At 35.3% G+C, this 461,373-nt stretch carries 411 protein-coding genes, 7 tRNA genes and 1 riboswitch (2 of these 419 running past the window's edge); of the genes, 235 read left to right on the forward strand and 183 right to left on the reverse strand.

Annotation, left to right across the window (positions count from 1 at the left end):
• Window positions 1–1,048: the 5' portion of an efflux RND transporter periplasmic adaptor subunit gene (locus BLS98_RS00260; RefSeq protein ID WP_089732467.1), read on the reverse strand. Its footprint begins 221 nt before the window's first position; 1,048 of the gene's 1,269 nt are visible here — the first part of the coding sequence; its start codon is at window positions 1,046–1,048; the stop codon falls past the left edge of the window.
• Between the two features lie 3 nt (window positions 1,049–1,051).
• Window positions 1,052–2,362: a TolC family protein gene (locus BLS98_RS00265; RefSeq protein ID WP_089732469.1), complete on the reverse strand. Its 1,311-nt coding sequence runs from the start codon at window positions 2,360–2,362 to the stop codon at window positions 1,052–1,054.
• A gap of 227 nt (window positions 2,363–2,589) precedes the next feature.
• On the opposite strand from BLS98_RS00265, the gene BLS98_RS00270 reads away from it, so the two are divergent.
• From BLS98_RS00270 to BLS98_RS00305, 8 genes are all read left to right on the forward strand, one after another.
• Window positions 2,590–4,296, forward strand: coding sequence for a DEAD/DEAH box helicase (locus tag BLS98_RS00270; protein ID WP_089732471.1), 1,707 nt, complete (start codon window positions 2,590–2,592; stop codon window positions 4,294–4,296).
• Between the two features lie 152 nt (window positions 4,297–4,448).
• On the forward strand, window positions 4,449–5,087 hold the full coding sequence (locus tag BLS98_RS00275) for a DUF47 domain-containing protein (protein ID WP_045494045.1): 639 nt from the start codon (window positions 4,449–4,451) through the stop codon (window positions 5,085–5,087).
• Between the two features lie 23 nt (window positions 5,088–5,110).
• The gene (locus BLS98_RS00280; protein WP_089732473.1) at window positions 5,111–6,253 is read left to right on the forward strand and encodes an inorganic phosphate transporter; all 1,143 of its coding nucleotides are present in this window, start codon (window positions 5,111–5,113) and stop codon (window positions 6,251–6,253) included.
• A gap of 108 nt (window positions 6,254–6,361) precedes the next feature.
• The gene (locus BLS98_RS00285; protein WP_139166046.1) at window positions 6,362–6,697 is read left to right on the forward strand and encodes a hypothetical protein; all 336 of its coding nucleotides are present in this window, start codon (window positions 6,362–6,364) and stop codon (window positions 6,695–6,697) included.
• Between the two features lie 161 nt (window positions 6,698–6,858).
• Window positions 6,859–7,830, forward strand: coding sequence for a polyprenyl synthetase family protein (locus BLS98_RS00290; RefSeq protein ID WP_089732476.1), 972 nt, complete (start codon window positions 6,859–6,861; stop codon window positions 7,828–7,830).
• A gap of 74 nt (window positions 7,831–7,904) precedes the next feature.
• On the forward strand, window positions 7,905–8,855 hold the full coding sequence (locus BLS98_RS00295; RefSeq protein WP_089732479.1) for a GSCFA domain-containing protein: 951 nt from the start codon (window positions 7,905–7,907) through the stop codon (window positions 8,853–8,855).
• Window positions 8,856–9,377 carry a DUF4269 domain-containing protein gene (locus tag BLS98_RS00300; RefSeq protein WP_089732481.1) on the forward strand — a complete coding sequence of 174 codons (522 nt, stop codon included), beginning with the start codon at window positions 8,856–8,858 and terminating at the stop codon, window positions 9,375–9,377.
• Between the two features lie 5 nt (window positions 9,378–9,382).
• Window positions 9,383–10,150, forward strand: a complete 768-nt coding sequence (locus BLS98_RS00305) for a TatD family hydrolase (protein WP_089732482.1) — start codon at window positions 9,383–9,385, stop codon at window positions 10,148–10,150.
• 43 nt (window positions 10,151–10,193) lie between these two features.
• On the opposite strand, the gene BLS98_RS00310 is transcribed toward BLS98_RS00305, so the two are convergent.
• The 4 genes from BLS98_RS00310 to BLS98_RS00325 all read right to left on the reverse strand — a co-directional run bounded on the left by BLS98_RS00310 (window position 10,194) and on the right by BLS98_RS00325 (window position 14,132).
• Window positions 10,194–11,510 (reverse strand): DEAD/DEAH box helicase, encoded by a 1,317-nt coding sequence (locus tag BLS98_RS00310; protein WP_089734357.1) that lies wholly within the window; start codon window positions 11,508–11,510, stop codon window positions 10,194–10,196.
• A 316-nt stretch (window positions 11,511–11,826) separates the two neighbouring features.
• Window positions 11,827–12,810, reverse strand: a complete 984-nt coding sequence (obgE, locus tag BLS98_RS00315; protein ID WP_045494073.1) for a GTPase ObgE — start codon at window positions 12,808–12,810, stop codon at window positions 11,827–11,829.
• Between the two features lie 64 nt (window positions 12,811–12,874).
• Window positions 12,875–13,453 (reverse strand): adenylate kinase, encoded by a 579-nt coding sequence (locus BLS98_RS00320; protein WP_089732484.1) that lies wholly within the window; start codon window positions 13,451–13,453, stop codon window positions 12,875–12,877.
• A gap of 124 nt (window positions 13,454–13,577) precedes the next feature.
• Window positions 13,578–14,132 carry a phosphoribosyltransferase gene (locus tag BLS98_RS00325; protein WP_045494079.1) on the reverse strand — a complete coding sequence of 185 codons (555 nt, stop codon included), beginning with the start codon at window positions 14,130–14,132 and terminating at the stop codon, window positions 13,578–13,580.
• A gap of 196 nt (window positions 14,133–14,328) precedes the next feature.
• Here BLS98_RS00325 and BLS98_RS00330 point away from each other — a divergent pair, with 196 nt between their 5' ends.
• Window positions 14,329–15,918, forward strand: a complete 1,590-nt coding sequence (locus BLS98_RS00330) for an ABC-F family ATP-binding cassette domain-containing protein (RefSeq protein WP_089732486.1) — start codon at window positions 14,329–14,331, stop codon at window positions 15,916–15,918.
• A gap of 224 nt (window positions 15,919–16,142) precedes the next feature.
• On the opposite strand, the gene BLS98_RS00335 is transcribed toward BLS98_RS00330, so the two are convergent.
• From BLS98_RS00335 to BLS98_RS00350, 4 genes are all read right to left on the reverse strand, one after another.
• Complete coding sequence (locus BLS98_RS00335; protein ID WP_089732488.1) at window positions 16,143–16,661, reverse strand: HEAT repeat domain-containing protein; 519 nt, start codon at window positions 16,659–16,661, stop codon at window positions 16,143–16,145.
• Window positions 16,662–16,672: 11 nt separating this feature from the next.
• Window positions 16,673–16,936: a zinc ribbon domain-containing protein gene (locus BLS98_RS00340; protein ID WP_089732490.1), complete on the reverse strand. Its 264-nt coding sequence runs from the start codon at window positions 16,934–16,936 to the stop codon at window positions 16,673–16,675.
• 209 nt (window positions 16,937–17,145) lie between these two features.
• Window positions 17,146–17,826 carry a helix-turn-helix transcriptional regulator gene (locus tag BLS98_RS00345; RefSeq protein WP_089732492.1) on the reverse strand — a complete coding sequence of 227 codons (681 nt, stop codon included), beginning with the start codon at window positions 17,824–17,826 and terminating at the stop codon, window positions 17,146–17,148.
• A 287-nt stretch (window positions 17,827–18,113) separates the two neighbouring features.
• A complete protein-coding gene (locus BLS98_RS00350) occupies window positions 18,114–20,279 on the reverse strand; it encodes an outer membrane beta-barrel family protein (RefSeq protein ID WP_089732494.1) in 2,166 nt (721 codons plus the stop codon).
• Window positions 20,280–20,423: 144 nt separating this feature from the next.
• Between BLS98_RS00350 and BLS98_RS00355 the strand changes: the two genes are divergently transcribed.
• Window positions 20,424–21,446, forward strand: coding sequence for a sensor histidine kinase (locus tag BLS98_RS00355; protein ID WP_089732496.1), 1,023 nt, complete (start codon window positions 20,424–20,426; stop codon window positions 21,444–21,446).
• Window positions 21,443–22,147, forward strand: a complete 705-nt coding sequence (locus tag BLS98_RS00360; protein WP_089732499.1) for a LytR/AlgR family response regulator transcription factor — start codon at window positions 21,443–21,445, stop codon at window positions 22,145–22,147. Before BLS98_RS00355 ends, BLS98_RS00360 begins: the two co-directional genes overlap by 4 nt.
• Before the next feature lie 75 nt (window positions 22,148–22,222).
• On the opposite strand, the gene BLS98_RS00365 is transcribed toward BLS98_RS00360, so the two are convergent.
• Together BLS98_RS00365 and BLS98_RS00370 are read right to left on the reverse strand one after the other, a co-directional pair.
• A complete protein-coding gene (locus BLS98_RS00365; protein ID WP_089732500.1) occupies window positions 22,223–23,155 on the reverse strand; it encodes an alpha/beta fold hydrolase in 933 nt (310 codons plus the stop codon).
• A 16-nt stretch (window positions 23,156–23,171) separates the two neighbouring features.
• A complete protein-coding gene (locus BLS98_RS00370) occupies window positions 23,172–23,690 on the reverse strand; it encodes a hypothetical protein (protein ID WP_139166047.1) in 519 nt (172 codons plus the stop codon).
• A 347-nt stretch (window positions 23,691–24,037) separates the two neighbouring features.
• Between BLS98_RS00370 and BLS98_RS00375 the strand changes: the two genes are divergently transcribed.
• The 25 genes from BLS98_RS00375 to BLS98_RS00495 all read left to right on the forward strand — a co-directional run bounded on the left by BLS98_RS00375 (window position 24,038) and on the right by BLS98_RS00495 (window position 44,359).
• Window positions 24,038–25,324 (forward strand): adenylosuccinate synthase, encoded by a 1,287-nt coding sequence (locus tag BLS98_RS00375; RefSeq protein ID WP_068941636.1) that lies wholly within the window; start codon window positions 24,038–24,040, stop codon window positions 25,322–25,324.
• 162 nt (window positions 25,325–25,486) lie between these two features.
• Window positions 25,487–25,786, forward strand: coding sequence for a hypothetical protein (locus tag BLS98_RS00380; RefSeq protein ID WP_089732504.1), 300 nt, complete (start codon window positions 25,487–25,489; stop codon window positions 25,784–25,786).
• 196 nt (window positions 25,787–25,982) lie between these two features.
• A complete protein-coding gene (locus BLS98_RS00385) occupies window positions 25,983–26,828 on the forward strand; it encodes a hypothetical protein (RefSeq protein ID WP_089732506.1) in 846 nt (281 codons plus the stop codon).
• Between the two features lie 163 nt (window positions 26,829–26,991).
• Window positions 26,992–27,765 (forward strand): ParA family protein, encoded by a 774-nt coding sequence (locus tag BLS98_RS00390; protein ID WP_089732508.1) that lies wholly within the window; start codon window positions 26,992–26,994, stop codon window positions 27,763–27,765.
• Window positions 27,766–27,834: 69 nt separating this feature from the next.
• On the forward strand, window positions 27,835–28,725 hold the full coding sequence (locus tag BLS98_RS00395; RefSeq protein ID WP_089732509.1) for a ParB/RepB/Spo0J family partition protein: 891 nt from the start codon (window positions 27,835–27,837) through the stop codon (window positions 28,723–28,725).
• A complete protein-coding gene (locus BLS98_RS00400; RefSeq protein WP_089732511.1) occupies window positions 28,726–29,364 on the forward strand; it encodes a DUF5683 domain-containing protein in 639 nt (212 codons plus the stop codon).
• 60 nt (window positions 29,365–29,424) lie between these two features.
• Complete coding sequence (gene dapB, locus BLS98_RS00405; protein ID WP_089734360.1) at window positions 29,425–30,126, forward strand: 4-hydroxy-tetrahydrodipicolinate reductase; 702 nt, start codon at window positions 29,425–29,427, stop codon at window positions 30,124–30,126.
• Window positions 30,127–30,258: 132 nt separating this feature from the next.
• Window positions 30,259–31,908 (forward strand): signal peptidase I, encoded by a 1,650-nt coding sequence (lepB, locus tag BLS98_RS00410; protein WP_089732513.1) that lies wholly within the window; start codon window positions 30,259–30,261, stop codon window positions 31,906–31,908.
• A gap of 56 nt (window positions 31,909–31,964) precedes the next feature.
• Window positions 31,965–32,582: a WbqC family protein gene (locus tag BLS98_RS00415; protein ID WP_394331771.1), complete on the forward strand. Its 618-nt coding sequence runs from the start codon at window positions 31,965–31,967 to the stop codon at window positions 32,580–32,582.
• Between the two features lie 80 nt (window positions 32,583–32,662).
• Window positions 32,663–34,336 carry a S8 family serine peptidase gene (locus tag BLS98_RS00420; protein WP_089732516.1) on the forward strand — a complete coding sequence of 558 codons (1,674 nt, stop codon included), beginning with the start codon at window positions 32,663–32,665 and terminating at the stop codon, window positions 34,334–34,336.
• Window positions 34,337–34,563: 227 nt separating this feature from the next.
• On the forward strand, window positions 34,564–35,055 hold the full coding sequence (locus tag BLS98_RS00425; RefSeq protein WP_089732518.1) for a lipocalin family protein: 492 nt from the start codon (window positions 34,564–34,566) through the stop codon (window positions 35,053–35,055).
• A 26-nt stretch (window positions 35,056–35,081) separates the two neighbouring features.
• Window positions 35,082–35,771, forward strand: coding sequence for a YiaD family glycine zipper/OmpA-like lipoprotein (locus BLS98_RS00430; RefSeq protein ID WP_089732520.1), 690 nt, complete (start codon window positions 35,082–35,084; stop codon window positions 35,769–35,771).
• A gap of 108 nt (window positions 35,772–35,879) precedes the next feature.
• A complete protein-coding gene (locus BLS98_RS00435; protein WP_089732522.1) occupies window positions 35,880–36,767 on the forward strand; it encodes a decaprenyl-phosphate phosphoribosyltransferase in 888 nt (295 codons plus the stop codon).
• Window positions 36,764–38,086, forward strand: coding sequence for an FAD-binding oxidoreductase (locus tag BLS98_RS00440; RefSeq protein WP_089732524.1), 1,323 nt, complete (start codon window positions 36,764–36,766; stop codon window positions 38,084–38,086). The genes BLS98_RS00435 and BLS98_RS00440 overlap by 4 nt, the downstream gene beginning before the upstream one ends.
• Window positions 38,086–38,811, forward strand: coding sequence for an SDR family NAD(P)-dependent oxidoreductase (locus BLS98_RS00445; protein WP_089732525.1), 726 nt, complete (start codon window positions 38,086–38,088; stop codon window positions 38,809–38,811). Before BLS98_RS00440 ends, BLS98_RS00445 begins: the two co-directional genes overlap by 1 nt.
• 4 nt (window positions 38,812–38,815) lie before the next feature.
• Complete coding sequence (locus tag BLS98_RS00450; RefSeq protein WP_089732527.1) at window positions 38,816–39,403, forward strand: HAD family hydrolase; 588 nt, start codon at window positions 38,816–38,818, stop codon at window positions 39,401–39,403.
• Window positions 39,404–39,427: 24 nt separating this feature from the next.
• Window positions 39,428–39,901: a hypothetical protein gene (locus BLS98_RS00455; RefSeq protein WP_089732529.1), complete on the forward strand. Its 474-nt coding sequence runs from the start codon at window positions 39,428–39,430 to the stop codon at window positions 39,899–39,901.
• Window positions 39,902–39,903: 2 nt separating this feature from the next.
• A complete protein-coding gene (locus BLS98_RS00460; protein WP_089732531.1) occupies window positions 39,904–41,079 on the forward strand; it encodes a cysteine desulfurase family protein in 1,176 nt (391 codons plus the stop codon).
• Window positions 41,080–41,166: 87 nt separating this feature from the next.
• Entirely contained in the window at window positions 41,167–41,484 is a 318-nt protein-coding gene (gene trxA, locus BLS98_RS00465; RefSeq protein ID WP_027374941.1) for a thioredoxin, read from the forward strand.
• Window positions 41,485–41,615: 131 nt separating this feature from the next.
• Window positions 41,616–41,689 (forward strand) — tRNA-Asp (locus BLS98_RS00470).
• A 33-nt stretch (window positions 41,690–41,722) separates the two neighbouring features.
• Window positions 41,723–41,796 (forward strand) — tRNA-Asp (locus tag BLS98_RS00475).
• 33 nt (window positions 41,797–41,829) lie between these two features.
• A tRNA-Asp gene (locus BLS98_RS00480) sits at window positions 41,830–41,903 on the forward strand.
• Between the two features lie 32 nt (window positions 41,904–41,935).
• A tRNA-Asp gene (locus BLS98_RS00485) sits at window positions 41,936–42,009 on the forward strand.
• 33 nt (window positions 42,010–42,042) lie between these two features.
• A tRNA-Asp gene (locus BLS98_RS00490) sits at window positions 42,043–42,116 on the forward strand.
• A gap of 497 nt (window positions 42,117–42,613) precedes the next feature.
• Complete coding sequence (locus tag BLS98_RS00495; protein WP_089732533.1) at window positions 42,614–44,359, forward strand: amidohydrolase; 1,746 nt, start codon at window positions 42,614–42,616, stop codon at window positions 44,357–44,359.
• A 57-nt stretch (window positions 44,360–44,416) separates the two neighbouring features.
• On the opposite strand, the gene BLS98_RS00500 is transcribed toward BLS98_RS00495, so the two are convergent.
• From BLS98_RS00500 to BLS98_RS00510, 3 genes are all read right to left on the reverse strand, one after another.
• Window positions 44,417–45,598: a phosphatidylinositol-specific phospholipase C domain-containing protein gene (locus BLS98_RS00500; protein WP_089732535.1), complete on the reverse strand. Its 1,182-nt coding sequence runs from the start codon at window positions 45,596–45,598 to the stop codon at window positions 44,417–44,419.
• Window positions 45,599–45,617: 19 nt separating this feature from the next.
• Window positions 45,618–48,464, reverse strand: a complete 2,847-nt coding sequence (locus tag BLS98_RS00505; RefSeq protein WP_089732537.1) for a TonB-dependent receptor — start codon at window positions 48,462–48,464, stop codon at window positions 45,618–45,620.
• A 136-nt stretch (window positions 48,465–48,600) separates the two neighbouring features.
• The gene (locus BLS98_RS00510) at window positions 48,601–49,650 is read right to left on the reverse strand and encodes a helix-turn-helix transcriptional regulator (protein ID WP_089732539.1); all 1,050 of its coding nucleotides are present in this window, start codon (window positions 49,648–49,650) and stop codon (window positions 48,601–48,603) included.
• 143 nt (window positions 49,651–49,793) lie between these two features.
• On the opposite strand from BLS98_RS00510, the gene BLS98_RS00515 reads away from it, so the two are divergent.
• Both BLS98_RS00515 and BLS98_RS00520 read left to right on the forward strand, forming a co-directional pair.
• Complete coding sequence (locus BLS98_RS00515) at window positions 49,794–50,225, forward strand: hypothetical protein (RefSeq protein WP_139166048.1); 432 nt, start codon at window positions 49,794–49,796, stop codon at window positions 50,223–50,225.
• A gap of 528 nt (window positions 50,226–50,753) precedes the next feature.
• Complete coding sequence (locus BLS98_RS00520; protein ID WP_089732543.1) at window positions 50,754–51,512, forward strand: response regulator transcription factor; 759 nt, start codon at window positions 50,754–50,756, stop codon at window positions 51,510–51,512.
• A gap of 28 nt (window positions 51,513–51,540) precedes the next feature.
• Here BLS98_RS00520 and BLS98_RS00525 read toward each other — a convergent pair whose 3' ends face one another.
• Window positions 51,541–52,650 (reverse strand): LytTR family transcriptional regulator DNA-binding domain-containing protein, encoded by a 1,110-nt coding sequence (locus tag BLS98_RS00525; protein ID WP_089732545.1) that lies wholly within the window; start codon window positions 52,648–52,650, stop codon window positions 51,541–51,543.
• A 168-nt stretch (window positions 52,651–52,818) separates the two neighbouring features.
• Between BLS98_RS00525 and BLS98_RS00530 the strand changes: the two genes are divergently transcribed.
• The 3 genes from BLS98_RS00530 to BLS98_RS00540 all read left to right on the forward strand — a co-directional run bounded on the left by BLS98_RS00530 (window position 52,819) and on the right by BLS98_RS00540 (window position 55,414).
• Entirely contained in the window at window positions 52,819–53,790 is a 972-nt protein-coding gene (locus tag BLS98_RS00530) for a heme-binding domain-containing protein (protein WP_089732547.1), read from the forward strand.
• Window positions 53,787–54,263, forward strand: coding sequence for a hypothetical protein (locus BLS98_RS00535; RefSeq protein WP_089732549.1), 477 nt, complete (start codon window positions 53,787–53,789; stop codon window positions 54,261–54,263). The genes BLS98_RS00530 and BLS98_RS00535 overlap by 4 nt, the downstream gene beginning before the upstream one ends.
• A gap of 122 nt (window positions 54,264–54,385) precedes the next feature.
• Window positions 54,386–55,414 (forward strand): L,D-transpeptidase, encoded by a 1,029-nt coding sequence (locus tag BLS98_RS00540; protein ID WP_089734364.1) that lies wholly within the window; start codon window positions 54,386–54,388, stop codon window positions 55,412–55,414.
• On the opposite strand, the gene BLS98_RS00545 is transcribed toward BLS98_RS00540, so the two are convergent.
• The 3 genes from BLS98_RS00545 to BLS98_RS00555 form a co-directional block, all read right to left on the reverse strand.
• Window positions 55,407–55,934, reverse strand: coding sequence for a hypothetical protein (locus BLS98_RS00545; protein ID WP_089732551.1), 528 nt, complete (start codon window positions 55,932–55,934; stop codon window positions 55,407–55,409). The genes BLS98_RS00540 and BLS98_RS00545 overlap by 8 nt on opposite strands.
• A gap of 5 nt (window positions 55,935–55,939) precedes the next feature.
• The gene (locus tag BLS98_RS00550) at window positions 55,940–57,265 is read right to left on the reverse strand and encodes a retropepsin-like aspartic protease (protein ID WP_089732553.1); all 1,326 of its coding nucleotides are present in this window, start codon (window positions 57,263–57,265) and stop codon (window positions 55,940–55,942) included.
• A 121-nt stretch (window positions 57,266–57,386) separates the two neighbouring features.
• The gene (locus BLS98_RS00555) at window positions 57,387–58,025 is read right to left on the reverse strand and encodes an alpha/beta hydrolase (RefSeq protein WP_045494172.1); all 639 of its coding nucleotides are present in this window, start codon (window positions 58,023–58,025) and stop codon (window positions 57,387–57,389) included.
• A 353-nt stretch (window positions 58,026–58,378) separates the two neighbouring features.
• On the opposite strand from BLS98_RS00555, the gene BLS98_RS00560 reads away from it, so the two are divergent.
• Entirely contained in the window at window positions 58,379–58,813 is a 435-nt protein-coding gene (locus BLS98_RS00560; RefSeq protein ID WP_089732556.1) for a hypothetical protein, read from the forward strand.
• A 48-nt stretch (window positions 58,814–58,861) separates the two neighbouring features.
• Here BLS98_RS00560 and BLS98_RS00565 read toward each other — a convergent pair whose 3' ends face one another.
• On the reverse strand, window positions 58,862–59,500 hold the full coding sequence (locus tag BLS98_RS00565; RefSeq protein WP_089732558.1) for a response regulator transcription factor: 639 nt from the start codon (window positions 59,498–59,500) through the stop codon (window positions 58,862–58,864).
• On the reverse strand, window positions 59,490–61,463 hold the full coding sequence (locus tag BLS98_RS00570) for an ATP-binding protein (RefSeq protein WP_089732560.1): 1,974 nt from the start codon (window positions 61,461–61,463) through the stop codon (window positions 59,490–59,492). The genes BLS98_RS00565 and BLS98_RS00570 overlap by 11 nt, the downstream gene beginning before the upstream one ends.
• Window positions 61,464–61,666: 203 nt before the next feature.
• Here BLS98_RS00570 and BLS98_RS00575 point away from each other — a divergent pair, with 203 nt between their 5' ends.
• Entirely contained in the window at window positions 61,667–62,089 is a 423-nt protein-coding gene (locus tag BLS98_RS00575; RefSeq protein ID WP_089732562.1) for a hypothetical protein, read from the forward strand.
• A gap of 79 nt (window positions 62,090–62,168) precedes the next feature.
• Here BLS98_RS00575 and tyrS read toward each other — a convergent pair whose 3' ends face one another.
• Entirely contained in the window at window positions 62,169–63,464 is a 1,296-nt protein-coding gene (gene tyrS / locus BLS98_RS00580; RefSeq protein ID WP_089732563.1) for a tyrosine--tRNA ligase, read from the reverse strand.
• 209 nt (window positions 63,465–63,673) lie between these two features.
• Here tyrS and BLS98_RS00585 point away from each other — a divergent pair, with 209 nt between their 5' ends.
• Window positions 63,674–64,234 (forward strand): RNA polymerase sigma factor, encoded by a 561-nt coding sequence (locus BLS98_RS00585; RefSeq protein WP_089732565.1) that lies wholly within the window; start codon window positions 63,674–63,676, stop codon window positions 64,232–64,234.
• Between the two features lie 277 nt (window positions 64,235–64,511).
• Here the strand turns inward: BLS98_RS00585 and BLS98_RS00590 are convergent, their stop codons facing one another.
• Complete coding sequence (locus BLS98_RS00590; RefSeq protein WP_089732568.1) at window positions 64,512–65,141, reverse strand: hypothetical protein; 630 nt, start codon at window positions 65,139–65,141, stop codon at window positions 64,512–64,514.
• Between the two features lie 107 nt (window positions 65,142–65,248).
• Here BLS98_RS00590 and lipA point away from each other — a divergent pair, with 107 nt between their 5' ends.
• Window positions 65,249–66,115, forward strand: a complete 867-nt coding sequence (gene lipA / locus BLS98_RS00595; RefSeq protein WP_045494196.1) for a lipoyl synthase — start codon at window positions 65,249–65,251, stop codon at window positions 66,113–66,115.
• 236 nt (window positions 66,116–66,351) lie between these two features.
• Here lipA and BLS98_RS00600 read toward each other — a convergent pair whose 3' ends face one another.
• Window positions 66,352–67,257 carry an AraC family transcriptional regulator gene (locus tag BLS98_RS00600; RefSeq protein ID WP_089732570.1) on the reverse strand — a complete coding sequence of 302 codons (906 nt, stop codon included), beginning with the start codon at window positions 67,255–67,257 and terminating at the stop codon, window positions 66,352–66,354.
• 177 nt (window positions 67,258–67,434) lie between these two features.
• Between BLS98_RS00600 and BLS98_RS00605 the strand changes: the two genes are divergently transcribed.
• Entirely contained in the window at window positions 67,435–68,637 is a 1,203-nt protein-coding gene (locus BLS98_RS00605) for an MFS transporter (protein WP_181575120.1), read from the forward strand.
• Between the two features lie 144 nt (window positions 68,638–68,781).
• Here the strand turns inward: BLS98_RS00605 and BLS98_RS00610 are convergent, their stop codons facing one another.
• Window positions 68,782–69,126, reverse strand: coding sequence for a mannan-binding lectin (locus tag BLS98_RS00610; protein ID WP_089732572.1), 345 nt, complete (start codon window positions 69,124–69,126; stop codon window positions 68,782–68,784).
• 176 nt (window positions 69,127–69,302) lie between these two features.
• Window positions 69,303–69,683 carry a SpoIIAA family protein gene (locus BLS98_RS00615; RefSeq protein WP_089732574.1) on the reverse strand — a complete coding sequence of 127 codons (381 nt, stop codon included), beginning with the start codon at window positions 69,681–69,683 and terminating at the stop codon, window positions 69,303–69,305.
• A gap of 115 nt (window positions 69,684–69,798) precedes the next feature.
• Here BLS98_RS00615 and BLS98_RS00620 point away from each other — a divergent pair, with 115 nt between their 5' ends.
• Window positions 69,799–71,004 carry an NAD(P)/FAD-dependent oxidoreductase gene (locus BLS98_RS00620; RefSeq protein ID WP_089732576.1) on the forward strand — a complete coding sequence of 402 codons (1,206 nt, stop codon included), beginning with the start codon at window positions 69,799–69,801 and terminating at the stop codon, window positions 71,002–71,004.
• A 231-nt stretch (window positions 71,005–71,235) separates the two neighbouring features.
• Here BLS98_RS00620 and BLS98_RS00625 read toward each other — a convergent pair whose 3' ends face one another.
• From BLS98_RS00625 to BLS98_RS00635, 3 genes are all read right to left on the reverse strand, one after another.
• The gene (locus BLS98_RS00625; protein ID WP_089732578.1) at window positions 71,236–72,423 is read right to left on the reverse strand and encodes a VWA domain-containing protein; all 1,188 of its coding nucleotides are present in this window, start codon (window positions 72,421–72,423) and stop codon (window positions 71,236–71,238) included.
• Window positions 72,424–72,441: 18 nt separating this feature from the next.
• Window positions 72,442–74,040, reverse strand: coding sequence for a DUF4139 domain-containing protein (locus BLS98_RS00630; protein ID WP_089732580.1), 1,599 nt, complete (start codon window positions 74,038–74,040; stop codon window positions 72,442–72,444).
• A gap of 313 nt (window positions 74,041–74,353) precedes the next feature.
• A complete protein-coding gene (locus BLS98_RS00635) occupies window positions 74,354–75,028 on the reverse strand; it encodes an SIMPL domain-containing protein (RefSeq protein WP_089732582.1) in 675 nt (224 codons plus the stop codon).
• Between the two features lie 355 nt (window positions 75,029–75,383).
• Between BLS98_RS00635 and BLS98_RS00640 the strand changes: the two genes are divergently transcribed.
• The 4 genes from BLS98_RS00640 to BLS98_RS00655 all read left to right on the forward strand — a co-directional run bounded on the left by BLS98_RS00640 (window position 75,384) and on the right by BLS98_RS00655 (window position 79,279).
• A complete protein-coding gene (locus BLS98_RS00640; RefSeq protein WP_228425408.1) occupies window positions 75,384–77,165 on the forward strand; it encodes a histidine kinase in 1,782 nt (593 codons plus the stop codon).
• Window positions 77,166–77,175: 10 nt separating this feature from the next.
• Window positions 77,176–77,901 carry a PA3715 family protein gene (locus tag BLS98_RS00645; protein ID WP_139166049.1) on the forward strand — a complete coding sequence of 242 codons (726 nt, stop codon included), beginning with the start codon at window positions 77,176–77,178 and terminating at the stop codon, window positions 77,899–77,901.
• Window positions 77,902–77,930: 29 nt separating this feature from the next.
• Entirely contained in the window at window positions 77,931–78,665 is a 735-nt protein-coding gene (locus BLS98_RS00650; RefSeq protein WP_089732588.1) for a LytR/AlgR family response regulator transcription factor, read from the forward strand.
• 74 nt (window positions 78,666–78,739) lie between these two features.
• Window positions 78,740–79,279 (forward strand): lipocalin family protein, encoded by a 540-nt coding sequence (locus BLS98_RS00655; protein WP_089732590.1) that lies wholly within the window; start codon window positions 78,740–78,742, stop codon window positions 79,277–79,279.
• A gap of 59 nt (window positions 79,280–79,338) precedes the next feature.
• On the opposite strand, the gene BLS98_RS00660 is transcribed toward BLS98_RS00655, so the two are convergent.
• Window positions 79,339–79,812 (reverse strand): DUF7832 domain-containing protein, encoded by a 474-nt coding sequence (locus tag BLS98_RS00660; protein ID WP_089732592.1) that lies wholly within the window; start codon window positions 79,810–79,812, stop codon window positions 79,339–79,341.
• 104 nt (window positions 79,813–79,916) lie between these two features.
• Here BLS98_RS00660 and BLS98_RS00665 point away from each other — a divergent pair, with 104 nt between their 5' ends.
• The 4 genes from BLS98_RS00665 to BLS98_RS00680 all read left to right on the forward strand — a co-directional run bounded on the left by BLS98_RS00665 (window position 79,917) and on the right by BLS98_RS00680 (window position 89,352).
• Window positions 79,917–81,167: a CinA family nicotinamide mononucleotide deamidase-related protein gene (locus BLS98_RS00665; RefSeq protein ID WP_089734368.1), complete on the forward strand. Its 1,251-nt coding sequence runs from the start codon at window positions 79,917–79,919 to the stop codon at window positions 81,165–81,167.
• A gap of 89 nt (window positions 81,168–81,256) precedes the next feature.
• Window positions 81,257–84,655: a polysaccharide deacetylase family protein gene (locus BLS98_RS00670; protein ID WP_089732594.1), complete on the forward strand. Its 3,399-nt coding sequence runs from the start codon at window positions 81,257–81,259 to the stop codon at window positions 84,653–84,655.
• Window positions 84,656–84,841: 186 nt separating this feature from the next.
• Window positions 84,842–86,899: a M13 family metallopeptidase gene (locus BLS98_RS00675; RefSeq protein ID WP_089732596.1), complete on the forward strand. Its 2,058-nt coding sequence runs from the start codon at window positions 84,842–84,844 to the stop codon at window positions 86,897–86,899.
• Between the two features lie 356 nt (window positions 86,900–87,255).
• Complete coding sequence (locus BLS98_RS00680; protein ID WP_089732598.1) at window positions 87,256–89,352, forward strand: M13 family metallopeptidase; 2,097 nt, start codon at window positions 87,256–87,258, stop codon at window positions 89,350–89,352.
• Between the two features lie 59 nt (window positions 89,353–89,411).
• On the opposite strand, the gene BLS98_RS00685 is transcribed toward BLS98_RS00680, so the two are convergent.
• Window positions 89,412–90,458 (reverse strand): hypothetical protein, encoded by a 1,047-nt coding sequence (locus BLS98_RS00685; protein WP_089732600.1) that lies wholly within the window; start codon window positions 90,456–90,458, stop codon window positions 89,412–89,414.
• A 352-nt stretch (window positions 90,459–90,810) separates the two neighbouring features.
• On the opposite strand from BLS98_RS00685, the gene BLS98_RS00690 reads away from it, so the two are divergent.
• The 10 genes from BLS98_RS00690 (at window position 90,811) to BLS98_RS00735 (ending at window position 99,769) form a co-directional block, all read left to right on the forward strand.
• On the forward strand, window positions 90,811–91,257 hold the full coding sequence (locus BLS98_RS00690; protein ID WP_167356143.1) for a type VI secretion system contractile sheath small subunit: 447 nt from the start codon (window positions 90,811–90,813) through the stop codon (window positions 91,255–91,257).
• A 20-nt stretch (window positions 91,258–91,277) separates the two neighbouring features.
• Window positions 91,278–92,642 (forward strand): DUF5458 family protein, encoded by a 1,365-nt coding sequence (locus tag BLS98_RS00695; RefSeq protein ID WP_089732602.1) that lies wholly within the window; start codon window positions 91,278–91,280, stop codon window positions 92,640–92,642.
• Window positions 92,643–92,720: 78 nt separating this feature from the next.
• Complete coding sequence (locus BLS98_RS00700) at window positions 92,721–93,176, forward strand: hypothetical protein (protein WP_228425412.1); 456 nt, start codon at window positions 92,721–92,723, stop codon at window positions 93,174–93,176.
• Between the two features lie 82 nt (window positions 93,177–93,258).
• Window positions 93,259–94,293, forward strand: coding sequence for an A/G-specific adenine glycosylase (locus tag BLS98_RS00705; protein WP_089732606.1), 1,035 nt, complete (start codon window positions 93,259–93,261; stop codon window positions 94,291–94,293).
• 44 nt (window positions 94,294–94,337) lie between these two features.
• Window positions 94,338–94,895 (forward strand): gliding motility lipoprotein GldD, encoded by a 558-nt coding sequence (gene gldD / locus BLS98_RS00710; protein ID WP_089732608.1) that lies wholly within the window; start codon window positions 94,338–94,340, stop codon window positions 94,893–94,895.
• 27 nt (window positions 94,896–94,922) lie between these two features.
• Window positions 94,923–95,846 (forward strand): PfkB family carbohydrate kinase, encoded by a 924-nt coding sequence (locus BLS98_RS00715; RefSeq protein ID WP_089732610.1) that lies wholly within the window; start codon window positions 94,923–94,925, stop codon window positions 95,844–95,846.
• Window positions 95,847–95,932: 86 nt separating this feature from the next.
• Window positions 95,933–97,300, forward strand: a complete 1,368-nt coding sequence (locus tag BLS98_RS00720; protein ID WP_089732612.1) for a peptidylprolyl isomerase — start codon at window positions 95,933–95,935, stop codon at window positions 97,298–97,300.
• 110 nt (window positions 97,301–97,410) lie between these two features.
• Window positions 97,411–97,911 carry a hypothetical protein gene (locus tag BLS98_RS00725; protein WP_089732614.1) on the forward strand — a complete coding sequence of 167 codons (501 nt, stop codon included), beginning with the start codon at window positions 97,411–97,413 and terminating at the stop codon, window positions 97,909–97,911.
• Between the two features lie 61 nt (window positions 97,912–97,972).
• Window positions 97,973–98,962, forward strand: coding sequence for an NAD(P)H-dependent flavin oxidoreductase (locus BLS98_RS00730; protein WP_228425414.1), 990 nt, complete (start codon window positions 97,973–97,975; stop codon window positions 98,960–98,962).
• A 36-nt stretch (window positions 98,963–98,998) separates the two neighbouring features.
• On the forward strand, window positions 98,999–99,769 hold the full coding sequence (locus tag BLS98_RS00735; RefSeq protein ID WP_089732616.1) for an alpha/beta fold hydrolase: 771 nt from the start codon (window positions 98,999–99,001) through the stop codon (window positions 99,767–99,769).
• Window positions 99,770–100,241: 472 nt separating this feature from the next.
• On the opposite strand, the gene BLS98_RS00740 is transcribed toward BLS98_RS00735, so the two are convergent.
• Both BLS98_RS00740 and BLS98_RS00745 read right to left on the reverse strand, forming a co-directional pair.
• Entirely contained in the window at window positions 100,242–100,859 is a 618-nt protein-coding gene (locus BLS98_RS00740) for an HD domain-containing protein (protein WP_089732618.1), read from the reverse strand.
• Between the two features lie 26 nt (window positions 100,860–100,885).
• Window positions 100,886–101,185 carry a rhodanese-like domain-containing protein gene (locus tag BLS98_RS00745; RefSeq protein WP_089732620.1) on the reverse strand — a complete coding sequence of 100 codons (300 nt, stop codon included), beginning with the start codon at window positions 101,183–101,185 and terminating at the stop codon, window positions 100,886–100,888.
• A 173-nt stretch (window positions 101,186–101,358) separates the two neighbouring features.
• On the opposite strand from BLS98_RS00745, the gene queG reads away from it, so the two are divergent.
• The 8 genes from queG to BLS98_RS23770 all read left to right on the forward strand — a co-directional run bounded on the left by queG (window position 101,359) and on the right by BLS98_RS23770 (window position 110,629).
• The gene (gene queG / locus BLS98_RS00750) at window positions 101,359–102,303 is read left to right on the forward strand and encodes a tRNA epoxyqueuosine(34) reductase QueG (protein WP_089732622.1); all 945 of its coding nucleotides are present in this window, start codon (window positions 101,359–101,361) and stop codon (window positions 102,301–102,303) included.
• 354 nt (window positions 102,304–102,657) lie between these two features.
• The gene (locus tag BLS98_RS00755; protein ID WP_089732624.1) at window positions 102,658–103,341 is read left to right on the forward strand and encodes a TIGR02117 family protein; all 684 of its coding nucleotides are present in this window, start codon (window positions 102,658–102,660) and stop codon (window positions 103,339–103,341) included.
• A gap of 103 nt (window positions 103,342–103,444) precedes the next feature.
• Window positions 103,445–103,897: an SRPBCC family protein gene (locus tag BLS98_RS00760; protein WP_089732626.1), complete on the forward strand. Its 453-nt coding sequence runs from the start codon at window positions 103,445–103,447 to the stop codon at window positions 103,895–103,897.
• 328 nt (window positions 103,898–104,225) lie between these two features.
• On the forward strand, window positions 104,226–104,558 hold the full coding sequence (locus tag BLS98_RS00765) for a hypothetical protein (RefSeq protein WP_111994855.1): 333 nt from the start codon (window positions 104,226–104,228) through the stop codon (window positions 104,556–104,558).
• 59 nt (window positions 104,559–104,617) lie between these two features.
• Window positions 104,618–105,706 carry an efflux RND transporter periplasmic adaptor subunit gene (locus BLS98_RS00770; protein WP_089732630.1) on the forward strand — a complete coding sequence of 363 codons (1,089 nt, stop codon included), beginning with the start codon at window positions 104,618–104,620 and terminating at the stop codon, window positions 105,704–105,706.
• A 28-nt stretch (window positions 105,707–105,734) separates the two neighbouring features.
• Window positions 105,735–108,857 (forward strand): efflux RND transporter permease subunit, encoded by a 3,123-nt coding sequence (locus BLS98_RS00775; protein ID WP_089732632.1) that lies wholly within the window; start codon window positions 105,735–105,737, stop codon window positions 108,855–108,857.
• Window positions 108,838–110,280, forward strand: a complete 1,443-nt coding sequence (locus tag BLS98_RS00780; RefSeq protein WP_089732634.1) for an efflux transporter outer membrane subunit — start codon at window positions 108,838–108,840, stop codon at window positions 110,278–110,280. Before BLS98_RS00775 ends, BLS98_RS00780 begins: the two co-directional genes overlap by 20 nt.
• Before the next feature lie 181 nt (window positions 110,281–110,461).
• Window positions 110,462–110,629 (forward strand): bacteriocin-like protein, encoded by a 168-nt coding sequence (locus BLS98_RS23770; protein ID WP_181575122.1) that lies wholly within the window; start codon window positions 110,462–110,464, stop codon window positions 110,627–110,629.
• A 122-nt stretch (window positions 110,630–110,751) separates the two neighbouring features.
• Here BLS98_RS23770 and BLS98_RS00785 read toward each other — a convergent pair whose 3' ends face one another.
• On the reverse strand, window positions 110,752–111,174 hold the full coding sequence (locus BLS98_RS00785) for a cold shock domain-containing protein (protein WP_089732636.1): 423 nt from the start codon (window positions 111,172–111,174) through the stop codon (window positions 110,752–110,754).
• A 715-nt stretch (window positions 111,175–111,889) separates the two neighbouring features.
• On the opposite strand from BLS98_RS00785, the gene BLS98_RS00790 reads away from it, so the two are divergent.
• Window positions 111,890–112,645, forward strand: coding sequence for an SDR family oxidoreductase (locus tag BLS98_RS00790; protein ID WP_089732638.1), 756 nt, complete (start codon window positions 111,890–111,892; stop codon window positions 112,643–112,645).
• 72 nt (window positions 112,646–112,717) lie between these two features.
• Here the strand turns inward: BLS98_RS00790 and lgt are convergent, their stop codons facing one another.
• Both lgt and BLS98_RS00800 read right to left on the reverse strand, forming a co-directional pair.
• Window positions 112,718–113,554, reverse strand: a complete 837-nt coding sequence (gene lgt / locus BLS98_RS00795) for a prolipoprotein diacylglyceryl transferase (RefSeq protein ID WP_089732640.1) — start codon at window positions 113,552–113,554, stop codon at window positions 112,718–112,720.
• Between the two features lie 235 nt (window positions 113,555–113,789).
• A complete protein-coding gene (locus BLS98_RS00800) occupies window positions 113,790–114,794 on the reverse strand; it encodes a LacI family DNA-binding transcriptional regulator (protein ID WP_089732642.1) in 1,005 nt (334 codons plus the stop codon).
• Window positions 114,795–114,957: 163 nt separating this feature from the next.
• Here BLS98_RS00800 and BLS98_RS00805 point away from each other — a divergent pair, with 163 nt between their 5' ends.
• The 23 genes from BLS98_RS00805 (at window position 114,958) to BLS98_RS00905 (ending at window position 136,456) form a co-directional block, all read left to right on the forward strand.
• Window positions 114,958–116,394, forward strand: coding sequence for a mannitol dehydrogenase family protein (locus tag BLS98_RS00805; RefSeq protein ID WP_089732644.1), 1,437 nt, complete (start codon window positions 114,958–114,960; stop codon window positions 116,392–116,394).
• Window positions 116,395–116,400: 6 nt separating this feature from the next.
• Window positions 116,401–116,961 carry an MFS transporter gene (locus tag BLS98_RS23510; RefSeq protein WP_228425416.1) on the forward strand — a complete coding sequence of 187 codons (561 nt, stop codon included), beginning with the start codon at window positions 116,401–116,403 and terminating at the stop codon, window positions 116,959–116,961.
• A complete protein-coding gene (locus BLS98_RS23515; protein ID WP_228425418.1) occupies window positions 116,891–117,574 on the forward strand; it encodes an MFS transporter in 684 nt (227 codons plus the stop codon). The genes BLS98_RS23510 and BLS98_RS23515 overlap by 71 nt, the downstream gene beginning before the upstream one ends.
• An 85-nt stretch (window positions 117,575–117,659) precedes the next feature.
• The gene (locus BLS98_RS00815) at window positions 117,660–118,385 is read left to right on the forward strand and encodes a hypothetical protein (protein WP_089732646.1); all 726 of its coding nucleotides are present in this window, start codon (window positions 117,660–117,662) and stop codon (window positions 118,383–118,385) included.
• A gap of 62 nt (window positions 118,386–118,447) precedes the next feature.
• The gene (locus BLS98_RS00820) at window positions 118,448–119,368 is read left to right on the forward strand and encodes a carbohydrate kinase family protein (RefSeq protein ID WP_089732649.1); all 921 of its coding nucleotides are present in this window, start codon (window positions 118,448–118,450) and stop codon (window positions 119,366–119,368) included.
• A 79-nt stretch (window positions 119,369–119,447) separates the two neighbouring features.
• Window positions 119,448–120,143 carry a VIT1/CCC1 transporter family protein gene (locus BLS98_RS00825; RefSeq protein ID WP_089732651.1) on the forward strand — a complete coding sequence of 232 codons (696 nt, stop codon included), beginning with the start codon at window positions 119,448–119,450 and terminating at the stop codon, window positions 120,141–120,143.
• Window positions 120,144–120,353: 210 nt separating this feature from the next.
• The gene (gene tssD / locus BLS98_RS00830) at window positions 120,354–120,761 is read left to right on the forward strand and encodes a type VI secretion system tube protein TssD (RefSeq protein WP_089732652.1); all 408 of its coding nucleotides are present in this window, start codon (window positions 120,354–120,356) and stop codon (window positions 120,759–120,761) included.
• A gap of 248 nt (window positions 120,762–121,009) precedes the next feature.
• Entirely contained in the window at window positions 121,010–122,869 is a 1,860-nt protein-coding gene (locus BLS98_RS00835) for a type VI secretion system Vgr family protein (RefSeq protein ID WP_111994857.1), read from the forward strand.
• 55 nt (window positions 122,870–122,924) lie between these two features.
• Window positions 122,925–124,007, forward strand: a complete 1,083-nt coding sequence (locus BLS98_RS00840; protein WP_167356144.1) for a DUF2931 family protein — start codon at window positions 122,925–122,927, stop codon at window positions 124,005–124,007.
• 11 nt (window positions 124,008–124,018) lie between these two features.
• Complete coding sequence (locus BLS98_RS00845) at window positions 124,019–125,830, forward strand: phospholipase effector Tle1 domain-containing protein (RefSeq protein ID WP_089732657.1); 1,812 nt, start codon at window positions 124,019–124,021, stop codon at window positions 125,828–125,830.
• Window positions 125,831–125,832: 2 nt separating this feature from the next.
• The gene (locus BLS98_RS00850; RefSeq protein WP_089732659.1) at window positions 125,833–126,534 is read left to right on the forward strand and encodes a hypothetical protein; all 702 of its coding nucleotides are present in this window, start codon (window positions 125,833–125,835) and stop codon (window positions 126,532–126,534) included.
• Entirely contained in the window at window positions 126,522–127,874 is a 1,353-nt protein-coding gene (locus tag BLS98_RS00855; protein WP_089732661.1) for a PAAR-like protein, read from the forward strand. The genes BLS98_RS00850 and BLS98_RS00855 overlap by 13 nt, the downstream gene beginning before the upstream one ends.
• A complete protein-coding gene (locus BLS98_RS00860) occupies window positions 127,864–128,346 on the forward strand; it encodes a hypothetical protein (RefSeq protein ID WP_139166050.1) in 483 nt (160 codons plus the stop codon). The genes BLS98_RS00855 and BLS98_RS00860 overlap by 11 nt, the downstream gene beginning before the upstream one ends.
• A 58-nt stretch (window positions 128,347–128,404) precedes the next feature.
• A complete protein-coding gene (locus tag BLS98_RS00865; protein WP_139166051.1) occupies window positions 128,405–128,782 on the forward strand; it encodes a hypothetical protein in 378 nt (125 codons plus the stop codon).
• A 26-nt stretch (window positions 128,783–128,808) separates the two neighbouring features.
• Window positions 128,809–129,246, forward strand: coding sequence for a hypothetical protein (locus tag BLS98_RS00870; RefSeq protein ID WP_139166052.1), 438 nt, complete (start codon window positions 128,809–128,811; stop codon window positions 129,244–129,246).
• A gap of 161 nt (window positions 129,247–129,407) precedes the next feature.
• The gene (locus BLS98_RS00875; protein ID WP_089732670.1) at window positions 129,408–129,818 is read left to right on the forward strand and encodes a hypothetical protein; all 411 of its coding nucleotides are present in this window, start codon (window positions 129,408–129,410) and stop codon (window positions 129,816–129,818) included.
• A gap of 36 nt (window positions 129,819–129,854) precedes the next feature.
• The gene (locus BLS98_RS23125; protein ID WP_167356145.1) at window positions 129,855–130,031 is read left to right on the forward strand and encodes a hypothetical protein; all 177 of its coding nucleotides are present in this window, start codon (window positions 129,855–129,857) and stop codon (window positions 130,029–130,031) included.
• Between the two features lie 454 nt (window positions 130,032–130,485).
• Window positions 130,486–132,288, forward strand: a complete 1,803-nt coding sequence (locus tag BLS98_RS00880; RefSeq protein WP_167356146.1) for a tetratricopeptide repeat-containing sensor histidine kinase — start codon at window positions 130,486–130,488, stop codon at window positions 132,286–132,288.
• A gap of 6 nt (window positions 132,289–132,294) precedes the next feature.
• Window positions 132,295–133,059 carry a LytR/AlgR family response regulator transcription factor gene (locus BLS98_RS00885; protein WP_089732675.1) on the forward strand — a complete coding sequence of 255 codons (765 nt, stop codon included), beginning with the start codon at window positions 132,295–132,297 and terminating at the stop codon, window positions 133,057–133,059.
• Window positions 133,060–133,426: 367 nt separating this feature from the next.
• Window positions 133,427–133,945, forward strand: a complete 519-nt coding sequence (locus BLS98_RS00890) for a hypothetical protein (RefSeq protein WP_139166053.1) — start codon at window positions 133,427–133,429, stop codon at window positions 133,943–133,945.
• 16 nt (window positions 133,946–133,961) lie between these two features.
• Window positions 133,962–134,972, forward strand: coding sequence for a hypothetical protein (locus tag BLS98_RS00895; RefSeq protein ID WP_089732678.1), 1,011 nt, complete (start codon window positions 133,962–133,964; stop codon window positions 134,970–134,972).
• A gap of 249 nt (window positions 134,973–135,221) precedes the next feature.
• Window positions 135,222–135,410: a bacteriocin-like protein gene (locus BLS98_RS00900; RefSeq protein ID WP_089732679.1), complete on the forward strand. Its 189-nt coding sequence runs from the start codon at window positions 135,222–135,224 to the stop codon at window positions 135,408–135,410.
• Window positions 135,411–135,622: 212 nt separating this feature from the next.
• Entirely contained in the window at window positions 135,623–136,456 is an 834-nt protein-coding gene (locus BLS98_RS00905; protein ID WP_089732680.1) for a T9SS type A sorting domain-containing protein, read from the forward strand.
• A 329-nt stretch (window positions 136,457–136,785) separates the two neighbouring features.
• On the opposite strand, the gene BLS98_RS00910 is transcribed toward BLS98_RS00905, so the two are convergent.
• The 13 genes from BLS98_RS00910 to BLS98_RS00970 all read right to left on the reverse strand — a co-directional run bounded on the left by BLS98_RS00910 (window position 136,786) and on the right by BLS98_RS00970 (window position 152,977).
• Entirely contained in the window at window positions 136,786–137,619 is an 834-nt protein-coding gene (locus BLS98_RS00910) for a DUF6602 domain-containing protein (RefSeq protein WP_089732682.1), read from the reverse strand.
• Window positions 137,612–138,076 carry a M67 family metallopeptidase gene (locus BLS98_RS00915; RefSeq protein ID WP_167356147.1) on the reverse strand — a complete coding sequence of 155 codons (465 nt, stop codon included), beginning with the start codon at window positions 138,074–138,076 and terminating at the stop codon, window positions 137,612–137,614. Before BLS98_RS00915 ends, BLS98_RS00910 begins: the two co-directional genes overlap by 8 nt.
• Entirely contained in the window at window positions 138,073–139,749 is a 1,677-nt protein-coding gene (locus BLS98_RS00920; RefSeq protein WP_089732686.1) for a ThiF family adenylyltransferase, read from the reverse strand. Before BLS98_RS00920 ends, BLS98_RS00915 begins: the two co-directional genes overlap by 4 nt.
• Window positions 139,730–140,680: a nucleotidyltransferase family protein gene (locus BLS98_RS00925; RefSeq protein WP_089732688.1), complete on the reverse strand. Its 951-nt coding sequence runs from the start codon at window positions 140,678–140,680 to the stop codon at window positions 139,730–139,732. Before BLS98_RS00925 ends, BLS98_RS00920 begins: the two co-directional genes overlap by 20 nt.
• A 216-nt stretch (window positions 140,681–140,896) precedes the next feature.
• Window positions 140,897–142,522, reverse strand: a complete 1,626-nt coding sequence (locus BLS98_RS00930; protein ID WP_089732690.1) for a DUF4209 domain-containing protein — start codon at window positions 142,520–142,522, stop codon at window positions 140,897–140,899.
• A gap of 110 nt (window positions 142,523–142,632) precedes the next feature.
• The gene (locus tag BLS98_RS00935; protein WP_089732691.1) at window positions 142,633–144,357 is read right to left on the reverse strand and encodes a hypothetical protein; all 1,725 of its coding nucleotides are present in this window, start codon (window positions 144,355–144,357) and stop codon (window positions 142,633–142,635) included.
• Window positions 144,358–144,593: 236 nt separating this feature from the next.
• Window positions 144,594–145,532, reverse strand: coding sequence for a hypothetical protein (locus BLS98_RS00940; protein ID WP_089732693.1), 939 nt, complete (start codon window positions 145,530–145,532; stop codon window positions 144,594–144,596).
• Between the two features lie 24 nt (window positions 145,533–145,556).
• The gene (locus tag BLS98_RS00945) at window positions 145,557–146,447 is read right to left on the reverse strand and encodes a bacteriophage abortive infection AbiH family protein (protein WP_089732695.1); all 891 of its coding nucleotides are present in this window, start codon (window positions 146,445–146,447) and stop codon (window positions 145,557–145,559) included.
• A 39-nt stretch (window positions 146,448–146,486) separates the two neighbouring features.
• Complete coding sequence (locus BLS98_RS00950) at window positions 146,487–147,503, reverse strand: hypothetical protein (protein WP_139166054.1); 1,017 nt, start codon at window positions 147,501–147,503, stop codon at window positions 146,487–146,489.
• A gap of 52 nt (window positions 147,504–147,555) precedes the next feature.
• Window positions 147,556–150,873: a protein NO VEIN domain-containing protein gene (locus tag BLS98_RS00955; RefSeq protein ID WP_089732699.1), complete on the reverse strand. Its 3,318-nt coding sequence runs from the start codon at window positions 150,871–150,873 to the stop codon at window positions 147,556–147,558.
• A 212-nt stretch (window positions 150,874–151,085) separates the two neighbouring features.
• Window positions 151,086–151,412 (reverse strand): ATP-binding protein, encoded by a 327-nt coding sequence (locus tag BLS98_RS00960; RefSeq protein ID WP_089732702.1) that lies wholly within the window; start codon window positions 151,410–151,412, stop codon window positions 151,086–151,088.
• Between the two features lie 623 nt (window positions 151,413–152,035).
• Window positions 152,036–152,115: transfer RNA gene (locus BLS98_RS00965), tRNA-Leu, on the reverse strand.
• Between the two features lie 94 nt (window positions 152,116–152,209).
• On the reverse strand, window positions 152,210–152,977 hold the full coding sequence (locus BLS98_RS00970) for an MBL fold metallo-hydrolase (RefSeq protein WP_089732704.1): 768 nt from the start codon (window positions 152,975–152,977) through the stop codon (window positions 152,210–152,212).
• Window positions 152,978–153,031: 54 nt separating this feature from the next.
• Here BLS98_RS00970 and BLS98_RS00975 point away from each other — a divergent pair, with 54 nt between their 5' ends.
• Both BLS98_RS00975 and BLS98_RS00980 read left to right on the forward strand, forming a co-directional pair.
• Window positions 153,032–154,459 (forward strand): nicotinate-nucleotide adenylyltransferase, encoded by a 1,428-nt coding sequence (locus BLS98_RS00975; protein WP_045494428.1) that lies wholly within the window; start codon window positions 153,032–153,034, stop codon window positions 154,457–154,459.
• 11 nt (window positions 154,460–154,470) lie between these two features.
• Window positions 154,471–154,920 (forward strand): GAF domain-containing protein, encoded by a 450-nt coding sequence (locus tag BLS98_RS00980; protein ID WP_089732706.1) that lies wholly within the window; start codon window positions 154,471–154,473, stop codon window positions 154,918–154,920.
• A gap of 60 nt (window positions 154,921–154,980) precedes the next feature.
• Here BLS98_RS00980 and BLS98_RS00985 read toward each other — a convergent pair whose 3' ends face one another.
• Together BLS98_RS00985 and BLS98_RS00990 are read right to left on the reverse strand one after the other, a co-directional pair.
• A complete protein-coding gene (locus BLS98_RS00985; protein ID WP_089732708.1) occupies window positions 154,981–155,448 on the reverse strand; it encodes a cupin domain-containing protein in 468 nt (155 codons plus the stop codon).
• Between the two features lie 88 nt (window positions 155,449–155,536).
• Window positions 155,537–156,274: an ABC transporter substrate-binding protein gene (locus tag BLS98_RS00990; RefSeq protein ID WP_089732710.1), complete on the reverse strand. Its 738-nt coding sequence runs from the start codon at window positions 156,272–156,274 to the stop codon at window positions 155,537–155,539.
• A gap of 196 nt (window positions 156,275–156,470) precedes the next feature.
• Between BLS98_RS00990 and BLS98_RS23130 the strand changes: the two genes are divergently transcribed.
• Window positions 156,471–156,623, forward strand: coding sequence for a hypothetical protein (locus BLS98_RS23130; RefSeq protein ID WP_167356148.1), 153 nt, complete (start codon window positions 156,471–156,473; stop codon window positions 156,621–156,623).
• A gap of 73 nt (window positions 156,624–156,696) precedes the next feature.
• Here the strand turns inward: BLS98_RS23130 and mgtE are convergent, their stop codons facing one another.
• The 6 genes from mgtE to BLS98_RS01000 form a co-directional block, all read right to left on the reverse strand.
• Window positions 156,697–158,019 (reverse strand): magnesium transporter, encoded by a 1,323-nt coding sequence (gene mgtE, locus BLS98_RS00995; RefSeq protein WP_089732713.1) that lies wholly within the window; start codon window positions 158,017–158,019, stop codon window positions 156,697–156,699.
• A gap of 158 nt (window positions 158,020–158,177) precedes the next feature.
• Window positions 158,178–158,351, reverse strand: a complete 174-nt coding sequence (locus BLS98_RS23135) for a hypothetical protein (RefSeq protein ID WP_167356149.1) — start codon at window positions 158,349–158,351, stop codon at window positions 158,178–158,180.
• Between the two features lie 29 nt (window positions 158,352–158,380).
• Window positions 158,381–158,524 carry a bacteriocin-like protein gene (locus BLS98_RS23140; protein ID WP_164466615.1) on the reverse strand — a complete coding sequence of 48 codons (144 nt, stop codon included), beginning with the start codon at window positions 158,522–158,524 and terminating at the stop codon, window positions 158,381–158,383.
• Between the two features lie 162 nt (window positions 158,525–158,686).
• Window positions 158,687–158,833 (reverse strand): bacteriocin-like protein, encoded by a 147-nt coding sequence (locus BLS98_RS23775; RefSeq protein WP_428140532.1) that lies wholly within the window; start codon window positions 158,831–158,833, stop codon window positions 158,687–158,689.
• A gap of 165 nt (window positions 158,834–158,998) precedes the next feature.
• Complete coding sequence (locus BLS98_RS23145) at window positions 158,999–159,154, reverse strand: hypothetical protein (protein ID WP_167356150.1); 156 nt, start codon at window positions 159,152–159,154, stop codon at window positions 158,999–159,001.
• Window positions 159,155–159,396: 242 nt separating this feature from the next.
• Complete coding sequence (locus tag BLS98_RS01000) at window positions 159,397–159,945, reverse strand: pyruvate decarboxylase (protein ID WP_089732715.1); 549 nt, start codon at window positions 159,943–159,945, stop codon at window positions 159,397–159,399.
• A gap of 173 nt (window positions 159,946–160,118) precedes the next feature.
• On the opposite strand from BLS98_RS01000, the gene rpsO reads away from it, so the two are divergent.
• On the forward strand, window positions 160,119–160,388 hold the full coding sequence (gene rpsO / locus BLS98_RS01005; RefSeq protein WP_045494446.1) for a 30S ribosomal protein S15: 270 nt from the start codon (window positions 160,119–160,121) through the stop codon (window positions 160,386–160,388).
• Window positions 160,389–160,684: 296 nt separating this feature from the next.
• Here rpsO and BLS98_RS01010 read toward each other — a convergent pair whose 3' ends face one another.
• Together BLS98_RS01010 and BLS98_RS01015 are read right to left on the reverse strand one after the other, a co-directional pair.
• Complete coding sequence (locus tag BLS98_RS01010; RefSeq protein WP_089732717.1) at window positions 160,685–161,044, reverse strand: DUF4260 domain-containing protein; 360 nt, start codon at window positions 161,042–161,044, stop codon at window positions 160,685–160,687.
• 366 nt (window positions 161,045–161,410) lie between these two features.
• Window positions 161,411–162,823, reverse strand: coding sequence for a sugar MFS transporter (locus BLS98_RS01015; RefSeq protein ID WP_228425420.1), 1,413 nt, complete (start codon window positions 162,821–162,823; stop codon window positions 161,411–161,413).
• 440 nt (window positions 162,824–163,263) lie between these two features.
• On the opposite strand from BLS98_RS01015, the gene BLS98_RS01020 reads away from it, so the two are divergent.
• Window positions 163,264–165,540 (forward strand): polyribonucleotide nucleotidyltransferase, encoded by a 2,277-nt coding sequence (locus BLS98_RS01020; RefSeq protein ID WP_089732721.1) that lies wholly within the window; start codon window positions 163,264–163,266, stop codon window positions 165,538–165,540.
• Window positions 165,541–166,023: 483 nt separating this feature from the next.
• On the opposite strand, the gene BLS98_RS01025 is transcribed toward BLS98_RS01020, so the two are convergent.
• The 6 genes from BLS98_RS01025 to BLS98_RS01050 all read right to left on the reverse strand — a co-directional run bounded on the left by BLS98_RS01025 (window position 166,024) and on the right by BLS98_RS01050 (window position 174,022).
• Window positions 166,024–168,438 (reverse strand): TonB-dependent receptor domain-containing protein, encoded by a 2,415-nt coding sequence (locus BLS98_RS01025; RefSeq protein ID WP_089732723.1) that lies wholly within the window; start codon window positions 168,436–168,438, stop codon window positions 166,024–166,026.
• Window positions 168,439–168,445: 7 nt separating this feature from the next.
• A complete protein-coding gene (locus BLS98_RS01030; RefSeq protein ID WP_089732725.1) occupies window positions 168,446–168,886 on the reverse strand; it encodes a MarR family winged helix-turn-helix transcriptional regulator in 441 nt (146 codons plus the stop codon).
• Window positions 168,887–169,056: 170 nt separating this feature from the next.
• On the reverse strand, window positions 169,057–172,227 hold the full coding sequence (locus BLS98_RS01035) for an ABC transporter permease/M1 family aminopeptidase (protein WP_089732727.1): 3,171 nt from the start codon (window positions 172,225–172,227) through the stop codon (window positions 169,057–169,059).
• Between the two features lie 2 nt (window positions 172,228–172,229).
• Window positions 172,230–173,102 carry an ABC transporter ATP-binding protein gene (locus BLS98_RS01040; RefSeq protein WP_089732729.1) on the reverse strand — a complete coding sequence of 291 codons (873 nt, stop codon included), beginning with the start codon at window positions 173,100–173,102 and terminating at the stop codon, window positions 172,230–172,232.
• A gap of 199 nt (window positions 173,103–173,301) precedes the next feature.
• On the reverse strand, window positions 173,302–173,505 hold the full coding sequence (locus tag BLS98_RS01045; protein ID WP_045494476.1) for a helix-turn-helix domain-containing protein: 204 nt from the start codon (window positions 173,503–173,505) through the stop codon (window positions 173,302–173,304).
• A gap of 1 nt (window position 173,506) precedes the next feature.
• A complete protein-coding gene (locus BLS98_RS01050; protein ID WP_089732731.1) occupies window positions 173,507–174,022 on the reverse strand; it encodes a DUF2975 domain-containing protein in 516 nt (171 codons plus the stop codon).
• 144 nt (window positions 174,023–174,166) lie between these two features.
• On the opposite strand from BLS98_RS01050, the gene BLS98_RS01055 reads away from it, so the two are divergent.
• On the forward strand, window positions 174,167–174,511 hold the full coding sequence (locus BLS98_RS01055) for a TfoX/Sxy family protein (RefSeq protein WP_089732734.1): 345 nt from the start codon (window positions 174,167–174,169) through the stop codon (window positions 174,509–174,511).
• Between the two features lie 98 nt (window positions 174,512–174,609).
• Here BLS98_RS01055 and BLS98_RS01060 read toward each other — a convergent pair whose 3' ends face one another.
• Together BLS98_RS01060 and BLS98_RS01065 are read right to left on the reverse strand one after the other, a co-directional pair.
• Window positions 174,610–175,674, reverse strand: a complete 1,065-nt coding sequence (locus BLS98_RS01060) for a nucleotidyltransferase domain-containing protein (protein ID WP_089732736.1) — start codon at window positions 175,672–175,674, stop codon at window positions 174,610–174,612.
• A 12-nt stretch (window positions 175,675–175,686) separates the two neighbouring features.
• On the reverse strand, window positions 175,687–176,433 hold the full coding sequence (locus tag BLS98_RS01065) for a nucleotidyltransferase domain-containing protein (RefSeq protein ID WP_089732738.1): 747 nt from the start codon (window positions 176,431–176,433) through the stop codon (window positions 175,687–175,689).
• Between the two features lie 127 nt (window positions 176,434–176,560).
• Here BLS98_RS01065 and cobT point away from each other — a divergent pair, with 127 nt between their 5' ends.
• The 3 genes from cobT to cobC are packed head-to-tail and all read left to right on the forward strand — an operon-like array spanning window position 176,561 to window position 179,076.
• Window positions 176,561–177,754 (forward strand): nicotinate-nucleotide--dimethylbenzimidazole phosphoribosyltransferase, encoded by a 1,194-nt coding sequence (cobT, locus tag BLS98_RS01070; protein ID WP_228425422.1) that lies wholly within the window; start codon window positions 176,561–176,563, stop codon window positions 177,752–177,754.
• Entirely contained in the window at window positions 177,755–178,537 is a 783-nt protein-coding gene (locus tag BLS98_RS01075; RefSeq protein ID WP_089732740.1) for an adenosylcobinamide-GDP ribazoletransferase, read from the forward strand.
• The gene (gene cobC / locus BLS98_RS01080) at window positions 178,522–179,076 is read left to right on the forward strand and encodes an alpha-ribazole phosphatase family protein (RefSeq protein WP_089732743.1); all 555 of its coding nucleotides are present in this window, start codon (window positions 178,522–178,524) and stop codon (window positions 179,074–179,076) included. The genes BLS98_RS01075 and cobC overlap by 16 nt, the downstream gene beginning before the upstream one ends.
• Before the next feature lie 106 nt (window positions 179,077–179,182).
• On the opposite strand, the gene BLS98_RS01085 is transcribed toward cobC, so the two are convergent.
• The 3 genes from BLS98_RS01085 to BLS98_RS23730 all read right to left on the reverse strand — a co-directional run bounded on the left by BLS98_RS01085 (window position 179,183) and on the right by BLS98_RS23730 (window position 182,190).
• Entirely contained in the window at window positions 179,183–180,937 is a 1,755-nt protein-coding gene (locus tag BLS98_RS01085) for a hypothetical protein (protein ID WP_139166055.1), read from the reverse strand.
• Window positions 180,938–181,134: 197 nt separating this feature from the next.
• Window positions 181,135–181,247: transfer RNA gene (locus tag BLS98_RS23150), tRNA-OTHER, on the reverse strand.
• A 142-nt stretch (window positions 181,248–181,389) separates the two neighbouring features.
• Complete coding sequence (locus BLS98_RS23730; protein WP_394331775.1) at window positions 181,390–182,190, reverse strand: RtcB family protein; 801 nt, start codon at window positions 182,188–182,190, stop codon at window positions 181,390–181,392.
• Window positions 182,191–182,933: 743 nt separating this feature from the next.
• On the opposite strand from BLS98_RS23730, the gene BLS98_RS01095 reads away from it, so the two are divergent.
• From BLS98_RS01095 to BLS98_RS23155, 3 genes are all read left to right on the forward strand, one after another.
• Entirely contained in the window at window positions 182,934–183,269 is a 336-nt protein-coding gene (locus tag BLS98_RS01095; RefSeq protein WP_167356151.1) for a HopJ type III effector protein, read from the forward strand.
• A 22-nt stretch (window positions 183,270–183,291) separates the two neighbouring features.
• Entirely contained in the window at window positions 183,292–184,320 is a 1,029-nt protein-coding gene (locus BLS98_RS01100) for a helix-turn-helix transcriptional regulator (protein WP_089732749.1), read from the forward strand.
• Window positions 184,321–184,438: 118 nt separating this feature from the next.
• Window positions 184,439–184,576, forward strand: coding sequence for a hypothetical protein (locus BLS98_RS23155; protein WP_002980888.1), 138 nt, complete (start codon window positions 184,439–184,441; stop codon window positions 184,574–184,576).
• A 360-nt stretch (window positions 184,577–184,936) separates the two neighbouring features.
• On the opposite strand, the gene BLS98_RS01105 is transcribed toward BLS98_RS23155, so the two are convergent.
• Window positions 184,937–186,121 (reverse strand): DUF1501 domain-containing protein, encoded by a 1,185-nt coding sequence (locus tag BLS98_RS01105; protein WP_089732752.1) that lies wholly within the window; start codon window positions 186,119–186,121, stop codon window positions 184,937–184,939.
• A 99-nt stretch (window positions 186,122–186,220) separates the two neighbouring features.
• The gene (locus BLS98_RS01110; protein ID WP_089732754.1) at window positions 186,221–187,600 is read right to left on the reverse strand and encodes a DUF1800 domain-containing protein; all 1,380 of its coding nucleotides are present in this window, start codon (window positions 187,598–187,600) and stop codon (window positions 186,221–186,223) included.
• Window positions 187,601–188,336: 736 nt separating this feature from the next.
• Between BLS98_RS01110 and BLS98_RS01115 the strand changes: the two genes are divergently transcribed.
• From BLS98_RS01115 to BLS98_RS01140, 6 genes are all read left to right on the forward strand, one after another.
• The gene (locus BLS98_RS01115; protein ID WP_089732756.1) at window positions 188,337–188,900 is read left to right on the forward strand and encodes a hypothetical protein; all 564 of its coding nucleotides are present in this window, start codon (window positions 188,337–188,339) and stop codon (window positions 188,898–188,900) included.
• A gap of 116 nt (window positions 188,901–189,016) precedes the next feature.
• Window positions 189,017–190,066 (forward strand): glucokinase, encoded by a 1,050-nt coding sequence (locus tag BLS98_RS01120; protein ID WP_089732759.1) that lies wholly within the window; start codon window positions 189,017–189,019, stop codon window positions 190,064–190,066.
• A gap of 144 nt (window positions 190,067–190,210) precedes the next feature.
• Window positions 190,211–190,777 (forward strand): YceI family protein, encoded by a 567-nt coding sequence (locus tag BLS98_RS01125; RefSeq protein WP_089732761.1) that lies wholly within the window; start codon window positions 190,211–190,213, stop codon window positions 190,775–190,777.
• A 78-nt stretch (window positions 190,778–190,855) separates the two neighbouring features.
• Window positions 190,856–191,482 (forward strand): YceI family protein, encoded by a 627-nt coding sequence (locus tag BLS98_RS01130; protein ID WP_089732763.1) that lies wholly within the window; start codon window positions 190,856–190,858, stop codon window positions 191,480–191,482.
• Window positions 191,483–191,643: 161 nt separating this feature from the next.
• Window positions 191,644–192,312: an alpha/beta hydrolase gene (locus BLS98_RS01135; protein ID WP_089732765.1), complete on the forward strand. Its 669-nt coding sequence runs from the start codon at window positions 191,644–191,646 to the stop codon at window positions 192,310–192,312.
• Between the two features lie 81 nt (window positions 192,313–192,393).
• A complete protein-coding gene (locus BLS98_RS01140; RefSeq protein WP_089732767.1) occupies window positions 192,394–193,737 on the forward strand; it encodes an ammonium transporter in 1,344 nt (447 codons plus the stop codon).
• A gap of 50 nt (window positions 193,738–193,787) precedes the next feature.
• On the opposite strand, the gene BLS98_RS01145 is transcribed toward BLS98_RS01140, so the two are convergent.
• Both BLS98_RS01145 and BLS98_RS01150 read right to left on the reverse strand, forming a co-directional pair.
• Complete coding sequence (locus BLS98_RS01145; protein ID WP_089732768.1) at window positions 193,788–194,411, reverse strand: FMN-dependent NADH-azoreductase; 624 nt, start codon at window positions 194,409–194,411, stop codon at window positions 193,788–193,790.
• A gap of 60 nt (window positions 194,412–194,471) precedes the next feature.
• Window positions 194,472–195,050: a Crp/Fnr family transcriptional regulator gene (locus BLS98_RS01150; protein ID WP_089732770.1), complete on the reverse strand. Its 579-nt coding sequence runs from the start codon at window positions 195,048–195,050 to the stop codon at window positions 194,472–194,474.
• 185 nt (window positions 195,051–195,235) lie between these two features.
• Between BLS98_RS01150 and BLS98_RS01155 the strand changes: the two genes are divergently transcribed.
• Window positions 195,236–196,654, forward strand: a complete 1,419-nt coding sequence (locus BLS98_RS01155; protein ID WP_089734377.1) for an L-serine ammonia-lyase — start codon at window positions 195,236–195,238, stop codon at window positions 196,652–196,654.
• Window positions 196,655–196,808: 154 nt separating this feature from the next.
• Here the strand turns inward: BLS98_RS01155 and BLS98_RS01160 are convergent, their stop codons facing one another.
• The 16 genes from BLS98_RS01160 to BLS98_RS01235 all read right to left on the reverse strand — a co-directional run bounded on the left by BLS98_RS01160 (window position 196,809) and on the right by BLS98_RS01235 (window position 211,615).
• On the reverse strand, window positions 196,809–198,461 hold the full coding sequence (locus tag BLS98_RS01160; RefSeq protein WP_089732772.1) for a serine hydrolase domain-containing protein: 1,653 nt from the start codon (window positions 198,459–198,461) through the stop codon (window positions 196,809–196,811).
• A gap of 6 nt (window positions 198,462–198,467) precedes the next feature.
• On the reverse strand, window positions 198,468–199,049 hold the full coding sequence (locus BLS98_RS01165) for a YIP1 family protein (protein ID WP_089732775.1): 582 nt from the start codon (window positions 199,047–199,049) through the stop codon (window positions 198,468–198,470).
• Window positions 199,050–199,060: 11 nt separating this feature from the next.
• Complete coding sequence (locus BLS98_RS01170) at window positions 199,061–199,333, reverse strand: DUF2089 family protein (RefSeq protein WP_089732777.1); 273 nt, start codon at window positions 199,331–199,333, stop codon at window positions 199,061–199,063.
• 166 nt (window positions 199,334–199,499) lie between these two features.
• Window positions 199,500–200,342 carry a prephenate dehydrogenase gene (locus BLS98_RS01175; RefSeq protein WP_089732778.1) on the reverse strand — a complete coding sequence of 281 codons (843 nt, stop codon included), beginning with the start codon at window positions 200,340–200,342 and terminating at the stop codon, window positions 199,500–199,502.
• Between the two features lie 167 nt (window positions 200,343–200,509).
• Entirely contained in the window at window positions 200,510–200,953 is a 444-nt protein-coding gene (locus tag BLS98_RS01180) for a DUF5991 domain-containing protein (protein ID WP_089732780.1), read from the reverse strand.
• Window positions 200,954–200,968: 15 nt separating this feature from the next.
• Window positions 200,969–201,463, reverse strand: coding sequence for a hypothetical protein (locus tag BLS98_RS01185; RefSeq protein WP_089732782.1), 495 nt, complete (start codon window positions 201,461–201,463; stop codon window positions 200,969–200,971).
• A 17-nt stretch (window positions 201,464–201,480) separates the two neighbouring features.
• A complete protein-coding gene (locus tag BLS98_RS01190; RefSeq protein WP_139166056.1) occupies window positions 201,481–202,026 on the reverse strand; it encodes a hypothetical protein in 546 nt (181 codons plus the stop codon).
• A 30-nt stretch (window positions 202,027–202,056) separates the two neighbouring features.
• Window positions 202,057–202,722, reverse strand: a complete 666-nt coding sequence (locus BLS98_RS01195; protein WP_089732785.1) for a hypothetical protein — start codon at window positions 202,720–202,722, stop codon at window positions 202,057–202,059.
• Window positions 202,723–202,794: 72 nt separating this feature from the next.
• Window positions 202,795–203,442, reverse strand: a complete 648-nt coding sequence (locus BLS98_RS01200) for a hypothetical protein (protein WP_089732787.1) — start codon at window positions 203,440–203,442, stop codon at window positions 202,795–202,797.
• 35 nt (window positions 203,443–203,477) lie between these two features.
• Window positions 203,478–204,569, reverse strand: coding sequence for an SH3 domain-containing protein (locus BLS98_RS01205; protein WP_089732789.1), 1,092 nt, complete (start codon window positions 204,567–204,569; stop codon window positions 203,478–203,480).
• 142 nt (window positions 204,570–204,711) lie between these two features.
• Window positions 204,712–205,329, reverse strand: a complete 618-nt coding sequence (locus BLS98_RS01210; RefSeq protein WP_139166057.1) for a hypothetical protein — start codon at window positions 205,327–205,329, stop codon at window positions 204,712–204,714.
• 104 nt (window positions 205,330–205,433) lie between these two features.
• Window positions 205,434–205,916 carry a hypothetical protein gene (locus BLS98_RS01215; protein ID WP_089732793.1) on the reverse strand — a complete coding sequence of 161 codons (483 nt, stop codon included), beginning with the start codon at window positions 205,914–205,916 and terminating at the stop codon, window positions 205,434–205,436.
• A 72-nt stretch (window positions 205,917–205,988) separates the two neighbouring features.
• Window positions 205,989–207,215, reverse strand: coding sequence for a hypothetical protein (locus BLS98_RS01220; protein ID WP_089732795.1), 1,227 nt, complete (start codon window positions 207,213–207,215; stop codon window positions 205,989–205,991).
• The gene (locus tag BLS98_RS01225; RefSeq protein WP_089732797.1) at window positions 207,190–209,862 is read right to left on the reverse strand and encodes a CHAP domain-containing protein; all 2,673 of its coding nucleotides are present in this window, start codon (window positions 209,860–209,862) and stop codon (window positions 207,190–207,192) included. The genes BLS98_RS01220 and BLS98_RS01225 overlap by 26 nt, the downstream gene beginning before the upstream one ends.
• Window positions 209,863–209,880: 18 nt before the next feature.
• A complete protein-coding gene (locus BLS98_RS01230) occupies window positions 209,881–210,711 on the reverse strand; it encodes a DUF4280 and LysM peptidoglycan-binding domain-containing protein (RefSeq protein ID WP_089732799.1) in 831 nt (276 codons plus the stop codon).
• A 1-nt stretch (window position 210,712) separates the two neighbouring features.
• Window positions 210,713–211,615, reverse strand: coding sequence for a hypothetical protein (locus BLS98_RS01235; protein ID WP_228425424.1), 903 nt, complete (start codon window positions 211,613–211,615; stop codon window positions 210,713–210,715).
• Window positions 211,616–211,934: 319 nt separating this feature from the next.
• Here BLS98_RS01235 and BLS98_RS01240 point away from each other — a divergent pair, with 319 nt between their 5' ends.
• Window positions 211,935–212,585 carry a hypothetical protein gene (locus BLS98_RS01240; RefSeq protein WP_089734379.1) on the forward strand — a complete coding sequence of 217 codons (651 nt, stop codon included), beginning with the start codon at window positions 211,935–211,937 and terminating at the stop codon, window positions 212,583–212,585.
• Window positions 212,586–212,802: 217 nt separating this feature from the next.
• Here the strand turns inward: BLS98_RS01240 and BLS98_RS01245 are convergent, their stop codons facing one another.
• From BLS98_RS01245 to tsaE, 8 genes are all read right to left on the reverse strand, one after another.
• Window positions 212,803–213,339, reverse strand: coding sequence for a hypothetical protein (locus BLS98_RS01245; RefSeq protein WP_089732803.1), 537 nt, complete (start codon window positions 213,337–213,339; stop codon window positions 212,803–212,805).
• 29 nt (window positions 213,340–213,368) lie between these two features.
• A complete protein-coding gene (locus BLS98_RS01250; RefSeq protein ID WP_089732805.1) occupies window positions 213,369–213,845 on the reverse strand; it encodes a hypothetical protein in 477 nt (158 codons plus the stop codon).
• A 95-nt stretch (window positions 213,846–213,940) separates the two neighbouring features.
• The gene (locus BLS98_RS01255) at window positions 213,941–216,223 is read right to left on the reverse strand and encodes a cation:proton antiporter (protein WP_228425428.1); all 2,283 of its coding nucleotides are present in this window, start codon (window positions 216,221–216,223) and stop codon (window positions 213,941–213,943) included.
• Between the two features lie 347 nt (window positions 216,224–216,570).
• Window positions 216,571–217,281, reverse strand: coding sequence for a LytR/AlgR family response regulator transcription factor (locus tag BLS98_RS01260; RefSeq protein WP_089732807.1), 711 nt, complete (start codon window positions 217,279–217,281; stop codon window positions 216,571–216,573).
• Window positions 217,256–218,029: a sensor histidine kinase gene (locus BLS98_RS01265; RefSeq protein WP_089732809.1), complete on the reverse strand. Its 774-nt coding sequence runs from the start codon at window positions 218,027–218,029 to the stop codon at window positions 217,256–217,258. Before BLS98_RS01265 ends, BLS98_RS01260 begins: the two co-directional genes overlap by 26 nt.
• 17 nt (window positions 218,030–218,046) lie before the next feature.
• Window positions 218,047–218,418, reverse strand: coding sequence for a hypothetical protein (locus tag BLS98_RS01270; RefSeq protein ID WP_089732811.1), 372 nt, complete (start codon window positions 218,416–218,418; stop codon window positions 218,047–218,049).
• Window positions 218,419–219,609, reverse strand: coding sequence for an alanine dehydrogenase (locus BLS98_RS01275; RefSeq protein WP_089732813.1), 1,191 nt, complete (start codon window positions 219,607–219,609; stop codon window positions 218,419–218,421). It abuts the gene before it with no gap.
• Between the two features lie 67 nt (window positions 219,610–219,676).
• Window positions 219,677–220,078, reverse strand: a complete 402-nt coding sequence (gene tsaE / locus BLS98_RS01280) for a tRNA (adenosine(37)-N6)-threonylcarbamoyltransferase complex ATPase subunit type 1 TsaE (RefSeq protein ID WP_089732815.1) — start codon at window positions 220,076–220,078, stop codon at window positions 219,677–219,679.
• 158 nt (window positions 220,079–220,236) lie between these two features.
• On the opposite strand from tsaE, the gene BLS98_RS01285 reads away from it, so the two are divergent.
• The 3 genes from BLS98_RS01285 (at window position 220,237) to clpP (ending at window position 223,959) form a co-directional block, all read left to right on the forward strand.
• Window positions 220,237–220,977: a T9SS type A sorting domain-containing protein gene (locus BLS98_RS01285; RefSeq protein ID WP_089732818.1), complete on the forward strand. Its 741-nt coding sequence runs from the start codon at window positions 220,237–220,239 to the stop codon at window positions 220,975–220,977.
• A 198-nt stretch (window positions 220,978–221,175) separates the two neighbouring features.
• Entirely contained in the window at window positions 221,176–223,164 is a 1,989-nt protein-coding gene (gene dnaG / locus BLS98_RS01290; protein WP_089732820.1) for a DNA primase, read from the forward strand.
• Between the two features lie 111 nt (window positions 223,165–223,275).
• The gene (gene clpP, locus BLS98_RS01295) at window positions 223,276–223,959 is read left to right on the forward strand and encodes an ATP-dependent Clp endopeptidase proteolytic subunit ClpP (RefSeq protein WP_089732822.1); all 684 of its coding nucleotides are present in this window, start codon (window positions 223,276–223,278) and stop codon (window positions 223,957–223,959) included.
• Window positions 223,960–224,149: 190 nt separating this feature from the next.
• Here clpP and BLS98_RS01300 read toward each other — a convergent pair whose 3' ends face one another.
• Window positions 224,150–225,265, reverse strand: a complete 1,116-nt coding sequence (locus BLS98_RS01300; RefSeq protein ID WP_089732826.1) for a T9SS type A sorting domain-containing protein — start codon at window positions 225,263–225,265, stop codon at window positions 224,150–224,152.
• A 66-nt stretch (window positions 225,266–225,331) separates the two neighbouring features.
• Window positions 225,332–225,521, reverse strand: a riboswitch (cobalamin riboswitch).
• 258 nt (window positions 225,522–225,779) lie between these two features.
• On the opposite strand from BLS98_RS01300, the gene BLS98_RS01305 reads away from it, so the two are divergent.
• Complete coding sequence (locus BLS98_RS01305; RefSeq protein WP_089732829.1) at window positions 225,780–227,048, forward strand: esterase-like activity of phytase family protein; 1,269 nt, start codon at window positions 225,780–225,782, stop codon at window positions 227,046–227,048.
• Window positions 227,049–227,158: 110 nt separating this feature from the next.
• On the opposite strand, the gene BLS98_RS01310 is transcribed toward BLS98_RS01305, so the two are convergent.
• The 8 genes from BLS98_RS01310 to BLS98_RS01345 all read right to left on the reverse strand — a co-directional run bounded on the left by BLS98_RS01310 (window position 227,159) and on the right by BLS98_RS01345 (window position 235,069).
• The gene (locus BLS98_RS01310) at window positions 227,159–227,974 is read right to left on the reverse strand and encodes an aspartyl protease family protein (RefSeq protein ID WP_089732831.1); all 816 of its coding nucleotides are present in this window, start codon (window positions 227,972–227,974) and stop codon (window positions 227,159–227,161) included.
• A 117-nt stretch (window positions 227,975–228,091) separates the two neighbouring features.
• Window positions 228,092–229,246: a helix-turn-helix domain-containing protein gene (locus tag BLS98_RS01315; protein WP_089732833.1), complete on the reverse strand. Its 1,155-nt coding sequence runs from the start codon at window positions 229,244–229,246 to the stop codon at window positions 228,092–228,094.
• A 124-nt stretch (window positions 229,247–229,370) separates the two neighbouring features.
• Window positions 229,371–230,129: a triose-phosphate isomerase gene (tpiA, locus tag BLS98_RS01320; RefSeq protein ID WP_089732836.1), complete on the reverse strand. Its 759-nt coding sequence runs from the start codon at window positions 230,127–230,129 to the stop codon at window positions 229,371–229,373.
• A gap of 77 nt (window positions 230,130–230,206) precedes the next feature.
• A complete protein-coding gene (locus tag BLS98_RS01325; RefSeq protein ID WP_089732838.1) occupies window positions 230,207–232,333 on the reverse strand; it encodes a S9 family peptidase in 2,127 nt (708 codons plus the stop codon).
• Between the two features lie 22 nt (window positions 232,334–232,355).
• Window positions 232,356–232,703 carry a hypothetical protein gene (locus BLS98_RS01330; RefSeq protein ID WP_089732841.1) on the reverse strand — a complete coding sequence of 116 codons (348 nt, stop codon included), beginning with the start codon at window positions 232,701–232,703 and terminating at the stop codon, window positions 232,356–232,358.
• A gap of 2 nt (window positions 232,704–232,705) precedes the next feature.
• Window positions 232,706–233,386 (reverse strand): DUF6058 family natural product biosynthesis protein, encoded by a 681-nt coding sequence (locus BLS98_RS01335; RefSeq protein ID WP_089732843.1) that lies wholly within the window; start codon window positions 233,384–233,386, stop codon window positions 232,706–232,708.
• 5 nt (window positions 233,387–233,391) lie between these two features.
• On the reverse strand, window positions 233,392–234,501 hold the full coding sequence (locus BLS98_RS01340; RefSeq protein ID WP_089732845.1) for a BT_3928 family protein: 1,110 nt from the start codon (window positions 234,499–234,501) through the stop codon (window positions 233,392–233,394).
• A 1-nt stretch (window position 234,502) separates the two neighbouring features.
• Window positions 234,503–235,069, reverse strand: a complete 567-nt coding sequence (locus tag BLS98_RS01345) for a DUF1599 domain-containing protein (RefSeq protein ID WP_045494642.1) — start codon at window positions 235,067–235,069, stop codon at window positions 234,503–234,505.
• 261 nt (window positions 235,070–235,330) lie between these two features.
• Here BLS98_RS01345 and folP point away from each other — a divergent pair, with 261 nt between their 5' ends.
• The 7 genes from folP (at window position 235,331) to ilvA (ending at window position 243,894) form a co-directional block, all read left to right on the forward strand.
• Entirely contained in the window at window positions 235,331–236,197 is an 867-nt protein-coding gene (gene folP, locus BLS98_RS01350) for a dihydropteroate synthase (RefSeq protein WP_089732847.1), read from the forward strand.
• Between the two features lie 364 nt (window positions 236,198–236,561).
• Window positions 236,562–237,434, forward strand: a complete 873-nt coding sequence (gene ilvE / locus BLS98_RS01355; RefSeq protein WP_089732849.1) for a branched-chain-amino-acid transaminase — start codon at window positions 236,562–236,564, stop codon at window positions 237,432–237,434.
• Between the two features lie 178 nt (window positions 237,435–237,612).
• Window positions 237,613–239,289 carry a dihydroxy-acid dehydratase gene (ilvD, locus tag BLS98_RS01360; protein WP_181575124.1) on the forward strand — a complete coding sequence of 559 codons (1,677 nt, stop codon included), beginning with the start codon at window positions 237,613–237,615 and terminating at the stop codon, window positions 239,287–239,289.
• Window positions 239,290–239,300: 11 nt separating this feature from the next.
• Window positions 239,301–241,025, forward strand: a complete 1,725-nt coding sequence (ilvB, locus tag BLS98_RS01365) for a biosynthetic-type acetolactate synthase large subunit (protein WP_089732853.1) — start codon at window positions 239,301–239,303, stop codon at window positions 241,023–241,025.
• A 12-nt stretch (window positions 241,026–241,037) separates the two neighbouring features.
• A complete protein-coding gene (locus tag BLS98_RS01370; protein WP_089732854.1) occupies window positions 241,038–241,319 on the forward strand; it encodes an ACT domain-containing protein in 282 nt (93 codons plus the stop codon).
• 253 nt (window positions 241,320–241,572) lie between these two features.
• Window positions 241,573–242,619, forward strand: a complete 1,047-nt coding sequence (gene ilvC / locus BLS98_RS01375; protein WP_089732856.1) for a ketol-acid reductoisomerase — start codon at window positions 241,573–241,575, stop codon at window positions 242,617–242,619.
• Between the two features lie 12 nt (window positions 242,620–242,631).
• Complete coding sequence (gene ilvA, locus BLS98_RS01380) at window positions 242,632–243,894, forward strand: threonine ammonia-lyase IlvA (RefSeq protein WP_089732858.1); 1,263 nt, start codon at window positions 242,632–242,634, stop codon at window positions 243,892–243,894.
• Window positions 243,895–244,265: 371 nt separating this feature from the next.
• On the opposite strand, the gene BLS98_RS01385 is transcribed toward ilvA, so the two are convergent.
• The 6 genes from BLS98_RS01385 to alaS form a co-directional block, all read right to left on the reverse strand.
• Entirely contained in the window at window positions 244,266–245,735 is a 1,470-nt protein-coding gene (locus BLS98_RS01385; protein ID WP_089732860.1) for a M20/M25/M40 family metallo-hydrolase, read from the reverse strand.
• 6 nt (window positions 245,736–245,741) lie between these two features.
• Window positions 245,742–245,978: a hypothetical protein gene (locus BLS98_RS01390; RefSeq protein WP_089732862.1), complete on the reverse strand. Its 237-nt coding sequence runs from the start codon at window positions 245,976–245,978 to the stop codon at window positions 245,742–245,744.
• Window positions 245,979–246,020: 42 nt separating this feature from the next.
• Window positions 246,021–248,375 (reverse strand): hypothetical protein, encoded by a 2,355-nt coding sequence (locus tag BLS98_RS01395; RefSeq protein ID WP_228425430.1) that lies wholly within the window; start codon window positions 248,373–248,375, stop codon window positions 246,021–246,023.
• A gap of 264 nt (window positions 248,376–248,639) precedes the next feature.
• Window positions 248,640–250,454, reverse strand: a complete 1,815-nt coding sequence (locus tag BLS98_RS01400) for a cytochrome-c peroxidase (RefSeq protein ID WP_089732867.1) — start codon at window positions 250,452–250,454, stop codon at window positions 248,640–248,642.
• Between the two features lie 64 nt (window positions 250,455–250,518).
• Window positions 250,519–251,997: an alkaline phosphatase PhoX gene (locus tag BLS98_RS01405; RefSeq protein WP_089732869.1), complete on the reverse strand. Its 1,479-nt coding sequence runs from the start codon at window positions 251,995–251,997 to the stop codon at window positions 250,519–250,521.
• 189 nt (window positions 251,998–252,186) lie between these two features.
• On the reverse strand, window positions 252,187–254,790 hold the full coding sequence (alaS, locus tag BLS98_RS01410) for an alanine--tRNA ligase (protein ID WP_089732871.1): 2,604 nt from the start codon (window positions 254,788–254,790) through the stop codon (window positions 252,187–252,189).
• A 169-nt stretch (window positions 254,791–254,959) separates the two neighbouring features.
• On the opposite strand from alaS, the gene BLS98_RS01415 reads away from it, so the two are divergent.
• The 5 genes from BLS98_RS01415 to msrB all read left to right on the forward strand — a co-directional run bounded on the left by BLS98_RS01415 (window position 254,960) and on the right by msrB (window position 258,394).
• Window positions 254,960–255,874: a gliding motility protein GldB-related protein gene (locus BLS98_RS01415; RefSeq protein ID WP_089732873.1), complete on the forward strand. Its 915-nt coding sequence runs from the start codon at window positions 254,960–254,962 to the stop codon at window positions 255,872–255,874.
• A gap of 50 nt (window positions 255,875–255,924) precedes the next feature.
• A complete protein-coding gene (locus tag BLS98_RS01420) occupies window positions 255,925–256,473 on the forward strand; it encodes an RNA polymerase sigma factor (RefSeq protein WP_089732875.1) in 549 nt (182 codons plus the stop codon).
• Window positions 256,474–256,475: 2 nt separating this feature from the next.
• The gene (locus BLS98_RS01425; protein ID WP_089732876.1) at window positions 256,476–256,745 is read left to right on the forward strand and encodes a hypothetical protein; all 270 of its coding nucleotides are present in this window, start codon (window positions 256,476–256,478) and stop codon (window positions 256,743–256,745) included.
• Between the two features lie 81 nt (window positions 256,746–256,826).
• Window positions 256,827–257,276, forward strand: coding sequence for a DUF417 family protein (locus tag BLS98_RS01430; RefSeq protein ID WP_089734384.1), 450 nt, complete (start codon window positions 256,827–256,829; stop codon window positions 257,274–257,276).
• 17 nt (window positions 257,277–257,293) lie between these two features.
• On the forward strand, window positions 257,294–258,394 hold the full coding sequence (gene msrB / locus BLS98_RS01435; protein WP_089734386.1) for a peptide-methionine (R)-S-oxide reductase MsrB: 1,101 nt from the start codon (window positions 257,294–257,296) through the stop codon (window positions 258,392–258,394).
• A gap of 36 nt (window positions 258,395–258,430) precedes the next feature.
• Here the strand turns inward: msrB and BLS98_RS01440 are convergent, their stop codons facing one another.
• A complete protein-coding gene (locus BLS98_RS01440; RefSeq protein WP_089732878.1) occupies window positions 258,431–259,087 on the reverse strand; it encodes a hypothetical protein in 657 nt (218 codons plus the stop codon).
• Between the two features lie 194 nt (window positions 259,088–259,281).
• On the opposite strand from BLS98_RS01440, the gene BLS98_RS01445 reads away from it, so the two are divergent.
• The 5 genes from BLS98_RS01445 to BLS98_RS01465 all read left to right on the forward strand — a co-directional run bounded on the left by BLS98_RS01445 (window position 259,282) and on the right by BLS98_RS01465 (window position 264,472).
• On the forward strand, window positions 259,282–260,631 hold the full coding sequence (locus BLS98_RS01445) for an AAA family ATPase (RefSeq protein ID WP_089732880.1): 1,350 nt from the start codon (window positions 259,282–259,284) through the stop codon (window positions 260,629–260,631).
• 160 nt (window positions 260,632–260,791) lie between these two features.
• Window positions 260,792–261,898: an NAD(P)/FAD-dependent oxidoreductase gene (locus tag BLS98_RS01450; protein WP_089732882.1), complete on the forward strand. Its 1,107-nt coding sequence runs from the start codon at window positions 260,792–260,794 to the stop codon at window positions 261,896–261,898.
• 5 nt (window positions 261,899–261,903) lie between these two features.
• Complete coding sequence (locus tag BLS98_RS01455; protein ID WP_089732884.1) at window positions 261,904–262,383, forward strand: hypothetical protein; 480 nt, start codon at window positions 261,904–261,906, stop codon at window positions 262,381–262,383.
• A 195-nt stretch (window positions 262,384–262,578) separates the two neighbouring features.
• On the forward strand, window positions 262,579–263,691 hold the full coding sequence (prfB, locus tag BLS98_RS01460; protein ID WP_089732886.1) for a peptide chain release factor 2: 1,113 nt from the start codon (window positions 262,579–262,581) through the stop codon (window positions 263,689–263,691).
• A gap of 85 nt (window positions 263,692–263,776) precedes the next feature.
• A complete protein-coding gene (locus tag BLS98_RS01465; protein ID WP_089732888.1) occupies window positions 263,777–264,472 on the forward strand; it encodes a DedA family protein in 696 nt (231 codons plus the stop codon).
• Between the two features lie 126 nt (window positions 264,473–264,598).
• On the opposite strand, the gene BLS98_RS01470 is transcribed toward BLS98_RS01465, so the two are convergent.
• From BLS98_RS01470 to BLS98_RS01485, 4 genes are read right to left on the reverse strand one after another with little or no spacing between them, the layout of a single operon-like run.
• Window positions 264,599–265,468, reverse strand: a complete 870-nt coding sequence (locus BLS98_RS01470; protein ID WP_089732890.1) for an alpha/beta hydrolase — start codon at window positions 265,466–265,468, stop codon at window positions 264,599–264,601.
• Between the two features lie 55 nt (window positions 265,469–265,523).
• On the reverse strand, window positions 265,524–265,952 hold the full coding sequence (locus tag BLS98_RS01475) for an SRPBCC domain-containing protein (protein ID WP_089732892.1): 429 nt from the start codon (window positions 265,950–265,952) through the stop codon (window positions 265,524–265,526).
• 60 nt (window positions 265,953–266,012) lie between these two features.
• Window positions 266,013–266,606 (reverse strand): Crp/Fnr family transcriptional regulator, encoded by a 594-nt coding sequence (locus tag BLS98_RS01480; RefSeq protein ID WP_089732895.1) that lies wholly within the window; start codon window positions 266,604–266,606, stop codon window positions 266,013–266,015.
• 11 nt (window positions 266,607–266,617) lie between these two features.
• Entirely contained in the window at window positions 266,618–267,094 is a 477-nt protein-coding gene (locus BLS98_RS01485; protein WP_089732898.1) for a tetratricopeptide repeat protein, read from the reverse strand.
• Window positions 267,095–267,249: 155 nt separating this feature from the next.
• On the opposite strand from BLS98_RS01485, the gene BLS98_RS01490 reads away from it, so the two are divergent.
• Window positions 267,250–268,131, forward strand: coding sequence for a DUF808 family protein (locus BLS98_RS01490; protein ID WP_089732901.1), 882 nt, complete (start codon window positions 267,250–267,252; stop codon window positions 268,129–268,131).
• Window positions 268,132–268,530: 399 nt separating this feature from the next.
• Here BLS98_RS01490 and dnaJ read toward each other — a convergent pair whose 3' ends face one another.
• From dnaJ to proS, 5 genes are all read right to left on the reverse strand, one after another.
• Window positions 268,531–269,649 carry a molecular chaperone DnaJ gene (dnaJ, locus tag BLS98_RS01495; protein ID WP_089732902.1) on the reverse strand — a complete coding sequence of 373 codons (1,119 nt, stop codon included), beginning with the start codon at window positions 269,647–269,649 and terminating at the stop codon, window positions 268,531–268,533.
• A gap of 101 nt (window positions 269,650–269,750) precedes the next feature.
• Window positions 269,751–270,287, reverse strand: a complete 537-nt coding sequence (locus BLS98_RS01500; RefSeq protein ID WP_089732904.1) for a nucleotide exchange factor GrpE — start codon at window positions 270,285–270,287, stop codon at window positions 269,751–269,753.
• 222 nt (window positions 270,288–270,509) lie between these two features.
• A complete protein-coding gene (locus tag BLS98_RS01505) occupies window positions 270,510–271,847 on the reverse strand; it encodes an Nramp family divalent metal transporter (protein WP_089732906.1) in 1,338 nt (445 codons plus the stop codon).
• Between the two features lie 113 nt (window positions 271,848–271,960).
• Window positions 271,961–273,289 (reverse strand): OmpA family protein, encoded by a 1,329-nt coding sequence (locus tag BLS98_RS01510; protein WP_089732907.1) that lies wholly within the window; start codon window positions 273,287–273,289, stop codon window positions 271,961–271,963.
• 116 nt (window positions 273,290–273,405) lie between these two features.
• Window positions 273,406–274,881, reverse strand: coding sequence for a proline--tRNA ligase (gene proS, locus BLS98_RS01515; RefSeq protein WP_089732909.1), 1,476 nt, complete (start codon window positions 274,879–274,881; stop codon window positions 273,406–273,408).
• Between the two features lie 142 nt (window positions 274,882–275,023).
• Here proS and BLS98_RS23705 point away from each other — a divergent pair, with 142 nt between their 5' ends.
• Together BLS98_RS23705 and BLS98_RS01525 are read left to right on the forward strand one after the other, a co-directional pair.
• Window positions 275,024–276,124 carry a prolyl-tRNA synthetase gene (locus tag BLS98_RS23705; RefSeq protein WP_167356153.1) on the forward strand — a complete coding sequence of 367 codons (1,101 nt, stop codon included), beginning with the start codon at window positions 275,024–275,026 and terminating at the stop codon, window positions 276,122–276,124.
• A gap of 33 nt (window positions 276,125–276,157) precedes the next feature.
• Window positions 276,158–277,561: an OmpP1/FadL family transporter gene (locus BLS98_RS01525; RefSeq protein ID WP_089732911.1), complete on the forward strand. Its 1,404-nt coding sequence runs from the start codon at window positions 276,158–276,160 to the stop codon at window positions 277,559–277,561.
• An 80-nt stretch (window positions 277,562–277,641) separates the two neighbouring features.
• Here BLS98_RS01525 and BLS98_RS01530 read toward each other — a convergent pair whose 3' ends face one another.
• Together BLS98_RS01530 and BLS98_RS01535 are read right to left on the reverse strand one after the other, a co-directional pair.
• Complete coding sequence (locus BLS98_RS01530; protein WP_089734390.1) at window positions 277,642–278,349, reverse strand: ZIP family metal transporter; 708 nt, start codon at window positions 278,347–278,349, stop codon at window positions 277,642–277,644.
• A gap of 2 nt (window positions 278,350–278,351) precedes the next feature.
• Complete coding sequence (locus BLS98_RS01535) at window positions 278,352–279,077, reverse strand: class I SAM-dependent DNA methyltransferase (protein ID WP_089732913.1); 726 nt, start codon at window positions 279,075–279,077, stop codon at window positions 278,352–278,354.
• 137 nt (window positions 279,078–279,214) lie between these two features.
• On the opposite strand from BLS98_RS01535, the gene BLS98_RS01540 reads away from it, so the two are divergent.
• The 3 genes from BLS98_RS01540 to BLS98_RS01550 all read left to right on the forward strand — a co-directional run bounded on the left by BLS98_RS01540 (window position 279,215) and on the right by BLS98_RS01550 (window position 281,878).
• Window positions 279,215–280,381, forward strand: coding sequence for a THUMP domain-containing class I SAM-dependent RNA methyltransferase (locus tag BLS98_RS01540; RefSeq protein ID WP_089732915.1), 1,167 nt, complete (start codon window positions 279,215–279,217; stop codon window positions 280,379–280,381).
• A 7-nt stretch (window positions 280,382–280,388) separates the two neighbouring features.
• Window positions 280,389–280,790: a hypothetical protein gene (locus tag BLS98_RS01545; protein ID WP_089732917.1), complete on the forward strand. Its 402-nt coding sequence runs from the start codon at window positions 280,389–280,391 to the stop codon at window positions 280,788–280,790.
• Between the two features lie 83 nt (window positions 280,791–280,873).
• Window positions 280,874–281,878: a glycosyltransferase family 2 protein gene (locus tag BLS98_RS01550; RefSeq protein WP_089732919.1), complete on the forward strand. Its 1,005-nt coding sequence runs from the start codon at window positions 280,874–280,876 to the stop codon at window positions 281,876–281,878.
• Window positions 281,879–282,045: 167 nt separating this feature from the next.
• Here BLS98_RS01550 and BLS98_RS01555 read toward each other — a convergent pair whose 3' ends face one another.
• Window positions 282,046–283,272 carry an aminotransferase class I/II-fold pyridoxal phosphate-dependent enzyme gene (locus BLS98_RS01555; protein ID WP_089734392.1) on the reverse strand — a complete coding sequence of 409 codons (1,227 nt, stop codon included), beginning with the start codon at window positions 283,270–283,272 and terminating at the stop codon, window positions 282,046–282,048.
• A 157-nt stretch (window positions 283,273–283,429) separates the two neighbouring features.
• Between BLS98_RS01555 and BLS98_RS01560 the strand changes: the two genes are divergently transcribed.
• Complete coding sequence (locus tag BLS98_RS01560; protein ID WP_089732921.1) at window positions 283,430–283,888, forward strand: Lrp/AsnC family transcriptional regulator; 459 nt, start codon at window positions 283,430–283,432, stop codon at window positions 283,886–283,888.
• An 81-nt stretch (window positions 283,889–283,969) separates the two neighbouring features.
• Here BLS98_RS01560 and BLS98_RS01565 read toward each other — a convergent pair whose 3' ends face one another.
• The 4 genes from BLS98_RS01565 to BLS98_RS01580 all read right to left on the reverse strand — a co-directional run bounded on the left by BLS98_RS01565 (window position 283,970) and on the right by BLS98_RS01580 (window position 290,468).
• Window positions 283,970–285,001: a bestrophin family protein gene (locus BLS98_RS01565; protein WP_089732923.1), complete on the reverse strand. Its 1,032-nt coding sequence runs from the start codon at window positions 284,999–285,001 to the stop codon at window positions 283,970–283,972.
• Window positions 285,002–285,205: 204 nt separating this feature from the next.
• Entirely contained in the window at window positions 285,206–287,278 is a 2,073-nt protein-coding gene (locus BLS98_RS01570) for an alpha-ketoacid dehydrogenase subunit alpha/beta (protein ID WP_089732926.1), read from the reverse strand.
• Between the two features lie 76 nt (window positions 287,279–287,354).
• On the reverse strand, window positions 287,355–287,873 hold the full coding sequence (locus BLS98_RS01575) for a T9SS type A sorting domain-containing protein (RefSeq protein WP_228425432.1): 519 nt from the start codon (window positions 287,871–287,873) through the stop codon (window positions 287,355–287,357).
• A 441-nt stretch (window positions 287,874–288,314) separates the two neighbouring features.
• Window positions 288,315–290,468: a S8 family peptidase gene (locus tag BLS98_RS01580; RefSeq protein ID WP_089732929.1), complete on the reverse strand. Its 2,154-nt coding sequence runs from the start codon at window positions 290,466–290,468 to the stop codon at window positions 288,315–288,317.
• 270 nt (window positions 290,469–290,738) lie between these two features.
• On the opposite strand from BLS98_RS01580, the gene dnaE reads away from it, so the two are divergent.
• The 3 genes from dnaE to BLS98_RS01595 all read left to right on the forward strand — a co-directional run bounded on the left by dnaE (window position 290,739) and on the right by BLS98_RS01595 (window position 301,247).
• A complete protein-coding gene (dnaE, locus tag BLS98_RS01585) occupies window positions 290,739–295,406 on the forward strand; it encodes a DNA polymerase III subunit alpha (RefSeq protein ID WP_089732931.1) in 4,668 nt (1,555 codons plus the stop codon).
• Between the two features lie 346 nt (window positions 295,407–295,752).
• The gene (locus BLS98_RS01590; RefSeq protein ID WP_089732933.1) at window positions 295,753–298,935 is read left to right on the forward strand and encodes a fibronectin type III domain-containing protein; all 3,183 of its coding nucleotides are present in this window, start codon (window positions 295,753–295,755) and stop codon (window positions 298,933–298,935) included.
• Window positions 298,936–299,276: 341 nt separating this feature from the next.
• Complete coding sequence (locus tag BLS98_RS01595; RefSeq protein WP_089732935.1) at window positions 299,277–301,247, forward strand: T9SS type A sorting domain-containing protein; 1,971 nt, start codon at window positions 299,277–299,279, stop codon at window positions 301,245–301,247.
• Window positions 301,248–301,573: 326 nt separating this feature from the next.
• On the opposite strand, the gene BLS98_RS23160 is transcribed toward BLS98_RS01595, so the two are convergent.
• Entirely contained in the window at window positions 301,574–301,732 is a 159-nt protein-coding gene (locus tag BLS98_RS23160; RefSeq protein WP_167356154.1) for a hypothetical protein, read from the reverse strand.
• A 43-nt stretch (window positions 301,733–301,775) separates the two neighbouring features.
• A complete protein-coding gene (locus BLS98_RS01600; protein WP_089732937.1) occupies window positions 301,776–302,603 on the reverse strand; it encodes an ion transporter in 828 nt (275 codons plus the stop codon).
• 61 nt (window positions 302,604–302,664) lie between these two features.
• Here BLS98_RS01600 and BLS98_RS01605 point away from each other — a divergent pair, with 61 nt between their 5' ends.
• Window positions 302,665–303,762, forward strand: a complete 1,098-nt coding sequence (locus tag BLS98_RS01605) for a Nif3-like dinuclear metal center hexameric protein (RefSeq protein WP_089732940.1) — start codon at window positions 302,665–302,667, stop codon at window positions 303,760–303,762.
• Between the two features lie 2 nt (window positions 303,763–303,764).
• On the forward strand, window positions 303,765–304,541 hold the full coding sequence (locus BLS98_RS01610; protein WP_089732941.1) for a zinc ribbon domain-containing protein: 777 nt from the start codon (window positions 303,765–303,767) through the stop codon (window positions 304,539–304,541).
• A gap of 348 nt (window positions 304,542–304,889) precedes the next feature.
• Here the strand turns inward: BLS98_RS01610 and BLS98_RS01615 are convergent, their stop codons facing one another.
• Window positions 304,890–306,668, reverse strand: a complete 1,779-nt coding sequence (locus BLS98_RS01615; RefSeq protein ID WP_089732943.1) for an AMP-dependent synthetase/ligase — start codon at window positions 306,666–306,668, stop codon at window positions 304,890–304,892.
• A 368-nt stretch (window positions 306,669–307,036) separates the two neighbouring features.
• On the opposite strand from BLS98_RS01615, the gene BLS98_RS01620 reads away from it, so the two are divergent.
• Both BLS98_RS01620 and BLS98_RS01625 read left to right on the forward strand, forming a co-directional pair.
• Complete coding sequence (locus BLS98_RS01620; RefSeq protein WP_089732945.1) at window positions 307,037–308,176, forward strand: acyl-CoA dehydrogenase; 1,140 nt, start codon at window positions 307,037–307,039, stop codon at window positions 308,174–308,176.
• A 23-nt stretch (window positions 308,177–308,199) separates the two neighbouring features.
• Window positions 308,200–308,565, forward strand: a complete 366-nt coding sequence (locus tag BLS98_RS01625) for a hypothetical protein (RefSeq protein ID WP_089732947.1) — start codon at window positions 308,200–308,202, stop codon at window positions 308,563–308,565.
• Window positions 308,566–309,130: 565 nt separating this feature from the next.
• On the opposite strand, the gene BLS98_RS01630 is transcribed toward BLS98_RS01625, so the two are convergent.
• The 4 genes from BLS98_RS01630 to BLS98_RS01645 all read right to left on the reverse strand — a co-directional run bounded on the left by BLS98_RS01630 (window position 309,131) and on the right by BLS98_RS01645 (window position 313,615).
• Window positions 309,131–310,078 (reverse strand): DUF4349 domain-containing protein, encoded by a 948-nt coding sequence (locus tag BLS98_RS01630; RefSeq protein ID WP_089732949.1) that lies wholly within the window; start codon window positions 310,076–310,078, stop codon window positions 309,131–309,133.
• A 319-nt stretch (window positions 310,079–310,397) separates the two neighbouring features.
• Window positions 310,398–311,993: a peptide chain release factor 3 gene (locus tag BLS98_RS01635; protein ID WP_089732951.1), complete on the reverse strand. Its 1,596-nt coding sequence runs from the start codon at window positions 311,991–311,993 to the stop codon at window positions 310,398–310,400.
• A 188-nt stretch (window positions 311,994–312,181) separates the two neighbouring features.
• Complete coding sequence (locus tag BLS98_RS01640) at window positions 312,182–312,892, reverse strand: hypothetical protein (RefSeq protein WP_139166058.1); 711 nt, start codon at window positions 312,890–312,892, stop codon at window positions 312,182–312,184.
• Between the two features lie 9 nt (window positions 312,893–312,901).
• Complete coding sequence (locus BLS98_RS01645) at window positions 312,902–313,615, reverse strand: hypothetical protein (RefSeq protein WP_089732955.1); 714 nt, start codon at window positions 313,613–313,615, stop codon at window positions 312,902–312,904.
• A 95-nt stretch (window positions 313,616–313,710) separates the two neighbouring features.
• Here BLS98_RS01645 and BLS98_RS01650 point away from each other — a divergent pair, with 95 nt between their 5' ends.
• The 8 genes from BLS98_RS01650 (at window position 313,711) to BLS98_RS01685 (ending at window position 326,517) form a co-directional block, all read left to right on the forward strand.
• Entirely contained in the window at window positions 313,711–314,541 is an 831-nt protein-coding gene (locus tag BLS98_RS01650; protein ID WP_089732957.1) for a CPBP family intramembrane glutamic endopeptidase, read from the forward strand.
• Between the two features lie 29 nt (window positions 314,542–314,570).
• Complete coding sequence (rdgB, locus tag BLS98_RS01655) at window positions 314,571–315,155, forward strand: RdgB/HAM1 family non-canonical purine NTP pyrophosphatase (RefSeq protein ID WP_394331772.1); 585 nt, start codon at window positions 314,571–314,573, stop codon at window positions 315,153–315,155.
• A gap of 136 nt (window positions 315,156–315,291) precedes the next feature.
• Window positions 315,292–316,206: a ribonuclease Z gene (locus BLS98_RS01660; RefSeq protein WP_089732959.1), complete on the forward strand. Its 915-nt coding sequence runs from the start codon at window positions 315,292–315,294 to the stop codon at window positions 316,204–316,206.
• Between the two features lie 6 nt (window positions 316,207–316,212).
• The gene (locus tag BLS98_RS01665; RefSeq protein ID WP_394331773.1) at window positions 316,213–316,983 is read left to right on the forward strand and encodes a TIGR02757 family protein; all 771 of its coding nucleotides are present in this window, start codon (window positions 316,213–316,215) and stop codon (window positions 316,981–316,983) included.
• Window positions 316,984–316,995: 12 nt separating this feature from the next.
• Entirely contained in the window at window positions 316,996–317,550 is a 555-nt protein-coding gene (locus BLS98_RS01670; RefSeq protein WP_089732961.1) for a DUF1003 domain-containing protein, read from the forward strand.
• A gap of 203 nt (window positions 317,551–317,753) precedes the next feature.
• Window positions 317,754–320,123 (forward strand): choice-of-anchor L domain-containing protein, encoded by a 2,370-nt coding sequence (locus tag BLS98_RS01675; RefSeq protein ID WP_089732963.1) that lies wholly within the window; start codon window positions 317,754–317,756, stop codon window positions 320,121–320,123.
• Window positions 320,124–320,292: 169 nt separating this feature from the next.
• Window positions 320,293–323,880: a choice-of-anchor L domain-containing protein gene (locus tag BLS98_RS01680; RefSeq protein WP_089732965.1), complete on the forward strand. Its 3,588-nt coding sequence runs from the start codon at window positions 320,293–320,295 to the stop codon at window positions 323,878–323,880.
• A 279-nt stretch (window positions 323,881–324,159) separates the two neighbouring features.
• On the forward strand, window positions 324,160–326,517 hold the full coding sequence (locus tag BLS98_RS01685; RefSeq protein ID WP_089732967.1) for a choice-of-anchor L domain-containing protein: 2,358 nt from the start codon (window positions 324,160–324,162) through the stop codon (window positions 326,515–326,517).
• Window positions 326,518–326,612: 95 nt separating this feature from the next.
• On the opposite strand, the gene rsmA is transcribed toward BLS98_RS01685, so the two are convergent.
• Window positions 326,613–327,383, reverse strand: a complete 771-nt coding sequence (gene rsmA / locus BLS98_RS01690; protein WP_089732969.1) for a 16S rRNA (adenine(1518)-N(6)/adenine(1519)-N(6))-dimethyltransferase RsmA — start codon at window positions 327,381–327,383, stop codon at window positions 326,613–326,615.
• Between the two features lie 92 nt (window positions 327,384–327,475).
• Between rsmA and BLS98_RS01695 the strand changes: the two genes are divergently transcribed.
• From BLS98_RS01695 to BLS98_RS01720, 6 genes are all read left to right on the forward strand, one after another.
• Window positions 327,476–328,375, forward strand: a complete 900-nt coding sequence (locus BLS98_RS01695) for a cell division protein FtsX (RefSeq protein WP_089732971.1) — start codon at window positions 327,476–327,478, stop codon at window positions 328,373–328,375.
• A 2-nt stretch (window positions 328,376–328,377) separates the two neighbouring features.
• The gene (locus BLS98_RS01700) at window positions 328,378–328,674 is read left to right on the forward strand and encodes a DUF3098 domain-containing protein (RefSeq protein ID WP_089732972.1); all 297 of its coding nucleotides are present in this window, start codon (window positions 328,378–328,380) and stop codon (window positions 328,672–328,674) included.
• A gap of 97 nt (window positions 328,675–328,771) precedes the next feature.
• Window positions 328,772–329,590: an undecaprenyl-diphosphate phosphatase gene (locus BLS98_RS01705; protein WP_089732974.1), complete on the forward strand. Its 819-nt coding sequence runs from the start codon at window positions 328,772–328,774 to the stop codon at window positions 329,588–329,590.
• Between the two features lie 20 nt (window positions 329,591–329,610).
• Window positions 329,611–330,309, forward strand: coding sequence for a tRNA pseudouridine(55) synthase TruB (truB, locus tag BLS98_RS01710; RefSeq protein ID WP_089732976.1), 699 nt, complete (start codon window positions 329,611–329,613; stop codon window positions 330,307–330,309).
• Window positions 330,310–330,337: 28 nt separating this feature from the next.
• On the forward strand, window positions 330,338–331,060 hold the full coding sequence (gene rluF / locus BLS98_RS01715) for a 23S rRNA pseudouridine(2604) synthase RluF (RefSeq protein WP_089732978.1): 723 nt from the start codon (window positions 330,338–330,340) through the stop codon (window positions 331,058–331,060).
• A gap of 337 nt (window positions 331,061–331,397) precedes the next feature.
• Complete coding sequence (locus BLS98_RS01720; RefSeq protein WP_089732980.1) at window positions 331,398–332,621, forward strand: YncE family protein; 1,224 nt, start codon at window positions 331,398–331,400, stop codon at window positions 332,619–332,621.
• 79 nt (window positions 332,622–332,700) lie between these two features.
• Here BLS98_RS01720 and BLS98_RS01725 read toward each other — a convergent pair whose 3' ends face one another.
• Window positions 332,701–333,984 carry a helix-hairpin-helix domain-containing protein gene (locus BLS98_RS01725; RefSeq protein ID WP_089732982.1) on the reverse strand — a complete coding sequence of 428 codons (1,284 nt, stop codon included), beginning with the start codon at window positions 333,982–333,984 and terminating at the stop codon, window positions 332,701–332,703.
• A 150-nt stretch (window positions 333,985–334,134) separates the two neighbouring features.
• Entirely contained in the window at window positions 334,135–334,479 is a 345-nt protein-coding gene (locus tag BLS98_RS01730) for a MerR family transcriptional regulator (RefSeq protein WP_066693449.1), read from the reverse strand.
• 180 nt (window positions 334,480–334,659) lie between these two features.
• Between BLS98_RS01730 and BLS98_RS01735 the strand changes: the two genes are divergently transcribed.
• Entirely contained in the window at window positions 334,660–337,332 is a 2,673-nt protein-coding gene (locus BLS98_RS01735; RefSeq protein WP_089732984.1) for a zinc-dependent metalloprotease, read from the forward strand.
• A gap of 108 nt (window positions 337,333–337,440) precedes the next feature.
• On the forward strand, window positions 337,441–338,319 hold the full coding sequence (locus tag BLS98_RS01740) for an AraC family transcriptional regulator (RefSeq protein ID WP_089732986.1): 879 nt from the start codon (window positions 337,441–337,443) through the stop codon (window positions 338,317–338,319).
• A 128-nt stretch (window positions 338,320–338,447) separates the two neighbouring features.
• Here BLS98_RS01740 and ccoG read toward each other — a convergent pair whose 3' ends face one another.
• Window positions 338,448–339,890 carry a cytochrome c oxidase accessory protein CcoG gene (gene ccoG / locus BLS98_RS01745; RefSeq protein WP_089732988.1) on the reverse strand — a complete coding sequence of 481 codons (1,443 nt, stop codon included), beginning with the start codon at window positions 339,888–339,890 and terminating at the stop codon, window positions 338,448–338,450.
• A 258-nt stretch (window positions 339,891–340,148) separates the two neighbouring features.
• On the opposite strand from ccoG, the gene BLS98_RS01750 reads away from it, so the two are divergent.
• Complete coding sequence (locus tag BLS98_RS01750; protein ID WP_089732990.1) at window positions 340,149–341,042, forward strand: SMP-30/gluconolactonase/LRE family protein; 894 nt, start codon at window positions 340,149–340,151, stop codon at window positions 341,040–341,042.
• A 105-nt stretch (window positions 341,043–341,147) separates the two neighbouring features.
• Here BLS98_RS01750 and BLS98_RS01755 read toward each other — a convergent pair whose 3' ends face one another.
• Window positions 341,148–342,455 (reverse strand): DEAD/DEAH box helicase, encoded by a 1,308-nt coding sequence (locus tag BLS98_RS01755; protein ID WP_089732992.1) that lies wholly within the window; start codon window positions 342,453–342,455, stop codon window positions 341,148–341,150.
• Between the two features lie 630 nt (window positions 342,456–343,085).
• Here BLS98_RS01755 and rpsA point away from each other — a divergent pair.
• The 4 genes from rpsA to BLS98_RS01775 all read left to right on the forward strand — a co-directional run bounded on the left by rpsA (window position 343,086) and on the right by BLS98_RS01775 (window position 349,710).
• On the forward strand, window positions 343,086–344,876 hold the full coding sequence (gene rpsA, locus BLS98_RS01760) for a 30S ribosomal protein S1 (RefSeq protein WP_089732994.1): 1,791 nt from the start codon (window positions 343,086–343,088) through the stop codon (window positions 344,874–344,876).
• Window positions 344,877–345,223: 347 nt separating this feature from the next.
• Window positions 345,224–346,642 carry a T9SS type A sorting domain-containing protein gene (locus tag BLS98_RS01765; RefSeq protein WP_089732996.1) on the forward strand — a complete coding sequence of 473 codons (1,419 nt, stop codon included), beginning with the start codon at window positions 345,224–345,226 and terminating at the stop codon, window positions 346,640–346,642.
• Window positions 346,643–346,709: 67 nt separating this feature from the next.
• Entirely contained in the window at window positions 346,710–348,128 is a 1,419-nt protein-coding gene (locus BLS98_RS01770) for a T9SS type A sorting domain-containing protein (protein WP_089732998.1), read from the forward strand.
• A gap of 163 nt (window positions 348,129–348,291) precedes the next feature.
• Entirely contained in the window at window positions 348,292–349,710 is a 1,419-nt protein-coding gene (locus BLS98_RS01775) for a T9SS type A sorting domain-containing protein (RefSeq protein WP_089733000.1), read from the forward strand.
• Between the two features lie 264 nt (window positions 349,711–349,974).
• On the opposite strand, the gene BLS98_RS01780 is transcribed toward BLS98_RS01775, so the two are convergent.
• Entirely contained in the window at window positions 349,975–350,664 is a 690-nt protein-coding gene (locus BLS98_RS01780; RefSeq protein ID WP_228425434.1) for a hypothetical protein, read from the reverse strand.
• A gap of 677 nt (window positions 350,665–351,341) precedes the next feature.
• Here BLS98_RS01780 and BLS98_RS01785 point away from each other — a divergent pair.
• From BLS98_RS01785 to BLS98_RS01870, 17 genes are all read left to right on the forward strand, one after another.
• A complete protein-coding gene (locus BLS98_RS01785; protein WP_228425436.1) occupies window positions 351,342–353,960 on the forward strand; it encodes a T9SS-dependent M36 family metallopeptidase in 2,619 nt (872 codons plus the stop codon).
• 127 nt (window positions 353,961–354,087) lie between these two features.
• Complete coding sequence (locus BLS98_RS01790) at window positions 354,088–355,074, forward strand: EamA family transporter (protein WP_089733005.1); 987 nt, start codon at window positions 354,088–354,090, stop codon at window positions 355,072–355,074.
• 87 nt (window positions 355,075–355,161) lie between these two features.
• Window positions 355,162–356,157 (forward strand): alpha/beta fold hydrolase, encoded by a 996-nt coding sequence (locus tag BLS98_RS01795; protein ID WP_089733006.1) that lies wholly within the window; start codon window positions 355,162–355,164, stop codon window positions 356,155–356,157.
• 149 nt (window positions 356,158–356,306) lie between these two features.
• Entirely contained in the window at window positions 356,307–357,296 is a 990-nt protein-coding gene (locus BLS98_RS01800) for a hypothetical protein (RefSeq protein ID WP_089733008.1), read from the forward strand.
• Window positions 357,297–357,343: 47 nt separating this feature from the next.
• Window positions 357,344–357,814, forward strand: a complete 471-nt coding sequence (locus tag BLS98_RS01805; RefSeq protein WP_089733010.1) for a DUF4280 domain-containing protein — start codon at window positions 357,344–357,346, stop codon at window positions 357,812–357,814.
• 8 nt (window positions 357,815–357,822) lie between these two features.
• Window positions 357,823–360,474, forward strand: a complete 2,652-nt coding sequence (locus BLS98_RS01810) for a hypothetical protein (RefSeq protein ID WP_089733011.1) — start codon at window positions 357,823–357,825, stop codon at window positions 360,472–360,474.
• Window positions 360,467–361,447 carry a hypothetical protein gene (locus BLS98_RS01815; RefSeq protein WP_139166059.1) on the forward strand — a complete coding sequence of 327 codons (981 nt, stop codon included), beginning with the start codon at window positions 360,467–360,469 and terminating at the stop codon, window positions 361,445–361,447. Before BLS98_RS01810 ends, BLS98_RS01815 begins: the two co-directional genes overlap by 8 nt.
• Before the next feature lie 19 nt (window positions 361,448–361,466).
• The gene (locus BLS98_RS01820; protein WP_089733015.1) at window positions 361,467–361,964 is read left to right on the forward strand and encodes a DUF3592 domain-containing protein; all 498 of its coding nucleotides are present in this window, start codon (window positions 361,467–361,469) and stop codon (window positions 361,962–361,964) included.
• A gap of 221 nt (window positions 361,965–362,185) precedes the next feature.
• Window positions 362,186–362,920, forward strand: coding sequence for a hypothetical protein (locus tag BLS98_RS01825; protein WP_139166060.1), 735 nt, complete (start codon window positions 362,186–362,188; stop codon window positions 362,918–362,920).
• 82 nt (window positions 362,921–363,002) lie between these two features.
• Window positions 363,003–363,629 carry a hypothetical protein gene (locus BLS98_RS01830; RefSeq protein WP_089733019.1) on the forward strand — a complete coding sequence of 209 codons (627 nt, stop codon included), beginning with the start codon at window positions 363,003–363,005 and terminating at the stop codon, window positions 363,627–363,629.
• 116 nt (window positions 363,630–363,745) lie between these two features.
• On the forward strand, window positions 363,746–364,204 hold the full coding sequence (locus BLS98_RS01835; RefSeq protein WP_089733021.1) for a DUF3592 domain-containing protein: 459 nt from the start codon (window positions 363,746–363,748) through the stop codon (window positions 364,202–364,204).
• A 64-nt stretch (window positions 364,205–364,268) separates the two neighbouring features.
• Window positions 364,269–364,847, forward strand: a complete 579-nt coding sequence (locus tag BLS98_RS01840) for a hypothetical protein (protein WP_139166061.1) — start codon at window positions 364,269–364,271, stop codon at window positions 364,845–364,847.
• Window positions 364,848–364,919: 72 nt separating this feature from the next.
• Window positions 364,920–365,603, forward strand: coding sequence for a hypothetical protein (locus BLS98_RS01845; protein WP_089733026.1), 684 nt, complete (start codon window positions 364,920–364,922; stop codon window positions 365,601–365,603).
• A gap of 617 nt (window positions 365,604–366,220) precedes the next feature.
• The gene (locus tag BLS98_RS01855; protein ID WP_139166062.1) at window positions 366,221–366,664 is read left to right on the forward strand and encodes a hypothetical protein; all 444 of its coding nucleotides are present in this window, start codon (window positions 366,221–366,223) and stop codon (window positions 366,662–366,664) included.
• Between the two features lie 51 nt (window positions 366,665–366,715).
• Window positions 366,716–367,588 (forward strand): hypothetical protein, encoded by an 873-nt coding sequence (locus tag BLS98_RS01860; protein WP_089733031.1) that lies wholly within the window; start codon window positions 366,716–366,718, stop codon window positions 367,586–367,588.
• A 42-nt stretch (window positions 367,589–367,630) separates the two neighbouring features.
• Window positions 367,631–368,302: a hypothetical protein gene (locus BLS98_RS01865; RefSeq protein WP_089733033.1), complete on the forward strand. Its 672-nt coding sequence runs from the start codon at window positions 367,631–367,633 to the stop codon at window positions 368,300–368,302.
• Window positions 368,289–368,807, forward strand: a complete 519-nt coding sequence (locus tag BLS98_RS01870) for a DUF3592 domain-containing protein (RefSeq protein WP_089733035.1) — start codon at window positions 368,289–368,291, stop codon at window positions 368,805–368,807. Before BLS98_RS01865 ends, BLS98_RS01870 begins: the two co-directional genes overlap by 14 nt.
• On the opposite strand, the gene BLS98_RS01875 is transcribed toward BLS98_RS01870, so the two are convergent.
• A complete protein-coding gene (locus tag BLS98_RS01875) occupies window positions 368,804–369,952 on the reverse strand; it encodes an MFS transporter (RefSeq protein ID WP_089733036.1) in 1,149 nt (382 codons plus the stop codon). The two genes, BLS98_RS01870 and BLS98_RS01875, sit on opposite strands and share 4 nt — an antisense overlap.
• 75 nt (window positions 369,953–370,027) lie before the next feature.
• Here BLS98_RS01875 and BLS98_RS01880 point away from each other — a divergent pair, with 75 nt between their 5' ends.
• Entirely contained in the window at window positions 370,028–370,810 is a 783-nt protein-coding gene (locus BLS98_RS01880) for an AraC family transcriptional regulator (RefSeq protein WP_089733039.1), read from the forward strand.
• A 289-nt stretch (window positions 370,811–371,099) separates the two neighbouring features.
• Window positions 371,100–371,543: an SRPBCC family protein gene (locus BLS98_RS01885; RefSeq protein WP_089733042.1), complete on the forward strand. Its 444-nt coding sequence runs from the start codon at window positions 371,100–371,102 to the stop codon at window positions 371,541–371,543.
• Between the two features lie 2,508 nt (window positions 371,544–374,051).
• Here the strand turns inward: BLS98_RS01885 and rplS are convergent.
• Window positions 374,052–374,408: a 50S ribosomal protein L19 gene (rplS, locus tag BLS98_RS01890; RefSeq protein WP_002980648.1), complete on the reverse strand. Its 357-nt coding sequence runs from the start codon at window positions 374,406–374,408 to the stop codon at window positions 374,052–374,054.
• 294 nt (window positions 374,409–374,702) lie between these two features.
• Here rplS and BLS98_RS01895 point away from each other — a divergent pair, with 294 nt between their 5' ends.
• Complete coding sequence (locus tag BLS98_RS01895; RefSeq protein WP_089733044.1) at window positions 374,703–377,450, forward strand: fibronectin type III domain-containing protein; 2,748 nt, start codon at window positions 374,703–374,705, stop codon at window positions 377,448–377,450.
• A gap of 521 nt (window positions 377,451–377,971) precedes the next feature.
• Here the strand turns inward: BLS98_RS01895 and BLS98_RS01900 are convergent.
• Entirely contained in the window at window positions 377,972–379,510 is a 1,539-nt protein-coding gene (locus BLS98_RS01900; protein ID WP_089733046.1) for a toxin-antitoxin system YwqK family antitoxin, read from the reverse strand.
• A 376-nt stretch (window positions 379,511–379,886) separates the two neighbouring features.
• On the opposite strand from BLS98_RS01900, the gene BLS98_RS01910 reads away from it, so the two are divergent.
• Window positions 379,887–380,588, forward strand: coding sequence for a CoA transferase subunit A (locus BLS98_RS01910; RefSeq protein WP_089733049.1), 702 nt, complete (start codon window positions 379,887–379,889; stop codon window positions 380,586–380,588).
• Window positions 380,589–380,974: 386 nt separating this feature from the next.
• Here BLS98_RS01910 and BLS98_RS01915 read toward each other — a convergent pair whose 3' ends face one another.
• Window positions 380,975–382,777 (reverse strand): ABC transporter ATP-binding protein, encoded by a 1,803-nt coding sequence (locus tag BLS98_RS01915; protein WP_089733051.1) that lies wholly within the window; start codon window positions 382,775–382,777, stop codon window positions 380,975–380,977.
• A 256-nt stretch (window positions 382,778–383,033) separates the two neighbouring features.
• Between BLS98_RS01915 and BLS98_RS01920 the strand changes: the two genes are divergently transcribed.
• A complete protein-coding gene (locus BLS98_RS01920; RefSeq protein ID WP_068942400.1) occupies window positions 383,034–383,687 on the forward strand; it encodes a CoA transferase subunit B in 654 nt (217 codons plus the stop codon).
• 548 nt (window positions 383,688–384,235) lie between these two features.
• Here BLS98_RS01920 and BLS98_RS01925 read toward each other — a convergent pair.
• Entirely contained in the window at window positions 384,236–385,072 is an 837-nt protein-coding gene (locus BLS98_RS01925; RefSeq protein ID WP_181575126.1) for a DUF4197 domain-containing protein, read from the reverse strand.
• 336 nt (window positions 385,073–385,408) lie between these two features.
• Between BLS98_RS01925 and BLS98_RS01930 the strand changes: the two genes are divergently transcribed.
• The 6 genes from BLS98_RS01930 (at window position 385,409) to BLS98_RS01955 (ending at window position 392,043) form a co-directional block, all read left to right on the forward strand.
• The gene (locus BLS98_RS01930) at window positions 385,409–387,616 is read left to right on the forward strand and encodes a glycoside hydrolase family 20 protein (protein WP_317040599.1); all 2,208 of its coding nucleotides are present in this window, start codon (window positions 385,409–385,411) and stop codon (window positions 387,614–387,616) included.
• Window positions 387,617–387,635: 19 nt separating this feature from the next.
• Window positions 387,636–388,271, forward strand: coding sequence for a Crp/Fnr family transcriptional regulator (locus BLS98_RS01935; RefSeq protein ID WP_089733055.1), 636 nt, complete (start codon window positions 387,636–387,638; stop codon window positions 388,269–388,271).
• A 171-nt stretch (window positions 388,272–388,442) separates the two neighbouring features.
• Complete coding sequence (locus BLS98_RS01940) at window positions 388,443–389,237, forward strand: sulfite exporter TauE/SafE family protein (RefSeq protein WP_089733057.1); 795 nt, start codon at window positions 388,443–388,445, stop codon at window positions 389,235–389,237.
• A gap of 302 nt (window positions 389,238–389,539) precedes the next feature.
• Window positions 389,540–390,952 (forward strand): MBL fold metallo-hydrolase, encoded by a 1,413-nt coding sequence (locus BLS98_RS01945; RefSeq protein ID WP_089733059.1) that lies wholly within the window; start codon window positions 389,540–389,542, stop codon window positions 390,950–390,952.
• 13 nt (window positions 390,953–390,965) lie between these two features.
• Complete coding sequence (locus BLS98_RS01950; RefSeq protein ID WP_089733061.1) at window positions 390,966–391,529, forward strand: YeeE/YedE family protein; 564 nt, start codon at window positions 390,966–390,968, stop codon at window positions 391,527–391,529.
• A gap of 25 nt (window positions 391,530–391,554) precedes the next feature.
• On the forward strand, window positions 391,555–392,043 hold the full coding sequence (locus BLS98_RS01955; protein WP_089733063.1) for a DUF6691 family protein: 489 nt from the start codon (window positions 391,555–391,557) through the stop codon (window positions 392,041–392,043).
• Between the two features lie 127 nt (window positions 392,044–392,170).
• Here BLS98_RS01955 and BLS98_RS01960 read toward each other — a convergent pair whose 3' ends face one another.
• The 4 genes from BLS98_RS01960 to BLS98_RS01975 form a co-directional block, all read right to left on the reverse strand.
• Complete coding sequence (locus tag BLS98_RS01960; RefSeq protein WP_089733065.1) at window positions 392,171–393,571, reverse strand: efflux transporter outer membrane subunit; 1,401 nt, start codon at window positions 393,569–393,571, stop codon at window positions 392,171–392,173.
• A gap of 1 nt (window position 393,572) precedes the next feature.
• Window positions 393,573–394,730, reverse strand: a complete 1,158-nt coding sequence (locus tag BLS98_RS01965; RefSeq protein WP_089733067.1) for an HlyD family secretion protein — start codon at window positions 394,728–394,730, stop codon at window positions 393,573–393,575.
• A 5-nt stretch (window positions 394,731–394,735) separates the two neighbouring features.
• On the reverse strand, window positions 394,736–395,101 hold the full coding sequence (locus tag BLS98_RS01970; RefSeq protein WP_228425438.1) for a DUF3302 domain-containing protein: 366 nt from the start codon (window positions 395,099–395,101) through the stop codon (window positions 394,736–394,738).
• Window positions 395,102–395,320: 219 nt separating this feature from the next.
• Window positions 395,321–395,926, reverse strand: coding sequence for a Crp/Fnr family transcriptional regulator (locus tag BLS98_RS01975; protein WP_089733069.1), 606 nt, complete (start codon window positions 395,924–395,926; stop codon window positions 395,321–395,323).
• Between the two features lie 108 nt (window positions 395,927–396,034).
• Between BLS98_RS01975 and BLS98_RS01980 the strand changes: the two genes are divergently transcribed.
• The 6 genes from BLS98_RS01980 (at window position 396,035) to BLS98_RS02005 (ending at window position 403,007) form a co-directional block, all read left to right on the forward strand.
• The gene (locus BLS98_RS01980) at window positions 396,035–397,030 is read left to right on the forward strand and encodes an isoaspartyl peptidase/L-asparaginase family protein (protein ID WP_089733071.1); all 996 of its coding nucleotides are present in this window, start codon (window positions 396,035–396,037) and stop codon (window positions 397,028–397,030) included.
• Window positions 397,031–397,172: 142 nt separating this feature from the next.
• Window positions 397,173–397,739 (forward strand): hypothetical protein, encoded by a 567-nt coding sequence (locus BLS98_RS01985; RefSeq protein WP_089733073.1) that lies wholly within the window; start codon window positions 397,173–397,175, stop codon window positions 397,737–397,739.
• 15 nt (window positions 397,740–397,754) lie between these two features.
• A complete protein-coding gene (locus BLS98_RS01990) occupies window positions 397,755–398,417 on the forward strand; it encodes a copper homeostasis protein CutC (protein ID WP_089733075.1) in 663 nt (220 codons plus the stop codon).
• 629 nt (window positions 398,418–399,046) lie between these two features.
• On the forward strand, window positions 399,047–399,433 hold the full coding sequence (locus BLS98_RS01995; protein ID WP_089733077.1) for a GxxExxY protein: 387 nt from the start codon (window positions 399,047–399,049) through the stop codon (window positions 399,431–399,433).
• Entirely contained in the window at window positions 399,426–401,906 is a 2,481-nt protein-coding gene (locus tag BLS98_RS02000) for a beta-mannosidase (RefSeq protein ID WP_089733079.1), read from the forward strand. The genes BLS98_RS01995 and BLS98_RS02000 overlap by 8 nt, the downstream gene beginning before the upstream one ends.
• Before the next feature lie 192 nt (window positions 401,907–402,098).
• Window positions 402,099–403,007 (forward strand): AEC family transporter, encoded by a 909-nt coding sequence (locus BLS98_RS02005; RefSeq protein ID WP_089733081.1) that lies wholly within the window; start codon window positions 402,099–402,101, stop codon window positions 403,005–403,007.
• A 42-nt stretch (window positions 403,008–403,049) separates the two neighbouring features.
• Here the strand turns inward: BLS98_RS02005 and BLS98_RS02010 are convergent, their stop codons facing one another.
• A complete protein-coding gene (locus BLS98_RS02010) occupies window positions 403,050–403,616 on the reverse strand; it encodes a hypothetical protein (RefSeq protein WP_139166063.1) in 567 nt (188 codons plus the stop codon).
• Window positions 403,617–403,743: 127 nt separating this feature from the next.
• Between BLS98_RS02010 and priA the strand changes: the two genes are divergently transcribed.
• From priA to BLS98_RS02025, 3 genes are all read left to right on the forward strand, one after another.
• Window positions 403,744–406,191 carry a replication restart helicase PriA gene (priA, locus tag BLS98_RS02015; protein ID WP_089733085.1) on the forward strand — a complete coding sequence of 816 codons (2,448 nt, stop codon included), beginning with the start codon at window positions 403,744–403,746 and terminating at the stop codon, window positions 406,189–406,191.
• A gap of 160 nt (window positions 406,192–406,351) precedes the next feature.
• On the forward strand, window positions 406,352–407,818 hold the full coding sequence (gene dacB / locus BLS98_RS02020) for a D-alanyl-D-alanine carboxypeptidase/D-alanyl-D-alanine endopeptidase (RefSeq protein WP_089733087.1): 1,467 nt from the start codon (window positions 406,352–406,354) through the stop codon (window positions 407,816–407,818).
• A gap of 87 nt (window positions 407,819–407,905) precedes the next feature.
• Window positions 407,906–409,837, forward strand: a complete 1,932-nt coding sequence (locus tag BLS98_RS02025; protein WP_089733089.1) for a M1 family metallopeptidase — start codon at window positions 407,906–407,908, stop codon at window positions 409,835–409,837.
• A gap of 24 nt (window positions 409,838–409,861) precedes the next feature.
• On the opposite strand, the gene BLS98_RS02030 is transcribed toward BLS98_RS02025, so the two are convergent.
• Complete coding sequence (locus BLS98_RS02030; protein WP_089733091.1) at window positions 409,862–410,740, reverse strand: cupin-like domain-containing protein; 879 nt, start codon at window positions 410,738–410,740, stop codon at window positions 409,862–409,864.
• A 158-nt stretch (window positions 410,741–410,898) separates the two neighbouring features.
• On the opposite strand from BLS98_RS02030, the gene kbl reads away from it, so the two are divergent.
• The 4 genes from kbl to gldG all read left to right on the forward strand — a co-directional run bounded on the left by kbl (window position 410,899) and on the right by gldG (window position 415,306).
• Window positions 410,899–412,095, forward strand: a complete 1,197-nt coding sequence (kbl, locus tag BLS98_RS02035; protein WP_089733093.1) for a glycine C-acetyltransferase — start codon at window positions 410,899–410,901, stop codon at window positions 412,093–412,095.
• Between the two features lie 192 nt (window positions 412,096–412,287).
• Window positions 412,288–412,839: a CopD family protein gene (locus BLS98_RS02040; protein WP_089733095.1), complete on the forward strand. Its 552-nt coding sequence runs from the start codon at window positions 412,288–412,290 to the stop codon at window positions 412,837–412,839.
• Between the two features lie 64 nt (window positions 412,840–412,903).
• Entirely contained in the window at window positions 412,904–413,632 is a 729-nt protein-coding gene (locus BLS98_RS02045; RefSeq protein WP_089733097.1) for an ABC transporter permease subunit, read from the forward strand.
• Between the two features lie 3 nt (window positions 413,633–413,635).
• On the forward strand, window positions 413,636–415,306 hold the full coding sequence (gene gldG / locus BLS98_RS02050; RefSeq protein ID WP_089733099.1) for a gliding motility-associated ABC transporter substrate-binding protein GldG: 1,671 nt from the start codon (window positions 413,636–413,638) through the stop codon (window positions 415,304–415,306).
• A 41-nt stretch (window positions 415,307–415,347) separates the two neighbouring features.
• Here the strand turns inward: gldG and BLS98_RS02055 are convergent, their stop codons facing one another.
• The 6 genes from BLS98_RS02055 to BLS98_RS02080 form a co-directional block, all read right to left on the reverse strand.
• Window positions 415,348–415,644 (reverse strand): hypothetical protein, encoded by a 297-nt coding sequence (locus BLS98_RS02055; protein ID WP_089733101.1) that lies wholly within the window; start codon window positions 415,642–415,644, stop codon window positions 415,348–415,350.
• 1 nt (window position 415,645) lies between these two features.
• Window positions 415,646–416,890 (reverse strand): serine hydrolase domain-containing protein, encoded by a 1,245-nt coding sequence (locus BLS98_RS02060; protein WP_089733103.1) that lies wholly within the window; start codon window positions 416,888–416,890, stop codon window positions 415,646–415,648.
• A 266-nt stretch (window positions 416,891–417,156) separates the two neighbouring features.
• Window positions 417,157–417,915 (reverse strand): T9SS type A sorting domain-containing protein, encoded by a 759-nt coding sequence (locus BLS98_RS02065; RefSeq protein ID WP_089733105.1) that lies wholly within the window; start codon window positions 417,913–417,915, stop codon window positions 417,157–417,159.
• 252 nt (window positions 417,916–418,167) lie between these two features.
• Window positions 418,168–418,989 carry a DUF2314 domain-containing protein gene (locus tag BLS98_RS02070; RefSeq protein WP_089733107.1) on the reverse strand — a complete coding sequence of 274 codons (822 nt, stop codon included), beginning with the start codon at window positions 418,987–418,989 and terminating at the stop codon, window positions 418,168–418,170.
• 47 nt (window positions 418,990–419,036) lie between these two features.
• Entirely contained in the window at window positions 419,037–419,675 is a 639-nt protein-coding gene (locus tag BLS98_RS02075; protein ID WP_089733108.1) for a hypothetical protein, read from the reverse strand.
• A 108-nt stretch (window positions 419,676–419,783) separates the two neighbouring features.
• Window positions 419,784–420,212 carry a DUF4268 domain-containing protein gene (locus BLS98_RS02080; protein WP_089733110.1) on the reverse strand — a complete coding sequence of 143 codons (429 nt, stop codon included), beginning with the start codon at window positions 420,210–420,212 and terminating at the stop codon, window positions 419,784–419,786.
• Between the two features lie 140 nt (window positions 420,213–420,352).
• Here BLS98_RS02080 and BLS98_RS02085 point away from each other — a divergent pair, with 140 nt between their 5' ends.
• The 3 genes from BLS98_RS02085 to BLS98_RS02095 all read left to right on the forward strand — a co-directional run bounded on the left by BLS98_RS02085 (window position 420,353) and on the right by BLS98_RS02095 (window position 422,219).
• Window positions 420,353–420,760 (forward strand): RrF2 family transcriptional regulator, encoded by a 408-nt coding sequence (locus BLS98_RS02085; protein WP_045502189.1) that lies wholly within the window; start codon window positions 420,353–420,355, stop codon window positions 420,758–420,760.
• A gap of 192 nt (window positions 420,761–420,952) precedes the next feature.
• Complete coding sequence (locus BLS98_RS02090; RefSeq protein ID WP_089733113.1) at window positions 420,953–421,840, forward strand: sulfite exporter TauE/SafE family protein; 888 nt, start codon at window positions 420,953–420,955, stop codon at window positions 421,838–421,840.
• An 88-nt stretch (window positions 421,841–421,928) separates the two neighbouring features.
• Window positions 421,929–422,219 carry a putative quinol monooxygenase gene (locus BLS98_RS02095; protein WP_089733115.1) on the forward strand — a complete coding sequence of 97 codons (291 nt, stop codon included), beginning with the start codon at window positions 421,929–421,931 and terminating at the stop codon, window positions 422,217–422,219.
• A 76-nt stretch (window positions 422,220–422,295) separates the two neighbouring features.
• Here BLS98_RS02095 and BLS98_RS02100 read toward each other — a convergent pair whose 3' ends face one another.
• Both BLS98_RS02100 and BLS98_RS02105 read right to left on the reverse strand, forming a co-directional pair.
• Window positions 422,296–423,588 carry a T9SS type A sorting domain-containing protein gene (locus BLS98_RS02100; RefSeq protein ID WP_089733117.1) on the reverse strand — a complete coding sequence of 431 codons (1,293 nt, stop codon included), beginning with the start codon at window positions 423,586–423,588 and terminating at the stop codon, window positions 422,296–422,298.
• 172 nt (window positions 423,589–423,760) lie between these two features.
• A complete protein-coding gene (locus tag BLS98_RS02105; protein WP_089733119.1) occupies window positions 423,761–424,570 on the reverse strand; it encodes a T9SS-dependent choice-of-anchor J family protein in 810 nt (269 codons plus the stop codon).
• A 95-nt stretch (window positions 424,571–424,665) separates the two neighbouring features.
• On the opposite strand from BLS98_RS02105, the gene BLS98_RS02110 reads away from it, so the two are divergent.
• From BLS98_RS02110 to BLS98_RS02150, 9 genes are all read left to right on the forward strand, one after another.
• Entirely contained in the window at window positions 424,666–426,771 is a 2,106-nt protein-coding gene (locus BLS98_RS02110; RefSeq protein WP_089733121.1) for a TonB-dependent receptor plug domain-containing protein, read from the forward strand.
• Window positions 426,772–426,782: 11 nt separating this feature from the next.
• Complete coding sequence (locus BLS98_RS02115; RefSeq protein ID WP_167356155.1) at window positions 426,783–427,901, forward strand: HmuY family protein; 1,119 nt, start codon at window positions 426,783–426,785, stop codon at window positions 427,899–427,901.
• Between the two features lie 44 nt (window positions 427,902–427,945).
• Entirely contained in the window at window positions 427,946–428,824 is an 879-nt protein-coding gene (locus tag BLS98_RS02120; RefSeq protein WP_089733125.1) for a heme/hemin ABC transporter substrate-binding protein, read from the forward strand.
• On the forward strand, window positions 428,808–429,848 hold the full coding sequence (locus BLS98_RS02125; protein WP_089733126.1) for a FecCD family ABC transporter permease: 1,041 nt from the start codon (window positions 428,808–428,810) through the stop codon (window positions 429,846–429,848). Before BLS98_RS02120 ends, BLS98_RS02125 begins: the two co-directional genes overlap by 17 nt.
• Window positions 429,848–430,621 (forward strand): heme ABC transporter ATP-binding protein, encoded by a 774-nt coding sequence (locus BLS98_RS02130; RefSeq protein ID WP_089733129.1) that lies wholly within the window; start codon window positions 429,848–429,850, stop codon window positions 430,619–430,621. Before BLS98_RS02125 ends, BLS98_RS02130 begins: the two co-directional genes overlap by 1 nt.
• Before the next feature lie 2 nt (window positions 430,622–430,623).
• Entirely contained in the window at window positions 430,624–431,274 is a 651-nt protein-coding gene (locus BLS98_RS02135) for a class I SAM-dependent methyltransferase (protein ID WP_089733131.1), read from the forward strand.
• 4 nt (window positions 431,275–431,278) lie between these two features.
• Window positions 431,279–432,307, forward strand: coding sequence for a hemin-degrading factor (locus BLS98_RS02140; protein WP_089733133.1), 1,029 nt, complete (start codon window positions 431,279–431,281; stop codon window positions 432,305–432,307).
• A 138-nt stretch (window positions 432,308–432,445) separates the two neighbouring features.
• Window positions 432,446–433,318 (forward strand): ChaN family lipoprotein, encoded by an 873-nt coding sequence (locus BLS98_RS02145; RefSeq protein WP_089733136.1) that lies wholly within the window; start codon window positions 432,446–432,448, stop codon window positions 433,316–433,318.
• Between the two features lie 286 nt (window positions 433,319–433,604).
• On the forward strand, window positions 433,605–434,234 hold the full coding sequence (locus BLS98_RS02150; RefSeq protein WP_089733137.1) for a peptide deformylase: 630 nt from the start codon (window positions 433,605–433,607) through the stop codon (window positions 434,232–434,234).
• A gap of 231 nt (window positions 434,235–434,465) precedes the next feature.
• Here the strand turns inward: BLS98_RS02150 and BLS98_RS02155 are convergent, their stop codons facing one another.
• From BLS98_RS02155 to BLS98_RS02170, 4 genes are all read right to left on the reverse strand, one after another.
• Window positions 434,466–434,912 (reverse strand): hypothetical protein, encoded by a 447-nt coding sequence (locus tag BLS98_RS02155; protein ID WP_089733140.1) that lies wholly within the window; start codon window positions 434,910–434,912, stop codon window positions 434,466–434,468.
• Window positions 434,913–435,073: 161 nt separating this feature from the next.
• Entirely contained in the window at window positions 435,074–435,499 is a 426-nt protein-coding gene (locus BLS98_RS02160) for an organic hydroperoxide resistance protein (protein WP_089733142.1), read from the reverse strand.
• A complete protein-coding gene (locus BLS98_RS02165) occupies window positions 435,499–435,933 on the reverse strand; it encodes a MarR family winged helix-turn-helix transcriptional regulator (RefSeq protein WP_089733145.1) in 435 nt (144 codons plus the stop codon). The genes BLS98_RS02160 and BLS98_RS02165 overlap by 1 nt, the downstream gene beginning before the upstream one ends.
• Before the next feature lie 30 nt (window positions 435,934–435,963).
• Window positions 435,964–436,596, reverse strand: coding sequence for an NAD(P)H-dependent oxidoreductase (locus tag BLS98_RS02170; protein WP_089733147.1), 633 nt, complete (start codon window positions 436,594–436,596; stop codon window positions 435,964–435,966).
• A gap of 242 nt (window positions 436,597–436,838) precedes the next feature.
• On the opposite strand from BLS98_RS02170, the gene BLS98_RS02175 reads away from it, so the two are divergent.
• Window positions 436,839–437,594, forward strand: coding sequence for an SDR family oxidoreductase (locus BLS98_RS02175; protein ID WP_089733149.1), 756 nt, complete (start codon window positions 436,839–436,841; stop codon window positions 437,592–437,594).
• 18 nt (window positions 437,595–437,612) lie between these two features.
• On the opposite strand, the gene BLS98_RS02180 is transcribed toward BLS98_RS02175, so the two are convergent.
• The 14 genes from BLS98_RS02180 to BLS98_RS02245 all read right to left on the reverse strand — a co-directional run bounded on the left by BLS98_RS02180 (window position 437,613) and on the right by BLS98_RS02245 (window position 449,323).
• Window positions 437,613–437,924, reverse strand: coding sequence for a hypothetical protein (locus BLS98_RS02180; protein WP_089733150.1), 312 nt, complete (start codon window positions 437,922–437,924; stop codon window positions 437,613–437,615).
• A gap of 68 nt (window positions 437,925–437,992) precedes the next feature.
• A complete protein-coding gene (locus BLS98_RS02185) occupies window positions 437,993–438,952 on the reverse strand; it encodes a protein-glutamine glutaminase (protein WP_139166064.1) in 960 nt (319 codons plus the stop codon).
• A gap of 193 nt (window positions 438,953–439,145) precedes the next feature.
• Window positions 439,146–439,874, reverse strand: a complete 729-nt coding sequence (gene lipB / locus BLS98_RS02190; RefSeq protein ID WP_089733154.1) for a lipoyl(octanoyl) transferase LipB — start codon at window positions 439,872–439,874, stop codon at window positions 439,146–439,148.
• 31 nt (window positions 439,875–439,905) lie between these two features.
• Complete coding sequence (gene trpA / locus BLS98_RS02195) at window positions 439,906–440,640, reverse strand: tryptophan synthase subunit alpha (protein WP_089733156.1); 735 nt, start codon at window positions 440,638–440,640, stop codon at window positions 439,906–439,908.
• Between the two features lie 61 nt (window positions 440,641–440,701).
• Window positions 440,702–441,880 carry a tryptophan synthase subunit beta gene (gene trpB / locus BLS98_RS02200; protein WP_089733158.1) on the reverse strand — a complete coding sequence of 393 codons (1,179 nt, stop codon included), beginning with the start codon at window positions 441,878–441,880 and terminating at the stop codon, window positions 440,702–440,704.
• Between the two features lie 4 nt (window positions 441,881–441,884).
• Window positions 441,885–442,430: a GNAT family N-acetyltransferase gene (locus BLS98_RS02205; protein ID WP_089733160.1), complete on the reverse strand. Its 546-nt coding sequence runs from the start codon at window positions 442,428–442,430 to the stop codon at window positions 441,885–441,887.
• A gap of 93 nt (window positions 442,431–442,523) precedes the next feature.
• On the reverse strand, window positions 442,524–442,976 hold the full coding sequence (tnpA, locus tag BLS98_RS02210; protein ID WP_089733163.1) for an IS200/IS605 family transposase: 453 nt from the start codon (window positions 442,974–442,976) through the stop codon (window positions 442,524–442,526).
• 51 nt (window positions 442,977–443,027) lie between these two features.
• Window positions 443,028–443,735: a phosphoribosylanthranilate isomerase gene (locus tag BLS98_RS02215; protein WP_089733165.1), complete on the reverse strand. Its 708-nt coding sequence runs from the start codon at window positions 443,733–443,735 to the stop codon at window positions 443,028–443,030.
• Between the two features lie 82 nt (window positions 443,736–443,817).
• On the reverse strand, window positions 443,818–444,591 hold the full coding sequence (gene trpC / locus BLS98_RS02220) for an indole-3-glycerol phosphate synthase TrpC (RefSeq protein WP_089733166.1): 774 nt from the start codon (window positions 444,589–444,591) through the stop codon (window positions 443,818–443,820).
• Between the two features lie 45 nt (window positions 444,592–444,636).
• Entirely contained in the window at window positions 444,637–445,623 is a 987-nt protein-coding gene (trpD, locus tag BLS98_RS02225; protein WP_089734401.1) for an anthranilate phosphoribosyltransferase, read from the reverse strand.
• A 91-nt stretch (window positions 445,624–445,714) separates the two neighbouring features.
• On the reverse strand, window positions 445,715–446,317 hold the full coding sequence (locus BLS98_RS02230) for an anthranilate synthase component II (RefSeq protein WP_089733168.1): 603 nt from the start codon (window positions 446,315–446,317) through the stop codon (window positions 445,715–445,717).
• Between the two features lie 44 nt (window positions 446,318–446,361).
• Window positions 446,362–447,786 (reverse strand): anthranilate synthase component I family protein, encoded by a 1,425-nt coding sequence (locus BLS98_RS02235; RefSeq protein WP_089733170.1) that lies wholly within the window; start codon window positions 447,784–447,786, stop codon window positions 446,362–446,364.
• Between the two features lie 251 nt (window positions 447,787–448,037).
• Window positions 448,038–448,682 carry a hypothetical protein gene (locus tag BLS98_RS02240; protein ID WP_089733172.1) on the reverse strand — a complete coding sequence of 215 codons (645 nt, stop codon included), beginning with the start codon at window positions 448,680–448,682 and terminating at the stop codon, window positions 448,038–448,040.
• 185 nt (window positions 448,683–448,867) lie between these two features.
• Window positions 448,868–449,323, reverse strand: coding sequence for a cupin domain-containing protein (locus BLS98_RS02245; RefSeq protein ID WP_089733174.1), 456 nt, complete (start codon window positions 449,321–449,323; stop codon window positions 448,868–448,870).
• Window positions 449,324–449,522: 199 nt separating this feature from the next.
• On the opposite strand from BLS98_RS02245, the gene BLS98_RS02250 reads away from it, so the two are divergent.
• From BLS98_RS02250 to lysS, 4 genes are all read left to right on the forward strand, one after another.
• Window positions 449,523–449,732 carry a hypothetical protein gene (locus BLS98_RS02250; protein WP_089733176.1) on the forward strand — a complete coding sequence of 70 codons (210 nt, stop codon included), beginning with the start codon at window positions 449,523–449,525 and terminating at the stop codon, window positions 449,730–449,732.
• A complete protein-coding gene (locus BLS98_RS02255) occupies window positions 449,732–450,103 on the forward strand; it encodes a c-type cytochrome (protein ID WP_089733177.1) in 372 nt (123 codons plus the stop codon). The genes BLS98_RS02250 and BLS98_RS02255 overlap by 1 nt, the downstream gene beginning before the upstream one ends.
• A 3-nt stretch (window positions 450,104–450,106) precedes the next feature.
• Window positions 450,107–451,042, forward strand: a complete 936-nt coding sequence (gene rlmF / locus BLS98_RS02260) for a 23S rRNA (adenine(1618)-N(6))-methyltransferase RlmF (RefSeq protein ID WP_089733178.1) — start codon at window positions 450,107–450,109, stop codon at window positions 451,040–451,042.
• Between the two features lie 361 nt (window positions 451,043–451,403).
• The gene (lysS, locus tag BLS98_RS02265) at window positions 451,404–453,101 is read left to right on the forward strand and encodes a lysine--tRNA ligase (protein ID WP_089733180.1); all 1,698 of its coding nucleotides are present in this window, start codon (window positions 451,404–451,406) and stop codon (window positions 453,099–453,101) included.
• A gap of 36 nt (window positions 453,102–453,137) precedes the next feature.
• Here lysS and BLS98_RS02270 read toward each other — a convergent pair whose 3' ends face one another.
• From BLS98_RS02270 to BLS98_RS02280, 3 genes are read right to left on the reverse strand one after another with little or no spacing between them, the layout of a single operon-like run.
• Window positions 453,138–453,653 (reverse strand): ClbS/DfsB family four-helix bundle protein, encoded by a 516-nt coding sequence (locus BLS98_RS02270; RefSeq protein WP_089733182.1) that lies wholly within the window; start codon window positions 453,651–453,653, stop codon window positions 453,138–453,140.
• 6 nt (window positions 453,654–453,659) lie between these two features.
• Window positions 453,660–454,664 carry a cytochrome d ubiquinol oxidase subunit II gene (locus BLS98_RS02275; RefSeq protein ID WP_089733183.1) on the reverse strand — a complete coding sequence of 335 codons (1,005 nt, stop codon included), beginning with the start codon at window positions 454,662–454,664 and terminating at the stop codon, window positions 453,660–453,662.
• Entirely contained in the window at window positions 454,661–456,004 is a 1,344-nt protein-coding gene (locus BLS98_RS02280) for a cytochrome ubiquinol oxidase subunit I (RefSeq protein ID WP_089733186.1), read from the reverse strand. The genes BLS98_RS02275 and BLS98_RS02280 overlap by 4 nt, the downstream gene beginning before the upstream one ends.
• Window positions 456,005–456,226: 222 nt before the next feature.
• Here BLS98_RS02280 and gyrB point away from each other — a divergent pair, with 222 nt between their 5' ends.
• The 4 genes from gyrB to BLS98_RS02300 all read left to right on the forward strand — a co-directional run.
• Window positions 456,227–458,161 carry a DNA topoisomerase (ATP-hydrolyzing) subunit B gene (gene gyrB, locus BLS98_RS02285; RefSeq protein ID WP_089733188.1) on the forward strand — a complete coding sequence of 645 codons (1,935 nt, stop codon included), beginning with the start codon at window positions 456,227–456,229 and terminating at the stop codon, window positions 458,159–458,161.
• Window positions 458,162–458,243: 82 nt separating this feature from the next.
• On the forward strand, window positions 458,244–458,666 hold the full coding sequence (locus BLS98_RS02290; protein WP_089733189.1) for a DUF5684 domain-containing protein: 423 nt from the start codon (window positions 458,244–458,246) through the stop codon (window positions 458,664–458,666).
• 482 nt (window positions 458,667–459,148) lie between these two features.
• Entirely contained in the window at window positions 459,149–461,041 is a 1,893-nt protein-coding gene (locus BLS98_RS02295; protein ID WP_089733191.1) for a DUF3857 domain-containing transglutaminase family protein, read from the forward strand.
• Between the two features lie 3 nt (window positions 461,042–461,044).
• A protein-coding gene (locus BLS98_RS02300; RefSeq protein WP_089733193.1) for a DUF3857 domain-containing protein crosses the window boundary here: on the forward strand, window positions 461,045–461,373 show its 5' portion. It continues 1,603 nt past the right edge of the window; 329 of the gene's 1,932 nt are visible here — the first part of the coding sequence; its start codon is at window positions 461,045–461,047; its stop codon lies beyond the right edge, outside the window.

Genomic DNA, 461,373 nt, shown 5'->3' on the forward strand with positions numbered 1-461,373 from the left:
CTATGACCCAGACTCCGGCTTCATTTTTTTTATCTGAGGTTTTTCCACCCTGTTTTTTCCATTGTCCTTTCTCATGCTTTTTACCATTGATAAAAGGAGAATTCACCTTATATTTCTGAATAATGAGGCTGTCAGGTCTGAAAGTGGTTGCCGCCGCTGGTATTTTCATCACATGATCCAAAACCTGAGTGTAGATTGTAATATTTGCTGTCATTCCTGGCTTCAGTTTTAAACCTGAATTGTCAGCATCAATGATGGTGGTATAGTTAACAACATTGGATGAAACGGTAGGGTGGAGCCGGACTTCAGCAACTTCGCCATTAAAGGTTTCATCTGGAAAAGCATCTACAGTAAAGGTAGCTTTTTGCCCCACTTTTACATTTCCGATATCAGCTTCATCTACCGAAGCACGAACCCTCATCTTTGTCAGATCCTTGGCGATACTGAATAACGTAGGTGTGCTAAAACTTGAAGCTACAGTTTGTCCTTCGCTTACATTCCTGTTAAGAACCGTACCATCTATTGGCGAATAAATATTAGTTAGTGAAAGGTTTTTGTTGGCGGTAGAAAGCTGAGCTGTTACAGTACCTACCTGCGCTTTTGCCATATTGTATTGATTGTTTGCAATGTCAAAATCTGCTTTGCTGATGGCGCCTACTTTATAAAGCTGTGACTGCCGGTTAATGTTGATTTCATTATAAGCAAGATTGCTTTTAGCATTTTGAAGATTAGCTTTATATTGTTCAGACTGAAACTGAAGAAGATCCGGATCTAAAGTAGCCAAAAGCTGTCCTTTTTTCACCGTAGAATTAAAATCTACATAAATATTTTTAATGATTCCCGATACCTGGGTACCCACTGCAACCGTATCTACAGGCTGAATGGTCCCCGTAGCGGTAATGGAATTTGAAATTTCGCCCATTTCAGGTTTTACTGTTTCCAGTTGGATTTTTATTTCTTTTTCTCTTATGAAGAAAAACCAGACTGCACCTATTGCAATGATGCCGCCCACAACCCAATACAACCATTTTTTAGTCTTTGTTTTCATAATTTACTTTAGATTTATAGGGTTACCTGCATAAAATTCATAAATCTGTTTATTGAGAACTGCAGTGTACTTAGCCTGCAGATAATTTTGAATAACCTGAATGTAAACCAACCGTTGTTGTTGTAGCTGTACATAATCAATGCTGCCTATTTTCATTTGGGCATTCACGATGTCATAGCTCTGTTTGCTGATGTCCATCTGTTTAGATGCGGAATCGTACTGGGCTAAAGCATTCTGTAGATTGATATAAGACTGTTCGATCTGTTGATTGAGAACGGTTCTTGTATTTTGAAGATCAAGATTGGCTTGTTCTATAGCAATTTTTGATTTTTCAATCTGGGTTTTGTAAATCCTGTTGTTGTAGATCGGGATTCCTAGGCTTAATCCGATAGGCATATAAAAATTGTTTCCTAGCTGATTAAAATAATTTCCATTTCCGTTAGAATAATTGGTTGAAATATTTCCTGTTACGCTTAAAGTTGGCTGAATAGATGCCTGGGCCATTTTAAGATTGGTGTTGGAGTTTTCTACACTCAATTCTCCATATTTGACCTCCGGACGTTGGTTTTGTGCCAGATTTTGAACCTCCTGAAGGGATTTTAGTTGGTTGTCTACAATAATGCTGTCCGGTTTTACAATCTGAAAATCATAATTGCTGGGAAGTTGCAGGATTTGTTTTAAATTAACAATATTGGTCCGTAGGTTATTCTGCGTTGAGGTTAAATTATATTGATCCTGGGCAACCTGTGACTGAATCTGAAGATAATTGAGTTTGGAAAGACTTCCGGCTTTATAGAGTTGATCGCCTTGCTTTAACTGGGTTTGGGTTGTTTTTAAAACATTTTCCAGGGAAACAATATTTTCCTGATTCATCAGGATGCTTAGATAAGCTTGTGTAATGCTTAGGGTGATGTTGTTTTCAGATTCCTGTACAGATAAGTCAGCCATTTGAACAAGTAAGTTTTTTGAAGCCTCATTGTTGTTAATATAATTGGCATGGTAAAGCGTCATGGAAGAGTTGGCACCAATATTTTGGGATTGTACACCGGTTGCATGAAGTCCGTTATTGCCGTTTAAGGCAAAAAGACCTTGTGAAACAGTTCCGCTGAGGTTGGGGTATTTTGCCTCTTTAGCTTGAAGCAGATCCTGTTGAGCTGAATTTTTTGAAAGCCTTAATGAGTTGATAGAAATATTATTTTCCTTTGCATATTCAATACAATTATCAAGGGTCCATTGGGTGGGATAATTGGGTGTTTGAGCAAATATTTCAAGCGTTATCAATGAGAATATCAAAAAGAAAAATCTGCGTTTCATAGTTTTGTTTTTGAAAATTCATAAATAATAAAGAAAAAATCAATCCAATTTAATAAAAAAAAGCATTGGTTAACAATTTTTTAACTTAAAGCTTGTTTTTTTGGATTTATTTTTTCAAATATTAAAAAAGTATTAAAAGATTCTGAATTTAAGATTGCATATTTAAAACTTTATTCAAAAACAAGTCAAATATTTATTGTATCTTTGCAAAAATTTTAAAATAGTTAATGAATTTATTTACGGAAACCAATTTAAGTCCTGATATCCTTAAGGCAATTGGCGAACTGGGCTACGAAAGCCCAACAGAAATCCAAAAACAGACTATCCCTTTTATTCTTTCAGATATTCGCGACTTGATCGCACTTGCGCAGACAGGGACAGGCAAAACAGCAGCGTTTTCGCTTCCGATTTTGGATATGATTGACGATACGAGTCGCAAAATCCAATTATTGGTGCTTTGTCCGACACGGGAATTATGTCTTCAGATTTCGAAGGACATAAAGAATTACTCTAAATACATGAGCATCAAAACTACTGCGGTTTATGGTGGAAGTAGTATTGTAGAGCAAATGAGATCATTGAAGGATAAACCACAAATTATTGTGGGAACTCCAGGTAGAGTAATTGATCTTATCAACAGAAAAGCATTAGATTTTTCTGCTATTCATTGGTTAGTATTAGACGAAGCTGATGAAATGCTTTCAATGGGATTCAAAGACGAATTGGAAACCATTCTAAGAGAAACTCCGGAAACTAAACAAACTTTCTTATTCTCGGCTACGATGAATAAAGAAGTGGAAAGAATTTCCAAAAACTATCTTACAAAGCCACACCGTATTTCAGTAGGTTCTATCAACGAAGTGAAGAAGAACATTACTCACGAATATTATGTGGTAGGATACCGTCAGAAAAAAGAAGCATTAAAAAGATTAATTGATGCTAACCCTAACCAGTATTCCATTATTTTCTGTAGAACAAGAATGGAAACTCAGGAGGTTGCAGATTTCTTAATGCAGAACGGTTATGCGGCTGATGCTCTTCACGGAGATCTTTCTCAGGCGCAGAGAGATACGGTAATGAAGAAATTCAGATTGAAAAACATCGATATCCTTGTAGCAACAGACGTTGCGGCAAGAGGACTAGATGTAAACTCTCTGACTCACGTTATTCACTTCTCTTTACCTGATGATCCTGAAGTATTCGTTCACAGAAGTGGAAGAACAGGTAGAGCTGGTAAAGATGGTATTTCTATGGCTTTAATTAAGCCTGAAGAAAGCAGAAAGCTGAAGCAAATTAAATCTGCTACTAAAATTGAAATTAACGAAAAATTCATTCCTACAGGAGACCAGATTATCAAGGCTCAGGTTGGAGGTGTTTTCGAAAAACTATTGACGGAGCACGAAGATCTTTTCGAATTTGATGATAGCTTAATCCCAGATCTTAGCAACTTCACAAAAGAAGAATTGGTACACCAGTTGTTACAGTTCCAATTGAAGGATCTTGCTTTATATTACAAAGACAAACACGATCTTGTTGAGCAGAAGTTGAGCAACAGAGACGATGATTACTCAAGAAGAGACCGTGGACGTGATAGAGACAGAGATAGAGGAAGAGACAGAGACAACAGCAGAGACAGAGATCGCGGTAGAGACAGAGATCGTGGTGGAAAGCCAAGAAGAAAAGATGAAAACATGGTTAGATTCTTTTTCAACCTTGGTAAAAAAGACCACTTGAAGAAGCTTGATGTTTTAGATATTATCAATAAGGCTACTGCTGATGGTAAGAGCAAGAAAAGAGCTGAAATCGGTGATATCGAAATTTTAGAGAAATTCTCTTTCTTCGAAGTTGAAAAATCGTATAGAGACAATGTCTTGAGCAATATTCAATCGATGAAATTTAAAGGAAAAGATATGAGAGCTGAAGTAGCTAACTAATCTCTTTTTTATACCCTATAAAACCGGCAGTAATGTCGGTTTTTTTATTTGGTAATCAGGAGGTAAGCGAATGTTAACAAAACTTAATGTTATATAGTTTCATGGGCGGTCCTTTTTTAAGAAATTTGCACTCGAATTATAAATACTAAAAAATGGGAATTGGTAATATTTTCCACGCTTTTCAACCAAAAGATAAAATCTTCTTTGTACTTTTCGAGAAGGTAACAGAAAACCTAGTTGCAATGTCTGAAGAATTCAACGCTGGAATCAAGGATTTCGATCTTAATGACGATTCAATGTTGAAAAAAATGAGTGATTACGAACATAAGAATGACGAGCTTACTCACGAAATCTTCGTAGAACTAGGAAAAAACTTCATTACTCCTTTTGACCGTGAAGATATTCACACATTGGCAACAGGATTAGATGATATCGCAGATTATATCTACGCATCTACAAAATATATCTTCTTATACAAATCTCCTGAGATGAAAGCTTATTCAGACTTCTCTCTATTGATTCACAAAGCATGTCTTGAAATTCAGAATGCAATGAAGAACCTTAAAGGGTTCAAGAACATGGAGCAGGTGAAAGAAGCTTGTATTAAAGTAAACTCTATTGAAAATATTGCAGATGATTTGCTTTCTAACTCAATGGTAGATTTATTCGAAACTAATGATGCTATCAACATTATTAAAGTTTCATCTGTATTGAACTATCTTGAAATCGTAACGGATAAAGCAGAAGATGTTGCCAATACAATTGAGAACATCATGATTAAATACGCCTAAAAGATAACAATACATAGCAAAAAATGGAATTTCCTATTTTACTTGTAGTTATTATTGCGTTGGCGCTAATCTTTGATTATATCAATGGTTTCCATGATGCGGCCAACTCGATTGCAACTATCGTATCTACAAAAGTTTTAACTCCATTCCAGGCTGTACTTTGGGCAGCACTTTGGAATTTTGCAGCTTTCTTTATTGCTGCTTATATTATTGGAGAATTCAAAATTGGTAATACAATTGCCAAAACAGTTAATGAGAATTTTATCACTCTTGAGGTTATATTTTCAGGTCTTATAGCAGCCATTGCCTGGAACCTTTTGACGTGGTGGTTTGGGATTCCTTCCTCATCATCACACACGCTGATTGGAGGTTTCTTAGGAGCTGCTCTTATGCATGCTTTCATGATGGATTATCATGCTGTAGCTGCAGCACAGCCGGAGCTTGGGGTGTGGGAGACCACTAAAGCAGCTTTCGGCCAGGTAACTCATCAAGGTGTGGTGAAGTTTGATAAAGTAATTCCTATCTTCCTGTTCATTTTCATGGCACCGATCATAGGGATGATTATCTCCATCATTATTACATTAATTATTGTTCATCTTTATAAGAAATCAAATCCACACAAAGCAGATAAGTCTTTCAAAAGATTACAGTTGGCTTCGTCAGCACTGTTTAGTTTAGGACACGGTTTGAATGATGCTCAGAAAGTAATGGGTATTATTGGAGCTGCCGTAATTTATTATCACGTTAATATGCTTCAGGATGTACAGTATTTGAATATTCCTTCCGCAGAACGTTTTGATTACTTTGCACAGCATTATATTTGGGTTCCTTTAGTTTCATTTATTGCCATTGCCTTAGGAACAATGAGTGGTGGTTGGAAGATCATCAAAACAATGGGAACTAAGATCACTAAAGTAACTTCATTAGAAGGAGTAAGTGCAGAAACTGCAGGAGCTATTACTTTATTCATCACAGACCACTTTGGTATTCCTGTATCTACAACACACACCATTACAGGTTCTATCATCGGGGTAGGATTAACGAAAAGGATTTCTGCTGTAAGATGGGGAATTACCGTAAGCTTACTTTGGGCTTGGGTATTAACCATTCCAATTTCAGCATTGGTAGCAGCAAGCACTTATCTTATTGTAACTTTTCTTTTTTAAGATAAAAATCACAATTATCATATAAACTTTGTCCATTTGGGCAAAGTTTTTTGTTTCTGAAAGTTGGTTAAAAAGAAATTTTGGCATAACCCTCAATTAGATTAAATTATGAAAATATTTGTTTTTTTATGCTTTTTAATGTTGGTATCTGCATGTGGGGAGTCTGATTGCAATAATGTGAAACAAGCTTTCTATCCTGATGAATATAATTTGATTGTTGGAGAATCAAATATAGATAACTCATGGATCAAAATTACAGGTTATGATCCCATAACAAATAAAAAATCTAATATTATGGTGCATAATAATTGGATCGTCGATTATAACGAAGTTGAAACGGGAGATACGATAATGAAGAGAGAGGGAAATTTGGAACTTGTTATTCATAAAAAAGATACTATTATCAGGCATGATTGGTATTGTAGAGGAAAGGCCTATAAGTAACTTGAATACTTACTTAAGCTATATTATGAATTCAAGTAAAAGAAATACTCTCAGTTAAGTATGCTAGTTTCTTTTATGACCAAAACTTTGTCTATTTGTACAAAGTTTTTTGTTTTATAAAGCCCTGAAAAATCGTATTTTTGTTCAAATTATAAAATTTTATGGAATTTTTAGACAGATACCAGCAGATTGTTGGGGACGCCATCAATAAGTACACTTTTAAAGATAAGCCTACGGAGTTATATGATCCGATGAATTACATTATTTCCCATGGTGGAAAGCGTCTTCGTCCCATTATGGTTCTGATGGCTTGTGATCTGTTTGGTGGAGACCTGAAGCAGGCTATAAAACCAGCTTTGGCTATCGAGTTTTTCCATAACTTTACCCTGATCCATGATGATATTATGGATGAAGCTCCATTAAGAAGAAATAAACCTACGATCCACACTTTACACGGAATCAATGTGGGAATTCTTTCAGGAGACGGATTAATGCTTAAAGCATATAAATTCTTTGAAGATCTTGAACCTGAAATTTTCAAGGCTTGTATCAGAATCTTTACCCATACTGGACTTCTTTTATGTGAAGGACAGCAGTATGATATTAATTTCGAAACTCAGGAGAATGTAACTTTTGATGATTATATCAGAATGATTACTTACAAAACAGGAGTATTAAGTGCTTCTTCTTTTGAGATCGGAGCCCTAATTGCAAGAGCTGATTTTAAAGATGCCAAAGCGATTTTCAACTTCGGAAAACACATCGGAATTGCATTCCAGATTATGGATGATTATCTTGATGTATTTGGAGACCAGGCGCAATTTGGTAAAAAACATGCCGGAGATATCTACGAAAATAAGAAAACAGTTCTTTACCTGTTAGCAAGAGAACATGCTACAGATGAAGAAAGAAAAGAATTAGATTACTGGTACTCTAAAAAGACCGATAATATTGATAAAATCTACGGAGTTGAAAAGATCTTCAGAAGAACAAAAGTAGACGAGAAAGCATTGCGTTTGATCGAAAAGCACAACGAAATCGGTCAGAGCTATCTTCAGAAAATTGATATTCCTGACGAAAAGAAAAAGCCGTTCATTGAGCTTGCCAATTATTTATTGAGAAGAGAAAGCTAAATATGGTTGCAGATGATAGGTAGTAGGTATCAGAATTGCCTGCCACCTATTACCTGCCACCTAACATCTATACAATGAAGTTCAGAACAGAAGTTGATATTCCAAAATCAGAGAAAAAGATAGAAATTGAAGATCGAATATTTTCAATAGGTTCGTGCTTTGCTTCTGAAATGACTGAATTATTGAAAGATGGCCAGCTTCTGACCCTTAATAATCCTTTTGGAACAATTTTTAACCCTTTTTCCATCAATAATGCCATAAAAAGACTTCATGATTCGGAGTTTTACTTGGAAGAAGAGCTGATTACCTATAATGAGGAATACCTTTCATTAGATCATCATACGAGCTTTGATACAAGATATATTCATCAGACGCTGGACAAGATTAATGGCTCTATAGAAGCAGGAAATGCCTTTCTTCAGGAAGCAGACTGGATCATCATTACATACGGATCCTCTTTCATCTACGAATTCCTTCCGAAGCAAAAATTGGTGGCTAACTGCCATAAGATTCCACAGAAGTTCTTTGAGAAGAGGCTGTTATCCCATCAGGAACTTACAGGTTCCATTTACAATACTATTCTGGAGCTTAAAGATATCTGCAAAGAAGGAGTTCAGATTTTATTTTCTGTTTCTCCGGTAAGGCATACCAAAGATGGAATGGTTGAAAACCAGTTGAGCAAATCCAAGTTAATTACAGCTATTCACGAATCGATTTCTCTATTTGAAGATTGTCATTATCTGCCTGTTTATGAAGTTTTGATGGATGATTTGAGGGATTACCGTTTCTATAAAGAAGATATGATTCATCCGAGTACTCAAGCTGTTAATTATATTTTTGATAAGTTTGGAGACTCTTATTTTTCGGAAGCAACAAAGGAATTTATTAAAGAAAATTTTAAGATTATGAGAGCATTGGAACATAGAACCAATGATGCCAAAGATCCTAAGTTTATTGAATTCAGAGAAAAATTAGATCAGAGAATTGATTTACAGCGTAAAAAGGTAAAACATAAAATATTTTAAATGCCTGATTTCACCAGAATTGATTATCTGAGAGATGGAAACGAAAGACAAAGAAAAGCTTACGAACTTCTTGCAAAGCATCGTGTTTTTGAAAAATTAAAAGATTATTCACCCATTTTAGCAGGAACTGTCCCTATTGAAATTGATATAGATGGAAGTGACCTGGATCTTATTTTTGAGGTGGATTTAAGGTTTGAAGAGGACTTTTTGGACGATTTAATGTTTAGCAAGTTTATTCCTGATGATGTAGGAGTGGAATATCCCATTATAAATGACGAAAAATGCATTACATTAAATTTTATGCTCGAAGGGTTTCCCATTGAAATTTTCGGACAGAATAAGCCTACCATTCAGCAGAACGCTTATCTTCATATGATTGCTGAGCACAAAATATTACAGGAAAAAGGAGAAGATTTTAAACAGAAAATAATAGAGCTTAAAAAACAGGGAATAAAGACAGAACCGGCTTTCGGAATGTTACTGGGACTTGAAAATCCTTATGAAGATCTATTGAAATTTTAAATAAAATGATTGATACACATACCCATTTATACGCAGAAGAATTTGATGAAGATAGAAAAGAAGCTATCCAAAGAGCTTTAGATAAAGGAATCACAGAATTTTATCTTCCCGCTATAGATTCAGAATCCCACGAGAAAATGTTGCAATTGGAGACAGAATATCCGGGACAGATTTTTTCAATGATGGGACTTCATCCTTGCTATGTAAAGCCGGAATCCTGGGAAAAAGAACTGGAAATCGTTAAGAACTACCTTGACCAAAGACATTTTCCTGCGATAGGAGAGATCGGAATTGATCTGTATTGGGATAAATCAACTTTGGATATTCAGGTGAAAGCTTTTGAGCAGCAGATTGATTGGGCTATAGAAAAAGACCTTCCGATTGTAATTCATACCAGAGAAAGCTTTGATGAAACATTCGAAGTATTGGAAAGAAAAAAACACCTCAAATTAAGAGGGATTTTCCATTGTTTTTCCGGAAACCTGGAACAGGCTCAACATGCGATTGACCTGAATTTTATTTTAGGAATCGGTGGGGTAGTGACGTTTAAAAATGGGAAAATAGATCAGTTTTTGAGCGAAGTTCCTTTGGATAAAATTGTATTGGAAACAGATTCTCCTTATTTGGCTCCAGTTCCACACAGAGGAAAAAGAAATGAGAGTTCATACCTTGATCTTGTTGCTGGAAAACTGGTAGATATTTATGGTAAAGACTTCTCTGAAATAGACAGAATTACAACTGAAAACGCGAAGAAATTGTTTGTTAACAGTTAACATATACAGAAAAAAAATCCCTTTCAAAATGAAAGGGATTTTTTTATTTTTTTCTGGTGAAACTCTTATTCTTAGGCTTTTTAAATCCAGTAGAAGGTGTTTCAGAAGGTTTTGGCTTCTTTTTATTTCTATTATTATTGTTGGGCCTGGAATTATTATTCGGTTTCTGTGATCTATCAGCGCCTGCGGCAGCCGGTTTATTGTTAGAATCTCTTTTCTGTGCTACAAGATCATCTGTATGGAAAGGATGGTTTTTGATAACAGGAATTTTCTTTCCAATCAGCTTTTCTGTATTTTTCAGATTAAGAAGATCTAATCCGTCTACAAAAGAAATAGAAGATCCTTCTGCTCCGGCTCTTCCTGTTCTTCCGATTCTGTGTACATACGTTTCAGAAACATCAGATAGTTCAAAATTGATGACAAATTTCAGTTCATCAATATCAATTCCTCTTGCAGCAATGTCAGTAGCTACCAGAACTCTTGTTTTCCCTGATTTGAAGTTATTAAGGGCATTCTGTCTCGCATTTTGAGATTTGTTCCCGTGAATAGCCTCTGCAGAAATCTCATCTTTTTGAAGCTTTCTAGCAATTTTATCAGCACCATGCTTGGTTCTGGAAAATACCAATACAGAATCTGCAATATCGTTTTGCAGAATGTGAGATAAAAGATTCAGTTTGTTATCCTTTTCTACAAAATAAACAGACTGTTTTATGGTGTCTGCAGTAGACGAAACTGGGGTAACTTCTACCTTTACAGGATTGTTAAGGATAGAATTAGCCAGTTTCTGGATTTCTCCAGGCATCGTTGCAGAGAAGAACAGAGTTTGTCTTCTTTGTGGTAAAAGTTTGATGATTCTTTTCACATCATGAACAAAGCCCATGTCAAGCATTCTGTCCGCCTCATCAAGAACAAATATTTCAAGATTTTTTAAGCTGATAATGCCCTGAGCAATGAAGTCAAGAAGTCTTCCTGGTGTAGCAACCAAAATGTCAACTCCTCTTCTCAAAGCAGCTTCTTGGTTTCCTTGTTTCACCCCTCCGAAGATAACAAGTTCTTTTAACGGAAGATATTTACCGTAAGCTTGAATGTTTTCCTCAATCTGAATCGCCAATTCTCTGGTAGGCGTAAGGATTAAGGCTTTAATATTTTTGTTCGGTATTTTATTTTTAGATAGATTCTGTAAAATAGGAATAGCAAATGCTGCTGTTTTCCCAGTTCCGGTTTGTGCACAGCCTAAAAAGTCTCTGCCCTCTAAAATTTCAGGAATAGATCTTTCCTGAATGGGTGTTGGAGTCGTATATCCCTGTTCCTGGATTGCCTTGGCAATAGGTTCTATTAAGTTTAAGTCTGTAAAATTCAAATGAATTATTTTAAAATTTAAATAAAAATTCTCTCTGTTTGAAAGAATTACATCCTGCAAAGGTAGGTTAAAAATTTAAGAATTGTATTTTAAGCTTCAATAACCTGTATGCAAGAGATGAAAGTTGTTAAGGTTAACGTATTGAATGTTGTGATGAGCTTATAAACAATTGGTTACTCCATGTTAGAGTATCAAATTTCTGGTAAAGGAGAAACTCTCAATGATAAGCTGTAAATCATAATAACAAGCAAAAATAAAGAGGAACAAAACAGCTCCTCTTATTTATATTGTAAAATCAAATTCTCAAATTTTGAGACTATCCATGCAACTGTTTCCAGATAGCATCTTTCAGTTCCATAAGGCCTTCTCCGGTAACTCCTGAAAAGAATAAAGGCTGCTTGTTCTCTGGGAATTCAGCGGCAATTTCTTTTTTCAGTTCATCATCCAAAAGATCGGATTTTGAAACAGAAACAATGAAATCTTTATCTAAAAGTTCAGGATTATATTCCTTTAATTCATTTTCCAGAATTTTAAACTCCTGGAAGTGATCTTCAGCATCCGCTGGAATTAAAAACAATAGGATAGAGTTTCTTTCAATATGTCTCAGGAATCTGTGTCCTAATCCTTTTCCTTCTGCTGCCCCTTCAATAATCCCTGGAATATCAGCCATTACAAATGATTTGTAATTTCTGTAATCCACGATTCCTAGGTTAGGAGTAAGCGTAGTAAAGGCATAGTTAGCAATTTTAGGTTTTGCTGCAGAAACAGAAGCTAGAAGTGTAGATTTTCCGGCATTCGGAAATCCAACCAATCCTACATCGGCCAAAATTTTAAGCTCGAAGACGATATAGCCTTCCTGACCGTCCATTCCGGGTTGAGCATATCTTGGAGTTTGATTGGTAGAAGATTTGAAGAATTCGTTTCCTCTTCCTCCTTTTCCTCCTTCCATCAAAATGATTTCCTGTTTGTCTTCAAGAATCTCGCCGATAATTTCTCCTTCTTCATTTTTAGCGATAGTTCCGATGGGAACATCAATATAAATATCAGAACCATCAGCACCGGTAAGCTGGTTTTTTGCTCCGTTTTCACCACGTTCAGCTTTTATGTGACGGGTGTATCGAAGCGGAAGTAAAGTCCATTCCTGAGCATTTCCTCTCATAATAACGTGGCCACCACGACCTCCGTCACCACCATCGGGACCTCCTTTAGGAATATACTTTTCACGGCGAAGGTGGGCAGAACCAGCACCTCCGTGTCCGCTTTTACAATGGATCTTTACGTAATCTACAAAGTTAGACATATAGTATTTGTTACGAGTTGCGAGCTACGGGACGAAAATACGAATCCCGTATCCCGAATCTCGATTATTTAATTTTCTCTACTTCAGCGAAAAGTTTCTCGGAAATTTCGTTAATTTCTCCTACGCCGTTTACTTCAACATATTTACCTTGTTGCTTGTAAAGTTCAGCTACTTCTGCTGTTTTAGTATAATATTCTTTAATTCTGTTTTCGATGATCTCTACATTGCTGTCGTCTGATCTACCACTGGTTTCTCCTCTTTTCAGAAGTCTTTCCACCAAAATTTTATCCTCTACGATTAATGAAAGACAAATGTCAATCTCATCATTAAGTTCTTCTTTAACGATTTTTTCCAACGCTTCTGTCTGAGCAGTAGTTCTTGGATATCCATCAAAGATAAAACCATTGGTGTTGGTAGGTTTTCTGATCTCGTCAATCAGCATATCTGTTGTTACCTGATCCGGAACCAATTCTCCCTTATCGATGTAAGACTTAGCCAGTTTCCCAAGTTCAGTGTCATTTTTCATGTTGTATCTGAAAAGATCACCTGTTGAAACTTGCTTTAGATTGAATTTCTCGATTAGATTCTGAGCTTGTGTTCCTTTTCCACTTCCTGGAGGGCCGAACAGAACTATGTTTATCATAATGTTGTTTCGCTTCCGGCAATTAGCAACCGCTTTTTGCTTTTAGCTTTATTTAGTTAATATTTTACTTTATTTCGATTTAATATTTAAAGCTAAAAGCCAGTAGCTAATAGCTATAGGCATTTTAATGATTAATTTGTCCGTCTTCTAATTGATACAAATTAGGTAGGTTTCTTCCCAACTCATCATAGTCCAATCCATAACCCAGAACAAATTTATTTGGAATTTCTTTTCCAATATAATCCAGTTTGAAATCCTTCTTGTAAATCTCAGGTTTCAGTAAGAAACTAGCTAATTTTACAGATTTAGGACGCTGTGTTTCCTGGAAATATTTGAAAAGACTTTCAACGGTGTTTCCTGTATCAACAATATCTTCTACAAGAATAATGTGACGGTCTTTCACATCTTTTGTAAGCTCCATTTTTTGATAAACAATCCCTGTAGACTCAGTTCCTACGTAAGAACTCATTTGTAGGAAAGCGATTTCGCATTCCCCAGGATAATATTTTAAAAGATCTGAGAAGAACATGATAACCCCATTCAAAACACCAATGAAAACAGGAACTTCGTCTTTGTAATCTTCATAAATTCTTAATGCTGTCTCTTTTACAATTTCCTGAATTTCGGCATCCTTTAAATAAGGAACGAAAGTTTTGTCGTGAACTTTAATACTTTCCATAAAAATTTTTAGTAGTTGGCAAAGTTACGGATTTTTGATTTTTCATTAAAATCTTTTTGTGTTTAATCATGGATTTATACTATATTTGTTCTTTCAAAACCCATAAATACAGACATGTAGGATATAATTTCTTTCAGATTCAATGAAGCGGTAACCAATGAGTTGCCGGTGTTTAACCTTTATTAAGAAAGAAATCATGATTTTACTGCAAAATTTATCCTTTGGGTTTCCGGGAGGAGACCTCCTTTTTAATCATATCAACTTAACAATACCATCTCATACCAAATCAGCTTTGGTAGGAAGCAACGGCATGGGGAAATCTACTCTGCTGAAGATCATAGCGAACGAATTACAACCATTAGAGGGAGCAAAAAATATTCAGGGAGAAATTTTCTATGTTCCTCAAATGTTCGGAAATTTTAATCATTTAACCATTGCAGAGTGCCTGGATATAGACCAAAAACTTTTTGCCCTTGAAAAAATTACCAATGGGGAAGTAGATGAACACTATTTTGAAACTCTAAATGATGACTGGGATATTGAAGAACGTTGTCAAAACGCATTACAACACTGGAATCTTCAGGATTTTGATTTAAACCAAAAATTAGAGGGCTTAAGCGGCGGACAGAAGACCAAGGTTTTTCTTGCAGGAATTCAGATCAATCAACCAGATGTTATTATTTTGGATGAACCCACCAATCACCTTGATCTGGAAGGGAGAAAACTATTGTATGATCTTATTGAAAAAGTAAGTGTCACCGTTGTGATTGTAAGCCATGACCGAATGTTACTGAATCTTGTAGATACAATTTTTGAACTAAGCAATCAGGGAATTGCTACATATGGTGGGAATTACGATTTCTACTCAGAACAGAAAGAAGTAGAAGACGAAGCCTTACAAAATGATATTCACGCCAAGGAACGGGCGTTGAAAAAAGCAAAAGAGAAGGAACGAGAAACCATAGAACGGAAACAGAAACTTGATGCCAGAGGGAAGCAAAAACAGGAAAAGTCCGGAGTGGCCAGAATTATGATGAATACCCTTCGCAACAATGCTGAAAAAAATACCTCAAAACTGAAAAGTGTACATGCGGAAAAGATCAGTGGAATTTCAGGAGATTTAAGAGACTTACGCTCTTCTGTCAGGAATTCAGATCAGATGAAAGTGAATTTCAATGATTCCGGGTTACATTCCGGCAAGATTTTGATTACAGCAGAGAATATTAATTTTAGCTATGGAGAAGAAAAGCTTTGGAAAGAAAATCTCGATCTTGAAATAAGAAGTGGCGACAGAATTTCCATAAAAGGATCCAATGGTTCAGGAAAGACAACATTGATAAAGCTTCTTTTGGGAAGTATAAAATCTTCAGTAGGAAATATAAGTTGTGCTGAGTTCAACAGTATTTATATTGATCAGGAATATTCATTAATTGATAATGAGCTGACTTTGTATGATTTTGTACAAACGTTCAATGATAGTACTTTACAGGAATCGGAAGTGAAAACATTGCTGTCCCGATTTATATTCAGTAAAGAAACATGGGATAAAAAATGTGGTGTTCTGAGTGGAGGAGAAAGGCTGAGATTACTTCTATGCGGATTGTGCATCAGTAATAAAGCTCCGGATATGATGATTCTTGATGAGCCAACCAATAATCTGGATTTACAGAATATAGAAATTCTAACAAACTCTATTAAAGATTATAAAGGAACACTGCTGGTGATCTCGCATGATGAAGTTTTTCTTGAAGTGATTGGGGTCGGCAGAGAAGTGATGCTGCAATAATTTATTTCTCGCAGATTACGCGGATTTCGCAGATGATTATGGATTATTATCTGCCTTATCTGAAAAATCTGCGAGAGATTATATCAATACCTTGTAAATTCAATAGAAGTGGGCTTTAGCCCGCTTTGAAATAGATAATGAAATTCCATGGGCTTTAGCCCAAACCTAAAAAATATATCCCGGAAATAACGTCCGGGATATTTTATATCTATTAATTCAAAAAATTATTTCTTTGTTTTCTTAATCGCTTCCAGGTAAATTTTCTTGATGCTGTTCTTTTCCTCTTTTTCACTGATATTTTCAAGAGTTGGAAGAAGAGTAGTATTGTGTGGTGTTTTAAGCTTCAATATCTCTCCCAATGCAAAAGCAGCGCTCCAACGGACAACAGTTCCTTCGTGTTCTGTGTTTGCTATCAGATTAGCGATAGCCAGATCCAGATTTTCCGGAAATAGTTGAGCAGTATTACCAATCACTTTGGCGCTTTCCCATTTTATTCTGGGTGCCTTTTCAGTAAGGGTATTTGTAACGAATGTGAATACGGTTTCATCTGCCAGGTTAGGATTTTGCTTGGTAGCATACTCCATGGCTTCTATGCAGGTTCCTTTTATGGGATCTTTCGCTTTTTCTGCAAAAGCGATTAGTTCATCTGTTGGTAAGGAAGTCTCAATGATCCATTTGCTGATGATCTCTGTTTTTTCCTTTGCTTTGGAGGCTTTGTCTTTAAAAAGTTCTTCTATAGTCATGGTGATTGGTTTTAATTTTTCCAGCGTTCTAATTTAGGAATTCCTTTTGAAAATAAGCCGGCCAGAAAACCGGGAAACCCCATATCCTTCATTTTGTTTTTTACAAATTCCTGCATTTCCGCTGCTGTGATATCTGATTGTTTAAATTGCCCTTTTTCATAACAGTAATCACAATATTTTGTGCTGATAGAACCGTCAGCATTGGTTCCGCCTCCATTAGGTGATTTTTTCAGAGGCATTCCGCAGCTCTGACAATTTTTGTATACTTTATCCATGTTGTATTATATTTTGGACAAAAGTAAATAGGGCAACTGTCAACCTTATGTCAGTCTGTTTTTTTATTTAAAAGTTAGGGAGCTAGGGGAGTTATGATTGCAAGGTATTAGATCTAAAGCCTATTTATTCAAACTAGTAATTAGAATAATCTACAGAAGTAGGATGTCTAAGAGAAACCTCCAGCCTCCCTCTTCCAGCTTCCAACCTTCTACGTCAATGAATTAATATATTCCTCAAGAGTAAAATGTACCTCTTTTTTGAATGGTAGCCTCATATTCTTCAATTCCTGAATCTGTAAAACCTTAAAATCCCGGTATTCCTTTCTCTTCCAGCACCATGCAATCAGATGCCATTGGTTGGTGTAAAAACTCATTCCAATAGGTTCAATTTCTCTTTCAATGGCTTCATTGGAATTGTTGAGATAGCTTATTTTTAAAATCTGCTTATCAACAATAGCATTCTGGATGATGGTAAGATAATCTTTACTATGATCGGTCTCAGGAGAAACATAAATACCAATCTTTTTCTGTAGCAGATCTGCTTTTTCTTTTTCGGTATACCGTAGAACAGATTTTACTTTATCTATCGCATTGGAGACATTCTTCTGTGTCGTCTTATCCGTATAGCGCTCTGAAAGCTTAGCCATCATGATGAGTGCATTAGCTTCATCTGAGGTCAAAAGAACAGGTGGAAGGAAAAAGCCTTGTAAAACCGTATAACCTTTCTGTGGTTCATAATCAATAGGAACTCCAATTTCTCCTAAAGCCTTAATATCTCTGTAAACCGTTCTGATACTGATCTCATATTTATCAGCAATATAATCAGCGGTTACAAACTTTTTAGATTGTAAGGTAGTAAGCACGGAAATCAGTCGATCAATTCTGTTCATTATTTTAAAACATGAGATTCAAAAATATAAAATTATTGAATACGTCATTGCGAGCGAAGCGAAGGAATCTTAACAAAAACTCCAATCGATATTTTACCAATGGATATATCTGGTAAATTAGTGAAATTGTCCTCTGTCATTTTGAATACAGACTGAAGGTCTGCGAACGTAGTTCAAACGCGTAATGAAGAATCTCAGCATAGAAAAACTATCAAAGATCATGCAGAAGAAAAATATATCCATAAACATCTGCGAAATCTGTGTAATCTGCGTGAGTATAAAAAAACTTACTGATTCATCCTATTTCTTTCCTCCTCATTACCAAAATTTCTATCCTTTGATTTCATATCATTATTCCCGAATCTATAGCTTAATGAAAGCCTGAATCCTCTTGTATAATTATTATTTCTGAAGTTGGTATCAATCCCATTAGACTGATAGGAGATCAAAGGTCTTTGGCTGTTCAGAAGATCAGTTCCGGTAAGAGATACCGAAAACTTTTTGTCAAGACATAACACTTTTATAGTCACATCCAGAATATTCATTGTAGAAATATGGAAGATCTGGTATCTGCCCGGAAGCTGTAAACCATAGTTAACACTTAAAGAAACTGTTTTTTTCTTGTTAAGGGTAAAATCATTGTTGCTGTACAGATAAGCATTATAACCATCAATAGAGGCGGTGTAAGGAACTTTAGATTTTACATTCTGATAATTAACATTAAATCCTGAAAAGCTGTTCCACCATTTTACACTGCTGAAATTATAAGAGGTTGAAAAACCTATCTGGTAAGTATCAGCATAGTTCATAGGAGTATTTCTGGTAACGTTTGTTTCAGGATTTAAGATAGACAAAGCCTGTCCGAAATCTGAAACTTTGGAATAATACAATGAAGATGTCCATTTTTGCCCCTTGATATAAGAAAACTCCAGATTGTCAATAATAGAAGGTTTCAGATAAGGATTTCCTTCAGAATAGTAAAACGGACTGGTTCGTACAACAAACGGATTCAGATAATCAAAATCCGGACGTCTTATTCTTCTGTTATAATTCAATGAAAAAGAATGATTATTATTCATGGTATACGTAAGATAAGCTGTTGGGAATAGTTTGATATAATCATTCTTATCAGTCTGGTTGCGGTTCTCAGAAAACCCGATTGTTTGCGTAGCCTCAGCACGTAATCCAAGTTTAGCTTCCCATTGACTGTTAAATTTTCTGCTCAATGAAAAATATAAAGCTTCATTGTATTCCTTATAAATGAACGTGTTGGATTGGTCAGTATTAAGTACTGTTGTTCCTGTTTCTTTATCGTATGCTGAAAAATTATTGTCAGTACGGGTAAAAGAAAAACGACCGCCAAAATTAAGATCAACCCAGGATAATTTGGTTTCCAAATCAGCTTTTCCTGAATAGTTGTGAATTTTATTCAGATTGGAATTCAATGCTGAAAAATAAGTGCCGGGAAGCGTTTGCATGTGGGCATCAAGTTCACTGCCATAGAAATCCCTTGCATCATCTTTTTTATACTCAAAGAAATCAAAATCTGTGGTCAGTACCGTTTTAGCACTGTCCATTTTTATGGTATTAAACCAGTTTAAACTGTTAATATTAGGTTTGTTGGATGACTCAGTGTCAGAAGAAATGAACGAATTAGGTTGAGAATTCTGATAATTCATTCTTGATGTAAGTGGTGAACTTGAACCGTTTTCGGTGCTGAAACTTCCCAAATATTTTACTCCGGTAGTCCATTGATCTGTGATTTTATAATCAGCCCCTAAACTGATACCCAGATTTTTATTCTTACTGATACTCTGTGTATCCATAGACCATAATTCATTTTGATAATAAGTGTTGGTTTGAGAATTGGAACGGAATTTTTGCTGTTCCACATACACGGAAGATTGTAGAGAAAGTTTCCCATGGTTATAATTAAACATTCCCTGAACACCGTTACCAGCATAGAACCTTTGGGTATAATTGGTTCCTACACTGGCATTCCATGAATTGCTTTTGGCTGTTTTAAGTTTAATATTGATAATGCCGTTGTTTCCTTCCGCTTCATATTTTGCTGGTGGAGAAGTGATGACTTCAATACTTTTAATATTATCTGAAGGAATGGTTTTCAGGAAAGCAGCAACCTCACTTGCCGGAATTTTTTGAAGACGGTCATCAATCATAATCAGAACTTCACCCTTGCCAACGATGGAAATTGCTTCATTTTGAACTCTCACCATTGGAGCAGATTTTAAAGCATCCAAAGCATTCCCACCTGTTGAAGCTGTAGAATTCTCAACATTATAAATCAAACGGTCTACTTTTCTTTCAATAATTTTTTTCTGCTTTTTTATCACAACAGTTTCTAAAGAAGTTTCATTGGTAGTTTCTTTTTCCTGAGCATTCATTGTGTTTAGGGCTAAAAGAAGTAGAGCTGGAAGAAGTAAAGTTTTCATAATTTTTGTCTTTATTTTTCAGCAAAACTGCAGCTTTGAGCAACCTGAAACCAATTTTATCGACGTTCCCTGGATTTTTGTCGACCAACCCGGTATGGAGCTTTTCCATAAAAACCTATTTTTACAAAAAAAATAATAACCGATATGGGAAGACTATATCTGAATAAAAAGACTGAGGCTGGTCTGCACATCTTATTTTGGCTGTTGACTCTGTACTTTATGCTAGTGGGCAAGCCGCTTTCTTTCGAAATACCGGAACTGGATCTATTCTTTAAAACTTATACTATAGTTTTTGTGCTAACCTTTTATTTCAATTATGTTGTGGTGATGCCAAGAATTTTCAAGGATTTTAAATGGATAAAACTATTAGCAGGAATTATCATTACTTATCTTTTCTTTACATTAACCCGATTTGTGATTGAACAGATTCTGACAGATTGGTGGCTAGGGAAGGTGAATTACACAAACCCGGTCTTAGGAAGCTATCTTTTAGATAACCTAGCCTACACTAGCAAACCCATTATTTTTAGTTCATTTTTATGGTTAATTGTTCATGTGATACGGTTGCTGGAATATAATAAAGTGATTCTGGAAGAACAGAAAAATACGGAGATCAAATTCCTTAAAGCGCAGATCAATCCCCATTTTATTTTCAATACTTTGAATAATATCTATTCAATGGTTCATTTTCAATCTCCGGAATCTCTTTCTGCTATTGAAAAACTGAGCAGTATTATGCGTTTTACCACTTATGAGGCTCAAAAAGAACATATCGCCCTGTCTGAAGAGCTGGATTATATAAAAGCTTATATAGAACTGGAAGAATTAAGACATTATGAAAATAATATCGTAAAATGGCAGTCTGGAATTAAAGATGAAAAACAAAGAATAGCACCGTATATTCTGTCACCATTAATAGAAAATGCCTTAAAACATGGGGCTTATTCAGAAAAAGATCCCATTGGAATCAATATAATTTCTGATGATAAAAGTCTGAATTTTGAAGTCATTAATTCCATAGGAAATAAAAAAACGGATAAATTGGGCGGCATCGGTCTTGATAATCTTAAAAACAGGTTAGATATGCTGTATCATGGTAAATATAAACTGGAAACCATCCGTCTTGAAAATAAATTTAAAGCACTCATACAAATTCAACTTTCATGAAACAAAAGATCAATTGTATTATCCTTGATGATGAACCCTTTGCAGTAAGGCTTTTGAATGATTATGCCATAAAAACGGATCTGCTGAATATCATTTATGCCGGAAGTGATGTGTATGAAGTGATGAAATTATTGGGTTCAGAAAATATAGACCTTATTTTTATTGATATTCAGATGCCTGAACTTACAGGAATTGAAATGATGAAAATGTTCAATAAGAATCATAATTTTATTGTCACCACGGCCTATGCTGAATATGCGTTGGAAGCTTTTGATTTTCATGTGGTAGATTTTTTACTGAAGCCCATTACTTTCAATCGTTTTTATCAGGGAGTTCAGAAATTTATACAATGGCAGCAAGCATTCATTCCTGAGCCGCAGATGGATCATCTTTTTGTACGATCAGACAGAAAATACTACAAAATAGCCTTTGATGAAATAATTTATATTGAAGGATTGAAAGATTATATCAGAATTCATACCATCAACGATAAAATCATGGTGCTGGAAAATATGAAAGATATCTTAGAGAAACTTCCGGAAAACAGGTTTATGCGTATTCATAGGTCTTACATCATCGCGACTGATAAAATCAAAGTCATTGAAGGAAACAGAATCCAGATGAGAAACCAGGACTTTGTCACTGTAGGAGAAACCTACCGGAAACCTTTCTCAGAATGGATTGAAACCAGTGGTAGATAAAATTAGACCAGAAATAGATATAAATAGCTCTTGCTTAACAAGAAAATCTGCTAAATCAGCAAAATCTGCGAGAGCTTATCTACAATGCTTCAACATCCAATCATAAATCTCACTCAGCACCTGCTCCCGTATCTCCTCATTTAAAATCTCATGACGCATTTCCGGATAAATCTTTGCATCCACATCCTGAAATCCATCAGCCTTTAAGTGGTTGACGGTAAGCATTACTCCTTTACTAAAATCTCCAATCGGATCATTTTGTCCACTTACAAACAGAAAAGGAAATGATGGAGAAATAGAAGCTGCCCAATTTCTTGTCGTTGCTCTTTTATAAACCGTAAACAGGGTATAAAAAGCATTGTGTGTAAAAGGAATTCCACACAAATTATCCTGTTCAAAAGCTCTTCTGTTCTTAGGATTAATGCTGAGCCAGCTCGTATCACCAAAGTCTTTATCCTTTTTAAATTTCTTATTGTTAACCTTAGTAAAAACAGAATTTAAAAAAGTACGATGATGGGGTGCAATCCTATTGGCTAATGACAAATAGCCTCTTAATGCATCAATTCCCGGTAAAGGACCACCGGTTCCGGTTATAATAGCTCCTGTAAATTTACTGCTGGCTTTCTGAAGAAGACAACGGGTAATAAATGATCCCATAGAATGTCCCATAATAAAATGAGGAATATCTGGATATTGTTCTGCAAGATGGTCTGCTATCATTTCTGCATCAACAATCAGTCTTTCATCTGGTTTGTTAAGCTGGAAAAAACCAATCTCGTTTTTATCTTTTACAGATTTTCCGTGGCCCAAATGGTCATAGGTGATGACAGCAACTCCATGATTAGCAAAATATTCTGCTATTTCCGTATACCTTCCACTGTGTTCCTGCATGCCGTGTACGATGAGGAGGGTGGCTTTTGCGGTTTCTGGAGTAAACAGATTGTAGAAAAGCTGGGACTCACTGTTTATTTTTGATGGTAGATATGCTGATGTTCGGAATGAAGCCATAAAGAATGTTTAAATATTATTTGATTTTGATTTCAGGGATTTTATAGTTTCCTACCGCTTCAATTAATTGAGAAGAATTAGTTTTTAAGTTTTTGAAAAATTGATCCATATTTTCTTTATACCCTCTTTGGCTTATAGCGAAAAGTAAAAGTCCATTATTTTTACTATTCGTAACGATTTTGTAACGGTAGACATTCCTTTCAGCGATTAGGATTTCCTTTCCATCTTTCGAGTTCTCACTAATTAAAAAGTCTAAAATATATTCTCCATCCTTTTCAAGAACTTGGTAATTGACAATCGGATTATTTTTTTTCATTTCTTCAAGCTCAGTTATTTTATGGTCAATAACTTCCTTAAGTTTAAACTCTCCTTTTACAAAGTCAATCAGGACCATGCTATTGTATTTGTTAATGTTTTCCTTGGGTTCTATATACTCTTGTTTGAAGTACACATCATTGGGATGTGAGCTCCAAGCCAAATTATAAACCTTTTGTCCTATGTTGATAGGCCCGGGTATTCCTAAATATTCTTGCACTTTATCTTGTGCTTTTAAACAAAATATGGGGATTACCAGAAACAAGAAGAGTATTTTAGATTTCATTGTAAGTTTATCTTATAGTAAATATAAACTATTTTGAATAAATATAAAAGGAAACTTATCTTCTAGAGTTGTAACTTTATTCCTTATTTGATAAGCTCTGAACTCTTTCTGTAAATTATATTTGAGGTGTATTCCATGCTGTGTTAATTACTCAATACAGATAATTATTTCTATGTTTTAGTCTTATGATTTTCACCCACTCCAAAAATAAGTTCCCCTATAATTTGGCTGTCATTTTTTTTAAAAGTAATTTTGCACGAATCTTAAAACAAAAGTAAAATATGTCAACTTATGTAGTTGTAGGTCTTCAGTATGGAGATGAAGGTAAAGGTAAAATCACGGATGTTTTATCAGCAAAATCAGACTATGTAGTACGTTTCCAAGGGGGAGACAACGCAGGTCACACGGTTTATGTTGGTGAAGAAAAATTCGTTCTACACCTTCTTCCTTCAGGAGTTCTTCAATGCAAAGGGAAATGTATCATTGCGAACGGAGTAGTGGTAAACCCTAAGTCTTTTATTAGAGAAGTTGGTCAGATCGAGAGTAAAAACTTGAGAACAGATCACATTTTTATTAGCAGAAGAGCGCATGTTATCATGCCTTACCACATCCTTTTGGATACTTACCGTGAAGAGGAACACGGCGGAACTCAGATCGGAACCACCAAAAAAGGAATCGGACCTTGTTATGAAGATAAAATTGCAAGAGTCGGGATCAGAATGGTTGATCTATTAAACCCTGAGATTTTAAGAGATAAAATTGAGAAAAACTTAAAAGTTAAAAACTCTCTTTTTGAAAAATATTACGGAAAACCAGCTTTAGACGTTGAAGAAATCTACAATGAATATTTAGAGATCGGAAAGCAGCTTCAGGATAGAATCGTTGATACTGAATTAGAGCTTAACGAAGCGATTAGAGACGGTAAAAACGTTTTATTTGAAGGAGCACAGGCATTAATGCTTGATATCGATTTCGGAACGTATCCATACGTAACTTCATCTTCTCCATCTACAGGAGGAGTTTGTTCAGGAGCAGGAGTTCCACCAACATCACTTCAAAACCTGATTGGTGTTGCAAAAGCATACTGTACAAGAGTAGGAAACGGACCTTTCCCATCTGAATTAGATAACGAACTGGGTGAGAAAATCAGACAGATCGGAGGTGAATTCGGAGCAACTACAGGGAGACCAAGAAGAACTGGTTGGTTAGACCTTGTTTCTTTAAAGCATGCTTGTATGATTAACGGAATCAATAACCTTGTGATTACTAAACTAGACGTTCTTACAGGAATTGAAAACCTTAAAATCGTTACGCATTACAAAACTGAAGACGGAAAAATTATCGATTACTTTACTTCGTCAACAGAGAAGTTATACAACTATGAGCCAATCTACCAGGATTTACCAGGTTGGGCGGAAGATATCACAAAAGCTAGAAGCTACGATGAACTTCCTGACAATGCTCAGAAATACATCGAGTTTATCGAGAAATACTTAGGAATTAATGTATACTTAGTTTCTGTAGGTCCTGAAAGAAGTCAGAACATCATCAGAAAAGAATTATTCTAATATTCTTAGACTATATAATAACAGAGAGACTATCATTGGATAGTCTCTTTTTTTGTTGGCTATCCATGTCAAGGTTCAAAACCTTGACATGGATAATACGGATAATAATGTACTATCAAAATATTGATGTTAATGAAAACCGTTATATTTAAATCTTAATATATGAATCAAATGGAAAATAATAGAGTGCCCCAATCTACAATGAACAATATTGTAATAAGCTTATACTTTACTATTGCATATGCTGTTTTAATAGGTGTTTATTTAGGATTTCCAATAGATCTTCATAATAATTTTCTATTGAAATTGTTTATTGTTTGCAGCTTATTATTTAGTGTTGCCGGTATTTATTTTGCTGCTAAAAGTTATAAAAGAGCAAAGATCAGTTCAGTTATTCTCATTATCATCAATGCGCTGGCATTATTAATACCATTGATTATGCTGTTGATGATTTTTACATAATCCAATACTTTGATGAATTTTAGGTGTATATTTTTACTATTTGAAATGTTAAATTTTAAACATTTTCATAAAATTTTATAATATTATGTTGTTTTGGTAAAATTCTGGCAAATCTTTTGATATTGAAACATTGCTTATCGATAAGAACTAACAGAACTAATAATCACATTTTTTAACAGTTTAAATAGTAATAGTGATGAAACACCAGAATCAGAACCAGGAATTTCGTTTTAACGAAGTTCTTTTTGAACACCGCAACAAAGAATACGGTGCCTATGTATTAAGAAACGAATCAGATAGAATACTAACCAAAGCACTTTTTATAGGAGCAAGCCTAATGGCTGCTGTATCCATTACGCCAGCTGTAATTTCTGCATTCAAAGCTCCGGTTATCCAGCAAACTACTTGTGGTATTGGACCAATTAACATTCAGGATGTAGATACTCCAGAGGTAATACCTCCCGTGACGATTACACCTGTAAAACCAGCAACTGCTCCAGATACAAAAACATTTGACAGTACAGTGCCTACACCATCAAGAAATGCTCAGGATAATGTAAAGAATGATCCCATTCCAGATGACGCTGTAGCTGGCTTTAAAAATGATTTTAAAGGCGATGTAGTACCTCAAAATACGTATGTACCAACAACCGCACCTACAGGGCCGGTAATTAATACGCCGCCACCAACCATTCAGGAGCCGGTGGATAAAAATAAAATTGTAGAAGCTGGAGAACTTGGGGTAGAAGCCAATTTCAAAGGCGGAATAGACTCTTTCAGAAATAAAGTCATGAATAACTTCGATGGTTCAGGAGTTGAATCAGAAGACATCGTAAAAACGACGGTTACATTCATTGTAGAAATGGATGGAACAATTTCAGGGGTAAAAGCTAACGGAACCAATGCCGATTTTAATAATGAGGCAATCAGAACAGTGAAGTCAATTTCAAACAAAGGAACCTGGATTCCTGCCAAAAATAAAAAAGGTGAATTTGTGAGAAGTTACTTCAAATTTCCAATCTCCATGAAGTTTGATAATTAATATCAAAAATCAATTTTTAATAGTTATCCACAAAGATTTTTTTTTGTGGATAATTTTTTTTATCGCTAAATTGCTTATTAACAATATTTTAACTCAATTTTGATTTTCCCCATCTATCGGGAGCAAAGAAAAAAGTGTATTTTTGAAACTTAAAGTTCTAATAATGGCAAAAATCATAGGTATTGCTAATCAAAAAGGTGGAGTAGGAAAAACTACTACAGCCGTAAACTTAGCAGCAGCATTAGGAGTATTGGAAAAAAAAATATTGATCATTGACGCTGACCCTCAGGCTAATGCTACATCTGGTTTGGGAGTAGAAGATGTTCAGTATTCCACATATAATCTACTGGAGCATAGCGCAGAGACAAGAGTTTGTATCAAAAGAACGGCAACGCCGAATCTGGATATTATTCCATCACATATTGATCTGGTAGCAGCAGAGATCGAATTGGTAGACAAGGAAGATCGTGAATATATGCTGAAAAAGGCTTTAGCCAGTGTAAGAGATGATTATGATTATATTATCATAGACTGTGCACCAAGTTTAGGTTTGATTACAGTGAATGCTCTTACAGCAGCAGATTCTGTGATTATCCCAATCCAATGCGAGTATTTTGCATTAGAAGGACTTGGAAAACTTTTGAACACCGTTAAAAACGTTCAGAAGATCCATAATAAAGATCTTGGAATAGAAGGTCTTCTTCTTACCATGTATGACAGCAGATTGAGACTATCTAACCAGGTAGTGGAAGAAGTAAATCTTCATTTCCCGGAAATGGTTTTTGAAACCATCATCAGCAGAAACGTAAGATTGAGTGAAGCGCCAAGCTTCGGAGAAAGTATCCTGAACTATGATGCAGAAAGTAAAGGAGCAGTTCAGTACATTCAGTTAGCTGAAGAAGTTCTTTTAAAGAACGAAAACTTAATAAAGAATTAAATTAATAATAAATGGCCAATGAGTGCATGCTAGCCATCACTTACCAAACATCATTTATCAATTATATCTATGAAGGACAAAAAAAGAGCTATGGGACGCGGCTTGGGCGCCATTTTAAGTGCAGAATCCAAAGCAACTGTAAATTCCGCTACCGATGAGGGAGCAGATAAGTTTGTGGGAAATATTGTAGAAGTTGCGCTTGAAGATATATATCCGAACCCAACGCAGCCGAGAACTTATTTTGATGAAAAAGCATTAGAAGAATTAGCACAGTCTATTAAAAACTTAGGGATCATTCAGCCGATTACCTTAAGAAAAGACGGTGAAAAATTTGAGATCATATCCGGGGAAAGACGTTACAGAGCAAGTAAAATTGCTGGTTTAACAACGGTTCCTGCTTACATCCGTTTGGTAAATGACCAGGAGCTTCTTGAGATGGCTCTTGTGGAAAACATCCAGAGAGAAGATCTTGATGCGATTGAAATTGCTCTTACTTATCACAGGCTATTGGAAGAAATCGGTCTTACTCAGGAAAATCTAAGCCAGAGAATAGGAAAGGATAGAAGTACCATTACCAATTCAATCAGACTTTTAAGATTGAATCCGGATATTCAGAATGCCATTAGAAGCGGTGAAATTTCTGCAGGACACGGTAGAGCAATCATTAGTGTTGAAAGTGAAGAAGATCAACAGGTTTTATTCGATCTTATCATCAAAGAAAAATTAAATGTTCGTCAGGCTGAACAGGCTGCGGCAGCATTAAAAAATCCAAAGTCTGCAGCCGCTAAAAAAGTAAATGCAGAACTTTCCAATAACTATAAAAGAGCCCAGAAGACTATCGCTGACATCCTGGATGTAAAAGTGGAAATCAAGGCTTCTGGAAATGGTAAAAAAGGTAAAATTGTTCTGGACTTCAAGAATGAAGAAGAGCTGGAATATATTTTATCCCATATTAAATAAATGAAGAAAATATTTTTCACATTTTTCTTGTGTATTGCTGCATGGGCTTATTCACAAGTTGCACCTATTGATACAGTTCGGATACAGACACCTCCGAAAGAGGAACTTCCTTTGGTAAAACCAACCAAAACGGAAGCTAAGATCATTGAAGATCTTGAAAAAGCCAATGGACCAACCAAAGTTACAGTAAAACTGAATCCAACCAGAGCAGGATTATATTCTGCGGTATTACCAGGTTTAGGACAGTTTTACAATAAAAAATACTGGAAAATTCCAATTGTTTGGGGAGCTGTGGGAGCAGGAGTAGGTATTGCCATATGGAATGATAATCAATACAAGAAATACCGCGAATACTATATTGCTAAGTTAAACGGAACCCCTAATGAGTTTGTGGATGCCCGTCCTTGGCTAGATAAGAGAGCGTTAGGAAATGCTCAGGACAGAGCAAAAAGGCAAAGAGATTATGCAATAGCTATTACTGGATTGATCTATATATTGAATATTGTAGATGCCGTAGTGGATGCACATCTTTATGAAAGCCGTCATGACCCTGATTTGACTTTTAAGCCATCATTGATTCAGGATCAATATGGATTTGATTCTCCAAAAACAGGATTTGCTTTAAGTTATAGATTTTAACACACAATATATACACGAAACCGAAAGGTGGAATGTAGTAATAAACATAAAAAAGATTACATGAAAATAGCATTAGTTGGTTACGGTAAAATGGGTAAGATAATTGATGAGATCGCACAGAAAAGAGGTCACGAAGTTGTTGCCCGCCTGAAGGAAACCCCAACTGCTGAAAATCTTAACAATCCGGATGTTGTTATTGAATTTTCCTTACCGGAAGTTGCATATGACAATATCAAAGCCTGTCTAGAAAATAAAATTCCGGTAATCTGCGGAACAACAGGATGGCTGGATCAAAAAGCTGAAATAGAAAAACTTGCTGTAGACAATGATACAGCGTTTTTATATGGTTCAAACTTCAGCTTAGGTGTTAATTTATTCTTTGCTCTCAACGAAAAACTGGCTGATCTAATGAAGAATGTGAATGAATATTCTTGTCAGCTGGAAGAAATTCACCATATCCATAAAAAAGATGCCCCAAGTGGAACTGCCATCTCTATAGCAGAAGGAATCATCAATAATAATCCAAAATTTGACGCTTGGAAACTGGAAGAAACAGAAGGTAAAGAACTTGGAATTTTTGCTGTTCGCGAAGATGAAGTTCCGGGAACTCACAGTGTTTTCTACAGAAGTGAAGTGGATGAAATTGAGATCAAGCATACCGCTTTCAACAGAAATGGCTTTGCATTAGGCGCAGTAGTAGCTGCCGAATGGATCAAAGACAAAAAAGGAAACTTCGGAATGAAGGACGTTTTAGGGCTTTAATTGTAACAAATTCTGTAAATTGCAGACCAATTATGAAAATGATGAATAGTGAATTGTCAATAGCGGAAAAGCTGTTATCATTTATTACTCATCATTTATCATTTATATCATAAGAACAGGCACAAAAAAATTATGAATTATTTTTTAACGTATACAGTGTATGTCCTCATTTTATCCGTGTTAATGGGGATTTCAACATGGAAGTTGTTTAAGAAAATGGGGTATAGCCCTTTATTTGCATTTATACCTTTCTATAACTATTTTATTATCCTTAAAGAAACAAAACATCCGAAATGGTGGGCGGTCCTTTCATATCTTCCGATTGTAGGGCCAATCATGATGTCTGTTTTCCATCTTTATTTAGTGAAGAAGTTCGGAAAAACACTTTTCAAGGATCAGATCCTTACTGTGATTCTTCCGTTTATCTACATGGCAACCATCAACTATTCTAAAGATGTAGAGTTGGAGGATGAAAATGCCAATGATCTGTATCTTACCGATGAAGAAAAAGAGGCCAAAAAGAAAGATACATTTCTGGGATCTATTACTTTCGCAGTAGTATTTGCAACCATTATTCACGTTTTTGTAACCCAGCCGTTCGGGATTCCTACAGGATCCATGGAGAGAACTTTATTGGTGGGAGATTTCCTTTTCGTAAATAAATGGAGCTATGGATACAGACTTCCAATGCGTCCTTTAGCAATACCATTCCTTCAGGGGACAATTATGGATACTGGAGAGAAAGGAAATCCTAAAGATGATCCTAAATCTTATGCAGATGGAGTAAAACTACCTTATACAAGAATTCTACAGTTCGATAAACCTCAGAAAAATGATGTAGTAGTTTTCAACTATCCTCAGGATTCTGTTCATACAGCAATAGACAGAAAAGATCCTTATGTAAAAAGATGTGTGGCTACAGCTGGTGATACTTTTGAAATGAGAGCTGGAAGGCTTTTCGTGAACGGAAAACCTGAAGCTGTTTTAGGAGATCAGGAAGTACAGCACAGATATATTGTTACAACTGATGGTCAACTAGACATTCCTACATTATATAAAGCGTACGGATTTTTACCGGTACAGGAATTACAGCAGAATAACGGAGGATTTATTTATGCCTTTCAAGGTCTTACAGATAAGATTGCTAAAGATATTAAAGAACTTCCTCATGTAGTGGACATGAAAGAAGATGTTTCGGTGAAGGGAGAAGCTGCAATAGCTTATAGAGACGAAGTCAGAACAAAAATCGATACAACACAATCTATCTTCCCTGTTAATAAACCATGGAATCAGGATTGGTACGGACCTGTAAGAATTCCTAAAAAAGGAGATGTGGTAGCTATCAATAATGAAACGCTTCCAATGTTCCAGTGGATTATTTCCGAATATGAGCATAACAGCTTAGAAAAGAAAAACGGAAAAATCTTTATCAATGGAAAAGAAGCTAATCAATATACCATTCAACAGGATTATTATATGATGGTTGGGGATAACAGAGATGCTTCATTAGATGCAAGATTCTTTGGTTTTGTCCCGGAAGAAAATATCGTTGGAAAACCAATGTTCACATGGATGAGTCTTCAGGGAGCTTTTGCCGACAGCAGTTCTTCGTATCAGGCACCATTCAAAATCCGTTGGGATAGAATGTTTAAAGCAACAAATACAGGCGAAGCCAATAAAACTTCATATTGGTGGATTGCTGCAATGATTTTAATATTATTCTTCGGTTGGGAGTATTTCGTGAAATTATTCAGAAAGAAAAAGACAGAAGACGAGCTATAAAAAAATTAAACTTAAAATAGAATGAAGTATTTGAAAAAATACTTCATTTTTGCATTATGAATATGAAGAATGTTTTATTGCCGGTATTTTATATGCCGCCGGTTTCATGGTTTTCAGTGTTTTTAGATGCTGAAAATGAAGTAGTATTGGAGCAGTTTGAGAACTTTCCAAAGCAAACCTATAGAAACAGAACCAATATCTATGGGGCTAACGGAAAATTATCTCTTATTATTCCTATCCATCATAACGGAAAAAGAGAATTTAAAGATATTGAAATTTCTTACAGGGAAGATTGGAGAACCCTTCACTGGAAATCCATTCAGACAGCCTATCAGAGTTCACCTTACTTCGAATATTATGAAGATAAGTTTAGAAAGATTTTTGATCTCAAAGAAAAGTTCCTTTTAGATTTTAACCTTAAAGGGTTAGAAATCATCCAACAGATATTGAAAACAGAAAAGGCACACTCTTTGAATGAAGAATATATCAAAAATCCGGAAGGGATTAGTTTCAGAGAGAAATTTTCTGCAAAACAGCCTTCAGAATTTCAAATGGAAAGCTATTATCAGACTTTCTCAGACAAATTCGGATTTTTAGAAGATTTATCGGTTCTGGATCTTATCTGTAACAAAGGCCCAGAATCACTTATTTACATAAAAAATATAAAACATTAATAGAAAGTCGTCACTATCGGAATTTCATTGCGAATAAAACGGATGACGGCTGTATATGACTTTAAAACAAATATCAATATATGAAAAAGGTATTATTAGCTGCAGTTTTTTTGACAGGTTTAGGATTCTCCTTTGCACAGGAGTCAAAAACTAAAAGTACTGATTCAAAAGAAGATAAAAACCTAATGATGTGGTATCACAAAGATTTTGCCACTTCAAAAGTGTATGGTGTTAATACAGAAAATGCATATAAATATCTGGAATCAAAAGGATTGAAGCCTAAAACGGTAATCGTAGGAGTTTTGGATAGTGGAGTACAGGTAGATCACCCGGGATTGGTGAAAAATATGTGGACTAATCCTAATGAAGTACCTGGAAATGGCAAAGATGATGACGGGAACGGCTATATCGATGATATTCACGGATGGAACTTCATAGGAGGGAAAAATGGTGATATTGATATCGACAATATGGAAGTAACAAGAGTTGTTGCCAAATACAAACCTCTGTTTGAAGGAGATGACTCTACAAAGAACAAAGCCAATCAGGCTAAAATGCCGGAAGATTTTGCCATGTATATGAAAGCCAAGGATCTTTTCACAAATAAAAGTGTAGAGTCTCAGCAAAACTTCAGAACCTATTCGATGATTAATGAGCTGATTCCAAATATGGTGAAGCTGTTAGCTGGAAAACCGGTAACAGCAGAAAATATTGCAGCCATTAAGAAGCCTACTGATCAAAAAGATGCTGTTGCTTTGGAAGTATTAAGCCAGGTTTCTCAAAGTCCGGACTTTAAAGGGAAATCCTCTGCAGAATTTGAAGAGAGAATGAAAAAGGATATGAAGGATGCCATCGATCATTATGCTCCTGCAGCAAAACAATACGACCTTTCATATGATCCAAGAAAAGAAATTGTAGGTGATAACTACGATGATTATTCTGAAAAGAATTACGGAAATAATCATTACGAAGGACCTGATGCAGAACACGGAACTCACGTTGCCGGAATTATTGCAGGACTTCCTCAAGGCAAAGAAATCCAGCACGGTATTGCTTCAAAAGTCGCTAAAATTATGACGGTAAGAGCTGTACCTAATGGTGATGAAAGAGATAAAGATGTTGCCAATGCCATCAGATATGCCGTAGATAATGGTGCTAAAATCCTGAACATGAGTTTCGGTAAGCCTGTTTCTCCAGGTAAAAACGTAGTTTGGGATGCTTTCAAATATGCTGAAGATAAAGGAGTTCTTTTGGTAAAAGCAGCAGGTAACGAAAATGAAGATGTTGCAGAACATTTAGCGTATCCTACCAACTACAAAAATGTTAATGATGAAAAACCATTTGTTAATAACGTTGTTGTAGTAGGAGCAAGTACAAATGATAACAATGCACTTAGAGCAAGCTTCTCTAACTTCAATAAGAAAATGGTAGATGTTTTTGCTCCGGGAGAAAGAATTTACTCAACAGTTAAAGGAAGTAAGTATGAATATTTAGACGGAACATCCATGGCTTCTCCGGTAGTATCGGGAGCAGCAGCAGTTCTGTTGGCTTATATGCCCAACCTTAAACCTGACCAGATTATTGAGTCATTAAAAAAATCAAGCAACCTGAGCACAGCTAATGGTTTTACTGATTTTTCTGCAGCAGGAGGGGTTATAGACGTGAAAAAAGCAGCAGAATACGCTTATAATAACTTCTATAACGGTAGCAAAGCTCCTGTTGTTAAAAAAGCAACTAAAGCTGTTAAAAAATAATTATTTATAAATGATTATGGTATCCATTTTATGAATGGAAAACTTAGAGATATAAAGGAAAAAACCGTGATATAATGCCGTTTTGCTTTCTTTAAAAAAATAGTTAAAATATTCATTTTTAAATATCTAATAAAAAAGTCCGAAATTTTTCGGATTTTTTTATTTTTTAAATACAATTTTGGCACGGTTTTTTGTAACTTTATTGTAACAAAATAATAAACAACAAAATGAAAAAGTTACTACTTGCAGGGATGTTAGGAACATCACTTTTTGCAGTGTCTTGTTCCTCTGTGAATAACGCAGCTACATCTCAGAATCAAAGAGCAGATTTTCTTAAATTAAAAGGAGATTGGCAGATTGTGAGCATAGACTACGATAAAGGGTATAAAATTAAGCCTTTTGACGAAGGGGCAGATGCGCAGTGTTTCGTTGGAAGCCACTGGAGATTAATTCCTAATAACTGGACAGGTGCTTACACTCTGAATGGAGGAGGAAGCTGCCCGGCAATTACACAGCCAATCAAGTTTGAAATCAAAAATGGTGATACATTTATGTTTAAAAAAGTTCTTGCAGGTACAAAAGCAAAACAGAACATTGCAGGTTATACTTTATCGGTAATTAACCAAACCACAGATCAGTTTTCTCTTCAGCAAGATGTTCCGTTTGAAGGAGGAAGTGTAAAAGTAGTTTACAACTTCGAAAGAACCGGAATGAAATAATTTAAATAACATAAAAGATTAAAAAAATGAAATTTACTAAAACATACGTAGGAGCTCTTTTCTTGTCATCAGCATTATTATTGACAAGTTGTGAAGCCGTTCAGAATTCAAATAACCAACAAAGAGGTACTGCTGTAGGAGTAGCTTCAGGAGCTGTATTAGGTGGTATCCTTGGAAACAATGTAGGAAGAGGAGGAAACGGTGCTATTGGTGCTGTACTAGGTGGTATTATCGGTGGTGTTGCGGGTAACGTTATCGGTAACAAAATGGATAAGCAGGCTAAAGATATTAAAGAAACTTTACCAGGTGCTCAGGTAGAAAGAGTAGGAGATGGTATTAAAGTTACGATGAATGAAAGTATCGTAAACTTTGCTTTCGACTCGTCAAATCTTACTTCTGTTGCACAGAATAATTTAGATAAATTAGCTAAAGTATTAGTTGATAATCCAGATACTAATATCAATATCTATGGTCACACAGACAGCGTAGGTAAAGATGCATACAACGTGGCACTTTCTCAAAGAAGAGCAGATGCTGTAAAAGCTTATTTAGTAGGAAAAGGATTGGCAGGAAGCAGAATGTTCACTAAAGGTGAAGGTAAAAATATGCCGGTTGCAAGCAATGATACAGACGAAGGTAGAGCTAAAAACAGAAGAGTTGAATTCGCTATTACTGCAAATGAAAAAATGATTAACGATGCCAAGCAAGGGCAGTAATTAATTTAACATATAAATATTTTCGTAAAAGACCGCCCCGGCGGTTTTTTTTGTATTTTTATGCCTGTCAATTTTTAATTTATTATTTTTGTAATTGAAATAACATAAATGAAAAAATATTTAAAACTGCTCCGTGTAGAGCAATGGGTGAAAAACCTTTTTGTATTTGTCCCTCTGTTTTTCTCCGGTAATATTACTAATCTTGATTTACTTACCAAAAGTATCTTCGCTTTTATCATCTTTTCATTCGCTGCAAGTGTTGTTTATATTCTTAATGATTATAATGACATTGAAGCAGACAGGAAACATCCTGAAAAAAGAAGACGTCCACTAGCAAGTGGTGCCATCTCGAAATCTACAGCAATAGGAATCCTTATAGGACTCGTAATTGCAGATATTGCTTTTGTAGGTTTTGCTCAGCTGTATTTTCAGCAGCCGTTATGGAAATTCGCAACCATTATTGCTTTTTATGTAATGATGAACCTTGCGTATACGTTCAGATTAAAGCATGTTCCAATCATTGATATTTTTATCATTGCCATAGGATTTGTACTTCGGGTTCTGGCAGGCGGTTACATTACCGGGATCAGCATTTCCCAATGGGCAATCTTATTGACTTTTGTTCTGGCATTAGTACTCGCCATAGGAAAGAGGAGAGGAGAGCTTATCAATGCTCAGGTTTCAGGAAAAACAAGAAAGGCTTTGGATGGTTATAATGTACAGTTTGCAGACATTGCATTGTCCATATCCATTACATTGGCGATTGTTTGTTATCTGATGTTTACCCTTTCCCCGGAAGTACAGGCAAGATTCCATGAAAGAGTATTTTATACCGTAGTTTTCGTTGTATTTGCCCTTCTAAGATATCTGCAGCAGACTTTGGTGTACAACAGAACAGAATCTCCTACAAAAATTGTGTACAGAGACCGTTATATACAGGTTACTTTATTACTTTGGGTGGCCACATTTTTAATTCAAATTTACTTTAAGAAATGAAGCCGAATTTCACACAGAAAGTTACAAACTGGGGTAATTTCCCAGTAGTAGAAAAAGAAATGAGATCTGAGGACAGCTTCAAAAACATAAAAGAATTCGTACTCAACCACAATGAAGTTATTGCAAGAGGAAACGGAAGATGTTATGGAGATGCTTCATTGGGAGAAAGCATATTTTCTACCAAAAAACTAAATAAATTCATCAGTTTCGACCGTTTGAACGGGGTTATAGAATGTGAATCCGGAGTATTGCTATCGGAGGTGCTTGAAATATCGGTTCCACAGGGATACTTCCTGTATGTAACTCCGGGAACAAAGTTTGTTTCTGTAGGAGGAGCTATTGCTTCTGATGTACATGGAAAGAATCACCATGCAGAAGGTTGTTTTTCAGAATATGTGATTGAATTTAAGCTGATGGTTGAGAACGGGGAAATCATTACCTGTTCAAGAGAAGAGAATTCAGAGAAGTTCTGGGCTACCATTGGTGGAATGGGACTTACAGGGATTATTCTGACTGCAAAATTTAAGCTTAAAAATATAGAATCTGCCTATATCCGTCAGGAAAGTATTAAAGCAGACAATCTGGACGAGATCTTTCAACTATTTGACGAAAGTGAAAGCTGGACGTATACCGTAGCATGGATTGATTGTCTTCAGAAAGGAAAAAATATCGGAAGAAGTATTCTGATGAGAGGAGAGCATGCTTTCCAGCATGAATTGCCCCAGAATATGGCAAAAACACCTTTAAGATTAAAGGGAAAACTACAGCCTACTATTCCTTTTTATTTTCCGGGATTCGTATTGAATGCACTGACAGTAAAGATTTTCAACTGGCTGTATTATAAAAAACAATCCAAGAAAGAAGTTAAGAATTTTATTGATTATGAAACGTTTTTCTATCCCTTAGATGCCATTAATGAATGGAATAAGATCTATGGAAAATCCGGGTTCATACAGTATCAAATGGTGATTCCGAAAGAGACAGGAAAAGAAGGAATGAAAAGAATTCTCGAAACAATCGCCAACAGTGGAAATGGTTCATTCTTAGCCGTATTGAAACTTTTCGGAAAGAACAATCCGGAAGCTTATAACTCTTTCCCGGTGGAAGGGTATACGCTGGCACTGGATTTTAAAGTAAATTCAAAACTGAAAAAACTGGTAGACGAGCTGGATAGTATTGTTCAAGAGTTTGGAGGAAGAATTTATCTTACCAAAGACAGCATGAGCAGATCTTCATTAACCAATTACCTGAAAAACATTCGAAGTCCTAAATTTGTGTCTTTACAGCACAAAAGAATCTTAAATAACAACAACTCATAATGATAGTTCTGGGAAGCACATCTGAAGTGGCACAGGCTTTTGTGGAAAAAGCACTTCAGGAAGGAGAAAAGTTTGAAAAAATCTATCTTTTTACCTCAAATAAAGAAACTACAGAAAGGTTTGCAAGACATATTGATGTGAAATTTCTGCAGCAGTCCGAAGTGATAGAGCTGGACCTGATGAAAGAAATTGATTACAACAAATTTGATTATATCAATTCAAATGTATTATTTTGTGCCGTAGGATATTTAGGAGAAGGAACAGAAGAAGGATTGTATGATAATAAAAATACAGAACGTATTATTAATATCAATTACTCTAAACTGATTCCGGTAATGAATTATTTTGCCCATAAATTTGAAAGCAGAAGATCTGGAACAATTATCGGGCTTTCATCAGTGGCAGGAGATCGTGGAAGACAGAGTAATTTTATTTACGGAAGTGCAAAAGCTGCTTTTACAGCTTATCTGAGTGGACTCAGAAATTATCTTTTCAGTAAAAAAGTACATGTACTTACGGTAAAGCCGGGGTTTATGGCAACGAAAATGACAGAAGGTCTGCCTTTAAATCCTAAACTAACAGCAACTCCAAAGCAGGCAGCTGCTTGTATTTATAAAGCGTTCAAAAAACAAAAGGACGTAGCGTATGTTTTGCCGATTTGGAGTATTATGATGATGATCATCAGGAATATCCCTGAATTTATATTTAAAAAGTTAAAGCTTTAAAAAAATGAAAAAGTTGTATTGTTTTGATTTTGACGGAACCCTGACGTATAAAGATACCATGTTTATGTATCTTAAATTCTACGATTCTACAAAATATAGAATACAATTTTTAAAACATGTCCCGCTTTTCATTCTGTTGAAACTTAAATTAGCAGAAACCGAAAAAGTGAAGAAAAGCTTTATCGGATCTATCCTAAAAGGGCAGACTCAGGAGAAAATAGAACTAAAATCCAAGCAGTTCTTTGAATTACATTACCCTAAAATTGTAAGAGATAATGCGCTGGATTTTATTCAAAATATCGATAGGAATAATACACAGAGTTTATTGGTAACCGCCTCTTTGGATATCTGGGTGAAACCTTTTGCCGAGGTATTGAAAATGCAGCTCGTTTCTACGCGGGCAGAGTTCAAGAACGGTGTTTTCACGGGAAATTTCATTGGAAAAAACTGCAATGGTAAAGAAAAACTGGTTCGAATAAAGGAAGAAATCCACGATTCCAAGTATGATAAAATTATTGCATTTGGTGATACTTCCGGGGATAAGCCAATGTTGAAATGGGCAAATGAGGGACATTACCAATTTTTTCACTAATTTTGGGTGATAAAAGTGTAAAAAATGAAAAGTCTGTTAATTGCATGTACAGCCATCCTGATGAGCTGTGCAAGTACAACAACATCTCAACAAAAATCGTCTGATATGCAGCAGAAAGCAGAACTTCTTGTGACCCAATCTCAGGGGGGTGCAGAACAACCTGGTTTTAGAATTATTAAGGACGAGAAAGAATATCTGGCCCTTGGAAAAAGTGGTTTTCAACTTGTAGAAGAAGGAAAAGAGGCTGGATCTAATTATCCGAAATTTCCAAAAGATAAGAAAGTTGTTGTATACAATTTGGGGAGCTTCAGATCAGGTAGCCATAGCATCAATGAGATTAAAGGAGTATCTGTAAAGAATAATATCCTGTATGTAGAAGTTCCGGCTGGAGAACCTTCCGGTGGAATGGAAATCCAGGTGCTTTCTAACCCTTGGTTCGTTTTTGCTGTTCCTGCAAATTACCAGTTTACCTCTGTAGAATTAAAATATTCAAAATAATAATGGATAAAATATATTTAGATAATGCCGCAACCACTCCGCTTGCAGAAGAAGTTATAGATGCAATGGTTGGTACGATGAAGATGAACTTCGGAAACCCGTCTTCAACTCATAGCTTTGGACAGGAAGCCAAAATCCTTATTGAAAATGTAAGAAGACAGGTTGCAGACTATCTTCATGTAACTCCTGCTGAGATCATTTTCACTTCTTGTGGAACAGAATCCAATAATATGATTATCAAATCCTCGGTGGAACACCTTGGAGTAGAAAGAATCATCAGCTCACCTTTGGAACATAAATGTGTTTCTGAAAGTATCCTTGATATGAAGGCGAGAAAAGGAGTAGAAGTAAATTATATCCGTCCTAACGAAAAAGGAGATATTGACCTTAATAAATTAGAAGAGCTGCTAAAAGCATCAGATAAAAAGACTTTGGTAAGTTTAATGCATGCCAATAACGAAATAGGAAATATCGTTGATATTAAAAAAATTGCAGCATTATGTAAAGCGAATAATGCTCTTTACCATTCTGATACAGTGAAGACGATGGCTCACATGGAGTTTGATTTTTCAGATATTCTTGTAGATTTTGCTTCTTGCAGTGCTCATAAATTCCACGGTCCAAAAGGAGTAGGTTTTGCTTTTATTAGAAAAGCTACTGGTTTGAAAGGAATTATTACTGGTGGGCCTCAGGAAAGAAGTCTGAGAGCAGGAACTGAGAACGTTTGTGGTATCGTAGGATTGGGTAAAGCGTTGGAGCTTTGCATCAACAATATGGAGGCTTATGCTGGTCATATCAGAGAAATTAAAAAATACGCTATCGAAAAATTATCTGCAGAGGTTCCCAATATTAAATTCAATGGACGAAGCGGGGAGATGGAAAATAGTGTTGATAGTGTTTTAAGCGCATTACTTCCATACAAAAATCCCTTGATCGGGTTGCAGCTGGATATGAAAGGTATTGCAATTTCTCAGGGAAGCGCATGTTCTTCCGGAGCATCTAAACCATCAATGGTTATGATGATGGTGCTTTCAGAGGACGAAATGGATCATTGTACACCATTACGTATCTCTTTTAGTCACTTAACTACAAAAGCTGAGATAGATGCATTGGTTAATGCCTTAAAAGAGATTTCAAAGGACTATGCTATAGAAAAAACTAATGTTGAGCATAGATAGTCTTATGATGTAAAAGTCGTAATTTTGAAGACTCAATAGAAGAATTGAAAACAAGAAAATAATATTAATTAAAATAAAAGAAACAAAATGGCTTTAGAAATTACAGACAGCTCATTCCAGGATACCGTTTTAAAATCAGACAAACCAGTTTTAGTTGACTTCTGGGCAGTATGGTGTGGACCTTGTAGAACATTAGGACCAATCATCGAAGAAGTGGCATCAGATTTTGAAGGAAAAGCAGTAGTAGGGAAAGTGGATGTAGACAACAACCAGGAAATTTCAATGCAATATGGTATTAGAAATATCCCTACAGTTCTTATTTTTAAGAACGGAGAAGTAGTAGATAAATTAGTAGGTGTAGCTCCAAAAGAGGTAATCGCTGAAAAATTAAGCGCTCACTTATAAAAAAATAAATTTGATAATGAATGCCTTCCGCGATTGGAAGGCATTTTTTTTGAAAATAATTTGCAGGTAATAAAAAAAGGTGTAATTTTGCAACCACGAAAAAGAAACGACGTTCTTTCAAACAAAAACATGATCCGGTAGTTCAGCTGGTTAGAATGCCGCCCTGTCACGGCGGAGGTCGCGGGTTCGAGTCCCGTCCGGATCGCATAAAGTTTTTCAATTACTTTTAAAAAAGATTGATCCGGTAGTTCAGCTGGTTAGAATGCCGCCCTGTCACGGCGGAGGTCGCGGGTTCGAGTCCCGTCCGGATCGCAGAAGTTTTCTCAATTTCTTTTTAAAAAAATTGATCCGGTAGTTCAGCTGGTTAGAATGCCGCCCTGTCACGGCGGAGGTCGCGGGTTCGAGTCCCGTCCGGATCGCAGAAGTTTTCTCAATTTCTTTTTAAAAAATTGATCCGGTAGTTCAGCTGGTTAGAATGCCGCCCTGTCACGGCGGAGGTCGCGGGTTCGAGTCCCGTCCGGATCGCAGAAGTTTTCTCAATTTCTTTTTAAAAAAATTGATCCGGTAGTTCAGCTGGTTAGAATGCCGCCCTGTCACGGCGGAGGTCGCGGGTTCGAGTCCCGTCCGGATCGCAAAAAGTCTTCTAGAAATAGAAGACTTTTTTTATTTTAATGCCATCAAGGATTCTATTTCTATGGTAAATATTTGTTTTGTTATTGGATTTTTAATCATATAAAGAAAATTCTACAAATTTGTATAATTAATTCTATAAAATATTTTCAATTTGCTTTTTAATTTGTTTTATTTTTACAAATATTGCTTAGCCGTTAAAATGAAAATTCCGCAAAAGGGAATTTGAAAGCTTTTGTAAATTTGAGTTTTACTGGAGTTGAAATTCGGAACAAAATCCAACCAGCAGAATGTCGGGTCTGAACTTGTAGAGCTGGAAATATCATTATCTTTTTTATCACGAATACCTTCACGGAAATATCTTAAACAGCTGGATCTTACTCTATGCTAGCCTCAACAACTATATTAATCCCGAGGTAATTTTTTATTATGTAAATATTCAGCCCATACAATATGGACTGTTGAATCATAAAAACTAATAACAAAATCAAAAATTGACATGAAAAAGATTAAATTTTTTCTGTTGAGTATTGCTCTTGCCGGTTTAATTTCCTGCAAGGACTCCTCAACTACGTACAAAGACATTACGGAAGCTAAGGGTAATGGAGTTATTTATTTTGGTGGTGATATCCTTACGATGGTAGGGGATACTCCCAATTATGCTGATGCGGTATGGATTAAAGACGGGAAAATTGCTTACATCGGCAGCTTAGAAGAAGCAAAGAAACAGGGAAAGGGAGCAGAACTGGCTAATCTTGAGGGGAAAACTTTATTGCCAAGTTTCATTGATGCTCATAGTCATTACATCAATTCATTGTCGGTGGCAAATCAGGCGAATGTTTCTCCTGCACCTATTGGTCCGGGGAAAGATGTAAAAAGTATTATTCAGACTATGAAGAAGTTTCAGGCGGATAAAAAAATTCCTGAAGGGGAAGATATTATTATCCAGGCTTATGGTTATGATGATACAATGATGCCTAATGACAGTCTTTTGAACAGGGATGATCTTGATGCTGCCTTCCCGCATAATCCGGTAATTGTCGGGCATATTTCAATGCATGGAGCAGTGCTGAATTCTATGGCCCTTAAAAAGTTTAACATCACAGATAAAACGGTTACACCTCCAGGTGGAGTAATTGTACGTAAACCTGGTACCAATGAGCCTTATGGCTTAATTATGGAAACAGCCTATCTTCCGATTTTTGATAATTTACCTAAACCTACTAAGGAGCAGGAGATCGAATGGTCAAAAATAGGTCAGATGATGTATGCGGAAGCAGGGATCACAACAGCTCATGACGGAGCAACAAAAATAAGCGATCTGGATGTGATGAAAAGAGCGAACAAAGCGAATGTCAATATGATTGATGTTATAGCATTTCCGTTTATTACAGATCTGGATACTATTTTAGCAAAGTACCCTCAAAAAGATTGGTTAAAATATGATAATCATTTTAAAATAGGAGGGGTGAAAATTACTATAGACGGATCTCCTCAAGGGAAAACGGCTTATTTTACAACTCCTTATCTTCACGGAGGGCCTAATGGTGAAACAAAATGGACAGGCGAGCTAACTTTCCCACAATCGGACATTAATAATATGGTTAAAAGGGTGTATGCAATGAATGTTCCGCTTAACCTCCATGCCAATGGTGACGGTGCTATTGATGCATTCCTGCAGGCGCATAAGGAAGCGGCTAAGGATGATCTTACTAAAGATCGACATGTTACGATGATTCATTCCCAATTTGTGAGAAAAGATCAACTTGAGGAATATCCTAAGTTTAAAATTCTCCCGTCATTTTACACCTTGCACACCTATTATTTTGCAGATGCTCATATCAATAATAGAGGGCAGACACAGGCTGATTATATGAGCCCGATGAAAGATGCGATAGGATTGGGACTGAAGCCAACCAATCATACAGATTTTGTTGTTTTGCCATTAGATCAGATGATGGTGCTTTGGTCATCAGTGAATAGAATTTCCCGTAATAATAAGCCTATAGGTCCGGACCAGCGTGTTACTCCTTATCAGGGACTTCAGGCAATAACGATACATCCGGCTATTCAGTATATGGAACAGGCTGCGAAAGGAACTTTGGAGAAAAATAAGCTTGCGGATCTGGTCATTCTGGATAAGAATCCTTTGAAAGAAGATAAGATGAAAATTAAAGATATCAAAGTACTTCAAACCATTAAAGAAGGAAAAGTGATTTACTGCAAAGAATGTAATAAATCTTAATGATAAAATGATAAACTATAAACTCCCGGCTCTGTTTCCAGAATCGGGAGTTTTGATTTATTGACATGAAGTATTGACAGGATTATTAAAATAGTCTTTCCTTTGAGGCGGCTGTACAAAGTAAGGAGTACCATACGTATTTCCCGGGCGGAAAAAATCAGTGGAAACAACCTGGGCACCGCTGCTGAAAGCTGCTTTGGAACGGGTAAAATCATTAACCTTGGCCTCATAGGTTTCAATATCCGATCTTGTTCTTACCATATAGCCCTCTTTTACCAGATCCTGGATCTCTTTTTGTCTTATAATGGCATTATCCCTTAATATGAATCCTGCAAAGGAATCCTCGGGCTCACTGTTCAGAAACATCACTCTTTCTTTTAGAGAATTATTGATAAGATAAGGATTGTTTTTAGAAGATAGAGTTCCTGCACCTCCGGGTAACAGCATAAAAATAAATTTCCCTTTGCTCTCATTCAGTGTTGGCCAATTGTTATGGGTAACAGCTTCTTTTAATGTGATGTATTTTCCCTGAACTTCTTTTGGAGTAATGATCTTATCTTTTCCAAGATATTTTACAATTTCAGCATCCAGATCATCATAAGCCTTTTTATCAAATGCTAAGACCTTTGTGCTATTTTCAAGAATAGGAAATCCAGAGTCTTTAGCTTCGATCATCATAAAAACAGGAGTGTGCCCAGGATGTTCATCTGACCATGTTTTAAGGCTTGTAAGTGCATCTTTCAAAGTAGGATAGTGGGTTCTGAAATCAATATCAGCCATATGCAATACTTTAAATCCGGGTTGATCTAGTCCTTTCGTTTTAAAAGGAGCTAAATCTGTTACGCCTTTTGTTTTTAAAACTTCATAAGAGGCAGGATGGCTGAATCTGTTGCCTTCCGGATCATAATAAACATCTATTTCCAACCCACGGAGATTGGCATTAAGCTGTTCTGTGAAATCAGGGTGGTTATAGTTTAATCCTTCTTTTAAATCCATTCCGTTAGGGTGATACTCTTTGAATTTGGCTTTCTGCTCTTCAGACATCATGCTGTCATACTTTTGCATCATTCCTTTAATGATTGGAGTAACCATATCCAGAACTTTGGGATCTACCGGCTGAGCGTATGAATTATGTGTTCCTACAATCTGCAGTTGATTGATCTTTGGGTTCTGACATTGGTTTTGTGCCTGTACTAATGCTGTCATACAAAATGCAGCTCCGTATATATACTTTTTCATTGATGAATAAAATGTTTGATTAGAAGTTGTAAGTGAATCCCATTTGTCCGCGCATTCCTGAGTAGGAAATATTTTCTACGCGGTCTTTAGCTCCCATATAGTAGCGGTTAGGTTCATTGAAAATATTGTTAAGCTCCAGAAACAGCCGGACTTTCTTTGAAATACTGTAGGAAGTAGAAAGGTCTACTGTGAAGTTTTTATCAAAATATTGGTAATGATCTGCTCCTGCTGCAGCCCTGATCTCACTTACATAGTTTCCTTTATAGTTCCCGGCAACACGAAGCATCAGTTTACTGGTTTCATAAAACAAAATGGTATTGAAAATATGCTTGGCTTGATTAGGAATGGTAGTGGACATAGTTCCGGTCTGTTGCCCATTTTCATAGATCGGCATATTCATTTTGGACGAGATATAGGTGTAATTCCCTTCAAAACCTATATTTTTTAAGAACCCGGGCAGATTTTCAAAACGCTTGGAAATTCCGAACTCAAAACCGAATAATTTTGCTCCTTCCAGGTTTTTAGGAGCAGTGAAAGTATACGTTCTGCCGCCAATATCTGTCACCGACTGATCTTTATAAATAAGATTGGTGATGTCTTTATAGAATACTCCGGCAGTAATCAGATCCAGTTTTCCAAAATAGTTCTCAAACATCAGGTCAAAGTTGTTGGAGAATGTTGGGTCGAGTTTGGTATTTCCTTGGGTAATAGTATTGGTGATATCGTTTACGATGGTTCCCGGGTTCAGGTCATTAAAATCAGGTCTTGCAAAAGAACGGGTATAAGCCAATCGCAGAATACGATCATTGCTGATATTCCATTTTAAATTGACCATAGGAAGCACAACGTTATATGTTTTATTGTCTTTAATATCTTCCGTTTTATTATCCTTATCCGAAACTACCTTTTTACCCCAAAATGTAATATCGTTGTATTCATTCCTGAAACCTCCCAATACCTGAAGCTGGTCGGTAACTTTCCAGGTTCCCATCATATAAGCAGCCCATACATTTTCGGTTCCACGGTAAGAACTGGTGATATTGGAACTGCTATTTTTAGAGCTTACTTGCGTTAGCCCTAAACTATTCTGTGTAGTTGGATTATACATCTGATCAATCTGTCCGTTAGTAATGTGATCAATGATAGCCGAATTATAAGGATTTCCAAGAGGATTCATAAAACCGCCTCGGTAGGGAAATGCTTCACGTTCAAGCTGGCTCAGGTAGGTTGTGGGAGCTCCGGGAATACCAAGAGACGATTTAGGCATCCATACCAGTAAAGAACTGTCGACGTTTTTGTTCTTATTGTTATATTTTGTTCCGAATTTTAATTCAAAATTATCAGATACTTTATATTTTAAATCTAGCTGCCCTCTGAGATCCGTTTCGCTGTTGTGGTTTTGGCTGAGGATGATTTGGTTTAATTTTAATTTATCCGCTGCTATTGCCTGCTGGTTATAAGGCTGAGTATAACTTCCGGTATCTCCAATACCATCCGGAGCATCCATCGCCATATATTTTCTTCCATCTGCAGAAAGATTTCCGTAGGTCATTGGCTGTACAAAATTGACCATGGGATAACCTCTTTCATTTTGATCCAGGTTTTTCGGAGAATTGAATCTGAACTCAGAACGGGCTTTAGACAATGACCAGTTTACTTCCAGACGTTGTCCCACCTGATGATTTCCACCCAGCTGCATAGAATACAGATCGGTAAGATAGTCTGCATGACGGGCCTGAAGCGTTACATTTTTATTGTCGAAATTAAAATAGGTTTCTCTTACAGATTGTCCATCTTTGTATTGGCTGTATAAACCTTTAAAATATAATTTATTCCTGCTGTTGATCTCATAATCCAGGCCGAGATTAAACCCAAGCGTTCTTCGGTTGGCCAGATAATCACGAAGCTGCAGCTGATTGATGGAGTAGGAGGCTGTTTTATCTTTCAGTCCGTAGTTGAAAATATTTCTCATCTGATCTATAGCGGTAGAGCGCTCCCAGATTACTGCAGAAGAGATAAATTTCAGTTTATCGGTAATTTTGTTTCCATAAACAATGGAAGAATTATACGTTGGAGATTTCGACATATTAACGTATCCGGAAGACATACTGATGGCTAACGTTTCCTTATTGGGAGAAGTTTTAGTAATGAAATCTACATTCCCGCCAATAGCATCTCCATCCAGATCAGGAGTTAACGCTTTAGATAATCGGACATTCTGAATAAGTTCCGAAGGAAAAATATCCATTTGAACCCCACGGTTGGCATTATCACCGCTTGCACTAGGCATTCTGTTGCCATTTAAAGTAGAAGCAGTCCATTGTATAGGAGTTCCTCTTACCGCAACAAAGCGTCCTTCTCCCATATCACGTTCAATAGAAACTCCCTGCATTCGTTGCACAGCATCAGCGGCGTTACGGTCCGGAAGTTTTCCAATAGCATCAGCAGAGAGCACTTCTGTGATGGTGTTAGAGTTTTTCTTCATCGTAATGGCTCTGGCTTGCGAGGCTTTGTACACGCTGGTAACCACTACTTCCTGAATACTGTTTTCCTTAAGCTTAGCTCCGAATTTAACCAAACCAAGATCAACCTCCTTTTTGTCTGCTACATTGAAAGGAATGTAAACAGTATCATATCCCTTGTATTCTACGACAAGTTTGTAGCTTCCATCATGAATATTATTCAGAATAAAAGATCCATCGGTATTGGAGGTAACCTTTTGTCCGCTGTTTTCAATATAAACCAGCGCATTGGGAAGGTTTCCCTGACTGTCTACTACAGTTCCGTGAACTGAGGTCTGTGCAAAGGCCAAAGGGCCCAAAAGAAAAAATGCTGCTTTTGTTAAAAAAAGACTTTCTCGTGACATCTTAGTGAAATTTTATGCAAAGATGTCAGCTCATCAAAAAGTTTTAGTTCATTTAAATTTTAGACTACTTTTTCTGTTGAGTTCGCGGCGAACTGTATTGTAAATCAATAAATTACTAATATTAAATAATTGTAACTTAGTGAACAAGCTGAGAGGGCAGGCAGTCAAATTCCTTTTTAAAATATTTGTAAAAAGTAGATTTGGATTTGAAACCACATTGAAAAGCAAGATCAATAACACTGGCGGAAGGATCCTCAGATAAGATCTGTTTAAAATGTTGAATACGGTTTCTGTTAGTATATTCGTGGAAATTGGTGTTGAGGTGTTTGTTGAAGGTGATACTTAAATCGGCTTTGTTTATTTTTAAATGACCGGAAAGCTGATCTAATGTAAACTCTTCATCCAGATAAATAAGGCTTTCCTGGTAAAACGTGACAATAGCGCTTTGTACAGTATCAAAATCTATTTTTGAAAGATCTTTATATTGATAGGTTTCTTTAGGAACAGAAAGATGAGGTATATTCTGTTGTTTCAGGAGTCTGTGCTGGTACGTTAAAATATAAACGTACAAAATCCATCCGAACTGAAAAAGAAATAATAGACTGTAGATCTTCTGATAGATCAAAGTATTCCAGCCCAATTGGAAAACGGTCCAGAAAACTAATACTCCCATTAGTACATAACAAACCAGATATCGGAAATTGCTGGCTACCGGATGAGTAATGTTTTTACGGTATTTTGTCAGAAAATAAATGCATATAATCAGACATGCTACCCAATAATAGCTGTAATATGTAAAATAAGTCTGATAAGATCTGATCGCCATATCTGCCCATGATAGCTCAAAGATTTTTGCTGTAAGAGCAACAGCATGATGAATAACCACTAAGGTAAGCGGAAAGATCAGATATTTTAGCTTGTCACCCCACTTTGCGTGAATTAAGCAGGCCGTAATATATAAGAAAATAAGTCCTTTAAAAACACGAAGACTTCCTGGGATTTCATACAGAACAGATTCATAACCAAATCTTTGAATGATAAAATATTCATATCCCATATCCAATGCAACTACACCGATGTACAATAACAGCATATTCAGAACAGATTCTCTGTTTTTGATGAGATAGAGTAATAAGGTGAGGGTGATAAGTGCCTGTAGTACAACTACCATAATGATGTATAACATGATAACTGATATTTTGTCAAAATTATAGATAATATGGGTACGGCATCTTTAACAAATTATTAAATATCAGCCAGAGAATGAATAGAACAGAATTTTGTAGATTCAATAAGTTATGATTACTTTAGCATTTAAAGCAAAATTTGATGTCAAAAAAGAAGTTCATAGTATTATCAATATTGAAAACCTGGTTTTTCTCAACAATTATTTCTACTGTTCTCCTCATTGTGTTTATGAATCTGACTAAGCCGGAAACGAGTGAACATCCGAGAAATTGCGATATGAGCGGTTTGGCTTATGGTCTTGTGATTATTTGGCTTTTGTTTTTAAGTATTGCCTCGTTCAGTAGCTTGCTTTCATTTCTAAGATCATTTCAGAGCAAAATAAAAACAGCTCTTTGCTGGTTCCTGCTTCCGATTATTTTCATGATCTATTATTTCTTTATGATAACAGAAGGGCAAAAAATCAGTGGAGAAGATGTATTGTTTTTTCTGATCGCGAACTTTCCATGGCTTGCCTTTTGGACATTTTATTATTCTCAGTTTAACAGGATTTACTTTAAAGAGATTGATAAGTAATAATGGTGGATTCAACCAGCAGCTGAATTATTTTCGTGAAGGTAAAGAATGATTTGATGAATATAGGGTCAAAAAAAATTACTGCCTGGTAGGACAGTAATAGTAAAAATCAGTGATATGGTGGGGGATCAGTTTGTAAGCAGAGATTTATGCTGTTTATAAAGGCTGATCGGTGATGTTGCTTTTAATTCGGTCAATTATTTAATATTTAGTCTGAATTAGGTGTCATTGTCGGAGTTATTTTACGATAAAAACTTGACGAATCAACTTTGTTTGGACCGAATTTTTGGCAACTTCTATATCATGGTTATTGATGACATTGTTGGTTTCCTTTTTTCTAATTGCCTGTGTGCTATATCTTCCAGACCTATCCTAACGATGGTATTTCTGAAAAAAGGCACAATCATGCAAATCATTTGCAAATCTATATCACAGCATTTTGAGAATTGCTACACTTTTGTGTAGATTTGTGGTATGAAAGCTAAAAACTATCCTTTAGTGTAGTAGTGAAAAAAGCTTCTCAAAAATATGGAACAGATTAAAAGATTTTTTAACGAAAAAAATGAGGTCAGTAAAGATGCTGACATTGATTTAAGCCAGGGTGGAGATTATCTTGAGGCTATAAAAGCACTTGCCAGAACTACGTACCAAAGTTTGTATGTGATCAATTACCAGACTAAAGGATTTGAATATGTATCAGATAATCCTCTTTTTTTGTGTGGAAAAACCTCGGCAGAAGTAAAAGATCTTGGATATGCATTCTATTTTCAGAATGTAAAGCCGGAGGATATTGAAATGCTAATTAAAATTAATGAGGCAGGATTTAAATTTTACGATAAAATTCCGATAGAAGATAGAAAGCTATATTCCATTTCCTATGACTTCTATCTTATCAATAGTAAAAAGAATATGATCCTGGTAAACCATAAGCTTGCTCCTATGTTCCTTACAGAAAATGGGCAGGTATGGAAGGCGTTGTGTGCCGTTTCATTATCCAATAATACCTCTTCCGGAAATGTGGTGCTCAGTAAAGAGGGCTCAGATGAGATCTGGAGATATGATCTTACAGCAGATAAATGGGAGAAAGATGCAAGAATAAAATTGTCTTCCCGAGAGCATGAGATCCTGAGCCTGTATGCGAGTGGGTTAACAATCAGTGAGATTGCTGAAAAACTTTTTATTACATCAGATACCGTAAAATTTCACCGCAAAAAACTTTTCGAAAAAATTGGAGTTAGCAATATTGCAGAGGCTTTATCTTATGCTAAAATCAATAAACTACTTTAAATTTTGTAGAAAATAAATAGAAAAATGCTTACTGTTCCAGCCATTTCTTGAATTCTGAAACTCTGTTTTTACTGATGAGTATCATTTCATCACTTTCAGGTTTTACCATTAGCTTTAATTGATTTTTACCATACACAAGAATGTTATTAATAGCTTTTACATTAATAATAAACTGGCGGTTCGCTCTGTAAAACATTTGCGGATCTAAAGTTTTGATCAGTTCATCCAGACTGGAGTTGATAGAATATTGGCTTCCTGAGCATGTTTTTATGTAAACAATGTTATTTTCAAGAAAGAAATAAGCAATTTCTGAGGTTTCTAAAGACATCAATTCGTCTTTATGGTAAGTAATGATTCTTTTCTTTACATTATCAGTTGATTCTTCCCTTAAAAAGTCATTGTTATTTTCTTTGTGTTTTTCGTGAATTAAATGGAGCTGTGTATTGATAGCCGTTAAAGTATTCACTTCATCATTAAGGTTTTTAATCTCATCATTTTTCTGAGCTTCATATTTTTTATAGATCATTCGAATGAGAAAGAAACTTACTCCAAGAATTGATAAAGTGGCTATTAAAAATACAATGAGAAAAGTTAAATATAAATCAGAAATCTGCTGTTCTATTACATCAATATTGGCGTGTGAAGCTACCATCCAGTTACTGCCTTTTACAGGATAAAAACTTACAATTTCGGAAGCACGGTTTGAATTTTCATTAAAATGATGTATTCCTGTACTGGCTTTTCCTGAATGTAGTATCTCCAGAAAATCAAATTGCTTATTATCTAAAATAAATGCTGAGCTGTTGATCTCAACTTTTTGCCCCACTAAAGCTGGATTGGGATGACAAAGCTCAATACCTTTCTGATTATACATACAAATAAACCCGCTTTGTGTATCCGTATTTACAATGCTGCTTTGAAGATTCTGAATGACAGTTTCTTCTGAAAGACCTTGCTTAAGTTGCAATTCCAACAATTTTCCAATTTCACGAGCTTCTCTTTTCCCTGCCTCAAAAGTACTGTTGAACACATCTTTTTTAGAAGAAGAATATAAATATCGGAAAGAAAAAAAGCTGACAAGCAAAATCACAATGCTTATGGCGGAAAAAGTGATAGTATAAAGATTGATCTTTTTCATTAATAAGGAGTGAATTTCTAATTCGTTTCAAAATTACGGATTTATTCGCAAGAAAATATTCGCTTTTAAGGGTTGAATTTTCCCTTTCACTGATTGTTTAATAAGGTAAGGTGTTGGTTTCATATAACTTTGGTCTTAGAATTTAAATAAACTTAAAATGATTTTCTCATGAAAAAGAAGAATAAACTGATCTTAGTTTTGCTTGCTGGATTTGTAAGTTTACAGTTTTTTCGACCTGAAAAAATTGATTATGGAACAAAAACGCAAAACCTAACCAACGTTCCAAAAGAAGTTAATACCATTTTGCGAAGCTCATGTTTTGATTGTCATTCCTCACAAACCAATTTAAGATGGTATGATAAAATTACCCCGGCTAATTTTTTGGTTACATCACACATTAAAGAGGCTAGGAAAGTATTAGACTTCTCTCAATGGGATTCTTGGCCAAAAGCACAGCAGAATTCAACAATTTACTATGTGATTAACAAAGTTTTGTCAGGAGAGATGCCACTTCCAAGTTATGCGGCTGTTCATTCCTCTGCAAAATTGAATCAGGAGCAAATCCAGACATTGAAAAATTATGCTTTATCACTTGCACCTCGTAAAGCTTCAGGTGATTCACAAATAAAAGAGGCTGAAGAGCAATATAATTCCTGGGTAAAAGGAGAATTGAAAAAAACTCATGTAGAAGACGCTCCGAACGGACAGCATTATTTTCCGGATTACCGAAACTGGAAAGCGATTAGTACAACAGATCGGTTTGATAACGGAACGATGCGAATTATTTTTGGGAATACTATTGCAATAAAAGCAATTCAGGACCATAAAGTAAACCCTTGGCCGGATGGAACTGTCTTTGCAAAAACTGTTTGGAAACAACAGGTGCAAAAAGATGGAAGTATTTTTTCAGGTGAGTTTTTAGCAGTAGAATTTATGGTGAAAGATGCCAAAAAGTATTCAAAAACAAAAGGATGGAACTGGGCAAGATGGAAAGGAGCTGATCTAAAACCTTATGGAGGTGATACTCCAAATTTTGAGCAGGAATGCATCCAGTGTCATAAGCCTGTAGCCAATCGTGATTATGTTTTTACATCGCCGTTATACTTAATTTCTCAACTTAAAAAAATTCAGACAAAATGAAAAACTATAGTTTATTCTTAATTTTTGCTTTGGTATTATTGGTTTCCTGTCAAAAGAATTCTGAAAATATTCTTAATCTGGAAGCATCTATTGAACAAAGTGATGAACTGAAAGAAAACCCGCTTTTAATGAAACCTATCACGTCTTCTATTCAGCCCAAGATAAAAACAATGTCAACCTTGTATGGAAATGATATTGCATTTGATTACGCAAAAACAAATTTTAGTTCTGATTATCCTGAGAATGCAGTTTTGTATGAGGTAACCTGGGCTCAAAAACCTGATGAATTATGGTTTGGAGCCAATATTCCCAAAAGTATGATCTCTGTTGAGAAAATTAGCTTTCTTGATAAAGGTCTTATACTATACGAAATGTTTCAGGGAAAGGCCTTAAAGAGAGTGAAAACAGATAATAAAAATGAGAATTTACGGATAGATGCAATACTTTCTCAAAAAATGGCAGTTTCTCCATAATTTTTAGATTCCCGTATTTTCCCGGTATTTTTATTAATGATGGTTGTTATTTCATCTTTAGGTCTGATATTTGTATTGAGTAGAAAAACTGAAATACCAATTTATTTATAATGAACATATTTGTGAAAAAATCATTTCTATACGCCTGTTTATGCGCAGTATTTCTTGTTTCCTGTAAGAAAGAAATAGAAAAGATCAGCGATACTTTTAAAGATACAGTTTCTGCTTCCGAAACCCCGGAAACAGAAAAAGACTCTATAAAAAAAGATTCAGTACCTGTGGTGAAAAAAGAATCAGCTCCGCCTATGATGCAGGAGAATGGTTTTTATAATGCCTTTATCCTTCCAAAAGATAAAAAAATGAGGGATTCTGTATATGCAGAATTCAGTAAAAAATATGATGAGAAGGAACGTACCGCGATTTTGGCGTTAAACAGACTGGATTCTAAAAGCAAATGGAACGCTGATACTTTGGTAGTTCCTGCTAAAATAGATACCACTTTAATGGCTTATTCGCCATTCCCTATGCAGCTTGATGTGTTAAGTGGTGTGAAAAAATTTGTGATCTTCTCATATCCTATTCAGGCTTATGCAGTATATTCCAATGGAGGCCTTGTGAAATGGGGGCCAACGAGTATGGGTAAAAAGACGGCACAGACTACGAGAGGGCTTACTTTTGCCAACTGGAAAAAGAAACTGTCTATTTCCACGGTAAGCAGTGAATGGAAACTTCCTTACAACTTTAATATCCATAATATCGGTGGTATCGGATGGCATGAGTATACACTTCCCGGATATCCGGCATCACACTCATGTTTAAGATTACTGAGAAAAGATGCCCAATGGCTGTATTCTTATGCCGATACATGGATCCTGAATCCTGGTGGTGCAACTACAAAAGCAAGAGGTACTGCGGTAATGGTATTTGGTGACTATAAATGGGGCGGAAGAAGACCTTGGAAAAAGCTTCTGGATGATCCGAATGCCAATAATATATCTGTAGAAGAGCTAACGAAATTATTAGAACCGGATGTTCCTAAAATGCTGAAAGAGCAGGCCAACAGAGAAAAAGTGGCAGACTCTATTAAAACAGCCAAAGCAATGGCAGCACCTGTTCAGAATGAAAGACCTACAGATACGCTGTCTAAATAATCTTCTTTTCAAACTGTAAAGTAGATTCTTCAGCAAACTGTCTTAGCTTAAGCATTTCATCTTTCCCTTTATGCTGCCCGAATCTTGCAGCAAGATAGGTGAGAAGAATAAAAAATAACATAACAAAAGAAGCGCTCAGTGCCCAAGGGTATTCAGCGCTTTTTATTTGCTTTTCCACGTAATACATGGTAAAGAATGTCATCCAAAAGATTGAAAAGGAAAAATATAGGAACATAAAGAACGTCCACACTGCAGAGCTGGGACCAAATACTCCTCGTATTACAGTTTCATCTTCTTCTATTTCGACACGTAAAGCAAGGCGTGGTTTCCAGTAATTGTCATCTTTTGTTTCCACCCAGATAGTGGCAACCTCTTTATTGATATTACCGGAGAATTCATTTTTATGTTCTGCGAGATATTTTTTCAGATTTTCTGCATACTCTTCCTTAGTAAGATGAGTAAACATCTTAAATCTTGGCCGGGTTCTTATTCTGTCTAACGTGGTTTCTTCAGTTGTCATATTATTTATTCTTGATAAGGAATAGGGTCTTCCAGATTAAAACGGAAAGTTAATTTTTCTTCTTGTCTTTGAATGATCATGGTGATAGTTCGTCCTTCTGAGGATTTCATAATTTCAAGAATTTTTTCAAGCGTCATGTCTGAAGTTTTATCTCCATTGATGCTGATCACTTTGTCATCCTTTTTTAAACCTGCTTCATAGGCCGGCGAATCTTTTCTCACTCCTGCAATTGCAAACATAGGTTTCAGACTAAATTTATATTGAAATGAGTCTTTATAAACTTCATTTGCATTAGTGGTACCAGACATTGGTTGAGTTTCAATTTTAACCTTATCCTGTTGCCATTCCAGTCCATCTTGTCTGAAATCCAGTCCGCTCATATTAAAGTGGAAAGGATCGTCAAAGTTCCTGTTCTTCTTCAAATATAGCTTATTGTTAGGATAATCGAAAATGAGAGAAAATCGTCTCATGATTTCCCCACCTACAGAACCTTTCCTGTCTTTTACCAGATTCACATGCTGAATAGAGTATTCATCAGGCATTGCGGTAAGAGGTTTTTCAAATTTAAAATCACCAAGATAAAAATTATGAATTCTGCTTCTTTTACCATAAATATCTCCATTGAATCCGCGGCCAAGAAAATCATCAATATTAGGCCTGTTATAAACAAAATCTTTGATAAGAGTAGGGAAGAGCCATATTGCATCACTGTTTCCAAGGTCAATCAGAAGTTTTGATGCTTTCTTTTCACGGGTCATTTCTACATCAGCGTTAAGATAGGGTTTGTCCTTTTCAATACTGATCGGAAGTTCATCAAACTTTCTTACTTTTCTTTTTAATACATCTATACTTTCGTAGACTGTTATTTTTTTAGAAATATAATCAATAGCAATAGGATGATCTTTGAAAAAGTGATAACCGATAACTCCGTTTACAGGAATTCCTACGTGGGAAGAAATATTGAATTCTTCACTAAGGATTACATAAAGGGACATGGAGGTGTTAATCATTACATCTCCAATCCTAGCTAAATTACGCTCCGATTTTAATCCATCAATACTTAAGTTCCCCCCAAGCCCGGAAAATTTTATTTTTTCAACATTATCCAGTTTAAGTTCTTTATTTTCTAAGCTGAATAAAATGGTTTCCGCAACTCCAGTGTCCACCATAAAAGTCAGTTCTGCACCGTTAATGTTAATGGGAATGAACATCAGATTGTTGATGAGTTGAAAGGGGATTACTGCTTTTGGTGTATTGATGAGCCGGAAAGAGTTCTGGGCATGAATAAAAATACCCAATAATAAACCCAGTAAAAGTAGCTTTAGTTTCATTTACTGAATTTACTGAATTTATCTTTATTGTAATAAAAAAACATTCCAAATACAGGAATGTTTATATGAACTACAATGAAGTTGTTGTTTTTGTTGAATTTATTTGAAAATTAAAAATGGTTTATTTAGAGAAGAAATCCATTAAATCCATGTAGTTTTTCTGATTAACGCCATGTCCACTCATGTATTCTCTGAATGTGAAATAGCAATTAAGGTCATAAAGCAGTTCTGCAGCCTTTCTACCCCAATCAATTGGGATCACTGCATCATCTGTACCGTGGGATACAAAGAATCTTAGTTTCTCCAGTTTCTTTTTGTCCTTTACAATTCCGTCTAGGATTTTCTCTTCTGCATAAGCACTTAAACAGGCAATATTTGTAAATAACTCAGGATATTTTAAGGCCAATGCATAACATAATATTCCACCCTGGCTGAATCCACATAAATGTACTTTACTTTCTGTAAGACCGTAATTATTTACTATTTTTAATATACTTTCCAATACAGCATTTAAAGACTCCTTAGCCTGAGGAACATCAATGAAATTTTCAGGATCGTTAAAATTAATATCATACCATGAATATCCTTCAAATTGAGTATCTCTTGGAGCTCTGAAACTAATGATAATCCAATCTTGTGGAAGGGTTTCTCTAAAGCTGAAAAGGTCCTGTTCATTGCTGCCGTAGCCGTGAAGCATAAAAAGTATAGGAGTAGAAGAGGTAATATTTTCCGGCTCTCTTACTAAGTAATCTAAATTCATACAGCAAATATAATTAATAAATTACATTGTAAATCCCAACTTTTATGATTCATGCAAACGAGGTTGAAAATTGTTTTAAAAGATAAAAAGTAAGGGTTAATCTTTGAATAAAAGCACTATAATTCTAATTGTGGTATTGTTGGTTTTTATCAGTATTAAAATAATTCTAAATATAAAGATGTTTTATGTTTAATAATTAAGGAATTACGTTGTATTATTGAGTTTTTTAAGTTTGATTTTGTTTTTATTGATTTGATATTTTTTATAAAAAAATGTTGTAAAATTTTTATTAAAGATATTTTTATATTAATAAAAAACTTATATTTGGAACATTAAAAAATCTATTTGGAGAAATGAAGCAATTTTACAATTTAAAAAGTTTACTTAGACTTTCTTCTTTATTCGTTTTGTTATTTTCAGTGATTACTGTTGTCAATTCGTGTAAAAAAGATGACGATGATGAATTTCAGGATCATGTGGTTCTATTTTCAGCGAAAGCTACAACAGGATCAAAACTTATTTCTGTGGTTACTCAGGTAGGTACTGCCCAGAATACCATATTTAGTACTCCTACTGCAGAGTTAAAAGAAGGTTGGAATAGTGGAGATATGTGGGTAAATTCTAGTCAGGCACAGCTTAATTTTGCGGCTAATGCTATGTTACCACAAGACAATTCTGAACTTATAATTACTCTTATGATAGACGGAGAAGTTGTAAGAACTGCCAAAGTTACCGGAAAAGGAGATAACAAAGTTGTAAAGCTTGCTTATAGTTTCCTTGAACCATAAATAAACTTTCTATATAATAAAATAAAAACCGCTCTTGAAGCGGTTTTTTTATTTTTCAATCAGGTTATATTCTAGCGCCTGGTTGATGAGTTCTGTAGAGTTTTTAACCTGAAATTTCTGAAGGAGATTTTTACGGTGAGTATCTACCGTAAGTGGGCTTAAAAAGAGCTCTTCTGCGATCGTATTGCTTGTTTTGCCCTGTGCTACAAGATGCAGAATCTGTTTTTCCCTTTTAGTGAGCCTGGGAATGAGAAAATCATTTTGGGAAGGTCTGCTGATGATCTGTTTGGTTTCATTACAAAAGACAATGTCTCCGGATAATGCTCCTTTGATACAAATCACCAATTCTTCAATGGATGTATTTTTGAGAAGGTATCCACTAGCCCCGTTTTGAATAGACTGCATGATGATGCTTCTTTCAGAACGGTTACTGAACATAATCACTGAAGTTTCGGGTGATATTTTTTTAATTTCCCTGCAAAGTTCCGTACCATTGGCATCAGGCAGAGTGATGTCCAAAAGAATAATATCAACTTTATTATTGCTGATAAAGCTGATAATCTCTGAACCGGAAATAAACGTTTCGGGAATATTAAAAGAAGGCTGGCTTTTTAGCATCATTTTCAGTCCTTCGATAACGATAGGGTGATCGTCCACGATAACAATATTTATTTTTTCATTCTCCATCTATGTTGAGTTCTATATTAATGGTTGTGCCTTGATGGTCTGAGCTGATTTCCATGTTTCCTTTCAGATAATCAACCCTGTTTTTTAAGTTGCGAAGTCCCATACTTTTGGTTTGCGGTGCTTTTTTGCTTTCAAATCCTTTTCCGTTGTCTTCAATAGTGATGAGGAAATCTTTTTCAGATTGAGAACACTGCAATAAGATACTGGTAGCTTCAGAATGTTTAATGGCATTAGCCAATAATTCCTGAGCAATCCTGTAAATGTTAAGCTGGATATTTAGGGGTAGATTCTTTTCAATATTGATCGCTTGGAAATCAATCTCGATATCTTTTCTGTTGTAAAACTCACAAAGGTCGTTCAGGGCAATTTCCAACCCAAAATTAAGCAATGATTCAGGCATAAGGTTTCTTGCTACATGCCGAAGTTCCCCTACAGAATTATCCAGCTGTCCCAGGATTTTATAAAACTCGTGATCTTTGTGAGGATCCAAATGACTGGCTGACCATGTTGAAAAATTGATTTTTACTCCGGCCAGCATTCCGCCTAAGCCATCATGAAGATCTCTTGCAATACGCTCTCTTTCCCTTTCTTCTCCTTCAAGAATTGCTTTGGTTAAAGAGAGTTCTTCCTTTTGTCTGATATCATTAATCTTCTGTTGAGAGATTTTTTTATTTTTTCGAAAGATGATATAAAGGAAGATGAGAAGGCATACAACTAATAGCAAAATAAGACTTAATCCCCATAAATAAGAGTTTTTCTTATTCACTTCCAGCTCTTTCTGATTCTTTTCCGCATTTAATGTGGCTATTTTTCTTTCTTTTTCTGCAGCATTGAATTTGGACTCAATTTTATTGATCTCAAGCTTTACATTTTCAGTATTCAGACTATCATTAAGTTTGGAATATTTCTGTTCCCATACCAGAGCCTCTTTAGTGTTACCCATCTCTTCATTTAGAGAGGAAAGCTGCTTATAAATAGTTTTTCTGTTGTTAAGATCAAGAGCAAGGGATTTCTCGGTTAAAATATCTTTCAAAGCGTCCTTAGCCTCATTATATCTTTTTAATTTTCTTAAAATGTCGTACTTGTTGAAATAAAACATCTGTGCCAATAGATTCTGATTAAACCTTTTGGCATAAGAAAGTCCTTTTTCAATAACAGGTAATGCTTCAGAATTTTTTTGCCGGGTAATAAAATAAAGTGTTTTGCTGTAATAGTAAAAAGCATTGACGGAAGAATCCGGATAAGGACTGATAAGGGCTTCAGCTTTATCTAAAAACTTTTTAGCTTCATCTCCTTTGGCCTGATAACAAAAATTGTTTGAATAATTGAGGTAGGTGAAAAATAGTTCTGAAGAATTCGGATAGTATTTTTCAAGAATTTTTAAAGCTTTAGCATTATACTCTTCAGACTTTTTAAGTTCAGCATTGTAAGTAAGGATAACAGCAAATTGAGTATACAAAAACCCCAGGTTTCTGCTATTTTCATATTTTTTAGCCAGTGGGATACTTTTTTCGAGAATAGTCTTTACCAAAAAAGGATAGCCTTCCTTGTCTTTTTGGGTTACTCCATAACTATACCATGCTGAAGCCTGGAGGAGATCAGATTCTTCATTTTTGAACTTTGATAATGCTTTAATAGCCTTTTGATATGAAACAGCTGCTTTTGCTTTATTTCGGTCCAGATTATATTGCGCTTCATAGAAATCATACTTAGCTGAAAGAAAAGCATCACTTTTGATGAGTGCTTTTCCACTTTCCAGATATTTTTTACTTGAAACTGAATCAATATTTCTGTAATAATTTGATAAAAGAAAAACGGCATTTGCGTTCGCTGTTGTTGTTCCATTACTTCTTAAAATGCTTTGTAAGCTGTCTAAATAAGGTTTTTCATCAAGTGGAATCAGTTGCTGCGATTGTACACCAAAGGATAGGAATAGGCTTAAAAGGATCAGTAATCTCTTCATCAGGTATCAGTTCTGTAGAATATATTTTTTATAAACGGTCAATTTAATTAAAAATTTTAGCATAAAAAATACCAGTATTTAGGTAGAAAAAATTACACGATTTTCAGGATTGATAAAGTTTCAGGACTCCAATAGCTTTGCAGGTACGGAATCACTAATCATAGAATATCAAATAAAGCAACTAAAATTTAAACAAAAAGATTATGAAAAAAACGAGAATAAGCCAGCTATTGAAAGGTACATTTGTAGTACTTCTTGCAACGATGTTAATGGGATTTGTAGCCTCTTGTAGTAAAGATGATGACGATACCCCGAACGTAAATGGAGCAGGAAAAAGCCACAAAGTAGTTTTTAAAGCAATAGCTTCTGGGGGAAGTGATATAGATGTGGCAGTGTATGGGATTGATGGTAATCCAACTACTGCTTCCAGTCTCAGCGGAACAACATGGTCTAGTCCTGAAGTAACTTCAGAAAAAGGAGCTTATAATGCAAACGTAGCAGTAAATGCTGTAGGTACAAACGCATCTTCTACCTTAAAAGTTCAGATCTGGGTAGATGGCGAACTGAAAAAAGAAGGAACTTCCAGCGGTCAGTATTTATCTGCTTCTGCAAGTTATGTATTTTAGAAAAAACTAATACTTTCAAAATAAAAAGTGGCGCTGAGATTCATCTCAGCGCCACTTGCTTTTTTATATGGTATTTAAATTAAATCACCTTTACAATGAAATAGCTTTTCTTCCCTTTTTGAAGCAATAAGAACTTGCCATCAATAAGATCTGTTTCATTTGCTGTAAAAGTATCATTTACTTTTTGCTTGTTTACAGAGATAGAATTTCCTTTGATTTCTCTCTGTGCTTCACTCTTAGATTTCAGGAATCCTGACTTTTCAGAAAGAAGATCAACAATGTTTATGGCTAATACATCAGCTTTTGCTACTTCTTTTTGTGGAACCCCATCAAAAACTTCAAGGAAAGTTTCTTCGTCAAGACTTACCAAATCTTCAGCAGTAGAACGTCCGAAAAGAATTTCAGAAGCTTTAAGCGCTTTTTCATATTCTTCCCTTCCATGTACCCAAACGGTTACTTCTTCAGCTAGTCTTTTTTGAAGTTTTCTCTCGTGGGCTGCTGTTTTATGCTCTTCAATTAAAGCTTCAATTTCTTCTTTTCCAAGGAATGTATAGAATTTAATGAATCTTTCAGCATCTTCATCGGTAGCATTCAGCCAGAATTGGTAGAATTTGTATGGAGAAGTTTTCTTTTTATCTAACCAGTAGTTTTCTCCGCTTTCAGATTTTCCGAATTTAGAACCATCCGCTTTTGTAATCAAAGGAACTGTTAAAGCAAATGCTTCACCTTGAGCTTTTCTACGGATTAATTCTGTTCCTGTAGTGATATTTCCCCACTGATCAGAACCTCCCATCTGAAGCTTTACATTATTATTTTGGTATAGGTGAAGGAAATCATATCCCTGAATCAACTGATAAGTAAATTCTGTAAAACTCATTCCATCTGCTCCAGATTCTCCAGAGAATCTCTTCTTTACGGAATCTTTAGCCATCATGTAATTAACTGTGATGTTCTTCCCAACATTTTTAGCAAAATCAAGGAAAGAAATATTCTTCATCCAGTCGTAGTTGTTTACCAGTTCCGCTTTATTAGGCTCATTTCCTGCAAAATCAAGGAATCTTGAAAGTTGGTTTTTTAAACAATCTACATAGTGTAAAAGAGTTTCCTCATCCAAAAGATTTCTCTCTGCAGATTTTCCGGATGGATCACCAATCATTCCTGTAGCCCCACCTACCAAAGCAATAGGTTTGTGACCATGCTGCTGGAAGTGTGCTAAAATTTTTATCTGAATAAGACTTCCGATATGTAAAGAATCGGCCGTTGGATCAAAACCAATATATGCAGTAGTTACCTCTTTATTCAGTTGTTCATCGGTTCCAGGCATCATATCAGCAAACAGACCACGCCATTTAAGTTCTTCTATAAAGGAATTCATTGATTTTTTTCTTTAAAATTTTAAGTTGCAAAGATAATAAATTCAAAAGTATAAAGTGAAAAGGATAGGGAGGGAAATAGGAAAAGGATTGAAATAATAAATAAAATAAATACTTTCTCTGATTGACTATTCACTTGTGAAGCAAAATTCACTATTGACAGCTGATTGGGCTTTGCATTTTCAACCCAAATATTCTATATTTGTTATTAATGAACGATGAACAGCTATTTCTCCTCATTCAAAAGGCCAAAGATAAAGATCAGAAGGCTCAGACTAAACTCATTAATGTTTTTTGGGTGGATGTTTTCTCTTTTGTGATGAAAAAAGTGAAAGATGAAAATGATGCCGATGAAATCACTGTGAATGTTTTTTCCAAAGTATTGTCGAAATTGGATATGTTCGATCCGCATTTTCAGTTTAAAACCTGGATTCTAACCATTGCTCAGAATACTGTTATTGATTTTTGGAGAAAAAAGAGTCGTGAAAATGAAGACGCTGTTGAAAATCTTGATGAGGTTAAAAATCAATATGCAAAATCCCCTGAGGAACTTTTAATCTCTGAAGAAGAGCAAAAGAAAATCATTAAAGCCATTGAATCTCTGGATGCTAATTATCAGGACATCATTAAGCTGAGGTTTTTTGAAGAAAAGAGCATAAAGGAAATAGCCGAAGAATTGGGCATTTCTGTCGCTAACACAAAAGTTCGTGTGATGCGTGCTAAAAAGGTTCTTGCTGAATTGCTTAAGAATAATGAGTTTGAAGATAACTGAGAATGTTGTTGGAAAACGCAAAGACGCTAAATGTTATACTATATTTAAGACTCAAAGATTTTATCTCCGATAAAATTGAATACTGTTTATCCCTCGCTGATTTAGCAGATAACGCAGATGACATTAGGGACATCAAAATCAATTATTTAATGCACAAATAAGATATCTGATATCTAGTTTTTAAACTATGTATCTATGTGGTTCAAAAATAATTAACCACATAGATACATAAGTGATAATCAAATGTTTAATTAGAAAAATAATTATTAGTAGTTGGTTACAGGAAAATTTCCTGTTTGCTTTTAGGAAGTACAATCTTTATACTTTTATCATTTCTGTTCTGGAGATTAATTTTTATTCCCTTTTTAATGTATGTTTCCTTTTGAGAAGGGCCATATTCTTTAATATCATCCACCTCATTTTTAAAATTAATCTGTCCTGTAGAAAGGTTGAAGTCTACATTTTTAATATAATCTCCCGGCCTTCCGGAGCTTGATGTATGTCCTATCAATTCAAAATGACCGTTTTGATATCTGTATTTATCAGTATAAGCCCATTTCCAACTGCTACCTCCGAAATGATTAATAATCAGTATTCCTTTCTCTATACTCGTTCCTGAATAAGGATCACCCATAATGCCTCCGGATTCACTATCAAGAATTGCATTTGTTGATTTTTCCAGAATTGTCCATTGTCCATTAACTTTTTTCAGAATCTGAATTTCGCGGATTTCACCAAGTTCTCCGGGATCTTTTGTATTGTAAACTATTACTTTTTCGGGAATTTGATCTCCATCAAGATCTCCATCCACAGTTTGTAGGATGGTTGAACCTTTTGGCTGAAATTCTTTTTGAGCCCAACAAAAGGTACTGGAAATAAGTGTTAAGATGCAGAATATGGTCTTCATACAATATTTTGAGTTTTGAAATTACAAAATTATATGTTTCATCAATATCTGTGTTTGATTGTTTCGATAAAAAAATCACTAACTTTGAACCTCAATTTGAGAAATAAATGGAGAATTTAGTTCAAGATACTACCGTTCAAAAACCAAAATGGATTCGTGTAAAACTTCCTACCGGAAAGAACTACAGAGAATTAAGGACTTTGGTTGATAAATATAAATTAAACACCATTTGCCAAAGCGGAAGCTGCCCGAATATGGGGGAGTGCTGGGGAGAAGGTACGGCAACGTTCATGATTTTAGGAAATATCTGTACAAGAAGCTGTGGATTCTGTGGAGTAAAAACAGGAAAACCGCTTGATGTAAACTGGGATGAACCTGAAAAAGTGGCGCGTTCGATCAAATTAATGAAGATCAAACATGCCGTTCTTACTTCTGTAGACCGTGATGATATTAAAGATATGGGATCTATCCTTTGGGCAGAAACTGTAAATGCTGTAAGAAGAATCTCTCCGGGAACAACAATGGAAACGCTAATTCCGGATTTCCAGGGAATCACCAAACATATTGACAGATTGGTAGACGTTGCTCCTGAAGTAATCTCTCACAACATGGAGACTGTAAAACGTTTGACCAGAGAAGTGAGAATTCAGGCAAAATATGAAAGAAGCCTTGAGGTTTTAAGATATTTAAAAGAAGCCGGACAAAGAAGAACCAAAACAGGAGTTATGCTTGGTTTAGGTGAAACTAAAGACGAGGTTTTCCAGACGATTGAAGACATCAGAAATGCTAATGTAGATGTTATCACTCTAGGACAATACTTACAGCCAACCAAAAAACATCTTCCTGTAAAGAGATTCATTACTCCGGAAGAATTTGATGAACTGGGAGACTTTGCAAGAAGCTTAGGTTTCAGACATGTTGAAAGTTCACCTCTAGTAAGAAGTTCTTACCACGCAGAAAAACATATTCATTAAAATATAGACCGCTCAGTAATGGGCGGTTTTTTTTTGATAGGTAATGGGTAATAGGGCGGCACTTAGGAACTATCTTAACCAGAATCAATAAGGAATGGCTTCCATCATTCCCCTCCTCCGGAGGGGTGTCAAAAATTCAAAGAATTTTTGACGGGGTGGTTTATAACGATCCAATATCAAAATATCACCAATCATCTGTGAAAATCTGCATTATCTGCAAGATCAACGAGATAATATCAAAACGATTTATTACAAGAAGATTCCCTATTAATCACGCCAATCCGTCCATTAATTTCAATAGGCTTAAAATGTTTTTTCTTAAACTCTGAAGGCGTTTCTCCTGTATGCTGTTTAAACAATTTATTAAAATAAGAAAGACTTTCAAATCCCACCTGAAAACAAACCTCAGTTACAGAAGAATCCTTTAACAGATAAATTTTAGCCTGATTGATCCTGTAATTATTAACAAAATCTGTGAATGTCATATTGGTTTGCTTTTTAAAGTACCGGCAGAAAGCAGGAGTACTTAAGCTTACAATCTGAGCAATCTCATTCACGTTAGGTTTTTTATCATGATTTTCATGAATGTAATCGTAAATTGTTCCCATTCTGATCTTATCGTTCAGGAACCATTTGATTCTTGTATCTTCTTTATTAAGCTCGTGCACTTCTGTAGAATTGGCCATAATCTGTAATATTTCAATCAATCCCATTAATGATTCAAAAGAATTTTTTTCCTTAAGGATTTGCAGTTTTTCAACAACAATATTTTTGGTTTCTCCAGAGAAAGATAATCCAAGGTAAGAATGTTCTAAAAGATTTTTAATATTCTCAAATTCAGGAACTGGAAGAATGACATCCTGAAGAAAATTTTCCCGTATTTGCAGTACAAGTTGTTTGCATTCCGTCTGTATCCCATAATCAAAATTAAGATGAGGAACATTGGCACCAATAAGCAGTAATTCACTGTCTGTAAAACCTGAGATATTTTTTCCAACATGTCGGATTCCATTGGACGCTTCTACGTATACCAGTTCTATTTCAGGATGATAATGCCAGAAAAAACAGTTTTTCAGACTGGGAGCAAATACCTTAAAAGATTTCCCTTTTTCAAACTCTATTGTTTCTTTCTGAATCTTCATTTTGTTCTGTTTTGATTGTTTGTAGAGTTAAAATTAAACAAAAAGGTTAATATGGAGCAAATTTTTATCATTCAAAGAGGTGTGAAATCCAATCTTTCTTTCGAATTTTGCACTTTCAAAAATAAAGATGGTTCACCATTTTTAATTTCAAGACATTAATTCAGTAAAGAATAGACAATGAAGATTGATAAAAGAATAATACCGCTGGCGATTGGCGGATTGGGAATAGGAACTACAGAGTTTACCGTTATGGGGCTATTGCCGGACATCGCAAAAACATTAGAAATCACGATTCCGCAAGCGGGACATCTTATTTCGGCTTATGCAATGGGAGTGGTCATTGGAGCACCGCTTTTGATTGGATATTCAGTAAAGTATCCCCCTAAAAAAGTATTGATTGCTTTTATGATCCTGTTTACTTTATTTAATGCCCTTTCTGCTATTGCTCCTAATTACGGAACAATGCTGATCATCAGATTTATGTCCGGGCTTCCTCACGGAGCTTTCTTCGGAGTAGGAACGGTAGTAGCTGCTAAAATGGCAGGAAAAGGGAAAGAGGCATTTTATATATCAATGATGTTTACAGGGCTCACGGTAGCCAATCTGGTAATGGTTCCTTTGGTAACCTATATTGGGCACGTCTTCCACTGGAGACTCTATTTTGCTATTGTTGCTTTAATTGGTGTTTTCGCCCTGTTATTTTTAAAATTATGGCTGCCATCCATTGAGGCCAATCAGAATACCCATTTCATGGATGAATTAAAATTCCTGAAAAAGAAACAGTCATGGCTGGTATTGGGAATTACAGCGATTGGGTTTGGAGGTCTTTTCACATGGTTGAGCTATATCACCCCTTTAATGACAGGAATTTCCGGAGTTGATAGCAGCCAAATGGCTTATGTAATGGTTCTTGCCGGAGCCGGAATGGTGGTAGGGAACCTTGCAGGAGGGGTTATTTCAGATAAATTAGGACCTGAGAAAACGTGTGCACTTCTGATCTTTTTAATGATGATCTCACTGGTAGGAGTATTCTTACTTTCCGAGCATCAGAATATTGCTTTCCTATTGACATTTATGTGTGGAGCCTTGTCTATGTCAATTGCTGCACCTATTAATATCATGATGATGAAAGCCGCTCCTAAAAGTGAAATGATGGCTGCAGCTTTTATGCAGGCAGGATTTAATATTGCTAATGCGATGGGTGCATTTTTTGGCGGAATTCCGTTAGAATATGGATTGCCGTTCAACTATCCGTCATTAGTAGGAGTAGGGATGACTTTTATCGGATTTGTAATTAGTGTAAGATATATGTATCTGTATGGTTCACAGACAGCAAATGAAGAAGAAGTAGTTACAGAAGGTGTTTCGTGTGATAAATAGACGTATCTGGATATAAAACTAAGCATAGGTTATAGGAAATCTGCGTAATCTCTCAGATCTTCGAAAATAAAAAATAAGCTGTCCCAAAGTCAAAAATTGACTATTGAGACAGCTTTTTAAATTAATACATTGAATTTATTCAGACTAGAATTTAAATACACAGCCGCAAACGCTCATTTTGCTTTCTACAACTGTTGTCCATTGTCCGTTCCATGTACCGCCATAGGATGCACAAATAGCAGGACAGATCTCTTTAGCATCTTCGTTATTCCAGATAGGTCCGGCTAAAACGTCTAAAGTATATTCTGTACCGCCTGTTGGCTTAGTGTTTAATTCAACTTCTATAACGCTCATTTGTCCTTCTACAATGGTTGTCCATTGTCCGGTGAATTTTCCTAAGTGTGCCGCAGCAATACGTGGTCCTAATTTTTGTGCTTCGTCGTTGCTCCAAAGTGGCCCTGCAATAATGTTGATTTTAAATGTTGACATGGTGTAAATTTTTTATTTGGTTAACATTACAAATGTACTCACCATTTCGGGAGATAATTACCGTATAATGTACCAAATTTATTATTAGGTGTTTTTACCTATCTATTTGATATTGATTGATGTATAATAAAAAAGACTGCCGTTTAAGACAGTCTTTCATTGTTTTGTAAGGTTGATTAAACTTCCACCTCATTCCCATTTTTGCACCAATAGAGGGCATTGTATAAATTTTCTTTGGGAAAAGATTTAAACTCTCCCGGCATCAGAACACTGAAAATATCCGTAAAGTCCTGTACTGCCTTTTTATCTGTAACAATAGCGGTCCGATTCCATTTTGCGAGATTTTTTAATCCTAGCAAGAGGTCTTCAAGCCATGCTCCCATGGTAAACTTATCCAGATCGGTATCCAAATACAGTAAGTAATTCAGCTCACCAAATTCGTCTACTTTCTCTTTCACACGCGGAATTACCAGTTTTTCAAAATCTTCTTTCGTTACTTCCCCCGTTGCACTGAATGCCGCAACATTCTCCGGAGCTTCTGGAATAATTGTTATCATAGTGAATATTTTATGATGGTTGGAATTTAATAAAACAACAATAATTACACCATGGATTCATTGAAAATAGTTAAAATAGGTATAAATATTGTTATTTTAAATATAAAATATCAATATGGATCTCAAATCAAATGAGCCTTTTTGGCTTTTAAAAAACGGACTGATTGCTACATATCCTTCTTTAAAATCCGATGAAAACTGTGATGTTTTAATTATAGGCGGCGGAATTACAGGAAGTTTGATTGCCCATCAAATGGTAAAAGATGGGTATGAAACAATCCTTATTGATAAACGTGAGCTTTGTAATGGAAGTACTTCTGCCACCACTTCAATGTTACAGTATGAAATAGATGTTCCTCTTTATGAATTAATAAAAAAAATAGGAGAGAAAGGGGCTGTTGCCAGTTATAAAGCATGTTCAGTGGCAATTGACAGCCTTGAAACCCTTGTTGGGAAAATACATTCTAAAGCAGGATTTAAGCGTAAAAAATCGTTGTATTTTGCTTCTAAAAAGAAAGATGTTGAATGGGTAAAGAAAGAATATGAAGCCAGGAAAAATGCGGGGTTTGAAGTTCAATGGCTTAATGCAGATCAGATTTTGGATAAATTTGGATTTGAAAATACCTATGGTGGTATTGTATCAAAACAGGGAGCCAGTATTGATGCCTTTCAGTTTGCTCATGAGCTTTTTACCCATAATGTAAAGAAAGGATTGAAAATCTTTGATAAAACTGAAATGACAGAAGTAGAATATCTTAAAGGCTTTAATAAAGTTAAGGTTGAAAGCGGTTTTCATATCAAAGCAAAGAAAATAATCTATTGTATCGGCTATGAAAGCAAAACTTTACTGAAAGAGAGTTTCGTTAATTTGAAAAGCACCTATGCGGTGGTTTCCGAAGTGGATAAAAACAAATTTAAAAATATCACCAGTACTTTAGTCTGGAATACAGATGATCCTTATCTCTACATGCGGACTACTGATGATGGCAGGTTATTGATTGGCGGTGGAGATGAAGACTTTTATGGTGCGGAAAAACGGGATGCTATTCTCAATAAAAAAGAAAAAGAAATTCTTAAGAATCTGAAAAAGATCAAGCCGGATTATCATTTCTATCCCGATTTTGTATGGGCAGGAACTTTTGGAGAAACAAAAGACGGATTACCTTATATCAGCGAACATCCAAAATTCAAAAACTCATACTTCGTATTAGGCTTTGGGGGAAATGGAATTACTTTTTCAGTAACCGGAATGGAGATGGCTTCTTTGTTTATGAAAGGAAGAAAACACCTGTTGTCCCAATATTTTAAATTTGGACGATAGAGGGTTCTTTGTATGATGAATCTGTCATTGACTATGTCGAATCTTCGATTTCTGACGAAGGAAGAATCTCATATATGGTTTAGATTTTTCCTTTGTCAGAAGAACAATGTTGTAAATAATCACCTATATAAATAAGTACACTTAAGAAGAAAAACAAAGATTTTCAGAACTTAAGTGTACTTTATTGATAAGGTTTATTTTATGTGTAAACCCTTCTTGTATTGAGCTTTTTTATAAACTATATCCATTTTTCTTTGCCAGTTCCTGTATAGAACTTTCAATGGCTTTTCCAAGATCATCAGAATCATCAGTTCCTCTTTTTTTCATTTCACTATCAATATAGGTCTGGCGTTTTTTAGAAAGTTCTTCAATTTCTCTTTGAATCTTTTCACGCTCAGCCGATTTTATAGACACTGCTTTTTTTATTTCTGCCTTGCTTTTGCCTTTCAGCTCATCAGGAAGTTCGCTTGCTTTCAGATTGGTAATAAAGCTGCCATCTTCTTCAGCTTTGTCTACCAGATCCCAATGCTCATTTTTGTAAGCATTCTTTTTTGATTTGGAAACCGTTCTTTCTACCAGATTGGAAACCGATTGTACTTCTGCATTCTTATCCTGGGTAATTTGTTTCATCTTATATTCAGAACCGCGATTTCCATAGTAAATATAAGTGTCATTCAGTTTGGTATTACACTCGGAAATCCTGATATCATAGGGTGTTTCAATATAGATCACCTTTTTATCACTGTCGATATTAAAGTATTTTCCACCTCCTGTTGTTGCTCCATTTTGCCATAAACCCTGGATTCCTTCTTCCCGGCTTCCACAATAAATCGTATTGGTATAAATATTTTTATTTTTCGCCTTTGAAATAACTTCTTTATAGTCGATTTTCCCTTGGTTGAAAGGTTCATTACCCGCAATATAAATCAGTTTCATACTTTTTTCATTGCCATCCCAGTTCAGATTGGCAGAGGCATCACGGATAACAGCTCCACAATATTCACTTCCTCCATTAGTTCTTAAGGCGAATAGTTTTTCAGAAACAAGGTCAAGATCCTGAGTAAGAGGAGTCACTTGCCTGATATAGTTTTCATCCCGGATGCCATCGTTTCCATATTCATAAAGAGCAATTTCAACTTGTGGTGTCTGGCCGTTATACTTTAATGTGGTTAATGTATTCACGATGTTCCAGAGTCTTGATTTCGCTTGTTCAATCAACCCGTCCATACTATTGGACGTATCAAGTAAAAGAGCTACTTGGATTTTATTATCCTTTGACGTCATATTTACAGAGGGAACAGAAGCATTTTGTACCGTTAACTCTGTGTTTTTCGGATCACTTTTCGAGCAGCTTATAGCCGGATTGGTACCGGAGTTTAAAAAAGCGGCTGCAATGGCTAAGATTTTTAAAGTTGTCATATTATTATTTTTTATAGGTTATCTGCTGTAATATTGGATTTGCATCTCTTTTGGATACTTCACTTCATAAGAGAAGTTGATCTTTTCAGAACCTCCGGAACTGATGTTTTTGCTCCAAAGAATACTTCCCGTTTTTTCATCAAGATTTCCGCCTCCGGTTTCTATAGCTTTCACAGAAATTTTAGAATTTTCACTAATAGGCAGCTGATCCAGTACTTCCAATTCAATACTTTCTTTGGTATTGTTTCTGATGCTGATCTGGTAGGCTTCAGATTCCCATTTATTGGAGTTCATTGGTTTCTGAGAAGCTTTATCTTCCAGTTTGATTCTTTTTACGGTGATTCTTTCATCCACACCAAGAGAAATTGGGAACTCATCTTTTACATAATTGCTTGCGATATTGGTTTTTCCGATATAATTATCTTCAAAATAGATGTTCGCTTCGCCATTAATCAGGTTGAGGTTCTGCCAGTTTTTTACAAAAGCCATCAAGAAGACCTGGTTATTAAGTTTTGGAACTGTATGGTATTTGTAGGTTGCATCAATCTGTTTTTTATCAAGAATTACATATTGTTCTTTTTCCTGGCTTAAAATGGTTTGATTATAATTCAGTTCATAAATAACATTCATCTGGTTATCAGAAACCGAAGCAATTGGAATCTGGCTTGGCTTTGCAGAGAGATCCTGTCTCATTTGATAGCTGTTCATTAAAGCAGATTCTTTTTTAGACTTGTAATCGGCAACTTCCAATATTGGATTATGAGCCGTATATTCTGCAACATACATTGGAGAAAGGATAGGCCTGTACTGATTGTATGATGGTCGGTAAGTAGACACAAACAATTTTACGTTTTTCCAGTCCTGTCCGGTTTTTTGGTAGATCTTGCCCTTATAAATCATTTCAAGAGGTTTCTTTACAGATTGGGCACGAAGGTCGTAAGAAGGGATCCATCCCGCATCAGAAACAATATAACTGACACCCAGACTTAGGTTTGTATCATTATCTGCAAGAATTTCAAGCAGTAATTCCTTTCTGTTGGTATTTTTATGGGTTTGTTCCTCATCAGATTGCTTGTTTAGCTTTGCAATGCTTTCATCCAACGTTGTTTTCTGCTCATTCATTACAAAGACCTGATTATCGATCTCCAGCATTCTTTTTCTGTAAAATTCAGTAAGCTTAATAAGTTGATCCTGTGGAGTAGATTTATCGTTGGTGGATACTTTTAAATTATCATTGATGATATTCTGTTCCCCGGTAAGGTTTTTAATCTGAATATTTAATAGGCTTACCTGTCTCTGAAGTTTTTTTCTGTCATCATCCAGCTTTTTTTCACCATCAGAAAGCTGATCTTCCTTCAAAAAATTATTTTGTGGAGTGATGGATAGGAGCGTCGTATTTTTTTCAAGATTGATTTTATAGGTGTTTTCATCCAGGTTATTGGGAAGATTGATAATTCTTACCATATTACGTCCTTTCTGAAGGCTAACATTAGTACTTCCGAAAACTTTTGCTCCCTGTAGGAATACTGTGGCCTGCTTTACATCAATTTCCTTTTTGATTTCCTGTGCCTTGAAGAAAACCACTGAAAATAATGTGATTAAAAGATAGCGTTTCATCGTTTATTATTTTAAATTATGAAGTAAAATTACCCGTAATTAATCCTGAAAATGGGGATACTTGGTGAAGCTAGGTTTTCACTTGGTGAGTAGACAGCCACCTGTTTTTTATTCTTTTATGCCACTAATGAAAGAATGGTTTTATGAAAGCTTATTTAACATTTTCTTATCCTAATTGGCTATGTACCTATGTGGTAAGAAAAATAAACCACATAGGCACATAGGGTTAAGGAGTTTCATGATGATTCGTGCATTCGTGGCAAAAAACAAAAGGCTGCCAATAAAGTGGCAGCCTCTTTTAAATCTGTTATTTTTAAAGGATTTCGTATCTCGTTTTAATACTGTATTTCAGTTTGATATTTTCGATGTTGTCAAAAGAAAAATCTACCGGAGCATCTGCCATTTCAAGCTGTACATTGCTCATTCTGCTTTTGTAGGCAACAGGCATTACCATGTCGCTGGTATAATCTTCAATCTCAACAATTTCAAGAACATTCCCCACTTTTTTACCCATGCTTTCCAACAGATAATCTGCCTTTTCTTTTGCCGCTTTTAAAGCATTGATTTTTACAGCTTTTCTGAAATCTGCAATCTTGGTGTTCTTTACTTCCGAGATACTCAGGCTGCTTACCCATTTCTGGTTTAGATCTTCAAAGATTTTGCTGAGGTTTGATTTTGCATTCGCTTTAAACACATAGTTCTTAGAAAACTTTCCGTTTTTAGCATAAATGTTCTGGTATGAAGATTTAAACTTGATGTCTTCGTTCTTTACTTCTGCATTCTTTAAGATATCAAACATCTTCTTTTCATTGTCTGCCAGATCGTTTTTGTTATCTGCTTTTATTCCGATGCTGAAGGTTACTTCATCCGGTTCTACTTCCATTTCAGCAACCCCTGTTACTTCAATTCCGTTTTTCTTTACTTCCTGAGCGTTTACAAAACTTCCCAGCGTTACAATTCCGATTAATAAAAAATGTTTCAATTTCATAATTTCTTGTTTTTACTTTTAAATTCTGATGTAAAATTAGTTCGATCTGACGCTGAAAATCGGGAGACTTGGTGAAATGGAACTTTCACTTGGTGAGTTGGTATAAAAGTGAAAGTTTTTATTTAATAATGATATTTTAACCATTAAGCTTAATTAAGCTATTAAGAATATTAAGCTGAGCTCTGCTTTAAGAGCAAGACGTTTCATTTAATATGAAATAATTGTTGTAACTAATATAAAATCATGATTGATAGTGTTTTAATATAGAGAGTGGGTGAAGCAAGGTTTTGACTTGGTGAATGATAGAAGCTGATCGATAAAGTTTTACTTACTTTGCACTAAAGATTTGAAATCCGTGAAATTAGTTTTTAAAATACTGTTTATTTCAATATTGATGGTGGGAAATTACTTCTCAGCACAGGACACTACGCGGGTTACCCAGGCTCTTAAGTCTGCTGCAAAACTGAAAAAAGCAGTAGATAAAAATGATAATAAAGGTGTTGCAGATGCTTATGTAGGAATGGCCAATGATTATTACAGCCAGGGAAATTATGCTAAAAGCGAAGAGTATCTGATTAAAGCTAAAAATCTTTATCAGAATCTTAGTGATAAGAAAAATCTGGAAATAGTTACCCGGAGATTAGCCCAATCTCAGGAGAGACAAAATAAAATTACTCCAGCTATCAGTAATTACAACATGGCAGCTGAGATGTCTTATAGTACAAAAAGCAGGTCAGTTAATTCAAATGATGCAGCAAGGCTCTCTTCTCCTGCGCCTGAAGTGAAGGCAGAAGCCATTCAGAATAATATCAATTTAAGCAAAAAGGAAAATGAGCAGGCTGATGTTGCAGCGGGGTACAGTCAGTTAGCAGATATCAATATTCAGCAGAAAGATGTTGCGAAAGCTGAAGAAAACCTCAATGCGGCCTATAAAATTTCTAAAAAACAAGCGCCTCAGCAAGCTCTGGAGATTAATCAGAAGCTGGCCAATCTTTATGTGGAAAATAGAAACTTTGATAAAGCCATTGAAGCCAAGAAGAAGGTTTTAAAAGAAGATTTTGTAAAGGATAATTCTCAGGAAAAAGTTAATCAGATTCAGGAACTGGCCGATATTTATATCAAAAAGAATGATCCTAAAGAAGCCGTTGATCTTTTGAAAAATGCTTACGGAATTGCTTTGGATAAAGGCCATACGCTGGAGGCTCAAAAGAGTGTGAAGAAATTGGATAGTTTGTATGCTATTTCAGGAAATGTTGATGCATCAGTGCAGCTGTACAGAGACTTTCTGGGAAAACTTCCCAATCTGGTTTCCAAAGACAGAAGCCTGGTAGATAATAAGATTCTTGAAGATACAGAACAACGAATTTCCCAACTGGAGAAGGAAAAAGAATTAAAAGACGAGCTTATCCGTAAGAAAAATGTATTTAATTATGGTTTGATTGGAGCTTTGGTCCTGCTCACCGGTCTGGTTATTTTTATTTTCAGAACCCTGAAGAAAGTTCAGATCAAAAATAAAAAAATAGCACTTCAGTCGCTTAGACGTGAGATGAATCCACACTTTATCTTTAATAGTTTGAACAGTGTCAATCACTTTATTGCCACCAATAATGAGTTGGAGGCCAATCAGTATCTAACCAAGTTTTCAAAGCTGATGCGAGGAGTGATGGAAAATTCTACCGATGATTTTATTCCTTTCCAACAGGAATTGGATCTGCTGCAGAATTATCTTGCTTTGGAAAAAACACGTTTTGCCGATAAATTCGATTATGAAATTGATGTAGATGAAAGTTTAAACCTTCACAGTCTTCAGGTTCCCGGAATGCTCGTACAGCCTTTCCTGGAAAATGCTATCTGGCACGGACTGCGTTACAGAACAGAAAAAGGATTGTTAAAATTAAGCTTTGAGAAAAACGAACAACATCTGAAGATCATCATTGAAGACAACGGAATAGGAATTGAAGAAAGTAAAAAACAGAAAACCCAACACCAGAAAACCCGCGAGGGAAGAGGTATGAAAAATACCCTGGAAAGAATTCAGCTGCTGAATGATCTGTACAAAAAGAATATTACCTGCTCTGTGAAGGATAAAGAGAATAATAGTGGTGTTTTGGTGACCATTCAAATTAATCTGATATAAAAAGAATACCATGAAAAAGCATATATTCCTTTTAGTTTTGATGATGAGCCTGTTTTCCGGAATAGTATCTGCTCAGGACATTGATAGTATCAGACTTACTCATATTCTTAAAAGTCTGAAGCTTGACAAAACCAAGATAAAAGAGGAACTCTGTGTGGAAAAGAAAATGCCTAATGCAGAAGATTCTTATATTGCCGTTATTCCGTTTGTTATAAGTCAGGAAGATGAAGATTATGTTTTTACCGTTCAGAACTATATACTGATTACAGACAGCAACGGAACGATAAAGAACAAATATCTTGATCCAACAGAACTCAATTCCGATGCCGTTACTCTAAGAAGTTTTGCCATTGATACTGGATTGTATAATATCAGTACAAATATCCGAGCATTTGGAGTGAAGGCAGATTTTGTAGGAAGCAGCAGACCCAACCCTTATGCATCAGGGACAATTTCAATGTATTATCCGGAAGGAAAGACACTTACAAAAGTTCTCGATCAGTTTGAATTGGATTCTACAAGTGGTGAATGGGATACCCGTTGCAACGGAGAATTCAAAGACGATCATTCTTATATCATCATGGATCCTTCCAAAACCAATAATTTTGCAGATCTTAAAATAAAAACCATTTCTGTATCCACAATAAACGAAGAAGTAAAAGGAGAATGCGAAGGAAAAGAAACTTCAAAAACAACTTATAAAACATTGAAGTTTAAAAATGGAAAATACCAGTAAATATATCTGTATCTTAATATATATACCCAATGAAGATTAAAGCTGTAATTGTAGATGATGAACTGATCGCAAGAGAAGTATTGAGAAGCTATCTCACCAAATATTGCCCACAGGTAGAAATTTTGGGTGAAGCGGAAAATATTAAAGAAGCTGTCCCTCTGATTGCTGAAAAGCAGCCTGAATTGGTTTTTTTAGATGTAGAAATGCCTTTCGGAAATGCTTTTGATGTATTGGAAGCTACCAAAGATTTTTCCTATGAAACCATCTTTATCACTGCATTTTCACAATATTCTTTACAGGCTTTAAATAAATCTGCGAGTTATTATATCTTAAAACCAATCGATATTCAGGAGCTTATTCTGGCAGTCAACAAAGTGGTTGAAAGTATAGAAAAGAAGGAAGAGCTTAACCGGAATAAAATTTTGCTGGAGAACTTAAAATTAAAACCTGAAAAGCAACAGCTTATTCTTCCCACTTTACAGGGTTTTGATGTGGTGAAAACAGAAGATATTGTAAGACTTCAGGCAGACGGTAACTTTACCCAGGTATATCTTACAGATGGCTCAAAGAAAATGGTATGCCGATTTCTAAAGCATTTTGATGATCTTTTGGAAAATCCTTTTGTGAGAGTTCACCGGTCTCATATCATCAACACATCCTTTGTGAAATCTTACCATAAAAGCGGAACTGTAATGCTTGCTGATGACACTGAAATTGAGGTTTCGGGAAGCTTTAAAGATAATTTCCTGAAAGTTTTTTCCTAGAATTTATCGTTCCTTAACAGCCCAAAGGCACTATTTTTGACGTTTTCATCAGAATTACACAAAAAATTTCTGTCATGAAAACCTTTCACAAAATAATACTTCCTGTTTCGTTGGGAGCTTTGGCGTATATGGCTTTTCATTCTTATTCTGTAGGAATTCCGAGAGGAGCTGTCGCAATAAAGAATTTTGATGTTAAAAAATATCTCGGAAGATGGTATGAAATAGCCCGTTTTGATTATAAATTCGAGAAAAATATGGATAATGTTACGGCTGAGTATTCAGAGAATCCCAATGGCAGTATTCAGGTTAGAAATAAAGGCTACGATTATATAAAAAAAGTATGGAACGAGTCTATTGGTGAAGCTAAATTCGTTAAAGATACCACAGAGGCAAGGCTGAAAGTATCTTTTTTCAAGCCTATTTGGGCAGGGTATAATGTTATTGATATTGATGAAGACTATCAATATGCTCTGGTGGCAGGAAGCAGCTTAAAATACCTCTGGATTCTCTCCCGAACGACAACCATTCCGGAAAGCATCCGACAGCGTTTTATTGAAAAAGCTCAAAAAATCGGTTATAATACAGATGAGCTAATTTGGGTGAGACATCATTAATAGTAAGGCAGAAAGGCAAAGTCACCCTATGGCAAATTTGCCTTTTACCCTTTTATTTTTTATCCTTTAATATATTCCTTCCATTCCTCAAAACGATAATCAATGACCTGTTTCATCAGATCATAGTTTTCGTAAGTATCTTCAATGTGGTAGAAAGTTTCGTATTCATAATCATTATCTTCAGCTTTACCATCAAAAAGGTTCACGTAATCATCAGCAAAAGAACAGTGTTTGTTTCCAAAATCGGTATCATCTGCATAATAATCCTTTGCAAAGCTATTTCCAAGATCACTCAGGTCATGTTCAGAGAATTTGCCGTCACATGAATCCATGATAAATTCAGCTCCTGTAATTTCTCTTCTTTTTAACTTTTCAATTTCTTCTTGTGCATCTTCTTTCAGTTCATCGGAGATCAGATCATTATGGATGCACCAGTTCAGGAACATACCGGTATGCGTTGCTCCGTTTTTCTGTGGAAGCCCTTCAGGAAAATCCCCGCCATAATGCCATGAAGCATCATCATATTTAGACATAACTTTAACTAATTTTCGTCAAAAATAGAAAAAATCAATTTATATTGCCGCAGCCGCATATTTTTCCGTCATTTGCAGGAGAATTTTTTTCAAGAATCTCATATATGGAAAAAGCAGTCCTAATCACTATTGGTGACGAAATCCTTTCCGGAAATACGGTAGATACCAATTCCAATTTTATTGCCTCTGAATTGAAAAATATCGGGATAAAGGTTGTACAGATCTTTACGATTTCAGACGAAATAGATACCATTAAAAATACATTGAGTGAAGCCTTTCAGCTGGGCGATCTTGTCATTACGACTGGTGGATTAGGCCCTACAAGGGATGATAAAACCAAAAAGGCATTGGCTGAGTTTTTCAATGATGAAATTGCATTGGATGAGGTCACTTTTAATCACCTTAAAGGCTACATGGAAAGACGCGGAAGGGCAGATATCCTGGAAAGAAATAAAGAACAGGCTTTTGTTCCTACAAAATCTATTGTTTTTCAAAATCATTTCGGAACTGCACCCTGCATGATGATGGAATTGGATGGAAAGTTGAGTTACAGCTTACCGGGAGTTCCTTATGAAGTAAAACCATTGATAAAAGATCAGATTATTCCTTACTTACAGGAAAAATTTAACCTTAATTATATTCACTCAAGAATTGTTTCTGTTGTTGGAATTCCGGAGAGCATTCTTGCAGATACTATTGAAGACTGGGAACTTGCCCTTCCTGAAAATATGTCATTGTCTTATCTTCCGGTAGGAACCCGTGTAAAGCTAAGAATAACGGCATCAGGTGACAATGAAGAAGCCTTAAAACAACAAACTGAAGACAAAATTCAAAAATTACTTCCTCTTATTAAAGATCATGTCATTGCGGTGTCTGAAGATAAAATTGAAAATATTCTGGCAGAAATTCTTACTGAAAGAAAACTGACTATTTCTACTGCAGAAAGTTGTACCGGAGGAGAATTGGCGAAAATGATAACATCAGTTTCAGGAAGTTCAAAATACTTTTTGGGTGGGATGGTTGCTTATGCCACGGAGAAAAAAATCAAAATTTTAAATGTTTCCAGAGAAACGGTAGATCAGTTTACGGTAGTCAGTGAGCAGGTTGCTCAAGAAATGGCAAAAGGATGTCAGGAATTATTTGATACTCACATTTCTCTTTCTACTACCGGTGTGGCAGGCCCTGGAAAAGGAGAGGATGGTAAAGACATAGGAACAGTTTTCTACACGATTCGAATTAAAGATCAGGAAGTAACCTCAAAATTATATATGCCTCATCTGGAAAGGGTTGATTTTATGGATTTCGTTTCCCAAAAGGTCATTCAGGATCTTGTGGGGCTTTTGATAAGTCAATAAAAGAAATACCACTTTTTTAATTTTTTTTTAATGAATTTCAAGGTACTTTTTCACACTTTTTGAAAATCATTCATTAAAATTTAAAAATCGTGGAAAATTCCAAACAGATTTTTCAGACCAACAGCAAAAAACGTTGGAAAAGCGTACAATGGGGAAGCCGTTTATTTATTTTTATGGGGGCACTCCTTTTTTTGGCTTTGGGTCTGATGATGGCCGTGGACAGAAGTCCTAAAATTCCTTTTAAAGAAGACTATAAAGCTGTTATTACAGCCAATAAGCCTTATCTTCAGGAGAATAAAATTTCCAAAGAATATAAAGGGTTCAGAAGTTTTATTTCTGAAAAAACAATACATACCAATCTTGCTAAGATAGAAAAAGCAAGAGCTGAAAGACTTAAAAATCAAAATAGAAACTGGGCTCAGTTTCCCGGTGGAATCCGATCTGCATTCTATGTGGCATGGGACCCGCAGTCTTTGATGTCTCTGAAACGAAACATCAGACACGTCAACTTGGTTTTCCCAGAATGGTTTTTCCTTGATCCTAAATCAGGAAATTTAAAAACGAATATCGATCCGGAGGGATACAAAATCATCAAAAGAACAGGAGTGGCAGCCATGCCTATTCTGAGTAATAACTCTGATCAGGAATTCCATGCTGAAGGATTAGGAAAAGTATTGAATGATCCTAAAAAAAGAACCACCCTTATCCAAAAGCTTACTCAGCAGTGTCTGAAATACCATTTTAAAGGTATCAATATCGACTTTGAAGATATGAACCTAAATTCTGATGAAAACCTAATCGCTTTTATGAAGGAACTTTCAGAAACGTTCAAACAGAATCAACTGCTGGTGACGATGGATATTATGACGGATAATGATGATTACAATATCCCAAGATTAGATCCATACGTTGATTACTTCGTGTTAATGGCTTATGATGAATATTCTGCTGGCAGTGACGCCGGACCTGTTTCTTCACAGAAATGGATTGAGGAGCAGACAGGAAAAATGGTTAAGCAAACTTCTCCGCATAAAATTATTCTGGGGTTGGGAGCTTATGGATATGACTGGAGTTCCAATAAGGATGACAATACTTCGGTAACTTATATGCAGGCCATCACTAAAGCCAGCGCCAGTAAGGCCGTTATTGATTTTAATGACAATACTTTCAATCTGAATTACTCTTATACAGATTCTAAAAATAACACCCACACTGTATTTTTTAATGATGCAGCTTCTATTTTCAATACCATGCGTTTTTCATCCGAATATCCTTTGGCTGGAACAGCTCTTTGGAGGCTGGGAAGTGAAGACAGTAGAATCTGGAATTTCTATGATAAGGATCTTACATTTGCCGGACTTTCCAAATTGAATTTGAAAACCCTGGAGAATGTAAAAGGGCAGACCATGGTGGATTATATCGGAGATGGAGAAGTATTGGATGTTCTGAATACCCCTCATGATGGAAAAATCGCGTTGGAAATTGATCCGAAAGAAAAGATCATCACAGATGAAAATTATATTACCTATCCCAGTTCTTATGAAGTAAAAAAATATGGTAGTGCACCGCAGAAAGAGCTGGTGTTGACATTTGATGACGGTCCGGATGAAACTTACACTCCTCAGGTATTAGATATATTGTCCAAATACCATGTTCCTGCAGCTTTCTTTTTGGTAGGTTTAAATGCCGAAAAGAACCTTCCGTTGGTTAAAAGAATCTATCGGGAAGGGCATGAAATAGGAAACCACACCTTCACCCATGAAAATGTAGCGAAAGTAAGCCCAGAAAGAGCTTTGCTTGAACTGAAACTAACCAGACTTCTGATAGAATGCGTAACAGGGCACAGTACAATTCTTTTCCGTGCTCCTTATAACGCAGATTCTGAGCCTACCACTTCGGAGGAGATTATTCCGGTGGCATTGGCAAGACAGCAAAACTATCTGGATATTGGTGAAAATATTGATCCTGAGGACTGGCAGCCGGGAATAAAAGCGGATGAAATCGTAAAACGTGTAATGGACGGAATCAAAAAGGAGAGAGGGAATATTATCCTACTTCATGATGCTGGAGGTGACACCAGAGAAGAAACAGTAAAAGCTCTAAAGATTTTGATTCCAACTCTTCAGAAACAAGGCTATCATTTTACTAACCTGACCAATCTTTTGCATAAGAGCAGAAGTGAGCTGATGCCTGAAGTTCCTAAGACCAGATCTTATTATATCATGCAGCTTAATTTAGTGCTGGCAACCGTAATTTATGGAGTGAGTCACTTTTTGGTAGCGTTGTTTACGATTTTCATCGTTCTGGGACTCATAAGGTTATTGTTAATGGCTTACTGGGCCTTTAAAGAAAGAAAAAAAGAGAAAAAACTGAGTGAATTTCCAATCCTTGAATCTTATCCAAAGGTTTCTATCATTGTACCTGCTTATAATGAAGAAGTGAATATCGTTTCTTCACTGCATAACCTGCTGAAACAAACCTATCCGAATTTTAACATCATTATGATAGATGACGGAAGTAAAGATTCAACGTATGAAAAAGCAAAAGAAGCATTTCCAAATCATCCGAAACTAGAAATATTTTCCAAAACAAATGGTGGAAAAGCAACTGCTTTAAACTATGGAATTTCATTAACAGATGCTGAATATGTAGTATGTATAGATGCAGATACCAAACTGCAGCAGGATGCGGTGAAATATTTGATTGCAAGATTTCTGAATTCAGGTTCTGAAGAAAAAATAGCCGCAGTAGCAGGAAATGTAAAAGTAGGAAACACCGTAAACTGGCTTACCAAATGGCAGGCGATAGAATATACAACAAGTCAGAATTTTGACAGATTGGCATATGCTCATATCAATGCAATTACTGTAATTCCGGGAGCTATTGGAGCTTTTAAGAGATCAGTAGTTTTGGAAGCTGGTGGCTATTCTTCAGATACCTTGGCAGAGGATTGTGATATCACAGTAAAAATATTAAAAGCAGGTTATACTGTTGCTAATGAAAACAGAGCTGTTGCCGTAACAGAAGCTCCGGAAACCGTAAAACAGTTCCTGAAACAACGTTTCCGATGGACTTACGGAATTATGCAGATGTTCTGGAAACAGAGACAGACATTCCTTAACCCCAAATATAAAGGATTGGGACTTTGGGCCATGCCGAATATTTTATTATTCCAATACATTATTCCATTCTTTTCACCATTGGCTGATGTGATTATGTTCTTTGGAATCTTATCAGGAAACGGAAGTAAAATATTCAGTTATTATCTGATTTTCCTTTTGGTGGATGCCTCTCTGGCTTTGATTGCATTCATTATGCAGCGGGAAAAATTAGGAAATCTGCTTTATATTATTCCGCAAAGATTCGGATACAGATGGCTGATGTATATTGTATTATTTAAAAGTTTAAGAAAAGCATTGAAAGGCGAAATGCAGTCCTGGGGCTTCCTGAAACGTACAGGAAATGTAAAAGAGATAGCAACATCTTAAAAGGCTGGAAGCTGGATGAGCAAGGCTAGAAGTTAGTTTTCAAAACTTTTTGCTTCCATCTTCCGGCTTCAAATCTGCCTAAATTATAGATTCTTATCACGCTATGATGGTATTTGTTTAAATTTGTTTCACAAAAAAGTAACAAATAAGAAATAAATCATACATATTGTATAAATTGTTATCATAATGAAAAAACTAACGCTTTCTTTGTTTCTAATAGCAGGGATCTGCTCTCAAAATATAGTGAGTGCACAAGCTAAAACTGCTAAAGTAGCAGTAAATAACGCAGATAAAGGTTTAGACCTTAGCTTAATGGATACTTCGGTACGTCCACAGGATGATTTTTATAATTATGTGAGCGGAACCTGGATGAAAACAGCTAAAATTCCAGCTGATAAACCAAGTTGGGGAAGCTTTAATAAATTGAGGGAGGATACGGATAACAATTCCATGACTATCCTGAATTCTCTTTTGAAAGATAAATTTACTGACGGCAGTGAAGGGAAAAAAATTCAGGATCTTTATGCATCTTACATGAATATGCAGAAGAGAAATGCTGACGGAATTAAGCCAATTCAAGAAAATCTGAATAAAATTGATGCTATCAAAAATATGGCTGATCTTCAGACTTATTTAACTTCTGTAACCAGAGAAGGTGAAAACCTTTTTTACGGATGGGGAGTATATGCTGATTTAAAGGATTCTAATATGAATGCCGTTTACTTAGGAGATGCAACTCTTGGATTAGGAAGAGATTACTACCAGAAAGTAAATGAAAAAAATACAGAAGCTATTGCTGAATATCAGAAGTATGTAGTTTCTATGTTGAAGGAATTAGGATATAAAAATGCTGATGAAGCAGCTAAAAATATCGTTAACTATGAAAAAAGTATTGCACAGACGCTTTTAACGAATGAGCAGAGCCGTGATAATACCCTTCAATATAACCCTCAGACGATGGCTGAGCTTTCAACTTTGGTAAAAGGAGTAGACATTCCTGCTTACCTTAAAAAAGTAGGAGTAAATACAGACAGAGTAATTATTGGAGAATTGAATTACTATAAAAACTTCGATAAACTGGTCAATGCTCAGAACCTTCCAGTCATTAAAGATTATCTGAAATTCCACATGATTAACGGAAGTGCTTCTTACCTAAGTGAAAAACTAGGAGATATGAAGTTTGCATTCTTCGGTAAATACTTAAATGGACAACAGGAGCAGAGAGCATTGAACAAGAGAGGTTTTGAATTAATCAACAGAAACTTGGGAGAAGCTTTCGGAAAATTATATGTTGATAAATATTTCCCTGCTGAAGCTAAAGCTCAGATGGTGGAATTGATCGACTACTTAAAGAAAAGTTTCGTAGTTCACATCAATAACCTATCATGGATGTCTTCTACTACCAAGGAAAAAGCGCTTAAAAAGCTGAATAAATTCACTGTAAAAGTAGCTTATCCGGACAAATGGAAAGATTATTCAAAATTAGATATCGTTTCAGAAGCGAAAGGAGGTACATTGTACAGCAACCTACAGCATGTTGGTGAGTGGCAGTACAACAGAGAGTTAGCTAAAATCGGAAAACCGGTAGATAAAACAGAATGGGGAATGACTCCACAAACTGTAAATGCTTATTACAACCCTGTATTTAACGAAATCGTATTCCCTGCAGCAATCCTTCAGCCGCCATTCTTTAACCCTAAAGCGGATGCAGCTGTGAACTTCGGTGGAATTGGTGCCGTTATCGGTCACGAAATGAGCCACGGATTTGATGATTCAGGAGCTCAGTTTGATGCAGACGGTAACTTGGTAGACTGGTGGACTCCGGAAGATAAAGCTAACTTCGAAAAAGCGACAAAAGCTTTAGCAGCTCAATATGATAAATATGAGCCTGTAAAAGGAACATTTGTAAACGGTACCTTCACAAACGGTGAGAACATTGCTGACTTAGGTGGAGTAAATATCGCTTATGATGCGCTTCAAATGTACTTAAAAGATAAAGGAAACCCAGGAAAGATCAGCGGATTCACTCAGGATCAGAGATTCTTCCTAAGCTGGGCAACCGTTTGGAGAACTTTATCAAGTGAAAAATATATGATCAACCAGGTGAAGACAGATCCGCACTCTCCGGGTTACTTCAGAAGTTTTGGTCCGCTAATTAACGTTGATACTTTCTACAAAGCATTTGATGTGAAAAAAGGAGATAAATTATACAAAGCTCCAGAGGACAGAATCAAAATCTGGTAAAATATACAAACCGCTCAGCAATGAGCGGTTTTTTTGTTTTTTTAGAGATAAGGTAATAGGTAATAGGGTGGCATTGATGAATTACTTTAACCAAAACCCATAAGGAATGGCTTTCATCATTCCCCTCCGCTGGAGGGGTGGCAAAAATTCTTTGAATTTTTGACGGGGTGGTTTACATACCCACAGTATTTCTATTTTCAACCCCAATTTACCCATTAAAAAACTTTAAACCATAAACCTCAAACTTTACCCCCATAAAATCACTATTATTCTCATCAATTATCGATTATCCTTCATCACTTATCATTAAAGTTCGTATATTTGATAAGTTTGTGTACAATCAAAAATTATCTTCAATGAAAAAGCTAAATATTGGTATACTTGCCTTTTCGGGTATAGTATTGCTTAATTCGTGTGGTGCAGCAAAGACTGCAGGGACAGAGACAAAAACAGAGGCTACAGCAAAAGTTGCAACGCCGGTAAAAGAAGAAATAAAGGAGGAAGGGATTAATCTCTCTTATATGGATACAGGGGCTCGTCCACAGGATGACTTTTTTAGCTATGTAAACGGAAATTGGGTGAAAACTACACAGATTCCTTCAGATAAAGCCAATTGGGGATCTTTCAATGCTTTGAGAGAAAATGTAGATGATGCTTCATTGGATATTTTGAACAAAATTCTTAGCGAAACATATCCTGCAGGTTCTGAAGGGCAAAAGATCCAGAGTCTTTACGCATCTTTTATGGATACAGCCAAAAGAAATACAGATGGATTAAACCCTATTAAAGCTGATCTTGCAAAAATTGATGCTATTAAAAGCCTTAATGACCTTCAGAAATATCTTTTAGAAGCTACAAAGCTGGGAGATAATTCTTTCTACGGATGGAGAGCAGGAGCAGATATGAAAAATTCTAAGATGAACGCTGTATATCTTGGAGGTCCGGATCTTGGATTAGGAAGAGACTATTATCAGAAAGTAAATGAAGCCAATACTAAAACATTAGGACAATATCAGGCTTATGTTGGAAAATTATTCGGAGTTTTAGGCTATAAAAACTCTACTCAGGCTGCTCAGAATGTGGTAGATTTTGAAAAGCAACTGGCAAATTACTTACTGACACTGGAACAGAACAGAGATGCCAATTTAAGATATAATCCTAAAAACGTTTCGGAATTATCAGGTTTAGTGAAAAATGTAGATCTTGCAAAATACCTTAAAGAAGCCGGGGTAAATACAGACAGAGTAATCATCGGAGAACTGAAGTACTACCAGAACATGGATCAGTTCGTTACACAGAAAAACTTACCTTTATTAAAAGATTATCTGAAATATCACCTGATTAACGGTAATGCCAGTAACCTTGATGAAAACCTTGAGCAGATCAGATTTGATTTCTATGCAAAAGATTTACAAGGGCAAAAAGAACAGCGTCCTATGAACAAAAGAGGTTTAACTCTTGTAAACGGTGTTCTTGGTGAAGCATTTGGAAAATTATACGTAGAAAAATACTTTACTCCGGAAGCAAAACAGCAGATGGAAACCTATATTGATTACCTTTTAAAATCATTTAAAACCCATATCGCGAATATCGACTGGATGTCTCCTGAAACAAAAGTAAAAGCTCAGGAAAAACTCTCCAAATTCACAGTAAAAATTGCATATCCGGACAAATGGAAAGACTATAGCCAATTAAACGTAGAATCTCCAAAACAAGGCGGATCATTATATGCAAACTTACAGAATGTATCAGCTTGGCAATACCAAAGAAATTTGGATAAAGTAGGAAAACCGGTAGATAAAACGGAGTGGGGAATGTCTCCACAAACCGTAAACGCTTACTATAGTGGTTCAAACAACGAAATAGTATTCCCTGCAGCAATCCTTCAGCCGCCTTTCTACAATCCTAAAGCAGATGCAGCCGTAAACTTCGGTGGAATTGGAGCAGTAATCGGTCACGAAATCTCTCACGGTTTTGATGACAGTGGTTCCCGTTTCGATGGTGATGGAAACCTTAATAATTGGTGGACGGATGCTGACCGTAAGAACTTTGATGCAAAAGTGGCTCAGTTAGCCGCTCAGTATAGCGCTTATGAACCGGTAAAAGGAAGCTTTGTAAACGGTAAATTTACAAGTGGAGAAAATATTGGTGACTTAGGTGGAGTAGCAGTAGCTTACGATGCCCTTCAGATGTACCTTAAAGATAAAGGAAACCCAGGGAAGATCAGTGGATTTACTCAGGATCAGAGATTCTTTATGAGTTGGGCTACTGTTTGGAGAACAAAAGCAACCAATGAATATATGATTAACCAGGTGAAAACAGATCCGCATTCTCCGGGAATGTACAGAGCTTTCGGACCATTAGTCAATCAGGATTCATTTATCAAAGCATTTGATATCAAGTCTGGAGATAAAATGTACAAAGCTCCTGAAGACAGAATAAAAATTTGGTAAGAATACCAAAATATTGTTAGACAAGAAAGCATCCATCTCAATATAAGATGGATGCTTTTTTAATAGGCTTTCTTATAATTCCGGATCACAAACTTTATTCCGGTTTCTATAATATCGCCCATGGTTTTGCAATACTTGAAATTAACATCGTAGGTAAGTTTCTGCAACGCTGTTTTTAACTCTGTAACATTGGCTTCCGGTGCAATATCTTCTTGTTTCATAATAGAAATCAGTTCATCAAACCTACTTTTGCTGCTGGTTACCCTTTTTACAATTTGTGAGCGTACTTCCTTACGATACTGCTCTACAGAATTAGGTTTCAGTTTTTCCAATACCATGGTAACCATCGGGTTGTTTTCTTTGAAATACTGAGGAAGATAAACTTTCAGATTCCCTTCGTAGCATTGTTGGTCAAAATCGATAGGGCGAATTCTGTAAATTACCTGGTCAAAATCGTGAATAGGAATAACCACATAATTATAAGAACGCATATCCCCAAGTAATCCAATGAGGCAGCGTTCATTAAACTTCACAAATTCCTTGGAAATCTGTGCCTTTTCCTGTTCTGTACAATTGGACATGTGCTTCTGAATAAATACATCTCCGGGAATTCCTAAGATATGTTCTTCTATTAAAGTATTTTTATAAATCAGAAAGTTAATTCGGTTAGGAGAAAGCAGGTCCTCCAATTCCAGTCCATATATACGGGAAGCATCTGCCTGTTTAATATAAAAGTTAGTGTAATTATCGTTCAGAATATTTCTTACCCTAATTCTGAAAGGTTTAGAATTTCCAAAAGTACAGAAGTCAATGGTATCTACTGTCAGATAAGGTAAAGTAGCCTCATCTCCGTCAGAATGAAGAAGAGTATAAATTTTATTTAAATTAGCCTCTATTTCTTTAAACTCAAATTCAGGATACAGTACACCCAGCCATAAAGTATCTTTACCTTCTTTATCCAAAATACGCACACTATCACTGAATCTTAGCAGGTCTTCATACAAAAACCGGATCTTGGTAGTTCTGTTATGTTTTTCCAAATATTTCTGTAAGGCTTCCGAAACAGGATATATTGGTTTTCTGAATGCTATCTTTACATCTTTCATCACTTTGTTTACTTTATTTAAATATAAAGAATATTTTTCCTCACCTCAGAGAAATTCCTATTTAGCACATATTTGTTGTTTTTTATCAATGCAAAATGTACCCGGATTTTATTTTATCTCTCTATAGTTTGTTTTATTTATTTTTTCATAGCTTAGTGACATCGTAAGATGGTGATTTTATGGTAAATAAATATAGATAAATTTAAATGATTTAAGAAAAATCTTGACAAAATTTTGTATGTTACAGTTTTTTTTTAAATTTAAACTCTGGATTTGTAATTTATTTGATTTATATGTAAATCTCTAGAAGACAGATCTAAACCAAAATAGTAAATCTCAAAATAATAATAATATGGCAATGTTTAATTATGGTGTTGGCGGAAACGAGGTAAAAGTAGACGCTAATGAAGCTATTCAGGAAATACAGGAAAATAAATCACTGATAGTAAGCCAGCTTACAACAGACGAATCTTATACCCCTGAAATTGTAACAGGATTAAAAACAGTGGAAGATGTATTCAAACATTTTCAGCCTTCTGTAGCGGTACAGCATGAAACAGAAGATGGAGGAATGGTTGATGAAGAATTCCGTTTTCAAAATCTTGGAGACTTTACTCCTAAAAGCCTTACTCAGAAATCTGACTATCTTCAGCAGCTGAGCATTGAACAGGAGCAGTACAACAAAATTGTACGTCAGTTGAAAACTAATAAAATTCTTCGTAATATGCTGGAGAACGATCAGACAAGAACTGCGTTCATCGAAGTATTGAAAGAAGTAGCACAAGAACTTGAAAAATAATTAAAGACTTACATTAAATCATGGATAGCAAATTACAGGCGCAAGAAAGCCAGCAGCAGGGACAGCAGCAGCAACACTCAGGGCAGCCGAAGGGCAACCCGCTTGCTGAACTCAATAAAATGGGAGGTTTTGGCTTTGTTGAATCCGTTGTAGACGGTATCGCCAATATGAACCCAACTAGAAAAGCAAGGAAAGAAATTTTCCTTAACGATAATAATAAATCAGACGAAAGAAAAGAACTTCTTCAGAAGATCAATCTTTGGGTAAGCCTTTTAGAAGGTAGCGAGTCTGCAGATAAAATGGCTGATACGTGCAAAACCAAAGCACAACAGGCTGATCAGAATTTAAAGAAAAATCTAAAAAATACACTGGATGCAGTTCGTCTGTTAGAAACCAACTACAGAACTGTAGCTCAATTCTACAAAAATACAGAATTGGATAAAGTGGATAATGTAAGTATTGTTAACGCAAGCCTGGATCAGGTTTCAGACCTTGACAATCCTTTATTCATTGATGCTATTTCTGAAGAATTCAAAAATTACTACGACCGTTTAGACCTTAGAGATAACTATTCAATCCTTGCAATCCCTGGATATTTAGGATCAAATAAAGTTATTGAAAAATGGGCTAAAATCTGTAACGAAAACAAAGTAATGATGGTTACAGACTTCGCTAACCTTGATAAGCCAGATGACGTAGTAGATCTATTCCATTCTGCAAACCTTACAGGTGGTGAACTTCACAGAAGTAACGTAATCATGACGTGTAACTGGTTAGTAGGACGTGGAAAAGCTGAAGAAGTAGGAGAAGAAGATAACGTAGAACTTCCACCTTCCACTTCATTAGCAGGTAAAATCCATAAAACACTGATGTCTCAGGTAGCAGCAGGTAAAAAACATGGTAATATCAACGAAGTAGACGCTGTAAAATTCGAATTGAAGAAAAGTGAAATCTCTCAGTTGGAAAAAATGGGTCTTGTACCAATGGTTAACGAATACGGTAAAATTATGGCTTTCTCTGCGAAGACATTATTTACAGGAGACAATATCGGTCTTCAGACGTATTCAGTAGTTCGTGTATTCGACTATGTAACTAAAGTATTGCTAGACTTCCTAAACAGAAGAGCCTTCGAAAACTGGAATGCTAAAAACGAAGACGATTTGAGAAGACAAATTGTAACATTCCTTGATAATATCAAAGGACCGGACAAATTGATCGAAAAATTCAAGATCGTTCGTTTCGAGCAGGATAGAGTAAACAAAGACAGAGTATGGCTAGACATCCGTATGACCCCTTATTTCCCTACAAAAAGTTTCGTTATTAAACTAGACGGACACAAAGGAGATGATGGTAACGAATGGGATGCACAATACACTCAGGAATAATAACACCTTATTTTTAATCATAAAAACCGATGCATTTTTTACATCGGTTTTTTTCTACCAATACCTATGAATATTAAAATGAAAATTAAGCTTGCTATCGGCTTGCCTGTATTGTTGCTGGCTCTTTTAGTGAGTTGTGAAAAAAAATACCAAAGTCCCGGTCAATATGAAGAAGACCTTTTTGCAGACGAACGTCAGGAAGGAAAGGCTTATATCATGGACGAAGAAGAATGTTTCGATGGCAGTGAATTGGTTCTGGCAAGTTCAGAAGTGAAGCTGGCAGACAGTTCAAAAGGTCGAGGGAAAGCTTTTTTCCTTTATAAAGTAAGATCCGGAAAAATTTTGAAAACAGTAAGAGATTCCACTCTGGATATGCCAATGATGTTTTTATCACCTCATAAGCTAAAGCTGAAAGAAGATTCCATGTATTTATATCTGAAAAAATTGGATGGATATCGTTTTATAGCTAAAGAAAGAAACCTGAAATACCAGTGGTTAAGAGGGGCATCCGTATATTCTGTGAAGAAAAAATAAAATAAGTCTATCTTTGCGGTCTTGAAATAATGTTCAGGATGAAGAGGCAAAAGTCCCTTCAAGGATTTAAACAGATTGGTTTTTGGAAAAGAATAATGCAGCCACAGAGTTTCTTCATGTAGGAAACAGGCTTTTGGAATGGTATAGAAATAATGCAAGAGATCTGCCTTTCAGACAGACAAAAGATCCTTATAAAATCTGGATCTGTGAAATTGTATTTCAGCAGACAAGAATCAATCAGGGGCTTAATCACTATAATAATTTCATTAAAAGATTTCCGGATGTAAAAACCTTGGCAGAAGCTGAGGAAAATGAAGTTTTATTGTATTGGAAGGGCTTAGGCTATTATTCCAGAGCCATCAATATCCATAAAGCTGCCCAGCAGATTATGAACGATTATCATGGGGTGTTTCCAAATCAGTATGATGAAATCTTAAAGCTGAAAGGTATCGGGAAATATACAGCTGCAGCTGTTTCAAGTATCTGTTTTGGCGGAAAAATCCCGGCTGTAGACGGAAACTTTTACCGGGTTCTCAGCAGGTTCTTTGCAGATGATTTTGATATTTCAAATTCAAGAGCATTTGCCTATTTTTCAGAACTGGCAACCTTGGTAATGCCGGATAACGTTGGAGACTTCAATCAGGCGATGATGGATATCGGTTCAGAGATCTGTAAACCCAAAAATCCACTGTGTGGCGAATGTCCGATTAATGAAGACTGTTTGGCCTTTTCCCTTCAAAAAATATCAGATTACCCTGTTAAAACGAAAAAAGTGAAGGCGGAAGACCTTGCTTTAACCTATTATTTTGTTCACAGAAATGGAGAATTCCTGATTCGTCAGAGAGCAGATGACTTTATCTGGAAAAAGTTGTTTGAGTTTCCAACCTCTATTTCTTCTGAAATGGAAACTTTTATTACAGGCTCAAAAACAGTTAACCATAAACTGACACACAAGAATTTAAGCATTGAAATATTTAATGTTGAGGTGTCTTCAGAAGACATCTGGAATCGTTTTATGACTGAAAATCAGTACCAGATTACAGACGTTCAGGGTTCTCATGAAAAATCCTTTCCTAAGCCTTTGGAAAATTACATTCAAAACTCATTGAAAGACTGAAATTTGTCTTCCGAAATCTGAAATCTAATTTGTACTTTTGCAAAATGATTAAAAAAGTCATTTTTATTTTTGTATCACTGCTTTTAATTTCCTGTGGAAAAGATCCGGTTCCGAAGCCGTACGGAGAACTGCGTCTGGAATACCCGGCACCGAAATATCAGAAGTTTGAAAACAACTGTGCTTATACTTTCGAGTATTCGGATTTCGCCAATATTACAGCAGCGAAAAAACCTTGCTGGTATTACCTGAACTATCCAAAGATGAAAGCAAAGGTTTTTGTAACCTATTACCCGATACAGAATGATTTTGCAGAACACATCAAGGAAGCGGAAAAAATGGTATATGAACATACCATCAAAGCCAGTTCTATAGACACTAAATCCTTTGAATATCCTGAAAAGAAAGTATACGGGAATTTCTATGAACTGAAAGGACAGAGTGCTTCCAATCTTCAATTTTACATTACAGACAGTACGAAACATTTCGTGACTGGTTACTTATACTTTAATACGAGACCGAAACCGGACTCACTGGCTCCTGCAGTAAACTATATCAAAAACGATATGAAACACATGCTGGACTCTTTTGAATGGAAAAAATAATTACTTTTAATATACATTGAAAAATATATGAAACTTTTAGTTGTAGGAAGTGTTGCATTTGATGCAATTGAAACACCATTTGGTAAAACGGACAAAATTTTAGGAGGAGCTGCTACTTATATTGGGATCACTTCATCTATTTTAGGCGTTAAATCCGGTATTGTTTCTGTAGTAGGAGGAGACTTTCCACAGGAACACCTTGATATGTTTACAGACAGAGAAGTAAATATCGAAGGAATTGAAATCGTAAAAGAAGGAAAAACATTCTTCTGGTCAGGGAAATATCATAATGATCTGAATACCAGAGATACTTTGGCTACAGAAGTAAACGTGTTGGAGAATTTTGATCCGAAAATTCCTGATTCAATGCAGGATGCCGAAATTTTATTACTTGGAAACCTACACCCTGGAGTTCAGTTATCCGTATTGGAAAAAATGAACAACCGTCCTAAGCTTGTGATCCTTGATACGATGAATTTCTGGATGGACTGTGCGTTGGATATTCTGATGGATATGATTGCTAAAACAGATGTAATTACCATCAATGATGAAGAAGCAAGACAACTTTCAGGAGAATATTCTTTAGTGAAAGCTGCTAAAAAGATCCACACCATGGGTCCTGAATATGTTATCATCAAAAAAGGAGAGCACGGAGCTTTACTTTTCCACGACAATAAAGTATTTGCAATCCCTGCACTTCCATTAGAAGATGTTTTCGATCCAACTGGAGCTGGAGATACTTTCGCAGGAGGTTTTGCTGCTTACCTTGCTAAAAAGGGAAAAATTGATTTCGAAACCATGAAGTCTGCATTAATCGTAGGATCTGCTATGGCTTCATTCACTGTAGAGAAATTCGGAACAGAAAGAATTCAGGAAGTAAATGAGTCCGATATGTTCAACAGATTGAGACAATTTAAAGAATTGACAACATTTGATGTTGAACTGCAGTAAATAAGTCTTTTTAAGAAATATTTATAATAAAAAATTGAGTGAAATTCGTTAAGAATTCTAAATTTGCAACTTGTTAAAATAGTAAAATGACAAATAAACTAAAAATCACTTATCTTCTTGGGATTTTCATCATGATATTTTCATCCAATATGATGAATGCCCAGCTAAAACCGGGAGATTTAGTGGATGGTATTGCTGCTGTAATCGGAAATGAAATTGTTTTGGAATCAGATGTTACGGAGCAGATGAATTATGGGAAACAGCAGGGAGCTAACAACACAGACAAATGTGAGTTTCTTGAAAGCCTTATCAACAACAAACTTCTTGTATACGAAGCAAAAAAAGATACGCTAATTGAAAACCGTTCTGCTGCAATTAAAGAGCAGGCTAATCAAAAATATCGTCAGTTGCTTTCTCAATTTCCGGATGAAAAGTCATTATTAGTCGCTTATAAATTCAGAAATTCTTACGAAATGAAAAACGCTATCGAGAAAATCGATACGGATCAATATTACGGACAGGCAAAATACCAGAGAGTTACTGATAAAGCAGACGTTACACCTAACGAGGTAACTGATTTTTATAATATGTATAAAATGCAGCTGCCACAGGTAAAAGACGAGGTTACTTTAGCTCAGGTTATGATGTATCCTACCTTAACTGAAGCTCATAAGCAGGATTTAATCAACAGACTTAAAAAAATTAAGAAGGATATTCTTGGTGGAGAAACTTTTGAAAGCCAGGCAAGAATTTACTCTGAAGATGAAGGTTCCGCTTCCAATGGGGGATTATATAAAAACATCAATAAAGGACAGATGGTGAAGCCGTTTGAAGCTGCAGCATTAAACCTTCAGGAAAACGAAATCTCAGATCCTATTGAATCTGAATTCGGATACCACATCATTCAGTTGCTTAAGAGATCAGGAAAAGTATATGACGCAAGACATATTCTTTTAAAAGCTACTCCTACTGATGAGGAAATGAAAACAGCAAAAGCAAAACTAGATAGCATCAGAGGTTTAATTGCTGATGGAAAGATGACATTTAAAGATGCTGCGTTCAAGTTTTCAGATGATAAAAGAACTAAGTTCAATGCCGGTATAATTCCTGGTGGTGACGGTTCTGATAAAATTGAAAGAGAAAGTATCCCTGGAACAATCAGCTACGAATTGGCAGGTTTGAATAAAGGAGATATTACAACTGCTTTTGAAGATGAAGATAACAGAAGAAAGGCGGTGAAAATCATCAAACTTGAAGACGTTATTCCTGCACACCAGATCACTCTGGAAACAGACTTTAGCCGAATCAAGCAGATGGCGCTCAATAAAAAGAAAAACGAAATGGTTGAGAAATTTGTGAACTCTAAGTTACCAACCACTTTCATCTCCATTGACGGACGTTACGATAACTGTAACTTTAAATCCAACTGGAAGAAAGAATCAATCAAAAAATAAAATCAAAACCTTCAGAATTTCTGAAGGTTTTTTTTGTGCTTTCAATGATGAAGATGAAAGTTTAGATATTTCCATATAGACTATTTTATACCTTTACAAAAATTAAGAAAATGGATTTTGCTTTTTATCTTAATGAATTTCGTTTGGCTGCCGCAGAGATTCCTCAAGAAAATCTTGATAAGGAGTATTTAAAAATATCCGTCACTACTGTTCTTGAATCTGCAGCCCTCAAAATTTATAAACCCCAATGGTATGGAGATTCTAAATTATCAGAAGAACCATCAGGAAGGATTTTCTTTTCAGTCTGGATAAATGAAAAGACCATAAAAGAGGGAAGGCTATATTATAACATTCATGCTTTAAAACTTCGTGAGCTGAAAAACTATAAAATAACCAGTAAAGATTTTGCACAGAATTTCAGAACAGAATTTTCAAGATATCAGGAAGACTGGCCTAATGTAAATATCAACTTTGGACCACTTACTTTAATGGAGGGATGGATAGAGCTGAAAAATGATACCATCCGGAAAGATGTATCTCTATTGGCCCAAAAATTTGTGAAGATAAGCTCCATCATAGATAAGGTTTTGGAAAAGTATGAGAAACCGTAATTCTAGCTATTTTTTATTTCATAGAAGCGCCTGATAATGTTTGTTTTTAGTATTTTTACGCATGAGCAATTTTATAGATTTCAACGCAGCAAAAAAATTACATGATATGCAGGCCAGTCAGAATAGAATTTCAGAACTTTTTAATATCAAATATCCGATTATTCAGGCAGGGATGATCTGGCATTCCGGATGGAAGCTGGCATCAGCAGTTTCCAATTGTGGCGGATTAGGATTAATAGGAGCAGGAAGTATGTATCCTGATATCCTTAGAGAGAACATTCAGAAGTGCAAACAGGCTACCGATAAGCCTTTTGGGGTGAACGTTCCTATGCTGTATCCCAATATTGAAGAAATTATTCAAATTATTCTGGAAGAAGGCGTTAAAATTGTATTTACTTCAGCCGGAAATCCAAAAACATATACAGAAACCCTACAAAAAGAAGGATTAAAAGTAGCTCACGTAGTTTCCTCTACCAAATTTGCAGTAAAGTGTGAAGAAGCAGGAGTAGATGCAGTGGTTGCTGAAGGATTTGAAGCCGGCGGTCACAACGGAAGAGATGAAACAACTACATTCTGCCTTATTCCAAATGTAAAAAAACATATTTCTAAGCCGTTAATTGCAGCCGGAGGAATTGCTTTAGGTTCTCAGATGAAAGCAGCAATGATCCTTGGTGCAGACGGAGTGCAAATAGGATCTCGCTTTGCAGCGACAACAGAAGCAAGTGCTCATGAAAATTGGAAAAAGAAAATCACAGAACTTCAGGAAGGTGATACTCATCTTACGCTAAAAGAATTAGCTCCTGTAAGAATGGTTAAAAATAAATTCTTCACTGAACTGGAAGATATCTACCAGGCTGGAAGAAACAAAGATGCCCTTATTGCATCCTTAGGAAGAGCCAGAGCAAAACGCGGAATGTTTGAAGGAGATATGGAAGACGGGGAACTTGAAATAGGACAGGTATCTGCTCTGATTAATGATATTCTTCCGGTAGAAGCTGTTTTCAGTCAATTATTAAAAGAATTTGAAGAAACAAAAATGTCTTCTTTTTAAAAAATTGCGAGAGATATACTATTATAATTTGAATTGATGGAGGAAAGAATAATTGATGTAAGGGGGAAAAAACTATACACAGAGTATTATAATTCATTTGAAGGTAAGCCAACCATTGTTTTTCTACACGATTCTCTTGGATCTGTGCAACTTTGGAGAGACTTTCCTGCTAAATTATTACAATCTACAGAATGCAATGTCCTTGTTTATGACCGATTAGGATATGGAAAATCTTATCCAATGCCTACTTACATAAGACCGGTGAATTACATGGAATTGGAAGCAGATTTGCTGAATGAACTCTTGGCTGAGCTCAATATTAACAATGCTATTTTGTTTGGACACAGTGATGGAGGAACAATCGCTTTAATTACTGCCGCAAAATATCCGGAAAGGGTAGATGCTGTTATTTGTGAAGCTGGACATATCTTTGTGGAAGAAGTGACTTTAAAGGGTGTATATGATGCCTGGGAAGCTTATAAAACCACCAATTTGCCGGAACGTTTGCAGAAATACCATGGTGACAAAGTCGAAATATTATTCAGAGCATGGACTGAGACCTGGACCCGTGATGATTACAGAACATGGAATATAGAATATCTTTTAAAGGATATTACCTGTCCGCTTCTGTTTATTCAGGGCGAAGCCGATGAATATGGTACCTTGAATCAGGTAGAGAAAACAGTTACTCAGATTACTGGGAAAGCTGAAAAATATATTATTCCAGAAGTCGGGCATACACCACACAAAGAAGTTCCGGACTTGGTTTTGAAAAAAGCAGTAGAATTTATCAGAAATAACTCTTAATACTTAATAAACTTCACGAAATAAAATAGAAAGCTATCTCACTTTGAGATAGCTTTTTATACATAATAAAACTTACTGTATTCTGAGAATTCACTTATGCTCATTACCTATTTGTACATATACTGTGAATTTGTACAATATGTACTTAAACAGGAATCAGAATGCATAAAAAATATATTAATATGAAAATGAGAGGAGCTCAATTATTTTCTTAATTTATAAAATTGAGAAAGATAGAATATAATTGATTTTATAAAAAAGTGAATGACATTAATATGCAGTCATAGTGTCTATCTGAGCCTAAAATTACAATAAAAACGCAATGAACATCTCTATGTTGGGATATAATATATTGTACTTTTGAAAATAAGGTTTTTAGTTGGTACGAAAACTAATGATGTAAATCATTAAATGTTGTTTGAGATGAATGTGTGAAGAGATGCAATTTTGCATCTCTTTTTATTTTTAAAGATTATAATAACTGAATTTCAGCTGCAATGTTTGATTTTGCCTGTACTTCATACTTCTCTTTAAAATAGTCTGTCTTAAAAATACTGTTGAGTTCCAGAAAATGTTTAAGTACTTTTTTTCTGCCTGGTTTATAAAGAAGATCAGGATAAATGGAATATTCTTTTCTAATCATTCGGGTATATGCCAGATAACTTTCAAAGTCTTTTCCAAGAATAGAAAGATCAGCATCCAAAAGATAATTGGTATTTTGATCTTCTGATTTCTGATGAAGTTTGGTGGCCAGAATCTGGTCAGAAATAATGGTAAGGTCACCTTGATGTAAACCAAGTTCAGAAAGTCTTTCCACAGCTTTCAAAGCACTTTTTTCCTCATTGGATTTAGAGCTTGCATTATAAATAATATCATGATAGAAAACAGAAAAAGAAACCGTGGAAAAATCTGAAATGTTACTTTTTACAGCATCTAATTCCCTGAACATATTTTCAAGGTGAAGAAGATTGTGATAGTGTCTGCCTTTTTCAGTATATTTTGTTTCAATCTCTTTCCATAGGGAACCGATTAAACCTAAATCATTAGTGAAAAGTAAACACAGCTGTTCAAATTGATCTCTTAGATTCATGATAAAAGGTATAAAAAAAGGAACTTTTAAAAAGTTCCTCTGTTTGCTTCAAGAACAGCCTTTAGCTCAGCCCAGCCTCCGCCGTTGTGACCATCCTTTAATCCTTGACTGGTAAGATATTCCAATGCTTTTCCGCTTCTGTTTCCACTTCTGCAGAATAAAATTACTGGCTTTTCGATGGATAGGATCTCATCCTGTCTGTCTTCTACTTCACCCAGTGGAATATTTTTGGCACCATCTATATTTCCGTCCATTTCAAGCTCCATTGGCTCACGAACATCAATCAATTCATAGTTTCCAGATTGTATTACTTCTATTAAAGACATAGTTGTTTGTTTTAAACATTAAATTATAAACGAAATTACGTAATTTTTTTTTGAAAAAAATCTTAATTAAAACATAAATTTTTCAGAAAGGAACCAGTTTGTAAGTTGGAAAGGAAACCTATTAACGAATCGTAAGATTGATAAAATAATCTTAATTTTGCAGTGTGAAATTAATGAACGCTGGTGCTGAAAAATATTCCGAACTGATAAAATCCAAGGCTAAAAGCTTTGGCTTCCAGAGTTGTGGCATATCTAAAGCAGATTTTTTGGAGGAAGACGCTGCACACCTTGAAAAATGGTTGAAAAACAATTTTAATGGGGAAATGAAATATATGGAAAATCATTTCGATAAAAGGCTCGATCCAAGATTGCTGGTAGAAGGTTCTAAATCTGTAATTTCACTTTCTTACAACTATTTTCCTGAAGAAAAGATCTCTATTCTGGAGAACTTTAAAATTTCAAAATATGCCTACGCTGAAGACTACCATGAAGTCATCAAGGAAATTCTTCGTGAAATGGTTGCTGAATTGCAAGAGGAAATAGGAGAGTTCGGGTTTAGGGTTTTTGTAGATTCGGCACCGGTAATGGAGAGAAGCTGGGCCAGAAAATCAGGAATTGGCTGGGTAGGAAAAAATGCTAATCTGATTACCAAACAAAACGGATCTTTTTATTTCCTGGCAGAAATTATCTGTGATCTGGAGCTTATAGCCGATCATGAAACAACCGATCATTGCGGAACCTGCAGGAAATGTATTGATGCCTGTCCCACAGATGCTATTATATCAGAAAAAATTATTGATGGAAGCAAGTGTATTTCTTATGCTACCATAGAACTGAAAAATGAAATTCCGGATCATTTCAAAAATAAAATGGAAGACTGGATGTTTGGATGCGATATCTGCCAGGATGTATGTCCCTGGAACCGATTTTCAGCGCCTAATAAACAGAGCCGATTCAAACCCAATGAAGCATTGAAAAACTTCAAAAAAGGAGAATGGAAAGAGCTTACCCAGGAAATTTTCTCCGATATCTTCAAAAAATCGCCTGTGAAGAGAACCAAATTTGCAGGTTTGAAGAGAAATATTGAATTTTTAGAGCGATCTTCAGACTCGTTTTAGGGTACTTTTTTGGTGATGATTCCTACCTTGGAAGTTTTTCAAGTTCCAAACAAAAGCTGATAATCGACCATTCCTTAGATTTTCAACACTAAGGAGGTTTTGATTTAACTGAATAAGTTGTCTAAAAATCCTTTCCTAAAAAGAAAAATTGACCTTCAGGAGATTATAGTCTCACCGAAAATCAACGTTTTTTTTGTACTCTTTTTGGAGCAGTTTTTACTCTTACTTTAAATCTTTTCTGTGATTTGGTATTTTTACGCATATTTGTGAATATTTCGTAATTAAATATAGCCATTTTTCCGATTAAAACAAATACTTTTACGAAAAATTATATATTAAATTTTATTCAAAAACATGACTGTGAAAACCATATTAATCTACGCATTAAAAATTCTGGGAGTCATTCTGGGAATTGTAATTGTTTATGTTCTTCTGGGATTACTGATCCCTTTCATTCCGGTTTCTGCCAAAGATGACGGTGAACAGAAAGATATTGCCATTTATATTTATACCAACGGTGTTCATACGGATATTGTAATGCCTGTAAAGAATGATCTGAAGGATTGGAGCTTAATGATTCCTTTTGCAGACACAAAATCAAAAAAAACAGATTATAAATATGTTGGGATAGGATGGGGAGATAAAGGTTTTTATCTGGATACGCCTACCTGGGCAGATCTTAAGTTTTCAACAGCAGTGAAGGCCGCTTTTTGGTTAAGTGATTCAGCCATGCACACCACTTATTATTATGCGATGAAAGAAGGAGAAGACTGTAAAATGATTATGATAAGCAGAAGCCAATACCAAAGTTTAATTAAATTTGTAGAAGATAAATTCGATAGAGATCAGAATGGGAAGTTCATGCTGATTCCTACCGATGCTGTATATGGTGATAATGATGCATTTTATGATGCTAGAGGTACTTACAGTTTCTTGTATACCTGCAATACCTGGTCAAATAATGCACTGAAAGCTGCAGGGCAAAAAGCTGCTCTTTGGACTCCCTCAGATTTTGGGATTTTCCAGCATTATAAATAAATATAAATCTGTTGTACCTATTTGTACTATTGCTTTATCATCAATAGAACGAAAATTCAACAAAGCCTGTTTTGCTGTGGATGTATAATTAAAAAGAAGTAAGATGAAACATAAGCTTTTTCGTGAGCAACAATTAAACTGTGATATTGAAACTGCCTGGAAATTCTTTTCCTCAGCCAATAATCTTTCGGAAATTACACCGAAGGACATGGGATTTACCGTATTGACAAAAATGGCAGATGATGAAATTTATGCAGGAATGCTCATTGATTACTCCATTTCTCCATTATTTGGAATTAAAATGAAATGGCAGACTGAAATTACCCATGTAGATTTTCAGAAAAGCTTTATCGATTACCAAAGAAAAGGGCCTTATAAACTCTGGAATCACCACCACGAGTTTATTCCCAATGATGAAGGCGTTCTAATGAGAGATACCATCGATTATGAACTTCCCATGGGATTTTTAGGCGAAATTGCTCATTCTTTGTTCGTAAAAAACAAACTGGAATACATCTTTGATTATCGCTTTAGAGTGCTGAGCAGGTTGTTTTAAAATAATCTCGACTGTTGTTCACTCCCTATCATTCTGACGAAGGAAGAATCTCATTACTTGTTTTATAGATTCTTCACTCTACTTCTGAACTGCGTTCGCAGACCTTCAGTCTGTATTCAGAATGAAAACAAATATTCATTCTTTGTTATGCCGCAAGAATCTTTAAATTTTTGTTCTTATAAAATGCCAAAGATTCCAGTAACTAAAAAAAACGTGATTTTATCAGCATTGTTTAAGTTTTTTTAACAGTTAAAAAAACTGTTTTCGGGCAAAAATTCCTATTTTTGCAACACTATCGTTTTTACTAAAAACAAGTATTCTGATTGACATGGCAGGTCTGAGGTCACTTTTCTATTTCTATATCATAATGGTTTTTACCCTTTTCAATTCGAATTGGGCGGAAACATCATTACAGAATATTCCTCATGTTCCTCATGTAACCAATATCCATTTGCTGGATGTTTACGAAGAAGCAGATATGAACACGCATGCATTGTTTGCTGCTTCTAAAGTCGTAAAACATTCAGTTCGTAAAGACGACCCTGCAGTGGGAGATTTCTCAGCAGCTTTAAAAATTGCTCCGAAAATTACTCTTCCTGATATTGCAGTTTCCATTATTTGTGGAGTTAAATCCTTTCTCCATCTTCTCCAGTTGTACTAGTTTAAGGTATTGAATTTCAATTTATTTTAACGAAAATTTTATAACTTAAACATTCAGGAATGTATTTAAAAAATGTAATAATTTGCAGCTTTGCAATATTATTCGCTGTGTCATGTAATAAAGACAAGAAAAAAGATAATCAAAAAGAAAAAGAAGTTCCCATACTGGAAATCAAGGAAAAAGATACCTTGGTAAGCAATCAGTTTGTGACCGATATTCAGGCTAAGAAGAATGTTGAGATGCGTTCCAGAATTGGTGGAATTATTCAGCATATTTATGTTAATGAAGGACAGTTTGTTCATCAGGGACAGCCTTTATTTAAAATCAATGATGCTGAATTGCAGATGGAGCTTTTAAAAGCCAATGCTGCTTTGAAGCAAACCCAGGCTGATGTCCGTATTGCTGAAGTAGAACTGAAACAGATTCAAAGTCTTCATGCTAAAAAATTTGTGGCCAATAATGAACTGGAGTTGGTAAAAGCTAAACTTTCATCCGCCCAGGCAAAACATGCTTTTGCAGAGGCAGAAAGAAGTGCTGTGCTTCAAAAGATCAGTTTCACAAAAATTACAGCCCCTTTTGATGGAGTAATAGACGTTATTCCTCTTAAAGACGGAAGTTTGGTGGAAAATGGAACTTTATTAACAACTTTATCGCAGCTTAATGAAGTTTATGCCTACTTTTCAATCCCGGAAAACCTTTATTTTGAACTTTTAGCCAATGATAAGATAGGAAGTCATCAGAAAATTGAATTAACGCTGCCAAACGGTGTGAATTATCAGTTTAATGGAGCTTTAAAAACCGCTGAAGGAGAAATCGACAGAACTACGGGATCTATCCGATATAAAGTTCTTTTCCCGAACCCTGACCGTCTGATTAAGCACGGTACATCAGGTAAACTTATCATTTCCGAAAATCAGGATAATGCAATTCTTATTCCGCAAAAATCAACATTCTCCATTCAGGATAAAACTTATGTTTTTGTAGTGGATAAGCAGAATAAAGTGAAAATGACAAACATCAAGATCGGAGCCACTCTGAGGGATTCCTATATGGTGGAAAGCGGTCTTAAAAAAGGAGATTTAATCATTTATGAAGGTACTCAGTCCTTAAAGGATGGTGATATTATTAAAATCAAAAAGAAGTATTAACCTTTCATAATCTTTAAATCAACTTATTATGGTAGAGATGTTTATAAGACGAAAGGTTCTTTCGTTAGTTATTTCTATAGTGTTTGTATTGCTGGGAATTATGGCGCTATTAAAGATGCCGATTACCCAGTTTCCAGATATTGTACCGCCTTCAGTAACAGTAACAGCAAAATATACCGGTGCCAATGCTGAGGTATCCGCCAATGCAGTTGCTCTTCCACTGGAGCGGGCCATTAACGGAGTTCCTGGAATGACGTATATGTCGACGGTAACTTCCAATGACGGACTTACCCTGATCCAGGTTTTCTTTGAAGTAGGAACAGATCCGGATGTAGCGGCAGTGAACGTTCAGAACAGGGTAACAACCATTCTTGATGAACTTCCGGAAGAAGTAATTCGTGCCGGAGTAACTACTGAAAAGGAGGTGAACAGTATGCTGATGTACCTTAACATTACGAGTACAGATCCCAGTCAGGATGAGCAGTTCATTTATAACTTTACAGATATTAACGTTCTTCAGGAACTGAAACGTATTGATGGAGTAGGACGAGCAGAAATTATGGGTCAGAAAGAATATTCGATGAGGATATGGCTTGATCCGCAGAAGATGGCAGCTTATAATATTTCAGCAGATGAAGTCATTACTTCGTTGCAAAAACAGAATATTTCGGCAGCACCCGGAAAAGTTGGAGAAACGTCCGGAAAAACTTCCAGTCAGCTTCAATATGTAATCAAATATAAAGGAAAATTCTTTGAACCTAAGCAATATGAAGAAGTACCAATCAGATCAGATGTAGATGGAACAATTCTAAAGCTTAAAGATATTGCTAAAGTAGAATTCGGAGCAATGAACTACGGAATGGTTTCCAAAACAGATGGAAGACCTTCCGCATCCATTATGATGAAGCAGCGTCCCGGTTCCAATGCTTCTGAAGTAATTGAAAGCGTAAAAGCTAAAATGGAAGAATTAAAAGGTACTTCATTTCCACCAGGAATGGAATTTAATATGGCCTACGATGTTTCCAGATTCCTTGATGCTTCTATCAGTGCAGTATTAACAACGCTTATCGAAGCCTTTATTCTGGTAGGGATTGTAGTATTTATCTTTCTTCAGGACTGGCGTTCTACTTTGATTCCTGTATTGGCTGTTCCCGTGGCATTGATAGGAACCTTTGCCTTTATGAATATGCTGGATTTCTCTGTAAACCTGTTGACATTATTTGCTTTGGTGTTGGCCATTGGAATTGTGGTGGATAATGCCATTGTCGTCGTTGAAGCCGTCCACGTAAAAATGGAAGAAGGTATGAACGCGATGGATGCTACCATTACTGCGACAAAAGAAATTGCAGGAGCAGTAATAGCGATTACCATTGTAATGTCTGCTGTATTTATTCCGGTGGCGTTTCTGGATGGGCCGGTAGGTGTATTTTACCGTCAGTTTTCATTAACGCTGGCGATTAGTATTGTTATTTCAGGGGTGAATGCATTAACGCTTACTCCGGCATTGTGTGCGATTATTTTAAAGCCACACGATCACAATAAAAAGAAAACGATCATTGACAGAGCTTTTCAAAGCTTCAATACCGGTTTTGAAAGACTAACGAATGGTTATGTAGGAATTTTATCAAAATTTGCAACAAGAACTACGGTTACTTTTGGTTTGTTATTCCTGTTCATTGGGCTAACGTTTGTAACCAGTAAGTTCCTTCCAACCGGATTTATCCCAATGGAGGACCAGGGAATGGTATATGTAAGTGTAACCACTCCACAGGGAGCAACGGTAGAAAGAACAGAAAAGGTATTGGATGAAGTAACGGTTATTGCCAAGAAAATAAATGGAGTTGAAAACGTAACTACGCTGGCTGGATACAGCATTGTGACGGAAATTGCAGGTTCATCCTACGGAATGGCCATGATTAACCTTAAAGACTGGAAAGAAAGATCCATTTCAGTTAACGATCTGATTGCTGAACTTTCAGATAAAACAAAGGGAATAGCTGATGCACAGATTGAAATCTTTGCTCCACCAACCGTTCCCGGATTCGGAAATACGAGTGGTTTTGAATTACGTTTACTGGATAGAACAGGAGGAACTATCGAAAATACCGATAAGATCACCAAGGATTTTGTTAAAAAACTGAATGCATCTCCAGAGTTGCAAAATAACTTTACCAGCTTTGATGCTACCTTCCCGCAATACATGATTAATGTGGATTATGATATGGCTGCAAAGAAAGGGATATCAGTAGATAATGCGATGTCCACCTTGCAAACCATGTTGGGATCTTATTATGCGACCAATTTTATCCGTTTCAGTCAGATGTATAAAGTAATGGTTCAGGCAAGTCCGGAACACAGAGATACCCCTGAAAGTATTCTGAATTTATACCTGAAAAATGATAAAGGGGAAATGGTTCCTTTTTCAACATTCATTACCATTGAAAAAGTATATGGACCTGAAGTATTAACGAGGTACAATATGTATATGTCAGCTATGATTAACGGGGAGCCTGCAGACGGATACAGTTCCGGTGATGCCATTGCTGCAGTAGAGCGTGTTGCTAAAGAAACGCTTCCAAGAGGTTTCGATATTGAATGGTCAGGAATGACAAGAGAAGAAATCTTATCAGGAAATCAAACCGTATATATTTTCCTGATCTGTCTGTTGTTCGTATATCTTTTACTAGCGGCTCAATATGAAAGTTTCCTTCTTCCGATGCCGGTATTATTAAGCCTTCCAACAGGGATCTTCGGGTCTTATATCGCATTGGTACTGGCAGGATTGGATAATAATATTTACGCACAGGTTGCCCTGGTCATGCTGATCGGGCTATTGGCTAAAAATGCTATTCTGATTGTAGAATTTGCAGTAGCCAGAAATAAACAGGGCTATGATATTATACCTGCAGCCATTGAAGGAGCAAGACAGCGTCTGAGACCTATTCTGATGACTTCTTTTGCCTTTGTGGCAGGGCTTATCCCGTTGTGTATTGCATCTGGAGCCGGAGCAATTGGTAACCGTTCCATTGGTACGGCAGCAGCCGGAGGAATGTTGATAGGAACCATCTTCGGATTGGTGGTCATTCCAGGGTTGTATATATTCTTTGCGAAACTTGAAAATAAGAAGAAAGATGAAAAGATTAAATCATAGACATATATTATATGGAATAGCTGCCTTAAGCTTAGTTTCATGTGCTGTTCCAAAGGTTGCAGATATCAAACAGGCCCAGACACTGCCGGAAATACCGGCTAAAACTGTAAGTTCAGAAGAGTTTCAGCAACTTGATCTGAAAGCTTATTTTACCGATGCTCATTTATTGGAGCTTTTTAATAAAGTAGTACAGGCCAATCCTGATTTTCAGATTGCCCAGCAAAGAGTGGAGATTGCCAACAGCTTTCTGCAGAGATCTAAAATGGATCTTTTGCCATCTCTTGAAGTAGGAGCAGAAGCTACCGGAAACCGCTATGGAAAATATACCATGGAAGGCGTGGGGAATTATGATACCAATCTTTCCCCTAATATCACGGAAGAGCAAAAAATTAATCGTGATTTTACTCCCAATTATTGGCTGGGAGCAAGAAGCAGCTGGGAAATTGATGCATGGGGCAAGTTGAAAAATAAGAAAATTGCCGCCCAAAAGAAGTATCTGGCTTCTACAGAAGGGTTGCGATTACTTCAGGTAGAGCTTTTCACCGATATTGCTAACCTCTATTATCAGTTGGTAGCTTTGGATAACCGTTTGGCGATTTATCAGAAAAATTACAATCTTCAGCAGAGAGCTTTTGAAATTGTTCTGGCTCAGCGTGAAGTAGGAAAAGCTACTGAACTTGCCGTACAGCAGTTCAAAGCACAGAATAACAACTGGCTGGCAGAAATAGAACATATCAAAGTAGAGATTGTAACTGTTGAACAGGCCATTACAACTTTAACAGGAAGCTATGGCGGAGAGGTGAAACGCGGTAAAATTCTGATGCCTACCAATATAGATGTTTTAAATAAAACCATTAATGTAGAAGCTGTTATCCACTCAAGACCAGATGTGGCAGCCAATTATTATGTATTGGAAGCTTCCCAGGCAGATGCGAAGGCTGCAAGAGCCGCTTTTTACCCTAAAATTGACCTTGGTGTAGGAATCGGAATGAATTCTTTTTCTGTAGAAACGCTTTTCAAACCAAGTTCGTTGGCGGGGCAGTTATTGGGTGGCTTAATGGTTCCTGTTTTTAATAAAGGCCAGCTGAAATATGAGTTTAAAGTAGCCAGCAAAGAACAGGAGATTGCTTTTTTAAATTACCAGAAGAGCATTACCACGGCATTCAATGAGCTTCAGTCTATTTTGAAGCAGACAAGAATCTATGAAAGGGTTTTAAAATTAAAATCAGAAGAAGTAGGTTTTCTGGATCGTGGAGTTGAGGTTTCCAATGATCTATACCTGACAGGCTATGCGAATTATTTCGAACTGATTAATTCACAGAAAAGTAAACTGACTGCAGAGCTCGATCTGTTACAGTTTCAGCATCAGAATACCAGAAATAATGTTCTGTTATTTAAAGCTTTAGGTGGAAAGTTGAATTAGAAATAACCAATTACTTTTTCGGTTTTGTAAACCGACCATTTTTATTTTTTACGATGAAGAAAGAAGTTGTCTCAGTGCGAGGCAGCTTCTTTTGATTTGATGACAATTATAAAATTTTGTTAAATAACTCCCTGCTAATGGAATATTCTTATATTTACAATTCAATTAAAACTATTTAACTATGAAAAATTTGAAGAAAGTCTCAAGAGAGCAATTGAAAGCTGTGCAAGGTGGTGGAATTATGGATTATCCTAAATGTGGACCTAAAACACAATTAAGATGTTACAGTATTGAACATTGCGATCCTGAGTTTACAGATGGCTGTCCATGTGTTTGCGTTAGAATCTAATTCTGCAAAATCCGGTCTCAACATTGAGACTCTATTAAATAAAAAAAGAGACTGTCTTTAAGACGGTCTCTTTCTGTATCGTTTAAAAACATATCTGCAATATAGTGCAGAATGTGTTTATCTTATTTAACAATCTGAATCTCAACTGCAGAAAATCCTTTTGGAGATTTTTCCTTTTCAAAAGAAACCTTGTTTCCTTTTTTCACCGGTTCTACACAGTTATTATTGTGGAAGAAGATATTTTCTTTAGAGTTATCTTCAGTAATGAAACCATATCCTTTTTCACTAAGGAAAGTAACAATTCCTGTTTTTCTTGGATCTTCTTCAATAATAGGAGCAGCTCCCAATTGAATATCATCAAGATTTACTTCCTGTCTTTGTTCTGGTGGAGTAGAAGTTAACCTTCCGAATTCATCTACATACATGAATACGTCCTCCATACCTTTGTTGTTGTTCGTTTTACGTTCTTCGCGTCTTAGCGCCTTTTCTTTTTGCTTTTGAATTTTTTTCTTGAAATTTTCCTTTTTAGAAAAAGAATCTGCCATAAATTATTTTTAGTATTTAGTTTCTATAAATTGTATTGTTCACTCTGGTCTGCCTTAGACCTTAAAGTCCGTCGATGTTTCCTGTTATAGGGTTTCCTAATCATACAGAGCTTTAAAATTCCGACAAGTATTGTTCTGGGTAGAAAAATAAAAGTTTAAAATATGGCTGCTCAAAAAGCAAAGACTGAATACGTATATTCTAAGTCGTTACAGAAAACAAAGTAGTGACTTTGGTTAATAATATGCAAATATACAATAATAAAATGAATAAAACTGTTTTTAAATGATTGATTATCAGAAATGCTTTTTGTGAAAAATTAACCCGGATGTTCTTATTTACAGAGGAATAAAGCAGCAATGGATGTTTTTTACAAAAAATCCTCAGTAAGCTGAGGATTTAAAAAAAATATATTAAGAATGAAATGGTGTGTGTTAATACGGGTGGGAGAGCATCAAATGCTGTGCCTAAAATTCACTTAAGCTGGAAAAGTTAAGCATCTGTTTAATATTCAAAACTGAATTCAAACTCTATCTATCTGGTAGATAATAGGATATTGAGAGAAATATGTTTGTATAAATTTTTAAATATTTTTCAAGATTTTTTCAGCTCAGGATTGAGTCTTTTGAAATTTTAGGTGAATTCCCGAAAAATTCACCATGTTGAGATAGCTTTTATTGTTCATCTTTGTTTCATCAACAATTAAAAAATAAAAAAATGTCAACACAAAATGTAAATGGAAAAGTTGTTTTAATTGCCGGAGGAGGTAAAAACCTTGGTGGATTACTAAGTAAAGGTTTCGCAGCAAAAGGAGCTAAACTGGCTATACACTATAATAGTGAAAGCTCCAGAGCAGAAAGTGAGAAAACACTGGCAGAAGTTCAAGCACTAGGCGCTGAAGCATTTCTGTTTCAGGGAGATCTTACTAAAGTAGATAATATTGCTAAGCTTTTTGATGAAACCATTTCCCGTTTTGGCGGAGTGGATATTGCGATAAACACAGTAGGAATGGTATTGAAAAAGCCATTTTCAGAAACTACGGAAGCAGAATATGATACCATGTTCAATGTAAATTCTAAATCAGCGTATTTCTTTTTACAGGAAGCTGGTAAAAAAATAAATGACCATGGGAAGATCTGCACAATTGTCACCTCATTACTGGCTGCTTATACAGGATTATATTCTACATATGCAGGAGCAAAAGCACCGGTAGAGCATTTTACAAGAGCTGCTTCTAAAGAATTTGGAGCTAGAGGGATTTCTGTAACGGCTGTGGCACCTGGCCCAATGGATACTCCGTTTTTCTACGGTCAGGAAACAGATGATGCAGTAGCGTATCATAAATCAGCATCAGCATTGGGAGGACTTACTGATATTAAAGATATTGCTCCATTGGTAGAGTTTCTGGTAACTGACGGTTGGTGGATCACAGGACAGACGATCTTTGCGAATGGTGGTTATACAACAAGATAATCAAAGATTCATTTCAACAAAAAACTCACTGAAAATAACTTTCAGTGAGTTTTTTTATTTTTTAAAGAGAAACTATACTGTTTTCATCTTTCTTTTTTCCAATACACTTTTAATAATGAAGAAAAGTCCCAGAAGAACAAAAGGAATACTTAAAAGCTGTCCCATGTTTAAACTCATTGTATGTTCAAATTCTACCTGGTCTACTTTAATAAACTCAATCAGAATCCTCATGATAAAGATTAAAAGGATACTGATCCCGAAATAGAATCCTTTTCCGATTTTAAAGATGTCTTTCTTATAAATAAGATATACAAGAAGGAAAATAATAAAATAGGAAATCGCTTCATAAAGCTGGGCTGGATGCCTCGGAAGATTATCTACCTGATGGAATATAAAAGCCCAAGGAACATCCGTAGGAGTTCCAATGATTTCAGAATTCATAAGATTGGCAAGCCTGATAAATACTCCGGCCAATGGGAGTACAATAGCAATGGCATCTAAAACAGTCATTAATGGGATCTTAAACTTTCTGGAATAGATCAGAAGCATAATCATCAGTCCAATTCCACCACCATGGCTTGCAAGTCCTGCAAAACCGGTAAAGTGATAGGCACCATCCGGCCCTTTCTGGATCGGTAAAAAGATTTCTAGCGGATGTTGGGAATAATAATCAAAATCATAAAAAATACAGTGTCCTAATCTGGCACCCACTAATATTCCGATAAGTGCATACGAAAATAGGGCTTCATGTGCTTGTATACTTAGATTCTCTTTTTTATAAATACTTTTTAAAATATTAAAGCATAAAACAAGACCTGAAAGAAATAACAGGCCATAGTATTTAAGGGAAATCCCTAAAATATTGACGATTTCAGGATTCACATCCCAGTTGATATATAATAAACTCATTGATATTGTTATCGGATTTTACGGATGCAAAGATAGGAAAATAGGATTTTCCAGATAGAACAGGAGTGTTTATAGAGTCTATGGTTTGATTTATAGAGTATTAGATCTTTTTTATAGAAGACATTAGAAGCATGGAATTTTTTTTATTTACTTAGACAGTCTATAAAAACACCAAATTCCAGGAGTAAAAAATGATAACGAAGAGATCCGTTTTATCGTTATTTATAAAGATATTCTAAGTTGAAGCTCTGTACACCAGTTCTGCGTCCATTAGAATAGTTCTGCTTGGGAATGTGCTGTTTTTGATCTTTTCTAATGCCAGTTCTGCGGCAGCTTCACCCATTTTCTCCAATGGCTGCTGCACACTCGTAAGTTGTGGATATACCATTGATGATAGCTCAGTTCCGGAAAAGCTGGCTATAGAAACCTCATCAGGAATACTTACTTTTTGCTCCAGAAGAAAATTCATGGCTCCCATCGCCAGTGTATCACTGAATGCAAAAATACTGTCAAACGGTATATTCCTGCTTAACAGTTGTTTGATAGCTTTCTTTCCATGCTCAAAAGTCATTCCGTCTGTGTGTACAATCAGATTTTCATCAAAAATATTGTATTTCAATAGAATACGTTTGTAACCATTCAGCCTTTCCACCGCATTTTGTATCCCTGTAGGGCCTATTATATGAACGATTCTTTTTCTTCCTGTTTTAATAAGGTATTCAACCATTAATGACGATTTAATATAATCATCAATAATTACTTTTGAAACATCCAGAGATTTATGAGGAATTCTGTCAAAGAATATCATAGGAATTCCTTGCTTCATAATATGCTCATATATATCATTGTTTTGGGTTTCATGGCAAAGATTGATAATAATGGCATCTACGTTAAACTCCTCCATAAGCTGGAGATTTTTCCTTTCAACAAGAGGATCTTCATCAGACTGTGTGATGATGATTCTATACCCAAGAGGATACAGAATATTTTGAATTCCCTTAAGAACTTTCGAGGAAAACGGAGTAATCATTTCTGGTACTACAAATCCTATGGTTTTAGACTGTCCGGATTGTAAATTTAAAGCAGTAAGGTTGGGTTTGTAGCCCAATTTTTCTGCTGCATCCAAAACTCTTTTTCTTGTCTCTTCATTAACATTTTTATCATTAAGAAGCGCTCTGGAGATGGTAGAGGTAGATAATGACAAAAATTTAGAAAGATCTTTAATCGTAATACGTCTCATCCGGCGTGTTTTTTTGCTAAAAATAATAAAAAAATAGGCAATTGGGAACGTTCCCTGATTTTTGGGAACGTTCCCAATTTAAATTTTGTAAAAAAAATATTCAGTTCACTATTTGTTAATATAGATTTAACGAATTGATTAATCTGTTAACAATTTTATAATTATGAGTATTATTTATTATCACTACAATGCTTCTGAAATTCGTTCGGGAATATTGCATATCGGAGTCGGAAATTTCCACAGAGCACATCAACAATTTTATACCAATATACTGTTGAATGATGAGGATCAGAAGAACTGGGGGATTTGCGGAGTATGTTTATTACCTTCAGATGAAAAGATAGTAAAAAATCTAAGAGCCCAGAATCTGAATTATTCCCTCACTGTCTACGGAAGAAATGGAGAAGATGAGGTCTATAAAATAGGTTCATTAAAAGAACTGATCTGGGGAGTTGAAGATCCTGAGGCTGTGGTGAGAAAAATTGCTGACAGTTCCATCAAAATAATCACCTTGACAATCACAGAAGGCGGATATAACCTTGATAAAGAAAGCGGAAAATTTATACTTAATGATGAAAAAATTCAGCATGATTTGAATAAACCTGCCATTCCTGCGACTGTTTTTGGTTTTGTTGCAGAAGGTTTACGTCAAAGAAAAATGCAAGGTGGCGACGGAGTCACTATACTTTCATGTGACAATCTTCAACATAATGGAAATACTGCAAAAAGAGCTTTTATGGCATTTATAGAAGCTCAGGATAAAGACCTGGCAGAATGGGTGGAAGTTCATGTTACTTTCCCCAATAGCATGGTAGATCGAATTACACCCGCTACAACTGCCGAAGATATTGAACGATTGAATAAACAGAATGGAACAAATGATTATGCACCTGTATACTGTGAAGACTTTGCGCAATGGGTTATTGAAGATAATTTTATATCGGGGAGACCTGCCTGGGAAAGAGTGGGAGTAGAATTTACAGATGATGTCACCGCATTTGAAAATATGAAACTGAGTCTGTTGAATGCTTCCCATACCTTATTGTCTTATCCTGCATTCCTGATGGGATACCGCAAAGTAGATCAGGCGATGGAAGATAGAGATCTTGTGAAGTTTATCCGGGATTTTATGGATAAAGATATTACTCCTTTTGTTCCTGCTCCTGAAAATACTGACTTGGAGAAATATAAAGAAACCCTTATCGAACGATTTGCTAACCATAGTGTAAGCGATCAGGTAAGTCGTTTGTGCTTTGATGGGGTTTCAAAATTTCCGGTATATATTATTCCTAATCTTGATAAAATGATAAAGACTGGAGCAGATCTTACGAGACCCGCTTTCCTTATTGCTTCCTACAGGCATTATCTTAAATATAAGACGGATGATCAGGGTAATGTTTTTGAAATAGGAGAGCCTTGGCTCACGGAAAATGATAAACAGTTCGTTAATAGTGAAGAACCACAGGAATTTTTAGAGTTATCTGCTTTTAAAGGTGTTCTTCTGAAAGACTCTGAACAATTTATAAAATTATATAGCCGGTTTGTAGAGGAAATAAAAGATGCAGGGACAGCTTCGGTATTACAGTCAATTATAAAATAATAAGCCATGCAAATAAATCCAAATATAACTTCCTCAGATAATAAAGTGAACAATGCTATATTGCCATTTGTTATCATTACATTTATTTATTTTATTGTGGGTTTTCTGACCACAGTGAATGAACAGCTTCAGGCACCTCTTAAATTTACTTTTCTAAGCCATGCAGGCAGTCTGAAAAATACATTTACCACTTTGATTTCCTTTTTTTTCTTTCTGGGATATCTTCTGAACGGAACATTGGGCAGCAAATGGGTGAATAGGTTTGGATATAAAAACACAATTCTACGAGGGCTTTTATTTATGATTTCCGGACTTTTCATGTATTTATGTTCATCATGGTTCGGAGATCAGTATCCTGAGGCGAAATTCAATATAAAAGATGCTGTTATTCCTTTTGGATTTATCATTTTTGTAATAGGGTCTTACCTAATGGGAACCTCAGCAGCCATTATTCAGGTTGTAGTAAACCCTTCTCATCGTCTGTATATTAATGGTAATGGTCATTACCAAGAGGCTTCATCTTCCCGATCTTGCTCATACAAGAGTTGTGGGAGAAGAAAAACTTGAGAGAAGCATCTGGTCATTCAGACACTTTATACTAGGAGTTTTGGCCATATTTTTTTATGTGGGAACGGAGGTGGCAATAGGCGCTAATATTAATTTATATGCTTTTGAGTTAATGGATTCCGGTCATCCGATCACATTTTTCGGGAAAACAGATATTATTGTAGGCGGAATGGATCTGGGAATTCATGCATTATTGTCTACGTTATATTGGGGTGGTTTTCTTGTAGGAAGGGCTATATCAAGTTTTTTAAGTAAAATTTCTGCAAGAACGCAGTTGATTACCACCACAACCCTTGCCACTATCCTTGCTTTAGTATCCATGATTACACAAAACCTTTGGTTTTTAGTTGCTATAGGCCTTCTTCATTCATCAATGTGGAGCTGTATTTATACACTTTCCATAAAAGGTCTGAATAAATATACCTCAAAAGCTTCCGGAATTTTTATTTCAGCAGTATTTGGTGGAGCTGTCTTTACCCTTATTCAGGGAGGTCTGGCAGATATTTTAGGCTCATGGAGATGGACCTGGTGGCTCACAGTACTCTGCGAATTGCTGATGTTGACTTATGCTCTCTTTGGTTCGCGTATAAGAGAAAAAGACCTTATTCACTAATCATATATTTTTTTTCAATCAATGAATTATCCTGTATGCAATTATCGGATACAGGATAATTATAACCTTAAAAAACACCTTAATCATGTTAAAAATCTATTTATTACTTTTTTCCTTTGCTATTGGGTCTTTTTTAAAAGCACAGGAAGTGCATTCAGCTTTACAGCTTCGAAACAGCCATTTATGGCGGGGAATTGAAGTTTCTGCGGGGCTTATTTATACCGGGGATTTACATTTGGACTACAAAAATTTTTATGCAGGATTCTGGGCCGGTGGTAATGTGGATGGATCTTATAAAGAATTTAATAACTATATAGGATATAAGAATAAACACCTTACTTTAGAATTATGGGATATCTATAATTTTTCACCGGGAGCCACTTACAATAATAGAGAATTTTTTAATTATTCGGCGAAGCAGACCGGGCGCTTTTGGGATTTGAGGTCATACTATACCATAAGTGATACATTTCCCTTAGTGCTCAGTTGGAATACAGTAGTTTTCGGAAGGGACAGAAATAATGAAAATACAGAGAATAAATACTCATCCTTTGTTTCTGGGGAATATCCCGTATATAAAAAAAATGACCTTGAAGTCCGCGGAAGAGTAGGATATGGTTTTACAATAAACAGTAGCGGGGAAAAAAACAATTTTTTTGCTAAAGAATCAGGATTCAATGAGATCAGTCTTATGGTCTCAAAAAGTTTTACCATTCAGGGATACAAAATTCCTATCGGAATATGGGGGATGTGGAATCCGGTCAACAATAATGCATTTCTTCAGTTTTCTGTACAAGCCTATTCATTTTGAATACATAAAACTCAAAAGATTAAAACTTTTATAAAATCAACACATTTAATTACTTTTATATAATGAAAGACAAAAAAAATAAAGCAGTCTGTTTTGGAGAAATTCTTTGGGACATCTTTCCGGGAGAACAAAAAAGAGTAGGTGGAGCCCCTTTTAATGTGGCCTATCATCTTTCCAGAATGGGAATAGATGCCAATATGATAAGCAGCGTCGGCAATGATCAGCTTGGACGTGATTTGCTGGAGAAAATGAAAAACTGGAATATTCCCACAGATCATGTTCAGATCAATACCGAATATCCTACAAGTACAGTGATTGCTACAGTAGATGAACATAATGATGCACACTATGATATAGTAGAAGATGTGGCTTGGGATTTTATTGAAGCAACTAAAGAAAATAAGGAAATTCTCAACTCAACAGATGCTTTAGTATTCGGAACATTGGCGGCAAGAAAAGAAGAGACCAGAAATACATTATTTCAATTGCTTGAGATCAGCCATTATAATGTTTTTGATATCAACCTCAGAGAACCTTATTATGAAGTAGGGATGATTAAAGATTTACTTCATAAGACCCATCTGGCCAAATTCAATAAAGCAGAAATGCGGATGATGCTGGATTTCTTAGGAAAAGATTATACAACAGAAGAGGATGGGATAAAATATTTGCAGGATAAGTTTGATCTTGAAGAGATCATTATTTCCAAAGGAAGTAAAGGAGCTCTTTATGCCAATCAGGATAAGTTTTATTTGTATCCTACCATACCTGTTACAATAAAAGATACGGTAGGAAGTGGCGATTCATTCTTAGCAGGATTCCTTTCCAAGAGATTAGAAAAAGGAAGCTCTGTTCATGAAATTATGACTCAGGCTGTTTCCCTTGGGGCGTTTATTACCTCTCAGGAAGGTGCTTGTCCGGAATATTCCCTTGAAGATTTTATCAGATTCAAAAATGAATATCCTTTATCTGCTTTACGTTAAGTGACAAAAAGCATGATAATTTAAAACGATTCTTGATGAAACATTTGGTAACTTTAGCTTACCATCAAAATCAAGAAATATGCACCATCAACTAGAAAAGCATTATGTTAATAGAGTAGGCTGGCTCCGGGCAGCAGTTTTGGGAGCCAATGACGGATTACTTTCAACAACAAGTATCGTTATTGGCGTTGCAGCAGCGGAACCGGAGCGTCACATTATTATTTTGGCGGCTTTGGCAGGAATGATTGCTGGTGCAATGTCTATGGCTGCCGGAGAATACGTCTCTGTAAGCTCTCAGGAAGATACAGAAAAAGCAGATCTGATCCGGGAACAGCGTGAACTTGAAGAAATGCCGGAAGTAGAACTCCGGGAACTGGCTAAGGTTTACGAAAAAAGAGGCTGTACCAAAGAAACAGCTATGCAAGTGGCTATTGAACTTACCGAACATAACGCATTGGAGGCTCATGCCCGTGATGAGCTTGGGATTAATGAAATAACCCAGGCCAAACCTTTACAGGCTGCCATAGCGTCATTCGGGTCATTTGCAGTAGGAGCATTATTGCCATTTACAGTTTCTCTTGCGGCACCTATCAAACAGATGGTTTACTTTCAATATGGTTTTTCTATTATATTTCTAATGCTTTTAGGAGCAATTTCAGCCAGAGCAGGCGGTTCAAGTATTAAGATTGCTGTATTGAGAATCTGTTTCTGGGGAACAGTAGCTATGGGGATTACTGCATTGGTAGGACATCTTTTTGGAGTGAATATAGCATGATGGGAATTAAGCTTCTAATACTCTGTTTAAAGGGATTTAAGTAATAAGTGTGTGATTTTCAGGGTGTATTTTGCCTAACGGGTGTTAGTCGTAGAAATACTACACTTTTTGAAATTTCCATTTAATTTGTATTGCTGTATTGTAATTAGATCTATATTTGGTGATATAAAACATCAAATCACACAATATTAACGATTAAAATTTACGATCATGGCAGAAAGAAATTCAAGAGGAATTTTAAAATTCAACAACGGAGAAGGACAGAAGTTATTAAAGCTTAACTACAGTGTAGCAAGATCTACAGACGTTTCAGGACGTGTAGCATCAGATCCTTCTAATGCTCTTATCAAAATTACAGTAGAAGCTACAGAAAAATCAGACATTCTGGAAAGCTTACTGAACGGAAAGTACAAACCTACGGTGGGTGAAATTACTTTCAACAAATCTCACGAGGAAGGAACATTAACAACTTTAAAGTGGCAGAACGGTTATGTAATTCAGCACGAAGTAGACTTTGATGCAGTGGATGAAAACAGTATGTATATCACTTTTGTTGTAAGTGCAGAACAAATTGATTTAGGAAACTCTGCTTACCATGGGGCTTGGCCTACAGCGTAAGAAACAGGTCTTTTAAAAAAATCAAGTACATATAAAACAGAATGGTACATTAGATACTGTTCTGTTTTTTTGGCTCTGATAAATAAGTCAGAATCTGGGGGAATCTTCTTGTTAATTTCCTATGATTTTCACAAAAAATTAAGTAAAAGTAGATTTCATATTGTAAAAAATTTATAATTTTATATAAAGGGTATTGTTTTTAGTTTTTTTTTCTGAAAATAAAAACCTGCCAAACACCTTACATTAATATGACTAAAAATATCTCGAATTCCGAAAAGATTTCGGAGAATCATATTCCTGGAATCAACCGTGTGGTGAAGTTGGATATAGTGATTGAAGGTAAAATGCTTAAGCATTTCAAACATTTCCGTTTACAGCAAAGTGTAAAGAAACACCATAATTTTGAACTGACATTGGCTCATGATACCCTGGACGGGGTACAAAATCACGATCTGGAAGAAGCTCAGCAATTTTTAGGAAAACGTTTAACCATAGTTTTTAAATATAAAGATGTAGAAGGAAGTCCCGAAAGAACTTTCGTAGGGGTTATTACAAAAGTAGGATTCAGCCAGGAAAATCATAGTCTTGGAAATATTGTTCTGAAAGGATACAGCCCTACCATTCTTCTGGATGCAGCTCCTCATACCCAAAGTTTTGGTGGTGACCAACCTGTTAATATGGGAATTATTGCCACAGATGTAATAAAACAAGGCATCGAAAGCAGTAAATTTGATGTAAAGGTGAATGCTAAGGCCTCTGCTCAGATTCTTTACAGTTCTCAATACAACGAAACGCACTACAATTATCTTTGCAGAATGGCAGAAGCCTATGGTGAGCAATTCTATTATGACGGAGAAATACTCCATTTTGGCAACATGCCACCACAAAATAAAGCGCTGGAACTGATCTATGGAAGTAATGTTTCAGATATTAATGTAGAAATGAAAGCTGTTCATATCAAACCTCGTTTTTACGGATATAACAGCAGTTCCAATGCTAAACTCACTTCCGGAGAAACCCCTATTAAACATGTAGGAAATCTGGCAAATACAGCTTACCAAAATAATAATAAAATCTTTAAAACCCCATCATTACAGGTTGCACCAATAAAGGCAGCCACTGATATGGATGTGGTCATTTCCCAAACCAGTACGGCAGGAAGCAGAGCTGTAGATGTTTTTACCGTTTCAGGAGGTACCACGATTCCTTTTTTATATCCAGGATGCGTTGCTGATATTAATATGCGGAAAACTGATAGTAATCAAACCTCTTATTTTACCAAATTGATGGTTACAGAAGTTACTCATGAAGTAGATACATTGGGACGTTATGAAGGAAGATTTGAGGCCATAGCATCAGATACAGGATACATTCCAACCCCTGATTTTACGGTGCCTATTGCAGAACCTCAGATTGCAACAGTAATCTCCAATACAGATCCGCTTGGGCAGGGAAGAGTTACCGTAAGATTCGACTGGCAGCTGCATGATACTACTAATTTCATCCGTATGATGGCACCGGATGCCGGTGGTACCGATCAAATCACTCAGAATAGAGGATATGTAGCCATTCCAGAAGTAGGAGATCAGGTGATGGTAGGTTTTGTTCATAATCATCCGGACCGTCCTTTTGTGATGGGTGGAATGTTTCATGGCGGAACTGCTTTAGGCGGCGGTATAGACAATCACTTAAAATCAATCCAAACCAGAAGCGGAATCAGGGTTTTAATGAACGATGCCGAAGGAAGTGTTACCATCATTGATCCGAGTGGTAATAATTATTTTATGGACGGAAAAGGAAATATTACGGTAACCTCTCCTAAAAATATGACCTTCAATGTGGGTGAAAATCTTGATATTAACGTAGGAAATAATATGAGGACAAGTGTTGGCAATGATAACGCAGTGAACATTACCAATAATCATAAATTCATGTCCAAAAATTATAAACAGACCGTAAACGAAAATAAGACGGTTAATATAACAGGTGATCTGAAAGAAACTACATCTACAACTACTCATAAAGCCAAAAACGGAGATATTCTGCTGCAAAGTTCAGGAATAGCTAAAATGCTGGGAAAAATAGATGCCAAGGTAAACAAAGGATAACAATACATACAATTGATGGTATATCGTTTATTTACTGATGACCACCCTATTTACTATGAATAAAATAATAAAGTATTTACTAAGCTTTTTGTTCTTTACCCAGATCTCGTGTCAGGAAAAAAAAGACCATAAAATAACTACACCAATGACGAAATACGAATGGAGTGAAGGAACTTCCGCAGCCTTGGGGTATCCAATGGAAGTCTATAAAGGAGGCATAGACTATGAAGGAGGCGGATGGCTAAGCCTGGATAATGGAATGACTCCAGGCACTTATTCCTGGGGTACTCTCAGTAATGGAATGTCAAATAATTTTAAAGGTCTTCCTATCCGTTTGGATTTCATCTGGATGTCTTATATGGAGAATCAGTTTTATCTTATTGATAAAGCGGTTGATACGGATAAGATCAGGGAATATTTAAAAAAAGGATTTGATGTTAAGGTCACCAATGGAAGTGGTGATATTGAACATATGACATACGATAAATTTGGTATCGGACTAGCTCCTGGAGGAGTGGTGGTAGTTTGGGTAGCAGGAATAGGGTATCAAAAAGAAATAGGAAGATACCAGGCCGAGAAAGTAAAGATCCCTGAATCTGAAATAGCAAAGTTAGACAGTCATGAGAACCGCTTCTGGAGAAAGGATTATCTGGATATGGTTCATAGCCGGGAACAAATTATTCCTGCAAAAGTAAGAGAGGAAAACAAAGGAAAACCCATTCCGTTCGGACTTTGGGATACCTATAGAACGCGATACAGCTGGAAACTGGCTTTTGAGCTTCCGGAAAAAGCAAAATTATATCCTCTGGCGAATGTAAAACTCACTACCATTAATGGAGAAAGAGAACAGTTTGAAACGACTAAACCTCCATTATCTCAAAACGAAATGAGAGCAATACCCACAAAAATTGTATTTGATTTCGTGGGAGCGGATGGAAAAGAATATGGTGGTGAATGCTCTTTAAACGAAAAATCAAGCTTTGAAGCATTTAAAACTGTATTTGGCGATACTCCAAATTCAACCAAGGCAGATATTATTGTAAAAGTAAACGAAGCCAATAGCTATTTAACCATAAAACTGAAAGGTGAAAATGGTAAAGAAGCTTTCATAAAGGCTGATAGCATAGAAGTTTTTTAAACACAAAAATTATGGGAAAGACTTTTGTATACAACACAGGGAATGCAAAACCTCCTATTGATGAAATTCATCTTGAAATAGGAGTCTTTTTCGATGGTACTTTAAATAGCCTGAATAATACGCAACTACGGGAGAAATACAGAGATGGTAAAAATAAAATCTTACGAACAGATTCTGAAGATAAAATGCTGGAAAAGGAAGAGGCTATAAAGGAAACGAGAAAAAAACAGGAAGAAGAATTTGAAAATTTAAAAGATGATGACAATTCCGAATATGCCCAGTTTCTCAGAGGCAGCCATAGAGGATGGCTGGATAGTCAGGGAGTAGATAACAGTTATAGTAACGACAGTACTAATGTTGCCAGAATGTATAAAAGCTGTGAACAATATAAATACGGCGTATATGTAGAAGGAATAGGTACCATGGATAATGACAGAGATGTAGATGATGGGTTTCAGTATGGTTCCGGAAAAACAGGAGTAAGAGGAAAAGTAAGAAGAGGTTGTGAAATGGTTGCCACCAGAATTAATAGTCTTCTTCCGGGTGGGAGTTCGAAGAAAAAAATGGTCAGGATTACCATAGATACATTCGGTTTCAGCCGTGGTGCAGCTGCTGCAAGAAACTTTGCGTATGAGATCAATGGCAATAAAAGAGAACAGGATATTGAGATCAAAAAATCAAGGAAAGTAGTAGGATATAAAGAAAGCGGATCCTATGGAAATGATGCCCTTGTCGCTGAATATGAAGATATCTGGATGGATAAAGATAAAACAGAAGTAGATCCGAAATATCTTGTGGATGGAAAACTTCCAAAATTCGGTTTTCTGGGATATTATCTTTTAAGTAAAAAAATATTATCCGTTCAGCAACTTGAAGATCTGGAGCTGGAAGTCCGTTTCATAGGAGTGTACGAGACCGTTTCCTCTTATGAAGAGTTTGGAGATATGGGAACCATGGAAAGAGTAGGATATAGAGGAATATTGCATGCTTCATTAGGCTCAGCCCGTAACTTTGCTGATGACGTAGAGCAATTGCAGCTAAGAAATCCGGGCCCATTCCGTAAAGCAGTTCATTTCACAGCAGAAAATGAGCATCGCGAGAACTTCTCACTAACCACATTTACCTCAAAAGGAGTAAAAGAGCCTAAAGATAATAAACATATTATTGAAAAAGAATTTCCGGGTGTTCACTGTGATATTGGCGGAGCTTACGAAAACGGAACTGAAGAGGTGGATGAAATTGAAACCTCCAACCACAAATCATTCGGGGCATTACAGGAACGTAGACAACAATTGATTGATGAACATTGGTTCACACCCTCTCAGATTACGATGCATAATACAGCCCTTAATATTCTGTCATTTGGAAGCGCATACCGAAAAATCAGAGGAGTCAGGTTTTTACGAAAAGAATACAGCTATATCCCGCTTCAGTTTATGGAAAAGCTTGGAGAAGGAATTTATGACCATCAATTAATGACAAAAATAGTAAATGATTATCCTATAGATCACGATAAAAACTTAGTAGAAGCGGAGAAGATTCTCAATAAATATGTGTTTGGGAGCGGAGAACCATGGTCATTTATCAGTGATGCTGAACTTAAAAAGGAAAATGAAAGACTTGCTGCTAATGATCCTGTTGAAAGTCCTACAGTTACTATTGAAAATGAACATCCCGTGATGAATATTCCTGAAGTACGTCTTCATGTGAATCCATCACAGAACTTACTACGAACGATAAGAAACAAATACCTCCATTGGTCTGCTAACAGAGACTGGATGGGAATGGATCCCAATAGTGATTATCAAAGAAGAATATATTAACAATGTCAGGAATATTACAGAATCTTCACCAGAAAACATATCGGTTGGAGACCATTATTACGGAACAGAAAAATCCGGTGTATTCTACTCAGAAAAAATATGGCAGAGAGGTTGAGGTTTATTATTATGGAAAAGTAAGAGAAGAGCATGAATTTCATATTCTGGTTACCCATTTCGATTTTTCTGAAGAAGAAGGAACAATGGATAAATTTTTAAAAAAGATCAGCTATTTGTTTGATGAAATAGAGTGCAGGGTAGATGACGAAGGAAATATTACAGCAATAGATAATTTACTTTTCTTACGATTAAGATGGACGGAAATTCAGGCAGATTTGTCTGAAACACATAAAGGAGAAGCAGTAGACCAATATTTCAGCCAAATCAGTGATTTGCTGGAAGATGAAAAAAAACTGATCGACTTTCTGGGAAGCTATCAGATGTTTGGATTACTGTTCAACGGTTTATTACAGGCATTTGAAACCAAAAAGAAAAGAGAATCTCCGGAAGGATTTACAGAGATCATGACTCCTGTGAAAGAAGGCAATACAATGAGTTTAAAAATCTCTGCTGAAAATCTTGAACAAACAGATACCAATGACTTCAGGGGACTGTTTGTAAGCAGGGAAGACCAGCTTGAAGAAGGATTTATAGAAGTCAGAAAAAACAATTTCCATTTAAAACATTCATTATTATGGATAGGGTAAATAACGACGGAGATAATACCACTCCGGAAACTGTACCGGACAATGAGCAACAGAGGGCAGATAACAGAAGGAAGATGGAGGATAAACGAGCGGAGGATGCTGAAAAAGAAAAAGCAGAAGCCGGCCTGAAAGTTGTCATAGATACAGCCACTTTGGAATGTACACTATGTACAAACCCAAAGGGAATAATGGTGGTAAATTATAACACCCCCACCATACAGGAAAAGAAAACAGCAACTGTAAAAGAAAAAGGTCCTAAAAGCCTCGTCTTTACAGGAAACTGTCTCAAAAGTCCTAATGCTGCACTGCCTTGTGCTTCCGTTATGAAAGTTGGAGAATGGAAAAAAGTAGGTACTTATCTGTCCCAGGAACAACTTGTATTGCTGCAACAAAGTACAATTCCCTGTAACTACGGACAGATTGATATTAAAATTACAGATAGCGGACAAATTCATCAGCCCGACAGTATTGAAGCCAAAGGAGCACCTGTCCCGGATCCGAAAGATGATAACAAATGTTTTTGTGAGAAAGAGTTTACAGAAGATGATATTAAATCTTTTTATAATTCAAAGAAATTATTTACAGCTAAAAACTGTCCTTTACCTGAGAATATGAAAAGTTATAAAGAATTTACAACAGCTCTGAATAAAGCAATGAAAGATAATAATATAAATAGTTGTTTGCGCAAAGCTCATTTTCTGGCACAAATTGAAGCTGAAACAAGACTTGATACTACTTTAGAATATGATGATGGATGGGATTATGATCAATCTACTCACATTGAAAACTATAATAAATATCTATTATTCAAAAAAGATAAAATAAAATATAAAGAAAATGGTACCGCTCAAATACAGAGAGGTTATAACAGATATCTTGAATGCTTAAAACGTGAGAATAATGTAAAAGGAGATGGTCCAAAGTATAAAGGAAGAGGATTAATTCAACTCACATGGAAAGATACTTATAAAGCCTATTTTTTGAAGATAAATAAACCTGCAACAGAGGACCCGGATATTGTCGCTAATGACCTGGCGCATGTGTGTAACTCGGCAGGATGGTACTGGAGAGAACAGTCAGCATGGGGTGATTTGAATAAATTTGCAGATAATGATGATTTTATTTCAGCAGCAGTTGGTGTAAATGGTGGATTAACAGGATTTAAACATAGAAAGGAAAACCTAAAAAGAATTCTGAAAAATATGAAAGTAAAAGAGAATTGTAAAAATCAGAAAATAAAAGATCTTGGGGTTTATAAATATGAGACGAGTGCAATCAAAAATTCAAATTGGGGTAAAAAAGATAAAATTAAAAAATCAATACAACAATATGATGACTAACAAAATAAATATAATCTGTGTAACATTTTTTTCTGCTTTTTTTTACGGTCAAGAGGTTATTGATGATTTTAATAATGATAAAATTAATGATACTCTTACTTATAAATGTTATAAGGCTGGAGAACTTAAAGAGATTAATGAGCCCACTTGTAAAGCTGTTTTGGTATTAGGTAAATCAAAAAAGGATTATAATTTTAATATAAGCTATGTATCTTCTCCGGTTATCAGTAATTGTGGAGCCGGATGTATTTCAGTTTTTGATGCTGCTCCTGATACAGAATATACTCAGGAATATACATACTTTCCAAAATATGACAATTGGATACTCACAAAAAACCAGACCCTTTATAAAGATGAAAATGGGAAAATAGAAAATAATGTGTCTAAAAAATATTTATTGTCTATTGATAATAAAAAATATCCAATGAAAAAAAATCATAGGGCTTTAAAAAGAAAGACGTCAAAAAAATAATAGTAGGATAGATTCGGGAAGAAATAGAATTATAAACGCTGTTTTTCACTGTATCATAATGAATTTTACAATAAAAATAATACCCTTTTCTATGCTGATCAGCATGGTTACTAATGCTCAGGAAATAAAGATTTGGGACAAGACCTTAAAGACCAATATCATTGCTCATCAGAAAGTAACTGATGACAGCACTTTTTTATCAATAGACAGGAAAGAAAATAAATGGCTGGGTAAAAACCTAAATATAAAAACAGTCAATTACTGGAGTCATGCTCCAGTAGAAGTTACTTCAGATTGTTGCAGAAAAAATACTATGATTATCAAACGAACCTTCCTTGGAAATAATATTGTTGGTGATAAACTTTATTTCAAGAAAAATAAAGGGAAATATTACTTCAATGCTCTTAAGGAATTTGAACAAAAAGCTGAACAATAAAAGTGTATGGGAATAAAGCTGAAATCATGAAAAAAGTTATCGTATTATGCTTATTGATGCTGCCTTTTATAATCTTTTCTCAATCTGAAAAGAAGCTTCCGGTTATTCCTATATCCAAATGGTATAAGCTTGGTTTCAAAACCTATGATAAAGAATTTAAAATGTACCAGAACCCTTTTATTTTAAATGGTCATAAAAAATATACAATAGAAGGATATGGAAGTATGAATTATTCTGATGGAAAATTGCTCGGAATTTCTCCCAATAACAGATATATTGTGCTGGATCATATTTCAAAAGGATATGTAGAGGATGGAGTAAATAAACAATTGTATGAAAACTATTTGTGTGTCATTGTAGATGTTCATAAAAAGGAAGTTGTTATGAATATGCAAAGCGATTGTAGCGGAGAATGGAATAAAAACAATCAATGGATGAGCAGTGGCAAAGCTGTGTTTCCGTAAAGAATATAGGTGTTTTTAATTCATTTAAATTTGAATTTGTAACCAGTGAAGAGATCTGTTATGATTTCAAACAAAATAAGTACTTTTACCTTGCTCTGATTGAAAGATTGGAGAGGTTAATGGCTAACTGCTAAAAACGAGATTAAACGATTTACCAGATCATGAAAAGCTATATTGATATTGAAACAATACCCAATTGTAAAATTGAAGAGGATAAATTTGAATGGGGCGAACCCTACGATATACATACCCCAATTTTTATTTTTAAAAAATTTTCAACCTCAAAATTAGAAAATTCAATCATTCTGTTTGGAGAAAATAATTTTAAACAGCAATTATTATCCCTGTATAATGTCATTATTAATCATGAAGAGTCTGAAAAACTTGAAAACTACACAGGAGATGAATTTGATAGAAAAGCAATACTAGAGCTCATTAATTCTTTTATCAAAAAAAATGAAAGTTTAATCGCCCCATGGGAAAAATATCATATTGGATTGGCAGAATATGATTATGTAAGCTATAGTGAAAGGCAGACGCAGGAAAGTTTATGCTATGTTAAAATACAATAAGTAATTCCCATTGGAACAAAATCTAGAGAAGAAGGTTTGGAGATTGTAAAATCTACCGTACTGAAACTGAATAATCTCAATGAAAAGTGTGATTATTCTTTAATAGAAACTAATGAAAGGGAACAGATTGCTGAAATAATAATTTTAGCAGGATATGAAATGGGATATAATGCTTCTGATGAAGATGGTACAGAAGAATGGAGAGAGTGGTAAACATGAATTGAAACAGTATTAATAAAAAAATAGAGTATGATTTACATGCTCTATTTTTTTTAATAGAAATCACTCTAAATAGATCTCTTCCCGAATGCCCACAAATATTTTGGTATGATGACAAACCAATAATATTTAATCTAAAGTTTATTTCTAAGCTTAATTTTAATTTATATATTGCGCTCCGATTTTATATAATATGGAAAATACTTAACTAAAATTTAAAGAATAAAGAAGTTAAAGGAGAAATAACCCTCCTAGTGTTAATTTTATTTTCCAAATTCAATTCCTTCTTTTATTATTTATGTATAAAACTAAACTACTAGCCGTAATCACATTTTTATTTTTTATTTTTTCAAATGCTTATGCTCAGGATAGAACTATTGATTCCTTGAAAAAAGAAATATTAAATCCCAAAATACATGATACCCTCAAGCTATCGAAAATAGCAAATTTGATCGATCAAATACCTTCAAATAGCCATACATCCGATGTATTGACAGAGATGATGGGGGAAATTGCTTCCAAAAATTTAAAAAAGACCAACAGTAAGGATTTACAAAAGAAATACACCCAGTATTTAGCAATTTATTATGGTAACTTATCTTCAATGTATGAAGCAAAAAGAGATGTTGTAAAAACATTAGAATATGCTGATAAAAGTATAGCTCTTTTCAAATCAACCGAAGATTACTATGAAATGAATTATACCATTGTAAATAAGGGCATATTCTATTCTCACATCAATGAATATGAAAAAGCAATATCATGTTTATTTACTGCACTGAAATATTTTGAGAAAAATAAAAAGGAAAATCAGGAAGGAATTTCTTATGTGAATTCTGTGATAGGTACAGTTTATATTGATCAGGGAGAATATCTGAAAGCTATTGAATTCTTTAAAAAAACGATTAAGTATTTTGAAAATAGGAAAGATCCGAATGGTAATGAAAAATATACTTTAGGGATGGTATATATCAATTGTGGATCTTCCTATTTATTATTAAAAAAATACCCTGAAGCAGTTTCTTATTTCAACAAAGCTCTTGCCCTTTCGCAAGAACTTGGAGATTATGCTACTACCAGTGTTATTCTGAATAAATTAGCACAGGTAAAGATGGAGGAAAAAGAATTTGAAGAATCAGATTCACTTTTAAGAAAAGCGCTGGAAACAGATCCTGGAGAACTGTCTAAAGCCAATACTTATATCAATTTAGGAGATTTATATTATCGGAAAAAAGAATTCATCAAGTCCGAATCTTTTTTGGAAGAAGGATTTTCAATAAGTAAAAAAATTAACAATCTGCAACTGCAGGAAAAATCCTCAAACCTGTTATTTAAAGTTTACAAAGAAAATAATAATTTTAAAAAAGCACTGGAGGTATATGAATTTCAGAATAAGCTACAGGACTCCAGTAATGTTGAAGCTTCTAAAAATGCACTGGCACAACAGCAAATTAAATATGATTTTCAAAAAAAACAATTAAACCTGGAATTAAATGCCGAAAAGAAAACAGCAGCTAAAAATAACTGGCTGATTGCACTTTCCGGAGTATTGTTATTAGTAGTATTGGGCGGATATTTCTATTATAGGAATAACAAACAGAAGCAAAAAATTACCATTCTTGAAAAAGACAGAATAAAACAGAAGCTTTTGCTTTCTCAAATGAATCCGCATTTTATTTTCAACTCGATAGATAATATTCAGAGTCTTATTATCAACGGAAAAGAAAACGTTGCAGTATCCTATTTGAATAGTTTTTCTAAATTAACAAGGCAAATTCTGGAAAATTCTAATGAGAATTATATCTCGCTGCAAGAGGAAATTGATATGGTTGAAAATTACTTATCCATACAGCAGCTTCTTTATAATGACAGGTTTAATTACAGTATTAATATTGCAAATATATCGGATACAGAATCCTATTTTATACCCCCCATGTTAACACAGCCGTTTATAGAAAACGCCATTAAACATGGGATTAGAAATAAGGATGAAAAGGGAATGATCGAAATTGCTTTTTCTTTCAGCCAAGAGAAATTATTCTTTGAAATAATGGATAACGGTTTAGGGTTCAATGCTGAGAAGAAACAATCTGGTCATAAATCAATGGCTATGAAAATCACCAAAGAAAGATTACTGAACTATACCCAAAATAAAAACTTTGAAGTACGATCAGAAAATAAAGTTGATGCAGAAGGCAACATACAAGGTGCCAACATTATATTTGAAATACCCTACATTCACGAAAACTAAGATACCATGTTAAGAGCTATCGTAATTGATGATAATCAGGAAATCAGAAAGAAAAACTGTACTTTGATTAAAGCCAATTGTCCTAATATTACAATAATCGGACAAGCTGATTCTGTAGAATCCGGAGTCGAAATCATCAGACAATTATCCCCCGATATTGTTTTTCTTGATATCGAAATGCCAGACGGTACCGGCTTCGACCTACTTCAAAAGCTAAGTCCCATTACCTTTAAAATAATTTTTATTACAGGATATGAAGATTTTGCTATAAAAGCTTTCCGTTTTTCGGCTATCGACTATTTATTAAAGCCATTAAATGCCAATGAACTGGTGGAAGCTGTAAAAAAAGCTGAAGAAATATTGAGCAAAGACATTTTTGATATAAAACTCAATAATTTATTTGCCAATCTTGAACGCCCGAAGAATCTTCAAAATTTAATCCTCAAAACTGCGGATAAGATATATTCTGTTAATATCCAGGATGTTGTAAACTGTGAGTCAGATAAAAACTATACTACTTTTTATTTCATTAATGCACCTAAGCTGGTGGTTTCTACCAATTTAAAAGAATATGAAAACCTATTAACTCCATTTAATTTCTTTAGAACACATCAGTCACATTTAATTAATATGGCCTATTTTGATCATTATATAAAAACGGATGGCGGGAATACGGTGGTGATGAAGAATAAAGTGGCTATTCCGCTTTCGGTACGAAAAAAAGAAGACTTTCTTCTTTTGTTACAGAATCTTCAGGTTCAAGGATTTTAAACAGATTTATTTAAAAAGCTAACGAATTTATTCTCAATTCCGGCAAATGTTCATTTGTCGGAATTATCATGATGTTTTGTTTTATTATTGCACTGTGAATGTGGGAAAATAGCAAGCATAGAAGTAATAGATCTTTAATTGCTAAGTTCCTGAGAAAAAACAAAAACTAATAACCCTATCCCAGGCTCTGATTGTACGGAGTTTGGGATTTTTTTTATACAAAACTCAGAAAGTATACGAATTTCCTCCAAATCCCTACGAATATTCATTTACCAAAACCCGAGAAAGCTTTTATTCTATTTTTGAAACCAATTGTAGAAAAACATTATATAACGATTAACCATATTTAAAATTAAACAACAAATTTATGAGAGTAATAACTTTAATTTTCATGATTTTAGCCTTTATGATAGGCGGTGCATGTGCAGGAGTTCTTTTTAAAAACATTGAAAATAGAATGGATGGAAATGATTACAGTGTAGTAGAAAAGGCTCAAAAACAAATTGATGAATTGAAACAGGCAGGAATTGATGTTACAAAAATTGATGATCCTCAGGCAAAAGCTAGCTTAGAACTTTTAGAAAAAGTACCACCAAAATGGAAAGTAGACTATGCTGGACCTTTAGGTATGCTTGTCGCATTTTTAGCATTTGTAATGGTAATCGTTGCCTTTATGAAAAAGGAATTCATAATCAAACTAAGCATTATAGTAGGTATTTTGGGACTTCTTCTCTGGATTATCTCACCAGATATACCAGGAGGAAAATATTCGGGAATTAATCCTAAAACCTTATCTCTAATCGCATTTGTGGGAATAGCAATTTCTTCAGTTTGTGCCTTTATGAGCTACAAATTATACCTTAAAAAAACAATAGTTATAGCATAATTTTAAATTAATATCCATGAAAAAAGTAATTCTATTATTTTGTATTGCGTTTGCGGTAAATAGTCAAGCACAATTTTTAGATAAATTAAAGGAAAAAGTGGGCGGTAAAAGCAAATTACAGCTTTTCCCCGAAGAGAAATTAGATTTTCCTCAATATCAGAACAATATTGGGAAAGTTTGTTTTTCTAATGAAGAATTTGAGCGTACATTGCCTGAAAACAAATACATAAAAACATATAATTTTGGTGATAAATTGTCTATGAGAGCTTGGTTTGCCAATTCTCCATCAAATAGTATGCTGTTGCAGTTAGAACAAAGTGGTGTAAAACCGCGTGAAATAAACGATAACAGAAACGCATTCGAATATCAGGGTAAAATTCTTTTTGTTCTTTACCTTGACGGACAAAAAGTAACCAACACTAGTTATGCTTCTGATTTCAAAAAATCAGATATTTCGGGACTGGCTACCCACAGAGCTGAGTTTAATGACGGTACAGACGATCTTTATTTTGGAGAAACTTTAATGACTGATCTGAAAAGAAAACAAGATCTGTTAACTCCGGGAACTCACAAATTAAAAATTGAAGTTATACCGATCAAAATGGCAGGCTTAGGTAGTGATTTTCCATACAAACCTATTGCAGTAGGTGAAATTGATATGATTGTTAAGAACAACGCCGTTGACAAAAACGATCCTCAAGCTTGTCTTCCGGCTGCAAAAATGAACGATAAGGCTTTGCAGGCTAAGATAATTACAGCTTACAAAAACAGAAACTTTGGAGATACCCCAAAAGACGTTCGCATTACTTCTGATCGTTGGTATATCAAGAAAAATGAATACTCAGGAATGCCTATTCGTAGAACTGTTAGTGCAACAGTAGGTAAAACTAAAAACGGGAAATGTTATTTCGACGAATATAGTTTCTCTCAGGATTATGATGGTACACAATATCAGAACGAAGTTTATCTTCTGGGAGAAGGAATTGGAACTATGCGTGAGATAAGCTGCAAATGTCTTACTCCGTAATCTGCCAAAGGAAGTGATAGAAGTACAATAAGAAAGAATGTATAGCGTGTAATTATTTATTACATAAGCAAATGAATTTTTCTTATTGTGCTTTTTATAAAGGTTATTTTATTCTTCTAAATAGCTACATTCTGATTTACAATGACTATATGAAGATTAATGATACCATTTCAATGTAATGAATGTTAAAATAAAATTGAGCGGAATCCGAAAGTTTAAAGAGTAGGAACTATAACAAAGCCAATTATTATGAAAAATTCAAAAAAGCTTTCAAGAGAAAATCTGAAAAATGTACAGGGAGGATACACTCCTGAATGGGTAGCAAGCATGTATTCTTTTGGATGTCAGCTAAATCCGGGACCTGGTTTAACCTATATATCTGTTCCCGGTTGTCCAGGTGTTAAACGATATTGTATGATGGAATTAAACGAGGATTAAAATGGGATATAAGTGTCTCTGGATAAAATCAAAGACCTCTGAAAATCAAATGATTTCAGGGGTCTTTTCATTTGAGATAATTTCTATTTCTATAAAAATAAAGATATTTCCTCTTTTATAATAGTGAATTATATTGAAAATGACAGATATCTGTCATTTTATGAAAAGCTCATACTAGATAAATTTGTAGCATAAATAAATACAAAAATGCTATGAAAAAAATTATTAGAATAGGAATTCTTCTGATTTCCTCTATTGTCTATTCTCAGGTTGGGATTAATACTCAATACCCTAACAGTACTCTGACTGTAAATGGATCTTATGCAGGAGCATACAAGGCTATAACTACCAATACAGTTCTAACTATCTCTGATCAATTTATAAATGTAGCTGCTGGTACTACTTCCTCAATTACAGTTACCTTACCTAATGCGGTGGTAGCAGATGCAGTAAAAGAATCATTTTTGGGGAGAGTGTATCATATTAAAAATACATCTTCTTTTGATGTAACCATTAAGGGAAGTGGTACACAATTGCTGCAAACGGGACCAACTTCTATTTCAAATACCATTGTTCTCACGTCAGGGCAGGGGGTGACCACACAACTAAAATTTACCAGAACTCCCGGAACTCTTATATTAGAAATTAACAATGTTCAGGTAGGAACGATACCTTTTAATTCTAATAGTATCACTACAACAATTGAGAATATAGACATTGCTGGTGACTTTGTTCTGAGAATTGTAAATCCTAATACCGGACAAAGAATAGCAATTGATGATTTATCCTGGACATGTTATTCAACTTTGGCAGTCAATGAAGTTAATAATAAGAATTCTCAACTTCTAATTTATCCTAATCCCATTCAAAACGGTGAATATTTACATCTTAATAAAACAGTAAAAGAGATTATTATTTATAATAGTGATGGCAAAATGATTAAAAAGTCCAATGTTAAGGGGAATTCAGTATTAATTGATAATCTTCCAAAGGGAATATATTTAATTAAGATAGAGGATTGTATAAATAAATTTATAGTTAAATAATCTTTTATTGTAAAACAAAGAATCCATCTCATAAAATAGTTATGAGATGGATTCTTTTTAATAAGTTAACTGTAACTTAAAATGAAAAAATTGTTCAGATTTTAGAAATCCTGCTCCTAAGCTGTTCAGATTTTATTTATCCTATTTTTCGTTACAAAAGTAAGCATATCTTTTTAAAAGCAATTTTTGAAAGATTACAAAGAAAATATTCTTAAAAATTTATCTCTAAAAGAGTATCAAAATTTAATGTTTGATCCATTTAAAATGTTTCATGAAGAATATATAAAATTTGTCTCAAAAAGAGTTACAAGCTCAATTCTCAAGTAATACTATATTGTAGGGTCTATTTCTTCACCAATTTTATCAAGATATGTTTGCAAGTTGATAGCAGGCACTGTTCCTATAGCTTGCTGAAGATATCGTGTTAGTTGCATAAAGAATGTTACCAATGAGTTTTCTGGCTTGCTAAAAGTTAGCTCTTTGAATGTTCTTGAATTGTAGTAGTCACGATAGCGTTTCTCAAAATCACTTTCGTTTCTCAAGCTGATATCCTCTTCACCATCATAATCAATTGAGAAGCTTCCGTAATCAGCTATACAACCAAAGTCTATGGTTTTAAAACCTGTTTGAGCTTTTAGATGTTTTTCTATGGTTGATGTTTGCTTGATAGTATTGGTGCTAGTTAATATTCCTCCCAAAATTTTGGTTAAAGGTCTTGCCGGAACCACTGCCCCGGAATTAATCATTTTTGTTGTAGTTCGTTTCAGAATTCTAACACTTTCAATTTTTTCTGCTGCATACTCAATATAACTTTTACCTTCTACTGTTCCCTTAAGATCCGGCTTAACTTCAAATACTGCGTACACGCCCTCTGCTGGTATATAATGAAAGCCATTCTGCGAAAATATAAAAGGAGTAAACCAATTATCATAGATTACGATGTCGATCTGATGACTGGTATTTCCTTCATGATCAATAACAATTGCTTTATCTACGCTATATCGATTGGGTAAATATTTACTCAGCCATTCGATCCAAGCATTTTCCAATGAATCTCCTTTAGATCCTGGATGATTAATGAATTCTCTATTGGTGCTAAGTTGTGAAATCATTTGGCTTTGAAGACCATTGAATAACATTTTAAGATCAATTTTTTTACTCATATGCAAATAGTTTTTTTTCTGAGTAATAGTAAAAAGTAAAATTTTGCATTTTCTTTTTACTAATACTTATAATTAATAGTAATGGGTTTTTAATTTGGACTTCATCTGATTCTGCTGTTTCTATCATGGCATTGAGATCAGTACCGCTGTACATCGTGGAACCATTAGGATGAGAATGCCATTCGCCAATATAATATCTGCTGTTTTCCTGATATTCTTTTATAAAAAGTTTTTCAAGATCTTTGGTAGACCTCTGAAATAGGACAGGAGATGCTTTGTATTTATAAGGTAGAATAATAGATTCTATAACTACAGATTTAAAATCTTCAGAATATTTTCCCAGCAGGAAACCTCCGAATTCGTTAGGGTAATGTTGAACAGCAATTGTTTCAATTTCCTTTAATAGAGACTCTTCGAATACGATCTCTAAATTATTATGTCTATTTTTAAGTATCAATATTCTATAATTTTAAAGGAACTATTATTTTCCTGGATAATGAAATTGTTGAATGCTTTCTCTCCCGAAAAAATTCTGTTGATTTGCTTTAAAGCAATTTGAACCAATAATGCAATATCGTTATACGATGCTTTGAATGTCGGACTCCAACAACCCGTCGGTTCGTACATGTCATTCACATCGTTTTCGAGAACGTGCGAGAACTGATTGTTTACAAAATTATAGATGTTTGGATAAAAGGCACAGACTAACTCGTTAGCGTGATTGGTCAGCGATATATTGATAAGCTTTGAGTGAAGCGTAAGTTTGTTTAATACATACATCAAATCATTGTCCGTCGAACAGTCAAAAATGATATCATATTTATCCAGATCTGATGTAATATAGGCTCGGAAATTTTCATCAGTATAAAATGATTTGATATACTTTTCGAAATAATCATTGTTAATTTGATGGGAAGTTACAAAAGGTGAGATCTCATAAAGTGAGCCTGCTAACTCAAAAATCTTATTATTGATTCCTTTTGAAAAGCGATATTCTGATCTACAGACATTTTCAGGCTCTTTAACATCATGATCAATGAAATCAATAAACCTGCATCCTGACCTTGTTAACGTCGTCGCTATCATACTGCCAACGGCTCCTACACCTATAATAAGAATTTTTGCTTCAGTAATTGTATCACAAAATTTACCGCGTCCAAAAAAATATTCGTACGAGGCATTCCTGGAAATACCCCATTGAATGGGCGCATCATCAATGCCAGTATACCATCGTCCCGCTTTCCTTCCTTCATTTCGTTCAGGAATACCCTTAATCGGAAATTTTCCCACTTCCATTAACGCTGCCTGCCAATGAATTTCCGTGCTGTTAATTTTATATCCTATAAAAAATGGGATAACCTTTCCGTAATCTTCTTTAGCACATTTATCCTGAAATTCATGAAGCATGGTTAGAATATTTTGAGGGAGATCAAGCTCAGCCCAAGTGGAGTAGGCAAATCGATTATACTTTGCAGGCGGATTTTCTCGGAAAAGATAAATTCCTTCCCGGTCTGTAGGTTGCTCAAAATAAAAATCGTTCCAGGAACATTTCTTTTTTAAATCGGGAAATGTCTCAAAGGATTTTATATAAAAATTATAAATGTGATCTTTTTTGTGATGTCCATCATGCAGTAAAGACAATTTTACAATGCCTATTTCTCCCTCATAAAATACCTTACCGGTTGATGTGAAAGTAAATGAATATTTATCACCATTGACTGCAGAGTCCTGTACAACCAGATGTTCATATTTTTGGTCTTTCTCCTTGTTAATGTAGTATTTAATAATCCATGCCTTCAGAGCATTAAAGTCAATCCAAATCTTATTCTCAAGATCTTCACTATGTGCGGTATGTATACATATGTTTCCGTTTGCCATTACGTGATTGTACTGAATCAAATCAGAATTAAAAAATGTAATGGATTCGGAACTATATGTTTTTAAAGGGTATTCCTGAGTTATTAAAAAATCAAAGAATAATGGATTTTTCAGTTCTTCGAAAGCAATTTCTATATTTCCACTAATAAAGAATTCCCCCTGTTCTATGCGATTGATTTTGCTTACAAAGGGAATTTCTGATATTGTGGATTTTATTTTTTCTAATCTCACTCTATCCAAAACGTTGATCATCTTTTGGAATTGACAGTCCCGTAGACCCTTTCAGTCCATACGACTCAGCTGTGTCAAAATCCTTGTTAACAGGAAAATATATTTTAATGTTTTCAGAATTTTCCGTAATCCTGTCTATCATATTTCCCATTTTGTTAGATAAGTTTTGACGATCAAACCAAGTGAGGTTTTTCATCAAGTCATTACTTGGGTTGCCAGGATCCTTTAATGTGAAATCCTCACGAGTTACATTATCTTTTATGTAACTTAATACGCCTTCCGTTTTCTCCCATAAATTTCCTGTAATTGTTGACTTGTCAAATGCTTTTAACGTAAAAAGCTCCATCAAAAAGGATTTGTAAGATTCACTGTTAGAGTGCTTCCAGATTTTTAATAACCTGATTATTTTTCTTTCGTCGTCTCTGGATTTAATTGTGTCTATTTGTGACTGAATATTTGTTTTCATGTAGGTGCCTTTACTGAAACCCCAAGTATCTTTGTTGAAGTAAATATTTAGATCCCTTACATCTAAATAAGAATCTACGCTGATTTCTCGTCCCGGAACAACATCAATGCTGATCTGATCTCCGTCTTTATCTGCTTTAAAGATAACGCCAATTGAAACCTTCTGTTTTCTCACCTGCGCAAGCCCTGTATTCTCATATTTCTCATATAGGAAGTCGTAAACAGCATTGTACATTTCTTCAATCGTAGCAAAACTGTTTCTTTTGAACGGAACAACAATATCCAAATCAAATTTTATGTTGATAGCTGTATGCTTTCCGAAAGAACCGGAATTTAAAGGGCTATAAATATCGGAAGTGTAATGCTCCTCCAATGCTTCTTTAATATGCCCTCTCTTATCTCTAAATTTTTGCACTAATTTATCAATATGACTCATTCGATGGGTCTCCAATACATTAGCTAGATATTCACTTCTGTTAACTGCCATAAATTTTTATTTTTTTAATGATGAATTTCTCAAATCTAATACCGATTATAATTATTTATATGATTTATGTCATATATTTTCATTTTCTGACATCATGTCGGATAATCTGTTGTAAAATGTTATTTATCAAACACTTGTTTAGTTCTTTTTGTCGCATGAGAAGGAGTGTGCTGCACGACCAATAACATATTCAATTGTAACTTTGAGTTTAGTTTATCAAGAAATATTGGAACTACGTTCCGGAATTTCAAAAAAATCTTTGGTTAGTAAAACCATTTTTAAAGTAATCCACCACAAGTAAATTCCATAAAAATTACTTTCCCATGTGCTAGCTAAGCCGTGACAGATCCTATTACGGAAATTTGTACTGCTCCCATCAATGAGAAAGTTATGAAGTTCAAATTGAAGGTCTTTGTTGCAGATTCCATTTAACATCTTATCTTTATTTTCTGGATTTAAGATCGTACCAAGTGTGTTATCATTTTGAATATCATCAGCAAGACGTGTAGTATTCCTACCATTCACTTCAATGATATTTTTGAGACTATTTTCGATTTGAGGTATTAATAGGTGAGAAGATAGAATGAAATTATTTTCAAAGCCACTATAAATTCCTTCAATAAAGAATTCTTCTCTCCCGTTAGGAATGAATGCACTATTTGTTGTCCGAATCAATTTCAATATTGATTCTTTTGATAGTTTCTCATAATTATCCATGATAGATTTTATTTCAAGGATCAAACCTATGTTTACTTTTCTGTAGTGATCTCTCAAAACATTATTATAATAATTTTTTTCGTCAGTAATACCACTCACCGTACCTTTATCAGATATGCGAGTATAGTTACCGAAAAATTGACCAAATAATGATTTACCTTTCTGTTCAAAAGCCTTATTGATTATTTGCTCTTCAATAATTGGAATCTGAAGCAGGTTACTTAAACCGGTTTGAAAATCACTTATATTTAAATTTTTCATCATTTTTGAGATGTCAAATTCTGACTTGATATTAATAACTGAATTTGTTAAAACATTATACTGTTCTGCTTGCTCAATTTTAATTTTTTTGTTAAGCCTATTTCTAAAGTCTTCATTTTCTGGTAAGCTTTTGAGTTCCCTTAAAGCGGTAGTATATGCTTGTAATATAATAGGATAATACGTGTTTATTTTTTTTTCTGAAGTATGAAAATCACCTTCTTTTTCTAAACATATTGCATTTTGTATCTTATAATCATTATTATCATAATAATTCAATTTATTTAAGATGGTGATATAATGTTGTGCTGAACTATATTCATTATTAGTATAGTCATTGCTTAAACAGTCAATCGATTTATTAATCAACGTTTCTTTAGAATTTTCTTGAAGAAGGAAGTAGCAGGAATTAATCAATAAGCTCCTGCAATACGAAGTTTCAAGCTTTTCAAAAACAGACAATGCTTTTTTCTCATAACCACTTAAGACATCAAGAAACAAATTTTTGACTTTGCGAACCAGTTCTATTGAACGCAGAAAGAATTTCAATTCATTTGTTTCGTCAAACAATTGCTGGTAAAATTCTACAGCAATCTTGACACTTTGTATTTTATCGTGATGTCCTAAAATAAATTTTAAGTCATTTAATCTGGCTAACATTTCGATATTTGCAATTTCTAGTACAGGCATTTTAAATTCCGCACTTTTAGAAAGCATGATTAATGATTCATCTGCAAGTTCACATCTTGCTAGCTCTAGCAGATTTTTAATTTCAAGGTTTTCGCTATGCATTTGTGATGCTTTATACAGCTTACTTCGTAACTCTTGCAAATATATTTTTTCGGAAATTGTAAATAATTGTGACATAATAATTTTCTCTAACTGTATATTTTTGCTAAATGCCTTTTAGAAATATTTTTATTCTTTAATTATTTATGTAAAAGTGAATTTTATTCAAATTATAAATTACAAACTTTTCATTGTGATTGTTGATTATTATCATCTTTGTTTTTTAGATAGTTTTCAAGGTCACTATCAATAAAAGTATAACCTGTTGCAATAGATTCTTGCTCTATCTGCTCCAACATGCCGACTGATAAATATTCGTGTTGCGGAATCAAAAAGTACTCTTTCATAACCGGAGCATCATAACAAATCACAGTTTCGCCAATAGCAACTTCTACTACGGATTTTTCATGTGCTTCATCCAAAAATTTATTCATATTACTAAGGTAATATTTAATAAAATTAACATCACCGTCAGACTTTAGAACTATTGCTCTTAGCAAATCATCGCTGATGATATTTAGATTAAGATTTGGAAAGAACATCCCATTGCTTTGTACTGTAACAACCAAATAGTCGACGAGAACCATAAAACCATTTGGGAATAGTCTTTTACGGTCTAAATGAGGAAAAGCTCCTAAGCTCAACTCCTTTAGTAAATTAATTCCCTCTGGTTGGTCTAAAAATTCTTTTAACTTTTCAATTTGCGAAATTGCTTTGTCTACAAATCCTTTCTTACCGGTTGACTTAAGATGTTCTTTCGCCCAGCTAGCTGGTAAACTATTTTTAATCTCACTAATAAAAAAGTGAAATCCAAGAGACGGTTCATAACTTATGGCAGCTATGTCAATATCAGGCAAATGCTTACCAAACGTTTGTAGGTTAATATCTTTTAGAATTCTGAAATTTCGGAAACCCTCAAAATATGAAGCAATTTTATTTACTAAACTATCTCCTATAATAATTCCACACTCTGCTGAAAATGCATTGCTGTCCTTTTTGGCAAATTGTTTTAATACAGCACCAAGTGAATCCTTTAAGGAAAAGCTCCAAGGCAATAAATAGTATTTGTTTGCCTCGGTATTTCTGATGAATGTTCCCTGTGAAGATGAAGAAATATCTCTTAATATTTTCTGAACCGTTATTTGGGAAATACCAACTTCTTCAGAGATCTGATTTGTAATGTCTGCTTCTTGATAGCTTATCACACAACTAATCTTATTAGCACTCGAAAAATAACGTTCATACAGTGAAATAAAAAGTAAGACTTTATAAACTTCATAAAATTCTTTGTATTGAAACCCTCCAATATTAACCGTGCTGTCATTCTGAATATAGGAGAAAAAATGATTTAATTTAATTTCTACCTCTGCAGAAATTCGCTCAAAGGCTTCACTAACATTTGGGTTTGCCAAATCCCAATTTGAAGTTCCTCGCAGAAGATCTTTAGGATTAGATTCTTTTATTTTATTTCCGTCTCCTAATGAGTTCAGATGAAATGAAATTCTTTCTGATGCCAACTGTCTAAATATTGTATGATCAGTAACGCTAATTATTATTTTTTCACCATCATATTTCCATGTTATTGCATTAGGCAACGCAAAAGAATAGTAGATCAAATCTCTTATTGAATAATAATGAGTAGCAAAATGAGCTGATTGCGATATTTTTTTGAAAAACGTATTGTCATCAATATTTCTTTTATTTACTTTACTTCCTTGTGAAATCAGAGGCATAAGAATATCTAATGCAGGTCTAAGGTTTTCCCCAACGAGAAAATTTCCGCTAGCATATAAATATTCTATAAACTCTCCAAGAAACATAATAGTTTCATCACCAAAATCAATGTCTTTCAGATGTGTTTCAAGAGTTTGTTCAATTAATTCGTCAACTTTGTTTCGTATTTCTTTTTCCATTGTAATAGCAGTTATTATTTTATTACAGTCATATAAAAATTTAGTATAGTTCCTTAAAAAAATTATGATTGTAATACAAATTTTACCGTTAACTTTATTTAAAGATTTTGAGTTAGCTCAGTATATTTCCTTGTTACTTCCAAATTTTACTCGATATTTCAATATTTTCGAAATGTTTAATACAGTATGAATAATAGATCATTTTTATCAAGGTGTTCTAAAGTTGAAAATTATTATCATGTCAAAACTTTGATCTTCTGTGAAGTCATTATCTCTATTTTCGAAATAAGTTCTCTTACCGAAAGGTTTGAAATATAGCTAGAGTAATATGTCAAATCTTTAACTGGTAAATTTGAGACAGAAAAAGTATTAATGTCGATGTTTTCTAGTTTAAATGCTTTTGGAATTTCAATTCTATAAAAATTTTGTAAAAAATTGTTAAACGAATGTATGTCAATATTTTTTTCTTTTAAGTGTCTTTCTAAATCAATGATTTCCTGTTCAGGATTTTCAACGATAGAATAAGGTAATCTAAAATTGCGGTAAGTTTCCAAATAAGGAAAGAGAAGGAACTCCAATCCCGCTTGGAATGCACAATAATATATGTAGAAGTTGATTGCAACATCGCTTTTCCTCTCCAATTCACCAATTATCGCCATTTTCTCAAAGATTGTCCTTTTCAATTCTAAAGAATCGAAAATATATAGGTTGTAACATTGGTTAGAACAATCTCTAAGTACAGAAAATGCTTTGTGGATTTCGTTATTTTGCAATGCTATGTCTGATTTTAATAATAATGCAAGAACTTTCTCCTTTGTATTATCCGGTATTTTTCCAAGATTCTCATCAAGAAAATTTAGTGTGTAATTGTAGCTAATTGTATTATATAAATTTGATATGGGTAAAACACTTTCAATTATATCGTACTCGGATTTTTTAGTGAGTTTATCATTAACGTAATCAAACACTGTTTCAATCTCAATATCCATTCTTTTAGAATAATCAATATATCTATTTAAAATTGACAAAAGATCTTGAAATTCAAATTCATTTTGGTGAACGAATTCAATTAAAGAATCAAAAACCGTCTCTAAAGATTGTGTTTTTAATTGATTTGTCAAAAAGGTTTTGAATCTTGAAACCTTGTAATTTTTTCCTCTAAAACTATATTCCATAATAATTGATCATTTAGAGATTGTTTAAGCTATATTGTAATCAGACATCTTAAAAAATTCTATTCTACTTTCATCAATTCCAATTTTTTGAAGGCTATTTAAATGCGTTGCTTTTTCCCCATCACTATAAAAACTGACTTTCCATCTTGACGACTCAACAACATATTTTTTAATATTTGCAAAATAAGGCATGTCAACAGAATTAAGTGAATGCCCTAAGATTATTATTTCATTGGTTTCCCTTAGATTTTTGAAGAAGCTTTCATTCTCGGACAGAACATCATCAACAGGTTTTTGCAAAGCATAAAAAGGCTGCTGAGCATTGGCTTCTGAATCGGAAAACTGAGTTCTGGTTGTTTCTCCATCCGAGTCAAATTCAGGCTGTGTTTTTAAGCTCTTATTATGACCAAATGTCAAATCTCCCAAGTTATTTTCGACATCACCGTGTATATGTAATATTTTACCAGCCGGAATTTGATAGACTTCTTCTAATGTCAACGTATAATTAAAGTTTAAGAAAATTGAATCTTCTTCTAAAAGAAGTTTTCTTTTTGTATATTCAAGATTTAGATCAGTTAACCAATCTTCAAATACCTCTTTGATACTATTAACCAATATCTTTGTCTCCTGTTCCAGATCATCCTCTAATCCATATATAAAACTGGGTCTAAAGTTGTCATCAAGTACATCAATCTGATTTATTTCATCAGAAAAAGCTTTCCAATCGAAAGTACCTAAGTCATTTTCAAAGTCCTTCCACAAACATTTATCATTATAACTTAACTGAAAATACTCTTCAAAAGTATTTTCTAAATCCTGATGATTTTCAATTACAAATTGATGAAAATCGTTGTAGCTGGTTGGAAGATCGTGATACAGATCGAATCCGTTTCCAATTATGTAAAGCTTATTCATTTATGTCCTATTTTTATGAAATTAGAGTGTAGGGTGATTTTATTCAAATACTTCATTCCATTTTTCTAAAGCATCGTAATAATTCTTTTCAATATCAAAATTTATTAATTCTCCTAAATATTCTACAATCTTATCTTGAAATTTTTCAGCTTTATCTAACGCTTTTCCAAAGTTTGTAGTAAAAATCTTTTCCTTTTCCAGGTCTTGATATAAATCAAAAATTTCCTTAAGTGTGCTTGCAGCAAATATTTTTATATTATTTTCCTGAAAATAATGGGTGCTGTTCAAGTAGTGGGCTATATTCAATATGACGTTGAATAATCTTAAGAAAGGGTGGGGATGTGAACTTTTATCAAAGTAAAGATCTAAGTTAATGGTGGCAAATCTTGCAATATGATTTAGCAGACATACAGAGATAAGTACAAATGTATCCTTAACTTTTTCTTCACTTAAGTCATCTGTAAATGTTTTTTCCAAGTAGTCCTGAATATGGTTTGTAATCGCAAAGGCAGCATATGTATCTGCATTTATTTCCAGTTTATGTTGCTCTATATTAAAACTTGGGCTTGTACTGTACATTTCTTGTAACGATTTATATAGCTCCCCCTGTTTACTAAATTGAATTAGATGTGCTAACTCATGATAATATGCAAATTGTGTTGCAACCTGAAACCCCAAGCCAGCAATAGAGTTATCATATTTCGAAATAAGATCAGGAAATCTTTTATTAAAAAATTTATCCAGCTCTTCATTTTGCAGAAGATTATCAATTGAAGACTGTACGAGTCCCATATTAATCAGCATAAAATATTCTCCCTTTATTCGAACAGCTTGCGCATTAGAACGAATGTCGTTGGTAAAAACAAAATAGTTAGGGTTTATATTTAGCTTTTCAGCATGAATATCCATGTTAGTCCTACAAAAATTATAGAATTGTTCATATAGTTCTTCATTTGGTAAATCACTAAAATTGAAGATCTCCGATTTAGTAAAATTAGCGGGATTGCTTATAATACTTGATTTGATAATGTTATCAATTTCTTTACTGTAACTCATATTCAATTCGGTTTAAGAAAAATTATAAATCTTTTTTTTTTTACACATTTTATCACTCTAAATATAACTTAATCGGAAAATCAATTAACCTTCCTTCAGAAATTATTGTTTTTAAATCATCTGTTCTTTCCATTCTGTGATTTTCGGTCCCAGCCCCTAAAACTCTGAAAATTGAATAGTCTTTGCCGGTGGCAAATAGGACTTTCCATTCTTCCTGGGATAATAAAACCGGGAGATTATCATTTGAAGGAGTTCCTTTAACTTCAATCAATTTTTCAATTCCCAACTCAGTAATCTCAAAATCATATGGTAAAAAACTTTCTTCATTTTCATTCATCCATTTAACTGAGGTAAATATTTCGGAGTTTTCCTTGAAATATTTATTCGCATATTCTTCCGCCCATCTACCTATTTCAATTCGTGTCTGATCATTCTCGACCTGAGTATATTGCCGTACATTGATTGCAGAAAAATCCACCAGTTCCTTGACCACAGGTGAAGAAATCGAATGTGCTATCTCTTCAACTTGCAACTGTGCCACGAAATCAATACTAAATTCACTAAATTTCTCTGCTATGTCATTCTCATCAATAGATCCCTCTTCGGTAATATCATGATGAATGTCAACAAACAACCCTAATTCTTCAATCTGTTCCGTATTAAACTTATTTTTCACTAACCAATCTAAAATATCTTGATCGTCCAATTGAAAGATCAATTCAAATTCACGTTCCATATTTTTCAATTCGAGCATCTCGCAAAGACCACTGCTCAAACTGTAAAGTGTTACTGGTTTTTTCCAATCTCCAGTGTAATAAAATTGTTTAGACCTAGTGTTCCAAACATCAATGTTTATATCAATTATCATTTCCTTCTCTTCGTTGCTGTAAACCAGTCTTAACTTATCTGCTCTAAAAAAGTTTTTAGCATTTAAGATCTGACGCAATCTTTCTACAACTTTTACAAATTCATCACTTGTATTGTGAGAATGTATAATCGCCAAATAAGTAAGCTTACTTTCAATCGCTGCTTTTAAAGCTTGATCCTCTGATTCGCCATGTGAAACAAATTCTAACATACTTTCAGAAATGAGAGGAATCATCAAAAATTCTGAGAGTGCTACAATTTCATCAGAAATTCTCCCCAGGGGTAATTTTAGAAATCGATCTGAGTTTACAGGAGTTACATCACTATTTATATTTGTAATATAAAGTTTTTCAACAGGCTGAATTGTATTATTTATGGCAAGTACCTTTGCATTTTTCCGCCACTCTAATACAGCATTTTTATCAGTTATACCGTGACCAATCACATAATTATAGACAGCAAATATTTGCTTGGTAGTATCACCAGAAATACTTTTAGCTGCTAGATTATCTAATATAGCAAGGCACTCGCTTACTGAAAGATATGTTTTAAATCCAAAAAAATCTATTTGCTCTTTTGTGGTGGCTACAGGAAAATCCACTACCGGAAATGAGTCACCAACGATAGCCTTAAAATTTGGTGAGAATAATTCTACAGATCTATAACAGATACCATCAGTAGCAGGAACACTTGGAAAACTTACGATGTAATAATTAAGAAAACTTGAAACAGGACTACTACCACCTCGATAAAAATATTTAGTATTGCTGCATTTGTTTTTCAATGTATCCCAAGAATCCAACATACTGGACCAGAAAAATTTTGAAAAATCTAGATCAGCCAAATGACTACGAAATTCAATCTTGGTAAAATGTGAGATATGATGCTGCCCGGAATACCGATATGAATGATAGAGACCTGGGTATTCTTCTTTTGATTCCAACCAGGTAAAATATGACTTTGCCTCCTCATTTTGACTTTCAAAAAATACTCTTTCTATTTTTTCTTCAATAATGTCAATAGAGATATTGTCTCTGACTCCAATCCTTTTAAAAAAAACTTTCCATTCTCCCTTATCATCCTCACTTTTTACATAGTCAGTCGCCAAGAAATTTGCATTAACTAAAATTTTAGAGAGTTTTTTATCAGGATTATAATCATCTGAAAAATAAGTTTGTGATGATTTGTATAAACCATTATTTGTCAAAACCGGAAGTTTCCTCAAATTCTCATAGTCATGTTCACTAAAATTTTTAGACTTATGGGTTGTGAATACAAAATCTGTAATTTCTAAAATATTGTTTTTATCAATTTTATTTTGATTGATCAGAGGAACTATGGCTTTACGAAATACTTCTACATTATCAGGTTCTTTAACACCTAGATTTGAAAGCCATTGTTTATAATGTAATTCTGCTGTTTTGAAATGTAGCAATATCTGTGGATGGATGTAGCTTAATTGACTAAAAGAAAGTGAATCTGAGTATTGTGCTATGGGGTAAAATACTTCCTGTGGGCTCTTGTAAATATTGTGCTGATCCATGATAAAAGATACTGTTTTCAGATTTGGCAACCAATCTGGATTGTTATTCTTAATAGTATTATTATAGAAGAAAACCATAAAGCGAATAGCACTATTAATATTATTAGCTTTGTCAGAATTAACCATAAATATTACTTCTAAGAATGTAAGATCTTTTGATCCCAATTCTGATAGCACACTTTGATCATTCATTTGTAAATCAATGATTGACATAGTGGAGGGAAGATTCAGATAATCCAAAATTGTCGATGAGTTAAAACATTTGGATAAATTATAGGTATCGCGTATACTATTAACTATTGTTGTTAAATCTTCGGTTTGTTCAACAGGAAGAAAGCTGATCGTTTTTGCAGCAATATCCAAACTATCATTAAAACCTAATTCAATTACGGAACTTGAATAGCTTGGATATTTACCCTTTAGAAGTTTAAGAACATCATACTTAAACATTGTGTTCTGCAATTCAGTAAACCATTCCAATTGCTTCACTGCAATCTCCTTGAAAAGAAACTCATTCCAGATATTTTGCATAAGTTCTGTTCTCTCAGCGTTCGTAAGAAAATCTCCGTTAATTAAAAATGAAAATCCTTTTTGAGACTTAGTAGGCAGATAGGAATAGATCACTGACCTGGGCACTGCAAGCAATTTATCATTTTGAACTCTTGCAGCAAATGTCAATTTTGTGTGCTTGGTCTCTTTTAATTTTTGAGGACATTCTGTATCTGACAATGTTGCTAGTTTTTTAGACAAATTATCGTCAATTCCGATTGTCATTTCTTTCAGGATCCATTCGCTTTCTAATGTTCTATCATTAAATAATTGAACTGTATTATCTTTTATTATTTTTTGTATAATAAAAACACAGTCTGTCCCATTAAAGAAAGTTATTTTACTAACCTTTCTTAAAAATAAAATTATCTGACAATCATTAAATACATCTACAATTTCCTTGTAAATCAAATGTCTTTCTTTAGTCCGAATAATGGTCGTAACCCTATTTTTGTCGTAATAACAACCAGTCTCTTCAACAGGTTGCTCAGTCCAAATGGGTATTACCTGCCAAGGATAATCCTCTGAGCCATTAAATCCTGAATGATTTTTGTCAAAGCGAAAATTAAAACCACCTGATGATATAAAAGCATAATCAGAAGAACCGAAAATTGATTTAAAACCTATTCCTTTGTAGCCGGTCTTTTCCAGATCCTTATCTTTTTACTGGCTCTATTTCCTATGCCAGAAATTCCTTCAACATCTTCTTTAGTAAAGTGTTTTCCATTATGTGCAAATATTAAATAGTTGTCAACTAATCTGAATTCCACTTCAACATTATTGCCTGACTCTGATGAATCATCTGCATTTTGTAACAATTCAAAAATAAAACGATTAACATCACCAAAGACTGTTTTTGAAAGAACATCTAATGTTCTTGCCAGGTCCCTAGAATTACTATCATTTTTTGCCTTCTCTTTATAAATATTATCAATAAAATCTCTGTGCATTTTTAAAAAAGATTATTAGTAAGTAAATTAGAAAGTAGTTTTTAAAATTACTTGATATGGTATATGTACGTAACAGAAGAGGAAATGCTAAAACAAATCTGTTGACAGATTTAATTTTAATACATTTTAATTCATGCTTTTATAAAGTAAATTGAAGTATTGATCATTAATCTTTAATAATCATTTTTCTCAATCACAATAGTAGTTTTTAGGTTATACAGATATTATTTGATAGGGATTGAATTCCTTTGAAATAAGAAGATTAATCTTTGGAGGTTCCCAAAGTTTTATGTTTGAAATGTACATACTCGAGTATTATGGTTATAACTCTAAATTACAAAATTTAATCAACATAATAGTTTTTTCTGTTATAAAAACATATAAAATTATCTCTTATTAATTTTAGTAAAAATAAGGAGAAATAATGAAGTAATTTTTTGTCAGGCTAGAATGATGTTAATGTAAAAGATGAAATTGTCTGATAGCTTTTTGGAGAATAATAAAGATAGATTATGAATTTAAATTTATTGATGGTACATTAATGTCGAAGAAAAATTAGCCACCCTTTTGATCCCCTAAAAATCAAAAACCTCTGAAAATCAAATGATTTCAGAGGTTTTTTGTACCCAGGACCGGGATCGAACCGGTACTCCTAAGAACTGGTGTTTGAGACCAGCGCGTCTACCAATTCCGCCACCTGGGCTTGATGTTTACTCCAAACGTTATTGTTTGTTTCAAATTGGTGTGCAAATATAGGAACTTTTTTCAATGTTCAAAAGCTTTTTAGAAAAAAAGTTTTAAAAATTTATCTCCAAACCATCGTAGGCAAGGTGCATTCCGGGTGGAAGTAGTTTATCTTCAATATCATGCACGCCTAAATGATGACTAATGTGAGTTAAAAATAATTTTTTAGGTTGTAGCTCTTCAAACAGTTTGATAACATCAGGAAGGATAAAATGAGCCGGATGTGGATCAAATTTTCTGATACAGTTTAAAATCAGGATATCAAGGTTCTTTAATTTTTCCTTTTCTGTGTCAGAAATAAAGCCTGCATCCGTAATATAAGCCAGGTTTTTAAATTTATATCCAAAAACACTTATTTGAAAATGAATCACTTCAATAGGAGTGACTTCTGTATCCAAAACCTGAAAAGGTTTATTTTCAATTTCATGAAGCTCAAAAGCCGGTGCACCGGGATACCTTACATCTGCAAAAGCGTAAGGAAAACGATTTTTAATCTCATGAGCGACTCGGGAATAACAGTAGAGTGGAACATCTTTTCCGCTTTTAAAAATAAGCGGACGCATATCATCAAGCCCAATCACATGATCATTATGTTCATGAGTAATCAGTGCGAGATCTACAGTATGTTCATGATTGGTAAGCATTTGCTGCCGGAAATCGGGACCGCAATCTATGAGTATTTTTTTATTTTCATCCGTAGTTACCATCACGGAAGAGCGAAGACGTTTGTCTTTTGGATTTTCGGAAATACACACCTCGCAGGTGCAGCCAATAACGGGCACACCTTGAGAAGTACCGGTTCCTAAAAATTTCAACTTCATTTTGTTTTGAGGTTGGTTTAATTTTGGTAAATTTACAAAAAATTTAATGTCCTAATGTATCAGAAACTAACTCCTAAACAAAAAGCATTAACAATTAATCTAGATCCTACTATTTATGGTACTTTCGCAGAAATTGGAGCAGGGCAGGAGACTGTTCGTCACTTTTTTAGAGCAGGGGGAGCTTCCGGTACGATTGCTAAGGCGATGTCTGCTTATGACAAAGATTTTAGTGATGCCATCTACGGAAAAGAAGTAAAAAACAGGTATGTTACCCAAAACAGACTTCGTAAAATGCTCCGCTATGAAGTAGCATTAATCGAAGAGAGAATCTCAAGGGATAACAATCCGGACAGAAAATTCTTTTCCTATGCCAATACAGTAACCACCATCAACTTCGACAAAACAGTAAAAGGCCACGGCTGGGTGGGAATCCGTTTTCAGACTAAAGAAAATGAAGACTACAACGAAATCGTTATCCATGTAAAATTCAATGAGAATGATGCTACTCTGCAGCAGGAAACACTGGGGAATCTTGGAGTAAACCTTATTTTTGGAGCTTTTAATTACTTTGATAATCCAAGAACTCTGGTAGAATCTTTATACGATGATGTAGCAAAAGACAACCTTGAGATTGATATGATCGATTTCAGTGGGCCTGCTTTTGAATATGTAGACAACAGACTGATGTCTCTTCAGTTAGTGAAGAATGGGATGACTGATGCGGTGATCTTCAATTCTCAGGGGAACAATATGCTTCCGGCAGATGTTTTATACAAGAAAAATATCTTTGCAGTAAGAGGAAGTTTCAGACCTGTAACGAAGGTAAATATTGATATGCTTCAGAATGGAATGGATATGTTCCTGAAAGATGCCATCTGTACCCATGAAGAAACAGAAGTTCTTATTGAAATTACCATTTCCAATCTGAGAGCAGATGGAGATATTGATGAAAGAGACTTCCTGGATAGAGTAGATATTCTGGGCAAATTAGGATATACCGTTATTATTTCAAACTTCTCGGAATATTATAGACTGATTGATTATTTTGCGTCTTACACAAGCGGAAATATCGGGGTTGCAATGGGCGTAAATAACCTATTGATGGTATTTGATGAGAAATACTATCAAAACCTTTCTGGGGGAATTCTTGAAGCATTCGGTAAGTTCTTTAGAAACGGAATGAGAGTGTATCTGTATCCTTATAAAGATCCTGAAACTCATCAGCTATTGAATTCTACCAATCTTAAAGTGGAAGAAAACCTTAAAGAATTGTATAAATATTTCATGCGCAATAACCGTATTGTAGATATTACAAATTACAATCCTGAGTTTTTGGAAATATACTCAAGAGAGATTTTAAGAAAAATAGCATGTTGCATTAAAGGCTGGGAAACTCAGGTTCCTGAAGGTGTAGCAGAAATGATTAAAGAGCGTGGAATGTTCGGCTATAAAGAAGAACTACCTTTAAAACAATTCTCTTAAAAATTAATATAATGTCAGAATTAAAGAAAAGACTTTCCTCTATTCTTGAAAGTCCAAAACATAATACAGAAGAGAAGCTTGAAAAAGTTTGTCACCTGTTAGATCAGGAAATCCCTTATTTTAACTGGACAGGTTTCTATTTTAAAAACGGAGATAAAGATGAATTGATCTTAGGCCCATATGTGGGAGCTCCAACAGATCATACCATTATCCCTTATGGAAAGGGAATTTGTGGTCAGGTAGCTGTTTCCAATGAAACATTTGTAGTTCCTGATGTGCATGAAGAAAGCAATTATTTAAGCTGTTCAATTGACACTAAAGCTGAAATTGTAGTTCCGATCTTTAAAGACGGGAAAAACATCGGTCAGATTGATATTGATTCTCACACGATCGATCCTTTTACGGCTGAAGACAGAGAATTATTGGAATGGCTTTGTAATGAAGTTTCCAAGGTTTTGTAATCAAATTCAATAAGATGAATATAAAAAAACTCCGGTCATAAGATCCGGAGTTTTTTATTTTTATGGATTGTTGGTTGTAATAACAAACATAATTAAAGGCTCATCACCTGTATTTTCAATAGAATGATAACCTATAGAACTAATGGCTGTAATATCTCCTTTTTGAAGTGTTTTTGTACGAATGGCTCCTTCTGTTCCGGTTCTTTCACGATATTCTCCAACGCCATGTACAACCACATACAATTCTTCTTCATTTCTCTCATTGTGAGTATGAAACCCGGATTCATCACCATTGTTTAATAAAACCATATAAGCGGCTAAACGATTATTAGCGAGCTCTTTCTGATCGAACATCTGTATCATATGCACCGTTCCGTTTCCACCATACATATTTTCACGTTTATCGATGCGTGTGAAGGCTCGCTCATCTTTTTTGAATGGCATTACATAAAGGTGGATGTATTTCGAAACCTCTCGTATAACGTGCTCAAATTCTGCTCCTTCAGATAATATAACAGTACCAGACATATGTTTTTGTATTAATTCAGATCAATGTACCAAAATTTATAAGATAAGGCAAGGAGTAATTTTGATGAGAGACTTTTTCTATTAAAAATCATATCTGCATAGCATGTATTTCCGTCAGTAATTCTTTAAAATAGTTCTCACATTTTGCAATATGGGTTCCGTACCAGGAAAATGCCTCTCCATCTACGATCATAATCTTTTTCTCAGGGTAAAAAGCCTGCAGCTCTTCAATATGTTTCTCTTTGAAAGGAAATGGCTCAGAAGACAGCATAATCACATCGGCTTTCTCCAGATCTTCAGGAGTAATTTCCGGATATCGGGTTTTGTCTTTAAAAATATTTTCAAAGCCTATTTCCGTCAGTATTCTGTGAATGAACGTATCTGAACCAATCGTCATATATGGGTTTTTCCAAATGAGATAAGCGGCTTTTACAGGATTATCAAGTTTAGCCTGATTAAGGATTTCGTAGATTTTAAGATTGAAAAGTTGGGCTTTTTCTTCCTTTCCCAACAAATTCCCAAGAGTTTTAAGCAGGTAATAATTATCTTCAATAGTTTCTACATTGGTAACTATAACTTTGAAATCATCCATTAAAGCTTCTACCTGTTCTTTGATATTTTCCTCTTTATTGGCAAGGATAATATCCGGCTGCAGCGCTTTAATTTTTTCAATATTGATATTCTTTGTCCCTCCGATAATAGGAATATTTTTTATCTTTTCTTCGGGATGAATACAGAATTTTGTTCGCCCGATAACTTCATTTTCGGTAAGGCCTAAATCAAATAATGCCTCTGTGATGGATGGTACTAGAGAAATCACTTTCATCTCTTAAAGATAAGAAAATATATAAATTTGAGATGATAATTGTGGTTAATTTATAATATTACTATTTTTCATTGGTGTATTAATAAATTTTCACTAAATCGTGATTGATGTTGATTAATTTGTTATTTTGGATCAATGAAAATAGCGGGACCTGAAAAGCTTATAGAGTAGGGGATAACCAAAAGCAAGTTTAAACATGAAAAATTTAAAAAGTATTGAAAGAAAAGAATTAAAAAAAATTAAGGGTGGAGAAATAATTCCACCAAAAGGGGAATGTACAATGTTTTGTGAAATTACAGGAACTTATGTACTATGTAGGTTTATGAGTTTATACTGTCCTCAACCTTAGACAATAATCATTAGCTCTTCATAATCCTAAATAGGGTTATGGAGAGTTTATTCAATATGTATCAGTTAAAATTCTAGAGAAGTCTTCCTGTAAGGAATAAACCGGCTACCGTAAAATAAATAATTAATCCTGTAACATCCACCAATGTCGCTACAAATGGAGCCGAAGATGTGGCAGGGTCAAGATTTAGCTTCTTTAAAACAAATGGAATCATAGAACCTGATAAAGTTCCCCATAGCACAATTGCAATCAAGGAAACAGAAACACTCAATCCTACATATACCCAATATTGACCATAATCGAAAAGGCCAATTTTTTGCCAAAGCATAATTCTGATAAACCCAATCACTCCTAGAATAGCACCCAGACACAAACCGGAGATGATCTCCTTTTTCATCACATACCACCAGTCTTTCAGGCTGATCTCCTGAAGGGCCATTGCACGGATAATCAATGTTGCAGCCTGAGATCCGGAGTTACCACCACTGGAAATAATCAATGGTACAAATAAGGCGAGAACAACTGCTTTTTCAATTTCTTTATCAAAATATCCCATGGCTGAAGCAGTCAGCATTTCAGAAACAAATAAAATAATCAACCATGTGGCTCTTTTTTTAATCATTTCTGTCCATGAAGTCTGGATGTAAGGAAGGTCTAATGCTTCCAATCCCCCGAACTTCTGAATATCCTCGGTATTCTGTTGTTCAATCTGGTCAAGAATGTCATCAATTGTTACAATTCCTACCAAAACACCGGCTTCTGTAATAATGGGAAGCGCTCCACGGTCATATTTTTCGAAATAGGTTACCGCGTCCTCTTTAGAAGTTGTTGTGGTAATGGCAACAAAATGATTGTCTGTCATATCAGAAACCAAAGTATCTTCCTCCTCCAGTAATAAAGTTCCGATGGCAAGGTCATCAATCAGGCGGTTTCTTTCATCCACTACATACAGATAGTTCATGGTTTCCACCTTTCTTCCTACCTTTTTAATCTGTTGAAGACATCTTTTTACGGTCCATTCCTTACGGATCTGGATGTAATAAGGCGTCATCAGACGGGCAATGGAATCAGAATTATAGCCCAATAGCTTCAAGGCAATCCTTCTTTCCTGTGGGTTAAGATGATTGATAGAATACTTAATCAGTTCATCCGGGAAGTCCTCAAAAAGGGAAGTTCTGTCATCAGGAGTCATGGCATTCAAAATTTCGGAAACCTCGTCGCTTCCGATACTTCTGATTGTATCTTCTTGAAAGTCAGGATCAAGATGAGAGAATACCTCTGCTTTGTACTCTTTCGGAACCTTCAGGAACGCGAGCAGCCGCTCGTCAGCTGGAAGTTTGCTGAGAGTTTCGGCTATGTCGGCGGGATTGAAGATAAGTTCGTCTCTAGAGTTCAAAACGTGAATTTTTAGGATATGCAAAAATAATTCAAATTTTTAAGACTGAGTAATAAACTGGGAAATTTAAGGATTTATTAAAGTCTAAAACTTGAAAAACAGCATTAAAAAACACCCACCGAAGTGGATGTTAAAAATTAAATTTAAAAAATATCCTTTTAATCAAGAATAGGTTCGCATTCTAAAATAGGAGAAGGAGTACAGATTCCTCCAATACAACATTCTCCGGAATCACATTGAGGATAAGTGCTTCTGCATTTTTTCATTTGCAGGCTTCCTTTTATTTCTATCTGCTCCTTTCGGTTCAGTCTTTTAAGATTTGAATTTTTCATGAGAATTGATTGGCATGAAAAGTTCAAAATTATTCTTCAAAACAGATGTATTCCATACACACCCCTTTGCAGCACATTCCGAAAATACATTGTGAGTGTTCTGTACATTTTGTAAGACCTGCACCCTTAATTTGCTTTGCAGTTTCTCTGCTGATTTTCTTTAGATTTTTCATAGTTGTTTAGATTTAAATGTTAATACTAAAATAATAAATATTTTCTAATTATTCGTTTTATAGTGGAATTATTTATTTGATAATCAGTTTGTTGTATGTGTTTTTGATTTTTATTATAAAAAAAGCATCTGCGAGAACAGATGCCAAATGTATTTTTATTTTCTAATCTAATATAGGACACATGTAGGGGCTACAAACACCATCACAACACCATCCTATGGTACATGGTCTTGTATTGCTACATCTTGCAATAGCTCCTCCATTAATTTGCTTTGCTGCTTCTCTGTTGAGTTTTTTTAAATTTTTCATAGATTTTTGGTTTTAATGTTGGTCTAAAATAATAATTTTTTTTCAATTATTCATTGTTTGGTGAAAATAATTAATTGGATGTCAGTTATTTGTTGTTGTGTTTCTGAAAAAAAAGGAAAAATTTGTTTATCATAAACAGGCATTATGCATTGAGATTAAAAAGGATTACAATTCTGGACAAGGAGCATACATACAAGCATTTCTGCAACATGATCCACCCGGACATTCAAAGTGGTATTCACATTTTTGAATGCCTCCATTTCTGCCGTCGCCCAGAATCTCTTTCTGGCGGGTTCTGTTCAACTTTTTTAAATCTTTCATAGTGATTTAGATTTAATGTAAAACTAAAGTAATGAATGAAGAACAGTAAGATAGAAAGATAAATATATATTACAGGAAAAGAGCTATCAATAACAGATGATAAATTAAGCCGTTATACTTTATGGATGATTAAAAATGAATAAAAAGGGAAAATAGAATCTATCCAAATCATTGGCAATTCTCTTGTGAAGTAAATCAATAGGAGTAGGGGAATGAGAATGTTGAACTTAAAACATTAAACTCTACAATTCTGCTTCCGTAGGTTTTAGTTTTCTCAGTTTTTTAATGATTCCTTTAATAGCTCCCTCCGTACCTATTTTTACAGAATTTACTGTAGAACCCAGAAGACGCATATTTTTACGATAAGTATCATGATCTGATTCTGTAACCAGATTTCCATCAGCACCAAAAAGCTTCATGCTTACTACCACCTGATTGGAGAAAACGTACTTCCCAAAACCTACCTTGAAATAACGTACTTTGGAAACGATGGCAAAATCTGCATCGTTATTGGAACAGTAATCCATAATGGTCTGCTTATCTATGCTGTCATAAGGAACCTGTACTTCTGCACGGAGCATTTTATTTCTTCTGCTGCTGAAATTATCAGAAACGGCATCAAAGAATGCATTGTTGGTAGGCTCCTTAATTTCATCAATATCAGGCTCTACTTCGGGATTGAAGTATAGAACTTTTTTTATTTTATCATCAGCATTTCTCTGTGCTTGTACTGAAGTAAAGCCAATGAATAAAAAAGTAGTAACTGCTGTAAAGAATATTAATTTTCTCATCTGTAATTCGAATGCAAAATTACTGCCTTTTCGTTGAATTGTGTAAAATTTATTAAGAAATTTTTAACATTTTTTTCTATCAATTTTGATATATGAAATCAATAATGTTTGCAGATTCAAAAAATAGTCGTAATTTTGCACCCGTTACATAATAATCATTAAACAATATTGGAATGTACTTAACAACAGACAAAAAGCAGGAAATTTTCGCACAACACGGAAAATCTGCACAGGACACAGGAAGCGCAGAAGGACAAATCGCTCTTTTCACTTTCAGAATTAATCACTTATCTCAGCACTTAAAGGCTAACCGTCATGATTTCAACACAGAGAGATCTCTAGTGAAATTGGTAGGTAAGAGAAAAAGTTTACTAGATTACCTTAAGAAAAAAGATATCGCAAGATATAGAGCAATTATTGCTGCATTAGGACTAAGAAAATAATCTATAAAGATTTTCAAAATAAAGCAACTTCGAAAGAGGTTGCTTTTTTGTTGGGTATTATTTTGACACCGAATGTCATAAAATTCCAATGCCGGAAGGTATCAGATCATTTCCGTTAAGACTATGAATTGTTGGCTTATTGATGTAACTTGCATTCCGTAGGAATTCAACCTTCATTATTCGTAAAGAATTGAAAAGAATAACTGTACCAAATAGTATAGTTGAAGAGGTGAAAATTCCCTTTCTACAAAAGGGTGGCAAAAATTCAAGGAATTTTTAATGAGGTGGTTAATCAATTATTCCATTTTCTTCCCAATCTTCCCCAAATGCGTATTCTGAAAACTATCCGGATACTTCAATCCATAGCCTAATACTCTATCAAAAGCAGAATGCGAAAATAGAATCGCTCCAACCATTTGTAAATAGGGCAGTGATAACGCTGTTCCGACAAGGTAAACAATGACAGCTATACCAAAATGGTGGAAAAGATTGTAACAAAATGCACCTGCTTTATTATTAATTGTATATCCTAACATGGAAATATCAGGAGCAAGAAATAACCCAGCAAACCACCACCAAGAATATCCTGTTTGTGAAAAAGCCAGAACTCCAAGGGCTAAAAAAGCTGCGTATTCAAGTTTTAATTGGATGTTCATCAGGAAAAAGGTTTACGTGATTTATACAATATAGGTCGAAATTGTATGAGTAAAGTTACATAGTAAGATCAATAAAGAAATTCGTGCATTCGTGGCTTGAAAAGGTTGGAAAACGTTAAGATGCCAAGTTTTTTAGAGCATTAGACTGTTTTAAGATGCAAGGATTTTATCTGCGATAAAATGTTGAAGCTTCCTATTTAATGGCTAATAATGCACGAATACAATATGAGTTCGCAATGAATCTATGTGGTTAAAAAAAATAAACGTTTAATATCTTACCACATATTAACATAGATTAAAGCGGTGAAAAATAATAGGCTATCTCAAAGATGAAATAGCCTAATTATTATTTTATATGGGTGTTATTTAATGTCCTGATTTTGCTTCAGTGGTTTCTACATGTCCAAGATATTTGGTGCAGTAAGCTCCAAATATTAAAATGACCAGATAGCAGAATACAGGAATAATAAATGAATGCTGTACCCCAAACTGATCGGCAAGATAACCTTGGAAAATAGGAACAATAGCACCTCCCAAAATGGCCATTACCACTAAAGATGAACCCTGGCTTGTATATTTTCCTAGTCCTGAAATTGCTAAAGTATAGATATTAGAGAACATGATAGAGTTGAAAATTCCGATTCCTAAAACGCTGTACATCGCCATTTCTCCATGGTTAACCATTGTTGAAATTAATAGAATAACATTAATGGCTGCAAAAATAGAAAGCGTTCTTGCCGGAGCTGCTTTGCCCACAAAGAAGGCTGCAAAATTCAGTATTATGAACACTAAGAAAAAGCTTATTTGTTCAAAGCTAAGGTTTACAATGCTGAAAATTACCAGGAAAACTAATGCTGCAGCACCTAACATGAAAATTGCTTTTTTAGGCTGACTAATAGATTGATTTAATGAAATGGCGCCTAAGAAACGCCCGATCATGGCTCCTCCCCAATATAAGGAAAGATAATTTTTACTGATCGCTTCGTTGAATTTCATGGTTTCTTCAAGGAAACTGATGATGAAACTTCCTACGGCTACTTCACCACCAACATAGCAAAACATAGCAAAAACCCCGAATTTTAAGTGGTTGAATTTCAGAGCACCCCAACCTTGAACAGTTTCTTCAGTTTCCGTTTGAAATGAAGGAAGCTTTACCCTTGAAATTAATAATCCAACTAATAAAAGAATCGCTGCGAAGATCAGATAAGGAATTCTGGTTGCTACTGCACTGAAAGTTCCGTCCGGCTCAGAAAATAATTCAAAAATTAAATGTCCACCCAATACCGGAGCAATTGTTGTCCCGAAGGCGTTGAAAGCCTGAGTCATATTCAATCGGCTGGAGGCAGATTCCTCTGAACCCAGTAATGAAACGTAAGCATTGGCTGTGATTTGTAAAACGGTAAATCCTAATCCTAAAATGAATAAAGCTCCCAGAAATAAAGGATAGTATGAGAATGTTGCAGCCGGATAAAACAGGATACAGCCTAGTGCTGCCAAACCAATTCCGAACAAAATTCCCTTTTTGTAGCCCACTTTATTGATGGGGTCACCTTTAGAAATGGAAATCAGAAAATAAATCAGAGATCCGATAAAGTAAGCTCCGAAGAAACAGAACTGTACCAGCATGGATTCGAAAAAGGTGAGTTTGAAGAGTTGTTTCAAATAGGGGATCAAAATATCATTCATGCAGGTGATGAATCCCCACATAAAAAACAGCAGGGTGATGGTAATCAACGGAACCGTATAATTCCTGCTTTGAGTTTGTACTTCTTTATTCATAAACATTTATTTATCTGGATAAGGATAAGTCCTTAACTTTTTTTGCCTACAGCATTGTATTTGGTGAAGTAGGGCAAATATAGGGATCAGCCTATGGTTTTGCAATTATTTTAATGATTTTTATAAGGGAATGTATACTTTTTATCCGATTAAAATATTATTTCCATTTTTTGAGACAATAATACAAAAACACCTGAGTTTTTCAATACAATATCATGAAAAAATGTGTTTTATTTTCAGAAATAATAAGGGTCTTTGAATTACTGATGTTATTTTTTGAGACTTTCATAAAACTGATAGCCAATTTTTTGTATTTTGACAGCCTATTTATGCAATTGAAAAATTTAATATATCATTATTATATAGTACCTTTGCACACGAAATTTAAAGAGTTTAAATATTAATTCATACTCAATACGGAGTATTAAGAAGACAAATTTATGAGTATACCTCAAGCGTTTACAGAAATGATTACTCTTGCTGATGGCAGAGAAATCACTATTGAAACAGGGAAATTAGCGAAGCAGGCTGATGGATCTGTGGTAGTAAAAATGGGTGGAACAATGCTTTTAGCAACTGTTGTAGCCAATAAAGAAGCAAATCCTGGTGTAGATTTTTTACCTTTAACAGTAGATTATAGAGAAAAATTCTATGCAGGTGGAAGAATTCCTGGAAACTTCTTCCGTAGAGAAGCAAGACCTTCTGATCAGGAAATTTTAACAATGAGATTAGTAGACCGAGTATTGCGTCCACTTTTCCCTGAAGATTTCCATGCTGAAGTTCAGGTAATGATTTCTTTAATTTCTTATGACGGAAAAACAATTCCTGATGATTTAGCTGGTTTAGCAGCTTCTGCAGCCATTGCAATTACTGATATCCCTTTCAACGGACCAATGTCTGAAGTAAGAGTTGTAAGATTTGACGGACAACTTTCTATCAACCCAAGTTATGAAGAATTGAAAAATTCTGAATTAGATATTATGGTTGGAGCTACTAAAGACTCCATCGTAATGGTAGAAGGAGAAATGAAAGAAATTTCTGAGCAGGAAATGTTAGAAGCTATTAATTTTGGTCATGCTGAAATTAAAAAGCAAATTGAAGCTCAGGAGAGATTAGCAGAAAAAGTAGGTAAAGCTTTCCCTAAGAGAGAATATTCTCACGAAAATCACGACGAAGAAATTCGTGAAAAAGTATGGAAAGAAACTTACGATAAAGTATATGAAGTAGCAAGAACTCCATCTGGAAAAGAGGAGAGAGGTGAGAAATTCAAAGCAGTTCGTGAAGAATTCTTAGCTCAATATGCTGATAATGAAGAGGAATTAGAAAGAGTAACACCTTTCGTAAAAGTATATTATCATGATGTAGAGAAAGAAGCAATGCGTCAGATGATCCTTGAAGACAATATTCGTCTTGATGGTCGTGACCCTCAGACAATCCGTCCGATCTGGTCAGAAATCGACTATCTTCCGGGAGCTCACGGTTCTGCAGTGTTTACAAGAGGTGAAACTCAGTCTTTAACAGCCGTAACTTTAGGTTCTGTGAAAGATGCTAACATGGTAGACAGCGTAATTACGCAACACGACGAAAAATTCTTCCTACATTATAACTTCCCTCCATTCTCAACGGGTGAAGCTAGACCTTTAAGAGGAACTTCAAGAAGAGAAGTAGGACATGGTAACCTTGCTCAAAGAGCATTACAGGCGGTTATTCCTGAAGAAAATCCATATACAATCAGAATTGTTTCTGACATCCTTGAATCAAACGGATCGTCTTCAATGGCAACAGTTTGTGCAGGAACATTAGCATTAATGGATGCTGGGGTACAGATTACAAAACCTGTTTCCGGGATTGCAATGGGATTGATTACAGATGCAAAATCTGGTAAATTCACGGTACTTTCTGATATCTTAGGAGATGAAGATCACCTTGGAGATATGGACTTCAAAGTAACAGGTACTGCAGACGGTATTACTGCTTGTCAGATGGATATCAAAATTCAGGGACTTTCTATGGATATCATGGAAAAAGCTTTGATGCAGGCTAGAGACGGAAGATTACACATCTTAAATAAAATTACTGAAACTATTTCTGAACCAAGAGCTGATGTGAAGCCTCACGCTCCGAAAATGGTTGTAATGGAGATCGCTAAAGACTTCATTGGTGCTGTAATCGGGCCTGGTGGAAAAATTATTCAGCAGATGCAGAAAGATACAGATACCGTTATTGCTATTGAAGAAATTGGTGAGATCGGACGTATTGAGATTGCAGGAACAGACAGAGAGAAAATCAATGCTGCTGTTGCTAGAATCAACGAAATTACTTTCGTACCGGTTGTAGGAGAAGTTTACAATGGTAAAGTAGTAAAAGTAATGGACTTCGGTGCTTTTGTTGCGATTGCTAAAGGAACAGAAGGTCTTCTTCACATTTCTGAAATTGAGTGGGCTCGTCTAGACAAAGTTCCTTATGCAGAAGGTGATGAAGTAGAAGTGAAGTTCATGGGTTACGATGATCGTAAGAAAATGAAACTTTCCCGTAAAGTTCTTTTACCAAGACCTGAAAGACCAGAAAGATCTGAAAGACCAGAAGGGCAAGGTAGACCAGACGGACAAAGAAGACCAGAAGGGCAAAGAAGACCGGATGGACAAAGAAGACCGGAAGGACAAAAGCCACAAGCTGAAAAACCAGCTGAAGATCAAACACCTTCTAACGAAGCTTAAGAATCATTCTTAGATATAAAAAAATCCCTCAAAATTGAGGGGTTTTTGTTTTGTATAGATGTTTGTTGTCCTTTTTTGGTTGGAAAACGCGAAGGCGCAAGGAGCTTGAGAGGATCACTCTGTTTTTAAGACACAAAGATTTTATCTCAGATAAAATTAAATGCTACTCACTAAATGATTGCACGAATACACGAATAAAAAAGTTAATAATTCTATGTTTCTATGTGGTTATATTTTTTTGAACCACATAGAAACATAGTTTTTTTGAGCTGGATATAAACTGTTTATTTGTGTATTTATGGCGATTAAAATATAGATTTTGTATTCTTCCATAATCATCTGCACAATCTGTAAAATCAGCGAGATATCAACAGTATTCAATTTTATCGCAGATAAAATCTTTGCACCCTAAAAAAGTCTAATGCTCTAAAAATCTTAGCGCCTTTGCGTTTTCCAACAGACTAATCAGTAACTTTTTAAAATCTAGCTTCCTACTCTCTGCTTAAGATCCTCGGCTCCACCGGTTTTTCTCGGCTGTCCGTTTTTAGAAGAACCAAAATTGTAAGTATAAGAAAGCGTAACCACACGCGTATCTCTTTTTACGGCAAAGTTTTCGAGATAATCATTATAAACGGTTTGACCTTTTATATTACTCGTAAAGAACATATCTGTGAAAGAGAATTTCAGGGTACTGTTGTTTTTGAATTTCTTCTGAGCTCCAATATTCAGATACCAGTTTGGGCTTACATCCAGATAGGCATATATTTCTCTAGCCTTATAATTTCCAGTCAGTTCAGCAGTGTAGCCATTGCCAAGTTTGAATGAATTGATGCTGTTGATATTGAATGTGAAATTCCCTTTGTTATTGATCTGTGTTCCTGAAATATTTCCGGTGTAGGAGCCATAGTAGAAGTTGGCGCTGTTGTTCATATCCCACCATTTGGTCACTTTTACAGGAGCAATAAGATATAAACCGAAATAAGATACGGAATTGAGATTTTCAATAGTCTGTACGGTAACTATTTGCCCATTTTCTACCACAGGTTTAAGAATATCTGTGATATTGTTTGAAGTTTTGCTGTAGCTTAAAGTTGCAAAATATTTGTTGCTTAGGCTGTATGTAAACTCATAATTCATAGTGGTCTGTGCATTCAGGTCAGGATTTCCTGCTTTCAGCGTGGTTGGATCAAGATAAAACTTAAAAGGATTCAGCTGGTTATAGCTTGGCCTTGTGATTCTTCTGCTGAAATTGATTTCAACGTTGCTTTTATCCGTCAAATCATAAGAAACAACAGCACTTGGAAATAACTGCGTATAATTTCTTTTGTTAACCTGATTGGTGGTAAGCTGGGTTCCTTTTACATTGGTATTTTCCATTCTTAAACCTGCTGTAGCTTTGAATTTTTCCCATTTTTTAGAGACATTCCCGTACACTGCATTAATATTTTCTTCATAAATAAAATGGTTGGTTTTGGAAAGGTCGGGGATAAGAGAGCCGGAGCTGGCATTGAAGAATTTCAGATCATTATCAGTTTTTACAAAGCTGGTTTTAATTCCTGTTTCCAGCTTCCAGTCATCTTTGAAATTTTTGTTTAGATCAGATTTTAAGGAGTAGATGTTCAGTTTTCCATTCATATCTCCTTTAATGATGTCCAGATTATCCTCTCCACTATTTATTTCATGCGTTTTGGTATCAAAACTTTGCAAAGAAGAATTGGCGTAGTTAATGTAGTCAAAATCAGTAGAGATTTCAGAACCTAAAGAATCAATCGTGTATTTATGATTAAGGTTGAATGAAAGGTTGGTCCAGCGGTCATTGGAAGCGTTTATTGTTTTGAATGAACTTTCCGGAAGGCGATTACTACCCAATGTCACGTTGGAATTATCTCCATTAATATTGAACTTGTTAGAAACCAACCCTACGGAAAACCCCAGTACATTTTTATCATTCAGATAATAATCCATTCCTGCTTTGGCTACATGACTGTTGAATTTGAACTTCAGATAATTATCTTGTACATACGCTTTTTTGAAATTATTATTTTCATAAAAATTTCTGTCCAGAACCAGTCCGTTGTAAGCTTCTCTGTACGCAAAGCTGTAATTCCCGAAAATATTGATTTTTTTATTTCGATGGTTGATACTAAAGCTATTGTTGTTCTTCACATATTTTCCCGTACCCAAAGAGGTTGAAACACTTCCGTTTGTACCTTTTCTCTGCTCTTTTTTTAATTTGATATTAATAATTGATGATCCGGCTGCATCATATTTTGATGAAGGATTGGTAATGAATTCTATTTTATCAATGGTGGAGGACGGAATTCCTTTAAGATAGTTGGCCAGATCACTTCCGGTCATCGGGGTATTTTTGCCGTCAATCTGAATCAGGAGATTTCCTTTTCCTCGGAGACTAATGTTATCATTGTTGTCAATACTGATTCCCGGGGCTTTTTCCAATACCTCAAAGGCCGAATTTCCGGTGCTGGCAATACTGTTTTCTACATTCATAATCATTTTGCCATCCTGTCTTTCAATCATAGGCTTGGCTTTGGTGATGGTTACGCCTTCAATAGATTTTATAGCAAGATCAATGGAAGGAAGAGTAGTGTTATCTGCTAATGAAATATTGTCTGAATGGTAAACCTCAGATCCGTTTTTGTTGATTTTTAAATGATAGGTTCCACTTTTAAGATCAGTGAATCCGAATTTCCCATTGGAGTCTGCAATTTCTGTTTTAATCAATGTATTATCAGCATCCAAAAGGTTAATTTCCATTTGTTCCGCTTTGTCAGATTTAATGTTTCCTGACAGGGAAAAATTCTGTGTACTCTGTGCTGACAGGACGCTGGTGAACAGCAGCAGCAACCAGAGAAATAGAGGTGAAAATATTCTGGCCATAGTGTTTTTATTTTTTAGGGTTGAGGCAGTTTTCTGAAATTTTGAGTAAAGCGGAATACATCATTTCAAGCTCATCCTTGGAGACTCCTTCCAAAGCAACCTCACGGTTGTTTTCAACAATATTCTGAACCTCTTTGATGACTTTTTTTCCGGAATCTGTTACTTCCAGATCCGTTTTTCTACGATCATCAGGATGAATATGTCTTTTGATATATTTGGATTTTACCATTAAATCAATAATTCTCGTCACAGAAGCATTGTCCTTAAAAACAAGATCACCAATTTCATTCTGGGTAATTCCCGGGTTTTCCAGAATCGCTTTGATGATCAACCACTGATCGATAGTGATGGTAAAACCATGGGCTTTCAGTTGGCGCTGTGCATAGTTTCTATAGGCTCTGATGGCTTTATCTATGTTGTAGAATATAATTGAATTTAATTTTTCCATACTTTCAGATTAAAATGATTTATCAATTATTGATATATCAATTAATTTGTTGATGCGTTTTTTATTTTGTTACAACGCTGTGAAAATATTTTTAATAGAAAAGTAAAAACCCTAATCTCAGATTTTCACTTTTTTAAGTCATAGAAGTACTTTACACTCATTATAATTAATCAAGGATGTTTAAATAATCCATCAATCTGTTTTCGAACAGCATCATTGGGAGAAACTTTATAAAATTCCTGTAAAAGATCTAAAGAGCTTGGTTTTCTAGGATATTGATTATGAGTAAGAAAGTTTTTCAACGCCATATTTACTTTATCTTCCCCGATCAGGTCACTCAATGTTACCATAGCAACAGCTCCCTTGGAATAGGAGATATGAGGAACATCTCCGGTTGCCCTGTAAATGGGAAGGTTTTCGGATAATCCTTTTTCGTTATCGTAGATTTGTTGGTGAACCTTTAGTCTTTCCATCATTTTTGCTTTTCCGTGCATTTTTTTATAGAGCATCATTTCGGTGTACATGGCAAGGGTTTCTGTGAGCATTACGGAACCTTCTCGGTCATCGGGGTTAATCTGGCTGTTTCCCCACCAAAGATGGGAGAGTTCATGTCCTGCCAGTTCATTAATTACATCCTGCTTCTGATCCGCATGAATATTGGCGTGAAAAACCATGTCTTCAGGCATAAAAATAACAGAAGGGTAAGCTGTGGCCGCAAAACCTCTGGTAAAAGATGATATTTCTGTAAAATTGATGGTTTTGAAAGGATATTTCCCAAAATTCTGCTGACAATAATCCAAAGTAAGCTGAGCATTTTTCAAAAGATGATCTACATTTTCAAAATGATTTTTATGATAAAAAATATGGATAGCAATGCCTTTATAATTGAGGCTTTTTAGCTCATATTCCGCAGAAGAAACAGCAAAACGGAAAGGAATATTTTCTGCTTTATACTGAAAATAATTCCGGCCTGATTGTGTCCATTTCTTTATCAGATCACCGGTTCCTACAGCGGTTTGATGTTTTTCGGTGGAAACGGTCATATCAAGATCGATAAAATCTTTTTTGAATACTTCCGGAGCTTCTGGTTTCTTTATAGCTCTTAATTTTCCCAATTGATATTGGTCGCGTATCTTTTCGTCCTGAATTTCAAAATCCTTCTGATAACCAATGGTTGGATAATATCTGCTGATTCTCATAAAAGATCCGTTCTCAATTATGGCATTAAAAGACTGATGTCCGTTTACAGCAAACCATTGATAAGATATCTTGAAATCCAGAGTGGCTGTGGCATTAGGTTTTAAAGCTTTTTTTAATGAAACTTCGGATGTATTTCCAGTGATCGTAATTGTTTCAGCTTCAGATGTAAAAGCAGCCGTTATCAGCTTCAGATCAGCATTAAAATTGACAAGAACTTTGTCAATGGGCTGGTCTGTTTGGTTTTTAAGGGTATAATGACCAATAATTTCATAGGTGTTTTGTGATGGATACAGCTTAATTTCAGTTGTAATATCTGTTATATCAGGTTGTGGAAGGTTTTCATACTTACGAAAATCCTTTTCATATTGAACAGAATTGAAGATCTCTTTTTCATCATCTTCAGGAATATACCCTTTCATAAAATAGCTTCCCGCTAAAACACCTGAAATAAGGAGGATAACAGTGAATACAGATTGAAAAACAGAAACTTTTTTAAACTTAATAAAGTCATTAATAAGCCATAATAAAGCTACTATTCCAACTCCACATAAAAGTCTTTGCCCAAAAGCTTTTTCATAAATCCCATACCCGTTGAAATCACTATAACTCCCTTTAAAGTCTGAAAATATTCTTAAAACAGGATAGGAAAGAAGCTTACCGGAAACAGGACCAGCGAGCAGGAAAACAGCAAGAATAGAAATTCCCAGCGCAATAAATTTGTTCGGAATACTGTTGTTAATTAACAAAGCAAATCCTGAAAATAAGATCACTGGAAAAGTATTGAAAAGAAAAACAGCGAGATAGGCACTCCAATCGATATGAAAGTACTGATAAGCAGCCTGAAAAATAATTCCTTCCCCAATTAAAATTCCTGTAAAGAAGAATAACAGAATACTTATGGAAATAAAATGTCCAGCCAGTTTATTCTTTGAGAAAAAAGTACTGTTTTCAATGAGTGAAAATCCGGATGATTTCGATCTCCAATACAGATCATTAAGAAAATAGGCAGCGATCAGTAACCCAAGTAAATGAAAGTTTTCTGATATAGTGGTTGCCATAAGCCCTGAACTTGCATATTTCTGCGGAAGTCGGATTCCTTTTTCAATTTCAGCATACATTTCCATACCCACGGCAAATACTAAAAGAATTGAAACTACGGGAATGGTAATGCTTTTGAACAGGTAGATCAGGTCTATTTTTGCAAAGGATAATATAGAGTGTATGGAAGGAATTCTTCCGTAATCAGGTTGTACTGAAGTATATTCGGATTTAAAGATCTTTGGGAAAGAATCTGTTTTTGAGGTTGTCTTTTTTACTTTTTGTTTTGAAATAGTAGAGAATGAAAATTGTTTTAAACTCAACCATAGAAAGCCTATAGATATCAAAAGACAGAAAACTCTGTTGAAAAGTAAATAGCCTGTGATAGGTACAATTTGTACGTTTTTTTGTTCAATGGTAAGCAATTTTGCATCCAGGAAATAAGAAGACAATCCAAAAGGATCAAGAAGGGCTGAAATTTGCTGGACTTCCAATGATTGTGGCATAGCTCCAGCCATGAATGGTGAATTGGAAAATAGTAAAATAACCATGTAGAAAACATATAATAACAGTCCGCCAATAACCACCAATAGCTTTTTCCTGAATATAAAGACTATTAAAAAAAGAAAACTGCACACCAAAAGTGTATTCATCAATCCGAATATCAGCAAAGGGTAGAGGTAGTGAAATATGTTAAATCCTTCCTGCATTTCACTTCCGGTACGTAAGCTTTGGCCAATGATAAAACCAAGCATCAGGATTGAAAAGCTTAAAAATGTCTGCAGAAAGTAGGCCGAGAATTTCCCATTCAGGTAAGTTTGTTTTGAAAGTGGAAATGAAAACAGAACTACGTCAAACCGGGAATCCTGCTCTTTAAACAAAAGCTGTAAAGCATATATGGTGGCAAAAAAAATGATGGAAAGACTCAGCATTCCGGTCATAAACCCAATGGTGTAAGGAGCGTTTAAATAGATTCCTTCTCCCACAGAAAGGTTGAACTGATTCCCGCAGAAAATACCGAGGAATACAAGAATCAGGGCAATAAGATAAGTAAGCCAGTGCTTGGTATTGCGTCTGACTTCAAAAGAAAAGATGACATTCATGGCTAAGGTTTTTGCGTTAGAGTATAAAAGTAGAAGTGCTCCAGTAAAGGATTTACTGCATTGAAATCTTCAGGAGTTTCTTCGGAAAATATGGTGATATGATGATTTCTCTCTATCAATTGTCTGCTGATGACTTCGTAATGGGAGTAATAGTTTTCCAGATCATTGTTGTGAATAGAGCTGGACCATATTTTGTGTTCCAATTCTGCCATTAATAGTTTGGGTTCACCTTTTCTAAGGATTTTCCCATGATTCATCACTGCAATTTCTGAACACAGATTCCTTACATCTTCCACCAAATGTGTGGAAAGAATAACAATGATATCCTGGCTGATATCATTCAGTAGAATATTAAAACGGTTTCGTTCTTCAGGATCTAAACCAGCTGTAGGCTCATCTACAATAATGATTTTGGGATTTCCCAATAATGCCTGAGCTATTCCGAAACGCTGCTTCATTCCACCAGAGAAAGTATGAACTTCTTTCTTTTGAACATCCAAAAGATTTACTTTTTCAAGCAGATCCAGAATCTGTTTTTTACGACTGTTTTTATCTGTAATCCCTTTCAGTATTGCTATGTGCTCTAAAAGATCATAGGCAGAAATTTTAGGATAAACCCCGAAATCCTGAGGTAGAAATCCTAGGTTTTGTTTGATGAATTCTGGGTTTTTAACAATATCAATATCATTAAAAAAGATGTTTCCAGAACTAGGTTTCTGTAATCCTACAATGGTTTTCATCAGAGATGATTTTCCGGCTCCATTCGGACCTAAAAGTCCAAACATTCCGTTGTTGATTTTCAGAGAAATGTCATCAATGGCTTGAAAACCACTTTTATACGTAAGAGTAAGGTTGTTAATGGATAAGGTATTCATAATAGTGAGTTTGGGTAATAGGAGAGTAGGTAATCCGGTTGGGGACTACTGTTGTTTAAAGAAACGGATAGATAATAGACGGATAGATGAGAGACTTAGAGTATCGGTAATGAAGATCATGTATAAGACTTTCAGCTTTCAAATACCATAATATTGAAAGGATGATAACCTTAAACGATGAACTTTAAACCTTGAATTCTTACTCTTTATACTCCAGAATGTCTCCCGGCTGGCATTCCAGGATTTTGCAGATGGCTTCCAGCGTATCGAAACGTACACCCTTAGCTTTTCCGGTTTTGAGGATGGATAGGTTGACGGGAGTGATTCCCAGTTTTTCTGCCAATTCTTTACTCTGCATTTTTCGTTTGGCTAGCATCACATCTAAGTTGACTATAATTGGCATGTTAAATAATTAGGTCTTGTTCGTTTTGCAAATGTAGCCCTTGCTTAAAGATATTCGCAAGAAACAGACAGAAAATTCCAAGCATAAAGTGAATAAGCACCAGGCCCCAGATGATACTTTCTACTTCCACAAAGAAACTCGCGACGATAACCAGAGGAAGTGGGATGAAAATATTAAAAAGGTAAAATCTCTTTAGTTGTTTTATATGTTCTTTTGTAAAAAGCTTAGGCTGGAAAAACACCTTGAATACTTTTGCTGATAACCAGAAAAAGATCCCATAAGGAATTAAGACCAACATAAACGAAAAGATGATATAAGGATAATTATCTTCTATATTCAGAAATGGCTGTTGGGTAAACGGATAATTGATATGTAAATATTGGCCATTACCATAAGGCGTTACCGAGAACCCTGTGGCAAGACAAAGCAGAGCATACAATGCAGTTATCAAATATCCAGCAGACAAAACAGAGCAGATATAAAATAAAATCCTGGAAATAATTTTGGTCTGATTCATATCACGATCATTAATTAGTATTGCAAATGTATAATTAATTATCGTAAAACAATAATTAATTTAAATGAAATTTTATTTTTAAAAGTGATCGGCCAGTTAAAGGAATGGTAGTAATCCTTATCTTTACTATAAAATATAATCATCATGGCTTATAATATTGAACTGGCAGACAGGGTCCGTGAATGGCTGGCCCAAGTGAATGATAGTAAGATTGAAGAAAAGAAAATGTTCGGTGGACTGGCATTTCTGGTGAATGATAAAATGTGTGTCAATATCAGTCACGACAATCTAATGTGCCGTTATAACCCCGAAAAGGAAGAAGAAGTGGCGGAAAAAATTGGTTTTCTTCCCATGATTATGAGAGGAAAACAGCTAAAAGAATACTGTTATGTAGAACCCATCGGCTTTCAGAAACCTGAAGATTTTGAGTATTGGATGAAACTTTGTCTAGATTATAACAAAATAGCAAAGGCTTCGAAGAAGAAGTAAGTTTGAGGGTGGGAGAGTATGAGAGTATGAGAGTGGGCGACCACAGTTGTAGCTTCCCAGTATTCATTACTCATTACTCATTATTTATTGCTCATTACTTATGACTTCCCGTATAATTGTTCTCTTATCTCAACCAGGATCTTGGTTGTTTTCTCCAGATCAGGTGATTCAGGAAGAAGGGAAACAGAATGATGATGCTCAATAGATTCAATAAGGTTTTCTGCTTTTTCCAAGACAGCCTCATAAGACCAGTTGCCGGATTTAATATCCAGTAATTCATCCCGGTTGTCTACCCGGATTTGTAGTAAATGATTCCTAAAGATCTGTTCGCATGACTGCAGCAAACGGATGGTGTACATCATATTTTTGCTGTCATAGTTTTGTCCATGCGTTTGGTTGACGTTGTATCGGTCTTCATTGCGTTCTTCTACCCATTTCCAGTATTCCCTGTAATCTTTGCAGTAGGTGGAGTAGGCATCCAGATTACAGAAGAGGTAAGCTTCCGGTTTTTCATCTTTTGGAACAGAAGATACAGAAACCTGGTTGGCTTCTTCATATTGGATAATTCCCTTATAACCTAATGTCTGCGAATCATCATAGAATAAAGCAAACATTCCTTTCGTATGGTCAATAGCTGTCAATCCGCATTTTTCCTGAACTTTACCATTCTCCGAAAGCCATTTTTTCAGAGAAACAGAACCTTGACCGTCCAGAATAAAACAGAAATCAAGAATAGATTTTCTTTCTTTATCAATAGGATTTAAGATCTTCTTATTAAGACCTTTAGCCTTTTTAATCTGAGAAACTGCATACCCGGCAAAGGTATCTTTGCATAATTTGGAGAGAAAATCTTCTGATTTCAGCAGATCCATCAACGGATGTTTGTACAGAATACAATCCTCAGGACTTGCTAAAACCTCCAGAATATTAGGATTATTCTTTTGCAATAGTTCCACAAACCTCCCGATTTCATAATACGTAATATCATTCGTCTCATTGGAAATCTGTGGAATGTAGTTCAGCCCAAAGTAATCTTCCTTCGGCAGATAGTACACTCCACGGATATCCGTATCCGAAGTTTCAGTGGCCAGCCCGAAAGCGCGGCTTCCGGAGATGGCTTCGAAGAGGAGAAGGGTTTTATTTTTGAGGTCTTGGATGGTCATAATTATTTATTTTTAAGTTAATATCTCCCTAAAAACCCTCTCCATCTCAGCTTTATCCGCCTTTCCACTCTTCAAACCTTTCGATTTTTCCTCATTATAAGCTATGGTTTTCTCCAAAAAATCAAATAATTTCCAATCATTTGGGTGATAATAAGCTTCTCCTTTGGTAGCTTTTAAGGCGATAAGGTCTTCTATTTTTGTTCTGGTTTCATTATCTACTAAAACAAGCAATTCACTGAATAATACCGGAGGAACAGTTCCTTTTTCTACGATCCATTTCCCGGTTAAAGCAGTTCTTAAACAATAAAAATAGCTTTTTAATTTTACTTCATCAGCCCTGCAGGCTTCCAGATATTTTTTACTCATGCTTACATAGTGATAGGAAACTGCTATCGGAGAAAAACAGGCATCAGCCAATGGTTTGAACAGGTCTACAAACTTTGCATTTTCCTTATAAACGATAGGAGAGTAGAACCAGCTCAATAAAGCAGCATTCGATTTCAGTAAAAGATGAAAAGTCTTTCGGAGGTCCCATCCGGAGCCATCAAGATCATCTTCCGTCATAAATTCTATCGTTTCATCCTTGTCCCATGGCGAAAGATAACAGTCTTTTTCATGGCGGTATATAAAACGTATATCATAATCGCTGTCCGGAGAGGCAAAACCCCAGGCTCTGCTTCCAGACTCAACGGCAAGAAGTACTTCTACGCCTCGTGTAGCTTCCACTTCTTTTATCTTTTCTAGTATTTTTGGTGTCATTGTTTTCAATTTTATACTACAAAGTAAAGAGAGTGATGCGCAATGTTCCTGCGTAGGGTTGCGAGATTCGTGATTCGAGGTACAATGTTGGGAGTTTCGGGGTAGGAGATGTGGAATATTTTGAGGTATGGGACTTGTGATGCAAAGCTGTGTACTTTTCAATATTGGATCCGATATTCCTTTTCAGCCTATCTTGTCTCTCATCTTTTCGTCTATTATCTATTTTCTCCCTATCCATATTACAAACATTACCTACAATACTCCTTATTTCACTAATATTGCACTTTCTCTATTTAACATAATTACTTTTACAACCATGTTGACAACTGATTTACAACATAAAATTGATTTCAAAACAAAACCTCTAGGCGCATTAGGACATCTGGAGAATCTTGCCCACAAAATAGGAATGGTTCAGAATACAACTTCTCCAAAGTTATTGAATCCTCATATGGTAGTTTTTGCTGCCGATCACGGGATTGCAACCGCTGGAGTAAGTGCCTATCCGCAGGAAGTTACCTATCAGATGGTGATGAACTTTTTAGGCGGTGGAGCAGCCATCAATGTATTCTGCAGGCAGCAGGGAATCAATATTAAAATTGTAGATGCAGGAGTCAATTTTGATTTCTCGGAAGGATTGGATTTAATGGATATGAAAGTCAGAAAATCCAGCCGTAATATTTTGGAGGAACCGGCGATGACCTCTGAAGAATATCAGCAGGCTTTACAAAATGGAAGTTCGGTAGTGGCAGAGATTGCTGAAACAGGCTGTAATATCATTGGATTTGGTGAAATGGGAATTGGAAATACGTCTGTATCTTCTTTGATGATGAGTAAGTTATTCGATCTTCCTGTTGTAAGCTGTATCGGACGTGGAACGGGATTGAATGATGACCAATTGCAGAATAAGATTAATATTTTATCAGCCGCAATAGAGAAATATCCGACTGTTAAAACTCCGGACGAAATTGCACAGACTTTTGGCGGATTGGAAATTGCGCAGATGATCGGTGCAATGGAAGAAGCCTTCCGTCAGAATATGCTGATTATGATAGATGGATTTATTGCTACTGTTGCCATAGCTACCGCATGGAAAAAGAACCCCGATATCTTGAAAAACTGTATATTCTGTCATGTAAGTGACGAGAACGCCCATCTTCAGCTTATTGACTTATTGGGACAGAAAGCTTTACTGAACCTTAACTTACGTTTGGGAGAAGGAACAGGCTGTGCATTGGCTTATCCGCTTATTCAAAGTGCTGTAAATTTCCTGAATGAAATGTCAAGTTTTGAAGATGCTCATGTTTCAAATAAAGAATAAATGAAGACCCTAAAGAATGAACTGATCTATTTTGCAACGGCACTGATGTTCTTCACCAGAATTCCAGTCCCGTTCACTATTCCGTATTCCGGAGAGATCATGAATAAATCTCAGAAATACTTTGCATGGGTAGGTCTTTTGGTAGGATTGATGAATGCAGGGATTTTATACCTTTCTGCTCAGCTTTTTAATCTGGAAATAGGAATTGTTTTGATGATGATTAGCAGCGTTCTTCTGACCGGAGCATTTCATGAGGATGGTTTTACAGATATGTGCGATAGTTTCGGTGGCGGATATGGAAAAGAGAAGATCCTCACCATCATGAAAGACAGCAGAGTAGGAGCTTATGGAACTATTGGAATAATTTTATTGTTTGCTTTAAAATTTCTTAGTATTCAGGCTTTGGGAACTGTTGATCTGATGAAAACTCTGGGAATTATTATCCTGGCACACACTTCAAGCCGATTTATTTCCGGAACCATGATCTATACCCATCAGTATGTGACAGATATTGACGTTAGCAAATCAAAACCTTTAGCGAATAAACCTTTGGATGGAATGGCTTTACTGGTTGGATTTATCAGTGTTTTGCTTTCCTTTTCCTTAATTCCAGACTGGCGGTTGCTGCTGGCTTTTGCATTGGCTTATTTAGGGAAGATCTGCATGGGCTGGTATTTTAAAAAACATATCGGCGGCTATACCGGAGACTGTCTGGGAGCTGTACAACAGGTGACTGAAGTGTTGTTTTACTTAGGAACCATGATCGTATGGAAATTCATCTGATCCGTCATACCGCTGTAGATAATCCAGGAAATCTATGTTATGGATTTGCCGAAATACCCTTACGAAAGGAATATCCGGACGATTTTAAAAGCTTAAATCTGGATAACGATTTTGACTTAGTGATTTCAAGTCCGGCACAACGTTGTTGTCTTTTGGCAGAGCATTTTAAGTTGAATTATTCAACAGATGAAAGACTTCGTGAGATGAATTTCGGAAACTGGGAGCTGGAGAAATGGACGGAAATTCCGGAGGAAGAAATCAATCCGTGGTATAAAGATTTTATCCATGTTAAAGCTTCAGGCGGAGAAAACCTCCTTGAAATGCAAACCCGCGTCCTTAGTTTTTGGAATGAATTGGTTATTAAAAAAGACAGAGAAAAAATTCTGATTATCGCCCACGCTGGCGTAATTCGTCTGATTCTGCAGCAAATACTGCAGTTTCCGCTAGAAAATATGTTCAATATTCAGATTGATTACGGTAAGAAAGTGATTGTTGAGGGTAAAGAGGGGTATTTTTCCATTAAAAAAATGAATGTATAACAGACATTTGATTTTAAAATAAATCTGCGTTATCCGCAAAATCTGCGAGAGATAAAACAAGCAGCTAAAATAAAAGCGCTATTCAAAATTTTTGAACAGCGCATTTTTATTTAAATACTTTTATAAAGCTATCTTTTTCTAGACTCTCCAAAGAGAAATCGAAATCAGCTTCTGCTTTTTCTGTTGTAATCTCTGCTCCAAGCTCTTTGATAAGCTCATTGAAGGACATCGCTTCATACCATTGCTGATACAACGCACTGGTTGCCATCGCAGATACTTCCGTATTTCCTGAAACATGAGAATGACCCGCTCCGAAATTCAATAGTACGAAACATTGTTTTTCGTTTTTTGGCAGCAGCATTCCCAGGATCATTTGCTTCTGAACAGAATTACATCTGGCTTCGGCAAAGAGTTGGTTAGGATTCATCATATAATCATAGGAAATATTGTCTCCTTTTCCGATCACGATTTTATATCCACAGTTGGCATCTCCGCTGAAAACGTTGTTCATAACAAGTGTTGGAGTACTCAGTCCTTTATTAGCGTATAGATATTCAACAGCACCGTTAGGAGCAGAAGTCATATCTCCGGAATACATTAATTGTCCTTCAGCGTAATTATAAGCGGTATTCCAACCTATTTTTCCGGCTATATTCAATCCGGAAAGGTCAAGGTCACGAGCTCCCCATTGATCTTCCCAATAGATACCAACGGCTAATCTATCTCCGTAAAAACGGGTTCCGGTAGGAATATTTCCAACAAACATTTTTTCAGAAGTTGGGAGTGCAAATTCTATATTTTCAGGGAAATAGAATTTCTTTCCGGAAATATTTTCATACTTCAGTTTCAGAAAATCTAAAATAAATTCATAGTTGAATTGATTCACATAAGTTTCCTTCCCCTTTTTAACCCATGATTTTCCGTTTCTGACTCTATACACAAAAGTATCCTGACCATACATTCTTGAGTAACATGCTGACAATGCTTTAAATAATGCAAACGGTGTCGCATTTTCCAGCCAATGCCAATCGCTGTTTTCCAGCAAAGTATTGGTCGCATCATTCAGTGGGTTCGAAATTAATGGCTTATGATGTACTTTAGACAGCTTCGAAATTTTATTAATTGCTTTCGGAGCTCTGTTTTTATAAGCTAGGAATAACGGCTTAAATCTGTTGAAAATTTCTGCCAATTTTTCCATCCCAAAACTTTCGAACAGATAAGTTGGGTTGAATTTACTCTGCTTAATTAAACCGATCAATTCATCATTTTTGATTAAAAGCGTTGTCTGGGTTGTCTTATAAATCACATAACGGAAAAACTCAACAGGATTTTCAGGATAAATGTCATATAGGTCAGCTATTTTTATAATGGCTTCCTTATTTCTGATATTTTCCTTTCCTGTAAAATCATATTCCAGTTCTGTATGCAGAATATACAGCAAATCATCAATCGTTTCTTCTTTCAAAGCAATTCCGGATTTCAACAGAGAAAGACATTTTTCCTGCATTTCTTCTATGGTATAAGCCTTTATTACTTTAAAAATCAGTTTCGTATCAGGAACATTCAATATTTCTGTAGGAATGTAAATTTCATTTTGAAAATTACTTCCATAGGTTGAAATATAATGTTGAATCTGTTCAAAAAACAAATCAATTCTGGAAGTGTTCTTTATTTTCTCCCAAGATTTATGGAACGTTTTATTCAAATCATTTCCGTTCAGCTTTTCTTTTGAATAATAGGAGATGATTTCTTTTTTGGCCCAAACTGCATGAGGTTCAATAATAAAACCGTCATGAGAAATAAATGGCTCTGCATTGGATTCCTTAGTCAGTACAGCATTGAATAATTGTAGTGTTTTCATTGTTTTCATTTTAAAAAAATAAGTGAGGAGTAGGTTCATTAAAAGTGAAGTGTTATAGGAACTCCTTTTACCTATAGTTTTATAAAGCGGGGAGTATTTTATCCAAAAAATATAGGAACTCCCTTAGCCTTATGATTGGTGAAAAGGCGGAAAGTATTTCTAACATATAGGAACTTTCTTTGCCTTAAATTGTATTGAGGAGCAGACAGGACTCGAACCTGTGACCCACAAACCTGGTGATTCATAGGAACTTTATTTGCCTGAGGCGAAAAGTAGTCTTTGTTGCTCTAACCATCTGAGCTACTGCCCCTGCCGTTATGAAAAAAGTTTTCATGAACCTTACAGGCTTTTACACGTGCAAGGTTGGGTTATTAGTTTTTTTGACAACCTTATAGGTTTCAAAAACCTATAAGGTTTAATTATCAAGTAAGGTTTAAATAGTAAATAAAGAATTATGCTTTTCTATATTTCTTCTTATTCTTCCATGGTGCATTTTTTTGAACGTCACCCGCCATAATACATCCGTAAGGCATCACTTCATCCAGAACTTCACAAAGTCCATATTCTTCAATCTGTGCTCTTACATTGGCTGCACTTTTATAAGCGCTTGGCAGTTCAGAAATATCAATTTCATTGGAATAGAATCGGATATCCAATCCTGCAGTTTCCTCATTGAAGATCTCTTCAGTGGTTTTATGTGCTAAAGATCTTTTATGCTGACTTCTGCTGTAATTTCTTCCCGCTCCGTGTGGGGCAAAACCAAGGTTTCTCTCATTCGTTTTTCCCTGAACAATCAATACTGGTTCAGCCATATTCAACGGAATCAGTCTTGGTCCTGTAATATCGGGCATAAACTTATCATCCAGTGGAGTAGCTCCTTTAGCATGATAAAACAGATCTCCATCTTTGAAAACAAAATTATGTTCATTCCAATATCTGTTTTCTTTTTCCATTCCCAGTTTATTTAAAACGGCGTCATGAATAGAAGTATGGTTCTCTTTAGTCCATGTTCTGATAAGCTGAAGAGCTTCCCAATAGGCTTTTCCTTCTTCCGTATCATAAGGAATCCATGCATTTTCTTTTAACGTTTCAGGAGAAATATCCTGTCTGAAACGGTTAGCAACTTTCATCCCTTTATCATATAATGCAGCACCCGGAGCTCTTGATCCATGATGCGTAACCAGCATCGTATTTCCTGTATTTTTGGAAACTCCAACGAAAAGGAAATGATTTCCGTCTCCCTGTGTTCCCATATGAGAACGGGCAATACTAATCAGTTTTTCATCATTTAAGAATTCATTTTCTCTGAAAGCATCCATCAATTCCTGAGACATAGGCATCTGTTCTCCTCTTGGTCTTCCTCCGTATCCGAAATGCGTCACAGAATGAGCAGCATCCAGAATATCTTTAGGATTAACCTTTCCAAAATCAGTCAGCATGACAGAACAACAGATATCTGCGCTATGGAATCCCGGGTGAATGGCATTTTTTGCGACCACTACACCTCCCACAGGAATCTGACCTTCAGGACCTGTTGGACAGGCATCAGGCATTATAGCTCCGGCAGTTAGGGTAGGAGTTTTCATCAGCGTTTTCATAGTTCTGATTACTTTTTCTACATTATCGTTTTCATTTTCATGTTCAGCTCTGATGTTAATGATAAACTCAGGAGTGGTTTCATGAAGTGGAATATGTTCAGGTTGCTTGAACTGTTCCAGATATTCTTTGATCTGAATTTCATCCAGATGATTCTCATTAATATAAGTAATGGCATCTTTAAACCATTTAGCTGGTCTATATCCCAATTCGATTAAGTGATTTCCATTAAATTCCATTGTTATGTCATTTTGATGATGCAAAGTAATAACACTATTACGCAATAGTTTTGCGTAGATGTAAAATTTTTGATTATTTTTACAAAAAATATATAAAAAGGCAAATTCACTGATTAGAAAATTAGAGTTTTGACCTTTAAAGAAAATTAAAACTTACAACTATGATATTATTAGAACAATTAAAGCATTTTCCTGAAACCGTTCAATTCAATGATGTGATTGCCTATATTGATGCAAACTACGATTTCACACCTACAGCTTTCAAAAACGGAAATACAAGAAATGAAGAAGGACAGAATAACGGTTCATGTAAAATATTCGGTTTTGCGTCCTACCATGGTTTAACCAAAGAAGAAACACTTCCGCTTTTCGGAGAGTTTTACAGAGAAGATGTTCTTAAAAACCCTAACGGAATAGATCATCAGAATATCAGAAACTTTATGGAATTTGGATGGGACGGATTGATCTTTGAAGGAAATCCGTTGAGAGAGAAATAGGTTGTAGACAAAAATAATAATCATGTCATCCAATAAAAACGCTCTGATCCGTTATAAAACATTAGACAAGTGCCTCAAAAATAAATACCGGCAGTATACACTTGAAGATCTTATTGATGAGTGTTCCGAAGCTCTGTTTGAATTTGAGGGCAAAGAATCCTATGTAAGCAAAAGAACTATTCAGCTGGATCTTCAGAATATGCGAAGTGAAAAGTTCGGATATGAAGCTCCCATTGAGGTTTACGAAAGAAAATATTATCGGTACAGCGATCCGGAATACAGCATTCATAATATTTCTGTGAATGAAAGCGATCTGAAGGCGATGAATAATGCGGTTCAGATCCTGAAACAGTTTAAAGACTTTTCAATGTTCAAAGAAATGAATGGGGTGATCCAGAAACTGGAGGATTCAATTCATTCTACCAGCCAGAAATCCGTTATTCATTTGGATAAAAATGAGCAGCTGAAAGGATTGGAACATATTGATATCCTCTATGAAAGTGTTCTCAATAAAAAGGTGCTGAAAATTTTATACAAAAGTTTCACCGCAAGAGAGTCCAGTGTGTATACCGTTCATCCGCAGTTGTTGAAGGAATATAACAACCGTTGGTTTCTGATCTGTCTTTACAAGCAGAAAATGTATAATCTGGCATTAGACAGGATGGAAAGTATTGAACTGGATGAAAAGACCTCCTATATTGATAAGAATCTGGATGGAGATGAGTATTTTAAAGATATTGTAGGGGTTACCGTTGCAGAATCTATAGTTCCTAAGAACATCGTTTTCTTTGTAGATGCAGCGAATGCTCCTTATGTAAAAACAAAACCATTGCATAAAAGTCAGGAAATTGTAAGTGAAACAGAAGAAGGAACTCTCTTTAAAATCTGTGTACAGATCAATTTTGAATTGGAAAGATTGTTACTGGGCTTTGGGGATTCTCTGATAGTACATAAACCTCAGAAATTAAGATTGAGGATGGAAGAGAAATTCAAAGCAGGAAGTAAAAATTATCAGGAACTTGAAACTCCTGAAAAAAGTAGTTTTATATAGATTTCATGGGCTATTTATGGATTTAATCTACTATTTGTATGTAAATTATAAATAGAAAATATATCCCTAATCTTTATATTGGCTTGGAAGTTGTAGTCATTAGGAACAAAATCACCCTATGAAATCAAGAATATTTAAAGCACTTATTGCTATTATAGCTCCCATAGCGATTGAATATATCGTTAAAAAAATATCTGAGAAACTTGATAAAAAAGAAGATCAGAAAGAGAAAGAACCAAAGCAGATTACTGCTTAAACGTAGAAGTAGTTTAAAATTTATAATTATTGAAAGAGACTGTCATTAGCGATGGTCTCTTTTTTTTTGGTGATGTAAGGCGTTGTAAGGATTAGGAAACCACCCCGTCAAAAATTCTTTGAATTTTTGCCACCCCTCCGGAAGAGGGGAATGTGCAGTCCTTCAACTGAAATATTTATTGTGAAATTCAATAAAATCGGAGATTTTCAAAAACTTAAGTGAACTTCTTAAACATTTAGTGATAACTTAAAAATAACTTGAGTGTTAAAACTTTTATGCCTTTTGACTTCGTCGAAATAACATTCATCGACTAACAGGAGATAATCTTTGATTTGTGGTTAAAATAAACCTCAGGTTGATTTATATAAAGTCATAGACCCCATTTTTCCATCCTAAAACCTTAGAAGAATCAGCCTTCAGCCAGTTTTTAAGGATTGTAGCGTATACTTTTCTGAAATCTTCAGTATAGATCAGATCACCTTCATTCAAATTCTGCAGATCAGGAAGACTGTTCAGTAAACCTTTCTTTTTAAGATTTCCACTGATGAAAAACATCTGGTTGGCTGTTCCGTGATCCGTCCCATTGCTGGCATTCTGAGCCACACGGCGCCCAAACTCAGAGAAAGTCATCAAAAGAATATTATTGAATAAGCCATCACTTTTCATATCCGCAACAAAGGATTTCACCGCTTCATTAATATCATCGAATAGTTTTTTCTGACGATCATTCTGGTTCACATGCGTATCAAAACTTCCAATTGAAACATAATACACCTGGGTATTGATATCTGATTTGATTAAGGAAGCTACTGTTTTAAAATCTTTTCCCAACTGAGAATTAGGGTAAGTCTGCTCTGTTTTTTTAGCTTTACTTTTCTCAAAAATATAGCCTGCATTATTAATCGTAGAGCCTAAAGTCTGATAAAGATAGGAAACCGTTTCATCGTCGTGATGGTGGTCATAAAGTGATTTGAAATATTTCTCCTGACTGGTCTGATATAATCTTTTAGGATCTTTAAAGGCAAAAGCTTTGTTATTTTCTCCCTTCAAGGCAAGACTCAACATATCATCTACTTCCAGTGCTTGTGTGGGATGCTCACAACGGTAACATTCCTCATCCAGAAAACGGCCTAGCCATCCTGTATCCAGAAATTCATCACTTTTGCTGGCGGATTGCCAGATGTCCATGCTTCGGAAATGAGACTTATCCGGATTGGGGTAACCTACATTGTTCATGACGGAAAGTTCTCCGTTATCAAAAAGCTCTTTAAAATAGGATAGGGAAGGATTAATTCCAGCTTCATCCGTAAGAGATAAAGAATCCTGAACTGCAAGCGTTTTTCTTTCCCTGAAATAAATATCATTTTTTGCAGGTATAATCGTATTTAAGCCATCATTTCCACCTGTAAACTGGAGGACTACCAGAATATTCTGATTGGGATTTAAAGCTTCATCTAGCGTCATGGCCTTTAAAAAGTTAGGCATTAAGAGGGAAGCTGTGGCCAGTGAACTTATTTTGAGGAATTCTCTTCTTTTGATTAACATAGTGATTTAAGTTTAGGTTGCAATTGGATTACAAGTGACAGGTATAGGTTGATAGGGTTGCAGCTCTGCTACCTAAAATCTGCTACCTTTTACCTTAGTTTACATTAATTGATATTCCGGAGTTGACATCAGGTTAATAATAGTCATTTTTGTACTTTTATCAGAGAAATTTTTCACTGTATTCATATCCAGACTCTTTGGATTTTGAATCAGATAATCTTCACAGTTTTTACGAGCGAAAATCTGATCTACACGGCTCCAGTCTATAGTGATATTAGGGTTTTTAAAGCTTTTATTCAAAGCAGTTTCTTTAGATTTCATTCCCATATCAATATCATCATCCTGTCGTGGACTATATTCCAAAGGACGAAGACCTGACCAGATCTGCGGTACCTGAAGCCTCAGCATCAGAGTAGAGCTGTCAATCCACGATCTTCCATTTGGCCATCCTGCCACATTGGGCGGATAAAGCAGCATTTGTCCTAATAGCTTTTGGTACACGATGAGGTTTTCAGGATTCTGAATCTGCATCGGAAGCATTCGCATCATTCCAGCCATTAGTTCTATGGGAGATTTTATCCTGTTTCCGATATTTTTCTGATCGTAAAACCATGAACTTGAAAAGATATCATTCATCAGTTTCTTAATATCATAACCGGAGTTGTAGAAGCTAGTGCTTAGGGTGTTCACAATATCCTGATCTACATTTTCATTGACGAAAAACTTATAGATTTTGGCTGTGATAAACTTAGCAGTCGCTTTTTGCTCCAGAATAGTATGTAAAGCATCGGTGCCATCAAAATTACCTGTTTTTCCCAGAAAAGTCTTGGTTCCTTCATCATGTTGGTTCTTTCTTTCCTTAAAGTTGCTCTCCTTGTCATAGCTCCATCCTGTAAATGCTCTGGCTCCCTCTCTGACATCCTTTTCCGTGTAATTTCCTCTTCCCATAGTAAAAAGTTCCATGACTTCACGGGCGAAATTTTCATTCGGATGATCCTTTTTATTTTGCTGATTATTCAGAAAATTAAGCATGGCCGGAGACTGGCTTACCTCAAAAAGCAGATCTTTAAAATTTCCCAATGCATTCTTCCGGATAGTATTTAATAACTGTCGGTTAAATTTTGGATTAAGAACCCGCGATGCAAAATGACCATGCCAGAAAAAAGCCATCTTTTCCCTCATCTGTTCCTTGCTATTCACCATCTTATCCAGAAAATTGAGATTCAATTCTTCATTCTGTGCTCTATAGATCCTTTGCATTTCCTTTTTCTTTTCAGCAGGAGCTGTAGTGTTCATCATATCTGCGGTAGGATCTATATCAGGTGTATCATAATTGATTTCCGTAAAGCTATCTTCTTTAAATAATTCATTAATCAGCGTTTTAGGGTTTTTATTTTTCAAATCATCAATTTGATTAATTCCAACACCGAAACCTGCGCGCCAGAGAAGATGTTTGTTTTTTAATAATGAATCAGCCATGGTGAGAGCATTTATTTTTTTGATGTTTCTGAGAGAAAAAGGTTAAAATAATAACGGGTTAAGGTTTGTTAATATTATCATGGGTAATTGATAATGAGTAACGAGGGTAGGATTGTTGGAAAACATAAAGGCGCAAGTTCTTTTACATGGATGATGTTTTAAGACGCAAGGATTTTATCTGCGATAAAATTGAATGCTGTTGATCTCTCGCTGATTTTGCAGATGATGATAGAGGTATAAAAAATCAAGATTCTTAATCGCCACGAATGCACGAATCATTTTTTTCGCATAAATAATCTATGTACCTATGGGGTTAATAAAAAGTTTAAACCATATAGTTGCATAGGCTTTTAAGACTGTATAATAATGATTTATTCGTGCATTCGTGGCAAGAAATAAAGCATTATTCTTGCTGAGAATCTTTGATTCTCTTGCGCCTTAAAAACAGTATTATATCTAAATTTCTTTGCGCCCTTGCGTTTTCCAACATATAGAATCTGTTTTATATCAAATTGTTACGTTTTTTATTCTTCAAATTTTTAACTTTTTAGATTTATTTCACATTTTAAGTTCTCTTTTTTATAAAAACTGTTAAACAAACATTTAAATTTTAACAATAAGTAAATTATTGATAATCATTGTTTTGTGTTTTTGTTTTATGTTAAATAAGAAGAAAAAGCCTTGCTTGGCACGATTTTTACATCCTCTTGTTTAGTAAAATTTAAAAATTAGAGTTATGAAAATGTTTAAACAAGCAATATTGCTGGCTGGAATTTTAACAGCAGGTATAGCAAGCGCACAAAGTTCACAAATGAACAATATGATCAAAGTGGGCGCAAATGTTGGTTTAGCAGTTCCTGCAGATAACCTTTCTGCAGCAGTAGGAGTGGATGTAGCTTACCAAAACCTGATTACACCTGGATTTGGATTAGGTATCGCATCAGGATATACTCACTATTTTGGAAAAGAAAATAACGGGTATAAAAATAATGATGTAGGAGTAGTTCCTGTAGCTGCATTAATAAGAATTTATCCAAAACAAACAGGTTTCTATTTCGGAACTGACTTAGGATACGGATTCTTAGTAGGAGATAAAACGGTTGCTTCTAACACGAATGTTGAAAGAGCAAACGGTGGTTTCTACATCAAACCGGAGATCGGATACCACAACAGAGATTGGAACTTCTTCGTACAATACCAAAAGGTTTTTGTTGGAACTAAAGGAGATTTAGCTGGTCAGGACTATAATGTGGGGAATATCGGAGTAGGATTCGGTTATAATATTCCATTAGGAAAGTAGTTAGATTTAATATATAAACAATTATTAACCAAAACCTTTTCACGAAAGTGGAAAGGTTTTTTGGTTCTGTGCAGGATTTACGAAAACAATTATTATATTTGGTAAAATTTGAGGTTATGATTCTGAATCCAAAATTTCCACTTTATTTACCAGGAGTAGAGAACAGTAATAATGATAATGTTTCTATCATTGGGGCAAGTCTCCGTGAAGATATAACGATCTTAGGCTATTTTGTTTCCGGTAACGGAGGTCTTGAGATTACACTACAAAATACGTATTCTACTAAGGAATATGCTTCCTTTAATGACATCTTAAAGAAGTTTATTCAGGATAATCAGTTGGACAATGTAAAACGTCTGGGAATGGCAGTGCCAGGTCCTGTAATTGACGGAAAAAGTAATCCAGCAAGATTAGGCTGGAACTTAGATGTTGAAGAATATAAAAGAGACTTCGGTTTTGAAAAAGTAGAAATGCTGAACGACCTTGAAGCTTCTGCCTATGGAATGGCTCTTCTTGAAGATAATGATCTTGAAGCCATTTATACCAGCGGTCATTTTGAAAAAGGAAACGTAGCCATCCTTGCTCCAGGAAACGGATTAGGAGAAGCTGGGTATTTCTTTGACGGAAAAAACCTGAGACCTTTTGCAACAGAAGGAGGACACTCTGAATTTTCGCCAAGAACAAATGTTGAAGTTGAATTTTATCAGTTCCTTAATAATATTTATGGTATTGTGAGCTGGGAAAATGTATTATCCAAGTCCGGATTATTCAATATTTATCGTTTCTTGAGAGATGTAAAAAGACATCCGGAGCCTGAATGGTTAGGAGAACGTCTGGCTAATGGCAATTTCGTTGAAGAACTTTACAAAGCAGCCGTTGAAGATAATGTATTGATCTGTAAAATTGCGTTAGATACTTTCCTTGAGTTTCTGGCAAGAGAGGCCAACAACCTTACTTTAAAAGTTAAAGCTACAGGAGGTCTTCTGATTGCAGGAGATATTCCTCAGATGGTAAGAGAATATATAGATAAGGATAAGTTTTACGAAAAATTCAAGATCAGTGATAAAATGGAGGGAATGCTCAGAAACATCCCGATTTATCTGGTCAAGCAAAATCATACAGCATTAAAAGGTATGGCACTCTACACTGCCTACTATCAAGAATAAAAAGAAAGCTCCGAAGAAATTCGGAGTTTTTTTATGGGATGATATTATTCATAAAAATAAATAACTTTCTTGATATACATCAATGAAATCTATCGAATAAGATGGCTACCTTTGCTCTAAACTTAATTAAAATAATTCTAAACAATGAAAAAAATATTTTTATTAGCAGTATTAGCTGGTGGTTTAGCTTTCGGTCAGTCCAAAAAAGTAGTAGCGTCTGATGTTCACTGGTGGGGATATAAAGTAGCGAAATCTGAGGCAAGTTCTCACGATGGAACTGTGAAAGTAAAATCAGGTGATATGGTAATGAAAGGAAACCAACTTGTAGGAGGAAACTTCGTATTGGATATGACTTCTATCAACGCTACTGATCTTACAGGAGAATATCAGCAAAAATTAAACGGACACCTTAAGAACGGTGACTTCTTTGAAGTTGAAAAATTCCCTACTGCTACTTTTAAAATTACAGGAGTAAAGAAAAACAACGATAAAGTTTATAACTCTTTAGTAACAGGAACTCTTACTTTGAAAGGAAAAACAAGCCCGGTTACTTTCCCGGCTAAAATTTCTTACAGCAAAGGAGTAGTAAGTTTAGTATCTAACAAATTCTCTTTCGACAGACAGAAATTTGATGTTGCTTACAAGTCTACAATGCAGGATGTTTTTGTGAAAGATGATATTGATATGCTAGTAAAAGTAACTGCTCAATAATTTAATCAAAAAAAGATTGTTAAAAGTGTAGAAGTTCTACACTTTTTTTTATTTTTGTTGAATTGTAAATAAAAAAGAATGAAAAGATTACTATTGTTTGCTATGGTGTGCGCAAGCATATCATTTGTTTCTGCCCAAAGGAAATTTGATAAAGTTTCAAAAGTGACTTCATCAGAGATCAGGTGGTGGGGATATAAGGTTGTAAAAACTGAGGCTTCCTCCCATTCAGGAACGATAAAATTAAAAAGTGGAAAATTCAACTTCGATCATACGGTATTGGTAGATGGTGAGTTTATAATAGATATGAGAAGTATGATGGCTGGTGATGTTTCTGATGAAGATCAGATTAAACTTACCAATGACCTGAAAAGTACGAATTTCTTTGAAGTGAAGAAATTTCCGGTTGCTAAATTCCATTTAACTAAAATTATTCCATTAGCAAACAGTGAGTATAATTCTACAGTATACGGAGATCTTACCCTTAAAGGGGTGAGAAAGACGATTACTTTCCCAGCGAATGTATACGTAACTCAGTTTACTACAGTGATTGAATCTGCGAAGTTCTCTCTAAACAGAAGAGACTTTAAAGTGTTCTATCAGTCTTCCTTGAAAGATTACTTCATCAAGAACGAAATGGATATTCAGTTTAAAGTATCTACTGAAAAACTGGATAACGAAAACAGAGTTCCTGCAAAGAAGAAATAAAATTAAATGTAATGTTGATAAAAAAGCAGTTCTTAGGAGCTGCTTTTTTTGTGGGATAAAGTGATGAAGAATAATAGGGGCACATCTGTGTTATAAAATTTATAGGTTAAATTCTTTTAATCTCAATGGTAGCTTTTCTGCTTTTTTTATAAATTAGTAGGATGAAAATTTATGTTGTAAGCGGTCTTGGAGCAGACTTCAAGGTACTTGAAAGATTACAGTTTCCCAAGCATTGTGAACTTATTTTTATAGACTGGCTCATCCCGGAAAAAAATGAACCTTTTCATGCTTATGTAGAAAGAATGGCAGAGAAAATAGATCCTTCAGAGCCATTCTGTTTGGTTGGATATTCTTTTGGCGGAATTATGGTGCAAGAGATCAACCGTCTGAAACCAGCCGAAAAAGTAGTCATTCTGGGAAGCATCAAATCTGATAAAGAAAAATCCAAATTCATAAAGACTGGGGAAGTAACTAAAATCCCTAGAATATTACCCGTAGGACTATTTAATGCAAGAGCAGCCAATGTATATGGTGTACTCAGAAAATTGTTCGATCCAAAGAATCCTAGAATTCTCCAGTATTTCAGAGTGAGAGACCCTTACTATCTGAAATGGTCTGTAGAAAAAGTGGCTGAATGGAAATTTGAAGAGAATCCAAAGGTCATCCAGATATTGGGAGATAAGGATATTGTTTTTCCAATCAAAAATTCAAAACCTGATTATATCATTAAAGGAGGAACCCATCTGTTTCCAGCCACGAAAGCCAAAGAGGTTTCTAAAATCCTGAATGAAATATTCAGTGAAAAAGCGATAATATTATTAGATGAATAGTTTTTAATAGGGGTGTTTGTTAAATAAATAACTTTTTCATGATATTTATATGTAATTTTGATAGGGTTAAATATAAATTTCATGAAAATAGGATTAAAATGGATCGTTTCATTCGCTCTTATTGCATTGGTGGCCATTGGAGGTTTGTTATGGAATCCGGTTACAGATATTGCTGATAAAGGAGCGTTTTTAACTGAAGATAAAATTGTAGGAGCTGATGTTGCCTGGATTTTAGCAGCAGCAGGACTTGTATTGCTGATGACACCGGGATTATCCTTTTTTTATGGAGGAATGGTAGGCAGAAAGAATGTAATTTCTACCATGCTGCAGAGTTTTATTGCGTTAGGGGTAATTTCTATGGTATGGGTAGTCGTTGGTTTTTCATTATCCTTTGGTGAATCTTTGGGAATTACTATTGCAGGGAAACATTACGGAATTATTGGAAATCCGTTAAGTTATCCCTTTTTTAATGGAGTAGGGAACTTGCCGCATAGCATGATGGCTCCCACTATTCCTTTTATTCTGTTTGCCTTATTCCAGATGAAATTTGCCGTTATTACTCCTGCGATTATTACCGGGTCTTTTGCAGAACGTGTTCGTTTCATTTCTTATCTTTTATTCATTGTACTGTTCAGTATTTGTATTTATACTCCGCTTTGTCACATGGTATGGCATCCTGATGGGCTTCTGAACAAATACTTTGGGGTAAAAGACTTTGCAGGAGGAACCGTAGTGCATATGAGTGCAGGTTTTGCAGCACTTGCCGGAGCTTTAGTATTGGGAAAACGGAAAAATCCACATCATGAACCTTCCAATATTCCCTATGTACTGCTGGGTACAGGAATGCTGTGGTTTGGGTGGTTTGGATTTAATGCCGGATCTGCTTTAAGTGCTTCTGCTTCTGCAGCAACTGCTTTTGGAACTACCACCATTGCCTCAGCTTCTGCCATGATGACCTGGATATTTTTTGACAGAATCAACGGGAGGAGCATCTCTGCTTTGGGAGCTTGTATTGGTGCGGTGGTAGGGCTTGTGGCTATTACCCCTGGATGTGGATTTGTAAGTATTCAGGAGAGTCTTTTCATAGGGTTTATTTCTGCCATTGTTTCTAATCTGATGGTGAATTGGAAAGCTTTAAATAAGATAGATGATACCTTGGATGTTTTTGCCTGCCATGGAGTAGGAGGAATTATGGGAATGATTCTGACGGCCATTTTTGCTCATGGTGAAAAAGCAAGTCTCCTTCATGGTGGCGTTGAGGTATTCCTTCACCATTTGGCTGCATTATTTCTGGTGTCTGCATTTACTTTTCTCGGATCTTTATTGTTGTATAAAGTTACCAATGCGATCATTACATTAAGAGTTTCGGAGGAATCTGAAAATATGGGTCTTGATCTTTCCCAACATCAGGAACGCTTTAATTGATGAATAAAAAAGAGAGCCTTTTCAGAAGGCTCCAATTGAAAATATTACCATTATGCAATGGAATGAATGGCATTGAAGATTTCATTTTTTGAGTTTTCAAAGATGTCACCGCCAAATTCTTCGTTATCTAATGAAAAGACCGTAATGTCTGTGACTCCCATAATTCCTAAGATATGTTTCAGATAGGTTGTCTGAAAATTAACATGTCCGTTTTTTTCATTTTCACCATATCCGGTGTCGCCTCGGGTTGATAGTATAAATGCTTTTTTGTTTTCAAGAAGTCCTACATAATCACCATCAGGAACGCCGGATCTGAATTTCCAGGTTTCATTAATTCTCATGATCTGATCGATATAGGCTTTTAATCCACTAGGGATAGACCAGTTATACATGGGAGCTCCAATAACATATACATCATGGTCTTTGAGTTCTTTTACCAGTTCATCACTTAGCTGTAAGGGCCTCTGGTTTTCTGCTGTTCTGTCTGAAGGCTTTTTAAAAGCACCGGCAATCCATCCTTCATCAATATTGGGAATGCTGTCAATTCCGGTTTCTCTGTAAGTGAATGTATCGGAAGGATATTTGGTTTTCCAGTTTTCTACAAAAAGCTGGGTTAGTTTTCTGCTGTAAGATCTTTCGCTTCTTACGCTGGCATTGATAATCAGTATTTTCATTTGTTATGATTTTATACCAGCAAAATTCCTGATTAATCATTAGAGAAAAATTGATCTAGTTCAAGACGATTTATTTTTTTTCTTTATCCTGCTTATAAATTCTGCAGATATGCCTAAATAGGAAGCTATTAAATATTGTGGAACTCTGGAGGCTATTTCCGGATAGGTTTCCAGAAAATCATAATATCTCTGTTCCGCCTTAAGCATTTGGTTAAAAACAATTCTTTTCTCAAGAGTTCCCAGATAACCTTCTAAAATAATCCTGAAATATTTTTCCAAAGAGGGAATTTTTTCCAGCATTTTTTGAAAAGAGGGCTGACTGATCTGCAGAAGAGTTGTCTTTTCAACGGCCTGTATATTGTAAATAGATGCTTTTTGTTTGGAGAAACTGGAAATATCAGTTGCCCACCAATGGTCAATAGCTAAAAAGAGAATCTCTTCATTTCCGTTTTCAGCATTGATGCAGAAAGCCTTTAAAACCCCTGAAACAATATAGCTGTCATGTCGGCAGATTTCTCCGTTTCTTAACAGGAAATCTCCTTTTTCCAACGTCTTCTCTGTCCAGAAACTTTTACAAAGGGAAATCTCTTCCAGAGAAAGCGTAACATGCTGTGTAATGCTCTTAATTAATGTTTCCATTCAAAATAATTTAAAGAGAATCTGGTCATGGAGATGAAACAGATAAAAGATATTGGCTAATTTACAAAAATACGGGTTAACCATTTATTATATTCATGATGAAGGACTATTAATTGTGAGATTTTACTATGCTTATTATAAGATTTATCATGTATCTTTGCTTTGAGGAAAATGAAGAATCATTTATGGAATCAATATCGGTTTTTGAGATTATTAAAGTAGGGATAGGTCCGTCCAGTTCGCATACGATGGGGCCATGGAATGCAGCATCAGCATTTATCAGGATAATAAAAAGAGAAAGATCAATAGAAGAGGTGAAAGAAGTCTTTCTTGAGTTCTTTGGTTCACTCGCAAAAACGGGAATCGGACACGGGACGGATATTGCCGGAATGCTTGGTTTAAATGGTGAAGACTATAAGACGATCAATACTACCAAAATAGACGAGAAAGTAGATTATATCAAGAGTACTCAAACCATCAATCTGGGTGGTGAGAAGGTGATTCCGTTTATTTATGGTCATCATCTGATTCTGAATATGAAGAAATCTCTTGATTTTCACCCGAATGGGATGATCTTCAGAGCTGTTTTTGAAGACGGAACTGAACTTGTTCAGGACTTCTATTCTGTAGGAGGTGGTTTTATTGCCAGTCAGGAAAAAAACTCAATTCAGAAGCAATGTGTACGTACATTGTATCCTTGTCATAAGGCTTCGGATATTGCAAAATATTGTGATAAACTGGGACTTAGTAAAATATCAGATTTAATTTTCATCAACGAAGAAAGCTGGAGAACTCAGGAAGAAACGAAAGAAGAAGCGTTGTATATCTGGCAGCAAATTAAAGAGTGTATTTACAAAGGTGTAAATAAGGAAGGCATTCTTCCGGGTGGATTAAATGTTTCCAGAAGAGCTGCCGGAATCAATAGAAAGCTGCTAGGAGATAAAATTTACAAGAATAAAGACGAATGGTTTCAGCAGGTTGTAGATGCCGAAGAAAACTTTACCAATATCAATAAATGGATTGCCTGTTTCGCACTGGCAGTGAATGAAGAGAATGCCAGTTTTGGAAGAATTATCACAGCCCCTACCAATGGAGCAAGTGGGGTAATTCCGGCAGTTCTGATGTATTCTCAAGCGTTTACAGATTCTATCAGTGAGGATGATATTATTCGTTTCTTATTGGTAGCAGGAGAAATAGGAACATTATTCAAGAAAAATGCGACGATCTCAGCAGCAATGGGAGGTTGCCAGGCAGAAATCGGAGTTTCATCTGCGATGGCTGCAGCGGGACTTACAGAGATTTTAGGCGGAAGCGTTGGGCAGGTATTGATGGCTGCAGAAATTGCGATGGAGCATCACCTTGGCTTAACATGTGATCCTATCAGAGGTCTTGTACAGATCCCATGTATTGAAAGAAATACAATGGGTGCAATGAAAGCTATTACAGCTGCTAATATTGCATTGGAAAGTGATCCTGCTAAAGCAAAAGTATCTTTGGATGAGGTAATTCAGACGATGTGGGAAACTGCTCTTTCGATGAGTGATCGTTTCAAAGAAACCTCTGAAGGCGGATTGGCGATTGCTGTGAACGTTCCGGAGTGCTAATTGAGAATATTTATTTACAATATAAAAATCCTTAGAGTTGTCTAAGGATTTTTTGTTTGTGGGAATGGCCACCCCGTCAAATATTCCTTGAATTTTCGCCATCACTCCGGAAAAGGGGAATGATTACGTCTTTAACTGGAGTATTTGTGAAAAGCTACTTATTGGAGTGTTTTTTAGTAAATACATATGTTTTTCCGCCTTGTGTCATTTTGAGTTGGTGACTTTCAGGAGTGAAAGTGAGCTTTATGCCTGCTTTTTCAAATGTGAACTGGTCTCTTTCTGTGGCTGTCAGGGGAAACTCTGCCTGATTGGTAGCCTGAGCATATAATCCTTCTTCTTTAACGAATATTTTTAAGCTTAAATCAATATCCTTTGAAGTGTAATCTCCTATATATTTTTCCAGATCAGCAATAGGAATTTTAGCATTATTAAATACCGGATATTGATAATCCCTACCATATACCAGATTCATCAAAGCGATGTAGAAACTGTTGTGAGGAAAGTTTTGACCGTTAATGGTTACGGCATATGATAATTGATCCGTCGGTTCATAGGTTAGGATAGAATGACTTCCTGCTGTATCTCCTCCATGTCCGTAGGAAATAATATTGTAAAACGGAACTTTCATGATTCCTGAACCAAATACTTTTTCTTTTTTGTTGGAAATCATCATATCAAGAGTTTCTTTCTTTATGAATTTGCCATTGAATAAAGCATTGATGAAAATATTCAGATCTTCCGGAGTAGAAGTGATATCTCCCAATCCGATACAATTGTGAAAATCAAAATCTTTAACTTCGGTCCAGCTATCTTTTATAAATTCATAGGATTTGAAAATATTCTTCGGATGATCGAGTACAGAAAAAGTATGAGGCATAGGAGCTTTGTTCAATATATTTTCCTTTAAGATCTCGTTATAAGGTTTGTTATAGATCTTTTCCAATATTCTGCTCAGAAGGAAATAGGCAGAATTGGAATACTTCAGCTTTTCTCCGGGTTGAGATTGTATATCATTTTTTTTGATCACTTCAATAATGGCTTTATCGCCTACCGGACCTTCGAATAACCAATTCTTTTTATCTGCTTTTCCCACATAATCTCCCAATCCGCTGGTATGATTTAGCATGGTTTGGATCGTGATCTTTTTAGCATTAGGAATTTCAGGATAGAATGTTGAAAGAGGCTCGGTAAGACTTAACTTTCCCTGTTCTATGAGCTGAAAAAGCATCACTGCAGTCATAAGTTTACTGATGGAACCTATCTGATATCCGGTATTTTGGTCATAGGTTGTATTGGATGGCAACAGGTTTTGACCAAAATCTCTCTTATAAATTGATGTTCCGTTTCTGAAAATGGCTACACTTCCAATTTCCTGATTATTCTGAACCATATAGTTTAAGAAGTCATCAATTTTTTGAGTATTGATTACTTTTCTGTTGAGGTAAGGTATATCGGAACTTTCCGGTTTGCTATCCCTGTAAAGGTTCAATGCTATTGTTCTGCCATTCTGAATAAGGTTTCCTTCAAAATGATCTGTTGTATAGATTCCTTTGTAACCTGCATTGATACTTCTTATTTCAAAACTAAGTTCATTATTGTGGAAATTTGTTTTTTCTACAGGAATTTCCCTTGAACTTTGATTGGGGCTGATAAGGATGGAAGTATAAGCTTTTGATTTTTTTGATATTTTAAAGATAACAGGGAGTTTAATGTTCTGAGTATCCAATTCACCATTCCAGGTTCCTTCAATTTGGGCGTGACAAAGCTGTGCCAGACATGCCAGCACCAATAATAATTTGATTTTCATGGTATTTTAAATGATTTTATTAATGATGACTTGACAGACTAAAGTGCTGATTAATGAAACAACGCAAAAGAGTGCAATATGCTGCCATTTTTTGATATTGGTAGCTGTTTTAAACCCATTATAAAAAAGAGTAATGCTATAGACCAAAGTGATTATGGAAAAAAAAGACATGGAGATCATAATCAGGAAATCCATAAAAGGAAATGGCCCTGAAGGAGCAGACTCATAATTGATGACATTTTTTCCTGCAAGCCTAATGTATGATATTTTCCCAATGCATTGAAAAAGGATAAGAACAAGCTGGGAGATTAAAACGGTATTGACAATATCAATGATCCTTGTTTTGCTATTTAAGATTCTGCCTAAAATAAAAAGAATAACAATCGCAGCCAGAAAGCTTAGCAGGGTAGTGATGGCTATTATTTTGAATGAAGGATTTTCCACATTGCTGATTTTGTATATACTGGTGAAGGTTGTGTCTGTCCAATATCCAACAGCAATGGAAAGAATAACGGCTAAAATTCCGGTAAGAAGAAGCTGTTTTTCATCAAATCTTTCAAAGGGATTAAAAATAGTTTTCCAGTTCATGGTGAATGTGTTTACAGGTTATTTTTAAGTTGTTCAATCTTGGTAATCAGGTCATCCATTTTATTTCTCATGGTTGGATAGGATAGACCTGCCTGTTTGGACATTTCTTTAATGCTTCCACTGGACAGTAAAAAATTAAGGATAAAATCCTGTTCATCCCGATTCAGTTTTAGAAGAACCGGAAGTTCATAGTCTCCGCTAACCTCAGTTTTACAGCTTGGACATTTCATTTGGCTTACGTTAAGAGTGTTGTCACAACTTGGGCAGACTATCGGTAACTTCATTGAATTTATTTTTTACGAAAGTAATATATTTTTTAATAAAGTTAAAGTATTTTTTAATTTTATTAAAATTTTATTTTAAAATTGAGCAAAAAAATAACCACAAAAAATCATTCTGTGGTTAATAGATATATCGTTTTAAATTATATTTATGTTGATTATCAGTATGTTATCTTAGTATTCCTCTGATTCTGTTAGCATTGGTAATCAATTCTTCCAGGTATTCATAGTTTTCTTTTTCTAAAGCAGATTTGAATTTTCTGAGCTGAGTGATATGTTCATTCAAAACATCCAATACATTTTCTTTGTTCTGTTTAAAGATCGGAACCCACATTTCAGGATGTGATTTAGCAAGACGAACGGTACTGGAGAACCCGGAGCTGGCAAGCTGAAAGATGGTTTCTTCCTCACGTTCTTTTTCCAAAACCGTGTTGGCAAGAGCATACGATGTAATATGAGAAATATGGGAAATGTAAGCCGTATGAATATCATGATCTTCTGCATTCATGTATATGGTATGCATTTCAAGGGCATTCACTATATTTTCAACTACATTCAATGCATCTTCTGCCGATTCTTCTTTGTTACAGATTACTCCTGCCTTGCCTGCGAAACTCTCTGCAATAGCAGATTTAGGTCCATTGTTTTCAGTACCCCACATCGGGTGAAAGGCTACAAATCTTGAACGTTTCGGATGGTCTTTCACAGCACCTACGATTCCTGCCTTGGTGGAACCTGCATCCATAACGGTCTGATGATCTGAAACAAGATCCAGTACGCTTGGTAACAGTTTTCTTGCAGCATCTACCGGAATAGCAAGAATAATAAGGTCTGCATCTTTGACTCCCTGTTGCAGGTCTGCACCAGCATCAATTATTTTCAAATCTAATGCTTCGTTGATATGTTGTTGGCTGTTATCGATTCCGTAGATGAAGCTGGCGATGTTTTTTTCTCTTAACTTCAAGGCCATTGAACCTCCGATTAATCCTACTCCAATAATACTTATTTTCATCTTTTTAAATTTTTTTAAATAAAAAAACCTCGTCCTAGGACGAGGTTTTAAATTATGTTCATAAGAATCCCTATCCCAGATCTGAGTTCAAAATTCTATAATAATATGTTTCGTTGTTAAAATTCACAATACGAAATTATAAAATATTTTTTAAAGTCGAGAACTTTTTATGATTTCTTTTTGAGAAGAATAGGAGTATTGTACTGCCAGTCCTTGTTGGGGACTATTTCACTTTGGAGAAAATATTTTCCATCTTTTCTGAATACAACTGCTAAAGTATCAGTAGGAAGGTGGTTCGTCATAGGATTGCCTTCAATTTGACTGATGTATTTTACAATGATCTGTTTTTCATTTCCAGTGATGCTGCAAACGTCTGTAAAAAAGGTTTTATAGCCAAGTCCTCCAAAAGTACAGCTGTCTTTGGTGATGGTGAGATCATAATCCAATGTCATTTCAGCGTTTTCATCCAGTTTTCCAAAATCATGAGAAATGGAATATTTTCCTTTCCATTGGGTATGAAGAGAATTCCCAGAATCTTTTGAAGATTCTTTCGGAAGACTTTTACAGGAAATAATGCTTAAAGCAGTAAGAATAAAGAATATTTTTTTCATGATGTTGAATGAACTTTAATCAGCGCTGTGAATGATGGTTCTTTTTACATCATTGCCTTTTTGTTCCAATTCAAGGGTCGTTACACCCCCTGCAAATAAGAATTCAATTTCAACTTTGTTGGGCGAAACTTTATAGCTGATGGTTTCCAATCCATCCTGATGAACTTCCTTTTCACTGCTTTGTTTGGGTAGTTCAGTAAGAAGAAGCTCTGCTTTTTCCACTTCCTTTTCTTTGATGGTTCTCTGATAAATATCTTCCATTTTGCTTTTAGGAAAAATGCACTCCAGCTGAGTTTCATATTCAACTGTTTTCTCCGTGCATTCTTTTAATGTAGGGATGATCTTACTTTCTTCAACAGTCTTTTCTTCAATAGCTTTTTCTGCTACGGGAGCTTTCACAACAGAACTGTCTTTTTTCATAGTTTCTGTTTCATTTGCAGTCTGTTTTGTATCGTTTTTACAACCTGTTATCAGTAACAGGGTAATTGCGATGAAGCTTATTTTTTTCATTAATAACAAGATTAAGTTTATTTAGTATTTCTACTGGATTTTCCCATAAAGGGTCTTCCTATGGATTTCAGGGGAACAGGTTTATGGAAAATACAGGTTTCAGGAATAGAAGGTTGTTCAGATGGTTTTATCAGTTCCCAATTCATTTCTTTGTAATCAACAGTCCAGTCTGAAAGTATAGCTTTTCCTTTATGGGCAGAAGGGTTAGAGGGATTGTAAAATTCTATGATAGCTTTTCCTTGTGATATAATTCCAGTAATGATTCCTTCTTCCGGTTTATCCTGTAGAGTAAACCGGTAGGTTCCTTTTATGCTGTCCCTATTTTTTGTATTTTCTAATGTAATACTGAATAATTCATAATCATGAGAATATCCAGCTTTCCAAACTCCTGATATTGTGTCTTTAATAGTTTGGTCATTAGCCATCTGAGAAATTTTTTCTGCCGCAATGCTGTCACGGATACTGATTTTGTCCTGGAGTGTTAAAGGTTTATTCTCCCCATTTTTTTTACAGGAAAGCATTCCTAAAATGGACAGTAAAAATATGATTTTTATTATTTTCATGATTCCAGCTATTTGTATGTACTTTTGATTTTATGGAGTGCCATTTACTTTACGTTCTGAAGAGCTGAGTTTTGAAGTGAAATTTTCCCTCCATTCATTGGCTTTTACTTCATCATTATCATTCTTTATGTCAAAGTAATCTATAGTCTTCCAGCTATTATTGGTGGTGTTATACTCATATACAAATAGGGTTCTCGGAATCTGTGGTGTGTATGGAGCATCAAGATTAGGGGTATGTTTCAAATATTTTTTTGGCGTATGAAAGATGAAAATATTAAACTCTTTACTAAGGCCTTTGAATGACTGCTGGCTGAGTTTTTTATCAATCATGGTATCTGCATCCTGATCTTTATACTGGCTTGCCTGCTGGCTATACCATTGGGCAGCTCCAATTTTAGGAACAAGGATGAATAGGGTTTCTCCATCCCGGTAAGAGAAGTCAAAATTACGGTAAACTCCTTCTGTACCTGTACTGGTTATGCCTTCCAGATCATCAATAGAGTAGTTGATGAAATCTATATTTTCCTGTTGAGGTTTTACAATTGTTTGAGCAGGTTTTACAATATCATGTTCTTCTTTTTTCTCAGAAGCTTTGAGGGCTGGAGAAGGTGAAGCTGCTCCTTTAGTGTTGGTTTCAGTTGATTTTTTACATCCTACCAACAATAATAAAAGATAAAGGGGAATAATCTTTTTCATGGGGTTGAATATACCTCTTTTTAAGTTTAGGTTTATTCACTGTTTACGGGGATTTTTGCCTTAAAAATGATTTTAGGCATCATAGTATAAATCTAAGATCAGATGACCTTTTTCATCACACCATTTTATCCAGAAGTTTTGATCATGATCATCTTTTACCATCAGCCAGTTTCTTTCAATTTTAACAGGATAATAAAAACTGTCTTTATCCAGTGGTTGTGATGAAGCTTTATCATTAGCTTCCGTTCTTAAAGGATTTTCTTTTTCATTGAAACCCACTGAAAATACAGTTAGAATATGTTCTCCAACGGTTTGATATGTAAAATTAGAGTCTGATTCTTTAATATACTTGATGGTGTTTTTATCTTCATTCACCAATACTTTATAGAACCCATTTTCTTTGCCTAAAAATTTGAAAACCAAAAGGGTGTAATCAGGCTTTATCATGTTAGGGATAAAATCATCATCATTGAAAGTATCAGTCATCTGAAACGACTTCCATTCCGAATGATCTTCATTATAAAGTTTGAGCCAGTCCTTTTGCTGGTAAGTGTTTTTTAAGACGATAAAACCTTTGTCTTCTTTTTCATCTTTCTTTTCTGTAGGAGATACGGATTTCTCTTTATTGGAATCAGGTTTGAAAGGCTCTGTTGTTTTTTTGTCCTTACAGGAAAGCAGAAACATGGCTGTTAGAACAAAAGCGGAAAGTATTTTTTTCATGGGATATTAAATATAAAGAAATAGATGTAAATATACTATTTGGACTGTATCCTACTTTTATGGACATATCCTTTTTTCCCTTCTTTAGAAACTACCAGCCACCAATCTCCACTTTGATCTAACACTTCAATTTGTTCTCCAGTGTTTATTTTTTGTAGGATTTGTGAGGAAGCATTTTTATCTTTTCTTAAATTAGTATAGTCATCAGAGTCTATTATTTTTGAATATATTTTTTCCTGATTATCTTCTTGCAAAAGCCCATAATCTTTAGAATATTTTTCAAGAGATGGGTAGCCATAATATTTGTTTTTTTGAAAAGAATCCTTTAATTCTGGGTGAGAAATATAAATGTTATTTAATAATAAATATGACTTATCTGATTGAACGTCAATGTCTTCTTTGCCAATAAAGCCAAGCTGCAAAAGATAGGCAATAGCTTTTTCTAACGTAGCATGAGGAATGCCATTAGTTTTTATAATATTTTCCATATTATCAGCTAGATAATTTGTTAATGCATATAAAAAAGAATCTTTAGATTTTAAGCTTACTAACAACTTTTCTCTAATTTTGAATGAGTTAGTTGTGGTATTGTAGAATACAAATGGCAGTCTAGAGCTTTGCTCAATATCATCCCAATTTTGAATATTTCGAACAGCAGCATTGAAGAGAGCATCATTTTTTTCATAATTAAATAATACGACTAAATCAGTTGCAAGATCCGGATTTTTAGATGTAATATTTAAGATTGATGTCAAATCATTTTGATAAATAATTTTATTCAGAGATAATATTTCCTCAAAATAAGGAAGCTTCTTGTTACTATTTATATTTAATTGAACACTATCTAAGTCAGGTAAAATATCGCTACCTATTTTAATATATTTTCCTTCTTTTGATATCTGATAATTGGTGGCTTCATTGAAGGCTAGAAAATCATTGTATCCATCTTGAAGTTTCTCAGGTTTAATACCAAGTAGATCCGTATTAATTTTATTGAATTGTTCCTTAGTATTCTCAAATTTATTATTCTTGAAATAACTTTCAATTATTTCAGTTTCTTTGTTTTGGCTGTTTGCACCTGAACAGGAAAGAAGAATAAGTATGGTTAAGTTTAAAAAGTTTTTCATTTGTGTTTTATTTTTTACTTTATTCTGTCTCTAACTATTTATGTTACTTTATACAAGCTTCTTTTGACTTTTAAGTACCATTTCCGTAGTGGTATAATTTTACCAGGCTAGCTCTACTACAGGGTCTCATGTTTCATTACATTCAATAATAAAGATTATATTTCTCCATTTCAACATCTAAAGACTCATCCAGATAATGTAGAGAATCAGATTTGATTGTACCATCAGTACTTATGCTGCTTTCTGTATAGGAAACAATACCTACTGAATTTCCTCTTAAAGGATTTAGTGGGAAATATTTTATTTGCCAAATTTTATTTGTTTTTGCATTAAAATAGGACAGACAACTGTAATTTCCAAAACCATCTCCTGAAATATTTCTGTAAAATTGTATTGAGTCAGCTTTTTTATTGTTGACGTAAGTAAAGAGGTTTACTTTTATTATATTTCTATCAGTTTGTCTTTCTTTTATAAGTTTAATGGAAATATTATTTTCTAAAGGCAAAGAATGTTCATTGTTTTCAGCTAAAGAGTATTGTTTCAAATACTCTTCATTTTGTTTTTTTAATACTAAATATCCTTTTCCGTTTTTTAGGGAATTGAAATAATTGGCATTCGCAAGAATAGAATCTCCAACAAAATGATTTCTATTATGTGCAATGTTTTTTGATGAGGTATCTACTGCCTGTTTACAACAAATACTGACCAATATTGTTAACATCAAAGCAGAATAACTGTATACTTTTTTTATGTTTTTCATTTGTGTTTTATTGATTTACTTTATCCTGTCTTTAGCTCTTTGATATCTTTACTGGTGAAATTTTCAATTATACTTTTAAGACTTATGTGAGTGGACATTTATCTTTATTTGTTTAATAAATTTATTAAAAATTCACGGTTTACATTTTCAAACTTGATATTTCCAAAATCTCTTGAGGTATAGTTTTTATTAGGTATACTTCTATCTGGATCATACCTATCTGTAAATTCTATACTATACTTATGCAGAAGAAGATCTTTGTCGAATTTAAATGTGATGTATTCTTTCAGATAGTATTTATCTGTACAATTATACTTTTCTATGGTAAAGTAATTATTTTTCAATACAATATTGTCAAGACTTGTGTCTGGACAGTTTGAGTTACCTTCTAAAACCTTTGCATTGACAAACTTGTTATTTATCCTATTAAGTGTTACCTCAGTTACACCTTCTACATTGGAATTAATTAAAAAAAACTCATTCTCATATATTTTATGAGCTATATTTTCTTGTTCTTTTTTGTTTTTACTTGAGCAAGAAATTAAAAAGAATACTAATAATATTAAAACTAAAACGTTTTTCATCATTTGTTACTGCATTTATTCCATTTTTACCCTACTTTTATAGGAAATTATGAACTTGCAATTGGGGTTCTCATACTACATATCTAATCCAATTCCATCTCCTTCAATCTTGGCATCATTCCAATATTTTTCAAAAGAAGGTAATCCGTAATATTTTTGTTTTTTAAATTCTTCATCATATTTCTTTTGTAAATCCTCTTGTGAATGCTCATAAAATGTTCCCATAAATGAAAAGGTCATACCTGTTTTTTCTTTATGTTTTTCTCCAAAATATAATAGATAGGCTATAAGTCTAGATTTCTGTTCAAATGACAAACTTTCTAATTTTATTCTATCCGTCCTGATATCTTCTAAAACAGATACTATTTCTTTTGAATATTTTTCAGGATCAGAATCCATATAGGAAAATGTTTCGGAATGTACATTAAAGCTATTATCACAATTTTTAGTATAAAACACCTTCAAATATGTTTCTTTGTCATTGTTGTATTTCTCAATTCCGTTTCCTTTAATATACCATTCTAAAAGATCCTTATCTTTTACATAGCCAAAATCTTTAACCAGCGTTTCAAGAAAGGCTTTATCATTAAATTTTAACCATGCAAGATCAGCTTTGCTATCATTAAATAAATATTTATTTTGAGCGGTAATACGTTGGATATTCTGGTTTCTTTTTTGCAGCAGATTAGGTTCATTCATCCATTTGTTGATTGTAATTTCTTCTCCTTTATTGTTTTTATAACTGTTAGGAAGTTTTTTTTCAAATTCAATAACCTCCGGGAATTTTTTTTGATAATCAATAATTTCAGGGATTGTATATAAAGGAGCAATGAAGCCGCTATTTTTAAATAAGAAATAGCCATTATAATCTATTGTATTATTCTGATAGTAGATACTTTCCCTATTACAAGGATTGAAAAAGTTAACATAAATACAATTTTTTGTAGATGAATAATCTAAATCTCTTTGGAATACTAATTTGACCTTTTTTTTGAATTCATCAATAGAGGGTTGTCTATATCCATTATTTTTTAATATTTTCTCAAGTGTTTGATTTTCAAATTCTAAGTCTTCTTCGTTGTATTGGATTTGAAAATCAACAGCATTACCGATTGTTGCTTTTAACCCTTTTTTTAACTGTTCTTCAAGTATATTAATTTCATTATTCATGATGACCTTATTTTCTATATTATTTAATTTTTTATCTTCTTTTTGACAAGAAGCAAAAAGACTAATAAATGTGCAGATAAGAATTGTTTTTTTTCTCATAAATCCTTTATGTTGTTTTGCCACTGATTTCATTACTTGATTTTTTTAGTAAATTGCTTTTGTTTAGTGCTTTAGGGTCTAGCTTGAGTTCTTCTGGTTTAAATTCATCTTCTTTATTGTCTTCATAATCTTCGGGAAGAAAATATCCTACAATTTTTTGTTCATAGTCCCCTGATGGACTTCTGCTACTAAATTGTAGACTACTTCCTTGATTTCCTCCTATAGGAACAATATTTCCATTACTTTCATAGCCATAATGAAAAGCAACGTGCCCACCTCCTCCAGAAATATTTTTCCAGACAATAATACAACCATATACAGGTTTTGAAATTCTTCTCATATGTGAAGGTCTATCGGGTTTGCTAGCTCCATCATGTAAATAACTTGGATTAAATTCCAAGGCTCTACAGGTGCTAGGGTTTGCATAACCAGCTTTTGCAAGACACCAACTAGCAAAGGCAGCACACCAAGATACAGATGTTGGATCTGTTTTACTAGTTGTATATTCATTGGGTATCGAAAAATATTCACTTTTAATTCGTGTTACTAGAGGATCCTTACCTTCTTTGTAACCTCCATAATTTTTTGCTTCTTCTAATACTATTTCCATCCATGGAGCACGTTTTCCTGTAGATGTTTTTTTCTCTTCTGGTTTATCTTCACAAGTTCCAATATATCTTTCGCTTTCACCAGGTTTAAAATGTTCACCTTTAACTACTTTTTCTATTTCCCAAATATAAGTTTTACCACCTATTTCTCCATAACGTTCTTCATATGCTTGCCTAGTATAAGCCCATCTTTTCCTTTTTACTTTTTCATCCTTTTCAAGCATGAAAGTCGGGTTGGAAGAATAACCATATTTTGTTACCCAAGGTTCTTTTTGTATATTTTTTAATCTTTGTTCTTGGCTAGTTTTACTACCATCTCCATCAGGAACACTTATACTTTCATCAAAAACAATATAATTTGGATTGCTACCATTTCCTACTGCGTTAGGTTTAATGACTTGTAAATAGAAATCTACAATAGTATTCATTTTATCTTTATTAGCTTTTAAATACTTTTCCACATAATCCATTTGTTCAATAAAAGTCATTTTACCTAGAGCATCATAAGTTGTTTGTAAAGTTCTTGCTGTAGCATCACTAAATTGAATTAAACCAATGAATTTTGTTCCATTCTTAGTGACTCCTTTTTTAGAAGGGGAAAAAGTACCTACAGATTCTAGATGCATTATAGCCATCAATTCATTGGCTTTATCAATTTTATTTTTTTCTCCCCAAATATTTTTACAGACTTCTACTACTTTTTTTCTTTGAGAACAGGTTAATCTCTTTCCCCAAATTAGTTTATACTCATCTTTGCAAACACAAAGGGTTTGACCTTTATTTTGTTGAGTATTTTCTTTCTTAGTAGCAGTTATTCCATCATCTTGTTTCTTAGGAGCTTCCATTATATCCACATCAATTATTTTTGATTTGGATGAGATGTTCAAAATAATAACTTCTGCAAAGATTTCCTGTTGACCTCCCTTCCAATATTCTCCACTATCCGGATTCTTGGGATCATTTCCTATTTCTCCTGTTTTCTGCATTTTATCTGTAAGAGGAATAAGAACATCTAAATTGTCAGATGAAAAAGTATGGTCACGGCTGTAAAGCAGATCATCTCCTATAAGGTCATGTTCCCAGATTTTCAAAGTACATTTTTTACCTATAAGGTTTTTTGATTTAATAGAAACTTTTATTGTTTCTCCAAATTTAGGATTTTTAGTGAAGTCCTTACCATTTATATCAGTCAATTTTATCTGGGTAATTTCTCCTTTTTTATCCGGTTGATTATTAGGTGAGTTTGGCCTAGTAGAGCCTTTTGGAGAATCTGGCTTAGGCTTTGGAGGAGCTGGTTTTGGTTTCGACTGTGGTTTTTCGCTATTGTTACTTCCAGTAGGTTTTTTAGGTGGAGGAGTAGGTGCTTTATATTCAGGATTATCAACACTGGCATTATCTGAAGCTTTTAACTTTCCTTTGTATTCTGCGATAACATAATATTCATGTTTCTTTTTATCATCCTCTCGCTTATTAGCAATGGTGATATAAGTATTAAGTAAAGCAAAATTCCAACGGGCATATCCCTTGCTATCTACCTGTACAGGGGTAGATTTTAATATAAATTGATTTTTTTTATTATGACCTTCACCTATTTCATCATCTTCCCAAAGAGAGAATGTGATATATTCTCCTTCCATTCCTTTACATTTGGCTGTTGCCCATAACCGATCTTTATAGCTTAATTTTTTATTAACGGGAGTTCCATCCTGATAGGTAAGTTTTATTACCAGTATTTCTTTTTCTTTAGGGGGTGTCTGCTGTTCGTTTTTTTGTGGTTTTACAATAATAGACATTGGTTCTTTACCTTCAGAGTCATGAAGATATCCTTCAACCCTAAAAGTATATTTCCAGGCATCTTTACCAAATGTAAAGTGGCTTATTCCTTGCTTTTTTATTGTAGTCGTGGTAAACTTACCATTCTCTCTCTTTCTGAATAATTCCCAGGTCACAAGTGATTCTTTTCGTTCACTCAGTGGAGTATCGGGATACCATTCCGTTACTTTATAAAATGTTTTGACTCCGGTTTTTGGAGATGTATTTCCTGTAATTCTTAAAACGCCTTTTTTTGCCATGATTTTTAGTTTTTAGGGTTACCAGGCTTCAGCCTCATTTTCTTCAGTTTCAGCTTTGAATTCATCAAAATTGATAACAGGATTATACACTTGCTGCTCCTGGCTTTTGGCACTGGCAACATTGCTTTTACCAGCTTCACTTTGCTGGCCGTGTTTTAAGATGGTTATTTTTCCGCCTGTGGTGCACATTAATTCAGAAATTTCTGTCAGGCAGCTTTTCCCCATTACTTTTACTTTTTCATAAGGCTTTTGCCATTTTCCTGTCGCCGCATAAGCGCAGGGAAGATAGCCTCCGGAAGTGGGCTTAAGTTTACATTGTCCAAAAGGCTGTGCAGGAGGATCAAGTTGTACATCGTCTTCTGTAACCGCAAGATAGTCTGCTTCTCCTTCTTTATTGTTCCAGTAATGCTTCTGGTGGCTGGTTACCTTAAATTTAGGAAACTTAAAACCCTGATTACACTGTACTGTTCCTTTCTGTATGACAAAATATTTTCCATCATGGGGACCGGAACTGCTTTCCCCACCTTTATCTTTTTTGTCTTGTTTTTCTTCTATTTTTTCAGAGGATTGGGTTTCACCGGATGGTTGTTCTGAAGCAGATTCATCATGAGTTCCTTCCTCTGTAGTTTCTTCTTGAGCAGTAGCAGAGGGCTGCGAATCATTTTCTTCATCCATAAATTGAGGCCCTTCCGGAATAAGAATTTTCTTTCCGGGAACAGGCTCCTGCATAATATCTTCCTCTGAACAGTGAAGGTTGTGATAGGTTTTTAAAATACCTTCATTTTTCAGCTTAAATTGCTGGGCCAGGGAACTGAACGTATCACCTTGCTGTATGACATAATTTTTCATATTATCCTTGTGTTATTGTGAGGGTGTGTTTTCGTATGAGCTCCTCTTCACGCCAGAGACTTATAGTCGCTGAGGCCTGAACCAGGTTTCTGCTTTTCTTATGAGTGGTGTATTCTATAATGATATTTCCTGTAACAGGATCATCAACAGCCTCATTATACTTTGTTGCTGTTCTTAATTCCTGTAAACTGTAAAATTCTGTACTGTTTCCTGTTAAAGTAGTTGTAATATAGTCCTGATCTTCATTTTCCTGTTCAATTTCCATAGTACAAGGGACAGAGAATGAATTTTGTAAAAAATAAAAAGATTCTGTCCATTCTGTTTTCTTATGAAACCATTCCAGTTTGGGGAATAAAACCTGAAAGAGGAGCGTGCTTTGTAATTGACCCAGGAAAAACTTTTCATCTGCAATATTCTTTTCAAACTTATCCATATAACGTTCAGAAACTTCTCCTGCAAAGAAATCAAGACCTTTACGCTTGTCAGCAAAGGTTTGGGTAATCTTTCGATGATCTGTAAATCTTATAATTTTACCTGATTCATTGAGTGTAAAATCAATAGGCATAATGCTTTTCATGCAGGTAATGGAAAGCTCGCTTATCTTATCCTCAGGAGTTTTTCCATGGGTTTTAAAATGATTCTGACTGTAGGATATGATATGATGATTTGTACTTTTATTTTTCCGAACATCAATCTCCACTGTATAATCTATCGTTAGATTAGATTCAAATGGGTTTTCAAATGTTTCAGAGACATTATAAGTCTGGGAAAAAAATGAATTAGGGATCTGTGATGAGGGAAGTATATTTTTCTTTTTATGATCCTTTTGTTTTTCAGTTTGAACTTGTAAAGGGACGAGTACTGTTTTAACCTCATTAAGATTCTCAAACCAAATCCTGTTCATTCTTTGACAATGGGAATTATGAAATAATTTAAGTTCCTCCACAGTTATGTTCAACCGGGCAGCTATGGAGCTTAGGGTATCTCCATGCCGGACCTTATATTCTAAAAAGTAAATTTCCATCAAATGTGAATTATAGTATAAAACTATTAAAAAACTAAATTCGAAATTAATTTTTAAGGTTAAATTTTAAAAATTGTAGTAAAACTACGACAAAGGTTTCTCAGGTATTTTAATTCAAAGCCAAGCGAAGATTTATTAATTTTGTGGAAATGAGAGGTGATGGAGCAATATGACATTTCTGACCTCTAACCATAATGATATGCAAAATAAATATTTACAAAGCCTTTTCATCCTATTGATAACATTCCAGTTTGGGTATGCGGTAAATATTATTCCTAACTCTTCAGAGTTTTCGATAGTAAAAGGTGATACCATAAAAATTAAGGAAAGCCTTAATGAAGAAGATATTGAAGCCAATGAGTATCTTAAAGACCGTTTGAAACCTATTCAGACTAATTTTAAGAGAATCAATTCTATAAAAAAATGGACCTCCATCCAAAAGAAAAATATTGAAGGTGAGTCTGCTGAAGGTGGAGAAGCCACTTATTACTATAAAAATAACCGTCTGGAAAAGGTTATGGCCAGACATTATGGAGAAATGGGGCAGGCTCTGATTGAATACTACCTGTTCAACGGAAAGCTATCTTTTGTTTTTGAAAAAGATTATGAGTACAACCGTCCGCTTTTCTATGATGCAAAAGCAATGAAAGAAAATAATGATACGGAAGCTTTTGATTTTGAAAAATCAGAGATTACAGAAACCCGTAATTATTTTGAAAGTGGGTCTCTGCTGCATATTGTCAATAGTCAGGATTGTGGAGCTCCTTTCAGTGGAGATTATATGAGAGAGGAGGATAAAAGAATGAAAGATGATTTTAAAAGGCTTCTAAAACTGGAGAAAGAAAAGTAGATGTTTTTTATTTTACCACCTAGAGGCATAGGTGATTAGCGATAAATGAATTATTTTAATCTTGAAAATCGTAGATTTTCAAAAACTTAAGTGTTGTTTTTATACATTAAGCTTTAAAAACTTAAGTGTCTAAAAACTTTTGTGCCTTTTGACTTTGTCGAAATAACAATCATCGACTAACAGGAGATAATCTTCGATTTGTGGTTTAAAAACAATTTTATTTTACTTCCTTAATAAGAGAAAGACGTTCCTCAACCTCTTTGATCTTATTGATCCAGTAATTAATACCTTCCTGGTTTGTTACAGTTTCTTTAAATGCATTGCGGTTTACCGTCCATAATTCGGATCTGTTTTTTTGATACTCAATTTCACGTTCCCTTTTGGTTTCCGGCTCTATGCGATATCTCCAATAGACCAGTGAATGCATGTATTCTGCACGTATTTTTTCAAAGTAAGCGATAATAGCTTTGCGGTCCTGAGGAATATATCCCGGTCCGGAACAGCCACAGGAATGAAAAGTAATTCCTACAGTATACAGATCCCTGATATGTGCCCATTGTTTATGATCATTCTTTGCCGGTGATTCAAAGTCCAAACCCATATTGGCCATAAGGTTCCCACATTCTGGGCATTTGGCTTCTACAGAGATCTGCGCGTCTCTGTCTACATCTTTTAAAACACGACGTTTGAAGGTTTTCTGACAGTTGAAACAAGCATAGTGACCTTTATAAACCATCATGGCATATCGACACATAGGATAATTTTTGTTTTTATAGTTATTAATTATTTTTTCTCTTCATAGCTGATTCCCATAAAACTGCTGGCACTTCTTGGGTCATAAACGGACCAGACACTTCCCCAGGGAAAAATGAAAGTACAACTTGGGTAAGGTGTTTTCTTTTTCCGGGTTGGAGGCATTCCCAACACTAAGGTCAGAAATTTATTATTTCGGTAAAATACCTGCATTTCCTTTTCTTCCGTCCATTCATTCCAGTCTTTGGCATCAGTGCTTTCCCATGTATTCAGGTGCATGCTGTGCAGCTGATCTCCCAAAAAGCAGAGACTCAAGGAAAGTTGATGGCCTTCAACCTCGATAGCTTTGAAATAATACCAAAAATATCCGGTTTTCACATCCCACATATTCTGATACTTTTCTATATAAAAACCAGTCTGTTTCAACTGATCCAGCGGCATTCCCTTGTACAATTGAGTGTTGAAATCTTCCAGGTTCAAGCCTCCGTTTTCATTGTTAACCAGCATATTCAAAAAAAAATGAAGCTATAAATATACCCGTTTTTTCTTTACAGACAACGAATAATATTTACAGCTTCCAGTAGAAATAGAAAATATCGGTGTTACGGATTTGATATAATTAATGTTGAAGGAATATCAGAGAGCCAAAGACTCTTTGTATCAATCAAGTTTTTCCAGCTTTTGCTGCTGATAAGCATTAGATCCTGAGAATTCAGGAATTCTTTTTCAATTTTTTTCTCATTATACAAAGTGATGTGATTAGGAGCAACTTGTTCAATACTTCGGATCAGCTCTTTCACCTCGATATTATTACGGATTTGCCCCGCAGCATCAAGAATGATGATCTGAGAGTTATTATTGTTGATCAGTCGTTTTGCATATTCAAGAAGATAAAAATCACTCAGATTGAAGATCGGAACAAATACCTTATCAGCTGCATTGAAATCTTTTTCTACCAGCACACCTACAGGAATATTGGTTTTATCCAGGATCTGTAGCGTAAAGTCGTCAAAAGGAGAGTTGTTGAAGATATTTCCTTTGCCTTTTACCGTGTTCAAAAGTTTTTCAGGATTAATAATTTTAGTAGTAAAACCTAAAAGTCTTCCTAGTAAACTTCCTTCGTACATAGACTTTCCAAGCATAATAAGCAGAAGGTCATAATGGCCTTTGTTGGTAATACTGGTAAGATCATTTTCTATGTCGGTAGAGGCCTTAAAAAGGGTAGTGACTTCCAGATTCAGTTCATGTGATTTTTCAATGACATTCTGAAACTGAGATTCTTCATATTCATCCATATCATAAGCATGCAGCTCGTCAACAGGAGCAATATTCATAGCGGTGATGCTTTTATTGCCATTCATTTTATGGGTAAAATCATGAGCCAGTTTTAATAAGGTGCTTCCGGATTCAGGTTTGTCAAAGGATAACAGGACTCTGTATTTTGAATCGTTAGCAGCATCCACAGGCTCATTTTCATCTTTTTTAGATTTAAAAATAAAATTGATGAAGTCTAAAGCAGGGCCTGTCATAAAAGTGGTAAACAGAGCCATAATAACAAGCATTGCAAAGATTTCAGGACCTAATACACCAAGATCATATCCAATGTTCAGAACGATAAGCTCCATTAAACCTCTGGTATTCATCAGAGCGCCTATGGTTAAGCTTTCTTTCCAGTTTATCCCAACAAATTTGGCCGTGAGGGCGCTTCCTGCAAATTTTCCAATAACTGCCGTTAGAATAATAAATCCGGCGGTCATCCAAAGGTGGCTGTCATTCAGTAAGCCGATTTGGGTACGAAGTCCCGTAAAAACAAAGAACAATGGAAGAAGGAGTACCAATGCCACATCCTCAACTTTATCAATGAATAATGTACGGAACTTGGTGTTTTCCGGCATAATCGCTCCAGCCATAAAGGCTCCGAATAAAGCGTGAATTCCGATTACTTCAGTTACATAGGATGATAAGATCAAAGTCAGAAAGAAAATAGCGACCATCGGTTTGCTGATGGTATTTTTTCCAGCCTGAAGATCTCCGATTCTTTTAAGGAATGGTCTTACGATTTTAATCATCAGAAGAACATAGGCAATAGCCATAATAATAACATAAATGGAGCTTGTAAAAGAACCTGCTTTTACAATTGCAATTACAGCAGCAAGAATACACCATGCTGTAATATCATCTGCTGCTGCACAGGTAATAACGATGGTTCCAAGCTTAGTTTTTTGTAAGTTTCTTTCCTGAACAATCCTTGCCAATACCGGAAAAGCAGTAATACTCATAGAAATGGCAATAAATAAAGCAAAAGAGGTAAACTGTATGCCTCCAGGTGCAAATTCCTGATAGATAAAATAAGATAACCCAATTCCGAGTGCAAAAGGAATAATGATACTGGCATGGCTAATGACTACAGCATCATGAGCTTTCTTTCTTAAAACGCTCAGATCCAGTTCCATTCCCACAATATACATGAACAGAATTAATCCGATCTGGCTCAAAAACTGTAAGTTTCCTAATGATTCTTTTGGAAAAAGAAATGCTGAAAATTCAGGAAAATACATTCCCAAAAGCGATGGCCCCAAAACAATCCCTGCAATCATTTCTCCAATTACAGAAGGCTGTTTAATCTTCATGCAGACCCATCCGAAAAGCCTTGCCGTAAGGATAATCGTAACAATTTGTGCTAATAGTAGTGCTAATGGATGATGAAGATTTGTTTTAAATGATTCCTGAAAGTTATCCCAGGTAGATCCGGTGCTTGTTTTAGTGACAATATTCTCCTTAATTTCTAATGTTTGTCCTTCAATAATGAAGAAGTACATCAGACAGGAAAAGACTGCTATGGTAGTGATGTAGAAAATTAAATTTCTGTATTTCCCCAAATTCATGATTCCTTTATTTTGATGCAAAGTTGATAAGAATAAACTGAGATTAAAATAGTTTGTTTTTAAAATGTAATGAATACGGTAAAAAATGTAATAAAAATCTTAGTGTTGAAATAAAGCTTTTAAATGTTCTTTTGTCTTGAAACAAAAGAACGAAAAATTCAAGACTTGGAAACTTTCGCTAAAAATGAAGGCTGTTCTCTAAAAACTCTAAACTCGTGCGGTAGCCATCTATTTTTATTATCAATATTTGTCCCGCACTCAAACAATAGAGTTTTTTTAACGCTCCAGTTTCCTAGGTCGCTTAAAAAGCCATCAGATTAACTTTGTTTGTGGAGTAGATTTAGAAGCTATTTTGTAAACAACTCCATCAATAAGCTTTTGTAGGCATCACCAATTTGAAGCTTAAGAAAGTGTTCATCCTCTGCAGGAATAGTAGTAATAATTTCGTTGGTGCCCAATACTTTGATGGAAGATAATGCAATGATCTCTTTTTTATTAACCTGTGCAAAATCTTTGGTAGGAAGCATTTCTAAGAGGTTTTTAAAGTTAAGATTCTTTAAAACGATGGTAGTCCCATCATTCAGAATAATATCCTTATCGCGGCTATCAATTTCTGAGGTTTTGATGTAAGCAATTTGCTCCGTTAAAATAACCGTTTTACCAATATTGCTATTCCATTCAATAAAGGTTTTCTTCTGAATGGTGCTGATCTGTTCTTTAGCCTTTTCAAAAGCTTGAATAAGACGCTCTTTTTTGATAGGTTTTCTTACATAATCAACCACGTTGAGATCAAAAGCCTCTGCTGCGTATTCTTTGTAAGCGGTGGTGAAGATAATTTTTTTAGAACCGGAGATAATTTCTGCGACCTGAAGTCCTGTCATTCCAGGCATTTCAATATCTAAAATACATAGGTTGCAGTCTAGGGAATCAATTTCGTTCAGGAAGATTTTAGGATCGTTAAATGCTTTTACTACTTCTACGTCCTCAATCTGTTCGCATAGAAGCTTTAAATAGCTGATGGCTAATAATTCATCATCCAGAATAACGCATTTTATCATAGAATTCTCCTAAATTGATTTTTAATTCTGCCGTGAAGATACCGTTTTTTGAACTTTTTTCCAGATGATAATGGGTATTGTAGATCATTTTTAATCTCTGATCCAGAGACTGGCTTCCAAAACCGCTTTTTTCCTTTTCCAGACTATTCTTTAAGGACGCTTTATTGCTTACTTTCATGGTGAATACTCTGTTTTCCAATTCCATAAAAATGGAGATAAAGGAATCCTGGGCCAGAAAATCTGTGTGTTTGAAAGCATTTTCAATAAGATCAACGGAAATCAGAGGGGCGAAAACTTTTTCCTCATATACAGAATCTGTTTTATTGATCTTAAATTTAATTCTGAAATCGAAGAGAGGATTCACTTTAATTTTATTGATTTCAATAAGGCTTAAGGCGAAGTTCAATTCCTCTTTGGGGCTTACATATTTATTGTTGCTTTCGTATAGAATATAATCCAGAACATTGGCCAGTTTATCCAGAGACATATAGGTCTGGTAAGCATGAGACTGAACAGAATTAAGGATGTTTTTAAACAGATGCGGATTCAGTTTGGTTCCAATGTGTTCCAAACGAACTTCATTCAGCCTCTGTTCAATGATTTTATTAGATTCTGACAGCTTTGTATTTCTCTGGGTCAGTTTTTGATTTTTACTGAAGAGATAGATACCTGCAGCCAGAAAAAGGAAAATGGCAAAAACTCCGATGAATATCAGATAATCATGAATCATGTAGTAATTGCCTTCCATAAAGTAAATTATTGAAACTACTTAAGCTTCTTAAGAGTATTTACCATTAGAGTTTCTTCACACTTTTCAAAAGTGATCTCGTAAGACGGATTTTTTTCAGGATAGGTGATAAGATATTCCGGGCATGGTTTCTTTTGAGCATGGCTTTTGTCAAAATCTACTTTTCCGTTGGTAATGATGCTGTCTTTTACAAACTTTTCATCAATCTTGTAAGTGCTCATCGCTGTTTTAACCTCTTCAGAATACTTGAATTCTTTAGAAAGAGATTCGGCGATTACACGGCTGTTAGGTAAATAACCGCTGCAGCTTGCGCCTTTTTTGTTTAATATAAAAAATACGAGAAGTAGCCCCGGAACGAAGCCTATTGCATAAAATTTAAGTTTTTTCATTTAGAAAATTAAAAGATTGATATCGTGGTACGTAAGTCCGAAACGGTCACAGATGATCTTTTTGGTATGTCTTCCCTTGTACATATATAAGCTCTGCTTCATTTCATTTTTGCGGATCAGCATGTTTTCAAAGCCGCCCTCTTCATCATAATTTAGAATATAAGAAAGGAAGAAATTAGAGATAGCCTTTGTAGTGGTTCTCGGCATTCTTGATGTAAGATTCGGAAGTCCGCAGTGAATCACCCCATGTTTAATGATATAAGGATCATCCATAGTAGTAAGTTCAGACGTTTCAATAACCTTACCGTTGTCTATCGTAATATCGATGATAACACTGCCTTTTTTCATTTTCATGACCATATCTTCAGTCACAATGGGTGTCATATTTAATCTTGGAAGTGCTCCGATCACTACATCAGCACGTCTTAAACTTTTGCTGAGTTCTTTAGGATCGATAATTGAAGTCGGTACACGGCTGTCTACCATTGTGTGAAGTCTTCTTAACTTGGATAATGAGTTATCGAAAACCTTTACACTTGCTCCTAAGCCAATAGCTGCCTTTGTAGCAAATTCACCTACAATTCCTGCCCCTAGGATAACTACTTCAGTAGGTCTTACTCCAGTAATTCCCCCAAGCATTAAACCATTGGACAGCGCTAATAATTCTGAAGCATATAAAATAGAAACGGTTCCTGCAATTTCACCGATTAGTCTTACCAATGCAAGTTGTTTGTATTCATCTACGATAAATTCAAAGGCAATGGCATTTATTTTTTTCTCTGCAAGCTTAAGGAAATACTCCTTGTCTCTTAGGTTGATCTGAAGGGCTGAAACCATATAGGTATTCGGTTTCATAAAATCAATTTCATCCAGAGTAGGAGGGTTGATTTTCAGAATCAAATCTTGTCCGAAGGCTTCCTTCGGATCATTGGTGATTTTTGCCCCAGATTCGGAATACTGTAAATCTGTAAAAAATGAACCTTCTCCGGCTCCTGATTCTATGATAATCTCATGGCCGTGCTCTACCAATACCTGTACAGCGTCCGGAGTAATGCAGGTTCTCCTTTCATTAAGACAGGTTTCCTTAGGAATTCCAATGCTGAACTGTTTTCCTTTCTTTATAACCTCCAATTTTTCCTCTTTCGGCATCAATTCTTCTTCTGTGAAAGGAGTAAAAATATTTGTACTCATCCTTAAATTAAATTATGTCTTACAGATTGTTTTTTATACTCAATTAATAAGCAAAGATACATAATATTTACTCGAATGAAACTTCTCTGTTTTCACCTGTATTCACAATACTCATTGTGTGATAGTTGAGCCCGTAGAGCTCTTCTTCATATACTTCCGGCCACTCAATGATGCATAGAAAAGAGTTGTCAAGGTATTCTTCAATCCCAATATCATATACTTCTTCAATGTTTTTTAAGCGGTAAAGATCAAAATGGAATACTTTTCCTTTTGAAGTCGTGTATTCATTGACAATGGAATAGGTAGGAGAGTTTACTTCATCTTCACTTCCCAGGTTTTTAAGCAAAAATTGAGTGAAAGTAGTTTTTCCTGCACCCAGATTTCCCTTTAATAAAAGGATATTATATTTTAGTTTAGGAATGACTTCATCCACAATTTGCTGCCATTCCTGTAAAGATTGTATTTTCATTTGCCAAATTTAAATCTAAATTATGTTTTTTATAATAATTTAGATTGATAATAATAAAGTATAAGTGGGGGTTTCGCGTTGTTTTGTTTACTTTGTGTGGTTTTTTTTGTGTTTTTGATGATAGATTCTTATATTTGATTGAATACTAAACATTTATTATGAAAAACATTTACTTAGCTTTATTTATTTCTTTTTTTGGAATAACAGGTGCACAAGTGGGGACAACCTGTGCCAACCCTATTGTAATTAACACCTTGCCATATACGACAACGGATGATACAGCCAATTATGCAGATAACTATGATCCTGATCCTGATAACAGTCCTGCATGTAGTGGTTCAGCGGATGGTTTCGGGAATGATTACCACGGAGGGAATGATGTGATTTATTCTTACACGGCAACATTTACGGGAACTATAAAAATAGAAATTCCGAGTGGAACGGGCTGGACTGGCTTATTCGTTTATAATGATTGTGCTGATATTGGTGTAAATTATGCGGCATGTGAAGGAAGTGTTTCAGATGGTGACGATTTAACGGTCAATAATTTTGCAATAACTACAGGTCACACTTATTATATCTTGATTTCTTCATGGCCTGATCCGCAGACGGTTCCTTATACACTCAATGTAACATCTCTGTCTCTTTCTGTAAATGATGTTGAGCTGAAGAAGAAACAAACAGGGGTTTATCCAAATCCTGCAGGTAAAGATTTATATTTTAAATCAGAAAAAGAGATCATTTCTGCGACAGTCTATACAATGGAAGGAAAGAAAGTAGAAATCTCAAAAGTAAGTAATAATTCTATTTCTATAGATCATCTTAGTATAGGAAGCTATATAGTAGAGTTTACAGATAAATCTGGAAGCATTTCTACAAAAATATTTATTAAGAAGTAAAACTAATTTTTATTTTTAATCTTTAAAAATCTCCACTAAGGAGATTTTTTTATGAATAATATTATTGAAAATAAATTACAAACCATTACTTAATTGCTGTGTTTATTCATCTTATTTCGCATTTTTTGACTCTGTTTATTCTAAATTATCTCACTTAAAATATTCCTACATCTATATAAAAATACTTAATTTTACAGCATGATTTCTAAGCAGACAATAGACAAAATTTTCTCAACGATACGGGTAGAAGAGATAGTAGGAGAGTACGTTCAGTTGAAAAGAGCAGGGTCTAACTTTAAAGGACTCAGTCCTTTTCATGAAGAAAAATCTCCTAGTTTTGTGGTGTCACCAAGTAAGCAGATCTGGAAAGATTTCTCTACCGGAAAAGGAGGAACAGCGATCTCTTTTCTGATGGAAATTGAAAACTTTACTTATCCTGAGGCACTTCGTCATGCCGCTAAGAAATACGGAATTGAAATTGAAGAAGATCTGCGTGAAATTTCTGAGGAAGCCAAACATGCCCAAACAGAAAAAGATCTATTATATAAAATTCATGAAGTTGCCAATACTTATTTTCAGGAAATCCTTTGGGATAACAAAGAGGGACGAAGTATAGGATTGTCCTATTTTAAAGAAAGAGAGCTTAAAGATGATATTATTAACAAGTTCCAGCTTGGATATTCTCCTGAGCAAAAGAATGCATTTACAGCATATGCTCTAGAAAAAGGCTATACTAAAGAGATTCTTGAAAAATCCGGACTTTCTATTTTCCCGGAAAATACTCCGGCAGGAGTTGACAGATTCCGTGAAAGGGTAATTTTTCCAATTCATAGTTTCTCGGGTAGAGTGCTCGGTTTTGGAGCAAGGATTCTTAAAAGTAATGTCAAAACAGCGAAGTATCTTAACTCGCCGGAAACGGAGATCTACCATAAATCCAATGTTCTTTATGGATTAAACCAAAGTAAGCAGGCTATTTCAAGAAAAAACGGCTGTCTTTTGGTAGAAGGATATATGGATGTGATTTCTCTTCACATGTCCGGAATTGAAAACGTGGTAGCAAGTTCAGGAACTTCTCTTACCACAGAGCAAATCAAACTGATTAAGAGACTTACGGAAAACGTAACGATTCTTTTCGATGGTGATAATGCTGGTATTAAAGCCAGTTTCCGAAGTATTGATATGCTGCTGACGGAAGGAATGAATATTCGTGTTTTGCTTTTCCCGGATGGCGATGACCCGGATTCCTTTGCCAGAAAACATCCGCAGGAATATGTAGAAAAGTACATCGAAAATGAAGCGATGGACTTCATAGACTTTAAAGCGGAAATTCTGTTGAGAGATGTAGGAAATGATCCCATCAAAAAAGCAGAGGCCATTCGTGATATTGTAAAGTCGGTTTCCTTTGTACAGAATGCGTTGAAAAGGGAAGTGTATCTGAAGGAAGTTTCCAATAAATTCGGACTTTCTGAGCAGAGTCTTTTCAATGAGCTGGATGTTCAGAAACAGATTACTCAGAATCAGACTCATCATGTTCAGCAACAGCAGCAAAAAGAAAAAGCGGCTCCAAAGTTAGAGATTGTACCTCCGGATAAAGAAAAAGAAGATCCTTTCCTGTTTGAAGTATTGTTTATGGAGAACAAGCTTATTGAACACATGTTAGCGTTTGGAGATATTGTCCTGAAAAGGAAGAATGAAAATAATGAAGAATATCAGATCACAGTTATTGAGGAAATTCTTCATCATTTTGAAGAAGAACAGTATACCTTTTTAGTCAAAGGAAATGAAATCATTATCCATCAGGTAAAAGACGGGATTCAAAAAGATGAATTGAGAAGTGGAAACTTTTTTGTATCTTTTATGGACGAAGAAATTACTACAAAGGTTGTGGATGCACTGATTCCTTTGGATGATCTTGAAAACTGGGCTTCCAGAAATATTTATCCGCCTAATTACGGTGATAAAGTTGCCGATCAGATTACAGGTGATGTTTTGCTGCATAAATACAGATATATTGATTATCTGATTACGGAAACCGCTAAGGAACTTGATGAATACAGCAGCACAGATGAAGTAAAATACTATGAGCTGATAAAGAAAATTACTTTGTTAAAACAGGCTTCTATCAGACTAAGTAATATCATTGAATATTCCCCGATTAAAGGAATTTATATTGATAGAAAGAGATAGTTTAAAGACAAAAAGATTCCGGATTCTGTGACAAAAAGTCCTATAAAATTTTAGGAATAAATATTGTAATTTAAACGTTGAAAATATTGTAAAATAATACATAATATAAATATGGACATTAAAAAGGAATTCAGAGATTTCTCTGTAAAACATTTAGGAAACAACGGTTTGGCTACCGATCAGTATATGGGAATGTATGGCCCAACGAATTTAACTCCGTACATCATGGAGGAAAGAAGATTAAACGTTGCTCAAATGGACGTTTTTTCCCGTCTGATGATGGACAGAATTATCTTCCTTGGAACAGGAATTGACGATCAGGTAGCGAATATTGTTACAGCTCAGCTTTTATTCTTAGAAAGTGCAGATCCGTCTAAAGATATTCAGATCTATATCAACTCTCCTGGTGGTAGTGTATATGCAGGATTAGGTATCTATGACACAATGCAGATTATTAAACCGGATGTAGCTACAATCTGTACTGGTATGGCTGCTTCAATGGGAGCTGTATTATTGGTTGCAGGAGAAAAAGGAAAGCGTTCTGCGCTTAAACACTCGAGAGTAATGATTCACCAGCCTTCTGGAGGTGCTCAGGGAGTAGCTTCTGATATGGAGATCAACTTAAGAGAGATGTTGAAATTAAAGCAGGAGCTTTATGACATTATCGCTCACCATTCAGGACAAACGTATGAGTGGGTAGAGAAATCTTCTGACAGAGATTACTGGATGACTTCTGAAGAAGCGAAAAGCTTCGGAATGGTAGATGAGGTTCTTCAAAGAGCAGAAAAAAAATAATTGATTTTGTATAATCATACTGAAAAACGCATCCGATTTGGATGCGTTTTTTGTTGGATACAAATGCCCGAATTATCTGTAAATGCATACGTTGCTAAATAAATATAACGAACAAAATCTCAATTGAAGACGTGATATTCCCCTCCGGAGGGGTGTCAAAAATTCTTTGAATTTTTGACGGGGTGGCTTATTACTTCTTCACGACCTTATGAACAGTAGCCCCATTCTTAGTCTTAATCTCTACCCAATATATACCAGCATTTAAAGATTTAACATTGATCTTTGTTGTCTGAGAAGTCATTACTTTTTGTCCTAAAGATGAGTAAATATTGACTTCTTTGATATTCTCAGGAGTGTCAATCTGAATAAAATCACTCGTTGGATTAGGAAAAATATGGAATGATGCTTTTTTATTTACCGAGGCAACAGACAATGTAGTATTACTTGCTTCAGTAGGAGTGAAAGGACTTCTGTCTCCAAAGCTTAATCCCAGCCATGTGTTGTTACTCAATTGGATTTGGCTCAAATCAGCCTTTTTTTGCCAACTTGAAAGATCTTTTCCTGTATATAACTTCCAGCTTTCTGTTCCGGAGTTGTTTCCAGAGAACGTATTTAAAGACAAATTGGAAATCTGATTATTACTGGAAGTAAAATTGAAATAGGAAGCTTGAGATTGGATAAGCTGTAGAGCTTGTTCTGCTGTTATACTGCCATTATATTTAATTCCAAAAACAAAAGAGTTGGCATTGTTATTAGAATTATGGGTTCCAAAATCTACAACAACAAGACTTTTATTATTTCCTGTTCCCATCCAATTGGTAATTTGAGATGAGGTGTACCATTCAGAACTGTAGGCTGGTACCGGAGTTGATGGTGGAGTATCACTGAAATCAAGACCATAAGTAATACCAAACCATAGCCCGTCTGTTAAAGCCGTATACCCTACACCATTATTTTGGTTGGACAAATTTTCGGCATTTGACCCGGTCCAGGTAATCCAGTAATCATCTGTACTTGGAGTATGGTGATTGTATTTGAAACTGTACAGAAATCCTGAAGGAATGTCAGCCTCTATTTTAGGTTCTGCAGCCATAATCGCATTGATCATGTCTTCCACCATTAAATTATCACCATCAAAACGATAACCCCAAGCATAAGATCTTGGCGTATTGTTGTCATTAAAATCGGCAATGAAATAAGCCTTTTTAGAACCGGTTCCTACCCAAAACTTAATGTCGTTTTCTGTGAATTGGGCAAAGAATAACTGCGTACAAAGCAGTAAGAAAAAAAAATAGATTTTTCTCATGATATAATTAAATTAAAGTTTTATTCCCGAAACTTATGTATTGACAGGCTTATCTCTAATCCTGAAATTTAAAGGGTGTTTAAGGCAGGTCTCCTGGCTCGCATCCTATAGCCAACCTTCCCGGATGTTGATCCAGTGGTGTATCATAGCTATAGGTAAAACAGCTTACAGTTGCGGGTACAGCTCAAGATTTGAATGATATTCTCACTTGATTCCCTATTGTGAACAGTGTTCAACCTTAAAAACGGTGCAAATATATCATATAATTTTTTGATGCCTATTTTGTGAATTATATGGCAGATTATAGCATTTGTTGAGGGTAAATTGAGTTTTGTGATCATTGATTTTGTTGATTGATAATGAATTGGAGGTTTAGTTTTTATTTTCAGAGTGAAACAAGGGATTTTATTGTTTATATTGAATTCATCTCAAGGTTCTATTGTTAAAATACAATTATCATTGCATTCAAGATTAGTTTATAATCAATTTATACTTTCGCGCCATAAAAGTTAATATGAAAAAGTTATTATTATCTGCTTTGGTGATGTCTGTAGTATGGTCATGCAGCAAAGACGATGACAACAATACAAATAATCAGGATATTAATTACTCTAAACTTCCTCAGGAGTTTCCTTTTACAACACTGGCAACAGTGAACGGAGTGGATGTAATTAATGGTGGATTCGGTTCTGGTGCTGCGGCTCACCCAACAAGAAAAGGAGAGTTTTATGTCATTACAGACCGTGGTCCAAATACCGATTATAAGAGCGGAAAGAAGTTTTTAGCCCCTAATTTTACACCTACTATTATGCATTTTAAAATTAATGCAGAAGGAAAAGTAGAGGTTATTAAATATATTAAACTTAAAAATCCATCCGGACAGCCTATTACAGGACTTCCAAATCCTGCTGGAATGGGAAGTACAGGTGAAGTGGCTTATGATGCAGCAGGAAATGAACTGGGTACGGATAAATATGGTTTAGACAGTGAAAGTGTTGTGGCAGCACCAGATGGTACATTCTGGGTTTCCGATGAATACGGACCCCATATTGTTCATTACAATGCCGATGGAGTAGAGATGGAAAGAATAAGTCCGATGGGTGTAAATACAGGAACTAGAAAATTACCTGCTGTTTTAGCGAAAAGAAGAGCGAACAGAGGAATGGAAGGACTTTGTATGAGTCCAGATGGAAAAACATTGGTAGGAACAATGCAGTCAATGATGTTTGTTCCATCAAAAGCACTGGCAACCAATGCAACTTTAACGAGAATTGTAACTTTTGATATTAATACAGGGCAAACGAAACAATATCTGTATAAACAAGATGGTGGAGCTTCTGATTCAGTTTGTGACATTACAGCATTAGGGAATAATGAATTCCTTGTGATTGAAAGAGATGGTAATTTCGGGACGCAGGGTGGAATTAAAAAAGTGTACAGAATTAACCTAAGCGATGCAACAGACGTAAATGGAACCGACCTTGCAGCCGTAGATGGAATGAAAGTAAACGGAAAAGCTTTGGAACAGTGTACCTGGGATGAGCTTACCACCGCAGGAATTAAACCTGTTTCTAAAAAATTAGCCGTAGACTTGGTTGCAAAATTAGGCTATGAACATGATAAGTTTGAAGGAATTGTTTATTTGGGAAATAATAAACTGGCTGTATTTAATGATGATGACTTTGGAGTAGTAGATGACGGAGCCGGAAACCCTAAAGCTAAAATCCTTCCTAAAACAGGGAAGGTTGACAAAGGAACTATGTATATAGTCGATATTCAATAATTAGATTTTTTTAACGGAAAACGGCGGAATTTATTCCGCCGTTTTTTATTATCATGGGTCTGAGTAGGAAAATAAAAGATTTTTAAAAGAATGAATATTACTTTTGCCTACTATTTTATCCAAACTTTACTGTTTTTAAAATCAATTGTAAAAATATAGTTGCACAAAGTTTCAAAATTGAGTACACCATCATAAATAATATCTCGCGTAAATGATTTTGAGATCAATACTTTTTCCCCGATAACAAATTGAGTTTCAGAGTTCATATTATCTTTATCTTTTGAGAGTTTCCACGTTGCAGCAGTCTCTGTAGATAACAGCAAAGGTCCACTGTTTCCAGAATCAAAAAGAAACCAGTACGATTGATTGTCTTTTGGAATATTCAAAAAGATATTTAGCTCAGTAGCGTCTAATCCGTTGGCAAATCTACTGGTAACAAGACTTTTTCCACGTATTGCTTTTTGAGATGACGATTTACTCTCTACAATAATGGTATTTTTAGAAAGGTTGAGCGTTAGAATATGGTCCGCAAAAGATTTCAGAGAAATAACACCATCTAGTTTTGGAAATTCTTTCGGCAAAATAGACATGATATTAAAAACAGCAACTGCTGGATGGAATATTTTTGTGGAACCTATAGTCATTGAAATACGATCTGATCTTTGAGCTTTAATCATCTCTCCACTCATTCTAAATCCGGTTGCCTTTCCGTAGATTTTTTTATTAAAATGCGTTGCTATTTCAGGAGAAATAATAGTTTCTGCTCCACCGGTGTCAAATAGGAAATTATATTTTTTTCCTTCAATAACCACCTCTATGGTTTTCATGTTTTCAATATAAGGTTTCAGCCTTATGGTGTCTTGTCCAAATCCCAATAGGCTTGCTCCTAAGGATAATAAACTGAAAAGCATTTTCTTTGTTTTCATAATTCTTTTTTGTTTTTATAAGTGAGACAAAATAGTCTCTGTTTTATAGCAGACAAATTTGAATTATTATCTTCCGAAAAGCGACCGATTTTAAAAAGTCGAACCAAATAAAAGAAGTTAATTGGTTTTGTAAAAGGTATTCCTGTATTCTGTAGGGGTTAAAGCAGTATGTTTTTTAAAAGCAGTATTAAATGATGATTTTGAATTGAATCCCACCTGGTATAAAATTTCTAAGACTGTACAATCTTTTTTAGAATGATTGGTTAATAATTCCATTGCATTTTCGATACGGTATTTATTTACAAAATCAAAAAAATGCTGATTCATATTAGAATTTATTAAAATGGATAATTCCCGACTGGGCATATTCATTTGTGCTGCGAGGTTTTGTACCGTAAGAGCTGGATCTAAATACGGTTTTTCTTCTGTCATATATTTCTTCAGCAGCTCGAGTTGGATAGTAATATTTTCATCTGGATTTTGTTGGTTTTCTGATTTAGTTTTTGGCAGCGTTTCATTATTAAAATCATGTATTAATTGTAACTGCGTATCAACTCCTCTGAAAAATTCAGGATATTTTAATGCTTTTAAAACAAACCAGCTAGTAACAATTAATGCAATAATTTCCAAAAAACTGTTAATAAAAATCAGCAGCTGGTGATTGTCGGTATATCTCAATATATTTTTAAAGGTTGCAAAATAATGAACAACCATAAAAAGCAAGGTCATTTGAAACAACCATTTATAAACTAAGTTGGTAGAATAAGATTGATTTTCCAGATAAATATTTCTTGCTTTTTTCAAAACCATAAGAATGACAATAGTGTACATCAAATATTGGATTTCTATCAAATATTGGAAGACGATCATTTCACTAGTCTCATGATGATGTTGTAGGAGATATTTTTTTTCAATACCCTCTGTATAATATATTCTTGAAACCAATATGAGGGTAATGATGACAAAAGGGATGATATGAAACAAATGCTTTCTTTTTAATCGAAAGTCTTCATAGCAAAGTGATAAGACATACAGATAGAATAGAGGAATATTGAATAAAATGAGAGTCCATCTGAAAATCTCTAAATTGGGGTAAGTACTAATGATGGGTTCTGAAATAAAAATTCCACTTGCATCAACAGCTGTGAAAAAAAGGTATCCTGCAAAAAGCTGATTGGAAAGCTTTTTATTGGATTTTAAGGTCAATAAAAATAAAATAAGAAGGAACAGTATAAAAACAGATATGGTGGCGATCGTTTTTAAAAAATCCATTTAAGTAATTTTAAGAGACATATTTTGGAAAATAAAACCTTCGGAATCTACTATACTAATAAGATCAGAGGCTGTGAAAAAGGGCATCAAAGATGCCCCTTTATTGATAATTTTTTTTTTTATTTTAATTGAAACCCTCAATAATCTTAGAGAAATCCTCTAATTTCAAAGCAGCACCTCCAATCAGACCACCGTCAATATCCGGCTGAGAGAAAATTTCTTTCGCATTATCCGGCTTCACAGAACCTCCGTAAAGGATAGAAACCTCATCAGCTACTTCCTGACCGTATTTAGCAGCAATAATGCTTCTGATGTGTGCGTGAATTTCCTGAGCCTGCTCAGGGGTTGCTGTTTCTCCTGTTCCAATAGCCCAAACCGGTTCGTAAGCGATTACTACTTTTTTGATCTCTTCAGCAGAAAGCGTGAAAAGAGCTACTTCGGTTTGGTTTTTAACGACTTCAAAGTGCTGTCCTGCTTTTCTCTGCTCAAGAGTTTCTCCGTTGCAATAGACAGGAATAAGACCTTTGTCAAGAGCCAATTTGATTTTTCTGTTACAGTGAGAATCTGTTTCACCATGGTATTGTCTTCTTTCAGAGTGCCCTATTAATGAACCTGTTGCATCGATAGATTCTAACATGTCAGCGGAGATTTCTCCTGTGTAGGCACCGCTTTCGTGTTCGCTCATATCCTGAGAGAATACTCCGATTTCATCCTTTTCAAAGATGTCTTTTGCCATCATTAAGTATAAAGATGGTGGAGCGATCCAAACCTCACAGTTGGTTGCATTATTGTTTTTATAGCTTAGTAACTGAATCATCAATTGTTGTGCATCAATTACATTTTTGTTCATTTTCCAGTTGCCTGCAACTATTTTTCTTCTCATAAGATTTATATTGATTTATTTTACTTTTTAATTAATCTCGTTTTACATCTGCGTTATCTGCAAAATCTGCGAGAGCTTTATTTATTAATTCCTTCTAATTTAAACATGAAAGCATACACTAACGCAATATCCTTCAGATAATCAAATCTTCCGGAAGCCCCGCCATGACCATAGGCCATATCTGTTTTTAATAATAAAACATTTTTATCAGTTTTCATATCTCTCAATTTGGCTACCCATTTTGCAGGTTCAAAATACTGTACCTGAGAATCGTGAAGACCTGTTGTTACCAATAAATTCGGATAGTTTTTCTTTTCGATATTTTCGTATGGAGAGTAAGATTTCATGTAGAAATAAGCCTCTTTGTTGTTAGGGTTACCCCATTCGTCATATTCGTTGGTTGTCAAAGGGATACTTGTATCAAGCATGGTATTCACAACATCTACGAAAGGGACCTGTGAAATAACACCATTCCAAAGACTAGGGCTCATATTGGCCACAGCTCCCATTAATAGCCCTCCGGCACTTCCTCCCTGAGCATATAAATGTTTTGGAGAGGTATATTTTTCTTTCACCAGGTATTCTCCGGAATCAATGAAATCGGTAAATGTGTTTTTCTTTTTCATCATTTTCCCATCTTCATACCATTGTCTCCCCATTTCCTGACCTCCGCGGATGTGTGCAATCGCATACGCAAAACCTCTGTCTAAAAGACTCAATCTATTGCTGTTGAAAGTAGCATCCATAGAACTTCCGTAGGAACCATAAGCATACAGTAATAAAGGATTTTTTCCATCTTTTTTGAACCCTTTTCTATAAACAATGGAAATCGGAATCTTAGTTCCATCTTTTGCAGTGGCAAAAAGCCTTTCAGTAGTATAATTTTCTTTATTATAGCCCCCTAAAACTTCCTGTTGCTTCAGAAGTGTTCTTTTTCCAGTCTTAAGATCCTGTTCGTATTGGGAGCCTGGTGTAATCATAGAGGTATAACCAAAACGGAAATTATCTGTATTATATTCAGGGTTTCCAGATGGATAAACGGTATAAGTGGCTTCATCAAATTTAAGAAACTCTTTTTTGCCTGTTTTTCTGTCATAGATTACCAACTGGGAAAGCCCATTTTGTCTCTCGCTGAAAACAAGGTAATTCTTAAACTCGGAGATTCCTTCCATTAGAACTTCTTTTCTGTGTGGAATAAAATCTTTCCAGTTTTCAATGCCTGTTTGGGTTAAAGGAGTTTCTACAACCTTAAAATTAAGAGCATCTTTATTGGTGGTGATTAAAAATTTATCATCCAGTGGAGTAACATCATACAGAACATCTTTAATTCTGGGCTGAAAAACTTTAAAAGCTCCGTTGGGATCACTGGCATCAAGATATCTGGTTTCAGAAGAGGTTGTTGCCTGCGAGGAGATCATAATGAATTTCTGATTCTTGGATTTTCCTACACCAATATAATTGGTTTTATCCTTTTCTTCATATACCATGACATCCTTTGAAGCATCTGTTCCTAAAGTATGTCTGAAAATTTTCTCCGTTAAAAGAGTTTCAGGGTTTTTGGAAGTATAAAAGATCGTTTTATTATCATTCGCCCATACAGCAGATCCTGTGGTATTTTTAATACCCAAGTCTATGGTTTTTCCTGTTGAAAGATCTTTTAGGAATAATTTATATTGTCTTCGTGAAACATCATCCACCCCATAAATCATTTTTGCATTATCCGGACTGATACTGAAACCGGAAGCAGCATAGTAAGGATGACCTTCCGCCAGTTTGTCTATATCCAAAAGAATCTCTTCCGGAGCAGTAATGCTGCCTTTTTTTCTACAGTATTTAAAATATTGTTTTCCCGCTTCTGTACGGGTGTAATAATAATATCCGTTTTTGAAAACCGGGACAGACTCATCTTTTTCTTTGATTCTGGCCTTCATTTCCTGGAAAAGTTTCTCTCTGAAAGGTTCAGTATCTTTCATCATGCCTTCCCAATAGGTGTTTTCAGCCTTCAAATACTCAACAACTTTGGTAGAATCTTTTCCTTTTTTAAAATAATCGATCATCCAATAGTAAGGATCATTGACCTTATCACCATGGATTTCTCTGATGTGTTCCTGCTTTTCTGCAACAGGAGCTTTCAGATCCGGAAATTTCTGAGATTGAAATGTGGATGCACTCATTACTAATAATCCTAGATAAATTTTTTTCATGGTTTTTTGCTTTTGAAGAAGGTTATAATCCCCATAAGTTTTTCAGTAGCACATAGAAGGTATGCTCTTCTTCAGTTACCTTATTGTCTGCTTTAATCAGAGACTTGGCAAACTGAGCAAACTTTACACGTTCATCTTCTGTAGAATCATCAAGGAAACATCTACCATGAAATTCAAAGTGATCTTTCCATTCTTCGGGCTGTAAAAGAGCTAATGTATCAAGTTCATTATCAAGGTTCATTCTGAAGGGAAACTCATCTGCCAGATATTGCTGTACCAGCATTCCTTCCTCAGGAGCAAATTCTCCGTCTACAGAAGAAAGGATCATTAATAAGTGGTAACCGGCGATAGATTTATTTGATTTTTGCATAGTTAATATTTCTTTACTAAATGTTCTAAATTGTTTTTTTCTAAAATGCAGTCGAGGTATTTCCCTCTGCTGCTTGCTTTTCTTTGATAAGGAGCAAATCTCTCTGCTACTTCATTGAATTCTTCATTCAATTTCGTAAGTTCTTTTATTTCACTTGCAGCAAGTGTTTTTTGAGAAAATATTTCATTGAATTGTATTAATTTTTTTACAGCAATTTCTTTTTTTATAATGTCTTCTTCGGTAGAATGGAGTGTACAGATTCCATAAATTCCGTTACAATAAGCAGTCCACTCACTTTCAAAGATTTCATTAAGCTTTTCCTGATTAGAAAAATCATTTTTGAAAATATCATTATAAGCAAAGCTTTTATCAGAATGAGCCATTAAGTTTTGAAGAAATTTTTCTTTAAATTCAGCTTTATACTTTTGAGGATCATTCAGATTTTTATTTTTTTGAATCAGTGAAATACAGCTTTTGCTGAAATATTTTTCAGTGATTTCACTTTGAAACTCATCGTTAAGAGGTGATGTAATTTTTATATTTCGGGAAATAATATAAGAAGCTTCCGGAACTAAATGATTTTGGATAAGTACAACCAATTCATCTTTAGTGATCCCTGTTATATTACATAAATGATCTTCTGTAATATAATTTTCATTAATGTAATTGAAATTATCTTCCATACTCTTTATTTAATATAGTCTTTTGCGGGTTGTTTATCTACAATTTTCCCGTTTTGAAGGATCAGTACAAAAGGATTACTTCTTGCAATGGTTTTAATGGCAGTACCGTCCATCATTGCATTTTTAATGGTTTTAAAAGTGTTCTGATCTGTTGAAACCCCATAGATAAGCGCTCCTTTCTGAGCATTTACTTTAGCTTCCACCTTTTGAAGAAGATCAGCAGAAACTTCTTTTGGATGATAAGAAAATACTAAAATAGCTTTTGGAGCTTTGATGATTTCATCCGTAAGTTCCATTCCTGTAGGATCTTCAATCTTGAATTTTACGATTTCAGATTTATATCCTTCTTTCACAAGTACAGATTCATTTTTTCCTTCTTCAATTTTCCAAGGAGAACCTTCTGCCCAGTATTTTGTTTCCTTGATGTAATCGTCCTGATTTACCTTTAGAACCTCATTGGTTTTTTGATTTTTCAAGGAATAAAAAGTCTTGTATTCAGATGGGTTTTTATTGATTTTTTCTTTTTCTCCTTTAATGTCTGTTCCGATTTTATAATCACGGAAATCTATGATGGGTTCATGCATAATTCCCTGAGCCATAATATAGATCATTACTAAAGAAAATGCCGCGAAAATATAATATTTGAACTTACCTGTTGGTTGTTTTCTAGTGTCACCGTACTCATCCGTTTTACGGAAGTCTTTTTTGTATAGTACAAACAGAATGATAAGGCCTACAAGAAGAGCCACATCTTTAAAGAAACTCTGCCAAGGCGTAAATTTAATAGCATCTCCGAAGCATCCACAATCCGTTACCACATTGAAATAGGCAGAATAGAAGGTAAGGAAGCCAAAGAACACACAAAGTGCAATTAAAGCTGATAAGGTAAATTTAAGCTTCATTTTCAGCAGCAGCATAAATCCTAAGAAAAGCTCCAGTACAACAACAATAATTGAAAACAGCAGGGCAAATTTTTCAAAAAACGGTATATTGAAGACTGCAGGTGAAAAATATTCCTCCATTTTAAAGGAGAATCCTACTAAATCCACAGCTTTTACAAAGCCTGAAAGGATAAAAATGACAGCAATAATAAAGCGTAATAAACCTTTGATCATGTTAAATAGTTTTGGGTTCGAATTGGTTTTTTTGTTCTGAGAATTTAATCAGGCAGAAAACAGCATAATTCAGCATATCGAAATAATTGGCGTCAAGGCCTTCAGATACGATGGTTTTTCCTTGGTTGTCTTCAATCTGCTTGGTTCTTAATACTTTCTGATAAATCAAATCTGTAATAGAAGAGATTCTCATATCTCTCCATGCTTCCCCATAATCATGGTTTTTTCTTTCCATTAAAGCCTGAGCTTCGTGGGAATATTTGTCATACAGACTTAAAATTTCTTCCTTATTTTCATTAAAGTCATTGGAAAGTCCTTTTTCAAGCTGAATAAGGCCAATGATAGAGTAGTTGACAATTGCGATAAATTCATCCTCCTCACTTTCATCCACCATTTTTACATCAGTCATTTGCAGCGTACGGATTCTATTAACTTTAATATAAATCTGATCCGTGATGGAACTTGGTCTTAAAACCCTCCACGCAGGTCCGTAATCCTGTAACTTTTTACTGAAAAGATCACGACACTGACTGATAATTTTCTCGAACTGTACTGATGTTTTTGACATATAATTTCTTAATCTTCCAAATATACGAATTCGGTTTTGTTTATGAAATGAGTTTGATTTGAATCATGTTTGTATGTTGTTGTACAGTGGAGGAGTATTAGGGGTGGAGAGTTTTAGAGTTCTAGTGTACTTGAGAATATAATACCTTGTAGAAACCATCTATTATTTTTCTTGTTTTCTTACTTTTATTCCCTTTACAAATTGCTAATTTTGCAGGATATAAAATCATTCATCACTTATCATTCATCATTTATAAATCTTATGCTCTCAAACCCTCAAACTCTCAAGCCATCAAACTATCAAACGTACTCCATCAATTGCAATGGCAGACTGGTACAGCTGGATACTCCAAAGATCATGGGAATCCTCAATCTTACCCCGGATTCTTTTTCAGATGGCGGAAAATTTAATGATGAGAAACCGGCATTGGAGCATGCTGAAAAACTACTGAAAGAAGGTGCCGGAATTCTTGATATCGGCCCACAATCTACCCGTCCAAATGCTGAATTTTTGACCAGTGAAGAGGAGATCAAAAGAATTGGAAATGTGATTTCTAAAATCAAAAAAGAATTTCCGGAAGCATTGATTTCTTTGGATACTTTTTATGCTGAAACCGTAAGATTTGGATTCAATGAAGGAATAGACATGATTAATGATATTTCCGGAGGACAATATGATGAAAAAATGTTTGATACAGCAGCAGAAACTCAACTTCCTTATATTTTGATGCACGTCAATTCATCCTATGAAACCATGCATGATAAAATTAAGTTTGAAGATATAACATTAGAGGTCAACAGATACTTTTCTGAAAAGACTAATGAGTTACTGCAAAAAGGAGTAAAAGATATCATTTTAGACCCCGGTTTTGGCTTTGGAAAAACGGTAGAAGATCAGATGAAAATGATTAATGAGGTTGAATATCTAGGATTTGAAAAATTTCCTTTGCTGATTGGTATTTCAAGAAAATCATTTATCTATAAACCCCTTGGAAAATCTCCGCTTGATATCAATGAGGAAACACAGAAATTACACATGAAAGTGCTGGAGCAAGGAGCGAAAATTTTAAGAGTTCACGATGTGGCGGAAGCCCAAGAAACTGTTCATCAATTTTTACGAAAAAAATAAAAAGTTTTAAAAAAGCTTGTGAGTTTTTAAAAAGTTTATACATTTGCAATATGAATTTTATGAATCAGAAAAATATTATTGTCATTTCTATTGCAGCTGTTGTCATTTACAACAGTCAGGAAACGGCATTTTAAAATAGATTTTTATTTAAATTATATATAGCCGTTTCATTTTGAAGCGGCTTTTTTTATTTTAATTTTTTAGAGTACAATTATGTATCAGTTATTCGCAGTAATTATTATCGTCATTATTATTCCCTTACGCTTGTGAGACGGAACATGTATGACTGTACATATATTGAGCCCTCTCACAGCGTGAGAGGGCTTTTTTTATTCCCATTTCTTAAATTTTAACCCATTATAACATGTATTACAACGACGACACGGTCATCTATTTTGATGGAAATTTCATGAAAGCCAAAGACACAGGAACCAATCTTTATGGGCAATCCCTTCATTACGGATATTCGGTTTTTGAAGGAATCAAATCTTACAGCACGGCCCATGGAACAAGGATTTTTAAAGCAAAAGAACACTATGAAAGGCTGAAGAGATCCGCAGAACTTATGCACATTCCTTTCGATTATTCAGCAGATCAGCTTACAGAACTTACTTATGAACTATTGGAACTGAACGGCTTTACAGATGCTTATATCCGTCCTCTGGTAACCTGTTCTCCCAATATGTCCCTTTCAAAAGGCAAAGAATCTTACCTGTCCCTTTTGGCTTGGGAGTGGAGCAACGGTTATCTCGCAGATAAAATGAAGATTATGACCTCTGGTTTTCAGCGTCCTAATCCGAAAGCCTTCAAAGTAGAAGCCAAAGTAGGCGGACATTACGTGAACTCTATTCTGGCTTGTCAGGATGCAAAAGATAAAGGATATGATGAAGCTTTGGTTCTGGATGAAAATGGAAATGTTGCAGAAAGCTCAGGAGCCAATGTTTTTTATGAAAAAGACGGAACATTATTTACTCCAGCAAAAGGAAGCATCCTTCCCGGTATCACAAGGCAGACTGTTTTTGAAATATGTGACGAGCTGAATATTCCCGTTAAAGAAACCTTCTTTAAACCTGAAGAAATGAGAGGTGCCGATGCCGCTTTTTTCTGTGGTACAGCTGCTGAAATCGTTGCTTTGGATTCTTTGGATGATGTTCCTTTCACCAAACAATGGAAAGACACCGCAAGTGAAAAGGTACAGCAGGCGTATTCAAAATTAGTGAGAGTTCTGTCATTGTAAATTTTTAAAATATAAATCATTGATTATTAAGTAGTTGAAATTAATTCTTGAACGATTGGATATTGTAATTTCAGAAAAACTGAGCATTGGAAAAATATTACAAGCTGTAGTTTTAACCCGAAATTAAATAAAAGAAAATCATCTAAAGAGACTGGAAGAACAGCAAATGCAGGAAAATATGTTAAATAAATATTCAAAAACATTCACACAAAACAGTGAACAGCCGGCCGCAAAAGCAATGTTATACGGGATTGGCTTTACAGAAGAAGATATGCATAAAGCGCAGATCGGGATTGCAAGCATGGGGTACGATGGAAATACCTGTAACATGCACCTTAACGATCTGGCCAAAGTGGTCAAAAAAGGAACATGGGATCACGGACTGGCAGGGTTGATCTTTAATACCATTGGGGTAAGTGATGGTATGAGCAACGGAACTGATGGGATGCGTTATTCACTGGTAAGCCGGGATGTAATTGCAGACAGTATTGAAGCCATTTGTGGAGCTCAGTACTATGACGGACTCATTGCTTTACCCGGATGTGACAAAAATATGCCAGGAACAATCATCGCGATGGGAAGACTAAACAGACCTTCACTCATGGTATACGGTGGAACCATTGCTCCCGGATGTTACAAAGGAGAAACTTTGAATATTGTCTCTGCATTTGAGGCTTTGGGTAAGAAGATCGCTGGTGAAATCTCAGAAGAGGATTTTGATGGAGTAGTCAAGAATTCCTGTCCCGGAGCAGGTGCTTGTGGCGGAATGTATACTGCGAATACGATGGCTTCTGCAATAGAAGCATTAGGAATGAGTCTTCCCTATTCATCTTCCAATCCTGCATTAAGTCAAGAAAAACAAAACGAATGTCTGGAAGCAGGAAAATACCTGAAGATTCTTCTTGAAAAAGATATCAAACCTTCAGATATCATGACACGAAAGGCTTTTGAAAATGCACTTCGCCTGATCGTTGTGTTAGGTGGAAGTACCAATGCAGTTCTTCATTTCATAGCAATGGCCAAAAGCATTGGAGTATCTGTTACACAGGATGATTTTCAAAAAATGAGTGATTGTACCCCTGTATTAGCAGACCTTAAACCAAGCGGAAAATACCTGATGCAGGATTTACATGAACACGGTGGAACACCTGCAGTGATGAAGTATCTGATGGAAGAAGGGTTGTTACACGGAGATTGTTTAACCGTTACGGGAAAAACATTAGCCGAAAATTTAGAAGATGTTCCAACGCTGGATTTTAATACCCAGAAGATTATAAAGCCATTGTCGAATCCGGTAAAACCTACAGGACATTTGAGAATTCTGTACGGAAATCTTGCTGAAAAAGGAAGTGTCGCCAAAATTACCGGTAAAGAAGGAGAGCGGTTTGTAGGGAAAGCCCGTGTATTTGATGGTGAGAAGAACCTCATTAAAGGGATTGAAGACGGAACAGTACAACATGGAGATGTAATTGTAATCCGTAATGAAGGACCAAAAGGAGCTCCCGGAATGCCGGAAATGCTAAAACCTACAAGTGCTTTGATTGGTGTTGGGCTAGGAAGTAGCGTGGCTTTGATTACAGATGGAAGATTCAGTGGGGGAACTCATGGTTTTGTAGTAGGGCACATCACTCCTGAAGCTCATGAAGGCGGACTGATCGCTTTTGTGGAAGATAATGACCTTATAGAAATTGATGCTGTAAACAATACCATACAGCTAAAAGTTTCAGAAGAAGAGATTGAAAAAAGAAAGCGAGGCTGGCAAAAACCTGCTCTAAAAGTGAAAAAAGGATTGCTTTATAAATATGCATTAACCGTATCATCTGCCGCTGAAGGCTGTGTAACGGATGAAATTTAAAATCAGAGAGTATGAAGAATTTAAATCAATCAACAGCTACAGAACTGAGTGGAAGCCGGATTATTCTTGAAGCATTTCTTCATGAGGGCGTGAAAACAGTTTTCGGCTATCCTGGGGGTGCTATCATTCCCATTTATGATGCCCTTTATGATTACAAAGATCAACTGGAGCATATTCTTGTGCGCCATGAGCAGGCGGCTGTACATGCTGCACAGGGATTGGCAAGAGTTTCGGGAAAAGTAGGAGTGGTTATGGCTACCAGTGGTCCCGGAGCAACCAATCTGGTAACAGGATTAGCAGATGCTTTATTGGATAATACACCATTGGTATGCATTACAGGACAGGTATTTGATCATCTTTTAGGAACAGATGCCTTTCAGGAAATTGATGTTATGAATATCACCAGCCCTGTTACCAAATGGAATTATCAGGTAACCGATGCCAATGAACTTCCTGAAGTATTAGCTAAAGCATTTTATATCGCAAAATCTGGACGTCCGGGGCCAGTACTTATTGATGTTACTAAAAATGCCCAGTTGCAGAAAGTTGCATACAAAGAGTATTCCCCTTGCCATTCTTTGAGAAGCTATAAACCGGATTCTGCACCGTCGCTGGAGCACATTGAACAGGCAGCGGAACTGATTAATCAGGCTGAACGTCCATTTATTATTGCCGGGCAGGGAATTATGCTTGGAAAAGCAGAAAGAGAATTTCTTGAGTTTGCAGAAAAATCAGGAATTCCGGTAGCATGGACGGTTTTAGGAATGGGCGTTCTTCCTACAGATCATCCACAGGCAGTAGGAATGGTAGGAATGCATGGAAATTACGGACCTAATATTCTCACCAATCAATGTGATGTGCTGATTGCCGTAGGAATGCGTTTTGATGATCGCGTAACCGGAAGACTGGATCAATATGCGAAACAGGCAAAGATTATTCATTTTGACATTGATTCCTCAGAAATTAATAAAAATGTAAAAGTGAATGTTCCGGTTCTTGGAAACTGTAAAGAAACCTTACCAATTCTTACTGCATTGATTCAGAAAAGAGAACATCCGGAATGGCATCAAAGGTTTAAAGACTGTATGGAAGTGGAATGCATTAATCTCATCAATGAAGAATTATATCCTAATGAAGAAGAGATCACTATGGGAGAGGTTATCCGATGTCTTAATGAAATGACGAAAGGAAAAGCTGTGATTGTAACGGATGTAGGGCAGCATCAGATGGTAACCTGCAGGTATTCCAACTTTCAGTATTCACGAACTAATGTTACAAGTGGAGGATTGGGAACAATGGGTTTCTGTCTTCCCGCAGCAATAGGCGCAGCTTATGGAGAACGAAATCTTCCTGTTATTGCAGTAATGGGAGATGGAGGTGCTCAGATGAATATTCAGGAGCTGGGAACAGTGATGCAATATCATCCGGAGGTTAAAATTTTAATACTGAACAACAGCTATCTGGGAATGGTAAGACAATGGCAGGAGCTTTTTCATGAAGAACGATATTCTTCCGTGGACATCCAGAGTCCGGAGTTTGTACAGGTGGCGAGCGGATACCATATTCCTGGAAGAAAGGTTAGTCAGAGAGAAGATTTGAAAGAAGCTCTTGAGGAAATGCTTACTCGTAAAGGAGCTTTTCTGTTAGAGGTGATGACAGGAAAAAAACACAACGTATTTCCAATGATTCCCCAGGGAAAAAGTGTTTCAGAAATTGTATTGAATCATAAATCATAAAATCAACAAAAAATGAGAACAGAAAATAAAGAATATACTATAACAGCTTACACAGAGGATTGTTTGGGATTGATGAGCAGAATTAATGCTATTTTTTCAAGACGGAGGATTTCCATAACCCATTTCAATATGGGACCTTCTGAAACAGAGCATATAAAAAAGTTTGTCATTACCATCAGAGAAACAGAAGAATCTGTTCAGAAGATTACCAGACAAATGGAAAAACAGGTAGATGTGTTGGAGGTTCATTATCATAAAAATCCATATTTCACGGCTATAGAATATGCTAGTTAAATATAAAACCAGCTATGAACATTTAAAATAGCACTTAAGATATTTTTAAGTCACAAGCTTTATGCATATCAAGTACACTTAAGTTTTTTTGAAAATCTCTGATTTTCATCTTATGTGAACTTCTTATTCAGCATTATTTACACTTACTCAAGTGAACTTAAGTGTTAGAAGAAAATCTTTTTTCACTTACTGTTCTTAGAAAGGTAAGTGTTATCAATCAATAGTATAAAACAACAAAATAAAATTATAGAAAATGGCAAAATTAAATTTCGGAGGAGTAGAAGAAAACGTAGTAACAAGAGAAGAGTTTCCATTACAAAAAGCTCAGGAAGTATTAAAAGATGAGGTAGTAGCAGTAATCGGTTATGGAGTACAGGGGCCGGGACAGGCACTGAATCAGAAAGACAACGGAGTTAATGTGATCGTAGGCCAGAGAAAGAATTCTAAATCCTGGGATAAGGCTGTAGCAGACGGATTTGTACCGGGCGAAACTTTATTCGAAATTGAAGAAGCTTTAGAAAAAGGAACCATCATCTGTTATTTACTGAGTGATGCTGCACAGATCGAATACTGGCCAAAAGTTAAGCAGCACCTTACTCCAGGAAAAGCGTTGTATTTTTCTCATGGTTTTGGAATTACCTTTAATGAACGTACAGGAATTGTTCCCCCGGCTGATGTAGATGTATTTTTGGTGGCTCCGAAAGGATCAGGAACTTCATTGAGAAGAATGTTCCTTCAGGATAGAGGATTAAACAGCAGCTTTGCCGTTTATCAGGATGCGACAGGAAAAGCAAGAGAAAGAGTAACTGCTCTGGGAATTGCCATAGGAAGCGGATATTTATTTGAAACAGACTTTAAAAAAGAAGTATACAGTGATCTTGCCGGAGAAAGAGGAACATTGATGGGGGCCGTACAGGGAATATTTGCAGCACAATATGATGTATTGAGAAAGAATGGACACAGCCCGTCAGAAGCATTTAACGAAACCGTAGAAGAACTTACCCAATCGTTGATGCCATTGGTCGCAGAAAACGGAATGGACTGGATGTATGCGAATTGTAGCACAACTGCTCAAAGAGGAGCTTTAGACTGGTGGAAACGTTTCAGAGATGCAACTTCCCCTTTATTTGAAGAATTGTATGATAATGTTGCCAAAGGAAATGAAGCCCAAAGGTCCATCGACAGTAACAGTAAGCCTGATTACAGAGAAAAACTGGAGGTGGAATTAACTGAGCTAAGAGAAAGTGAAATGTGGAGGGCCGGAAAAACCGTACGCAGCCTGAGACCGGAAAATAATTAATAAGAAATAAAAATGAGGACGGGAGAAACCTATTTATCCGTGTTGGATAATGTGTACAAAGCAGCGGAAAGACTTAAAAATGTGTGCGTCAGAACGCCATTGGCTGTTAACAATAATTTGTCGGGAATTTATAATGCTCAAGTACATTTTAAAAGAGAAGACCTGCAAAGAGTAAGATCTTATAAAATTCGTGGGGCTTATAACAAAATGTCAACCATGGTAGGAGAGGAGCTTTCCAGAGGAATTGTTTGTGCCAGTGCTGGTAATCATGCTCAGGGAGTTGCTTTTGCATGCAATACCATGAAGGTGAAAGGAACCATTTTTATGCCTTTACCCACACCGGGACAAAAACTGGAACAGGTTAAGATGTTTGGGGGAAGTTATATTGATATTGTTTTGCATGGAGACACCTTTGATGAAGCAAAAGATGCTGCAATGAGGTTTTGTAATGAAAATAACGGAACATTCATTCATCCTTTTGATGATCCTGCGATCATTGAAGGGCAGGCAACAACAGCATTAGAGATTCTTGAACAGGCACATGAACCTATTGATTATCTTTTTGTACCGATAGGAGGAGGAGGTCTGGCAGCTGGTGTTTGTTCTGTCTTTAAAGAATTATCTCCTCAAACCAAAATCATTGGGGTAGAACCTTCAGCGGCAGCAAGCATGAAAAAAGCTTTAGAAATTGGTAAACCCGTATATCTTGAAAAAATCAGTCGCTTTGTAGATGGTGCTGCTGTACAGCAGGTAGGAAATCTCACGTTTGAATGGTGTAAAGACACATTGCATGATGTGGTCACCGTAGAAGAGGGGCTTGTGTGTGAAACCATTCTTTCCTTATATAATAAAGATGCTATTGTTGTGGAACCGGCAGGTGCCCTTTCTGTAGCCGCTTTAGAAAAGTATAAAGATCAGATAGAAGGGAAAAATGTAGTGTGTGTCATCAGTGGAAGCAATAATGATATCACCCGAATGGAAGAGATCAAAGAAAAAGCCTTACTATACGCAAACTTAAAACACTATTTCCTGGTAAGGTTTCCACAAAGACCGGGAGCATTAAAAACTTTTGTAATGGATGTGCTTGGACCTAATGATGATATTACTTTTTTTGAATACACTCAGAAAAATTCAAAGGAAAAAGGGATAGCGGTCGTAGGAATAGCCCTGAAACAAAAAGAAGATTTTACTCCTTTGATGGACAACATGAAAAAGCAGGATTTTTTTGTCAACTACCTCAACAATGATCCTTCTTTGATGAATCTACTAATTTAGTTTGGGAAAAATACAGCTACATTTTTATTGGCCACGAATTCACGAATAAAATAATAGGTGTAATTAATCTATGGGTCTATGTGGTTTAAAAAAATAACCACATAGGCACATAGAATTTTGTAGCTAAAAGAGTTGAAACCATTTTATTTGCTGTAAATTATTAATCTTCTAGCTTCCTGTTTGTCATTTCGAAGAAATCTATACTATAATACTCTAAAAGCGAAGTTGAGATTCCTGCGGAATGACAAAATATTATGTAGATTTTCATTTATGTAAGAAGAAAAATGATCCTATTCAACTAAAAATCATTTGTTCATTTTTGATATATCACAAAACAACTCCGGCTCACATTCGTGAGCCGGAGTTATTATTTATCTTTCAAGTGTAAAATTCGAAATTATTTTCGGACGTTCAGCTTCATTAGCTACTTTCCATGATGTTCTGTACATCCATTCTGTCATTTTATACAGCTTTTTGTAGTTGATGTTTTCAGATTCATCCTGTGGAGTATGGTATTGGTCATGCAATACACTGGTAAAGAATATTGCAGGAATACCCACTTTAGCATACGGAAGATGATCACTTCTGAAATAAAAATATTCAGCATGATTTGGAGAATCCCAATCTTTTAAATAGTTGAATTTTGTGCTCTCGTTATTGGCATCTTCAGCCATTTTTACAAGCTCTTCAGAGTTTTTATGTGGAGCATTTCCACCCAATAAAGCGGCTTCATTATTATCGTTTCTTCCGATCATGTCGCCATTCAGTACCGCTACAATATTTTCTTTCGGAACTACAGGATGAGCAGCATGCCATCTAGAACCCAATAAACCTCTTTCTTCAGCACCGTGGAAAACAAACAAAACACTTCTCTTTCCCGGTTGTTTTTTGTAAGCTCTTGCCATAGCCAGCATCGCAACACAGGTACTTGCATTGTCATCTGCACCGTTGTAGATGGTATCATTTTTTACAGGATGTCTGATGCCGTCGTGATCTTGATGTCCGCTTAATAAAACGTATTCTTTTTTAAGAACAGGATCTGTTCCTTCAATTTTCCCGATGATGTTTACGGAAGGATATTTGTAGGTTTCAGTCAGTAGATTCAGAGATACTTTAGGATTGTTTTTTACCCAGTTGGCATTCTCTCTTTTGATCCAGAGAACAGGAATATTATTCGTGATTTTTTCTCTTAATCCTTCCACGCCATACGTTCCTCTTGTCATTTGAGGAAGTACTTCCACCCAACTTTTGTCTGAAATATCATCAGTAATGAAAATGATGGCTTTTGCTCCCAGTTCAGTAGCTTTGTTATAATATTTTGTTCTTACAAATCCAGGATATCTTCTTACAAAAAGAGTCATTTCCTTATCAATGTTCTTGTCAGAAGCATTTATTGCAAGCACTTTTCCTTTAAGATTCAGTTTGGCAAGCTCTTCCGGTTCTGTATTTCCAGCATAGACAATTTCTGCGTCTACAGAAGCATTTACAGGCTCTGCAACAAGGAAATCTTTCCACAGTTTTAATTGAGTATCTCCAATTTTCAGACTGCTTTGTGGAGTTGTCTGATGCCTGTACATATCAAAAAACTGAAAAAAAGTGCCATTATCACCGGCAGGTTTCATTCCAGCTTCTTTGGCTTTGTCTGCCAGCCACATGGATACCTTTAATTCATCTAAAGTTCCTGCTTCCCGGCCCCAGAACTGATCTGCTGCCAACTCATACATGTCTTTTCTGAGATCAGTTTCTTTAATAGCTGACACCAAAGGCTTTTTATAGCTCTGAGCATTTCCTATACTGAATAACAGAAGACCCAGTAAAGAAAAAATATAATTCTTATTCATTGGCTTTTAATTTAGGTTGCTAAGTTTATCAGAAAACTCCTTCGAAAACTCTTTTCGGTCTTCTTCCAGTTTCTCTGTATTAGATGGCAAAATATAGTTGAAAAGGATTTTATCTTCGTTGTCTAAAAATATGATTTCTTTTTCATTTCCATCAATCATCTGTGAGAAAATAGCCCACATGGAAGTATCTTTTAATTTTAATAATTCAAAAAAGCCTTCCGCTTTTATTTCTATTCTTTGCATATTCTTATAGGTATAATGTACGTTTTGAGGAATGGTAAGCTATTAAAATTCTAAGAATTTTAACTTAAACTGAATGGCGAAATTCTGCTTGAATTGTGGAGTTGCATAATAACCCACTCTATAGAATAACCCCAGGTTGAAATAGCTGGAAAGGAAGTTGTTCCATTCCAAGCCCACTTCCTGATACAGGTGATCCAGTTTTTTAAACTTGAACTGGTGGTATTCCGGATGTTTCATATCTCCAATGGTTCCGCGCAGTACAAAATCAAAGCTGGAAACATTGTGTCCGAAACTTTTAAAGTACAGCGGTAATTTATGGGTGAAATAATAGGCAACAAATTTATCGTTGTAATATTTTCCACCTTCCAAAGTAGCAAAACCAAGGAATGATGTAAGGTTAAAATTAAAATCTTTACCCGGAGAGGCAAGTCCGTTCATGGTAAAATTCTTCCAGATTGGAGCTTCTCCTAAAACAACTCCACCATACAATCTAAAACCAGTTGTTCCTATTGGAGTTTTAAAATTATGTACAAAAAGAGCATCAAAACGGGAATAATTGAAACTTCCACCCGCCATTTTGTAGCTCTGTTCATAGTTGAAATATAACTCCGGATATTTCTGATCGATCAGAGATTTACCCTGTGGAGTCATAATATTGGTAGAATTCGGAGAATACTTTAATGTAAATAAGGTATTAAAATTCTTAAAAGACGATCCACCATCCCTAAACTGGTAATCAAACTGCGCTTCTTCAATATTTCTTCTTACGGCAAGAGCAAGAGTAAGGCCATTGGTGACATCATTCAGATAAGATAATGAAGCTCCTTTGAAGTGGAAATATTTATCATTGTTTAGGTTATTTCCGAAGTTCATCATTCTCATTTTGAAATTCCAAAGTCTTCTGTAAAATTCTCCTGAAGCCGTTACATCATCATAAAAATCAAATCTGAAGAATGAGTTTTTATCCAAAGTTGTTTTGATATCAATCCCCATTCCGTATTTCCATCTTCTGTCTTTTACTCCATAAGCAAAATAATAATCAGGAGAGAAATAAGGATTGAAATTTTCATTGATTTTCGCCTTTAATCCCAGTCTGAATCCTTCGTAGGAGTTATAGTTGGCAATTTCATCCACCGCAAAATCTACAACACCCACTCTGATCTGCCCGTTAAGCAGCCCGGAAATGATCTGTGCTTTGCTGTCAATTTTATATTTTTTACCAAGACTGTCAATAGTCTTGTATGTATTTTGTTCCCTTTCGGTAAGTGGTTCTGTTCTGTAGCGATCTAGTGAATGTCCGTCAATACTTTTTACATCAAAAGTATACCCTTTGAAATCCTTAGGCTTTTCTTCAATAGGAGAGGCGAAATCAAAATATTTTGACGTAAGAAAGGCGTAGGTTCCAAAGCTTTTCTTATCCTTTTTGTTAGTATGTTCCTTATCATCCATCGCCATTTTCCCCATTTTAAGCTTGGTAGTTTCATGGGCAAGGAACCATTTATTGTTGTAAAAAATCCAGGTACTGGTAATGATTCCATCGTTTTTACTTTTACTGAAATTTTCAATTTTTTTAATTCCGTAAGTTTCAGTATCAATATAGATAGCTCCTGTGTATTTTCTTTTTTTATCAGGATTTTTATAATTGACTTCACGGAAGCGGATTACAAAATTTTTTCTTCCGTCAAGTTCTATGGTATCGGAAAGAAAATATCGGTAAAGGCCTCTGTTTTCTGGTTTTACCTGTTCCGGAACAATATCTCTGTTACTTTGCTGAAGCGCAATCATTTCATAAACCGGCTGCTTCAGACCCGAAATTCTGTTATCAAGGATGTTGATCTTTTCGCCATACTTTTTGGAATACAAAAACTCCTGTGCTCTTTCCCAAAGGAAGAGTTTACTTTTTGCAAATATCTTTCTTGCACTGATGTTATTCAGGGAGTCTTTTTCTCGCTTTTTCTTGAAGAAATTTAAATCATTAAAATACTGATTGAATTGAGTAAGGCTGTCCTGATCAATATCCAAAGAGATTTTTTCGTAAGATTTATAAGCGTAAGAGCCTAAGCTTTTAGGAGAGTTTTCATTAAATAGCTTGTTTACTTTTTTTAGGATTTCCAAAGCCCTTGGATCACTTTTATCTTCAATCACTACCGTCTCAATATTGGTTGTTTTTGAAGATTTTTTACTCAGTGAAATTTCCATACTGCTTTCTACAGGTGTTGTTCCATTTTGATACAACTCTGCTTCCACTTCAATGTTTTTGCATGCTGTTTTAAACTCCAGAACTCCTTGCGCATTGGTATAGCCAAGTATGGTACTGCCACAGAAAACCTTGGCATTAGAGACAGGCTTTTGGTTGGAGCCGTCAACAACTTTAATTTTAAGCTGTGAATACCCCAAAAAGCATATTAGGAAAAATAATAACTGTAAACCCCTTTTCATGTAAAAAAACTATGTCAAAATTAATAATATTTATTGTGGTAGAAAAGTTTTTAACACAGTATAACATTGATTTAATCTAAGATAGATATGGAAATACCCTAAAATATCAGTTTAAATTTTGAACATAGACCCTCTTTTTATAGTTTTTGAATTTTTCCAATAAAAAAACTCCTGAATTCTATCTATTCAGGAGTTTTGTGTCTTTTTTAGATCTTGGATAATTTAGTGATCATCTAAAGCCTTCATAAATTCAATAATATCATCTGTTTCACGCTCGGTTAGCTGAAGCGGAGCATCAGAAAGCGTTTGATTTTCTATTGTAAATCCGAACCCTTTTCCGCCTCCTTTGTTATAAAAATTCATAACCTCTTTCAATGTTTTATACCCGCCGTTATGCATATAAGGAGCTGTTTTATTACTATTTCTGAGAGTAGGAGTTTTAAATGAATGCTGTAATGAAGCTACTGTTTCATGAAATTTTCCTCTTCCCAGGTCGTTATCAATTGTTTTATTGTCTCCATTTACAGCGATCCCTAATACTTCCTGCTCCGTTTTTTTGAAAGTAGGGGGAACAGTACCATTGAATAACGGAATAAAATGACATATGGCACATTGAGCCTTTCCTACAAATAGGTTAAATCCTCGTTTTTGGTTTTCCGTCATTGCTGATTTATTTCCCCGCATATACTCATCAAAATCAGAATTGAATTTTGCCAGGGAACGGATATAGCTGGCTAAAACATTCTGAAGCTGCCATACCTCTGTTTTTTGTGAATGATAAATCTTTTTAAAAGCAGTCTGGTAATTTTTATCCTGATTAATTTTGGCAAGAATAACATTCAGATCACCATGCATTTCTTCTTTATTGGAGATTACATCCGAGCTTTGGCCTTCCAGATCATCTTTCCTCATATCCCAAAACTGACCATGCTGATAACCGGCATAGTTGAGAGAAGGAGCATTCCTAGCAAGTTCTGAATTTTCAAGTGATATAGATCTGGCAAGTCCGTCAGTAAAAGCTTTTTCAGGAATGTGACAGGTTGCACAGCTGCGATTGTTATTATTTGATAAAATATTGTCATTAAAAAGCCTATGCCCAAGAGCAGCCTTTTCCTCAGAAAAAGCATATTCTTTTCCAGGGATGAAGGCATTAGGATTGAAAGCGTTTTTAGAGAAAAATGTAGCCGCATTTTTGTTTAAGGCCGTTGTTACTTCTACGTCTGGTATGTTTTCCTGATTTTTAAAATCAAGCATCATAGCAGTGATCTTATTAAGATGATCCGGTATAAAGCTTACATAATCAAATGTGTTCTTGTCCGTATTTTTTTTCAGGACTTCGATTGCCTTGTTAATTTCTGTTGTAATCCTTTTCAGAGCTTTATCTTTGGATCTGTTGGTTGATATGTGTTCCAGTGTTTCTTTGATACCTTCCAGGGCAGAAGGCATTTCTTTTAAAAACACTCCGGAAATAGGAGTATCAAAGCCTGAAATACCCAAACTGGAGATTCTGAAGGCTTCCTGCCTCAAAGCATCAAAAACCTGATCTTTACTGACGGTAATTACCTGAAAATTGGTTTTTATAGTGTTGCTTTTATTGATGAGTTTGCTCAGCATTCTGTTCACCTCCTCTTTATTTTCTTTATGATAAGGATAAAGCATTTCTTCCAATACCTGCAGCCCTTCAGGTTCTATTTCTGTATGTTCGTCCATTTCTATTTCAGGAAGTGCCGGTCCGTTAATGAATCGGGCAGAGTGGGGAAGGAAGTATTCTATAGCCCATTCCATTTTTTTGTAAGTTTTTCTGATATTTTCAAACTTCTCCTGAAGAAGTTTTTCGTCAGAATCCTTAGAAACAAGGGTTTTCAGTTCATTGATCTGTTTTTCAAAATCAGTGTTGATGGTGATGATCCTGCTTTTTACAGAACCCAGGTCTTCAGATACCGGCTGTTGCTTTTTTCCTTTACAGTATGAAAGGACAAGAAGTGCTGCTGCGGAATATAAAAGAAGAAGGATCGGATATTTTGAAAGTTTCTTCATAAGTATGAAAAAGTATCAACAGAAAATTCCTGTTGATACTTTGATTGATATAAAGTAATTAAAACTATTTTTCTACGTTTCTGATAATTACAATTTGACCACCTTCTTTGTTGAAGTTGATCCCGGAACCGTCGGGATTTTGGAATTTATCCAACTGCCATGTGTGAGAGTGGATGTTAATGGCAAATGTATTAGGAACTCCGATGATATCGGAAATATCAACCATTGCTCCATATTCCCATGAACCATATTTCTGAAGGTCTCCGGATTGGTTATACGCTTTATTCCATGCATCATTACCTCTGTTGTGTTTCATATTCAGCCATGGCTTATATTGTTTTGTAGCAATATTAAGCTGCCAGATATGAGAATCGTGGTTAGCAGCCTTATAATAAGAATCTCCGTCTTCCTGGATGTAAACATAGTTTTCCGTTACACATAAATTATCAGGATTAATCAGGTTATTGCCCGGATTAGAATCTCCTTCTGCAACTACTTCTAATTTTCCTGTCAGCATATTCCCGGAGTTAAGAACAAGTTTGTACACTCTTCCCCACATCGTTAATCCTGGTTTTGGATTGACTCCGTCAGAAGATTCTCCGGTTGCTGTAAAGTAGATCTCTCTTCCTTTTCCGGCTCCTTTTCTGTAGTCAACATCTTCAACTCTTGAAAAACGGATGGCACTATTATCAATATTTTTCTGATTGATTTGAGCACCAGTAAGGTTTTTAGCGTTAGGTATTTCAACAAACTCTACATCGTAGGTACTGCCTTTCGTCATGTCCGTTTCAGTATAGTTGTTATTTGTTCTTTTCAGAGCATATAATTTACCATTGTTCAGGTCACCTTGAGTGTCTCCTACATACATGATCAGCTGGCCTGCAGACTGGTGAGAAGAAGAATAAGACTGGTCTTCCCCAATTAAAATATATGATTTACCATTAGAGACGTCTTTAGGAAGTGGAACTGCGTTTTCCATAGAAGCTTTTCCTAAAGCCGGTTTTACTCTGGTTTTATCAGACGCCTGAGATGCTGGCGCCAACGGATCTAAAGCGTGAACCATACTTTCTTCACCAGATTCTCCTGCAGTAAGGAATGCACTGAAACCATGAATTTCAGGGGTAGCCAAGGTAGCAGAACATAATCTTGTCATTCCACCTGTTCCATTTAATATATATTCTCCTTTTACAGGTCTGAACGTCTTATCCAAATATACTCTTGATACAGATTGTTTGATCTCATGGTTGGTAATCATAAGATACCCGTCAGATTTAGGATCTTTCATAATTCCCATTCCGTCCGGCTGTCCTCCGAAAACAAAATCAGGAGAACCAGGAAGAACATCTGAACTGGAAATAAGTGTAGTAATATTTAAGTTTTCAAAATCTTTCATCCCATATACAAAGGCTGGTTCTTTAGAAAAATTTTCTATTTTGATTTTTTCATTGGCAGAAGAGTTATCACTTCCATTGTCGTCATTTTTGCAACTCTGAAAAATAAGAGTAGCAAAGATTAATGCTCCAATAGTTTTGTTAATTTTCATATTTATTTTTTTAATTTCAATTATGACAAAACTAAAGGCTTAGTGTTAATTAGAGTTTACGGGGAGAAAACAAATACTTTAAGATTAGCTGAGGATTTGTTAAGGAATAGTCAATAATTAGAACGGTTATAAATAAAAAAACTCCCGAACAGATGCTGTTCAGGAGTTTTCAATATGTTGAAATATTTTTTAAATATTCAGTGCTTTTTGATAAGCGTTTTCCAATCCTTCAAGGTTTTTACCACCAGCAGTAGCAAAACCAGGATTTCCACCACCACCACCTTGGATTTCTTTAGCAAGATCTTTTACAATAGCTCCTGCCTGATATTCTGCTGCCAGATCATCAGAAACTCCTACGGTAATCATTGGCTTACCATCCGCATCAGAAAGAATAATCGTTACCGAAGTAGGGATCTCTCTCTTCAACTGGAATACAATATCTTTAACAGAACCAGCGTCTAAAGAAGTCTTTTTCACTAATAACTGTTTGTTGCCTTTCTGTTCGTAAGCATTCTTCCAGTCACCAATTTCTCCTTTCGCTTTTTCCTTCTTAAAAGCATCCACTTCAGCCTTTAATGAAGCATTTTCCTCGATTAATTTCTCGATAGATCTTACAACATCTTTAGACTTCAGCAATTGAGAAAGCTCAATAATCTGTTGTTCAAGATTCTTGAAATATTCCTCAGATTTGTCTCCTGAAATAGCCTCAATCCTTCTGATACCTGCTGCTGCAGATCCTTCAGAAGTGATTTTGAATAGACCAATCTCGCTGGTGTTTTTAACGTGAGTCCCTCCGCAAAGTTCCTTAGAACTTCCGAACTGGATCATTCTCACATTGTCACCATATTTTTCACCAAATAAAGCCATTGCTCCTTTCTCTAAAGCTTCCTTAATCGGAATGCTTCTGAATTCCTGTAATGCAATGCTTTCTTTGATCTTGTGGTTTACTTTTTCTTCAATTAAAGCAATTTCTTCTTCAGTCATTTTATTGAAGTGAGAGAAGTCGAAACGCAGATAATCAGGACCTACGTAAGAACCTTTTTGTTCTACGTGGGTTCCCAGAACATCTCTTAAAGCCTCATGTAAAAGGTGAGTTACAGAGTGGTTAGCCTGAGAGTTCTTTCTGTCGGTTGCATCTACTTTAGCATAGAAAACAGCTCCAGCATCTTTTGGAAGACCGTTAATTAGAGAAATGATAAGACCATTTTCCTTTTTAGTTTCCAGTACTTCGAAGCTTTCAGTAGCATTTTCAAGAACACCTTTATCTCCAACCTGTCCACCACCTTCAGGGTAGAATGGAGAGTTGCTTAATACCACTTGGTAAAATTCTCCGTCTTTATTTTCTACCTTTCTGTATCTTGTAATATAGGTTTCAGATTCAATCTGGTCGTATCCAACAAAATTTTCGTCTCTTTCTTCTAAAGTAACCCAATCGTATACTTTCTGAGCAGAATCCGCTTTTGAACGAAGCTTTTGCTTTTCCATTTCAGCTTTGAAACCTGCTTCGTCAATGGTTAATCCTTTTTCCTCAGCAATAATTCTTGTTAAGTCATCAGGGAAACCATACGTATCATACAATTCAAAAACCTCCTCACTTGGTAAGACTTTATTACCTTCAAGCATTGTATGTGTAATAAGGTTTCGAACTCTTACTAGTCCTGTTTCAATTGTTTTTAAGAATGAATCTTCTTCACTTTTGATGACTTCTGTTACCAAAGTTCCTTGCTTTTCAAGCTCAGGGAAGAATGTTCCCATTTGTTCCTGAAGAACAGCAACTAATTTGTAAAGGAAAGGTTCTTTCATATCTAAGAATCGGTAAGAATAAGAAATTCCTCTTCTCAAAATTCTTCTGATAACGTAACCAGCTCCTCCGTTTGAAGGCAATTGTCCGTCTGCAATCGCAAAAGAGACAGCTCTGATGTGATCAACAACTACACGAATTGCAATATCTTTTTCATCTTCTAAAATTCCGGTATATTTTTTTCCTGAAAGTTCTTCAACCTTCGCAATTAGCGGAGTGAAAACATCAGTGTCGTAGTTGGAAGATTTTCCTTGAAGCGCCATACAAAGACGCTCAAAGCCCATTCCTGTATCTACATGTTGAGCAGGTAATTTTTCCAGAGAACCATCTGCTTTTCTGTTAAATTCCATGAAAACGAGATTCCAAACTTCCACCACTTGAGGATGATCGTTGTTCACTAATTCCAAACCAGAAACTTTAGCTTTTTCTTCTGGAGTTCTTAAATCGATATGGATTTCTGAACAAGGTCCACAAGGTCCGCTTGCACCCATTTCCCAGAAATTATCCTTCTTATTTCCGTTGATGATTCTATCCTCTGCAATATGAGATTTCCAGAAATCATAAGCATCCTGATCTCTGTTAAGGTTTTCAGATGTATCTCCTTCGAAAATCGTTACATATAAGTTCTCCTTTGGAATTCCGTATACTTCAGTCAATAATTCCCAGGCAAAAGCAATAGCCTCCTTTTTGAAGTAATCCCCGAAAGACCAGTTCCCCAACATTTCAAACATGGTGTGGTGGTAAGTATCTCTACCTACATCATCCAAATCATTGTGTTTTCCTGAAACTCTTAAACACTTTTGTGTATCGGCAATTCTTGGGGCCGTAGGTGTTTTGTAGCCAAGGAAAAAATCCTTGAACTGAGTCATTCCTGAGTTGGAAAACATAAGGGTAGGGTCGTCTTTCAGCACAATAGGAGCTGAAGGAACGATAAGGTGCTCCTTACTTTTAAAATAGTCTAAAAATTTTTGACGTATCTCTTGTGATGTCATAGTATTGCTTTTGCTTTTTTTAGTATCAAATTTTGATAAGTTGCAAATTTAAGATTTTTAGGTGATTTAATATCCAATATTTGATATTTTCAAGGATGTTTTATCAAATGTCAGACATAATAATGAAGTGTAGATTTAAATACTTTATCTTGGAAGAAAGAATTTTCTAATGAAATATAGTGTTTTGTTTTTATTTCTAACACTATTTGTCCATTCCCAAAAACGGGTAACAAATAGTGATGTGGCCAACTTTTGGAATGCTTATGATAAGGTACAACAGACTAAGGATTCTGTGAAACAAATAGAAATAATCAATTCTGAATACCTACAAAAAGCCAGTCCTGCACTTAAAGCCCTGATTACAATGGATAAGATGAGTGCTTCAGATTATATCAAAAGTATTCAGAGAATACCAAAGCGTTGGAATAAAGTACGTTCTACCACATTACAGATTGTACAACAGAATTATGAGATAGACAAGTTATATAGATCTTTTAAGGAAATATATCCGTCATTTCACAGCCCTCAGATTGGCTTTGTGATAGGAACTTTTAATAGAGGAGGAACAACAACCAGAGAATTTATTCTGATAGGAACAGAAGTTGCTGCACTTACTCCTTTTTCTGATACTGAACTGAAACAGTCTACAGAATATAACATTGCCCATGAACTGGTTCATGTACAACAGGACTATGTGAATGGTGTGAATAATGAAGAAGAGTACCATAATCTTGATTTATTAGGTTGGGCATTAATGGAAGGCTCGTGTGATTTTGTTGCTGAAAAACTATTGGGGAAACTTCCCTATATTGCTTATATAGAATATGGCGGACAGCATGAAAAAGAGCTTTGGTATGATTTTAAAAAGGATATGTACTTATATGATACAGACAAATGGATGTACAACGGAAGTACCACCAAAGATAAACCTGCCGATCTCGCTTATTTTGTAGGGTATGCTATTTGTAAAAGTTATTATGAGCAGGCGGTAGATAAAAAAGAAGCACTGAATGAAATTATTAATATCAATTATTCAAAAAACGAGCATCATGCATTTTTTAAAAAAGCAGGTTATATGAAATAATGGTTTAAAATGATCTGTATTTAAAAAATGAAATACGCTTTACCCAAATAATGAAAAATGAAATACTGAAAATATGGATAGAACAATATTCCGGACCGCTTCTGAAGAAAGCATTGTATCTGCTTTCGAATAAAGAGGACGCTCAGGATGTTGTTCAGGATGTTTTTATTGCAGCCTTTTCCAATTATGATTCTTTTGAAGGGAAAAGTCAGCCGCTCACATGGCTGATGGCTATACTTCATAGAAAAGTTGCTGATTTTTACCGGCAAAAATATAAATCAGAGCCGAATGTAAGATTGGATCATTTTTTTGATGAAACAGGATCATGGAAGAATAGCGATGTTTTAAATGACTGGAATGTTTCAAGAGAATCTGAACTTTTAGATAATTCTGATTTTAATAAGACCCTCGAAGAATGTATTGAAGAACTCCCTGCCAGATGGAAAATTCTACTAAAAATGTACTACATCGAAGAAAAAAAAGCACCCGATGTAAGTCAGGAATTGAATGTTTCTACGACTAACCTCTGGAAGATCCTTCAAAGAAGCCGGATGCAGCTTAGAGAATGTCTGGAGTTTAACTGGTTTTCAAAAGTATAGAGATGATAAGAAAAATCCTACATATATTATTTTTGCCATGCAGTGAAGCTACTTTGCTGATGGAGAAACGTAATGCCCAATCTATTTCAGCCAAAGAAAATAGAAAACTCAATATGCACCTGATGATCTGTAAATTTTGCAGGATGTACAATGAGAAATTAGCAATGCTGGATAAGATCTTTAAGAAGACTATTACAGAAAAAAACACTGAAATTAATGAGTCTGAAATTCAGGACTTTAAAAATAGAATAATTGATAAATTAAATTTTTAAGAAGAATTTTGTCAGGATTTTGAAACTGTTCCGACTATACTTTTGAAAACAAATAAAAGTATTCATTCAAAATCTAAAAAAATGATAGGAACAGGACAAACAACAAGAAAGAATCAATCAACGTATACTCTAGGGTATTATATTTCTCTTTTCGGAGCAGCACTCATCTTGCTTTGGATTGGGATTTTCAAATTTACACCAACGGAAGCAGCGGCAATAAAACCTCTGGTAGAAAACCATTTCTTAACCTTTTTCGTATATAAAGTAATGAGTGTTCAGGCAGTGTCAAATCTTATCGGAGCGATAGAAATTATCATTGCTTTACTCCTGATATTTAGTGCGAAATTTGCATTGTTAAAAAGATATGCAGGAATTGGAATGGTTGTTACTTTTCTGGTGACATTAAGCTATCTGTTTACCACTCCGGGAATGTGGAAAGTGGTAGATGGTGTACCTGTAACAGACTTCTTTATTTTAAAAGATCTGATGCTTTTAGGATTTGGATTCATGATTTTACAAAACAAGAAATAATGAATAAAAAGCTAAATATGAAAAATATATTAATTGTACTCGGAATTATCCTGGGTATCGCAGTTTTTGCTGCAGAGAGTGGGCTTTTTAAAAAGAATAAGCCGGTTGAAACAAACTTGAAAAAAGAAAAACAGGAAATTATGGATAATAGAAACGTAAGGGAAATTTATTTTGCAGGCGGATGTTTTTGGGGAACAGAGCATTTTTTTCAACAGATTCGTGGAGTAGTAGGAACAGAAGTAGGCTATGCTAACGGGAAAACTCAGAATCCTACCTATGAAGAAGTAGTAAGCCACACAACAGGGTTTGCAGAAACCGTGAAAGTGAAATATGATCCTGAACAAGTGGATTTGAAATTATTGATTGATCTGTATTTTAAAACGATTGATCCTACAAGCCTTAATCAACAGGGAAATGACAGAGGTGATCAATATAGAACGGGAATTTATTTTACAGATAAAACAGATGAAGCTCTTGTAAAAGATGAAGTTCAGAAGCTGGCAAAAGGATATAGCAAACCGGTTGTAGTAGAAACAATTGCTTTGAAAAATTTCTACAAAGCAGAAGATTATCATCAGGATTATTTAGATAAAAATCCAGGCGGATACTGTCATATTGAACCAGGCCTTTTTGAAATGGCTAAAAAAGCTAACCCACTTCCTAAAGCAACCTCGTATCAAAAACAAGATAAAAAAGTTTTAAAGCAGAAACTAACAGCAGAACAATATAATGTAACGCAGGAAAACGGTACTGAAAGAGCTTTTCAAAATGAATACTGGAATGAAACCCGTGAGGGAATTTATGTAGACATCACCACAGGAGAACCTTTGTTTGTCTCAACAGATAAATTTGAATCAGGTTGTGGATGGCCAAGCTTTTCAAAACCAATCACCAAAGGTCTGATTGATGAAAAACTGGACCGTACCCACGGAATGACAAGGGTAGAAGTAAGAAGTAAAACAGGAGATGCTCATTTAGGACACTTATTTACGGATGGCCCTGAAGATAAAGGCGGACTTCGTTACTGCATCAACAGTGCTTCCCTGAAGTTTATTCCAAAAGCGGATATGGAAACAAAAGGATACGGAAAATACCTTCCGTTGTTAGATAAAAAGTAAATTGAAAGAGAGGCTGCCATTGGGCAGCCTTTTATTTTAGTTAGATGTATATAGCTTAAATCGTTCTTTAAAACTTAGGATTGAAAGGTAAGATAGGATAAGAAATCCCAATATCAGAAAATAAGCTTCCTTGGTGAGAAGAGTCAGAAAGTATTGAGTCTTATCAAAAATATTAGGTTCAGGAAAATCATCTATCAATGAACCGTGGTCTATTCCTTGCACAACATCATTACAAAGCAAGCAAGGTTCTGCCAACGGGTATGGATCCAGATAAGTTACAGGCACAAGAAGATTTCCTGTTTTCTCCATATCCAAAACATATTCCTCATGTTTCGAAATAGCCATATCATTAAGAAGAGAAACAAAATCTCCATAGGTGTTTTCTTTCCCTAGAATAAACTCAATGCCGGTATGTCTCTCATTTCTTTTTTGTAATGCTCTTACTTCTGAAACATATAAGGCTGAATTTTCTTTTGCTTTACCAGTCGGAACCTCTATTTTTTTTAGATCAAAATTTCTTACAGGTTCAAGAGGATTATTATCATTGCTTTTGCCTTTCGTTGATTTGGCAGGAATTCCAATGTCAATCACTGAAGTGGTTATTTCTTCAATTTTTCTGTTTCCAAAATGCCACAGCAAAACAGGGATCACTAATGCACTGATTAATCCTGGAGCATAATATATTCTTTTCATTCGCTTAGTTTTTGATAAAATTATAAAATAATAGGGAAGTGAAAAATTATATAGCCCTGAATTTCCTTTTTTAACACAATTAAACCAAAACATAAGCGTATTCATAAAAATCAAGTTAAAATGATATTAAATGAAAATGAATTCATAGATTTTCAAGATTAAAATATTAAATTTGATAGAACTAATAGGGAATTATGAAGCTAATTGAACTCGCAGAAGAACTGAATGTTTCTGCAGAAGCGATAAAACAGTTTATACAGGATTTTGATCTTGAATTGGTAGACTGCATCAGTACTAATTTTGAAGTAAAAGAGGATTTTGAAAAATTTGCCCGTGAAAATGTAGATTTTTTAAGGTTATACGAAAAGGATTTGGATAAGAACAAAACCTTGGAGCAGATTGCTGAGGTCATCAATCAACCAAAGGATAAAGTAGAAAAAGCAATTAAAGACAATGATCTTAATATTTTTGATAATGGCTTTTTCAAATCTTCCATTTCCAGTTATGGAATCGATAACAAAATTGGAGGGAATTATAAGTTCGTATACGACTATTTTGGGCATAAAACCAGCCTCCAGCAAAGAGATTTTATAGGCTATAGAGACCTGTTTTTTTATACATCAGCGGTTCTTGAACCATTTTTAAATCCTCAACAGATTAAAGACTGGGGAATCAATAAACCAGCCGGGATTATTTTGTATGGTCCTCCGGGAAGTGGGAAGATTTTCTGGGCTAATAAAATTGCTGAAATCATAGGCTATCAGTTCAAAGAAGTGAAAAAACACTATCTGGGAACATCATTAATTGATGGCAATCAGATTAATTTCAGTGACTTTCTTTTAACCATGATGAAAGAAAATAAAATGCTGCTTTTTCTTGATGATTTTGATGAAATTATGATGCAAAGGAAAGCAGACAACGATATTGCATCCTGTAATCTGGAAGCGCAGGAGCTTATTCTCCATTATATCGGAAAGTTTGAGAAAGAAGGAGTACTGATGGTTGGTTCAGCCAATTCTGTATCCGAAATTGATGAAGAAATTTTAGCTCCGGGAAGATTTGATGTCATGATTCCTATATTTCCACCTAATGCTTCTGAGCGTTCTGAAATTATCTTATATGCAATGACTAGAGGACTGGAAGAAGATTCTCTATTGTATAAAATTCTTAAAAATAATAAAGCAGATAAAGTCCCTTTCTGGCATGACGTTGCTTCAAGAATGAAAGCCTTCAGCAATACCATGCTGATTGATTTTACTCAGAGCTTAAAGAAACGAATCAAAAACCTTTACCAAAGAACCCGAAACGAAAAGCTTAAAATAGATCAAAAACTTATCAATGGAGCGTTAAGAGATGCTGCTGCAAAGCTTACTGAGGAATATCTCGATCAGGTAGCCCGATTTTTAGCAGATGCTATCATCAATAATTTTGACGAATTCCGTTTTAGAATTCAGGCTTTAAAAAATGAACTTGAAACCTATAAAGTAGTTGAGGAGCCTAGACGGGCAATCGGCTTTCACCATAACGGGGAGAAAGAAGAGTAAGCAGGATACGAGATTCGGGTACGAATAATGAAATGTTGGAATAGCAGGAGTTAAAACTGTAATCATCCAATAATTTCCTTTTTCAACCCTTTGTCTCTCATCTATCCGTCTATTTTCTTTTCGTCTTACATTTTCCATTATCATCAATTACTCATTACTCATGATCAGCATCTGGGAACAGGAAACTTTTTACCGTAAAAGAGATATTATCATTATTGGAGCCGGATTTTCCGGACTCTGGACAGCTATTTCCATTAAGGAGACATTTCCTGAGAAATCTGTATTGATTATTGAAAGAAATGCTGTTCCATTAGGGGCTTCCACACGGAATGCCGGTTTTGCCTGCTTCGGAAGCCTTACAGAAATCATTGCTGATTCCCGGAAAATGGGTTGGGAAAAGACATTGGATCTTGTTAGAATGAGGTTTGAAGGACTTCAGAAGATCAGACAGTATTTTAAAAGCGATGAAATAGACTTTGAACTCAGCGGAGGTTATGAGATCCTGAATAATAATGAACCTTTGCAGAACTTACATGAAGTAAATGAAAAACTTAAGTCTGTAACCGGACTTGAAGAAACCTATTCTCTACAACAGAACAAAATAAAAGAATTCGGGTTGGGTAAATCCCAGTTCCTGATTGAAAATCCATGTGAAGGAAGCCTGCATTCCGGAAAACTGTTACAGAAACTTTTGGAAAAATGTTATGAATTGAAGGTAGAGTTCTTGTTGGGAACTGAAGTGAAAAATATAGAGGAAACTTCTGATGAGGTGAATATCTATCTTCCAGAGGATCTTTCTGTAAAAGCAGATCAATTAATTCATTGTACTAATGCATTCAGTTCTACGTTCCTGAAAAATGAAAATATAATTCCTGCCAGAGGGCAGATTCTCCTTACGGAACCTATAGAAAATTTAAAATTAAAAGGGACTTTCCATTATGATGAAGGATTTTATTATTTTAGAAACCTCGGAAACTGTGTATTGTTAGGTGGCGGAAGAAATCAGGATTTTAAAACGGAAGAAACTACAGCTTTTGAAACCACAGAATTCCTGCAAAGCCACTTGGAAAATTTCCTGCAGGAAGTTATTGTACCGAATCAGGAATTTAAGATTGCACTACGCTGGTCAGGAATTATGGCGATGGGAGATGCAAAAACACCAATCATAAAAAGACTCTCAGAAAGACAGCTTTGTGCTGTACGACTTTCCGGAATGGGAGTGGCATTGGCGCCTAAAGTTGGTGAGATAATAACCACTATGATTTAAATACAATGAAATATTTACCTTTTGAACATATTATTTATAGTACCAATTTGTCTGAAGAGGAAGTGTTCACAAGACTTTCCGGTTTTGTTGAACCTGAAAAATTTGGTTTTAAAAAAAGATCTGACAAGGAATATGAAGGATATGTATATGAGAGTGGTTTTGAAATCAGTAGAATTATAAAAAACAGGAATTCTTTTGCTCCTGATATAAGTGGAATCATTCAGAAAAATAACAAAGGGGCACAAATTGAGGTTAAAATGAGGCTGAAGTGGTATGTACTCATTTTTTTGATAGGTTGGTGTTTGTTGGCAATCCTTTTTTTATTGGTTATGTTAGTTAAAGTAAGAGATATAATAGACATTCTTCTTCCGCTATTTATGCTGGCGTTTGTGTATGCTTTAACAATGATTGGCTTTAAAATAGAAAGCAATCAATCAAAAGATGATTTTAAAAAGTATTTTGCAGCAGAAATAGAGAGAGAATAGACAATGAGATAATAGACGAAGAGATGAGAAACGTGAGATAGAGAAAAAGGTTCTAAGGAAGATTAAAAGATGAGACTTGCTTTATTGGGGATTTTAAACTTCAAACCTTAAGTTTTAGATGACGAACTCTGAACATTGCACTCTTAGCTTTCCACTCTAAAAGAAATCCCTTATTTTTGCAGAAAAGAAAGAATCGTGATAAACAACGACCAGATAAAAGAAGTTCAATCCAGAATTGAAGACTTACACAGATATTTACAGATTGAAAAAAAGAAGATCGAAATAGCCAATGATGATGAAAAGACCGCGGCTCCTGAGTTTTGGGATAATCCTAAGACTGCAGAAGCTTTCCTGAAGCAGCTTCGTTCCAAGAAAAAATGGGTGGAAGGCTATGATGAAATTCATACTCAGTTTGAAGATTTGCAGGTATTGGTTGACTTTGCTAAAGAAGATCCCGATTCCGAAAAAGAACTGGATGAAACATTCCCGCAGCTGGTAGAAAAAATAGAAGACCTTGAATTCAAGAATATGCTTTCCAATGAAGGTGATGAGTTGTCTGCGGTTCTTCAGATCACTGCCGGTGCCGGAGGAACAGAAAGTTGTGACTGGGCATCCATGTTGATGAGAATGTACACCATGTGGGCAGAAAAACAAGGCTATAAGATTCGTGAACTGAATTTCCAGGAAGGAGATGTAGCCGGGGTGAAAACTGTTACCCTTGAAATAGAAGGTGAATTTGCTTTCGGATATTTAAGAGGTGAAAACGGAGTTCACAGATTGGTAAGAATCTCACCTTTCGATTCGAATGCTAAACGTCATACCAGCTTTGTTTCTGTATATGTTTATCCTTTAGTAGACGATACGATTGAAATTAATATTAACCCTGCTGATATATCCTTTGAAACGATGAGGTCTTCCGGAGCCGGAGGTCAGAACGTAAACAAAGTAGAAACAGCCGTACGTCTTCGTCACGCACCTACCGGAATTATCATTGAAAACTCAGAGTCCCGTTCACAGCTTCAGAACAAAGAAAAAGCAATGCAGCTCTTACGTTCCAGATTATATGAAATGGAATTGGAAGAACGTATGAAAGCCAGAAATGAGATTGAAGCCAACAAAATGAAGATCGAGTGGGGAAGTCAGATCAGAAACTACGTCATGCATCCTTATAAATTGGTGAAAGATGTACGCTCAGGCCATGAAACTTCGGATGTGGACGCGGTAATGAACGGAAATCTTACACCTTTCCTTAAAGCATTCCTGATGGCCGATGGTACCGCTGTTTCCGACGATGATCTCGACTTATAAATATCATGTGAAATTTTAGTTAAAATCTTATAATTAATTTTTGTTTCAGACATTTTAGACTTACTTTTGTTGTTCATCGATATATATGGAAGATTTCAATAGCTGGAAGGATTTATTAAACCCGGAGTTTTATATTAAAATGGGAGGGTTTTGGCTTATTTTATTTATTGTGTTTGCTGAAACAGGTCTTTTTGTAGGTTTTTTCCTACCCGGAGATTCACTATTGTTCGTTTCAGGGATTTATGCCGTTGAAATCATCAAAGAGACGTTTGGATCTACAGGAAGTGATTTCTTAGATACAACGATCCTTGCCTCAGGGGTAGCGCTTGCTGCCATTATAGGAAATGAAGTAGGATATTATTTCGGAAGAAAAGCAGGACCTGCTCTATACAAAAGACCGGATTCAATGCTTTTTAAGAAGAAATATCTTTATCAGGCTCATGATTTCTTTGAAAAACATGGTGCTCTGGCAATCATTATGGCAAGATTCTTACCCGTGGTGAGAACTTTTACTCCAATTGTTGCAGGGATTGTGAAGATGGATAAGAAAGAATTCCTAAGAGATAATGTCATTGGTGCAGTACTATGGTCATTTATTTTGATCTTTGCAGGACACTATCTTGATAAGCTTTTCATGGAACAGTTTAATATAAATCTAAAAGAAAAGCTAGAATATATTATCATTGTCATTGTATTGGTAACAACACTTCCGGTGATTATCAAATTCATGTTCGGAAAGAAAGAAGACTTTTCTAAATACGAAAACAAAGATTTTGAATAGAATTCAAATTCACTAAAAATATAAGGCTGTCTCAATTCGAGATAGCCTTTTTTATTAGCTACAAATGCCGAATAAAAAGATTTGTGCATTCTCGTGGCTAATTTAGTTTTTAGAAGCATGAATAGGTTATTTCCTAATCCAATCAAGAATGTTGGGATAGATAATGCTGTCTCTTTTCCTTTTACTGAAGAATCTTGGTGCATGACCTGTTTTCTCCATAAAAACAAATTTGTGAGGAATATTCATCCTGGTTAATGCTGAATCCATGGCAATTCCCTGATGTTGGTTGACTAAAAAATCATGGTTTCCCTGGAATAATAGAGTAGGGACATGGGTGATATTAGCAATAGGACTGGCTTCTTTAAAAGCTTCTGAAAGATTTTTACGATCAAATTGAGTTCCCACTACCTTTTGAATCGTAGGAGAAGTATATTTAGAATAAAAAGAATTCAGATATTCAGGGCTGTAAAAATCGGTAGGACCACTTAAAGAAATGATCTTTTTAACCTGATCCGGATGTTGGTAGCCATAAAGTAAAGCCAGGTGCCCACCAGCACTTTCACCAAGAATAACATAATTGTCAGGTTGTAGTTCTGCCTTTTCGGCTAAAGAATTAAATTTTTTAATCACAGAGCCAATATCCTCAAGCTGTTGTTTATAAGTGATTTTTTTCTTTTGAGAAACCAATCGATAATTCATATTGATGCTTGGGATCTTATTTTTGAAAAGCATTTTCTGGATCTGGATCATGTGTTCCTTTTTTCCCAGCGTCCAGGCTCCGCCATGTACAATAAGAACCACAGGAGCATTTTCTGGATAATCTTTGGGAAGAAAAACATCCATTTTTTGTCTTTTATGCTCCCCGTATTTTAAGTTGTAGATTTTCTGCTGACCATCGGGGCCCACCCAAACTCTGAATTTCGTGTTACAAGACTGCAAAAGGAAACTGATGCACCCCATAACGAAAAAATGATACCTGAGAATGAGCTTTTTCATGTATCAAATGTAAGAAAAATATAGTGGCTTATATACAGTTTCAAACGTTTTCCGCTCAGCTTTTTTCAGCTAATTCTTTTAATTTCTGATTCATGAGATTGAAGCCGATTGCTGTATTGTCAAAATTAAAAAACGGAACAAGGAGACCTGAAAATTGCTCTGATTGGATAAATTGAGTGGTCCCATTTTTATTGTCAATCAATTCAAAGTGGTGTTCACCATCAAATATCCCTTTAAATAATAATTTTCCTAACCATTTCAGTTCTTTATTCTCTTTTTTCGATAAGACTACAGGCTTGAAGACCATCCCTTTTCCTTCTTTGGGCTTGATGGTGACCTGTATTTGGTTGCCTTCTTCTACAGATCCTTGAATCTCAGTAATAAAAGGATTCCAGGTTGGGTAATTATCAAAGTTTGATAATATTTTCCATATTTTTTCAGGAGTAGCATGAATGATTATTTCTGTTTCGATTTTCTTTGACATGATACATGATTTTACATGAGCAAAGTTCGGGGAGAAGAATAGAAATCTACTTGACAAAAATCAAGAATTTCCTGTGGCTATTTTATTTCTGATTCTACTGAAGGTCTCAGAAGTCATACCAAGCATTGATGCAATATACTGCAATGGAACCTGGTTGAATAATTGAGGGTTTTCATTAAAAAAGTAGACATATCTTTCTTCGGCAGTCATTGATAAATGATTATGAATCCTTGTCTCCATAGTAGTGAAACAATGAATAATAAAGGCTTTTTCTAAGATATGCCATCGGGTAATCCTGTTTTGTAGTTTTTCATAATCATCCCTATTGATGGTATATAGTTCAGTGTCTGTAAGAGCTTGGATATCCCATCTGGCAGGAATATCAGACATAAAACTAGAGAGATCTGCCACAAAATACCCCTGCGTTGAAATCCATTGTGTAATTTCTTTCTTTTCAGTGTCGCAAAAGATCCTTAAAAGTCCTGATTTGATAAAACTTAGTTTTGTGCTTTTCTTCCCCGATTTCAGAAAAAAATCATTCTTTTTGAGAATTTCCGGTTTAAAAAAAGAAACAATTGTTTTTAGATCATCCGGATCGATATTCGGAAAATATGAAGTGAGGCTTTGCTCAAAATTAGTATTTATTTTGGTCATGATTTAAGAGATTATAGGTTTTCAGCATATCGATTCAGAGAATTATTGTATCTGGGTAAATGTTTGGAGATTGCTTTTAAGGCTAATGATAGTGCTTCTCTGTATTCTCCTGCTGAAGAAAGAGACAGCGCTAGAAAAGAATCCACGGCATCATTCAGTTCATCCGAGTAGTTTTCTTTTTCTTCTCTTAAAATATCAATGCTTTCTTCTATTTTTCCGTTATTCCTTAATGTACTTGCTAGCTGAATTCTTGCTCTTCTCCTTCTTAAACCGGATAATCCCAGGTCTAATGCTGTTCTGTATAAAGGCTCAGCTTCCTCTTCATGTCCGGTGGAGTCAAAAGCACATGCCACTTCAAACTCAGCAATGCCTTGTGAATCTGAAAGTAGGAGGACATGATCTTTAATCTGTTGAATAAATACTTCGTTGGTTATTGTCCCAAGCTTCTGCCAGATACTCTGTAATTGGGTTTCCCAGTTTTCATCCATTCTATAGGTTTTAAACAAAGATATAAAATATTGAAGGCGGGGGAGTGTTTTATCATTCTCATCATTCTTAAAATTATTGTCGTATTATGAATTAAAAAATGGAATTAAATATTTATTTTTGCTGAACTTAACAAAGATTAAAAAAAAATTAAAATATGGCATCAGGCTTTTTTGCAATTTTAGATGATATTGCAGCATTGATGGATGATGTAGCAGTTACCAGTAAAATAGCTACACAGAAAACAGCAGGTATTTTGGGAGATGACCTGGCTGTAAATGCAGAAAAAGCCACTGGCTTTCTTTCTTCCAGAGAAATTCCGGTTCTATGGGCTATCACCAAAGGATCATTTATCAATAAACTGATTATTCTTCCTATTGCGTTTCTGCTCAATTGGCTCTATAAGCCTGCGATTGAGATGATCCTTATTCTGGGAGGTTTATACCTTGCTTTTGAAGGGGTAGAAAAAATCATTGAATTCCTGTTTCACCGTTCCAAAAAAGGACATGAGGTAGTGGAGGAGAGCAAAGAAGATGAAGATTCTGAGGTTTCTGAAAAAGCTAAAATCAATTCAGCGATCAGAACAGACTTTATTCTTTCCATTGAAATTGTAATTATTGCTTTGGGAACGGTAATCCAACAGGAACACCCACTTCTTACGCAAATTCTTACAGTTACTTTTGTTTCATTCATTGCAACGGTAGGGGTTTACGGAATTGTTGCTCTTATTGTAAGAATGGATGATGCAGGTTTTAAATTAATCAAAAAAAGCCACGATAAAGGATTCTTTTCAAAACTTGGGCATCTTTTGGTGAAAGCATTACCCATAATCATCAAGATTTTAGGTGTTGTAGGAACCATTGCCCTGATCTTAGTTTCAGGAGGAATTTTCGCCCACAACATTCATTATCTGCATGAATTGCTACCAACATGGCCGGATATTTTAAAAGAATTTACTTTCGGAATGGTAGGAGGATTGGCTGCGGTTCTTGTTTTCACCATAGGAAAAGCAATCTATTCCTTAGCTACAAAAAAATAATTGAAGCAAAATATAATAAAAGAATCCTGTATCATTTTGATGCAGGATTTTTTTATGAGTTTCATTCAAATAGAAATCTTTAAATAATCATAACAAACTATTTGTCATTCTATAGGAATTTTGCTTTACATTTTATTTTGCTGTGTTGAGATTCCTCCTTCGTCGGAATGACAAAAACACTTATGGGGTTCTTTAATTATGAAGAATAAAGTATTGCTTGTTAATTGATTTTTTTACTCAAGCTGATTGAACAGATTACGCTGTTTTTTTAAGCACACTCTTTGTCATTCTGAAAGAATCTAAACGGTTGAAAGGGCAGAAATCAATTTTGAATTCAGAAGTACAGTGCAGAATATCCATACGTTTTAAACAAAAAAAGAGGCCTAGGCCTCTTTTATATTAATTGAATAAATCTTTTACTTTATCAAAAAAAGTTTTTTCCTTTCCGGATGGTTCCGCAACCATTTCTCCGCTGGACATCTGCTTTTCAAAGAAGTCTTTCTGCTCCTTAGTAAGCTTTTGTGGTGTCCAAACATTGATATGAATAAACATGTCTCCTTTACCATAGCTGTCAATGCTTGGAAGACCTTTTCCTGCTAATCTTAAGATTTTTCCGGATTGAGTTCCTGGGTCAACAGTGATTTTCACTTTTCCACCTACTGTAGGAATTTCTTTTTTCGTTCCTAACGCAGCTTCAGCAAATGAAACATACAATTCCTGGTGAAGGTTGTCACCTTCTCTCTTGATGGTTTGATCTACTTCCTCTTCGATGATCACTAATAGATCACCCGGAGTACCACCAAACGGAGCATCATTTCCTTTTCCTCTTACATTAAGCTGAATTCCGTCTCTTGCTCCTGCAGGAATATTAATGGTGATTTCTTCCTCATCTTTTACAAGACCCTGAGCATTTGCTCCGGCAGGAATTTTATCAGCAACTTTTCCAATTCCCTGACAAGTACTACAAGTAGTCTGAGTCTGCATTTGACCAAACATAGTGTTCATCACTTTAAGCTGAACACCGGAACCGTTACAGGTAGGACAGGTTTTTGAAGTGGCACCTTCTGCCATCTTCATTTTTTTAACTTTAATGGTCTTGTGAGTTCCGTTTACCATTTCCTCAAGGTTCAGCTTGATTCTGATTCTTAAATTAGAACCTTTCACCTGCTGGCGACCACCGCCGCCACCGCCAAATCCTCCGAAACCACCACCGAAAATATCTCCAAACTGGCTGAAAATATCTTCCATGTTCATTCCGCCTCCGAAGCCTCCGCCTCCGAAACCTCCATTTCCACCCATTCCGGCGTGACCGAATTGGTCATATCTGGCACGTTTCTGATCGTCGCTTAATACTTCGTAAGCCTCAGCAGCTTCTTTAAATTTTTCTTCAGCCTCCTTATCCCCTGGATTTTTATCCGGGTGGAATTTGATAGCCATTTTACGGTATGCTTTCTTTATTTCGTCGGCAGATGCAGATTTGCTGATCTCAAGAACCTCGTAATAATCTCTTTTTGACATGACAATTTAATAATTGATTGTTGATAAATGATAAAAGATATTGTAAAGCTAATAAGTGAAACATTCATCAATTATCACTCATCATTTATCATTTATGAATTTTAGTTTCCTGTTACTACTTTTGCAAAACGGATTACCTTGTCACTCAAAGTATACCCTGTTTCAATAACATCTACGATTTTCCCCTTCAGGTCCTCAGATGGAGCAGGAATTTGGGTAATAGCCTCATGGAAATCTACATTGAAACTGTCACCAGCTTTCACTTCCATCGCTTTTAATCCTTTTTCAGTAAGTTTATTTTTGAATTTCTGATAGATAAGTTCAACCCCTTGAAGATCAGTTGGATTTCCGTTTTTAGCGATTTCTTTTAATGCTCTTTCAAAATCATCTAAAACGCCCAACATAGAAACCATCATATCCTGATTCGCATATTGGAAGAATTCCATTTTCTCCTTAGAAGTTCTTTTTTTATAGTTTTCGAATTCAGCATATAATCTGATGTAACGGTCTTTTTCTTCTGCCAAAAGTTCCTCAGCAGAAGGAGTAGTTGTCACATTGTCCTGAGACGTAGCCTCATTCTGAATTGTGTTATCTTCCTGATTATTGATGCTTTCTTCGTTAATATCCTGATTTTCCATAATTCAATATTTATTTACTCAATTGTTTGACAAAGACTCTGCCAAAGGAAAAAACAGGACATTAAGGCAGAAAAATAATAGTGATTATACTGAACAGATCTAAAACGACAGACGTAATAACATCATTACTTATTATTCATGATGAGTATTCCGGAGAATAGTCAAAACATGCCTGTAACTCATCAAACTCAATCACCCTCAAACTCTCGAACCTCTTATCAATTACTGCTCTCCCATAAATGTCTGATACAACAGATACACATTTAAAACAATGATAATAATGGAAATAATCCATACACAAACCTTCAAGAAAGGTTTATTCACAAATTCTCCCATTTTAGCTTTGTCGTTGGTAAACATCACTAACGGAACTACGGCGAAACTTAATTGCATAGATAAAATAACCTGGCTTAAAACCAATAATTCTGTTGTTCCTTGTTCTCCGTAAAGGATGGCAACAATTAATGCAGGAATAACGGCAATTAGTCTTGTGATAAGTCTTCGTAGCCATGGTTTTAATCTGATATTTAAAAAACCTTCCATCACGATCTGACCGGCTAAAGTTCCTGTAAGGGTTGAGTTTTGCCCGGAAGCCAATAATGCGATTGCAAATGCAATACTTGCCATTGAAGCTCCTAAAATAGGAGTTAACATCTGATAAGCATCATGAATGTCAGCTACATGCTGATTTCCTGTAGTATGAAAAGTGGCGGCAGCAAGGATTAAAATAGCAGCATTGATAAAAAATGCCAGCATCAAGGATACGGTACTGTCTAAGGTAGCAAATTTGATGGCCTCTTTCTTACCTTCCGTATCACGGGTATAATCTCTTGTCTGTACGATGCTGCTGTGAAGGTACAAGTTGTGTGGCATCACGGTAGCTCCTAAAATTCCAATGGCTATATAAAGCATAGCCGGGTTTTGAATGATTTCTTTTTGTGGAACCAATCCACCAAGAATTTCATTAAAAGCAGGTTTTGAAATAACAATTTCATAGGCAAAGCAGGCCAGAATGATGAAAATAAGTCCACCAACAATACTTTCAATCCATCGAAATCCTTTTGCCTGAAGGAGAAGAATAACCAATACGTCTACAGTCGTAATTACAATTCCCCAAGTGAGAGGAATATGAAATAATAGGTTCAAAGCTATGGCTGAACCAATGACTTCGGCGAGATCGCAGGCGGCAATGGCTATTTCACAGAATACCCAGAGAATGAAATTGGTAGTAGGACTGAAGTGGTCTCTACAGGCTTGCGCCAAATCTCTTTCAGCGACTACTCCCAGCTTAACAGATAAATGCTGTAAAACTACCGCAAAAATATTGGAGATAAGGATTACGGAAAGCAGGGTATACCCAAATTGGGCTCCTCCGGCAATATCAGTAGCCCAGTTTCCCGGATCCATATAGCCAACAGCAATCATAAGCCCAGGTCCTGCAAAGGCAAGGTATTTTCTCCAAAAACTGGCATTTTTTGGAACTTTAATAGAAGAATAAACTTCTGATAAAGAGTGTGATGTTTTATCTTTTCGCCAAGCGCTTTTTAAATTGAAATTCATAAATGTTAGAAATGACTAACAAATTTAATTAAATAAATGTAAACACAAAAAAGATAGCATAAAAAAATCCCGGAAAGTGATTTCCGGGATTCAATTTTTATTGATTCTAAAGATTATTTAGCAAATCTTACAGACATTTTTCTGTCAGCAGCTCTTTCAGCATCAGAAGCTTTTGCGTCTACTTTAGCAAATTTACTTCCGTAACCTTCAGCTCCAAGTACCTGAGCACCAACTCCTGCTTTTGCTAAAGCAGCTTTGATGAAGTCAGCTCTTGCCTGAGATAGTTTTACGTTAGAAGCTTCGTTTCCTGTTTTATCAGTATATCCACCGATTTTGATTTTTGAATCAGGGAAAGCTTTAAGAATCGCTACTAAGTTTTCCATTTGTCCTTGGGATCCAGCCTCTAACTCAGTAGAGCTACCCATTTTAAAGTTAACATGGTCGAAATCGTACCATTTTTCTTTCAATACAGCATCATCTGCTGCATTTTTGTATCCTCCGGATTTCAGGAATGAAATCATCTGATCTTCCATACCACCTTTGTATCCTTTCAGCATTACTCCGTTAAGGTCGATGTTTTCATCGGTTTTAGCTGCAGGAGTAGCTGTGGTAGCTGGAGTGGATGTCGTTGCAGAAGCAGTATCTGTATGTGTTCCTGTTGAGTCTGAGGTAGAAGTCATTGTAGTCGTCGTTTGCTTCTTCTCACACTGTTTCCAAAGGAAATATCCAGCTGCTATTAATAATAAAAGCGGAAGCAACCATTTCCAGATTGAGCCTCCGCCTTGATTATTGTTGTTATTTTCAAATTGTTCTCTTATTTCTCTTGCTCCATCGGTAACATTTTCTCTTGCTGTAGCAACACCTTCAGCGATGTTATCTTTAGCAGTAGAAGTTACTGAAGAAACGGTTTCTTTAGCCTGACCGAACCAATTTTCAGCTCCTAATCCAAAAGAAGCCAAAGAAAGACCTGCCGGCAATAAAGAAGAAATAATGCCTTTCTGATCATTCAGTAAGCCGGAAATACCTGAAGCACCCAAATTATTGTCTGCTGCATATTTTCCTACTGTGCCTACTGTAGCCCCGGTAACCAGGTTTAACAAAGAACCTGCAGAATTGTTGCTGATTCCCGAAAAACTGGCAATGGAATTCACTAATCCGCCTACTTTATCTCCAAAAAGAGAAGATAATAAAGTGGTAATAATAGGGTTACTAGATGATCCACCTAATAAGTTTCCTAAAATTCCGCTTGAAGAGGCTTTCGTAATAGCATCCACAACGCCAGGGTTGTCTGCGTTATTGGCTAATCCACCTACTACAGCAGGTAACAAGCCACCAATTGCTTTAGAAATTCCTGATTCGCTTTCTCCAAACTGTGAAGCAGCCTGTGAAACCAAAGCAGGACCTAATTGTCCTTTAATTAAATCAATGACATTTAAAGACATAATAAATTTTTTTAGATTAATGTTGAGATAAATTTAAACAAAAATCCGTCTAAATGTCATTTTTTTTTCAATAATTGTTGAAAAATTAACGAAATTTTCTAAAATCGTTAAAATTATTAATACGCTTTTGCGAATAATACACGTCTCTTAGATGGTTTTCCGGAAATCAATGAAATACCTTCCTCAATGTCATCATCTAACGGAATACATCTGATAGTAGCCTTCGTTTCGTCCTTAATTTGCTCTTCTTCTTCATCAGTACCATCCCAGTGTGCATAGATAAATCCACCTTTTTCTTCAAGAACTTTCTTGAATTCTTCGTAAGTATCTACTTTAGTGATGTTATTTTTTCTGAATTCAAATGCTTTGTTATAAATATCCTGCTGAATCGTTTTCAATAATTCCTCGATATAAGTATCTAAACCTTCGATAGAACGAACTTCTTTAGTAAGGTTGTCTCTTCTCGCAATTTCTACCGACTTGTTCTCAAGATCTCTTGGTCCCATTGCAATTCTTACCGGAACTCCTTTCAATTCATATTCTGCAAATTTCCATCCTGGTTTGTTATGAGTGTCGTTATCAAACTTCACAGAAATACCTTTAGCTTTTAATTTAGCCTGAATATCTAAAGCCACTTCACTAATTTGTGCCAATTGCTCTTCTCCTTTGAAGATAGGAACAATTACTACCTGAATTGGAGCCAATGTTGGAGGCAATACCAATCCGAAGTCATCAGAGTGGGTCATAATTAAAGCTCCCATCAAACGCGTAGATGTTCCCCAAGATGTTGCCCATGCATGTTCAATTTTTCCTTCTTTGTTCGTGAATTTCACATCAAATGCTTTTGCGAAATTCTGTCCTAAGAAGTGAGATGTTCCTGCCTGAAGAGCTTTACCATCCTGCATTAATGCTTCAATACAGTAAGTTTCATCTGCTCCTGCAAATCTTTCAGAAGGTGTTTTTAATCCCTGAACTACAGGCATTGCCATAAAGTTTTCTGCAAAATCTGCATATACTTTATTCATTTTTTCAGCCTCTTCTACCGCTTCATCTTTAGTAGCATGAGCTGTATGCCCTTCCTGCCATAAGAATTCTGCCGTTCTAAGGAAAAGACGGGTTCTCATTTCCCAACGTACAACGTTTGCCCATTGGTTGATAAGGATAGGAAGGTCTCTGTAAGACTGGATCCAGTTTTTATAGGTATTCCAGATAATTGCTTCAGAGGTAGGACGAACAATAAGTTCTTCTTCCAATTTTGCATCCGGATCTACAATCAGTTTTGAAGGATTGTCAGGATCGGTTTTTAATCTGTAGTGGGTAACTACTGCACATTCTTTTGCAAAACCTTCTGCATTTTTTTCCTCAGCCTCAAATAAGCTCTTGGGCACAAAAAGCGGGAAATATGCGTTAACGTGACCTGTTTCTTTGAATTTCTTATCCATTTCATCACGCATTTTTTCCCAGATTGCATAGCCATACGGTTTGATTACCATACATCCACGTACTCCTGAGTTTTCAGCTAAATCAGCTTTTACAACCAGCTCGTTATACCATTTGCTGTAATCTTCGCTTCTTGAGGTTAATTTTGCCATTATCTTTTAAAATTTTTTTAACTTTTGCACATTATTGTTATCTAAAAATAAAAATCTATTTTTGATAGATTTTTTAATCAGTATTGGTACATTTTTGGTACAGATTGCAAATATAATTTAAATTAAAAATTTTTACGTTATCATGAAAAGAAATATACATAAAAATTTGCTTGGTCTGCTAAAATCCAAAGGGATATTAGCAATATCAGGTGGATTATTGCTTATGTCTTGTGGTGCTCAGATGGGAGGGTATAGCGAGACGGATGGGGTATATTATGACCCTAATAAGGATACGCTGCCGGAAGGAGTTATCATTAATGGTGGCGGAAACAGAGTAGGAGATTACTACGACTACTATCAGGATTCTAATGTGATTCAGAATGCACAGACGAATTCCAGAGAACAGCAGAATAAATATAACGATTGGAGTGATGTGGATGCCAACTGGGGAAATGCTACAAACTCTGACTGGGGAATGTATGCAGGTTCTCAAACCAATTACTATGACAATTCCTGGGGATCTCCTTGGGGCTGGTATGGAGGATATAATCCATATTGGGGCTGGAACCGTGGCTGGGGCTGGGGTGCTGGTCTATCATGGGGTTGGGGCGGATCCTTCGGCTGGGGCTGGGGAGGCTCTATTGGCTGGGGAAGTCCATGGGGATATTCTCCTTATTGGGGCGGATATTATGATCCATTCTGGGGTGGCTATTATGGAAACCCATGGGGCTACGGAGGTGGCTACTGGGGAGGTGGTTATAACAGAAGAGTTTATATGAGAAGTGGAAACAGTGGATCAGGAATGGGCAACGCTGTATACAGAACAAATACTGCTACCAACGGATTCAGAGATAGTAACGGATTTAGAAGTAATCCTACAGGTGGGTTCAGAAATGGAAACTCCGGTGGTTTTAGAAATGGGAACTCAAATGGAGGTTTCAGAAATGAAAGTTCAGGTGGGTTCAGAAATGGAAACTCTGGTGGTTTCAGAAACGGGAACTCAAATGGAGGTTTCAGAAATGAAAGTTCAGGTGGATTCCGTAATTCTACTCCTCCACAACAGCCAAGATACAATAATGGCGGTTTCAGATCCGGTGATTCCGGAGGCTTTAGAAACAGTGGTGGATTTAATAATAATTCCGGCGGTGGATTTAGATCTGGTGGATCATCAGGCGGTGGCGGCTTTAGAGGCGGTTCATCCGGCGGCGGTGGCGGTGGATTTAGATCCGGTGGCTTCAGATAATATTCAACTTCATAAAAAACTATTAAAAAAATAATGTTAAAAAAATCTTTAGTATTAATGGGTATTTCTGCCGCATTTTTTGCGCAGGCTCAAGATGTTTCATTAATAAGAAATACTGTAGATGTTTATTCAAGTACTCCTATGGTGGGATCTGCCAAGTTTAATGCAATGGCAGGTGCTAATGGAGCATTGGGAGGGGATGCAAATTCGCTGCTTACTAACCCGGCAGGTTTAGGAGTTGCTATTTCAGGAGAGGTTTCTGCAACTTTATCTATTATGGGTAATAAGAACAAAACTTCTTTTGGGGGACAGACTATAGATTATAGCAAAACGAGAGGGGATTTGGGAAATGCTGGCGGAGTAATTGCTTTTCCATTGATGACTGAATCAGCATGGAAGTTTATTAATATCGGGGTTAATTTTTCTAATCAATCCCTTGATAATGTTATACAGACTCCGGGAAATGCTAATATAACAGCTGCTTTGCCTGATGGAGCTGCTTCATTAGACGGACATGCATATTCAAGATATGGGAATTTATCAAAAATGAGTTTCGGTGTCGGAGCTAATTACAATCATACTTTCTATATTGGAGCAGGACTGAACTTTTTCAATGCTTCGGTAGATCAGTATGATAGATTAGGGCTACGAATGAATAAAAATAATTATGTTGATGTTTTTGAAAGACAGGATACTCCTTACTCGGAAAGGGCTTCCGGTTTCTCTGCTTCATTAGGGGTAATTGGAAAGTTAAGTCCTAATTTCAGAGTAGGAGCATCTCTTGAAACACCTACATTCTGGAATATTGATCGTGAGTTTAGCTTTTACAATAATCCACAGTATGGAAATGGTATAGCTCCTGAAGATAGAAAATTCACTTCTCCGCTTAAAGCAACTGTGAGTGCTGCATTTGTAGCCAGTAAAAACTTTTCATTGAACGTGGATTATACATTAGGTCTTACAAAACCTGATTATAAGGTATATGGACTAGTAGAAAGAGATCTGAATTCTTTCTTTAAGGAGAATTATAAGAACATGTCAGAAGTAAGAGTTGGGGCAGAATATAGAGTACAACAACTGAGATTAAGAGGTGGATATTCTTATTTATCCAGTCCTTTTGATGCACTTACTGTCAGCAGATTTGATAATGCTGGTAACATAGGAGATCAATCATATAGTAATCTTATGCTGAGCGACAGAAACTTGCTTTCTTTTGGTATTGGATATGATTTCAAATCATTCTATATTGATGCTTCTTATCAAAATGTAACTTCAAAATATAGTAATCCTTTCATGAGATCGGTTGTTGGAACTGATTATGACAGTGCTTATTATTCACTGGGTTCAAAATCTATCTATACAAGTGATGATTACGCAGTAAGTGAGGTTAAAAACAGCAGAAATAACTTCTTTCTTACGGTTGGTTGGAAATTCTAATTTCCAATTGATATAATGAAATAAAAATAAAAGCTCTGAATTTTAAAATTCAGAGCTTTTTTTATGTTTAAAAATAAGTTTTAATGATGGTGGAAAAGATGCATAATCAGAGCCAGGGAAACACCTAATACTACGAGTCCTATTTTAACCCAGTCAATATTATGGTTTTTATTGCTTTCAAAAATAATCACGGATGAAATGTGAAGGAAAATTCCGCCTACGATAGCCAGAAAATACGGCTGAAGGTTTGGATTAAAATAATTTCCCAATAACATTCCCATAGGGGAAGCCAATGCAAAAAGAGCTACGATTAATAGAGAAGGGTAAGACGATGAACCTTTTGATTCTCCTTTTCTATTGAATAAAAATGCTCCCAAAATAAATGAAATAGGAAGATTATGAAATACAATTCCTAAAAGGTAAGGAGATAGCTCATGCTCTTCATTAGCCAATGGAATTCCTTCAATAAATGCATGAATGAAAAGTCCTACCATTAAAGCCATTGGTAGGATATTATGCTCGCCATGATGATGGAAATGTCCATGTTCAAAGCCTTTGGTAAGTGCTTCCAGAATCATTTGCAGAAGAACTCCTGCAATAACGAATATTCCCAGATTGCTGCCCGCTGAAGAAGTATAAACCTCAGGAAAAACTTCGTTCAGGCAGATTGTAATCAGGAAACCGGCACTTAATACCAATAGATTTTTAGCCAGCTTTTCTTTTTTACCAAAGTGTTTTCCCAGAAAAACTCCGGCTAATACACTTAAAATCAGTAAAAGTACTGTTATCATTATTTTTTCTTAAATAAATTGATGCAACGTGGGGAACTCTCTTTATTAAATTCATTCAGTTGGTAATCTCCCCAGATTTTTACTCTTTCAAAACCACATTCTGAAGCATAGGTATGAATAGCTTCCAAGGTGTGAAGTTTTACTTTTTCAAAGAAATGAAAAGGCTGACCTTCTGTTTCGAAACGGATATCTTTAATAACATGTCTGCCTTCGATTTTTTTTAGAATTTTAAAATCAATATCACCACGGGTAATCATTGTTTCAGGAACCATTGTATTTCTTACATATTCCTCATTCAGATAATCCAGAACAAAATATCCTCCGGGTTTCAAAGCATTATATACAGATTGAAAAACCTTTTTGTCATCATTTTCATTATCAAAATAACCAAAACTTGTAAATAGATTGAAAACGGCATCCATTGGATCTGCATCAATCGGGTTTCGCATATCATGAACCTGAAAAATCAGGGTTTGATTTTCATATTGTTTATCAGATTCAATACTCTGTCTTGAAAGATCCAATCCTAAAACATCATAGCCCAATTTGTTGAGGAAAACAGAGTGTCTTCCTTTTCCACAGGCAAGATCAATGATCTTAGATTGAGGCGGAAGCTGTAGGTCCGCAGTAAGTTTTGTAATGAAGTTTTCTGCTTCAGTATAGTCTCTGTTGCTATAAAGCAAATGATAATAAGGGGTATCAAACCAAGATTCAAACCATTCCATAATGCAAAAATAACTAAATTTGTGGTCTTAAAAGCAAAGTATTTTACAACATGGAAAGATTGAAAAATTCAATTAACCGATGGTTTGGGTGGTTAATCTTTTAATTATTAATGCTTTAAAACTTTTAATTTAAAATTATGGATATAGAAAATCTACAAATACAGATCAAAACATTCTTCGGATTAGAACAAATTCTGGCGGAAGAAATCAAGAAATTAGGGGGAAGAAAGGTTGAAGTGAAAAACAGAGCGGTTAATTGTGAAGGAGATCTTGGTTTTCTTTATAAGATCAATTATTCTGCTAGAACGGCTTTAAAAATCCTGGTTCCGATCCACCAGTTTAAGGCTTTTAACCAGCACCAGTTCTATGACAGATTATTCAAATTTGAATGGGATGAATTTATGGATGTAGATCAGTCTTTTTCTATTGATGCTACAGTAAATTCTGAAACCTTCAAGCATTCTCAGTTTGTGACTTTAAAAATGAAGGATGCTATTGTAGATTATTTTCAGGAGAAACATAAAAGACGCCCGAATGTAGAAACCAGAACTCCGGATATTAAGTTCCATCTTCATATTGACAGGGAATTAGTGATGATTTCTATGGACTCTTCAGGTGATGCTTTATTTAAAAGAGGATACAGAAGAGAGCAGGGCGAAGCTCCAATTAACGAGGTGTTGGCAAGCGGAATGTTACAATTGGCAGGTTGGGACGGAAAAGGTAACTTCCTTGATCCAATGTGTGGTTCCGGAACATTACTGATTGAAGCAGCAATGATTGCTCTGGATCTTCCGGCTCAGATTTTCAGAAAAAGATTCGGATTTCAGAACTGGAAAAATTATGATGCTGATTTATTCTCTACAATTAAAGAATTTAGAATTAACAGAGTGAGGCAGTTTGATGGGAAGATTGTAGGGTATGATATTGATGCCAGAATGCTGAATGCAGCCAGAATGAATGTAGAGGCTGCTGAAATGGAGGATGTGATTGAAATCAGAAAACAAAATTTCTTTGATTCTAAAAAAGATCTTTTCCCATTATTAATGGTATTCAACCCACCTTATGATGAGAGAATTTCCATCAACGATGATGATTTCTATAAAAAGATAGGAGATACATTCAAAACGAATTATCCAAATACGCTTGCATGGTTAATTTCATCTGACCTGGAAGCCGTGAAAAAAATTGGGTTACGTCCATCAAGAAAAATCAAACTTTTCAACGGAAAGCTGGAAACAAGATTCTTACAATATGAAATGTACGAGGGAACGAAGAAGATCCATAAATTAGAGGATAAATCTTAAACAGAATATGTCCTGGAATATTTTTGAAATATTGGAAACTGCAGCAGATGTATTTTCTGCTGTGGGTACCAGCCCAATAAAGGATTCTGAAGCTCGTGCCCGAAAGAAGGATAAGAAAAAAGATAAATATTTTACAGAGAAAGTCAGCGCAAAGTTTATTCTTGCGTCTGTCGTTCTCTTTTTTGTCGTTTTTCATAAACCTTTGCCAATAGGAGATCAAACAACAGCTTTAATTGTGTCTTCATTAATAGGAACAGCTATTTCAGCTTTACTGTTTTTTCTTCTGAATCTTATGGAGCTTTACTATTTCAAAAGCATTTTCAAACTGCTTCTTTTCAGTTGTTCTGTGATTGCATTCTTTATTGCTTTGGTGATGTGTGTTTATTATAAATCAGGAGTGTTTATTTAAGATCATAAAATTAATTCTCCAAATAAGCTGTTAAACTGTTTGTGGTTTCCTCCGCGAATAAGTAATTTTGAAAAATTTTCCATTTGAAGCCTAGTATTTCCATTATTGTTGCCATTTACAACCGAAAGGATGAACTTTTCGAGTTGTTGACTTCTTTGACCCAACAGACTGATAAAGAGTTTGAGATTATTATCGTTGATGATGGATCAATTATCGATCTGAAACCTACGATCAGGAATTTTGAAGAGATTCTAGATATTAAATATTTCAGAAAAGACAATTCCGGCCCGGGACTGACTAGAAATTATGGAGCGCAAAGAGCAGCTAATGAATGGCTGGTATTTGTAGACAGTGATGTGATTGTTGAAAAAGATTATATCGAACATATTAAAAAAGATATCTTAACGATTCCTTGTGATGCATTCGGTGGTGCTGATAAGGCTCATAAAGGTTTTAATTTGATGCAAAAAGCGATTTCTTATTCCATGACCTCTGTTTTTACTACTGGAGGAATCAGAGGAAGTAAGAAAGCGGTTTCAAAGTTTCAGCCCAGAAGTTTTAATATGGGCGTGAAGAAAGCAGTCTTTGAAAAAGTAGGTGGTTTTTCTGAAATGAGAATAGGAGAGGATCCGGATCTATCGATGACTCTTTGGGAAAACGGATTTACAACTGCTTTTTTTGATGATATTGCAGTATATCATAAGCGTAGGGTAGATTTTGGGAAATTCTCCAAACAGGTGTACCAGTTTGGATGTGCGAGACCTATTCTTAATCAAAGGCATCCTAATTATGTGAAGATTTCCTTTGCTTTTCCTACCTTATTTATGTTAGGCTACATCATGGGATTTATTGAATATTTTATGATGGGAAAAGGGTTTATTCTTTCTTTCTACGGATTGTATACTTTTTTGGTGCTTTTCCATGCTTTACTACTGACGAAAAATATCAGTATTGCAGGAATGGCTGTAATTTCTACTTATATTCAGATGTTTTCTTACGGATATGGATTCCTGAAATCCTGGATTTTACTGAATGTTTTGAGAATGAAGGCTGAGGATGCATTTCCGCACCATTATCACAAAAAGTAATTGCGCAATTTTCTTGTTTTAAACGAAATAGGCACAGATGTATTCAGTAGAAACAGGCTTTAGCCCGTTTACAATAAAAATAAAAATTCCATTGGCTTCAGCCAAAACCTAATAAAAAATAAAGAAGGCTGTTTCAAGTGAAACAGCCTTCTTTTGTACAATAAAATTTAGGATATAGAGATGTTTTCATGGTTAAGAACTCCTACTTTCAGCATACATTCTTTCATTTTATGGTAAGTTCTTTTGATATCGTGATCCAAACCGATGGAGAATCTGATTAATCCATCAGAAATACCTATTGAAGCACGTTCTTCTTCCGGAATCTCGGACGAAGTTGATTTTCCTGAACAGGAGAACAGGGTTTTGTAGAACCCTAAGCTCACGGCCAGATAACCAAGGTTTTCCGTCTGCATCATTTCCATCAGTTCATTGGCTTTTTCTGTAGTTCCGGCATCCAGTGTTAATAATCCTCCGAATCCGTATTCTTCATCAATCATACTTTTCATAAGTTCATGATTCTTGTGAGAAGGTAATCCCGGATAGGATATTTTTAAGCCATCCTGTTCAAACCTTTCGGCAAGATATAGGGCATTATGGCTATGCTGTTTTATTCTGATATGAAGGGTTCTCAGATTTTTAAGAATACTTGAAGCTCTTAAGCTGTCCATTGTTGGTCCCAACAGCATGCATGCTCCAGAGTTTACATTTTTAGTATCATCAATAAATGCCTGGCTGCTGCAATATACACCACCTACAGTATCGCTGCTTCCGTTGATGAACTTTGTTAAGCTATGAATCACAACATCTGCCCCGAATAATTGAGGAGAGATGGAAAGCGGTGAAAATGTATTGTCTACAATGAGTTTTAAATTATGCTTTTTACAGATTTCAGAAAGTTTTCTAAGATCTGCCACTTCAAGTAACGGGTTGCTCACACTCTCACAATAGATGACTTTTGTGCTAGGAGTAATTGCATTTTCTATAGACTCAAAATTATTGATGTCCACAAAAGTAGTTGCTACATTAAACTGTGGTAAAAAGTTTTTAAGGAAGGCATAGGTTCCCCCATAAATGGTTCTGCTTGAAATGATATGGTCTCCACTTTTGCATACCTGCATCAAAACAGAAGTAATAGCTCCCATTCCGGATGCTGTAACGTTGGCAGATTCTGTATTTTCCATTTTTGCCAGAGCTTGTGCCAGATAAAGATTCATGGGTGATGAATGTCTGGAATACAGATAGCATCCTTCTGCATTACCTTCAAAAGTATCAAACATGGTCTTTGCAGAAAGGAAAGTATAGGTAGAACTGTCAGAAATAGAAGGATTCACTCCTCCGAATTCGCCAAAATACTGAAGATCCTGGATCTCGTTGGCTGCGTTAAAGTTTTCCATAAGCATTGTTTTTATTTTACCAGCCTAATTTGCGCTATTTTCCTAATTATTACAACATAAAATTGAATTTATAGAATATAAAACTGTAAAATATTGTTTATTTAGAAAATATAATGGCTATATTCGGAGATATTAAACTTCCACCAAAAAATTATCTATGGAACTTGACGATACGGATAAAAAACTGCTTCTGTTTTTACAGGAAGATTGTAAACAAACCACCAAAGAACTCTCCGGAAAGCTTGGATTATCAGTTACAGCCATTTATGAACGAATAAAAAAAATGGAAAACGCCGGCGTTATTTCAAAATATGTAGCCTTATTGGATAAAAGTAAGGTGCAGCGTAATTTTATCATTTTGTGCCATATAAAATTAACGCAGCATAAGAAAGAGTTTGTTCTACAGTTTGAAAAAGAAGTGATGAATCTCCAGGAAGTTACAGAATGCTTCCATGTAAGTGGAGATTACGATTATATCCTTAAAATAGGAGTAAGAGATATTGAAGACTACCGGAATTTTATGCTGACGAAGCTTACGACGCTTCAGCACATCGCAAGCACGCACAGCTCATTTATGATTTCCGAAGTAAAAAATACAACAGCAATCGCTTTGTGAGAGACAAAAAATCCCAAGAAGTTAAAGTGGTAAAATTAACTTCTTGGGATTTTTAGAATTATTTATTGCTAATTACTCATGTTACACCAGGACTCCGTTTTTAGAAGCAATTGGATCAGGAAGGTCTGTTTCTCCCATCATTTGAAGAAGATCAATTTCAATCGTTCGGCAGATGGAAAGCATAGGAACATCAAACATTAATCCTGCAAAAGGGTTTTCAGAATAATCACCTACCAATTCCATAATAATATAGATCCATCCGATAATAATACAGAAAGGAATGGAAGTCCAGATTCCCCAATCTCCCAACTTAGCAAATTCATTCACAAGTCCTAAGGGAAGGAGGGTAATAAAAAGGATATTAAATACAAATGCTGTACTGGCAAATTGTCTTGGAGAAGGAAACTTTTTAATTCTTTCCGCCTGTCCCTGAAAACCATAAAACTCATTCAGATTGTTTTGAAGTTGTGTCTGATTGAAATCCGTGATAGCATTCATATTTTTTAATTCGTTGATATCTTTAGCTTGTTGTGAGATCAGGTAGGTCGCAAAGTTTTTATATTCACTTTTCAACTCATATTCTTCTTCTGAAAGATATTTATGTAAGAAAATAGGAGCTCTTCCATAGTCAGGAAAACCCGCTTTAATTAATCTGTTTCTTCTGAGATTAATATTCCCGAATTTATTATTTTCACTGCTGATATGTTCCCATTCTGTGGGTACCAAAAGCTGCTCACGGAAAGTGTATAGCCATGCAATATGACGATTGATGATCTTTTTCTTACGATCTTCAAGATCAAAAATACCTATTTCTTCATTTTTTGTATCAAAAGCCTGTACCATGGAAGCAAATGAACGGCTGGAGTTCACAATTCCGCCCCATATTTTTCGGGCTTCCCAAAGTCGGTCATAAGCTTGGTTATTTTTAAAACCTACTAAGAAAGCTTCTGCAGTACCAATCAGTGCCACAGGAACCCATGGGATAGTCATCCAATGCCAGTTGAAGAAATAAAAAAGTACAGCAATCAGGGTACACCAGATAGAAATTAAGATAAGATGTACACCAGATAGATTGAGAACCTGTTTATAGTTGACGTATTTTGTAGTAATCATAAAGGAAATTGTGTTTTGTGTGCAGACAAAATAAGTACCAAACTTTAGGAGGGAGTATCATATAATGCCTGTTATAAATTCATGTTTCGGGTTTCTTTGAGGGATAATGTTCTAAAATTGAGTTTGATAATCTTAAATAAAAGTAATGAAAAAAAAGCATAAAAAAACCTCTAAATATTTTTAGAGGTCTCATTTTATATTGATTTAATATTGTAGCATTTCTTCGATCTTCCTGGAAAGCTTTTCTGCATTCGGAAGCATCTCTTTTTCCAGTACCAGATTGATAGGAACTGCAGGTACATCTAAAGAACCCATTGTTTCTACCGGAGCATCCAGATATCTGAAGCAATTTTTGGAAATACGGTGTGCAAAAGCTTCTGCAAACGAGTTGTTAAGCTGCTCTTCTGTAAGAACAATACACTTTCCATGAGCTTTTACTCTTTCAAATACAAGTTCTTCATCCAAAGGAATTAAAGTTCTTAAATCTATTACTTCAACTTTTCCGTTAAAGTTCTTCGCTGCTTCTTTTGCCCAGTAAACACCCATTCCGTACGTTACAACTAATAAGGTTCTGCCTTTTTCCGTTTCATTTTTATCAGCTTCTATGATGATTTTTCCTTTTCCGAATGGTAAAATATAATCCTCAGCAGGCTCAATGGTCTTTGCATCTTCCGTTCCCGGAACTTTACTCCAGTATAGTCCTTTATGCTCTAACATAACCACTGGATTCGGGTCGTAATAAGCAGCTTTCAATAATCCTTTGAAATCTGCAGCGTTACTTGGATATGCTATTTTGATACCTTTAATATTAGCCAGAATACTTTCAACACTTCCACTATGGTAAGGTCCACCACCACCATAAGCTCCGATAGGAACACGAATGATGTTGCTCACAGGGAATTTTCCACCGCTTAAGTAACTTGATTTTGAAATTTCTGTAATTAATTGGTTAATTCCAGGGTAGATATAGTCAGCAAACTGAACTTCTACAATCGGTTTCAGTCCTACAGCACTCATCCCTGTTGTAGAACCAATAATATAAGCTTCCTGTATGGCTGTATTGAAAACTCTTTTGCTTCCAAACTTCTTTCCAAGAGTTACCGTTTCACGGAAAACTCCACCAATTCTTTCACCTACATCTTGTCCGTAAAGAAGAGCTTCAGGATGTTTCCACATCAATTCTTGTATGGCATGAATAGCTGCGTCTACCATCACAATCTTTTCACCATTAGCAGGCTCACGAGTTCCTACTTCCTCGGTAATTGGAGTAGGAGCAAAGATGTGTTGCATTACGGTTTCAGGCTTTGGATCTTCAGCATTTTTAGCCTTTTCAAAAGCTTCTTCAGCTTCAAGACGTGCCTTTTTTGTGATTTGCTTTAAAAGATCTTCATCTGTACCTGTTTCCAGTAAGTGTTTTCTAAGGATTTCTCCCGGATCTTTAGCTCTATGTTTTGTTAAATCTTCTTCGTCTCTATAGAATTCTCTTCTTACTCCTGAAGTGTGGTGTCCGATTAATACTGTTTTTGCACAAACAACCAGAGGTTTTCTCTCTGTTCTTACAAAATCTACAGCCTTTTTCATAGCTTCGAAACTTTCCACGAAATCAGTTCCGTCAACTCTCATTCTGCTTAATCCTGTAAACCCTGCTACAAAATCGTAGGCATCACAGGTTCTGGCTTCTTCTTTAGTTACGGAAATTCCCCATTCATTATCCTGAACAAGGAAAATGATAGGGAGCTGATGTAATGCTGCAAATTGTAATGCTTCACTTACTTCACCTTCTGTTACAGAGTTGTCACCAAGACTGCAGATTACTACAGGATTGTTTTCAAACTGTTGAAGATTGAAATCCTGGATGTATTTTATTCCCTGTGCAACACCGGTTGTAGGGATAGTCTGCATTCCTGTTGCAGAACTTTGATGAATAATCTTAGGTTTGTTTTCATCCCTGCTTGAAGGGTGGGAGTAATAGGATCTACCTCCTGAAAAAGGATCATCAGCTTTAGCCAATAATTGAAGCATCAATTGATAAGGTTCAAAACCAATTCCTAGAAGAATGCTTTCGTCTCTGTAATAAGGAGAAACCCAGTCTTCTTTTTTTAATTGGTAAGCGGTTGCTAATTGGATGGCTTCGTGGCCTCTTGAAGTACTATGAACGTATTTACAGATGTTTCTGTTTTCCTCATAAATGTCGGCCATTGCTTTAGCAAGCATCATATGATTGTACGCTTTAAGTAAAATATCCTGAGAAACTTTTTCGTGAAGTGTATTTTCCATAGGAAGCAAATATATATAAAAAAAACAAAATACTAACAACTGTTAGTATTTTGCAAAAAAAATATGAATTTGTTGATTATTCCTTAATGATTTTTTTAGAATTTACATCATTGTTGGTTTTTACTTCAATGATATAAATTCCTTTTGTATGAGCCAATAAATCAGCTACTTCCTTGTCACTGTTGATAGTGCCGTTTTGTATTTTTTTACCAGATAAATCATAAATTGTGAAGGTAGATTTTTTAAGTGCTTTCAGGATGTTTATTACGTCTTTTGTAACAGAAGGGGCAATAGCTAAATTGCTTAAAACTCCCGCTTTAGACTCTTTGGTTCCTAATACTTCACTATGCCCTGTTACAATGATAGAATAATTTTGAGGAGTATTAGCGCCTGTATTGTTTTTCAGGATTCCTTTATTATTAATGACGATCTTATAATTTCTTCTGGCTACCGGAGCGTCTACAATTATCTGTTCAACATTGTCCACTGTATTATTTCCTTTTAATGCAGTCATAGGATTGTTATAATCAAGTCTCCATGGAAGATGGGTGGTGTTGTCTTTGGTGTCAACAATTCTTAAATCCAAATCATTCATTAGCTTTGAAATTCTGTGGTTGTATAAATCCGTTAAAGAAGTAGCATTATCAACATTTGGATACTCAGGATCTGTCCATGAAATAGTTGCTTTCAGAGGTTCGTTTCCGGAAGCAATAACTGTTTTTTTTTTGTTCTCGGAGTGTCACTTGTTAAACAAATAATCAAAGGATTAATCGAAATAAAGTTTTTTTCATAAATGTTTAAAGGTTGTTGCGTTTTATTTCCTTTTTACATTGTTTATTTTTTATTAAAAAATTTAAATTATTTCTAATTTTTTTAATTTTATTTTCGCTCAGGTTGAGATAAGTATAGTTAGAATAGAACTAATTGAATATGACTTTTAATGAAAAAGAATATGAAAATATGAGTTCTACTAAAAAATAAAAGAGGATACCGACATCTGTCAGTATCCTCTGTAAATTTATATTGTGTTAAGATATTACTCTTTAATCACTTTTTTAGTCACTACATCTTTATCGGTTTTTACTTCAACAATGTAAATTCCTTTTGGATGAGCAGATAAATTAATTGCTTCTTTTTCACTGTTGATATTTCCGCTTTGTAATTTCTTACCAGACATATCGTAGATAGTGAATGTTGATTTTTTAGGAGCATTTAAGATATTTGTCACATCTTTCGTAATAGAAGGGGCAACAGCAAGTTCGCTTAAAGCTTTAGCACCTTCTTTGGTACCTAAAGATCCTGGAGTAAGTCCTGTAACAATAATTGAATACTTTTGAGGAGCTGTAGCACTTGGTGTAGCGTTGTTCACCAGTGTTCCTTTGTGAAGGACTTCAATCTTGTAACTTCTTCCTGCTACAGGAGCATCAATAACTACTTGTTCTACATTGTCTACAGTATTGTCACCCTTAGTTGCAGGAGCTATTGGGTTAATAGGATTAAGCTTCCATGGCATATATACAGTATTAGTAGAGGTGTCAGTAATTCTTAAATCTAAATCATTTATAAGTCTAGAATTTCGGTTATTGTACGCAATTTCCCAACTGATAGTTTGAGGAAGCTTAAATTCTGGGTCAATCCAGGAAATAGTTACTTTAAGAGGTTCGCTTCCTGAAGCATTTACTATTTGGGTGTTCGTGCTTCCGTTGTTTAGGGTCTCCTCATTGAAAATTACAGTATTATTAGATTTGCCAACTAACAGTTCAGCTCCTTTTTTCGCGTTGATGTATCCCCAACCATACCACGCATCAGGGCCTACAGTTCCTGCTTCAGATGCTGAATGTACCATCAATGTTTTAGCTGTGGCAGCGCTCATATCTGCATTGTTAAACATTGATTTATATATTTGCATCCAAAGTCCGATAATCCCTGTTACTTGTGGTGCAGCCATTGAAGTTCCACTGTTGATTTGCCAAGCAATGCTTCCAACAGTGTTTTCCGCAGTTGACGCCATCCATATATCTGATCCCGGAGCTGCAATATCTGGTTTAATACCTCCATCATCTCTTGGTCCAGCACTACTATAATCAGCTTTTACAACATCTGTTGAAGTGGTATATCTATGGTCATTAGTCGTGATAATTTCTGTAGCAGCTACGACAATAATGTTTTTAGCTAGAGAACCAGGTCCTATACAGTCTCCACCATTACCACAGTTTGTTGCTGGAAGGGTATCTGTTGCTGTAAACAAGACATTATTATTATTATCGTCTTTGTAATACTTAGGAGCTGTTGATCCACCCGGTAAGGCTGGTCCCATACCAAAATAATTACCTGCAGATTTTACAATAACATTTGTAGGATTATTGTATACAATGTTATCATAGTTTTGATCATTAGAAAAATAGGTGCCTTGTAGATCAAAAGTAGCATAAGGCTCAGTATTGGTAGCAGGATAGTAATCTCCATTCCAAACCAGAGCGGTTGCATTGGAAACAGTCGCGATAGTCCATCCTGAATTAATTCCATAAGAGTGGTTAGAGATTTTTGGCTGAGCTAAAAGGATTTTTTCAAATACAGTACTAGTAGCTGTGTTACCAGGTAGGGTTGTTGTAGCAAATCTATAAGAATTCATTGTTGAATTTAATGCTATACCCATTGCATTTCCAGTACTTATTGTTCCATCAGTTGCTGTTGCGGTTAGGGGAGATGATTTTGCACCCACAATACTGGCAACACCAGTAGAATGTGCGCTGTATGCATTTGTAGCAGCTTCTTTGTTAGAAATTCTACCAGGTGTATTGTCAAATGCAGGGTGTGCGGCATAAATTCTTCCTCCGTCAAATATGGTATAAAGTATACCTTCTCCTTTGAAAGATCCTGCCAATCCTGCAACACTACCCGCTGTAGTTAAAGCATCTGCATTAGTGTTCAAAATTTGATTTTGATCATCTGCTTGGTAGAAATAAGGTTTGTTACGGAAAAATCCTGCTAGATTAGCTTTTTCTTCTTCAATTGTTTTCTGAATGTCTGCTGACTTTCCAGTGCTTCCATACTTTTTTGCAACATAAGAGTCAAACTTAGTGCTGTTCACTTTGTTTTGTCTTTCAAACTCTCTTTTTAATCCTTCATTGTTTTGCGCACTTAGCATTGAAATAGCTAAAGTACCGACCAAAAGTAAATGTTTCTTCATAATGATTAGTAAATATTTAAAATTGTAACGATCCAAATATAGGTTAAAATATTTATAAAAATCTATTTAGAATGATTAAATATTATTTTTTTTAATATTTTAATCAATGTTTTACATTTTTTAGGGTTAAACGTGTTTGATTTACTAAATATGTTTGATTTTTATATTTTTAAATATTTATAATAGTAAGGTTGGGACTTTAACAACAGGAAATTGGAAAAAATGAAGTAACTTTACATTCTCTTTTTTATAAAAAAGTTAGAAAATTATATGTATTTAATTTTTGACACAGAAACAACCGGTTTACCAAAAAATTTCAATGCTCCGCTTTCAGATTCAGAAAACTGGCCAAGAATGGTTCAGATTGCATGGCAGGTGCATGATGATGATGGTAATTTAATTGAAAATCAGGATTATATAATAAAACCTGAAGGCTATGACATTCCCTTTAACGCTGCCCGAATTCACGGAATTACAACGAAAATTGCTAATGAAGAAGGACGTGATCTGCATGAGATTTTGGAAGAATTTTCAAAGGTTCTTGAAAGGATAAGAGTGGTTTCAGGACACAATGTTGAATTTGATTACAATATTGTAGGTGCAGAATTTTATAGAAAAAATATCAAAGACAATCTTCAGGAAAAACCCAGAGCCGATACAATGATTCTGGGAACAGACTTCTGTCAGTTAGGAGGAGGTCGTGGAGGGAGATATAAATCTCCTAAGCTTGAAGAGCTATATGAAAAGCTGTATGGGAATAAATTTGATGAAGCCCATAATGCTGCTGCCGACGTAAATGCTACTGCCAGAGCGTTCTTTGAAATGATGAGAATAGGAGTTGTTCCTGCTGAAACATTAAAGATTTCAGAAGACCAGTTAGCTTATTTCAAAAGTCTTTATCCAGATCCGATAAAGCCTTTCAATATTGTTATCAGAAGACAGGTTGCGGATTTCCATAATAAGAAGAAGCAACAAGATTTTGGCAGTATTGATGAAATTGATTTAGGAAAATATTTCAATTTTGACAATCATAGTGTTTTCTCAACGCTTACGGCTACTACAAGCATTAATGATCTGATTAAAAAAGCTTCCGATGAAAACTTTCCGGCGGTCGGAATGGTAGACCTTGGAAATATGATGGGAGCTTTTAAGTTTGTTTCTGCAGTAGAAGGAACAAACGGGGACAGAGCTAAAAAGCATAAAGAATATGTAACCAAAAAACAGGAAGCGGAAGAAAATGGTACTGAATTCAATGAAGCAGAGCCTGATTCTACACCGTTAATTCCAGTTGTCGGTTGTGAATTTTATATATCAGACCGGTATGAACAAAAGCAGTTTACTAAAGATGATCCGGACAGGAGAACTCAGGTGGTGCTTTTGGCAAAAGACTTTAATGGATATAAAAATCTGGCAAAGCTTTCAAGTATTGGTTTCTTAAAGGGATTTTATTTCGGGGTTCCAAGGATTAGCCGAGAGCTGATTGCTGAATATAAAGAAGGGATTATTGCTTTAACTTCCGGAATTTTAGGAGATATTCCGGATGCTATCCTGAATACCGGGGAACAAAAAGGAGAGGAGCGTTTTAAGTGGTGGAGTGAAACTTTTGGAGAAGATTTTTATGTTCAGCTTCAAAACCATAATCTGCCTGAAGAAGAGCACTTAAATGAGGTTCTGCTTTATCTGGCAGATAAATATAACGTTAAGATTCTGGCTCAAAACGAAACTTTTTATTCCAATAAAGATGATGCCAATATCCAGGATATTGTAAGCTGTATCAAAGATGGAGAAAAACTTACAACACCTATAGGGAAGGGATTTGGGAAGAGAAGAGGACTAGCTACCAGGGAGTATTATATGAAAAGCTCTGATGAAATAAAAGAAGCCTTTCTTGCTTATCCGGATGCCTTTGAAGCCTATGATGAATTTTTTGCAAAGTTTAAACCTTATACCTTAAAAAGAGACGTTCTCCTACCAAAATTTGATATTCCTGAAGAATTTATTCATGCAGAAGATGACGTTGATGGTGGTAAAAGAGGGGAGATGGCTTATCTTACCTATCTTACTTATGAAGGAGCGAAAAAGAGATATTTTGAAACTGGCATTACAGATGAAATTAAAGAACGTCTGGACTTTGAATTGGAGGTAATTGCCAATACCGGTTACCCGGGATACTTCCTTATTGTTCAGGATTTCTGTAATGAAGCACGTAAGATGGGAGTTTGGGTAGGCCCTGGAAGAGGATCTGCTGCGGGATCTGCTGTAGCTTATTGTATTGGAATTACAAATGTTGACCCTATTAAATATGATCTCCTTTTTGAGAGGTTCCTGAACCCAGAAAGGGTATCCATGCCTGACATTGATATTGATTTTGACGATGAAGGGCGAGATAAAATTATCAAATGGGTAGTTGAGAAATACGGTAAAACTCAGGTGGCACAGATCATTACCTATTCTGTACTGGGAGGGAAGTCTGCCATTAAAGATGCAGGAAGGGTATTGGATGTCCCGATTCCTGATACGAATAATATTGCTAAACTTATCCCGTCTACACCAGGGATGAATATTGCGAAAGCATTAGCAAAATATGATAAACTGAAACCGGAAGAACAGATGCTTGTTGATGAAATGAGATATGTTCTGGAAAGTCCTGATGATGCACGTCACGGAGTACTGGCAAGTGCTAAGAAGATGGAAGGATGTATCAGGAACACCGGAATTCATGCCTGTGGTGTAATTATTACTCCGGAGGATGTGAGTAACCTGGTTCCGGTAACCATTGCAGCAAAAGATGCGGATATTCTGGTCTCTCAGTTTGATAACTCGGTGGCTGAAAGTGCAGGTCTTCTGAAAATGGACTTCCTGGGTCTTAGGACGCTAACGATCATTAAAGATGCCTTAAAACTGGTGAAAGCAAGATATGGATTAGATATTGATCCGGATCTTATTCCACTGGATGATACTAAAACATACCAGTTATTTAAAGAAGGAAGAACGGTAGGGATTTTCCAGTATGAAAGTCCCGGAATGCAAAAGTACATGAGGGAGCTTAAGCCTACGGTTTTTGCCGATCTTATTGCTATGAACGCCCTTTATCGTCCGGGACCTATTAAATATATCCCGAACTTTATTAACAGAAAGCACGGTATTGAAGAGATTGTTTACGATTTGCCGGAAACAGAAGAATATTTAAAGGAAACTTACGGAATTACAGTTTACCAGGAGCAGGTAATGCTTCTTTCTCAGAAACTGGCCAACTTTACAAAAGGTGAGGCCGATACCCTGAGAAAAGCGATGGGTAAGAAGCAGATTGATGTTCTTAACAAAATGTATCCTAAATTCATTGAAGGAGGTAGAAAAAACAACCTTAATGAAGAAAGGCTGGAGAAAATCTGGAATGACTGGAAAGCCTTTGCAGAATATGCCTTCAACAAATCTCACTCAACGTGTTATGCTTTTATTGCTTATCAGACTGCTTTTTTGAAAGCTAACTATCCGGCTGAATATATGGCGAGTGTGATGAGTAATAACATTAACAATACCGATTCAATTACAATGTTCATGGAGGATTGTAAGAGTATGGGAGTGGATGTTTTAGGTCCTGATGTGAATGAATCTCAATATAAATTCTCAGTAAACGAAAAAGGCCAGATCCGTTTTGGTTTGGGAGCAATCAAGGGAATTGGAGAAGGGCCAAGTGAAGCGATTACAAAGGAAAGAGAGAACGGAAGGTTTAAAAATATCTATGATTTTTTTGAAAGAATATTACCTTCCCAAATGAATAAAAGAGTCGCAGAAAGTTTAGTGGTTGCAGGAGCTTTTGATGAACTGGATGCTTTCCACAGAGGTCAGTATTTTGATATTGATATGGCTGGAAAAACTAATCTGGAAAGATTGATTAGATACGGACAAAGTTTTCAGGAGAGTAAAAATGAAATGGAGTTTTCTTTGTTTGCTGATTTTGCCGATGAGGTTCAGATTGAACAACCGAAGCTTCCTCCTTGCCCTGAATGGCCTAATATGCATAAGCTCAACAAGGAAAAAGAAACCATTGGTTTCTATCTTTCTGCCCATCCGCTGGATGAATTTAAATATCAGTTCCAATTTATGCAAGGAAGACTTTCCAAGAAATCGGTTTTGGAAAAAGAAGAGGAAGAAAAGACGACTACTGATGAAGCCCCTGTTTTGGAAGAAGATTCACAGGATGAAACTACAGATCTTACTGAAATTGTTTCTGATGAATTGTCTGTAGGAGAGGAAGAAGTAATAGAAGAAACAACCAAAAAGGCAGAACCAAAAGGAAATTTCTTATTTTTAAATCTTGATGAGGTAGATGCTTACAAAGAACAAGCTTTTGCTAATAAGCAGGATGAGTTGTTTGAAGAAAAAAAGAAAGACTGGAAAACCCTTCAGAAAGAAAGAGAAAATGGAGGTGGCGGAAAAGAATATACCGTAGCAGGTCTTATCACGGAATACAGGGTTCAGGATGGTTTCAGAAGTGGTGAAAAGGTTGCTTTTGTAACCCTGGAAGACTATTCCGGTTCTTATTCTTTCAGGCTAGGGGACAGGGATTATATGAGATTGAAGGAAAAGTTAGAAGTACAGAGGTTTGTTATCTTTAAAATAAAATTTGCTCAGGTAAAAGACGGAAGGGTATTTGTGAATGTAAATGATGTAATAGAACTTCAGGAAGCATTTGAAAGATTTGCCAAGAGCATTTCCTTAGTGATGGATGTAATGGATGTAAGGCCTGAGGATCTGGATTTCTTCAGAACAGTATTAGATAGAAATAAAGGAAATCAGAAGCTGAAATTCTTTATTAAAAATATTGATGACGATTCTCATATAGAAGTTCAGTCTATGAAACATTCTGTGGATCTAAATGGCGATCTTATTAAGGAAATACAGTTGCTTAATAAATATGAGTTCTATCTGAACTAAAAAGATAAAATATATGAATTTTGAAAGTGGCTTTTGGCCACTTTTTTTATTTACATGAGTTAAATAGTTGATAATATTTGTTTTATACGGAAAATGTTATTTTATGTTAAGTAAGTATTTTTTATATAGGTAGGGTTTTGAATTTACCTAATTAATACACTGAAAATCATTATTTTATGTTATTGTATATGTATTAGTAAATAACCATTAAAATTAAATAATTGTTTAATTTTATTCAAAAATAAAATGTATTTTTAATTTAATAATTATTATTTTTTAATATTTTATGATATTTATATAAATATTTTTTTACTTTTACCGCCCTAACTATTATTATTACTATTTTATGAAGAGAATTTTACTGTCGTGTTTGGCTTTCCTGAGTATGGGGGCCTACGCACAAACCAACATTGCCAGCTATGCTTTTTCGAAAAGCACAGGAGTGGCTTATGTACCAATTACAGGCGGTACTAAATTATTTCCTACAGCAGCCAGCACTACTTCTACTTATGATAATGAGGTTTCTGCAGCAATTTCTTTGTCTTCACCCTTTAATTTTGGAGGTGTTGCCATGACGACATGTTATGTGAGTGCAAACGGATACATAACCTTTGGAGTTGCACCTTCAGGATCAAACTATACTCCATTATCGAGTGTGGGATCAACTACAGGGGCAATTGCTGCTTTTGGACAGGATGGTGGGTTTTCAGCATCAGAACCTTTACCGCCAGGAAATCACGAAGTCAGATATGAGGATTTAGGAACTGAATTTGTAGTGCAGTGGCAGGATCATGCCAATTATAGTAACAGATCTACTGAAAGACTGAATTTTCAGATCCGGTTAGTATATGCTACCGGTGAAATAAAGATTGTATATGGTGACTGTACTGATCCGGGAACGAGTTCGTCAAATAGTCCACAGGTAGGGATTAGAGGAAATAGTAATGCTTTCGCAACTAATGTAAGTGCATTAACGATTGGAAATGTGCCAACTGGAAGCACGTGTGACTGGTCTAAAGCGGTTACGGCTAATGCTAATAACAGCACGATGACTTTTTCCAGTGGAACGAATGCAAGTATTAAAATTCCTGCAGGGCTGCAATATTCATGGACCCCTGGAACGCTACTTCCGGTAAGAACTTTTGCCGCTACCACTGCAGTGACTAATAATGGAGCTACTTTAAGCTGGACAGCCCCATCTGGCGCAACATCTTACAACGTTCAGTATAGAATTCCTGGAAGCTGTGATTGGACTAATTATAGTGGAAATCCGGTTTCTGCGGGTACTGCTACACTTACAGGATTGGCAGCAAATACATCCTATCAGGTTCAGGTACAGGCATTAAATGGTGCTGGACAAGCAATGTATTCTCATATTCCAAATTTGGCAGGGACTGGGAATGGATATACAACAACTGGGTCTTTTACAACAGCCCTTACGTGTTCAAGTACTATTACAGGCCTTGCTTCTTCAGCAATAACTCCTGATACTTCAACAATTAGCTGGACAGCTCCTGCTGCGCCTCCAGGTAGTGGTTATGAATATTATTATTCCACCTCATCAACTGCTCCGGCTATCACTGCTTCACCTTCGGGTTCTGCGGGAGCAGGCGTGACTACAGCAAATATATCAGGGTTAACTCCTTCAACTCAGTATTATTATTGGGTAAGATCAAACTGTAACGGAACAGATAAAGGAGCCTGGTCCAGCTCTGCAAACTTTACAACACTGGGGCTTTGCCCTACGGTTACAGCACCTGCATCAAACGCAAGTGGTGTAAGTACTACTCCTACGATAACCTGGAGTGTAATTAACGGTGCTACTGGTTATAAATTAAAAATAGGAACCACTTCAGGAGGTAATGATGTTCTTGATACTGACATTACAGGAGGAGCTAATAATTCTTACACCTTAGCAACATCTTTGAGTAATAGCTCTACTTATTATTATTCTGTAACAGGATATACTGCTACTACTACAGGACCGGCAACCGCATGTACAGTGAGAACATTCCAGACTATATGTACTTCTACCAATTTACCATATACCCTAGATTTTGATAATGTTACAACTCCGGCTCTGCCAATTTGTACATCGGTAATTAATAGCGGTTCTGGAAATACATGGAAAACAGCTTCTGCATCGGGAGGGTTTACAGGTAAAGTTCTCAATTATTCATATAGTTCTACTTCTGCAGCAAATACATGGTTTTTTACACAGGGACTCAATCTTACAGCAGGAGTTAGCTATAGAATTAAGTATAAATATGCCAACTCATCAGGGGTTGTGTATGCAGAGAAAGTAAAAGTTGCATACGGATCTTCAGCAACGGCTGTGGGGATGGCGAATACAATAGCGGATCATTCAAATATTACTACATTAGGGGTTCCTACAGCTACCTTTACAGACTTTACACCAGCTGCTTCAGGGGTTTATTATTTTGGATTCCAGGCTTATTCTGCGGCAGATATGAATCAAATCTATATTGATGATGTTAATATAGATATTACACCTACTTGTTTTGAACCTTCGGGGGTTGCTGTTTCTGCTATAACTGCCAACGGGGCTAATGTCTCATGGACTGCGCCTTCACTTGTGCCTGGAAGCGGATATGAATATTATTATTCTACAAGTAGTCTAGCGCCTACTGCTGCTACCGCTGTTTCAGGAACCAGTACCAGTACTTCAGCTTCTTTATCTAATCTATTGCCGGGCACTACTTATTATCTATGGGTTAGATCTGCATGTGGAGCTACTGATAAGAGTGTATGGACTCCAGTGACCGTATTTATTACGAACTGTGTTCCAGTACAGACATATTCGCAAAATTTTGATAGTACACCTGTTGATGGCCTTCCTCCATGCTGGACAAGCATCGGTTCTAATCTGGGCTATGCAAAAGTAATTGGCTATACCGGAACAATAGCAAGTGGTCCTAATGCTCTATATATTTATACAAGTGGGTCAAGTACAGGGATGGTATCTACTCCAGATTTAGTAGGTTTAGACAGTAACAATGCGATGATTAGTTTCAAAGGAAGAGCTAATTCTTATGTTAATGGAACTGTTCAGATTGGTTATTTAGCAGACCCTGCAAATACTTCCAGCTTTGTTGTATTGGGTACATATACAGCAACAAGTACTTCTGTGTTAAATAATTACTCATTAGATATCACCGGTGTTCCTGCAGGAGTTACTAAACTTGTGTTTAAACATACCGGCTCAGAAGCATATAGTCTATTGATTGATGATTTTGTTTACCAGCTTGGAAACCTTTCTACTTCAGAGGCTACAGTAGCTAAAAATGAAATCAAAGCTTATCCGAATCCATTTACAGATGTGTTGAATATTTCCGACGCTTCTAAAGTAAAATCAGTATCTATTGTTGATGCTTCCGGAAGATTGGTGAAAACTATCGAAAATCCTTCTTCTGAACTTCATTTGGCAGACCTGAAACAAGGGATGTATTTAGTTGTATTACATATGAAAGACGGATCAAAACAAGTGGTTAAATCAATTAAGAGATAAAGCCAATTAATATAATAATTTAAAGCAGTAACTTAATAGTTGCTGCTTTTTTATATTGTTTATTCTACCATTGTAGCCAGGTATATTCTTCTGAACTTAATGGACGAATGTAATAGGATATTATGGGATGATAGAGCTTTGAAAAAAAGAATGTATTTCGTCATAGCAAATATTAAAGAAGAATCAGAATAAATAACTGATTTAATTAATGAATAAAACCAATTAATATAATAATTTAAAGCAGTGTCTCAATAGTTGATTCTTTTTTTTAATATTTTTTTAATGTTGTATTAAAATTATTGTTAATTTGGCAAATGTATTAACGCCTTAAAAAAAATTATATGAAGAAAATCTTACTCTTGTGCTTACTGATGGTAAGTATGTTTTTAAGTGCTCAAATTACCCTTGGTGAAGGAAGTACTTTGGTTGGAAAAGTTCCGGTTGACAATTATTGGGAATATTCCTATTCCCAACAAATATTTACAAAACAGGAGATCAATGCTAATGCTGCAGGAAACATTACAGGTCTTAAATTTTATCTGGATCCTGCAGGAGATATAACAAACTCATCAGACTGGGTTGTTTATCTGGGGCATACCTCTAAAACTGAATTTGCATCTGATACTGATTGGGTTCCTGCCTCGGATCTTACAGAAGTATATGCCGGTACAGTTAGTAATGTAAATGGAATGGTGGAACTTACTTTTACAACCCCTTTTCCTTATAATAATACACAGAATCTAGTGATTGCAGTTGATGAAAATAATCCTGAGTATGATGATTATTATGGCGGAGTGTTTTATGTACATCACCTTAATAATGTATCTGCAAGCTCTATTGGTAGTATAAGCAGCTCTTCAGATATTGATCCTTCAGACCCTGGGTATGGTAGTATATTTGATTATAGATCTGTTGTTAGTTTTATGGGTTTAACGGTTAATACATTACCTGCCTGTACTTCTTTACTGTCACCAGCAAATAATGCTGTTATGGTACCCGTATCTTCTGCTATGAGCTGGTATCCGTCGCCTGGTGCTACAAGTTATAAAATATCTATAGGAACTACGCCTGGTGGCTCTAATATCGTAAATCAGCAAACGGTAGCTACAACGAGTTTTACTCCTTCATCCCCTCTTTCTTTAGATACTACTTATTATGTGAAAATTATATCAGTAGGAGCGGGAGGAGAGTCTTTAGGCTGTTCTGAAACGAAATTCACAACAACACTCTCTGCTCCTTTGAATGATGAATGTACCACAGCCATTGCATTAACGGTAAATTCTGATATGAATTGTGGCACTAAAACATTCGGACATACTTTTGGAGCTACTGATTCCGGTGTATCTGTTGATCCTTGTTATGGGGAAGCAGATGATGATGTATGGTATAAATTTACTGCAACTTCAGCGTCTCATGTAGTTTCATTGAGTAATATGGTTTCTATTGGATCAGAGGAGAGCTATTCACTGATGTTTCAGGTTTTAAATGGTGATTGCAGCAACCTGGCAAATGTTGAGTGTTCAGATTATGATGAGGTTAAAATCATTTCTGGTCTTACGGTAGGGGAAACTTATTATATAAGAGTGTTTGCCGATGGAGGAGCGGGTGAGGCTCAAAGCTTTGATATTTGTATAGGAACAGTTCCGCCACCACCAGTAAACGATGATTGCTCAGGAGCGTTAGTTGCTTCTACATTTCCTTATGCATATACACAATCTGATGCAGGAGGAGCTACTAATAATAGCGGATTTATTTCAATCTGCTCCAATAGTATGAATGATGGAACATGGTTTAAATTCACAGGAGACGGTACTGTTCATAATATTAAAGTATCAATGCCTGCAGGAAGCAATTTTAATCCTCAGATTGGAGTGTTTAGTGGTACTTGTGATAATTTAGTATGTGAAAGTACTATTGATAATAATGGTCAGGGTGGTACAGAAGAAATCTCAGTACCAACTGTTGTAGGAACTACATATTATGTAAATGTCGGGCATTATAGCGGTTTCACAGATGATTTCGAGGGAGCATTTACGATTACCATTAATAAAGCAACTCTTGGAACTTCAGAAGTATCTAAAGCTAAAAACGAAATTAGGATATATCCAAACCCATTTGCTGATGTACTGAACATTGCAAAAGCAGATCAGGTGAAATCAGTCTCTGTTATGGATGTTTCAGGCAGATTGGTAAAAACTATTGAAAGCCCTTCATCTGTTCTTCATTTAGGTGATTTGAAGCAGGGTCTATATGTATTGGTTTTAAATATGAAAGACGGAACAAAACAAACAGTGAAAGCTATTAAGAAATAATTAATTAATCTATTTATACAGGAAGGCGGATCATTAGATCCGCCTTTTTTTATCCTTAATATTTGATTTATATGATTAGATATGGTTGTTTTAATTATAAAAAGCTATGTTTTAGCCTAGAGAATGACTTTATATTTTATTTGAACTTTAAGGTAAATGAGTAAAACAATAAATAAATGAATTGGGAGATTAAATTAATTGATTTTCAGTGTTTTAATTAAATTATCGTTAACTTGTTAATTTAAAAATAAAAAGATGAGCGAATATTTCGCTCATCTTTTTATTTTTAAATGATCTGTCACTCATCACTCATTATCTATTGCTTATTATTTGTCCGGCACTGGCTGTATATCTCCCGTATTCATTAGGTCGAAAACAGTTGGGAAGAACATTACAAGAATAAAGTAAATAATAATCATCAGCACGATTAATGCAAAAAGAATAATTACTAAACTATTCGGCTTGTTTTTCTTTGTTGGTTCCATGACATTGTGGTATTTGGTGAATAGATTAAACTAATACCAAATATTAAGCTAATTTCTTGCCACATTGTTTGCAGTACCTTGCATCATCATCAATATCCTCATTGCCGCAACGGTCACATATCTTTTCCAGATTTTGTCTTTTATTTCGCATCTCTGCCGTTACAATCCCTGTAGGAACAGCTATAATAGAATAACCGGCAAGCATCAGGATAACAGCGAAAAACTTCCCCATAGGAGTAATAGGAGAGACATCTCCATATCCTACGGTAGTTACTGTTACTACAGCCCAATAAATAGCCTGTGGAATCGTTTCAAATCCCTGTCGGCCACCTTCCACCATAAACATAAGGGAGCCTACAATCACTGAAAAGATAATCAGGAAAAGAAGAAATATATAAATTTTTCTTGAACTGTTTTTTAAAGCTCTTACAATAAGATAACCGTCATTCATGAAATCCAGTAAATTGAAAATCCTGAAAACTCTCAGCATTCTCAACATTCTGAAGATCAGAAAATATTTGGTGATAGGAAAGAAAAAGCTAAGAAAGAAAGGGGCTAGAGCAAGAAAATCTATAATCCCCATAAAACTGAAGAGATAATGCTTTTTGTTTTTTACCACAGCAATTCGCATGGAATATTCTATCGTAAAAAAAATAGAGATAATCCATTCAAGAATAAGGAAGGTGTAATGAAATTTTTTGTCAAGCTGAGGTACACTTTCCATCATAATAATGGCTGTACTCGCAAGAATTAAGGAGAGTAAAATGATGTCGAACAATTTTCCGAGCCTCGTATCGGAGCGATAAATTATTCGGTAAAGGTACCTTTTCCAAAGCTTGTCTTCAGGAACAAGATTGTGCTCTCTCTCCATTTTGAATGTTTTTTAAAATTAACAAATTATCGTTATTTTCGTAGCAAACATACAGAATAAAATGACAATAAGAAAAGTAATTTCAGAAATAGATAAACGCATTCCTTTACAACAGGCAGAAGGCTTTGATAACGTAGGTCTCCTATGCGGAGTTCCCGATCGTAATGTATCCGGAATTTTAGTTTGCCATGATGCATTAGAAAATGTTGTGGATGAGGCTATTGAGAAAAACTGTAACCTGATCGTATGTTTTCATCCTATTATTTTCTCAGGACTAAAGTCTTTAACAGGGAAAAATTATGTAGAAAGAGCCGTTTTAAAAGCGATTGAAAATAAAATTGCTATTTATGCCATTCATACAGCTTTTGATAATGATTTCTTTGGGGTAAATCATGGAATTTGCAGCCAGTTGGGATTAAAGAATATGAAAATTCTTCAGCCCAAAGAAAATAATTTAAAACAGCTAACGGTTTTTGTTCCTAAAGAGTATTCTGAAAAAGTAAAAGAAGCCCTATTTTCAGCAGGAGCCGGAAGCATAGGGTTTTATGATGAATGTAGCTTTACCATTAATGGAAACGGAACATTCAGACCTATTGAAGGTTCTAAGCCGTTTTCCGGGCAGCAAAACATTCGGGAGAATGCTGATGAAGATATGATTTCCGTTATTTTTGAAGAATTTAAGCAGGGACAAATCGTGGGAGCTATGAAAGCGGCACATCCATATGAAGAAGTTGCCCACCAGATATACAGTTTAGATAATAAAAACCATCATGTGGGTTTAGGAATGTATGGTGAGTTGGAAGAAGAAATGGATGAAAAGGATTTCTTAGGATTTGTAAAAGAAAAATTTGGTCTTGAAGTCATTAAACATTCTGCTTTTAATAACAAAAAGATTAAAAGAGTAGGAGTGCTTGGAGGTTCCGGAGCCAGTGGAATACGCGCTGCAGTTTCCAGAAAATGTGATGCTTACCTTACCGGAGATCTTAAATATCACGACTATTTTTTAGCAGAGTCTAAAATGTTGATCTGTGATATAGGACATTATGAATCAGAACAATTTGTCACTCAACAATTATTTGAAATTTTATCACAAAAATTTAGTACATTTGCAATTTCAAAATCTATTGAAAAAACAAACCCAGTAAATTATTTCATTTAAATATGGCAAAAACCAACGATATTTCAGTTGAAGAAAAATTAAGAGCTTTATACGATTTACAGATCATTGATTCAAGATTGGATGAAATCCGAAATACTAGAGGAGAATTGCCAATTGAAGTTGAAGATCTTGAAATCGAGATTGAAGGTCTTGAAAAGAGAGCTGAAAAATTTCATGCAGACATTAAAGATCAGGACGATCAGATCAAAACAAAGCATGAAGTGATTAACCATGCAAAAACTTTAATTGAGAAATACAAATCTCAGCAGGATAATGTAAGAAACAATAAAGAGTTTGAAGCATTAGGAAAAGAAATGGAATTCCAGGATCTGGAAATTCAACTTGCTGAAAAAAGAATTAAAGAATTCGGAGCTAAAATTGCTCACAAAAACGAAACTTTAAGCGAGTTGAATGGTAAGATCAACGATTTGAAAAACCACTTGAAATTCAAGAAAGAAGAATTAGAAGGTCTTATTTCTGAAACTCAAAAAGAAGAAGAATATCTTATTGAGCAATCTAAAGAATATGCAGGTAAAATCGATGAGAGATTATTAGCTTCTTACAACAGAATCAGAACAAACTCTATCAACGGTCTTGCGGTAGTAGGATTAGAGAGAGGAGCTCCAAAAGGATCTTTCTTCACTATTCCACCACAAAAACAAATGGAAATTGCTCAGAGAAAGAAAATCATCATTGATGAGCACTCTGGAAAAATCCTTGTTGACGATGAGTTGGTAATAGAAGAAAACGAAAGAATGAAATCTGTAATTAAATTCTAATTATTGATTTTCAACAATACAAAAGCTGTTTCATTTTGAGACAGCTTTTTTTGTTTAAACATGAATTACACCAATACCTTCACAAATAACACTAATCATTTATCAGTCTTTTTGTCATTCCGTAGGAATCTCACCATAGCACATTAAAAAATATAATGCTAGACTCTATGGAATGACAAAGGTTGTATTAAAAAAAAATCTGCGCCATCTACATGATCTGTGAGAGAATAAAAATTCAATAGAAACGGGCTTTAGCCCGTTTAAAAAAATAACAAAATCCATTGGCTTTAGCCAAAACCTAATTAAACACCATAAAAAAACCGCTTCAAACGAAGCGGTTGTATTTTTTTAAACTTGGTGATCATACATCTTATTGTACAGAGCCATAAACTTCTCTTTTACTGCCTTTCTCTTCAGTTTCAGGGTAGGAGTAAGAAGTCCGGATTCAATGCTCCAAACCTCAGGAGTTAGCTCAATTTTCTTAATTTTCTCCCAGTTTCCAAGGTGTTCATTAATTCCATCAATTTCTTTTTCTATTCTCTGTTTCAGTTCTGTACTTTTTGCAATCTCTTCAGGAGTAGAACCAATACTGAGATTGTTTCTCATCGCCCAGTTTTTTGCAAATTCAAAATCAGGTTGTACCAAAGCACATGGCATTTTTTCGCCATCACCTACCACCATAATCTGTTCAATGAATTTTGAGGCTTTAGCCAGGTTTTCAATAGTTTGAGGGGCAATATATTTTCCGCCGGATGTTTTGAACATTTCTTTCTTACGATCAGTAATCTGTAAGAATCCATCATTATCAATGTGGCCAATATCTCCTGTTTTAAAGAATCCATCTTCGGTAAATGCTTCTTTAGTCATTTCTTCATTCTGGAAGTAACCTTTAAAGACAGAAGGTCCTTTTACTGTAATTTCACCGTCTTCCTGAATCTTTACCTGTAGGTTATCCAAAGGAACTCCCACAGTTCCTACTCTCATTTTTTCAAAACTATTTACAGAAATTACAGGTGATGTTTCTGTTAATCCATATCCTTCTAAAATAGGAATTCCTGCATTCTGGAACATTAAATTCAGTCTTGTAGATAAGGCTGCGGATCCGGAAACTAATGTAACGATTTCACCTCCTAAACCTTCTCTCCATTTCGAGAATACCAGTTTATCAGCAATAAGTTCCTGGATGCCTGATGGCCTGGAAACAGATTTCTTTTTGGTAATTAAATTTAAAGCCCAGAAGAAGATTTTCGATTTTAAACCTCCGGCAGAAGAACCGGTATTGTAGATTTTATCATATACTTTTTCTACCAGTCTTGGGACTACGGTCATATAATGAGGCTTTACTTCTTTTACGTTTTCACCCATTTTTTCGATACTTTCAGCGAAGTAAAGAGAAAAACCGTTGTATTGGTAAAGATAAAAAAGCATTCTTTCAAAAATATGGCAGATAGGAAGAAAGCTTAATGCTCTTGTTTCCTTATAATCCAGACTTTTTTTCTTAGGAATTCTTGGAATAGATCCTAATACATTGGAAACAATATTATTATGAGTAAGCATTACTCCTTTAGGTCTTCCTGTAGTTCCAGACGTATAAATAATAGTCGCTAAATCTTCCGTATTAATGGCGTTGGAAAGATCTTCCACCTCAATTTGAGTAGATTCATCCTCACCAAGATCCAGAATTTCACTCCAGTTGGCAGCGCCGCTTATTTTATCAAAAGTAAAGATTCCCTGTAAGGTTGGGATGTTGTGCTTTACCTTCATTACCTTATTAAGAAGTTCTTTGTCAGAAACAAAGCAATATTGTATTTCAGCATTGTTGAAGATAAATTCATAATCCTCTGGTGAAATACTTGGATAAACCGGTACCGAAACAACACCAATCTGGGAGAGCCCAAAATCCATGATTGCCCATTCTGTACGGGAATTGGTAGTTATCAAAGCGATCTTATCACCCGGTTTTATACCTAGCTTCAGTAATCCTCTGGATATCTTATTTCCCTCATTAATAAACTCCTGTGTAGAAGTTTTTTTCCATTCACCATTATACTTTGTTACAAACATATCCGTTTTAGGATATTTTGCTGAAGCGTAGTGCGGAATATCGAATAATCTCTTGATCGTCATGATTTTTTAAATAATTTATAAAGAAATCTAAATATAAGCATTTTTTTTAATTGTGTACATCTGAATCTGATAATTGGAAATAAGTTGAATGTTTACCATAACAAATTCTGTGCAAAAGTGCTTTGGAAGCCATAAAAGCGGATTGTCAAAATCTTACGATAGCAGAAAGATCTTTTCATCATTAATAGGTGTTATGAGTAACCTGACATCTATTTTATAACTCATCAATATCACAAAATCCCGAATCCAGAACCTTGCATCCATAATCTCTTCCATCTCCCTTTCCATCAGTCTTTTCCCTACTTTTAATTTATTTTTTCAGATTTGCTTAAAAAGTGTAAATTTACGGCTATCTAATTATTTTTTTTATGGACTTTAATTTATCGGAAGAACAGCTGATGATTCAGCAGGCGGCAAGAGACTTTGCACAAAACGAACTATTACCTGGAGTTATTGAAAGAGACCGCGACCAGAAATTCCCTGTTGAGCAGGTGAAGAAAATGGGAGAAATGGGCCTTTTAGGAATGATGGTGGATCCTAAATACGGTGGTGCAGGTATGGACAGCGTTTCTTACGTGCTGGCAATGGAAGAAATTGCAAAAGTAGATGCTTCTGCAGCTGTTGTGATGTCTGTAAACAATTCATTGGTTTGTGCTGGTCTAGAAAAATTTGCTTCTGAAGAACAAAAAGTAAAATATCTTACACCTCTTGCAAGCGGACAGGTTATCGGAGCATTTGCTTTATCTGAGCCGGAAGCTGGTTCTGATGCAACATCTCAGAAAACAACTGCTGAAGACAAAGGGGATTACTATCTTTTAAACGGGATTAAAAACTGGATTACCAACGGTGGAACTGCAACGTACTACATTGTAATTGCACAAACAGATCCTGAGAAAAAGCATAAAGGAATCAATGCCTTTATCGTAGAAAGAGGATGGGAAGGTTTTGAAGTAGGAGTAAAAGAAGATAAACTGGGAATCAGAGGAAGTGATACACACTCTTTGATCTTCAACAACGTAAAAGTTCCGAAAGAAAACAGAATTGGTGCAGACGGATTTGGTTTCAATTTTGCAATGGCTGTATTGAACGGAGGTAGAATTGGTATTGCTTCTCAGGCATTAGGTATCGCTTCAGGAGCTTATGAATTGGCCCTTAAGTATGCTAAAACAAGAAAAGCTTTCAAAACTGAGATCATCAACCACCAGGCTATCGCATTCAAATTAGCTGATATGGCTACTCAGATCACGGCAGCAAGAATGCTATGTTTCAAAGCAGCTTGTGAGAAAGATGCAGGAAAGGATATCTCTGAAAGTGGAGCTATGGCAAAATTATACTCTTCTCAGGTAGCAATGGATACTACTATTGAAGCAGTACAAATTCATGGTGGATACGGATATGTGAAAGAATACCACGTAGAAAGATTAATGAGAGATGCAAAAATCACTCAGATCTACGAAGGAACTTCTGAAATTCAGAAAATCGTGATCTCAAGAAGTATCGCAAAATAAAAAATTAACAAAACACACTCTCTATGAAAAAATCTTTGTGGATCACCCTCGGTGTCGTACTGCTATTGCTAGGAGTATTTGTATGGTATAAGTTCTTCTTCGTTTTTGGAGAAGGCGTAAAATCCGGATATCTGAATTATGCCATGAAAAAAGGCTATGTCTTCAAAACTTATGAAGGTAAACTGATTCAGGAAGGTTTCGGAAAAGGTAAAGCAGGAGGCATTACAAGCTATGAGTTTGAGTTCTCCGTAGACGACCCTGAAGTTTTCAAACAACTGGAAACCAACAGTGGTAAAACCTTTGATCTCCATTACAAAGAATACAATGGTGCTCTTCCATGGAGAGGAAACACAAAGTTTGTCGTAGACAAAGTAGTGAACATGAAATAATGTAAAAGGCTTCCGTTTTGGAGGCCTTTTTCTTTTCAGGAGCTTTTTCCCGCTATCCACTCATACTCCTCGCGCCACGCTGCCTCTCTGAGGGCCAACCCATGCTGTGGGGTAACCGTTACTATCGGGGCTATTTTATGAGTAATGAATGATGAATGATGAATGATATTGCTGCTAAGGCTCAATACTTGTGTAACTGTATCAATAGATGATTTTTTGCATCATAACTTTTGTATCTCCACTCATTTTGTCATCCTGTAAGGATCTCTTCATGCTTTTTTTTAAAATTAAAGAAACAGTTAAAACCGTATTGTTGTTGAATATTAATTATCCATTTGCATATCAATATCAATATCAATATCAATAGGGGTGGGCTTTAGCCCACCTAATAAATAAACAAAATTCCATTGGCTTTAGCCAAAACCTAATTATTAAGCCCAAACCATTACCATCCTGTCATTGCGAGCGAAGCGAAGCAATCTCACTCAAGAAAATCTGTGGTTTAAAATAAACATCTTCCGATCCCATAAACAAAAAATCCATCACAAGGATGGATTTCGAAATTCTAGTGAGAATCTTTATTAGGAATGTTTTTTTGCTTCTTTTTATAAAAATAATATCCAATACCACCCATCAGAAATACTGGCCACAACGGAAGAAGAAAAAGAAAGATTGAAGTAATCACATCCCAGCCGGATTCAATGGCTGCTAATGATTTTCCGCCAAATGTTTTAGGCTCCTTTTCTGCTTCAGTTTTATCAGTGATATTAACATCAATACTACAAATGGTATTGTCTGCATAATTACGTCCTGTAACCTGAATATCCCTGGTTTCAATATCTCCAATATTGCTGTTTAAAGCTTCCATTAATCCATCAAAATGCTGAATAGGAACTTTGATATTCAGACTGTAGATCTTTTGATTTTCATCACGTTGATTGGCAGATTCAATATAAGACTGATTTTCACTTTTAATATATCCATTGTTTTTGATAGCTTCCTCTCTAATGATTTCTTTTACGGTTTCCACATTATCTGCTTTTACTACAAGATATCCTGATTTCACCATTTTGTCTTTAGGTACATTCAGTTCATAACTGTCGTTATTGGGTTTTTCTTTGTAAATGATTTTGGTTTCTTTAATCACTTTTGGAGCTGGTGCATTTGTTGCTACTTTTTCGGATTTCTTAACTATAGAATCTTTTTTCTCAACTTTTGATTCCAGCTTTGTAGAAGCAATCTTATCAGATAATGAATCTACCATTTTGGAAGTATTTTCTATCTTTTCCTGAATATCGTTTTTAGCACCTTCAATATCTTTTATTCTTATGCTTGCTGAATCAAGAGCCTGATTAGCCGTTTTGCTGACATTATCAACAGCTTCTGAAGCAACAGTGGCAGCACTGTCTATACTATTTACAGTTTCCTCAATTTTAGATTTGGAAACCTCACCTTTTTGGCTGCACGCAATAAAAGCGCTTGATATAGTAATGAGTAATATGAACTTTTTCATAACATTATTTTTTTGATGAAGTAAAATTAGTCATGAAGCTTCTGAAGTACTTGTAAATGAAATGTATTCTCATCGTAAAATTATAAGTGTAATGTTTTCAGTGTTTTGGATTTGTTTTACAAGAGATTTACAAAATGCTTTTCTCTAATAAAGTCACCTGATATCCTTATAATTTCTATTGATGATGCTATGAAACTACAATTGACAACCAAATATTTTCTTTAATCGAAGAGAGAGGTTAATCAAAGACTTGATGAAGGAATAAAAAAATCCGCAGAAATTTTTCTGCGGATATATATGTAAGAAATTTAGCTTTTAATTAATTCTCTCTAAACTCACTGATAAAGTGAAGCTTCACATTCGGGAATTTCTCCTGCGTCATGTGAATGGTGAAAGAAGAATCAGCTAAAAATACCAATTGATTGTATTTATCTCTGGCAAGGAATCTTTGCTTTAATCTTGCAAATTCTCTAAACTCTTCAGATTTCTCATCAGCTTCTACCCAACAAGCTTTATGCATTGAAAGAGGCTCATAAGTACATTTTGCACCATATTCATGCTCCAGACGGTATTGGATAACCTCGTACTGAAGGGCTCCTACAGTTCCGATGATCTTTCTTCCGTTCATTTCTAACGTAAATAACTGGGCAACTCCTTCATCCATCAACTGATCGATACCTTTTGCCAATTGCTTAGCTTTAAGTGGATCATTGTTATTGATATAACGGAAATGCTCCGGAGAGAAGCTAGGAATACCTTTAAAGCTTAGCTTTTCACCACCAGTCAAAGTATCACCAATTCTGAAACTTCCCGTATCATGAAGACCAACAATATCACCAGGGAAACTTTCTTCCACTACCTCTTTTTTATCAGCAAAGAAAGCATTTGGAGATGAGAATTTCATCTTTTTACCCTCTCTTACCAATAGATAGTTTTCGTTTCTTTTGAATGTTCCTGAAACAATTTTTACGAAAGCCAATCTGTCTCTGTGCTTAGGATCCATGTTGGCGTGGATCTTAAATACAAATCCCGTGAAAGTGCTTTCTTCCGGCTTTACTAAACGGGTATCACTTTCTTTAGGCTGTGGCATCGGAGCAATGTCGATGAAAGCATTCAATAATTCACGAACTCCAAAATTATTCAAGGCAGACCCGAAGAATACAGGTTGCAGATCACCTTTCATATAATCTTCACGATTAAACTCAGGGTAAACAGACTGAATCAGGTCAAGCTCTTCTCTTAAAGTAGCAGCAGCTTTCTCACCGATTACGTCATCTATTGAAGTATCATTAATATCATCAAACTTAATAGAATCGCCAACTTTCTGTTTTTTCTCTTCTAAGAATAACTGAATATTGTCTTCCCAGATATTATAAATTCCTTGGAAGTCGCTTCCCATACCAATTGGTAAAGAAAGTGGACAAACTGTTAATCCAAGTTTTTGCTCTACTTCATCCAAAAGATCAAAGGCATCCTTACCCTCACGGTCAAGTTTGTTGATGAATACCAACATCGGAATGTTTCTCATTCTACAAACCTTAACCAGTTTTTCAGTTTGTTCCTCAACCCCTTTTGCAACGTCAATTACGACAATTACTGAATCTACAGCTGTTAATGTTCTGTAGGTATCTTCTGCAAAGTCTTTGTGACCGGGAGTATCTAGAATGTTGATTTTATGGTCTCTATATTCAAAAGCCAATACGGAAGTTGCTACAGAGATTCCTCTCTGTCTTTCAATTTCCATAAAGTCGGAGGTAGCTCCTTTTTTTATTTTGTTGGATTTTACCGCACCTGCTTCCTGAATTGCACCCCCGAAAAGAAGAAGCTTTTCAGTAAGTGTTGTTTTTCCGGCATCCGGGTGGGAAATGATCCCGAAGGTCTTTCTTTTTTGTATTTCTTTGATTAAGTCTGACATATCGTATTTTGAAGTTGCAAAAATCGTGATTTTTTACGAGGTTTTCAAATAAAATATTAATTAGCTTGAAGAGGTTGCGGAAAGATCAAACCATGTCAAGGTTTTAAACCTTGATATGGTTGATTGGATTACGATGAGTCACGCATCAGAATAATGAATAATAGTTGGACTTTCTCTGACACAGCTTATCAAACCATAGTTTTTATCAGTAACATAAAAATATAAACCAATCCAACAGCAATCAGTATAAAAATGGCCGCCATAACATATTCAAATATTCCAAATTCAATTTTTTGCGGTTCTGAAGTAAGATTATATTGTTCAATTGTCTGTGTGCTTATTCTCAGATCCGGACGAAAGTGTTGAATACCCATTAAAAATTGACGATACAAATCATATCGATTGCTCAGAATTACCAGTTCAAAATTAAAATCTACAGTTGTTGGTGTAATTTCTCCTGCTTTGTTTTTCAGGTAAATTTGCAATGTTGTTTTACCGTATTTTACTGTTTGGGTATTGTAGACATGTACATCATCAGAGGAGTTTCGAGCAGACTGAAGATCACTATATAATATCATTTCAATGATGGTACTCCTATTGTTATAGAATGTTATTCCCTTTTCATCTACAATGGCTTTTCGTGCCTTCTGTTTTCTTTTATAGGTCAAGACTATTATCAAAGTGATACAGCAAAATATAAGAAGAAGCTGGGCAACAAGAAGAGTGAAAAAGATGCCAAGATCATGTTCTGAATATGGTCTGAAATTATTGAAAATATGGTCGAAAACAAATCCAATTACTACAATAATCAGTATAACAGTTATCCAGAGAATTCCCATAAGAAAAAGAGTAACTGGCTTATTGATTTTCGATTCCAGTGTTTGAAATTTTTCAGTCATATTCATCATTTATCTGGATAATAAAAATACAAATCCACAAATAAGCCCAGTAATAACTAAGACTGCCAGAATTAAAAGCCAGCTGCCTGATGAAATTCCTTTACTTTTTTTAATCTCCCATGTATTTGGGTTAATAGAAAAGGTTCTGAGAACCATTGGGTCTATTTTTAAATCAGGACGAAAAACTGAGATTCCATGAATGAAGTGAGCATACAATGGTACTTTATTCTTTACCACATGAAGGGGAAGGTTCATATCAATACGCCTGATTTCATCATATTTTTTCTCTTGTTGTAGGGAAACTTCTAGCAAAGGAACCATGCTTGAACCTACCGGAGCAACCGTATAAATGTCAAAGTCTTGTTTTGAAGAACTCAGTTCTTTATATAAAATCTGTTCTGCAACTTGATTTTTTGAATTGAAAAATAAAAGTCCGGAACCATCAATTACTATTTTATTGGCTACCTTTTTTCTTTTTATAAAAAAATATCGGATAACGGGGATTAAAATGAGTAATGAAATAGTCCAACAGACTAAGGCTGCTGAGAGCATAGCTTCCCATCCTCTTTTATAAATCCCGTAAACAGGGCCAAGAACAAAAAGACAGAAGAAGAATAAGAAAAGTCCAAAGAATGTTATCTGCAGAAGGGAAGTAACCCACCAGTTAATTTTAGATTCAAGACTTGGGAAAGGGATTTCTGTATTTGTTTTTGTGATATTCATGGCAATGGAGGCTAATTTAAGTATTTTCCTTTTTAGTTGCCTGTAGCATTCAAAAAAATTATCTTTGTTTCAATAAACTTTTACAGAGAAAAAGAATGGAAAATAGCAGGTATCCGAAGTTTACTTTCACATGGCTGGGCGCTGTTACTTTAGTGGTTGGATTGTTTGTGGGAACGATGGCTGTATCTTTATTCAGTACCTTTTGGAAAGTAGCTTTCAAAGAAAATCTTGAATTGAAAGATTGGTTTCTCATGGTAGCCAATTCTGTAGGATTTGTTTCTGCAATTGCTTTCTTCGACTTTTTCATCGTGAGAAGGACTACTCAAAAGAAGCTTAATTTTAATCTTTCATCAGTTAACTTTTCTACGTATCTCCTTATTTTTCCAATGATGGCTGGGATGATGCTTGTTTCAGAGTTTACGACAACGCTGATTCCAACATCAGGTCCATTTTTCGGAGACTTTTATGAATATTTCATTCAGCTTATGAGCTCACTAACGGATAATCCGGTGGTAATGATTATCATGACAGTGATTATGGCTCCCATTTTTGAAGAAATTATCTTCAGAGGAATTATTCAGAAAGGGCTTATAAATAAAGGGGTAGCACCATGGAAAGCTATTGTGTATGCGTCCATTATTTTTGGAGTTGTTCACGGAAATCCATGGCAGTTTATCAGCGCAGTAATGCTGGGATGTGTTTTGGGATTGGTGTATCATAAAACAAAATCTTTACTGATGCCGATATTATTACATGCATTTAATAATCTGACCTTGTCGTTATTGGTGCTGTACGGTAAAGATGAAAGTTTTGCGAAAGTTTTTAATGTTTCAGAATGGTTGATTTTAGCTGTAGGAATTGTACTTTTTTCTTTATTCTACTACCTTTTTATGAAGAAATATAAAGTGCATTATTCTGAAATGTAATCAGCAATAGTTAAAAAGTAAAATTGAAAATGAATATAGAAATGGAATTATTGGTAGCTACACACAACGAGCATAAGAAAGAAGAGATTCAGCAGATTTTAGGGAATGATTGTATTGTTAAAAGCCTTACAGATTATAATATTCACGAAGAGATTGTAGAAGATGGAGACTCTTTTCATGCCAATGCCCTTATTAAAGCTAAATATTGTTTTGAAAAGACAGGCGTTCCAAGTTTGGGTGATGATAGCGGACTTGTTGTAGAATCTCTAGACGGAAGACCTGGGATATTTTCTGCCCGCTACGCCGGAGATCACGATTTTGCTAAAAATATCGAAAAGGTGTTGGAAGAAATGCAGGGAATAGAAAACAGAAAAGCGTACTTCGTTACAGTTTTATGCTATTATGATGAAAACGGAGCCCAATACTTTGAAGGAAGAGTTCACGGAAATCTACTGACAGAAAATAAAGGATTAAAAGGATTCGGGTATGATCCGATCTTCGTTCCTGAAGGATATGACAGAACCTTTGCAGAAATGGAACCGGAAGATAAAAACAAAATCAGCCACCGTAAGCAGGCGTTAGATCTGTTTATGGACTTTTTAAAAGTAAAGTAATCAATACTACAGGTATATAAAAGTCATTTTTCCTTTATGGAAAAGTGACTTTTTTTATGCATTTCCTGTTGAAATGTAAAGGTAAAATATATGTTTTAAAATTTCTGTCGTACATTTGTTACAAGAAACTATTGATTTGAGTACTTATTTAACAATATTAGGTTTTAATTCAGCGATTCCGACCATCAATACGTCACCAACAGCCCAGCTGCTGGAAATGGAAGAAAGGCTCTTCCTGATCGACTGTGGAGAAGGAACACAGGTACAGCTGAGAAAAGCAAAAGCCAGATTTTCAAAAATTAACCATATTTTTATTTCTCACCTTCACGGAGACCACTGTTTCGGCCTTCCGGGACTTATTGCCTCTTTTAGACTTTTAGGACGAGATAATCCCTTACATGTTTATGGTCCGAAAGGAATCAAAAAGATGATGGAAACTATTTTCCAGATTACGGAAACGCATCGTGGTTTTGAGGTGGTTTATCATGAACTGGATAAAGATTATTCAGAAAAGATTTATGAAGACAACAGAGTAGAAGTGTATACGATTCCTCTGGATCACAGAATCTACTGTAACGGTTATCTTTTTAAAGAAAAACCAAAAGACAGGCATTTGAATATGAAAGAGATTGCAAAGTATAGTGAAATCGAAAGCTGTGATTATCACAATATAAAAGCAGGAAAAGACTTCGTATTAAGTGACGGATATGTTCTTAAAAATGAGGTATTGACCCTTGAACCGGCTCCATCTGTATCTTATGCATTCTGTAGTGATACCCGTTATCTTGAAAGTGTTATTCCCATTATAAAAAATGTGACGGTTCTGTATCATGAATCTACTTTCCTCCATGATTTGAAGGAAATGGCAGATTATACCGGACATACCACTGCATTAGAAGCGGCAACAATTGCTCAAAAGGCTCAGGTAGGAAAACTTATTTTGGGGCATTTTTCCAACAGATATGCAGATTTGACGGTGTTTACTGATGAGGCAAGAAACATTTTTCCTAATTCATTCCTGCCAAAAGCTCTGGAAAGTGTAAAAATTTAAAATAATATGTTGAAGTTTGAAGAGCTTAGAAGCTTTCTGGATGAAAAGGCAGACCAATACAACGCTCCTGATTTTATAGAAAATGACCCAATACAAATTCCGCATCGTTTCTCATTAAAGCAGGATATTGAAATTGCAGGTTTTTTAGCAGCAACTATTTCCTGGGGTAATAGAAAATCTATCATCAATTCTGCCAATAAAATATTGGATATTATGGGGAATTCTCCTTATGATTTTGTAATGAATTATTCTGAGAAAGATTTAAAAGATATTCAGGATAAAAGTATCCACAGAACCTTTAATGGAGAAGATTTTTCCTATTTTATCAAGCAGTTTAACAGGATTTATACAGAACATGAAAGCCTGGAAGATTTATTTAAAGTAAAAGAATCTGAAACGAACTTTCAACATGCCATAGAAAGATTCAGAAGTGGTTTTCTGGAGACCGAAAAACATAGAAGTCATAAACATATCAGCTCACCTTACAAAAACTCTTCAGCCAAAAGAATCATTATGTTTCTAAGATGGATGGTACGTAAGGATAAACGTGGAGTAGATTTTGGAATCTGGAAAGATATTGATCAGAAATACCTGTCTATTCCATTAGATGTGCATACCGGAAATATCTCAAGAAAACTGGGATTACTGGAAAGAACGCAGAATGACTGGAAAACAGTGGAAGAATTGGATGTAGCCATCAGAAAATTTGATGATAAAGATCCTGCAAAATATGATTTTGCCCTGTTTGGATTAGGAGTAACCAAAGAACTGTTGTAAAAAATTAAAAGGATGAAAAAATATAACGAGAAAACAGAAGTTCTGGAAAAAATAGCAGATAGTATTACCTCATGGATAGGATCTATTCAGTCTTTGATAGTCCATACTCTCTTGTTTGTTACTTCTTTTTTGCTTCCGATGATGCATATTGTTGATTTTGATAAAATGCTTCTGATCCTTACTACGGTACTTTCTCTGGAAGCTATTTATCTGGCGATTTTTATTCAGATGTCTGTCAATAAAAGCCACGAAAAAATTGAAGATATCCAGGAAGACATCGAAGACATTCAGGAAGATATTGAGGAAATCAGCGAGGATATTGAAGAAATTAGTGAGGATATTGAAGAGATTAATGAAGATATCGAGGATATCCAGGAAGACATTGAGGAAATTAGTGAAGATATAGAAGAGATTAATGAAGAAGAAGATGAAGAAGACCACAATGAAAAAGCCAAAAATGTAATTCTGAAAAGCAATGTAAATTCAAATAAAAATGAAATCAAAGCTTTGAAAGATATTATCTCCCAACTAAAGAATGAAATTGATGAATTAAAAAAAGAGGAATAAGAATCTTTGAAAAAATTCTAGTATATATAAGAACAGATCAATACAATTGATCTGTTTTTTTATGATTGAATGTATTTTATTTACAATTAGTTTAAAAATAAAATATATTTATTGTGAATTTTTACTGAAAAGTGGGTAATATGTGTCTGAAATGCTGATTTGATATTGTTATTTTTGCTACATTTGGACAAAATCAAATTAAAATGTTGCATTATAGATTTAAACACTACTTTTTTCTTTTAACATTTTTACTGACTTCGGTGTCTGTCTCTTCACAGGAGAATCCTAGAAGAAGAGCTACGAAAGTAACTTCAACAGGGGCAAATTTAAAGGCTGGAAAATTTATAGATGTGAATGTTCCCCCTTATGCAGCTTCAGGTTATTTTCCAGAACAAATAGTAAAAGATATCTTGATTAATGGAGGAAGTACCTGTACAACAGCAAATATTACCAATGTTACTGTATCTCCTAACCATACTATATTCGATGACACTAGGTTCTGGGGGTATTTCAACAGAGGAACCACAAACTTCCCTTTTAAAGATGGAATTGTATTAACAACAGGCCATGCTAAGCAGGCAGGAAATGTACTTGTTGACCAGGCAAGTGAGGATGTTGAGCCTATTGGCTCAGATAGTGATCCGGATCTTGTGGCTGCTACTAATGCTACTGTAGATTTGAAAGATGCAGTGTCTCTTGAATTTGATTTCGTTCCTAATTCTACTCAGGTAAGATTTAATTATATATTTGCTTCTGAAGAGTATTCCGGAGGTTATCCTTGTACAGGATTCTCAGATGCATTTGCCCTTCTGCTGAAAAAAGTGGGGGATCCTACTTACACGAATTTAGCTGTATTGCCTGGAAGTGCAGGCCCAGTGAGTGCAACGAATATAGTTCCTGCTGGACCATTGTATCCTTGTGGCCCAATCAATGAAGCTTATTTTGGAGGAATTAATACACCGCGTGTAGAGATTAATTATTATGGAAGAACTATTCCTCTGACTGCGATTGCAACTGTAATTCCTGGACAAACCTACCATTTCAAAATGGTTATTGCAGATGCTAAAGACCGAAGTCTGGATTCTGCTGTTTTCCTGGAGGGAGGATCATTTGATATTGGAGTTAAAATTATAGATGAAACCGGAGCAAATCTGCCGCCTACCATCAACATGTGTGATAATAGCCCTAAAACATTAAAGGCTCAAGTAGAATTGGTTCCTGGTACTACTTTTCAATGGTATAAAGATGGGGTTTTAATTCCAGGGGCAACTAATGTTGCTTATGTTACCACTGAGCCGGGAGTGTATACCATAAAAGTAATGGTCCCTGGAAGCCAGTGTCCGGGAGAAGCTAAAATTACCGTAATAGGAGGAACAAGCCCTACGGTTCAGAGTGCTGTGCTTAAGCTTTGTACAACTCCTACTGTTACTACTTTTGATTTGGAGGCTGCAATTCCAATGATTACTACAACACCGGGAGCAGTAACTCGTTTTTATACTACTTTGGCAGATGCACAGGCTCAAAATAATAACTATATTAAAAATCTAACCACCTATGACGGAACAGATGGTCAGGTATTGCATGTTCTTGTAACTAATGGAGGATTTTGTAGTAGAATGGCAACGCTTACTCTAAATAAGGAAGCAACACCTACTGCTGGTCTTAATGTTGCAAAACTAAAGATATGTTTAGGGGAATCTGTACTGATGACAGCAACGGGTGGAGTAACCTATGAATGGAAAGATACAGCTTCTGTTACAGATGGAACAAGAACCGTGAGCCCAACTAAAACAACAACTTACTCTGTATATGCTATCGGAGCTCAAGGATGTAAGTCTGCAAAGCCAGCAGAAGTTACTGTAGAGGTAGTGCCAGCTATTGTTTCTACATTAAAAGGAGGTCATATTTGCGAGGGAGATAGACTTATTTTAGATGCAGGTCCTGGTACGGGATATACTTATGAGTGGAATACAGGTGAAAAAACACAGTCTATTTCCGTGAATAAACCAGGAGAATATACAGTAACCATCAATAATGGAGTTTGTTCTAAAGAATTTAAAACACAGGTTATAAAAGCTATTGTTCCTCAAATAATCAATGTAAATTATAATGACAGAGGAACAATGATTCTTACAGCGAGTAACCCTAGTAACGGGATATTGGAATATTCTGTTGATAACGGAGCTACATGGCAGGTTTCCAATATATTTACAAATGTGCCTAAAAATGAAATCATTGCCATTCGTGTTAGAGTAAAGAATACGAGTTGTGTAGGCTTTATTGAATACTTTACTTTTGTGATGCGAAATGTAATCACTCCGAATGGTGATAATATTAATGATATTATTGATTTCAGAGGAATAATCGGATATAAGGATTTCAGTGGTAAGATCTTTGACCGTTACGGAAAAGAAGTATTCAAGGCTGAGAAGGTAAGGCCATATTGGGATGGCTACTTCCAAGGTAAACGATTACTGTCTTCATCATATTGGTACCAGGTTACTTTCGAAGATCCTGCGAGCAAATTGCTAACCGTGAAAACAGGTTGGATCCTGCTTAAGAATATAGAATAATTTAAAATGATAATTGAAAGACTGACTATTTTGTCAGTCTTTTTTTATGATATTAAAATAAATAAAGTTGATATTCTACGATAAATAAATTTGAATTAGTAATAATGTAAATAATGTTAAATTGAATTTCAATCAAAAAAAATAGTATTTTTGTTTAAAATAATATAAAATGTTAAATAGGAGGAAAGGAAGTTTATTTTTAGTGTTATTTTTTGTTTTTATAGGAAACTTTATTTTTGCCCAGGACAGAGTGGTAAAGAAAAGTGTGCTCCCAAAAAATAATGGTGCCGCTGCTAAAGCTGGAACTTTTATAGATATAAACACTTCCAATTATCCTGAGTCTTCTTATAGTATTACTCAGCTTGTAAAGGATGTCCTTATCTCAGGCGGGGGATGTGCCAGTAATAATGTGAGCAATGTGGTAGTATACCCGAATTTGCCACCATCTAATCAAAATAGAAGCTGGGGGTACTTTAATAAAGCAACTACAAATTTTCCATTCAGTAAAGGGATTGTTCTTTCTACAGGATTTGCTAAAAATGCAGGGAATTTTCCTGTTGCAGACCTTAATGATGATTTGGGAACAGGAGGAGATGATGATCTGGCAGGTGCTTTAGGCATTCCACCTGACAAACTGAAGAATGCTACTTATATAGAATTTGATTTTGTTGCTATTTCCTCTGAAATTACTTTTAAATATTTATTTGCTTCGAAAGAGTATCAGGATAATTTCCCATGTAATATTACAGACGGTTTTGCTTTGTTTTTGAAAAAAGTTGGAGATCCTACCTATACCAATTTGGCTGTGCTTCCAGGTGGGGCAGGGCCGGTGAGTGTAACGAATATTCGTCCAGGGTATCCTAATTGCTTACCTAAGAATGAAGCTTACTATGGAGGCACAAATAGTATTCCTAAAATTGAAACTAATTTTGAGGGTCGCACCATTCCATTAACAGCAAAAGCAACGGTAGTTCCTGGGCAAACCTATCATTTTAAAATGGTTTTAGCTGATTTCCAGGATCCTAATTATGATTCAGCTGTGTTTTTAGATGCGGGATCATTTGATTTAGGGGTGAATATTCTTGGTCCTGGCGGAGTGAAGCTTCCAAACTCAGTGAATATGTGTGATAATACACCACAAACGTTCACTGCTTCTGTGCAGGTACCTAATGTAACCTATCAATGGTTTTTAAATAATAATTCTATTCCCGGAGCAACTGGTGCCAGCTATACGGCAACACAGCCTGGTGTGTACACTGTTAAAGTGTTTATACAGGGAAGCTCGTGCCCGGGAGAAGCAAGTATTACTGTGGTGGGAGGGACTTCTCCTACAGTACAGAATGCTACATTAACGGCTTGTTATGTTGCAGGCAATCCTACCTTTAATTTACCTGTAGCGCAGTCAGCAATAAGCACAACAACAGGTGCGGTCTTTACATATTATACAACACAGGCAGATGCAGATGCAGGAAATGCTAATACAATTCCTAATCCTACTGCTTATCAAAGTGCTGGGGGAAAGGTATATGTAAGAGTTATGAATGGTTTCTGTGCAAAAGTAGCCGAGTTAACTCTCGTGAAGGCTCCTCAAATGACAGCGTCTATTGTACCTCCTACGGTATTGACTTGTGCTAATTCTCAGATTACATTGGATGCTTCAGCTTCAGTTTACCCTGCTGGAGCTACATTTAACTGGGCTACTACAGGAGGGAATATTGTTTCAGGAGGAAATACGTTAAATCCTGTAATTAATGCACCGGGAACTTATACATTAACAATATCACAGGTATATCAGCCTGGGAATATTACTTGTACAACAGTGGCAACAGTAACGGTGACAGGAAATAGTGCTCCGCCTAATCCATCTCTTACAGCGCCTAAGTTGAAAATTTGTAAAGGAGAGTCTATAACACTTACAGCTTCTGGTGGAGCTACCTATAATTGGGGAGGTGGTCTTCCTGGAAATGGAAATACGCAAACCGTATCACCTACAGTGACTACAACATATACTGTAACTGCTATTGGAGCTAACGGATGTGCTTCCCAAAACCCGGCAACAATCACTATTGAAGTATCAGAGCCATTTACAGTGCAAAATGCTATTCTGCATAAGTGTTATCAACCGGGCCTAACTTATAATCTTAAAGAATCAGAAGGGCAGATTACTACGGCTACAGCAGTTACATTTAATTATTATGTAGATCAAAACGATGCTAATGCCGGTAATGGTAATGTTATTGCAGCTCCTACAACATATTCGCCTACTTCTGCAAACCAGACAATCTATGTAAGGGTTAGTAATGGAGGATGTACTTATGTAGTTTCCTTGCAATTATTGAGAACCGCAGAAATAACTTTAACAATAGCTGCGCCTCAGACTATTACTTGTACAACGCCTCAAATTACACTTAACGCATCTGCTTCTGTAGTACCAGCAGGGTCTACTATTATATGGACTACAGTTGGAGGAAGTATTGTGTCGGGGGGGAATACTCTCACACCCGTAGTGAATGCAGGAGGCACGTATACATTAACTGTTTCCAATGTATTTCAGCCTGGAAATCTAAGTTGTTCATATCCTTCAACGGTAACAGTAAATCAGGATAAAGTAAAACCGGTAGCGGCGCTTGTATCATCTCAGCCTCGTATATGTGAAGGTGAATCTGTAACTTTAACTGCTTCTGGTGGAGCTACCTATATTTGGGGCAATGGACTTACAGGGACAGGAAGTACACAAACTGTATCTCCAACAGTGACCACAGTGTATACGGTAACAGCTGTAGGAGCTAATGGATGTACTTCTGCTACTCCGGCTACTGTTACAGTTCTGGTAGGACCTCCGATAGCCGGGGTTTCAGCGGATAAAATGAAAATATGTGCCGGTGAATCTGTTACTCTTACCGCTACAGGTGGTGTTACCTATAATTGGGTAGGGCTTACCGGAAACGGAGATACACAGGTAGTAACACCTACAATTACTACAGAATATTCTGTATTTGCATTAGGAGGAAACGGATGTAGCTCTATTGCTCCTGCTAAGATCAAAATTGAAGTAGTTCCTGCTATTGTTTCTACACTTGAAAATGTATATGTATGTGCTGGAGATAATGGAATTCTTGATGCTGGAGCAGGACCTAACTATACTTACTTGTGGAGTACGGGAGCTACCACACAGACAATTACTACAAAAATTGCCGGAACTTATTCTGTAACTATAAGCAATGGAGTGTGTTCTAAAGTCTTTACAGCACAGCTTATCAATCCTGATCTTCCTGAAATTATCAATGTTGTACATAATAAGAATATATTGACCCTTACAGCAAGTAATCCAACGGGAGGAACTTTGGAGTATTCTATAAATAATGGTGTGACCTGGCAAGATTCAAATGTGTTTAATGGTGTCTTGGATAACACAATGTATCATTTGATGGTTAGAGTGAAAAATGCAAAATGTGGAAGTTCAATAGATTATTTCACCTTTGTACTCAGCAATGCCATTACTCCTAATATGGATGGAAAAAATGATACTATAGACTTTAGTGGAATCAGCGGATATAAAGATTTTGCAGCTTCTATTTTTGATAGATATGGAGCAGAAGTCTTCAAGGCAACAAAAGGAGATGTTATTTGGCGAGGATCTTTAAAAGGGATTAATTTGCCTACAGGGACTTACTGGTATAGAGTTCAGTGGGAAAATCCGGCAAATAAGAAACTGGAGCAGCGTTCAGGTTGGATTTTGCTAAAAAATAGAAACTAAAATTAATTAAATAATATAAAATAGATAACAAAACCCTTCATTATTGGAGGGTTTTGTTATTTATTATTTTTGTGTGCTGACTGTGTTTTTAATGTGTTTTTCGAATAGTAGTGAATTTTATAAATTATATTTTGAATTTTAATTATCATTTTGTTAAAAACGTTATTATTGCTTCTAATTGCAAATTGTTGGTTGAAATGTTGTAGTTTTTTTATAAAAAATATAAATATGTGTATTGTATATTTAAAAAAAAATTAAATTTGTTGAAACAAAAATATTATGATAAGATACCTACCGCTTTGTTTATTCTTTTTATTTATCTCGAATTTTTCGTTTTCTCAAAATCAACAACCCAGACAAGTCATAAAAAAACAAGCGTCTGCCCAGGCTAAAAAGGCAGGAGCTTTTATTGATGTGAATGCTCCGGGATATCCGGAGTCCGGTTTTACAATAGAAAAATTGGTGAAAGATGTATTAATTTCATCAGGAACCAACACTTGTATTACTCCTAATGTAACCAATGTGAAAATTACTCCTAATCATGCTGTAGGAGAAGCTGATAGAGCCTGGGGGTATTTTCATAAGGCGACAACTAATTTTCCTTTTAAAGACGGGATTGTACTTTCTACAGGATACGCAAGAAAGGCTGGGAATAGTTTTGAAACCAGTAATAGTGATACCAATGGAGGAGGTACAGATAGTGATCTGGCACAGGTTATTGGTGTGGCGGCAAGTGATTTAAATGATGCGGTGCTATTGGAATTTGACTTTGTTCCTACAACCTCTCAAATTAAATTTAATTATTTAATTGCATCTGACGAATACACCGGGACATTTCCCTGTAAATATGCAGATGCATTTATTATATTATTGAAGCCTACATCAGGAGGCCCTTATACGAATATGGCAATATTACCGGGAGGAGCCGGGCCCGTAAGTATTACCAATATTCACCCAGCAATTGGAACTACTTGTGGGGCTGTTAATGAACAGTATTTTGGAGGGTATAATAACCCTAGTGTTGTTACCAATTTTAACGGAAGAACAGTTCCGCTTACGGCTGTTGCTGATGTAGTAGCAGGTCAGGAATATCATTTTAAAATGGTTATTGCAGATTATCTTGACCATAGTTTTGATTCTGCGGTATTTTTAGAAGGAGGATCCTTTAATATTGGGGTAGACCTTTTAGGCCCTGGTGGAACAAAACTGCCTAGTGATATTAATGTTTGTGATAACGTACCTCAGGTGCTTACTGCTTCTGTAAATGATCCAAACTTATTATACCAATGGTATTTTAACGGGACTTTAATTCCTAATGCTACAAGTAACGTTGTTACAGCTACACAACCCGGAACTTATACTATTGAAGTAAGTGTTCCCGGAAACCCTTGCCCAGGTAAAGCTTCCATAGAAATTCATGGAGGAACAACACCTATTGCGCATGATGCCACGTTATTGCTTTGTAGTACACCGGATATTACAACATTTGATTTAAGCACTATTAAACCAACCATCAGCACAACGCCGGGAGCTATATTTAAGTTTTATGAAAATCAGGCCGATGCTTTGGCTGAAAATAATAATTATATCCAAAATATTCTGAACTATAATGGTACTGATGGCCAGATATTGCATGTAGTTGTTTCAAATGGAGGTTTCTGTAGAAAAATAGTTGAATTGAAGTTATTTAAAGAAGAAACTCCAGTTGCCAAACTGAAAACATCTGCTATACAAATATGTCCGGGAGAAAGCGTAACGCTTACTGCTGAAGGAGGAGATACCTACCTTTGGGATAACTTCCCGGGAACAGGTAATATGCAGACGGTTACACTGCATCAGACCACCGTATTTACTGTATATGCAATAGGAGCAAAAGGATGTAAATCTCTTAACCCTGCTTCCATAAGAATTGAAGTGGTTCCTGAAATTAAAAGCCCGCTAAAAGACGTTGAAATATGTGATGGAGACCTTGTAACTCTGGATGCAGGTGCAGGAAAAAATTATAAATACAAATGGAGTACAGGAGCTACTACACAAAAGATAGATGTAGATAAATGGGGAATTTATACCGTTGAAATTGATAATGGATACTGTAAAAAAATCTTCTCTGCTCAGGTAATGGGAGCTGCTATTCCTTATGTTATCGGAATAGATTATCAAACCTCTAAAAAGACCCTGACGGTTTCTGCGGTAAACCCTCCAATGAACAACATACCAAGCAGTCTTGAATATTCTATTGATAATGGAATTACATGGCAGGAATCTAATGTGTTTACAGGACTTTTAGATAACAGCAATTATACCATCCTGGTGAGAAGAGTAGGGACTCACTGTATAGGAACTTTTGACTTCTTTACATTACAGATCAGTAATTTTATTACTCCTAATAATGATGGGATCAATGATGTACTTGATCTGAAGTCTTTGGGACAGTTCAAAAACTTTACAGGTTCTATCTACGACAGATATGGAGTAGAAATGTTCAGATTCACGAAAGACACCCCAATTTGGGACGGAACTCTAGCTGGCAAAAGATTACCTTCTGCAACCTATTGGTATAAATTTACCTATGAGTATCCTAAATCTAAAACTCAGATGAACTGGTCCGGTTGGATCATGTTGAAAAACAGAGAATAATACATAAAAGAAAGCCTTTCAGATGAAAGGCTTTCTTTTTTTTATACAAATACCAATAAAGCTCCTTTTATGGGAAGCTTTTTGTGATGTACACCTTATTGGTTTTCTTTCCAAAGATTAGCAAAGTGGATGAAATCAGATACACTAAGTTCTTCCGCTCTTTTATCTAAAAATTCATGACCTTTTAAAGCTTCAGGAATATTCAACGTTTTCAAAGCATTGGATAGCTTTTTTCTTCTTTGGTTGAAGCCGGTCTTTACAATCTGTTTAAAAAGAACCTCATTTCCGGCCAAACCTTCTTTAGGGTTTCTTGTAAGACGAATCACTCCGGATTTTACCTTTGGTGGCGGATTAAAGACATTTTCATGTACCGTAAACATATAGGATACATCATAATATGCCTGAATAAGAACAGAAAGAATACCATAGTTTTTAGTCCTTGGAACAGCAGCCGTTCTTTCAGCCACTTCTTTCTGGAACATCCCTACCATTTCAGGAATCAACTCATAATGGTCAACAATCTGGAATAATATCTGAGATGAAATATTATACGGGAAATTCCCGATAATGGCAATCTGCTCATCTTTGATAAAATTAAAATCCTGTTTCAGGAAATCTCCTACAAAAGTATTTTCCGTAACCTTAGAATAGTTGTTTTTCAGATACTCTATAGATTCCGTATCAATTTCGGCAAGGTAAATGTTATGATCTTTTTCAAGAAGATATTTGGTAAGAACTCCCATTCCGGGACCTACTTCCATAATGTTATTATAGTTCTCAAAACTAAGACCTTCTACAATTTTTCTTGCGATGTTTTCATCCGTCAAAAAGTGTTGACCAAGATGCTTTTTTGCTTTTACACTCAATGTTTTTTATGATTTTATTAACAGTGATTTTCTCTTTTTCGTTCCCAAATTTCGGAAGATTTTTTCTATTTTAGCCAAAAATTTTAATATTAATGGCTAAATCTGTAGATGAGTTTAATAAGAAAAGGCTTCGGTCCAGCAATATTACAGTAGTGATAAGTATTGCCTTAGTGTTATTTTTGTTAGGGTTAATGGGGCTTATTTTAATTAATGCCCAGAAGTATTCTGACTATATCAAAGAACAATTGGTGGTGAACGCCTACTTTGATGAAAATTATGACGCTAAAGATTCTGTAAAAATTGCAAAACTGGAAGAAGAAACTTTTAAAAAGGTACAGACGTTAGCTCCTGTAAAAAAAGCAACCTATATTTCAAGAAGTATGGCCGCTAAGGAGGCTAAGAAAAGTATGGGGATTGATAGTGATGCATTGTTTGAAGAAAATATCTTCCCATCTTCTATTGAAGTTGCTTTAAAACCTGAATACGTAGATCCTGCGAAAATTGATGAAGCAATCAAGGTGATAAAATCAGTTCCGGGCATCATTGATGTGAAGAATGATAGTACTTTGATGGTAGATGTTTACAATAATCTGAGCAGAATCTTAAAATGGATTTTTGGATTTTCATTACTATTCCTTGTATTGGCTGTAGTGTTAATCAACAACTCCATCCGTCTGAAAATTTTCTCCAAGAGATTTATTATTAAAACGATGCAGCTGGTAGGAGCAAAAAGAAGATTTATTCTTAAACCATTTATCATTGAAGCAATTGTTTTAGGGGCTATTGGTTCTTTAATTGGTCTTATTGCTTTGGGAGGAGTTTGGTATTATTTCACAAGCCAGATCGGATCGGCTTTTGTACAGGACAATAATCAATATTTCTGGTTAGTAATTTTAGTGTTGGGAGTAGGAGTTTTTATTTCTGTTTTAAGTACTATTTTTGCTACGTGGAGATTCTTAAAATCAAACGTTGACGATTTATACTACTCTTAAAAATGAGCAAAAAAACAAATAAATTTTCTGCTTCAGACTTCGGAAGTGAAGCAGAAGCACCACAGGAAAATACGTTCTATTTCGGACAGCAGAACTTTAAATGGATGCTGATCGGGCTGGCATTTATTGTGGTTGGATTTCTTTTGATGATGGGGCCTGATGCCAATACCGTAGACGGTAAATTTGATCCCAATTCATGGAATGACGATATCTTTTCCATCAGAAGGATCAGAATCGCTCCGTTATTTGTTGTGATAGGTTTTGTAATAGAAGTCTACGCTATTTTAAAAAGAAAATAAATAAAAATTTATATTTTGAGATTAAGAGATTAAGGTATTTAGAGTCCCGTACTTTAAATATCTCAATCTCTTAATCTTTTAATTTTTGTAAAAGAATATGGATTTAATTAAAGCAATTATTATTGCCATTGTAGAGGGATTAACGGAATATCTTCCTATCTCATCTACAGCGCACATGGGATTCACTGCCAATTTATTGGGAATGCCCGAAGATGAATTTTTAAAAATGTTTCAGGTTTCCATTCAGTTTGGAGCTATCTTATCTGTTGTAGTGGCTTATTGGAAGAAGTTTTTCGACTTGAAAAATATTCAGTTTTACTTTAAACTGGCATTTGCAGTAGTTCCTGCATTGGTGTTGGGGTATTTATTCGATGATAAAATTGAAGCTATTCTGGGAAACCAGATTGCTATCTCTTCAGTGCTGGTGTTAGGAGGAGTTATTTTATTATTTGCTGATAAATGGTTTAAAAATCCTAAAATTGATGATGAGAAAGGGATTACTATAAAAAAAGCAATTACTATAGGATTCTGGCAGTGTCTGGCTATGATGCCGGGAACCAGCCGTAGTGCTGCTTCCATTATTGGTGGGATGACACAAGGGCTTACCAGAAAAGCAGCAGCAGAATTTTCTTTTTTCCTTGCAGTACCTACGATGTTAGCAGTAACGGTGTATTCTGTATTTGTAAAGACATGGGGAAAAGAAACGGCTAATCCTCAAAAAGGATATGAAATGATTATGGCCTCACAGGATCACATTATGATTTTTGTAGTTGGGAACGTTGTGGCTTTCATTGTAGCACTTATCGCCATCAAAGCATTCATTGGTGTGCTTAACAAATATGGTTTCAAGCCTTGGGGATGGTACCGTATTTTCGTGGGAGTGGCTTTATTAATCTACTTTTATTTCTTTAAATAAAAAATATTCATCATCCATTCATGACGTCGGAAGAATTAAAATCAGGATATATATTTTTATTAGATAAGCCTTTGGACTGGACTTCCTTCCAGGCTGTCAATAAAATGAAATATAAATTGAAAAGGGAGTTTGATCTTCCTAAAAAATTTAAAATCGGACATGCCGGAACCCTTGATCCAAGAGCAACAGGGCTTCTGATTGTATGTTGCGGAAAATTCACTAAAAAGATCCCTGAAATTCAGGATGCGCCTAAAGAATACTGGACAGAGATTAAAATAGGTGTGCAAACAGAATCCTATGATACTGAAAAACCGGAAATCCTTCAACAAGATATTGCGCATATCACCGAGGAACAGGTAAAAGAAGTGTTGGAAAAGTTCGTTGGGGAAATTGAACAAAAACCACCAGTGTATTCTGCCATAAAGATTGATGGTGAAAGAGCCTATAATCTGGCTAGAGCAGGAGAGGAAGTAGAAATGAAATCCAGAAAAACAACGATTCATTATCTCAATGATATAAAAATAGATTTTCCTTTGATAAGTTTTACCGTTGGATGCTCAAAAGGAACTTATATCAGAAGTTTGGCCCATGATATCGGACAGGAATTGGGAGTAGGTGCTTACTTAACCCAATTGAGAAGAACGAAAATCGGAGAGTATAAAATTGAAGATGCTACAGACCAGTTTTTAAATAACGACTTTAGATTTCTGGGTGAATAAAAAATGATACCAATTACGGTAGAAACTAATGGAAAAGACACGTATTAATAAATATTTATCAGAAGTAGGCTATTGTTCAAGAAGAGCAGCAGATAAGCTGTTGGAAGAAGGAAGGATAAAGATTAACGGAATGATTCCTGAATTGGGAACCAAAGTTTCCGATGATGACCTGGTGGAAGTAGATGGAAAGCCTATCAGAGAGCCACAGGAAAAACCTGTTTATATCGCTTTCAATAAACCGGTAGGAATTGTATGTACTACAGATACAAAACGTGAAAAGAATAATATTGTAGACTATATCAATCACCCAAAAAGAATTTTCCCGATTGGAAGACTGGATAAACCCAGTGAAGGACTTATTCTTTTAACCAGTGATGGGGATATCGTAAATAAAATACTACGTGCAAGAAACAATCACGAAAAAGAGTATATTGTAAGAGTAGATAAGCCTCTTAATCCGAGATTTCTTGAAAAGATGAGAAATGGAGTCCCAATTCTGGATACCGTGACTAAAAAATGTGAGGTGGAAAAGATTGATGATATGAATTTCAGAATTATTCTTACCCAAGGCTTAAACAGACAAATCCGTAGAATGTGTGAGTACTTAGGCTATGAAGTAAAAAAGCTGAAAAGAATTCGTATCATGAATATTAAACTTGATCTGCCTGTCGGAAAATGGAGAGACTTAACCGAGGATGAGTTGAATTCTTTAAACGCTTTGCTCACAGACTCAAGCAAAACCATCGAATAAGATTATACAATTAAATAAAAAATATAAATGATAAGCAGGAAGTAGTTTCCTGCTTATTTTTTTTGAAATGATATACAGCTTTACATGATGCTTATTAGTTAGTATTATGGACTGTCATTCTGACGAAGGAAGAATCTTAATTACACATGAGTTTCTTCTTTCGTCAGAATACCAATGTTATAAAATTGCAGATAATAGGCTCATGCTTATCTAATAATAACAGTTGAAAAGAGAGTTTTGAAGTAATGTTTTTTTTAAATTCACACAAATGTGTAATATTTTTAGTTTGTTATTGAAATTGTGTTATATTTATAATGCAAATAAATAACTGAAAATCATGAAATTAAAATTTAACAAAGTTCCCTTGTTGATCATCATTTTGATGATGTTTTCTAATTGTCAGCATGAAAATCACCCAGAGATTCCACACGACACTGCTTTTTTTATTGATTATAGAAGCTTGACTGGCCAGTCGGATGGTATAGCGGTGATAGAGCTCGATCCTGAAGCTCCCGATTTTGGAAATATTAGTCATAAACTTGAGTTAGGAGTTGGTGTTCTGCCTCATCATCTTTATTATAATCAGAGTAAAAACAAATTGTACACAACAGCTTTGGGAGGTAGCTATCTTTATGAAATAAAAGCTGAAAAAGACAACATCGGACAACCTAAATTAGTAAGTGCAACACCTATTGATACTGGAGAAAATACAGTGGGAGAAAATTTATTCTTCACCAATGACGGAAGATTCTTTATGACCTTTATGGGTGGAGCAGGAGGTCTAAAAGATGGTAGTATAGGGGTTTTTAATGCTAATAATAACCAGCTTATTAAAACCATCAAAGCGCCCATTCAGCAGAATCCCAATAAGTTTATTATGTATCCACATGGTATTTCTGTGAATGAAGAAAAAGGACTCATGATGGTTACTTCAACCATTCATCCGGATCTTACCAGTGGTTTTGGAAATACCTGTACCTTAATAGATCTGAATACTTATGAATTAAAAGAAACTTATCAGGTTGCAGACTCACCAGCAGATCTGTCCAGCCCTGTAGAGGTCTTATTGCTTCGTGGAAAATTCCCACAATATGCCCTTGCCACAACAATGCTTGGCGGAGACATCTGGATTGCTCCATACAATACCGCCACCAAGAAATACGATGCTTTCACCAAAATATTTGACGGAAGTACCCAAGGATTAGGCTGGACTCTCGAAATGTACATTGATGATAACAACAGACTCTATGTAAGTTTTGCAGATCCTGGAAAAGTTCTGGTCTTTGATATCAGTAATCTTCCGAATCTAAAACTTTTAAAAACCCTTACCGCAGATAAAGGAGCACATCACATGGTTTTCTTTAAAACCAAAAAAGGAAAAGAAGTGGTAGCGGTACAAAATAACCTGTTGGATATTCCTAATTTAAATTCTGGTACCATTAGTGTCATTGAAATTGCGACAGGAAAAACTCTTGGGACAGTTAATTTACGGTCCAAATATGGAATACTTCCTGAATCTATTGAAGGAACCAATGGCCCTAGCAATTATATGCATCATTAAAATATGAATTAATTTTTCAGATTAAAACTCCCCAAAATTGTAATATTTGTTTTGGGGAATTTTGTTTTCTGATATCAGGTTATTTTAAATATAACTTCATCCTTTCTTCATATTCAGGTTTTAATTTCAGAAACTTTAGAATTTTCTTATCATCAGGATAAGTTATCCGGTAGAATATAATTTTATCTGCAGAATATTTAAAATACGGATGATCCTTCAGCCATTCTTCAGGCGCATCGGCTAAGGAATATTTTGGTACATTGGAAGCATCCAATGGAGCAATGGATATTAATTTTTGAACCAATTCCTTGTCAATATTATAAGTGTCCAGAATTTGCTGTTTGTTGACAAAACCTCTCAGCTTTTTTCTGAAACCTATTATAGAGCCGGCACTTTTTTCATCCAGACCAAACTCAATAAGCTGTTTGAAAGTAATAGTATTGAGATCTGTTTTTGAGAAATCCGTTTTTTCCTGCTGTATTTCCACTTTCTTTATAGCCTCCGGATTGAGTGTAATAAAAGGTTTCATCTCCTGAAATTTTTCTGCAGAGATCACAAAGCATTTCTGAATATCATCAACATCTTTAAAGCTACCTCGTAGATTTTTGTCGCGGTAATTAACGATAGCCTGAGCCTGTTTATCTGAAAAGCCAAGTGCCTTCCACCCTTCAACATCCAAACGGTTCGGATCAAAAGCACGATATTGCACCTTAATTTTTTTAGGGTAATTGGTGTCGGAAGTCTTGAAATTCTCAGGAGTTTTTGATGGTAACAGTAGATAAGGCTCCAGTTTACTATAATTTTCCGGGGATATGATAAAACATTCTCTGAATTTTTCCTTACTGATAAAGCTGCCACCCAAATAATTTTTATACTTTATAATAGCTTCGGCCTGCCTCTCACTGAATCCCATTTTGCTCCAGTCATGGGCTTTTTTAAGATCGGGATTGAACTTTTCGGAAACTATAATTTCTTTCCTCTCAAAGTTGTTAAAACGATTTGAATTGTCCTTTACAGAAGCCTCAGGAAGGAGAATGAAAGGTTTTAGTTCTTCAAATTTTTCATCTGAAATAGCATAACATTTTTTTAGCTGTTCTTTGGATGTAAAAGTTCCGCCTACAATATCTTTATATTTAAGAATAGTAGATGCCTGTTTTTCAGAAAAGCCAAGCTCTTGCCATCGTTCCGGAGTTAAAATATTGGGGTCAAAATCCGTTATGTTGGCAGTAATTGAGTTACCGTCAATAAATTTCACATCAGGAAAAGGTTCTTTATCCTTGCTTGTATATTCCTGAAAAGCCAGTAGAATAGCCATTAAAATGACCATAAAAGCCAGTTTTTGGTAATAGTTTTTTCTCATCATATGTATTATGTATAAACATATTGATAAAAACCATCCAAGGCAATACCAAAGGTTAAAATGGTTGATATTAGAATACAAAAAATTGCAATCTATTAAAAATTAAGATCTTGTACTCTTTAACGTAGAAGGATTTAAAGAAAAGTGAAGAGATTATTCAGTGTCCCTATCACCCAATGATTCTTTCAATTTTAAAAGTTCAGCTTTTACAAATTCAAGACGATCAATAATGGTGATGGTTTCTGAAATTTTACTGTTGGTAGTTAAAGCAACACGGGCTCCATCCAATGTATATCCTTTTTCTTTTACCAAATGATAAATCATTTGTAGGTTTTTGATATCCTCTGGAGTGAAGTAGCGGTTTCCTTTTTTATTCTTTTTAGGCTTGATGATAGGAAATTCCTGTTCCCAATAGCGTATTAATGAAGTGTTTACATCGAATGCCTTAGCGACTTCTCCTATGGAATAATACAGTTTATCAGGTAAGTTTATTTTCATTTTACAGCTCCTAAACTTCAAAGATAAAAATTTTTTAAAGTTTCATCCAAATATATCTTGTAAAGTCCTGTAATAACCTGAATTTTTAATCAGTAAATAAAATGTCAATGTGTTGTGAAAAAAAATATAAAACACATTATATTTTTTATAACTTAGTGAAACACAAAACCTACATTGATTATGAAACATTATTTCTTTATTCTCGCACTGATGATTCCCTTTCTGGGATTTTCTCAGTGGAAAAGGACCGAACTTCGGGCCCAAAAAGTTAAAAAAAATCAAGAAAAGCTTGAATTCTCAGGACTTTATTCACTTGATGCTAATCAGCTCAAACAACTTCTGAAAAATGCACCTGCCCGCTTTTCAAGCCAAAAAGGAACTGTTATTTCTCTTCCTACTGCTAAGGGAGGATTAGAAAAATTTCAGGTTTGGGAATATTCTAATATGGCACCAGAGCTACAGGAAAAATATCCGGATATTAAATCTTATGTAGGAACTGCATTAGAAGATCCTAGTATATATTTAAGATTCAGTTTGTCCCCAGTAGGATTTTCTTCTATGATAACCCGTTCAGGAATATCAGAATTTATAGAGCCTTATACTGAAGATAGAACAGTTTATGCTGTTTTTGATTCTCATGCAAGGAGAGGGCAGGAGAAAGAACCTTTTGAATGTTCCACAAAGGAGCAGGCAATAGAAAGTACCCCTGAAAAAAAAAACAATGCTGTAAATAAAAAAACTGCAGGATTCAATACTTTTAGGATGGCACTTTCTTGTACAGGAGAATATGCCCAATATCATTTAACGGCTGCCGGAACTCCTGCTACAGCTACTGACGTACAAAAAAAAGCTGTGATTTTGTCGGCAATGAACGCTTCTTTAACCAGAATGAACGGAGTTTTTGAAAAAGATCTGTCTGTTCATTTTAATTTGATTGCCAATAATGATGCTATTATATTTTTGAATTCAGCAACAGATCCATATCCTGATGATGCCGGTCCTGATGAAGCTCATACAGGTATTGTGTCCCAAATTAGTGTGTCAGATTTTGATATGGGACATCTACTGGATAAAAAAGATGCTAATGGAGCAGCTTATACCGATGCTTTATGTGGTTCTCTTCCTGGAAGAGGTTGGACTGCCTGTAACTTCCCTGAGGGAGACACCTATGATATAGATTATGTTGCTCATGAAATGGGGCATCAAATGGGGGCAGGACATACTTATACTTCTCATACAAGTCAGGCTAATCAAAGAGTAGAACCAGCCAGTGGAAGTACAATTATGGCTTATACAGGAATTATAGGAGGAAATTTAGACGTTCAGTTCAATTCTGATGCTTATTACCATATAAATAGTATTAACCAAATTAAAAATAGAATAAATTCAATTTCTTGCGGAGTAACTACGGCTTTCACAAACCCAGCACCTACGGTAACACTTGGGGGGAATTATATTATTCCAAAATCTACTCCATTTGTTTTAAAAGGAACAACAACCGATGCTAATGCAGGATCTTATACTTATACGATAGAAGAGACGGATCAGGCTGCTAATGCTCAAATGGGAACTAATTCCTATGCTTATGCTACAAAACCTTCAGGGCCTGTTTTTAGATCAAAAATGCCAATAAGTACTTCACAAAGATATTTCCCTGAGTTTAATACCGTATTATCAGGTGTATTAACAACCCGATGGGAGTCTGTTTCCAGTGTTGCGAGAACTCTTAATTTTAATATGTCTGTAAGAGATAATAATCCTTTGCAGCCTCAGGTAGGGCAGGGTACGTCTGCCGTAACAGTAAATGCAAATACTGGTCCTTTTCAAGTGACTGCGCCTACATTTGGGCAGTCATTATCTTCAGCAGGAAACTTTATGGTAACTTGGGATGTGGCTGGTACCAATGCTGCACCAGTAAATACAGCCAATGTAGACATTAAATTATCTACAAATGGAGGGCAAACATTTACTACAATTGTTGCCAATACACCTAATGATGGGAGTGAACAAATAACTATTCCTGCAGGTTCTACCGCATCCAATGCTTATATTATGATTGAAGCAGTAGGAAATGTTTATTATGCAGTGAGCCCTAGTTTTGTGATAGATTATAGTGTAACCGGTGAAAGCTGTAGTACCTATACGTATAGTGGAGATCCGATATCCATTAAAGATGGTCCTGGAGGAAGCAATATATCATCACCTATTGTGAAAGTCCCTTTAATGGTAAACAATTCCGGAGTTATTACCAAGGTTAAAATTACTCCTGCTGTTACCCATCCGAATGTAAGACACTTATCTTTGGGTATTGAAAGCCCTACAGGAGCCTCTGCTTTGTTCTGGAACCGAAGCTGTAACAATTCTTCAGGGATTACATCGGCATTCAGTGATAATGGAGCTGCCGTTGCTTGTGCTTCGCCAGTTCAGGGAGAAACTAAATCATATGAAACTTTAGCTATCTTTAAAGGTCATAAAGCCCAGGGAGAATGGAAACTGTTTGCTTCAGACAATAATCCGGGAAGTGTAGGGTCTATTACAGGATGGTCACTTGAAGTATGTACACAACAAACAGGGACTTTAACTACCAGAGAAGTATCTTCGTCTCCATTGGCTGATGATATTAAAGTATATCCCAATCCAAGTGATGGTAATTTCTTTATCAAATCTCAGAATATAAAAGGCGAAGTGAAAGTTACTTTATTCGATTCAAGCGGAAGACTGATCTATTCATCAGCTTATCAAAGTGAAGGGAATAATACCAAAGAACTTAATGTTAATGTGCCGAAAGGAGTATATGTAATCAGCATTAATTCTTCAAAAGGAGTATACAACAGTAAACTGGTTATAAAATAATAATCATTAAATAAGATAAAAAGGATCGGCAATAGTCGGTCCTTTTTTTGTATTGGATTTGTAGCTTGGTTTTATTTATAGTACTTTTATCCTCCATTTATTTATAGGATGAATTCTATTTCCGTTCTTCATATTGATCTTTTTCAGGGTAAGAATCCTTCGGATTTTTATTTTAATACGATGAAAAACCATTTGATTGTGGGACATCAGCATATAGAAAAACCTCATAGGCATGATTTTTATGCCGCTGTTCTTTTTACTCAGGGAAATGGTGTTCATGAAATTGACTTTCAGCGGTATGATGTTTCAGAAGGAAGCTTGTTTTTTCTATCACCAGGACAAATTCACAGTTGGGAGCTTTCAGAAGATATAGAAGGGTATATTTTCTTTTGTTCTCAAGAATTTTATGAAATGCACTATGTGAATCAGAAACTGAGAAATTTTCCTTTTTTCGGATCTGTGTCTTTTCCAAGAAAATTACAGCTGGATGCCGTAGAATTGGAAAAGAATGTCCATTTGTTTCAGGAGCTGGGAAGAGAACATCTATCTAATGATCTGATGAAAAATGGACTGATCTTATCATTAATGTCTCAAATTTTCATCAATTCAACCCGGCTGTTTTCAAAGGATTTTGATACACTGACTTCTTCTGCCGGACTTTCCTATTTTAAGCATTATCAGGACTTTGAAAGTCTTATTGAACAATATTTTACTGAACATAAATCCATTGCTTATTATGCGTCTTTATTAGGGATTTCATCCAAACATTTAAACAGAACCGTACAAGCGGTAGTACAGAAAACGGCTACAGAAGTGATCACAGAAAGGGTAGTGCTGGAAGCCAAAAGGATGTTGATGTACCTGGACGAAAATCTCGTAGACATTGCTTTCAGGCTTGGATATGAAGAGTATTCCTACTTCGTAAGAGTATTCCGGAAAAATTCCGGAATGACTCCCACTCAGTTTATGAGGAAATATAAGGCCTAATTTGGGGTAAAGTTCAAGACTTAAAGCTTTTATAGTGGCAGGTCTTTAATTCTTTTATTATTGGTTATCAGTTAATGATTTTATAAACTTCAGAACACAGGTCCTATATTTCTCACTCTCTCTATATATTATAATACTAGTTTAAACGGTCCTTCAAACGTAGTTTCAAAAGAATCTACCATTTTTCCTTCTTCATCAAAAACACCGATCGTCATATTTTGTTTAGAGAATTTGATCTTATCTTCAGGAAAAGAGATGTTGATGTTTCCTTTTAAGATCTGGTCTCCTTTCAAAATAATTTTCTCAGATCCGAAATAAGTGATTTCAGCATCTTCAGGAGTAATGACTTTAATGGTCAGCACCTTTTTCTCATTGGATTTATTCAGAAGTGTATAAATAAATGTATTGGTGATTTTACCATTTTTAATGAAGAACGTAGAACCTGCAGGTTTAATGAATTTAGCTTCCATAGAACCACGGTCATACATTAAAAATCCAAGGAATCCTACTAATAGTGCCAGAATGACTGTTGTAGCCTTCATTCTCGAAGTAAATTTGAACTTCTCGCTATTTTCAATTTCAGACTCAGTGGCATAACGGATTAAACCTTTTGGTAAACCTACTTTATCCATGATCTCATCACAGGCATCAATACATGCTGTACAGTTAACACATTCCAATTGCTGTCCGTTTCTGATGTCAATTCCTGTAGGACAGACTACAACGCATTGATTACAATCTATACAATCCCCTTTACCAGCCGCTTTTCTGTCTTCATTGTTTCTCCATTTTGAACGGCCTTCCCCTCTTTTAAAATCGTAATATACGTTGATTGTCTGCTTATCTATTAAAACCCCCTGAAGTCTTCCGTAAGGACAAACCAGAGTACATACTTGCTCACGAAGCCATGCAAAAACAAAATAGAAAGTCATCGTGAAAAAGATCATTGTGACAAACTTTAAAGGATGTTCTGAAGGTCCTTCAATCATAATCTGGAAGACCTGTTCATAGCCTACAATATACATGAACATGAAGGTAGAGATGATCATAGAAATTAAGATAAATACAGACCATTTTGTAAGTCTCTTTCTTATCTTTTCAGCATCCCATTCCTGTCTGTCGAGCTTCATTTGTTTGTTTCGGTCCCCTTCAATTAAGTATTCTATTTTACGGAATACCATTTCCATAAATAAGGTTTGCGGACAAAGCCAGCCACAGAATATTCTTCCGAAAACTACGGTGAATAGCATTACAAAGATGACAGAGGTAACCGCTCCCAAAGCAAGAATAAAAAAGTCCTGAAGGTAAAACGGCTGTCCAATGATAAAGAACCTTCCGTCAATAACATTAAATAAGAAGAACGGATTGTTATTGATCTTTACAAAAGGCAATCCAAAGAAAAAAGCCAATAAAGCATAACTGGTGTAATCTCTGTAATTGGTATATTTTCCTTTCGGTTTTCGGGGGAAGATCCATTTTCTTTTTCCGGTCTCATCCATTGTTCCTACCGAATTTCTAAAATCTTCATTTTCAATTTCCAGGGATTTGATGTTGTTGGACTCTGCGCTCATTATCGTATGCTATAAAAGTATTTTGGTAATATTTTTCATCCGGATCAATACCTGCTTTCCAAACTAAATTTCTATAGATAAACGGTATTGATTCCTCTACTGCAAAGCTCTGAATTATATCCATTGACTCCTAATATGATCTACTTCAAAAATAGTACAATTGGGACATTTTATATTTTGCGAAATAATGCATCAAACTGAGAAAATATTTTTGAAACCGATAATGCATGTTGTAAATTGCCAATCTAAAAATGAAGAATGAAAAATATCAGTAAAGCAGGTCTGATTGGTTTGGTTTTCGCATTAGTAAACTGTCAATCAGTAAATAGTAGTAAAATGTTTTATGAAGGAGTAAAACCCAAAATGGTTTCTGATAAGTTTAGCTTTACAGAAGGTCCATCAGCAGATAAAGAGGGAAATGTATATTTTACCGATCAGCCTAATGATAAAATCTATTACTGGGACTGGAAAACGAATCAGGTCATAGAATTCTTAGATAAAACAGGAAGAGCAAACGGAACGCACTTTGATAAAGACGATTTCCTAATTACCTGTTCAGATGATAACGGTGAGATGTGGAAGATCTCAAAAGATAAAAAAATAGAAATCCTATTCAAAGATTTTGAAGGTAAAAGATTGAATGGTCCTAATGATGTGTGGAATGATATTTTTGGTGGAATGTATTTTACAGATCCATTATATGAAAGAGACTATTGGATAGACTTCAAGCAGGATACACCTAATAAAAGCCTTTATTATAGAAATAAGAATGGAGAGATCCGTAAATTAGATACTTTCACGCAGCCCAATGGAATAGTAGGGAGCGAAAAACTAAAAAAATTATACCTTTCAGATATTGATGCCGGAAAAACCTACGTGTATGATATTCTGGGAGAAGGAAAATTGTCTGAGAAAAAGCTTTTCTGTGAAATGGGTTCAGATGGAATGACTTTGGACAAACATGGAAATCTTTATTTGACCGGAGATGGAGTACATGTTTTTAACCGAGAAGGGAAAAAGATTTATCACATCTCTATTCCTGAAAAATGGACATCCAATGTAACTTTCGGAGGAGAAAATAATGATGTTTTATTCATTACCGCTTCAAAATCGGTGTATACTTTTCCGATGAGAGTAAGAGGAATAAAATAAGCTATAAAATACTTTTTAAAATATATTCTATGTGCCTATGTGGTTATTTTTTTTACCACATAGGCACATAGGTTTTTAAGAAGTTAATGTTATTTTTAACTAAGTTTAATAAGCAACTTCCATTTTCACTTTTTTTCCTTTCAGCTTCTCATTCTGAAGCTTTCTTAAAACAGCATTCACTTTATTTCTGGAAACCGCAACATAAGAAGTGGTATCTTTTACTTCAATTACACCAACATCTTCTTTTTGAAGTTCTCCTTTTTTGAGTAAATACCCTACAATATCCACTTTATTCACCTTATCTTTTTTTCCTGCACTGATGTAGATCGTCTGGAAAGGAGTTTTTTGCGGGACTTTAGTGAAGCCTGCAACACTTTCTTCAGGAGTATCATTTTTAATGAAAGGAAAATTATCATCCTCATTCATGATCAGATAAACAAAACCTTTGGCATTCATCCTTGCGGTACGTCCGTTTCTGTGAATGAAAGCATCTTCTTTTGGAGGAAGCTGATAATGAACGATAGATTCCACTTCAGGAATATCAAGTCCACGGGCAGCAAGATCGGTTGTAATAAGGATTCTGGCAGAATCATTTCTGAATTTTAATAAGGCACGTTCTCTTTCATCCTGTTCCATTCCACCGTGGAAAGTTTCTCTGTCGATTCCCATCTGGTGAAGGAGTTCTGAGATACGGTCCACCGCATCACGGTGATTACAGAAAATCAACGTTCTTTTATTTCCGATTTTACAAACCAGATTGAATAATGTATCCAGTTTTTCTTCCGGGATCGTCATTACTCTTCTCAGTTGGAGATCTGGCTTTACATCATTTTCTTTAAGGAAGCTGATTACTTTTTCATCTTTTAATCCGGTAAATGCAGGAATTTCATCCATCGCTGTCGCAGAGGTTAAAACTCTTTGAGAAAGTCCTTTTAAAGAATTACAGATAAACTCCATATCATCATGGAAGCCTAACTCTAAAGCTTTATCAAATTCATCAAGAACTAAAGTTTTAACTGTTTTCGGATCAAAATTATTGTTTCTTACGTGATACGTAACCCTTCCCGGAGTTCCAATTAAAACTGCCGGAGCTTCAATTAAATTATTAACTTCAATCTTTTTATCATGCCCACCATAGCAAACGGAAACCTTAAAATCTGTTCCCATCGATTTGAAAACCTGCTCAATCTGTAATGCCAACTCTCTAGCAGGAACTAATATTAAGGCCTGAACACCTTGAACATTCTTTTTCAGATTTCTAAGAGCCGGAAATAAAAACGCCAGCGTTTTTCCGGATCCGGTAGGAGAGAGCAAAACAATATCGGTATTGTTTTCAGACGCTTTATAAGTAGATTTCTGCATCTGATTCATATCCTGAATCTGCAGCTTTTGATAAATTGATTGTAGTTCCATGGTGCAAAGGTAATGAATTTTGGAGTTTTAGGGTTTGAGAGTGGTAGCGTTTTAGAGTAGGGAGGAATTACTGCTCTTCTTTGATTGTAAATGCTGTCATTCTGAATGGAGCGTAGCGAAATGAAGAATCTCAATGGCTCAAATAGTTCTCCTGATTTGTAACATGGTTTTTCAAAGGAGGCGGTGGTTTGCAACACCATCTACATTCTATTAAATTTCAGCTTTTGTTTACTATAAAATGTATAGATGCTTCGACTCCGCTCAGCATGACAACTCTAATAATAGGTTGTTGAATTTAATATTGTAATGCAGTGCGGAGTCGAAGCCTGTCTATTATAGATTTAGCAGCATTTTAATAATAAATAATCTATTTGCTGAACTGGTGATTTTTTACATTATAGTAATTGATGATTTCCAATTCTTTAATAGATGTTGACAATCAATTGTTTATGGTGTGAATAGGTTGAGCTAAAACTATTGTTTATCTCAAATAAAATTTTTATCTTTGCACCCACTTTTGTGGCGAAAAGGTTTGATGAGTAAAATACTTATAATTAATTACTTCCGTATTTTTTAAATCCACATTTATTCAAACCGTTAAAAAAGAAGGAATACAAATTTTATTAGAAAATGTCAAAAGAGACAAATTCAGCAGAGGTTATTTTAAACCAAAACGTAGCACCAGAACAATTTGATTGGGATTCTTTCGAATCAGGTCTTGATGCAGATGCGAGAAAAGAAAAAAGCGATTTAGAAGAAATCTATAACGGATCTCTTAACAGCCTAAACGATAATGACGTTTTAGTTGGTAGAGTAGTAAGATTAACTGACAAAGAAGCTATCGTAGACATCAACTTCAAATCTGAAGGTGTTATTTCTCTTAACGAATTCCGTTACAACCAAGGCCTAAAAGTAGGTGATGAGGTAGAAGTAATGGTTGACAAGAGAGAAGACAAAACTGGTCAATTACAATTATCTCACAGAAAAGCTAGAACGCTTAAAGCTTGGGATAAAGTAAACGAACTTCACGAAACTGGAGAAATCGTTAACGGTTTTGTTAAATCTAGAACTAAAGGTGGTATGATCGTTGACGTTCACGGAATCGAAGCATTCTTACCTGGTTCTCAAATTGACGTTAAGCCAATTAAAGATTACGATCAGTTCGTAGGAAAAACTATGGAGTTCAAAGTTGTGAAAATCAACCCTGAGTTCAAAAACGTAGTTGTATCTCACAAAGCATTGATCGAAGCAGATATCGAAGGTCAGAAAAAAGAAATCATCGCTCAACTTGAAAAAGGTCAGGTTCTTGAAGGTACTGTTAAGAATATTACTTCTTACGGTGTATTCATTGACTTAGGAGGTGTTGATGGATTGATCCACATTACAGACCTTTCTTGGTCTAGAGTGAACCACCCATCTGAAATCCTAGAGGACGGACAAACTGTAAAAGTTGTAATCCTTGATTTCGATGATGAGAAAACAAGAATCCAATTAGGTATGAAGCAATTAGAAGCTCATCCTTGGGATGCTCTTTCTGCTGACATGAAAGTTGGTGACAAAGTAAAAGGAAAAGTAGTAGTTCTTGCTGACTATGGTGCATTCGTAGAAATCGCTCCAGGTGTTGAAGGATTAATCCACGTTTCTGAAATGTCTTGGTCTACTCACTTAAGATCTGCTGGAGATTTCGTAAAAGTAGGTGATGAAGTTGAAGCTGAAGTATTAACTTTAGATAGAGAAGAAAGAAAAATTTCTCTTGGTATCAAGCAATTGTCTAAAGATCCATGGGAGAATATCGAAGCTAAGTATCCGGTAGCATCTCAGCATGTAGGAACTGTAAGAAACTTCACTAACTTTGGTGTATTCGTAGAGTTAGAAGAAGGTATCGACGGATTAATCTACATCTCTGATCTTTCTTGGACTAAGAAAATCAAGCACCCATCTGAGTTCTGTGCAGTAGGTGATAAATTAGATGTTGTAGTTCTTGAACTAGATATCCAAGCTAGAAGATTATCTCTAGGTCACAAGCAATTGACTGAAAACCCATGGGATAAATTCGAAACTAAATATGCTGAAGGAACTATCCACGCTGGTAAAGCTGTAGAAGTTCACGATAAAGGAGCTTCTGTACAATTCGAAGATGCTGAGGTTGAAGCTTTCTGTCCTTCAAGATTATTAGAGAAAGAAGATGGATCTAAAATCAAAAAAGGTGAAGATGCTCAATTCAAAGTAATTGAATTCAACAAAGAATTCAAGAGAGTTGTAGTTTCTCACACAGGTATCTTCAGAGACGAAGAAAAGAAAAACGTTAAAGAATCTTCTTCTAGAAACGTATCTTCTTCTTCAAACAACGAAGAAAGATCTACTCTTGGAGACATCGATGCATTAGCAGAGTTGAAAAGAAAAATGGAAGAAGGTAAATAATCTTTGAACCATTTATAAATAAGGAGCCGCTCATTTGAGCGGCTTTTTTTGTGCCTTATTTCAGGAGCTTTTTCCCGCTATCCACTCATACTCCTCGCGCCATCACCCTCCAATACTCAGGCCTTCTCGCTCTCCAACTCTTGCTGTGGGGTAACCGTTACTATCGGGGCTAGTGAAATAGTCATCATGATAAATACCTGTTGATAGAATAACAGAAACAATGAATAAACCTGTCATGTTTTGTGATTAATGTTAAATATTTTCTTTTTTTATTTAAAAATAATTAAAATATTTCACTTTGTAATGTAAATATGTTATTTTTGGCAAGCTAAAACAAAATTTTAATTATGAGAAAGACATTTTTATTTTTCTTCATGGCGCTCATGATATCATGGGGCGAGCTTAAAGCACAATCTGATTACATTATCATGCTGGATAATGGGAATTCTGTTACTAACGCTGAATACGCTCATATGAAACGGGGAGCCATTAAGCTGATGGAAGAGCTGTTAGCCTGCAATACCAGAAACAGAGTTGCTGTTGTGCAATATGGAACCGGAAAATTTGGTGATACCAGCGGAACTGGAAAATCTTTACTTTATATTGAATCCGATTTTACCAACGACCACTTTACTGCTCAAAACTTTGAAAGACGTCTGGATTTCGGGCATCTTTTTAATGAATCCCTGGTTCTGATTGCAGATGCTTTAAGTGGGGGCGGGAATAATGATATCATAAGCCCTCAAATGACCTTGAGTAATACACAGCCTTTAAAATTTGTAGTATTTACAGACGCAGAAAGGAATTCAGGAGGTGCTGACGGATCTTATCTGGTGAATTATAATAATACAGCTTATAGTGATCCATTGGCGTTTGAGATGGCTGTAAAGTTTAAAATGATGGGAGCGCAATTTACAATGATTCATGCCAATACAAATAATGCGGCAGTAGGGGCGGCTGCATCTATTGCGAGTGCAGGAGGTTCTTATACAGGAACACCATTGGAGCCTAATACTTCAGATCCTGATTATGGGGTGCTGCCAAGATTATATTATAATAGACCTAACGGGTTTAGTGTAGGGCAGCCGGAAATGGATTACTGGCCAAACCTTGCATCGAATATATGCAATACCAATGGAATGGGAACGGTGAACTTCAGATATGAACCGGGAGAATGTATAGGAGCCACGTCAGGTATTGGTGGTTATTATAACCTTCCGGCCGGTGCTACTCTCGTAAACCTTAGAGTAGAGCTGATAGGGTTGCAGAACGGAACGGTATTTCCCGTAAATTTTACCCCTAACTTCGGTCCTGGGAATTTTTATAATTATTATTTTCAACCCTCAGACTTTGATAATGCTGTGAATGGTGGGGTAACTGGTGAACAAAAATTCAGAGTTTCTATGGTTTATCTTTATAATGGTAACTATGAAATTGCTTATGCCTGGAACAATTATCCATTCTTTGATTATGATATTACGATGAAATGTCCGCACCTGAGAGCTGCAAAGTTACAGACAGAAGAAAGGCTTTTTAAACTGACACCAAATCCTACTAACGGTTTATTTAAAGTAATCCTGAACAAAGACATTAAATCAGGAACATTGGAAGTAAGAGATTTAATCGGAAATATGGTTTATAATAAAGTGCTTCGTGGAGGTAAAGAAATAGAAGTAGATCTGAGCTCTCGAAAAGAAGGAGTTTATATAGTTAACATAACAACAGATAAAAACGAAATCTATTCAGAAAAAATCATCAAGAAATAATTAAATAAAAAACTGCTCATCCGGGCAGTTTTTTATACTCATTAAAAACCGAATTAAAAGATTAACCATGAAAAAAACATTCTTATTTTTCTTCATGACATTCCTGATGTCATGGAATGGTCTTAAAGCACAAGGACAAGGGGATTATATTATTATGTTGGATAATGGAGGTTCTATGAATCAAGAAGATTACCACACGATGAGACGCGGTGCTATTAAGCTAATAGAGCAATTGTTAGCCTGTAATTCTGATAACAGGGTAGCAGTAGTGCAATACGGAACTGGAGTGCTTGATGAAGATACAGGTGTATATAAACCTTTAATTTATATTGAGTCTGATTTTACCAACGATTTTTTTACCGCACAGAATTTTTACCGCCGGTTAGATTTTGGAGATTATTTACAACAATCTGTAGGGTTGGTTAGAGATGCTATCGATGGGATTCCAAATCCTGATATTATAAGTCCTCAAAAAACACTAAATATAGAACATGATACAAGAGTTATTGTGTTTACTGATGCGGAAAGAGCTTCAAATGGTCTTAGTTCTTATCTTGTAGATCCTGCTTATGCATCCAATTATGCTTCATATGAAGCATTTGCAAATGTGATGGATTTTAAAATAGATAGAGCGATAAGATTTAGTGTAATTCATGCTAATACAAATGATGATGCAATTAAGGCAGCAGCATCTATTGCTAGTCCTTTTGGTCCTTATGATGATGATTTTGAGGATGTTCCTGGAGATCCACATTATGGTTACCCAAAATCCTATTATAATAGAACTAACGGATTTCATATGTTGCCTACCGAAATAAATTACTGGAAGGATTTGGCGGCATTTATATGCAACTCTAGTGGTAGAGGAACTGTAGATTTCCTTTATGAACCCGGAGTATGTATAAATGGTACTTCAGGTCTTTCTGGGAATTATTATCTTGAGGCTGGGGCTGCTATGCAGGAAATTAAACTTGAATTAGTCAATTTGGATACAGGGGAGGTGTATCCTATAATAGCTAATCCTGTGCTTGGGATAGGGAATTCATTTCATTTTAGTTTTACCCCTTCTAGCTTTACTTATGCTGTACTTGCAGGATCAACAGGTCCGCATAAGTTCAGAGTAAAGATGACCTCTACTTCTTCTTGGGGTACAGTTGCGTATAGCTGGAATAAATATCCATTTTTTGATTATGATATTAATTTGAATTGCCCAACGCTTATGAGTAAAAAGTCTTCAGTAGAAGAAAAGATGTTTAAACTGACCCCAAATCCTACCAGTGGAATGTTTAAAGTAATCCTGAATAAAGAATTTAAATCAGGAACATTAGAAATCAGAGATCTGGTAGGAAATACCGTTCATAATAAAATACTTCGTGGAGAAAAAGAAATAGTGGTAGATCTGAGTTCCCGAAAAGAAGGAGTTTATATAGTTAATATAACAACAGATAAAAACGAAATCTACTCTGAGAAAATCATCAAGAAATAAATAAAAGTAAAACTGCTCATCCGGGCAGTTTTTATTTTTGTATTAATATGTTTTTTAGTATATATTTAATTATAATTCTATAAAATGTTAAAATTTTAAAATTAATCAAACTGTTTGTTGATAAAATATTATCTTAACGGATCTAAATTTAAAACTTTTAACCATGAAAAAAACATTCTTATTTTTCTTTATGACATTCCTGATGTCATGGAGTGTTCTTAATGCGCAAAATGGATTTGATTACATTATTATGTTGGATAATGGAGGAACTACTACCAAACAAGAATATATCAAGATGAGGCGGGGTGCCAATAAGCTAATGGAACAGCTTTTGGCTTGTAATCCTGAAAGCAGATTTGCAGTAGTACAATATGGAACAGGAGTGTTCGATAACGATACGGGAGTATATAAACCTTTAATTTACATTGAATCTGATTTTACCAACGATCTTTTAATAGCACAGAATTTTGAACGCCGACTGGATTTTGGAGATAATTTCCAAAAATCAGTAGGATTGGTTGGTGATGCTTTAGATGGAGTTTCAAATACTGATATCATAAGCCCTCAAAAAACATTAAATAAAATACAGATTGGAAGGGTCATTGTCTTTACTGATGCAGAAAGAGATTCAAACAGTCTTAGTTCACATCTTGTAGATCCTGCTTTTGCTTCAAATTATGGTTCCTATGATGCATTTGCCAATGTGATGAATTTTAAAATAGACAGAGCCATAAGATTTACAGTAGTTCATGTGAGTACAGATAATAATGCAATTCTTGCAGCTGCATCTATTGCAAGTAGTGAGGGGGCTTACACGGATCAATATGAAATGGTTGCTGCGGATCCTAGTAATGGGCATCCAAGATCTTATTTTAATAGAACTAACGGTTTTGGAATGTATGATTATGAAGTGAATTACTGGAAAAATTTGGCTGCATATATATGTCTTTCTAATGGGATGGGAACTCTGGATTTTCTTTATGAACCAGGTGCGTGTATATCGGGTACTTCTGATCTTACTGGAGCTTATGTGCTTCCGGCTGGGGCTACGTTGCAGGAGCTTAAGTTGGAATTAATCAATATGCAGACGGGTGCAGTATATCCTATGGAATCTGATCCTGTATTTGGAACGGGAAATTCTTTTAAATATAATTTCACTCCTTACAGTTTTGCTCATGCATTGAATGCTGGGTCAACAGGTCTACATAAGTTTAGGGTGAAGATGATATCCAATGCTCCTAATAGTTCTGTTGCATATAGCTGGAATAAGTACCCATTTTTCGATTATGATATTAATTTAGATTGTCCAATGCTTCTGAGCGCAAAGTCTTCTGTGGGAGAAAAAATGTTGAAGCTAACCCCAAATCCTACCAACGGATTATTTAAAGTAATCCTGAACAAAGACATTAAATCAGGAACATTGGAAGTAAGAGATTTAATTGGAAATATGGTTTATAATAAAGTGCTTCGTGGAGACAAAGAAATAGAAGTAGATCTGAGCTCCAGAAAAGAAGGAGTGTATATTGTTAATGTAACAACAGATAAAAACGAAAAATATTCAGAAAAGATCATCAAGAAATAGATAAAAGTAAAACTGCTCGAAAGAGCAGTTTTTTTATGCTTTATTTTAAAAAAGATATTTAAGAGTAAAAAAAATTACAATGATCTATGACCTCATTTTTTAAATCACTATCTCACTCTAAACGAAATGCATGAACAATCTCAAATTAAAATGAAAACCAATAAAAACAAAAACCAAAGCAAAATAAAATTTACTCTGGTTTAATTATTTATTTTTGTCCCGTAATCTATATCAGATTTTCAGGATTAGTTGGCTTTACCTATACTATTCCACAATAATGTTTAGTATATTAGATTGTGAGCTTATCTTGTTTTTTGTACGCAAAACTTCCTCCGGGCCAAGCATTTCCTCTCGGAAAGCTTCTTCATAAGGATAGATTTTAAAATCGAACCTACTTTTGGGTATGGTAAAAGTCCCCTTTTCTTTAGCCTTCATTTTCATATGGAAAATCAGGCTTTTTATATAAGGGACACCATCTAGTGTGGCCATTCGCTTGCCTGTTTCGTTTACGTTCCAGTGATAACTTGCTACATTAAAATGGGCATCTATGTATTTTTTAAAACCTACGATACCTACTTCATAATCTACGTTTCCCACATCAATCACTTCGAATAAAGCCTCGGGTGCGCCCTTTTTAACTAAATCTGCCGGAGTAAATTTAGAGATCTGAGAGAATTTAGAATATTCATACAATGAGAGCTTAATTGTATCATTAACATGGTAGCGATCTTTGTCTGTTTTTAATACCAATTTCACTGCATTATTGTCTACATTCTGTTCTTTCACAACTTCAATAGTTTCTGCTTTGCTTTTATAGGTCTTTCCACCTATTTTTGCTTCTATAATGGGAAGGTTTGACTTGCCCAGTACTGCTGCTTCAAAAAAGATATCGTAGAAATAATATTCTCCATCTGATTTTATTTCTTTTTCAATCTTTGTACCATCTAATTCCATATCTGTCTTTGAGGGAGCCGAAAGGACTTTGATGCTTCCATTATCAGGTTGGTTCCTAAAAAATAGTCTTAGAGTTACAGATCTATTTAATTCGACTTTGGGCTGAAATACTAGCCATATGCTTTCATCATCTTGAGTCTTTAGTGATCCATTGCAAGAAAGTAGGCTGAATAAGAAAAATAAACATAAAATTTTGATTGTAATAGTTTTCATTTTTTTGAGTGATTAAAAAAGTTTATATACTACTTTGTGATCTTTAATCTCACTATTGAATGTACCTAAGATATTAAAAGTAAACCAATAAGGAATTAAGAAGAATTCGGAAATATATAAAAATATCAATTTCTTCTGTTATGGTGTAGTGAATTTTAAAATATCTTTCACCTTATTTTTACTCCTGTCATTGTTTTTTTTGAGATACTTTAAACCTATTTTACAGCATTACAAAGGAGAGGCTTTCTCCAAAAAGTGAGATGGCTTTTTATGGCAAAAGAGAAAGTTTTGCTTCCTGGTGGTTGTCAATTAAATGATGACTCATAAAAGGGTTGATAATTTTTACCAATAATGCTGGAGAGTTTCATGTTGAAAAATAGCTTTATAATTTATTTTTAATTTTATTCATCAATTGTCTATTTTTAATGCAAAACTTTTGTAGATTCGCGTCTTTAATAATGGATATGAAAAATAAAACTCTACCTATTCTGTTTGCAGTGTTTTCTGTATTTCCGGCTATTGCTTTCGGACAAGATAATGAATCGCTTATTAAGGATTATATTTCTCAAAATAAAATAAGAGAATATAAAAAATCTGATCTCAATAATTTTGTTGTAGATAATGTAGATCCGTCAAAATCATTAAATGGTAATGTTGTAAAATTTTTACAGACTTATAAAGGCTTACCAATATATAATTCTGTAGGAACTGCTCTTATTAAGGATAATAAAGTTGTTTATTACACGGATAATTTTGTAAAAGATTATACTGTATCTGCATCTGGTAATGTGGCTGTTAGTAAAACGGCTGCACTTCATACCATAGCAGACGATTTAAAGAAAAAGGAGATTAGTGACTTTCTTATTCGTGATTTTGCAGGAGAAGCTACGGAAGGCAAAAAAGTTGCAAAGCAAAGACTTGTATATGTAGAGCATAAAGGAAGTTTAAAACTTGCTTATGAGTATCTGTTAAGAGAACCAAAATCACCAAGCTATTGGACTTATCTGATTGATACCAATACAGGTGAGATCTTGGATAAAACCGACCTGAATGTATCTTGTAGTTTTCATCCGGGAGCTTATTCTCACAGTCATTCAGAGATGGACTTTGTTCAAAATAACCCGACAGGTCCGTCAACAACAAATACTCAGTTTACTCCTTTCCTGGTACCAGATAATGCCAGCTATAATGTTTTCGCTTTACCAGTAGAAGCTCCAACATTTGGTTCAAGACAAATCATTTCTAATCCATGGTATTTGCCGGCTTCCCCGGAAGGATGGCATTTTGATGGAGAAAATCGTTATACCATTACAAGAGGAAATAATGTATACGCTTATGAAGATACAGCAAATGCTGATGCTCCTGGCCTTTCTCCTGATGGTGGAGCAACCAGAAATTTTGATTTTCCATTCAGTATAAACGGAACGCCAGCAGCTAATCAGAATGCTTCTATTACCAATTTGTTCTATTTGAATAATAAAATTCATGATGTATTTTATAAATTCGGATTTACAGAAACAGCAAGAAACTTTCAACAGAGTAACTTCGGAAATGGTGGATTAGGTAATGATTATGTAGAAGCAGAGGGACAAGATGGAGGTGGACTTAATAATGCCAACTTTGGTACTCCTTCAGACGGAAATAAACCATATATGCAGATGTATTTATGGTCTGCAGTAAATCAGCTGTTCTTTTACAATACTCCAGGAGCAGCGGTAGCTCGTAAACCTATTACCGGAACTGCTGAGTTTGGCCCTGCATTAACAGGTACTGCAATAACCGGAGATGTACAACTGGCTTCAAACGTAACTGGCTGTACAGCATTACCAGCGGGATCACTTACTGGTAAAATAGGCCTTATTGAAAGAGGAGGTGGAACGAATTGTGGCTTTGCAGTTAAAACAAAAAATGCTCAGGATGCAGGTGCTATAGCTGTAGTGATCTATAATAATGCAACAGCTACAAATTTCCCATCGGGAATGGGTGGATCAGATCCTTCTATTACAATTCCTACAGTTTCTATTGAAAATTCTGAAGGAGAGTATATCAAGACTCAGCTTACAGCCAACACAACAGTAAATATTACGCTTAAAAATGATCCTGCTACAAGTGTTACTCCGGATGGAAGTTTTGATAATGGAATTGTAACCCACGAATATGGACATGGAATATCGAACAGATTAACAGGTACAGGATCAGGATGTTTATCTACATCTGTGAGTAGAGAACAAATGGGAGAAGGATGGTCTGATTTCTTTGCTTTGATGCTTACCAACAGACCTGGAGATAATGCTTCAGTAGCAAGAGGTATGGGAACTTACGCCGGTGGAGAAGAAATAACAGGTGGCGGGATCAGACCAGCTAAATACTCTCCGAATTTTGCTGTGAATCCTTATACTTATGGAGCGACTAATCAAATGCAGTATACAAATACTAACGGTGCTTTGGTTACTGATTCTCATTCTATTGGCTTCGTTTGGGCAACTATGTTATGGGATCTTCATTGGAAGTATGTGGAAAAATATGGATATTCTTCAGATGTAATGTCAACTACACCTAATGGAAGTTCAAAAGTATTACAATTAGTAACAGATGCTTTAAAGCTTCAAGGGTGTAATCCTAGCTTTATTGATGGAAGAAACGCCATATTAGCAGCAGATGTAGCAACAACAAACGGTCAGGATAAATGTATGATCTGGAAAGTTTTTGCAAAAAGAGGACTTGGTGTAGGAGCTTCAGCAGGAGTTAAGAATGTTATTACGGATCAGGTGGAAAATTTTAATATACCAGAAGAATGTGCTTCACTAGGTACAGATGAAGTTACTTCATATAAAGATCAAAAAATTTCGATTTATCCGAACCCTGCAAAAGATGAGTTTTATATTAATTTCCCAAGCAAAACTCTTGGAAAAGTAAGTGTAGAGCTGTATGATATGTCTGGTAAATTAGTTTCTTCAGAAGATAAGATTTCTCCTGAAAATAAAAAGGCAATTTCTACAAGTCGCCTGATAAACGGTACTTATATCGTGAAAGTGAAAGGACTTGGTTTTGAGTCTAATTCTAAAGTGATTGTTAAAAAATAACTAACTATATAATCAATTTGAAAGATCGCCGCAAGCAAAGCTTGCGGCGATCTCGTTTATCTATCATGCCTATACTTCAAAATAATTTAATTTATATGTTGTACCTTTGCAGGCTGTTAAAAAAATTATGAAGAAGAAAAATATACTAAAAGGTGTTTTATTTGTAGGAATTGGTGCTAGTATATACGGAATGTTGGCCACTTTTGTGAAAATGGCCTATCATGATGGTTTTACAACATCTGAAGTAACAACATCCCAATTTGTACTAGGTTTAGCAGGACTTTTGATCCTGAATTTGATTCAAACTCTAACCTCAAAAAAGAAATTATCAATGCCAAGCTCCAAAGAGGTCAGAATGCTGATGCTTGCCGGAACGTCATTGGGAGGAACAAGTTTGTTTTATTATATCGCAGTTCAATATATCAATGTTTCCATTGCTATTGTATTGCTGATGCAGTCTGTATGGTTCAGTGTAGTGGTGGAAAGTATTATCACCAAGAAACTGCCGAATGCAAGGAAAATTATTGCTGTAATTATAGTATTGCTGGGAACTGTTTTGGCTACCAACCTTATTAATATGGAGATCGAACTGGATTGGCACGGTGTCTTCTGGGGACTGATGGCAGCGGCTTCGTATACATTAACGATGTTTACCTCGAACACATTGGCTACTCATCTGCCTGTTTTCAGAAAGAGTATTATTATGCTTACAGGTGGTTCTATTGTTGTTTTTGCATTCCTGTTCTTTGCACAGATAGGGCCTATGTATTTTGACGGATTAAAAGCTTTCTATTTGAATTTTACAGAAAATACAGAGCATATTCATCCTTTCAATTATTCAATATTCCTGACCTATGGTTTTATTTTAGCTTTGTTTGGAACCATCATTCCACCTATTCTGTTCAATATCGGTTTCCCGAATGCAGGATTAGGACTGGGAAGTATTGTTTCTTCATTGGAGCTTCCGGTTTCCGTCACAATGGCCTTTGTTTTATTGGGCGAAGAAGTATTTTTAATACAGTGGGTAGGGATTGCATTAATTCTTTTTGCTATTGTTTTAATGAACCTTCCATCCAAAAAAGAAAAAGAAGTTTCTATAGCAGAATTGTCTTAAAAAATAATATTTAACTAAAAATAACAGTTGAAAACCGTTCCTTTTGGAGCGGTTTTTTTAATTTTAAAACCTTAAAAATAAAGTACCATGAGATATTTCAGAAATATAGCCACTGCAATACTATTCGTAACCGGATCAGGAGTTCTGTTTTCACAGACAAAACCTTTTGATGCTATGTTGTCTGAGTATCAATATCCTTACGAAGTACATTTTAAGAATTTAAAATCGCAGGGTAATGATCTGAAGATGGCTTATATGGATGTGAAGCCTCAAAAAGCCAACGGGAAAACCATTCTGCTTCTCCATGGGAAAAATTTTAATGGTGCTTATTGGGAAAGAACGGCCAAAGATCTTTCAGAAAAGGGATTCAGGGTCATTATTCCGGATCAGATTGGGTTTGGGAAATCATCAAAACCTCACAGTTATCAGTTTTCTTTTTCACAACTGGCCGAAAATACAAAAGCTATTCTCGATGAATTAGGGATTGATAAAACCATTGTTCTGGGACATTCAATGGGTGGAATGGTTGCTACAAGGTTTACTTTGCTTTATCCTGAAAAAGTTCAGAAGTTGATTCTTGAAAACCCTATCGGACTTGAAGATTATAAGACATTTGCTGCCTATCAGAATATAGACCAGGCTTACCAATCGGAGCTTAAGAATACAGCTGAAACCTATAAGAATTATCAGTTGAAATTCTATTATGACAATAAATGGAAGGCAGAATACCAGCCATGGCTTGATCTTATTGCTGGTTGGACTCTTCATAAAGACTATCCGCTGGTGGCATGGGATGCTGCTCTGACTTCAGATATGATCTATAACCAGCCTGTTTGTTATGAATTCAAAAATATAAAAGCCCCTACTTTACTCATCATTGGGACGAGAGATCGGACAGCAATAGGAAAAGACAGAGCTCCCAAGGAACTTCAGTCCAAAATGGGGCAGTATCAGGAACTGGGAAAGAAAACTCAGCGTGAAATTGAAGGATCCCAGTTGGTGGAACTTGAGAATGTAGGCCATCTCCCACATATTGAAGTGTATCCTAAGTTTTTTGAAGCTTTATATAATTTTATTAAATAGTCTGAACAAGTTTTTGGCACAATGAAATTTATGCAATCTGGCTGTAGTAAGGAGTTGAAGTAGTTGTAGGGTTTCCTATTTATCCAAAATGGGTGATAAACAGAATTTTATTAACTTTGGGGAAACACTAAAGATACGCTAAGTTAATAATGTCGGAGATCAGATTATCTAAAAAACAAATTTTACATAGGCTAAATACGATCAAAATAAAACCTTCCGGACTTCAAGGGAGAAGGTATGGAGTATCTGTGAAATACTATTCTGATAATGAAGAAAAACCTTCCAAAAGAATAGATTATACCATAGCCGCCAATCTGAACGTTGAGTATGGTAAAGGATCATTAAGCATTAATAAGGAAGATATTTTTTACAACCAGCATGAGGCAGACCAGATCAATGAGATTATTTCATCAGCATTATCTGCCACCATTTATCCTGTAGAAGTAGATCTTAATGAAAAAGGAACGGGAACAGGTGAGATTATCAATCATGATAAGATGCTGGAAAGGTGGAAGATTCAAAAATCAAAAATATCCGATAAATACAGCAGTAAAGAATTGGATGATTTTTTTGCCAGTTTTGAAAGTAAGCTTCAAAATAAAGCCGTTATTGAACAAAGTCTGCACAATGACTGGTTCTGGAACTTGTTTTTTCATTCCAAATTCGTTCATTACGGAGATACCAGAAAGGTTGAAAGAGATCTTTATCTTTCCGTGATTCCTTATCGTGGACCGTTAAAATTTTCAGGAGTACAGACTATCGATAAATTTCCTACAGATTACCATTCCTTTGTCATAGAGTTTGAAAGTGAAGAACTATTGGCTCCACGGTATTTTTATCCTGAGGGTCACCATGATGATAGTACTCTTTATATGACGCTTAAGGTGATTTTCGATCATGATCTGTACCACCATTTTCCGATGCACACAAGAGCTTATTTTGAAGTATTCTCAAGAGATTGGTCGGGGAAAAAAGTATTCGTGAAAAAGATCCATTATACCCAGTATCAGTTGGGTTCAGAAGAATATAAAGACAAAGTATTGGATGAAAGTAGTCCTTTTATTACAGGTGGCCTTGTAAAAGTTCCGCCTAATAAATGGGGATTTGATAATTTCGAAAGAATAGAAAATGACTGGTAAAACGTATCGGTTCAGGAAAAAGACTTATTTTTACAAAAACACACCAAATGTCACTAAAAGAAAAAGTAGTACAGGGAGCTGTCTGCCAATGTAAATTTGGCTCGGCTCCAGATAAACTGAAAGTACTTACGCAGACCAAATATTATGTGAATGACAATGCTGGTAGCAGTAAACTTGCGGCTACCCATAAAGATATCGGAGCTACCTTTGAGAAGAATACTTTCGGTTCATGCGCCAAAAAAAATAATACCCCATGCTCAGCCGTAGTAACCCAATGGAGCGGCTATTACGAAAAAGAACTCTACGATCCACCCGGAGGCTATATCCTGCTGCAAGACAGCAAAGCAACCTGTCCCATCGGAGGAACAGACTGTATTTCTATCATTAAATCCGGACAAATGGGAGAACCTACCAAAAAGAACCTTCAGAACGCAGATAGTGAATTGCAGTCGCATGTGAATCCTGTGATGGATATGAAGAACTATAATGAAAAAGAGGCTTATAAAACTAATTTTTAAAGAAAACCATGGGTACAGCAGGGATTAAAAAAGCATTAATTAAAGATGCCAAGCAGAATGTAAAACCATATAATAATAGCTTTCTTGTAGAATTAGGACACGGAAACGATTCTTTTACAGCTTATATTGATAAATCTTGTTTGGGGCCGGGAACAGGAAATCCTGAAACTACAATTCAGGGAGTAAAATGGTTTCTGGTAAGAGAGCATGTTTGGTCCAGTTATAAACGGGCATATTCTAAGCTCAGCCCTAGTGATTTTTTTGCAAAATTAACTACCGAAGAGAAGGGGCTTAAAACCTTTGAGGGGAATAACTTAGTTGTGGATGTCAATAGTTTTAATGATGGTAAAGTTGGTGATCTTGGAGTTATTCATTTATTAATTCCTTATAGTGTTTTCCCTGAGACAGACCAAACAACCGCATTGAGAGTTGTCCCTTTAGGCAAACCTCAGGTTTTATACTGTCATTTTAAATTTCCAGAAACGGGATATGTTCCACTTGAAAACAGTGAAACAAAAGCTGGCTATGGGCAGACCGTTAATATAGAGGTCTATACACACTTAATGCCTGATTATAGGAACCGTTCAGATAAATTTGTTTTTGATGTTGAGCTTATCAATAAAGGAAAGACTGTTGCTAAACTGGAAAAACAGGAAATCACAAATAGAGAGGTAGGTACATTTGATTACAATCCAACTAAAATCTTAAAATTTACAATTGATGCTGATTGGCAGAAAAATCATGTTGATAAAAAAATCGATGAAAAGTTTTATCTTAAGCTAAAAGGTTACATTGGTTATTCTGGTCCTGTTTTACTTCCTGCAGGTTATGTAGCTCCTATTGGAGAATATGACTCAGAAAAAGTAACATCATTTTGGCGCAGATTAGAAAATGGCAGATGGATATATGATACTTCTAATGAGCTACTTGTTCCTTTTGATAAGATGAGTGATCTCTTGAGTAAATTTGAGGTAGAAAAGAACAATCAGATACAATATATAGGAGATATACGTTATACTCAAAAGGGTATTGACCCCTGTGGTTATAGTACCATTACTATAAAAGATGAAAGTGACCCCGATAGAGATGCTTTAGTAATATTTGATGAAAATGATACTAAGAATCCCATCGACCGTACTGCACAAACATTTGGGATAATTACGGGGGATGAGAGAAAAAATATATCTATTAAATTAGGTGGTTTAACAAACAAGAATGTTTTATGTAATGGTCTTCTTTTATTAGAGCCAGGGCAAAAACATAATGAAGTGAAACATGTTTTTCAGATAGATAGAGTAATGCCTGCTTTAAGGGATAAAGATGGGGTTTATGTAGTGTTGCAGGACCCGCAACAGAAAGGAGATGTAGATGTTGTTCCGGATAAACAGAGAGGACCTTCTAAAGATGTAGGTGATGTACAACAGTGGAAAGAAAAAGTAGACTTTAACTTCGAAGGAGAGGATAAAATGATGCTTATGTTGAGGTATGCTTATAATAAAACTTTCTTTGAAGGAAATGTAGGTAAATATCCGGCTGCAATTGTAAATCAATTATGGTTATTTAACTATTTCATATTAACAGAGGATTTAGTTCAAACGTATTTTGTACCTATTTCTACGTGTCGTTATCCTAACCAGATTGCAAAAATAAAAGTATATCCTAATGTAAGTTGGACCTTCCATCTTAACTATGGTATGAAAAACCCTTTATATTATAGGGATACCTGGGTTGAAATGCGACAACATAGGGTAGAAGCAGCAGTTGTTAGGGCTCAGGCGGCTGATATTGATGGCTATGACGGTACAGTAGAAACAAAGTTTGGTTTATCAATAGAAGCAAAATGGAATAAAACAGAAACTGCTAAATTAGACCAAAAGATTTCGGAAAAAGTAAAACTTATCATTGGTTCTTTTGTCAAGATAAAACAATTTGTTGATAAGGTAACTGGTCGTGATAGAGGAAATTCAACTGAAGGTCTCAGAGGGAATGTATTGGAAAGAGTTCGTAGAATTCCGCTAAGCATTGAAGTGTTATCTCCACAAATTTCTATTGGTGCCGGATGGGAATATAAATTTGGTAGAAAGGAAAAAGGTGAAGATAATATATTAGCTCCAACTCTTGGTTTGGTTGCAAAAGCAGATCCTGTAATTGGAGCAGAAGCTATTATTGACTTGATAGCATGGGGTAAAAAATTACACCCTGCAGCTGAAGCAGTAATTACATCATTAGATTTATTGGCCTATGCAGCAAATGCGACTGTTCGATTTGATCTTAAATTTTATGGAAAGCTTGTCATTGAGGGAAATATAGAACTAAGTAAATTAAAAAAAGAAGGCACTTTAAAAGCGGAAGGCCAATTTGGATTTAGCTTAACTTTATCTGCAAAAGCTACTGGAAAAGTAAAAGCAGTCATTTATGAAGCTGATTTTGATTTTGAAGCAAGAGCTGAAGGAAAAGGTTATTTTTCATTAGGCCTTTCAGCTGGGCTTGATGATGTTAAAGGGTTATATTTACAACCTATTGTTAGACACTCTGGAATTAAAATAACACTAACTTTTGTTGGGAAATTTGCAAGTACGGAAAGGGAAACAGCAGAAGAGTTTATTGTTATTAAGGAAGATAAATTAGATATTGATAAAAAATATTATTTAAATGATTAAAAAAAGTATAAAAATAATCTGCATAACATTTTCATGCTTCATATATAGCTGCTCACAAGGTAATAAAGAACAAAAACAAAATAATACAATTCAAACAAAGACAGAAGACATGATGATATCAGAAATAGAGCAAAAAGTAAACTCGTTCTCATCTCGCCCATATTATAGTGTTGATTTTGATAACAGTAATAGTGGATGCCAATTTGAAATATTGATAAATGATATTCCAGTTGCCAAAAAAATAGGTATAGGAGGTGCATTAACATCTTCTGCTCCTATTAATTCTTGTATTCTGAATAGTGGTAAACAAAAACTTAAAATTAAGTTGTATCCTAATATTGGGAAAAATCAATTAACAGTTTCAGATAAGAATACTCCTTTATTTACCCTTTCAATTGCTTATCGAAAAGATGCTTGGGACTATAATGATATTAATGAAGTTCTTGTTTTTCAACTTCCCTCCATTCCTATTCCTGAATCTGGACTTCCTTACTTTGAAAAAGAATTTGAATTTGATGCGGAAGTTCCTTACCAGTTTGAAGGATGGTCAAATTCTAAGGATTTAACAAAAGTTGCTGATATAGAACAAAAAGTATTAGATAAATATAAAGAAATACAAAGACTTCTAGCCAATAAAGATTATTCAACTTTTGAAAAAATGAAGAAACAAAAGGATTCTGAAATGAATATTTCTTTTTATCTAAAGCCTAACGAAATTATTGAAGGTGTGAAATTTGATAAAGATGCCTTTACAGAAAAAAATGCTGTTGTACAACCATTAGATAATGCAAAAGTTGTTTTTTATGGCTATAATAGACTCGTTACATTAGAGAATATAAGTGATAAAGGATCAGCATTGAGAACTAAAATTAAGCATGAAGCAAAAGATGGAAAAGTAAAAGAAGAAACAATTAAATTTCCAATCCTATTTCATATGTCACAAAATTCTGATGAATTGGAAGTGATAAGATAATTTTTAGTTACTTTTTAACATGAGCGAAAATAAGAGTTCCGGTTTTTTTATTACGACACTTTACATCTCTTTTATCTTTGTATTGCTTACATTGGGCACTGGGGGAATTTTTTATAGTATCCAGAAATTAGGAAAAAATTTTAGTTTAGTTGTTTTTGGAAATAAAACAACGGGTAAAATTATAGGTTATGAGGGGAGTTATTCCACTAATAACAAAGGAAATTCTACAAAAATGTATTCACCGCTCATACAATATGAAGATAATAAAGGTATTGTAAGAGAGTATCATTCAGATTACAGCAGCAGTAGTCAGGAGAATGATGATGAGGTAACCATGTATTACAATTCCGAAAAACCACAAAAAGCAACAAGAGGTGGTTTTCTGAATCTCTTTTTCTGGCCCTTTTTAATTCTGGGAATGTCTGTTTTGGCACTATCCGTAGGTTGTTATTTTGGACAGCCAATATTTGTTGTTATAAAAAAAATTGTAAAGAAGATCTTTAGTTTTTTGCAGTAATTAATGTTTTTAATTTGCTGGATAATAGTTGGTTGTGAAATTTGTAAATGATGAACCCCAAAATGTATATATTCTTATTTCTAATGATGGTTGGGATATTCAATTGTTCTCATATTTATGGACAAGTAAAAGAAAACATCATCAGTTCCATCCATTCATATAGTACCACACCAGTTTATTCACTACAAATGAATAAACAAGGCTGTAAACTTGTTGTCGAAATGGAAAATAATGTTGACTATCGATTAACAGAAAATAGAGGAGAAAGTATTATGTTACCTTTAAACGTGATGATTACTAAAAGTGGTAAGCAAACTTTAAAAATTAAAATTTATCCAAAGGACGGAGATCAATATATTACTAAGTATGCTCATGTTAAAGTTAATATTTTTAATGCACCTGATAAAAGTAGTTCTTTAAAAGATTACAAAAAAATAGCTGAATTTACTTTGCCAGAAGGATTAGAAAGTCAAAAACTTCCTTTTTATGAACATACAATTGATTTTGATGCTACAGTTCCTTTTGATTATAGTAAAGAATTAGATAAGGCAGTTACCCTTAATAAAATTCCTAATATTGAAGAGCTGGTGGTAAAAAAATATAATGAAGTAAGAACCATTTGTGAAAAATCAGATGTAGCTGCATATACAAGCCTTAGTGCCCACTCTGCTGCCTTAGTATATAATACAACATATACTGATATTCAGGAAGTGAAAAATAAAAATGAAAACCAATATGGGATCGTAGATTCTAAACTAAAAAATAGAACTTTTATTCCTATTGAAAATTATTATATGCAATTCTATGCAAATAATAAAATTGTGGCATTATGGCAAAGAAATCACAATCCTTTATTGTATTTGAAAGGTGAGAATTCAACAGGGAAAGTAGTTGAAGGTGGTGACCCTTTATTCTTGTATATGCCTGAAGGAAGTAATGAATTAAAAGCTTGGTAAAAAATTTTGGTGAGTAGTAGAATACATGGCTTTTTAGGATTTGATGAGAAAACACTGTTTGAGAATCCCCTAAATTATACTGATGAATAATAAAAAATATAATATCAAATTCTTATTGCTATTGGCTTTATTTGTTATTTTTCAAAACTGCCAATCCCAATCAAAAGAAAACCCTAAATATTTAGGATCTAAGGAGGGAAGCATAGATTTAGATAAAGTAACTTTTAAGGAAAGTATTGATACATTATTTTCAAAGGTTCCTCATGTTGAGCTGGATAGAACAAATGAAAAAAGTAAAGCTTGGTTATATCGAAATAAAATTGAAGATAAGAATGCTAAGGTATCCATGGTTAACCTTATGGAGTTTAGCAACAATCGGGTAGATGTAATTGCAGATAAGGATAAAAAAATACAAGCCTTTACATCATTTATAGAAACCAATAAAGATCCAGTTAACCTCATTAATGATTTGGACAAAAAATATGGTAAATATAGAGTTAAACTTAAACCCAATAAAAGATTGGAGTTTTCTAATTCAAAACTTTATCAATGGAATTTTCCTGATAAAATTTATGCAATAACAATTACTAAATTGAAAGAAAAAGAATACACAGTAAATATAGCTGTTGTTAAGTCTAATATCGATAAAAATATAATGTCAATAGATCTTTCACCCATATGTTTGGAAAAAGATTGTAAAGAAAATTAATATAACCATGATGAAGATGAATTATAAGAATTTTATATCTGAATTTTCAATTGATTTTAAAATAAATAGCTTTCCTTGTTTTTCAAACGATGGCCAGGAGATGAATATAATAAACCATGAAAAATAACAGTTTCTGGGTAAGCTTTTTCTCCCTTATATTGATGCTTTTATTCCTTGGCTTCGGCGGAAAAGGAGTATATTACAGCATAGCTAAATTTTATAAGCATACCAGTTTGGTATTGAATGGTGTAAAAACGGAAGGACATATTACAAGCTATACAGAAAGCAGAAAGCAAGAGAAGAATAAATATACCAGGTTCTATTCTCCAATCATTAGCTATTATGACACTGCTAACAGGTCTTATACACTAAATGCTGATTATAGCAGTAATAGTAAGGAATGGTCAAATGAAGTAACAATTTATTATGATAAAGCTGCTCCTTCAAAAGCCATTCGGGGTGGACTTTGGCATTTATGGTTTTCACCGTTTGTTGTACTGTGTCTGTCCTTGATTCCTCTGGGGCTGGGGTTATATCTGCTTAAATATAATATCAGGTTGATGATAAAGAAATAATAAATTAGAGATTATCAAATAATTTGACCTCTGATAATCAGTACTGAAAAATTTTAAATAATTTATGAGACATCTTAAAAAGTACTTAACTGCCTGTATTATGCTAGTGGCTATTATGAAAAATAGTTTTGCTTTTGCACAGGAGTTTAATCCAAAGACTTTTCCTCTTAAAAATACATCTTGGTACTTGAGTGTAGAGTATATAGAATCTTTAAGAAGGAATGGGAATGAGTTGAATTTAAAATTAAGTAAAGAGCAAACTTCTTATAAAATAGAGTTTTTAAATGATACGCAGTATAAAGTAAGCTTTAAGGATAAAACTAAGAAATTAAAGACTTTTACAGGGACTTATAAATTTAGCATAACATCTGACCGAGAAAATATTATAGAATTTGATTACGATAATTTTTCAAATGTAAGGGATAGAAAAGGAAATTTATTAGAATTAGTACCTCCACCTTTTATACCGTTTTTAGAAATAGAAGAGTTTGAAAAACTGAATACTATCGAAAAACTACAAGTTTTATTTAGCCGTTCATACATTTGGGGTGAATCAGAAAATATATTATATTTAAATAGAACTCTGCTTAAAGAAGATCTGGAAAATTATAAAAAAAGAGGTTTAATCCAGATGAAAAAATAAATATTTTCAACTTAATGATGATTTTCCCAAGCAGAAACTAAACCTTCTACCATTCCCAAACCACGCTTTACTATGAGAAAAAAACTATTGATCTATTCTTTCCTATTGTTCACTATTATTTCATGCCAGTCGCAGGAATATGGGAAGGATATTTTCGACTTAGAAAAGCTTTCTTTGACCATGAATGTTGAGAAATTTTATAAAAAATCAATGGCAGGTTCAATAAGAGACCTTAATTATGTTGAAAAAAAGACTGTTAATGAATATGATGTAAGCTTGTATGGAGATAGAAATACAATAGTGGGAATAGAATACGATGTAAAAAGTTATTCACCTGAGGATACGGTTGCAAAATTTAAGGAACTTACTTTTTCACAATTAGAAACATTTACTACAGAAAAAGGGGATTTGATGTTAATGTCTGCTACAGGCAAAATTCCTTATGACAAAGTTCAAAATACAATAGTTCAATTAACAAAAGCCTACAAAGAACCTACTGTTGAGAAAAAGGAGTTCTCATTGTTTACATCTTATCATTATACATGGGTTTTAGATGACAGATTAATCCAGATTGTCTCAGGAAAAAAGCTTGATTTTGACCAGCCGCATATCATATTAAGCGAAAAAGAGAAGAACGAAATTCAGGAAATAGAAAGCGATAATTTAGAAGAAACACACTTATATATTTGCAGTAAAGCGCATGTAGATCAATTGAAAGGAAAGTTGAACTCCGGAGATTGGTCTGATTTTAAATGATAAGGACAAGTTCATTTCATTTTGAGATTATCAGAAAATAAAAATAGTAGAGCCATTGGTTCTTTTACTCCGGTTTTTAAATATGTCGGAATAATTTTTACATGGATTAGCTTGATAAACAATGTAGATCCACAAAATTTCCTCACTATTTTTGAGAAAAAGATTGGATTTGAAATATTTCTGTTATCAGTCAGTTTTTTTCTGATAGGACTAGGGCAAAACACCAAAACGAAAAAAGATCCTGCAGATTATAGGATATACATCATATTGTTTTCCTTATTCACCATAGGTTCTGTAATAGCAGTTTGGAATACTATTCAATTACTAGCTTCAGTTCTTATCATTATGTTGACAAATCTGATAAGTTTTATAAGCCAGTCAGGCGAATATGGAACTTCAGCAAATGATATATTTATAAGTGGGAGAGGTTCCGTTTTTTGTTTTGTGTGGGCAGCTATCTACGGAATTCCTGTTGGTTTGCTCTTAAAATATTTCAATGTTTGGGAAAATACTGTAATTTTAGGAACTACAGTGATCGGATATTATTCAGTATTGCTGTTTTTTGAATTCAGATTTTGGTTCAAATCAAGATAATAAAACTTAATAACCAGCAGTCTATGTTTGATAAATGTTATTTAGAAGGCCATTTTTTGGTTATAGAAAACCCTTTTCTTAAAGAAAAAATAGCCTTTAATTCAATTGATGATATCGTAATTTCCAGTCAGTTTCCTTCCAGGAAATATTCATTGTATATGTTTTTTTCACAGCCCATACAGTATGAGAAAAAGAAAGGCTGGTGGAATAAAATCATCTGTGCCATCATGAATAACAATAATAATCCCTATCAGATCAAGAGAACATATTATGACAATGAGATTGAACCATTGCTGGCACTTATAAAAGAAGGTATGCCGGAAGCAGATCTTCCTGATCTGAAGAATAGCCTGTTTTGGAGAACAGAAGATAGGAAGAATGCATTTTCAAAGATGAGAGTTATGTACAGCAGGGAAAAAATGCCATTAGCTAATATTCTTAGAAAGCATGGGATGATGAGAGGGTAACTGAATGTATTGTATTTTAACCACTGATAAATCAGATAAAACAGTTCAATAATGAGTAAACAGATTTTCATAATACTATTTCTGGTGATAATCGGAAATGTTGGGTGTTCAGGTAAGTACAATTCAAAGGAAATAAAAAGCGAAATTAATATCAATAAGCCTATATACGAATTGGCAGTTGAGGCCCAAGGATGCTATTTGGAAGTCTATGTGAATGATGTTCCTGTTTATTTTAATTATAATATTGGTGCCACGGTGCTACGGATGCCTATCAATAATTTTATTCCCAAAAGCGGCGGTCAAAAAGTATCATTTAAAATGATTTCTGTAGATGGAAAGCCATTTTCTACGAATACCTATGCTTCCTTAACAATTAATGAATATCCGAAAGGAGAGACACAGCAGAAAAAAACTGTGTTTTCTTATCAAACTTCCCCCTTTGAATCTGAAAATGAAGGAAGTTTTAGCATAGAAAACTCCTTTGAAACCAATATTCCTTATCAATTGATTGATTGGAGACAGGGAGTTGATCTTACGAAGGAAGACCCGGAAATAATAAGAAAAGAAATAGAAGAAATATATAGAGACTATACGGAAGCATTTAAAAATGCAGATTTATCCAAATATAAAAAGCTTGTAAAATGGAGACAGGAGAATGCCTTTGCTTCAATGTATTACACACAGGATCAGAGAACGGAAGTTGAAAAATCCTATGTTGATGGAATTCAAAACCAAAAAGTAAAACTTTTTCCATTAGAAAACTATAAACTTGTGTTTTATGGAAACGGAAAATTGGCTGGTTTCCAAAAGAAAAATGAAGCTCCGGGAATTTATATTGATAGTGAAAATAAAGACGATGCATTTTTGGAATATATATTATTATACAGGAAAAGTAAAAATGCTCCTTTGGAAGTTATTCTGTAAAGAACTTAAGACCTTGCTGAAAGACAGAAATTATATAATTAAATGAAAATCAAATATACATTCATTATTCTTTTTCTCAATCTGATGATGATTTCCTGCCAGTCAAAATCTGAACAAACAGATTTGAATATTCTGCAGGAGCCTAAAAGCGTTTTTACCAATAAAACATATCCGTTGAGATATCATAATTATACAGATGAGGTTCATCGTAGGATTGTATTACAGGGAACTCAGATTCAGGAAAAATGGCAGCCTTTTAAAGATCACAAGCTTGATTATATGGATGTCTATTGCAATAAAGAGAGAATCATTGGTTTTAAAGGATATTTAGTAGAAACTGATGCTGAAAATAATAGAGATAAGGTATATCAGGACCTTGTAAGACGTATTTCAGCAGATAAGAGTTATCATCAGATTGAATTGAAAAATGATGATCCGAATGTTGTAACCCATGAATGGGAATCTAAAGAATTGATACTTGGTTTAAAGTATGAAAGAATAAATAAAAGTATTGCTTTGATAGCCGTATATAAAAGTGAATTACCTCATTTTTTTGATAAAGTCTTCTATGATGAATTTTTAAATGTAACAAAACTCAGAAACTCAGATTCAGAAATTCATTTGAAAGAACTAAAAGTGCAGCCTTCAGCAAATGATAAAAACTTTTACAAAGAAAAATTTAAAGACCTGAAAAAAGAGTATGGAAAGAAATGATGTGGTAAATCAATACAGAATAGAAAAAAAAAGAGATAATCGTTTAATCGTTATTCTCGCTACTATCTTTACACTTTTATTCCTGGGAATGGGGGCTGGAGGAGTCTATTACAATTGTAGTAAATTGTACAGGCATATCAATTTAGTATCTAATGGAGTGAAAACGGAAGCAAGGATTACGGGGTATAAAGAAAGCTGGTCGAAGGATGGTGACGAGATTAATTATACCAAAATGTATTCTCCGGTTATCACTTATTATGATTCTTCCAATCATTCATATATTCTTCATGCTGATTATAGCAGTAACAGCAAAGAATGGTCCAATGATGTAACCGTGTACTTTGATAAAAAAGATCCTTCCAAAGCCATTCTTGGTGGGTTTTGGAATCTTTGGTTTGGCCCATTTATATTCCTGTGCCTTTACATGATCCCATTAATAATTGGATTGCTTGTTCTAATATATTACTTTGGAACATTAAAAAAGAAAAAACCGTTTATAACTTAAACGGTTTTTTCTTTTGATTTGAATGCCAGTAAAGTAATGACTCCAATCCCTGAAAAAATAACACATGAAATTCCCAGATTCTGAATAAAACCTATACTTATCAAACCGCTTCCTATCAATACATAATAAATAAGTCCCAATAAAGCCCCAGCGCTTCCGGTTTCGTTTTTATAATGGATTAAGGCAGTACTCAGAATATTTGGAATAGCCATACTGAAAGCCATCACAATAAAGAAGTATGGTGCCAGAAAATAAATCCCATAACTGGTTAAGATCCATACAAAAACAGAAGCTACAAATGAACCAATCACACTGGAGGTAACTAAGATCTTAGGCGCAATGTTTTTTAAAAGTAGAAATCTGTTTAGCTTTGCCCCCACAAAAGTTCCAGCAGCCAATATAATACTACTATACCCGAAAATATAGGATGAATACTGCTGTCCTTTGAAAATAAAAGGAGCCAGTGAATAATACGAAAACAACAAAACATTAAAGCTCATAACCAATAAACAACATCTGATGATTTCCCGGTCTCTAAGCATTCGTTTCAGTAAATTGAACAGGATATGAAAATTGATCTCTTTTCCAAAATGGTGAGTTTCGGAAACATTTCTTCTGGAAAGAATATAAAATACCACTGCCACCAGATATAAAGTAATAAACACACCTTGATGGCCGGCTGAAGAAGCCAGAGCTGAACCAGCGGTCATTCCGATAACCGGACTGATGGATAAACCAATCCCAATCCATGAAAATACTTTGCTGATATGGTCTTTGTCATAAGTATCACGAAGAATAGTCTGGGTAACAATGGATCCTACAGAAATTCCAAAAGCAGAAATAATTCTTGCAGCAAGTAAAACCATAAAGTTGGGCGCAAAAATGGCAGCAAAAGTTCCAATTCCATAAGTAATCAGTCCATATTCCAACGACTTTTTTCTTCCGATCCTATCGCATTGTATACCCCAAAATGCCACTCCCAAAGCAAATGCAATAAAATACAGACTTATTGTTAAGGTGGTAGATTCTTCATTTACTCCAAATGTTTGCTGAACCATTGGCAAAACGGGACTGTAAATGGTTTCCACAAACTGAGGAAGCATAACCAGAAGCGTCAATAGCCAAAGCGGATTTGTCTTTTTCATTTTTTTCTGCAAAGTTTTGAAAAATTCAGTGTATATTTATAATGATATAAAAACAAAAAATATCAAAAATAAGACATGGCTATATTAAAGCAGAATGAAGAATTTGATGCAGATGCACTCAAAGAAAAGATTATTGGAATTGCTTCTGATATGGTCATGCACGATTCCGGATTTCATAACCATAAAACAAAGGCACAGCTGCTATATGCACCTTCCGGCTGTATGACGGTAACAACTTCCGATCATCAGTTTATATTGCCGCCATTCAGAATGTTGTGGATTCCAGCCAATGAAACTCACCGGGTGAATTTCCGAAATGTTGTAGCTTATAGATCTATTTACTTTGATAGTGAATATGCTGAAAAATATATGAGTTCCAGTCTTAAGGTTCTGCATGTAAATGCTTTGTTAAAAGAAATTATTGAAAGAATCTGCTTCTGGGAATGGGCTTCTCTGAATACTACTCAGAAGAATCTTTTGAATGTATTCTGGGATGAAATAGGAAAAGCTCCTGAAGAAAGACTAGAGCTTAAAATGCCTATTGATAGACGTTTTAAGAAAATGGTAGAAGAGTGGACAATACGAAATTCTATGCCACCCATGCTGAAAAAACTGGCAGAAGAAACGGGAGCGGTTGAAAAGACCATCACCCGTATTTTTAAAAAGGAAACCCATCTTTCTTATCAGGAATGGAGGCAGCAATGGCGTCTTCAGCGATCCATAGAACTTTTAGTGGATGGAAATTCAATAGGGGAGGTGTCTCATATTTTAGATTTCTCCTCAGACAGTGCCTTTATTGAATTCTTTAAAAAACACACCGGATCAACGCCTCTGCAATATCTCATGAAAAACGAGTAAAATATTGTATTGAGCTTAAATATCCCAGTTGAAGCACTAAATATTCCCCTCCTTTGGAGGGGTGGCAAAAATTCAAAGAATTTTTGACGGGGTGGTTTATATAAAATACTCATTTAGACCATTAAGATTTTTATAAGCTGCGAAGCTTTCTTAATATTCTTAAAACCTTATTATCTCTTAATGGTCTAAATAAATTAAGGTATTGCCTATCAATCTATTTCTTACCCTATGCAAAGTTCATTGAGAAATATTTTCTATAACATTGTATAACCAAACTAAAATAGATACCATGAACAATTATACGAATACAATAGAAGTAAAAACGACTGCTAGCAAAGCTTACAATGCTTTAGCTTATCATATTCCACTTTGGTGGACTGAAATGTTTGAAGGGGCTTCCGAAAAAACGGGAGACATATTCACAATAAGATTCGGTGCTGATATTTACAAAACAATGCAGGTGAAAGAAGCAATCTCTGATACGAAAATGATCTGGAATGTTGAAGACTCTTTAATTGCCCTTCCGGAGTTAAAGAATCAGACAGAATGGATTGGAACAACAATCGTTTGGGAAATAGAAGAAACTGAAGAAAATTCCCGGATAAAAGTTACCCACCTCGGCTTAAACCCGGATATTGAATGTTATGATATCTGCTCCAATGGCTGGATACAGTTCTTAGGCAGCTTAAAGCTCTTCCTGGAAACGGGAAATGGAACACCTTACAAAAAATAATAGTATACTCTGAATTCTTCAGAATATAAAACTTACATAGAGAATATCACCTATCATTCATTACCCATTACTTATTGCTCATTACTCATTACTCATTACTCATGTCTTTACTGGTAGATGTAAACGAATATTTAAATTGACTTAGGAATTAGGAGCGTTAAGAAAATTTCAATGTAATCCGTTAAAAAATTTCCACTGTCTGAGCATGGCTAGTATTTTGAATCGAAGCAGCACCGTATGATCCATGCGAGTTTGGAAATTTTAGGAGTACATTTCAATTTTTAGCGGATAATTCCAGTCTTGAATTTTTGTATACTTTTGTTTTAAGACAAAAGTATAGTGAGATAAAAACATATTAAAGCCAAGATCCTTTCAGGATGACAAAACTCGCGGGAGAAACAAAAGTTATGGTATTAAAAAAGGTCGTATAGTATACAGTATAATCAATATTGAATCAGCACAACAGTATTATTATCATTCATTACTTATTGCTCATTACTCATTACTCATGTCTTACTTGTAGCTGTAAACGAACGGCTAAATTGACTTAGGAATTAGGAGCGTTAAGAAAATTTCAATGTAATCTGTTAAAAAATTTCCACTGCCTGAGCATGGCTACTATTTTGAATCGAAGCAGCACCGGATGATCCATGCGAGTTTGGAAATTTTAGGAGTACATTTCAATTTTTAGCGGATAATTCCAGTCTTGAATTTTTGTATACTTTTGTTTTAAGACAAAAGTATAGTAAGATAAAAAGCATATCAAAACAGAGATCCTTTCAGGACGACAAAACTCGTAGGAGAAACAAAGTTTGTGATATTAAAAAAGGTTGTATCGTATACAGTATCATCAATATTGAATCAGTACAACAGTATTATTATCATTCATTACTCATTACTCATTACTTATTACTCATCGCTCATTACTCATGTCTTTACTGGTAGCTGTAAACGAACGTCTAAATTGACTTAGGAATTAGGAGCGTTAAGAAAATTTCAATGTAATCCGTTAAAAAATTCCCACTGTCTGAGCATGGCTGGTATTTTGAATCGAAGCAGCACCGGATGATCCATGCGAGTTTGGAAATTTTAGGAGTACATTTCAATTTTTAGCGGATAATTCCAGTCTTGAATTTTTGTATACTTTTGTTTTAAGACAAAAGTATAGTAAGATAAAAAGCATATCAAAACAGAGATCCTTTCAGGAAGACAAAACAAAAGTTATGATATTAAAAAAGGTCGTATAGTATACAGTATAATCAATATTAAATCAGTACAACAGTATTACTATCATTCACTACTCATTACTCATCTCTTTACTGGTAGATGTAAACGAATAGCTAAATTGACCTAGGAATTAGGAGCGTTAAGAAAATTTCAATGTAATCCGTTAAAAAATTTCCACTGTCTGAGCATGGCTAGTATTTTGAATCGAAGCAGCATAGAATGATTCATGCGAGTTTGGAAATTTTAGGAGTACATTTCAATTTTTAGCGGATAATTCCAGTCTTGAACTTTTGTATACTTTTGTTTCAAGACAAAAGTATAGTGAGATAAAAAACATATCAAAACAGAGATCCTTTCACGATGACAAAACCAGCGGGAGAAACAAAAGTTATGGTATTAAAAAAGGTCGTATAGTATACAGTATCATCAATATTGAATCAGCACAACAGTATTATTATCATTCATTACTCATTACTCATTACTCATGTCTTACTGGTAGATGTAAACTAATGGTTAAATTGACCTAGGAATTAGGAGCGTTAAGAAAATTTGAATGTAATCCGTTAAAAAATTTCCACTGTCTGAGCATGGCCACTATTTTGAATCGAAGCAGCACCGGATGATCCATGCGAGTTTGGAAATTTTAGGAGTACATTTCAATTTTTAGCGGATAATTCCAGTCTTGAATTTTTGTATACTTTTGTTTTAAGACAAAAGTATAGTGAGATAAAAACATATTAAAGCCAAGATCCTTTCAGGACGACAAAACTCACAGGAGAAACAAAAGTTATGATATTAAAAAGGTCGTATAGTATACAGTATAATCAATATTGAATCCGTACAACAGTATTATTATCATTCACTACTCATTACTCATTACTCATGTCTTTACTGATAGATGTAAACTAATGGTTAAATTGACCTAGGAATTAGGAGCGTTAAGAAAATTTGAATGTAATCCGTTAAAAAATTTCCACTGTCTGAGCATGGCCACTATTTTGAATCGAAGCAGCACCGGATGATCCATGCGAGTTTGGAAATTTTAGGAGTACATTTCAATTTTTAGCGGATAATTCCAGTCTTGAATTTTTGTATACTTTTGTTTTAAGACAAAAGTATAGTGAGATAAAAACATATTAAAGCCAAGATCCTTTCAGGATGACAAAACTCGTGGGAGAAACAAGAGATAGGATATAAAACTAATATTCATTACCAATTACCCATAAAAAAAGAAGCTGTTTACGAGTAAACAGCTTCCTTTTGCATTTATTGTTGTCTGAATTATTTCTTCTTGTAAGCAGCGTCTTTAATTCTCGCTTTTTTACCTCTAAGATCTCTGAAGTAATAGATTCTAGCTCTTCTAACTCTACCTCTTCTGTCAACCTCGATTTTTTGAAGTGCAGGCATGTTAATAGGGAATACTCTTTCTACACCTACATCACCAGACATTTTTCTGATTGTGAAAGTTTTTGTAGAACCAGTACCTCTTAATTGGATAACTGTTCCTTTGAAGAACTGAGTTCTAGTCTTTTGTCCTTCTTTAATTTCGTAATACACAGTAATTGTATCACCTGCTTTGAATTCAGGGAATTCTTTTTTCGCAATGTACTTGTCTTGTACGTACTTTAATAAATCCATTATTAATAAAATAAAATGTTAAAGCTAAGCAACTTACACGCTTATCGTCAGAGGTTGAATAACAGGCTGCAAATATACAAAATAGTTTTTGAATTTACCAAATATTTAATGTGCTAAAAACAATAATTTTTTCATTCCGGTTTCATTAAAAAATTAACAGATTCTTTAAGATTCCATCAGGCAGAGTTTATATGGGACGTCTACTTTTGCCCGAAATAAAAATCAGAGTGATGGTTTTTTAAATTATTGATTTACAAATTAAAACTCTATATGTCATTTTAAAATTAAGCGATTATGAAACATTATTTCTTCTTTTTTTGTTTCGCGGCTCAGATGGCGTTCGGACAGGTTTTGTTCCCATATCTACAAAACCCGACTCCAAATTCCATGATCGTCAATTGGAAGACTGCTTCCGATAACGAAACAACCGTGATCTACGGGGATTCCCCAGCCAATCTGAATGTAACGGTAACCGGTACTACCAACATCTTTTCAGATACAGGGTATAACAATAACTACTATTATCACACGGCAAAAATTGGTAATCTACAGCCGAACACCAAGTACTATTATAAGATTAAAACCGGAACTAATGAATCTGCGGTTTACAATTTCAGAACACTGCCTTTACCAGGGCAGCCTGTAACAGCCAATGGAAAGATCCGTTTCCTGATTATGGGCGATAACCAGATCAAAGCAGAACCTAGGTATGACAGTCTTACTTTAAATGCTTTTAAAAAATTAAAAGAGAAATTCGGAGCCAATACAGATCCATCGGATAATATTGCCCTTACTTTCATGGTAGGAGATCAGGTAGATGTAGGAACATTGGATCATTATGAGAATGTTCACTTCAAAAAAAACATCAAATTATCACCTTATCTGCCAATTCAGACCACAGTAGGAAACCATGAGACTTACGGAACTCTGGGAATGAATTCTTATTATGCGCATTTCTATATTGATGAGATCAAATATAAAGGGATTACTTCAGGAAACGAAAATTATTATGCTCAGCAGGCAGGGAACGTTCTGTTTGTCAGCTTAAGTTCCGAACATACAGGATCTGCACAGCAAATATGGCTTCAGCAGATTTTAAACGAAGCCAATAACGATCCTACAGTAGACTGGATCATCTCATTAAGCCACAGACCTTATCAGGCAGAACAATATGTAGGAGACATTTCCACATGGGTAAGAAATAATGCGGTTCCACTTTTGGTGACTTCCAATAAATATTTAATGCATGTTGGGGCGCATCATCACCTGTACCACAGAGGACAGCTGAAAAATACACCTAATTACCAGATTATTTCAGGAGGAACGGCTTGGGATCAATATTGGGGAATGTCTAATGAACAGGATTTTGATGATGTTCAGAAAACATTAACGGACTGGACTTATCAGATCGTGGAGGTAGATATCCCAACCGGAAAAGTAGATGTAGAATGTTACTCTATTGGTGGGAAATATACCAAGAAGAATAATGAACTGGTAGATTCATTCCACAGGTATAAAAATCAGCCAAAACCGGCAAAACCATCCATTACCAATACATTTTCAAGTTCTATTTCGCTACCTTTAACATTGAATGGAAGTGCTTTTTCATCATCTAATGGAGAACTTTTAAACACAACCCAGTTCTTAATCAGTAAAGCTGCAGATTTTTCTGTCATTGAAAAGGAATTCTACCGTGATTTTGAAAACTGGTTCGGGAAGGATGGAAATGGAAATCCGGATAAAGCTAAGAACTTAAATGAAGGGGTAGATATTACGAAAGTAACTTTAGCGGCAAATTCAATTCCGAACGGAATTTATTATGTGAAAACCCGCTACAGAGACAGAAACCTTGAGTGGAGCGACTGGAGTGATGTAAAGCAGTTTGAAGTTACGGGAAGTGTGGTTTCGAATCCTACATTTACTTTAGATAAAACAGAATATGCTCAAAACGAACCTATTGTTGCTACGTTTACTGGCGGTCCTGGAAATCAGCAGGATTGGGTAGGAATCTACAAAAAAGGACAGACACCTGGAGGAGCCGCAACTGCACAGACCTATGTTTATACCAATGGACAAACAGCAGGAACAGCAGCTTTCAACAATGGTTTACCTAATAAAGGGCAATATTTTGCAGGATTTTTTGCGAATAATGGATATACAGACATCGCATCAAGAAAAAGCTTCTATGTAGGTCCAAAAGTACAGCTACAGGCTACAGCAGATACTTATCCGGTAGGCGGAACTGTAACCATTAATTTTACAAATGCTCCAAGTTTACAGAAAGACTGGGTCGGAATTTATAAAATGGGGCAGACTCCAGGAACGACTACTTCCATAAAATGGAGTTATGTAACTACTGCATCCGGAACACTTAATTTTACAGGGCTTCCAAAAGGATATTATTATGCTCAATATTTACTAGAAGATGGCTATAATGGAATAGGAGAAAAGGTATTCTTTAAAGTAGGAGATATCGTTACTGAATTATGGATCAACAAACCAGTATATTCATTAGGAGAAAATATTACGGCTTCATGGACGGATTCTCCAGGAATTATTAAAGACTGGTTAGGAATTTATCCTCAGAATATCCAGACACCGGATGATAACTTTGTTTCTTATACTTATTTTGATGGAGTGACACAGGGGAACAAAACGATTACAGGAAATGTAAACGGCGTACCAACCACACCCGGAAATTATTATATGGTGATGTTTACCAACGATTCTTATACTGAAGTTTCAAACAGAGTACAGTTCCAAGTAGGCTCAGGATCTTTAGGGGTAGATGAGGCGAAAAGTACAGAGAAAAATGTAATTCTGTATCCAAACCCTACGAAGCCAGGTGAGCCAACGTTCATTAAGAGTGATTATCCAATCGAGAAAATTGAATTGGTATCAGCAGCAGGAGAATTATTATATGAATCAAAGAATATTCATAACCAACGTTTCTCTTTAGTGAATGAAAATCTTCCGAAAGGAGTATACTTTGTAAAAGTTCACGCAAGAAAATTGTTTACTTTAAAATTGATTATCCAGTAATTAAGATAACAATATAATAAAAGCAACAGGCTGTCAGAAATGACAGCCTGTTTGTTTATGTTCCGTTGATGTTTTTTCCCTCAGATTACACAGATCCCTCAGATTTTCCACAAACATCTGCAAAATCAGCTCAATCTGCGAGAGTAAAATTATTTTAGATAAAACGTTCGCTTCATCAAATCAATGCTAATTGATTCCTCTTAGCTCCCTTAAAATATTTCAGTATCAATCATCAAACTTTGCGTTTTAAAAAACATGAGAATTTTCAACCATTAAGAAAAATGAAGATTTTAAGGTAAGTTAAGCTTCATCCAAGATGAATTTAAGATGCTGCTAAACAAATAGCTTTAGCTGTTTCTCTTAACTTTTCTTCACCTCTTAAAAAAACTAATGATTCAAATTTTCCACAAACATTTGCGAAATTCGTGTAATCTGCGGGAAATAAAAAACATAGGGTTTTAAACCTAAAAAAAGCAGTTTCAAAAACTGAAACTGCTTTATATATTCAAATGATTGTATCATTATTCAAAATCACTATACAACTGATCTTCCTGAATGATCGTTTGATTGTCAGTTGAGTATAAATCATCGCCGGAATCAGCAAGAATCTTAGAATCCTGAATCAGTTTTCCATCAACATTATAAACTTTTAATAAGATCCATTTTCCGCTGCGTTCAAGCTCTTTTGCCCCGTTGTAGTTTCTTATTTTGATTTTTCCGCTTTGAAGAAGACCTCCTTTTACAGAAGACTTGTTGACAGGTTTACCCTTTACATATTGTACAATCTGAGCAGTGAAGTTATAATAGTCATACTCTTCTTCATTTACAGGCTGGTTATACGTGTAGAGAATACTTCCTTTATTGTCGTAAACAGTTGCATCATAAGCATTTTGCTTAGCATTCAGTTTCTTCTCAAACTTCAGCTTATTCTCCTCAGTGTAGTTTCTTGTATTCACCAGAACACCATCCTTATACTGCATTTCAGTAAGTCCTTCGTAGGCAGTACCATTGTAAGGCATATCTTCCTTATAAGTTAGGGTAGATCTTAGTTTTCCGTCTGGAGCATAATATTTAATCTCCTGAGTAGAACCTTCTTTTAAAGTCTTTTCAGTAGTAAGTCTTCCTTCTTCATTAAATTCCTTATTAAGAATCTGTGAACCTCCTTTATAAACATCTATGGTTGAAAGGTAGCTGTAATCATAACTGAACTGATAATCTTCACCATCCATTGGTGTATAGGTATCATTCTCTTTCTCATATTGATAGGTTAGATTAGCTATTTGCTTTCCGGATTCATCATAAGTGGTTTTGGAACCATCTTTTTTACCTCTTTTTTGCTCCTGAAGAACCTTTCCGCTTTTAGCATAGATGACACCTTCTTTTAGGGTACCATCGCTTTTATATTTTTCAATTTTGGAAATCCTCATCGGATTATAGTAATAGTCTACCAGAGTTCCATCGTTGTTGGATTCAGAGCTAAGACTGCCAATATACTTTCCTTTTTCACCGTAATATTTATTAACGTAGTTGCCATCTTTACTGGTAATGGTTTCACTTCTGATCCCTTTGATATCCTCATCATAAATAATGGTTTGGGTAGGAGCGGAATTCTCATACAGAGTAAGAGTGTTATAATAATACTCATTTTCCGGATCCTTATAGCTGATCATTTTTCCTGTAAAATTACCATCAGCCTTATATACCATATCCTCAAGCAGTCTGCCTTTAACATCATAAGATTGGGAAACTCCAACTTGTTTACCGTTAGAATAAGTTACTACACTCATTACTTTTCCTTCAGGGGTGTACCATGTCACTTTACCGTCGAAAACTTCGTTACTTGGAGTAGTATCAGAAGCTAAACCTTCCATTTGAAGTGTTCCGTTTTTATAAAAATCTTTAATGAGAGTAAGTTTACCTTTAGGAGACGTTTCACGGTAATATTCCATGTTTTCCTGGGTAGTCTTTTCCCAGTTTTCATCAAAATAAGTTTTCTCCTGTGCATATACGTTGATGCTGAGTACTAATGCAAGTAACGCTGACGTAAATAGTTTTTTCATGTTGTATATTAAGTTCTGATTTTAAGTTTGTGATAATTTGCTTTTGAATACCAATATGAATGAAAGTAGAGGTAAAAGCATTGAAGAGACAGCGGCTACACTGTCGGAAATAATTTCTATATTAATATTGTGTTTATATCCGAAGATTAAAAATAAGGTGTTTTTTGAATTTAGAACGCCAAATATAAGTCAATTTTACGAGATATATGTAAAAAATGAACCGATTTGTTCACTTTTAGCTGTAAAAGTTTGATTGTAATATTATTAATGCGAAAAATAGATATTCAGGATGGGATAGAGATCAGTATCTTTTTCCAATGATCGCAGATACGATAAATTTTTATTAAATTTAGCCAACAGAAAAATCTAATATTTCATGATAGATAAAAGAGTAAAAAATGCAAAGGAAGCCATCGAAGGAATTAAAGATGGAATGACGCTGATGTTGGGCGGATTTGGACTTTGCGGAATCCCTGAAAATTCAATCAACGCCCTGGTGGAAAGTGATGTGAAAGATCTTACCTGCATCTCAAACAATGCCGGAGTAGATGACTTTGGGTTAGGATTATTGCTTCATAAAAGACAAATCAAGAAAATGATCTCTTCTTATGTAGGAGAAAATGCTGAATTTGAAAGACAAATGCTTTCAGGAGAACTGGAAGTAGAACTTACACCACAGGGAACCTTGGCTGAAAAATGTAGAGCGGCTCAGGCCGGTATTCCAGCTTTTTATACACCAGCAGGTTATGGAACTGAAGTGGCGGAAGGGAAAGAAGTAAAAGACTTCAAAGGAAAACCTCACATTTTAGAACATGCTTTTGAAGCTGATTATTCTATTGTAAAAGCATGGAAAGGAGATCACGCCGGAAACCTTATTTTCAAAGGATCTGCAAGAAACTTCAATCATCCGATGGCTGGTGCAGGAAAAATTACCATTGCTGAAGTAGAAGAATTAGTAGAACCGGGAGCATTAGATCCTAATGAAATTCATATTCCGGGAATTATGATTCAGAGAATTTTTCAGGGTGAAAAATTTGAAAAGAGAATCGAGCAGAGAACGGTTAGAACTAAAGAATAAATTTCTGAAGTATACGATATACAATAACAAAGCGCTGAAATTCATTCAGCGCTTTCTTTATTGAGTAAGTTTAACTCTTTTTGATCTCTATTTGTTGTACTGTCATTCCGAATACATACTGGAGGTTTGCGAACGTAGTTCAAACGCGGAATGAAGAATCTCTTTGATAACAATTGTTTTCTCTCGCAGATTTAACAGATCCCGCAGATTTTTATAGACTCATGATTTGCTAGATCCGCAAAATCTGTGAGATAATAAAAAATAAACTTAATCTTATCATCCGAATGTAATGGTGTAAAAGAATAATCTAAGCTATATGAGATTCATCTTTTGTCAAAGGTTAACATAGCCAATGACAATGGGTGTAAAATCGGATGAATATATGATTACGATTGTGGAACGGTTGTTTTTCTTTCTCCAATCTGCTGTCTCCACATCGCATAATAAAGTCCTTTTTCAGCAATCAGATGGTCGTGAGAACCTGTTTCAACAATTTGTCCGCGTTCCAGTACATAGATTTTATCTGCATGCATGATGGTGCTTAATCGGTGGGCAATCAGAACGGTAATTTGTTCCCTTTCCTCTGAAATTTCCTTTATAGTAGAGGTGATTTCTTCCTCAGTAATACTGTCCAAAGCGGAAGTCGCTTCATCAAAAATCAATAGATGAGGTTTTCTTAAAAGTGCTCTTGCAATGGCAATTCTTTGTTTTTCACCACCACTTAGCTTTAATCCACCTTCTCCAATGACGGTTTCTATTCCTTTTTCAGCTCTTTCCAGTAATCCGGTACAGCTCGATTTCTGCAAGGCAACAGCAAGTTCCTGTTCAGTAGCCTTAGGATTCACAAAGAGAAGATTTTCTTTAATGGTTCCTGCAAAAAGCTGAGTATCCTGCGTTACAAATCCAATCTGATTTCTCAGTTCATCAAAATCAAATTCTTTTCCGTTAATACCATTGTAGAAAATATTTCCTTCCTGAGGCCTGTAAAGTCCAACCAACAATTTTACCAATGTGCTTTTTCCAGATCCGCTTGGTCCTACAAAAGCAATGGTTTCCCCATTTTTCACATCAAAAGAAATATTATTCAAAGCTTTATACTGAGCCGATTGATGCTTGAAAGAAATATGTTTGAATTCCAATTCTTCAATAGCTCCGATTTGTTTTGGATGAAGTGGCTTTTCCTCAACATCTTTTTTCATTAAACGGTCAAAATTTTGAAGGGATGCCTCTGCTTCCCGGTAAGAAATAATAATATTTCCAATTTCCTGCATAGGCCCGAAAATAAAGAATCCATAAAACATCAGGGAAAGATATTGTCCAGGAGTAACAACATTTTTAAAGATCAGATACAAAAGCGTCAGGGTAATCATCTGTTGAAGAAAATTAACCATCGTTCCCTGAATAAAACTCAAAGAACGGATGCTTTTTACCTTTCTGAGTTCAAGTCCAAGAATCTTATAGGTGTTGTTGTTCAGTCGGTTAACTTCCTGGTTCGTCAAGCCTAAACTCTTTACAATCTCTATATTTCTAAGACTTTCCGTAGTACTTCCGGCTAATGCCGTGGTTTCCGATACAATATTTTTCTGAATGACTTTGATTCTTTTACTTAATAAGTTAGTGATAAAAGCAATCAGAAAAATTCCACAAATATACACGGGCATAATCGACCAATGCAGGCGGATAGCATACACTGAAACGAAAATAATGCTTACCAGAATACCAAAGAAAATATTAATGAAATTGGTAATAAATTTAACGGAATCCTCTCTTACTTTGGTTAAAATAGATAAGGTTTCACCACTTCTCTGGTCCTCAAATTCCTGATAAGGCAATGCCATTGAATGTTTTAGACCATCTGTAAAGATCTTTGCCCCAAATTTTTGAGTAATAACACTCACCACATAATCCTGAAAAGCTTTGGCAATTCTACTCACCATCGCAGTTCCGATCAATAAACCTAAGAAATAGAAAGCTCCATGGTATACCGAAGTTCCATAAAGGTAATCATCAATATTTCTGGGCAGAAGTTTTTCCTTATCAAAGAAATTAGGATGGGTAACCAATTGGTCCAGAATATTCCCTGTAATAGCAGGTGCAAATAATGAGAAAACCTGATTAATGGTGGCCAATAGCAAGGAAATAACAATCAGCCATTGATAAGGTTTAAGGTATTTTAAAAGTATCTTCATTCTAGTAAATAATGGTACAAAATTAATGATATTATTTTTACTAACGATGTTAATTATGAATGACAAAGATCTCTTGTTGAGGAAGATTTAAAACTGGATGCCAAAAGAAAGGAGTTGAAAATATATAAGTAATTATAGAGTAGTATCGTAGTTTTTCGACTAAAACTAACCTTCAGCCTCCAGCTTCCAACCTTCAGTCTCGAAACCCCTTTTGTATTCGGCTGAAAATAATTAAATTGCAGTCTAAGTTTTAATTATGCTTACAAAAGAACAAATTGCCAAAAGAATTTCAAAAGAACTGAGAGATCGTTATTATGTAAACCTGGGAATCGGAATTCCGACTTTGGTTGCCAACTATGTTCCGGAAGGTATTTCCGTAGAATTCCAGAGTGAAAATGGAGTGTTGGGAATGGGACCTTTCCCTTTCGAAGGAGAAGAAGATGCAGATGTCATCAATGCAGGAAAACAAACCATTACTATTTTAGAGGGAGGTTCATTCTTCGATTCAGCTTTTAGTTTCGGGATGATCCGCGGACAGAAAGTAGATCTTACCATCCTTGGAGCAATGGAAGTTTCCGAGAACGGAGATATTGCCAACTGGAAGATTCCAGGAAAAATGGTAAAAGGAATGGGCGGAGCAATGGATTTAGTAGCTTCAGCAGAAAATATTATCGTTGCGATGATGCACGTAAACAAAGCAGGAGAAAGCAAGATCCTTAAAAAATGTACACTGCCTTTAACAGGGGTAAACTGTGTGAAGAAAGTAGTTACTGAACTAGCCGTACTGGAAGTCACTCCAAAAGGTTTCAAACTGCTGGAAAGAGCACCGGGAGTTTCAGTAGAAGACATTATCAAAGCAACAGAAGCAGACCTTATCATTGAAGGTGAAATTCCTGAAATGCAATTCTAAATACAATACTAACCTTGCTAGCCGCAAGGTTTTTTTATTTCAATCCCAATTACGTTCAAAGAATGAATAGAAATGTCATCAGGACCTTTTCTGTCATTCTGAATACAGACTGAAGGTCTGCGAACTTAGTTCAAATACGGAATGAAGAATCTCTTCGGAAATCATATTTTTCTCTCGCAGATTATGGAGATTAAGCGGATTTTTCATCATCTTTACTCACTTGAAAGCTATTCTAGTAGAAATATTTTTACCTCTTTTAAATGGAAGGTGATGTATTGAAATGACATAGGAGTCCGGAGTATTAAAAAAATAATTTCTGTGAACGTTAAGAAAATTTTTCTGTCTGAGTGCGGGATAAATTCTGATATTATCATTATATAGCTACCGCACGAGTTTAAAATTTTTAGAGAGAAGAACTTATTTTTAGCAAAGGAATCCAAGTCTTGAATTTTTGTTTCTTTTGTTTCAAGACAAAAGAAATTAAGGCATAAATAAAAAGGTTGCTTCATTCCTGAAAACAACCTTTTATGTTCTATTTAAATTTTGATTTATCTATTAGCATCCTGCGCTCCGAAAACCTTCTGCAATATGCTTGTTGTTCTCATAGCCGGTGTATTTCTGATTCCGCTTTCCTTATCAGCTACCATTTTGAATACTCCATTAATCGTTTCTGTAGTTACATATTCATTAAGGTCAGTGGTTACAGATTGTCCTGTAAAAGTGTTATATTTTGAAATCAGGTTCTTCCAAACTGCATCAGCGCCTACTTTTCCTAAAGAAGCCTTTACTTTGGGCTGGAAAGCTGTAAATAATTGGCTCTGAGTTTTATTTTGCAGGTAGCTTGTTGCCGCATTATTATTCCCTAACAGAATATTTTTAGCATCTGTAATGGTCATAGAAGTAATGGCATTGGTAAAAATAGGGGCCGCTTCCGTTACAGCATCTTCTGCCGCTCTGTTTAATAATTTTACCCCTTCATCAGCCAGACTGCCTAATCCTACAGAACGTAAAGTCATATCAACCTTTCTTAATTTTTCAGGCATTAAGATTTTTACGGCTTCATTTTTCAAAAACCCGTCTGTTAAAGCCAGTTTCTTTACTCCATCCGTTACTCCTACGCTTAAAGCTTCTTTTAATCCGGAAGAAATCTGAGTTGAGGTAAGATTTCCAACATTAAGAGGTGACGTTTTTGTTGAAGTAGAAGTGGGAGTTGTTGTAGTCGTAGCCGTGTTTGCTGTTGTGGCTGTGGAACCTTTAGTGGCCTGTGGATTATTAAGATCAATTCCTGTCTTGTCTTTAACAGTTGATTTTAAAATATCAAGAAGTTGTGCCTGTGTAGAAATTGAAAGGAATAATCCGGCTGCTATAAAAATGCTTTTTCTCATTGTATTTTTTTTACAAATTTAGATGTTTAATCTTTTAAGTGACCTAAGCTTATCAAAAAATAAACCATTATTTTTTTTGAAATTTTGAAAACAGGGTGTTGTTGAGGTAAGGGACTGGTTTTTAAATTATTTTAAGGTTAAAAAAACTTGCAGATTAATTGAGTTATTAACAACCTTTCAGAAAAAGGAATTGTATTTTTTAGTATAGATTTTTATGATTAAAATATAGAATCTGAACCATTTTAAAGTTTTGAAAAATAAGTATATTAGCTAAAACTTTAACCCCATCCAATGGTACGAAACTTTTTCATCTTACTTGTATTACTTTCAAACCTAATGTTAGCTCAAAACAAATTGAATGTTATTCCTTATCCTCAGAAAGTTGAATTTTTAAAAGGAGAATTTATCATTCCTGAAACTTTAATATTGGAAGGGAAACCTTTAAAAGAGGATGAATATCTCAAAAAACATTTTCCTAAGCTTACATACGGCAAAAAAGATGAATCACATCTGATATTTGGGTTGTTTCCACCATCAATAGTGCCTTTAGCTGAAGAGCAGGAAAAAGAAAAATACGCGGTTGAAATTTCACCAACAGGTATTTTCATTCAATCTTACACAGCACAAGGTCGCTTTCTGGCCCTTCAGACGGTTCTTCAAATTATAGAACAATATAAGAACGGTGGGAAAATTCCTGCTATGAAGATTGAAGATCAGCCGAAATTTGCCTGGAGAGGAATGCATTTGGATGTTTGTCGTCACTTTTTTACCGTAGATGAGGTAAAACAATACATTGATTATCTGGCGATGTATAAACTGAATACTTTTCACTGGCATTTAACAGATGATCAGGGATGGAGAATTGAAATTAAAAAATATCCGAAGCTTACTCAGATAGGCTCAAAACGTAAAGAATCAATGATTGGAGCTTACGTAGATAATACGTTTGATGGAAAACCTTACGGACCTTATTTTTATACTCAGGAACAGATCAAAGAAGTGGTAAAATATGCTAAGGAAAGGCATATAACTGTGGTTCCGGAAATTGAAATGCCTGGTCATGCCCTTGCAGCATTATCCGCTTATCCTGAATTGGCGTGTACCAAAGGACCTTTTGAATCTGCCACCAAATGGGGTGTTTTTGATGATGTTTTCTGCCCTAAAGATGAAACATTTAAGTTTCTGGAGAATGTTTTGGATGAAGTTATTCAGTTATTTCCGTCTCAGTATATTCATATCGGAGGTGATGAATGTCCTAAAACAAGATGGAAAGAATGTGCCCATTGTCAGGAATTAATTAAAAAGAATAATCTGAAAGATGAACATGGGCTGCAAAGCTATTTCATTCATAGGATTGAAAAATATATTAACAGCAAAGGCCGTAAAATTATCGGTTGGGACGAAATCCTGGAAGGTGGATTGGCTCCCAATGCCGCTGTAATGAGTTGGACAGGAGTAAACGGAGGAATTGAAGCTGCAAAAGCAAAACATTTTGCCGTAATGACCCCCGGAGCATACTGCTATTTTGACCACTATCAGGGAGATCCTCAGTCTGAACCTAATGCTTTCGGCGGATTTACCCCACTGGATAAAGTATATTCTTATAATCCGATTCCTGCAGAATTAAATGCTGAACAGGCTCAATATATTCTAGGCGTTCAGGCTAATCTATGGACTGAATATATCCTGGATTTCAAACAGGTTCAGTATATGATTTTTCCAAGATTGATGGCACTTTCCGAAGTAGGATGGGGTACTTCGGATCCTAAAAATTATAAAGATTTTGAAAACAGAGTCATCAGTCACTTCAAAATACTGAACAAAATGAATGTTAACTACGCAAAAAGTATCTATAACATCACAGGAAAAGTAATCCCTTTAAACAACGGAATTGCCTACGAACTTTATACTTCACAAAATTCAAACGGAATCAGATATACTTTAGATGGAACGGTTCCAACGATAAATTCTAAGACCTATCAGACTCCTGTTTCCATCCCGAGCTCTTTAACGGTTAAATCTGCTTATTTTGAAGATGGACAATTGAAAAGTGCCATTTCATCACAAGATTTTACCATATCAAAATCAACAGGAAAAAAGATTACCCTTGAACAGCAGCCAAGTGAAAATTACTCATTTGGTGGGGCTTTTACTTTGATTGATGGAATTATCGGAAATGTAAAACAGCTTGGCAAAACATGGCTTGGCTTTCAGGGAAAAGATGTAGTCGCAACAATAGATTTTGGTCAGAAAACCGATTTTTCGGAAATCTATTTTAATACATTAGAAAATAAAGGAAGCTGGATTCATCTTGCAAAATCTGCGAAAATTTTTGTTTCTGATGACAATAAAGATTTTAAAATCATCAAAGAAATAGGAAAGGAGGACATTCAAAATGCCAAGGGAAAAATACAGTTGAAACTGGGGAAGCAAAATGCAAGATATATGAAGATTATGATTGAAAATGCAGGAATTATTCCAGCAGGAAATCCCGGTGCTGATTCAAAAGCTTGGCTGTTTGTTGATGAAATTGGTGTAAATTAGCCCTGTTCAATTTAATAAAATGCAGGATACGATACTTTCTTCAGAATTTTCTTCTTCCCCGGAGTTGGTTGAAAAGTTATACCAGTACGGAATCACCAAAAACTATCAGGAAGGAGATATTATTCTAGATGAAAATGCATCTATACGTTCCATTCCTATTGTGATGAAAGGAATGATGAAGGTGATCCGTACAGAGGAAGATGGGCGTGAGATCCTATTGTATTATATCAAAGCGGGGGAGAGCTGTATCATGTCTTTTCTGGGTGGGATGCACCATGAAAAAAGTATTGTAAAAGCAGAAATAGAAGAGGATGCTGAAATTCTTTTCCTGCCGGTAGATAAGGTTTCATTATTTATCAAAGAACATCCGGAGTGGCTGGATTATATTTTCAGACTTTATCACAAACGTTTTGAAGAATTACTGGATATTATCAATGCTATTGCCTTCAAAAAAGTAGATGAAAGACTCCTGAATCTTCTCCAGAAAAAATCAGAAATTACTAACTCAGATACCATAAATACTACTCATGAACAACTCGCCAACGAATTGGGAACTGCTCGTGTAGTGGTATCAAGACTTCTGAAACAGCTTGAAGAAGATGGAAGACTTAAATTAGGCAGAAACAAAATCACTCTTCTGAAACCTACAAACTAACTACAATTCGCCTTCTCGCTTCCAGCTAATAATATACGCTCACATTCCCCTCCACTGAAGGGGTGGCGAAAATTCAAAGAATTTTTGACGGGGGTGGTTAACCCTTATGTAACAAAAGTAGCTGTAGTTCTTCCTAAACAAATCCATTTTTGCATCATAATAGTTGAGCAAATGGAAATTATAGGATATGCAGCATCCGTTTTAATCGGTGTTTCTTTAGGTTTAATCGGTGGTGGTGGGAGTATTCTGACCGTTCCCGTATTGGTGTATCTTTTTGGAATTGATACGCTCTTGGCTACAGAATATTCCCTTTTTATTGTGGGAATGAGCAGTGCTGTGGGATCCATTGCCTATTTCAAAAAAGGATTGGTTAATTTTAAAATGGCTCTGATATTTGGAGGACCTTCCGTTATTTCAATTTTTCTAACCAGAATATATCTATTGCCTCTCATTCCGGAAGAACTTCTCAGTATAGAAGATTTTACTGTAACCAAAAATGTTTTTCTGCTGTTGATTTTTGCAGCTTTAATGATTCTGGCTTCCTATAAAATGATTAAAAATCAAAATTCCGTAGATTCGGATAGAAATGATTTTAATAGAAATAAAGCTCTGTTGGCAGCCGGAGAAGGAACAATAGTCGGTGTTTTAACCGGGTTGGTAGGTGCTGGCGGAGGTTTTATGATTATCCCTGCATTAGTCAACCTTTTAAAAGTTCCGGTGAAAATCGCGATAGGAACTTCGTTGGTGATTATTTCCTTAAACTCTCTGATTGGTTTTTCTTCATCCATCGGCAGTACAAAAATAGAATGGAATTTATTGCTCTCTATTACAGCTATTGCCGTTATTGGGATTATCATCGGTTCACAGATTTCAAAAAAGATAGATGGCAAAAAACTGAAACCGGCATTCGGATGGTTTATTCTGGTGATGGGCATTTATATTATTACCAGAGAAATCTTTCTATAAATAAGTATACTATGGGAAGCTATAATATAATTGAACCACAAAAGTTTCATAACACTTAAGTAAAATATAAGTTATTATTCATACTGTTGAAAAGAGCACTTAAGTTTTATGAAAATCTCAGATTTTCATCTTCTGCAACAGTTTCTAAACTTTCTTCAGTGAACTAAAGTGTTTAAAACTCTTTTGTGGTGAGAAAAAATTAAATATTGGTTTCAAAATCCTGCTATGTAACAAAAGTAACTGTAGGAGAAAACAGAAACCAGGAACTTTGTGTAAGAAAACAAAATCAAAAATAAATTAAAATGAAAATAGAACAGATTTATACAGGATGTTTGGCTCAGGGAGCGTATTATATTACTTCAGCCGGAGAAGCAGCGATTATTGATCCTTTACGTGAAACCCAGCCTTATGTGGAAAGATTAGAAAAAGATGAAGTGGAGTTAAAGTATATTTTTGAAACTCATTTTCATGCCGATTTTGTGAGTGGTCATCTTGATTTAAACCATAAAACGAATGCTTCAATTGTGTACGGACCCACTGCAAAACCTGAATTTGAGGCCATCATAGCAGAAGACGGTCAGATATTTAAAGTTGGAGATATTACAATAAAAGTACTTCATACACCCGGGCACACGTTGGAAAGTTCCTGTTATCTTTTAATTGATGAACAGGGAAATGAGAAGGCCCTTTTCAGTGGAGATACTTTATTTCTGGGAGATGTAGGTCGCCCTGATCTTGCCCAAAAAGCAACAGATATCACTCAGGAAGATCTGGCTGGGTTGCTTTATGACAGTTTATACCATAAAATACTACCTTTAAATGATGATATTACAGTATATCCCGCTCATGGGGCAGGCTCCGCATGTGGTAAAAATATGCAGAAAGAAACAGTTGATACATTAGGGAACCAAAAAGAAACAAATTATGCGCTTAATCAGAACAGCAAGGAGAGCTTTATTAAAGCTGTAACAGATGGACTTTTACCACCGCCGGCATATTTTGGAATGAATGTGATGATGAATAAAAAAGGATATCATAGCTTTGATGAAGTTTTATCAAAAGGACTGCATGCTCTTAAACCTAAGCAGTTTGAAGAAATAGCAGAAGCCTCCGCTGCCTTGGTTTTGGATGTAAGAAACAATGGTGAATTTGCCGGAGAATTTATCCCACAATCGGTCAATATAGGGCTGGATGGCGATTTTGCACCATGGGTAGGAGCCCTGATTGCAGATGTAAATCAGCCTATTCTACTAGTTACAAAACTTGGAGATGAAGAAGAAGCTGTAACCAGATTAAGCAGGGTAGGATTCGATCATATTCTGGGATTTTTAGAAGGAGGTATTGAAGCATGGAAGAATAGTGGAAAAGAAACGGATTCTGTACACCGTATTTCTGCCGGACAGTTTGAAAAAGAGATAGTAGGTAAAGAAGTGAAGATTATTGACGTAAGGAAAGAAAGTGAATATGCTGCAGAACATGTAAATGAAGCCTACAGTAAACCTTTGGCTTATATTAATGAATGGATTGATGAGATTCAGCCGGAAGAACATTTCTACCTGCATTGTGCCGGAGGATACAGAAGTATGATTGCTGCCAGTATTCTTCAAGCAAGAGGATACAGAAACTTTACAGAAATTGAAGGCGGTTTTAAAGCCATTGCCTCTACAAGAGTTTCCAAAAGTGATTTTGTTTGTCAAACTAAAGTTTTAAAATAATAATACAATAGATATGTTGGAGATCATAAAAGAACCATGGCCATGGTATATAGCAGGACCTTTAATCGGTTTAACCGTTCCAGCTTTATTAATAATGGGAAACAGATCCTTTGGAATCAGTTCCTCGCTAAGACACATCTGTGCTGCCTGTATTCCAGCCAATGTTAACTTCTTTAAATACGACTGGAAAAAGGAAGCCTGGAATCTGTTTTTTGTATTGGGAATTTTCTTCGGGGGAATGATTGCAGCCAATTTTTTACTGAATCCATCAGAAATTACGGTTAATCCTGATCTGAAGACCGAATTGGCAGGCTATGGAATTACAGATTACACCAATCTTGTTCCTGTTCAGCTCATGAATTTTGAAAGCCTTTTAACAGTAAGAGGATTCGTGATGATGGTAGTAGGCGGATTTCTGGTAGGTTTTGGAACCCGATATGCAGGCGGATGCACCAGTGGGCATGCAATTATGGGACTTTCCAATCTGCAATGGCCTTCTTTGGTGGCTACTATTTGTTTCATGGTAGGTGGATTTCTAATGGCCAATCTTATTTTGCCAATGATCCTTTCCCTATAAGTTTAATTTTTAAAGAATCAAATCAATGTTAAAAGAACAGGAAAAAAATATAAGTCATCAGGACACAGTTTGCGTTAATGAAAGTACATTAAAGCAACCATGGTATTATAATGTAAAATACCTGATAGCGGGAATCATTTTTGGAATTATCTTCGTAAAAGCTGAAGTAATCAGTTGGTTCAGAATTCAGGAAATGTTCCGTCTGCAGTCGTTTCACATGTATGGAATTATCGGAAGTGCCGTTTTGGTAGGAATGATTTCAGTAGGGCTGATTAAGAAATTCAACATCAAAACAATCCATGGAGAACCCATTACACTAACCCCTAAAAAGTTCAATAAAGGCCAGATTTATGGCGGATTGATCTTTGGTTTTGGCTGGGCCATTACAGGAGCTTGTCCGGGACCACTTTTCGCCCAAATTGGAACCGGAGCCTTAGCTGTATCTGTTACCCTTTTAAGTGCCATTGCCGGAACATGGGTTTATGGATATTTCAAAGATAAGTTGCCTCATTAATGCTTAGATTTTTAAAAATTTAAGTGCAATTTTTATCCATAAAGTTTTTACTTAAAAACAACTTATGTGTTAAGCGTTCAAAAGAAAAAAGACAACGAATATCAATTCGTTGTCTTTCCGTACAAAATTATGAAAAAATGAAGTTTTGTGCACCTAGAGCCATATAAAGATTGATGCGTTCCATTTTGTCCTGAAGTTCCAGGTTGATGAGGTTCATCTCATTTTTAAGAAGATCCCTTTGTTTCCGGATCAACATGAAACTGTTATTGGTTCCTACTTTAATTTGTTTTTCAGTGAGACTGATATTGTTTTTCAGCTCATTGATGGCTTTACGGTTAAAACCGCTCTGCTTTTCAATGGAGTTCAGGTTGGCTAATGATGATTCCACTTCATTCAATGCATTCAAAACTGCTTTTGAATACTCTTCCACAACCTGTTTTTGCTGGGAGTTTTTTATTTCCACATTCTTTTTAAGCTTTCCACTATTGAAAATAGGAGAAACCAAACCTCCACCTACTCTCAGTAAAGGATTTGTAAATAATGAATTAATAGATTCCACATTACTGCCTGCTGTTCCCAGCGAAGAACTGATCGTAAGAGAAGGAAGTCTTGCTGCATTCGCCTGCTGAACCTCATAAAAAGCTTTTTCTATCTGAAAATGATAAGCCTGGATATCAGATCTGCTTTCTAAAAGCTCCAATGGAAAAGAAGAAGGAATGTTATTTTGTACAGGATTAAAAAAATTCTGTGTGGTTAATTTTCCTTCAGGATATTTTCCGGTAAGAAGCTCAAGAGATCTTCTGGATTGTGTATTGGCATTTCTGATCTTTTCCAGATATCCTTCCAAAGAAATAATTTCTGCAGAAATAGTAGATAGATCAAGAGCATTCGCGGTTCCTACTTTTTTCTGAACTACATATAATTTTTCCAGTTCTTTCGTTTTCTGAATATAACCTTCAATCATATTCTCCTGAATATTTCCGGCAATATTGAGATAATATGCCTTTGCAATCATTGCAGCAATAGATTGGTATAATAGAGTATTTTTATGCTTGGCTGAAAAATAATCGCTGGTACTGGCCATTTGTGCCGATTTATTTTTACCCCATAAATCAATTTCCCAGCTGGCTTTCAACGCGAGACGGCTGATCTGGCTTTCACTTACAAGATTATTAGACGTATTGGCCACCGCACTCACACTTGGGTAAAGATTAGTTCCTGCAATTTCCATTGCCAGTTCAATCTGATTGAGCTTTTCCTTGGCAATAATAATATCAGCATTATACTGCATTCCTTCATTGATGAGCGCTTCCAGCTGAGGAGTTTTAAGATCTGCAATCCAATCATAAGGAAGAGATCTTGAATTGGCATTTCTGTCGAAAATCCAATCATCAGGAATCGTAATATGAGAGGCTACTTCACTGTTTTCCTTCAACTGGTTTATGTTTTCTTGGGTAGGTTCCTTGTAGCCTATGCATGAGCTTAGACTTACAGCCAGGATTCCTGCCATGATGAATCTTTTGTACATATTAGTGAAGTTTAGGAATAACGAAGTTAATTTTACTGCTGATTCGTACCATTACTTTACGGATAAGATGCAAAGGCTTAATATGATCAGAATAAATAACCGCCGTTCCTCTTGCCCCAACAGTCAGCTGTTTTTGATTGTCTTCCAGAACAAATTTGGCAATCATCTTTCCATCCGTTTCCGGTAATTGTCTGGCGGTATCAGGAAGTCCTGCAGTAGATCCATTTCCCCCAAGCATTCCTCCTGCATTGTTCATAATACCCTGGCTGGTAGCGTCAATTACGTATTCAAGTTTAGCCTTAACAACCTTTCCCGGTTCTGTTTTAAGAGCAAGTTCTACTTCATCACCATTCTTTACAGCCTCAAGTTCGTTTTGGGCAAAGAATCCGATGACAGACTGCTGTTTCTGAATCAGAACAAAAGCAGATTTAAACGGAGCCATAATAGCTCCTTCATTAAGCTGAACATTAGGAATAATTCCATCGGTAGGTGCTAAAACAACAGTTTGAGACAAGTTCCATTTAGCCTGATCCAGTTTCGCTTGAATTTCCGATACAGAGGAGTTTTCTCCATTATAAGAAGCATTAGACTTTGTTTCAAGAGATTGTTGTTGAGCCTGGGCAGCACTGATACGGGATTGTAAATCCTGAACATTCGTCATCGCCTGTTCCAGATCAAATTTGTTGGCAGCACCGGCTTCCACTAATTCTTTATATTGATTCACTCTCTTGCTGGCTAAATCCAATTGTGACTGCAAACCGGCAATATTTTTTCTGGATGAAGCAATATCCGTATTGTAAGAGCTTACGGTAGCTTTCATATTGCTGAGTTTAGCTTCCAGAGATTTAATTTCCTGTACATAAGGCTCTCTGTCCAGAACAAATAAGGTATCTCCTTTTTTAACTTCCTGATTCGTCTTTACATACACCTTTTTTACTTTTCCCAAAACCTGTGTAGTGATATCCACACTTCTGTTTCCGACTTTCACGTCAGATGTGATGGGACAATAGTAATTAAGACTTAGTATTAAAGCTATAGATCCAAAAATAGGAAGAGAGTATACCACAACCTGTGTGGTAAATGTCCAGGGAATCAATTTAAATTTTTTAATAAGCAGCCAGCAGATTCCGGCATATATGGCAACGAGTAATTCTAGCATGTTGGTTAATTTTCAATTGTGTTAAGTTCTTCTTCCTGTTCTTCGTTAGAAGTATCAGGATTATTTTGGGGTTGATTTTGATTGCCATAATCATAGTTCGCCCAGATTAAAGCAACCGGCCATAAAAGGCCTCCAAAAATAAGAGAGAGGAGGCACATACTTTTTATGGCGTTGAGCTGAGGGTGATTCTTTTTTTCGGCTACTTTCTCCGGATAAATGTGAACTTTCCAGAAAAGGTAGATCCCGGCCAAAGGTAAAACAAGTAAAATGAGCCAGGATGCACCGTCAGCTATATTGTCTTCTATTCCTGTAGATGCCTGAACAAAATTGCATGAGAGTAACAGGCAGAGAAATAAGGATATTCTTTGCATAATATATTGATATAAGGTAATATTTAAAGGTAAAACAAGGAGGTAACTGAACTGTAGATGCCAGTCAGTTAGCTTACATCTTCATGAAGATTAAAGATGATTCAATATGATATATTTTTGTGAATGATGTTTTTCTCATTTTTGCTTTTAATAAATTGTGTAACAGTATTTTGATGAAGCAAAAATAGATCGAATAAAGTGAGAAAAAGTATTCCTAAGTTATTTTTTTCTTTCGTTCCTTTTTTTATGAACCCTCGCAGTCATCCTTGAAAGTGAATTGGGAGTAATGCCCAGAAAATTGGCAATATATTTCCTATTGGCATTTTGAGAAGTGAAAGGACGGGTTTCCAAAAACTCTTCATATCGTGAATGTGGAGAAGTAGAGCAAAGCTGTTCCGTGCGTACCTTTAGTGTATTAATGATCTGTTTTAAAGATTTTATATAAGCATTGTAAATTCCCCTGTGTTGAAATGCCGCTTCTTCAAATTCAGCTTTGTTAAATAAAAAGATCTGAGATTCTATAACAGCCTCAATCGTATATTTTCTTTCACTTTCTCCTGAAAATGATTCCGGGCTTTCCATAATGGCTGCTTCTTTTTCTGAAGGTAAAAAAAGATTGGTTTCATTACCGTTTTCATCATCAAAGAAAAACCTCAGTAATCCATTGGAAAGGATAAATAATTGATTAAAAGACTGTCCCGGTTCTGTCAGAGTTTCTTTTTTTCTAAGAAGTCTGGGAGTACTGAGACTGATCAAAACATTAATTTCTTCATCAGATAAATCCTGGAAGAAAACAATATGCTTGAAAGTCTTAAATAGGTCCATTACGGGAGTAAAGATAATCAAAAATCGGATATAGATATTCGTTGCACGATAATAAGGATTTCAAAGAAGTTTTTTTTAGATTTGTTACTACTATAATTTTGATATACAATGAACAATAACCGAAGAAATTTTATCAAAAAACTGGGAATCGCAACCGCGGCATTGGCTGTAAATCCATTGGATCTGATGGCGAAAGAATTGCCTGAAAACAATACTGTTACCAATAAACCCATCGTTCTCTCAACCTGGAATTTCGGCCTCAAAGCCAATGAAGAAGCCTGGACAATCCTTGGGAAAGGAGGAAAAGCGCTGGATGCTGTTGAAAAAGGAGTCCGATTGGTGGAACTGGATCCCAAAGAAAGAAGTGTCGGTTATGGTGGCCGCCCTGACAGAGATGGAAGGGTAACCCTGGATGCCTGTATTATGGATGATAATTATAATATCGGTTCAGTGGCCTGTCTTGAAAATATTAAGAACCCTATTTCCGTAGCCAGAGCCGTGATGGAAAAAACACCTCACGTAATGTTGGTAGGAGACGGAGCATTGCAGTTTGCGCTTTCACAAGGTTTCAAAAAAGAAAATCTTCTCACCGAAGAATCCGAAAAAGAGTGGAAAGAATGGCTGAAGACAAGCAAATATAAACCCATTGCCAATATTGAAAATCACGATACCATAGGAATGATAGCCCTTGATGCAAACGGAAATCTTTCCGGAGCCTGCACCACCAGTGGAATGGCTTTCAAAATGCATGGAAGAGTAGGAGATTCTCCCATTATCGGAGCAGGTTTATTTGTAGACAATGAAGTAGGAGCAGCTACAGCAACGGGACACGGTGAAGAAGTAATAAGAACGGTAGGAACCCATCTTGTAGTAGAATTAATGAGACAGGGAAGAACTCCACAACAGGCCTGTAAAGAAGCTGTAGACAGAATTGTAAAGATCAATCAGAGAAGAAATAAAAACCTTAAAGATATTCAGGTCGGTTTTATTGCCATCAATAAAAAAGGAGAATATGGGGCTTACTGTATTCAGGATGGATTTAACTTTGCCGTATACGATCAGAAAGGAAACCGCCTTGAAACACCTGAGTTTGCAGTAAAATAATACACAATTTTCTTATGGCCACGAATCCACTAATGCATTTATTCGTGCATTCGTGGCTGAAAAAACAGAAAATCTTTGATTTTCCTGCACTTTTAATATAAACAAATATAAGTGGCACCGCCAAAAAATAGACAGATAGAATATGAAAAGAATGATGATCGCTTCCCTGTTTTTAATAATAGGATGTAAGGAAGAAAAGAAAGAAGCAGTAGTTACCCAACCGGAATCCGAAATGAAAGAAAATGTAGTTCAGGAAACGAAGCCTCAGGTAAATGAATCGGAAGAAGCGAAAAAATGGTTAGAAGAAAGTATCGAAGACTACTTTAAATCAGATCTTGGGAGTCTTGATAAAAATATGCAGAAAATAACCACCAAGGATTATTATGATTATAAAGGAGATGCCATGAACGTTGATATGGATGTGGACGGAAGCCTTACAGAACAGGAATTCAAAAATAAATGGAAAGGAAAGTTCGATATTAAAAAAGCAGGTGTTGGTGTTGGATTCTTAATTGCAGGGCAGGATTGGTCTAAAATACAAGTAACAAAATGCCAGTTGTTATCTGAAAATAAGAACAGCTACCTGTTTGATGTCGTTCTTACCGATAAAGAACCGAAAGAAGTATATCCAATTAAAGTAAAGGTAATGAAAGAAAACGGATCTTTTTTAATTGCCGATGTATTGCAGGATGTTCCTGAATTTAATTAAAAGATAAGAAAGACAATGTCAAAAATAGAAATAGCATGCTTTAACCCTGAATCAACAATAATTGCTTTCGAAAATGGGGCCAACAGAATAGAATTATGTGCCGGATTAAGCGAAGGAGGAACAACTCCCGATTTTCAGTCTACAAAAGACTTAAGAGAAAAGATAAACATTCCTATCTTCGTCATGATTCGTCCGAGAGGTGGTGATTTTACCTATTCGGATGCTGAATTTGAGCAGATGAAGAAAGATATAACCGCTTTGAAATCATTGAATGTTGATGGTTTTGTATTCGGTATTCTGGATGAAAATGATGAGGTAAATGTTGAGCAAAATAAAACGTTGGTTGAATTGGCTTCACCACTTCCATGTACATTCCATCGTGCCTTCGACAGAGCAAAAGGACTGGAAGAGTCTTTAGAAAAAGTAATTGATTGCGGTTTTACAACCATACTCACTTCGGGCCAGAAACCTAATGTATCAGAAGGAAAAGAAAATCTGAAAAAATTAGTAGCCCTTTCCAATGGAAGAATTGAAATTCTTGTAGGTGGTGGTCTCCGTTCCTCAAATATTGAAGATATCAGAGAAGCTACAAAAGCTGATTACTTTCATTCTTCAGCGATTACTGATGGTGGAGCATTTGTGAATCCTGATGAGGTGGTAGCTTTGAAGAATAAATAATTATTATATACTTCATTTGTCATTCTGAGCGTAGCGAAGAATCTCAAAATATTGCAGAGACTCTTCGTTCCTCGGAATGACAAAACTACTTTTAGTTTTTGAAACTATAAAATGAAGAACATTCATTTATAAATAGTAAAAAAATAAGCTAATTAATATTAATTTAAACGCAAAGTTTTATACAAAAGGCTGTTATATTTTAGGAAGCAAAGTAAGGCGGCAAAGCCGCTGAATAAGCAGAAGGATAACGTTCGCTTCATCATAATCGATTGCAAATCGATTCTTTCTTAGCTCCCTTAAAAATAATACGTACTGTAAATAAAAACTTTGCGCTTAAAAAAATAAACATAGACAAATGGCCAAAAACGAATTGCTCTACAGAATAATAGGCATGTCTGTAGAAGTTCATTGTCTTTGAAAAAGTAAATGATTTTTAATTTAAACGCAAAGTTTTATACAAAAGGCTGTTATATTTTAGGAAGCAAAGTAAAGCGGTAAAGCCGCTGAATAAGCATATGGATAACGTTCGCTTCATCATAATCGATTGCAAATCGATTCTTTCTTAGCTCCCTTAAAAGTCATACGTACTGTAAATAAAAACTTTGCGTTTAAAAAATAAACACACACAAATGACAGAAAACGAATTATCTTACAAAATAATAGGAGCGGCTATAGAAGTTCATAAAAACTTAGGTGTTGGATTATTAGAAAGTGCCTATGAAACAGCTTTAGCCTACGAATTAAGAACAATGAATCTTAATGTAAAACAACAAGTCGTTTTACCATTACAATACAAAGAGATCTCAATAGAAAATGCATATAAAATTGATCTTATTGTAGAAGATAAAGTGATTGTAGAGGTTAAATCTGTATTAGAATTACACCCTATTTTCCATGCACAGGTATTGACTTATTTAAAACAGACACACATAAAGCTCGGACTTCTTATTAATTTTAATAGTGAACTCATTAAATACGGAATTCACAGAATTGTAAACAAAATTATTGATGCATAAAACTTTACTTTTTGCCTTTATTTTCATTCAGAACGTTCTTTTTGCCCAGTATTCGGAGAGAAGTCTCTCTTCTGAAAACTGGACGTTCAAAAATTCAAAAGATAAAAACTGGCTTCCTGCCAAGATCCCTGGAACGGTTCATCTGGATCTGATGGCTAATAAAATTATTCCGGATCCTTTTAAAGATGAAAATGAAAAAAAGGTTCAATGGGTAGAAAATGAAGATTGGGATTATCAGACGAATTTTGAGATTTCATTCAAGGAGTTTGATTATGATCATATTGATCTTGTTTTTAATGGACTGGATACATTTTCAGAAATTTATCTCAATGGTAAATTACTGAGGAAAACAGATAATATGTTCAGAAAGTGGGAGATTCCTGTGAAAGAATATTTGAAACAGGGGAAGAATCTTCTACAGATAAAATTTAAATCTGCTGTGAATGAAGGAAAAGAACTGGCAAAAAAAGTTCCGTTTACGATGCCTGAATCGCCACGAAGTTTTGTGAGAAAAGCTCAATATCAGTTTGGCTGGGATTGGGGTCCAAGATTGGTAACAGCAGGAATCTGGAAAGAGGTAAAACTGGAGTTCTGGGGAAATGCAAAGGTTAAAAATATTCAGGTTCAGCAAAAGTCTCTCTCTGATACAGAGGCCGAGATTTCGTTTAATATGAACATTTTTGCTGAAGAAGAAGGTGAATATTTTACATGGTTCAACTTAAACAGAGGAATACATAGATTCCATCTCAATAAAGGTCAAAATACCATTATTCTACCTTATAAAATTAAAGATCCAAAGAGGTGGCAGCCTAATGGAAGAGGAACTCCTCATAGATATGCAACAAAAATTACTCTGTATAAAAAAGGTGGACGAATTATTCGGGATATCAATGTGACTTATGGATTGAGAGATATTGAACTTGTTCAGGAGAAAGATGAAAAAGGGAAATCTTTTTATTTCAAAGTCAATGGAAATCCTTTATACATTAAAGGAACCAACTGGATACCGGCAGACAGCTTCTCTCCAAGAATCACAGAAGAAAAGTATCAGAAACTGATTAAGGCTGCTAAAGAAGCCAATATGAATATGATCCGTATTTGGGGTGGCGGGATTTATGAAGATGAAGAATTTTATAAAGCCTGTGATGAAAACGGAATCCTGGTTTGGCAGGATTTTATGTTTGCTGGAAGTTTTTATCCTGCTGATAACGAGTTTCTGGATAATGTGAAAGAAGAAGTAAAAGATCAGATCAACAGGCTTCAAAACCATCCGTCCATCGCTTTGTGGTGCGGAAATAATGAAATTGACGAAGCCATTGTCAATTGGGGCTATCAGAAGCAATTTAAATATTCAAAAGAAGATTCATTACAGGTATGGAAAGATTATAAAAAGCTGTTTCATGAAGTTATTCCCAATACGATGAAGCAGAGCCTTACTCCGGATAGAAATCTGTACTGGCCTAGCTCTCCGTCAATAGGATGGGGGCACAAAGAAAGCCTCACTGAGGGAGATTCCCATTATTGGGGAGTCTGGTGGGGAGAACAGCCTTTTGAAGTTTATAATGAAAAAGTAGGCCGTTTTATGTCTGAATATGGATTCCAGGGAATGCCAACTTTAGCCACAACAAAATCAATGTTCTCAGGAGTTTCTGATTTGGACTTACAAAATCCAACGATTAAAGCCCATGAAAAACATGCAAGAGGTTGGGAGATCATTAATAAATATATGGAACGGGACTATAAAATCCCCACAGGTTTTGTGAAATACAATTATGTTTCTCAACTATTACAGGCTAAAGGAATGCAGATTGCGATAGAAGCCCATCGTAGGGCAAAACCTTATAATATGGGAACGCTGTATTGGCAGCTTAATGATTGCTGGCCGGTGGTTTCATGGTCATCCATTGATTATTTAGGAAACTGGAAAGCATTTCACTATCAGGCAAAAAGAAGTTTTGAACCGGTATTGATCTCCGTTGCAGAAAGCAATAAAGCCTACGGAATATATCTGATTAGTGATTTGTTGAAAGAAATAAAAGCAGATGTAAAATTTGAGCTTATTGATTTTGAAGGAAAGTCGTTATGGAAATCCAATATTATCAAAGACCTAAAGGCTGATGTGAGTGAGAAAATTTTCAGTATCAACAAAACCGATTGGGCAAAATTTGATTTATCTAAAGCGGTTTTAAAAATAAGCTCAGACACTGAAGATACGAAATTTGAAAAGCTTTTTTTTCCAACAAAACCTAAAGATTTAAAACTCTCAAAACCTAATATTACCATAAAAAAAATATCACCAACGGAAATTGAAGTCTCAACAGATGTCTTAGCGAAAGACGTATATCTTATCGGAGATGCCCATTTCAGTGATAACTTTTTTGATCTGTTACCAGGAACTTCAAAAAGAATTATTCTTTCCAGATCTTTGGATAAAGTGGAGGTGATGAGTTTGTTTGATACCTTAATAAATTAGAAATACAACTTAATATTTTGTAAATGCTGAATTTTAAAAATCTGCTTAATCCCGAAAAATCTGCGAGAGAAAATCAGCATATCTTATAGTTTTCTAAACCAAATGAATCCTAAATAAGATCTAAAAAAATAGACATTTTCCATTCTCAACTCAAAAATCAGCCGTAAATTTGCCCTATATTTCTTTACAGTTATGGTAAATTTTGTTCTGATTGCAGTATGTATTATTGCAGGAATGGCATTCAAAGCAACAAAATCTATCCACCCGGATGCCCACAAGGGGATCAATACCTGGATTCTTTATCTTGCTCTACCGGCAGTTTCATTTAAATATCTGCCCAAAGTACAATGGACAACGGAAATGCTTTTTCCGATTGCAGCTACTTTTTTAATCTCTGTATTCTGCTTCTTTTACGTAATGTTTTACAGTAAAAGTCGGGGATATTCAAGGCGTTCAAGAAGTACCCTTGAATTGGCAAGTGGGTACAGTAATACCTCTTTCATCGGATTTCCTTTAATCAGTGCTTTCTATGGGGAAGGCCTTCTGAGTATAGCGATTATCTGTGACCAAACCATGTTTTTTGCCCTTTCAACATTAGGAATTATTGCTGCAGTGAAAGGAGGCAGCAAGTCTGGAAAAGTAAGTGCCGCGTTTATTCTGAAACGCTTAATTACATTTCCACCATTAATTGGTTGTATTTCTGCGCTGGTGCTATCTCAGTTCATCGATTTAACTTTTGCAGAACCTCTTTTTGATAAATTAGCTGCTACAGTAAGTCCATTAGCTTTGTTTTCCGTTGGATTACAATTGAAGTTTAATGGCTGGAAGAAACTGATTCCTCAGATGTCTGCTTCTATGCTCTATAAATTGATCCTGGCTCCGGCTATTGTGTTGGGAATGGCTTTACTGTTAGGTATAAAAGGAGATGTAGCCAAAATTACCGTATTTGAAGCAGCAATGCCTACCTTAGTGACTTCAAGTATCATTGCAGAACAGTTCCGGCTGAATACAAAACTCACCAATCTGATTATTGGAGTCAGTATTATTGTAGGATTTTTTACCTCTGCAATGTGGTACGAGATCACCCAGCTTCTTTTTTGATAAATAAAGGTGAACAAAAATGTTCACCTCTGTATGTTTATTTTATTTAGGTTCGTCAGGATTCCAACCTCCGCCTAAACATGAGACTTGATGAGCGAAATCATAGGTGTTCACTCCATTATTGAATTCATAATTAAATGTTTCTCCAGGAGCTGAAAAATATTTTGCACTGGTAACTGTTAGTCTAAAGTTTGCTGTTTTTATTTCAGTATATTTTCCACAAGAAATAAAACTTTCCAATTGGCAAGCAGTATCTAGTGTAGCCCATGTTTCTCCTTTAGGAATGATAACCATTACCCAGGGATTAGGGACGGATAAATAGCCGCCAAGTGCTTTCTGTTTCAAGGTCAACTTAAACTGAATGTCGTATGGCGCAGGCTGAGAAATATGTAGTTGGACATTCCTGTTATCCAGTATAGAATTGTAACAAAGAGGAGTTACAGGATCCATACTTAAAGTTACGATTGTATTATTTGAAGTTTTTTTTTGTGCTGTTTTTGATGCAGTTATATTAGAATTCTTCTCTAAAGAAGAAACATCTTCTGTCCCTTCATTATGACATGATGTAATCATGAATAAAAAGGATGATAGTAATACTAGTTTTTTCATGGAATTAATTTTTCACTAATTAAAGAAAAAATATAAAACAATCCAAAGTTTAAAAAGAATAATGAAATGAGATATAATTTTGCAGTTCTCTCCAGAAACATCTAATTTTACACTTTAAATATTTCCCTTGCAATACGCTCAAATTGTTTTACCACTGAATTTAAAAGGATCCTTTACCTATAAGGTTCCGGAAGAACTAATGTCTCAAATTCAATTGGGAATGCGGGTTTTGGTGCCATTTGGAGGAAAAAAAATCTATACAGGGATTATTTTTGAACTTCATGATAATGCTCCGGATAATTTTGTAGCGAAGGATGTTATCAGTATTTTAGATGACAAACCAATACTTCCTGAAGAGCAGATCCGTTTCTGGAACTGGCTTTCCGATTATTATCTGTGTAATCTCGGAGAAATTTATAGGTTGGCTTTTCCATCTTCACTAAAACTGGAGAGTGAAACCTATCTAAAATTAAAACCAGGTGTAGTCGTTGACTTTGAAAATCTGGATGTCAATGAAATGTACTTGGTTCAGGCGCTGGAGGTGAGGCAATTGGTGAATCTTACAGATATTGAAGCCTTTATTCCAAAAAAGGAAATTATCAAAACCATCAATTCACTGATTGATCTTCAATATATTGAGATTGATGAGAAAATTGCAGAGAAATATAAGGCTAAAGAAGTCGCTTACGTAAGAATTAATGGAGAGGTTCTCAACAACCAGAATCTTACAGAAATTCTTTTAAAATTAAATAAAGCTCCTAAGCAAAAAGATCTATTTCTTCTTATTCTGGAGAAACAGTCAGAAAAGCCTGACCTTCATATTAAAAAAGCAGAACTGTTTGAAGACGGTTACTTTGGAAGCTCTCATTTTAAGGCATTGGCAGATAAAGGCCTTGTTGAGGAATATTATATGCAGAAAGACAGGATTGAAAGCTATGAAGGTGAAATTGAAGAGCTGGAAGAACTTTCTGAAGAACAGAAAACCGCCAAATCCGAGATAGATGAAGCCTTTGAAGAAGGGAAAAATGTACTGCTTCACGGGGTAACATCATCCGGAAAAACTCATATTTATTTAGAAAAGATCGAGGAATGCATCAGAGAAGGGAAGAATGTTCTGTTTTTGCTTCCTGAAATTTCATTGACCAAGCAAATTACCCAAAGACTGGAGAAAAAATATGGCAGACAATTAGGCTTTTATCATCAGAAGCTTACTGATTTTGAACGGGTAGAAGTATGGAGAAGAATCAAGCAAAATGATATCAGTATTCTTGTAGGAACCAGAAATGCCTTGTTTTTACCTTATCAGAATTTAGGTTTGATTGTGGTGGATGAGGAACACGATTCTGCGTATAAGCCAAGAGAAGTCACTCCTTATTTTAATGCTAAAGATGCCGCCCTGGTTTTGGGTGGTTTATATAATGCCGGAGTTATTCTGGGATCTGCAACACCTTCTGTTGAAAGTTATTACAGAGCCAGAAAAGATAAAATGAAATACATCTTCCTGAATGAAAGATTCGGGAATGTAAATCTTCCTGAATATGAACTGATTAATTTCAAAGAAGCGCAGGAATCCAAGAATGTATCCGGAAATTTTTCCACAATGCTTATTGATGCCATCAAACATACCATTGATGAAAAGAATCAGGCCATTGTTCTTCATAACAGACGTGGTTATGCCAATGTTATAGAGTGTGAAACCTGTGGGTATGTGAATTACTGCTCCAATTGTGATGTGGTAATGACCTATCACAAAGCCGCCAATGAAATGAAGTGCCACTACTGTGGACAAAGAGCATCAAAACCGAGAACCTGTCCGAAATGCAATTCTGAAAACCTGAATGAAAGAGGAGTAGGAGTAGAGCAGATTCATGAGGAAGTTTCAAAACTTTTTCCTGAAAATGAAGTAGACAGAATGGATGTGGACTCTATGCGTAAGAAATTTGCCTACGAAAAACTGTATGAAAAGATTGAAGATGGAGAAACCGATATTGTAGTAGGAACCCAGATGATTTCCAAAGGACTTGATTTTGACCATATAGAATTGGTAGCCATTCCTAAAGCAGATTCCTTATTGTATGTACAGGATTTCAGAGCTGAAGAACGCGCTTATCAGTTGATTACACAAGTTTCCGGAAGAGCGGGAAGAGTTTCCGGAAAGGGTAAAATCCTGATCCAAACTTATAATCCCGACCATTCCGTCTTCCAGTTGATTAAAATGAATAATCCAGCGAAGATCTATAAATATATCCTTACCGAACGCCAGAAATTCCATTATCCGCCGTTTACCAAGCTTATTATGATTGAACTGAAGCATAGGAGAGATGATAAAGTAGACCGTGCTTCTCAGTTTTTAGGTTCTATCCTCAGAAAATATCTTCCTGAAGAATGTATTTTGGGTCCGGAAAGAGCTCAGATTGCCAGGTTGAATAATTTATATCAATTCCAGATTTTACTGAAATTACCCCGTGGTAAAAACTATGAGAAGTTTAAAAGCTTGGTATTGATAAGTTTGAAAGAATTTGATGAAATTACTGCTTATCAAAGCATTAAAAAGGATGTTTTTGTTGATTTTTAACAATTTTTAACAAACTTTACAGTCTTTTATAAGACGTCTGTGGTCCGTTATATAACAATAATATCTACTTTTGGTCGTTGATTAAGTGTTTGGCTTTTTTATTGAATGATTTAACTTATCATTTTTTATAGGCTCAAACTATAGAACAAAAAAAGGATAGATGGTAAAATTCAGAAAATATATTTCAAGTGCAGCGGTGTTGGCTTCCGGTCTTTTCCTGGCTCAATCTACCGTTTCTACTGTTCTTTACTCTCAGAATTACGACAATCAGAAAAGCAGCTTAAACCTTCCGTCGCCTGTAGGCTCGATGGAGAGAAGTGTTTTGTCGGCTAAAGAACTTGTAGACATTAATGTAAACACAATGATGGCGGATCCTGTGCTAAAAAATGCAAATTGGGGATTCGTGGTGTATGATCCGAAAACAAAGAAGGTGATCTCTTCGTATAATGAAAGCTCTCCGCTAGTTCCGGCTTCCACAACAAAGTTGCTGACAACAGAAACAGCATTAAACTTGTTAGGGGAGAACTACCGTTGGCTTACTCAGTTAGAGTATGCAGGAACTGTAGATGAAAACGGAACATTAAACGGAAACCTTTATGTAGTAGGAAGTGGAGATCCTTCCCTGGGAACAAATAAAGCAGGAGCAGGATCTTACAGAGACATTATTTCAGATTTCATAGGTGGACTTTCACGTGAGGGAATCAGAAAGGTAAATGGTGATATTATCATTCAGACAGCGCTTTTCAAAGGCAATATTGCAATGCTTCCGGAAAATGTTGTATGGTTGGAGAACAATAATTACTATCTGCCTGCTGGAACAACTCGTGCGATTAATCCGGCTAACGAAAAACTGATCGTAAAGAAATCCGGTTTTTCTACAGAAAAGAAGTTTTTCTACGTTTCACCATATGCTCATCAGATGGTATATGCGGAAAAGTATGATGGCGATGGGGTTTTAACAACAAAACTTCCTGATGCTCCAGCTTATCTGGCTAATTCTTTCAGAACTACGTTGGTAAAAAGCGGAATTCCTGTTACCGGAAAAGTATTTGCAAAGATGACAGATCCCACTCCTGAGAACAGAAAAATGATTTCTGCTTACAAATCTCCAACATTGGGTGATATCATATATTATACGAACCAACATAGTGATAACTCTCTAGCAGAAGCTTTATTAAGAACAGTTGGATTCCAGAAATTAGGAGATCAGACTTCAGAATCAGGAAGAATTGTAGTGACAGATCACTTAAAAGATGCCGGTTTTGATATGTTGGGTCTTACTTATATGGATGGAAGCGGACTTTCAAGAAGCAATAATGTGACTCCAATTTCTCAGGTGAAGTTTTTAACCTCTTTAATGGATGAAAAATATTACAGATCTTATTTAACGTCTTTACCTATCGGCGGACAATCCGGAACATTGAAAAGAATGTTCATTGGAACTGGAAACGGGCAGGTTTTTGCGAAAACAGGAACTTTAAATAAAGTGAAAACGTTAGCAGGGTATCTGAAAACAAACTCCGGTAAAACTTTAGTTTTCTCTCTGATGGTGAATAACTATTCAGGATCGGTAGATATGGTGAAGAAAAGAATGGAAAAGATTCTTGAACCCGCTCTGGACCTTTAGAAGCAGTTTATTTTATATATTATAAAAACCTTTTAATCAATGATTAAGAGGTTTTTTTTATATTTGAATACTACAATTTTCCTGCATATGAGAAATTTTTACATTCTGATGCTGAGTTTTTTAATCACTCAGCAGGTTTATAGCCAAAAAGTGGATCAACATACTGAGATGAAAGGGTTAGTTGAAAAGGAAATGAAATCTTTCACCCAGAAAATGGGTGCCGGCAACGTAAACCCCAATACTCTGAATTATGACCTGCAGTATCAGAGAATGGATCTAAATATTGACCCTGCTGTTTACGCTGTTTCCGGATCTGTAACTTCGCATTTCAAACCTAACCAGACAATGGGAAGTATTTATTTTGATTTTACCAATCTTCTGACAGTTTCCCAAGTGCAATACCATGGAAATACTATTCCGTTTCAGCAGTTTTCTACTCAGGAGATTAAAATAGATTTTCCTGCCTCCTTACCAGCTAATACCTTGGATTCATTAACCATTCATTATTCAGGTGCTCCGGCAAACAATACGGTCATGGTTGGAAATCAGGGATCTAATGGAATACCTGTTTTCTCTACTTTAAATGAACCTTATGGTGCACAGGATTGGTTTCCTACCAAGCAAAGTTTGAATGATAAGATCGAAAAATTTGATTTTAAAATCACTACTCCCTCTCAATATAGCGTGGCAGCCAATGGAAAGCTGATGTCGGAAATTATTACAACAGCTACCGGGAAGAAACTGACCTTCTGGAGAACAATGTATCCTACGGCAGCCTATCTTATTGCTTTATCTATCTCAAATTTTGCTAAGCAGAATACTACAATAGGAAATCCACCATTTCCGTTTGTGAATTATATTTATCCGTCAACGGCCGGAAATCCAGGATTGATGTCCAATATTGAATGGACAAAACAGATTATGGATGTTTTTGAAACCTATTTTGGCCCTTATCCTTTCCGCAATGAGAAATACGGACATATGGAATATATTAATGGTGGCGGAATGGAACACCAGACGATGTCTTCTATGATTGGCTGGCCAAAATATCTTATAGCTCATGAGCTTGCTCACCAGTGGTTTGGAGATAAAGTAACCTGTGCAAAATGGAATGATATATGGCTGAATGAAGGCTTTGCTCATTTTGCAGAGTATGTTGCCAATGAAAAACTGATTATGACCCATGATGAGTTTATGAATTATCTGGAAGGCCGGATTAATTATATTACCAACGCTGCAGGAGGGACAGTCTATGTTCCGGATGCACAGCTTAATAATATAAACCGAATTTTTGACAGCAGATTAACCTATACTAAAGGAGGTTATGCTTTAAGAATGCTAAAGTGGATCTTAGGTGACAATGTCTTCTATCAGTCACTTAAAGATTATCATGAGAGACCGGCGCTGGCTTACAATTATGTGACTACAGCAGATTTTAAGGCTTCTTTGCTTCAGTCTACAGGAAAAGATTTTACAGAATTTTTTAATGATTGGATCTATGGTGAAGGATATCCAACTTACACAATAAAGTGGAAACAAACAGGGAGCCAGTTAGCATTTAAAGTTTCCCAGACCCAAAGCAGCCCAACGGTAAGCTTTTTCGAAATGCCTCTGCCTGTAAAAGTAACCGGAACTAGCGGTGAGGTTGCTTATCTGGCGCTTGATAATACTTTTAATAACCAGTATTTTGTTGAAAATATATCGTTCCCGGTAGCGAGTGTTCAGTTTAATTATGAATATCAGATGGTGGAAAAGAATTCTACTGTAGCTCAGGATAATACTTTAAGTGTATCTTCTGTAGAAAAGGATGATTTTGGTTTATACCCTAATCCAGCCAAAAATGAACTTTTTCTTAAAGGGATTAATAAGGAAACAGAATATTCTATTCATGGGATTGATGGCAGGTTGATAAAGAAATCAATGTTCAAACCTGGTAAGCCAATACAGATTGGTGAATTGGTTCCCGGAGCCTATATTATGAGTATAAACGAAAAATATATTAAGTTCATTAAACATTAAATATACAACAGAATATAAAAGCTTTCAGATCAGAAAGCTTTTTTGTTTTTTGAAAGCTTTTGTCCCTCTTCTTTTAGCTGCTTTTACCTTGTATCTGAACCATTTTTCTTTAAAAATATTCCGCATGATATTGTCAAAATTTCTTGTAATGACCAGATTCTTAAAACCACGCCATTTTTCAAGAAGACTTGAAGGTAAAGCTCTGACAGATACAGAATATCCTCCTGTTTCATACTGAATATAATGCCACCATCCGGATGGAATATAAAGCGTGTCACCTGGGTGAAGTACAGCTTCATAGCCATTTAAATAAAGTAAGCCTGGATATTGCCTGTAGTCCGGAGTTTTTATATTAGGTAAGCTGTGAAAATTATAGGGTAATTTATACATAAGATCAGATTGTTCCCATGGAAACAGCCAGACCCGTTTGATTCCTTCAAATTGGGTGATGAAAACGTGAGACATGTCAATATCAATATGATTTCGGGTAGCAGAACCTTCCCCTCCAAAAAACATAAAAGGCAGCCATTTTAATATTTTGCCATTAGTAACGTCATTATAGATAATATCATTTTTAAGTTCAGGCTTTATGCTTAATAAATTGAATAGGAATAACCGGTGTTCAGTAGGAGTGGAGCCTATCAGGTCAAGATATTCGGAGAAGGTAGTCTGTGCAATAGGCTGGCTGGCCACTCTGTCCATAGAATCCATTTCACTGCCGTATATATCTACCTTTTGATCTCCTGCTATTTCTTTGAAATACTCATAGTTCCACTTTTTGAATGCGGGACTTTCAGTATCTACAAAGTCTTCTATAATGACAGGGATCTGAGGTTTCATGTGTTGGGTTATAAAGTTTCTTGAAACGAGTTTCTTTGTTTTCTTTACCGGAATCAATTGCATATTCAAAAATTTGAAACAAATATAGATATTATCCTACTAATTTTGTAGACTAATAATGTTAAAAAAGAAACTTAAGGTCAAATTTTAGAATTAAGCCTATAAAAGGTTTTATTTTACTGCCTTTTTAGTAAATTAGCACATCTAAAAAATTACTAAAAATGATTTCTGAAAAATACCTTCAACATTTACAGAACGAACTTCAAAATATTGAAAACGACGGACTTTACAAAAGAGAAAGAATCATCACCTCTCAGCAAAGTGCAGAAATTGAAGCGAACGGAAAGAAGCTTTTGAACTTCTGTGCCAATAATTATCTTGGATTATCTAACAATCCGGAGGTTATGAAAGCTTCTCAGGATATGATCCAGTCTCATGGGTACGGAATGTCATCTGTACGTTTCATCTGTGGAACTCAGGATATTCACAAAGAATTAGAGCAAAAGATTGCTGATTTCTTAGGATTGGAGGATACTATTCTTTATGCAGCTGCTTTTGATGCAAATGGAGGTGTTTTTGAACCTTTGTTTACTGAGGAAGATGCTATTATTTCAGATGAATTGAACCATGCTTCTATCATTGATGGTGTACGTCTTTGTAAAGCGGCAAGATACCGTTATAAAAACAATAATATGGCTGATCTTGAAGCACAGTTAATAGCTGCTTCAGAAAAAAATCACCGTTTCAAAATTATTGTAACTGATGGGGTTTTCTCAATGGACGGAATTGTAGCAGACCTTAAAGGTGTTTGTGACCTTGCAGATAAATATGATGCTTTAGTAATGGTTGATGATTCCCACGCAACAGGATTTATCGGAAAAACGGGTAGAGGAACTCACGAAGCTAATGAAGTAATGGGTAGAGTAGATATTATTACTTCTACATTAGGAAAAGCTTTAGGAGGTGCTTTAGGAGGATTTACTTCCGGTAAAAAAGAGATCATTGATATGTTGAGACAACGTTCTCGTCCTTATTTATTCTCTAACTCATTAGCGCCAGGAATTGTGGGAGCGGCTTTGAAGGTATTGGATATGATTTCCGATGATACTTCACTTCGTGATAAAGTAATGGAAAATGCAGACTATTTCAGAACAGAAATGAAAGCCAAAGGCTTTGATATTCCTGATGGTGATGCTGCCATTGTTCCGGTAATGCTTTACGATGCACCACTTTCTCAGAAAATGGCAGAAAAGCTAATGGATGAAGGAATCTACGTAATTGGATTCTTCTATCCGGTAGTACCAAAAGGAAAAGCAAGAATCAGAGTTCAGTTATCTGCGGCTCATACCAAAGAACATTTAGATAAAGCCATTGCTGCTTTTGAAAAGGTAGGAAAAGAATTGGGAGTGATCTCTTAATTTTTAAGTTGAATAAGATCAATGAAATATAATCTTCGGCTCGGGCGGCTTTGCCGCCCCGAGCCGAAGTATTTTTTTATATAGATATACGATTGAATGACTTTTGAACGGAATATTAGCTTTTCTCAATCAAAAGAAAATTATTTTTAAAAATTATATAATAAGCTTATCTTTGCTGTTAATTTTTTCTGAATGCTTTATACAATCATCAAAGCGCTGCACATCATTTTTATGGTAAGTTATTTTGCGGGAATTTTTTATCTCGTGAGAATCTTTGTTTACTATAAGGATACCGATGAATTTCCTGAAGAAAAAAAGAAAATTCTGAGGGAGCAGTATACATTTATGGCCAGAAGGCTGTGGAATATTATTACCGTTCCTGCCGGAGTCATCATGGCAGTATGCGGGCTGGTTATGATCTTTTTAAATCCGGGATTGATGAAAATGGGCTGGTTCCATTTAAAACTCACCTTCCTGATCGGGCTTGCTATCTATCATTACTGGTGCTGGAAAAAAGTGCTGAAATTAAAGGCATTGAACGGGAATACTTTGGAAACAGCCAACATCAAACTGAGACAGGCTAATGAAATTGCTACATTCATTTTATTCCTGGTAGTCTTTACCGTAATCCTGAAATCGATGGCAATTGAATATTGGTGGCAATTAATTGCAGGATTTTTCGTTCTTGTATTTCTGATTATGATGACTGTAAAACTTGTTAATAAGAATAAAAAAAAGAAATAATTGTTGAAGTAGAAGAATAAGTGTGCTTTACACTTCTTTACTTTTTACATTTTACTAAAAAACTATGATTGCAATTTTAAAGAAAGAACTTTGGAGTTACTTTGGAAACTGGAGTGCGTGGGTAATTATTGCCGCCTTCAGTTTGATAGGAACTCTTTTCTTGTTCTTTTTCGATAACGATTCAAATATTTTTGAGATCGGGGCAGCCTCGCTGCAGAGCTATTTTGTGTTGGTTCCATGGCTTTTAATGTTCATTATTCCGGCACTTTCCATGAAAACTTTTGCTGAAGAACAACAGGCAGGAACACTGAACTGGCTATTTTCACAGCCGTTAAAAGTCTCAGAACTGGTAACAGGAAAATTTCTATCTGTATGGATTGTTGGGGTTTTATGCCTGATTCCATCGTTAATTTACCTTTATACGATCTATGTTTTGGGAGTTCCAGAAGGAAATATTGATCTTGGAATGACCTTTGGAAGTTATATTGGACTGATTATTTTAATCGCAGCGTTCTCAGGAATCGGAATTTTAGCCTCTTCATTATCACAAAATCAGATCATGGCTTATCTGTTGGGTGTTTTCATGTGCTTTATTATGTATTTTGGAATCGAACAGCTGGCAAGCTATAAACTTCTTGGAGGTGCAGATTTCATCCTTCAGAATATTGGTTTTTATCAACATTTTCTTGGGTTTACAAGAGGTCTTATAGATCTGAAAGATGTTGCCTATTTTATTCTGGTCATCAGTGCGTCATTAGTATTGTCTAATCATTTTATTAACAAAAAGAAGTAGATTATGAAGAAGATCAATGCTAAATCTCCGTTGGGAATTTTCTTAATTGCAATTATCCCTTTGGTTATTATTCTTACCTATTCAGGAATAAGACTCGACTTAACAAAAGAAAAAAGATATACCCTTTCTGAGAGTACCATTAAAGTATTGGAATCCGTTAAAAAACCTTTAACGGTGGAAGTTTATCTTGAAGGGGATTTCCCGGCAAGCTTTAAACAGCTTCAGGGAGAAACGAAATTCATGCTGGAGGAATTCAGAAAGATTAACCCAAAGATCGATTTCAAATTCATCGATCCGCTAAGACCTAAAATTCCTGAAGACAGCTTAGCAGCCATGGGAATGCAGGCTTCATTCCTGCCAGATTCCAAAGATGGAAAATTTACTCAGATCACAATTTACCCTTATGCGGTAATCAGATATGACAAGACGGGAGTTTCTCTTCCTTTAATTGTACAGCAGACAGGTATAGATGCCGATCAGCAGCTTACAAGATCCATTGAAGGACTGGAATATAACCTTGTTTCAAACATTAAGAATATTACTACTGATAAAAGGAAAAAAGTAGGAGTCTTGATTAATCAGGATGAATTAAGTCCGGATGAATTCCAGGGGTTCATGCAGTTAGCATTGGAAAATTATGATGCAGGACCAATTATTCCTAAAAATCAGGTTGAACTTAGTCTTGAAGATGTACCTTTATTGAAGCAGATGAGCGCTTTAGTCATTGCAAAACCAAGAAAGGCCTTCACTGATAACGAGAAAGTAATTCTTGACCAATATATCATGAATGGCGGGAAAACACTTTGGATGATTGATGCGGTAAATGCCGAAATGGATACGCTGACGAGATCTAAAAAGGTAATGCCTTTCCCGGTTGATATCAATATGACAGATTTCTTCTTCAATTATGGATTAAGAATCAATAATGCACTGGTGAAGGATGTGAAGAAATTTGCATTGCTGAAGCTGGTAACAGGAGAAGTAAGTGGGAACCCTCAGTTTACAAGCTTGCCTTGGCCGTATTTTCCTCTTGGAATTGCTGAAAATAATAATCCGATCACCCGAAATATTAATCCTGTAAAATTCGAATTTCCAACTTCAATTGATACATTGGGCGGAAGAAAGAATATTAAAACAAAAGTTCTTTTCGAATCTAGCGAAAGAACATTGTTGAAACAGGTGCCGAATTATGTTGATCTGAAAGAAATTGCTACGGTAGACAGCCTTGGACAAATGGAGAAACCAAGTACTCCGAAAATCTTTGCGGTAGCAGTAGAAGGAAAATTTAACTCCGCCTATGCTTCAAGGATTGAGAGAAAATCTTATCCAGGCTTCAAAGCTGCAAGTCCTGAAAATAAAATGATCGTAATTGCAGACGGAGATATAGGACGAAATAAAGTAGTCAAAGGAAAACCACTTCCATTAGGAGTAGATATGCTTACGAACGAGCAGTTTGGAAATGAGCAATTCCTGAGAAACGCTTTAGATTATCTATTGGATGACAGCAATCTGATGGAATTAAGAAACAGAAACATCGAAGAAAGACTTCTGGACAGACGCAGAATAGAAGAAGAAAAAACCAATTGGCAATGGCTGAATTTATTACTTCCATTAGCTATTATTGGCCTTATCGGAGGATTATTCTTCTGGCTGAGAAAGAAGAAATTTGGATAACATAAAAGAGAAGCTGTGAGGCTTCTCTTTTTTATTTAATGTTACAGTACTTTATCATTCATAATACCAATGTCTACATTTTTTCCTCTTTCATCTCCCTTCCAACCCTTCAAAATCCCATATTCAATAACTTTTCTTACCACTTCAGGGGTAATTTCCATCCAAATATTTCCATCTTCTGTTGCAGTCATATAATCGAAATGAGCAAATAATTTTTGCCCGGAATTTTCTTTTAATGTAATAATCAAATTAATAATATCATCATTTCCTGAAGCTAGCCAGCTATATTCAATATCATCGACTATAATATTTCTTGAAGTCTTTTTTGGAAGTCCCATTTTATTTATTTTTTAATTTGAGTTGATATTTTTCCAGCACATTCCAAATTCCATAAAAAGCATCATTCCCCTTCTTATCCGAAAAGTTAGTATTAAAAATCATGATTCTTCCAAGGTTATTTTTAGGATCGAAAAACATCATCGACATGACTCCCGGATCTCCGCCAGTATGTCCAATATAGCCTGTATAACCAAAACCCATGAATATTCCTACATTATAAGATTCACTGTAAGGATTTTGAGTATTTCTTTCTGTAAAGTGAGCTGCAGTAAGTTGAGGAGTGAAGTATTCTTGATAGCTTTTCCGACTCAGAATTGTTCCTTTTCCGTTATATCCTTTGATAAGTTCCGTTAAATATATACTTAAATCATTAATATTGGTGATAAAGCCACCATCAGGATAAGTAGCTGAAAGGTAAAAAGGAAGAACAGTCTTAGGGTTTTCGTAGAGTTTGGAGAATTTCGAAAACTGAACTTCTTCAAATTTCCATCCTGAATCTTTCATTTGTAAAGGTTTCAGAATATGCTCTTTGGTGAATGCACTAAAATCCTGACCGGTCGCCTGTTCAACAATAAAAGCAGCCAAGGCAGTTCCCACATTAGAATATTCATAGATCTCTCCTGGCTTATGGATAGAAAAACTGTTTGTATTCCATTTTCCATGCTCAGACAAGACATTTTCTAAAAAAGTGCCCATGGTTATGGTGGAATCAGAAGGATTGAATATTTGTTCGTCATCAAAATTGAGTTTTATCCCCTTCAGATTTTGGTTTGGTTTTAGGAAATAGTTTTTAGATAAATAAAATTCATTATCCAGAATAGAAGAAGTATGAGTGGCGAGCTGCCGTATCGTTATAGGAACCTGTGGAAATTGAGGATTCACGACTTTAAAGGGAACATATTTTTGAACGGGATCATCCAGGTTAAGTTTTCCTAATTCCTGAGCTTTCAAAAGAGCAATTCCAACGAATGTTTTTGAAACAGAAGCAATATTCTGAATGGTTTTCACTGTATAAGGTTTCCCTGCTGCCGCATCTGAAAACCCAAATCCCTTCTGATAAAGAGTAGTTTGGTCATTAACAATAGAAACCGAAAAACCATTAAAACTCCCTTGTTGACATATCGTGTTGATTTCCGTATCTAAAGAGTCGTTCACCTTATGAGAAACGGAAGATGGAGTATTTTTCATGGTCTGACATGAAATCAACAACATAGGAACTATAAAAAAGATCGAAATTTTTCTCATACGCTTTTAATACTATGACATTTCAGCATTGTGTTTTGTTACAGGGTAATTAAATAATACTTAGAAAAGGTAAGATTTTTTTTCAGTCATATTGTCAGAATTAAGTAAAAATACCCAAGATCAACAGGAGTATTCAACAGCATGTATGATAAACTTATATTTTACTTAAATGTTTTAAAGCTTTTGTGTTTTCGGTTATTTTATAAAAAAGCAGATAAAAAAAGAGAAACTATAATGTTTCTCTTTTTTATTGATGTATTTTAATTTTATTCTTTGATAAACTTAGAACTCAAATCCCCAATTTTGTAAATGTAAAGACCATTGGTAAGGTTTTGTACATTCAAAGTGATAACATCATCGTAGTTTGAAAAAGACTGGTTAATCACTAACTTTCCTGTTGCATCAAAAACTTCCACTTTATTAGCGCTGTTTTGAGGGTTATTGATCTTTAAGGTAGTCTTTGCAGGAATGGGAAAAGCTGCTAATTTATTCTTTACAGTCATGATCTCTTTGTTGGCAAGAGTAGTGGTAGGTAATGAATAAATTTCTGTTTGTTGAGTAGTCTCGTTAAGTAGCTTTATTTTGTTGGTGTTATCTGTGGGATCATGGTAAATCTTAGTGTATTCAACTCTGTAGGTTCCCGGGAAGTCTTTAATAATAACACCATCTTCATCAATAATTTTTAGTTTAGAATCAGGAGTACCGCTTTTGTGAAAATAGACTATAAATTCCAGCTTATCATTGGTATTGAATATATTTTTAGAAACCTGATAATCTAAATCTGGATGAAAAAGCATCCATTCATACCCTGAAGGCATAGTTATATTAAGGGTCTTGATGTAAGTGTAATTTTGTCCGTAGATTTTAATAGTAGGCTGATCTATCACCTGTGTGCAATATAAAAGCTGATTATCATTAATGTATACTGCCGCATCTTCATTAGCAGGAAAAGTATGCACCAAATTTATTTGCCCAAAAGCAAATCCTGTCGCTAACATAGCGATCGAAAATAAAATTTTTTTCATGGTTAAAAATTTAATGAAATATTGAAATTAATATGTTTTTAATTTTATAGAATGGGAAAATTGGGGTAACGTTTTTTTCATGGTTTTAGTTTCACAAAAATAGTAAAAATAATTAGAATTTATTAGACCAAGCGGATAAGATAAAGATAAAAGAATGTGAATGATTGATGAGTAGTCTTAATAAGAAACAGAAAAGAGAAGCTGTAGACTTCTCTTTTAATTTTTTATTCTTCTGGTTTTTTACTTCTTGGGTTATTGATGATTTTCCAATACCGGAATAAGATGGCTCCAATTCAGTTGTTTTGCATAATCCAATGCTGTTTTTCCTGCTTTGGATTGTATATTTTTATCAGCTCCTGCTTCCAGCGCTGCCTGTATTGTAGTTAAATTTCCGGCAATGGTTTCTCTATGAAGAAGAGTTTGGCCATTGTCATCAATTAGCTTGATTTCATCCGGATATTCCTGTAAAAATTTGGCAAAATCATCTTTCATATTTCTGCTCATCGGATGCTCAATAAGGTTTTCTGGTTCTTCCTTCTGTTGATTAACAACTAGAATATCATTGAAATCCCCGAAATCCAACTGCCAGGCATTGTCATGATCTTTTCTCTCCGAAGCAGACATATCTGAACGCATTTTTTGAATCGTGAATCCACCATAAGATTTCGGAAGCGGTTCAGCTGATGAAGAGAATAGTTTGGAAAGGCCTTTAGGCTTCTGCACATTGGGAGTGATAGCGAAAAGCCAGTCACTGATTTCAGCAAGAGGAATATCAATAAAATCCCCAACCTGAACATTTCTTAGAGTATTGGGTTCGTTAATCAGATATCCGGTTACACGGTCACCATCAAAACCAATATCATTAATCCACATGTGTTCAACATTGGTTTCTCCTGTTTCCGTTTCTTCTGAAAACATTGCTTTTACACATGAAACATTAAGTCCCGGAATAATCCTTCTGTATTCCCAGGATTGTTCACGCCAAAAATATTTAAAAGTTTCCTGTGCTTTTTTGTATGCCTCTACCATTTGTGGGTCACTTCCATCTGCCCAAAAAATAGGATTGTCTTCCATATAATAAAATAAGTTGTGGTTTGTTTGGTCTATTTTTGAAATTTAGTTTAGCTCTGATAGGCCTCTTTCGGAAGCAATGCTGCCGTTTTGTAATAACTGATATCAGCCGGAAATTTTTCCTGAAGCTCATGAAACGTTTCATAATCATAGTGAGCCCAGTTTTGTTCATTATCAGGATCTGAAGTTTTATCAACGGCCAATTCAAGCGTTCCGTCTTCTTCATAGCTGCATTCTATAGCGGCATACTTTTCTCCGTTTTTATCTAGAGTATACCAGCATTTTACAGTTCTTTCAAGCTGTGGTTCCTGAGTTTCATTGTCAATAACCTGAGAACATATAAAATTTTCAGGGTCATCTGTTTTGAAAACAGTTTTGGATATCAAGGGAAGATTGTCTACAGACAGAGAATATAGTTTATTGGTAGTAATAATGAATCCTTCGGCAATTTCCTTCTTTTCGATGTCAAAAAAATCAGATTTTTCTTTCAGGTATTCCAGAACTTCATTCTCATTGTCTCCTTCGTGTAAGAAATAGTTGATGTTGTATATACTTTCTTCGTTGATGAATTCAATTTCTTTCAGTATATCAGAATCACTTTCGTAATAATAAAGATGATATTCATCTAGCTTTGTGGCTTTGCTTTTGGAGATGACTTCTCCAAAAATGTTTTTGTACACTTTTCTCATTGTTAATCATGTTTAGTTTCATCTATTAGTTTAAGTGGTATAGAGCAAAGATAGTTTTCTTTTTTATCTTAACCTAAAGTGTAAAACGGTATTTATTTCGTAATTATTTTAGATGTCCTTTATAAAATCCTCATATTCGTAATAAAACCTCTCGAATCCATCCATTTTTTCAACGAAGAATTCAAAAATTTCCTGCCAGGTATTTCTATTGAAAATTGAAACCCCGTGTTTTTCCACCCAAATCCGACTGATGACCTTTCCATTATCCAGTATAAAATGCTCGTCTTTATGAAAATCTCCGATAAAATCTTTTAAAATATCTTCCAGAGACCATATTTTTTCATAATAAGCATTACGAAAAATCTCATCTTTCATTTCTATCTCAAGAGAAACCTCTACTTTTTTGTTGTCTGCAGAGAATTTAAATGCCATATCCTTGACCTTTGTGTCATACAGGATCCATTTTCTTGGAAAGGATTTCCCAAAAGCTGTCCAAAATTCCTTTTTGAGTTGTTGTGCTTCTTGTTTACTGAACATAGCGCAAACATAACGATTTAATAGGAAAAAGGCAAAACTATGAAGGAACAAAAAGCTAAAAAATAAAGCCATTGATGAGTGCTATTGCAATTTTGTCTTTTAACTTAAACATATTAAACAATTTTCTTATTTTTGCTGTAATGCTATCAAAAAAATCTCAATATGCGTTTAAGGCACTTTCATATCTTGTAGAAAAAAGAAATGAAGGGCCGGTTCTTATTTCCGAAATTGCGGAACACAAAAAGATACCCTTAAAGTTTTTAGAAAATATCCTGCTTGAACTGAAAAAAGCAGAGATCCTTGACAGTAAAAAAGGAAAAGGAGGGGGATACTTCCTGAAGGAAAACCCTGAAAATGTGAAGCTAGCTAAAATTATTCGTCTTGTGAATGGCCCTATTGCCATGCTTCCGTGTGTGAGTCTTAACTTTTATGAAAAATGTGAAGACTGCAACGAAGATCACTGTGGATTACATGATGTATTGATAGAGGTTCGGGATGCTTCACTGAATATTCTTGAGAAGAAAACTTTAATGGATCTGGTCGACTGACCTGATCCTTTTTTTTGAAATGTTAGTCTACTTATTTTGTAGGATAATATTTTTATTGGATATTTGCATGACTTCAAAAGAATAAATTATGATTCCAAAAGAAGATGCAGATAATATGAACCCAAAGAGGGCAGGAGAAATGCTGAATAAAGCTTTGAATGCGGAGAAAAATAAACTTACAATTTTAGAGCTATGGTGATAACAAGAAAAATTCAGATAAGACTCAATGTATTGTTTGTTACAATTCTTCTGGTATCTGTAGCCATTTTTTCCCTCTATGAACTGGGGTATTTTGATGAGCTGCAGCAGATTCTGGCGAAGGATCATTATATTTTTTATTGGATGCTTCTCGTGGGTGTTTTTGCAGAAATTGTAGCCGGATCAATGGGAATGGGCTATGGAGTAATTTGTACCACCACATTGTTGCTCCTGAATATTCCGCCTCATATTGTAAGTGCCAGCATTCACTCTGCAGAAAGTTTTACCACAGCTGCTGGAAGTATAAGCCATATCAAGCTTAAGAATGTAAGTAAGAGTCTGGTGAAGAGATTAGCTGTTCCGGCGGTTATTGGAGCAATTATCGGGGCGGTTAGCCTTACTTATCTTGGAGAATATTATGCGAAGATTACCAAAACACTAATTGCCTTTTATACCTTATATCTTGGGATTCAGATCCTTTCCAATGCTTTTAAAGATAAACAGAGTAAAGCTCTTAAAAGAAAGACCAATCTTACAAGACTTGGTGTGATTGGCGGATTTATAGATTCTTTTGCCGGTGGCGGATGGGGACCTTTGGTAACCGGAACCCTGATTAAGAATGCTTTTACTCCAAGATTTGCTGTAGGAAGTTCTACTGTTGCTAAATTTATCCTTACCATTACAGCGGCTGTTACTTTTTTCTTTACGCTGGGAATTCAGCATTGGAATATTATTCTGGGGCTTTTAATTGGCGGAATTATTACCGCTCCTTTCTCTGCTATGCTTACGGCCAAGCTTCCGGTGAAGAAAATGTTTGTAGTAATTGGAACTTTAGTTATTGTGATGAGTTCTATAACTATTTATAAATCAGTATTCAGTTAAAAATATCTTTGAAAGTGCAAAAATAAAAGGGTCAAAAATAAATTTGATTTTGAAAATATTCTACTTTTACATCAATAAATATTAGAATATGAACTTACATATCATTGCACTTTTTAAGTTTAATGAAAACTATCTGATGGAGGCCGTAGAGCTTTTTCAAAACCTGGTAAAGGAAACAAGAAAAGAAGAAGGCTGCCTGCAGTATGATCTTGTTGAAGACAAAGACAATAAAGGAACATTCTTCCTGATTGAGCTTTGGGAAAGTGTTGACCATCATAACAGACACAACGGACAGGATCACCTGTTGGACTTCCGTAAAGATGCTTCCAAAATTATGGAAAGTGGAGTGGAAGTTTATAAGGGATTTAAAATATACTAAACAAATAAAAGGCGGCTTCAGTATTCTGAAGGCCGCCTTTTTATTAGAAAAAATAGAAAGTATTGTGAGTAAAATATTATTTCACGATAAGTTTTTTAGTCTCTGAAGTTCCACCATAGGTAATTTTTACCATATAATTTCCTGAAGTAAGGTGAGACAGGTTCAGATCCTGTTTGTAAAATCCTGTTTGATTGGTTAGCTCAGCAGCGTGTACTTTTTTTCCGGTAAGGTCATATACTTCTACACTTCCTTTATTGCTTGCTTTTTCTTTAACATCAAATAAAACCGTTATTTTTTTATCCGCTGTTGTAGGGTTAGGGTAAATTCCGAAAGAAGCTTTTTTACTTACTTCTGTAATTCCCAATGATCCTGTAATTTTTTTATACTTGAAAAACATGTTTCCGGTGCTGGAACCATCACTCTGTGTAAAATACATTCTGTAATAATCGCTATCTTTTTTCACATAATAAACAATATTACTCTTTAATGTTGTAATGCTTTTCCATGAATGACCAATGGATGTGATATTAGATGAGAAACTATTGGCTGCAGGGATATTTCCATTCGCTATCTCTTGAGTTTCCGGGTTTACCATTGCTACTTTAAGGCTAGGACTTTGAATAGCCCCTGCAACAGGATACATCTGAACTCCATTATAGAACGTGAAATATTTTGTAAATACTAAATCCCACGCGTTTCTTGAAGGCTCCATATTAGGAACTTTTGCTCCGGTATCAAATGAAAAATAGTTAAAGAAAGCATCATCTGTTCCGTTAGCTATAGTTTTTGTTTCTGTAGGACTCCACGATGTACCATTCCACTTAGAGTATTTGAAGGTGTATCCAGAAAATGCATCTTCAATCGCGAACTTAATATAAATCCCTGAAGCATATTTTAAAACAAAAATCGCTTTCCCCTGAACATGATGAGTTAAGGTATTATAAACTCCCCATCCTGTAGAAGGTATATTAGGATTAGGAGCTGTAATAGGTCCCTGTTCAAAAGCTCCCTGACTCCAATCTGTAATTTGATCAGGGTTATAAAGTGGTTCTCCCCAAGAAGCTTCATTGTTGATATCGATATTATCCCATTCGGTTAAGCTGGTTGCAGCAGTATATACTTCAATACTCTTAGCATCATTAATTCTTGTTCCTGTTGAGTAAGGAGAAACTCTATAGAATGCTACATCCCACGCATTTGCAGGCTGAGACACCATATTTCCATCAGTAAAATTAAAGAATGAACGATTCTGGTATCCACTTCCCAATGTCATATTTGCTTGGGTATATCCTAACGCATCTGTCTGTGCCAAAACGGTCTGTTGAACAGTAAGGGCAAGCATCGAAGCCAATAATAGTTTTGTTCTCATAATTTATTTTTAAAATACTTATTTAGAATGATTCAACAAAAGTATATAATTATTTTTAATCATTCTAAATAAAAACATGATTTTTATCGTGTTTTACTCTTTATTAGAAACAAAAAAACCGAAAGGAAGGTTCCTCTCGGCTTTATAAAGGCAGATAATAGTCTAATACACCTTATTTTTTAATGAATTTTGATTGGATAATTTTTCCATCAATGCTTTCCATTGTAATATAATAAATACCTGTCTGAAGGGTATTGATGTTGAATTTTTGTCCGTTAAGTTTTCCTTCCGTTACTTTCTGTCCTGCAGAAGAATAAATCTGAATATTTTTAAGGTCTTTACCTCTGAATTCTAATGCAGTGTTATCTGCATTTACAGCAAACTTAATATTATCCTTTGAAAATGTTTTATCGCTCACTCCTAATGAAGAAACGGTATCATACACTACATCATCAATCTGAACAGCAGTATGGATTGAGGTTGGGGTAAACTTAAATACAAGGTAAGAAGCTGAAGAGGCAGGGATATTAACACTGATGTTTTGAATAACACCAACTTGTGTAACATTAATAGGATTTCCTACCGGTACAAAGGTGGACATATCTGCAGGATTAGATGCCGTTCCTATCTGGATGGTATTTGTTCCAGGTGATGAAGCTACTAATGTTGCAGTGAATGCCAGGTTTTTATCTCCTGTTGGAGACTGTATTTGTGGGGTAATTAGATAAGATGTACCTGTTGGGTTTGTTCCAGAATAAGATTGAACAGATTTATTGGTAGTACCTGCCACAATCATTCTTGGAGAAACTGGTGGCGGCCCAGGAATAGTAATCATTGGGGCAACAATTGCAGACCAACCAAACTGTGGAAATGATGTATTTCCTATCGTGAAATTATCAAAGTTTTCATGGATGGTAGGGACCTGAGCCTTTGCTGTAATTGCTGTAAGCAGCAGAGTTCCTAAAAGTAATTTTAATTTCATAGCTCAATATTTATTTAGAATTATTATACAAAAGTATATAATTATTTTTAATCATTCTAAATAAAAGTTTTATATTTGTCGAAATTTTTACCCTTATGAAGAAGAAAGTGCTTTCCGTTCTGTCATTATCCGTTGCTTTTTGGATGAATGCACAAGAAAAGGATTCTCTTAATCAAAAGAAAGTCGAGGAAGTTGTTATTACAGGACAGTACAAACAACAATCTATCAATAAATCAATCTATAAAGTGGATGTCATAGATGCCACGCAGATCAAAAATATGGCAGCTACCAATGTTGCCGATGTTTTAAATCAAAGTCTTAACATTCAGGTTACTCCGGATTCTAAATCGGGAAATTCTACAGCTAATATCATGGGACTTGATGGAGATTATGTAAAGATCCTGATAGACAATATTCCGGTGGTAGGAGATACAGGACTGGGCAGTAATATTGACCTTACAAAAATTACTTTAAGTAATATTGAGCGTATTGAAATTGTAAAGGGAAGTATGGGAGTGGAATATGGAAATGGTGCTGTTGCAGGGGTAATCAATATCATTACAAAGAAAAACAATACAAAGAAAGTCAGTGTAAGAGGTTCACTTCAGGAAGAAACTGTAAGGGATAATTATGATCTTAAGAAAAAAGGACAGGGAAGACATATTCAGAATCTGAATATTGATTACAATATTAATAAGGAATGGTTTGCCAATGTGAGCTTCAATCATAACCAATTTATGGGGTATGAAGGAAACAGTGAAGGGTATAAATATTTTGGACAGGATGGTAAAAGAGGATATGAATGGAATCCAAAAGATCAATATGAATCTTCTGCATTGATAAGATATTCAAAGAATAGAACAACATTTTTTTATAAGATGTCTTACCTGAAAGAAAACTTCAATTTCTATAATCCGGAGGTTAGCAGAAGACCATTGAATGATGGGTTGGGTGGAGTAGAATATGAAAGCAGGGATAGAAAATACAATACACATCGTTGGCTTCATCAGTTCAATATTCAGACTAACCTTGGACATATTCGATATATGGGAGACTTCTCCTACCAAAATCAGGATAGAAAATATTTTGATTACAATTATGATATTCCAAACAGAAATATCAAGAGCCAGCAGGAAGAAAAATCTTATTATAAAACAGATGTAATTTACTCAAGAGGAATGTTCAGTAATTTCCTTGATAGTCAAGTTTTTGACTTCCAGGTTGGTTATGAATTGGATTATACCAGCGGATTCGCAGCACTGATTGCGGGAGATTTCTTTGGAGAGGCTGTGAAAAGAAAAATCTTTACCTATTCCAATTTCCTTTCCGCAGAATGGAATATCTCAGATCGTTTTTCTGTGAGACCTGGGGTAAGACTTTCTTTAAGTGAGAACTTTGAAAATCAGTATAACTATTCCCTTTCAGCAAGATATAAAACTTCTGAAAATTCAAACCTTAGAGCGATCGTAGGATCTGCAAACCGTTTTCCTAAGTATGATGAACTGTATACTTATTTCGTGAATCTTAACCACGATATACAAGGAAATCCAGACTTAAAACCAGAAACCGGGTTTTCAATAGGAGCCTTCTGGGATCAGAACTTTAGAACCACTAATGACTGGAGAATTGGTTATAGCGTAGATGCATTATATCTTGATGTACGTGACAGAATTGATATGATGATCATCAAAGAACCTTCTACTTATAAATACATGAATATCAATAGGTATAAGAATATGTTGCTATCAGCCAATGTAGATTTCAGAAAAGATCAGTTTGCTTTTTCCATAAGAGGATCAGTAAATGCGAGATCCATTTCGATAAATGAGGTAAAGAATGCTGATGCCGATGACTTTCAATATATTATGCAGGCAGGAGCTTCTGCAACCTATAAACTAAAAAATACTGATACCAATTTTTCACTTTATTATAAATATACAGGAGAAGATAGACTTTATGTTGCAGATCCGGCGGGGGGTGTTCGACTGGGTATAACAGATGCATTCCATATGATGGATTTTATTGTAAGCCAGCCTTTCTGGAATAACCATTTTGAGATTTCCGCAGGGGTTAAAAATATTTTTGATGTTACCAATGTAAAATCTACAGCTGTAGCAGGTTCATCTCATACTGCAGGTTCCGCAACCGTAAATTTATACTATGGCAGAAGCTATTTTGCAAGACTAATGTTTCAATTTTAAATAACACTATTATGAAGTATTTAAAGATATTATCTCTCCTTTCCATTATGGCTGCTACACAGTCATGTCTTTCTGCTGATGAGGATCCTGTGGCGGTTCGTCCTATGACGGGATCTGAAGTAAATGTAGCAGTTGGTGGAGCTACAGAACCTAATCAGGTTTGGATTGATTTAAGTGATCATGATAAACCAAGTATCAATAAAAGAACAGATTGGGATCTTGGGTTTTATTCCGGAGATGATTTCAGAGTAATTATAAATGGTTCTTTGGCAATGACGGTGATAAAGATTCCTAATGCTATAGATCTTAATAAAGTAAAGGAGGTTAATGTTGCCAGTTTAAAAGAAATTGCTCAGGTAGGAACTTTTGATGCTGAAAATCTGAAATACATTGATAATCCGAATGGTAATTTCCTGACGCAGACTTCAGGTATTGAGACCATCAAGGAAAATGATGCCGATAATCCGATCTATCTGATTAATATGGGTAGAGAAATACCAGCAGTGGGGAGTATAGCACCTGGATCTGTTGCATTATCCGGAGATGAGAGAGGCTGGAAGAAAATCCAGATTGTAAGAGCTCCAAACGGCTACAAAATTCTTTATGCCGATCTGAATGCAGAAAGTGGAAACATTAAAGAATACATTATTACGAAAGATCCAGAATATAATTTTACATTCTTCAATCTTAAAACAGGTTCTCCTGTAAAAATTCAGCCTAAAAAGAAAAACTGGGATCTGGTATTTACCACATTTACCAATGAAGTGTTTATGGGGCCTGGAAACAGTGCGGGAAGTTATTTCTATGCAGACTTTATTGCAACCAATACCCTTAATGGAGTAGGTGCTTATCAGGTAAATGTAACTGGAAGCTTGGATGAGGCGTACAGTGCATTTAAACTAAAAGATATAGATGCTTCTAAATTTGTTTTTAATGACCACAGAGCCATTGGAGACAAATGGAGAACCACTACCGGAACAGCTGCAAATCCGGTTCCTTTTGTATACTCAGATCGTTTCTTTGTATTGAAAGATGCTGAAGGATTCTATTTTAAGCTAAGATTCAACACGATGAAAAATAGCAAAACAGGTGAACGTGGCTTTACTAATTTTGAATTTGATCCCTTATAAAAAGTCAGATAATCATATCAGAATTTAGAAAATAAATATATATCATGAAGAAATTTATCCTTGCAGCTTCTGTTCTTGTAGCAGTGTACTCATGCAAAAAAGAAGAAGGCGCAAAAAAAGAAAATACAACGGAAGCTTCTTCTGAAGCTCCAAAAAGCAATAATAAAATCGTAACCCTAAGCGGCGGAATTACAGAAATTGTAAGTGCTTTAGGTCATGAAAAAGAAATTGTAGGAACAGATGTTACCAGTACATATCCGGCAAGTTTAAAAGCTACTGCTGAAAATCTTGGACATGTAAGATCAATCACGATTGAACCAATTATGGCAGTAAATCCTACTTTGGTTTTAGCTTCGGACAAAGACATCAATCCTGAATTATTAGGGAAGATCAAATCATCCGGAATTAAAGTTGACATTTTCAAACAGGAATATACCGTTGAAGGCACTAAAAAACTGATTGAAGATGTAGCCAAAGCAATCGGAAATACAGATTATCAGAAATTGAATGATAAAATTGATGCTGATCTGAAGCAGATTCAGCCAATCACTAAAAAACCAAAAGTATTATTCATTTATGCAAGAGGAAATATGCTGATGGTAGCAGGTAAAAATACGCCTATGGCTGCTTTAATTAATCTTGCAGGTGGAGAAAATGCAGTTAATGAATTTGAAGATTTCAAACCATTAACTCCGGAAGCGGTTGTAAAAGCTAATCCTGATGTATTGTTCTTCTTTGAAACAGGACTACAGGGAGCAGGTGGAAACGAAGGAGCATTAAAGATGCCGGGAGTTTCCCAGACTAATGCCGGGAAAAATAAGAAGATCATCGCAATGGATGGAGGGTTAGTTTCAGGTTTTGGACCTAGACTAGGAGAAGCAGCAGTTGGATTAAACAAACTTTTAATTGAAAACACAAAGTAAACTATACTTTTACATGACAATAAGTACTATACTGCTTGTTAGCATAGCAGTATGGTCTATTAATACAGGGGTTTACGACTTTGGTGGTAAATCTGCATTTAAAGTTTTAGCAAAAGTAATACAGGGTGATTCCGGGTTATCATTAAGTGATAAATATGTAGTTTGGGATGTAAGAGCAGCCAGAATCATCATGGCTATTTTAATTGGAAGTATGTTGTCTGTTTCAGGAACAAGCTTACAAGGGCTTTTTAAGAATCCTCTGGCAACAGGAGATTTAATAGGTCTTACGTCAGGTGCAACACTATTGGCCGCTATTGCGATTGTTTTAGGAGGACATTTTAAAGAATACCTGCCTGAAGCCGTACAATTTTCACTGGTGGGAATATCTGCATTCATAGGATCTTTTTTATCAATGATGCTGGTGTACAGAATTTCTACAAGTGGTGGAAAGACCAATGTGGTGATGATGTTGTTGACAGGAGTTGCCATTACGGCCATTGGTTTTTCCATTACAGGTTTTTTAATATACATATCAAAAGATGAGCAGCTTAGAGATCTTACATTTTGGAATTTGGGAAGTTTAGCAGCAGCAACATGGACAAAGAATATTATTCTGGCCATTGTAATGATTGGAGCTTATATTATTTTACTGCCTAAAGGAAAAGCTTTGAATGCAATGATGTTGGGAGAAAAAGATGCTCAGCATTTAGGAATTAATGTAGAAAGGCTGAAGAAGCAGATCATTATCATTGTAGCATTAATGGTGGGAAGCTGTGTTGCATTTTCAGGAACAATTGGTTTTGTAGGTCTTATTGTACCTTATATTTTAAGACTGTTATTCAAATCAAATTATACCTTTATTCTGCCTTTGTCAGCCGTGTTTGGAAGTATTTTACTTCTTACAGCAGACACATTCAGCAGAAGTATTGTAGAGCCTTCAGAACTGCCAATCGGAATTCTGACCGCCTTAATGGGAGGACCTATTTTTATCGCTATATTGGTTAAATTTAAAAAATCACTGTAATGATCAAGGCACATCAAATTAATTACAAGCATAAAGAATTCCGAATTCTTGATGGAGTAGATGTTTCATTGGAATATGGAGAATTTTTAGCAATTGTTGGCCCTAACGGAGCAGGGAAGTCAAGCCTTTTAAGTGTTTTGGCTCATGAAGTGAAATCTGAAAAGAAAAAAGTCTTATTTAAAGATAAACACATTGAAGACTGGAGTGTAAAAGAACTTTCAATGCATAAAGCAAAGTTTTCACAACATAACAGCAACGATATTCCTCTTGAAGTAAAAGACGTTGTGATGATGGGCAGATATCCATATTTTGATGCCCAACCGGGAAAAGAAGATCTTGAAGCAATGAACAATAAGATGTACGAAACAGATATTTTTCATCTCAAAGAAAGAGAATATAACTCTCTTTCAGGAGGAGAAAAACAGCGTGTACACCTTTCAAGAGTAATGGCACAACTGGAAAATGATATTGCCCATAAATTGGCTTTTCTGGATGAACCTCTGAATAATCTGGATATAAAACATCAATACAAAGCACTGGAAATTATCAAAAACTTCACTAAGAAAGCAAACAGTGCTATTGTTGTTCTCCATGATCTGAACCTTGCCGCTCAGTTTGCGGATAAAATTTTATTAATGAAATCAGGACAGGTTTCCGCTTATGGAACTCCACAGGAAGTTTTTACAGCAGAGAATATCAGTAATGCTTATAACTTCCCATGTACCATTTGCGAACATCCTATTACCAATAACCCAATGATCATTTTTGGATAACCATGGAAAAAGAAGAACTAAAAATCCTCGCACAGAATCTAGCCAATCCCCAGGGAGAAAAAGGTATAGAGATTGGTGAAATGATGAATGCCACTAATATTGGTATGACATCTGAGAGTATCAGAACCCTTTTGATAGAAGACGACCAGGAAATTCTTGAAATAGGCCACGGAAATGCTGGCCATCTGAAGAATATTTTAAGCTTGGCTCAAGGTCTGAAATATACAGGAATTGATATCTCTGAAACCATGCATAATGAAGCTAAAAAATTGAATAAAGAATTCGAAAATAAAGCGGAATTTGTACTGTATGAGGGAAAAAAACTTCCTTTTCATGATGAGACTTTTGATAAAATATTTACAGTGAATACCGTCTATTTCTGGGAAGAACCTGTAGATTTTTTAAATGAGGTGTATAGAGTTTTGAAAGATGACGGAACGTTTGTTCTCACTTTCGGACAAAGAGATTTTATGGAAAAACTTCCGTTTACAGCTTATGATTTTACCCTCTATAATAATGATGAAATGGAAGAGCTCGTATCTAAAAGTCATTTTAAGAGAATGAAAACTTCTGAAAAAGAAGAAGAAATAAAAAGCAAAACAGGAAACGAAACAATACAAAGAACGTATACAATTTTAACAATAAAAAAATAAAATAATGAGCACGATAGTTAATGATTTAAAGGCAAAGTGGGAAGCTCTGAAAGCAGAAAATCCACATGTGAGAATAAGAAATGCTGCAGCACAATTTGAGGTAAGTGAAGCTGAATTATTAGTAACAAGCATAGGAGAAGGTGTAACAGTGTTGAACCCTGATTTTCCGGGAATTCTTACGGAAGCAGAAAAATTAGGAAAAGTAATGGCACTTACCCGTAATGATGAATGTGTTCATGAAAGAAAAGGAATTTACCAGAACGGAGACTTCAGCAGTCCACATGCACAGCTTTTCGTAGGAGAAGATATTGATCTTAGAATTTTCCTTAATCACTGGAAATTTGCATTTGCAGTAGTAGAAGGAGATAAGAAAAGTCTTCAGTTCTTCGGAAAAGACGGATTGGCATTGCATAAAATCTATTTGACTAAAAACAGTGATGAAGCTGCTTTTGATGCTATCACTGAACAATTTAAAGCAGAAGATCAGAATCAGGCTTTCACCTTTGAAGCAGTAGCTCCAAAACAGGCAGAGAAGCCAGATGCGGAAATAGATGTTGAAGGGTTCAAAAAAGCATGGACAGAATTAAAAGATACTCACGATTTCTTCATGATGACCAGAAAATTCGGGGTAAGCAGAACACAGGCTTTAAGATTGGCTCCGGAAGGATTTACTCAAAAGATTGATAACTCAAAAGTAGTCAATATCCTTGAAGAAGCTTCTGAAAAGGGTACTCCAATCATGGTCTTTGTTGGAAACAGAGGTATTATCCAGATTCATACCGGAAACGTGAAAAAAACTCTTTGGCACCAGCAATGGTTCAATGTAATGGATCCTGATTTCAACCTGCATTTAGATGTAACGAAAATTGCAGAAGCATGGATCGTGAAAAAACCAACTGAAGACGGAGAAGTTACGGCTATCGAAGTATTCAATAAAGAAGGAGATTTCATTGCTCAGTTCTTTGGAAAAAGAAAACCAGGAATTCCTGAACTTCAGGAATGGAAAGATCTTGTAGCAACTCTTGAACAATAAATAATTAGATGATTTTAAGGGGGCCGTTTTGTTTGTAACATTCAAAGCGGTCTTTTTCTTTTATATTTTGGAAAGCATTGTAAAAAGCCCCAAAATATTACGTAATTTATGGTTAAATTAAAATAGAAAAGATAAACAATGAAGAATATTTTGATAGCAATTTTGCTGACGGGTTTCTGTTCACTCAATGCACAGAACTTTAAAGCATATCAGTTTTACGACCAAAAGGGTAAAGAGATAAAAACAGATAAATTGGTTAAGGAATTGGCAGATTATGATGTAGTTTTCTTTGGTGAAAATCATAACAGTTCCATCAATCACTGGCTTCAGCTTAAAATAACAGAAGCTTTGTATGAAAAGAAAAACGGACAGCTTATTCTGGGTGCTGAAATGTTTGAAAGAGATAATCAGGCTCAGCTGAATCAATATTTAAGCGGAAAATTTGATGCGAAAGCATTGAAAGACTCCGCCCGTCTATGGAATAATTACGCTACAGATTACAAACCATTGGTAGATCTTGCTAAAAATAAAAAACTGAACTTCATCGCAACGAATATTCCAAGAAGATATGCCTCACAAACGGCAAAAGAAGGCTTGGAATCTCTGAATAAATTAAGCGATAAAGAGAAAACATATATCGCTCAATTGCCCATTAAAGTAACTTTAGACACACCAGGATATACCGAAATGAAAGCCATGATGGGTGATCATGCAGAAGGTACTAAAGTAATGAATTTTATCTCAGCACAGGCTACAAAAGATGCTACCATGGCTGAATCTATCCTAAAAAACATCCAGGCAGGGAAAACCTTTATTCATTATAACGGTAATTATCACAGCAAAGAATTTGGCGGAACTTATTGGTATATCAAACAGAAAAATCCAAATTTAAAAATGGCTGTAATTTCTGTTTTTGAATCAGAAGATCCTGAACTGAAAGTTCCTTCAAAAGATTATATCCCAACGGAGTTCAACCTTGTTATTCCCGGTGATATGACGAAGACTTTTTAATTAAATATCTCGCAGATCACACAGGTTTCGCAGATTTTTAATTGTAAAAAATAATAATTCTATTTACAGGATTAATCAACATACAGATATCAAATTCAATAGGAACGGGCTTTAGCCCGTTCTTTCTTTATATCAAAATTCCAATGGCTTTAGCCGAAACCTAATAATGATAACACCAATAGAGAATTAACGGCTAACAGTAACCTCCAGTTTCTTACCTTAAAATTCCAACACCATTACCCATTTTTATCTAACAATCTCTACCTTTGCTCTACATCCAATTGATATGAGAAAAATATCCATTCTATTTATACTTTTTGTAGCGGTATTAAATGCCCAAAAACTGACTTCTGATGAACTGTCTATTATCAATGGAGGGAATGCAGATACTGCCTTACCCATCTATCAGACTACCAATGATCATCAACATAAAACTTTGCTGAGTATTTCTTCAGAAATCAATCCAACTGATCAAAGTACGGCTGTTCTCGTAAAAAGAATGAAAGAATCTCTTCTTTCAACCGATGGTGGAGTAGGTATTGCCGCTCCGCAGGTAGGAATTAACCGAAAAGTGATTTGGGTGCAACGCTTTGACAAAGAAGGAACTCCTTTAGAATATTTTATCAATCCTGTGATTGTATGGAGATCTGATTTGCAGAATCTAGGTCCTGAAGGTGATTTATCAATTCCTGATTTCAGAGATCAGTTTTACAGAAGCAAAGTCATTCAACTGGAATATGTGGATTTAAAAGGCCAGAAATACTCTGAAATAATAGAAGGTTTCACAGCGGTGATCTTCCAACATGAAATTGACCACCTTTTCGGAATTTTAATATCTGATAAAAAAGAAAAAGAGAAAAATGATTCTTACCAAAAGGTAGATGCCTACCAGAAAAGTAATCTGAATAAGAGATAAAACTTAATATGAGTAATGAGTAATGAAGCGCCAGCTAAAAAGATTACTTCATCAAATCGATTTATCGATTCATTCTTTGCTCACTTAAAGCTAAAGCATTACGAAAATCAAACTTTGCGTTTAAGAAAAACATTAATCACATTACAGTCTAAATTCCACGTGCTAAAATACCCACAATCATCTGTGTACATCTGAGAAAATCTTTGGTTAAAGATAAAAATTAGGATTATTTCACTTATTATTTACCCTATATCGTAAAATGAAGTCCCTACCATTTTCATATTCAGCAGGATTAACATAAGAGATAACGCCAATATCAGACTCTAAAATTTCTTTAAGCTTATTGAAATAGGTTTGCATAATTTCCTCGGTGGTATCCATTGTGAGACTAATGATTAACTTATCATCATCAGTAATGTTGGCTCCAATCATTATTTTGTAAGGATTACTATCATATTTATTCCAAAGGAAGGTTTGATCTAAAGCTTTATTTTTGATAAAATAATTGATCATTTCATCTTCTGTTTTAAAAATGTAATTTTCGTTATTCGGTGGAAAAGTATAACCAGGATTTAGCTTTTCATAGTTAGGAAGAAATATGTTCAAAACTAAATCAATTATAGTTTTTGATTTTTGTCCTGCATAGACCTGACAGATTATATTCCTAACTATTTCCATTTTAATAAAACATTATTTCTACAAATATATAACACAAATATAGTATTTAAAATACCCACAATCATCTGTGTTCATCTGAGAAAATCAGTGGTTAAAAATAAAAAATGAGCTGTTTTTATCTCAAAAACAGCTCATTTTAATATAATTATAAAAAAATCGGATTAATCATTGTTGGTTACAGAAAGCTTAACCTCAATATTGTTTCTCGTTGCATTAGAATAAGGACAAATCTGATGTGCTTTCTCCGTTAAAGATTGAGCTTCTTCAATAGAAACTCCAGGGATATTAACGTCCAGTTCCACAGCCAAACCAAAACCTCCGTTTTCAATCTGTCCTATGCTTACCTGAGCAGCAACCGTAGTTTCACCGGTTTTAACTTTACCCAAGCTGATTACTCTGTTTAAAGCACTATCGAAACATGCAGAATATCCGGCAGCAAAAAGCATTTCAGGATTCGTGAAATCATCATTAGCTCCACCTAATGCTTTCGGCATTTTTACTTCAAGATTCAACACTCCGTTTTCACTTTTTACATGACCATTTCTTCCGCCAGTAGCAGTGACTTTTGTTGTATATAATGTTTTCATTATTTTTCTATTTTGTTTAGTATTTTTAAAACTGTTTCTTTGAGCTCCAACAGTTCTTCAGGTTTTATCCCGATCTTTTCCTGGATCTTACCCGGAATTTCACAGGCCTTTTTCTGAAGCTGTTTTCCGGCTTCAGCTAGAAATACTTCAACAACTCTTTCGTCCTCTTTTTTACGTTTTCTTATGATAAATCCTTTTGTCTCCAGTCTTTTGAGAAGGGGAGTTAATGTTCCACTATCCAGAAAAAGCTTTTCTCCAATATGGCTTACTGTAAGTCCATCACTGTTCCATAGTACCATCATTACAAGGTATTGTGGGTAAGTGATATCCAGTTCATCAAGAAAAGGACGGTATAATCCGGTGATTTCTTTAGCGATGACATATAATGGGAAACAGATCTGGTTTTCTAGTTTGGGTGTATTTGAATGTTCCATAAGATTGAGTACGAAAGATTCGTGAAGGTATTACTTTTTAATGATAAACTCATCCATTGGAATACGGACTTTTTTCATAGAAGACAACCAGTCATTGGCTTCGTCGCGGTATCCAAGGTATAAAAGACTTACGCTCTTTAAGCCTAATTCTTTTAATCCCAGTACTTCATCTACCACTTCATTGCTGAACCCTTCTGCCGGAGTACTGTCAATTTTAAGTTCTGCAGCCTGAGCAAGAGCAATTCCTAATGCAATATAAGTCTGGCGGGCAGTGTGTGCAAAGTGCTGTTCAGGGGTTTGCGCTCCGTACATCTCTTTGATTTTATCTGTATAACTTCCAAAACGTCCTCTTGGAAGATCTCTTACATCAGTATGATGGTCGTATACTTTGTCAATTTTTTCATTAGAATAACTATCCCAAGCAGCAAATACCAAAACATGAGAAGAATCTCTCATTACTTCAGGGTTTAAGGCTCCAGCCACCATCTTGTCTTTTAATTCCTGACTTTCCACTACAATAATACGGAAAGGCTGCAATCCTGATGATGTAGGGGCTAACCTTGATGCTTCTAAAATGGTATTTAAATCTTCTTGTGAAACTTTTTTAGTGGGATCATATGCTTTTACTGCGTGTCTCCAATTAAGGTCTTCTATTAATGACATTTTCTTTTTATTTTAAGTTAAACTATTTAATGATTATTGATTTTCAAATTTTATTTTGTGATCATTTAACTATGCAAATATACAAGCAATTAAATTGTGTGCAATTTAATTTTGAAAGATTTTATTGATGACTATTATTTATTTTATAAAAAAGAATGGAGATCGTTTTTTTCAGCATGATTCGGATTTTTTTCCATCACAGGTATTCCAATCTTTGCTATAGAATTTTAAAACTAAAAACAATGCAGAGATTTAAAAACAAAACAGTAATTATTACAGGCGGAACTAACGGAATGGGTTTGGCTACTGCTCAGAAATTCATAGAAGAAGGTGGGAGAGTTATTATCACCGGTCGAAGTGAAGAAACGGTTAATAATGCTTTGGAGAAATTGGGAGAAAATGCTTTTGGAATTATTTCCGATGCAGGAAATATGAAAGATTTATTGAATTTACAGCAAGAGGTTAGAAAATACACAGAACACATTGATGTTATTTTTGCCAATGCAGGCTATGGAAAATTTGCTCCTGTTGAAAATGTAGAAGAGAGTCTTTTTGATGAACTCTTTAATGTATTGGTAAAAGGTCCTTTTTTCACTGTTCAGCAGTTACTTCCATTGATGAAAACAGGAAGTTCAGTTATTTTTAATACTTCTGTTGCTACAGAGATTGCCATGAACAGCTTTTCGGTGTATTCTGCAGCAAAATCAGCGGTGCAGTCGTTTATTAAAACGTTTGCCGTAGAACTTACAGAACGTGGGATTCGGGTAAATGGAGTAAGTCCGGGACATATCAAAACCAATATTTTTAATAATACAGGCTTGGAACCAGAGCAAATTGAAGCTGCTGTTGAAGGTATTATTCCGACAATACCTTTTAAAAGACAGGGGGATCCTAAGGAAATTGCCAACGTAGTTCTGTTCCTTGCATCAGAAGAGGCTTCTTATATTCATGGTGCTGAAATCAAGGTAGATGCCGGAATTTCTGTAATAAGATCATAGATTGAGACCTGGCAAAGATTACTTCACCTCATTGATTTGTTTAATCATATTGGTTTTACTTTCAATACCAATATTGTAGGTTTTGCCATTTTTAAAACTCAGATTAACCTTTTCCATTAATGTTTTATAGTCAGAAGATTTTTTTGACAGGTAAAAGACCTGAGCACTTATTCCTATGGCTACACGCACAACTTCTTCCGGTTTATCAGGATCTTCAAGGATATTGTTAATCGTAGCATTATTATACCAGGTTAATTTCTGGGATTCAGAATTAGAAGAACAGGATGTAATCATGGTAAACAGTAATAATATATAAGTCCAGACTTTCATAATAATAAGTGTTGAGTAAAAAGCTCCTGCAATATAAAAATAAATGCAGGAGCTCTATAAAAATTTAGTTAGAATCCGCAATGTGCAGTACTAGGTACTGAAGCAAAACAGCCTGAAAGAGCCGAGAATGCTGTTAATGTACAATTGGTATTAACCAGATTGTTATCATATAATAAAGATCCTGCTGGATTTCTATAGTAAACATTTCCTGCTGTATTAGCATAAGAAGAAACAGAAGTAGAACCACAAGTAGAGTTGGTGCATGCAGCTCTCCATGCCGTATCAGTGATAGGACCTGTTGAGTTTAGAGAAGGATCTATAATTCTTTTTTCCACTACTCCGGAAGCATTTTTAAAGCTTACAAGAATGGCAACATGATAAACCCAAGATACGCAGCAAGTACCCGTAGAAGCTCTTAAGTTTCCATATACGAATTGTTTTTCACACTCATATCCGGCATTGTTTAAGATCTGTCTCATTTTGTGGGCTCTTGCATAACATCCATCTACAGGAAATCTGAAAGTAATACATGGAGAAGATGCTGTAGAAGTTCCACAAGATTGATTTTTGATCTGCGTAAATAAACTGTTTAAAGTCGCCAAGTCAGGAATAACACTGGCTAATTTTCTGTCTGCGCTGCCTTCTGTTTTTATTTCTTTAGTTAAAACAGATTTAAAGAAACGGATATCCTCCAGTGTAGGGCTTTCTACTTTCGCAATTTCATTGGAATTGGCTTTAAGGAAAATATGAACCGGAGATTCATTTTTTACAGCCTCGCTAATCATAGAAATAAAAGCTTCATTTTCTTTAGTGTCTTTAATTTCATAAGGCTGGGCCGAAAGGATAAAGGAAACTCTATATTTTCCGTCTTCTTTATCAAGTCCTACAGGAACAGTTCTTCCGAACTCTTTCATGGCAACCTCTTTAGATTGCGGATTTACAGTTTCCTGATTCGCATTGGAATCTGAACAGGAGTTGATGGACAGTACTGATACAAATACCATCAACGATAGCAAAATTTTTTTCATAGTTCTCATATTTTGGTGGTTATGATTTTTCTAAATAGTATTTCATTTATTCACTATTTAGTGATAATAAAATTATGAAAAATTCAAATATCTGCAAGTAATTTTTTCAAAAAATAATTAATATTTGAAAATTGTTCACAAAAAAATCCCTATACATCAACTGTATAGGGATTATGATATTTAAAATTTATTTTTATTTGTAAATCAATTCGGCTTGGAATACATCTGCAAAATGTTTTCTGATTTTTGCTTTTATATCTTCCATTTCTTGAGGAGTCAGTTCTCTTTCAAGCTCTCTTTTTAAAGAAGTAACCTGTTTATCCTTAATTCCACATGGAACGATGTATTCAAAGTAGCGCATATCTGTATTTACATTCAATGCAAAACCATGTAAAGTTACCCATCGGGAAGCTTTTACTCCCATTGCGCAGATTTTTCTGGCATAAGGTTTCCCAACATCCAGCCAAACACCGGTTTCTCCCGGGGAACGTTCTCCTTTAAGCCCATATTCTCCAATAGTTCTGATGATTACCTCTTCAAGATTTCTCATATACAAATGAATATCTGTGAAGAAGTTTTCAAGATCCAGAACAGGGTAACCCACAATCTGACCATAGCCATGGTAAGTAATATCTCCACCACGATTCACTTTTACGAAAGTGGCTTCAATTTCCTTTAATTTATCAATTCCGGCCAGCATATTTTCTTCGTGTCCGCTTTTTCCTAAGGTGTATACATGAGGATGTTCTACAAGAAGAAGATGGTTCGAAGTGGTGATATGCTGCTCTGCGGGTAGATCTCGGTTCTTTATTTTGGTATCAATAATATCTTTCATCAGTTTTTCCTGATAGTCCCAAGCGGGCTGATATTCTTTAACTCCTAAATCTTCAAATTCTACTGCTTTATTTTGATTTGTATTCATTTCAATTTTTGATATACAAATTTAGTGAATTTTAAGCTTTTATGGAATGGATAAAATCTATGGCACTTTTCTTCCAATCTTTATCCTGAAGTAAAACATTCACAAAGGCTGTTCCGATGATTCCGCCATCTGCTTTTTCTGTTACATTTTCAAAATCTTCTTTTGATTTTATTCCGAAACCGATCATTACAGGGTTTTTAAGAGGAAGATCAGCTAATCGTGTAAGATAGTTTTCATTCTTTAAAACAGTACTTTCGTTTCCGGTAGTGGAGGATGAACTTACCGCATACAAGAATCCTGAACTTAATGAATCTAAATACTGTATTCTTTCATCTGAAGTTTCCGGAGTCACCAGAAATGTAAAATTAAGATTGTACTTTTTCAGAATATGCTGATATTTTTTCTCAAATTCAATAGGTGGAAGATCAGGAAGAATAAGCCCTGAAACTCCACTTTCCGAACATTCTTTACAGAACTTTTCAAATCCAAAGCTCAATACAGGATTGATGTATCCCATTAAAATTATTGGAACTTTTATTTCATTTTTTATGGTTTTTAACTGGGAAAAAAGTTTTTCGATAGTCATTCCATTTTGAAGGGCCAGTTCATGGGCTTTTTGAATCACAGGGCCGTCTGCTACGGGATCAGAATACGGCATTCCAATTTCAATCATGTCTGCTCCGGAATCCTGAATAAGTTGTATAATATCTGTAGTATCTTCCAGTTGTGGGATCCCTGCGGTGAAGTATATATTTAGTTTCTTCATTTCTTTATGGTATAATATATAATGTACAATGCTGTACAAATAGAATAATAAATGATATCGTTTATAAATTTTTAAGGTAAGTTTCCATATCCTTATCTCCGCGGCCACTTAAACATATCACAACAATATCATCTTCGTTGAATTTCTTCTTGTCTAAAACAGCCAAAGCATGAGAACTTTCCAAAGCAGGAATAATTCCTTCTAATTTCGTCAGTTCAAAAGCACATTTCAGAGCTTCATCATCATTGATGCTGAAAAATTCAGCTCTTTTTTCCTGAAATAAGTTGGCATGGAAAGGTCCTATTCCCGGATAATCAAGTCCGGCAGAGATAGAATGTGGTTCAATAACCTGCCCATCTGCGGTTTGCATTACAAGGCTTTTGCTTCCATGAAGAACTCCAAGCGTTCCTAAAAATGTAGTAGCGGCAGACTTTCCAGAGTCAACACCAAGTCCTCCGGCTTCGGCAGCAATGATTTTTACCTCTTTTTCATCTACAAAATGGTAAAATGTTCCGGCAGCATTACTTCCACCTCCTACACAGGCAATCACATAATCAGGATTTTCTCTTCCGATTTTCTCATGAAGCTGTTCTTTGATCTCCTTTGAAATAATGCTTTGAAATCTTGCTACAAGGTCCGGGAAAGGGTGAGGTCCAACCACACTTCCAATCACATAATGGGTAGTGATAGGGTTATTAATCCAATCTCTTAAAGCTTCATTTACAGCATCTTTCAATGTTTTTGATCCTGAAGTAGCAGCTATAACTTCTGCACCTAACATTTTCATTCGAGCCACATTCGGGGCCTGTCTTTGAATATCAATTTCACCCATATAAACAATACATTCAAGACCAAGCAATGCACAGGCAGTTGCAGTAGCCACACCATGCTGTCCAGCTCCGGTTTCTGCAATAATTCTTGTTTTTCCAAGACGTTTTGCCAGAAGAACCTGTCCTAATGCATTATTGATTTTATGAGCTCCGGTATGGTTAAGATCTTCGCGTTTTAAATAGATCTGGGTATTGTATTTTTTACTTAAATTTTTTGCAAAGTACAACGGAGTTGCTCTGCCTACATAATTTTTAAGCAGATCCTGATATTCATTCTGAAAATCTTCGGATTCAATGATTTCAAGATAATTTTTTTGCAGTTCTTCTACATTCGGATAAAGCATTTCGGGGATAAAAGCTCCTCCAAATTCTCCATAATATCCGTGTTCATCAGGGTTTTTATAATTCATTTCTTTATTCTTTAGTAATTAAATAAGCGTTATGTTGTGTACTCAATCTACTGAGTTGTTCTTTTTCTTTTTGAGAGACATTAAAAATTAAAATATCATCATCATCCGAATTGATCCATTCAGAATCTGCATGTTCTTTAATAGCTTTTGCTTTGTTATACAGGATTTCAATATTGCATTTCTCATAAAATGGACGAAGATCGGTGTGGCAGAAACCAATTGTTTCCAGATTTCTTTGGGTAACATTTTCTTTAAATTTCTCTACCAATATTGCTCCATATCCTTTTTGCTTATGAGCAGCAACCAGTCCTACAGTTTCTGCAAAGGCATATTGATTTCCGGAAATCTCCAATATAAAATCAAAATTGAGACGGAGAACTGCCAGAATCTCTGATTGCGAATCCAACAGAAAATGAAACTCCGAATCTTTAAAAAAAGTATGGAAATAAGACGGTTTCATGGTGTTCCATGCGGAAACATCCCAAAGATGGAGGATATGTTCAATATCGCTGTCTGTTAATTCGCTGGTTTGTTTAATTTGGTATTTCACGAGTTTTTAATAATAATCAAAGTTAATAAAAGAGTCCCGAAGGGATGATGTAACCATAGCAAAGGATGAAATCCTTAGCTATAATCATTGTATCTAATCCCATAAAAATTTTTCATCATATTCCATTTTATGTTTTTGCAATATCTCCACAAGTTCATTTTTAAAATCCTGTTTTTGATGATGCTGGCGTTGATGTATAATATATTTGGTCACAATATGAATATCTTTTTCACCCACAGAAAATGCACCGTAACCATCCTGCCAAAAGAAATTCTCGTATTTCTTGCCTTTTGTTTTTATCCATTTAGAAGAATGCGCCTTTATCTCCTGAACCAATTTCATTAATGCAATCTTCCTGGACAATCTACAAAGAATATGAATATGATTATCTGTTCCTCCAATCTGTAATGCATAGCTTTCAAAATCTTTACATAATGTGGCGATGTAGGCATACAATTCTTTTTCTATGTTTTCATCTATAAAATCGTTCCGATATTTTGTACTGAATACGATGTGGATGTAATTTTTGACTAATGATTGTGGCATTTGTGTGTTTTTTTGGTGGTTGATATTAATTGGACGGTGTCCAATTTTGGGTTAAATCGTCCCGTTGGGACTCATAGGGATGATGGTTTTAAATTTTTTAATTCTGTTGACATCTTTATCGCCTGGGGCTATTTCAAATTTTGAATTAATATCTAAGGCAAAAGGTTTTTGCTTTAATGTCTCAATATTTTTGATGTTCTCTTCTGAAATACCACCACTTAAAAAATAGGGGAGAGGAATTTGAAATTCATTTAGCAGATTCCAGTCAAATTGTTGTCCTGTTCCTCCAAATGCCTTGCTGTCTGTATCAAACAGATAGTAGGAAATAGGTAGTAGGTTCTGAACTTCAGGGTTGTTACTGAAAGTCTGGGTTATTTTCCTTTTATTTTCAGAGGTGTCATTTCCGATTCTGATCACCTTGATTATTTTGATGTCAGGACCTAGCAGTTTCTTTAATTCAATAATAGAACTATCATCTTCATCGCCGTGTAACTGAATCAGACTAAGTTTTGCTTTTTCAGCTATTTTAACAATGGTTTCAATTTTTTCGTTGACAAAAACCCCAACTTTTCCCTGATGATTAATCTGTGCAATATCTTCCAGACTCAAATGATTCAGAACATATCTTGGCGATTTTTCGTAAAAAATAAAGCCTAATAAATCTATATTCATGGCTATTAATTCCTGAATCTGATCTGGTTTTGTCAGGCCACAGACTTTGAGCGCAGAAGAGATATTATTGGTTGGTTGCTGATTCATAGGAGTTGATTGAGAAGTGACGATATAGATTTTTAATAATGCAGAGAACTATTTGTTTTCAAATTTTCAAATTGACTCATTTTCAAATTAGTAAAGAAAACTCCTCAAATGCTTTTGCAGGATCTGTATTCCTCATAAAATATTCTCCCATCAGAAAGCCATCAAAACCTTTTTCCTTTAAGAATTTAAAATCTTCAAGACTATAGATTCCACTTTCTGCAACAGATAAAGTGTCTTTAGGAAGTTGATCTTTTAGCTGAACGGAATGTTGTAAATCCACTTTAAAATCCTTCAGGTTTCTGTTATTAATTCCAACCAGATCGATATTAGAATTAAAATGTTTCAGTTCTTCTTCGGTATGAATTTCCAATAAAACTTCCAGATCCAGTTCATGAGCCAGTTCTGTGAATTCTTGAACCTGATGAGGAGAAAGACACGAAGCAATCAGTAAAATAACATCTGCTCCCATACTTTTAGCTTCATAAAACTGGTATTCATCAATCATAAAGTCTTTTCTCAGAATAGGAATGTTGATGTGTTTTCTTACATTCAGAATATCTTCTACACTTCCGCCAAAAAAATCTTGATCGGTGAGAATGGAAATTCCACTGGCTCCAAAATTTTCATAAGCTGAAGTAACTTCCAAAGGCTGAACATTGTTATTGATGATTCCTTTAGATGGAGATTGTCTTTTAAACTCAGCAATAATTCCGCTTTTGTTTCTAATGGATTCTTTCAACGAAGAGTTCTTTCTTCCAAAAAACTCAGAGTTTTTCAGTTGATCAATAGAAATAGCTGCTTTTGAAACAGCAACTTCTTCTTTTTTTCTTTCAATAATTTTATCTAGTATGGTCATGCGTTAAGATTAACAATTAGAATGTTGTGAGATAACTTTCAATTCTTAATTAATTAGAAGGTCGAATGTTTTTAATGCTTTTCCACTTTCCAGGCTTTCTTGAGCCAATAGCAAACAATCATCATATGTTCCGAATTTATGAGTATGGTAAAGGGCTACAGAAGCATTGGCCAATACTACTGAGTTTTGCTGTTCAGTTCCTTTTCCTTCCAGAATATTCATAAAGATTTTTGCAGTTTCTTTGGTCGTATCTCCCGCTTTAATATCCTCTAAGGTTACAGGATTGAAGCCTAAATCTTCTGCAGAATAGATTTCTTCACCTTTTTTAGTAATGATTTTGCTGTCGTGGGTAAGGCTGATCTCATCATAACCATCCAATCCGTGTACTAAAATAAATTCCTGTTCTTCTTTTTGTAAAAGGTATTGATAGATTCTTGCAATTTCCAGGTTGTACACTCCAATCATGGAATATTGAGGTTTTGCAGGATTCACCAAAGGACCAAGAAGATTAAAGAAGGTTCTTAACCCTAGTGATTTTCTCAATAATCCAACTGATTGAAGAGCAGGGTGGAAGTAAGGGGCATGTAAAAAGCAGATATTGGCTCTTTCAAGGTCTTCATTCAGCTGTTCTGAGCTGTTCTTGAACTGATACCCCAATTCTTCCAGTACATTAGATGAACCTGTAGTAGTTGAAGCCCCATAATTTCCATGTTTTGTTACCTTCTGCCCGGCTCCGGCCACCACAAAGCTGGCCAATGTTGATATATTGATTGTGTTTTTTCCGTCACCTCCTGTTCCAACAATATCAATGGCATCGCTGGCATCAATATGTATAGGAACAGCCATTTGCAACAGTGCTTCTCTAAAGCCTTCGAGTTCTTTCAACGTGATATTTCGCATTAAGAAAACACTGATGAAAGCTGTTACTTCTGCTGCATTGAACTTATTCTGTGCAATTTCAATCATCATGGCCTTTGCCTCAGACTTCGACAAAGTATTGTGATTGAACATATATTGCAAAATTTCTTTCATTTGAGGAGTTTTTATGGTTGATGGATCTTGTGTTGTTGTCATATTGTACTTGCTTCATTAAATGGTAATCAATGGTTTTTCCAATTGATTTTTACTGATTTAAAAAGTTTCGGATGATTACTTCTCCATCAGGAGTTAAAATGCTTTCCGGGTGAAACTGTACCCCATGTACATCATAGGTTTTATGTTGAAGAGCCATAATCATCCCATCTTTATCAACGGCTGTAATTTCCAATTCATCAGGGAAATTTTCAGGATTAACAGCCCAGCTGTGGTATCTTCCAACTTCAATTCCTGATGCTAAATCTTTGAAAAGTTTAGTGTTTTCCTTCACTAAATCAGTTGTAGTAGCTACTCCATGGAAGATTTCGGACAGGTTGATAAGGTTTCCACCAAAAGCTTCTGCAATGGCCTGTTGTCCTAAACATACTCCTAAAATACTTTTAGTGGGAGCATATTCTTTAATCAATTCCAATAAAATTCCAGCTTCTTCCGGAATTCCAGGGCCTGGAGAAAGGATGATCTTATCGTATTGTCCAATTTCTTCCAGAGTGATTTGATCGTTTCTTACCACATCCACTTTCTGGTTCAAAATTCTTTCGATGATCTGGACAAGGTTGTAAGTGAAACTGTCATAGTTATCAAAAACAAGAACTTTTACCGGTGATTGCTGAGCGTTTATATTGTTGTTCATTTCTTTTGTTTGTAGGATTAATGTGTTGAGAGTTGATGAATTTTTTATTTTTCTACTATTTTTTCTGCTTTCTCAACTGCTTTTTTAAGAGCATTTAATTTGTTATTCACTTCCTGAAGTTCACTTTCAGGGACAGATTTTGCAACAAGACCAGCTCCTGCTTGATAATACAATGTATTGTTTTTGCTTAAAAAGGTTCTGATCATAATAGCCTGATTACAGGTTCCGTTTAAACCTACTATACCAATACATCCTCCATAATATCCACGGGAATCTTTTTCATATTGATTGATAAGTTGAAGGGCTTTATGTTTAGGCGCGCCGCTTAAAGTTCCCTGAGGGAAGGTCGCGGAGATCATGTCAAGAGGATTAATTTGCTCTGGAAGATCAGCGGTTACTTCACTTACCATGTGGATCACGTGAGAGAAAAGCTGAATTTCTTTTAGCTTGGTAACAGTTACGTTTTTTCCCAGTTTCCCAAGGTCGTTACGGGCAAGGTCTACCAGCATGGTATGTTCTGCATTTTCCTTCGGATCATTTTTTAATACTTCAATGGCTTGAAGATCAACCTCAAGGTTTCCTGTTCTTTTAGACGTTCCGGCAATCGGATGGATTATCGCTTTGTTGTCCTTGATGATTAACTGGCTTTCAGGGCTTGATCCGAATAATTTGTAGTTTCCATAATCAAAATAAAACAGGTATGGGGAAGGGTTGATATTTCTTAAAGCACGGTATACATTAAACTCGTCACCTTTGAATTTCTGTTCGAATCTTCTGCTCAACACCAATTGGAATACATCACCTCTCATGCAGTGTCTCTGAGCGGTTTTTACCAGTTCGATATAATCTTCATCAGTAATATTTGAAGTTTCCTGACCATCTTTTTCAAACGGATACACCGGAGTATTTTGGTTTTTGATGAGGTTTTCTAAAAGATGAAGTTCAGATTTCACCCCTTCCATTTGGTTTTCAATAATATGCATTTCATCATTGAAGTGATTGATGGCAATTACATATTGGTATAATCTGTATCTGAGGATCGGAATTTCTACTTCCGGGCTTTGTGCTTTTAAATTGATATTTTCAAAAAACTGTACCGCTTCAAAACTTGTATATCCAAAAAGACTTTGTGCAGTCTGTTCAATAGGGTCATTGGTTTTTTCACAGTCAAACACATTACGAAAATCTTCAAATATGTCTGTGATATTGCGCTCCATAATGAATTGCTTTGCAGGAGCAGTGTCAGGGAATTTAATCTCAAACTCATTTAAATTTTTCACTTCAATTCCTGCAACAGCATTGATAGCTATAAAAGAAAAATTATTGTCAATACTCTTTGAATCGGAGCTTTCCAGAAGAATAGTATCTCTGAATTTATCTCTGATCTTAAGATAAATATTCATTGGAGTATGAAGATCCCCAAGAGTTTTTTTCGAAACGGTTTTTATTTTGATTTTCTGTGTAAACATCTGCTGTTTTATTTTTTAGATTTTAGGAATAAAAAAAAGGCTTTAACGGAATCCGTCAAAGCCTTGTATATTGTTTTGTTTAAATCTGATGCTGGGTTAGCAACATGACAATACCTTCAGACCCGACGAAGAGTTTGAAAGCCACCACCAAATATTGTTGCTCATTGTAAACATGTGACAAATGTAGAAATTTTTTTAATACAAAAAATAAAAAATTCAAAAAAAATAAAAAACTTACTATTGAAACTGCTTTATTTCAATTGTTTAAGCTCTTCTTTGAGCTCTTCAAGCTTCATTTTATAATTTTCATCGTCATAAGATGCGGTATAAGCTTCTAAAGCTACAATATACTCTGCAATAAACACTTTATTGGTTCTGTCTGCTTCATATTTAATTCTTGCTGAGTTTACCGGGGCTAATTTGGAGTATTTAATGAGAGCTTTTCCTTCTTCGGATTCGTTATAAAGTATTACAATGTTTTTTTCATATCCAGGAATATATTTTACAGGAAAGCTTATTTCTGTTCGTGGAATTCTGATCGCATTTTCAATGGGATAAATTGATGCAGAGGTCGTAGAAAAGAAGGTTGAAATATACTTTCCATCCTGTTTTTTAACCACTGCTTCATAATCGTGGATGTACATTTCATTCAACGTAGAATTGGTTTCTACATCAGAAGTGATGATTGCGGTGCTCTCCACACCATATTTATTGAGAAACCATGCATTCAGAAACTGTCCACAAAGCCCATTTAAAATAGATAAAGGAAGAGCAAGAACCAAAAACCAGATTTTTCTAGTGAGATAAGATAATGATCCCAAAATCAGGAAAAGAAGGATCACAGTGTAAAAACCATGATGGCTGGTGAAAAATAGTATTTTCGAGATTAAAACCATATCCTAAATTTTATAGCGATTTCTTTGATATAAAGCTAGTTTAAACTTATCAAAAAAATATAAAAGAAGTAATGTTTATTTACGTCTCTGAATAACTTAGGTCTATAAAGGTTTTCTCGAGCATTCAACATCAGGGTTTAGCAAAATTCTGATTTAATGATTTTAATAAACCCTGTTTTTATGACTTAATGTACAGGTTCAGACAGAGGAATATCAATGGCTCCGCTGTAAAACACAATTAAAGTAGCTCCTTTATCTCCGGTTTTGCCTCTATGAGCGATATTAACCATTTCGGGAAGAACCTGTCCTTTTTTTACCCACTGGGTTTTACCATCTTCTTTTCTTTCTATCTGGATTTCCCCTTTTTCAACATAAGCAGCATTAATAACGGGATGTTTATGCCAGTCTAATGCTTTGTTGGGCGGAACGGAGATTTTAAGAATAGAGATTTCCGGCTGTCCGGTCGGGTAGTTGGTATACAGGGTACCATCCCAAGATTTTGTGGTTTTTAATAACGTTACGGATTCAATTTTGTCTGAATATTCTGATTTGGGTTGCTCATCATCAGAGTCATCACAAGATAGAGAGAAGGAAAGTAGAGCCAATAAAATGGCTGTTCTGAATACATTTTTTTGAGTCATACATTTTAGATTATTAGTTTGTATTTGATGGGATCTGTTATACAAAAATAATAAGCTAATTTAAATTATCCCTATTGTTTGAATTATTTTTTTATCAAAAAGATGAAACATCCAAACTCTAAAAATATTCTTTAAAGAAAACATTTGTCATAAGCTGAAACGTTTATTTTTTATATTTTTGCTTTCAAATTAGAAAAAAATGAAAAAAGTATTCGCAATCGCATTTATTGGAGGTTTATTATTAGCAAGCTGCTCTAAAAAGGCAGATCACTCATTACAGGACAGCAACACTATGCTTGAAGAGCCGGCAGCAACTACCGTTGCAGATTCTACTGCTAAGCCTGCTGCTCCAGCTGCTGTAACTCCAGCTCCTGAAGCTGCTAAAACAGATTCTACAGCGAAGAAATAATGAAAAACTTATTTTTGGCGGGAACTTTAGGTCTTCTGATCGTTTCCTGTTCTAAAAAAGAAAATACAACAGAGGTGGCGTCTTCAGATGCTGCACCAGTGTCCGCACCAGCTCAGTCCAATCTTTCCGGTGATCAAATCATGGAAACATTGGATTGTTCGGGGTGTCACTCTGTTAATGAAAGAATGATAGGACCTTCTTATCAGGAAATCGCGGCTAAATATTCCGATAAGGATATTGAATTGCTGGCTTCCAAGATCATAGAAGGCGGTAGTGGAGTTTGGGGCGGAGTCCCTATGGCTGCTCATCCACAGGTATCTAAAGAAGATGCTAAAAAAATGGTGGAGTATATTTTAAGCCAGAAAAAATAAAAGATGTCCACAGAAAAATCCAGTCTGCACACAAGAAATCTGCATCGTAATCCCTATGATTTTGATCTGCTTATTTCTTGTGTGCCAGAACTGAAACATTATGTCTTTGTGAATGTTCATGGGACAAAAACTATTAATTTCAGCATTCCTGAGGCTGTAAAATTACTCAACAAGGCCTTACTTCTTCATTTTTATAATGTTAAGGATTGGGATATTCCTGATACTAATTTGTGTCCACCCATTCCGGGACGGGCAGATTATGTACATTATATTGCCGACTTGCTAGCTGAACAGAAAGGTGAAACCCCTACAGGAAATTCTGTAAAAGGATTGGATATTGGAGTAGGAGCTAATCTTGTTTATCCTTTAATTGCTCATCAATCTTATGGCTGGAAGATGCTCGGGACAGATGTTAATGAAGATTCTCTAAAAAATGCCCAGCATATTCTGGATCAAAATCCAGACTTGTTATCAGCCATTCAATTACAGCATCAAACTAATGTCAATCATATATTCAAAGGTATCATAGCTTCTGAAGACCGGTTTACATTTTCTATGTGCAATCCTCCTTTTCATGATTCAAAAGAATCTATGATAAAAGGAAATCTTCGGAAAACCAAGAATTTAAGTAAAGGAAAGGATCGAAAAACGGTACTTAATTTTGGTGGACAGCAATCAGAATTATGGTGTGAAGGCGGAGAACTTGCATTCATAACCAATATGATTCATGAAAGTGTTCAATATTCATCCCAGGTTCTTTGGTTTACCTGTCTGGTTTCTAAAAAGGATAATCTTTATAAATTGACTACCCTTTTAAAGAAGGTAAAAGCATTAGAATTTAAAACTATTGATATGGCCCAGGGACAGAAAGTAAGCCGAATATTGGCCTGGACATTTGTTCCTAAACAGAAACGAACCGAATGGTTTAGTAGGAAATAGCGCTTTTGAATGTAAAGTTTGTGATTTAAGTTTTGTTTGGGTCTGGAATTATTCGGAACACTTAAACCAAACCGTCAAAAATTCTTTGAATTTTCGCCACCCCTCTAGAAGAGGGGAATGATGATCGTTTTTCATTTCAATATTTGTAAAAAGTATCGATTTTTACAGTTGATTCTTTAATTTTTGACCTTGAATTTAAATGTAAAATTTCGGCACTTATCTCTTTGTCTATTCTCTTTATTTTAGCTTCTATAACCCAAAGTTTTCCCTGTTCACAATCTTCATTTTAAAATTTCTGAACAAATCAATTGATGGTCAACTCAAAAATGCCTAAATTTGTACGCTTTTAGAAAAATAAGAAATGCAATTATCAGAACAAGAAATCATTAGAAGAGAAAAGCTGAATAAGCTTACTGAAATGGGGATTAATGCGTTCCCTGCGGATGAGTATACAATAACAGATACTACAGAATCTATAAAACAGGACTTTTCTGAAAGTAAACAGGTGAAGATCGCTGGTAGATTAATGTCCCGCAGAATTCAAGGAAAGGCTTCTTTTGCAGAATTGCAGGATTCTAAAGGAAAAATCCAGGTTTACTTCAACAGAGACGAGATCTGTCCGGGAGAAGATAAAGAATTATATAACGAAGTTTACAAGCACCTTTTAGATATCGGTGATATTATTGGTATTGAAGGAGAATTGTTTACTACTCAGGTAGGAGAAATGACGGTTTTAGTAAAGAACTTTACGCTTCTTACTAAGGCTTTACGCCCACTTCCTCAGGCAAAAACAGATGAAAATGGTGTTGTACATGACGGATTTACAGATCCTGAATTAAGATACAGACAACGTTATGTAGATTTAACGGTAAATCCACAGGTGAAAGAAATTTTCGTGAAGAGAACAAAATTGTTCAACGCAATGAGAACTTTCTTTAACGATGCAGGATATTTTGAAGTAGAGACTCCAATTCTACAGTCTATTCCTGGTGGAGCAGCGGCTAAACCTTTCATCACGCACCACAATGCTTTAGATATTCCATTATATTTAAGAATTGCCAACGAATTATATCTGAAAAGGTTGATCGTAGGTGGTTTTGACGGAGTATATGAGTTCTCTAAAAACTTCAGAAATGAAGGGATGGACAGAACTCACAACCCTGAATTTACTGCAATGGAAATCTATGTAGCGTATAAAGACTACAACTGGATGATGGATTTCACAGAAAAACTATTGGAATTCTGTGCTATTCAGGTAAACGGAATTACAACTGCTACTTTCGGAGAGCATGAAGTAGATTTCAAAGCTCCTTATCCAAGAGTTTCTATGACGGAAGCCATCCTGAAATTTACAGGTTTCGATATTACTGGAAAAACAGAGAAGGAATTATATGACTTCGCTAAGTCTATCGGAATTGAAGTGAATGAAACGATGGGTAAAGGAAAGTTAATTGATGAGATCTTTGGTGAGAAGTGTGAAGGAAACTTCATCCAACCGACTTTCATTACAGATTATCCTGTTGAAATGTCTCCATTAACTAAGAAACACAGAAGCAAAGAAGGCTTAACTGAGCGTTTTGAATTAATGGTTTGTGGTAAAGAAATCGCCAACGCATACTCAGAGCTTAATGATCCAATCGATCAAAGAGAGCGTTTTGAAGCTCAGATGGCTTTATCTGAAAGAGGTGATGATGAAGCAATGTTCATTGATCAGGATTTCTTAAGAGCTCTTGAATACGGTATGCCTCCTACATCAGGATTAGGAATCGGTATGGACAGATTAATTATGTTCTTAACGAACAATGCCTCTATCCAGGAAGTACTATTCTTCCCTCAGATGAGACCAGAGAAAGCGGTTCCTCAAATTGAACTAGGAGAAGATGAGAAAGTAATCCTTGAAATCCTTAATGCTCAGGAAGAAGCGATGTCTTTAGCGGAAGTAAAGGAAAAAAGTAAGTTATCCGGTAAGAAATGGGATAAAGCTTCTAAAACTTTAACAAAGAATAATATTGTGAAAGTAGAGAAGATTGATGAAAATCTTTTGATGAAACTCGCTTAGTTTTATACAATATAATAATAAAAAACCGGTGCAGAATTATTCTGTACCGGTTTCTTTTTTCCATTTTCGGAGCTGCGTTCTAAAATTTTTAAAAGGAGCAACCGTATTGATGTGTATCCATTTCCAAACGGGCCATTTGGCGGGTGTTGTGGCCCATTTTCTCTGCTCGGGTTCAAACAGTATTTTGTCATCAAGCTTTTCAATCCATTCAATAATTTCATTGACATGCTTTTGTAGGAGCTCTCTTTGTTCTGCTAAACTATAAGAAGCATATTGGTTGTAGAAAGACTGATATAATCCTTTTAGATTATTCCATTTGAACTCAGGAGTAGGTGTTTTTACCTCAATACCTTTCTTTTCATCAGCTTCCCATTGCAGGAGCAGATGGGTCCAGCCAAGCTGATAGGATATATTTTGTGCCGGAGTTTTATCAACCCCTGATTTTAACAGATCTTTTTCTTCTTCTTTAATAGTATCGAACTCCTGATCGTAGAGCAAAAATCTTGTTTTGATCTCTTTAATAAGCTCTGTTTTGTCCTTATAACTTTGCATGTATTATTATTTTCTCAACTTACTGAAAGAGGCCATCAAGTAAAATAGAAACGGAAGAATAAATAATGAACCCAGCATTAAAGCCCAGCCTAAAGCTGCAATTGTTTTAGGTGGTGCCATATGTTCTAACAATGAAAGATGCTGTCCGTTCCCTAATAAAATAATGTCCGGGTTATGCTGATACGTTGCCGCTACAAGAATCATTACCATTTGAAATCCTGCAAGAGCTCTCACGGGAAGTAACTTCTGGTTATTCAAAGCTCTTAAAATAAGCAATAAAGCAACTGTAGCAAAAGCAATGGCCATAATTCCCAAAGGCTTTGAAAATACCCACATCAAAAGAGGAATATCTGAAAGGTAAGCTGTAACAAACACAAGGATTCCTGTAATCACAACAAAGATCATTGTCTGTTTTGATTTTCTGATCATTAATAATAATTCTTCCTTACCACGGGTTTCTCTCAGTGAAAAAATAGAGGCAAGATAAGCACACAATGCTACCGTAAATAAACCTACAGAAACTCCAAACCAGTTCAGCCAGCTAAAAATATACAGGTCAAGGAAGGTGGTAGCATCAGGATTGATAGAATATGATACTGTTGCCGCTGCTATTAATCCAAGGAAAAAAGGAGTTAAGAGACTGGCATAATAAAATATCTGTGTATATAAAACCTGCCAATTGTCCTTTACTGCATCATAATGCCTGAATGTAAAAGCTGTTCCTCTTGCAATAATTCCTACAAGCATTAAGACTAAAGGAATGTGAAGGTAGGTAGACATGGTGGTATAAATTTCCGGAAAGCCAACAAAAAGGATTACAATCGCAATAATCAGCCACATGTGATTCGCTTCCCAAACAGGAGCAATAGATTCATACATGATCTCATGTGTCTTATGGCGGGCTTTTTTATTGGTAAACATTTCTACAATACCTGCTCCAAAGTCAGCACCTCCCAGAATAATATAAAGACAGATGGAAAGCCAGAGAAAACCTATAACAATGTAGATCATGATTTTTTGTTTTTATCGTTAAACTGTGGGTCTGTTGGATCATAAAGTTTTGGTACCATCTGTACCTGTCTTCTTAAAAGGAATACCAGAATCAATGATAATGATATAAAGATCGCAGTGAAGAAATAGAAAGAATACTGTATTCCCGGCATTGGGGTTACGGCATCAATCGTCCTCATGACTCCATAAATGATCCATGGTTGTCTTCCTACTTCAGTTACTGTCCATCCTGCTTCCAGGGCAATATATCCGAAAGGAGTAGCAATTAAAAAAGTTTTTAAGAACCAGTTTTTAGTCAGCCATTCCTTTTTAAAGAAGAAAGCATATAGGTATATTGCTCCTATGCAGATCATTACCACTCCAAAGAAGATCATGATCTGAAAAGCATAATGAACAACTGCAATCGGAGGCCATTCGTCTTTTGGGAACTCCTTAAGTCCTTTTACTTCAGCATTGAAATCGTTGCTTACCAAAAAGCTTAATACCTTTGGAATTTTAATAGCATATTTTATTTCCTCTTTTTCTTCATCGGGAATTCCACCAATCACAAAAGCGGCTCCTTTTTCAGTTTCAAAATGAGCTTCCATTGCAGCAAGCTTAATGGGCTGTCTCTCTGCCACAGATTTTGCGGCTACATCACCACTTAAGGGCGCTCCAAATGCTCCAATTAAGGCAAAACCCACTGCAATTCTGAATGCTTTGGTATGAAACTCCACATTCTTTTTTCGCATAATGAGAAAGGCATGAACTCCGGCTACTGCAAATCCTGTTGCACAAAAAGCGGCAACAGTCATGTGAAGTGCCTGTGGAAACCATGCATCATTGAACATTGCCTTAATAGGATCTATATTAAGGTATTGTCCGTTGATATAATCAAAACCGGTAGGAGAGTTCATCCAGGCATTAGCAGCTACTACCAAAATACCTGATGCTAATCCACTTACGCCTACAAGAAAACCACAGAACCAGTGAAACCACTTATTAAACTTATCCCAACCATATAAAAAGAAGCCAATAGCAATGGCTTCAATAAAGAAGGCTGTACCTTCCAATGAGAAAGGCATTCCAAAGATAGGACCTGCATGTTTCATAAACCCGGGCCATAGAAGTCCCAATTCAAATGAAAGCATAGTTCCTGAAACAGCTCCGGTAGCAAATAAGATGGCAACCCCTTTGCTCCAGGCTTTTGTTAATCCTTTATATACTTCATTATTTGTTTTTAGATACTTCCAATGGGCAAAAGCCATTAGAAAAGGCATCACCATTCCCACACAGGAGAATATGATATGGAAGCCCAGAGAAAGTGCCATCTGGGCGCGGGCAGCTATAAAATCATCCATAATATCAACTTTTCAGTAAATAAATTTACGCATAAATTATTGATGTTGAGTATGATTTAAAACAGTTGTTATTTCAGCAATACATTTTAATTTTGAATCTTTTATGGGCTGGCTATTCTTTATGTAATTCTACATTTTTTTGACACTTTTTAACTTTCATACCTCGAAAAAAATCACGATATTTGTAAGTCTTTGCATATAGCAAGATTTTTAATATTTAATATGAGTCAAAAACAATATACAGCTAGTAGTATTCAGGCATTGGAAGGAATGGAGCACGTACGTATGCGTCCTTCAATGTACATTGGTGATGTAGGATTAAGAGGTCTTCACCATTTGGTTTATGAAGTAGTAGATAACTCTATCGACGAAGCATTGGCAGGATTCTGTGACACGATATTCGTTGCCATTAAAGAAGGAAACGGAATCGAGGTTAGCGATAACGGTAGAGGTATTCCGGTTGACTTCCACGAAAAAGAACAAAAATCTGCTCTTGAAGTTGTAATGACGAAAATTGGAGCCGGAGGTAAGTTCGATAAAGATTCTTACAAGGTTTCAGGAGGTCTTCATGGAGTAGGGGTTTCGTGTGTGAATGCACTTTCCAACGAAATGATCACTACTGTTTACAGAGACGGAAACGTTTACCAGCAGATATATTCAAAAGGAAAAGCTCAGACAGGAGTAGAAGAGATTGGAAACAGTGATAAAAGAGGTACAAAACAGTTCTTCCAGCCGGATGATACTATTTTTACAGAATTAGTTTACAACTACGATACATTAGCAACCCGTTTAAGAGAGCTTTCTTACCTTAATAAAGGAATTACCATCACCCTTACAGACGAAAGAGAGAAGGCGGAAGATGGTTCTTTCAGATCAGAAATTTTTCATTCTGAAGGAGGGTTAAAAGAGTTTGTTGCTTATATCGATGGAAATCGTGAATCTATTATGGAGCACGTAATTTTCATGGAAGGAGAAAGAGATAATATTCCTGTAGAAGTAGCAATGCGTTATAACACTTCTTTCAACGAGAATCTTCACTCTTATGTAAATAACATCAACACTCATGAAGGAGGAACCCACTTGGCTGGTTTCAGAAGAGCTTTAACAAGAACTCTAAAGAAATATGCAGACGAATTAGGGCTTCCGGCAAAAGAAAAAGTAGAAATTACAGGAGATGACTTCCGTGAAGGATTAACCGCTGTAATTTCTGTAAAAGTAATGGAACCTCAGTTTGAAGGACAGACTAAAACGAAATTAGGGAATTCTGAAGTTTCTGGTGCTGTAGATAAAATTGTAGGGGAGATGCTTACTAACTTTTTGGAAGAGAATCCTAATGAAGCGAAGACTATTGTTCAAAAAGTTGTTCTAGCCGCAAAAGCAAGACAGGCTGCTAAGAAAGCTCGTGAAATGGTTCAGAGAAAATCTCCGATGGGAGGTTCTGGACTTCCTGGAAAACTATCTGACTGTTCATCTAAAGATCCGGCAGAATCAGAAATATTCCTTGTAGAGGGAGATTCCGCAGGTGGAACTGCTAAACAGGGACGTGACAGACACTTCCAGGCGATTCTTCCATTAAGAGGTAAAATTTTGAACGTAGAGAAATCTATGCTTCATAAAGTATATGATAACGAAGAGATCAGAAATATTTATACTGCTCTTGGGGTTTCTGTAGGAACAGAAGAAGATAGCAAAGCATTGAATATGGTTAAGCTTAGATACCATAAAATTGTAATTATGACCGATGCTGATATTGATGGATCTCACATTTCTACCTTGATTCTTACTTTCTTCTTCAGATATATGAAGGAACTTATTGAGAATGGATATATTTATATTGCTCAACCACCTTTATATTTATTGAAGAGAGGGAACAAAAAAATATATGCTTATAACGAGAAAGAGCGTGAAGAATTTACTCTGGAAATGTCTCCGGACGGAAAAGGAGTTGAAGTACAACGTTACAAAGGTCTTGGGGAAATGAATCCAGAGCAGCTTTGGGAAACAACTCTTAACCCTGAACACAGAATTCTGAAACAGGTTACTATTGATAATGCAGTAGAGGCAGACAGTGTTTTCTCAATGTTGATGGGAGATGAAGTTCCACCAAGAAGAGAATTTATCGAGAAAAATGCGAAATATGCAAAGATTGATGCCTAAACGTTTTTAAAATATCAAAAAAAAGCTTCTAATTATTTAGAAGCTTTTTTTATATTTGGTGAAACCAATAAAAAATAATAATATGTTAACTCTTTTACAAACAGACCCCTACAATGGGGCGGATGCGGTTTCTGGTGCAGCCGCTGCAGGATTAGGGATTGGAACGATGTTCATGAGCTTACTGGTATATCTGTTTTACGGGTATTGTATGTTCAAAATCTTTAAAAAGGCAGGTAGAGAAGATGCGTGGGCAGCTTTCGTTCCTATCTACAATGCTATTGTTATGCTGGATATTGTTAAAAAACCAATATGGTGGATTATCCTATTCTTAATTCCATTTGTGAACCTTTATGCTGCATGGGTAGTCAACGAGAGATTGGCTAAAGGTTTTGCAAAGGAAACCCCTCTTTACACAATTTTACTGTTTTTCTTTGGATTTATTTTTATTCCAGTACTTGGACTTGGAAGTGATACCTACGACAGTAAAAGAATACCGAACGATTAATTAAATAACAAAAGAAAAATAGAGACTTCAGAAATGAAGTCTTTTTTATTTGATAGATATTGAAATATAGTATTAATTGTAGTCTTTTGTAATATTAATTCTACAAATATTGAATTATGTGAATCGCTATTTATCCTAAATTTGGAAACGCAGACAATATGAAGTTGACCATTTCATATTTAAAAATTAATCTTAAATGATTATAAAGGAATATACATTCAAAACGTCATTTCTGTTTGTATATAAATAACTTTTGATTATTTACAACCTTATTTAAGGTAGATTTAGGATAGTGCTTTTTTAAGTATTAGTAGAGGCTCCACCATGTGGAGCCTCTTTATTTCATCATTTCGAGAGATTTTATTTTCATAATACCCTGATAATTAAATGATTATTGGTTTTTTTTTTTTGTGGGGTTATTTTTTTGCTATTTTTTTTAACAATTATTAAGATTTTATTATTTTTACCCCATTATAATAAACATGATGAAAATATTATTTCTTGGGGCCCTGTCTACCGCCTCAATGTATTTCGCCCAAATCTATCCGGCATCTTCAATTCCAGAAAACTTAAAGAAAAATGCTAATGCAATCATCAGAAAAAATCTAACAACAGTTAAGATTAATAAAGTTGATGAAATAAAATACCAATACAATACCGTTACTACAGTTTTAAATAAAGATGGAAGTGAAAAAGCAATAGCTTATATTCCTTATGATAAAGCAAAAAGTATTTCTAATGTAAAGGTTACCATCTATGATGAATTTGGTAAGAAGATAAAGAGTTATTCAAAATCAGACTTTAGTGATTTTGCCAATAATACACAAGGGGTATTTTATTCTGATAACAGGGTGATGGTTTTATTCTATAGTTCAACGCAATATCCTTATACCATTGATTTCTCGTATGAGTCTGAAGATAAAAACACCATTTTTATTCCTGATTTTGTGCCATTTTATTCTACCAATACCTCTCTGGAAGAAGCTCAGATGAAAATTATCAATACCTCAGGAATTGAGCTTCGAACCAAAATTTATCCGTCAAAGTATAATTATACCTCAGTAGTTGAAGGAGGAAACGGAAATGAAAAAACGTATTCTTATAATAATGTTCCGGCAGTTGATGAGATTGCAATGATTCCGGAAACTGTTAAAATTTTGCCTAAAGTAAGTTTTGCCCTTACCAAGTTCAACCTGGCTGGAAAACAGGGAACATTGAATAACTGGAAAGACTTCGGTACTTGGTATTATAACAACCTTGTTGAGCCTGTAGCAGTATCAACTCCTGATATTAAGGCTGAAGTTGCAGCTTTACAGCTTCAGGGCTCGGTAGAAGAAAAAGTAAAGAAGATTTATCAGTATATGCAGACCAAAACCAGATATATATATGTAGGACTGGGAATTGGCGGCTGGCTACCCATGATGCCGGATGAAGTACATAAAAAGGGATATGGAGACTGTAAAGGTCTTACCAATTATATGAAAACCCTATTGAATGAAGCAGGAATCCCTTCTTATTATTGTGTTATCAATTCAGGACTTTCTCAGGTTTCTTTTGATCCGGACTTTCCTAAAATGGGTGGAAACCATGCTATTTTAATGGTACCTACAGAAAACGGAAATATCTGGCTCGAAAATACTTCACAGCAGATTGCATTTAACCATTTAGGATATAGTACCACAGATAGGAATGTACTTTCTGTAAAGAAAAGCGGAATAGAACTGATTAATACTCCGGTATATTCAGCAGATCAGAATAAAGAAAAACAAAATCTGAAAATAAAAATAGGCGAGGATAACAGTATTACAGGCGAAGGGAATTTTTTCTATACAGGAAGTCAATATGATAATAGCCTTGGATTTGTAAACCTTAGCCCGAAAGAAAAGAATGATGCCATTAAAAAAAGGTTAGAGGTTTTAAACTTTGAAAAAGTTGAGATGAAAAACTTTGTCAATGATAAAGATAAAGCTGTCATTACCTATGATTTAGATTTTAAAACCCATAATTATTGCAAGAATGCAGGGAATAGTCTCATTTTCAGAGCTGTCCCTATTTCTTCAGATGGTGTTTATAAAGCAGATGAAAACCGCGAGCTTCCTTTTGAGGTGAGACAATCTTTTGAGGATGAATATGAAATCAGTTTTATCATACCTAAAGGTTATAAAACCGATGAAACCCCTGATGATGTCAATATAAACTCCGAATTTGGAAATTATAAGCTAAGTTTTGTTAAAAATAATGATGGAATAAAAGTGACCCGAAAAATGCTGATCAACAAAGGAACTTTTCCCAAAGAGAAATACAATGATTATATAGGGTTCAGGAAAAAGATCATAAACATGGATAACTCAAAAATTTTGATCACAAAAATATAAAAGATGAAAAAAATAATATTGCTGCTGGTATGCTCAGCAAATGTAATGATGATTAAAGCTCAGAAACATGAGTTTTTAGATCCGCCTAAATTTTCTGACGCGGATCTTTCTAAGCCTAAATCATTAATAGATGAAAATGCACCGGCAGAAATTTTGTATAGATCTGTGCATTTTATGGTGGATGCTGGCTCAGGAGAATTTTCTAAAAAATATTTTTACAGAATAAAAATCTACGACAAAGATAAAGCTGAAGATTGGCTGAATTTGGAAATACCTCTTTATGAGTCGGGTGGATCTAGGGAAACATTGGGGAAATTCAAGGCTTTTACCTA

Origin of the sequence: Chryseobacterium jejuense (assembly GCF_900100075.1) — a bacterium.
Lineage (GTDB): Bacteria > Bacteroidota > Bacteroidia > Flavobacteriales > Weeksellaceae > Chryseobacterium > Chryseobacterium jejuense.

Excerpts from the sequence above, each read along its gene's own strand:
- BLS98_RS00265 (WP_089732469.1), bottom strand. The coding sequence starts at position 2,362 with ATGAAACGCAGATTTTTCTTTTTGATATTCTCATTGATAACGCTTGAA.
- BLS98_RS00270 (WP_089732471.1), top strand. The coding sequence starts at position 2,590 with ATGAATTTATTTACGGAAACCAATTTAAGTCCTGATATCCTTAAGGCA.
- BLS98_RS00275 (WP_045494045.1), top strand. The coding sequence starts at position 4,449 with ATGGGAATTGGTAATATTTTCCACGCTTTTCAACCAAAAGATAAAATC.
- BLS98_RS00280 (WP_089732473.1), top strand. The coding sequence starts at position 5,111 with ATGGAATTTCCTATTTTACTTGTAGTTATTATTGCGTTGGCGCTAATC.
- BLS98_RS00285 (WP_139166046.1), top strand. The coding sequence starts at position 6,362 with ATGAAAATATTTGTTTTTTTATGCTTTTTAATGTTGGTATCTGCATGT.
- BLS98_RS00290 (WP_089732476.1), top strand. The coding sequence starts at position 6,859 with ATGGAATTTTTAGACAGATACCAGCAGATTGTTGGGGACGCCATCAAT.
- BLS98_RS00295 (WP_089732479.1), top strand. The coding sequence starts at position 7,905 with ATGAAGTTCAGAACAGAAGTTGATATTCCAAAATCAGAGAAAAAGATA.
- BLS98_RS00300 (WP_089732481.1), top strand. The coding sequence starts at position 8,856 with ATGCCTGATTTCACCAGAATTGATTATCTGAGAGATGGAAACGAAAGA.
- BLS98_RS00305 (WP_089732482.1), top strand. The coding sequence starts at position 9,383 with ATGATTGATACACATACCCATTTATACGCAGAAGAATTTGATGAAGAT.
- obgE (WP_045494073.1), bottom strand. The coding sequence starts at position 12,810 with ATGTCTAACTTTGTAGATTACGTAAAGATCCATTGTAAAAGCGGACAC.
- BLS98_RS00320 (WP_089732484.1), bottom strand. The coding sequence starts at position 13,453 with ATGATAAACATAGTTCTGTTCGGCCCTCCAGGAAGTGGAAAAGGAACA.
- BLS98_RS00325 (WP_045494079.1), bottom strand. The coding sequence starts at position 14,132 with ATGGAAAGTATTAAAGTTCACGACAAAACTTTCGTTCCTTATTTAAAG.
- BLS98_RS00330 (WP_089732486.1), top strand. The coding sequence starts at position 14,329 with ATGATTTTACTGCAAAATTTATCCTTTGGGTTTCCGGGAGGAGACCTC.
- BLS98_RS00335 (WP_089732488.1), bottom strand. The coding sequence starts at position 16,661 with ATGACTATAGAAGAACTTTTTAAAGACAAAGCCTCCAAAGCAAAGGAA.
- BLS98_RS00340 (WP_089732490.1), bottom strand. The coding sequence starts at position 16,936 with ATGGATAAAGTATACAAAAATTGTCAGAGCTGCGGAATGCCTCTGAAA.
- BLS98_RS00345 (WP_089732492.1), bottom strand. The coding sequence starts at position 17,826 with ATGAACAGAATTGATCGACTGATTTCCGTGCTTACTACCTTACAATCT.
- BLS98_RS00350 (WP_089732494.1), bottom strand. The coding sequence starts at position 20,279 with ATGAAAACTTTACTTCTTCCAGCTCTACTTCTTTTAGCCCTAAACACA.
- BLS98_RS00355 (WP_089732496.1), top strand. The coding sequence starts at position 20,424 with ATGGGAAGACTATATCTGAATAAAAAGACTGAGGCTGGTCTGCACATC.
- BLS98_RS00360 (WP_089732499.1), top strand. The coding sequence starts at position 21,443 with ATGAAACAAAAGATCAATTGTATTATCCTTGATGATGAACCCTTTGCA.
- BLS98_RS00365 (WP_089732500.1), bottom strand. The coding sequence starts at position 23,155 with ATGGCTTCATTCCGAACATCAGCATATCTACCATCAAAAATAAACAGT.
- BLS98_RS00375 (WP_068941636.1), top strand. The coding sequence starts at position 24,038 with ATGTCAACTTATGTAGTTGTAGGTCTTCAGTATGGAGATGAAGGTAAA.
- BLS98_RS00380 (WP_089732504.1), top strand. The coding sequence starts at position 25,487 with ATGAATCAAATGGAAAATAATAGAGTGCCCCAATCTACAATGAACAAT.
- BLS98_RS00385 (WP_089732506.1), top strand. The coding sequence starts at position 25,983 with ATGAAACACCAGAATCAGAACCAGGAATTTCGTTTTAACGAAGTTCTT.
- BLS98_RS00390 (WP_089732508.1), top strand. The coding sequence starts at position 26,992 with ATGGCAAAAATCATAGGTATTGCTAATCAAAAAGGTGGAGTAGGAAAA.
- BLS98_RS00395 (WP_089732509.1), top strand. The coding sequence starts at position 27,835 with ATGAAGGACAAAAAAAGAGCTATGGGACGCGGCTTGGGCGCCATTTTA.
- BLS98_RS00400 (WP_089732511.1), top strand. The coding sequence starts at position 28,726 with ATGAAGAAAATATTTTTCACATTTTTCTTGTGTATTGCTGCATGGGCT.
- dapB (WP_089734360.1), top strand. The coding sequence starts at position 29,425 with ATGAAAATAGCATTAGTTGGTTACGGTAAAATGGGTAAGATAATTGAT.
- lepB (WP_089732513.1), top strand. The coding sequence starts at position 30,259 with ATGAATTATTTTTTAACGTATACAGTGTATGTCCTCATTTTATCCGTG.
- BLS98_RS00415 (WP_394331771.1), top strand. The coding sequence starts at position 31,965 with ATGAATATGAAGAATGTTTTATTGCCGGTATTTTATATGCCGCCGGTT.
- BLS98_RS00420 (WP_089732516.1), top strand. The coding sequence starts at position 32,663 with ATGAAAAAGGTATTATTAGCTGCAGTTTTTTTGACAGGTTTAGGATTC.
- BLS98_RS00425 (WP_089732518.1), top strand. The coding sequence starts at position 34,564 with ATGAAAAAGTTACTACTTGCAGGGATGTTAGGAACATCACTTTTTGCA.
- BLS98_RS00430 (WP_089732520.1), top strand. The coding sequence starts at position 35,082 with ATGAAATTTACTAAAACATACGTAGGAGCTCTTTTCTTGTCATCAGCA.
- BLS98_RS00435 (WP_089732522.1), top strand. The coding sequence starts at position 35,880 with ATGAAAAAATATTTAAAACTGCTCCGTGTAGAGCAATGGGTGAAAAAC.
- BLS98_RS00440 (WP_089732524.1), top strand. The coding sequence starts at position 36,764 with ATGAAGCCGAATTTCACACAGAAAGTTACAAACTGGGGTAATTTCCCA.
- BLS98_RS00445 (WP_089732525.1), top strand. The coding sequence starts at position 38,086 with ATGATAGTTCTGGGAAGCACATCTGAAGTGGCACAGGCTTTTGTGGAA.
- BLS98_RS00450 (WP_089732527.1), top strand. The coding sequence starts at position 38,816 with ATGAAAAAGTTGTATTGTTTTGATTTTGACGGAACCCTGACGTATAAA.
- BLS98_RS00455 (WP_089732529.1), top strand. The coding sequence starts at position 39,428 with ATGAAAAGTCTGTTAATTGCATGTACAGCCATCCTGATGAGCTGTGCA.
- BLS98_RS00460 (WP_089732531.1), top strand. The coding sequence starts at position 39,904 with ATGGATAAAATATATTTAGATAATGCCGCAACCACTCCGCTTGCAGAA.
- trxA (WP_027374941.1), top strand. The coding sequence starts at position 41,167 with ATGGCTTTAGAAATTACAGACAGCTCATTCCAGGATACCGTTTTAAAA.
- BLS98_RS00495 (WP_089732533.1), top strand. The coding sequence starts at position 42,614 with ATGAAAAAGATTAAATTTTTTCTGTTGAGTATTGCTCTTGCCGGTTTA.
- BLS98_RS00500 (WP_089732535.1), bottom strand. The coding sequence starts at position 45,598 with ATGAAAAAGTATATATACGGAGCTGCATTTTGTATGACAGCATTAGTA.
- BLS98_RS00505 (WP_089732537.1), bottom strand. The coding sequence starts at position 48,464 with ATGTCACGAGAAAGTCTTTTTTTAACAAAAGCAGCATTTTTTCTTTTG.
- BLS98_RS00510 (WP_089732539.1), bottom strand. The coding sequence starts at position 49,650 with ATGTTATACATCATTATGGTAGTTGTACTACAGGCACTTATCACCCTC.
- BLS98_RS00515 (WP_139166048.1), top strand. The coding sequence starts at position 49,794 with ATGTCAAAAAAGAAGTTCATAGTATTATCAATATTGAAAACCTGGTTT.
- BLS98_RS00520 (WP_089732543.1), top strand. The coding sequence starts at position 50,754 with ATGGAACAGATTAAAAGATTTTTTAACGAAAAAAATGAGGTCAGTAAA.
- BLS98_RS00525 (WP_089732545.1), bottom strand. The coding sequence starts at position 52,650 with ATGAAAAAGATCAATCTTTATACTATCACTTTTTCCGCCATAAGCATT.
- BLS98_RS00530 (WP_089732547.1), top strand. The coding sequence starts at position 52,819 with ATGAAAAAGAAGAATAAACTGATCTTAGTTTTGCTTGCTGGATTTGTA.
- BLS98_RS00535 (WP_089732549.1), top strand. The coding sequence starts at position 53,787 with ATGAAAAACTATAGTTTATTCTTAATTTTTGCTTTGGTATTATTGGTT.
- BLS98_RS00545 (WP_089732551.1), bottom strand. The coding sequence starts at position 55,934 with ATGACAACTGAAGAAACCACGTTAGACAGAATAAGAACCCGGCCAAGA.
- BLS98_RS00550 (WP_089732553.1), bottom strand. The coding sequence starts at position 57,265 with ATGAAACTAAAGCTACTTTTACTGGGTTTATTATTGGGTATTTTTATT.
- BLS98_RS00555 (WP_045494172.1), bottom strand. The coding sequence starts at position 58,025 with ATGAATTTAGATTACTTAGTAAGAGAGCCGGAAAATATTACCTCTTCT.
- BLS98_RS00560 (WP_089732556.1), top strand. The coding sequence starts at position 58,379 with ATGAAGCAATTTTACAATTTAAAAAGTTTACTTAGACTTTCTTCTTTA.
- BLS98_RS00565 (WP_089732558.1), bottom strand. The coding sequence starts at position 59,500 with ATGGAGAATGAAAAAATAAATATTGTTATCGTGGACGATCACCCTATC.
- BLS98_RS00570 (WP_089732560.1), bottom strand. The coding sequence starts at position 61,463 with ATGAAGAGATTACTGATCCTTTTAAGCCTATTCCTATCCTTTGGTGTA.
- BLS98_RS00575 (WP_089732562.1), top strand. The coding sequence starts at position 61,667 with ATGAAAAAAACGAGAATAAGCCAGCTATTGAAAGGTACATTTGTAGTA.
- tyrS (WP_089732563.1), bottom strand. The coding sequence starts at position 63,464 with ATGAATTCCTTTATAGAAGAACTTAAATGGCGTGGTCTGTTTGCTGAT.
- BLS98_RS00585 (WP_089732565.1), top strand. The coding sequence starts at position 63,674 with ATGAACGATGAACAGCTATTTCTCCTCATTCAAAAGGCCAAAGATAAA.
- BLS98_RS00590 (WP_089732568.1), bottom strand. The coding sequence starts at position 65,141 with ATGAAGACCATATTCTGCATCTTAACACTTATTTCCAGTACCTTTTGT.
- lipA (WP_045494196.1), top strand. The coding sequence starts at position 65,249 with ATGGAGAATTTAGTTCAAGATACTACCGTTCAAAAACCAAAATGGATT.
- BLS98_RS00600 (WP_089732570.1), bottom strand. The coding sequence starts at position 67,257 with ATGAAGATTCAGAAAGAAACAATAGAGTTTGAAAAAGGGAAATCTTTT.
- BLS98_RS00605 (WP_181575120.1), top strand. The coding sequence starts at position 67,435 with ATGAAGATTGATAAAAGAATAATACCGCTGGCGATTGGCGGATTGGGA.
- BLS98_RS00610 (WP_089732572.1), bottom strand. The coding sequence starts at position 69,126 with ATGTCAACATTTAAAATCAACATTATTGCAGGGCCACTTTGGAGCAAC.
- BLS98_RS00615 (WP_089732574.1), bottom strand. The coding sequence starts at position 69,683 with ATGATAACAATTATTCCAGAAGCTCCGGAGAATGTTGCGGCATTCAGT.
- BLS98_RS00620 (WP_089732576.1), top strand. The coding sequence starts at position 69,799 with ATGGATCTCAAATCAAATGAGCCTTTTTGGCTTTTAAAAAACGGACTG.
- BLS98_RS00625 (WP_089732578.1), bottom strand. The coding sequence starts at position 72,423 with ATGACAACTTTAAAAATCTTAGCCATTGCAGCCGCTTTTTTAAACTCC.
- BLS98_RS00630 (WP_089732580.1), bottom strand. The coding sequence starts at position 74,040 with ATGAAACGCTATCTTTTAATCACATTATTTTCAGTGGTTTTCTTCAAG.
- BLS98_RS00635 (WP_089732582.1), bottom strand. The coding sequence starts at position 75,028 with ATGAAATTGAAACATTTTTTATTAATCGGAATTGTAACGCTGGGAAGT.
- BLS98_RS00645 (WP_139166049.1), top strand. The coding sequence starts at position 77,176 with ATGAAAAAGCATATATTCCTTTTAGTTTTGATGATGAGCCTGTTTTCC.
- BLS98_RS00650 (WP_089732588.1), top strand. The coding sequence starts at position 77,931 with ATGAAGATTAAAGCTGTAATTGTAGATGATGAACTGATCGCAAGAGAA.
- BLS98_RS00655 (WP_089732590.1), top strand. The coding sequence starts at position 78,740 with ATGAAAACCTTTCACAAAATAATACTTCCTGTTTCGTTGGGAGCTTTG.
- BLS98_RS00660 (WP_089732592.1), bottom strand. The coding sequence starts at position 79,812 with ATGTCTAAATATGATGATGCTTCATGGCATTATGGCGGGGATTTTCCT.
- BLS98_RS00665 (WP_089734368.1), top strand. The coding sequence starts at position 79,917 with ATGGAAAAAGCAGTCCTAATCACTATTGGTGACGAAATCCTTTCCGGA.
- BLS98_RS00675 (WP_089732596.1), top strand. The coding sequence starts at position 84,842 with ATGAAAAAACTAACGCTTTCTTTGTTTCTAATAGCAGGGATCTGCTCT.
- BLS98_RS00680 (WP_089732598.1), top strand. The coding sequence starts at position 87,256 with ATGAAAAAGCTAAATATTGGTATACTTGCCTTTTCGGGTATAGTATTG.
- BLS98_RS00685 (WP_089732600.1), bottom strand. The coding sequence starts at position 90,458 with ATGAAAGATGTAAAGATAGCATTCAGAAAACCAATATATCCTGTTTCG.
- BLS98_RS00690 (WP_167356143.1), top strand. The coding sequence starts at position 90,811 with ATGGCAATGTTTAATTATGGTGTTGGCGGAAACGAGGTAAAAGTAGAC.
- BLS98_RS00695 (WP_089732602.1), top strand. The coding sequence starts at position 91,278 with ATGGATAGCAAATTACAGGCGCAAGAAAGCCAGCAGCAGGGACAGCAG.
- BLS98_RS00700 (WP_228425412.1), top strand. The coding sequence starts at position 92,721 with ATGAAAATTAAGCTTGCTATCGGCTTGCCTGTATTGTTGCTGGCTCTT.
- gldD (WP_089732608.1), top strand. The coding sequence starts at position 94,338 with ATGATTAAAAAAGTCATTTTTATTTTTGTATCACTGCTTTTAATTTCC.
- BLS98_RS00715 (WP_089732610.1), top strand. The coding sequence starts at position 94,923 with ATGAAACTTTTAGTTGTAGGAAGTGTTGCATTTGATGCAATTGAAACA.
- BLS98_RS00720 (WP_089732612.1), top strand. The coding sequence starts at position 95,933 with ATGACAAATAAACTAAAAATCACTTATCTTCTTGGGATTTTCATCATG.
- BLS98_RS00725 (WP_089732614.1), top strand. The coding sequence starts at position 97,411 with ATGGATTTTGCTTTTTATCTTAATGAATTTCGTTTGGCTGCCGCAGAG.
- BLS98_RS00730 (WP_228425414.1), top strand. The coding sequence starts at position 97,973 with ATGAGCAATTTTATAGATTTCAACGCAGCAAAAAAATTACATGATATG.
- BLS98_RS00735 (WP_089732616.1), top strand. The coding sequence starts at position 98,999 with ATGGAGGAAAGAATAATTGATGTAAGGGGGAAAAAACTATACACAGAG.
- BLS98_RS00740 (WP_089732618.1), bottom strand. The coding sequence starts at position 100,859 with ATGAATCTAAGAGATCAATTTGAACAGCTGTGTTTACTTTTCACTAAT.
- BLS98_RS00745 (WP_089732620.1), bottom strand. The coding sequence starts at position 101,185 with ATGTCTTTAATAGAAGTAATACAATCTGGAAACTATGAATTGATTGAT.
- queG (WP_089732622.1), top strand. The coding sequence starts at position 101,359 with ATGAACGCTGGTGCTGAAAAATATTCCGAACTGATAAAATCCAAGGCT.
- BLS98_RS00755 (WP_089732624.1), top strand. The coding sequence starts at position 102,658 with ATGACTGTGAAAACCATATTAATCTACGCATTAAAAATTCTGGGAGTC.
- BLS98_RS00760 (WP_089732626.1), top strand. The coding sequence starts at position 103,445 with ATGAAACATAAGCTTTTTCGTGAGCAACAATTAAACTGTGATATTGAA.
- BLS98_RS00765 (WP_111994855.1), top strand. The coding sequence starts at position 104,226 with ATGGCAGGTCTGAGGTCACTTTTCTATTTCTATATCATAATGGTTTTT.
- BLS98_RS00770 (WP_089732630.1), top strand. The coding sequence starts at position 104,618 with ATGTATTTAAAAAATGTAATAATTTGCAGCTTTGCAATATTATTCGCT.
- BLS98_RS00775 (WP_089732632.1), top strand. The coding sequence starts at position 105,735 with ATGGTAGAGATGTTTATAAGACGAAAGGTTCTTTCGTTAGTTATTTCT.
- BLS98_RS00780 (WP_089732634.1), top strand. The coding sequence starts at position 108,838 with ATGAAAAGATTAAATCATAGACATATATTATATGGAATAGCTGCCTTA.
- BLS98_RS23770 (WP_181575122.1), top strand. The coding sequence starts at position 110,462 with ATGAAAAATTTGAAGAAAGTCTCAAGAGAGCAATTGAAAGCTGTGCAA.
- BLS98_RS00785 (WP_089732636.1), bottom strand. The coding sequence starts at position 111,174 with ATGGCAGATTCTTTTTCTAAAAAGGAAAATTTCAAGAAAAAAATTCAA.
- BLS98_RS00790 (WP_089732638.1), top strand. The coding sequence starts at position 111,890 with ATGTCAACACAAAATGTAAATGGAAAAGTTGTTTTAATTGCCGGAGGA.
- lgt (WP_089732640.1), bottom strand. The coding sequence starts at position 113,554 with ATGAGTTTATTATATATCAACTGGGATGTGAATCCTGAAATCGTCAAT.
- BLS98_RS00800 (WP_089732642.1), bottom strand. The coding sequence starts at position 114,794 with ATGAGACGTATTACGATTAAAGATCTTTCTAAATTTTTGTCATTATCT.
- BLS98_RS00805 (WP_089732644.1), top strand. The coding sequence starts at position 114,958 with ATGAGTATTATTTATTATCACTACAATGCTTCTGAAATTCGTTCGGGA.
- BLS98_RS23510 (WP_228425416.1), top strand. The coding sequence starts at position 116,401 with ATGCAAATAAATCCAAATATAACTTCCTCAGATAATAAAGTGAACAAT.
- BLS98_RS23515 (WP_228425418.1), top strand. The coding sequence starts at position 116,891 with ATGGTCATTACCAAGAGGCTTCATCTTCCCGATCTTGCTCATACAAGA.
- BLS98_RS00815 (WP_089732646.1), top strand. The coding sequence starts at position 117,660 with ATGTTAAAAATCTATTTATTACTTTTTTCCTTTGCTATTGGGTCTTTT.
- BLS98_RS00820 (WP_089732649.1), top strand. The coding sequence starts at position 118,448 with ATGAAAGACAAAAAAAATAAAGCAGTCTGTTTTGGAGAAATTCTTTGG.
- BLS98_RS00825 (WP_089732651.1), top strand. The coding sequence starts at position 119,448 with ATGCACCATCAACTAGAAAAGCATTATGTTAATAGAGTAGGCTGGCTC.
- tssD (WP_089732652.1), top strand. The coding sequence starts at position 120,354 with ATGGCAGAAAGAAATTCAAGAGGAATTTTAAAATTCAACAACGGAGAA.
- BLS98_RS00835 (WP_111994857.1), top strand. The coding sequence starts at position 121,010 with ATGACTAAAAATATCTCGAATTCCGAAAAGATTTCGGAGAATCATATT.
- BLS98_RS00840 (WP_167356144.1), top strand. The coding sequence starts at position 122,925 with ATGAATAAAATAATAAAGTATTTACTAAGCTTTTTGTTCTTTACCCAG.
- BLS98_RS00845 (WP_089732657.1), top strand. The coding sequence starts at position 124,019 with ATGGGAAAGACTTTTGTATACAACACAGGGAATGCAAAACCTCCTATT.
- BLS98_RS00850 (WP_089732659.1), top strand. The coding sequence starts at position 125,833 with ATGTCAGGAATATTACAGAATCTTCACCAGAAAACATATCGGTTGGAG.
- BLS98_RS00855 (WP_089732661.1), top strand. The coding sequence starts at position 126,522 with ATGGATAGGGTAAATAACGACGGAGATAATACCACTCCGGAAACTGTA.
- BLS98_RS00860 (WP_139166050.1), top strand. The coding sequence starts at position 127,864 with ATGATGACTAACAAAATAAATATAATCTGTGTAACATTTTTTTCTGCT.
- BLS98_RS00865 (WP_139166051.1), top strand. The coding sequence starts at position 128,405 with ATGAATTTTACAATAAAAATAATACCCTTTTCTATGCTGATCAGCATG.
- BLS98_RS00870 (WP_139166052.1), top strand. The coding sequence starts at position 128,809 with ATGAAAAAAGTTATCGTATTATGCTTATTGATGCTGCCTTTTATAATC.
- BLS98_RS00875 (WP_089732670.1), top strand. The coding sequence starts at position 129,408 with ATGAAAAGCTATATTGATATTGAAACAATACCCAATTGTAAAATTGAA.
- BLS98_RS00885 (WP_089732675.1), top strand. The coding sequence starts at position 132,295 with ATGTTAAGAGCTATCGTAATTGATGATAATCAGGAAATCAGAAAGAAA.
- BLS98_RS00890 (WP_139166053.1), top strand. The coding sequence starts at position 133,427 with ATGAGAGTAATAACTTTAATTTTCATGATTTTAGCCTTTATGATAGGC.
- BLS98_RS00895 (WP_089732678.1), top strand. The coding sequence starts at position 133,962 with ATGAAAAAAGTAATTCTATTATTTTGTATTGCGTTTGCGGTAAATAGT.
- BLS98_RS00900 (WP_089732679.1), top strand. The coding sequence starts at position 135,222 with ATGAAAAATTCAAAAAAGCTTTCAAGAGAAAATCTGAAAAATGTACAG.
- BLS98_RS00905 (WP_089732680.1), top strand. The coding sequence starts at position 135,623 with ATGAAAAAAATTATTAGAATAGGAATTCTTCTGATTTCCTCTATTGTC.
- BLS98_RS00910 (WP_089732682.1), bottom strand. The coding sequence starts at position 137,619 with ATGAGTAAAAAAATTGATCTTAAAATGTTATTCAATGGTCTTCAAAGC.
- BLS98_RS00920 (WP_089732686.1), bottom strand. The coding sequence starts at position 139,749 with ATGATCAACGTTTTGGATAGAGTGAGATTAGAAAAAATAAAATCCACA.
- BLS98_RS00925 (WP_089732688.1), bottom strand. The coding sequence starts at position 140,680 with ATGGCAGTTAACAGAAGTGAATATCTAGCTAATGTATTGGAGACCCAT.
- BLS98_RS00930 (WP_089732690.1), bottom strand. The coding sequence starts at position 142,522 with ATGTCACAATTATTTACAATTTCCGAAAAAATATATTTGCAAGAGTTA.
- BLS98_RS00935 (WP_089732691.1), bottom strand. The coding sequence starts at position 144,357 with ATGGAAAAAGAAATACGAAACAAAGTTGACGAATTAATTGAACAAACT.
- BLS98_RS00940 (WP_089732693.1), bottom strand. The coding sequence starts at position 145,532 with ATGGAATATAGTTTTAGAGGAAAAAATTACAAGGTTTCAAGATTCAAA.
- BLS98_RS00945 (WP_089732695.1), bottom strand. The coding sequence starts at position 146,447 with ATGAATAAGCTTTACATAATTGGAAACGGATTCGATCTGTATCACGAT.
- BLS98_RS00950 (WP_139166054.1), bottom strand. The coding sequence starts at position 147,503 with ATGAGTTACAGTAAAGAAATTGATAACATTATCAAATCAAGTATTATA.
- BLS98_RS00960 (WP_089732702.1), bottom strand. The coding sequence starts at position 151,412 with ATGCACAGAGATTTTATTGATAATATTTATAAAGAGAAGGCAAAAAAT.
- BLS98_RS00970 (WP_089732704.1), bottom strand. The coding sequence starts at position 152,977 with ATGAAGTTGAAATTTTTAGGAACCGGTACTTCTCAAGGTGTGCCCGTT.
- BLS98_RS00975 (WP_045494428.1), top strand. The coding sequence starts at position 153,032 with ATGTATCAGAAACTAACTCCTAAACAAAAAGCATTAACAATTAATCTA.
- BLS98_RS00980 (WP_089732706.1), top strand. The coding sequence starts at position 154,471 with ATGTCAGAATTAAAGAAAAGACTTTCCTCTATTCTTGAAAGTCCAAAA.
- BLS98_RS00985 (WP_089732708.1), bottom strand. The coding sequence starts at position 155,448 with ATGTCTGGTACTGTTATATTATCTGAAGGAGCAGAATTTGAGCACGTT.
- BLS98_RS00990 (WP_089732710.1), bottom strand. The coding sequence starts at position 156,274 with ATGAAAGTGATTTCTCTAGTACCATCCATCACAGAGGCATTATTTGAT.
- BLS98_RS23130 (WP_167356148.1), top strand. The coding sequence starts at position 156,471 with ATGAAAAATTTAAAAAGTATTGAAAGAAAAGAATTAAAAAAAATTAAG.
- BLS98_RS23135 (WP_167356149.1), bottom strand. The coding sequence starts at position 158,351 with ATGAAAAATTCAAATCTTAAAAGACTGAACCGAAAGGAGCAGATAGAA.
- BLS98_RS23140 (WP_164466615.1), bottom strand. The coding sequence starts at position 158,524 with ATGAAAAATCTAAAGAAAATCAGCAGAGAAACTGCAAAGCAAATTAAG.
- BLS98_RS23775 (WP_428140532.1), bottom strand. The coding sequence starts at position 158,833 with ATGAAAAATTTAAAAAAACTCAACAGAGAAGCAGCAAAGCAAATTAAT.
- BLS98_RS23145 (WP_167356150.1), bottom strand. The coding sequence starts at position 159,154 with ATGAAAGATTTAAAAAAGTTGAACAGAACCCGCCAGAAAGAGATTCTG.
- BLS98_RS01000 (WP_089732715.1), bottom strand. The coding sequence starts at position 159,945 with ATGAGAAAATTAATATTCTTTACAGCAGTTACTACTTTTTTATTCATT.
- rpsO (WP_045494446.1), top strand. The coding sequence starts at position 160,119 with ATGTACTTAACAACAGACAAAAAGCAGGAAATTTTCGCACAACACGGA.
- BLS98_RS01010 (WP_089732717.1), bottom strand. The coding sequence starts at position 161,044 with ATGAACATCCAATTAAAACTTGAATACGCAGCTTTTTTAGCCCTTGGA.
- BLS98_RS01015 (WP_228425420.1), bottom strand. The coding sequence starts at position 162,823 with ATGAATAAAGAAGTACAAACTCAAAGCAGGAATTATACGGTTCCGTTG.
- BLS98_RS01020 (WP_089732721.1), top strand. The coding sequence starts at position 163,264 with ATGAGTATACCTCAAGCGTTTACAGAAATGATTACTCTTGCTGATGGC.
- BLS98_RS01025 (WP_089732723.1), bottom strand. The coding sequence starts at position 168,438 with ATGGCCAGAATATTTTCACCTCTATTTCTCTGGTTGCTGCTGCTGTTC.
- BLS98_RS01030 (WP_089732725.1), bottom strand. The coding sequence starts at position 168,886 with ATGGAAAAATTAAATTCAATTATATTCTACAACATAGATAAAGCCATC.
- BLS98_RS01035 (WP_089732727.1), bottom strand. The coding sequence starts at position 172,227 with ATGAATGTCATCTTTTCTTTTGAAGTCAGACGCAATACCAAGCACTGG.
- BLS98_RS01040 (WP_089732729.1), bottom strand. The coding sequence starts at position 173,102 with ATGAATACCTTATCCATTAACAACCTTACTCTTACGTATAAAAGTGGT.
- BLS98_RS01045 (WP_045494476.1), bottom strand. The coding sequence starts at position 173,505 with ATGCCAATTATAGTCAACTTAGATGTGATGCTAGCCAAACGAAAAATG.
- BLS98_RS01050 (WP_089732731.1), bottom strand. The coding sequence starts at position 174,022 with ATGAATCAGACCAAAATTATTTCCAGGATTTTATTTTATATCTGCTCT.
- BLS98_RS01055 (WP_089732734.1), top strand. The coding sequence starts at position 174,167 with ATGGCTTATAATATTGAACTGGCAGACAGGGTCCGTGAATGGCTGGCC.
- BLS98_RS01060 (WP_089732736.1), bottom strand. The coding sequence starts at position 175,674 with ATGACCATCCAAGACCTCAAAAATAAAACCCTTCTCCTCTTCGAAGCC.
- BLS98_RS01065 (WP_089732738.1), bottom strand. The coding sequence starts at position 176,433 with ATGACACCAAAAATACTAGAAAAGATAAAAGAAGTGGAAGCTACACGA.
- cobT (WP_228425422.1), top strand. The coding sequence starts at position 176,561 with ATGGGACTTGTGATGCAAAGCTGTGTACTTTTCAATATTGGATCCGAT.
- BLS98_RS01075 (WP_089732740.1), top strand. The coding sequence starts at position 177,755 with ATGAAGACCCTAAAGAATGAACTGATCTATTTTGCAACGGCACTGATG.
- cobC (WP_089732743.1), top strand. The coding sequence starts at position 178,522 with ATGGAAATTCATCTGATCCGTCATACCGCTGTAGATAATCCAGGAAAT.
- BLS98_RS01085 (WP_139166055.1), bottom strand. The coding sequence starts at position 180,937 with ATGAAAACACTACAATTATTCAATGCTGTACTGACTAAGGAATCCAAT.
- BLS98_RS23730 (WP_394331775.1), bottom strand. The coding sequence starts at position 182,190 with ATGGGAACACAGGGAGACGGAAATCATTTCCTTTTCGTTGGAGTTTCC.
- BLS98_RS01095 (WP_167356151.1), top strand. The coding sequence starts at position 182,934 with ATGATATTATTAGAACAATTAAAGCATTTTCCTGAAACCGTTCAATTC.
- BLS98_RS01100 (WP_089732749.1), top strand. The coding sequence starts at position 183,292 with ATGTCATCCAATAAAAACGCTCTGATCCGTTATAAAACATTAGACAAG.
- BLS98_RS23155 (WP_002980888.1), top strand. The coding sequence starts at position 184,439 with ATGAAATCAAGAATATTTAAAGCACTTATTGCTATTATAGCTCCCATA.
- BLS98_RS01105 (WP_089732752.1), bottom strand. The coding sequence starts at position 186,121 with ATGTTAATCAAAAGAAGAGAATTCCTCAAAATAAGTTCACTGGCCACA.
- BLS98_RS01110 (WP_089732754.1), bottom strand. The coding sequence starts at position 187,600 with ATGGCTGATTCATTATTAAAAAACAAACATCTTCTCTGGCGCGCAGGT.
- BLS98_RS01115 (WP_089732756.1), top strand. The coding sequence starts at position 188,337 with ATGAAAATGTTTAAACAAGCAATATTGCTGGCTGGAATTTTAACAGCA.
- BLS98_RS01120 (WP_089732759.1), top strand. The coding sequence starts at position 189,017 with ATGATTCTGAATCCAAAATTTCCACTTTATTTACCAGGAGTAGAGAAC.
- BLS98_RS01125 (WP_089732761.1), top strand. The coding sequence starts at position 190,211 with ATGAAAAAAATATTTTTATTAGCAGTATTAGCTGGTGGTTTAGCTTTC.
- BLS98_RS01130 (WP_089732763.1), top strand. The coding sequence starts at position 190,856 with ATGAAAAGATTACTATTGTTTGCTATGGTGTGCGCAAGCATATCATTT.
- BLS98_RS01135 (WP_089732765.1), top strand. The coding sequence starts at position 191,644 with ATGAAAATTTATGTTGTAAGCGGTCTTGGAGCAGACTTCAAGGTACTT.
- BLS98_RS01140 (WP_089732767.1), top strand. The coding sequence starts at position 192,394 with ATGAAAATAGGATTAAAATGGATCGTTTCATTCGCTCTTATTGCATTG.
- BLS98_RS01145 (WP_089732768.1), bottom strand. The coding sequence starts at position 194,411 with ATGAAAATACTGATTATCAATGCCAGCGTAAGAAGCGAAAGATCTTAC.
- BLS98_RS01150 (WP_089732770.1), bottom strand. The coding sequence starts at position 195,050 with ATGGAAACATTAATTAAGAGCATTACACAGCATGTTACGCTTTCTCTG.
- BLS98_RS01155 (WP_089734377.1), top strand. The coding sequence starts at position 195,236 with ATGGAATCAATATCGGTTTTTGAGATTATTAAAGTAGGGATAGGTCCG.
- BLS98_RS01160 (WP_089732772.1), bottom strand. The coding sequence starts at position 198,461 with ATGAAAATCAAATTATTATTGGTGCTGGCATGTCTGGCACAGCTTTGT.
- BLS98_RS01165 (WP_089732775.1), bottom strand. The coding sequence starts at position 199,049 with ATGAACTGGAAAACTATTTTTAATCCCTTTGAAAGATTTGATGAAAAA.
- BLS98_RS01170 (WP_089732777.1), bottom strand. The coding sequence starts at position 199,333 with ATGAAGTTACCGATAGTCTGCCCAAGTTGTGACAACACTCTTAACGTA.
- BLS98_RS01175 (WP_089732778.1), bottom strand. The coding sequence starts at position 200,342 with ATGAAAATAAGTATTATTGGAGTAGGATTAATCGGAGGTTCAATGGCC.
- BLS98_RS01180 (WP_089732780.1), bottom strand. The coding sequence starts at position 200,953 with ATGAAAAAAATATTCTTTATTCTTACTGCTTTAAGCATTATTTCCTGT.
- BLS98_RS01185 (WP_089732782.1), bottom strand. The coding sequence starts at position 201,463 with ATGAAAAAAATAAGCTTCATCGCAATTACCCTGTTACTGATAACAGGT.
- BLS98_RS01190 (WP_139166056.1), bottom strand. The coding sequence starts at position 202,026 with ATGAAAATAATAAAAATCATATTTTTACTGTCCATTTTAGGAATGCTT.
- BLS98_RS01195 (WP_089732785.1), bottom strand. The coding sequence starts at position 202,722 with ATGAAAAAGATTATTCCCCTTTATCTTTTATTATTGTTGGTAGGATGT.
- BLS98_RS01200 (WP_089732787.1), bottom strand. The coding sequence starts at position 203,442 with ATGAAAAAAATACTTTCCGCTTTTGTTCTAACAGCCATGTTTCTGCTT.
- BLS98_RS01205 (WP_089732789.1), bottom strand. The coding sequence starts at position 204,569 with ATGAAAAACTTTTTAAACTTAACCATACTTATTCTTCTTTCCTGTTCA.
- BLS98_RS01210 (WP_139166057.1), bottom strand. The coding sequence starts at position 205,329 with ATGAAAAACATAAAAAAAGTATACAGTTATTCTGCTTTGATGTTAACA.
- BLS98_RS01215 (WP_089732793.1), bottom strand. The coding sequence starts at position 205,916 with ATGATGAAAAACGTTTTAGTTTTAATATTATTAGTATTCTTTTTAATT.
- BLS98_RS01220 (WP_089732795.1), bottom strand. The coding sequence starts at position 207,215 with ATGAAATCAGTGGCAAAACAACATAAAGGATTTATGAGAAAAAAAACA.
- BLS98_RS01225 (WP_089732797.1), bottom strand. The coding sequence starts at position 209,862 with ATGGCAAAAAAAGGCGTTTTAAGAATTACAGGAAATACATCTCCAAAA.
- BLS98_RS01230 (WP_089732799.1), bottom strand. The coding sequence starts at position 210,711 with ATGAAAAATTATGTCATACAGCAAGGTGATACGTTCAGTTCCCTGGCC.
- BLS98_RS01235 (WP_228425424.1), bottom strand. The coding sequence starts at position 211,615 with ATGAACAGGATTTGGTTTGAGAATCTTAATGAGGTTAAAACAGTACTC.
- BLS98_RS01240 (WP_089734379.1), top strand. The coding sequence starts at position 211,935 with ATGCAAAATAAATATTTACAAAGCCTTTTCATCCTATTGATAACATTC.
- BLS98_RS01245 (WP_089732803.1), bottom strand. The coding sequence starts at position 213,339 with ATGTGTCGATATGCCATGATGGTTTATAAAGGTCACTATGCTTGTTTC.
- BLS98_RS01250 (WP_089732805.1), bottom strand. The coding sequence starts at position 213,845 with ATGCTGGTTAACAATGAAAACGGAGGCTTGAACCTGGAAGATTTCAAC.
- BLS98_RS01255 (WP_228425428.1), bottom strand. The coding sequence starts at position 216,223 with ATGAATTTGGGGAAATACAGAAATTTAATTTTCTACATCACTACCATA.
- BLS98_RS01260 (WP_089732807.1), bottom strand. The coding sequence starts at position 217,281 with ATGATAAAATGCGTTATTCTGGATGATGAATTATTAGCCATCAGCTAT.
- BLS98_RS01265 (WP_089732809.1), bottom strand. The coding sequence starts at position 218,029 with ATGGAAGGCAATTACTACATGATTCATGATTATCTGATATTCATCGGA.
- BLS98_RS01270 (WP_089732811.1), bottom strand. The coding sequence starts at position 218,418 with ATGAAAAAACTTAAATTTTATGCAATAGGCTTCGTTCCGGGGCTACTT.
- BLS98_RS01275 (WP_089732813.1), bottom strand. The coding sequence starts at position 219,609 with ATGAGTACAAATATTTTTACTCCTTTCACAGAAGAAGAATTGATGCCG.
- tsaE (WP_089732815.1), bottom strand. The coding sequence starts at position 220,078 with ATGAAAATACAATCTTTACAGGAATGGCAGCAAATTGTGGATGAAGTC.
- BLS98_RS01285 (WP_089732818.1), top strand. The coding sequence starts at position 220,237 with ATGAAAAACATTTACTTAGCTTTATTTATTTCTTTTTTTGGAATAACA.
- dnaG (WP_089732820.1), top strand. The coding sequence starts at position 221,176 with ATGATTTCTAAGCAGACAATAGACAAAATTTTCTCAACGATACGGGTA.
- clpP (WP_089732822.1), top strand. The coding sequence starts at position 223,276 with ATGGACATTAAAAAGGAATTCAGAGATTTCTCTGTAAAACATTTAGGA.
- BLS98_RS01300 (WP_089732826.1), bottom strand. The coding sequence starts at position 225,265 with ATGAGAAAAATCTATTTTTTTTTCTTACTGCTTTGTACGCAGTTATTC.
- BLS98_RS01305 (WP_089732829.1), top strand. The coding sequence starts at position 225,780 with ATGAAAAAGTTATTATTATCTGCTTTGGTGATGTCTGTAGTATGGTCA.
- BLS98_RS01310 (WP_089732831.1), bottom strand. The coding sequence starts at position 227,974 with ATGAAAACAAAGAAAATGCTTTTCAGTTTATTATCCTTAGGAGCAAGC.
- BLS98_RS01315 (WP_089732833.1), bottom strand. The coding sequence starts at position 229,246 with ATGGATTTTTTAAAAACGATCGCCACCATATCTGTTTTTATACTGTTC.
- tpiA (WP_089732836.1), bottom strand. The coding sequence starts at position 230,129 with ATGAGAAGAAAAATAGTTGCAGGCAACTGGAAAATGAACAAAAATGTA.
- BLS98_RS01325 (WP_089732838.1), bottom strand. The coding sequence starts at position 232,333 with ATGAAAAAAATTTATCTAGGATTATTAGTAATGAGTGCATCCACATTT.
- BLS98_RS01330 (WP_089732841.1), bottom strand. The coding sequence starts at position 232,703 with ATGCAAAAATCAAATAAATCTATCGCCGGTTACCACTTATTAATGATC.
- BLS98_RS01335 (WP_089732843.1), bottom strand. The coding sequence starts at position 233,386 with ATGGAAGATAATTTCAATTACATTAATGAAAATTATATTACAGAAGAT.
- BLS98_RS01340 (WP_089732845.1), bottom strand. The coding sequence starts at position 234,501 with ATGATCAAAGGTTTATTACGCTTTATTATTGCTGTCATTTTTATCCTT.
- BLS98_RS01345 (WP_045494642.1), bottom strand. The coding sequence starts at position 235,069 with ATGTCAAAAACATCAGTACAGTTCGAGAAAATTATCAGTCAGTGTCGT.
- folP (WP_089732847.1), top strand. The coding sequence starts at position 235,331 with ATGCTCTCAAACCCTCAAACTCTCAAGCCATCAAACTATCAAACGTAC.
- ilvE (WP_089732849.1), top strand. The coding sequence starts at position 236,562 with ATGTATTACAACGACGACACGGTCATCTATTTTGATGGAAATTTCATG.
- ilvD (WP_181575124.1), top strand. The coding sequence starts at position 237,613 with ATGTTAAATAAATATTCAAAAACATTCACACAAAACAGTGAACAGCCG.
- ilvB (WP_089732853.1), top strand. The coding sequence starts at position 239,301 with ATGAAGAATTTAAATCAATCAACAGCTACAGAACTGAGTGGAAGCCGG.
- BLS98_RS01370 (WP_089732854.1), top strand. The coding sequence starts at position 241,038 with ATGAGAACAGAAAATAAAGAATATACTATAACAGCTTACACAGAGGAT.
- ilvC (WP_089732856.1), top strand. The coding sequence starts at position 241,573 with ATGGCAAAATTAAATTTCGGAGGAGTAGAAGAAAACGTAGTAACAAGA.
- ilvA (WP_089732858.1), top strand. The coding sequence starts at position 242,632 with ATGAGGACGGGAGAAACCTATTTATCCGTGTTGGATAATGTGTACAAA.
- BLS98_RS01385 (WP_089732860.1), bottom strand. The coding sequence starts at position 245,735 with ATGAATAAGAATTATATTTTTTCTTTACTGGGTCTTCTGTTATTCAGT.
- BLS98_RS01390 (WP_089732862.1), bottom strand. The coding sequence starts at position 245,978 with ATGCAAAGAATAGAAATAAAAGCGGAAGGCTTTTTTGAATTATTAAAA.
- BLS98_RS01400 (WP_089732867.1), bottom strand. The coding sequence starts at position 250,454 with ATGAAGAAACTTTCAAAATATCCGATCCTTCTTCTTTTATATTCCGCA.
- BLS98_RS01405 (WP_089732869.1), bottom strand. The coding sequence starts at position 251,997 with ATGAAAATTAACAAAACTATTGGAGCATTAATCTTTGCTACTCTTATT.
- alaS (WP_089732871.1), bottom strand. The coding sequence starts at position 254,790 with ATGACATCACAAGAGATACGTCAAAAATTTTTAGACTATTTTAAAAGT.
- BLS98_RS01415 (WP_089732873.1), top strand. The coding sequence starts at position 254,960 with ATGAAATATAGTGTTTTGTTTTTATTTCTAACACTATTTGTCCATTCC.
- BLS98_RS01420 (WP_089732875.1), top strand. The coding sequence starts at position 255,925 with ATGAAAAATGAAATACTGAAAATATGGATAGAACAATATTCCGGACCG.
- BLS98_RS01425 (WP_089732876.1), top strand. The coding sequence starts at position 256,476 with ATGATAAGAAAAATCCTACATATATTATTTTTGCCATGCAGTGAAGCT.
- BLS98_RS01430 (WP_089734384.1), top strand. The coding sequence starts at position 256,827 with ATGATAGGAACAGGACAAACAACAAGAAAGAATCAATCAACGTATACT.
- msrB (WP_089734386.1), top strand. The coding sequence starts at position 257,294 with ATGAAAAATATATTAATTGTACTCGGAATTATCCTGGGTATCGCAGTT.
- BLS98_RS01440 (WP_089732878.1), bottom strand. The coding sequence starts at position 259,087 with ATGAAAAGAATATATTATGCTCCAGGATTAATCAGTGCATTAGTGATC.
- BLS98_RS01445 (WP_089732880.1), top strand. The coding sequence starts at position 259,282 with ATGAAGCTAATTGAACTCGCAGAAGAACTGAATGTTTCTGCAGAAGCG.
- BLS98_RS01450 (WP_089732882.1), top strand. The coding sequence starts at position 260,792 with ATGATCAGCATCTGGGAACAGGAAACTTTTTACCGTAAAAGAGATATT.
- BLS98_RS01455 (WP_089732884.1), top strand. The coding sequence starts at position 261,904 with ATGAAATATTTACCTTTTGAACATATTATTTATAGTACCAATTTGTCT.
- BLS98_RS01465 (WP_089732888.1), top strand. The coding sequence starts at position 263,777 with ATGGAAGATTTCAATAGCTGGAAGGATTTATTAAACCCGGAGTTTTAT.
- BLS98_RS01470 (WP_089732890.1), bottom strand. The coding sequence starts at position 265,468 with ATGAAAAAGCTCATTCTCAGGTATCATTTTTTCGTTATGGGGTGCATC.
- BLS98_RS01475 (WP_089732892.1), bottom strand. The coding sequence starts at position 265,952 with ATGTCAAAGAAAATCGAAACAGAAATAATCATTCATGCTACTCCTGAA.
- BLS98_RS01480 (WP_089732895.1), bottom strand. The coding sequence starts at position 266,606 with ATGACCAAAATAAATACTAATTTTGAGCAAAGCCTCACTTCATATTTT.
- BLS98_RS01485 (WP_089732898.1), bottom strand. The coding sequence starts at position 267,094 with ATGGATGAAAACTGGGAAACCCAATTACAGAGTATCTGGCAGAAGCTT.
- BLS98_RS01490 (WP_089732901.1), top strand. The coding sequence starts at position 267,250 with ATGGCATCAGGCTTTTTTGCAATTTTAGATGATATTGCAGCATTGATG.
- dnaJ (WP_089732902.1), bottom strand. The coding sequence starts at position 269,649 with ATGTCAAAAAGAGATTATTACGAGGTTCTTGAGATCAGCAAATCTGCA.
- BLS98_RS01500 (WP_089732904.1), bottom strand. The coding sequence starts at position 270,287 with ATGGAAAATCAGGATATTAACGAAGAAAGCATCAATAATCAGGAAGAT.
- BLS98_RS01505 (WP_089732906.1), bottom strand. The coding sequence starts at position 271,847 with ATGAATTTCAATTTAAAAAGCGCTTGGCGAAAAGATAAAACATCACAC.
- BLS98_RS01510 (WP_089732907.1), bottom strand. The coding sequence starts at position 273,289 with ATGTCTTTAAATGTCATTGATTTAATTAAAGGACAATTAGGTCCTGCT.
- proS (WP_089732909.1), bottom strand. The coding sequence starts at position 274,881 with ATGGCAAAATTAACCTCAAGAAGCGAAGATTACAGCAAATGGTATAAC.
- BLS98_RS23705 (WP_167356153.1), top strand. The coding sequence starts at position 275,024 with ATGAAAAGAAATATACATAAAAATTTGCTTGGTCTGCTAAAATCCAAA.
- BLS98_RS01525 (WP_089732911.1), top strand. The coding sequence starts at position 276,158 with ATGTTAAAAAAATCTTTAGTATTAATGGGTATTTCTGCCGCATTTTTT.
- BLS98_RS01535 (WP_089732913.1), bottom strand. The coding sequence starts at position 279,077 with ATGGAATGGTTTGAATCTTGGTTTGATACCCCTTATTATCATTTGCTT.
- BLS98_RS01540 (WP_089732915.1), top strand. The coding sequence starts at position 279,215 with ATGGATATAGAAAATCTACAAATACAGATCAAAACATTCTTCGGATTA.
- BLS98_RS01545 (WP_089732917.1), top strand. The coding sequence starts at position 280,389 with ATGTCCTGGAATATTTTTGAAATATTGGAAACTGCAGCAGATGTATTT.
- BLS98_RS01555 (WP_089734392.1), bottom strand. The coding sequence starts at position 283,272 with ATGGAAAACTTTAACGCAGCCAACGAGATCCAGGATCTTCAGTATTTT.
- BLS98_RS01560 (WP_089732921.1), top strand. The coding sequence starts at position 283,430 with ATGGAACTTGACGATACGGATAAAAAACTGCTTCTGTTTTTACAGGAA.
- BLS98_RS01565 (WP_089732923.1), bottom strand. The coding sequence starts at position 285,001 with ATGATTACTACAAAATACGTCAACTATAAACAGGTTCTCAATCTATCT.
- BLS98_RS01570 (WP_089732926.1), bottom strand. The coding sequence starts at position 287,278 with ATGGAAAATACACTTCACGAAAAAGTTTCTCAGGATATTTTACTTAAA.
- BLS98_RS01575 (WP_228425432.1), bottom strand. The coding sequence starts at position 287,873 with ATGAATGATTTGGATTTAAGAATTGTTGACACCAAAGACAACACCACC.
- BLS98_RS01580 (WP_089732929.1), bottom strand. The coding sequence starts at position 290,468 with ATGAAGAAACATTTACTTTTGGTCGGTACTTTAGCTATTTCAATGCTA.
- dnaE (WP_089732931.1), top strand. The coding sequence starts at position 290,739 with ATGTATTTAATTTTTGACACAGAAACAACCGGTTTACCAAAAAATTTC.
- BLS98_RS01590 (WP_089732933.1), top strand. The coding sequence starts at position 295,753 with ATGAAGAGAATTTTACTGTCGTGTTTGGCTTTCCTGAGTATGGGGGCC.
- BLS98_RS01595 (WP_089732935.1), top strand. The coding sequence starts at position 299,277 with ATGAAGAAAATCTTACTCTTGTGCTTACTGATGGTAAGTATGTTTTTA.
- BLS98_RS23160 (WP_167356154.1), bottom strand. The coding sequence starts at position 301,732 with ATGGAACCAACAAAGAAAAACAAGCCGAATAGTTTAGTAATTATTCTT.
- BLS98_RS01600 (WP_089732937.1), bottom strand. The coding sequence starts at position 302,603 with ATGGAGAGAGAGCACAATCTTGTTCCTGAAGACAAGCTTTGGAAAAGG.
- BLS98_RS01605 (WP_089732940.1), top strand. The coding sequence starts at position 302,665 with ATGACAATAAGAAAAGTAATTTCAGAAATAGATAAACGCATTCCTTTA.
- BLS98_RS01610 (WP_089732941.1), top strand. The coding sequence starts at position 303,765 with ATGGCAAAAACCAACGATATTTCAGTTGAAGAAAAATTAAGAGCTTTA.
- BLS98_RS01615 (WP_089732943.1), bottom strand. The coding sequence starts at position 306,668 with ATGACGATCAAGAGATTATTCGATATTCCGCACTACGCTTCAGCAAAA.
- BLS98_RS01620 (WP_089732945.1), top strand. The coding sequence starts at position 307,037 with ATGGACTTTAATTTATCGGAAGAACAGCTGATGATTCAGCAGGCGGCA.
- BLS98_RS01625 (WP_089732947.1), top strand. The coding sequence starts at position 308,200 with ATGAAAAAATCTTTGTGGATCACCCTCGGTGTCGTACTGCTATTGCTA.
- BLS98_RS01630 (WP_089732949.1), bottom strand. The coding sequence starts at position 310,078 with ATGAAAAAGTTCATATTACTCATTACTATATCAAGCGCTTTTATTGCG.
- BLS98_RS01635 (WP_089732951.1), bottom strand. The coding sequence starts at position 311,993 with ATGTCAGACTTAATCAAAGAAATACAAAAAAGAAAGACCTTCGGGATC.
- BLS98_RS01640 (WP_139166058.1), bottom strand. The coding sequence starts at position 312,892 with ATGACTGAAAAATTTCAAACACTGGAATCGAAAATCAATAAGCCAGTT.
- BLS98_RS01645 (WP_089732955.1), bottom strand. The coding sequence starts at position 313,615 with ATGAATATCACAAAAACAAATACAGAAATCCCTTTCCCAAGTCTTGAA.
- BLS98_RS01650 (WP_089732957.1), top strand. The coding sequence starts at position 313,711 with ATGGAAAATAGCAGGTATCCGAAGTTTACTTTCACATGGCTGGGCGCT.
- rdgB (WP_394331772.1), top strand. The coding sequence starts at position 314,571 with ATGAATATAGAAATGGAATTATTGGTAGCTACACACAACGAGCATAAG.
- BLS98_RS01665 (WP_394331773.1), top strand. The coding sequence starts at position 316,213 with ATGTTGAAGTTTGAAGAGCTTAGAAGCTTTCTGGATGAAAAGGCAGAC.
- BLS98_RS01670 (WP_089732961.1), top strand. The coding sequence starts at position 316,996 with ATGAAAAAATATAACGAGAAAACAGAAGTTCTGGAAAAAATAGCAGAT.
- BLS98_RS01675 (WP_089732963.1), top strand. The coding sequence starts at position 317,754 with ATGTTGCATTATAGATTTAAACACTACTTTTTTCTTTTAACATTTTTA.
- BLS98_RS01680 (WP_089732965.1), top strand. The coding sequence starts at position 320,293 with ATGTTAAATAGGAGGAAAGGAAGTTTATTTTTAGTGTTATTTTTTGTT.
- BLS98_RS01685 (WP_089732967.1), top strand. The coding sequence starts at position 324,160 with ATGATAAGATACCTACCGCTTTGTTTATTCTTTTTATTTATCTCGAAT.
- BLS98_RS01695 (WP_089732971.1), top strand. The coding sequence starts at position 327,476 with ATGGCTAAATCTGTAGATGAGTTTAATAAGAAAAGGCTTCGGTCCAGC.
- BLS98_RS01700 (WP_089732972.1), top strand. The coding sequence starts at position 328,378 with ATGAGCAAAAAAACAAATAAATTTTCTGCTTCAGACTTCGGAAGTGAA.
- BLS98_RS01705 (WP_089732974.1), top strand. The coding sequence starts at position 328,772 with ATGGATTTAATTAAAGCAATTATTATTGCCATTGTAGAGGGATTAACG.
- truB (WP_089732976.1), top strand. The coding sequence starts at position 329,611 with ATGACGTCGGAAGAATTAAAATCAGGATATATATTTTTATTAGATAAG.
- rluF (WP_089732978.1), top strand. The coding sequence starts at position 330,338 with ATGGAAAAGACACGTATTAATAAATATTTATCAGAAGTAGGCTATTGT.
- BLS98_RS01720 (WP_089732980.1), top strand. The coding sequence starts at position 331,398 with ATGAAATTAAAATTTAACAAAGTTCCCTTGTTGATCATCATTTTGATG.
- BLS98_RS01725 (WP_089732982.1), bottom strand. The coding sequence starts at position 333,984 with ATGATGAGAAAAAACTATTACCAAAAACTGGCTTTTATGGTCATTTTA.
- BLS98_RS01730 (WP_066693449.1), bottom strand. The coding sequence starts at position 334,479 with ATGAAAATAAACTTACCTGATAAACTGTATTATTCCATAGGAGAAGTC.
- BLS98_RS01735 (WP_089732984.1), top strand. The coding sequence starts at position 334,660 with ATGAAACATTATTTCTTTATTCTCGCACTGATGATTCCCTTTCTGGGA.
- BLS98_RS01740 (WP_089732986.1), top strand. The coding sequence starts at position 337,441 with ATGAATTCTATTTCCGTTCTTCATATTGATCTTTTTCAGGGTAAGAAT.
- ccoG (WP_089732988.1), bottom strand. The coding sequence starts at position 339,890 with ATGAGCGCAGAGTCCAACAACATCAAATCCCTGGAAATTGAAAATGAA.
- BLS98_RS01750 (WP_089732990.1), top strand. The coding sequence starts at position 340,149 with ATGAAAAATATCAGTAAAGCAGGTCTGATTGGTTTGGTTTTCGCATTA.
- BLS98_RS01755 (WP_089732992.1), bottom strand. The coding sequence starts at position 342,455 with ATGGAACTACAATCAATTTATCAAAAGCTGCAGATTCAGGATATGAAT.
- rpsA (WP_089732994.1), top strand. The coding sequence starts at position 343,086 with ATGTCAAAAGAGACAAATTCAGCAGAGGTTATTTTAAACCAAAACGTA.
- BLS98_RS01765 (WP_089732996.1), top strand. The coding sequence starts at position 345,224 with ATGAGAAAGACATTTTTATTTTTCTTCATGGCGCTCATGATATCATGG.
- BLS98_RS01770 (WP_089732998.1), top strand. The coding sequence starts at position 346,710 with ATGAAAAAAACATTCTTATTTTTCTTCATGACATTCCTGATGTCATGG.
- BLS98_RS01775 (WP_089733000.1), top strand. The coding sequence starts at position 348,292 with ATGAAAAAAACATTCTTATTTTTCTTTATGACATTCCTGATGTCATGG.
- BLS98_RS01780 (WP_228425434.1), bottom strand. The coding sequence starts at position 350,664 with ATGGAATTAGATGGTACAAAGATTGAAAAAGAAATAAAATCAGATGGA.
- BLS98_RS01785 (WP_228425436.1), top strand. The coding sequence starts at position 351,342 with ATGAAAAATAAAACTCTACCTATTCTGTTTGCAGTGTTTTCTGTATTT.
- BLS98_RS01790 (WP_089733005.1), top strand. The coding sequence starts at position 354,088 with ATGAAGAAGAAAAATATACTAAAAGGTGTTTTATTTGTAGGAATTGGT.
- BLS98_RS01795 (WP_089733006.1), top strand. The coding sequence starts at position 355,162 with ATGAGATATTTCAGAAATATAGCCACTGCAATACTATTCGTAACCGGA.
- BLS98_RS01800 (WP_089733008.1), top strand. The coding sequence starts at position 356,307 with ATGTCGGAGATCAGATTATCTAAAAAACAAATTTTACATAGGCTAAAT.
- BLS98_RS01805 (WP_089733010.1), top strand. The coding sequence starts at position 357,344 with ATGTCACTAAAAGAAAAAGTAGTACAGGGAGCTGTCTGCCAATGTAAA.
- BLS98_RS01810 (WP_089733011.1), top strand. The coding sequence starts at position 357,823 with ATGGGTACAGCAGGGATTAAAAAAGCATTAATTAAAGATGCCAAGCAG.
- BLS98_RS01815 (WP_139166059.1), top strand. The coding sequence starts at position 360,467 with ATGATTAAAAAAAGTATAAAAATAATCTGCATAACATTTTCATGCTTC.
- BLS98_RS01820 (WP_089733015.1), top strand. The coding sequence starts at position 361,467 with ATGAGCGAAAATAAGAGTTCCGGTTTTTTTATTACGACACTTTACATC.
- BLS98_RS01825 (WP_139166060.1), top strand. The coding sequence starts at position 362,186 with ATGGAAAATAATGTTGACTATCGATTAACAGAAAATAGAGGAGAAAGT.
- BLS98_RS01830 (WP_089733019.1), top strand. The coding sequence starts at position 363,003 with ATGAATAATAAAAAATATAATATCAAATTCTTATTGCTATTGGCTTTA.
- BLS98_RS01835 (WP_089733021.1), top strand. The coding sequence starts at position 363,746 with ATGAAAAATAACAGTTTCTGGGTAAGCTTTTTCTCCCTTATATTGATG.
- BLS98_RS01840 (WP_139166061.1), top strand. The coding sequence starts at position 364,269 with ATGAGACATCTTAAAAAGTACTTAACTGCCTGTATTATGCTAGTGGCT.
- BLS98_RS01845 (WP_089733026.1), top strand. The coding sequence starts at position 364,920 with ATGAGAAAAAAACTATTGATCTATTCTTTCCTATTGTTCACTATTATT.
- BLS98_RS01855 (WP_139166062.1), top strand. The coding sequence starts at position 366,221 with ATGTTTGATAAATGTTATTTAGAAGGCCATTTTTTGGTTATAGAAAAC.
- BLS98_RS01860 (WP_089733031.1), top strand. The coding sequence starts at position 366,716 with ATGAGTAAACAGATTTTCATAATACTATTTCTGGTGATAATCGGAAAT.
- BLS98_RS01865 (WP_089733033.1), top strand. The coding sequence starts at position 367,631 with ATGAAAATCAAATATACATTCATTATTCTTTTTCTCAATCTGATGATG.
- BLS98_RS01870 (WP_089733035.1), top strand. The coding sequence starts at position 368,289 with ATGGAAAGAAATGATGTGGTAAATCAATACAGAATAGAAAAAAAAAGA.
- BLS98_RS01875 (WP_089733036.1), bottom strand. The coding sequence starts at position 369,952 with ATGAAAAAGACAAATCCGCTTTGGCTATTGACGCTTCTGGTTATGCTT.
- BLS98_RS01880 (WP_089733039.1), top strand. The coding sequence starts at position 370,028 with ATGGCTATATTAAAGCAGAATGAAGAATTTGATGCAGATGCACTCAAA.
- BLS98_RS01885 (WP_089733042.1), top strand. The coding sequence starts at position 371,100 with ATGAACAATTATACGAATACAATAGAAGTAAAAACGACTGCTAGCAAA.
- rplS (WP_002980648.1), bottom strand. The coding sequence starts at position 374,408 with ATGGATTTATTAAAGTACGTACAAGACAAGTACATTGCGAAAAAAGAA.
- BLS98_RS01895 (WP_089733044.1), top strand. The coding sequence starts at position 374,703 with ATGAAACATTATTTCTTCTTTTTTTGTTTCGCGGCTCAGATGGCGTTC.
- BLS98_RS01900 (WP_089733046.1), bottom strand. The coding sequence starts at position 379,510 with ATGAAAAAACTATTTACGTCAGCGTTACTTGCATTAGTACTCAGCATC.
- BLS98_RS01910 (WP_089733049.1), top strand. The coding sequence starts at position 379,887 with ATGATAGATAAAAGAGTAAAAAATGCAAAGGAAGCCATCGAAGGAATT.
- BLS98_RS01915 (WP_089733051.1), bottom strand. The coding sequence starts at position 382,777 with ATGAAGATACTTTTAAAATACCTTAAACCTTATCAATGGCTGATTGTT.
- BLS98_RS01920 (WP_068942400.1), top strand. The coding sequence starts at position 383,034 with ATGCTTACAAAAGAACAAATTGCCAAAAGAATTTCAAAAGAACTGAGA.
- BLS98_RS01925 (WP_181575126.1), bottom strand. The coding sequence starts at position 385,072 with ATGAGAAAAAGCATTTTTATAGCAGCCGGATTATTCCTTTCAATTTCT.
- BLS98_RS01930 (WP_317040599.1), top strand. The coding sequence starts at position 385,409 with ATGTTAGCTCAAAACAAATTGAATGTTATTCCTTATCCTCAGAAAGTT.
- BLS98_RS01935 (WP_089733055.1), top strand. The coding sequence starts at position 387,636 with ATGCAGGATACGATACTTTCTTCAGAATTTTCTTCTTCCCCGGAGTTG.
- BLS98_RS01940 (WP_089733057.1), top strand. The coding sequence starts at position 388,443 with ATGGAAATTATAGGATATGCAGCATCCGTTTTAATCGGTGTTTCTTTA.
- BLS98_RS01945 (WP_089733059.1), top strand. The coding sequence starts at position 389,540 with ATGAAAATAGAACAGATTTATACAGGATGTTTGGCTCAGGGAGCGTAT.
- BLS98_RS01950 (WP_089733061.1), top strand. The coding sequence starts at position 390,966 with ATGTTGGAGATCATAAAAGAACCATGGCCATGGTATATAGCAGGACCT.
- BLS98_RS01955 (WP_089733063.1), top strand. The coding sequence starts at position 391,555 with ATGTTAAAAGAACAGGAAAAAAATATAAGTCATCAGGACACAGTTTGC.
- BLS98_RS01960 (WP_089733065.1), bottom strand. The coding sequence starts at position 393,571 with ATGTACAAAAGATTCATCATGGCAGGAATCCTGGCTGTAAGTCTAAGC.
- BLS98_RS01965 (WP_089733067.1), bottom strand. The coding sequence starts at position 394,730 with ATGCTAGAATTACTCGTTGCCATATATGCCGGAATCTGCTGGCTGCTT.
- BLS98_RS01970 (WP_228425438.1), bottom strand. The coding sequence starts at position 395,101 with ATGCAAAGAATATCCTTATTTCTCTGCCTGTTACTCTCATGCAATTTT.
- BLS98_RS01975 (WP_089733069.1), bottom strand. The coding sequence starts at position 395,926 with ATGGACCTATTTAAGACTTTCAAGCATATTGTTTTCTTCCAGGATTTA.
- BLS98_RS01980 (WP_089733071.1), top strand. The coding sequence starts at position 396,035 with ATGAACAATAACCGAAGAAATTTTATCAAAAAACTGGGAATCGCAACC.
- BLS98_RS01985 (WP_089733073.1), top strand. The coding sequence starts at position 397,173 with ATGAAAAGAATGATGATCGCTTCCCTGTTTTTAATAATAGGATGTAAG.
- BLS98_RS01990 (WP_089733075.1), top strand. The coding sequence starts at position 397,755 with ATGTCAAAAATAGAAATAGCATGCTTTAACCCTGAATCAACAATAATT.
- BLS98_RS01995 (WP_089733077.1), top strand. The coding sequence starts at position 399,047 with ATGACAGAAAACGAATTATCTTACAAAATAATAGGAGCGGCTATAGAA.
- BLS98_RS02000 (WP_089733079.1), top strand. The coding sequence starts at position 399,426 with ATGCATAAAACTTTACTTTTTGCCTTTATTTTCATTCAGAACGTTCTT.
- BLS98_RS02005 (WP_089733081.1), top strand. The coding sequence starts at position 402,099 with ATGGTAAATTTTGTTCTGATTGCAGTATGTATTATTGCAGGAATGGCA.
- BLS98_RS02010 (WP_139166063.1), bottom strand. The coding sequence starts at position 403,616 with ATGAAAAAACTAGTATTACTATCATCCTTTTTATTCATGATTACATCA.
- dacB (WP_089733087.1), top strand. The coding sequence starts at position 406,352 with ATGGTAAAATTCAGAAAATATATTTCAAGTGCAGCGGTGTTGGCTTCC.
- BLS98_RS02025 (WP_089733089.1), top strand. The coding sequence starts at position 407,906 with ATGAGAAATTTTTACATTCTGATGCTGAGTTTTTTAATCACTCAGCAG.
- BLS98_RS02030 (WP_089733091.1), bottom strand. The coding sequence starts at position 410,740 with ATGCAATTGATTCCGGTAAAGAAAACAAAGAAACTCGTTTCAAGAAAC.
- kbl (WP_089733093.1), top strand. The coding sequence starts at position 410,899 with ATGATTTCTGAAAAATACCTTCAACATTTACAGAACGAACTTCAAAAT.
- BLS98_RS02040 (WP_089733095.1), top strand. The coding sequence starts at position 412,288 with ATGCTTTATACAATCATCAAAGCGCTGCACATCATTTTTATGGTAAGT.
- BLS98_RS02045 (WP_089733097.1), top strand. The coding sequence starts at position 412,904 with ATGATTGCAATTTTAAAGAAAGAACTTTGGAGTTACTTTGGAAACTGG.
- gldG (WP_089733099.1), top strand. The coding sequence starts at position 413,636 with ATGAAGAAGATCAATGCTAAATCTCCGTTGGGAATTTTCTTAATTGCA.
- BLS98_RS02055 (WP_089733101.1), bottom strand. The coding sequence starts at position 415,644 with ATGGGACTTCCAAAAAAGACTTCAAGAAATATTATAGTCGATGATATT.
- BLS98_RS02060 (WP_089733103.1), bottom strand. The coding sequence starts at position 416,890 with ATGAGAAAAATTTCGATCTTTTTTATAGTTCCTATGTTGTTGATTTCA.
- BLS98_RS02065 (WP_089733105.1), bottom strand. The coding sequence starts at position 417,915 with ATGAAAAAAATTTTATTTTCGATCGCTATGTTAGCGACAGGATTTGCT.
- BLS98_RS02070 (WP_089733107.1), bottom strand. The coding sequence starts at position 418,989 with ATGGAAGACAATCCTATTTTTTGGGCAGATGGAAGTGACCCACAAATG.
- BLS98_RS02075 (WP_089733108.1), bottom strand. The coding sequence starts at position 419,675 with ATGAGAAAAGTGTACAAAAACATTTTTGGAGAAGTCATCTCCAAAAGC.
- BLS98_RS02080 (WP_089733110.1), bottom strand. The coding sequence starts at position 420,212 with ATGTTCAGTAAACAAGAAGCACAACAACTCAAAAAGGAATTTTGGACA.
- BLS98_RS02085 (WP_045502189.1), top strand. The coding sequence starts at position 420,353 with ATGCTATCAAAAAAATCTCAATATGCGTTTAAGGCACTTTCATATCTT.
- BLS98_RS02090 (WP_089733113.1), top strand. The coding sequence starts at position 420,953 with ATGGTGATAACAAGAAAAATTCAGATAAGACTCAATGTATTGTTTGTT.
- BLS98_RS02095 (WP_089733115.1), top strand. The coding sequence starts at position 421,929 with ATGAACTTACATATCATTGCACTTTTTAAGTTTAATGAAAACTATCTG.
- BLS98_RS02100 (WP_089733117.1), bottom strand. The coding sequence starts at position 423,588 with ATGAGAACAAAACTATTATTGGCTTCGATGCTTGCCCTTACTGTTCAA.
- BLS98_RS02105 (WP_089733119.1), bottom strand. The coding sequence starts at position 424,570 with ATGAAATTAAAATTACTTTTAGGAACTCTGCTGCTTACAGCAATTACA.
- BLS98_RS02110 (WP_089733121.1), top strand. The coding sequence starts at position 424,666 with ATGAAGAAGAAAGTGCTTTCCGTTCTGTCATTATCCGTTGCTTTTTGG.
- BLS98_RS02115 (WP_167356155.1), top strand. The coding sequence starts at position 426,783 with ATGAAGTATTTAAAGATATTATCTCTCCTTTCCATTATGGCTGCTACA.
- BLS98_RS02120 (WP_089733125.1), top strand. The coding sequence starts at position 427,946 with ATGAAGAAATTTATCCTTGCAGCTTCTGTTCTTGTAGCAGTGTACTCA.
- BLS98_RS02130 (WP_089733129.1), top strand. The coding sequence starts at position 429,848 with ATGATCAAGGCACATCAAATTAATTACAAGCATAAAGAATTCCGAATT.
- BLS98_RS02135 (WP_089733131.1), top strand. The coding sequence starts at position 430,624 with ATGGAAAAAGAAGAACTAAAAATCCTCGCACAGAATCTAGCCAATCCC.
- BLS98_RS02140 (WP_089733133.1), top strand. The coding sequence starts at position 431,279 with ATGAGCACGATAGTTAATGATTTAAAGGCAAAGTGGGAAGCTCTGAAA.
- BLS98_RS02145 (WP_089733136.1), top strand. The coding sequence starts at position 432,446 with ATGAAGAATATTTTGATAGCAATTTTGCTGACGGGTTTCTGTTCACTC.
- BLS98_RS02150 (WP_089733137.1), top strand. The coding sequence starts at position 433,605 with ATGAGAAAAATATCCATTCTATTTATACTTTTTGTAGCGGTATTAAAT.
- BLS98_RS02155 (WP_089733140.1), bottom strand. The coding sequence starts at position 434,912 with ATGGAAATAGTTAGGAATATAATCTGTCAGGTCTATGCAGGACAAAAA.
- BLS98_RS02160 (WP_089733142.1), bottom strand. The coding sequence starts at position 435,499 with ATGAAAACATTATATACAACAAAAGTCACTGCTACTGGCGGAAGAAAT.
- BLS98_RS02165 (WP_089733145.1), bottom strand. The coding sequence starts at position 435,933 with ATGGAACATTCAAATACACCCAAACTAGAAAACCAGATCTGTTTCCCA.
- BLS98_RS02170 (WP_089733147.1), bottom strand. The coding sequence starts at position 436,596 with ATGTCATTAATAGAAGACCTTAATTGGAGACACGCAGTAAAAGCATAT.
- BLS98_RS02175 (WP_089733149.1), top strand. The coding sequence starts at position 436,839 with ATGCAGAGATTTAAAAACAAAACAGTAATTATTACAGGCGGAACTAAC.
- BLS98_RS02180 (WP_089733150.1), bottom strand. The coding sequence starts at position 437,924 with ATGAAAGTCTGGACTTATATATTATTACTGTTTACCATGATTACATCC.
- BLS98_RS02185 (WP_139166064.1), bottom strand. The coding sequence starts at position 438,952 with ATGAAAAAAATTTTGCTATCGTTGATGGTATTTGTATCAGTACTGTCC.
- lipB (WP_089733154.1), bottom strand. The coding sequence starts at position 439,874 with ATGAATACAAATCAAAATAAAGCAGTAGAATTTGAAGATTTAGGAGTT.
- trpA (WP_089733156.1), bottom strand. The coding sequence starts at position 440,640 with ATGAAGAAACTAAATATATACTTCACCGCAGGGATCCCACAACTGGAA.
- trpB (WP_089733158.1), bottom strand. The coding sequence starts at position 441,880 with ATGAATTATAAAAACCCTGATGAACACGGATATTATGGAGAATTTGGA.
- tnpA (WP_089733163.1), bottom strand. The coding sequence starts at position 442,976 with ATGCCACAATCATTAGTCAAAAATTACATCCACATCGTATTCAGTACA.
- BLS98_RS02215 (WP_089733165.1), bottom strand. The coding sequence starts at position 443,735 with ATGAATCAGCAACCAACCAATAATATCTCTTCTGCGCTCAAAGTCTGT.
- trpC (WP_089733166.1), bottom strand. The coding sequence starts at position 444,591 with ATGACCATACTAGATAAAATTATTGAAAGAAAAAAAGAAGAAGTTGCT.
- trpD (WP_089734401.1), bottom strand. The coding sequence starts at position 445,623 with ATGAAAGAAATTTTGCAATATATGTTCAATCACAATACTTTGTCGAAG.
- BLS98_RS02230 (WP_089733168.1), bottom strand. The coding sequence starts at position 446,317 with ATGAACAACAATATAAACGCTCAGCAATCACCGGTAAAAGTTCTTGTT.
- BLS98_RS02235 (WP_089733170.1), bottom strand. The coding sequence starts at position 447,786 with ATGTTTACACAGAAAATCAAAATAAAAACCGTTTCGAAAAAAACTCTT.
- BLS98_RS02240 (WP_089733172.1), bottom strand. The coding sequence starts at position 448,682 with ATGGTTTTAATCTCGAAAATACTATTTTTCACCAGCCATCATGGTTTT.
- BLS98_RS02245 (WP_089733174.1), bottom strand. The coding sequence starts at position 449,323 with ATGACTCAAAAAAATGTATTCAGAACAGCCATTTTATTGGCTCTACTT.
- BLS98_RS02250 (WP_089733176.1), top strand. The coding sequence starts at position 449,523 with ATGAAAAAAGTATTCGCAATCGCATTTATTGGAGGTTTATTATTAGCA.
- BLS98_RS02255 (WP_089733177.1), top strand. The coding sequence starts at position 449,732 with ATGAAAAACTTATTTTTGGCGGGAACTTTAGGTCTTCTGATCGTTTCC.
- rlmF (WP_089733178.1), top strand. The coding sequence starts at position 450,107 with ATGTCCACAGAAAAATCCAGTCTGCACACAAGAAATCTGCATCGTAAT.
- lysS (WP_089733180.1), top strand. The coding sequence starts at position 451,404 with ATGCAATTATCAGAACAAGAAATCATTAGAAGAGAAAAGCTGAATAAG.
- BLS98_RS02270 (WP_089733182.1), bottom strand. The coding sequence starts at position 453,653 with ATGCAAAGTTATAAGGACAAAACAGAGCTTATTAAAGAGATCAAAACA.
- BLS98_RS02275 (WP_089733183.1), bottom strand. The coding sequence starts at position 454,664 with ATGATCTACATTGTTATAGGTTTTCTCTGGCTTTCCATCTGTCTTTAT.
- BLS98_RS02280 (WP_089733186.1), bottom strand. The coding sequence starts at position 456,004 with ATGGATGATTTTATAGCTGCCCGCGCCCAGATGGCACTTTCTCTGGGC.
- gyrB (WP_089733188.1), top strand. The coding sequence starts at position 456,227 with ATGAGTCAAAAACAATATACAGCTAGTAGTATTCAGGCATTGGAAGGA.
- BLS98_RS02290 (WP_089733189.1), top strand. The coding sequence starts at position 458,244 with ATGTTAACTCTTTTACAAACAGACCCCTACAATGGGGCGGATGCGGTT.
- BLS98_RS02295 (WP_089733191.1), top strand. The coding sequence starts at position 459,149 with ATGATGAAAATATTATTTCTTGGGGCCCTGTCTACCGCCTCAATGTAT.